The sequence below is a fragment of the Pedobacter sp. FW305-3-2-15-E-R2A2 genome, from assembly GCF_038446955.1.
Classification (GTDB): Bacteria; Bacteroidota; Bacteroidia; order Sphingobacteriales; family Sphingobacteriaceae; genus Pedobacter.
Genome location: NZ_CP151803.1, coordinates 5016646 through 5478018, shown reverse-complemented (window position 1 = coordinate 5478018; position 461373 = coordinate 5016646). Strand labels below are relative to the sequence as shown.

The 461373-nt window shown below is 41.5% G+C and carries 406 protein-coding genes, 1 tRNA gene, 1 other RNA gene and 1 pseudogene (2 of these 409 cut by a window edge); 247 read left to right on the top strand and 162 right to left on the bottom strand.

The annotated features are described in order from the left end of the window. The 4 genes from AAFF35_RS22225 to AAFF35_RS22210 all read right to left on the bottom strand — a co-directional run. Window positions 1–1913, bottom strand: partial view of a UvrD-helicase domain-containing protein gene (locus tag AAFF35_RS22225; protein WP_342328739.1) — the 5' portion only. The gene continues 397 nt to the left of window position 1, outside the view; 1913 of the gene's 2310 nt are visible here — the first part of the coding sequence; its start codon is at window positions 1911–1913; the stop codon falls past the left edge of the window. A gap of 120 nt (window positions 1914–2033) precedes the next feature. Further along, the gene (locus AAFF35_RS22220) at window positions 2034–3539 is read right to left on the bottom strand and encodes a PH domain-containing protein (protein ID WP_342328738.1); all 1506 of its coding nucleotides are present in this window, start codon (window positions 3537–3539) and stop codon (window positions 2034–2036) included. Window position 3540: 1 nt separating this feature from the next. After that, a complete protein-coding gene (locus AAFF35_RS22215) occupies window positions 3541–4056 on the bottom strand; it encodes a PH domain-containing protein (protein WP_342328737.1) in 516 nt (171 codons plus the stop codon). Between the two features lie 48 nt (window positions 4057–4104). Further along, window positions 4105–4869 (bottom strand): inositol monophosphatase family protein, encoded by a 765-nt coding sequence (locus tag AAFF35_RS22210; protein WP_342328735.1) that lies wholly within the window; start codon window positions 4867–4869, stop codon window positions 4105–4107. Window positions 4870–5031: 162 nt separating this feature from the next. On the opposite strand from AAFF35_RS22210, the gene AAFF35_RS22205 reads away from it, so the two are divergent. Together AAFF35_RS22205 and AAFF35_RS22200 are read left to right on the top strand one after the other, a co-directional pair. Further along, on the top strand, window positions 5032–6402 hold the full coding sequence (locus tag AAFF35_RS22205; RefSeq protein ID WP_342328734.1) for a dipeptidase: 1371 nt from the start codon (window positions 5032–5034) through the stop codon (window positions 6400–6402). Window positions 6403–6479: 77 nt separating this feature from the next. Next, window positions 6480–7403, top strand: coding sequence for a glycoside hydrolase family 25 protein (locus AAFF35_RS22200; protein WP_342328733.1), 924 nt, complete (start codon window positions 6480–6482; stop codon window positions 7401–7403). Here AAFF35_RS22200 and AAFF35_RS22195 read toward each other — a convergent pair. Next, window positions 7400–7873, bottom strand: coding sequence for a MarR family transcriptional regulator (locus AAFF35_RS22195; RefSeq protein WP_342328731.1), 474 nt, complete (start codon window positions 7871–7873; stop codon window positions 7400–7402). The genes AAFF35_RS22200 and AAFF35_RS22195 overlap by 4 nt on opposite strands. A 194-nt stretch (window positions 7874–8067) precedes the next feature. Here AAFF35_RS22195 and AAFF35_RS22190 point away from each other — a divergent pair, with 194 nt between their 5' ends. Then, window positions 8068–8304 (top strand): GNAT family N-acetyltransferase, encoded by a 237-nt coding sequence (locus tag AAFF35_RS22190; RefSeq protein ID WP_342333370.1) that lies wholly within the window; start codon window positions 8068–8070, stop codon window positions 8302–8304. Window positions 8305–8308: 4 nt separating this feature from the next. On the opposite strand, the gene AAFF35_RS22185 is transcribed toward AAFF35_RS22190, so the two are convergent. The 3 genes from AAFF35_RS22185 to AAFF35_RS22175 are packed head-to-tail and all read right to left on the bottom strand — an operon-like array spanning window position 8309 to window position 10099. Beyond that, on the bottom strand, window positions 8309–9406 hold the full coding sequence (locus tag AAFF35_RS22185) for a dipeptide epimerase (RefSeq protein ID WP_342328730.1): 1098 nt from the start codon (window positions 9404–9406) through the stop codon (window positions 8309–8311). Continuing rightward, the gene (locus AAFF35_RS22180) at window positions 9403–9912 is read right to left on the bottom strand and encodes a hypothetical protein (protein WP_342328729.1); all 510 of its coding nucleotides are present in this window, start codon (window positions 9910–9912) and stop codon (window positions 9403–9405) included. Before AAFF35_RS22180 ends, AAFF35_RS22185 begins: the two co-directional genes overlap by 4 nt. Window positions 9913–9916: 4 nt before the next feature. Beyond that, window positions 9917–10099, bottom strand: coding sequence for a hypothetical protein (locus tag AAFF35_RS22175; RefSeq protein ID WP_342328728.1), 183 nt, complete (start codon window positions 10097–10099; stop codon window positions 9917–9919). Window positions 10100–10203: 104 nt separating this feature from the next. On the opposite strand from AAFF35_RS22175, the gene AAFF35_RS22170 reads away from it, so the two are divergent. Together AAFF35_RS22170 and AAFF35_RS22165 are read left to right on the top strand one after the other, a co-directional pair. After that, window positions 10204–12219, top strand: a complete 2016-nt coding sequence (locus AAFF35_RS22170) for a thioredoxin domain-containing protein (protein ID WP_342328727.1) — start codon at window positions 10204–10206, stop codon at window positions 12217–12219. A 7-nt stretch (window positions 12220–12226) separates the two neighbouring features. Further along, window positions 12227–12727, top strand: coding sequence for a peptidylprolyl isomerase (locus tag AAFF35_RS22165; protein WP_069377787.1), 501 nt, complete (start codon window positions 12227–12229; stop codon window positions 12725–12727). A 118-nt stretch (window positions 12728–12845) separates the two neighbouring features. Here AAFF35_RS22165 and AAFF35_RS22160 read toward each other — a convergent pair whose 3' ends face one another. Continuing rightward, window positions 12846–13022 carry a hypothetical protein gene (locus AAFF35_RS22160; protein WP_342328726.1) on the bottom strand — a complete coding sequence of 59 codons (177 nt, stop codon included), beginning with the start codon at window positions 13020–13022 and terminating at the stop codon, window positions 12846–12848. A 128-nt stretch (window positions 13023–13150) separates the two neighbouring features. Between AAFF35_RS22160 and AAFF35_RS22155 the strand changes: the two genes are divergently transcribed. Genes AAFF35_RS22155 through AAFF35_RS22140 form a run of 4 tightly spaced genes read left to right on the top strand, consistent with a single transcriptional unit; the run spans window position 13151 to window position 19454 of the window. Further along, window positions 13151–16321 carry a SusC/RagA family TonB-linked outer membrane protein gene (locus AAFF35_RS22155; protein WP_342328725.1) on the top strand — a complete coding sequence of 1057 codons (3171 nt, stop codon included), beginning with the start codon at window positions 13151–13153 and terminating at the stop codon, window positions 16319–16321. 11 nt (window positions 16322–16332) lie between these two features. Further along, window positions 16333–17868 (top strand): SusD/RagB family nutrient-binding outer membrane lipoprotein, encoded by a 1536-nt coding sequence (locus AAFF35_RS22150; protein ID WP_342328724.1) that lies wholly within the window; start codon window positions 16333–16335, stop codon window positions 17866–17868. A gap of 33 nt (window positions 17869–17901) precedes the next feature. Then, entirely contained in the window at window positions 17902–18372 is a 471-nt protein-coding gene (locus AAFF35_RS22145; protein WP_342328723.1) for a RidA family protein, read from the top strand. A gap of 11 nt (window positions 18373–18383) precedes the next feature. Beyond that, window positions 18384–19454 (top strand): membrane dipeptidase, encoded by a 1071-nt coding sequence (locus AAFF35_RS22140; RefSeq protein ID WP_342328722.1) that lies wholly within the window; start codon window positions 18384–18386, stop codon window positions 19452–19454. Window positions 19455–19463: 9 nt separating this feature from the next. Here the strand turns inward: AAFF35_RS22140 and AAFF35_RS22135 are convergent, their stop codons facing one another. The 5 genes from AAFF35_RS22135 to AAFF35_RS22115 form a co-directional block, all read right to left on the bottom strand. Then, window positions 19464–19898, bottom strand: a complete 435-nt coding sequence (locus AAFF35_RS22135; RefSeq protein WP_342328721.1) for a transcriptional repressor — start codon at window positions 19896–19898, stop codon at window positions 19464–19466. 2 nt (window positions 19899–19900) lie between these two features. Continuing rightward, complete coding sequence (locus tag AAFF35_RS22130; RefSeq protein WP_342328720.1) at window positions 19901–20338, bottom strand: hypothetical protein; 438 nt, start codon at window positions 20336–20338, stop codon at window positions 19901–19903. Between the two features lie 57 nt (window positions 20339–20395). After that, window positions 20396–21622, bottom strand: a complete 1227-nt coding sequence (locus AAFF35_RS22125; RefSeq protein WP_342328719.1) for an FtsX-like permease family protein — start codon at window positions 21620–21622, stop codon at window positions 20396–20398. Next, window positions 21619–22248 (bottom strand): ABC transporter ATP-binding protein, encoded by a 630-nt coding sequence (locus AAFF35_RS22120; RefSeq protein WP_342328718.1) that lies wholly within the window; start codon window positions 22246–22248, stop codon window positions 21619–21621. Before AAFF35_RS22120 ends, AAFF35_RS22125 begins: the two co-directional genes overlap by 4 nt. A 176-nt stretch (window positions 22249–22424) precedes the next feature. Further along, window positions 22425–22805 (bottom strand): MerC domain-containing protein, encoded by a 381-nt coding sequence (locus tag AAFF35_RS22115; RefSeq protein WP_342328717.1) that lies wholly within the window; start codon window positions 22803–22805, stop codon window positions 22425–22427. A gap of 109 nt (window positions 22806–22914) precedes the next feature. On the opposite strand from AAFF35_RS22115, the gene AAFF35_RS22110 reads away from it, so the two are divergent. Beyond that, on the top strand, window positions 22915–24114 hold the full coding sequence (locus AAFF35_RS22110; RefSeq protein ID WP_342328716.1) for a GTP-binding protein: 1200 nt from the start codon (window positions 22915–22917) through the stop codon (window positions 24112–24114). Between the two features lie 50 nt (window positions 24115–24164). On the opposite strand, the gene AAFF35_RS22105 is transcribed toward AAFF35_RS22110, so the two are convergent. Both AAFF35_RS22105 and AAFF35_RS22100 read right to left on the bottom strand, forming a co-directional pair. Further along, a complete protein-coding gene (locus tag AAFF35_RS22105) occupies window positions 24165–24578 on the bottom strand; it encodes a MauE/DoxX family redox-associated membrane protein (RefSeq protein WP_342328715.1) in 414 nt (137 codons plus the stop codon). Window positions 24579–24670: 92 nt separating this feature from the next. Further along, window positions 24671–25162 carry a Crp/Fnr family transcriptional regulator gene (locus AAFF35_RS22100; protein WP_342333369.1) on the bottom strand — a complete coding sequence of 164 codons (492 nt, stop codon included), beginning with the start codon at window positions 25160–25162 and terminating at the stop codon, window positions 24671–24673. A gap of 343 nt (window positions 25163–25505) precedes the next feature. Between AAFF35_RS22100 and AAFF35_RS22095 the strand changes: the two genes are divergently transcribed. Continuing rightward, window positions 25506–25886 (top strand): hypothetical protein, encoded by a 381-nt coding sequence (locus AAFF35_RS22095; protein WP_342328714.1) that lies wholly within the window; start codon window positions 25506–25508, stop codon window positions 25884–25886. Here AAFF35_RS22095 and AAFF35_RS22090 read toward each other — a convergent pair. The 10 genes from AAFF35_RS22090 to AAFF35_RS22045 form a co-directional block, all read right to left on the bottom strand. Next, the gene (locus tag AAFF35_RS22090) at window positions 25875–27080 is read right to left on the bottom strand and encodes a glycosyltransferase (RefSeq protein WP_342328713.1); all 1206 of its coding nucleotides are present in this window, start codon (window positions 27078–27080) and stop codon (window positions 25875–25877) included. The genes AAFF35_RS22095 and AAFF35_RS22090 overlap by 12 nt on opposite strands. Next, the gene (locus tag AAFF35_RS22085) at window positions 27070–28359 is read right to left on the bottom strand and encodes an alpha-L-rhamnosidase C-terminal domain-containing protein (protein ID WP_342328712.1); all 1290 of its coding nucleotides are present in this window, start codon (window positions 28357–28359) and stop codon (window positions 27070–27072) included. Before AAFF35_RS22085 ends, AAFF35_RS22090 begins: the two co-directional genes overlap by 11 nt. A 421-nt stretch (window positions 28360–28780) precedes the next feature. After that, complete coding sequence (locus AAFF35_RS22080; protein ID WP_342328711.1) at window positions 28781–29323, bottom strand: hypothetical protein; 543 nt, start codon at window positions 29321–29323, stop codon at window positions 28781–28783. A 41-nt stretch (window positions 29324–29364) separates the two neighbouring features. Then, window positions 29365–30531, bottom strand: coding sequence for an NHL repeat-containing protein (locus AAFF35_RS22075; RefSeq protein WP_342328710.1), 1167 nt, complete (start codon window positions 30529–30531; stop codon window positions 29365–29367). 14 nt (window positions 30532–30545) lie between these two features. Then, window positions 30546–31973 carry a redoxin domain-containing protein gene (locus AAFF35_RS22070; RefSeq protein ID WP_342328709.1) on the bottom strand — a complete coding sequence of 476 codons (1428 nt, stop codon included), beginning with the start codon at window positions 31971–31973 and terminating at the stop codon, window positions 30546–30548. Then, window positions 31973–32797, bottom strand: a complete 825-nt coding sequence (locus AAFF35_RS22065) for a hypothetical protein (protein WP_342328708.1) — start codon at window positions 32795–32797, stop codon at window positions 31973–31975. The genes AAFF35_RS22070 and AAFF35_RS22065 overlap by 1 nt, the downstream gene beginning before the upstream one ends. 74 nt (window positions 32798–32871) lie before the next feature. Further along, window positions 32872–34299, bottom strand: coding sequence for a RagB/SusD family nutrient uptake outer membrane protein (locus tag AAFF35_RS22060; RefSeq protein ID WP_342328707.1), 1428 nt, complete (start codon window positions 34297–34299; stop codon window positions 32872–32874). Between the two features lie 10 nt (window positions 34300–34309). Beyond that, entirely contained in the window at window positions 34310–37945 is a 3636-nt protein-coding gene (locus AAFF35_RS22055; protein ID WP_342328706.1) for a SusC/RagA family TonB-linked outer membrane protein, read from the bottom strand. Between the two features lie 224 nt (window positions 37946–38169). Further along, window positions 38170–39315 carry a FecR family protein gene (locus AAFF35_RS22050; RefSeq protein ID WP_342328705.1) on the bottom strand — a complete coding sequence of 382 codons (1146 nt, stop codon included), beginning with the start codon at window positions 39313–39315 and terminating at the stop codon, window positions 38170–38172. A 75-nt stretch (window positions 39316–39390) separates the two neighbouring features. Then, window positions 39391–39981, bottom strand: coding sequence for an RNA polymerase sigma-70 factor (locus AAFF35_RS22045; RefSeq protein WP_342328704.1), 591 nt, complete (start codon window positions 39979–39981; stop codon window positions 39391–39393). A 417-nt stretch (window positions 39982–40398) separates the two neighbouring features. Here AAFF35_RS22045 and AAFF35_RS22040 point away from each other — a divergent pair. Next, a pseudogene (locus tag AAFF35_RS22040) lies at window positions 40399–41596 on the top strand (IS256 family transposase). A gap of 399 nt (window positions 41597–41995) precedes the next feature. Here the strand turns inward: AAFF35_RS22040 and AAFF35_RS22035 are convergent. From AAFF35_RS22035 to AAFF35_RS21990, 10 genes are all read right to left on the bottom strand, one after another. Then, window positions 41996–42250: a hypothetical protein gene (locus tag AAFF35_RS22035; RefSeq protein ID WP_342328703.1), complete on the bottom strand. Its 255-nt coding sequence runs from the start codon at window positions 42248–42250 to the stop codon at window positions 41996–41998. 171 nt (window positions 42251–42421) lie between these two features. Further along, window positions 42422–42673: a hypothetical protein gene (locus tag AAFF35_RS22030; protein ID WP_342328702.1), complete on the bottom strand. Its 252-nt coding sequence runs from the start codon at window positions 42671–42673 to the stop codon at window positions 42422–42424. A gap of 172 nt (window positions 42674–42845) precedes the next feature. Then, window positions 42846–43097 (bottom strand): hypothetical protein, encoded by a 252-nt coding sequence (locus tag AAFF35_RS22025; RefSeq protein WP_342328701.1) that lies wholly within the window; start codon window positions 43095–43097, stop codon window positions 42846–42848. A 161-nt stretch (window positions 43098–43258) separates the two neighbouring features. Next, on the bottom strand, window positions 43259–43510 hold the full coding sequence (locus AAFF35_RS22020) for a hypothetical protein (protein ID WP_342328700.1): 252 nt from the start codon (window positions 43508–43510) through the stop codon (window positions 43259–43261). 699 nt (window positions 43511–44209) lie between these two features. Continuing rightward, window positions 44210–44467 carry a hypothetical protein gene (locus tag AAFF35_RS22015; RefSeq protein ID WP_342328699.1) on the bottom strand — a complete coding sequence of 86 codons (258 nt, stop codon included), beginning with the start codon at window positions 44465–44467 and terminating at the stop codon, window positions 44210–44212. A gap of 206 nt (window positions 44468–44673) precedes the next feature. Then, window positions 44674–45372 (bottom strand): glycosyltransferase family 2 protein, encoded by a 699-nt coding sequence (locus tag AAFF35_RS22010; protein ID WP_342328697.1) that lies wholly within the window; start codon window positions 45370–45372, stop codon window positions 44674–44676. A 117-nt stretch (window positions 45373–45489) separates the two neighbouring features. After that, complete coding sequence (locus AAFF35_RS22005; protein ID WP_342328696.1) at window positions 45490–45744, bottom strand: hypothetical protein; 255 nt, start codon at window positions 45742–45744, stop codon at window positions 45490–45492. Between the two features lie 19 nt (window positions 45745–45763). After that, window positions 45764–46069 carry a hypothetical protein gene (locus AAFF35_RS22000; protein ID WP_342328695.1) on the bottom strand — a complete coding sequence of 102 codons (306 nt, stop codon included), beginning with the start codon at window positions 46067–46069 and terminating at the stop codon, window positions 45764–45766. 10 nt (window positions 46070–46079) lie between these two features. Further along, window positions 46080–46778, bottom strand: coding sequence for a glycosyltransferase family A protein (locus AAFF35_RS21995; protein WP_342328694.1), 699 nt, complete (start codon window positions 46776–46778; stop codon window positions 46080–46082). A gap of 105 nt (window positions 46779–46883) precedes the next feature. Continuing rightward, window positions 46884–47585 carry a glycosyltransferase family A protein gene (locus AAFF35_RS21990; protein ID WP_342328693.1) on the bottom strand — a complete coding sequence of 234 codons (702 nt, stop codon included), beginning with the start codon at window positions 47583–47585 and terminating at the stop codon, window positions 46884–46886. 186 nt (window positions 47586–47771) lie between these two features. Between AAFF35_RS21990 and AAFF35_RS21985 the strand changes: the two genes are divergently transcribed. Continuing rightward, on the top strand, window positions 47772–48353 hold the full coding sequence (locus AAFF35_RS21985; protein WP_342328692.1) for a hypothetical protein: 582 nt from the start codon (window positions 47772–47774) through the stop codon (window positions 48351–48353). Between the two features lie 16 nt (window positions 48354–48369). Here AAFF35_RS21985 and AAFF35_RS21980 read toward each other — a convergent pair whose 3' ends face one another. Beyond that, window positions 48370–49083: a glycosyltransferase gene (locus tag AAFF35_RS21980; protein ID WP_342328690.1), complete on the bottom strand. Its 714-nt coding sequence runs from the start codon at window positions 49081–49083 to the stop codon at window positions 48370–48372. Next, window positions 49073–49732 carry a glycosyltransferase family A protein gene (locus tag AAFF35_RS21975; protein ID WP_342328689.1) on the bottom strand — a complete coding sequence of 220 codons (660 nt, stop codon included), beginning with the start codon at window positions 49730–49732 and terminating at the stop codon, window positions 49073–49075. Before AAFF35_RS21975 ends, AAFF35_RS21980 begins: the two co-directional genes overlap by 11 nt. Before the next feature lie 140 nt (window positions 49733–49872). Between AAFF35_RS21975 and AAFF35_RS21970 the strand changes: the two genes are divergently transcribed. Together AAFF35_RS21970 and AAFF35_RS21965 are read left to right on the top strand one after the other, a co-directional pair. Further along, window positions 49873–50604, top strand: a complete 732-nt coding sequence (locus tag AAFF35_RS21970) for a hypothetical protein (protein ID WP_342328688.1) — start codon at window positions 49873–49875, stop codon at window positions 50602–50604. Between the two features lie 56 nt (window positions 50605–50660). Next, a complete protein-coding gene (locus AAFF35_RS21965; RefSeq protein ID WP_342328687.1) occupies window positions 50661–51269 on the top strand; it encodes a hypothetical protein in 609 nt (202 codons plus the stop codon). Window positions 51270–51303: 34 nt separating this feature from the next. Here AAFF35_RS21965 and AAFF35_RS21960 read toward each other — a convergent pair whose 3' ends face one another. Beyond that, on the bottom strand, window positions 51304–52023 hold the full coding sequence (locus AAFF35_RS21960; protein WP_342328686.1) for a glycosyltransferase family A protein: 720 nt from the start codon (window positions 52021–52023) through the stop codon (window positions 51304–51306). Between the two features lie 161 nt (window positions 52024–52184). Here AAFF35_RS21960 and AAFF35_RS21955 point away from each other — a divergent pair, with 161 nt between their 5' ends. Then, window positions 52185–53063 (top strand): glycosyltransferase family 10, encoded by an 879-nt coding sequence (locus AAFF35_RS21955; RefSeq protein WP_342328685.1) that lies wholly within the window; start codon window positions 52185–52187, stop codon window positions 53061–53063. Window positions 53064–53094: 31 nt separating this feature from the next. Here AAFF35_RS21955 and AAFF35_RS21950 read toward each other — a convergent pair whose 3' ends face one another. Next, complete coding sequence (locus AAFF35_RS21950; protein ID WP_342328684.1) at window positions 53095–54717, bottom strand: ATP-binding cassette domain-containing protein; 1623 nt, start codon at window positions 54715–54717, stop codon at window positions 53095–53097. A 91-nt stretch (window positions 54718–54808) separates the two neighbouring features. On the opposite strand from AAFF35_RS21950, the gene AAFF35_RS21945 reads away from it, so the two are divergent. The 3 genes from AAFF35_RS21945 to AAFF35_RS21935 all read left to right on the top strand — a co-directional run bounded on the left by AAFF35_RS21945 (window position 54809) and on the right by AAFF35_RS21935 (window position 56447). Next, window positions 54809–55342: a hypothetical protein gene (locus AAFF35_RS21945; protein ID WP_342328683.1), complete on the top strand. Its 534-nt coding sequence runs from the start codon at window positions 54809–54811 to the stop codon at window positions 55340–55342. A 70-nt stretch (window positions 55343–55412) separates the two neighbouring features. Continuing rightward, on the top strand, window positions 55413–55991 hold the full coding sequence (locus AAFF35_RS21940) for a nitroreductase (protein ID WP_342328681.1): 579 nt from the start codon (window positions 55413–55415) through the stop codon (window positions 55989–55991). A 3-nt stretch (window positions 55992–55994) separates the two neighbouring features. Then, window positions 55995–56447, top strand: coding sequence for a 3-oxoacyl-ACP synthase (locus AAFF35_RS21935; RefSeq protein ID WP_342328680.1), 453 nt, complete (start codon window positions 55995–55997; stop codon window positions 56445–56447). Here the strand turns inward: AAFF35_RS21935 and AAFF35_RS21930 are convergent, their stop codons facing one another. The 3 genes from AAFF35_RS21930 to AAFF35_RS21920 form a co-directional block, all read right to left on the bottom strand. Continuing rightward, on the bottom strand, window positions 56448–57236 hold the full coding sequence (locus AAFF35_RS21930) for a glycosyltransferase (protein ID WP_342328679.1): 789 nt from the start codon (window positions 57234–57236) through the stop codon (window positions 56448–56450). A 189-nt stretch (window positions 57237–57425) separates the two neighbouring features. After that, window positions 57426–58286: a polysaccharide deacetylase family protein gene (locus AAFF35_RS21925; RefSeq protein WP_342328678.1), complete on the bottom strand. Its 861-nt coding sequence runs from the start codon at window positions 58284–58286 to the stop codon at window positions 57426–57428. Window positions 58287–58313: 27 nt separating this feature from the next. Then, window positions 58314–59204, bottom strand: coding sequence for a polysaccharide deacetylase family protein (locus tag AAFF35_RS21920; protein ID WP_342328677.1), 891 nt, complete (start codon window positions 59202–59204; stop codon window positions 58314–58316). Window positions 59205–59403: 199 nt separating this feature from the next. Here AAFF35_RS21920 and AAFF35_RS21915 point away from each other — a divergent pair, with 199 nt between their 5' ends. Further along, window positions 59404–61908, top strand: coding sequence for a DPP IV N-terminal domain-containing protein (locus AAFF35_RS21915; RefSeq protein WP_342328676.1), 2505 nt, complete (start codon window positions 59404–59406; stop codon window positions 61906–61908). Window positions 61909–62072: 164 nt separating this feature from the next. Here AAFF35_RS21915 and AAFF35_RS21910 read toward each other — a convergent pair whose 3' ends face one another. Continuing rightward, the gene (locus tag AAFF35_RS21910) at window positions 62073–62786 is read right to left on the bottom strand and encodes a glycosyltransferase family 2 protein (protein WP_342328674.1); all 714 of its coding nucleotides are present in this window, start codon (window positions 62784–62786) and stop codon (window positions 62073–62075) included. A 155-nt stretch (window positions 62787–62941) separates the two neighbouring features. Between AAFF35_RS21910 and AAFF35_RS21905 the strand changes: the two genes are divergently transcribed. Further along, a complete protein-coding gene (locus tag AAFF35_RS21905) occupies window positions 62942–63721 on the top strand; it encodes a hypothetical protein (RefSeq protein WP_342328673.1) in 780 nt (259 codons plus the stop codon). A 109-nt stretch (window positions 63722–63830) separates the two neighbouring features. On the opposite strand, the gene AAFF35_RS21900 is transcribed toward AAFF35_RS21905, so the two are convergent. After that, window positions 63831–64934, bottom strand: coding sequence for a C1 family peptidase (locus AAFF35_RS21900; RefSeq protein ID WP_342328672.1), 1104 nt, complete (start codon window positions 64932–64934; stop codon window positions 63831–63833). Between the two features lie 131 nt (window positions 64935–65065). Then, a complete protein-coding gene (locus AAFF35_RS21895) occupies window positions 65066–65701 on the bottom strand; it encodes an outer membrane beta-barrel protein (RefSeq protein WP_342328670.1) in 636 nt (211 codons plus the stop codon). 401 nt (window positions 65702–66102) lie between these two features. On the opposite strand from AAFF35_RS21895, the gene AAFF35_RS21890 reads away from it, so the two are divergent. Beyond that, entirely contained in the window at window positions 66103–67620 is a 1518-nt protein-coding gene (locus tag AAFF35_RS21890) for a glycoside hydrolase family 130 protein (protein WP_342328669.1), read from the top strand. Here the strand turns inward: AAFF35_RS21890 and AAFF35_RS21885 are convergent. Both AAFF35_RS21885 and AAFF35_RS21880 read right to left on the bottom strand, forming a co-directional pair. Then, on the bottom strand, window positions 67610–68623 hold the full coding sequence (locus tag AAFF35_RS21885; protein WP_342328668.1) for a glycosyltransferase family 4 protein: 1014 nt from the start codon (window positions 68621–68623) through the stop codon (window positions 67610–67612). The two genes, AAFF35_RS21890 and AAFF35_RS21885, sit on opposite strands and share 11 nt — an antisense overlap. A gap of 2 nt (window positions 68624–68625) precedes the next feature. Next, on the bottom strand, window positions 68626–70920 hold the full coding sequence (locus AAFF35_RS21880) for a glycosyltransferase family 4 protein (protein ID WP_342328667.1): 2295 nt from the start codon (window positions 70918–70920) through the stop codon (window positions 68626–68628). A gap of 139 nt (window positions 70921–71059) precedes the next feature. On the opposite strand from AAFF35_RS21880, the gene AAFF35_RS21875 reads away from it, so the two are divergent. Further along, window positions 71060–72262: an MFS transporter gene (locus tag AAFF35_RS21875; RefSeq protein WP_342328666.1), complete on the top strand. Its 1203-nt coding sequence runs from the start codon at window positions 71060–71062 to the stop codon at window positions 72260–72262. A gap of 146 nt (window positions 72263–72408) precedes the next feature. Here AAFF35_RS21875 and clpB read toward each other — a convergent pair whose 3' ends face one another. Beyond that, the gene (gene clpB, locus AAFF35_RS21870) at window positions 72409–75003 is read right to left on the bottom strand and encodes an ATP-dependent chaperone ClpB (protein ID WP_342328665.1); all 2595 of its coding nucleotides are present in this window, start codon (window positions 75001–75003) and stop codon (window positions 72409–72411) included. A gap of 328 nt (window positions 75004–75331) precedes the next feature. Between clpB and AAFF35_RS21865 the strand changes: the two genes are divergently transcribed. The 11 genes from AAFF35_RS21865 to AAFF35_RS21815 all read left to right on the top strand — a co-directional run bounded on the left by AAFF35_RS21865 (window position 75332) and on the right by AAFF35_RS21815 (window position 86733). Continuing rightward, on the top strand, window positions 75332–75685 hold the full coding sequence (locus tag AAFF35_RS21865) for a DUF1801 domain-containing protein (RefSeq protein ID WP_342328664.1): 354 nt from the start codon (window positions 75332–75334) through the stop codon (window positions 75683–75685). Next, window positions 75686–76906: an MFS transporter gene (locus AAFF35_RS21860; RefSeq protein ID WP_342328663.1), complete on the top strand. Its 1221-nt coding sequence runs from the start codon at window positions 75686–75688 to the stop codon at window positions 76904–76906. It begins immediately after the preceding gene. A 21-nt stretch (window positions 76907–76927) separates the two neighbouring features. Beyond that, on the top strand, window positions 76928–77755 hold the full coding sequence (locus AAFF35_RS21855) for an endonuclease/exonuclease/phosphatase family protein (protein WP_342328662.1): 828 nt from the start codon (window positions 76928–76930) through the stop codon (window positions 77753–77755). A gap of 62 nt (window positions 77756–77817) precedes the next feature. Next, window positions 77818–78414, top strand: a complete 597-nt coding sequence (locus tag AAFF35_RS21850) for a hypothetical protein (protein ID WP_342328661.1) — start codon at window positions 77818–77820, stop codon at window positions 78412–78414. Window positions 78415–78705: 291 nt separating this feature from the next. After that, entirely contained in the window at window positions 78706–79566 is an 861-nt protein-coding gene (locus AAFF35_RS21845; protein WP_342328660.1) for a hypothetical protein, read from the top strand. Between the two features lie 4 nt (window positions 79567–79570). Beyond that, window positions 79571–80098 (top strand): hypothetical protein, encoded by a 528-nt coding sequence (locus tag AAFF35_RS21840; protein ID WP_342328659.1) that lies wholly within the window; start codon window positions 79571–79573, stop codon window positions 80096–80098. 10 nt (window positions 80099–80108) lie between these two features. Further along, a complete protein-coding gene (locus tag AAFF35_RS21835; RefSeq protein WP_342328658.1) occupies window positions 80109–81947 on the top strand; it encodes a phage baseplate assembly protein V in 1839 nt (612 codons plus the stop codon). Window positions 81948–81958: 11 nt separating this feature from the next. Further along, the gene (locus AAFF35_RS21830) at window positions 81959–83521 is read left to right on the top strand and encodes a polymorphic toxin-type HINT domain-containing protein (protein ID WP_342328657.1); all 1563 of its coding nucleotides are present in this window, start codon (window positions 81959–81961) and stop codon (window positions 83519–83521) included. 5 nt (window positions 83522–83526) lie between these two features. Beyond that, complete coding sequence (locus AAFF35_RS21825) at window positions 83527–84177, top strand: hypothetical protein (RefSeq protein ID WP_342328656.1); 651 nt, start codon at window positions 83527–83529, stop codon at window positions 84175–84177. A 93-nt stretch (window positions 84178–84270) separates the two neighbouring features. Then, window positions 84271–84912: a hypothetical protein gene (locus AAFF35_RS21820; RefSeq protein WP_342328655.1), complete on the top strand. Its 642-nt coding sequence runs from the start codon at window positions 84271–84273 to the stop codon at window positions 84910–84912. Window positions 84913–85530: 618 nt separating this feature from the next. Further along, on the top strand, window positions 85531–86733 hold the full coding sequence (locus AAFF35_RS21815; protein ID WP_342328654.1) for an IS256 family transposase: 1203 nt from the start codon (window positions 85531–85533) through the stop codon (window positions 86731–86733). 99 nt (window positions 86734–86832) lie between these two features. Here the strand turns inward: AAFF35_RS21815 and AAFF35_RS21810 are convergent, their stop codons facing one another. Next, window positions 86833–87231, bottom strand: a complete 399-nt coding sequence (locus AAFF35_RS21810) for an SRPBCC family protein (RefSeq protein ID WP_342328653.1) — start codon at window positions 87229–87231, stop codon at window positions 86833–86835. 9 nt (window positions 87232–87240) lie between these two features. Further along, complete coding sequence (gene pyrE, locus AAFF35_RS21805) at window positions 87241–87900, bottom strand: orotate phosphoribosyltransferase (RefSeq protein WP_073233125.1); 660 nt, start codon at window positions 87898–87900, stop codon at window positions 87241–87243. A gap of 382 nt (window positions 87901–88282) precedes the next feature. Between pyrE and AAFF35_RS21800 the strand changes: the two genes are divergently transcribed. Next, window positions 88283–88915, top strand: coding sequence for an NUDIX domain-containing protein (locus AAFF35_RS21800; protein WP_342328652.1), 633 nt, complete (start codon window positions 88283–88285; stop codon window positions 88913–88915). Here the strand turns inward: AAFF35_RS21800 and coaD are convergent. Genes coaD through AAFF35_RS21785 form a run of 3 tightly spaced genes read right to left on the bottom strand, consistent with a single transcriptional unit; the run spans window position 88886 to window position 90709 of the window. Further along, window positions 88886–89347, bottom strand: a complete 462-nt coding sequence (gene coaD, locus AAFF35_RS21795) for a pantetheine-phosphate adenylyltransferase (protein WP_342328651.1) — start codon at window positions 89345–89347, stop codon at window positions 88886–88888. The genes AAFF35_RS21800 and coaD overlap by 30 nt on opposite strands. Before the next feature lies 1 nt (window position 89348). Further along, the gene (locus tag AAFF35_RS21790; protein WP_124583999.1) at window positions 89349–89888 is read right to left on the bottom strand and encodes an RsmD family RNA methyltransferase; all 540 of its coding nucleotides are present in this window, start codon (window positions 89886–89888) and stop codon (window positions 89349–89351) included. After that, complete coding sequence (locus AAFF35_RS21785) at window positions 89879–90709, bottom strand: DUF3822 family protein (RefSeq protein WP_342328650.1); 831 nt, start codon at window positions 90707–90709, stop codon at window positions 89879–89881. Before AAFF35_RS21785 ends, AAFF35_RS21790 begins: the two co-directional genes overlap by 10 nt. Before the next feature lie 68 nt (window positions 90710–90777). Between AAFF35_RS21785 and AAFF35_RS21780 the strand changes: the two genes are divergently transcribed. Further along, on the top strand, window positions 90778–92211 hold the full coding sequence (locus AAFF35_RS21780) for an AAA family ATPase (RefSeq protein WP_342328649.1): 1434 nt from the start codon (window positions 90778–90780) through the stop codon (window positions 92209–92211). A 27-nt stretch (window positions 92212–92238) separates the two neighbouring features. Next, window positions 92239–92928, top strand: a complete 690-nt coding sequence (locus AAFF35_RS21775) for an MCP four helix bundle domain-containing protein (protein ID WP_342328648.1) — start codon at window positions 92239–92241, stop codon at window positions 92926–92928. A gap of 81 nt (window positions 92929–93009) precedes the next feature. Here AAFF35_RS21775 and AAFF35_RS21770 read toward each other — a convergent pair whose 3' ends face one another. Further along, window positions 93010–93888, bottom strand: a complete 879-nt coding sequence (locus AAFF35_RS21770; RefSeq protein WP_342328647.1) for an AraC family transcriptional regulator — start codon at window positions 93886–93888, stop codon at window positions 93010–93012. A gap of 163 nt (window positions 93889–94051) precedes the next feature. Between AAFF35_RS21770 and AAFF35_RS21765 the strand changes: the two genes are divergently transcribed. From AAFF35_RS21765 to AAFF35_RS21745, 5 genes are all read left to right on the top strand, one after another. Continuing rightward, on the top strand, window positions 94052–95881 hold the full coding sequence (locus tag AAFF35_RS21765) for a sodium:solute symporter family protein (RefSeq protein WP_342328646.1): 1830 nt from the start codon (window positions 94052–94054) through the stop codon (window positions 95879–95881). 24 nt (window positions 95882–95905) lie between these two features. Further along, on the top strand, window positions 95906–97090 hold the full coding sequence (locus tag AAFF35_RS21760; protein WP_342328645.1) for a glycosidase: 1185 nt from the start codon (window positions 95906–95908) through the stop codon (window positions 97088–97090). An 80-nt stretch (window positions 97091–97170) separates the two neighbouring features. Beyond that, window positions 97171–100320, top strand: a complete 3150-nt coding sequence (locus AAFF35_RS21755) for a SusC/RagA family TonB-linked outer membrane protein (RefSeq protein WP_342328644.1) — start codon at window positions 97171–97173, stop codon at window positions 100318–100320. A gap of 11 nt (window positions 100321–100331) precedes the next feature. Further along, window positions 100332–101840, top strand: coding sequence for a SusD/RagB family nutrient-binding outer membrane lipoprotein (locus AAFF35_RS21750; RefSeq protein WP_342328643.1), 1509 nt, complete (start codon window positions 100332–100334; stop codon window positions 101838–101840). 386 nt (window positions 101841–102226) lie between these two features. Next, window positions 102227–103048 carry a DUF6266 family protein gene (locus AAFF35_RS21745; protein ID WP_342328642.1) on the top strand — a complete coding sequence of 274 codons (822 nt, stop codon included), beginning with the start codon at window positions 102227–102229 and terminating at the stop codon, window positions 103046–103048. Window positions 103049–103112: 64 nt separating this feature from the next. On the opposite strand, the gene AAFF35_RS21740 is transcribed toward AAFF35_RS21745, so the two are convergent. Further along, window positions 103113–103508, bottom strand: coding sequence for a hypothetical protein (locus AAFF35_RS21740; RefSeq protein WP_342328641.1), 396 nt, complete (start codon window positions 103506–103508; stop codon window positions 103113–103115). Between the two features lie 413 nt (window positions 103509–103921). On the opposite strand from AAFF35_RS21740, the gene AAFF35_RS21735 reads away from it, so the two are divergent. Further along, on the top strand, window positions 103922–104332 hold the full coding sequence (locus tag AAFF35_RS21735; RefSeq protein WP_342328640.1) for a GtrA family protein: 411 nt from the start codon (window positions 103922–103924) through the stop codon (window positions 104330–104332). 13 nt (window positions 104333–104345) lie between these two features. Continuing rightward, on the top strand, window positions 104346–106052 hold the full coding sequence (locus tag AAFF35_RS21730; RefSeq protein ID WP_342328639.1) for a glycosyltransferase family 39 protein: 1707 nt from the start codon (window positions 104346–104348) through the stop codon (window positions 106050–106052). On the opposite strand, the gene trxA is transcribed toward AAFF35_RS21730, so the two are convergent. Beyond that, window positions 106045–106335 carry a thioredoxin gene (gene trxA / locus AAFF35_RS21725; protein ID WP_074605967.1) on the bottom strand — a complete coding sequence of 97 codons (291 nt, stop codon included), beginning with the start codon at window positions 106333–106335 and terminating at the stop codon, window positions 106045–106047. The two genes, AAFF35_RS21730 and trxA, sit on opposite strands and share 8 nt — an antisense overlap. A gap of 73 nt (window positions 106336–106408) precedes the next feature. Further along, window positions 106409–106705, bottom strand: coding sequence for a Dabb family protein (locus tag AAFF35_RS21720; protein WP_342328638.1), 297 nt, complete (start codon window positions 106703–106705; stop codon window positions 106409–106411). 297 nt (window positions 106706–107002) lie between these two features. Here AAFF35_RS21720 and AAFF35_RS21715 point away from each other — a divergent pair, with 297 nt between their 5' ends. The 10 genes from AAFF35_RS21715 (at window position 107003) to AAFF35_RS21670 (ending at window position 120321) form a co-directional block, all read left to right on the top strand. Beyond that, the gene (locus AAFF35_RS21715; protein ID WP_342328637.1) at window positions 107003–107596 is read left to right on the top strand and encodes an RNA polymerase sigma-70 factor; all 594 of its coding nucleotides are present in this window, start codon (window positions 107003–107005) and stop codon (window positions 107594–107596) included. 72 nt (window positions 107597–107668) lie between these two features. Further along, window positions 107669–108790, top strand: coding sequence for a FecR domain-containing protein (locus AAFF35_RS21710; protein WP_342328636.1), 1122 nt, complete (start codon window positions 107669–107671; stop codon window positions 108788–108790). A gap of 294 nt (window positions 108791–109084) precedes the next feature. Beyond that, window positions 109085–112405, top strand: coding sequence for a SusC/RagA family TonB-linked outer membrane protein (locus AAFF35_RS21705; protein ID WP_342328635.1), 3321 nt, complete (start codon window positions 109085–109087; stop codon window positions 112403–112405). A 28-nt stretch (window positions 112406–112433) separates the two neighbouring features. Next, window positions 112434–113996: a SusD/RagB family nutrient-binding outer membrane lipoprotein gene (locus tag AAFF35_RS21700; RefSeq protein ID WP_342328634.1), complete on the top strand. Its 1563-nt coding sequence runs from the start codon at window positions 112434–112436 to the stop codon at window positions 113994–113996. Window positions 113997–114038: 42 nt separating this feature from the next. Continuing rightward, on the top strand, window positions 114039–115355 hold the full coding sequence (eat, locus tag AAFF35_RS21695; RefSeq protein WP_342328633.1) for an ethanolamine permease: 1317 nt from the start codon (window positions 114039–114041) through the stop codon (window positions 115353–115355). Next, window positions 115352–116710: a glutamine synthetase family protein gene (locus AAFF35_RS21690; RefSeq protein WP_342328632.1), complete on the top strand. Its 1359-nt coding sequence runs from the start codon at window positions 115352–115354 to the stop codon at window positions 116708–116710. The genes eat and AAFF35_RS21690 overlap by 4 nt, the downstream gene beginning before the upstream one ends. Before the next feature lie 12 nt (window positions 116711–116722). Next, window positions 116723–117871, top strand: coding sequence for an iron-containing alcohol dehydrogenase (locus AAFF35_RS21685; RefSeq protein WP_342328631.1), 1149 nt, complete (start codon window positions 116723–116725; stop codon window positions 117869–117871). A gap of 24 nt (window positions 117872–117895) precedes the next feature. Next, window positions 117896–118612, top strand: a complete 717-nt coding sequence (locus AAFF35_RS21680) for a gamma-glutamyl-gamma-aminobutyrate hydrolase family protein (RefSeq protein ID WP_342328630.1) — start codon at window positions 117896–117898, stop codon at window positions 118610–118612. Then, on the top strand, window positions 118609–119973 hold the full coding sequence (locus AAFF35_RS21675) for an aldehyde dehydrogenase family protein (RefSeq protein ID WP_342328629.1): 1365 nt from the start codon (window positions 118609–118611) through the stop codon (window positions 119971–119973). Before AAFF35_RS21680 ends, AAFF35_RS21675 begins: the two co-directional genes overlap by 4 nt. Before the next feature lie 60 nt (window positions 119974–120033). After that, window positions 120034–120321 carry a SelT/SelW/SelH family protein gene (locus AAFF35_RS21670; protein WP_342328628.1) on the top strand — a complete coding sequence of 96 codons (288 nt, stop codon included), beginning with the start codon at window positions 120034–120036 and terminating at the stop codon, window positions 120319–120321. A gap of 61 nt (window positions 120322–120382) precedes the next feature. Here AAFF35_RS21670 and AAFF35_RS21665 read toward each other — a convergent pair whose 3' ends face one another. The 3 genes from AAFF35_RS21665 to AAFF35_RS21655 are packed head-to-tail and all read right to left on the bottom strand — an operon-like array spanning window position 120383 to window position 122522. Continuing rightward, entirely contained in the window at window positions 120383–121348 is a 966-nt protein-coding gene (locus AAFF35_RS21665; RefSeq protein WP_342328627.1) for a polysaccharide deacetylase, read from the bottom strand. Window positions 121349–121356: 8 nt separating this feature from the next. Next, entirely contained in the window at window positions 121357–121731 is a 375-nt protein-coding gene (locus AAFF35_RS21660; RefSeq protein WP_124583929.1) for a helix-turn-helix transcriptional regulator, read from the bottom strand. An 8-nt stretch (window positions 121732–121739) separates the two neighbouring features. Further along, window positions 121740–122522, bottom strand: a complete 783-nt coding sequence (locus AAFF35_RS21655) for a helix-turn-helix transcriptional regulator (RefSeq protein ID WP_342328626.1) — start codon at window positions 122520–122522, stop codon at window positions 121740–121742. A gap of 396 nt (window positions 122523–122918) precedes the next feature. Here AAFF35_RS21655 and AAFF35_RS21650 point away from each other — a divergent pair, with 396 nt between their 5' ends. The 28 genes from AAFF35_RS21650 (at window position 122919) to AAFF35_RS21515 (ending at window position 155671) form a co-directional block, all read left to right on the top strand. Then, entirely contained in the window at window positions 122919–123131 is a 213-nt protein-coding gene (locus AAFF35_RS21650; RefSeq protein WP_342328625.1) for a hypothetical protein, read from the top strand. Between the two features lie 36 nt (window positions 123132–123167). After that, window positions 123168–124022 carry a hypothetical protein gene (locus tag AAFF35_RS21645; RefSeq protein ID WP_342328624.1) on the top strand — a complete coding sequence of 285 codons (855 nt, stop codon included), beginning with the start codon at window positions 123168–123170 and terminating at the stop codon, window positions 124020–124022. Then, entirely contained in the window at window positions 124022–124822 is an 801-nt protein-coding gene (locus AAFF35_RS21640; protein ID WP_342328623.1) for a hypothetical protein, read from the top strand. The genes AAFF35_RS21645 and AAFF35_RS21640 overlap by 1 nt, the downstream gene beginning before the upstream one ends. Continuing rightward, window positions 124812–125054 (top strand): hypothetical protein, encoded by a 243-nt coding sequence (locus AAFF35_RS21635; protein ID WP_342328622.1) that lies wholly within the window; start codon window positions 124812–124814, stop codon window positions 125052–125054. The genes AAFF35_RS21640 and AAFF35_RS21635 overlap by 11 nt, the downstream gene beginning before the upstream one ends. 76 nt (window positions 125055–125130) lie before the next feature. Next, window positions 125131–125589: a hypothetical protein gene (locus AAFF35_RS21630; RefSeq protein ID WP_342328620.1), complete on the top strand. Its 459-nt coding sequence runs from the start codon at window positions 125131–125133 to the stop codon at window positions 125587–125589. Between the two features lie 48 nt (window positions 125590–125637). Continuing rightward, complete coding sequence (locus tag AAFF35_RS21625) at window positions 125638–125835, top strand: hypothetical protein (RefSeq protein WP_342328618.1); 198 nt, start codon at window positions 125638–125640, stop codon at window positions 125833–125835. Between the two features lie 34 nt (window positions 125836–125869). Continuing rightward, the gene (locus AAFF35_RS21620) at window positions 125870–126190 is read left to right on the top strand and encodes a hypothetical protein (RefSeq protein ID WP_342328617.1); all 321 of its coding nucleotides are present in this window, start codon (window positions 125870–125872) and stop codon (window positions 126188–126190) included. A gap of 213 nt (window positions 126191–126403) precedes the next feature. Further along, window positions 126404–126832 (top strand): hypothetical protein, encoded by a 429-nt coding sequence (locus AAFF35_RS21615; RefSeq protein ID WP_342328616.1) that lies wholly within the window; start codon window positions 126404–126406, stop codon window positions 126830–126832. Between the two features lie 23 nt (window positions 126833–126855). Beyond that, the gene (locus AAFF35_RS21610; protein ID WP_342328615.1) at window positions 126856–127374 is read left to right on the top strand and encodes a hypothetical protein; all 519 of its coding nucleotides are present in this window, start codon (window positions 126856–126858) and stop codon (window positions 127372–127374) included. 57 nt (window positions 127375–127431) lie between these two features. Then, the gene (locus tag AAFF35_RS21605; protein ID WP_342328614.1) at window positions 127432–127935 is read left to right on the top strand and encodes a hypothetical protein; all 504 of its coding nucleotides are present in this window, start codon (window positions 127432–127434) and stop codon (window positions 127933–127935) included. A gap of 231 nt (window positions 127936–128166) precedes the next feature. Beyond that, a complete protein-coding gene (locus AAFF35_RS21600) occupies window positions 128167–132513 on the top strand; it encodes a tape measure protein (protein ID WP_342328613.1) in 4347 nt (1448 codons plus the stop codon). 1 nt (window position 132514) lies between these two features. Continuing rightward, window positions 132515–133696, top strand: a complete 1182-nt coding sequence (locus AAFF35_RS21595; RefSeq protein WP_342328612.1) for a hypothetical protein — start codon at window positions 132515–132517, stop codon at window positions 133694–133696. Further along, on the top strand, window positions 133696–135357 hold the full coding sequence (locus tag AAFF35_RS21590) for a hypothetical protein (protein WP_342328611.1): 1662 nt from the start codon (window positions 133696–133698) through the stop codon (window positions 135355–135357). Before AAFF35_RS21595 ends, AAFF35_RS21590 begins: the two co-directional genes overlap by 1 nt. Window positions 135358–135359: 2 nt before the next feature. Then, the gene (locus AAFF35_RS21585; protein WP_342328610.1) at window positions 135360–136823 is read left to right on the top strand and encodes a hypothetical protein; all 1464 of its coding nucleotides are present in this window, start codon (window positions 135360–135362) and stop codon (window positions 136821–136823) included. 115 nt (window positions 136824–136938) lie between these two features. After that, window positions 136939–137844: a hypothetical protein gene (locus AAFF35_RS21580; protein WP_342328609.1), complete on the top strand. Its 906-nt coding sequence runs from the start codon at window positions 136939–136941 to the stop codon at window positions 137842–137844. After that, window positions 137841–138188: a hypothetical protein gene (locus AAFF35_RS21575; protein WP_342328608.1), complete on the top strand. Its 348-nt coding sequence runs from the start codon at window positions 137841–137843 to the stop codon at window positions 138186–138188. The genes AAFF35_RS21580 and AAFF35_RS21575 overlap by 4 nt, the downstream gene beginning before the upstream one ends. Before the next feature lie 7 nt (window positions 138189–138195). After that, a complete protein-coding gene (locus AAFF35_RS21570) occupies window positions 138196–143082 on the top strand; it encodes a fibronectin type III domain-containing protein (RefSeq protein WP_342328607.1) in 4887 nt (1628 codons plus the stop codon). Between the two features lie 113 nt (window positions 143083–143195). Further along, window positions 143196–144386, top strand: a complete 1191-nt coding sequence (locus tag AAFF35_RS21565; RefSeq protein ID WP_342328606.1) for a hypothetical protein — start codon at window positions 143196–143198, stop codon at window positions 144384–144386. 6 nt (window positions 144387–144392) lie between these two features. After that, window positions 144393–145805 (top strand): fibronectin type III domain-containing protein, encoded by a 1413-nt coding sequence (locus tag AAFF35_RS21560; protein ID WP_342328605.1) that lies wholly within the window; start codon window positions 144393–144395, stop codon window positions 145803–145805. A 37-nt stretch (window positions 145806–145842) separates the two neighbouring features. Beyond that, window positions 145843–147291 (top strand): hypothetical protein, encoded by a 1449-nt coding sequence (locus AAFF35_RS21555; RefSeq protein ID WP_342328603.1) that lies wholly within the window; start codon window positions 145843–145845, stop codon window positions 147289–147291. 28 nt (window positions 147292–147319) lie between these two features. Continuing rightward, a complete protein-coding gene (locus AAFF35_RS21550; protein WP_342328602.1) occupies window positions 147320–150379 on the top strand; it encodes a phage tail protein in 3060 nt (1019 codons plus the stop codon). Window positions 150380–150937: 558 nt separating this feature from the next. Further along, the gene (locus AAFF35_RS21545; protein ID WP_342328601.1) at window positions 150938–151408 is read left to right on the top strand and encodes a M15 family metallopeptidase; all 471 of its coding nucleotides are present in this window, start codon (window positions 150938–150940) and stop codon (window positions 151406–151408) included. Next, window positions 151408–151785: a hypothetical protein gene (locus AAFF35_RS21540; RefSeq protein WP_342328600.1), complete on the top strand. Its 378-nt coding sequence runs from the start codon at window positions 151408–151410 to the stop codon at window positions 151783–151785. Before AAFF35_RS21545 ends, AAFF35_RS21540 begins: the two co-directional genes overlap by 1 nt. Further along, the gene (locus AAFF35_RS21535) at window positions 151782–151955 is read left to right on the top strand and encodes a hypothetical protein (RefSeq protein WP_342328599.1); all 174 of its coding nucleotides are present in this window, start codon (window positions 151782–151784) and stop codon (window positions 151953–151955) included. Before AAFF35_RS21540 ends, AAFF35_RS21535 begins: the two co-directional genes overlap by 4 nt. 133 nt (window positions 151956–152088) lie before the next feature. Then, on the top strand, window positions 152089–153390 hold the full coding sequence (locus AAFF35_RS21530) for a hypothetical protein (protein ID WP_342328597.1): 1302 nt from the start codon (window positions 152089–152091) through the stop codon (window positions 153388–153390). A gap of 86 nt (window positions 153391–153476) precedes the next feature. After that, window positions 153477–154052, top strand: a complete 576-nt coding sequence (locus AAFF35_RS21525) for a hypothetical protein (protein WP_342328596.1) — start codon at window positions 153477–153479, stop codon at window positions 154050–154052. 73 nt (window positions 154053–154125) lie between these two features. Then, window positions 154126–154770: a DUF6624 domain-containing protein gene (locus AAFF35_RS21520; protein ID WP_342328595.1), complete on the top strand. Its 645-nt coding sequence runs from the start codon at window positions 154126–154128 to the stop codon at window positions 154768–154770. Between the two features lie 190 nt (window positions 154771–154960). Further along, window positions 154961–155671 (top strand): SPFH domain-containing protein, encoded by a 711-nt coding sequence (locus tag AAFF35_RS21515; protein WP_143010393.1) that lies wholly within the window; start codon window positions 154961–154963, stop codon window positions 155669–155671. Window positions 155672–155748: 77 nt separating this feature from the next. On the opposite strand, the gene AAFF35_RS21510 is transcribed toward AAFF35_RS21515, so the two are convergent. The 7 genes from AAFF35_RS21510 to AAFF35_RS21480 form a co-directional block, all read right to left on the bottom strand. Beyond that, on the bottom strand, window positions 155749–157674 hold the full coding sequence (locus AAFF35_RS21510) for a RagB/SusD family nutrient uptake outer membrane protein (RefSeq protein ID WP_342328594.1): 1926 nt from the start codon (window positions 157672–157674) through the stop codon (window positions 155749–155751). A gap of 153 nt (window positions 157675–157827) precedes the next feature. Continuing rightward, window positions 157828–161307: a TonB-dependent receptor gene (locus tag AAFF35_RS21505; protein ID WP_342328593.1), complete on the bottom strand. Its 3480-nt coding sequence runs from the start codon at window positions 161305–161307 to the stop codon at window positions 157828–157830. Window positions 161308–161466: 159 nt separating this feature from the next. Further along, a complete protein-coding gene (locus AAFF35_RS21500) occupies window positions 161467–162657 on the bottom strand; it encodes a FecR family protein (protein ID WP_342328592.1) in 1191 nt (396 codons plus the stop codon). Window positions 162658–162732: 75 nt separating this feature from the next. Further along, window positions 162733–163338 carry a sigma-70 family RNA polymerase sigma factor gene (locus AAFF35_RS21495; protein ID WP_342328591.1) on the bottom strand — a complete coding sequence of 202 codons (606 nt, stop codon included), beginning with the start codon at window positions 163336–163338 and terminating at the stop codon, window positions 162733–162735. Window positions 163339–163536: 198 nt separating this feature from the next. Next, window positions 163537–163903: a transfer-messenger RNA gene (ssrA, locus tag AAFF35_RS21490) on the bottom strand. 29 nt (window positions 163904–163932) lie between these two features. Then, window positions 163933–165135, bottom strand: coding sequence for a pyridoxal phosphate-dependent aminotransferase (locus AAFF35_RS21485; RefSeq protein ID WP_342328590.1), 1203 nt, complete (start codon window positions 165133–165135; stop codon window positions 163933–163935). A 62-nt stretch (window positions 165136–165197) separates the two neighbouring features. Then, a complete protein-coding gene (locus AAFF35_RS21480) occupies window positions 165198–165590 on the bottom strand; it encodes a DUF1573 domain-containing protein (RefSeq protein ID WP_074605936.1) in 393 nt (130 codons plus the stop codon). Window positions 165591–165722: 132 nt separating this feature from the next. Here AAFF35_RS21480 and AAFF35_RS21475 point away from each other — a divergent pair, with 132 nt between their 5' ends. After that, window positions 165723–168146, top strand: a complete 2424-nt coding sequence (locus AAFF35_RS21475) for a thiamine pyrophosphate-dependent enzyme (protein ID WP_342328589.1) — start codon at window positions 165723–165725, stop codon at window positions 168144–168146. A 69-nt stretch (window positions 168147–168215) separates the two neighbouring features. On the opposite strand, the gene aroC is transcribed toward AAFF35_RS21475, so the two are convergent. The 6 genes from aroC to AAFF35_RS21445 form a co-directional block, all read right to left on the bottom strand. Continuing rightward, window positions 168216–169310, bottom strand: coding sequence for a chorismate synthase (gene aroC / locus AAFF35_RS21470; RefSeq protein WP_342328588.1), 1095 nt, complete (start codon window positions 169308–169310; stop codon window positions 168216–168218). Between the two features lie 25 nt (window positions 169311–169335). Further along, on the bottom strand, window positions 169336–170589 hold the full coding sequence (locus AAFF35_RS21465) for a 3-phosphoshikimate 1-carboxyvinyltransferase (protein WP_342328587.1): 1254 nt from the start codon (window positions 170587–170589) through the stop codon (window positions 169336–169338). Between the two features lie 2 nt (window positions 170590–170591). Continuing rightward, the gene (locus AAFF35_RS21460; RefSeq protein ID WP_342328586.1) at window positions 170592–171731 is read right to left on the bottom strand and encodes a chorismate mutase; all 1140 of its coding nucleotides are present in this window, start codon (window positions 171729–171731) and stop codon (window positions 170592–170594) included. Between the two features lie 47 nt (window positions 171732–171778). Continuing rightward, complete coding sequence (locus AAFF35_RS21455) at window positions 171779–172615, bottom strand: prephenate dehydratase (protein ID WP_342328585.1); 837 nt, start codon at window positions 172613–172615, stop codon at window positions 171779–171781. A gap of 400 nt (window positions 172616–173015) precedes the next feature. Continuing rightward, window positions 173016–174080, bottom strand: coding sequence for a 3-dehydroquinate synthase (gene aroB, locus AAFF35_RS21450; protein WP_342328584.1), 1065 nt, complete (start codon window positions 174078–174080; stop codon window positions 173016–173018). Beyond that, window positions 174080–174286: an RNA-binding S4 domain-containing protein gene (locus AAFF35_RS21445; RefSeq protein ID WP_069382236.1), complete on the bottom strand. Its 207-nt coding sequence runs from the start codon at window positions 174284–174286 to the stop codon at window positions 174080–174082. Before AAFF35_RS21445 ends, aroB begins: the two co-directional genes overlap by 1 nt. Window positions 174287–174383: 97 nt before the next feature. Between AAFF35_RS21445 and AAFF35_RS21440 the strand changes: the two genes are divergently transcribed. Continuing rightward, a complete protein-coding gene (locus tag AAFF35_RS21440; protein ID WP_342328583.1) occupies window positions 174384–175568 on the top strand; it encodes a proline dehydrogenase family protein in 1185 nt (394 codons plus the stop codon). A gap of 52 nt (window positions 175569–175620) precedes the next feature. Here AAFF35_RS21440 and AAFF35_RS21435 read toward each other — a convergent pair whose 3' ends face one another. From AAFF35_RS21435 to AAFF35_RS21425, 3 genes are all read right to left on the bottom strand, one after another. Then, window positions 175621–177129: a catalase gene (locus AAFF35_RS21435; RefSeq protein WP_342328582.1), complete on the bottom strand. Its 1509-nt coding sequence runs from the start codon at window positions 177127–177129 to the stop codon at window positions 175621–175623. A gap of 100 nt (window positions 177130–177229) precedes the next feature. Then, window positions 177230–177547: a DUF962 domain-containing protein gene (locus tag AAFF35_RS21430; RefSeq protein ID WP_342328581.1), complete on the bottom strand. Its 318-nt coding sequence runs from the start codon at window positions 177545–177547 to the stop codon at window positions 177230–177232. Window positions 177548–177597: 50 nt separating this feature from the next. Beyond that, window positions 177598–178233 carry an HAD family phosphatase gene (locus AAFF35_RS21425; protein ID WP_342328580.1) on the bottom strand — a complete coding sequence of 212 codons (636 nt, stop codon included), beginning with the start codon at window positions 178231–178233 and terminating at the stop codon, window positions 177598–177600. Between the two features lie 67 nt (window positions 178234–178300). Between AAFF35_RS21425 and AAFF35_RS21420 the strand changes: the two genes are divergently transcribed. The 4 genes from AAFF35_RS21420 to AAFF35_RS21405 all read left to right on the top strand — a co-directional run bounded on the left by AAFF35_RS21420 (window position 178301) and on the right by AAFF35_RS21405 (window position 182398). Next, window positions 178301–178374 (top strand) — tRNA-Ile (locus AAFF35_RS21420). A 504-nt stretch (window positions 178375–178878) separates the two neighbouring features. Further along, window positions 178879–179793, top strand: a complete 915-nt coding sequence (locus tag AAFF35_RS21415) for an AraC family transcriptional regulator (protein WP_342328578.1) — start codon at window positions 178879–178881, stop codon at window positions 179791–179793. Window positions 179794–179995: 202 nt separating this feature from the next. Then, the gene (locus tag AAFF35_RS21410) at window positions 179996–181267 is read left to right on the top strand and encodes an MFS transporter (protein WP_342328577.1); all 1272 of its coding nucleotides are present in this window, start codon (window positions 179996–179998) and stop codon (window positions 181265–181267) included. Window positions 181268–181282: 15 nt separating this feature from the next. Next, window positions 181283–182398, top strand: coding sequence for an alpha/beta hydrolase-fold protein (locus tag AAFF35_RS21405; RefSeq protein WP_342328576.1), 1116 nt, complete (start codon window positions 181283–181285; stop codon window positions 182396–182398). Window positions 182399–182782: 384 nt separating this feature from the next. On the opposite strand, the gene AAFF35_RS21400 is transcribed toward AAFF35_RS21405, so the two are convergent. The 3 genes from AAFF35_RS21400 to AAFF35_RS21390 form a co-directional block, all read right to left on the bottom strand. Next, window positions 182783–183640, bottom strand: a complete 858-nt coding sequence (locus tag AAFF35_RS21400; RefSeq protein WP_342328575.1) for a HipA domain-containing protein — start codon at window positions 183638–183640, stop codon at window positions 182783–182785. Window positions 183641–183701: 61 nt separating this feature from the next. Then, a complete protein-coding gene (locus tag AAFF35_RS21395; RefSeq protein ID WP_342328574.1) occupies window positions 183702–184034 on the bottom strand; it encodes a HipA N-terminal domain-containing protein in 333 nt (110 codons plus the stop codon). Then, complete coding sequence (locus AAFF35_RS21390; protein WP_342328573.1) at window positions 184034–184252, bottom strand: helix-turn-helix transcriptional regulator; 219 nt, start codon at window positions 184250–184252, stop codon at window positions 184034–184036. Before AAFF35_RS21390 ends, AAFF35_RS21395 begins: the two co-directional genes overlap by 1 nt. Before the next feature lie 391 nt (window positions 184253–184643). Between AAFF35_RS21390 and AAFF35_RS21385 the strand changes: the two genes are divergently transcribed. From AAFF35_RS21385 to AAFF35_RS21370, 4 genes are all read left to right on the top strand, one after another. Further along, a complete protein-coding gene (locus tag AAFF35_RS21385; RefSeq protein WP_342328572.1) occupies window positions 184644–184814 on the top strand; it encodes a hypothetical protein in 171 nt (56 codons plus the stop codon). A 143-nt stretch (window positions 184815–184957) separates the two neighbouring features. After that, window positions 184958–185149, top strand: a complete 192-nt coding sequence (locus AAFF35_RS21380) for a hypothetical protein (RefSeq protein WP_342328571.1) — start codon at window positions 184958–184960, stop codon at window positions 185147–185149. 76 nt (window positions 185150–185225) lie between these two features. Further along, a complete protein-coding gene (locus tag AAFF35_RS21375) occupies window positions 185226–185465 on the top strand; it encodes a hypothetical protein (protein WP_342328570.1) in 240 nt (79 codons plus the stop codon). 81 nt (window positions 185466–185546) lie between these two features. Next, entirely contained in the window at window positions 185547–185879 is a 333-nt protein-coding gene (locus AAFF35_RS21370) for a hypothetical protein (RefSeq protein WP_342328569.1), read from the top strand. A 63-nt stretch (window positions 185880–185942) separates the two neighbouring features. Here the strand turns inward: AAFF35_RS21370 and AAFF35_RS21365 are convergent, their stop codons facing one another. Then, window positions 185943–187178, bottom strand: coding sequence for an IS256 family transposase (locus AAFF35_RS21365; RefSeq protein WP_342328568.1), 1236 nt, complete (start codon window positions 187176–187178; stop codon window positions 185943–185945). A gap of 76 nt (window positions 187179–187254) precedes the next feature. Beyond that, a complete protein-coding gene (locus AAFF35_RS21360) occupies window positions 187255–187611 on the bottom strand; it encodes a helix-turn-helix domain-containing protein (protein WP_342328567.1) in 357 nt (118 codons plus the stop codon). 103 nt (window positions 187612–187714) lie between these two features. Between AAFF35_RS21360 and AAFF35_RS21355 the strand changes: the two genes are divergently transcribed. From AAFF35_RS21355 to AAFF35_RS21345, 3 genes are read left to right on the top strand one after another with little or no spacing between them, the layout of a single operon-like run. Beyond that, a complete protein-coding gene (locus AAFF35_RS21355) occupies window positions 187715–188335 on the top strand; it encodes an SDR family NAD(P)-dependent oxidoreductase (RefSeq protein WP_342328566.1) in 621 nt (206 codons plus the stop codon). Between the two features lies 1 nt (window position 188336). Then, entirely contained in the window at window positions 188337–188468 is a 132-nt protein-coding gene (locus tag AAFF35_RS21350; RefSeq protein WP_342328565.1) for an SDR family oxidoreductase, read from the top strand. Window positions 188469–188497: 29 nt separating this feature from the next. After that, a complete protein-coding gene (locus AAFF35_RS21345) occupies window positions 188498–189256 on the top strand; it encodes a glucose 1-dehydrogenase (RefSeq protein WP_342328564.1) in 759 nt (252 codons plus the stop codon). A 209-nt stretch (window positions 189257–189465) separates the two neighbouring features. Here AAFF35_RS21345 and AAFF35_RS21340 read toward each other — a convergent pair whose 3' ends face one another. Further along, the gene (locus AAFF35_RS21340; RefSeq protein ID WP_342328563.1) at window positions 189466–190389 is read right to left on the bottom strand and encodes an AraC family transcriptional regulator; all 924 of its coding nucleotides are present in this window, start codon (window positions 190387–190389) and stop codon (window positions 189466–189468) included. A 465-nt stretch (window positions 190390–190854) separates the two neighbouring features. Between AAFF35_RS21340 and AAFF35_RS21335 the strand changes: the two genes are divergently transcribed. Continuing rightward, entirely contained in the window at window positions 190855–191328 is a 474-nt protein-coding gene (locus AAFF35_RS21335; protein WP_342328562.1) for a DinB family protein, read from the top strand. Between the two features lie 349 nt (window positions 191329–191677). On the opposite strand, the gene AAFF35_RS21330 is transcribed toward AAFF35_RS21335, so the two are convergent. Continuing rightward, window positions 191678–192568: a heparin lyase I family protein gene (locus tag AAFF35_RS21330; RefSeq protein WP_342328561.1), complete on the bottom strand. Its 891-nt coding sequence runs from the start codon at window positions 192566–192568 to the stop codon at window positions 191678–191680. 447 nt (window positions 192569–193015) lie between these two features. Between AAFF35_RS21330 and AAFF35_RS21325 the strand changes: the two genes are divergently transcribed. Both AAFF35_RS21325 and AAFF35_RS21320 read left to right on the top strand, forming a co-directional pair. Beyond that, window positions 193016–193732, top strand: coding sequence for a hypothetical protein (locus AAFF35_RS21325; RefSeq protein ID WP_342328560.1), 717 nt, complete (start codon window positions 193016–193018; stop codon window positions 193730–193732). After that, the gene (locus tag AAFF35_RS21320; protein ID WP_342328559.1) at window positions 193713–194417 is read left to right on the top strand and encodes a S41 family peptidase; all 705 of its coding nucleotides are present in this window, start codon (window positions 193713–193715) and stop codon (window positions 194415–194417) included. Before AAFF35_RS21325 ends, AAFF35_RS21320 begins: the two co-directional genes overlap by 20 nt. 66 nt (window positions 194418–194483) lie before the next feature. On the opposite strand, the gene AAFF35_RS21315 is transcribed toward AAFF35_RS21320, so the two are convergent. From AAFF35_RS21315 to AAFF35_RS21300, 4 genes are all read right to left on the bottom strand, one after another. After that, window positions 194484–194897, bottom strand: coding sequence for a hypothetical protein (locus tag AAFF35_RS21315; protein WP_342328558.1), 414 nt, complete (start codon window positions 194895–194897; stop codon window positions 194484–194486). A 52-nt stretch (window positions 194898–194949) separates the two neighbouring features. Then, the gene (gene bla / locus AAFF35_RS21310) at window positions 194950–195819 is read right to left on the bottom strand and encodes a subclass B3 metallo-beta-lactamase (RefSeq protein WP_342328557.1); all 870 of its coding nucleotides are present in this window, start codon (window positions 195817–195819) and stop codon (window positions 194950–194952) included. A gap of 107 nt (window positions 195820–195926) precedes the next feature. Then, the gene (locus AAFF35_RS21305; protein ID WP_342328556.1) at window positions 195927–197072 is read right to left on the bottom strand and encodes an NAD(P)/FAD-dependent oxidoreductase; all 1146 of its coding nucleotides are present in this window, start codon (window positions 197070–197072) and stop codon (window positions 195927–195929) included. Between the two features lie 28 nt (window positions 197073–197100). Next, window positions 197101–200349 carry a LodA/GoxA family CTQ-dependent oxidase gene (locus AAFF35_RS21300; RefSeq protein ID WP_342328555.1) on the bottom strand — a complete coding sequence of 1083 codons (3249 nt, stop codon included), beginning with the start codon at window positions 200347–200349 and terminating at the stop codon, window positions 197101–197103. 284 nt (window positions 200350–200633) lie between these two features. On the opposite strand from AAFF35_RS21300, the gene AAFF35_RS21295 reads away from it, so the two are divergent. Continuing rightward, a complete protein-coding gene (locus tag AAFF35_RS21295) occupies window positions 200634–201557 on the top strand; it encodes a Dyp-type peroxidase (RefSeq protein WP_342328554.1) in 924 nt (307 codons plus the stop codon). Between the two features lies 1 nt (window position 201558). Here AAFF35_RS21295 and AAFF35_RS21290 read toward each other — a convergent pair whose 3' ends face one another. From AAFF35_RS21290 to AAFF35_RS21240, 11 genes are all read right to left on the bottom strand, one after another. Continuing rightward, a complete protein-coding gene (locus tag AAFF35_RS21290; protein WP_342328553.1) occupies window positions 201559–202152 on the bottom strand; it encodes a Crp/Fnr family transcriptional regulator in 594 nt (197 codons plus the stop codon). A gap of 41 nt (window positions 202153–202193) precedes the next feature. Then, window positions 202194–202667 carry an isoprenylcysteine carboxylmethyltransferase family protein gene (locus tag AAFF35_RS21285; RefSeq protein ID WP_342328552.1) on the bottom strand — a complete coding sequence of 158 codons (474 nt, stop codon included), beginning with the start codon at window positions 202665–202667 and terminating at the stop codon, window positions 202194–202196. A 178-nt stretch (window positions 202668–202845) separates the two neighbouring features. After that, a complete protein-coding gene (locus AAFF35_RS21280) occupies window positions 202846–203037 on the bottom strand; it encodes a cold shock domain-containing protein (RefSeq protein WP_074605915.1) in 192 nt (63 codons plus the stop codon). Between the two features lie 298 nt (window positions 203038–203335). Then, window positions 203336–204682, bottom strand: coding sequence for a DUF4302 domain-containing protein (locus AAFF35_RS21275; protein ID WP_342328551.1), 1347 nt, complete (start codon window positions 204680–204682; stop codon window positions 203336–203338). 16 nt (window positions 204683–204698) lie between these two features. Continuing rightward, window positions 204699–206078 carry a substrate import-associated zinc metallohydrolase lipoprotein gene (locus AAFF35_RS21270; RefSeq protein ID WP_342328550.1) on the bottom strand — a complete coding sequence of 460 codons (1380 nt, stop codon included), beginning with the start codon at window positions 206076–206078 and terminating at the stop codon, window positions 204699–204701. Window positions 206079–206088: 10 nt separating this feature from the next. Continuing rightward, window positions 206089–207552 carry a RagB/SusD family nutrient uptake outer membrane protein gene (locus tag AAFF35_RS21265; protein WP_342328549.1) on the bottom strand — a complete coding sequence of 488 codons (1464 nt, stop codon included), beginning with the start codon at window positions 207550–207552 and terminating at the stop codon, window positions 206089–206091. A 12-nt stretch (window positions 207553–207564) separates the two neighbouring features. Beyond that, on the bottom strand, window positions 207565–211185 hold the full coding sequence (locus AAFF35_RS21260) for a SusC/RagA family TonB-linked outer membrane protein (RefSeq protein WP_342328548.1): 3621 nt from the start codon (window positions 211183–211185) through the stop codon (window positions 207565–207567). Between the two features lie 274 nt (window positions 211186–211459). Beyond that, window positions 211460–212635: a FecR domain-containing protein gene (locus AAFF35_RS21255; protein ID WP_342328547.1), complete on the bottom strand. Its 1176-nt coding sequence runs from the start codon at window positions 212633–212635 to the stop codon at window positions 211460–211462. Window positions 212636–212729: 94 nt separating this feature from the next. Further along, entirely contained in the window at window positions 212730–213299 is a 570-nt protein-coding gene (locus AAFF35_RS21250) for an RNA polymerase sigma-70 factor (RefSeq protein ID WP_342328545.1), read from the bottom strand. A gap of 183 nt (window positions 213300–213482) precedes the next feature. After that, window positions 213483–214241, bottom strand: coding sequence for a LytTR family DNA-binding domain-containing protein (locus AAFF35_RS21245; RefSeq protein ID WP_342328544.1), 759 nt, complete (start codon window positions 214239–214241; stop codon window positions 213483–213485). After that, window positions 214216–215325 carry a histidine kinase gene (locus AAFF35_RS21240; protein WP_342328543.1) on the bottom strand — a complete coding sequence of 370 codons (1110 nt, stop codon included), beginning with the start codon at window positions 215323–215325 and terminating at the stop codon, window positions 214216–214218. The genes AAFF35_RS21245 and AAFF35_RS21240 overlap by 26 nt, the downstream gene beginning before the upstream one ends. A 305-nt stretch (window positions 215326–215630) precedes the next feature. Between AAFF35_RS21240 and AAFF35_RS21235 the strand changes: the two genes are divergently transcribed. The 4 genes from AAFF35_RS21235 to AAFF35_RS21220 all read left to right on the top strand — a co-directional run bounded on the left by AAFF35_RS21235 (window position 215631) and on the right by AAFF35_RS21220 (window position 219734). Further along, window positions 215631–218066, top strand: a complete 2436-nt coding sequence (locus tag AAFF35_RS21235; protein WP_342328542.1) for an outer membrane beta-barrel family protein — start codon at window positions 215631–215633, stop codon at window positions 218064–218066. 40 nt (window positions 218067–218106) lie between these two features. Continuing rightward, on the top strand, window positions 218107–218745 hold the full coding sequence (locus AAFF35_RS21230; RefSeq protein ID WP_342328541.1) for a GNAT family N-acetyltransferase: 639 nt from the start codon (window positions 218107–218109) through the stop codon (window positions 218743–218745). Window positions 218746–218760: 15 nt separating this feature from the next. Further along, the gene (locus AAFF35_RS21225; RefSeq protein ID WP_342328540.1) at window positions 218761–219261 is read left to right on the top strand and encodes a DUF2938 domain-containing protein; all 501 of its coding nucleotides are present in this window, start codon (window positions 218761–218763) and stop codon (window positions 219259–219261) included. Window positions 219262–219410: 149 nt separating this feature from the next. Continuing rightward, window positions 219411–219734 carry a DUF4870 domain-containing protein gene (locus AAFF35_RS21220; RefSeq protein WP_342328539.1) on the top strand — a complete coding sequence of 108 codons (324 nt, stop codon included), beginning with the start codon at window positions 219411–219413 and terminating at the stop codon, window positions 219732–219734. 151 nt (window positions 219735–219885) lie between these two features. Here the strand turns inward: AAFF35_RS21220 and AAFF35_RS21215 are convergent, their stop codons facing one another. Genes AAFF35_RS21215 through AAFF35_RS21205 form a run of 3 tightly spaced genes read right to left on the bottom strand, consistent with a single transcriptional unit; the run spans window position 219886 to window position 223006 of the window. Next, window positions 219886–221415 carry an ATP-binding protein gene (locus tag AAFF35_RS21215; protein WP_342328538.1) on the bottom strand — a complete coding sequence of 510 codons (1530 nt, stop codon included), beginning with the start codon at window positions 221413–221415 and terminating at the stop codon, window positions 219886–219888. A 15-nt stretch (window positions 221416–221430) separates the two neighbouring features. Then, window positions 221431–221871: a response regulator gene (locus tag AAFF35_RS21210; protein ID WP_342328537.1), complete on the bottom strand. Its 441-nt coding sequence runs from the start codon at window positions 221869–221871 to the stop codon at window positions 221431–221433. Between the two features lie 10 nt (window positions 221872–221881). Then, on the bottom strand, window positions 221882–223006 hold the full coding sequence (locus AAFF35_RS21205; protein ID WP_342328536.1) for an ATP-binding protein: 1125 nt from the start codon (window positions 223004–223006) through the stop codon (window positions 221882–221884). A gap of 1059 nt (window positions 223007–224065) precedes the next feature. Between AAFF35_RS21205 and AAFF35_RS21200 the strand changes: the two genes are divergently transcribed. The 6 genes from AAFF35_RS21200 (at window position 224066) to AAFF35_RS21175 (ending at window position 235216) form a co-directional block, all read left to right on the top strand. Continuing rightward, window positions 224066–224641, top strand: a complete 576-nt coding sequence (locus AAFF35_RS21200) for an RNA polymerase sigma-70 factor (RefSeq protein ID WP_342328535.1) — start codon at window positions 224066–224068, stop codon at window positions 224639–224641. Window positions 224642–224736: 95 nt separating this feature from the next. Then, a complete protein-coding gene (locus AAFF35_RS21195; RefSeq protein WP_342328534.1) occupies window positions 224737–225861 on the top strand; it encodes a FecR family protein in 1125 nt (374 codons plus the stop codon). 272 nt (window positions 225862–226133) lie between these two features. Next, window positions 226134–229622 carry a SusC/RagA family TonB-linked outer membrane protein gene (locus tag AAFF35_RS21190; protein ID WP_342328533.1) on the top strand — a complete coding sequence of 1163 codons (3489 nt, stop codon included), beginning with the start codon at window positions 226134–226136 and terminating at the stop codon, window positions 229620–229622. 32 nt (window positions 229623–229654) lie between these two features. Further along, the gene (locus AAFF35_RS21185) at window positions 229655–230995 is read left to right on the top strand and encodes a RagB/SusD family nutrient uptake outer membrane protein (protein ID WP_342328532.1); all 1341 of its coding nucleotides are present in this window, start codon (window positions 229655–229657) and stop codon (window positions 230993–230995) included. A gap of 27 nt (window positions 230996–231022) precedes the next feature. After that, the gene (locus tag AAFF35_RS21180) at window positions 231023–232390 is read left to right on the top strand and encodes a hypothetical protein (protein WP_342328531.1); all 1368 of its coding nucleotides are present in this window, start codon (window positions 231023–231025) and stop codon (window positions 232388–232390) included. A gap of 30 nt (window positions 232391–232420) precedes the next feature. Continuing rightward, on the top strand, window positions 232421–235216 hold the full coding sequence (locus AAFF35_RS21175; RefSeq protein ID WP_342328530.1) for an insulinase family protein: 2796 nt from the start codon (window positions 232421–232423) through the stop codon (window positions 235214–235216). 1253 nt (window positions 235217–236469) lie between these two features. On the opposite strand, the gene AAFF35_RS21170 is transcribed toward AAFF35_RS21175, so the two are convergent. Next, window positions 236470–236877, bottom strand: a complete 408-nt coding sequence (locus AAFF35_RS21170) for a MauE/DoxX family redox-associated membrane protein (protein ID WP_342328529.1) — start codon at window positions 236875–236877, stop codon at window positions 236470–236472. Between the two features lie 329 nt (window positions 236878–237206). Between AAFF35_RS21170 and AAFF35_RS21165 the strand changes: the two genes are divergently transcribed. The 7 genes from AAFF35_RS21165 to AAFF35_RS21135 all read left to right on the top strand — a co-directional run bounded on the left by AAFF35_RS21165 (window position 237207) and on the right by AAFF35_RS21135 (window position 244250). Further along, the gene (locus tag AAFF35_RS21165; protein ID WP_342328528.1) at window positions 237207–237782 is read left to right on the top strand and encodes a TetR/AcrR family transcriptional regulator; all 576 of its coding nucleotides are present in this window, start codon (window positions 237207–237209) and stop codon (window positions 237780–237782) included. Between the two features lie 72 nt (window positions 237783–237854). Beyond that, window positions 237855–238157, top strand: coding sequence for a hypothetical protein (locus tag AAFF35_RS21160; RefSeq protein WP_342328527.1), 303 nt, complete (start codon window positions 237855–237857; stop codon window positions 238155–238157). A 53-nt stretch (window positions 238158–238210) separates the two neighbouring features. Continuing rightward, entirely contained in the window at window positions 238211–239251 is a 1041-nt protein-coding gene (locus tag AAFF35_RS21155) for an LLM class flavin-dependent oxidoreductase (protein ID WP_342328526.1), read from the top strand. A gap of 8 nt (window positions 239252–239259) precedes the next feature. Then, window positions 239260–240105: an alpha/beta hydrolase gene (locus AAFF35_RS21150; RefSeq protein WP_342328525.1), complete on the top strand. Its 846-nt coding sequence runs from the start codon at window positions 239260–239262 to the stop codon at window positions 240103–240105. Between the two features lie 153 nt (window positions 240106–240258). Continuing rightward, the gene (locus AAFF35_RS21145) at window positions 240259–240618 is read left to right on the top strand and encodes a BlaI/MecI/CopY family transcriptional regulator (protein WP_342328524.1); all 360 of its coding nucleotides are present in this window, start codon (window positions 240259–240261) and stop codon (window positions 240616–240618) included. Window positions 240619–240622: 4 nt separating this feature from the next. After that, window positions 240623–242053 carry an N-acetylmuramoyl-L-alanine amidase gene (locus tag AAFF35_RS21140; protein WP_342328523.1) on the top strand — a complete coding sequence of 477 codons (1431 nt, stop codon included), beginning with the start codon at window positions 240623–240625 and terminating at the stop codon, window positions 242051–242053. Next, window positions 242046–244250: an outer membrane beta-barrel protein gene (locus AAFF35_RS21135; protein ID WP_342328522.1), complete on the top strand. Its 2205-nt coding sequence runs from the start codon at window positions 242046–242048 to the stop codon at window positions 244248–244250. Before AAFF35_RS21140 ends, AAFF35_RS21135 begins: the two co-directional genes overlap by 8 nt. On the opposite strand, the gene AAFF35_RS21130 is transcribed toward AAFF35_RS21135, so the two are convergent. Continuing rightward, on the bottom strand, window positions 244247–244921 hold the full coding sequence (locus AAFF35_RS21130) for a hypothetical protein (protein ID WP_342328521.1): 675 nt from the start codon (window positions 244919–244921) through the stop codon (window positions 244247–244249). The genes AAFF35_RS21135 and AAFF35_RS21130 overlap by 4 nt on opposite strands. A gap of 231 nt (window positions 244922–245152) precedes the next feature. Here AAFF35_RS21130 and AAFF35_RS21125 point away from each other — a divergent pair, with 231 nt between their 5' ends. Both AAFF35_RS21125 and AAFF35_RS21120 read left to right on the top strand, forming a co-directional pair. Beyond that, window positions 245153–246604: an amino acid permease gene (locus tag AAFF35_RS21125; protein WP_342328520.1), complete on the top strand. Its 1452-nt coding sequence runs from the start codon at window positions 245153–245155 to the stop codon at window positions 246602–246604. A gap of 485 nt (window positions 246605–247089) precedes the next feature. Beyond that, on the top strand, window positions 247090–247917 hold the full coding sequence (locus AAFF35_RS21120; protein ID WP_342328519.1) for a DUF6266 family protein: 828 nt from the start codon (window positions 247090–247092) through the stop codon (window positions 247915–247917). Between the two features lie 85 nt (window positions 247918–248002). Here AAFF35_RS21120 and AAFF35_RS21115 read toward each other — a convergent pair whose 3' ends face one another. Beyond that, window positions 248003–248533 (bottom strand): hypothetical protein, encoded by a 531-nt coding sequence (locus tag AAFF35_RS21115; RefSeq protein WP_342328518.1) that lies wholly within the window; start codon window positions 248531–248533, stop codon window positions 248003–248005. A 314-nt stretch (window positions 248534–248847) separates the two neighbouring features. Here AAFF35_RS21115 and AAFF35_RS21110 point away from each other — a divergent pair, with 314 nt between their 5' ends. The 29 genes from AAFF35_RS21110 (at window position 248848) to AAFF35_RS20970 (ending at window position 282812) form a co-directional block, all read left to right on the top strand. Beyond that, complete coding sequence (locus AAFF35_RS21110; protein WP_342328517.1) at window positions 248848–249489, top strand: polysaccharide biosynthesis/export family protein; 642 nt, start codon at window positions 248848–248850, stop codon at window positions 249487–249489. A 29-nt stretch (window positions 249490–249518) separates the two neighbouring features. After that, complete coding sequence (locus AAFF35_RS21105) at window positions 249519–251813, top strand: polysaccharide biosynthesis tyrosine autokinase (protein ID WP_342328516.1); 2295 nt, start codon at window positions 249519–249521, stop codon at window positions 251811–251813. 177 nt (window positions 251814–251990) lie between these two features. After that, complete coding sequence (locus tag AAFF35_RS21100; RefSeq protein WP_342328515.1) at window positions 251991–252518, top strand: UpxY family transcription antiterminator; 528 nt, start codon at window positions 251991–251993, stop codon at window positions 252516–252518. A gap of 6 nt (window positions 252519–252524) precedes the next feature. Then, window positions 252525–253823 (top strand): nucleotide sugar dehydrogenase, encoded by a 1299-nt coding sequence (locus AAFF35_RS21095; RefSeq protein WP_342328514.1) that lies wholly within the window; start codon window positions 252525–252527, stop codon window positions 253821–253823. 15 nt (window positions 253824–253838) lie between these two features. Next, window positions 253839–254846, top strand: a complete 1008-nt coding sequence (locus AAFF35_RS21090) for an acyltransferase (protein ID WP_342328513.1) — start codon at window positions 253839–253841, stop codon at window positions 254844–254846. A gap of 35 nt (window positions 254847–254881) precedes the next feature. Beyond that, the gene (locus AAFF35_RS21085) at window positions 254882–256324 is read left to right on the top strand and encodes a lipopolysaccharide biosynthesis protein (RefSeq protein WP_342328512.1); all 1443 of its coding nucleotides are present in this window, start codon (window positions 254882–254884) and stop codon (window positions 256322–256324) included. Beyond that, window positions 256321–257487 (top strand): DegT/DnrJ/EryC1/StrS family aminotransferase, encoded by a 1167-nt coding sequence (locus AAFF35_RS21080; protein ID WP_342328511.1) that lies wholly within the window; start codon window positions 256321–256323, stop codon window positions 257485–257487. Before AAFF35_RS21085 ends, AAFF35_RS21080 begins: the two co-directional genes overlap by 4 nt. Before the next feature lie 25 nt (window positions 257488–257512). Next, complete coding sequence (locus tag AAFF35_RS21075; RefSeq protein ID WP_342328510.1) at window positions 257513–258376, top strand: glycosyltransferase; 864 nt, start codon at window positions 257513–257515, stop codon at window positions 258374–258376. 10 nt (window positions 258377–258386) lie between these two features. After that, window positions 258387–259490, top strand: a complete 1104-nt coding sequence (locus tag AAFF35_RS21070) for a glycosyltransferase (protein WP_342328509.1) — start codon at window positions 258387–258389, stop codon at window positions 259488–259490. A gap of 74 nt (window positions 259491–259564) precedes the next feature. Next, window positions 259565–260806, top strand: coding sequence for a DegT/DnrJ/EryC1/StrS family aminotransferase (locus tag AAFF35_RS21065; protein WP_342328508.1), 1242 nt, complete (start codon window positions 259565–259567; stop codon window positions 260804–260806). 12 nt (window positions 260807–260818) lie between these two features. Continuing rightward, on the top strand, window positions 260819–261415 hold the full coding sequence (locus tag AAFF35_RS21060) for a sugar transferase (protein ID WP_342328507.1): 597 nt from the start codon (window positions 260819–260821) through the stop codon (window positions 261413–261415). Next, entirely contained in the window at window positions 261412–262497 is a 1086-nt protein-coding gene (locus AAFF35_RS21055; protein WP_342328506.1) for a glycosyltransferase family 1 protein, read from the top strand. The genes AAFF35_RS21060 and AAFF35_RS21055 overlap by 4 nt, the downstream gene beginning before the upstream one ends. A 5-nt stretch (window positions 262498–262502) precedes the next feature. Beyond that, window positions 262503–263690, top strand: a complete 1188-nt coding sequence (locus AAFF35_RS21050; protein ID WP_342328505.1) for a hypothetical protein — start codon at window positions 262503–262505, stop codon at window positions 263688–263690. Next, entirely contained in the window at window positions 263683–264822 is a 1140-nt protein-coding gene (locus AAFF35_RS21045) for a glycosyltransferase (protein ID WP_342328504.1), read from the top strand. The genes AAFF35_RS21050 and AAFF35_RS21045 overlap by 8 nt, the downstream gene beginning before the upstream one ends. A gap of 21 nt (window positions 264823–264843) precedes the next feature. After that, a complete protein-coding gene (locus tag AAFF35_RS21040; protein ID WP_342328503.1) occupies window positions 264844–266049 on the top strand; it encodes a histidinol-phosphate transaminase in 1206 nt (401 codons plus the stop codon). After that, window positions 266033–266644, top strand: a complete 612-nt coding sequence (locus AAFF35_RS21035) for a hypothetical protein (protein WP_342328502.1) — start codon at window positions 266033–266035, stop codon at window positions 266642–266644. Before AAFF35_RS21040 ends, AAFF35_RS21035 begins: the two co-directional genes overlap by 17 nt. Further along, window positions 266580–267635 carry a hypothetical protein gene (locus AAFF35_RS21030; protein WP_342328501.1) on the top strand — a complete coding sequence of 352 codons (1056 nt, stop codon included), beginning with the start codon at window positions 266580–266582 and terminating at the stop codon, window positions 267633–267635. The genes AAFF35_RS21035 and AAFF35_RS21030 overlap by 65 nt, the downstream gene beginning before the upstream one ends. Then, window positions 267632–268726 carry a glycosyltransferase gene (locus tag AAFF35_RS21025; RefSeq protein WP_342328500.1) on the top strand — a complete coding sequence of 365 codons (1095 nt, stop codon included), beginning with the start codon at window positions 267632–267634 and terminating at the stop codon, window positions 268724–268726. The genes AAFF35_RS21030 and AAFF35_RS21025 overlap by 4 nt, the downstream gene beginning before the upstream one ends. Then, complete coding sequence (gene asnB, locus AAFF35_RS21020; protein WP_342328499.1) at window positions 268702–270543, top strand: asparagine synthase (glutamine-hydrolyzing); 1842 nt, start codon at window positions 268702–268704, stop codon at window positions 270541–270543. Before AAFF35_RS21025 ends, asnB begins: the two co-directional genes overlap by 25 nt. Window positions 270544–270574: 31 nt before the next feature. Then, window positions 270575–271669, top strand: a complete 1095-nt coding sequence (locus AAFF35_RS21015) for an NAD-dependent epimerase (protein WP_342328498.1) — start codon at window positions 270575–270577, stop codon at window positions 271667–271669. 479 nt (window positions 271670–272148) lie between these two features. After that, the gene (locus tag AAFF35_RS21010; protein WP_342328497.1) at window positions 272149–273504 is read left to right on the top strand and encodes a pectate lyase; all 1356 of its coding nucleotides are present in this window, start codon (window positions 272149–272151) and stop codon (window positions 273502–273504) included. Between the two features lie 154 nt (window positions 273505–273658). Further along, window positions 273659–274810, top strand: coding sequence for a glycosyltransferase family 4 protein (locus AAFF35_RS21005; RefSeq protein ID WP_342328496.1), 1152 nt, complete (start codon window positions 273659–273661; stop codon window positions 274808–274810). 12 nt (window positions 274811–274822) lie between these two features. After that, window positions 274823–275848, top strand: coding sequence for a GNAT family N-acetyltransferase (locus AAFF35_RS21000; protein WP_342328495.1), 1026 nt, complete (start codon window positions 274823–274825; stop codon window positions 275846–275848). 23 nt (window positions 275849–275871) lie between these two features. Next, complete coding sequence (locus tag AAFF35_RS20995; protein WP_342328494.1) at window positions 275872–276675, top strand: phytanoyl-CoA dioxygenase family protein; 804 nt, start codon at window positions 275872–275874, stop codon at window positions 276673–276675. A gap of 22 nt (window positions 276676–276697) precedes the next feature. Beyond that, a complete protein-coding gene (locus tag AAFF35_RS20990; RefSeq protein ID WP_342328493.1) occupies window positions 276698–277648 on the top strand; it encodes a hypothetical protein in 951 nt (316 codons plus the stop codon). After that, a complete protein-coding gene (locus AAFF35_RS20985; protein ID WP_342328492.1) occupies window positions 277645–279186 on the top strand; it encodes a GNAT family N-acetyltransferase in 1542 nt (513 codons plus the stop codon). The genes AAFF35_RS20990 and AAFF35_RS20985 overlap by 4 nt, the downstream gene beginning before the upstream one ends. A 26-nt stretch (window positions 279187–279212) precedes the next feature. After that, entirely contained in the window at window positions 279213–281162 is a 1950-nt protein-coding gene (locus AAFF35_RS20980) for a nucleoside-diphosphate sugar epimerase/dehydratase (protein WP_342328491.1), read from the top strand. A gap of 368 nt (window positions 281163–281530) precedes the next feature. Beyond that, window positions 281531–282202, top strand: coding sequence for a helix-turn-helix domain-containing protein (locus AAFF35_RS20975; RefSeq protein WP_342328489.1), 672 nt, complete (start codon window positions 281531–281533; stop codon window positions 282200–282202). 265 nt (window positions 282203–282467) lie between these two features. Further along, window positions 282468–282812 carry a hypothetical protein gene (locus tag AAFF35_RS20970; protein ID WP_342328488.1) on the top strand — a complete coding sequence of 115 codons (345 nt, stop codon included), beginning with the start codon at window positions 282468–282470 and terminating at the stop codon, window positions 282810–282812. Between the two features lie 4 nt (window positions 282813–282816). On the opposite strand, the gene AAFF35_RS20965 is transcribed toward AAFF35_RS20970, so the two are convergent. Beyond that, a complete protein-coding gene (locus tag AAFF35_RS20965; protein ID WP_342328487.1) occupies window positions 282817–284055 on the bottom strand; it encodes a glycosyltransferase in 1239 nt (412 codons plus the stop codon). Window positions 284056–284143: 88 nt separating this feature from the next. Between AAFF35_RS20965 and AAFF35_RS20960 the strand changes: the two genes are divergently transcribed. The 6 genes from AAFF35_RS20960 to AAFF35_RS20935 all read left to right on the top strand — a co-directional run bounded on the left by AAFF35_RS20960 (window position 284144) and on the right by AAFF35_RS20935 (window position 290894). Continuing rightward, window positions 284144–284725, top strand: a complete 582-nt coding sequence (locus AAFF35_RS20960; RefSeq protein WP_074605855.1) for a tRNA-(ms[2]io[6]A)-hydroxylase — start codon at window positions 284144–284146, stop codon at window positions 284723–284725. 81 nt (window positions 284726–284806) lie between these two features. After that, window positions 284807–285370: a sigma-70 family RNA polymerase sigma factor gene (locus AAFF35_RS20955; protein WP_342328486.1), complete on the top strand. Its 564-nt coding sequence runs from the start codon at window positions 284807–284809 to the stop codon at window positions 285368–285370. Next, window positions 285351–285620 (top strand): hypothetical protein, encoded by a 270-nt coding sequence (locus AAFF35_RS20950; RefSeq protein ID WP_342328485.1) that lies wholly within the window; start codon window positions 285351–285353, stop codon window positions 285618–285620. Before AAFF35_RS20955 ends, AAFF35_RS20950 begins: the two co-directional genes overlap by 20 nt. A gap of 80 nt (window positions 285621–285700) precedes the next feature. Then, window positions 285701–286381, top strand: coding sequence for an ATP-dependent Clp protease proteolytic subunit (locus tag AAFF35_RS20945; protein WP_342328484.1), 681 nt, complete (start codon window positions 285701–285703; stop codon window positions 286379–286381). A 496-nt stretch (window positions 286382–286877) separates the two neighbouring features. Beyond that, on the top strand, window positions 286878–288926 hold the full coding sequence (locus AAFF35_RS20940; RefSeq protein ID WP_342328483.1) for an ice-binding family protein: 2049 nt from the start codon (window positions 286878–286880) through the stop codon (window positions 288924–288926). A gap of 27 nt (window positions 288927–288953) precedes the next feature. Further along, window positions 288954–290894 (top strand): OmpA family protein, encoded by a 1941-nt coding sequence (locus tag AAFF35_RS20935; RefSeq protein WP_342328482.1) that lies wholly within the window; start codon window positions 288954–288956, stop codon window positions 290892–290894. Between the two features lie 117 nt (window positions 290895–291011). Here AAFF35_RS20935 and AAFF35_RS20930 read toward each other — a convergent pair whose 3' ends face one another. The 4 genes from AAFF35_RS20930 to AAFF35_RS20915 all read right to left on the bottom strand — a co-directional run bounded on the left by AAFF35_RS20930 (window position 291012) and on the right by AAFF35_RS20915 (window position 294852). Then, the gene (locus AAFF35_RS20930) at window positions 291012–292004 is read right to left on the bottom strand and encodes a hypothetical protein (protein ID WP_342328481.1); all 993 of its coding nucleotides are present in this window, start codon (window positions 292002–292004) and stop codon (window positions 291012–291014) included. Between the two features lie 28 nt (window positions 292005–292032). Then, window positions 292033–293142: a hypothetical protein gene (locus tag AAFF35_RS20925; protein WP_342328480.1), complete on the bottom strand. Its 1110-nt coding sequence runs from the start codon at window positions 293140–293142 to the stop codon at window positions 292033–292035. A 10-nt stretch (window positions 293143–293152) separates the two neighbouring features. Beyond that, window positions 293153–293863, bottom strand: a complete 711-nt coding sequence (locus tag AAFF35_RS20920; protein WP_342328479.1) for a hypothetical protein — start codon at window positions 293861–293863, stop codon at window positions 293153–293155. A gap of 122 nt (window positions 293864–293985) precedes the next feature. Then, the gene (locus AAFF35_RS20915; protein WP_342328478.1) at window positions 293986–294852 is read right to left on the bottom strand and encodes an AraC family transcriptional regulator; all 867 of its coding nucleotides are present in this window, start codon (window positions 294850–294852) and stop codon (window positions 293986–293988) included. Window positions 294853–294974: 122 nt separating this feature from the next. Between AAFF35_RS20915 and AAFF35_RS20910 the strand changes: the two genes are divergently transcribed. The 7 genes from AAFF35_RS20910 to AAFF35_RS20880 all read left to right on the top strand — a co-directional run bounded on the left by AAFF35_RS20910 (window position 294975) and on the right by AAFF35_RS20880 (window position 306706). Then, complete coding sequence (locus AAFF35_RS20910) at window positions 294975–295673, top strand: RraA family protein (protein WP_342328477.1); 699 nt, start codon at window positions 294975–294977, stop codon at window positions 295671–295673. A gap of 53 nt (window positions 295674–295726) precedes the next feature. Continuing rightward, window positions 295727–299113: a glycoside hydrolase family 2 TIM barrel-domain containing protein gene (locus AAFF35_RS20905; RefSeq protein WP_342328476.1), complete on the top strand. Its 3387-nt coding sequence runs from the start codon at window positions 295727–295729 to the stop codon at window positions 299111–299113. Between the two features lie 21 nt (window positions 299114–299134). Continuing rightward, window positions 299135–300301: a mandelate racemase/muconate lactonizing enzyme family protein gene (locus AAFF35_RS20900; RefSeq protein ID WP_342328475.1), complete on the top strand. Its 1167-nt coding sequence runs from the start codon at window positions 299135–299137 to the stop codon at window positions 300299–300301. Between the two features lie 34 nt (window positions 300302–300335). Beyond that, entirely contained in the window at window positions 300336–301121 is a 786-nt protein-coding gene (locus tag AAFF35_RS20895; protein ID WP_342328474.1) for an SDR family oxidoreductase, read from the top strand. A 128-nt stretch (window positions 301122–301249) separates the two neighbouring features. After that, window positions 301250–302821 (top strand): discoidin domain-containing protein, encoded by a 1572-nt coding sequence (locus tag AAFF35_RS20890; RefSeq protein WP_342328473.1) that lies wholly within the window; start codon window positions 301250–301252, stop codon window positions 302819–302821. 185 nt (window positions 302822–303006) lie between these two features. Beyond that, window positions 303007–304155 carry an AraC family transcriptional regulator gene (locus AAFF35_RS20885; protein ID WP_342328472.1) on the top strand — a complete coding sequence of 383 codons (1149 nt, stop codon included), beginning with the start codon at window positions 303007–303009 and terminating at the stop codon, window positions 304153–304155. Window positions 304156–304327: 172 nt separating this feature from the next. After that, complete coding sequence (locus AAFF35_RS20880; RefSeq protein WP_342328471.1) at window positions 304328–306706, top strand: TonB-dependent receptor; 2379 nt, start codon at window positions 304328–304330, stop codon at window positions 306704–306706. Window positions 306707–306708: 2 nt separating this feature from the next. Here AAFF35_RS20880 and AAFF35_RS20875 read toward each other — a convergent pair whose 3' ends face one another. Continuing rightward, entirely contained in the window at window positions 306709–308193 is a 1485-nt protein-coding gene (locus tag AAFF35_RS20875; RefSeq protein WP_342328470.1) for a hypothetical protein, read from the bottom strand. 170 nt (window positions 308194–308363) lie between these two features. Between AAFF35_RS20875 and AAFF35_RS20870 the strand changes: the two genes are divergently transcribed. After that, window positions 308364–309710, top strand: coding sequence for a hypothetical protein (locus tag AAFF35_RS20870; protein ID WP_342328469.1), 1347 nt, complete (start codon window positions 308364–308366; stop codon window positions 309708–309710). 30 nt (window positions 309711–309740) lie between these two features. On the opposite strand, the gene AAFF35_RS20865 is transcribed toward AAFF35_RS20870, so the two are convergent. Beyond that, window positions 309741–311639: a TonB-dependent receptor gene (locus tag AAFF35_RS20865; RefSeq protein WP_342328468.1), complete on the bottom strand. Its 1899-nt coding sequence runs from the start codon at window positions 311637–311639 to the stop codon at window positions 309741–309743. Window positions 311640–311760: 121 nt separating this feature from the next. Between AAFF35_RS20865 and AAFF35_RS20860 the strand changes: the two genes are divergently transcribed. The 12 genes from AAFF35_RS20860 (at window position 311761) to AAFF35_RS20805 (ending at window position 331271) form a co-directional block, all read left to right on the top strand. Next, complete coding sequence (locus tag AAFF35_RS20860) at window positions 311761–313866, top strand: carboxy terminal-processing peptidase (protein ID WP_342328467.1); 2106 nt, start codon at window positions 311761–311763, stop codon at window positions 313864–313866. Window positions 313867–313892: 26 nt separating this feature from the next. Further along, window positions 313893–314432, top strand: a complete 540-nt coding sequence (locus AAFF35_RS20855) for a sigma-70 family RNA polymerase sigma factor (protein ID WP_342328466.1) — start codon at window positions 313893–313895, stop codon at window positions 314430–314432. Between the two features lie 60 nt (window positions 314433–314492). Next, complete coding sequence (locus AAFF35_RS20850; protein WP_342328465.1) at window positions 314493–315620, top strand: FecR domain-containing protein; 1128 nt, start codon at window positions 314493–314495, stop codon at window positions 315618–315620. Between the two features lie 118 nt (window positions 315621–315738). Beyond that, window positions 315739–317154 carry a TlpA disulfide reductase family protein gene (locus AAFF35_RS20845; RefSeq protein WP_342328464.1) on the top strand — a complete coding sequence of 472 codons (1416 nt, stop codon included), beginning with the start codon at window positions 315739–315741 and terminating at the stop codon, window positions 317152–317154. Continuing rightward, window positions 317154–319733 (top strand): M1 family metallopeptidase, encoded by a 2580-nt coding sequence (locus tag AAFF35_RS20840; protein WP_342328463.1) that lies wholly within the window; start codon window positions 317154–317156, stop codon window positions 319731–319733. Before AAFF35_RS20845 ends, AAFF35_RS20840 begins: the two co-directional genes overlap by 1 nt. Window positions 319734–319771: 38 nt before the next feature. Beyond that, entirely contained in the window at window positions 319772–320890 is a 1119-nt protein-coding gene (locus tag AAFF35_RS20835) for a TlpA disulfide reductase family protein (RefSeq protein ID WP_342328462.1), read from the top strand. A 24-nt stretch (window positions 320891–320914) separates the two neighbouring features. Further along, on the top strand, window positions 320915–324466 hold the full coding sequence (locus AAFF35_RS20830) for a SusC/RagA family TonB-linked outer membrane protein (RefSeq protein ID WP_342328461.1): 3552 nt from the start codon (window positions 320915–320917) through the stop codon (window positions 324464–324466). A gap of 7 nt (window positions 324467–324473) precedes the next feature. Further along, complete coding sequence (locus AAFF35_RS20825) at window positions 324474–325901, top strand: RagB/SusD family nutrient uptake outer membrane protein (protein WP_342328460.1); 1428 nt, start codon at window positions 324474–324476, stop codon at window positions 325899–325901. A gap of 10 nt (window positions 325902–325911) precedes the next feature. Further along, a complete protein-coding gene (locus AAFF35_RS20820; protein ID WP_342328459.1) occupies window positions 325912–326763 on the top strand; it encodes a hypothetical protein in 852 nt (283 codons plus the stop codon). A 7-nt stretch (window positions 326764–326770) separates the two neighbouring features. Further along, window positions 326771–327979, top strand: a complete 1209-nt coding sequence (locus tag AAFF35_RS20815) for a TlpA disulfide reductase family protein (protein ID WP_342328458.1) — start codon at window positions 326771–326773, stop codon at window positions 327977–327979. A 113-nt stretch (window positions 327980–328092) separates the two neighbouring features. Further along, the gene (locus tag AAFF35_RS20810) at window positions 328093–330429 is read left to right on the top strand and encodes a TonB-dependent receptor (protein WP_342328457.1); all 2337 of its coding nucleotides are present in this window, start codon (window positions 328093–328095) and stop codon (window positions 330427–330429) included. Then, the gene (locus AAFF35_RS20805; RefSeq protein WP_342328456.1) at window positions 330426–331271 is read left to right on the top strand and encodes a DUF4249 family protein; all 846 of its coding nucleotides are present in this window, start codon (window positions 330426–330428) and stop codon (window positions 331269–331271) included. Before AAFF35_RS20810 ends, AAFF35_RS20805 begins: the two co-directional genes overlap by 4 nt. 53 nt (window positions 331272–331324) lie before the next feature. On the opposite strand, the gene AAFF35_RS20800 is transcribed toward AAFF35_RS20805, so the two are convergent. The 3 genes from AAFF35_RS20800 to AAFF35_RS20790 form a co-directional block, all read right to left on the bottom strand. Beyond that, window positions 331325–332563 carry a hypothetical protein gene (locus tag AAFF35_RS20800; RefSeq protein ID WP_342328454.1) on the bottom strand — a complete coding sequence of 413 codons (1239 nt, stop codon included), beginning with the start codon at window positions 332561–332563 and terminating at the stop codon, window positions 331325–331327. Between the two features lie 156 nt (window positions 332564–332719). Next, on the bottom strand, window positions 332720–333256 hold the full coding sequence (locus AAFF35_RS20795; protein ID WP_342328453.1) for a GNAT family N-acetyltransferase: 537 nt from the start codon (window positions 333254–333256) through the stop codon (window positions 332720–332722). A gap of 12 nt (window positions 333257–333268) precedes the next feature. Continuing rightward, window positions 333269–336073 (bottom strand): S8 family serine peptidase, encoded by a 2805-nt coding sequence (locus AAFF35_RS20790; protein WP_342328452.1) that lies wholly within the window; start codon window positions 336071–336073, stop codon window positions 333269–333271. 139 nt (window positions 336074–336212) lie between these two features. Between AAFF35_RS20790 and AAFF35_RS20785 the strand changes: the two genes are divergently transcribed. Together AAFF35_RS20785 and fabV are read left to right on the top strand one after the other, a co-directional pair. Beyond that, window positions 336213–337049: a M57 family metalloprotease gene (locus AAFF35_RS20785; RefSeq protein WP_342328451.1), complete on the top strand. Its 837-nt coding sequence runs from the start codon at window positions 336213–336215 to the stop codon at window positions 337047–337049. A 130-nt stretch (window positions 337050–337179) separates the two neighbouring features. Beyond that, a complete protein-coding gene (fabV, locus tag AAFF35_RS20780) occupies window positions 337180–338370 on the top strand; it encodes an enoyl-ACP reductase FabV (RefSeq protein WP_342328450.1) in 1191 nt (396 codons plus the stop codon). Window positions 338371–338429: 59 nt separating this feature from the next. Here the strand turns inward: fabV and AAFF35_RS20775 are convergent, their stop codons facing one another. Genes AAFF35_RS20775 through AAFF35_RS20755 form a run of 5 tightly spaced genes read right to left on the bottom strand, consistent with a single transcriptional unit; the run spans window position 338430 to window position 345056 of the window. Continuing rightward, window positions 338430–338834, bottom strand: a complete 405-nt coding sequence (locus AAFF35_RS20775; RefSeq protein WP_342328449.1) for a response regulator — start codon at window positions 338832–338834, stop codon at window positions 338430–338432. Beyond that, window positions 338824–339903 carry a hybrid sensor histidine kinase/response regulator gene (locus tag AAFF35_RS20770; protein WP_342328448.1) on the bottom strand — a complete coding sequence of 360 codons (1080 nt, stop codon included), beginning with the start codon at window positions 339901–339903 and terminating at the stop codon, window positions 338824–338826. Before AAFF35_RS20770 ends, AAFF35_RS20775 begins: the two co-directional genes overlap by 11 nt. An 11-nt stretch (window positions 339904–339914) precedes the next feature. Next, window positions 339915–342071 (bottom strand): 7TM diverse intracellular signaling domain-containing protein, encoded by a 2157-nt coding sequence (locus AAFF35_RS20765; protein WP_342328447.1) that lies wholly within the window; start codon window positions 342069–342071, stop codon window positions 339915–339917. Then, window positions 342064–342762, bottom strand: coding sequence for a hypothetical protein (locus AAFF35_RS20760; RefSeq protein ID WP_074605816.1), 699 nt, complete (start codon window positions 342760–342762; stop codon window positions 342064–342066). Before AAFF35_RS20760 ends, AAFF35_RS20765 begins: the two co-directional genes overlap by 8 nt. A 2-nt stretch (window positions 342763–342764) precedes the next feature. Then, window positions 342765–345056 (bottom strand): Rv1355c family protein, encoded by a 2292-nt coding sequence (locus AAFF35_RS20755; protein ID WP_342328446.1) that lies wholly within the window; start codon window positions 345054–345056, stop codon window positions 342765–342767. A 102-nt stretch (window positions 345057–345158) separates the two neighbouring features. Here AAFF35_RS20755 and AAFF35_RS20750 point away from each other — a divergent pair, with 102 nt between their 5' ends. The 4 genes from AAFF35_RS20750 (at window position 345159) to AAFF35_RS20735 (ending at window position 350916) form a co-directional block, all read left to right on the top strand. After that, entirely contained in the window at window positions 345159–345623 is a 465-nt protein-coding gene (locus tag AAFF35_RS20750; protein WP_074605814.1) for a response regulator, read from the top strand. A 166-nt stretch (window positions 345624–345789) separates the two neighbouring features. Next, window positions 345790–346257 (top strand): response regulator, encoded by a 468-nt coding sequence (locus tag AAFF35_RS20745; RefSeq protein WP_342328444.1) that lies wholly within the window; start codon window positions 345790–345792, stop codon window positions 346255–346257. 22 nt (window positions 346258–346279) lie between these two features. Then, on the top strand, window positions 346280–349891 hold the full coding sequence (locus AAFF35_RS20740) for a PKD domain-containing protein (protein ID WP_342328443.1): 3612 nt from the start codon (window positions 346280–346282) through the stop codon (window positions 349889–349891). A gap of 5 nt (window positions 349892–349896) precedes the next feature. Continuing rightward, on the top strand, window positions 349897–350916 hold the full coding sequence (locus AAFF35_RS20735) for a type IX secretion system membrane protein PorP/SprF (RefSeq protein ID WP_342328442.1): 1020 nt from the start codon (window positions 349897–349899) through the stop codon (window positions 350914–350916). Between the two features lie 5 nt (window positions 350917–350921). Here the strand turns inward: AAFF35_RS20735 and rpoN are convergent, their stop codons facing one another. Beyond that, window positions 350922–352391: an RNA polymerase factor sigma-54 gene (gene rpoN, locus AAFF35_RS20730; protein WP_342328440.1), complete on the bottom strand. Its 1470-nt coding sequence runs from the start codon at window positions 352389–352391 to the stop codon at window positions 350922–350924. Window positions 352392–352793: 402 nt separating this feature from the next. Here rpoN and mscL point away from each other — a divergent pair, with 402 nt between their 5' ends. After that, window positions 352794–353237 carry a large conductance mechanosensitive channel protein MscL gene (mscL, locus tag AAFF35_RS20725; protein ID WP_342328439.1) on the top strand — a complete coding sequence of 148 codons (444 nt, stop codon included), beginning with the start codon at window positions 352794–352796 and terminating at the stop codon, window positions 353235–353237. An 80-nt stretch (window positions 353238–353317) separates the two neighbouring features. Here mscL and AAFF35_RS20720 read toward each other — a convergent pair whose 3' ends face one another. Then, complete coding sequence (locus AAFF35_RS20720) at window positions 353318–354187, bottom strand: ChaN family lipoprotein (protein ID WP_342328438.1); 870 nt, start codon at window positions 354185–354187, stop codon at window positions 353318–353320. Between the two features lie 266 nt (window positions 354188–354453). Here AAFF35_RS20720 and AAFF35_RS20715 point away from each other — a divergent pair, with 266 nt between their 5' ends. The 13 genes from AAFF35_RS20715 (at window position 354454) to AAFF35_RS20655 (ending at window position 362875) form a co-directional block, all read left to right on the top strand. Next, window positions 354454–355266, top strand: a complete 813-nt coding sequence (locus tag AAFF35_RS20715) for a hypothetical protein (protein ID WP_342328437.1) — start codon at window positions 354454–354456, stop codon at window positions 355264–355266. An 11-nt stretch (window positions 355267–355277) separates the two neighbouring features. Beyond that, window positions 355278–355631 (top strand): DUF4288 domain-containing protein, encoded by a 354-nt coding sequence (locus AAFF35_RS20710; RefSeq protein WP_342328436.1) that lies wholly within the window; start codon window positions 355278–355280, stop codon window positions 355629–355631. Window positions 355632–355638: 7 nt separating this feature from the next. Then, window positions 355639–356682, top strand: coding sequence for a histidine kinase (locus AAFF35_RS20705; protein WP_342328435.1), 1044 nt, complete (start codon window positions 355639–355641; stop codon window positions 356680–356682). After that, window positions 356679–357416, top strand: coding sequence for a response regulator (locus AAFF35_RS20700; protein WP_342328434.1), 738 nt, complete (start codon window positions 356679–356681; stop codon window positions 357414–357416). The genes AAFF35_RS20705 and AAFF35_RS20700 overlap by 4 nt, the downstream gene beginning before the upstream one ends. A 108-nt stretch (window positions 357417–357524) precedes the next feature. Further along, entirely contained in the window at window positions 357525–357683 is a 159-nt protein-coding gene (rpmH, locus tag AAFF35_RS20695; RefSeq protein ID WP_073232865.1) for a 50S ribosomal protein L34, read from the top strand. Between the two features lie 63 nt (window positions 357684–357746). Continuing rightward, the gene (locus AAFF35_RS20690) at window positions 357747–358142 is read left to right on the top strand and encodes a ribonuclease P protein component (RefSeq protein WP_342328432.1); all 396 of its coding nucleotides are present in this window, start codon (window positions 357747–357749) and stop codon (window positions 358140–358142) included. Beyond that, the gene (gene yidD, locus AAFF35_RS20685) at window positions 358126–358359 is read left to right on the top strand and encodes a membrane protein insertion efficiency factor YidD (RefSeq protein ID WP_342328431.1); all 234 of its coding nucleotides are present in this window, start codon (window positions 358126–358128) and stop codon (window positions 358357–358359) included. The genes AAFF35_RS20690 and yidD overlap by 17 nt, the downstream gene beginning before the upstream one ends. Before the next feature lie 23 nt (window positions 358360–358382). Then, on the top strand, window positions 358383–359066 hold the full coding sequence (gene tsaB / locus AAFF35_RS20680; RefSeq protein WP_342328430.1) for a tRNA (adenosine(37)-N6)-threonylcarbamoyltransferase complex dimerization subunit type 1 TsaB: 684 nt from the start codon (window positions 358383–358385) through the stop codon (window positions 359064–359066). A gap of 414 nt (window positions 359067–359480) precedes the next feature. Further along, window positions 359481–360110, top strand: a complete 630-nt coding sequence (locus AAFF35_RS20675) for a DUF6266 family protein (RefSeq protein WP_342328429.1) — start codon at window positions 359481–359483, stop codon at window positions 360108–360110. Window positions 360111–360136: 26 nt separating this feature from the next. Next, window positions 360137–360790: a DUF6266 family protein gene (locus AAFF35_RS20670; protein ID WP_342328428.1), complete on the top strand. Its 654-nt coding sequence runs from the start codon at window positions 360137–360139 to the stop codon at window positions 360788–360790. 563 nt (window positions 360791–361353) lie between these two features. Next, window positions 361354–361653: a SpvB/TcaC N-terminal domain-containing protein gene (locus AAFF35_RS20665; RefSeq protein ID WP_342328427.1), complete on the top strand. Its 300-nt coding sequence runs from the start codon at window positions 361354–361356 to the stop codon at window positions 361651–361653. Window positions 361654–361677: 24 nt separating this feature from the next. Next, window positions 361678–362364: a hypothetical protein gene (locus tag AAFF35_RS20660; RefSeq protein ID WP_342328426.1), complete on the top strand. Its 687-nt coding sequence runs from the start codon at window positions 361678–361680 to the stop codon at window positions 362362–362364. 259 nt (window positions 362365–362623) lie between these two features. Next, window positions 362624–362875: a hypothetical protein gene (locus AAFF35_RS20655; RefSeq protein ID WP_342328425.1), complete on the top strand. Its 252-nt coding sequence runs from the start codon at window positions 362624–362626 to the stop codon at window positions 362873–362875. A 135-nt stretch (window positions 362876–363010) separates the two neighbouring features. Here the strand turns inward: AAFF35_RS20655 and AAFF35_RS20650 are convergent, their stop codons facing one another. Together AAFF35_RS20650 and AAFF35_RS20645 are read right to left on the bottom strand one after the other, a co-directional pair. After that, complete coding sequence (locus AAFF35_RS20650) at window positions 363011–364411, bottom strand: DUF5723 family protein (RefSeq protein ID WP_342328424.1); 1401 nt, start codon at window positions 364409–364411, stop codon at window positions 363011–363013. 56 nt (window positions 364412–364467) lie between these two features. Then, window positions 364468–366030 (bottom strand): hypothetical protein, encoded by a 1563-nt coding sequence (locus AAFF35_RS20645; RefSeq protein ID WP_342328423.1) that lies wholly within the window; start codon window positions 366028–366030, stop codon window positions 364468–364470. 171 nt (window positions 366031–366201) lie between these two features. Here AAFF35_RS20645 and AAFF35_RS20640 point away from each other — a divergent pair, with 171 nt between their 5' ends. The 3 genes from AAFF35_RS20640 to AAFF35_RS20630 all read left to right on the top strand — a co-directional run bounded on the left by AAFF35_RS20640 (window position 366202) and on the right by AAFF35_RS20630 (window position 369814). Beyond that, on the top strand, window positions 366202–366591 hold the full coding sequence (locus AAFF35_RS20640) for a DUF423 domain-containing protein (protein WP_342328422.1): 390 nt from the start codon (window positions 366202–366204) through the stop codon (window positions 366589–366591). A 2-nt stretch (window positions 366592–366593) separates the two neighbouring features. Next, on the top strand, window positions 366594–369071 hold the full coding sequence (gene priA / locus AAFF35_RS20635) for a primosomal protein N' (protein ID WP_342333368.1): 2478 nt from the start codon (window positions 366594–366596) through the stop codon (window positions 369069–369071). Window positions 369072–369157: 86 nt separating this feature from the next. Then, the gene (locus AAFF35_RS20630) at window positions 369158–369814 is read left to right on the top strand and encodes a protein-L-isoaspartate(D-aspartate) O-methyltransferase (RefSeq protein ID WP_342328421.1); all 657 of its coding nucleotides are present in this window, start codon (window positions 369158–369160) and stop codon (window positions 369812–369814) included. 1 nt (window position 369815) lies between these two features. Here the strand turns inward: AAFF35_RS20630 and smpB are convergent, their stop codons facing one another. From smpB to AAFF35_RS20615, 3 genes are all read right to left on the bottom strand, one after another. Next, the gene (gene smpB, locus AAFF35_RS20625; protein ID WP_073233891.1) at window positions 369816–370265 is read right to left on the bottom strand and encodes an SsrA-binding protein SmpB; all 450 of its coding nucleotides are present in this window, start codon (window positions 370263–370265) and stop codon (window positions 369816–369818) included. Between the two features lie 134 nt (window positions 370266–370399). Next, the gene (locus tag AAFF35_RS20620; protein ID WP_342328420.1) at window positions 370400–372259 is read right to left on the bottom strand and encodes an Nramp family divalent metal transporter; all 1860 of its coding nucleotides are present in this window, start codon (window positions 372257–372259) and stop codon (window positions 370400–370402) included. Between the two features lies 1 nt (window position 372260). Next, window positions 372261–372914: a metal-dependent transcriptional regulator gene (locus AAFF35_RS20615; protein ID WP_342328419.1), complete on the bottom strand. Its 654-nt coding sequence runs from the start codon at window positions 372912–372914 to the stop codon at window positions 372261–372263. A 140-nt stretch (window positions 372915–373054) separates the two neighbouring features. On the opposite strand from AAFF35_RS20615, the gene AAFF35_RS20610 reads away from it, so the two are divergent. Further along, window positions 373055–373525 carry an Lrp/AsnC family transcriptional regulator gene (locus tag AAFF35_RS20610; protein ID WP_048906633.1) on the top strand — a complete coding sequence of 157 codons (471 nt, stop codon included), beginning with the start codon at window positions 373055–373057 and terminating at the stop codon, window positions 373523–373525. A gap of 73 nt (window positions 373526–373598) precedes the next feature. Here AAFF35_RS20610 and ung read toward each other — a convergent pair whose 3' ends face one another. After that, window positions 373599–374276 carry a uracil-DNA glycosylase gene (gene ung / locus AAFF35_RS20605; RefSeq protein ID WP_342328417.1) on the bottom strand — a complete coding sequence of 226 codons (678 nt, stop codon included), beginning with the start codon at window positions 374274–374276 and terminating at the stop codon, window positions 373599–373601. Window positions 374277–374280: 4 nt separating this feature from the next. After that, window positions 374281–374793: a thioredoxin family protein gene (locus AAFF35_RS20600; RefSeq protein ID WP_342328416.1), complete on the bottom strand. Its 513-nt coding sequence runs from the start codon at window positions 374791–374793 to the stop codon at window positions 374281–374283. A gap of 143 nt (window positions 374794–374936) precedes the next feature. On the opposite strand from AAFF35_RS20600, the gene AAFF35_RS20595 reads away from it, so the two are divergent. Continuing rightward, window positions 374937–375473, top strand: coding sequence for a DUF2892 domain-containing protein (locus AAFF35_RS20595; protein ID WP_342328415.1), 537 nt, complete (start codon window positions 374937–374939; stop codon window positions 375471–375473). A 45-nt stretch (window positions 375474–375518) separates the two neighbouring features. On the opposite strand, the gene AAFF35_RS20590 is transcribed toward AAFF35_RS20595, so the two are convergent. The 6 genes from AAFF35_RS20590 to AAFF35_RS20565 all read right to left on the bottom strand — a co-directional run bounded on the left by AAFF35_RS20590 (window position 375519) and on the right by AAFF35_RS20565 (window position 381863). Continuing rightward, window positions 375519–375731 carry a hypothetical protein gene (locus AAFF35_RS20590; RefSeq protein WP_074606884.1) on the bottom strand — a complete coding sequence of 71 codons (213 nt, stop codon included), beginning with the start codon at window positions 375729–375731 and terminating at the stop codon, window positions 375519–375521. Window positions 375732–375817: 86 nt separating this feature from the next. Further along, entirely contained in the window at window positions 375818–377539 is a 1722-nt protein-coding gene (gene lysS / locus AAFF35_RS20585; protein WP_342328414.1) for a lysine--tRNA ligase, read from the bottom strand. Window positions 377540–377768: 229 nt separating this feature from the next. Continuing rightward, complete coding sequence (locus AAFF35_RS20580; RefSeq protein WP_342328413.1) at window positions 377769–379676, bottom strand: long-chain fatty acid--CoA ligase; 1908 nt, start codon at window positions 379674–379676, stop codon at window positions 377769–377771. A 102-nt stretch (window positions 379677–379778) separates the two neighbouring features. Then, complete coding sequence (locus tag AAFF35_RS20575) at window positions 379779–380105, bottom strand: iron-sulfur cluster assembly accessory protein (RefSeq protein WP_074605779.1); 327 nt, start codon at window positions 380103–380105, stop codon at window positions 379779–379781. A 69-nt stretch (window positions 380106–380174) separates the two neighbouring features. Beyond that, window positions 380175–380588 (bottom strand): Fe-S cluster assembly scaffold IscU, encoded by a 414-nt coding sequence (gene iscU / locus AAFF35_RS20570; protein WP_037445199.1) that lies wholly within the window; start codon window positions 380586–380588, stop codon window positions 380175–380177. Window positions 380589–380651: 63 nt separating this feature from the next. Further along, window positions 380652–381863, bottom strand: a complete 1212-nt coding sequence (locus tag AAFF35_RS20565) for an IscS subfamily cysteine desulfurase (protein WP_124583610.1) — start codon at window positions 381861–381863, stop codon at window positions 380652–380654. Window positions 381864–381988: 125 nt separating this feature from the next. On the opposite strand from AAFF35_RS20565, the gene mce reads away from it, so the two are divergent. From mce to AAFF35_RS20525, 8 genes are all read left to right on the top strand, one after another. Next, the gene (gene mce, locus AAFF35_RS20560) at window positions 381989–382396 is read left to right on the top strand and encodes a methylmalonyl-CoA epimerase (protein WP_342328412.1); all 408 of its coding nucleotides are present in this window, start codon (window positions 381989–381991) and stop codon (window positions 382394–382396) included. After that, window positions 382396–382683: a hypothetical protein gene (locus AAFF35_RS20555; protein ID WP_342328411.1), complete on the top strand. Its 288-nt coding sequence runs from the start codon at window positions 382396–382398 to the stop codon at window positions 382681–382683. Before mce ends, AAFF35_RS20555 begins: the two co-directional genes overlap by 1 nt. A 97-nt stretch (window positions 382684–382780) precedes the next feature. Further along, window positions 382781–383029 (top strand): type B 50S ribosomal protein L31, encoded by a 249-nt coding sequence (locus tag AAFF35_RS20550; protein WP_069377557.1) that lies wholly within the window; start codon window positions 382781–382783, stop codon window positions 383027–383029. 71 nt (window positions 383030–383100) lie between these two features. Beyond that, a complete protein-coding gene (locus AAFF35_RS20545) occupies window positions 383101–384279 on the top strand; it encodes a GlmU family protein (protein ID WP_342328410.1) in 1179 nt (392 codons plus the stop codon). 58 nt (window positions 384280–384337) lie between these two features. Beyond that, entirely contained in the window at window positions 384338–385102 is a 765-nt protein-coding gene (gene tpiA / locus AAFF35_RS20540) for a triose-phosphate isomerase (protein WP_342328409.1), read from the top strand. Continuing rightward, complete coding sequence (gene prmA, locus AAFF35_RS20535) at window positions 385102–385941, top strand: 50S ribosomal protein L11 methyltransferase (RefSeq protein WP_342328408.1); 840 nt, start codon at window positions 385102–385104, stop codon at window positions 385939–385941. Before tpiA ends, prmA begins: the two co-directional genes overlap by 1 nt. Window positions 385942–385984: 43 nt before the next feature. Next, on the top strand, window positions 385985–387346 hold the full coding sequence (locus AAFF35_RS20530; protein ID WP_342328407.1) for a Mur ligase family protein: 1362 nt from the start codon (window positions 385985–385987) through the stop codon (window positions 387344–387346). A gap of 35 nt (window positions 387347–387381) precedes the next feature. Continuing rightward, window positions 387382–387711: a helix-turn-helix transcriptional regulator gene (locus tag AAFF35_RS20525; protein ID WP_073232843.1), complete on the top strand. Its 330-nt coding sequence runs from the start codon at window positions 387382–387384 to the stop codon at window positions 387709–387711. Between the two features lie 6 nt (window positions 387712–387717). On the opposite strand, the gene AAFF35_RS20520 is transcribed toward AAFF35_RS20525, so the two are convergent. The 4 genes from AAFF35_RS20520 to AAFF35_RS20505 all read right to left on the bottom strand — a co-directional run bounded on the left by AAFF35_RS20520 (window position 387718) and on the right by AAFF35_RS20505 (window position 393235). Further along, window positions 387718–388836, bottom strand: a complete 1119-nt coding sequence (locus tag AAFF35_RS20520) for a GNAT family N-acetyltransferase (protein ID WP_342328406.1) — start codon at window positions 388834–388836, stop codon at window positions 387718–387720. Window positions 388837–388905: 69 nt separating this feature from the next. Continuing rightward, window positions 388906–389094 carry a hypothetical protein gene (locus tag AAFF35_RS20515; protein WP_124583594.1) on the bottom strand — a complete coding sequence of 63 codons (189 nt, stop codon included), beginning with the start codon at window positions 389092–389094 and terminating at the stop codon, window positions 388906–388908. A gap of 411 nt (window positions 389095–389505) precedes the next feature. Then, entirely contained in the window at window positions 389506–392448 is a 2943-nt protein-coding gene (locus tag AAFF35_RS20510; protein ID WP_342328405.1) for a two-component regulator propeller domain-containing protein, read from the bottom strand. A 7-nt stretch (window positions 392449–392455) separates the two neighbouring features. Continuing rightward, window positions 392456–393235, bottom strand: a complete 780-nt coding sequence (locus tag AAFF35_RS20505) for a LytTR family DNA-binding domain-containing protein (protein ID WP_342328404.1) — start codon at window positions 393233–393235, stop codon at window positions 392456–392458. Between the two features lie 234 nt (window positions 393236–393469). Between AAFF35_RS20505 and AAFF35_RS20500 the strand changes: the two genes are divergently transcribed. After that, a complete protein-coding gene (locus AAFF35_RS20500; RefSeq protein ID WP_342328403.1) occupies window positions 393470–394189 on the top strand; it encodes a ferritin-like domain-containing protein in 720 nt (239 codons plus the stop codon). An 11-nt stretch (window positions 394190–394200) separates the two neighbouring features. Further along, complete coding sequence (locus tag AAFF35_RS20495; protein WP_342328402.1) at window positions 394201–395046, top strand: ferritin-like domain-containing protein; 846 nt, start codon at window positions 394201–394203, stop codon at window positions 395044–395046. A 55-nt stretch (window positions 395047–395101) separates the two neighbouring features. On the opposite strand, the gene AAFF35_RS20490 is transcribed toward AAFF35_RS20495, so the two are convergent. Further along, complete coding sequence (locus AAFF35_RS20490) at window positions 395102–396226, bottom strand: CofH family radical SAM protein (RefSeq protein ID WP_342328401.1); 1125 nt, start codon at window positions 396224–396226, stop codon at window positions 395102–395104. Window positions 396227–396326: 100 nt separating this feature from the next. Between AAFF35_RS20490 and AAFF35_RS20485 the strand changes: the two genes are divergently transcribed. Both AAFF35_RS20485 and AAFF35_RS20480 read left to right on the top strand, forming a co-directional pair. Further along, on the top strand, window positions 396327–397571 hold the full coding sequence (locus tag AAFF35_RS20485) for a pitrilysin family protein (RefSeq protein WP_342328400.1): 1245 nt from the start codon (window positions 396327–396329) through the stop codon (window positions 397569–397571). After that, a complete protein-coding gene (locus AAFF35_RS20480; RefSeq protein ID WP_342328399.1) occupies window positions 397564–398838 on the top strand; it encodes a pitrilysin family protein in 1275 nt (424 codons plus the stop codon). The genes AAFF35_RS20485 and AAFF35_RS20480 overlap by 8 nt, the downstream gene beginning before the upstream one ends. Window positions 398839–398853: 15 nt before the next feature. Here the strand turns inward: AAFF35_RS20480 and AAFF35_RS20475 are convergent, their stop codons facing one another. Together AAFF35_RS20475 and AAFF35_RS20470 are read right to left on the bottom strand one after the other, a co-directional pair. Then, window positions 398854–400752, bottom strand: coding sequence for a DUF3857 domain-containing protein (locus AAFF35_RS20475; RefSeq protein ID WP_342328398.1), 1899 nt, complete (start codon window positions 400750–400752; stop codon window positions 398854–398856). After that, window positions 400752–402755, bottom strand: coding sequence for a DUF3857 domain-containing protein (locus tag AAFF35_RS20470; protein WP_342328397.1), 2004 nt, complete (start codon window positions 402753–402755; stop codon window positions 400752–400754). The genes AAFF35_RS20475 and AAFF35_RS20470 overlap by 1 nt, the downstream gene beginning before the upstream one ends. Before the next feature lie 213 nt (window positions 402756–402968). Between AAFF35_RS20470 and AAFF35_RS20465 the strand changes: the two genes are divergently transcribed. Further along, complete coding sequence (locus AAFF35_RS20465) at window positions 402969–403442, top strand: GNAT family N-acetyltransferase (RefSeq protein WP_342328396.1); 474 nt, start codon at window positions 402969–402971, stop codon at window positions 403440–403442. On the opposite strand, the gene AAFF35_RS20460 is transcribed toward AAFF35_RS20465, so the two are convergent. Next, window positions 403439–404254, bottom strand: coding sequence for an AraC family transcriptional regulator (locus tag AAFF35_RS20460; RefSeq protein WP_342328395.1), 816 nt, complete (start codon window positions 404252–404254; stop codon window positions 403439–403441). The genes AAFF35_RS20465 and AAFF35_RS20460 overlap by 4 nt on opposite strands. A gap of 85 nt (window positions 404255–404339) precedes the next feature. Here AAFF35_RS20460 and AAFF35_RS20455 point away from each other — a divergent pair, with 85 nt between their 5' ends. The 3 genes from AAFF35_RS20455 to AAFF35_RS20445 are packed head-to-tail and all read left to right on the top strand — an operon-like array spanning window position 404340 to window position 408332. Then, window positions 404340–405680: a TolC family protein gene (locus tag AAFF35_RS20455; RefSeq protein ID WP_342328394.1), complete on the top strand. Its 1341-nt coding sequence runs from the start codon at window positions 404340–404342 to the stop codon at window positions 405678–405680. 2 nt (window positions 405681–405682) lie between these two features. After that, window positions 405683–406744: an HlyD family secretion protein gene (locus AAFF35_RS20450; RefSeq protein WP_342328393.1), complete on the top strand. Its 1062-nt coding sequence runs from the start codon at window positions 405683–405685 to the stop codon at window positions 406742–406744. Next, window positions 406737–408332, top strand: coding sequence for an MFS transporter (locus AAFF35_RS20445; protein WP_342328392.1), 1596 nt, complete (start codon window positions 406737–406739; stop codon window positions 408330–408332). The genes AAFF35_RS20450 and AAFF35_RS20445 overlap by 8 nt, the downstream gene beginning before the upstream one ends. Before the next feature lie 321 nt (window positions 408333–408653). On the opposite strand, the gene AAFF35_RS20440 is transcribed toward AAFF35_RS20445, so the two are convergent. Continuing rightward, window positions 408654–409595: a 2-dehydropantoate 2-reductase gene (locus AAFF35_RS20440; RefSeq protein WP_342328391.1), complete on the bottom strand. Its 942-nt coding sequence runs from the start codon at window positions 409593–409595 to the stop codon at window positions 408654–408656. 216 nt (window positions 409596–409811) lie between these two features. On the opposite strand from AAFF35_RS20440, the gene AAFF35_RS20435 reads away from it, so the two are divergent. Beyond that, window positions 409812–410711 (top strand): GNAT family N-acetyltransferase, encoded by a 900-nt coding sequence (locus AAFF35_RS20435; protein WP_342328390.1) that lies wholly within the window; start codon window positions 409812–409814, stop codon window positions 410709–410711. A gap of 11 nt (window positions 410712–410722) precedes the next feature. On the opposite strand, the gene AAFF35_RS20430 is transcribed toward AAFF35_RS20435, so the two are convergent. After that, window positions 410723–411136, bottom strand: a complete 414-nt coding sequence (locus AAFF35_RS20430; RefSeq protein ID WP_342328389.1) for a GNAT family N-acetyltransferase — start codon at window positions 411134–411136, stop codon at window positions 410723–410725. A gap of 208 nt (window positions 411137–411344) precedes the next feature. Between AAFF35_RS20430 and AAFF35_RS20425 the strand changes: the two genes are divergently transcribed. From AAFF35_RS20425 to AAFF35_RS20380, 10 genes are all read left to right on the top strand, one after another. Further along, a complete protein-coding gene (locus AAFF35_RS20425) occupies window positions 411345–412751 on the top strand; it encodes a S41 family peptidase (RefSeq protein WP_342328388.1) in 1407 nt (468 codons plus the stop codon). Between the two features lie 113 nt (window positions 412752–412864). Continuing rightward, complete coding sequence (locus AAFF35_RS20420; RefSeq protein WP_342328387.1) at window positions 412865–413458, top strand: RNA polymerase sigma-70 factor; 594 nt, start codon at window positions 412865–412867, stop codon at window positions 413456–413458. Window positions 413459–413639: 181 nt separating this feature from the next. After that, window positions 413640–414674: a FecR domain-containing protein gene (locus AAFF35_RS20415; RefSeq protein WP_342328386.1), complete on the top strand. Its 1035-nt coding sequence runs from the start codon at window positions 413640–413642 to the stop codon at window positions 414672–414674. 199 nt (window positions 414675–414873) lie between these two features. Then, window positions 414874–418008 (top strand): TonB-dependent receptor, encoded by a 3135-nt coding sequence (locus tag AAFF35_RS20410; protein ID WP_342328385.1) that lies wholly within the window; start codon window positions 414874–414876, stop codon window positions 418006–418008. 343 nt (window positions 418009–418351) lie between these two features. Continuing rightward, complete coding sequence (locus tag AAFF35_RS20405) at window positions 418352–419671, top strand: hypothetical protein (protein ID WP_342328384.1); 1320 nt, start codon at window positions 418352–418354, stop codon at window positions 419669–419671. Window positions 419672–419736: 65 nt separating this feature from the next. Further along, window positions 419737–421095 carry a hypothetical protein gene (locus AAFF35_RS20400; protein ID WP_342328383.1) on the top strand — a complete coding sequence of 453 codons (1359 nt, stop codon included), beginning with the start codon at window positions 419737–419739 and terminating at the stop codon, window positions 421093–421095. 68 nt (window positions 421096–421163) lie between these two features. Beyond that, window positions 421164–422237 (top strand): hypothetical protein, encoded by a 1074-nt coding sequence (locus AAFF35_RS20395; RefSeq protein WP_342328382.1) that lies wholly within the window; start codon window positions 421164–421166, stop codon window positions 422235–422237. Window positions 422238–422325: 88 nt separating this feature from the next. Then, window positions 422326–422775, top strand: coding sequence for a DinB family protein (locus AAFF35_RS20390; RefSeq protein WP_342328381.1), 450 nt, complete (start codon window positions 422326–422328; stop codon window positions 422773–422775). A 161-nt stretch (window positions 422776–422936) separates the two neighbouring features. Then, the gene (gene guaB / locus AAFF35_RS20385) at window positions 422937–424412 is read left to right on the top strand and encodes an IMP dehydrogenase (RefSeq protein ID WP_074605749.1); all 1476 of its coding nucleotides are present in this window, start codon (window positions 422937–422939) and stop codon (window positions 424410–424412) included. Window positions 424413–424494: 82 nt separating this feature from the next. After that, window positions 424495–425079, top strand: a complete 585-nt coding sequence (locus tag AAFF35_RS20380) for a TIGR00730 family Rossman fold protein (RefSeq protein ID WP_342328380.1) — start codon at window positions 424495–424497, stop codon at window positions 425077–425079. A gap of 1 nt (window position 425080) precedes the next feature. On the opposite strand, the gene AAFF35_RS20375 is transcribed toward AAFF35_RS20380, so the two are convergent. Further along, window positions 425081–425794 (bottom strand): hypothetical protein, encoded by a 714-nt coding sequence (locus tag AAFF35_RS20375; protein ID WP_342328379.1) that lies wholly within the window; start codon window positions 425792–425794, stop codon window positions 425081–425083. 100 nt (window positions 425795–425894) lie between these two features. Between AAFF35_RS20375 and AAFF35_RS20370 the strand changes: the two genes are divergently transcribed. After that, entirely contained in the window at window positions 425895–426614 is a 720-nt protein-coding gene (locus tag AAFF35_RS20370) for a diphthine--ammonia ligase (RefSeq protein ID WP_342328378.1), read from the top strand. On the opposite strand, the gene AAFF35_RS20365 is transcribed toward AAFF35_RS20370, so the two are convergent. Next, window positions 426604–427941, bottom strand: a complete 1338-nt coding sequence (locus tag AAFF35_RS20365) for a TIGR00341 family protein (protein ID WP_342328377.1) — start codon at window positions 427939–427941, stop codon at window positions 426604–426606. The genes AAFF35_RS20370 and AAFF35_RS20365 overlap by 11 nt on opposite strands. A gap of 148 nt (window positions 427942–428089) precedes the next feature. Between AAFF35_RS20365 and AAFF35_RS20360 the strand changes: the two genes are divergently transcribed. The 6 genes from AAFF35_RS20360 (at window position 428090) to AAFF35_RS20335 (ending at window position 434275) form a co-directional block, all read left to right on the top strand. After that, a complete protein-coding gene (locus tag AAFF35_RS20360; protein ID WP_342328376.1) occupies window positions 428090–428308 on the top strand; it encodes a hypothetical protein in 219 nt (72 codons plus the stop codon). A gap of 8 nt (window positions 428309–428316) precedes the next feature. Further along, window positions 428317–428574, top strand: coding sequence for a hypothetical protein (locus AAFF35_RS20355; RefSeq protein ID WP_342328375.1), 258 nt, complete (start codon window positions 428317–428319; stop codon window positions 428572–428574). Window positions 428575–428722: 148 nt separating this feature from the next. Beyond that, window positions 428723–430351: an acyl-CoA carboxylase subunit beta gene (locus tag AAFF35_RS20350; protein ID WP_342328374.1), complete on the top strand. Its 1629-nt coding sequence runs from the start codon at window positions 428723–428725 to the stop codon at window positions 430349–430351. A 130-nt stretch (window positions 430352–430481) separates the two neighbouring features. After that, window positions 430482–431444, top strand: coding sequence for a thioredoxin-disulfide reductase (gene trxB, locus AAFF35_RS20345; RefSeq protein ID WP_342328373.1), 963 nt, complete (start codon window positions 430482–430484; stop codon window positions 431442–431444). 284 nt (window positions 431445–431728) lie between these two features. After that, window positions 431729–433630, top strand: a complete 1902-nt coding sequence (locus AAFF35_RS20340) for a family 20 glycosylhydrolase (RefSeq protein WP_342328372.1) — start codon at window positions 431729–431731, stop codon at window positions 433628–433630. Window positions 433631–433654: 24 nt separating this feature from the next. Continuing rightward, window positions 433655–434275 (top strand): hypothetical protein, encoded by a 621-nt coding sequence (locus AAFF35_RS20335; RefSeq protein ID WP_342328371.1) that lies wholly within the window; start codon window positions 433655–433657, stop codon window positions 434273–434275. Between the two features lie 38 nt (window positions 434276–434313). Here AAFF35_RS20335 and AAFF35_RS20330 read toward each other — a convergent pair whose 3' ends face one another. Both AAFF35_RS20330 and AAFF35_RS20325 read right to left on the bottom strand, forming a co-directional pair. Beyond that, on the bottom strand, window positions 434314–434946 hold the full coding sequence (locus tag AAFF35_RS20330) for a response regulator transcription factor (RefSeq protein WP_342328370.1): 633 nt from the start codon (window positions 434944–434946) through the stop codon (window positions 434314–434316). Then, window positions 434939–437863 (bottom strand): two-component regulator propeller domain-containing protein, encoded by a 2925-nt coding sequence (locus AAFF35_RS20325; protein ID WP_342328369.1) that lies wholly within the window; start codon window positions 437861–437863, stop codon window positions 434939–434941. Before AAFF35_RS20325 ends, AAFF35_RS20330 begins: the two co-directional genes overlap by 8 nt. A 190-nt stretch (window positions 437864–438053) precedes the next feature. Here AAFF35_RS20325 and AAFF35_RS20320 point away from each other — a divergent pair, with 190 nt between their 5' ends. The 3 genes from AAFF35_RS20320 to AAFF35_RS20310 all read left to right on the top strand — a co-directional run bounded on the left by AAFF35_RS20320 (window position 438054) and on the right by AAFF35_RS20310 (window position 439900). Then, on the top strand, window positions 438054–438416 hold the full coding sequence (locus tag AAFF35_RS20320; protein WP_342328368.1) for a hypothetical protein: 363 nt from the start codon (window positions 438054–438056) through the stop codon (window positions 438414–438416). An 11-nt stretch (window positions 438417–438427) separates the two neighbouring features. Then, the gene (locus tag AAFF35_RS20315) at window positions 438428–439285 is read left to right on the top strand and encodes an AraC family transcriptional regulator (protein WP_342328367.1); all 858 of its coding nucleotides are present in this window, start codon (window positions 438428–438430) and stop codon (window positions 439283–439285) included. Between the two features lie 165 nt (window positions 439286–439450). Beyond that, window positions 439451–439900 carry a nuclear transport factor 2 family protein gene (locus AAFF35_RS20310; protein ID WP_342328366.1) on the top strand — a complete coding sequence of 150 codons (450 nt, stop codon included), beginning with the start codon at window positions 439451–439453 and terminating at the stop codon, window positions 439898–439900. Window positions 439901–440058: 158 nt separating this feature from the next. Here AAFF35_RS20310 and AAFF35_RS20305 read toward each other — a convergent pair whose 3' ends face one another. Together AAFF35_RS20305 and AAFF35_RS20300 are read right to left on the bottom strand one after the other, a co-directional pair. Beyond that, window positions 440059–440658, bottom strand: a complete 600-nt coding sequence (locus AAFF35_RS20305; protein ID WP_342328364.1) for a hypothetical protein — start codon at window positions 440656–440658, stop codon at window positions 440059–440061. Continuing rightward, window positions 440645–441142 (bottom strand): RNA polymerase sigma factor, encoded by a 498-nt coding sequence (locus tag AAFF35_RS20300; RefSeq protein ID WP_074605733.1) that lies wholly within the window; start codon window positions 441140–441142, stop codon window positions 440645–440647. The genes AAFF35_RS20305 and AAFF35_RS20300 overlap by 14 nt, the downstream gene beginning before the upstream one ends. A gap of 150 nt (window positions 441143–441292) precedes the next feature. Between AAFF35_RS20300 and AAFF35_RS20295 the strand changes: the two genes are divergently transcribed. The 4 genes from AAFF35_RS20295 (at window position 441293) to rpmA (ending at window position 444110) form a co-directional block, all read left to right on the top strand. Then, window positions 441293–442678, top strand: a complete 1386-nt coding sequence (locus AAFF35_RS20295; RefSeq protein ID WP_342328363.1) for a dicarboxylate/amino acid:cation symporter — start codon at window positions 441293–441295, stop codon at window positions 442676–442678. Window positions 442679–442716: 38 nt separating this feature from the next. Beyond that, window positions 442717–443229 carry a hypothetical protein gene (locus tag AAFF35_RS20290; RefSeq protein ID WP_342328362.1) on the top strand — a complete coding sequence of 171 codons (513 nt, stop codon included), beginning with the start codon at window positions 442717–442719 and terminating at the stop codon, window positions 443227–443229. 84 nt (window positions 443230–443313) lie between these two features. Next, entirely contained in the window at window positions 443314–443625 is a 312-nt protein-coding gene (rplU, locus tag AAFF35_RS20285) for a 50S ribosomal protein L21 (RefSeq protein ID WP_069377509.1), read from the top strand. A gap of 59 nt (window positions 443626–443684) precedes the next feature. After that, window positions 443685–444110 carry a 50S ribosomal protein L27 gene (gene rpmA, locus AAFF35_RS20280; protein WP_342328361.1) on the top strand — a complete coding sequence of 142 codons (426 nt, stop codon included), beginning with the start codon at window positions 443685–443687 and terminating at the stop codon, window positions 444108–444110. 56 nt (window positions 444111–444166) lie between these two features. On the opposite strand, the gene AAFF35_RS20275 is transcribed toward rpmA, so the two are convergent. Continuing rightward, a complete protein-coding gene (locus tag AAFF35_RS20275; protein ID WP_342328360.1) occupies window positions 444167–444532 on the bottom strand; it encodes a helix-turn-helix transcriptional regulator in 366 nt (121 codons plus the stop codon). A gap of 207 nt (window positions 444533–444739) precedes the next feature. Between AAFF35_RS20275 and AAFF35_RS20270 the strand changes: the two genes are divergently transcribed. Beyond that, a complete protein-coding gene (locus AAFF35_RS20270; RefSeq protein ID WP_342328359.1) occupies window positions 444740–445702 on the top strand; it encodes a response regulator in 963 nt (320 codons plus the stop codon). A gap of 51 nt (window positions 445703–445753) precedes the next feature. Here AAFF35_RS20270 and AAFF35_RS20265 read toward each other — a convergent pair whose 3' ends face one another. The 3 genes from AAFF35_RS20265 to AAFF35_RS20255 all read right to left on the bottom strand — a co-directional run bounded on the left by AAFF35_RS20265 (window position 445754) and on the right by AAFF35_RS20255 (window position 449400). Then, on the bottom strand, window positions 445754–446722 hold the full coding sequence (locus AAFF35_RS20265; RefSeq protein WP_342328357.1) for a polyprenyl synthetase family protein: 969 nt from the start codon (window positions 446720–446722) through the stop codon (window positions 445754–445756). A gap of 37 nt (window positions 446723–446759) precedes the next feature. Beyond that, complete coding sequence (gene rnr, locus AAFF35_RS20260; RefSeq protein ID WP_342328356.1) at window positions 446760–448889, bottom strand: ribonuclease R; 2130 nt, start codon at window positions 448887–448889, stop codon at window positions 446760–446762. Window positions 448890–449019: 130 nt separating this feature from the next. Further along, window positions 449020–449400 (bottom strand): VOC family protein, encoded by a 381-nt coding sequence (locus AAFF35_RS20255; protein WP_342328355.1) that lies wholly within the window; start codon window positions 449398–449400, stop codon window positions 449020–449022. Between the two features lie 122 nt (window positions 449401–449522). Between AAFF35_RS20255 and AAFF35_RS20250 the strand changes: the two genes are divergently transcribed. Next, window positions 449523–450059 (top strand): GNAT family N-acetyltransferase, encoded by a 537-nt coding sequence (locus AAFF35_RS20250; protein ID WP_342328354.1) that lies wholly within the window; start codon window positions 449523–449525, stop codon window positions 450057–450059. 72 nt (window positions 450060–450131) lie between these two features. Here the strand turns inward: AAFF35_RS20250 and AAFF35_RS20245 are convergent, their stop codons facing one another. After that, window positions 450132–450512 carry a helix-turn-helix domain-containing protein gene (locus AAFF35_RS20245; protein WP_342328353.1) on the bottom strand — a complete coding sequence of 127 codons (381 nt, stop codon included), beginning with the start codon at window positions 450510–450512 and terminating at the stop codon, window positions 450132–450134. Between the two features lie 141 nt (window positions 450513–450653). Between AAFF35_RS20245 and AAFF35_RS20240 the strand changes: the two genes are divergently transcribed. Next, on the top strand, window positions 450654–451406 hold the full coding sequence (locus AAFF35_RS20240) for an SDR family oxidoreductase (RefSeq protein ID WP_342328352.1): 753 nt from the start codon (window positions 450654–450656) through the stop codon (window positions 451404–451406). Window positions 451407–451517: 111 nt separating this feature from the next. Continuing rightward, complete coding sequence (locus tag AAFF35_RS20235) at window positions 451518–452405, top strand: mechanosensitive ion channel domain-containing protein (protein ID WP_342328351.1); 888 nt, start codon at window positions 451518–451520, stop codon at window positions 452403–452405. Here the strand turns inward: AAFF35_RS20235 and AAFF35_RS20230 are convergent. Continuing rightward, the gene (locus tag AAFF35_RS20230; RefSeq protein ID WP_342328350.1) at window positions 452402–454114 is read right to left on the bottom strand and encodes an ABC transporter ATP-binding protein; all 1713 of its coding nucleotides are present in this window, start codon (window positions 454112–454114) and stop codon (window positions 452402–452404) included. The genes AAFF35_RS20235 and AAFF35_RS20230 overlap by 4 nt on opposite strands. 96 nt (window positions 454115–454210) lie before the next feature. Between AAFF35_RS20230 and AAFF35_RS20225 the strand changes: the two genes are divergently transcribed. Continuing rightward, entirely contained in the window at window positions 454211–455524 is a 1314-nt protein-coding gene (locus tag AAFF35_RS20225) for a nicotinamide mononucleotide adenylyltransferase (RefSeq protein ID WP_342328349.1), read from the top strand. On the opposite strand, the gene AAFF35_RS20220 is transcribed toward AAFF35_RS20225, so the two are convergent. Next, window positions 455521–455955: a GNAT family N-acetyltransferase gene (locus AAFF35_RS20220; RefSeq protein WP_342328348.1), complete on the bottom strand. Its 435-nt coding sequence runs from the start codon at window positions 455953–455955 to the stop codon at window positions 455521–455523. The genes AAFF35_RS20225 and AAFF35_RS20220 overlap by 4 nt on opposite strands. Before the next feature lie 76 nt (window positions 455956–456031). Beyond that, window positions 456032–456523 carry a YajQ family cyclic di-GMP-binding protein gene (locus AAFF35_RS20215; RefSeq protein ID WP_124583482.1) on the bottom strand — a complete coding sequence of 164 codons (492 nt, stop codon included), beginning with the start codon at window positions 456521–456523 and terminating at the stop codon, window positions 456032–456034. A gap of 128 nt (window positions 456524–456651) precedes the next feature. Here AAFF35_RS20215 and AAFF35_RS20210 point away from each other — a divergent pair, with 128 nt between their 5' ends. The 3 genes from AAFF35_RS20210 to AAFF35_RS20200 all read left to right on the top strand — a co-directional run bounded on the left by AAFF35_RS20210 (window position 456652) and on the right by AAFF35_RS20200 (window position 460511). Then, window positions 456652–457440, top strand: coding sequence for a hypothetical protein (locus AAFF35_RS20210; protein ID WP_342328347.1), 789 nt, complete (start codon window positions 456652–456654; stop codon window positions 457438–457440). Window positions 457441–457551: 111 nt separating this feature from the next. Next, entirely contained in the window at window positions 457552–459609 is a 2058-nt protein-coding gene (gene ppk1, locus AAFF35_RS20205) for a polyphosphate kinase 1 (RefSeq protein WP_342328346.1), read from the top strand. 5 nt (window positions 459610–459614) lie between these two features. After that, window positions 459615–460511, top strand: a complete 897-nt coding sequence (locus tag AAFF35_RS20200; RefSeq protein ID WP_074605714.1) for an exopolyphosphatase — start codon at window positions 459615–459617, stop codon at window positions 460509–460511. Here AAFF35_RS20200 and AAFF35_RS20195 read toward each other — a convergent pair. The 3 genes in view from AAFF35_RS20195 to AAFF35_RS20185 are tightly spaced (at most 30 nt apart) and all read right to left on the bottom strand, a layout consistent with a single transcriptional unit that may run on beyond the window. Next, window positions 460502–460969 (bottom strand): 4'-phosphopantetheinyl transferase superfamily protein, encoded by a 468-nt coding sequence (locus AAFF35_RS20195; RefSeq protein ID WP_342328345.1) that lies wholly within the window; start codon window positions 460967–460969, stop codon window positions 460502–460504. The two genes, AAFF35_RS20200 and AAFF35_RS20195, sit on opposite strands and share 10 nt — an antisense overlap. Beyond that, window positions 460966–461220 (bottom strand): acyl carrier protein, encoded by a 255-nt coding sequence (locus AAFF35_RS20190; protein ID WP_342328344.1) that lies wholly within the window; start codon window positions 461218–461220, stop codon window positions 460966–460968. The genes AAFF35_RS20195 and AAFF35_RS20190 overlap by 4 nt, the downstream gene beginning before the upstream one ends. Before the next feature lie 30 nt (window positions 461221–461250). Further along, window positions 461251–461373: the final stretch of a beta-ketoacyl-[acyl-carrier-protein] synthase family protein gene (locus AAFF35_RS20185; RefSeq protein WP_342328343.1), read on the bottom strand. It continues 1155 nt past the right edge of the window; 123 of the gene's 1278 nt are visible here — the last part of the coding sequence; the start codon falls outside the window, past its right edge — the gene reads right to left on this strand; its stop codon occupies window positions 461251–461253.

Here is a 461373-nt window from a genome sequence, read left to right as displayed (position 1 = left end):
ATTTCATCGATAAAACGACTCGGCTCACAGTTGGTTAGCGTTCCCCATCTGTATCTGGACGTTGCATAAGTCAGGGTCAGTTTCTTTTCTGCACGTGTTACCGCCACATAAAATAGCCTGCGTTCCTCTTCCAGGTCCGTTCTGGAGTTTAAAGACATTTGAGAAGGGAAGAGGTTTTCCTCTAAACCTACAACAAATACATTTTTAAATTCCAGACCTTTAGAAGAGTGAATTGTCATTAAAGAGACCGTATCTTTATTTTTATCATCTCCCTTGTCATCATTCGTCAATAAAGCAATATCCTGCATAAATACAGCCAGACTACGGTCTTCAATGTCTTCACGTTCACCGAATTCCTTGATACCGTTTAATAATTCCTGGATATTTTCATGTCTGCCACGACCTTCGTCCGTGGTATCAGAATGTAGCTCTTTCAATATTCCGGAATGCTGAGCAATATATAAAGCAGTCTCGTAGGCATCCAGTTTCTTTGCTTCGGCAGCAAAACTCTGAATCATTACTGCAAAGTCATTCAGCTGATTGGCAATCCTTCCGGCGATATATTGCTGAGGATCACAGATCACCTTCCACATCGTGATGTCGTGTTGATCTGCTGCTACCAGAATTTTTTCTACTGTGGTATCTCCAAGTCCTCTTTTAGGATAATTGATCACCCTTTTTATCGCTTCTTCATCCGCAGGATTGAAGGTTAAACGAAAATAGGCGATTAAATCCTTGATTTCCTTGCGTTGGTAGAAGGAGAGTCCGCCATAGATTTTATAAGGTACATTTAGCTTTCTTAAAGCCTCCTCCATTGCTCTTGATTGCGCATTGGTACGGTATAAGATCGCAAAATCATTGTAGTTATATCCTTTGGAACTGCGTTCCTGAACGATGGCTTCGGCTACAATTTTACCTTCTTCATTATCCGTAAAAGCACGTTGTACCTTAATGCGGTCGCCAGACTCATTGTCGGAAAAAACATTCTTTTCCAATTGATTCTTGTTGTTGGCAATAATGCTATTGGCAACTTCTACAATATTTTGGGTAGAGCGGTAATTCTGCTCTAATTTATAGACTTTTAAATCGGGGTAATCGCGTTCAAAATTTAGAATATTCTGAATGTTTGCTCCCCTGAAGGCATAGATACTTTGTGCGTCATCACCTACTACACAGATGTTTTGGTAGGCTGCTGCCAGTTTCTTTACAATCGTATACTGAGAAAAGTTCGTATCCTGATACTCATCTACCATCAGGTACTTGAATTTCTGCTGGTATTTGTTCAATACATCGGGATGGTTCTTTAACAAGACATTTGTTTTGAACAACAAATCGTCAAAATCCATCGCTCCGGCTTTAAAACAGCGTTTAGTATAGGTTTCATAAATCACACCGATTAATGGGCGCTTATTGCTGATGTCCTCCGCCTGAATTTCCGCATTTTCCATGTATTCTGTATGGGAAACCAGGTTGTTTTTTGCGGAAGAGATTCTGTTGTAGACAAAATTCGCATTGTACAACTTGTCGTCCAGCTGTAATTCCCTTAATATCGCTCTGATCAGACTTTTACTATCGTCCGTGTCATAAATGGTGAAGTTGGAAGGGTATCCGATTTTTTCTGCTTCCACTCTTAATATCTTGGAAAATACCGAGTGAAAGGTACCCATCCATATATTTTTGGCTTCCGCACCAATCACTTTCGAGATACGCTCGCGCATATCTTTTGAAGCTTTATTGGTAAAGGTAAGTACCAGGATGTTAAAGGCATCGACCCCTTTTTCAATCAGGTGAGCTACCCGGTAAGTAATTACACGTGTTTTTCCGGAGCCGGCACCTGCGACAATCATTACGGGTCCCTGGGTATTTTCTACTGCTGCGCGTTGTTGGGGGTTTAATCCTGCTAAATAATCCAAAATACTATCCTGTTCTGCTTTTTAAAGGTATTGTTTAAACCATGTAGCTGATATCAATGTACAAGGGGCACATGAAACTACATTCGCACAAAAATAAGAAAACTATGGCTTTTATTGGAGTTACATCCAATCTTTTTTCCCTGATTCTATATAATACAACCAATAGTTCGCCATACGGCGAATCTCGGCATAGTTCCCATATTTAAAATGAATCGTTCCCGCGGCGGTATGCAGAACCAAATGCCCAATGTTGGCCTTTTTATGCCAGAAGTATTGTTTGGTTGTGATCCCCTGGATTTTATGCGGCTCCATTAGTTGATGTTCTACATCCCATATTCCGCTTTTCTTAATGATAAAGTCTTTAGACAGGTATAGCCGATGATGTGCAAATTCAAAATACAACATGATGACCACCAGGATAGCGTAGGGGATGATCCACCAGAAATAGGAACGAAGCTGGGGTAGTACCCATCCGATAAGGAGAAAGAAAGCTATCGGAATGACGACCTTCAGCATTATTGTTAAAAAGAGGAAACGGTAGTTTGGAATAAAGGTGCTTTCTTTTTGGGGGATACCTTCAAAGATCATCTTTAAGAGTTCGTCTCTTTCGTTTTCATCACATCCTGGAATCTCAATGTCATGCTTTTTATTGTCTTTGTCGTCCTCATCAGCAGAATCAAAGGAAGCCTGTTTGAATTTCATGTTCAACAGGTCCAATTTTTTCTGAAAATAATTCTGACTATAGCTGCTGATCTGTACCCTTGCAGGTTTCAATAAGGTATGTTTTTTTTCAAAAAGTCCAGATGTAATGGCCAGTACCGCTTTCTTTTTGACTACTTCAAAGTCGAAATATTTAATGAAATTGCGTAGTATATTTGTCCCAAGAACAATGAGCAAGGCAAAGAAAAGGAGTGTACAAATGGAAATCAGGTTTAATCCTTCCGTAGAAAGTGCTTTTATTGGGTTTTCTTCCAGTTGAAAGGCTTCTGTATAGTTTTTTAGCGTCTCCATAATGGCGAAGATAAAACCCATGAGAAGGGCCACGCTTGCGCCGTAGTTGGAAGTTAAGCCTACTTTAAAGAGGGTAGAGGTACTTAACTTTAGAAGAGGTTCCGGGGGTGAGCTATGCTCATTTGTTGATTTTTCTGCTGTCGCATCGGGAATATCCCTGTTTAAAAGCCGCTCCCTTAATATCGTGGCGGTTTGGTGATCGATAGCCTTAATGCTTGCTTCTTTTTTATCACTGCCCGCAGTATCAATATCGAGACTATAAACCCCTATGATCCTTTGAATGAGCGACTGATTGATGTTTACCTGTTGGATCTTATCCAGCCTGATGCTGATGTGTTCCTTGCTTAATACGCCCTTTTGGATTACAAATTCCTGTTTTTCTTCATCGAGAAAAAAACTGAACCTGAGGTAGCTGAGGTAAGAATAGATGATCAGAATGCAAAGAAAGACGAGAAATCCGGCAATCAGATACCAATGATTCATGCCTTTGGCGCGAACAAGAAGCAGGATGATAGGAAATACCAGGACCCGAATGCTGCGCTGAAGGTGATCGGCAAATATCACGGCTACTCCGGCGGCCGATTGTCTTTTAGGTTCAGAAAAATCGGTGCCCATCTTAGTCGACTTTAGCCAGTTGTCTGTTCAGCTCCTCCTTGATATTTTTTGCCAGATGAATGTCCAATCCGGGAATAGTGATGCTTCCCGAAATACCTCCGGCAGTAAATACATGGAGGGAGCCCAACTGAAACATTCTAGAGAAAATCCCCTCATTTAAGGTGATGTGTTGTATCCTTGTAAAAGGAATAATAGCAGTCGATATCGAGATTATTCCGCTTTTATAAATCAGGTCCTTTTCTCTAATCGCATAGCCAATCCTTTTGATACTGGCCCGATAAAGCGTAATTAAAAGGATACTGAAAAGGAGAAAGATCCCAACGAGTACGTATAAATAAGCTCTGAATCCCTCTACAAAAAACAAAACAATGGCTATTCCTGCAGCAAGGATAAACAGGAAAATGGCTATATTTAATAAGACCACCTTCCAGTATTTCCTGCTTAACGCATTTAATGCTACTTCTTCGTATTTAGGAAGTACATCTATATTTATCGTTTCATTTGTAAAATCCTGCATTTCTTTATGGCTATCATTGCGTTCGAAACGAAGTTAGGGAATTATTTTTTAGAGTAGTTTACCTAATTCCATAGAGAGGGGCTTATTGGAAGCGATGATTCCGGAATCAATGATCGATGCATGTCCTCCTGCTTCTTCTACCAGTAAAGCTCCGGCAATCCAATCGTAAATGTCATTTCCATATTCCCAGAAAGCATCTATCCTCCCTGCTGCGACATAAGCCAGTTGCAGGGAGGCAGGACCCAACAGGCGCAGGGCAAAAACCTTTGGCATGAGATGACTTACACTCTGAAGGATTTTGTTAACAAGAGCTGTTTCTTCCGGAATGTTATTGGGGTGGACCGTAGATACAATGGCATCTGAAAGCGCTCTTTTGCTGTTTACGCGGATGGCCTTACCATTGAAATAAGCGCCCTTTCCCTTGATTGTGCTAAACAGTTCATCCCTTTCAGCATCATAAATTAAGGCCATTACAGGTTTTTGATCATCCATTAGCGTTAATGTAATACACCAGGGATAAAAATCCTGAAGGAAATGTATTGCACCGTCAATGGCATCGCAAACCCAGTACAGTCCTTTTATATCTCCTGATGTCTGTCTTTCCACCTCAAATTCGGCATAAGACCATTTGATTTCCGGAGCAATTTTCTGCAGTTCTGCTTTTATCTGATGACCTGAGAAATTGTTTGCGATATTAAACTGATTGAACAGACTTTCTTTATTTTCGGCCCGTGTGGAAGGGACTTGCGTTGCTTTTAATTCTTTTGCTACTTTAACGATGATCTCGCTGCTTTGTTTTAGTAGTTTTTTCATTTGATGTCTTTGTTTGTTGACCCTGCAAAGGAAAGGCTATTCCTCCATCGGGAATTGAACAGTCAGCGGGAAGAATTGGACGATTCGCGGTTTAGGGCTTATTCATGACATCGTTACCTCCATTTATCTTTTACCTTGTATATTTGTCCAAAATCATTTGTTATGCAAGAGATCAAAAAATATGTAGAAGAAAACAAACAACGTTTTTTAGACGAATTGTTTGAGTTATTACGCTTCCCATCGGTAAGTGCTGACCCTAAATATAAAGGTGATGTGCTTAAAACAGCCGATTTTGTTGCCCAGAAACTGAAGGACGCAGGTGCCGATAAAGTAGAGATTTGTGAAACTGCGGGATATCCGATAGTATATGGTGAAAAGATCATTGATGAAAAATTACCTACCGTTTTAATCTACGGACATTACGATGTACAACCTGCAGATCCTTTGGAGCTTTGGAAAACACCTCCATTTGAACCTACGGTACGTGATGGTAAGATATATGCACGTGGTGCCTGTGATGATAAAGGTCAGTTTTACATGCATGTAAAAGCTTTTGAACTGATGATGAAAACCAATACCCTGGCTTGTAACGTTAAGTTTATGATTGAGGGAGAGGAAGAGGTAGGTTCAGCAAACCTTGGCGTATTTGTGAAAGCAAATACCGGGCGTTTGAAAGCAGATGTAGTGCTGATCTCTGATACTTCAATGATCAGTATGGAAAATCCTTCTATTGAAACTGGTTTACGTGGCCTGGCTTATATGGAAGTGGAAGTTGTTGGTCCAAACCGCGATTTGCACTCCGGAGTTTACGGTGGTGCTGTAGCGAACCCTGCAACCATTTTATGTAAGATGATTGCTTCATTACATGATGAAAACAACCACATTACGATTCCTGCCTTTTACGATAAAGTGTTGGAATTGTCTGAGGAAGAAAGAGCGGCATTAAATTCAGCTCCTTTCGATCTGAATGAATATAAAGAAGACCTGGACATCAACTCAGAATGGGGAGAGAAAGGTTTCTCTACTTTAGAGCGTACCGGAACAAGACCTACCTTAGAAGTGAACGGAATCTGGAGTGGTTATATTGGCGAAGGTGCCAAGACCGTATTGCCTTCAAAAGCAAATGCAAAGATCTCTATGCGTTTGGTTCCTAACCAGACTTCTGAAGAAATCTCCGCCATTTTTGCAAAACATTTTGAAAGCATTGCTCCTGACTATGTGAAGGTGAAAGTTACCGCGCATCATGGTGGTGAACCGGTAGTTACGCCAACAGACAGCGTTGCTTATCGCGCTGCTGAGCAGGCAATCCTGGACTCATTTGGTAAGAAGCCAATTCCAACAAGAGGTGGTGGCAGTATTCCTATCGTTGCGTTATTTGAAAGTGCGTTGGGCATTAAATCTGTATTGTTCGGATTTGGCTTAGACAGCGATGCTTTACATTCGCCAAACGAGAAATACGATATCTTTAATTACTATAAAGGAATTGAGACTTTGCCATTATTCCACAAATATTTTGCGGAGTTGAGTAAATAAGTTCTTGATTTTAAAAGGAATATATAGTTATTCAAAAAAGGGCAGCCAAATCGGTTGCCCTTTTGTATTTTTACGCCATGCCACCATTAGTTCCACCGAAGCCTCCTGCACCCAGAAAAACAACCAGAACTGCAAAGTCCGCGATTCCGGGGAAAAGGCCTGTGGCAAAAAGAAAGGTGACAAAAAAGAAAAAGCCTTTGGCGATGGAATGGAAAATAGCTATTGCCGGACTTTTATTGGTTCTGCTTTCTCCATTTTATTATGGATATGTGATTAAAGGCTTTACCTCAACCTGGCGCTGGATCAAAGATTGGGGCCAGGATCCTAACTACAGGACTTATTCCAGCTTTGACATTCGCATTCCCAAGAAATACAGCATTCACGGCATTGACGTTTCTTATTATCAGGGAAAGATCGACTGGAAGAAGGTCAGGGCGATGAAAGAGGATGAGGTACAGGTGAAATTCGCTTTTATCAAAGCAACTGAGGGGATATTAAGTGTTGACCCCTATTTTCAGCGCAACTGGAGGGAAGCGGCAAAAGCAGGGATTATTTGTGGTGCTTATCATTTCTTCAGGCCTCAGAAGTCGGGCGAATGGCAGGCCAAATTCTTCCTTCAAACGGTGAAATTCGAAGAGGGGGATTTACCTCCGGTAGTAGATATAGAGCAGCTAAATGGGGTCGCGCCGGCCAATATGCGTAAGGAACTTCAGGAATTTATCAGCTATGTTGAAAAGAGAACAAAGGTGAAACCAATGATCTATTCCGGATTAACTTTTTACAAAGATTACCTGAAAGGTCATTTTGATGAGTATCCTTTGTGGATTGCACATTACCATCAGGCGAAACTAAAAGTCAGCAGTGATACCAATTGGTCTTTCTGGCAGCATTCTGATAAAGCCCGCATTACCGGAATCAATCATGTGGTTGATTTTAATGCTTTTAATGGAGATAGTACGGCGTTTGAACGCTTAAGGATTCCGAGAATCCTCAGCTATTAGCCATGGGTTCCTCCCATATTGTGGCAATGGTTTAATTTTTCATGGAAATGGATCATTTTCTCCATCGTCTCTGTCATCATTTCCAGTTGTTTCTTTCCAATTAGTTTTACATATTTTCTCGCCAGTAAGGCTGATTGTTCGGTCACCTGGAGATAAAATGCCCTTCCTGCTTCTGTAAGTTCTAATAGGTTTGCACGGGCATCTGTTGCACTTTTTTCCACCTTAATCAATCCGGTCTGTTCTAATTCCTTCATGATCTTTCCCGCTGCCTGTCTGCTGACCTTTAGGTTTGCAGCAATGGCACTGCTTGACTTCCCGTTCAGACCAACAGCCATGAAAAAAGGCATAAATGCCATGTTGAAGTGTGGCTGGTAAAGATTGCAGATATTTTTATCGCCCCAATCGTCTGTGAGCTTTTTGAGAACGTATAGCTGTTTGAAGATAACAGCGTGTTTTTGGTGATCTTCCATTGGGGTTTTCAGGGATAATTAGTTCAATATTGAGTCTATAGTAAACTTAGTTTACTAAATTAATCAGTTTGTTTTGGAATAGCAAGGGCTGTGGAAAATGTTTGGTTCGATTTTGTTAATATTGTAGAAAGGAGGTAGTATGACTGAGGAAATTATGATCCGAATCAATTGCTTGAAAAACTGACTATAGAAGAATATCATTCTTTAGAGGAGACAGGGGCTTTGGTGCGGCTCTAATCAGGAAGGCCGTTGAGCAGGCCAGAGAAGATAAGTTCAGACTCGTTATGCTCGAAACTCAAAATACCAATGTACCTGCAATCTTATTTTATTGGCGTCAGGGATTTGAAATTGATGGCTTGCAGTTTTCTCAGTATGATGGAGAACAACCAGGAGAACAGGCGGTTTTTATGACTGATCAGCTGGAGTCTTAATTGTCTACACAATCCATTGTTCGCAGGTTTTTAGGAAAGATGGATCTGCATCTGCACCGATCCCGGAATTTTCAGGTACATCGAGAAAGAAGCCGTCGTAGGTTAATCCGCCGATGACCGGGTCAACTAAATGCCCTAATAAACAGGTGTCCAGGTCAAAGAAAATGACGTTCGGACTGGACAACGCAAAATGAAGGTTTGCAGTAAGGGCAATCCTGCTTTCCAGCATGCTGCCAATCATACATTTTGTACCCGTTTGCAGGGCAACTTCATGTATTTTCTGTGCTTCCAGGATACCACCGGATTTTGAGAACTTAATGTTCAGGTATTCGGTGGATTGGCTATTGATTAATTTACGGGCATCATGGTGGTTGTAACAGCTCTCGTCGGCCATAAGTTTGATGGGAGAATTTGCTTTGAGCTCCGGTAACCTGTCGTCGAACCAGGTCCGCATCGGTTGCTCACAGAATTCAATATTAAAAGGAGCCAATGCGCCCAATGCATATAAGGCATCGTCAAAATTCCATCCCTGATTGGCATCAAGACGTATGGTCATCACGTCGCCTACGGCCTCCCGGATTTGCCGGACCCTTTCTATATCCTCATGAACCTTTTTTCCGAGTTTAATCTTCAGGATACGACAGCCTTGCTGTTGGAATTTCAAGGCCGACAGGGCCATGTTCTCAGGGCTGTCAATGCCAATGGTCATGTCTGTTTCTACGCTTCTTTTCTGACCTCCCAGAAAGCGATACAGAGGGAGGTCTGCGTGTTTGGCTGCAATGTCAAATAAGGCCATATCAAAAGCGCTCTTTATGGTGCCATTGTGTGCTGCATAACCGAGAAGGTCATTCATTCTTTCGGGAATGTCAAGCGGATCTTTACCAATCAGAATCTGTGCGAAATCTTTGGCCATGGCCAGGCAGGTTTCCTGTGTCTCTCCGACAATCATCGGGAAAGCCGAACACTCTCCAACGCCATGAATACCGGCGTCTGTATGAATACGGATGAGTACATTTTGTGCAAAATGCATCGTGCCTGTTGCAATGACAAAAGGCTCCATAGGGATGCTAAAGCGGTAGATTTCGGTATGAGTGATTTTCATGAGCTGATTGCTTTATGTTCCGGACACTGGTAGAACGTACTGATCTTGTGTAACAATTGATCAGGCGCTTTGTTCTGGTTGAATGTATTGAAAAGTTCATTGTTGACAGACTGATCCAGGACTTCTCCATTGACCACCTTCAGGAGATAAGGGAAGCCGGTTTGATCGTTAATGCCATAAAGCATGTGAGAAATAAATCTCCGGCTGAAATCGGCCTCCGGAGTCCTGCCATTTAGAAAAATAACGTTGACCTCCGGAATTAAAACCGGTAAAACAATGGCCTCAATAAAGAGCTGGCTTCTGGTGTTGTTGTTATAGCAAAAAAAGGATTTCCCTTCAACGGATTGCAGGAATTCCTGGTATTCTTTTTCGAAAAGACGGTTGTCCTGGTAGTCATGGAAGATTCGCCACAACATACCGACAAAAAGGATGATCATTCCTGGAATTACCACTGGTAAATACATCAGGAAGTAAATCACATACAGGATACCCCTTGCGTACCTCATTTTTCTATTTTTTAACCGTGATTGTTCTGCCGGTAACCAGGTGAAAGCTGTAAACCTTATATAGCCCATCGTCAGAAGTTTCGATCTCTTCCACAAGACCAGTCTTACTGAAGGTATCCGTCACTAAATCGCCTTTCTTTACTTCCTGTAATACCTCTGAAGGGGTGTCTTTGTTTAATCTGATCATGTGTTGGGAATAAATTATCTTTAAAGATATCACCCTCAATTGTGTTTTCTGTCATTTTGTAGAATAAAAAATAATGGCGATTCTTATCTTTTTACCTTTATAGCATGAATATGGAACCTAACAGTCTGATTAAAGCGTCTTCTCCTTATTTATTACAGCATGCCCATAACCCGGTGAACTGGTATGAATGGGGAAGGGAAGCTTTGGAGAAAGCAAAGCAGGAAAATAAACTAATTCTGGTGAGCATTGGTTATTCCGCTTGCCATTGGTGTCATGTAATGGAACGGGAGAGCTTTGAAAATCAGGAGGTCGCTAAAGTCATGAACCGTCATTTTATCTGTATTAAAGTGGATCGGGAAGAGCGTCCGGATATCGATCAGATTTATATGCTGGCGATTCAACTGATGACTGGTAGTGGAGGCTGGCCATTGAACTGTCTATGCTTGCCAGATCAAAGACCCATTTATGGAGGAACTTATTTCAAAAAGGACGATTGGATAAATATTCTGGAAAACGTAGCTGATCTCTGGCAGCATGAACCAGATAAAGCAATACAATATGCCGATCGCCTGACAGATGGGATCAGGAATGCGGAAAAAATCATCCCAAATATAAAAAGAGAAAGTTATACGCAGGAACACCTTACTGAGGTGGTAGCACCCTGGAAGCAATATTTTGACATGTCCGAAGGTGGCTATAACCGGGCGCCTAAATTCCCTATGCCCAATAACTGGCAATTTATGCTTCGTTACAGCTTCCTTGCCGGAGACCAGGATACACATGCGGCTACGCTTTTAACACTGGAAAAAATGGCCCTTGGGGGGATTTATGATCAGATCGCCGGAGGCTTTGCCCGTTATTCAGTAGACGGAAACTGGCATGTACCTCATTTTGAGAAAATGTTGTATGATAACGCTCAGCTCATTAGCCTGTATGCAGAAGCTTATCAATATACCCGTCTGCCTTTATTTAAAGAGGTAGCTGAAGAAACAATAGCCTGGCTGGCAAGAGAAATGACTTCGGCCGAAGGTTTATTCTATTCGGCACTGGATGCAGATAGTGAAGGTGTAGAAGGAAAGTTTTATGTCTGGGATCAGGCGGAACTCGAAACCATGAGTCCGGACGATCGTGCTTTGCTGATTGCTTATTATCACATTTCTGAAGAAGGAAACTGGGAAGAAGAACAAACCAATATCCTGCTGCGGAAACAGAAGGATGAAGAATTTGCCGCCGAAAATGGGATTGACCTGGAAGAACTGAAACAGAAGCTAAGCGATCTCAAACTGAAACTCCTGAAGCAAAGAAGTAAAAGGGCACGGCCAGGCTTGGATGATAAATGTCTGACCGCATGGAATGCGATGGCAATTAAAGCGCTGGCAGAAAGTTCAGAGATCTTTGATCAAAAGGGATACTATCAGATGGCAAAAAGCGCAGCTGATTTTATGCTCGATAAGTTAAAAACTACAGAAGGAACGCTGTTCCGGAATTTCAAAAGTGGAAAAGCAACGATTTCAGGTTTCCTTGATGACTATGCCTTTTTTATCGAAGCCCTGATCGCTTTATATCAGGCTGATTTTGATGAAAAATGGTTATATGAAGCAAAACAGCTAACTGATCAGGTCATTGCAAATTTTGCAGATACGGAAAGCCCGATGTTTTTTTATACACCATTGAGTGGAGAAGCACTAATTGCCAGGAAACATGAAATTATGGACAATGTAATCCCTGCATCGAATTCCGTTATGGCACAAAATTTACATGCTTTGGGTTTGCTTTTTGATGAGGAGCGCTATGTCGATCAGGCGGCTGCAATGCTGGCTTCAGTTCAGCCACAAATTAAAACCTATGGCTCTGCATACTCGAACTGGGCCATTCAGTTATTGAATGAAGTGTTCGGGGTAAACGAGATCGCGATTACAGGGAAAAGTGCAGGAATGCTGAAAAAAGAAATTAATAGTCGTTATATTCCCAATAAAATTATTCTGTCAGGAACAAATTCAACACTTCCTTTGTTAAAAGATAAGGGAAGCATTGAAACAAAAATCTATATTTGCCGAAATAAAGTATGCCAGTTGCCAGTAGCTACTGTTGATGAAGCATTAAAATTGATAACTAAATAACATCATAATGAGTATTAAACCCAATACAGTAGTATCATTAACGTACGAATTGCATACGACTAATGAAGAAGGACAACAAGTTTTTGTAGAGAAAGCAGATGAGCAAAATGCACTTGTATTTCTATATGGTACAGGAATGATGTTGCCAAAATTTGAAGAGCATTTGGCAGGATTGAATGTTGGTGATGAGTATGGCTTTGAGCTTACTGCAGCTGACGGTTACGGTGAATTAGATCCGGGAGCTTTTGCTGATTTGCCAATTGACATGTTTAAGGAAGCTGGATTACCTGCTGTAGGTGATGTTATTCCTTTGCAGGATAACCAAGGCAATCATTTCAGAGCAGGTGTTACTGCTATCCATGAAACTGCCGTTTCTGTAGATTTAAATCACCCTATGGCTGGAAAAAACCTGATTTTTGCAGGTAAAATCCTTACTGTACGTGAGGCGACTCAAGAAGAATTAAGTCATGGCCATGCACATGGTGCTGATGGTCACGAAGGTCACTAGTAGATCTGAATTTATATAAAAATAGCCTGTGTCGGTTACGACACAGGCTATTTTTTTGAGATTAATTACCATTTGATCAGTTTGTTGTCTTTCAGGTACTCGGATCCGGGATTAGATATCACCTCTTTTTTAAATAGATTGTTTTTTTTTGTTTTGCATATTTTTTGCAAATCTGATGCATTGCGCCGATAATTTTTCTTTTCCAGGGATTTACGGCTTTAAATTTAGCGATCACTTCTGAAGTTTTTTGTGAAATTTGAGCAATTGAATTCTGGTAATGTCTTATTTTTTGCATTCTAATATTGGTTTTGGGTGGTTTTTGTTTTGTTTGCAAAATTTTATTGCAAAAAATATGCAATATGAAATAAACAATTCTATATTTGAAGCAAATAAACCGAACCAACCACCTAACCAAAACCAAACATGATTCGAAAACTACATTTATGCTTAATGTTGCTGATACCGTTAATGGTATTCTCAGGACGGGTTTTTGCAGAAGAGGCCCTCTCAGCATCCTACAATAAAAACTTAAGGGAAATCAAAGGCAAGGTAACGGCTTCCGACGATCAGCTCTCCATTCCTGGTGTATCTGTAGTTTTAAAATCAGATCCGAAAACAGGAACTAAGACTGATGAAAACGGAAACTTTGTGCTGAGAATCCCTGATGGCCCTCAGGTTCTGATTTTTACCTATGTGGGGTACAAAAGGAAAGAAGTGCCTGTAAGCAATGAAACGATCATCGATGTGGTCCTGTCTGTTGCTGAGGAGAATACTTTAAACCAGGTGGTCGTGACTGCCATGGGAATCAAGAAAGACCGGAAGGCATTGGCTTACGCGTTAACTGAAGTGAAAGGGACTGAATTTACCCAGGCAAGGGAAACAAATCTTGCCAATGCGCTGGTGGGAAAGGTTGCTGGTGTAAATGCAACAAGTACAGCTACAGGACCAAGTGGCTCCAGCAGGGTTATTATCCGTGGTAACGGTTCCCTAAATGGGAATAACCAACCTTTATATGTAGTGAATGATATGCCTATAGACAATACTTTATTAGGTCTTCCACAAACTGAGGGTTATACTTCTGATGGAATTGCCAACGGGTTGAATATCGACAGAGGGGATGGGATCTCGGGAATCAATCCGGACGATATTCAAAGCATCACTGTGTTAAAAGGAGGAACGGCTGCGGCCCTGTATGGCTCATTGGCCTCCAACGGCGTAATCCTCATCAAAACGAAGAGAGGTGCTGCACAGAAAGGTGTGGGCATCGATTTTAACTCTGCATTTACAATGGAATCCCCCTTGGTGATCCCGGAATGGCAATATGAATATGGATCCGGTAAAAATGGGGTTAAACCCCTTACTCAGGCAGAAGCGATCGCTGCAGGACGATCTTCCTGGGGGGCTAAAATGGATGGTTCTGATGTGATCCAGTTTGATGGCGTAAAAAGACCTTATAGTCCACAAAAAAATAACATTCAGAATTTTTACCAGACTGGAACTACGACGACCAATACACTGGCACTTACCGGAGGAAACGAATCTGCAAATGGAAGGTTTTCTGCATCTGATATGAACAACAGAGGAATTGTTCCCAATACCAATTTCAATAGAAAGACTTTCAACTTTTCAGGTGAACTTGTGTTAAGCAAGTGGTTAAGAATTGATGCGGTAGCACAATATAACCTTGAAAATGCTAAAAACAGAACCGTGGTAAATGATGCTTATGGTAACCCTAACTGGGGGACTTATCTGATTGGAAATACGGTAGATATCCGTAACCTCTCCCCAGGATATGATGCCAACGGGGATGAAGTAGCCTGGAATCCTGTTCCTATCGCCAGTAATCCTTATTTTGTAGTCAACAAATTTCAAAAGAATGATACCCGGAATCGTTTCTTATCCATGGTAAATGTGAAATTGAATGTATTACCTGAGTTATTTTTCAATGCGAGAATAGGGCAGGATTATAACAACTTTAAATACTTTGGGGTGGTTCCCAGCAAGTCTTTGTATACCCCTTTAGGTGGTGCTAAAGAGGAACGCTCTAACCTTACGACCATCAACACAGAGGCGACGATCAACTACAATAAGCAAAATCTGTTTAAAGATTTCTCCTTAAATGCTTTGTTTGGCGTCAATAACCGTTCTTCTACCAGAGATGAAGTGATCATTCAGGGGAAAGATTTTATTACACCTGAGTTTTATTCGGTCTCCAATCTTGGAACGGTAAATCAAACCTATCCTTATGGGAAAACTAAGACTTCATCCTTATTCGGATCAGCGGATTTCGACTATAAAAACCTGGTATTTTTAACAGTAACTGGTCGCCAGGACTGGTTTTCGACACTTGCTCCGAAAAACAATACTATTTTTTATCCTTCTATTGGAACAAGTGTGATCCTTTCCCAGATCGTTAAAATGCCTTCCTGGATTCAATTTGCAAAATTAAGGTCTTCATGGGCACAGGTTGGAGGTGCTACACCAGAACCTTATGCGTTAAATCCTTCTTATACGATGATTCAGAATGGGCACCTTGGGCAGCAACTGCAGCAGGTAACGAGTACGAGAATTCCTAATCCAAACTTAAGCCCTTTAACTTCTACCACCTTTGAAGCGGGATTTGAGGCTTCTTTATTCGATAACAGATTGGGGATTGATTTTGCCTGGTACGATAGGAGTACAACCGAAGACATTGTAGAAACTACAGTTTCTACAAGTTCGGGTTACCGTACGGCCTTATTAAATGTGGGAGAAATCAGTAATAAAGGAGTCGAGCTCTTAATCACTGGAAAAATCTTAGACAAACCTGATTTCTCCTGGAGCACCAGCGTGAACACCGCTTATAATAAAAACAAGGTATTAAAGCTTGCTGAAAACCTGAATTCTATTGTCATGGCCAGCGCAGTAAATGGATATGCTTATATCTATAGCCAGGTGGGAAGTCCATATAGTATCATTATGGGAAGAAGGGAATTAAAGGATGCCAATGGAAAAACAGTATATAATGTTTCCGGAGGCGTGGCTACACCAGTTCCAGGGCCTCTTGAAGAACTCGGACAAGGTGTTCATCCATGGTCTGTTGGTTTTTCTAATGATTTTAAATACAAAAGATTTAGCCTGAATGTATTGATCGACGGCAAGTTTGGCGGAAGTCTTTATTCCGGAACAGATCTATATGGTACAAGAATGGGTTTGACGAAAATGACGCTTGCGGGTAGGGACACTGGAGTGCCGATTAGTGGAGTAGACGTATCCGGAAAACCGGTAAACATGGTGATCGACCCTTCTTTACTCGAAAAATACTATGGTGATGGTTTCAGAAATATCTCTTCTTTATTCGTGTATGATGCGAGTTTTATCAAGCTTCGTCAGGTTGTTCTGAGTTATCAGTTGCCGGTTAGTAAGGTGAAAATGCTATCCAAATTGAGTTCAGCAACTCTTTCCCTGGTAGGCCGTAATCTTTTTATTCTGTACAAGAAAACGCCAAATGTGGATCCTGAATCTGTATTTAGTGCAGGAAATGCCCAGGGGATTGAACAGTTTGGTGTACCTCGTACCAGAAGTTATGGATTAAACTTAAGTGTTAAATTTTAAAAATTATTCCGATGAAAAGATACATATACTATATAAGTGCGGTATTGATCCTGGCCATATCAGGATGTAAAAAAGATTTTGGTGACCTGAATAAAAACCCGAATTCCTTATCTACACCGACACCTGCGTTTCTGTTTTCCAAATCGCTCCTCAGCACGATGAGCAACAGTTATTACCTTACCGGAGTATTAAATCTGGGTGGTTTTATCCAGCATTATGCGACCTATAAAGAAGTTTCCGGGATAGGAGATAAATACTTTGCCAATGATTTCTATCAGGCACCATACTTCACAGATGGTTATCCTACTGCAGTAAATGAAATTGAGGAAGTGATCAGGGCGGTTAAAGCAACTCCTGCAGAGGTCAATAAATTAAATGTGGCACGCATCTGGCGGGTATACATTTACCACAGGATGACGGACCTTTATGGTGATGTGCCCTACAGTGAAGCTGGAAAAGGGCTCGCGAGTCTTAACTTTACCCCTAAATATGATGCCCAGGAGACCATATATAAAGACATGCTGAAAGAGTTGGATGAAGCTGCTGCCGGACTTGATGCCACAAAAGCCTCCTATGGAGGTAATGATTTTATTTACGGTGGAGATGCCGGGAAATGGAAGAAGTTTGCCTATTCACTGATGCTTCGTCTTGGCTTAAGGTTAACTAAAAAAGATGCGGCTCTTTCTGAAACCTGGGTAAAAAAGGCCATTGCAGGTGGCGTCATTCTAAATAAGGAGGATAATGCGGTCATGAAGTATAGTGATGGTCCACAAGACCTGAACCGTAATCCTACCGCAAGAGAGTCGAGGAGCAGGGATTTTTCTGCAAATTCTTTCGGTAAAAATAACATTGAAGGCGGCAAGCTAAGTGCAACCTTTATCAATTACCTGAAAAACAACAACGACCCGAGACTGAATGTTTATTCAGGAGTATGGGTTGGAACCACACAGGATCCTAATCCTGCCATTCAAAAAGGTTTTCCAAATGGAACCGGAACAGCACCTTCAGCCAATGACCTTGGTACCTATTCCGAGCCTAACCAGAATACGGTATTCAGACTTGATGCGCCATTGCTAGTTATTGGAAATGCAGAAACAAACCTTTATCTCGCAGAAGCCGCAGCCCGAGGATGGAATACGCTGGGAAGCGCAAGTCAGTTTTATATTAAAGGAGTGACCGGATCATTCGATAATGCTGCCATGTATGGCAGTGCTTATGCAATTTCTTCGGATAAAATCAATCAATACCTGACCGCCCATCCATTCGATGCTACCGGAACATTTGATCAACAAATGGAGCAGATCCATACCCAGATTTGGGCGGCCTTATACATCGATGAATATGAAGTGTTTTCCAATTGGAGAAGAACAGGGTATCCGGTGTTGATTCCAGTTAATTATCCTGGTAACGTAACGGGTGGGACGATTCCAAGAAGGTTAATTTACCCAAATGCCGAGGGTGCAAGCAATGCGAAAAATTTTCAGGATGCGATTTCGCGTCAGGGAGCAAATACCTTAACCACCCGTGTATGGTGGGATAAACAGTAAATAATTTAATACTCAATTTTTATAACAAATACCATGAATTTATCAGCCCAAGAAGCATTTTTAAAATTAGATCTAGTGTTGCCTCCAGCCCCGCAGCCATTAGGAATTTATAAGCCGTTTTTAGTAGACGGTAAATATTTATATTTATCAGGACATGGTCCCGTACAACCGGATAAGTCGCTGATTATTGGCCGGATTGGGGAAGATATGGACATGGAAGCAGGGAAGCTGGCTGCCCGTCAGGTTGGACTCACCATGTTGTCTACCATTGTGACTAATTTTGGTAGCCTTGATGTCGTAAAACGTGTTATCAAAGTATTAGGAATGGTAAATTGTTCTGCAGACTTTGAAAGACACCCTTATATTATCAACGGATGCAGCGAATTATTTGCTTCGGTTTGGGGACATGAGAATGGAATTGGCGTACGCAGTGCGGTAGGGATGGGCTCTTTGCCGGATAATATTCCGGTAGAAGTAGAAGCTGTTTTTGAATTACATCAATAATGTATTAGACTATGTTTATAATAGATGCTCACCTGGATCTCAGCATGAATGCCATGGAATGGAACAGAGATTTAAGGTTGCCTGTGCAAGCGATTCGTGCCCTGGAAAAGGGAATGACAGATAAGCCTGACCGGGAAAGGTCTACGGTTTCCTTTCCTGAACTCAGGAAGGGAAATATTGGCATTGTGGTCGCCACGCAGATTGCCCGTTATGTAAAACCCGGAAGTGTGATTCCGGGCTGGAACTCTCCGGAGCAGGCATGGTCCCAGACACAGGCACAACTTTCCTGGTACAGAACAATGGAAGAAGCCGGGGAAATGGTACAGATCAGTAATGCCGGGCAACTGAAAGCACATTATGAACTATGGAATGATGGAACCCCTAATGAAAATAAAGCGATTGGTTATATCCTGAGTCTTGAAGGGGCAGATTCTATTGTAGACCTGAGCTACCTGGAAAGAGCCCATCAATATGGGTTAAGGGCGATTGGTCCGGCACACTATGGTCCTGGAAGGTATGCCAATGGAACGGACGCAACAGGAGAAATGGGTGCACAAGGTTTAGCTTTACTTAAAGAGATGGAGCGTCTTAACATCATTCTGGATGCCACGCACCTTTGTGACGATGCATTTTGGCAGGCCTTAGCTCATTTCTCCGGACCTGTATGGGCAAGTCACAACAATTGCAGGGCTTTTGTAAATCATAACCGTCAATATAGCGATGAACAACTCCTTGCCCTGATTGAACGCGGTGCAGTGATCGGGGGTGCTTTAGATGCCTGGATGCTTGTACCCAACTGGGAGAGAGGGGTGTCTACACCACAAAGTATGAACTGTGATCTGGAGAAGGTGGTAGCCAATATGGACCATATTTGTCAGCTTGCAGGAAATGCGCGACATATAGGAATAGGTTCTGACCTGGATGGGGCTTTCGGAACGGAACAATCCCCATTGGATCTGGATACCATTTCAGACCTGCAAAAGATGGTTGAGATGCTTTCCGCAAAAGGTTATTCTGCGGAAGATCTGGACCATATCTTTCATCAAAACTGGCTTAATTTCCTTTACAAAGCTTGGGGTTAAACCTGCAAACTAGGCCGGATTTGCCAGCAGGGCATTGCATTTTTCACAAGTACCGTAAGCAGTAGTGTTTACGGTTTTTGCAGTAAAGCCCTTTGGCATTTTTAGCTTAGGTACGACCACTTCAAGGCAATAGATTTTTGAGCAGGTGGTACAGTTGAAGTGTACATGTTCATCATGGTGGTGATCTTCAGAGCAAGAAGAGGAGCAGATGGCGTAGTTTGCCGTTCCGTTCATGTCCATGATGCGGTGAAGAATCCCTTTATCTTCATAAGTATTCAGGATTCTGTATAAAGTTACCCTGTCGATCTCCTTACCCAGCTTTTTCTCCAGTTCAGGCTGAGAGATGGCCACAGTGTCCAAAGCAATTTCTTCCAGTACACGTACCCTTTGTCTGGTGTGTTTCAGGTCGTGCTCTTTTAAAATATTTACGGGATCTAGTCTCATGATTATATCGATTTTGCATTTACCAGGGAAATAGGAGGGTTGTCCATCGCATTGCCCGGGTTTAATTTTAGCGTACCTTTCACTACAATGGTCTTGTAGGTGAATTTGATCGGCTCCGCCATTTCTACCAATACCATAATGGGAACGCCATTCTTTCCGCAGTAAAAACATTGGTTAATAGGTAACGTCGAAAGCATGAATTTCGTCTGTTTCATGCCATCCTTAATGGGAACGATATATCCTTCCAGTTCAAATGTTTTATTTGCGTGTTTCTTGATCTCAGGAGTATAAACCGCATACATCTCTGAATCCTTTACGATCTTAAAATCAACACCGCCTACCACATCCCAGTTGTCAGATAAGATCTGATCATCAGGATTGTGTTGAGCTTTAACCGCAAATCCGGTAAACAATAGAACTACAAGAATTATTCGTTTCATCATCATCTGTTTATTTATGACCCCTAAGCCTGACTTATTGATCTTTCTATATTTCTTTTAATTTTTTGACAATATCCTGGAAATATTTGACCGGTAAGCCTGCACTGCAGGAATGATAGCTGCAAATATACCAATAGCTAAGCCAGCAACAAATAAATAAATTTCATCCTTCAGGAAAACCAGGCCGGTTAACCTCGCCTGACTGCTCTCCTGGTAGTTTCCTATAAATTGAAGGGCAAGATGGCCTAAAGCAATTCCGATTAGCGTACCGGCAAGGGTAAGAATAATACCCTCGGCAATAACGATCAGGAAGAGTTTCCCTCTGGAAGCACCGAGTGTACGCATGATCGCCAGATCGTATTTACGCTCCTTAAGCGAATTGTACAGGTTTACAAAAACACTGATCGCTGCAATCAGCATAATCAATACAGCAAACCATTGTAAGGTCTCGACACCAACACCAATTAAAGAAAATAACCGGGTGCTTTCCTGCGCTGGTGAGGCTGCCTGCATATTTGTCGTTTCATTTACCATTCTCGGAAAAATAGCTACTGACATTGGGGACCGGTATTGAATTAGCAATGAGGTCAGTTCTTTTCCTTCCTCAGCATGTTCTTCTTCATGGTGACTTTCGCCTTCTTTATGCTCATGAGCTTCTCCTTCTTCATGGTCGTCGTGCATTTTCCAGACACTGGCGATATTTGTTAGAATCAGGTTGTCCGTTACGTTTCCCTGAGGTGCTAAGATTCCCGATACCGTATATTGATGGCTTTTGTGGACATCGCTATTACTTGTCAGACCATGTGCTCCATAAAAGGTATCGCCTACTTTTAACTGCTGACTTTCTGCAACGCTTGCGCCAATGGTCGTTTCGAAATCCTTTGCCCATAATTTTCCACTCTGTACTTTCAATTTATAGATGGCTACAAAATTGCTGTCGGTTCCTACAATTCTGGTTCCGTTATAATTATCTCCTAAGGCGAGGGGAACAGCTCTTTTTACAAATGGGCTGCGCGACAGTTCCTTTGCTTCTTTTAGCGGGATATTCCCCGTCGGAAAATCGATGTAATAAATGCTGCTCAGGATTAACTGTAGTGGGCTGCCTTTTGCGCCAACCACGAGGTCAATGTCTTTTGAATTGTTGTCGAGCTTTTGGGCGATCTGATTGGAAGCTAACAGTAAAATGGTTAGAATTCCTGTGCCAAAAGCAATTAGCATCATATTTAGTGCGGAAGACAATGGCTTAGACCATAAGCTCTTCCAACTGATCTTTAATGGGCTCATGATAGTTCGTAAGTATTGGTAAATGCATCCTTCACTCTTTTGTCGTGCGTAGCGACTACCAGCGTCGCCTGGTTGGCGCCGGATTGCTGCATCAGCAGTTCCAGTACTATAGCCGCATTTTTATCGTCCAGACTGGACGTAGGCTCATCTGCAATCAATAAAGCCGGTTTGTTGATGACTGCCCTGGCAATAGAAACTCTTTGCAATTGCCCCTGACTTAATTCATCAGGATAAGCATTTTTTTTACCTTCAATTCCTAAAGACTCCAATACCTCATTTACGCGTTTTAAATCTGTAGGAAGTTTAGCAAAGCTTTGTGCTAAAACAAGATTTTCTGATATGCTAAGGCTTTTAATCAGGTGTGGCCGCTGAAAAATGATGCCAATGTTCCTTCCTCTGAACTGATCAAGATCTTTAGCAGATAGTCCGTAAATGGAGGTATTGTTAATCTGAACTTCTCCTTGTTGCGGTTTTAAGATACCAGTCAGGATATGAAGAAGCGTCGTTTTTCCACTTCCTGATTCACCAAGAAGCAGCCATTGTTCCCCATCATTGATTTGCCAGTCGCTAAAGCCGATGTCCTTCTGGCCGGCATAACTATGTGATACAGATTTTAAAGAGATCATAAATGTTTGCTATTTATCATGCGGCTTTTTACATATTTCAGGTATAGCTGTTTGCTATCCATTTGTGTATGATTACAACCAGGGTTGATCATGCTTACAAAAAGCAAAAATAAACCAAATATAAGTTTCTTGTTCATGTGATGTGTGTAAAGTCTTTGCTACTGCATTCATTTAAATTATTGATGTGTACAACTGCGGGTATAGCGCCAGTTGATCAGGTGTGCTGCGGCAATGGTGAATCCACCCAGAGGAATTAAAATGGCTTCCAGATCGGTGATGAGGTAATGGCCGCAGCCTATTAAGGCAAAGCCGAGGATGAGAACCAGGACAGGAAGCTCTTTTTTATGTTTGGGATAGGAGCGGGCCAATGACCAGGTACCAATGAGCAGGGAAATACAGATCATGCTCACTTCCACCCAGCTATGGGCAAGGAAGCTTAAACCCCATAAGGGTAAGGTGGTAATGAGAAATGGAAGGGCGGCACAGTGGATAGCACAAGCTATGGAGGCGGTCATACCTACCTGATCTAAACGGCTGGATCTTAATAAAGGTTTCATCTTGGAATTTTTAAACATAAAGCGTATGAACTATTGAGTTACAAATATAAAAGCAATATTGTTGCATTTGAAATATTGCGATGTATATTTGCAACTTAATTGCAATTATATGAGAAAACTATTACCTGTTACCGTGCTCAGTGGATTTCTGGGGAGCGGTAAAACCACCTTACTAAACCATATTCTTCACAATAAGGAGGATTTGAAGGTAGCATTGATTGTAAACGACATGAGTGAGCTTAATATTGATGCCCGCACTGTTGAGAACACGCATACCTTATCACGAACGGAGGAAAAGCTGGTAGAAATGAGTAATGGTTGTATCTGTTGTACCCTTCGGGAAGATCTGATTGCGGAAGTGGAAAAACTGGCAAAGGAAGATCGCTTTGACTATTTGATTATTGAAAGTACAGGTATTTCGGAACCCATTCCCGTAGCACAAACTTTCAGTTATGTAGATGAAGCAATGGGAATCGATTTGAGCAGGTTTAGCAGATTGGATACGATGGTTACGGTGGTCGACTGTTTTAACTTTAAGAAAGATTTTGGAACTAACGAATTGCTGCTCGACCGGGATTGGGTAGCTGACCGTGCAGACAGGCGTACGATTGTGAACCTGCTCACTGATCAGATCGAGTTTGCCAATGTCATCCTCCTAAATAAAACAGATTTGATTACGGAGGCTGATCTTAAGCTCATCAGGGCGGTGATCCACAAATTGAACCCCTCTGCAAAACAGGTAGAAACCTCCTTCAGCAAGGTGGCGCTTCCCGAAATATTGAATACCGGCCTGTTTAATTTTGAAGAATCGTCACAGGGAGCGGGATGGATCAGAGAGTTAAATAGCGAGCATGAATCCGAGACAGAAGAATATGGAATCAGTAGCACGGTCTTTCGCTCTCCCCGGCCTTTCCACCCGGAACGTCTCTGGGATTACCTGAATGTCAATTTCCCAAATAATGTGCTGCGGACCAAAGGTTTGTTCTGGCTGGCACCAATGCCCGATCATGCGCTGAATTTCTCTCAGGCAGGTGGTTCTTTAAAAGTGGAAAATGCAGGTACGTGGTGGGCAAGTATGCCTTTACAGGAAAGGCTTAACTATGTAGATTATGCAGATAACCGGAATGATATTGAAGGTAAATGGGACCGATATTTTGGAGACCGTCTGAATGAATTGGTATTTATAGGTCAGGACCTGGATAAAGTACAACTCAATGAGGAGTTAAATTCCTGCTTATTGAACGACGAGGAGTTGATCAGGTATACACAGCATGAAGAGTTTAGAAATCCCTTTGAACGCATGCTCTGATCGAATAATAAAGGGCCGCCTGGAAGACAAAGGTTTTCCCGGCGACCGCTTTATCTGCCTGACTCCAGAAGTATAATTCCAATGATGGAAATGAGTGTGAAGAAAATATTCACATAGAAATGCCTTGTCCATCCAAGTTTGCCGAACAATCCTCCGCATGCACAAGGGCGACGCTCGTAAAGGTTAACAACAGCTCCGCCAACATACAATGTAAATAATATCATCAATGTAAATGAAGCATACATTCCAATTAACTGGGTTTTTTGAAAAAGTAAAAGCCCAACAATGATTAACTCCGAGATTGGCAGTACCCAGACAAGGATCATGCCCATCCATATCGGAAAAACCTGGGTGGCGAGTGCTTCTTTAAATTCTGCCAAACTTAATAATTTTGAAATGGCAGCATATGCCCACATGATAACAAGAAGAATAGTAATGATGACGACAAATGGATAAATATTCATACGGTTGATTTGATTTTGTTAATAAATAATTATAAGCTAAAGTTAAGTGGATAGGTTGATTTCCTGTAGGGTCAAATGTCCCAAAATGAGGGCTATTTTTTTGCCCGGATGCGGTTTAGCGTTTTTCTGGAAACACCAAGATAAGCGGAAATAAGCTCTACAGGAGCTTTTCTGACGATGAAAGGAGACTCCTTTAGCAATAGTGCATAACGCTCTCCAGGATCAATTGAAGTGAGGTTGAAAACTCGCCTTTCAGCTGAATATTGGAGATTTAGTAATAGATTACACATGAAAATATTGAACTCAGGGAAGGCTTCTGTTAGTTTTTGGATGTTGCTAAAGGAGATGGCCAATAATGTGCTTTTCTCCAGGACTTGTATGCAGCCATCTGCCGGAAGTTGTTTGAAAAAACTGTTCACCGGAACCATAATTTCATTTTCATCCCAGAACTGATAAGGGATCTTCTTATCTTCCTTTTCAATATAAATCATGGCGAACCCTTGAATAATAAACCAAATGTGATTGCAAATTTCACCGGAATTTAAGATGATTGTGTGCCTTGGGTGGATTTCCTTTTCCACCATTTTATAGAATTGAGTTCTAAGTTCATTACTTGTTTTGTTTGTGCCAGCCAGAGAATTGAAAAAATGTTCATTTTCCATTTAAAAAGGTTATTCGGTTCATTAAAATACTTAGAAATGCCCTTGGATTTCTGTTATCTAAAATAACAAAACCATCTGTCTGAATTGATTCTTCCGGACAGATTGCACTCTGTTTACAGGCTGATTGTAAATTGGTTTACAATTAGTTGCACAATTTTGTACAGTGCAATTTTTTTTATAAAAAACTTAATCTAATTATATAGCTTAGCGCTCAAAATAGGGGAAGTTTTTTCTGTATAGGGACAGAGATTTTTAATTTTATTGTATGAGGGATCATAAGGTTTACATCGTCTTCTATGGAGATTATGAGCATGTTCATGACATAGAGGCTGTGTTTGACTCGAAGGAAAAAGTAGAAGCTTTTAGAAAGAGGTTTTCAAAAAATGAAAAGTTAAAGGTGATGGAAGTTGCGTTTAATCCGGACTTTATTTGTGATAAGGAAAGAATTCCTTATCTGGTGAACTTTGATGAGCAGAGTAGAAAGCCTTTAGAGGTGATCAGCTTATTCAGTATTGAGGATACAGAACTTGCCTTTGAAGAGGTGGTGAAAAGAGATGACGGGACTATTTCCGTGTATCTATTTGCCCGCAATAAAAAAGCTGCAATAAATGCAGCTTTAATAAAAAGGGATGCATTAATTCATTAATGGATCATCAGGTAACTGGCGGTCCTGGTTTTTTACATAGGTGTTCGTATTAAAACCTGCTATATAGTCATGGGCAATAATTTTGAGCCCCGGTTGTTGTTGGAAATCCTCACTTTCTCCCGTTTTAAGTGTATTAAACTTTTTATTTTCCCAAACGGATTTCCAATAGATCATCGTCCCCTCATATAGCCAAGAGCTTTTTTCTGTTGTCATAGATTTTTGATTGGGCATCGAGTAGGTTTGAACCAGATTCAGTCCTGACATATCCGCGCCAGAAGTTAATAATGCGGTTACCTGATATTTGATCCAATCGTGGGCATACCAGTCCTGGTCATCCCAATGAAGAATGATGCTTCCATTAGATTGACTACAGGCGATATTCTTTTTTGCTCCGTTCGTTTCCCTGCCCTCAAGAAAAAAATATCTCGTATTTGGACAATGCAAAATTAACTCAGGGGCAGCAATAATGCCGTCGTCTATAATAATGAGTTCTACATTTGGATAATCCTGGCAAAGGAAACAATGAAGCATAAACGGAACCAACATTGTCGAATTTCTGGTGGTCATAATACAGGATACTAAGGGTAATAAAGTGCATTTATTTGGGATTGGAATAAGATCTGCCTGACCCCTATACCCCTTTGAATAGTGATGAGCATAAACTTTTCCTCCTGAATTGAGAATGAAATCTGTGTTTACATCTGTTTGTGATGCTTTAAATGGATAAGCTGTCCATAGCTTTTTCCAGTAACATAAGGTTGAACCAGTTATCCAGCTGACCGTTTCATCCGGGTTTTCTATTTGCTTTTCCTGTAATTCGGACCAGGAATCCAGTTCCGTAGTTTTATTTAGACCACAGATATCCGCTCCGGAGGCCTTAAGCGCATTCACCTGGCGGCTGATCCAGTCTTCAGTATAATAGGTCGCTTCATTCCAATGAATAATAATATCTCCATTTGTTTGTGTGCAGGCCATATTTCGTGATTTGGCCGATGTTGCCGGATCCGATTGATAAATAAAATGGATTCTTGGGCAGTGTGGAATTAATGATTCTACTGAATCTCCACCGCACTGTATCATGACTAGTTCTAAATTTGAATAATCCTGATCCAGAAAATAACTAATTCCACTTACGAGTAATTCAAAATCGCCTGTAACAATCATGACGCAGGAAACGAGTGGCTTAGTATTCATGCATCAGTTCCCTCACTGCCGAACATTCTATGGTTTGCTTTCCACCACGCAATAAAAACATTTTACCATCCCATACAAAATCTCCCTGAAGACTTTCTGGAATGTCTATTTCAGCACGGATGCCGGTTTTTCCTATTCTTCTATATTTTACAATGATTGGTCCCTCAGGATGAGACATTGTGCCTTCTACTTCCATTAAGGAACCTATTGCAGGTTGGATCTGAACACGTTTAAAAGCAGGTGCAACAGAGGTAATGCCGCAAATGGTAGCCAAAAAATCATAACCTGGCTGCGCGCTCCATTCATTACGCTCAGGATATTCAGGTTCAATACGCTCAGTAACGGTTTTTAACTCAGGGTCTAATGTTCGCTCCCATGGTTTGAGCTGCGAATAATATTGATCCTGAAGTCCGGTTTTCTTTAAAGCCTGAGTTAAATACGATTTGTAGAAGAAGGTCGCTTGCGCGATTGATTTATCATATAAGGAATGAATCATCACTTTTTTTGCTTTTTTGTCTTCAACGGCACCGCTGAGAATTGCCCAGATGTTCGCAAGCTGACTATACGTTGTTTTTTCCGGTGTGTCAGCCATTAGTGCTTTTTCATCATTAAAACATAACTTCATGATGTCATCATTGATTTTCTCTGCCAGATTAACATATCTTTTTCCCCGATCCGGGTTCCCGAAGGCGGTAAAAAGTTTTGCAGCTTGTTTTAGCGTATAAGCATATTGAAGTGAAACAATAGCGGAGCTGGCACTTTCTGGATCGGGACTTTTTCCCCATCCGTTGAATCGGTTAAAGTCAATAATATTCCACCATTTCATAGCCCCGATCATTTCCTGATCACCCTTCAGCTGTCGATCATACCAATCCAGGATTCCCTGAATGGTTGGTAGGAACTGGATCATGAAATCATCGTCTTTTTTATGCATCCAATAATCATAGATCATGGAGATCCAGAAAAGAGAAAAAGTTGGAATGATCTTTACATAGTTGGCAGGAGGAGCACCGTTTGTCAGTTGTTTGGCCGAACGGGAATGATAGAAATCCAGAATTGCTTTTTTCATTAAACGATCTTCTCCGGAAAGATATAGGGCGGTCAGACCCTGAATACGGGTATCACCTGTATATTGTAACTGCTCGTGGTATGGTGTATTGTAGCAGATTTGGGCTGCTGCGTGCTGGATACGTCGGCATCCAAGGGTCCACATTCTTTTTAGTGTCTGGTCATTACACTTAAATGTGGCCGTTACTTTTAAGGGATAACCTATTGTCATTCCATGCATATGTTTCAGAATTAAAGTTTCATTTCGTTGCTATCTATATTAGGTCCATGCTGCGGTGAACCTCAATTGGATGACGAAATTGACTTCTAAACACTGGACTTGCAGACCCAAAAGGGCTTGCAGATGAATCTCGAGACTCATAGACAATAGGTTGATTCGTTACGTCCAGATTGGTTCTTCTTGTGGCGGGAAATGCCTGATTGTAGAACCAGATATAGGTAGAAGTAGGGAAAATTCCGACATACCAATTAAATAGTCCACCGCATGCTGGACCAATGACTTGTATACGCTCATGTTTATAGCTGTGTATGTTTTTAATAATGATATTTTTCATAACGAGAGCGTTAAAACCATGGGGGCAGTTGGCATCTGCAAACCCCATGGTTATTGAGAGCGTATTAAGTGTTATTTTCTATTTATAAAAATTATAAGCGACCCTGAGACCGGCAAAAGAGTAGGTCTTTGAAGGGCCAACATTGATTCCTTCATATTTCGCAAGAAGGCTAATGCGTTTTGAAGCCATAAAACCAATGCCTTGGGCATAGGTGAAGTAGGTGTCTTTTTCACTGTCACTGCTAATGTGCCATGCGGCTCCAAGTTGTCCGGAAAGGAAAACTCTGGGTGTAATGTAAAAGTTTGCCCCCCCCATAACAGGAAGCATGGATAAACCGGCCTCACCATCTTTTCCAAGATAATAGAGGTAATTGGCGCTTAATGTAATACCAAGTTCTTTTAATGGAAGGTATTCTCCCTGAACTGATCCGCCCATTACGAAAGAGGAGTATTTTGAAATCATCCCAACAGGAATTCCTTCATCCATTCCAATGGAAAGTCTGAATTTGCCTTTCATTTTATACAAAGTGCTATCGGAAAGAGGTTTGTTATTTATATTCTGTGCCATTACAGTCATGGAGGTGGCTGCAAACAAGGCGATTGCTAGTATTGTTTTTTTCATTTTTTGATTTGGTTTAGGATTTAAAGTCGGTTATTGTAATTTTATTTCCAGCCTTGTGGGTTGTTCCAGTTTTTGCGGGCTATTTCATCAGGTGACTCAGGGATTGGTACCTCGCTGATTTTTCTAAGTCGGTGGCCATCGTTGTCAGTAACAAAAATATTTCCTTCTTTGTCAACAGCAATACCCTGAGGTCTGGTAAAGTAGGCACTAGCTGCCGGTCCATCTTTGTATCGATTTGAGTTCGCATCTAAAATAAGATATTGGCTGCCTGCATGAGTGGATACAATGCCATCCGGAGTAATTTTTCGGACAACATTGTTATCACTGTCTGCTGCGTAAAGATTTCCTTTTTGATCAGTAGCAAGTCCATATACATAATAAAATTTTGATGCAATACCTGCACCGTCGACATAACCAAAACCTCTGTTGTCATCGGGATTACCTGCAAAAAGAGATACTTTTCCCTGAGGGGTAATTTTCCTTATAAACCAGGACTGTCCTACGTATAGGTTTCCTGATGGATCGAAAATTAATGAAACTGGGTTGTACATTGTTGCAGTTTCAAGTGTACCATCCTGAAAATACGAAGCCCCATTACCCACATAGGTGGTTACCACTCCGGCGGGTGTAACTTTTCTTATTCTGTTGTTGTTTAAGTCAGCAACAAATATGTTATTCGATTTGTCTAATGTAAGAGCATATGGATAGTTAAACCTTGCGTCAGTTCCAGTACCATCCATAAAACCATTGGATGTTCCTCCCATACCAGCCAGGGTGCTGACTACTCCTGAAGACGTAATTTTTCTAATACAATTATTACCACTATCTGCGATGTACAGATTTCCACTTCCATCTACAGCGATACCAGTTGGAGAGCTAAATTGGGCACTGATCCCATTGCCATCGGCATAACCTTGCTCGCCACTTCCTGCTACGGTAGTCACAACGCCTTGCTGGGTTATTTTCCGAATTCTGTGATTTCTCTGGTCTGCAAGGTAGATGTTACCTGCTTCATCGATAGCAATTTTTTGAGGGTTACTAAAACTCGCCTGCAACCCGGTTCCATCTCCAAATGTACTCGCCCCGGTACCAGCTAAAGTACTTACCATTCTGTCTGTTGGTCTTTCAATTTCAATCTTTTCAGCTTTTTTACAACTGACTAACGTTATTAGTAGCACCCCTAATAAAGTAATTTTGACTTTTTTCATAATTTTGGTTTGTTTTATAGTTTGTTTTTGTTAATTCCAATTTCTTTTAAGAAACTTCCTTCTGTTTCTGCGAATACAAATTTATCGACAAGGCGTTCTTCTTCTTTTAGGTCAAGGTCATAGGCCTGAAGCGCTTTTCTTATCGAAGCAATATCTGTCCAGGAATGAATATTCAGATCTAGGTCGACTTCATTCTTATAACCAGTTTCATCGAAAACATATGGATTTTGTTCCTGCTCGTTAAGTTTGTAAACTACACTTGTAAGATTTGTGGAACGGAACCGTTGGATGTTCCCTTCTACTTTAAATTGATCTTTATAGTCTGTCAATACAGTTTTGCTCTTCAATTTATCTTTGTCCGTTGTACGGATTAAAACAAGGATTTTCTCTTTCCTTTTTTCCCAGCGAACATCTAAGCCCAGTAAGTAGTTTAGGTTTTTTACAATAGATCTTGAAATTTCAGCTTGTGTTTGCCCGGTATCCGGATTTAATGATTCAAAACAAATTCCATTCTTACGGATCCAGTTGGCCTGGTAATCGGTTTTAAACTCATATTTATATCTTGACCTGTCTGTAACCTGCCACACAATCTGGTTTGGTGTTATGGCTGCACTAGGTCTTACAAGCGTGGTCGGATTTATAATGTTTCTCCAATTCAACTCATACGAAGTGAAAATTGCTTGATTTAAAAAGAAAACCCGGACTTTTTTTTCATTTGGATCTCTTACAACTCCCGAGCCTCCACTAAGTCCTTCAGAATTTACCTGTTCTTTATAACCACTAATTGCAGCATAATTTATAATTGAAGAGGGATTCACCTGAGTTGTGTTTACTTTGAAAAGAGGTTCTTTACTTCCGTCAAATACGTAGAAATCATTCTTTATAGGCCATTTGATCAATTCTCCATTGAGTACTTTCTGAATATTTGTCTTATCTACGTATTGTTCCGTTGTAATGGCAATTACTTTTCCTTGGTATATCCAGGCTTCATGAGGGATGGTCTGATGCCTGAAATAGGAGGAGAAAATTTTGTCTTCAACAACTGAGGATAATCCCAGATTTTTAGTGTTTCTGTTTTTTTTCCAGAAGTTAGTCACTAAAGTTTCTGCTTCGTATGTTACTGGTAAAATTTTAATCTTGTCACCAAAGTGCTTTTGCAAAGAGTCCATTTTTGGCATTGCGGCGATACAACCACTGCAGTAGATTGACCAAAAGTCAATAATCAATAGTTGATCTTTAAATGCAGAGCTTCTCATGCTTCGTTTTGTTCCATTGATAATTACTGGAATCTCAAAGTCAGGAAGTTGGTCTCCGATATTTAAATTTGGCAAACCAGCAATTAAGTCTACTTTACCTGATACATTTAAAGTTTTGTTTTGCTGTGCATACAAATCACCTGTTAAAAGCAATAGGATTACGGATATGATATAAGCTCTTTTCATTATTTTATTGCTTCAGTGATAACGAACATTAATTTTTCCCGGCTTTCTTCTTTCAGGTCCAGGTCATATTTTTGTAGTGCTTTTCTCAGCACAGTGAAATCATGTGTAGTATTAAGGTTAACTCCCAGATTGATATTGATCAGGTCTTTATAGCCAGTCTCATCTAAAAAAGGAGTGGGACCAAACTCATTTAAAGAAGCTCCTATCCAGGCGATATTTACATTTTGATAAATGCCATGAATAGGATCTTTTAATGGAACACCTCCGGAAGCTTTAAATTTTTCAGCGGATGAAGTTCTGACTAGAATCCATGTTTTCACATTTCGCTTTTCCCATCTGGCCCAAACATTGAAAGCTTTTTGAATTTCATTATCCAGAATATACATTCCTTTTAATGCTCCAATCGGCAACAACAGCTCATAGCAGTATCCATTTTTACGTAGCCACTCTATTTCTGATCCATACTTTGGATCATATCTGAATTTAGATGGATCTTTCACTTCAAGTAAGATCTGGCTAGGTTTGATTAACCCATGGGTAAGCATATCCTGAATAGATAGGTTATACATATAAATCCTGCGGGTTCCAGCCTTGTCATCATTGTAGCCTTCGAAATTCACATTAAACTGCCCCTGAACAGGTTTTACACCTTCGCGATATCCAGTTAACGCTGCATAACGCAACAACCCGCTTTCATTGGTCAGTTGTTCATTCTGAAATTTGAATAATGGTTTCTGCGGGTCAAAATTTATTTCGTTTTGCGCATAGATGCAATTGCTTATCGCAACGAACAGAATGGCAGTAATGAAGAATGGTTTTTTCATAGTTTTAGTAAATATTTTAATTAACCCTTCTGACCTGGAAAAGCCAGAAGGGAAAATTTGCTGACAACGGAAATCTATCTTGGATTTTGTGCAATACTGCTATTGTCAATTACATTTTGTGGAATGAGTAACACATACCTTGGATCATTAGCAGGTAAGGTAAAGGTTGTAGTTACGCCATTTTTTGTTATACTCCTGCTCAGGTCTTTCTTGCGTGCATTGTCTTTGTTGAGCCTCCTGAGGTCTGTCCAGCGCAGACCACGCATCAGTAATTCTTTTCTTCTTTCTTCCAGTACTTTTGTTAATGCCTCATCCGCGGTAGCTGCAGTTTGATCTGTATAAGTTCCGGTTACCCACCGATTTACTAAAAGCTTATTCAGGTCTGCCATGGCATTATCCTTATCGCCAGCTCTTGCATAACATTCTGCGCGGGTAATATATAATTCATCAACTGCGAGTCCATTGAATAAAACAGAAGTTCCAAATGTTGGTTCGTAATTTGCGCCAAAGCGAAACGATCCTGCATGAGCACCGGAATTTGGCTTTACAAAAATTATTTTCCTGATGTCGTTCGCATTATAGGAGGCCGCCAGCGCCAGATCTATTTTTGCGGTACTTGTAAATCCTATTCCGGGAGTTAGAATACCAGTCAGAGCGGAAATGGAATGAAATATAACTTCTTTATTGTACCGCTGGAACGGCGAGAAAAAAGCATAGATATTAACCGCGCCACTATTGTAGTTTAACAATTCTCCTTTGATTTGTATGGCCGCATTGGCATTAATTAAGGCCTTTGGATAATCTTCCATAGACAGGTAAGTTCTGGCCAACATAGCATAAGCCGCTGCTTTATTGGGTCTTGTAGCGATACTGGAAGTGGGAGGTAACAAATTAACTGCTTCTGATAAATCTGAGATGATTTGGTTATAGGTATCCTGTACAGTACCTCTGGAAGATTTCTCATTGATATCGGAGGTTAACCGGATAGGAACGCCAGGATCCTGAGCTGCAGTAGCGGCTGAATATGGCTTTGCATACATCTGTGCCACAAACCATAAGGTATAGGCACGATAAAATAAAGCAGAGCCTCTTAAGGTGTTTAATTTCACAGGATCTTCAGTTCCTTCTTTTATTTTTGCAAGCGCTTCTAATACAAGGTTTGCATTACTGGTAATCAGATAAGGCTTTAACCAATTGGCATTAGCCTTTGCGCGAATTGCTGAAGATTGCCAGGAATACAATGCCTGTTCTTCAGAAGTTATGACCGGTTGAGCCTCGGCTAAATAGCTTGCTGCAGAAGTGTAATAGTCATCTGCTGAAATCTCCAGATCCGTCGGGTAGTCGGAGTTCATAACGGTATAGTTGTCTAATAGCAACTGACAATCGTTTGCGGTATTAAGGAATGTCTGGTTGCTGCTTTTTTGAATATCTACATATTTCTGACAGGACAATAGCAATAGGCAAAGCAGAAATATTGGGCTTATTATTTTAAAGGTTCTCATATTCTTTAAATTAGAAATTAGCACTTAAACCAAAACCATACGTACGTGGTATTGGATAGTCATTTACATCCGGATCAATCCCTTCTTTATTAGCTCGCCAAACGATGCCCAGATTAGTAACATTTGCATATATTCTTGGATTTTTCAGGAACCAATTCGTTTTTCTGAAAGCATAGGAAAGATTGATTTCCTGAAAGCGGATATGGTCAGCTTTTAATACATTTATTTCTGAAAAGCGATAGAATAAATCTCTTTCTGTATTTCCTGCAACTGTCATTGAAGGTACGTTTGTGATCTTTTCATCACCAGGGTTTTGCCACCTCCTTGCAAATTCTGCAGCTCCAAGGCTATTGGCACTGAATAAGGGTTCATATTGAATAAGGTCGGATGGAGTTTTTCTAAAATAATACCCAAGCTTATACTGGAAAGCTGCGGTAAGAGAAAAACCAGCATAACTAAATGTATTACGAAGTGCGCCATAATATACAGGTACAGCCGAACCAAAATAATGAAGAGAACTGATTGGGACACCCTGGATTGATTTTACATTTTTCTCATAATCAGGAGCGTAGATGTCGGCAGGAATACTTACTACATTTCCATCTGCATCGTAACCTCTCGGATCTCCGGTCAGGGGATCTAATCCTGCCCAACGGTAAGCAGCGATTCGGGAGAGCTCATAACCCTCGACGTTATCAAAGCCTATAAATTGATTTGCAGTAGGTTTATTTTGAGTAAGGAGTTTCAAAATCTTCACGCGGTTGTAGGTGAAGGTCAGGTTACTGGTCCACCTGAACATTCCGGTTTGAAGGTTGATGGAGTTTAAGGTCACATCAGTTCCCCATGACCGCAGATTGGCAGAGTTATAAATACCTGTAGCATAACCTGTCGTAGGATCTAACGCCGCATCTGTAATCAGATCGGATGTATTTCTTCTGAAATATTCAACACTTCCGGATAACCTATTTCCTCTACTGCCAAAATTTAAACCTAAATTTAGCATTTTGGACCGTTCAGGACGTAATTTTTCGTTGCTAAGGTAATTCGTGTTTGCATAGGGTAACAGATTGCCACCAAATGTTGGTGCCGCAATGGAAGTAAGGATTGGTCTTGATGGAACACTAGCGTTGATGTTACCATTATAACCAAAAGTGGCCCGGAGTTGCAATAATGGTAACCATTCCAGGGTATAAAATTTCTCATGTGCTAAATTCCAAAGCCCACCTACTGAAATATAAGGGGCACCACCTCTGTTTGTTGATGGTCCGGAGATACTGCTGAGATCTTTTCTGATGCTGGCCGACAATGTATAGCGGCTATCATAAGTATATGCTGCATTTGAAGAGAAACTCAGGGTTCTGGTTTTATAATCCAACAGGTTACCTGGAATAAAAGGTATCGTTGAACTGCCAAGTCCGGATTCGGGATCATTAAATAACCTGACGAATTCCATTCCAAAAGGAACTGAGTTATTAGTTTTTAAGGTTTTCGGGTCATAACCGTAAAATTGCTGAACCCTATCCAAAGAATAATATTGTCCAATATCAAATGCCGCAAAAGCGTTCAGCTGATGCTTCTCATTCCATATTTTATCTGCAGTTAACTGTCCCCTCAAGGTTTGAGTATTTCGTTTTACAAGCTCAGGGCTATAGATTCCGCCGAGAGGAATTAGTTTTTTTAAGGGTGCCGGCAATCCGTATGGAGGATCTACATAGTCTTCTCTGGTGGTGAAGATGTTGGTTATTTCCCTGGTATACAGTGAATTTTGACCTCTTAATTCTGTGTTTTCGTCCTGACCATAGGTATATCCATAAGTAAGTGCGGCTGCGAAAACCGGACTGATCTGATAGCTTGCATTTAAGTTGAGGTTGAGATTTCTATTGGCCACTTTGTAATATCCTTGCTTCATGTCGTCTAAAGGCCTGAAGCTCATATCAAGAATTTTATCGCCATAGTGGTCGGCCAAAAGCTGAAGGTATTTTGGGCGATAAGTCCTCGGGATAACGAGGGGATTGCCTGCGTCATCTGCAAGCTGGGCATATGGATTAAATCCCGTGTTGAAGCTGCTGGTAACTAATTGGTTACCACCAGCCTGGTTGGTGCTTTGCGATTCGTTATAACTTAGAATTGCCTGAACAGATAAGTTCTTGATCGGTTTTACAGATGCAGAGTAACTAAAATTATAACGGTCTCCGCTAGCGGGAACGGTATTTTCTCTGGTTCGGCTATATCCTCCTGATAATCGGTAGGCATATTTTTCTGAGCCGCCATCTAATGAAAGCGTGTAATTCTGAACCAATGTTGGACGTAAAAAATATTTATTCAGATCATTACGAACGTCATTATCACGCAGGTCATCCAATTTTGCTTTAGCCTGAGCATCTGTGATGGTACCCAAACGCTGATCATTGATGATCTCTTCCACCGGCGAAAGGAAAGGTTGAGGTGTATAAAGATCGGTAGGATCTGCTACCGGAGTAGGATGGAAATAGTTATATTTTTGAATTTGTGCATCCACAAAATCTGAAGTGCTCATATATTTTTTATAAAACAGATCGATTTTATCGCTGACATTTACGTTGGTGTTAAAAGACACCGTAACAGGTCTATTATAACTTCCTTGTTTTGTTTTAATCACAATTACGCCATTTGCAGCTCTGGATCCCCAGATCGAAGCCGCCGCCGCGTCTTTCAGGATATTAATGCTTTCGACATCATCGGGGTTGATCTGATCAATGCTGTAGGGAGAGGGGATTCCATCAATTACGACCAGAACCTGTCCGCTATTCAAACTTAATTCTGCACCAAAGCCAGGTGCCATTAATGTATTTTTGCCCCTTATCGTTAAGGCAACCAGCGGAGACCTACGGAAACCGCTTGAAAGATTAGCGTTTCCATTGATGGGATTATTAAAATCTAAACTTGCAGTAATGCCTTCCAGCCTTTTAACTAAATTTGAATTGTTGCTATGCTGCAACTGTTCTTTGGTAACGATCTCAAAAGAGCCCGTTGCGCGTTCTTTAGGAATGTCCTGATAGCCAGTACTGACAATGCTTACTTCACCGAGTTCATTTTGTCCCGGATTAAGTACTACGGAAATGCTGTTATCTGAATTTAATCCACTGAGACTAATTTCTTTTTTTACGTACCCAATAAAGGAAATTTCAAGTGCCCCTTTTTTATGGGCAAGAATTGAAAAATTCCCATTCATATCGGTCTTGGTAATCCTTTTACCTCCTTTTACCTTTATGGTTGCCCCAGGCATAGGATGGCCCATTTCATCCGAAATTTTACCTTTAAAAATGACAGAGTCTTGTGGGAGAAAGTTGTTGCTTTTTTGGCTTAACGCACGCTTTTTTTCTTTAAATACGATGATTTTATCACTGATGGTATAGTCAAAACTCTGGTTAGCAAAACATATTTTTAATACGTCATCGATTGTCGCATTTTTAATATTTATAGTTACGGGTTTTGCTTTTTCCAGAAGATCAAGGTCTCCAAAGAAATCATAGCCGCTTTGGACTCTGATCTCTTTAAAAATTTTGACCAGAGAAGCATTTTTTTCTGAAAGGGTGATTCTTTGTGCTTCAGCTGCAGTACCAATTTGCAGGAATACTGTAGTCATTAAAACAATAATAAGTTTCATAACGCACAGAAATTTGATCATACAGGCAGTTGGCCTGTATGAAAATTTAGCGAAAAATTTCATACATTTGTTTAGTTTGGGTTTTTCGCAGGGACGTCTTTCTTGTCTATGAGCTTATCGTGCCCTGCGTCGGTTATTTGGTTCTTTTACTTAATAATAAAATCCATTTTCGGCCGGAAGTGTTTCAGCACTTTCGGCTTTTTGAATTTTTCATAAGGTATACGTTAGTTCATAGCAATAATCCTCCTTCCTTTGATTTCGAATTTAATTTTCCCAGTTGATTCTAACATTTTTAGAACTGCTGATATGTTCTTGGATCGGGAAACAGTACCCCAATACCTGGTATGATTCGAATAATTTTGATAACTAACTTCAACATCATACCATCTCGCGATTGATCTCATAATGCTTTGCAGGTCTTCCCCATTGAAAATAAACTCATCATTCTTCCAGGCGATGTTTTTTTCAATATCTGCCTTAGAAACCGCAATCTGATCTTCCCCCTTCTCCGTAAAAGCTTCCTGTCCGGGCCTCATAATTTTACTGGATTTTTGATTATGGATTCTAATCTTTCCTTCTAACAAAGTAGTTTGAGTTTTCTGTTCTTCAGGATATGCCAATATGTTGAAATGAGTTCCCAGCACTTCTACTACCTGATGTTCGGTATGAACACGGAATGGTTTAGAACGATCTTTGGCGACTTCAAAAAAGGCTTCTCCAATGAGTTTGACTTGCCTTTCTTTACCTGTGAATGCCGTAGGATAAGTCAATCTGCTCGATGAATTTAGCCATACTTTAGTTCCGTCAGGCAGTGTTAATTGATATTGGCCCCCCCGGGGTGTTTCCAGTATATTTAAGTCTTTATGTCCCCTGGCCCCCGGTATGTTTTCATAAATAAGTCTTCCCCCTGCCTTTGTCCTGATACTGGCATTGCTTTGGAGAATAACTGCCTGTTGACTTTTTTCATTTAGTCTGATCTTTTTTCCATCATTAAGCGTTAGTATAGCTTTATATCCACCTGGAAGAATGTCTTGAAAATCAGATTTTCTCGTAGACGCTTGCGGGATAGGATTGCTTCGTTCCAGATAAAAAAGGCTGATGACCGAAATTGCTAAAAGAATGGAGGCCGTAATGGCAATACGTTGCCATAACCTGATTGTTCGCTGTGTTTTATTTCTGGAATAAATATGGCCTTCGAGTTTATTTGCCATCCGGATGTTGACCAGCGATATGTTTTCTTTTGAAGGGACATAAGTGCTTTCTGACAGGTCCTTAATGTGCCAGCTTTCTACAATAGCCTTTTCCTCCTCAGAACAGGCTTTACGAGAGTATTTATAAACGAGGTCTTCAGGAAAATATTTCTTGATCATCTATTACTTTAAAACTTTTGGTATAAGTACATGTAAGTTATAAAGCGCCTTAGGCCCAGAAGAAAATGAAAAAAATTATTTATTGATAAGCAGTAGAAGAAAAGTGAAGAAGCCGAGTTTCCCCCGGAGGATTTTTAAGGCGTTGCTGATTTGATTTTTAACCGTTTTTTCAGAAATATTTAATTTTTCTGCGATCTCTTTACGGGATAGGTTTTGTTTCCTGCTAAGCTCAAATACCTCCCGCATTTTATCAGGCAATGCCAGAATCTCTTTTTCTATTAGCTGACTGAATTCTTTTTCCCGAATGTAATTGTCTGTAATGTATTCTCCTTCATCGAGGAAATTTTGAAAAGAACTGGTATAATCTTTTCTGACTTTTTTGTGATCCAGGAGATTAAAGAACTTATACCTTACTGCACTATATAAATAGGAAGATATACTTGATCTTAAAATAATTGTTGTTCTTTTATCCCATAGATAAATGAAGACTTCTTGGACAATGTCCTCGGCTTCCTCTTTATCTGTGGTTATTTTACAAGCATACACATACAATAATGCCTGAAAACGGTGATATATTTCAATGAATGCTTTATGATCTCCTGAAATGAGCAGTTTCGTCAATTCAAAATCAGTTAGTGAATGATAAGCATACTTTTCAGAGTACATGATCGAATTTATTATTATTGTTTGATGAAGTTACGTATTATCATTATAATAGTGGTTGTTTTTTCAAAAGATGAACTGTCAAATGCGTTTTTTTGACAAATTATCACTTAATCGTTTTTAGATGAACAGGAAATAATAAAATTTACTTAAAACAACTTATAGTGGAGAATCGTTTTAATTCTGTATGTCCAGGGTATGCTGTATAAGATGAAAGAAATTAGGGATTAGGATCCCTTAAATAAACAAAACGTTTTTTGCCGGTACCCCATCGGTTGTGGTACCTGATTGCCGAGTGCATACACAATATAATAAATCATTGTCCAATCAAATGCGGTAGGGATTGAGACTGTAAAGTGAACTGTGTCAACTCTAGCAAGATAGAGTTAAAATAAGTAATTTAGTATGACTTAGGACACAATGAAAAGTAAAGAACCATTTGATTTTGATCGCTTCAAAGCAGAAGCAATGGAAAGCCTTTATCAAGGCAAAAATATGGGTGGCACCGACGGTGTGTTTGCCCCAATGTTAAAGCACCTGTTGGAATCTATGCTCGAAGGAGAGCTGGATAACCACCTCCAGGAGAGCAAAGGCAGCGATGATCCCAACCGGCGTAATGGGAAGACCCGTAAGACCGTACGGAGCCTTCAGTCGGGTGAATTTGAGTTAGAGGGTACCCGTGATCGTAACGGGACTTTCGAGCCTAAGATCGTTCCCAAGCGCCAGTTGATTATTACAGCGGAATTGGAGGATAACGTGATCGCAATGTATGCTCGTGGGATGAGCACCCGTAATATTTCTGATTATGTAAAGGAAATGTACGCGATGGACATTTCTGCAGCCGAGATCTCCAGCATAACAGACAAGATTATCCCTGCGATGAACGAATGGCGAAACCGGCTACTGGAAGCAGTGTATCCCTTTGTATTTCTGGATTGTATGCATTATAAAGTTCGGGATAACGGTGGTGTTGAATCCCGTGCTGTTTACAATATGCTGGGTATAAACCACGATGGAAAGAAGGAATTGATCGGCGTCTATCTTTCAGAAAATTAAGGAACTAAGTTCTGGTTTTCTGTACTGATGGATTTGAAACAGCGTGACGTAGAGGATATCCTGGTTGCTTGTATTGACGGCTTAAAAGGCCTTCCGGAGGCTATAGAAGCCGTATTTCCTAAAACGCAGATTCAGTTATGCATTGTCCACCAGATCCGCACCAGCCTTCGCTATGTGCCTGAAAAAGACAAGAAAGCTGTTGTTGCTGACCTTAAACCTGTTTATAAAGCCAATAATCAAGAACAAGGCTACGAGAAACTACTGGAGTTTGATGATAAGTGGGGTAAAAAATATCCCCTGTCTGTAAAGGGCTGGATGGAGAACTGGACGAATTTATCTACGTATTTTGAATATTCTCCAGAAATCAGAAAAGTGATCTATACCACCAATGCCATTGAAGCAATGCATAGACAAATCCGTAAAATAACCAAGACCAAAGGGCGCATTTACATCGGACCAATCGCTGCTAAAACTGGTGTATCTGTCTTATAGGGACTTTTCTAAAAAATGGACGATGCCGATGCGGAACTGGGGCTTGGCAATGTCTCAACTCTATAATTAAATTTGGAGAGAGATTAAAAGCCTTCGGCGACTTCTTCCTTGGCGGAGGCTGAAGGGCCTCCACCAAGGAAGAAGTGATGTTGACACAGTTCAGTTTACACTCCCTAGGGAGCATCAGTTTGATTCAGATAAACAGCGCAGATTTGTGTACTTTGAGTAAAAGTCGGTTTAACGAAAGTAATTCTGTAGCTCATTGAGAGCGTTGGGGCTCCAATACCAACATATGTATACCAATTTCCCATAATATATGTTGCTTTTATGAATCAAAAAGTGCCAAAAACTTTAAATAATGTCTACTCTATTTAGAGTTTTTAGCTTCCTTTTATAATATTTTTCATTACGCTTTTTCAAAAAATCTTTGAGGTAGACAGATATATTAATTTTCTTCCAATGATTCAAGTTAAGACACAGGCCCTCTTAAATAAACGAAGCGCTTAACACCAACTCCGATAGGCTGTGCTGTTTGAGTTGCAAGTGCATTTGCGATATATAGCTCTACTAAAGTTATTGCAGATGGGAGATCTGCCGTATCATTAAGATAAATCGCACATACATTTATACCTAAATTACAAGAAGGTTTAACTGACGTTTTTCTATAATTATTACGATCATATACTCCATCACAACAACCACCGAAACTGTACCAATTTGCCATAATATAAGATGTTTTTATAGATCAAAAAACAACAAAAACTTTAATAATGCTTACTCTGTCCAGGGTTTTCAGCATCGCCCTTTCAAATACAATGAACTAATGATATGGTTCATTAATAAATTCCTGGGAATTGATAATTCCCAGGAATAGTTTTAGACGACTGGTTTCGACTTAAGAAATAGGACCTCTTAAGTAAACAAAACGTTTCACACCTGCTCCGGTTGGCTGAGAGGTCTGAGTTGCCAGCGCATTTGCAATGTAAGTAGTTACACCATCAAATGCACTTGGGATCGCATCAGTTTGATTCAAATAAATAGTACAGATTTGCACTCCTAAATTACAACTAGGTTTAACACTGCTTAACCTGTAACTTGTAGAGAGAGTAGGATCTCCAACGCCTGTATAGGCATACCAATTTGCCATAATATATGATGTTTTTATAAATCAAAAAGCATCAAAAACTTTGATTAATGCTTACTCTGTCCAGGGTTTTCAGCATCGCCCTTTCAAATACAATGAACTAATGATATGGTTCATTAATAAATTCCTGGGAATTGATAATTCCCAGGAATAGTTTTAGACGACTGGTTTCGACTTAAGAAATAGGACCTCTTAAGTAAACAAAACGTTTCACACCTGCTCCGGTTGGCTGAGAGGTCTGAGTTGCCAGCGCATTTGCAATGTAAGTACTTACACCATCAAATGCACTTGGGATCGCATCAGTTTGATTCAAATAAATAGTACAGATTTGCACTCCTAAATTACAACTAGGTTTAACACTGCTTAACCTGTAACTTGTAGAGAGAGTAGGATCTCCAACGCCTGTATAGGCATACCAATTTGCCATAATATATGATGTTTTTATAGATCAAAAAACAACAAAAACTTTGATTAACGCTTACTCTGTTTAGGGTTTTCGGCCTTCCCCTTTTTTACCCGTCAAGACAGGCATTTACCATAAGTCGACTTTTACAGTAAATATTTTTAATATCTTTTTGGAATTGTTAATTATCCACAACTGCATTTTAGATAAACAAAACGTTTGATTCCTCCTCCGGTTGGTTGAGAGGTTAGCGTTACCAGGGCGTTTGCAATATAGGTAGCTACACCATTAAAAGCGTTTGGAACAAGTTCGTTTTGATTCAGATAAATAGCACAGATTTGCACGCCTAAATTACAAACAGGTTTAACAGTGCTTAATCTGTAACTTGTCGCGAGTGTTGGATCTCCATTTCCTGTATAAGAATACCAATTAGCCATAATATAGAATGCTTTTATAAATCAAAAAGCAGTGAAAACTTTAATTATTGCCTACTCTATGGTTTTCGGCTTTTCCCACAACGATTGTTTTTTATAACAGTACTAAATTACAAATAAGTTCCTCTGCTTTTTAGGGCCATATGCCCCAATCTCAAAAAGTTTTAAGGATAAATAGCATACATTTATTATCTGTTTATTTTTTTAGTGATGAAAATAACTAGGTTCCAATCGTTAGCAACAGCCTTTTAAATATACTGTTTTCATCACTCCAATTCCGGTCGGCTGTGGTGTTTGAGTGAGTAAGGCATTTGCAATATTTGTAGCCTGTGCGTCCACGAGTGCTTGTGGAGGAGGATCTAACGTACTAGTTAAAAAAATCGCACAAATTTGTGGTCCAGTTAAACAGGAGGGGGGTGCTACCGCAAGAGTGTAGCTAGTTGCCAATCTGGGGTCCCCAAATACATAAGTATACCAAGCCATAATAATAGGATGCTTTTATAGATCAAAAAACAATAAAAACTTTAATTATTGCCTACTTTTTTTAGGGTTTTCGGCCTTTCCCTCAATAATTTTCTTTATTAATTTATAGCACTAAATTATGTATGAATTGTGTTTTAATGCCATATGTCTCAATTTTAAATGGTTTGTCGAATAAATGAGAGATGTAAATGACGAATCTTTTTGAGTCTGTTCTAATCATTAACAATTACATTTCAAATATACAAAGCGTTTAACGCCTACACCTAGTGGTTGAGAAACTAGTGATAAAAGTGCATTTGCAAGGTAAGTCTGCATCGGTGATCCCGCGTCAAATGAAGTTGGAATAGCAACGCTCTGATCAAGATAAATCGCACATATTTTTGTCCCGGTAACGCAGGATGGTTTGTTTGCAGATAACATGTAATTTAAGGGGGATCCCGGAGATCCACTGCCGTTAAACGCATACCAATTGGCCATAATATAAAATGTTTTTATAGATCAAAAAACAATAAAAACTTTAATTATTGCCTACTTTTTTTTAGGGTTTTCGGCCTTTCCCTCAATGATTTCTCTAATAACTTATAGTACTAAATTACACATAAGATGCGGCGTTTTCTAGGGCCAAATGTCTCATATTAAAAGAGTTTTTAGAATTAATTTGCAGCTCTGAAGAAGGATTAAAACTAATTTAAATACTCCAGTAAGCCTAGGATATGCTCACTGTCATCCCCTGTAATCAATTCGCTTTTAGAAAGAAAAACTTCAAAATGTTCGTAATTCCAGGTATTGTTTCCATGATATACGTAAACATATAGAAAGGGGACATTATCAATTTTAAACAATAGATTTTTGGTAGACAGAAAATGGACTACATGCGAATCTTCTGCGATATTGGCGTTTTTGTATTGATTTTGTAAAAGAATCACCTTCCTGCATAAAATTGTCCCTTCCCATGCATAGGGGAAGGAGAGGTAAACCTGTTTGGTAGTAGTATCGTATAATAAAATACGGGTTAATATGCTCGCCTGATAGCCCTGACCTCTTTCCTGTATGCTGTTAAATTGGAAGGATAGTCGACTGGAATGGTACCAGTCGTCGTCATCCCAGATGCATACATATTCTCCCCGGCACTTTATAACTGCCTGATTTCTCGCATTCCCCAATGACTCCGTATCCTCTCGCTCTATTGGTAAAATCTTAAGATCTGAATTTTGATATTCTTCGATGACTTTCGTTGTTGAATTGTCCATTTTCGGATAAGAAATGACCAGTTCTTTATTGGGGTAATTTTGAGATTCGAAGCAGTCGATAGCTTTTTGCAATAACTCAGGTCTGTTGTTCGTAACACAGATACAAGAGATAAGAGGATAATTTGAGGTCATAATTACGATTTTAAAGATGTCATATTGCTGCGATTGAGCAGCTCATTTAAAGTAAATTACTGAACAAACCACTTTCCTGTCGTTTTGCTCAGTATAATTGGTGATGCCAGAATCGAATCACCTGAGGTATACAAATTTCTTTGAACCAAAAGGCTTTTCCGGTTGAATTCTACCGGTGGCCAAAGCTTTCTTAATGTATTGCTGCATATTTGCTGAAAGTGGTTCGACAGGCCTGAAATCTTCACCAGTGGCATAGATGGCACATATATTCTCGCCACAGATGCAATTATGTTTAAGTGTTATTTTTACATAACTTGAGCATAAGGTTGGGTCTCCTCCCATCCCCATGTATGCATACCATGATCTATTCATAATAGTTTTGTATTTTAAGTTAGTGTTCTGAATTATTTTCTATACTTCCTGCTGCGGGGAACTCAGACATCCTGACTTCCAATGGCACGGGAGGGAAAATAGAAACCGGTTGTCCTTTGCCTTTTGCAAGTGCACGGATGATGTAAAAAAGTAACCCGGGAGTACCTTCAATATCTGGTTTTCGTTCAGGGTCATTTGGAATTTCGTCTGCAAAAATGGCACATAAATAAGGGCCGTTAGCGGAAGCAGGTGCCTGCTCTAGTAATTGATAACTGTTAGGATCACAGATGTCCAGTTCGTTGTTAATAAATTGATACCATGGCATAGGATAAGGGTTAATTTTCTGGCCTACTCTGTTCAGGGTTTTCGGCTTTCCCCTCATGACGTACATTCATCCATTGTACGGCATGTTTTTTATGTCTCGGATCTTCAAAAGGTTTCAATGTAGTATTACTCGCATGTAGCGTAGCTATAAAACCATCTGTATAATCATGTGCAAAAATGCTGGCTCCGGTATTCCAGATATAATCATAATCTTCTCCAATCTGAAGATCCTTAAATGGATGTTGCTGCCAGAAACTTTTTCGATAGACCATGGTTGCTCCCGATAACCAGGGGTGTTCCCCTTCTGTATCTGCGTATTTCCAGAATTTGCCTACGAGGGGAGAAAAAAAAGTAATGGTGTTTAACCCACAAATGTCTGCTTTTGATTCTTCTATAGCTTTCAGTTGGTGATCGATCCAGTCGGGTGCATACCAGTCATCATCGTCCCAGTGCATGATAATTTCACCTTTAGCAAGGTTGCAGGCATAGTTCCTTTTGATACCAATACTTCCTAAGGGCTCGGTATAGAAATACCTGATTCGGTGATGGTCTGGAACAAGTTGTTTCACAGATAGTTTTCCGTCATCAACAATAATCAGTTCGGCATTCCTGAAATCCTGGCTTAGAAAACATTCGATGGCTAAAGGAATGAATTTTTGTCTGTTGGCAGTAGGCATAATACAGGATACAAGCGGTTGTTCCATCATCATCTGGGTTTGTTTTTATTGAACCTGAGGTTCATAATCTGATCAGGTCTTAAGGATAAAATTATAGAAAATATCTCCTCTGAAATAGGGTCAAATGTCCCAAAATCATTAGTTTAAATAGTATTCCAGTTGGATGACATCTTGAACGGTTTCATTAATGTCTTCCATAATTTCTCCATCCTTACAATAGGAATTAAACAGTTTCTGATCCTTATCTTTCGTTCCATAGCCTATGTAGATGTAAAGATGTGAGGCTTCAGTAAAATGAAATAAAAAGTTCTTATAGGAGAGGAAATGAATGATGCCACTGTCATCTTCTCTTTCTATATCTATGTAAGCTGCTTCCAGTAAGGTTTTTCTTTCACAAAACAGCGTCTCCTGCCATTCCCAATAAGCAGAATGATAGGTTTTCTGTTGATGAAAATCATACAGTAAAATATGCATGAGGATACTTGCCTTAAAAGGACTGTCTTTAATGACGATGTACTGATCTGACAGTCTGTTCACATGGTGCCAGTGTTCGTCGTTCCAAAAGCAGACATAGTCGCCATTACAGATTTCTATAGCATTGTTTTTTGTCAGGCATGGCTTTTCATACTGAGGCCTGACGATCCTGATGATTTTGATAGCGGAAACGGAATTGATCTGGTCTATGATGGTTTTACTCAATAGATCTTCTTCGGGATAAGAAATAACCAACTCTGTATTGGGATAATCTTGTCTGGCGAAACAGATGATTGCACGTTGTAATACCAATGGCCGGTTGCCGGTAATGCAAATACAGGAGATCAATGGATGCTTATAGTTCATAGCAGATTTATTTTGTTGACAGGGAGATTTATTAACCTAATTTACTGTTAAACCCAGGACCCTTATAGGGTCAAATGACCCATAATTGCTATAGGATTCTTATTGCATCAGGGTTTTGTTAATTTGGCTTGACGAGCTTGGCAATAATAGATCGTATAGATGTAATCCCGATTAAAATTGTTTAGAATGAAAATAACAACGCTGATTGATAAACATGAAATGTTGCGTTTATGGGCTATAGGAGAGATTTATGTCGATCTTTTGAATCCAGAAAACAGGGAGACTGCTCTGAAGCATCTGAGCTTACTTAATGCGAAGGATCTCATTTCAGAAAGAAAAGGAATTGAGCAGATTTTAAAAAAACATCACTGGTCCTTAATCGACTTTATACCGGAAGATACCATATGGTATAAAGCGATTCTGGAGCTGAATAAACCTGAGTTTTATAAGCTGAATAACTTACCTGTGGATGACCTTGGAAAGATTACCAATAATACTTTTCGTGTGGCCTATGCGGCAAATATCATCAGGATTAAACCTGACTTGAACCGACGCATTTCAGGAATTATCGACGCAATGAAAAAAGGGGAAGTGCAGTTTTCAGGAATTACTTTGCTGGCCAGCGAAGTAAATGGGCCCTATACAATTTTAGAAGGAAACGGCCGGTTGATTAGCTTGTACAATTTGGAATTCATCGAAAAACTAAAAGTCTGTGCTGAAAGACAGATAGAAGTAGTCCTTGGATTATCTGATGCTGAAATCGCCTGAATAATGAGGCGGAGGATTAGAGAAGATAATTATCAAGACTGGTCAATTCAATGATATTCTGGTTGACAGATTCTTCCAGAGAGGCATTGTTTTTGAAATGAATATCCAATTGATGTGTTTCCAATATATTGAGTCCATGGAAGATGTAAACATATAAATAAGGATCATTTACAATTGGAAATAACTTGCCCGAGGCCGATAGTGCCTTAAGAATGGTCTCAGCTTCCCCATTTTCTTTTTCAAGATAAGGATGTTCGGGCAGTATTTCTTTTGCACAAAGCAATGTCCCTTCCCAAAGCCGGAAATCCGAAATACAAGACTTTTGATCTTTAAAATGATAAATGACAATATTCGTGTAAATACAGGCTTTGAATTCAGAATCTCTGATTGCTTCATATTGAGCACTGATCCTATGGTTGCTGTACCAGTCGTCATCATCCCAGATACAGATAAATTCTCCGCTGGCGGCCATTATCGCATGGTTTCTGGAGGCGCCCAAATTTTCATTTTTCGGTCGTTCTATAGCGAGAATTTTAATATCTGAAATGAAGATGACCTGGTCAATTACCCGCTTTGTTAACAGGTCACCTTCGGGATAAGAAATCACGAGTTCTTTCTTTGGGTAAACTTGTCTTTCAAAGCAAGTAATTGCTCTTTGCAGCAACAACGGCCTGTTCTTGGTGATGCAGAGGCAGGAAATCAGCGGCATTTCTTGCGCATCACTTGGCATCCTTAGCCGGCTCTTTCCAGGTTGTCCCTGTCTTCTTATGTTTGATGTCTTCCACAGGTTTAATACTGGTGTTGTGTGCATGAAGGATTGCGACAAAACCATTTGGGTAATCAAGCGCAAAAGTTTTAGCACCCGTATTCCATACAAAATCATAATCTTCACCCACCTGAATGTCTATAAAGGGATGTTCCTGCCAGAAGGATTTACGATAAGCCATGGTTGCTCCACATAACCACGGTTGTTCCATATCAGTATCCTCATACATCCAGCGTTTATTTACGGAGGGTGAATAGAAAATAACCTGATTTAATCCGGTAATGTCTGCTCCGGAGCTGGACAAAGCCTCCACCTGTTTACTGACCCAGTCTGCAGCATACCAGTCATCATCATCCCAATGCATGATGATTTCACCTTGTGCCTTCTCGCAGGCATGGTTTCGTTTCACGCCAATAGTTCCGAGAGGTTCCGAATAAAAGTAACGAATTTTCGGATTATCGGGAATCAGACGCGCAGCGGATTCAAGTCCGTCATCAATGATGACAAGTTCTGCGTTGGGATAATCCTGCTCTAAAAAGTAGTTAATAGCGAGGGGAATAAATTTTTGCCTGTTGGCAGTAGGCATAATACAGCTAACCAGAGGTAGATTCATAATTGTTAAGTTTTACCCTAAAATTAGATAAAACAGACATAAGCAAATAGGGCCAAATGTCCCAAAATCCAGGTGGCCTATAGATCATTTTTTTTTCTTTGTAAATTGTGAAAAACGAATGCTATATCCTTAAATGTAAAATGAACAGTATAAAAAAGCGCATAGAAATTGACGTTATTATTTTGAGTTATGCCCAGAATTCTGATCTAAAAGCAATTACAGAGAATTGCCTCAACTCATTAATGGATTCAGAAGATCCCGAAGTTATTCAGTTCAATATAATTGTGATTGAATCGGAAAAGAAAATGAAACCTACTCAATATTCATACGGTTTGACGGTGTATCCCGAACAGGAATTTGGTTATCATACTTATATGAATATAGGTTTAGGCCTCAGCTCAGCACCTTTTGTTTGTTTATGTAACAATGATCTGATCTTTCATTCAGGATGGGCTACAGCACTGCTAAAAGCATTTTTACAGGATCCTGATTTGAGTAGTGCCTCTCCGGTTTGCTCTTTCCATCATCCCACGATGGGATTTCAACTTAACAGTGGAATATATCCCGGCTATCGTGTCCGATATGAAATTTCGGGATGGTGCCTTTTTCTGAAAAGAGATGTATTCAGAATTACAGGGAAGCTGGATGAAAGTTTTAAGTTCTGGTGTGCAGATAATGATTATGCAAACACACTTTCTGTATTGAATTTAAAACATGCATTGGTGAGCTCTTCCATTGTGGATCACCTGGAAACACAAACTTTCAACGAACAAAGTGAGGATCGACAAAATGAACTGATGGCAAAAATGGATTTCTATTATGAGAAAAAATGGTATCACAGGTTTGGCGAAGGCTGGATGTTACTAGACTGATAATTCTCATCAGGACCTGATAAAAAATCTAAAAGTGCATCTCAAATTGACCGATTATGAAATTGATCAGAAAAATTAAAAAACATGAAGTGCTAAGGCGTTGGGCAATAGCTGAAGTGTACGCGGAGTATTTAAATTTAACTCATCTGGATTACCCACAGGAAACATTGAGATTGCTCCATTCAAATGATCGGGAACTGGAGCAGATAGGAATCAGCAGGTCCCTGAAAATACATCACCTATCCCTTCTCGATTGTATGCCATCTGATACATCCTGGTTTTTAGCAGGTCTTGAAATCAATAAGAGCGAATTTGATCAGCTGTACACTTTGCCGGTAATAGATCTGGCGAAGATTAGCCGGGATACGTATAAGGTATCTAATGCTGCCGCTGTTATTCAACAAAACCCACTTTTGGATCCCCGGATTACCGCAATCAGAAATGCACTCAAATCAAATCCGGAACAAGTCCAGATGTCTGGAATAATCCTGCTTGCCAAAGATTTTGATGGACCTTTTACGGTCATCGAAGGGAATGGCAGGCTGATCGGCTTATACAGTATTTTATTTCTGGAGGAAAATAGCTTTACACCGAATGATCAGATAGAAGTTGCGATTGGCCTTTCAGACTCAAAATTTGAAATATTATATGAGTACCTGGATTAGATCGTTTAATACAAGTACTCTATAATCTGTTTGTCTATTCAGTAAGATTTTTCAAATGATAATAGTCAAGATTAGTCATATTCAAAACTTGTTGATTAACTTCTTTTTGAAGTGGGGTGCTTTGCAATAGAAAGTAGTTGAAGTGCGTCTCTCCCAATGCATTATTACCATGATAAATATGAATATACAGCTCGGGCCGCTCTATAATATGAAATAGTGCATTTTTTGATAATAAAAAAGGAACAATAGGACTAAATTCTCTTCTATCCAGATCTAAACAGGCGGTTTGTAACAAGATTTCTTTTTCACACAGCAGTGTTCCTTCAAAATAATGATATAAGGAATAATAGCTCTCTTTAATTTCACTATCGTGCATCAGAACATGCATCAGAATGCTTGCTTTAAATGGACCGTCTTTAAGTACCATAAACTGTTGGGAAATTCTATCCTCGTTATACCAATCATCATCATCCCAAAAACAAACAAATTCTCCATTTGCAGCCAGAACGGCATTATTTCTGGATGTTCCCAGTTTCTCTGTATCATGTCGTTCCAACCGAACGATTCTTATTTCAGATAATCCTTCTATCTGATCAATAATGCTTTTAGTAACGAGGTCATTTACCGGATAAGATATCACCAGCTCTTTATTAGGGTAATCCTGCATATCGAAACAGGCAATTGCCCGCTGTAACAACAATGGCCTGTTTTTAGTGACACATATACAGGAAATTAAAGGATCTTGTGTTTTCATAGGATTGAGATTTAGGGTCTATAATGCCCTAAAATTACCTCGAAATCTATGCTTCTAATAGGGTCAAATGTCCCAAAATATCTCTGTATTTCTTAAAGCTACTGCTAGTTTATATCTTGGATAAGTTGAAATTCTTTTATTAATCTTAGCCTCTTATCAGTATGAAAATCAAATTTTTCTCAGATTATGATAAAACAGAAAACCTTTTAAAAAGGTTCATGATGAACTACAATGTATACGACCAGGCCCTGCAATTTACGACTGATGATGATTACGATTATGCCGTGGTTTTTAACCGGTCGTATCAGAAAATCAAGGACGCCGCGAAAGTGATCACGATTGTTCAGGAACCTTCCTGGAGTACGGTACATCCTAATAATCAATTTCTGACGAACAGTGATTATTTAATCATTCACGACCGGGAATTGTTTGAAAACCTATATCAGATTGAACTGGGAAAGAAGGTCTTCGAGGCGCCTTCCTATATGTTTTTTCATGATCATGTAGACAAGTCCTTTTTTCAGGCAGCGGAACAGGTTCCCAAAACGAAGAAGTTATCTATGATTGTCTCTTCTCTGGCGATGGATGTCGGTAATTATGGAAAACGCTTACGTTTAGTTCGTAAGATCTTGGCTTCTGATCTGGATATTGATATTTATGGCAAGGGGTATAACCTTACTGATGAACGTTATAAAGGAATGTTGGAATTTAAACATACCGGTTTGATGCCTTATGAATATTCTATTGCTGTAGAAAATTGTCAGGAGAAAAATTACATTACCGAAAAATTTGTTGACTGCGTATTGTGCAATACCATCCCGATTTACAGTGGGGCACCTAACGTCTCAGAAGTATACAATGAAAAATATTTCCGGACCATCAATCTCGATAGCCCCACAATTATTGACGACATCAGGGAAATTATTAAAACCCCTGCGCCAAAACAGATAGTAGACAGCAATAAAGACCGGTATTTTAAACAGCGCAATACCTATCAGCTGATCAAAGATATCGTGAAGCTGGATTCACAAATCAATTGAAACAAAAAAGGGGGCGAAGCCCCCTCTAAATCTATTTATACATTTCCGCTCTTAACTGAGCTACATCTTCACTCGTGATATACTCATCATAGCTCATCATCTTATCAATTACTCCTTTTGGAGTCAACTCAATTACTCTTGTCGCCACAGACTCCGTTAACGCATGATCTCGTGAAGTAAATAGTGCTGTCCCTTTGAAATCCTTCAACCCATTATTTAATGCCGTGATCGACTCTAAATCCAGGTGATTCGTTGGTTCATCAAATAACAATAAGTTCGCATGTCTCAACATCATCTGTGAGAACATACAACGCATTTTCTCACCACCTGATAACACTTTTACATTTTTCAATACTTCCTCACCCGAGAACAACATTCTGCCTAAGAAACTTCTTACAAACTGCTCATCCTGATCGGTACCTGAATACTCACGCAACCAGTCTACCAGGTTCTCATCTTTACCTTCAAAATAAGGAGTATTGTCATTCGGAATATCAGCCACATTAATGGTTACTCCAAATTTAAATTCACCTGTATAGTTCTTTTCACGACCGGTCAATACGTTATAGAAAGCAGTAGTGGCAAGACTATTCTGAGAAAGAACGGCAATCTTATCCCCTTTATTTACCATGAAGCTGACGTTTTTAAACATCACTTCTCCATTCGAAGTATTCGATAAGTTTTCGATTTGTAGAATCTGATCTCCCGCTTCTCTGCCCAGATTGTTGAACAAGATCGCAGGGTATTTTCTGCTGGAAGCTTTAATCTCAGAAATGTCGATTTTATCTAAGGCTTTCTTACGTGAAGTTGCCTGTTTAGATTTCGAAGCATTTGCACTAAAGCGCTGAATGAATTCCTGAAGTTCTTTAACTTTCTCTTCCAGTTTTTTATTCTGGTCACTGCGTTGTTTCAAAGCAAGCTGACTTGACTCATACCAGAAGGTATAGTTACCCGAGTAGGTGCTCATTTTGCTAAAGTCAATATCAACGATATGCGTACATACCGCATCTAAAAAGTGCCTGTCGTGAGATACCACCAATACGATACTCTGATAGTCTGCAAGGAAGTTTTCTAACCAGGCAATGGTATCAATGTCCAAATCGTTGGTAGGCTCATCCAGCAAAAGTATATCCGGGTTTCCAAATAATGCCTGTGCCAATAACACACGTACTTTCTGGTTACCATCTAACTCTTTCAGTTGTTTATAGTGGTGTTCTTCTTTGATACCTAAATTGCTCAACATGGTTGCCGCATTGCTTTCCATGTTCCAGCCGTCCATTTCTGCAAACCTGTTTTCCAGCTCACCTGCACGTTCACCATCTTTATCTGTGAAATCTTCCTTCAGATAGATGGCATCTTTCTCCTTCATGATGTCGTACAATTCCTTGTGACCCATCATTACGGTTTCAATCACCGTAAATTCATCAAACTCATAGTGGTTTTGTTTTAAAACCGCCATACGTTCGCCAGGAGTAAAAGCTACACTACCAGAAGTCTGGTTTACTTCACCTGAAAGAATTTTAAGGAAGGTCGATTTACCTGCGCCGTTAGCCCCAATTACACCATAGCAGTTGCCATGAGTAAATTTTAGGTTCACATCTTCAAATAAGGTACGCTTTCCGTAACGGAGGGATAAGTTAGAAACTGAAATCATATTGCTGATAAAATAAGCGGCAAAGGTAGTTATAATTTATAAAATGATTTGACTCGGGATTTATTAGTTTTGATCTTTAAATTTCAATGACTTGACACGCGACGAATTAACAGCAAGATTGAACGCTTCTATGGAAGCGGGAATGGTGGAAGACCTGATCGATCTTACCTTTCATCCAAAGAAAGAAGTGGGGTTCAGAGCCGCATGGACGCTCGAATATATCCTGATGAACCACCATTGTGCCGGAGATCACCTGGAAGACCTGCTCAACCGTTTTCCGGAACAAAAAAATCCAAGCTGTATGCGGCACTATGGAAAAATTCTCGCTTATTTGACCGGCAAAAAGTCAACTGGATTAAAAGAAGGACAGCTGGATAAAATTGATTTCGCTCCAATTATCGACATTCTTTTCGATTGGCTGATTGATGAAAAGGTTTTGGTGGCGACTAAAGTACATGCCATGCAGGCCTTAGCTAACCTCGCACCACGATATCCATGGATTAAAGACGAATTATTGGAAACCATTGCCCATCTGGAAGATTTGGAAAGCATAGCCTTTTTTGGAAGGGCAAAACAGGTCAAAAAACAGCTTAAAAAGATCAGGCTGGAAAACAATGACCTTTAGCAAACAAAAGAGCAGGTGATAATGCTATTTTTGCCAATGACAATAGTTACATCAAGCGTAAGAAAGATCCATGGAAAAAGAAATAGATATATTAAGTCGTATTATTCAACGTCGCCGCAGTATCTTCCCGGTTAGCTATACAGAACAGGAGATTCCGGTAGAATTAATCAGGCAGGTGTTGGAGAGTGCAAATTATGCGCCTACACATAAGCTGACAGAGCCATGGCGTTTCATTGTTTTCAGAAATGAAGGTAAAATGAAACTTGGTGCTGAGCTGGCCAGACTATATAAAGAAACAATACCAGAGCATCAGTTCCTGCAAAAGAAATACGATAGTATTCTGGAAAAAGCTGCACAAGCAAATTGTATCATTACCTTAAATGCAGCTTTACACTCAGACAAAGTCCCTGAATGGGAAGAACTTGCTGCCCTTGCGTGTGCCGTACAAAATATGGCATTGACGGCGGAAGCCTTAAATATTGGTGCTTACTGGAGTTCTCCGGGCCTGATTGAAGCGCTTGGTAGTTTTCTAAATCTTGAAAAGAATGAAAAATGCTTTGGCCTTTTCTATATGGGGTACCATAATGAAGTGCCGAGAGATGCAAAAAGAACTCCGATGGCAGATAAAGTAAAATGGGTAGAATCATAAGTTATGCAAGACATTAAAGAAAAATTATATCTGCTTTGTTTGAACTTCATAGAACAGAGAATCCAAACCGCAGAAACGGCATTGGAACAGTCGCGTGAAGCGAGTAATGACGATACTAAAAGTAGTGCAGGGGATAAGTTTGAGACTACGCGGGAAATGATGCAACAAGACATCAGCAGGAACAAAAGGCTGCTGATGGATGCGCAACAAAACCTGCAGTTGCTAAATTCTATCAAAGATACCCCCTCAAATGACAAGGTAAGAAACGGAAATCTGGTCTATACCTCCGAAGGTGTTTTTTACATCAGCATCAGTGCCGGACAATTAACACTGGATGGCGAAAGTGTTTTTGCGATTTCTGCCGCTTCTCCAATCGGCAATCTGCTGATTGGTAAAGAAAAAGAAGCATCTTTTGATTTTAATGGCAAACATTACCTGATTAAAGAAATTATTTAATCAATCAATGAGCTTTAGGTAATCATATCGGATTTCCTCAAAATCTCTCCCCCAGTTTGGGTTAATAAAGTCCTGTTCGTCGGGTGCAAATGCTTTATTGAGCAGTTCTGGGGGAAGCGCTAAGGTTTTACCTGCTCTGGAAACAGCCCCATCAGTTTCATCTTCGCGGTGGAGGATTAATGCCGTTGCTACTTCGGCTTTCAGAACACCAATATGCGTTAATTTTGCGCGTAAGTTATCATCCTCTCCACCCCAAATATTGAAAGCTTCGGTATAGCCAGATACTTTTTCTATGTGTTCTTTTTTAGTTAAGAAGCTTCCATAATTGGAGAATTTCTGTGTTTTCTCCGTGTGAGGGCCGGCTTTATAGGCATAATCTACGAAAGCAACTCTGCCAGTATAGAAGTAATTTCCGTACAATTCAGCGGCGTACTTTAGGTGGTAAACTACGTCTGTAAGAAATTCACATTCCGGATCAACTACCAGGATGTATTTTTTTGTGGCATGTCTAATCCCTACATTCCAGGCTTTGCATGGATTGCGCCATTCATGTTCTTTGCTGTTTACAATGATTCGCCAGTTGATATCCGGGTATTCCTTGATAAATTCAATTAATTCCTCGCATTCAGTTGGTTCATCTAATGCAATGATGACCTCTAGGCCATTTCTCTGGAAATAAGGGGCATTGACTGGTAAAACTCTTCTAAAGTCTTTCATTTTTTTATAGAATGACATCACAACGGAGATGTCATAATCTTCAAAATCTTTGTTATTGAGAACATGATCCATAATTCATGGTTTAAATGAATACGAATTTAATGCATTTGCAATGCGCAAAACAGGGTCATATGACCCAAACTACCAAGGTTTAGCTTGAAGGCTGAAACCATATAAATCAGACCCGGAGGGAAAAAAATGAGCGCATAAAAAAAGGTCTACGCTACTATATTTAGTAGCGTAGACCTTAAAATAAAGCTGTTATTTAAAACTTTTATTGATGCTGTTGTATAGGTTCCTGGCAGTATAAGTCCCGGGATCTATAATCCTGCGGATCGTAAACAAAGGATAGTTCGGATCCCGTTTCGTAGACAAGATAAAAGCAGCTTTAAAGCCATGTTCTTTCAGTTTGTGCAGGTTTTCTGCCTTGGAAACCCCATACGGATAAGCAAAATACTCCACCTTTTTTCCGGTAATGGTCTCCAGAGTTTTCGTCGGCTTATCAATCTGAACTTCCCAGTCTTCATCTGTAAACTGTGCAAAATTCTTATGATTCCAGGTATGACTGGCGATCACATGTCCTTCATCAGAAAGCTCTTTAATCTGAGCCTTGCTCATGTAACGTGGCCGGCCGATGGAAACGGTCATGATAAAAAATACCCCTTTAAAACCATATTTTTTTAACTCTTTGGCACCTACGGTATACTGATCCAGATCCGTGTCGTCAAAAGTGATCATAATTGGTTTTTCAGGAAGTTTCTTTCCATAATTCAGGTAATCATATAATTCATCCGGCAAAATGGTATGGTAGCCACTATCTGCCAACATTTTTATATGCTGACTGAAGTTCGCAGGTGGAATGATATCATCATGTGCACGCTTCGAGTCGCTGGCTTTCCAATCCCTGATTTGATGATAACACAGCACAGGAACTTCCTTTTTAGCGATTACTTCCGCTGCGGTAGCGGCCTTACTGCTTAAACTATCTTTAACAGCATTTGTAGTGGCTGATGCAGAAACATCGACGGCGACAGAATTTTCTTTACCTGCCTGGCTACTGCCAATACAAGCGGAAAGGCTCAATGCCGAGAAAGCGGCCAATTTTAATAAGGTACTTTTCATCTTTTTCTCAGTAGGTAGATTCTTGGCTTAGAAGCTATTTTTAATGCTGTTACTTAGTGTTTTTGAACTCCAGTAGCCGCTGGCGATGATTCTTCTGATGGTAAATAAAGGGTCATTTTCATCACGCTTGGTCGCCAGGATAAAGGCCGACTTCATCCCTCTTTTTTTAAGCTCAGGAATAGCCTCCGGATTCCACAATCCAAAAGGGTAGGCGAAATGATGGATATTCTTTCCGGTGATCTCTTCTAAAGTCTTTGTTGGTTTTTCAATTTGTGTTACCCAATCCTGTCCTTGGTATTTTTTAACATTATGGTGATCCCAGGTATGAGAACCGATCACATGGCCCATATCAGAAAGCGCTTTTACCTGATCTCTGCTCATGTAGTTTGGCCTTCCCAGGGAAACGGTCATCACAAAGAATACTCCTTTGAATCCGTATTTTTTCATTTCCGGAGCTGCAATGGTAAACTGATCAAGATCGGTATCGTCAAAAGTCAGCATGATAGGCTTGCTCGGTAATTTCGTGCCATTGTTTAAATAATCATATAGCTGATCAGGAAGAATCGTATGGTAACCACTATCAGCCAGCATTTTCATATGGTCTTTGAAGGTCGCAATTGGAATGATATAATCTTTAGCCGCTTTGGAGTCTTTCGCTCTCCAGTCGCGTACTTGATGATAACATAATATAGGAACCTGTTTGCGTGCAAGGATGGTTTTCGCATCGGCAACCTTCATTTTGGAGATGTCGCCGGTAGTAGCCTGACCTTCTTCAGCGGTAGCCGTATTTGTGCCGTCTGTCGTTGCCGTCAGCGTATCTTTCGTATTTTTGTCGGTGCCGTTGCTTTGTGATTTTGACTGGCATCCTGCAGTAAAAATTACCGCCGCAGCGAAAAGGGGTAAGAAGGTGTATTTCATAAATAAGTATTTGATACAAAACTAAAAAATCAATCCTGATTTACTCATAAAATTTGCAAAGCATGATCTGCTAATGCTTTTTCGATGAATCTTTGGCGTTTGCGCATGCTAACGAAGAAAACTATCGCATTTATTACAAAGAAGGAAGCTGCTATTCCGTCGGTAATCAATAATTTAGACGGTTTATTAAAAAGCACAAATGAAGAAACTTTACACTCCACTTTTATTGTCGCTTTGTATGGGGTATGGTGCGATGGCACAAACAAAAACCTTCACGATTACAGAGTCAACAGTAGCTGCACCGAAAGCCAATTATCAGCTGGCATCGAGATTTTCACCTGCAAAGCTTAAGAAAATGGTCTATTCCACCGCGGTAGATCCACATTGGCTGAAACTGAGCAATCGTTTTTGGTATGAATATGAAACTCCATCGGGAAAAGAATGGTACTTGGTAGACCCATCGGCGAAAACCAAGAAGAAAATTTTTGACAATGCAAAACTGGCGGCAGAGATCACCACGATCATTCGCGATCCTTTTGATGCACAACACCTGCCTTTGGAAAACCTGAAGTTTTCCAGTGATGAAAAAGCGGTAACCTTCGAAGTCAAAAGTTCTATCGATGAGCTTAAGAAGGATAGAAAAGACAAAAAGGCAGCGGATTCCATGCAAAAGAAGATCTATTTCTTCAATTATGTGCTGGCCAGTGCCAAGCTGACTGAAGTGTCGAATTATGCCAAACCTAAAGCAAAACCCACCTGGGGTTCTGTAGCTCCGGATTCTTCAGCCATCATCTTTACCAGAAATTATAACCTGTACTGGATGGATAAAGAAAACTATAAAAAAGCAGTTAAGAACGAAGAAGACAGTACCATCGTAGAAAACCAACTGACTAAAGACGGTCTGAAATTCTATGCTTATGGAAGTAATGGTGATGGTGAGAATAATGAAGAGAACGAAAAGAACAACAAAAAGAGAAGGAGAGCCTATGTATTATGGTCGCCAAATTCTAAGTATTTTGTATTAAACAGGACGGATAGTCGTAAGGTAAAAGACCTTTGGGTGATCAATAACATCAGCGCCGGAAGACCAACACTGGAAACCTATAAGTACCAGATGCCTGGCGAGCCGGAAGCACCGATCGATGAAATGTTGTTGTTCGACTTCAGCGCCAAAACCTATAAAAAACTGAATACTGCTGCCTTCAAAGACCAGAGCGTTTCTGCCTGGGGCGCTCCTTCATTAAATAAAGACAGAGATAACGAATTCAGACCTTCCATCTGGTTGGGTAATAATAGTAAAATCTATTTTTCAAGAACCAGCAGAGATTTGAAGCGGGTAGATGTTTGTACCGTAGATATCCATACCGGAACCGTGGCTCCCCTGATTGATGAACGCTTCAATACTTATGTGGAGGTGAACCGTCCTGGATTGGTAAACGATGGAAAAGAAATCATCCACTGGTCGGAACGCGACGGATGGGGGCACTTTTACTTGTTCGATGCTACCGGGAAATTGAAAAATCAAATCACTAAAGGTGCTTTCCATTGCGAAGATATCGTAAATATAGATGAGAAAAACAGGGTGCTTTATTTTACTGCCAATGGTAGAGAAAGTAAAGAAGATCCTTATTATGTGCATTTATACCGTATTAATTTTGATGGTTCCGGAATCAAATTGTTAAACGCCGGCGACTATGATCACGCAATCAGCATGAATGACGAAGCGAAGTTCTTTGTAGATAACTTCTCCAGAGTCAATACCGCACCTAAAGCAGTGGTGATGGACAACAATGGAAGAGTGGTAATGAATCTGGAAACCACAGATCTTTCTCTGTTAATGGCGACAGGTTATAAATTCCCTGAACCCTTCAAAGTGAAAGCTGATGATGGCATCACTGATATTTATGGCGTAATGTACAAGCCATTTGATTTCGATCCTAACAAGAAATACCCGATCATCGAATACGTTTATCCTGGCCCTCAAACGGAAGCGGTAAATAAAACCTTTAGTAAGAGCATGGACAGAACAGAACGCCTGGCACAGTTCGGTTACATCGTAATCACTGTAGGGAACCGTGGAGGTAACCCTGCCAGGTCCAAATGGTATCATACTTTTGGTTATGGAAACCTGCGTGATTATGGATTGGCAGATAAAAAAGCGGCGGTCGAACAATTGGCAGATAGAAATCCATTTATCGATGCAAGCAGGGTAGGAATTACGGGGCATTCAGGTGGTGGCTTCATGTCTACGGCTGCAATGTTGGTTTATCCTGACTTCTTTAAAGCTGCAGTATCCAATGCAGGAAACCATGACAATAGTATCTATAACCGTTGGTGGAGTGAGAAACACCATGGGGTGAAAGAAATCATTTCTGCAAAAGGTGATACGACCTTTAAATACAGCATCGACAAGAATCCAGACCTGGCTAAAAACCTGAAAGGACATTTGATGCTGATGACAGGTGATATCGACAATAACGTACATCCTGCAAATACCATCAGAGTGGCTAATGCCTTAATGAAAGCAGGGAAAAGGTTTGAGTTTGTGATCGTTCCCGGTCAACGCCATGGTTTCGGCGACTTAACCGAATATACCTTCTGGAAATTAGCGGACCATTTTAACAAATACCTGATTGGAGATTTTTCTCAAACAGATCGGGTAGATGTAGTGGAAATGGAAAGAGAGATAGAACAGAAAAAATAATTCTGGTATTAAAATAGCCTGTGTGCTTTGCGCCCTCAAATCTTTTGAAAGAAAGATTTGCATGTCCTTAAAGCACACAGGCTATTTTATTTCAAATGATACACCTTAAATAACTCCCGGATCCTGACTTTAATGAATCTGGGGCTTTGTCCTGATCGTTTTTATTAATCATTTAAGGTTTGCTGGACCGTTTTGTTGTATTTATCGGTGAATTTAAAACTGTTTCTCATAAAATAGCTGAAATGATGGTAATCCAAAGCATTGCGTCCATGATAAACATAGATGTAAAGCATGAACGCATATTCGATATGGAACAATAAATTTTCAGATTCCAGAAATCTGATCAAGTTAATGTCTTCCAGGAAATTAGTATTTTCGAATGGATGTTGCAACAGGAAGGATCTGCGACATAAAAGTGTCCCGCTCCAATGGTATGGAAGTGACAAATTGGCCCTTTGAGTCAAATGATCATACAAGGTGATCCTTAAGAGGATGGAGGCCTGATAGCTCGTTCCCGTTGTTTGCAATACATGCATCTGATGATGTAATCTATTAGGGGCATGGTAATCATCGTCATCCCAAATGCAAATGTATTCGCCTTTTGCCATACTGATGGCCATATTTTTAGCCGTTCCCACAGAAACCTCTTTGTCTCGTTCAACCGTTATAATTTTTAAGAAGTATAGCGCTGAAGCTTTTCTAATGAGATCTTTAGTTGGTTTATCCTCCTTAGGGTACGAAATGATCAATTCTTTATGGAGATAGCTCTGATCTTTAAAATTAAGAATTGCTTTCAGTAATTGCTCAGGCCTGTTATAGGTGATACATATGCAGGAAACAAGCGCTTGTTGATGATCATGATGAGTTTCATTTTCCATGCTAGTCTTTCTTTACCGGTGAATCTGTCGACGCCTCCGTATGAAATGCCAATTTAATCAGGATTATTACATCGAAATAGGGTCAAATGTCCCATAGTTGTCTTTTTCTGTCCCATTGGGAAACTTGTTCCTATTTTCATTAAAAATATAGCTTTATGAAAATACATCTGATTAGTTATGGGGATGCCAAATATGAAATACAGCGGGAGTTTTTCCGGAAAACAGCAGTCTCATCAGCCTTCTTCAATGAAATATCCATTTTTTCTAAAGAAGATATGAGGCCTGAATTTATTGCGGAATTCAAAGCTATCCTTGATCATTCCAGAGGAGGAGGATTTATCTGGAAACCTTATTTCATAAAACATACACTTGACAAACTCGATGATAACGATATTCTGGTTTATTGTGATGCAGGCTGTATGATTAACAGTTGGGGAGCTGAACGTTTTAATCAATATGTTAAGCTGCTAATGGACTCGGAAACTGGAGTAATTGCTTTCGAACTGAATAACAAAGAGTACGAATATACCAAGAAAGAGGTTTTTGAATACCTTAAGCCCAGCAAAGCAGTGGTCAATTCAAAACAATTGTTAGCTACCATTATTCTAATAAAAAAATGCTCCCATTCTGTCATGCTAGTAGATAAATGGTACGATGTCTTAAATCACCACGCTGAGTTATTCTCTGACGAGTTAGATCCCGCAATCCAGGAGCCTGGGTTTATAACCCATAGACACGACCAGAGCATATGGAGTGTTATTCTGAAAACTTATGGAGCTGATATTCTTCCCGATGAAACGTATTTCGATGATTTTATGAGAGATGGACAACTTTTTCCCTTCTGGGCTGCCCGATTAGGACGTTTTGATCCTTTTTACATCGCTGTGTCAGGAGAGGAGCCCCTCTATGAGATTAAGGTAGTCACAAGTCCTTAAATCTGTACTTGATTATAAAAAAAAACAAGGTGCTTTAAGGACATGCAAATCTTTCCTTCAAAAGATTTGAGAACGCAAAGCACCTTGTTTTTTTAAAGTAAGCGCAAACTTACAAACCTAATTTCTTCTTCAATTCCTTAGATAATGCTGCCTTAGGCACTACTAAGCTAACAGTATTAATTGCAAAGTAAGGTTCTGAAACTTCGATATATCCTTTAAACGGACCTACATCACCCCATGAATTCTTCACTTTAAAGAAGTACTTGCCATCACTGCTTTGATCCAGACCGGTAAGGTGCATTAAGTGATCATCCTGAGTGGTTAAATCTTCATATAACTGCTGACGTAATTCCGGAGAATAAGCCGTCTCTTTTGCATTCGGATTTAAAGTGGCTGCTTTTACGTCTGCATCATCCGCAAACATCATCGCATATCCCTTCTTTTGCTGGAAGTTTTTGCTGCTCACATCGGCATCCCACATAATGGTATAACCGTCTTTAAGCGCTGTTTTTGTCAAATTCACCATTTCGTTCAATGGAAGGTTGTAAAATGAACCGTTGGCAAAGTTGTCTGGTGCCTCCAGGATGAACGAAGAATAATAAGGATGGTGTGTAAAAGAAGAGATGTTTACATAATCGTTTGCATCAAACTTTAATACCTCTTTGGCAAAAGTTTTTGCTGTATAATTTTTCCCTTTATAATCGAATGTTGCCGGAGGGGTGCCGATTTTCTGATCCAGGATTTCCTCATAACCTTTTAACCAGTTGGCATCAAGCGGACGTTTTTTCAGCACCTGATCAAGGTAAGTTTTTAAGGCTTCTTCTAGTCCGCTATGGTTAGGGATTTCTCCGCTCGCGCCTTGAAAAGCTTCCTGAGGCATAGCACCATATAAAGAAACCGCACGGATGAGGTCATGTCCCAGTCCACCTTCACCAAATTGAGCTTTCCCCTGACGAAGGATGTAATTTTTAGCTTTTTCAAGATAAATGTTACGTGCGGTATACATCTCAGAAAGGTTAAATTCTCCCAATCCTTTACGCAGCTCTTCCGACTCTATTAACGAGGTCGTGGAATAGTTCCAACAAGTTCCTGACTGTCCCTGGTTCTTCACTGCAGTTGCAGCGTTGTCCTTAATGGTTTTTAAAGGGTTTTCCTGAGCATTTACCGCAAGGGTAAATCCAATGCCACAGGCAATTAAAAGTATTTTTTTCATGGAAATAATAAGTTAGCCACAGCTGTAAACTGCTTTCATTGCTAAAATTAGAAAAAAATCCCTAAAAATAACAAGCCCGGACAAATTGCCCGGGCCTGCTGATCTAACCAAATCTATTTAAGTAGAAATGCTTAAAAATGTAACTGTATACCAATTTTTGGAGAGAAGAAGTTAGCACCAAAGCTGAACTCATCATAACCAGCACCTTTTAATTTGTTGCCATTTCCATCTTCTTTACGAAGGTTGTTATAGTTCAATCCGTTTAAAGCAAACTCGATACCGATTTTCTTAGTAGGGTAGAATGCGAAACCTGGAGATAATGCAACACCTATTTCTGTAGTAGAAGCAGTTTTAGCACCAACTTTACCGTCTGCATTTACTTCTTTGTCTTTACCAAATGCCATTGGAACTGATAATTGTCCGAAGAATTTGAAAGATTCAGAAAGATTTGCGTAATAACGACCAAAAGGACTTACTACGAATGCCGTGTTTTGGTTTCCCATCTTAGTTACAGCTCCCGAAACAGTACCACTGGTTTTGCTGTAACCATAACCTATCCCGGTACCTACTGCGAAATTATCAGCAACAAAATAACCAACACTCGGAACGATCTGGAAATTTGTATTTGATTTAGCGCCTGAAGCATCGCTTTTTTGAGTATCGAATGCAACATTACCACCAACCATAATCTTTCCTTTTTCAGTTTGTGCCTGAGTACTAAATGCGAATGCAGAAACTGCAACTAATGATAATAATAATTTTTTCATCTTCTTATTTTTTAATTGATTAATCAGGTCATTTATTGTTTTATATATTCTGACCATTGATGTCATATAGTCAACAGCTGTGCCAAAGGAAATATCTGCTCATGAGTTATAAATGAACGTTTTGTATAACTTGTTAATTGATAAGTGAATAAGAATACTCATGAAATATCTTTATTATTTTGCCATGACAATCGCTTGAGGTTTGTCATTTTACCGTCTTTAAATGGTGTAGTCAGTCTGACTTATTTTGTAATATTGTCAGCTTGTTTTGTACGCTTTTTGACACAAATCCTGACAAAATGGATGCGCTAAAAAGCAAACATTAGAATTCAAGATTGTTTTATTTGAAAATAATTCTAAATTCATAAAACCTTTTTACCCTTCTGAAACGTTAATAACACATGAGATTATTAGTAGAACGAAAACCGGTTAAAGTATATCCTGATCCAAAACGAGTGATCGCGCGTTTCTTTTTTAATGGAGACGAAAGAGCAGTAGAAGTTGTGAAACATGTCATGGCGCTTTCCGACCAGGAGGTCTTTGGAATCATTTCCCCTTTATTGCAGGAATATTCCAAACGACATAGAAACATTACCAAAATCTTAACAAGACATTGTAAGAAGGTCATCAATGCCATTAATAATGCTGGTTTTGATCCCGAATCTCTGGACAAATATCAGCGCTTGCTCATTGGTTCATATTTTACACATGAATATTCCATAGAATCGGCGGCGTTTTTTAACCCGTCTATTGTAGAAGATCCTGACCAGTCTGAACTGGTAGAAGGAGAAAAAAGAGTCATCATCAGCTTTAGAGCAGTAGGTGAGGGGCATATTTCTTCTGTAGTCTTCCGCAGAGCCCTCATAGACAGAGATAATAACATCACGGTAATTCCTGCCGGAAACTATATTGACGAAGCGGAGGTGATTAAAAATGCAGTCTACAACAAGAAACTGTTTCTGAAAAAGGCTGCAGATTCTAAGATTGATATTGAGATCCTCGATGAGCTCGGCAAAAAACTGGAAGAAAAGTTTGATTATGCGACTTTAAGAAGGATCATTCTGGACACTAAAAGCCTTCAGGAAGATGATCTTAGGAAGTTGGAATATGATAAGATTCTATGGCTTTCTGATACCTATCATGAGATTAGTTTCTCCAGAGATACAGATATTTCCGACCGCGTCATCTTTCCCATCTCAGAATTTGAACGTAAGGGAATTGAAGACGCACGCTTTGTACGTTTTGTGAAAAGTGATGGTTCTGTGATTTATTACGCCACCTATACTGCTTTTGACGGGGCGATGATCATGCCGAAGCTCCTTCAAACCACAGATTTCTATGACTTTAAAATCAGCCCTTTACACGGGGTTGGTGCACAAAATAAAAACCTTGCCCTTTTCCCGCGCAAAATAAACGGGAAGTACGCCATGATGTCCAGAATTGACGGCTGGAACAATTACCTCATGTATTCAGATAAGTTAACCGTATGGGATAATCCTGTAAAGCTGCAATCGCCAATGTTCCCCTGGGAATTTATCCAGATTGGAAATTGTGGTTCTCCGATCGAAACAAAAGATGGCTGGCTGGTGATTACTCATGGAGTAGGGCCGATGCGCCGCTACTGTTTAGGTGCCAGCTTGTTTAACCTGGATGATCCCTCCATTGAGATTGGCAGATTAGATGAGCCATTGGTGGTTCCAAATACGGATGAACGGGAAGGTTATGTGCCTAATGTATTGTATTCCTGTGGTTCTATTATTCATAACGATGAGCTGATCATTCCCTACGGATTGTCGGATTATTGCTCTTCGTTTGCCTCTGTAAAGATTGAACTGGTGCTCGACAAATTGAAAAGCTCTGCCTGTGCCATTGCAGCCAGGGAAAAAGCAGAAGCAATGAAAGAAGAAACTAAGAAGTAACCGCTAAAATTTGATGGTAGAGGCTGATGTAGTCCTTTACCATCCTTTCCTGAGAAAAGCGACTCATTGCCCATTCCCGGCATTCAGCCCTGTCAATGGTACCCAGTTGTGCAACCGAAGCTACCGCCCCTTCCACCTCTTTTACCAGAAATCCTGTTTTTCCGTGTTTGATCAACTCTGGCATGGAGCCTCTGTGATACGCGATCACCGGAGTTCCGCAAAGCATGGCCTCAGCAACACTCAATCCGAAAGGCTCTTCAAAGCTGATGGGGTGTAATAAAGCGCTGGCGCCTCTTAAAAGATCATTCCGTTGTTCCGGGCCCGCTGAGCCTAAAAATTCAATGTCGGCGTTTAAAAACGGTGCTATGCGTGTATTGAAATAGTCCTGATCCTGGATAATCCCTGCGATGAGGAGTTTGCGTCCACTTTGAATGGCAATTTGAATCGCTTCAGCGGTCCCTTTATCGGGGTGAATCCGCCCAAAGAACAAAAGATAGTCTTCAGGATGGTCATTAAAGATAAAGGCAGAAGTGTCAATTCCATTATAGACCGTTTTTAAGTAGTTAAGGGAAGGGTGCCGGTCGGAATCACTGATCGAAACATAATATCCACGGTCATTGTATTTTTGATAAACAGGAATGATCTTTTCTGAAGAAAATCCATGAATAGTAGTGATCATCGGTGTTTTGATTAAACCGGAATAACTCAGGGGAAGAAAATCATAGTGGTTGTGGATCAGGTCGAAATCGCCGGCTTTCTCCATGAGGTTGCTGATGTGCAAACATTCTACCACTTTCGCATCCTGATCCCTGTTTTCTTCGTAACCTTTCCCGATTACTGCATCCAGCTTTCCCGACGTAATGGAATCGCCTGTGGCAAAAAGTGTGACTTCAATTCCTGCTTTTGATAGTCCCTCCGTTAAGTTGGAAGCCATTTGTTCCCATGGCCCGTAATGCCTGGGAGGAGTTCTCCAGGCTACAGGCGCCAATACCGCGATCTTCATACTTATATCGATGGATTATTGACTTCTTTTTGAAGAGAAAACAAATCTCCGCTTGGAATATATTCATACTCTGATTCTAAAGCCTGCAGCACCATCAGGTGTGAAATCCAATAAGCAAGGGTACTTTCTGCACCTTGATTGCGATTCACCCCATGTGGTTGCAAGCCATCGCCACAACCTTTGGTTTCATGATCATATAATGGCAGGTGCAAACTGTTTTCTCCCAGAAACCACTGATAGCACAAATACATTTCTTTGATGTAAAGCAGGTTCTGCGTAATCTCATAGGCTTTGAAATACATCAATACCATAGCCATAGTTTCTATAGCCTGCTGGTCATACAAGGCCATTTCCGGATTTTCCTTAAAGAGCCAGCCGTCATTGCCTACCGGATTTAAATAGCCATCGGCGAGTGTTTTTTTGGATAGAAACTCCATACTTTCCAAACCGATGTCCAGAGATTCCTGATCCTTACTGACCTCATAATAGGAGAATAATGCAAGTGGAAGAATACCATTGTCATAGGTCATTTTTTCTTCAAACCAATGCCATTCACTGGTCTTATGTACTTTATAGGAAGCCTTCAGGGGAGCCACCAATAAGTCCATTTGTTCCCGGATATGCTCGTCATAAGGATGTGCTTCCATGTATTTGGCCAACCCGATAATGGTGTTGGCGATCCCCCTCAGGTGGGTTAAGTTTTTAAAATGACTGGCAGATTTCAAGAAAAGATCTTTAGCAAATTCCCGGTAAGAATTGTTTGGTGCATTGCTGATGAGGTAGCCTAACGCCCAGATGGTTCGCCCAAAGGAATCTTCAGAGCCGACCTCATCCAGGTATTCTCTTTTGAAGCTCAGGAAATTTCTGAAATTTCCGTCCTCAGACTGCATGTATTGAATAAAACTTAAGTAAATTGGAAGAAGGTCCAGCGCAACTTTACTTTTGTTTTGCTGATAGGCGAGGATGGCCAGGATCAATGCCCGGGAATTGTCATCTACACAATAGCCCTCTTTCAGATTTGGAATGCCATATTTAGCATGTTGAACGATTCCTGTATCATCTGTCAAACGGCGCACATGGGCGAGACTAAATGCAGGCATCATGTCCGGTTCGATGATTTGCTTTCCGGCTTTTTCCATTTCCGACAGGTATTTGGAAACGGCTTCTTCCAGTACATCGATAAAGACCTGCCCTGTACTTGGCCAGCGTAAATGTAAACCGTATTCGTAAGCATTGGATTTTAGCAACTGTAGTTTTTCTTTATCCGCAAACAATTCATTTACGATGAGGGCAAGGCCTTCCGAGTCTCTGAAATCAAACAATCTCCCCCTGTCCTCGGCCAGTAATTCCTGTGCGTGCCAGTAAGGGGTAGAAATCACTGCTGCACCTGAACCTACCGCATAGGACAACGTTCCGCTTGTGATCTGCGCCTCATTGAGGTAAGGCGTGATGTACATATCTGCTGCGGTAAGGTAGTCGAACAGTTCTTCTTCAGAAACAAATTTATTGATAAAAGTAAGATTGGCTTCTACGTTGAGCTTTTTTGCAAGCCGTTTTAAATTGTCGCGGTATTCTTCACCGGAGTTTTTAACCACTCCTGGATGGGTCGTTCCAAGAATCACGTACATGACATCCGGATGTTGGGCAACAATGGCAGGTAAAGCTTCTATCACTGTTTCCAGGCCTTTATTTCTGCTGATCAGGCCGAAGGTGAACAACACTTTTCTATTCTTGAAGGCCAGGGATTGTTTCACCGGATTTTCCGTTTTCGCTTCCAAATCCGGAACGCCATGCTCTATCAGCTGTATTTTTGAAAAAGGAATTCCGTAAATGCTGGTTAAAAATCCTACGGCCCTATGGCTCATCACCACAATTCTGGAGGAGTGTTTTGCAATTTCCCTGATGATGGTCAGTTGCATGTAGTTGGGATCTTTTAAGATCGTATGGAAAATGGTGATCAGCGGTTTTTTCAACCGGGCAATCAGCGGAAGGATGTAAACACCACTTTCACCTCCGTAAATTCCGAATTCATGTTCCAGAATACAGGCATCGGCCAGACTGGTATTGATATAGTCAGCTGCACGGGCATAATCTTTCTGGTTTTCCTGACGGATGATGTATTTTACTTCTTTAGGGTATTCATATTCATCCAGACCCTCCGCATCATTCATCGCCACGACAAAGCTATCGTCGGATACGGCGACTTTATCATGGCCTATTGCCCGAAGGAGGTTATGATTAAACGTAGCAATCCCACATTCACGCGGTGGATAAGAAGAAATATAAGCGATTTTCATGTATTTATTGATTTGATGACTTGATCTTAATAACAATTCCAAATAGAAAAGGTTTGTTATTCCTGCTATTTTATCTAATAAAATTAGCAAAACCTTAAACAAAACATTTTATATCTTTGTGGTTAACATTAATTTTGACATGAATACTGCTCCTTCCACGGGGAAAATGGTTGAAAATACTGTCTTCCCGATCCTCTTTGCCATTAGTTTTTCGCACTTATTAAACGATACCATTCAATCTTTGATCCCCGCCATTTATCCGGTGATCAAAGAAAGTTATCACCTTAGTTTTTCTCAAATTGGACTGATTACGCTGACCTTCCAGATGGCAGCTTCTCTGTTTCAGCCATTTGTCGGGATGTATACCGATAAAAAACCACAACCTTATTCGCTGGCAATAGGTATGGGCTTTACCTTGCTTGGCCTGGTAATTCTCTCTGTTTCCAGTGGGTTTTATATGATGCTTGCTTCTGTTGCCTTAATCGGAACAGGCTCCTCAATTTTTCATCCTGAGGCCTCCAGAATGGCACATGCTGCTTCAGGTGGACGAAGAGGCTTGGCGCAATCGATCTTCCAGTTGGGAGGAAATGCCGGTAGTTCTCTGGGGCCATTGCTGGCCGCCTGGATCATTGTTCCTTATGGACAATTTAGCGTAATCTGGTTCTCATTGATTGCCTTACTGGCGATTCTGATTTTAAGCAGAGTAGGAAACTGGTATAAAGGTTACATGCTGAAAAAAGCAAAACAAGGTGCCAAAGTAGAAACAGTGGTCAATACGTTCTCCAGAAAGAAAGTGATTTTTGCAGTAGCGATCTTATTGGTGCTGATCTTCTCCAAGTATTTTTATATGGCCAGTCTGACGAGTTATTTTACCTTTTACGTGATAGATAAGTTTCAGGTATCGGTTCAGAGTTCACAGATTTACCTGTTTGTGTTCCTCTTCTCTGTGGCTGCAGGAACCTTGGTTGGCGGCCCGGTTGGAGATCGCTTTGGCCGTAAATATGTCATCTGGTTTTCCATCCTGGGGACAGCTCCTTTTGCCCTGATGCTGCCTTATGCGAATTTATTCTGGACAGGGGTGCTGATTGTTCCGATAGGGATGATCTTAGCCTCAGCCTTCTCTGCGATCCTGGTATATGCTCAGGAGCTGATACCGGGAAAAGTCGGATTGGTAGCCGGTCTGTTCTTTGGTTTTGCCTTTGGAATGGGAGGAATAGGTTCTGCATTGCTTGGGAAACTGGCCGATAGTACAAGTATTGAATACGTATTCCATGTTTGTTCTTTTCTTCCGTTGATCGGATTGCTGACAGGTTTCCTTCCTAATATTGAAGCAAAAAAATAAATCAGGAAACAATTTTCGAGAATTTCAATGCGATATCAACTATAATATATAGGCGTTTGCCGGCAAAAGAAAGGCCGGTCAGGAAACCAAATTCCCGACCGGCCTTTTTTTTAAATGGATAGGACTAAAAATGATGTTTTTTAACCTTATTCGTTGTTTAGAAAAACAAATTTGTGATCAAATGTATCAAGTTTGATTTTACTGTCTTTATCAATCTTTCCGGATAATATTTCCTTAGATAATTCATTCAAAATCCTTTTCTGAATGACACGTTTTAATGGCCTTGCACCAAACTGAGGATCATAACCCAACTCTGCCAGCCAATCCAGTGCTTCTACAGAGGCTTCAATCTCGACACCCATCTCCGCTAATGTTTCCTGTACATGTTTAAACTGTAGGTCAACAATGTTCCTGATTTCGCTGCGGTTCAATGGCGTGAACATGATCAGCTCGTCAATCCGGTTTAAAAACTCCGGTCTGATGGTTTGTTTTAACAATTCAAACAGCTCGTTTTTGGTCTTTGCAATCACTTCATCGCGGTTTTCATCATCCAGACTCTTGAAGTTATCCTGAATCAAATGAGAACCAATATTGGAAGTCATGATGATGATCGTATTTTTAAAGTTAACCACACGTCCTTTGTTGTCCGTTAAACGTCCATCATCCAATACTTGTAAGAGGATATTGAACACATCAGGATGGGCTTTTTCAATCTCATCCAATAAGACTACCGAATATGGTTTTCTACGTACTGCTTCCGTTAATTGTCCACCTTCATCATAACCTACATATCCCGGAGGCGCTCCGATTAACCTGGATACTGCATGACGTTCCTGATATTCACTCATATCTATCCGCGTCATCGCATTCTCGTCGTTAAATAAGAATTCTGCCAATGCTTTAGCCAACTCCGTTTTACCAACCCCGGTTGTTCCAAGGAATATGAACGAGCCAATAGGCTTGCGCTTATCCTGTAATCCGGCCCTTGACCTGCGGATCGCATCCGAAATTGCTTCGATGGCTTCATCCTGACCCGCCACACGTTTGTGTAGCTCATCCTCCAGATGAAGTAGTTTTTCCCTTTCACTGGAAACCAGTTTCGTTACCGGAATACCGGTCCATCGTGCTACCACACCAGCGATATCATCTGCAGTCACTTCTTCTTTCAGCATTCTGCTTTCCGTCTGATGACCTTCCAGCTCTGCTTTCAGCTTTTCTACTTTGTCTTGCGATTCTTTTACTTTCCCGTACCGAAGCTCAGCCACCTTTCCGTAATCACCTGCACGTTCCGCCTGTTCTGCTTCCAGTTTATAGTTTTCTATCTGCTCAATTTCCGTATTTATCCCATCTACCAGGTCTTTTTCACTTTGCCATTTGGCCTTTAGCTCATCACGTTCGGCAGACAGGTTCGCGATTTCCTCTCCAAGGGATTTTACTTTTTTATCGTCATTTTCTCTTTTGATCGCTTCGCGCTCAATTTCCAGCTGCATAATCTTGCGGTCCAGTTCATCCACATTTTCAGGAACACTGTCCATTTCCAGTCTCAATTTAGAAGCCGCCTCATCCATCAAATCGATGGCTTTATCCGGTAAAAAACGGTCTGCAATATAACGTTGCGACAATTCTACGGCAGCAATGATCGCTTCATCTTTAATCCGTACCTTATGGTGAGTCTCATAGCGCTCCTTTAATCCGCGGAGAATGGAAATCGCATCCTGAGTATCCGGCTCATCTACCATTACTTTCTGGAAACGACGCTCCAATGCTTTATCCTTTTCTAAATATTTTTGATACTCATCTAAGGTTGTTGCACCAATCGCACGCAATTCTCCACGTGCCAATGCCGGTTTTAAGATGTTTGCCGCATCCATGGCACCTTCGCCACCACCTGCACCTACCAGGGTATGTATTTCATCGATGAAAAGGATGATATCTCCATCACTTTGTGTCACCTCTTTTACCACCGCTTTTAAACGTTCTTCAAATTCCCCTTTATATTTAGCTCCTGCAATTAAGGCACCCATATCTAAAGAGAAAACGGTTTTTGTTTTCAGGTTCGAGGGAACATCTCCTTTAATGATCCGGAAAGCAATTCCCTCAGCAATGGCAGTTTTACCTACCCCCGGCTCGCCAATCAGAATCGGGTTGTTCTTGGTCCGTCTCGAAAGAATCTGGATCACCCTGCGGATCTCCTCATCACGGCCGATTACCGGATCCAGCTTTCCTGATTCTGCATATTCATTCAGGTTTCTGGCGTATTTGTTTAGCGCGTTGTAAGTCGCTTCTGCATTCTGATCGGTTACATGACTCGAGCCTCTCAAGGCAACAATCGCCTTTTTCAGGTCTTTCTCGGTCACGCCCTGATCTTTTAATAATTTTGAAGTCTGGTCATTTACCGAGAGTAAACCCAATAATAAGTGCTCTACGGAAACAAATTCATCCTTAAATTCCTTCAGGTAGGACTGTGCTTTTTGTAAAGCAGAATTGCTCCCCGAAGTTAAATACGGACTGCTGCCACTCACTTTTGGAAATTTGGCAATCTGACTGTCTAAATGCTGACTTAACACATTTAGGTTTACATTTAATTTCTTTAAAACATAAGAAACTACATTTTCATCAACAGTAAGCAGCCCCTTTAGGATGTGTGCTGTTTCAATAGCTTGTTGCTGGTTGCCCTGAGCTATTTCAGAAGCCTGTTGAATCGCCTCCTGTGCTTTTATAGTAAAGTTGTTGAAGTTCATACCAGCAGATTAACAAAGTAAATGCCATATTGTTCTTTCAGGAAATATCGGAAATTATGTCGGTTGATTTTGAAATCAGATGACTAATTGACTGATAAATAGTGACTTATACTGAATATTTGTCATGTAAGTGCTTTGTGTTCAGTTGTTTGTCCGTTTTTTTAATAACAGTTCGTTTTAAAACAATACAGCGCAGCAGGGCGGAACTTTTTCCCGATCATTCTTAGAACTTTATCCGTTTTTCTAATAATGATTACTTTTTCAGGCCCGAAAGGCAATTATTTCTTCTTAAATTCGCGTCTTCAGAAAGATATTTCAATCGATCGGCATGCTTACTCCCCTGGACAACTTTTATTTCAATAAAGAAGAACCCATAAGAGGATGTTTACTGACGCTGAGAGACCTGATCTTAAAGCAGGATCCCCGGATCACTACCGAATGGAAATATGGGATGCCTTTTTTCTATTTCAAAGGTAAAATGTACTGTTACCTCTGGATTCATAAGAAATACGGGCAACCTTATATTGGAATGGCCAATGGAAATAAACTGGATCATCCCGAATTGCTCACAGAAAAACGGGCAAGAATGAAAATACTTTTGACAGACCCAAATAAAGACCTGGACGTAGCAATGATCGAAAGCATTTTACAACAGGCATTAAAATTAGATAGCCGAGATTAGATGAAGGAGTTTTTACGTTTATATTTAGATGCTTACCGCGGGTTGTCAGCACCTGCATGGATGCTGGCATTGGTAATGCTGATCAACAGGAGTGGGGCAATGGTGATTCCCTTCCTTGGGGTCTATATGATCAATCATTTGAGTTTTTCATTAGAGGATACGGGAACTGTCCTGAGCTGTTTTGGAATTGGCGCCGTGGCTGGTTCTTTTGCCGGAGGATGGCTGACAGACAAAGTGGGACATTTTAAAGTGCAGCTTTTTAGCCTGATCCTTACCGTTCCCATGTTTTTCCTGCTTCCGGAGCTCAATACAGTGGTGAAACTGGCCGTTGGTGTATTTGTGTTAAGTCTGATCTCTGAAACATTCAGACCGGCAAACTCTGTATCTATTGCCTATTATTCCAAACCTGATAACATCATCCGTTCGTTCTCACTGAACCGGATGGCGATGAACCTTGGTTTTTCCATTGGTCCCGCATTGGGAGGGTTCCTGGCCGCGATTTCTTATACCTTTTTGTTTTATGGAAATGCTGTTGCTGCATTTTTCTCTGCCATTTTGTTCTTCATTTATTTTAGAAATAGAAAAGGAAATGAGAAGAAGGCATCCGAAGTGGCTATGGAGAAAACGGAGGTAAAAGAACGCTCGCCTTATAAGGATGTTCTTTTTATGTTGTTCAGCATCCTCTGTTCCATCTTTACCATTTGCTTTTTCCAGCTTTTAAGTACGCTTCCACTATATTACAGGGAAGTATATCAGATGACTGAAGCGAACATTGGTGTGATCCTGGCCTTTAGTGGAGTGGTCGTTTTTCTGTTGGAAATGCTGCTGGTTCACCTGGCAGAGAAACGGTTGTCGCCAAGAGACATCATCGTGCTGGGAACTTTACTCTGCGGCTTTTCTTTTTTGATCCTTAACCTGGCGCATGGAATGTGGGTCCTATATACGGCGATGTTTGTACTTTGTCTGGCGGAAATTCTGGCGATGCCTTTTATGGCTACGATTACGCTGCAACGCTCTACGATAAAAACCAGAGGCGCCTATATGGGCATCAATGCACTTTCTGTTTCCGCAGCCCATGTCTTTTCTCCATTCATCGGAACACGTGTGGCAGCAGTATATGGTTTTCCTATACTGTGGTGGGGAACGGCAATTGTACTCTTGTTAACCTCCGTCGGATTCTTCTTTGTCATGAAGAGCATGAAACTAAATACCATTAAATAACCTTTAATCTTAATCTCCTTGATGCCGTCTTTTTCGCGCATGCGCAGGCATGCCTTGCTTTTCCTGTTCGTTTTATGTTTTTTTCAAGCCTCTGCACAGAAAATCCGGGTCTGCTCCTGGAATTTAAAAGATTTTGGTCAGTCCAAAAGTGATGAGGAGATCAGTTTTATTGCCAATTTGGTCAAAAGCTTTGATGTGCTGGCGATTCAGGAGGTAGTGGCTGGTTATGGTGGTCCAAAAGCAGTCATCAGGCTGGCAGAAGCGTTAAACCGAAGCGGAACACCATGGGAGTATACGTTTAGTCACGGAACTTCCAGTGATCGGTATAGCAAGGAAAGGTATGCCTTTATATGGAAAAGCCGCAAAGTTCAAAAGGTAGGAGAGGCCTGGCTGGAGAAGGATTATAATTTGCTGATCGAAAGAGAGCCTTATTTTGCAAGGTTCAGGGCAGGAAAGAAAACCTTTACGCTGAGCTCTTTTCATGCACGTCCAAAATCCAAACAACCGGAAATGGAAATCAAATATTTTAAATTCCTTCCCGATCTGTACCCAAATGATGTCCTGATCTTTTGTGGTGATTTTAACCTGCCTCAATCACACACAGTATTTAACCCCTTGAGAAAAATGGGCTATACCTCAGCGCTGGTCAAACAGAAAACTTCTCTGAAACAACGCTGTATCAATGATAACTGTCTGGCTTCGGAATTCGATAACTTCTATTATCCCGAAGATAAACTAAAGGTCAGTGATACGGGGATTATTCATTTTTATACGGATTTTACAGAGCTGAAAGAAGCAAGAAAGATCTCTGATCATGTACCGGTTTATCTGGAGTTCTCTCTGAATTAACAGATAGGGGTAACAATTTCTGTTCCTGGTTGATATGAAAGTATAAACCAAGAACCAACACCATGAAGAAGTTGATCTCCTCCCTCGCCGGCATTCCTTTTTCTGTCCTGGCCCAGCAGTTTCCTGAAGCACCAATGTGCTTTTATGCGCTAAAAACACTGATTTCTGTCTTCCTGTCGGATAAAGGATATCGGAGCATTATAGCCATGGATCTCAAGACCCATGCTTGTCAGTTTAATGCAGCGCAACCGATCTTAATTACCAAAGTGGGGTATCAGGCCTGGAAGCCGGGAATTACCTACCGCATCTCTTTATGGCAGGTAGGCAGGGAAACGGCATTAGGTACTTGCCTGGTAAAGCCGGAACATACTTCTTCCATTCAATTCTTTACCCTCAAAAATCCTGTAGAGATTTTTCCGGGGCAGAGCTATTACATTAGTCGCACTTATGTAGCTGGCGGGCCATACCACAGCATGAGCGACTATGTCGGCTGGCTAAGCAATAAAGAAGGTGCGCCGGTATATCCTTTAAAGCAGGACGTGGTTACTTTGTCGAACGGTTTTTTTAGTAATGAGCATAATCCAGTGCTGAGTGATGGAATATCTGATATCAGTACCCGGAGCTTATTGCCTTTAATTGACTTTGAATATCATTATTGAAAAAAAATAATATTTTCTTAATATGCTTTTTGTCAGTGCATTAAGAATTTTTGTATCTTAGGGTAATTATCCATTTACCTTGAAATTTTAAACCTATGGCTTTCAAAGCGAGATTAAATTTTACGGGAAAGGAGCACGAGGTGCTCTATCATTCCTATTCGCCCTTTTCGGGCCCTCATCACCCTAATATTGACATTCCTCTCCGGTTTTATTTCCGAAAGCTGGTGTCACCTAACGCTGGAAATTTTAAAGATTGGCCTAAAGCTTAGTTTTTTCTAAAATTAAAATCTTATGGCAAACATCGATTACGCAAAATTATTGCGGGACCGGCGGTTGGATATTGCTATTGGCATTGGTTATGAATTTGCAGGCGAGAAACCCGGTTTTTCCAATGAATTGAATGTGATTGTGGCGATCCTGAAAGCCAATCGTTTTATCAAAAAGACGATTGCCGCTGCTGATCCATACTATGACACTTATTTTCTACGGAAAAAATTTACTGCTGCAAACCTCCAGCCCATAGATATTGACCTCTATGTGTACCTGACCAGTTCCCATAAAAAAGCCCCTGCACAGGTCTTTGCTTCTTTCCTTGCGACCTCAGAAATTGTGATCTATAGCGGTCATGCCCGCGTTGGAATTGGCCCTGATTTCGATGATGAAGAAAGCAGTGCGCAGAATTTCATCATCGGACTCAATAGTGCGGCACACCTGAAAGGTCAAATCAATACCCAGCAATCACCCCACGACCTTTCCTCCCTCACGAAATACCGGAAGGCAGCATCCTCCAGAAAAGACAATGACCTGGAAAACATTTCTAAAAAGAATCTTTTTAGAGAAGATCTCTATCAGGTATGGTTTTTTAATGCCTGTACTTCGATTGATTATGTGGAAGAGATCAGAGGGAAATGGTCTGTGAAAGACAAAGCAAGGAAACATGGTCTCGTGCGGACTGCAGATGGCAGCATGAAGAGCAAGGAAAACCTCGTGCTTTTTGGAACCAATTATTCAGTCGTCGCAGATGCTTCCAGAATTTTAACGAAGCTTCTGGAAGGCAAGACTATGGACGACATTATCAAGGCGATGACCGAATATGAAAAGATCCTTTCTCCTGAACACAAAAAAAGAAAAAACATTTACTTCTCAGATTAAAACCATGAAAATATATAGCTCATTTTGGCTCTGCCTGTTGTGTGTATTGATCGCATGCCAGTCTAAAAGCCCAGCTTCCAGCGAAAGCCTCGCTGTGGACAAAACAATGCCTGCAGGTGACGGCGATACCGTGCCGGCAATCACATCAATAAAAGATACTTTAAACCCTACTCAAACTCAAAAAAGCGCAACGATGGAGGCAAACGAAGGAACACGAACATTAGACTGGACAGAAATCAATATCGACTTTATGGCCAATTGCCTTAACCCTTTTCTGGCTGCTAAACGGATCAAGTCCGACTGTACTGGCTGTGATAAAATCATGTTCAGTTTTTCTCTTGTCGTAGATGGGCAAGGTAAAATCCAGACGGTGCAGAAAGAAGCTGAAAACATCAGCTGTTCCGCAATGAACGAGGCAGATAAAAAGAAGCTGGAAGAGGAAATCGTGTTGTATCTAAAAAAGCAGACTTTACCTGCTTCATTTTACAACATGACCTATAAAGGTAACCTGGGTTTTATACTTAAATGTTAATTGAATCGTCATGTCTACAGTAAATAAAGTAAAAGCAGAAGTTTTTATAGAGGGCGAAGCAATTTCGCATTTCACTTACCTCAAATTGGTGCAATCTTTTAACAACCACCATGAATTTGAACTCCACCTGAGCCTGTTCGATCTGGGCCAGGCGGGAAACTTTGATGTCTACCAGTCCCGCTCCTGGGTGGGAAAAGACATCACCATAGAGCTATTTTCTGTGTTGGGAGAATCGGCCAATAAGTTTAAAGGGCTGGTTACTAAAATGAGTATGATTAAAGTTCATGGCCAAAGCGGTGGTTTTGTGCTGAGTGGATATAGTCCTACAATAAAGCTGGATGGCGGAGCAATCATGCGCTCTTTCAACCAGAAAGGGATCAAAGAGATCATTAATGATGTGGCTGGTCCGGCAGGAATTCCAATGGAAATCAATGTCAGCAGAGAGGTACAATTGGGTTATTTTACCCAGTATAAGGAAAGCAGCTTCGATTTTATAAATCGCATCTCTGCCCTTTATGGAGAATGGTTTTATTATAACGGACAGTCTTTATGTTTTGGAATGCCGGATAAACAGACCGAAACACAGCTGATCTATGGCAGGGATCTCGACCAGATGGATTTCTCTATCCGTGTTGCCCACTTGAATTTCTCTAATTTTTCCTATAATTCTGAGGATGATCAGGTATATAATGGAACGCCTAAATCGGATGCCGCAGGCCTCTCCGAGCATAGCCGGTTTGCGATAGAACAATCCGACGAAATCTTTAACATCAGTAACGATACCCCACTCCGCAACCGCATCACTTCGCAAAAGGAATTGGATGAGATTCTGAAAGTTAAAAAATCGGCAGTATCTAATGACCTGATCGGACTTAACGGAGTTGGGGATAACCCGATGGTTAACCTTGGAGGAATCGTGAAAATCATCAATTCACAGCGTGATGGACTGGAGTTTAAAGAACATGACGAAGGAAGTTACCTGGTGCTGTCGGTAACCCATGAGATTAAAAACAACCATGAATATCAGAACCATTTTTATGGGATAGATGCCGGAGCAGAAGTGATTCCGGTTTACAATATCAAAAGCCCTATTGCAGAAACGCAGGTGGCCAAAGTGGTGGAGAACAATGATCCTAAAGGGATTGGAAGAGTTAAGGTCCAGATGCTCTGGCAAAAAGGCGCGCAAAAGACGGAATGGATCCGGGTGTTGACGCCAGATGCCGGGAGTAGCGACAAAGTGAATAAAAACCGTGGTTTTGCCTTTGTTCCCGAAGTAGGAGATCAGATCCTGGTGGGCTTTAGGTATAACGACCCGAACCGCCCTTTTGTAATGGGAAGCATGTATCATGGAAAGATTGGCGCAGGTGGCGGACAGACGAATAAAACCAAAGCTTTAAGTACACGGAGCGGAAATACGATCATTCTGGACGATAGTAATGGCAGTATCAACGTGAAAGATCCGAGTGGAAACGTAATTACGATGCACGGAAACGGACAGGTTACACTGACTGCACCCAATTCATTTACGATCAATACGAAGGATTTTGTGGTCAATGCCAGCAATAGCATCGCAATCAATGCACAGCCTGGTGAACAGGGGGGCGGAGAAGGTACAATCGCGATCAGTGCAAAGAAAACGATTGCTGCTACCGCAGATACGGAAGGGATTACTTTGGACGCCACGACTTTGGGCGTAGCAATAACCGGTAAGACCGATGTGAGTATCGAGAGTACGGATGCTGCAGCAAAAGTGACGGGTAAGACAGAAGCTAATATTGATGGAACCGATGTGAAAATGAGTGGTGGAGCAACCATCCGGATCAGTTCCGACGATACTGATATCACCTAATCCGGATTGCTATGCCAGAAGAATTAGAATATATTGTCGATAAAGCGGTGTGCCATTGCGATAAAGGTGCCGCCCCGAATTATTTCCTGGGGCTGGCCAATCAGAATGTAAAAATAAACGGATGTAAGGCTTGTATTAAGTCGGATAAGATTCCCATTGCTAATATTCCATCCTTCGGGGTGTGTAGCGTGACGGGATCTGCTTGTATGCCTGCACCAATAGATTGGACGGACACGTATAAAGTGAAGATCAAGGGGCAGGAAACCCTGCTTTTTAAATCTAAACTACCTTGCAGTGTAGGTGGAAAGATTGAGTTCATGACCAGCGGCCAGATTCCGGTAAGTCCGGAAGATCTTGAAAAGATGGTGGATGAAAACAGTGAAGAACCGGAAGATGAAGGATGGGGATGGTGGGATACTGCGGAACTGATCCCTGTCGTAGGAAGTATCATTGGTATCGTTCGGGAAACGGCGAAAGGAAATGGGTGGATGGCATTGGCTAATGTCGGTTTCCTGGCGATGGATGTGGCTGGTCTGGTCAGTTTTGGAGCGACTACAGCTGCTTCTACGGCATTAAAGAGCGGAGCGAAGGTCGGAATCAAGGCCGCAGCAAAAGCATCCTTAAAAGCTGCCGGAAAAGTGCTGACGAAAGCCGGAGCCAAAGCATTGGCAAAAGGCGTTGCAAAACATGTGGATGACATCGCGAAGGCGACGATGAAAGTTTGTGTCTTTGCCTGTTTTCCAGCGGGCACAATTGTCCATACGGCAGGAGGGAGCAAGAATATTGAAGATATTGAGGTCGGAGATGAAGTCTGGGCTTTTGAAGAAGAAACCGGAGCAGTGGCCCTGAAAACCGTTACTTCAACAATGGAGCGTGAAGTAGATGCAACAGTAGAAGTGATCCTGGAAGGAGAAACGATTGAAACCACTGCGGAGCATCCCTTCTTTACGAAAGAGGGCTGGAAAGTTGCGGCTGATTTAACGGAGGCTGATGAGTTGAGGAATAAGGAGGGGGATTGGCAAGGGGTAAAAGCGCAGAATTTCCTATACGAAAAGCGGAAAGTTTTTAACTTTGAAGTAGAGGGCTGGCATACTTACTTTGTTGGGATCCTGGCCTGGCTGGTGCATAATGCCAGACCTTGTTTAAGTCAGATTAAGCATTTACCAGATTGGCTTGCGAGAATGGCTAAGGGTAATTACTTTAATTTTATACGTGAGCAGTTTTATAAACGTATGGGCGGTTTTAATGAAGTAGTACTCGAATCAGGGAAAAGGTTAGACAGTTACATCCCGGGTAAAGAGATCGTTTCAAGGAAATTCACTCAGTTGACAAAAGTTAGCGAAGACACGGCAAAAAAATATATAGATGAAATGGTTTCAAAATATTCTCCGGGTACGGCTATAAGGGAAACTGCCAGAAATGGTGATGCAATCGCTAAAGGAGGAAAGGAACTTGCTGGGGAAATGATACTCGAAGTTCCACAACAAGCAGGACAGATTTCTAAGGAAGTATTGCAGCATGCTAAGGAAGCAGGTGTTAAAATTCGGGATGTGTTTGGAAATATATACAAATAAGGAATATGACTATTAAATATCAAAACTGGTTAGAAAGCTATAAGGAACTGAATACGGAAGCTGGGACTCAAACCAAATTAGATGCTTCAAACGGCACTAAGAATAAAGCAAAAGTTCAAAAAGGACAACTGTCGGCTTTAGATGTAGCAAAACAGAATCATCTTGATCTGTTACATTACGAGTTTTGTGTCTTTGGAGATAATGAAGCTATTCCGGATAGCTATGTGACCATCGTACCCAGAAATAAACATGTTGGAGTGAACTTTTTAGACCAGGTTGGACGTCGCTATTTAACCTATTTATTTCATGAGGTGAAAGAAGATAGAACACTTTTTCTTCGGGAGATCTGGTATTATAATTTTAGTTCTGATAGTAATGAAAATGAAGATTACCGTTTACATTTTGTTTTTGATGAAACAGGGCAGGTCAGTTATCGGAAATATGATGAACAGAATGAGAAGATTCAGGACTATGAGAGCAATAAACTGTTTGTTATAGACGGTTTATATGAAAAATACCCGGAATTTGACCAATATGAGGGCATCACCAAACTTGATAGAGATTTTCCCGTAGATATTATACCGCCCAATACAAATCCTGACAATACGACCGATCTTCCTAACCGTTGGTTACCACCTGATTGGGACAAAAAATAAGGTAATGCTTCAATCTTAAATTATTAACAACGACAGGTTTTTTAACCGGATTGCAAAATGGCAGTTGGAGGAGGATTTAATAATTAATCTCTCATGGAATTAAAATATCAAAACTATTGGGCCTCAGTAAAAAAACTTCAGTCTGAAATTCAGTTAATTGGAAGATTGGATATATCAAATAAGACAAAGTATAAGAAAAAGTATGAATCCGGAGCGATGACCGCAAAGGATATTGCAAGAATAAATCATAAACAGGGGTTACATTATGAACTAACCATGTTTAATGAGGAAGCGCTTTTCTGTTATTTAGTTTTAAAAGGAGGGCATGTAAAAGCTGATTTTTTAGATGATGCAAATAGAATCTATCTGACTTATTTTTTTTCTCCCTCGAAAATTCACACGGATAAGATTTTTTTAGATGAGATTTGGTATTATAGTTTCAGTTCTGAAAGTAGTGACAATGAAGATTACCGTTTACATTTCGTTTTTGATGAAACAGGACAGGTTAGCTATCGTAAATATGATGAGAAGAATGAGAAAATTCAGGACTATGAGCGCAATAAACTTTTTGTTATAGACGGTTTATATGAAAAATATCCTGAATTTGACCAATATGAGGGCATCACAAAACTCGATAGAGATTTCCCCGTAGATATTATACCGCCCAATACAAATCCTGATAATACGACCGATCTTCCTAACCGTTGGTTGCCACATGACTGGGACAAAAAATAAGACATCTAGAACTATAGGATCTCTGAGATCGATAAGCGTACATTCTTGCCAATAGTAGACTTTACAATGTCATTCATTGACCTCATGACGATGAATTGCTAAACCTTGTTTTTGAGACATATGCCCCTATTAAATTACAGATATAGCATGTAAATTGGTAGTACAATAAAGGAGATGCTGAAAACCTTGAAAAGAGTAAGTGATATTAAAGTTTTTGTTGCTTTTTGATTTATAAAAGTAATATTTCTCATGGCTAATTGGTATGCATTTACAGGCTGGAACGTGGGGGGAAATCCCTTTGATCCAACTAAGTATAGATTGGTTTCAGTAAAACCTCTTTGTATATTTGGTGAACATATATGTGCGGTTTATCTTAATGAGGAAAGTACAACCCCTTCGACTCTTGGTAGTAATATCGAGACTTACATTTCAAATGCGCTTGCAACGCAGATACCTCAACCAATGGGTTCCGGTGTAAAGAGGTTCGTTTATCTAAGAGGTCCTATTTCTTAAATAAACCCAATAAAAAAAGGCAGTATCCAAAAAACTGTGTAAATGGGATTTGAGGTAAAAACTTAGATCCCATTTTTATGTAAATTAGAGAAAGGAATTTAAAAGATGCAAGCAGAAGATTTTTTAAATGACGATTTCCTTAAACAGTTTAAGGACGGCAAAGATTTCATGAGCTTCATGGATCAGATGTATAAACGAGGCGTTGAAAAGATGCTTGAAGGGGAGCTTGATTCTCATCTGGGCTATGTTAAGCACGATAAACAACGCAAACAAACCGATAATTCCCGTAATGGTTATGGCGAAAAGAAGGTAAAAACAGAACATGGAGAACTGGATGTCAAAGTCCCCAGAGACCGGGATTCCAGTTTTGATCCACAGATCCTTCCCAAACGGAGTAAACTCTCAGAAGGCATAGAAAAGTTGGTAGTTTCTTTATATGCCAAGGGGATGTCCAATGCTGACATTGAAGAAGAACTTCGTGAGTTATATGACTTTCGTTTACCACCCTCTACCATTTCGACCATAACAGCAAGAGTAACTGATGATATTTTAGCCTGGCAGAATCGCCCACTTGATCCGGTATATATGATTGTGTGGATGGATGGCATTGTTTTCAAAGTAAGAGAAAGTAATAAGGTCATCAATAAAACGATCTATCTGGCTGTTGGACTTAATATGGAAGGCCGTAAGGAAGTATTGGGGCTATGGCTGGGAAAGAATGAAAGTAGTGCTTTTTGGATGAGTGTGCTCACTGATTTGCAGACCAGAGGTGTTCAGGATATTCTGATCACATGCACCGATAACCTGGGTGGCTTTACTCAGACCATCCGTTCTGTATTTCCGCAATCTACCACTCAGATTTGTGTGGTTCATCAGATTCGTAATGCCTGCAAGTATGTGGTATGGAAGGATAAAAAGCCATTTACGGAAGATATGAAGCCCATTTATTCAGCTCCCAATAAGCAGGCAGCAGAAGCTGAACTCACAACATTTGAGTTAAAATGGGGAATAAAATATCCTTATGCGATTCGAAGCTGGCGGATAAACTGGGATGACCTGACGGCATTTTTTGAGTTCCCCCTGGAAATCAGGAAAATCATTTATACAACTAATTTAATTGAAAATTTGAATGGAAAGATCAGAAAATACACCAAAAATAAAATGTCTTTTCCAACCGATGAGGCTGTGAAAAAATCTGTTTACCTGGCCTTAATGGAAGCCACTAAAAAGTGGACGATGCCCATTCATAACTGGCCGTTGATTATAAATCAGTTTATTGCTATTTTTGAACAAAGGGTTAAGGTCTGATACCCTAACCCCAAATTTCATTTACACAGATTTCTGTACACTGCCTAAAAAAAGGAGGCTTCCAAACCATGAACACCTCCTTTTTTTTATTTAAAAAAATTACTTCAATACTTCTGCAAGTCTTTCCGTCTGATGATTTGCTAATTTCTGCAGTGGACCTGCCGCCAGCATTTTCATCATCATATTCAGATCTGCAGTAATAATATGTTTAGCGGTAGTACCACCATTGCCATTGTCTGCAACCGTCCATTTCAATTCCAGATCAAAAGGAGCTTTCTCCGTAGGGATAGCCGTTAATTCCTCATTCTCTACGCGGTTAGAAATTTTAATCGCCAATTTGGCCATATTCTGAATGGTAAAGCTTGCTTCATCATTGGTGGATGACCAGTTGTAGATATTTTCAGGCATCAATTGCTGATGGTTATTTAAATCAGCTAAAAATGCATAAACTGTGGCTACAGGCTGGTTGATATCAGTAGTACTCTCGATAACTGTCATTATATGGTCTTAGGTTAGTTGTTCTAATTCTTTTCCCCAATCTGCAGGGTTTCTACGCCATTTGGCCAATAGATCTACATCGTTTTGAGCAATGAAGCTATGTTCAGCAGCATATTCAATCAATGTATTGTAATTAGATAAGGTAGCGAAGCGACATTTGGCAGCTTTAAAGTTTTCTTCTGCCTGGTCAAGACCATAGGTGAAGATAGATACCAAACCCGCTACAGAAAGACCTGCATTTCTCAATGCTTCTACAGCTTGTAAGCTGCTTTTTCCTGTAGAGATCAGATCTTCTACCACTACTACGCGCTGTCCTTCCACAATTTCTCCTTCAATCAGACTTCCGGTGCCGTGTTCTTTTGCTTTAGCTCTTACATAAGCAAAAGGCAATCCCAGCTCCTGAGCAACAAGAACCCCCTGAGGGATACCTGCAGTAGCTACACCGGCAATCAGATCTACGGAACCAAATTCTTCCTGGATCAACTGCGTCAGCTTCTGTCTGATGTATGTTCTTACTGAGGGATGGGAAAGTGTAACTCTATTATCGCAATAAATAGGAGATTTCCAACCCGAAGCCCATGTAAATGGATTGTTAGGCTGTAACTTTATTGCTTTTATTTGTAATAAAAATTCAGCTACCTTTAATTCAATATCACTTTTATTATACATGCTCCAAAATTACAGAATTTCATACGTTTGTCCTAACACTACTTTCAGTAATGTGAGAAATCACGCTTAAAAATCCTCGTTTAAATATTTCTTATTTAGCGTCAAATGTCGGCATTTATTGTTGGGAACAAAAGCTGTTTTTTGCCATCCTTTGAGAATCAGCACCATAAGAACTAAAATAGCAGTTTATGGGGATGTAGAGAGAATAGTAATTGCCTGTAATGGAAAATTGAATAAATATTTATAGTTTTAAAAACTCAAATATCCAGGTGATTTTGTAGAATTTTCCATTGAAAACCCCTTTAGAATGCTATTTAAAGGGGTCTGTTGTTTCTATGGGAATTTTAAAGGCCTGTTATTAAAACCATTTTGAGCGTTTATCATGAAGAATTATAGAATTTATATCAACGACAACACCCTGTTTATTGCAGATCAAAGGCCTAAACAGGAGAAAGAAATTCAGCAAATTGACGTTCAGAATTTTGATTTCAAACAGCTTTATAAAAGCATTCCTTCCGATAGTAAGAAAGATTATTTGTTATTAGATGCAGATCCGCAGGCGGTCTTCAAAAAGATTAAAAATAGCCTTACGCTTATCAAAGCCGCAGGTGGCCTGGTAAAAAGTGCCAAAGGAAATTACCTGTTTATCTTCAGGAACAAGAAATGGGATCTGCCTAAGGGGAAGGTCGAGAAAGGCGAAAAGATGAAAGAAGCCGCAAGGAGGGAAGTAGAAGAGGAATGTGGCGTGAAAATTTATACCAATGACGAAAAGCTGTGTAAAACCTATCATGTATATACGATAGGCAGCAAAGTGGTCTTAAAGAAAACCAACTGGTACAGCATGACTGTCAAAGGAGAACCCAAATTGATTCCCCAAAAGGAAGAAGGCATCACCAAAGCCAGCTGGTTGAACAAATCTGAGCTTGCACCGGTGCTGAGTAATACCTATCCCTCTATCGTCCAGGTTCTGGAGGCAGGCGCTTTATTAAAGGAAAGCGATAGCGTCCTGGGGTAAAAAAGGACTTACATCTCCATTGTTTCGCAGGATATCTCTGACAATTGTAGAACTGATTGCAGAGTATTCCGGCTTACTCAGAATAAAAATGGTTTCCATTTCAGGCATCATGGTCTGGTTGATTTGTGCGATGGCACGTTCATACTCGAAATCACCTACAGACCGGATGCCACGAACCATATACTGCGCATTGATCTTTCTGCAGAAATCAACTGTTAATCCCTCATAAAGCTGAACCTCAACTTTAGGCTCATGAACAAAGACTTTTTTCACAATCTCCTCGCGTTTTTCTGCGGAGAGAAAGCTCTGTTTGGAGCTGTTTAATCCAATACCAACCACGACCTTATCGAAAAGAGGTAGGGAGCGCTTCAGAATGTCAACATGGGCAATGGTAATGGGATCAAATGATCCCGGAAACAAGGCAATCTTCATATTATGTTGTTTTTTCAAAGAAACTGAATGAGGAGTTACCATACCTTCTGGTTTCCTTAAAACCCGGCTGGTCCTTTAGCTTTAATAAAGAGGGATGTTCTACGATGAGTAATCCATTATCCGATAACAGGTTGTTTTTCATCACCAGCTGTGGGATCAATGGGATCGTAGGTAAATCATATGGAGGATCAGCAAAAATGATCTGATAAGATTTGGTATGTGATTCCAGAAACTTGAATACATCAGCCTTCTGTACATCAATCGTGTCAAGCCCGTGTTTGGCAATGACAGACTTTACCCAGTAAATACAACCCGAATGTTTGTCCACTGCGGTCACCTTTCTGATTCCACGCGAAGCGAATTCAAAACTGATATTCCCTGTGCCGCAAAAAAGATCGAGCACGTCGCAACTGTCGAAATCGTAGGTATTGTATAAGATATTAAAAAGAGCTTCTTTGGCCATATCTGTGGTAGGCCTTACCGGTAAGCTTTCCGGGGCATTGAAACGGATGCCTTTCAATGTACCGCCAATTATTCGCATAGGTCAAGGGCTAGCAGGCTGCTGTAATAATGAGCAGGCATGTCGTCTAAAATTTTGTGATCTACCTGATCACTTAAGGGAGTAATGAAACTGATGTTTTTGAAATATTTCTCAATACATTGATAATAATGATCGTTTTCATGGATGATACCACTCAGCTGAACATTGTTCTCTTTGGTGTTGAGTTGAAGCTGGTTAATGATCAACAACAGGTAATAGTTAAATTCTTCCGTGTTGGCCACTTCATAATAATTACGGAAGATCAGCTTTTCGTCCTCCGTTACTACGGCATTAAAGGAAGAGGCGGTAAAATCAAGGATCAGTGATTTATGCTGCTGGTCTTTGGACATTGCCAGTACCGGAGCGAGCTGATCATATAGCTTACAGCTGAGCAGTGAATCTGCCAGCGTCTCATCTATAAAGCGGTGTAAAGTAAAGATCGAGGTAAAGCCATAACTGCTGAATGGCCTGATATATAAGTTGTCTGACTGCTCCTCTGTGAAAAATTTAGCGTATTGATCCAGGTTATGGGTGTCAAACAGGTCATTCGGAATAGAAATGGAATTCTCTGTAGATACCGCCACCTTAATCTCCTTGAATGGAAGGTTTAAATAGCTGTCGTTTTTTAATTTTGAAGAAAGGGCCTGAGGAATATTGTGGCATTCCTGTTGGTCATATACTGCTTTTAACTGATTGCTGGTTTTATCGATAATTGCATAGGAAAAGCTATCTGCTGTAATCTTTAACAATAAATTGCAGTCCGGCGCAGTACTAGGATCAAATTCCGGATCAACTAATAATATGCTGTTTTTATGGCTCATCTAGATCAAATTATTTAAGATCAAAATTAATCCTTTTTTCTATAACATCACCATTGCATCTTTGTTAAATGGATAAAGCATCAATTATTGCGCAATCTTATGCATTCACGCCGACTACCGAACAGCTTGTTTTTTGCAGAGAGATGGCTTCCTTTCTGACCCAAAGACTAGATGATCAATGTTTTATATTGAGGGGTTATGCGGGAACAGGAAAAACAACTTCCGTAGCTGCTTTGGTAAAGGCTCTGCCTAAATTCGGACTGAAAGCAGTTTTGCTGGCGCCAACAGGTCGCGCGGCAAAGGTGATGAGCAACTATACCGGTCGAAAAGCACTCACGATCCATAAGAAAATCTATAGAAAACGCTCGGCAGTATCCACAGATATGTCTTTTCAGATTGCGCCGAATATTGCTGAACATACCTTGTTTATCATCGATGAGGCCTCCATGATCGCGGACGAATGGAATACTCAAACAGGCTCTTCTTTTCTGAAGGACCTGATGGAATATGTATACAATGCCAAAAACTGTGCAGCGGTATTTGTCGGGGATACGGCACAGCTGCCCCCGGTAGGGAGCATCGACAGTCCGGCGTTAAATAAAGAATATGTGGCTTCCAACTTCGGAATGGAAGTAAAGGCTGTAGAACTGAGAGAGGTAGTCCGCCAGGAAAAAGAATCAGGAATTCTGGCCAACGCCACCATGCTGCGGAAGTTAATTAACGAAGAACAAGAGGAGGACAGTAGTGTGGAGCTGCCTCAGTTTATCACTAAAGATTATAAAGACATTTTCAGGATGACGGGGCTAAAACTAGTCGAAGGATTGGAATATGCGTATCATAAATTCGGAATTGAAAACTCCCTGGTGGTTTGCAGGTCCAATAAATCGGCAAATGTTTACAATCAGCAAATCCGCGCCCGCTTACTGTACCGGGAGGAAGAGTTAACAGGAGGGGATCAGATCATGGTGGTGAGGAATAACTATTTCTGGCTCCCGGACAATGAATCCGCAGCTTTCATCGCCAATGGTGATATGGCAAAAGTAGTGCGGGTAAGGGGGGAAGAGGAACGATATGGCTTCCGCTTTTCAGAGGTTCAGCTGGAGTTTATGGATTTCCCTGATGCAGGACAAATTACCTGTAAAGTGATGCTGGATACTCTGACTGCCGAAACACCCAACCTCTCTTATGAACAAAGCAATAAGCTTTTTGAAGGGCTTAACCTGGATTATGAGCACATCACAAATAAAAGGGAACGGTTTAAAGCCATCAAGGAAGATCCCTATTATAATGCACTTCAAATTAAGTTCGCCTATGCGGTAACCTGTCATAAGGCACAGGGTGGTCAATGGGATGCGGTCTTTGTAGATCAAGGGTATTTAACAGAGGATATGATTGACCTTGATTTTCTCCGTTGGTTATATACTGGGGTAACAAGAGCGAAAAGAGAATTATTTTTAGTAAATTTTGCCCCTAACCTTTTTTCTTCCCCTTTAGAAGAATAATTGTTAACTAACCTAGTATTAAATGATATGAAATTTGCTTATTCTATAAAACAGAAAATGAAAATCGCCACGCTCCTGTTTGCAATTATGGCGTGTATGATCTTGATCAGAATTTTAGAGGATAAGAGTGTGAAAAGCATGAACGAATCGTTCGTGTCCATGTATAACGATCGCCTGGTCCCGGCAACAGACCTGTTTTATATTGCTGAAAATATTTTTGCTAAAAAATATGCGCTGGATAGCTTCCTTTATTCCGGTAAGCTTTCTCAATCCGATGCCGCAGGGTTAAAAGAACAGTTTACCGCTTTCAACGCTACAATAGACTCCCTGCTCAAAAAATATGAAAAGACCTTTCTGGTGAAAAAGGAAAAACAGCAGCTCACGGAATTAAAGAGCCGTTTAGTAGGGTTAATTGCTGCGGAACAACATGTAATGGCGCTCAGCCTTAGCCATACCCTGGAAGACGGAAGGAAATTGTACGAAACCATAGGAAGGGAAAATGGCTTGAAAACAATGGAAAAGCTCACCGATCTGATGAACATTCAGACACAGGTGGGGCAGGAGCTGATCCAGAATTCTGCATCAATGGTTTCCAGAAGTAAATTGTATTCTACCTTACAGATTGCCCTGGCGGTCCTGATTGGTGTGCTGATCGTAGGGATTATCTCTGCTTCGAACGTGGTGCAGGTGAGAAATGACAAGTTCAATCTGAATTAAATAAGTAACATTTATTTTACATCTTTTATAATCTATCAAAAAGACAGTTTTTTAATTAAAATTCAAATAGCGCTGTATTAGCTATATGAACGACCTTGTCCCGGAAAAGCTATCCCGGAATTCCTTAGGTGTACAATTCTTTTTCTTCTTAAAAATCCTGTTAAAGTTCGATATGTTGTTGAATCCACATTTATACGCAATCTCGGCAATCGTCTGCGTGCTGGAGATGAGTAGTTTCGTTGCATGTCCCAACCGGATCTCATTCAGGCTGTCAATAAATGTGCTGCCTGTCCGTTTCTTGATAAACCTGCTGAAAGATACTTCCGGCATACTGGCTACTTTTGCCACTTCCTCCAGCGAAATGCCGCGGTTATAATTCGCATTCATATAATCAAATGCCTTCTCGATCCTCCTGCTGTTATAATTGAACTGCTCGTTGTTAAAACTGGAATTGGAGAGCGTCCTCATATTCCTGGAAATAGAAAGGTCATGGAGAATAGAAAAAAGCTCCAAAACAGAATCAAAACCTTTCTTCTGGTTTAAAGAAAGTAATCTCGGACTGAGCCTTTCAATCGTTTCCGCAGAAAAGAGAATCCCTTTTTGAGAACGTTCAAACATATTGGAGATAAAACTCAGCTGGTTTCTTTTGAGCAGACGTTCGTCAAACAAATCCTTGTGAAACTGAATGGTGATCTCCAGAATCTCTTCGCTTTTGCACTGGTGGGTAAACCAGGCATGGTAAAGGTTTGGGCCGATAAAAACAAGCTCTGCATCTTCAATGGTGTCGATGTGATCCCCGACAATCCGTTTCGCCCCTTTCGCATGAAGAATCAGGTTCAACTCATATTCTTCATGGTAATGAAGCGGGAAGTCAAAATCCTTTTTCGTTCTCGAGAAAATGGTAAAGCAATCGCTTTGCGTTAAAGGGGTAATCTCTCTGACTATGTTATTGCCCATCATATAAATATAATAATTTTGATATGAATTGATTATGTTTCTGTTAAAATAGTACTATGGTAAATTAGGATTAATAATATGATAGTGGGTGTTTTTGATTTGTGAATACAATTAATTGTTAAAATAGTATTGAAGCTGCGTACGAAAATAGTATAGTTTTGAGTCTATGAAGTTCCAAGCCGTCGACATCATTATTATTGTAACGTATCTCATCAGCACCATCATTATTGGCTTTTGGTATCGTAAGAAAGCAAAGGAAAATAAAGAGAGCTATATCATGGGAGGGAAATCTCTTCCATGGTATAAGCTGGGCCTGAGCGATGCTTCTGATATGTTCGATATCAGTGGGACAATGTGGATGGTGAGCCTGTGCTTTGTTTACGGAATGAAAAGTATCTGGATCCCCTGGTTATGGCCAGTCTTCAATCAGGTCTTCCTGATGATGTACCTTTCCAAATGGCTGAGAAGATCAAATGCCACAACCGGAGCGGAATGGTTGTCTACCAGGTTTGGGACGACGGGGAGAGGGGTTGGTGCTTCCCATAAAGTGGTGGTTACTTTTGCCTTGCTGAGTTGCCTGGGCTTCCTGGCCTACGGCTTTATTGGCCTTGGTAAATTTGTAGAGATTTTCATTCCATGGGATTTGGTGAAGGATTATGTTCCTTTTACCGTAGCCCCGCATTATGTTCCGCACTTTTATGGGATCATTTTTACCCTCTTTGCCATGTTCTATTCGATTCTGGGAGGGATGCATGGGATCGTATTCGGAGATATGATCAAATATGCGATCATGACGGTAGTTTGTATCTCCATAGCGGTCATTGCAGTGGTTAACCTGAATGGGCAGAAACTGCATGTGCCGGAAGGATGGGACAGCCCTTTCTTTGGAACCCACCTGAACCTGGACTGGACCGGTATCATTACCGATGTCAATAAAAAAATAGAAAGTGACGGCTATTCTTTGTTTAGCATTTTCTTTATGATGATGCTGTTCAAAGGAGCTTTTGCTTCCCTTGCCGGACCACCACCAAACTACGACATGCAGAAGATTCTTTCTACAAAATCCCCAAAGGAAGCCAGTAAAATGAGCGGATTTGTGTCAATCGTATTGTTGCCGATCCGTTATTCCCTCATCGTAGGACTCACTGTTCTGGGCATACTTTATTACGATCAGATGAACCTCCGCGGACTGGATGGTGCAATCGATTATGAGCGCATCCTGCCGGCAAGCATCAACAGTTTTGTCCCTGCCGGATTGTTTGGTCTGGTCCTCACCGGATTACTTGGTGCATTCATGGGGACCTTCAGCGGAACCTTAAATGCAGCCCAGGCTTATATTGTAAATGATGTATACCTGAAATACATCAATCCCGATGCTTCCAATAAAAAGATCATCTCCATGAACTACTGTTCCGGTATCCTGGTTGTAGCTTTAGGCATCACGCTGGGCTTTTTTGCCAAAGATGTGAACAGCGTATTGCAGTGGATCGTCTCTGCATTATATGGGGGATACATCGCCGCCAACGTGCTGAAATGGCATTGGTGGAGGTTCAATTCCAATGGTTTTTTCTGGGGCATGTTCACCGGAATTGTCTCTGCATTGGTCTTTACCCGGTTCTTTGCAGGTGTAGAATTTTTATATTATTTCCCTTTGTTGTTTATCCTTTCTCTTGCGGGTTCCGTTATTGGTACCTACCTCGCAGCGCCAACAGATCAGGAAACACTCAAAAGCTTTTATAAAACAGTCCGTCCATGGGGATTCTGGGGGCCGGTTCATCAGCTGGTCATTGCGGATGATCCTTCCTTTGTGGCGAACAAAAACTTTGGGAGGGACATGTTCAATGTGGTCCTCGGGATCATCGCCCAGCTCTGCCTCACCTTATTGCCAATGTACCTGATCTTAATGATGAAACTGCCATTGCTGATTACCATTGCCATCCTGGGTGTCATCATTTTCATCCTCAAAAAAACCTGGTGGAATAAACTCGAAGACTAAACACACAAACAGAACGAAAGATATATGATGGATTACGACAAGAGGTTGGCGCAGCTTATGGCTGCCCATCAGTCTCTGATTATGCGCGAAAATGAAGCAGAAAGCTTAGGAAATGGCATTTTTAGCCGATACAAATATCCGGTGTTAACCGCTGCACATACCCCTTTATACTGGCGTTATCACCTGAACAGGGACAGTAATCCCTTCCTGATGGAGCGCATTGGAATCAATGCCGTATTTAACCCTGGGGCAATCAAGTGGAACAACAAATACCTGCTCATTGCCAGGGTGGAAGGGAACGATAGAAAGTCTTTTTTCGCCATTGCGGAAAGCGCGAACGGAATCGATCAGTTTAGGTTCCGCGAATGCCCGGTGATCATTCCTGAAACAGAGATTCCGGATACCAATATCTACGATATGCGGATCACCACACATGAGGATGGATGGATCTATGGGCTGTTTTGCACAGAAAGAAGAGATCCTGATGCTCCGGAAGGAGACCAGACGGCAGCATTGGCGCAATGCGGGATTGTCCGCAGCAAAGACCTGGTTACCTGGGAAAGGCTGGCCGACCTGAAAACGACTTCTTTACAGCAACGAAATGTAGTCCTTCATCCGGAATTCGTAGATGGCAAATATGCGTTTTATACCCGCCCACAGGATTCTTTTATCGAAGCCGGGAAAGGGGGAGGTATCGCCTTTGGCCTTTCCGAGTCTATGGAAAACGCCTTTGTTCCGGAAGAGGTGATCGTTGATAAAAAGCAATACCATACGGTTTATGAAGCTAAAAATGGACAGGGACCTGCGCCGATAAAAACGAAATATGGTTGGTTGCACCTGGCTCATGGGGTAAGGAATACTGCAGCAGGTCTGCGCTATGTCCTCTATGTATTTATGACCGATTTAACGGAACTCAGCAAGGTGATCCATAAGCCTGCAGGATACTTTCTTGCTCCGGAGGGCGCAGAAAGAGTAGGCGATGTCTCTAATGTGGTGTTCAGTAATGGCTGGATCAACGATGAGGATGGAAAGGTCTTTATCTATTATGCCTCTTCAGATTCCCGCATTCACGTGGCCACGAGTACAATAGATCAGTTGCTGGATTATGTGCTCCATACTCCCGAGGATGAATGGAGATCCGCAGCAACGGTACAAAGGATATATCAATTGATTGATCAGAATAAAAAAGACAAACTGCCTATGGGATAAAATTAGAACCAGACCAACGAAACATCCCGCAAATGGCCGATGGCCATTGAAAAAATTGAACCACCAAAATATAACCAAATATGAAAACTTTATTTACGATGTTGAGGATCAGCGCTATTCAGCTGTTCCTCCTCTTATTGCTGTTTGCCCCTGCCTTTGCAGGGCGCAAAAGCAATCCGGAAACGCGCTTGTTCATCCAGGACACCCGCATAACCGGAACTGTAACCGATTCCAAAGGGAATAAATTGCCAGGCGTATCCATCCTGGTTAAAAATCAGCAGGGAAAGGGTACCACCACCAATCAGGATGGAAAATATAACCTGGAAGCTGCTGCTGATGCGATTCTGATTTTCCGTTTTATAGGCTTTAAAGAAATGCAGATCGCGGTAAATGGCAGAAAAGAAATCAATGTCTCTTTAGCTGAGGATGATGTAGCACTGAATGAAGTCGTGGTCACCTCTCTCGGGATCAAAAGAGAGAAAAAGGCGCTTGGCTATGCCGTAACGGAAGTGAAAGGCGAGGAGTTTACCAAGGCCAGGGAAACGAATGTTGCCAATTCCCTTGTTGGAAGGGTCGCAGGGGTCAACGTAACCAAACCTGCTTCAGGATCTATGGGCTCCAGTAGGGTAGTGATTCGTGGAAATGGTTCCATCTCTGGAAATAACCAGCCTTTATACGTGATTGATGGAATCCCATTGGTCAATACCAATTTCGGTCAGAGCTCTGTATTTTATGGCGGCGGCGATGGCGGTGATGGTATTTCCAGCATCAATCCTGATGATATCGAAACGATGAGTGTCCTGAAAGGCGGGCCGGCCGCGGCACTTTACGGGGCAAGGGCTTCTAATGGTGCCATCCTCATTACCACCAAATCCGGAAAGGCCCAAAAAGGAATAGGTGTAGAGTATAACGGTTCCTACACACTGGATCAGCCCATTTTTAACAATGAAAAGGATTTTCAATATGTCTACGGACAGGGAACAAACGGGGTCGCTCCAAAAGATAAGGCGACTGCCCTTCAGGCCGGAACCTCAAACTGGGGTGCAAAGCTGGATGGCTCACCGGTGATGCAGTTTGACGGTGTTCTTCGCCCTTACAGCGCGATAAAAAACAATAGCCGCAACTTTTACAATGACGGGAATACCTTTGCCAATACGATTTCCCTATATGGAGGATCTGAAAAAGCAACGCTTCGTTTTTCTGTTTCAGACTTAAACAACCACGACCTCATGCCCAATTCCAGCTTGAAAAGAAACAACTTTTCTTTGAATGGAAACTTAAAAGCAACAGATAAACTGACGGCACAGATGAGTGTTCAATACATCAGGGAGCGCGTAGAAAACAGACCGAGTTCAGGCGATTTCTCCTGGAATCCCAATGTAGGGGTTCAATTGCTACCCACCAATTATGATGTCAGAAACCTGAGCCAAAGAGTAGATGAAAATGGGAATGAATACCTGGTGTCCTCAAATATCTATCTGGCGAATCCTTATTTTATTGCCTACGACATGCAAAACAGGGATAGAAAAGACCGCCTCATTGCTTCTGCAGATTTAAAATATGATTTTACTTCTTATCTATATGCACGTTTACTGGCTGGAACCGATTTCGCTTACCGCCTTTCGGAAAATGTAACCCCGGAAGGGAGTGCAATTGCCAGTGGAGGAATGAGTGAAAATCAACGCTATGTGGGAGAGTTCAATTCGCAGTTGATGTTGGGCTTCAAGAAAAATGTAGCCAATGATTTTTCTGTGGATGCCTTTGTGGGTGGAAACATCATGAAAAGTAAGGAGTCCAATTTAAATGCTTCGGGAAGTCAGTTTATCGTTCCTTTCTTTTATTCCGTAAATAATACCGTGACACAGGGAAGAAGCTATAACCTGTACAAAAAACAATTCAACTCCCTTTTTGCTTCTGCAGAATTGGGCTATAAAGGATATTTGTATGCCACCTTTACCGGACGTAACGATTGGTTCTCTACCTTAAGCAGAGCCTCAAACAGCATATTTTATCCCTCAGCAAGTTTGAGTTTCGTGGCGTCACAAGCGATGACTATGCCTTCCTGGGTGAGTTTTGCCAAATTGCGTACTGCCTGGTCGAAAACCGGAAGTGATTCGGATATTTCTGCTTATGCACAATCTCTGACTTATTACTTCGGTCAGCAGCACCTGGGACAGTCTTTAGCTTATGTGAATGAAGGAACTATTCCCAATACCCGTTTGAAGCCGGCAACTTCCAAGTCGTATGAGTTGGGCCTGGATACCAGGTTGTTCGACGACCGCATCGGACTGGAATTGACCTGGTATAACCGGAAAACGGTAAATGATATCCTGAGCAGCCAGATTTCCGTTGGTTCAGGGTTCAGTAATGTACGTTTGAACAGTGGCGAAATGGTCAATAAAGGATTGGAAATGATGATTTCCGGTACGGTCTTCAAGCAAAAATCTATGAGCTGGGACATGTCGTTCAATATGGGCTATAACAAAAACAACATCATTTCTCTGGCCGACGGACAGCAGTCGATGACGATACAACAGAGCCGTCCCGGATTATATGGCGATGGAGGTACTCCGGTATTCATCAGAGCAGAAGTAGGGAAGCCTTTTGGCATTATTCAGGGCTCCGGCTATAAACGCGATGGCAGTGGAAAGATTGTCTTCAATGCTAAAGGTCTGCCTGTGGAAAGTGAGTTGAGAAATATTGGAAATAGTGTTTCTCCATATACCCTGGGATACAATAACAATTTCAGGTATAAGAACTTTAATCTTGGCATTTTGCTGGATGCGAAGTTCGGCGGAAAGATTTCTTCAGGAACAAATAACCTCGCTTATCTGGCTGGTTTGAGTAAGGAAACCTTGCCTGGTCGTGAGGGAGGTGTTGTTGGTGCCGGGGTAAATGAACAGGGGCAACCCAATACGGTCAATGTTCCTGCTCAGGAATATTACAGCTGGGTAGCCAATCACATCGCTGAAGAGTTTGTATACGATGCCAGCTTTGTCAAATTACGACAAGTCGTGCTGGGGGTAAATCTACCTAAAACCTGGGTGAACAAAATAAAAATGAGCGATGTCAGCCTTTCGTTTGTCGCAAGAAACCTGTTTACCCTTTATAAAAAAGTGCCGTTGGTGGATCCGGAATCGACCTTCCTTACCGGAAATGTACAAGGTATAGAAATGCTTTCTGTACCGGCAACACGTTCATTTGGCTTAAACCTGAATTGTAAGTTTTAAAAATTGAAACCATGAAGCAGAAAACCTTATATATAGCAGCATTATGGATATTGCTGGGTACCTCCTGTACCAAAGATCTGGAAGAGATGAACATCAATCCAAATCAACCCACAAAAGTAGAACCGGGACCTTTATTTACAGCCTTGGAGTTGCGCCAGGCCGGGACCTCTGTTGCCAGAAGAAGCAATGTTGGTTTCGGAATGATGATGGTTCAGCAGACGGCGACCACAAAGATTGATGATCTCGAAGGCGATAAATACCTGCCATCGGAAAGTGCCGCCCTTTTGTTCAATGAAGAGTATGCCGTTCCGGTCCTGAACATGGCGATGCTGATCGATATGCTAAAGCAAGCCCCTGAAAAAGTAAACCTCTATGCTGCGGCAAGAATCTGGAAAGTAATGCAGATGCACCGGTTGACAGATGCCTATGGTGATGTTCCTTATTCGCAGGCCGGACAAGGATTTTTACAACAGATTTATAAGCCGGTATACGATAAGCAGTCGGCCATCTATGCGGATATGCTAAACGAACTGGAGCAGGCCACAAAAGCGTTTGACCCTGCGAAAACTACCTTTGGTGCAGCGGATATCATCTATCAGGGAAAAACAGAACAATGGAAACGTTTGGGGAATTCCTTAATGCTGCGCCTGGCATTGCGTCTGATCAAAGTTGATCCGGCAATGGCTAAACAATGGGCATTAAAAGCAATTCAGGGTGGTGTGATGCAAAACAATGCCGATATCTGTTACATGAGACATACCGGCCCTCAGCAGGAACTGTCTAACCCGATCGCTTTCGATTTTCAAAAATTCGACCTGATCAGGGCAGGAGACATTAAGATCGGTAAAACATTTATGGATTACCTGAAAGCAACAAATGATCCCAGACTGGAGGTCTATAGCTCGCTTCCTGATGGAAACAGCGATCCTTCCCTACAAAAAGGACTGCCAAATGGTTACAACGCGAGTACCATTTCTGCAACTCCGGGCGGAGGAGACCTGACTACTTATTCTACCTTCAATGTGAAGACCATTTTGCCCCTAACCGCACCCACCTTTTTTATCACTTATGCGGAAACCGAACTGATGTTGGCTGAAGCTGCGGCAAGAGGATGGACGGCGGACCAGGCAGCGACACATTATCGCGCTGCAGTTGAAGCGTCCATGGATCAGCAAAAGCTGTATGGTAAAACCATTTCAACTACGGCAACCAGTGACTATCTGACAACCGGCAATCCTTTTCCAACGGGAGGAAGCCTGGAGTTGCAATTGAAATCCATCAATGAGCAATATTGGGTGGTGACCTTTTTAAACGGATGGGAAAGTTACGCCAACTGGAGAAGGACAGGCATCCCTCAGCTAACTCCGCTGAACTATCCTGGAAATGCAACTGGTGGAACAATCCCAAGAAGGTTTACTTTTCCCAGAAACGAATACAGCACAAACGGAGAACATGTGAAACAGGCCATTGCACAACAAGGGCCGGATGCTTATACCACCAGAGTATGGTGGGATAAATAAGAAAAATGGTAAAAATGCTGCATACCTGGTTTTTGGAGTAAATCAGGTATGCAGCATTTTTTTTTATCCGTACCAGCGTTACTTCTGGGTGCTCCTTTGTTTGTAGTTCCTTTGGTTTCACAAGTATCTTCACTTAGGACAAGGCTGGGCCAAGCTTCCAATTGCTGCTATTTTGCTTCTTTTTTGAAGGTAGGTTGCTAGGGCCCTGTAGGGTCTGTAGCCCCGTCAACCCCGATTATTGCTCGCTGAAATTTAATAGTAACCTAAAAGTAATTGGCAGCATGATATACGTTTGATGTTGGCTTTAATAAAACTTATTACTTATATTAGTATTGTTGATATTTAAAATATTAACTTTTATTATTTATCAAATTAATCTATTGAATATGGCAAAAGCACCAAATGGGCCTTTGGGGGCCTTAAATGGAAAATTACACAACCTGGTTTTCTATGTCTTAAACGGACAGCCGGTTGTTCGTACGATTGGAGATCCGGGTAAACCGAGCAGAAATCAGCTGGCCAACCGTCAGGCGATGTCAGTAACTATGGAAATGGTGAGCAGGATCTCTGAGTTTACCAATGTCAGCTTTGAGCTGGAAGCAAGAGGAACGGTTCGAAATGCCCATAACCTCGCCACTTCATATATTAAAAAACACGCTTTAAAAGGAGAATATCCAAATATTTCTGTGGATTATAGCAAGGTTATACTCAGCAATGGAAATTTACCGGGTGCAAATGACCTGAAAATCGAAAAGAAGAAAAAAGGAGTATTGGTGAGCTGGGATCCTAGTGGTCAGTACAACGACACGGTGATGATTCTTCTTTATCACCCTCTGGAAAAAACGGCAACGTCTGTGATTAACGCCTGCAGGAGAGATGCCGGGAGTTACTTTATCGATTTGTACGAGCAGCGGGTTGAGGAACCTATTGAGGCCTATATCTGCTTCAAATCTGCTAATGGGAAGGCCATTTCGGACAGTACCTACATCGGAAATTTGAACGGAGCAGTGGAAAGCCCGGAAGAGATCAGGCAAAAGCAAAATTATGTGTTGGTAAAACAACGTTTTGATGTTCTGGAGACCGATTATTTGCAGCAAATGAAAGATAACCGGGGGAATCCCGTCAATAGCAAAGCATTCCGAAGTCTGGAAAGGGAGTATGAGGTGTTGAAGAATAAACTGGAGCATCTTCCAGGAAAGCCTGGTTGAGCTTGATCTGCTCTGTTTTCTTAAAGAAAGGGCACCCTTTCTTATGGATGCCCTACGTTAAAAATTATTTTAAAGCAATCGTAGCGCTTGGGCTAAGGATAGTTCCGGTAGACTTTCCATCGGCTGCTTTGACGCCATCTATCCAGATTTCAACTACAAGTGTAGAGTTTGCATTAACACCGGTTCCAGATACACCAAAACTTACCGCATGCGCTGAGGAAGAAATGGTATATTCATTACTTGTCCAGTTTTGCGTATTCAGGCTTGTAAAGGTTTCAGCTTTACCGGAACCGTCTGTGTAAACAGCAGTGCTGATTTTTGTACCTGTAGAACCGATGGCTTTGAATACAACTTTATGCGTGTTGTTTGAAGGACCATCATTCTTGTCTTTTTTACACGCAAATAAAAGGGTTAAGCTTAAAATTAATGATAGTGATAGGATTTTTGTAATTCTGTTCATCGATTTTTTAAATAGTTATAGGTTATAAAATTTAAAATTTCGAAAAACAAATGTCATGCCAATAGCAGCCTGTTTTTGATTTAAAATTTTTGTTTTTTCGATCCGGAGCAGCGAAAGGGCTTTGATTTTGTTTTTTAAAATGTTGATTTATATAGGGTTAATCTGTGTTTTTTAGTGCTGATTCCAGAATGGTTAAAAAAATGTTACATATGTCTCCATTAAGGGACTTCTTTATTTTTATCGCTTATTCTATACAGTTTACTTAATTTGTACTATCGTTATTAAATAATTAGGACTGAGGCTTAATCGGGGAAAGTAAATCTCCGCCAGGGGGATTTCAGGAGCTTCGGCGGATGGTTTTGGGGAAGGGAATTGAAATTTATATGTACTTTTGCAGGAAAGTACCTTTTTCTATGATGACCCTTGCTACGATTGAATTAAATAACACTTTTCTTTTTAAGTTTTTGAAATTCGGTGTGGTAGGCTTTTCGGGGCTTATCGTAGATTTCGGAGTTACTTATCTCTGTAAAGAGAAACTGAAAATTCATAAATACGTTTCCAGCTCATTGGGCTTTATTGTCGCCACCACGACAAATTATACCTTAAACCGTTACTGGACCTTTAACAACCATGATGCGGCGAGTATTACTCAGTTTGGAAAATTCTTTGTCATTTCTCTGGTGGGATTATTTTTAAGCAATAGTCTGATTTATCTGCTCAATGACAAGTTGAAATGGAATTTCTATGTGGCGAAGGCCTGTGCCATTGTCATCATTTCTTTATGGAACTTCTTTGCCAATTACCTGTATACCTTCTCCAGTTAAAACCTGATCTTTAATGCTACAAACGAAAAAAAGTGCTGAACAAATATTGCTCATTTTTTTAGGGTTATGGACCCTTTTGAATATTATTCAGGCAATCTTTGTAGAAGTACATGCTGATGAGGCTTATTATTGGGTGTATTCCCGCTTTTTAGATTGGGGTTACTTTGATCATCCGCCAATGGTGGCGCTGTTTATCAAAATCGGAGATGCTTTATTGCCGGGGACACTGGGATTGAGGCTGTTTTCGGTCATTACGAGTACACTTTCTATTTTCCTGCTTTGGAAGATCGTAAAGCCCTATGCGGAAAATATAAAGCTCTTTATACTCTTATTTGCTTCGGTAGTTCTTTTTCATGTATATGGCTTTATTACCACACCAGACTCGCCATTGTTCTTTTTTACAGTGTTGTTTTTTTATGTATATCAGAAATATGTGGCTTCTGATCAGCTTAAATGGGCTTTTCTACTGGCATTGGTGATTGCTTGTTTATTGTATAGCAAATACCATGGAATCCTGGTTTTATTCTTCACGATCCTTTCAAACCTAAAGTTGTTAAAACGGCCTTCTTTCTGGCTCATCGTTGGTGTTGCTGTCCTTGCTTTTCTTCCACATATCTGGTGGCAGGTACAAAACAATTATCCTTCATTTTATTACCATGTAATTGACCGTTCCGCAGCTTTCTATAAAACGAAATTTACGACCGAATACCTGCTGGCGCAACTGGCACTTGCCGGACCGTTGGTGGGTTGGTTCCTATATCAGGCGGCGGTAAGGTCAAAAACGGAAGATGCATTCATCAGGGCCATTAAAGTTAACTTTTATGGAATTTTTATTTTCTTTCTTTTTAGTACGCTTAAAGGAAGGGTAGAAGCACATTGGACTTTGCCTGGAATGCTTTGTTTGTTTATCCTTGCCTATCTTTTTATGGCAAAGAAGGAAACTCCGAAATGGTTTGAAAAGCTGGCCATCGTCAATATAGTTCTGATCATTTTGATCAGACTAATCCTCATCATCCCAATTGATTCTTTAATGAAAATTAAAGCGGTTGCGTATTATTTTGGCAATCAGGTGTGGGCAAAGCAGATTCATGAAAAGGCAGGAGATGCTCCTGTAATCTTTACAGATTCTTTCCAGGTCCCTTCACGCTATAATTATTATACCCGATCCACCAAAGGTTTTGGTTACGATTCCAGGTATTACCGGAAGAATCAATACGACATCTGGTCGCTGGAAGATAGCCTTAGAAACAAAAAAGTGTATTATGTTTTACAAGCCAGTCATGGGGAAGGAATAGCGCAAGATACCATCTCCACTTCAAAAGGGTTGTATTATGGCCGTTGGATAGAAGCGCTGAGGATGTACCAAAAAGTAGCTGTTAATCCGGTAGAAAAGCTTAACGTGTTAAAAAAAGGAACGGAGATTTCCTTGAAACTGAAAATTACAAACCCATATGATCAGGAAATCTCCCTGGGCAACAGTGGCGAAAAATGGAAATGTTTTCTCGAATACAGTTTCAGGAATGGAGAAACCCTGGCTGAATTTAAGCCGGTAACTGCTGATCTTGAAAATGTCAGGATTCCTGCGAAGCAATCTATAGAGCTGCCAGTCAGGTTTATTGCCCCGGAGGCTGCCGGAAAATATAAACTGATCTTTTCCTTAAGAACGGAACCTTTCAGTGGCGCAAGAAATAGCAATATGATTGCTGTTGAGGTTAAATAGACAGTTGTTTTAGCAGGCTCATCTGGTCAATCATTCCTGAGTGGCGCCAGATAATTTCTCCTTTTTTAAAAAGAAGGAAAGTTGGAACGGCTTTGACATTGTATTTGGCTGCGGCAGCCTGATTTTTGTCGATATTGATTTTGATCACCCTTGCCCTTCCTTCGGTAATCCTGGCAACCTCCTGAATCACTGGATTCATTGATTTACAGGGCCCACACCAGTCGGCATAGAAATCTACGAGTACCGGGGTTTCTGATTGAATAAGTTCCTGAAATGCGCTCATATTTGTTTTTTTTTAGAAAATCCGGAGAAAATTTACGCGCTGAGGCAATTGTTTTCTCCGGTTTATGGGTTAATTATAATGCGTCATAAATGGTGACCTTTTCAAAAAGACCACGGAATTCATCTAAGAAAGCAAGGTGTAAAGGGTGCGTTTGATAAACGTCATGTCCGGCAAGATCTTCAAAAATAATGAGCAAAGAAAAAGTATAGGAAGTATCCACTACGGCACGCTCAATGGGAGCAGGGATTCCTACATAAAAACTCTTTACAGATTCAATTTTTTCCAATGATTCAAGACCTTTTCTGAAAGCAGCTTTCTGATCTTCGGTGGTATCGGCTTTTAGCCAGAATAAAACGTGGTGAGCTAACATATTCTAATTGTTTTTTTTGTAAATATAACGAATTGGAAGATGTCTGGTGATAAAGACTCGGAGACAGGGCCTGAAACCTGCCCCCGGAATCTTAATCTAGCGTGCTGAAACTAAAACGGGCCATGGTGATAAAACGCTACAGCAGATTGTAAATAAATTTTTCTAAATTCAAATAAGAAGATCCGCACTGTTTGTATTGCCTGTGGTTGAAAAAAAGACTCCCTTGAGAATTATTAATTCGGAAACATATATGTTACATTAATTTAATTTTGATAAATTAGTTTCGGGGATTCAAACATGTCATTACAGCAAACACTTTCAGATCATGATCTCAAGGCCAGGTTAATCGCCGGGGAAGAGACTGCTTTTGCAGAACTTTATGATCGTTATAGTGCCCCGATTTATCAGTATATTAAGAAGTTCGTACATTCTACAGATTTATCTGAGGACCTTACTCAGGAGATTTTCATCAAGATCTGGCAATGTAAATCTAAATTATGTGAAGTCAGGTCGATCAAGGCTTATCTGTTTATTATGGCCAGAAATCATACACTAAACAGTCTGAAAAAAGCATTGCGTTCTAATGTGGCCATGTCTGAGGTCCTGAATTCTTTTGTAGAAGAAAGAAATGATACAGAGGAAAGCCTTTTAAGTAAGGAGTATCATGAATATCTGGAAAAAGCATTGGATGCTTTACCCTCCAGAACCAGAGAGATTTTTAAACTGTGCAGACAACAGGGGAAAAGTTATGATGAGGTGGCTACTGAATTAGGAATATCCAGAAATGCAGTAAAAAATCACATGGTGGGCTCTATGAAAATTCTGAGTGCTTCAGCCAAAAGAGACCTTGGAATCTCATTGAGTGTTCTGCTGACCGTCTTTCTTAAATAATTTTAAAAAAAATCTATTTCCAGCTACCCTTGCCTACCTCAAATATTGTCTTCTATTTGAATGGTCAGCCGTATGGAAGAAAACGAATTTTATAAGATCCTTGTTCAGCGTTACCTGGACAAACAACTCAGCGATGAGGAACTGGAGCTTTTTGTGCAGTTAACGAAAGAAGGAAAACTGGATGATCAGCTGTTAGAAGCCTGGAATGAAGAGGCGGAGATTTCTGAAGCCGATGAAATGGACTATCAGCGCGCCAACCGTCCAAAACCTTTATGGCCAAAGCTAGCGGCAGCTGCCAGCATCCTGATTGCAATTTTTGCAGGACTTTATTTTTACTCCGGTACCGGCAATACTCTAAATCCTTTAACTGCGGTAAGTACGAAGCACGATGCTGCACCTGGAGGGAATAAGGCAACACTTACTTTATCTGACGGTTCACAAATTTCATTGACCGATGCCGGAAATGGACAGCTGGCGGAACAGGCAGGGGTGAGAATCACTAAGAATGCAGACGGACAACTGGTTTATTCCGTTGTTCCATCTGATGCAAAGGAGTTGGCTTACAATACCATCAGTACTCCAAGAGGGGGTGTTTACCAGGTCAATTTACCCGATGGGACCAGCGTTTGGCTGAATGCCGCTTCTTCGATTAAATTTCCTACCACATTTGCACACCTGAGCCAACGTAAAGTTGAGCTGCGTGGAGAGGCCTATTTTGAAGTGGCAAAAGATAAAAAACTACCGTTTATTGTCAGCACCAGCCAGCAACAGGTAGAAGTCTTAGGTACACATTTTAACATCAATTCTTATGAAGATGAAGAGGAGGTGAAAACCACACTTCTGGAAGGAAGTGTAAAGGTTTCTGCCGGAAATGTAATGTTTCTTAAGCCCGGTCAGCAGGCTAGCTCACCGGTACGTTCCGCAGGGAAGGTTAAAGTTAGCCCGGCGAATATAGAACAGGCGATGGCCTGGAAAAATGGTTTCTTCCATTTTGAAAAAGAAAGTCTTCACTCTGTATTGCGACAACTGGCACGCTGGTACGATGTTGAAGTTGTTTACCAGGTAGACCGTCCTGATGATGAATTTGTTGGAGATATCCCTCGTGGGGTGAAATTATCTGAAGTGTTGAAGATCCTGGAATTTGAAGGAACACATTTTAGAATTGAAGGCAGGAAACTGTTTGTGATTAAATAAATACTAACCCAAATATATAACTCATGTATTGTTAACTCAAAAACGGTCAGATATGAAAAAATAGATACTCAAAAACAACGATCTCATATGTAAGGAATAAACCGGACCCTGCTCGCAACAGGATCCGGATTGCCCATCCGATCATATCAGAATGGAACATTGTTCCGGTTGACCTCAAAAAATACTTATTGGATAATTAATGAATAAACCAAAACATTCAAAAATATGAATTTAAACTCATGTAGTAAAGCCTCTTTTGTCGGGAGGCTCCGCTCAATTAAGATTTTATTGGCCATGAAACTAACAGTAATTTTACTCTTTCTCGGCTGCCTCCAGGTATCCGCAGATGGTTTCTCGCAAAGGATTACGCTTTCAGAAAAGAACAGCTCTTTTAACAGCCTGTTTGAAAGCATCAAAAAACAAAGTGGTTATACTTTCTTTTACAACAATAAACTGATCAAAGAGGAAGGAAAAATCAGTGTGAACCTGAGGAATGTAACGCTTGATGAAGCACTCAGTCAGATTTTAAAAGACCGTCCTTTCTCTTATATGATCATGAATAAAACAGTGGTGATCAAGAAGGTAGCAGTCGAAAATAGAAACAGACTGGAAAACCCGGAAGTCTGGGTTAATATTCGGGGAAAAGTGGTAGATACAGAAGGGAACCCATTACCTGGTGCATCTATACAGGTTAAAGGAACCAAAGAGGGCGCTTCTGCCGGTACTTCCGGAGAGTTTGTCGTTAATGCAAAGGCTGGAGATGTACTCGTGGTGAAATTTCTCGGTTATGTGACTAAAGAGGTGACGGTTACCGCAGTGAATACTGTCTTAAATATTGTCATGGAAGCTCAGAAGCAAGAGCTTTCAGAGATCATTGTGACTGCTTTGGGGATCAAACGTTCCGAGAAATCATTGGGTTATGCCGTTCAGAAGATCGGTGGAGATAAAATCCAGACCGTAAAAGGGGTAGACCTTGGAACTTCCTTAACAGGACAGGTAGCAGGTTTGGTAGTGAAAAACTCCACAGAATTTAATGGAAAGCCGAAGCTCGAACTTCGTGGCGAGGATGCACTGTTGGTGATTGACGGGGTGCCTTATGGCAATATGACCCTTCGTGATATTCCTGCAGATGATATAGAAAGCATGGACTTATTGAAAGGATCAACCGCATCAGCACTTTATGGTTCCAGGGCTATTGGTGGTGTGCTTTTGGTAACGACCAAGAAAGGTGCATCCGGAAAAGGTTTTGCAGTAGATTTTAATAGCAATACCATGCTTCAGTTGGGCTATCTTGCTGTCCCGGAAGTACAAAGTTCTTATGGACGCGGTCAGAATGGCAAGATCGATAACGATTATGTTTGGGGCCCAAAGCTTGATGTTGGCAATACGGCGAGAGACTGGAATCCGGCAACGAAACAATTTGAAGATAACCGTCCCCTGGTTTCTGTCGGAAAAGACAACCTCAAAAATTTTATGAGTACGGGAGTCATCACTAATAACAACATTTCCATTGCTCAGACCGGCGAAAATGGGAGTTTCAGAATCGGCTTAAACCATATTTATAATAAAGGTCAGTTTCCGAATCAGAAATTGAACATGATGAACCTGACTTCCGGTGGTGAGATTAAAATCAACGATCAGTTTAAGATTGAAAGTCACCTGGGTATTAGTCGTCGCTCTGCTCCGCAGGTTTGGGGAGGCGGTTATGATAACCAGGGATACCTGTATCAATTGGTGATGTGGACAGGGACGGAATATGATATTCGCGATTATAAAGATTATTGGGTGGTGCCGAATAAAACGCAGAACTGGATGTATACCAATTGGTATGACAACCCTTATTTGATTGCAAATGAAAAATTAAGCGGTATCGCTGAAAATACGGTGAACGCAAATGTAACGGCCAACTATAAGTTCAATGAAGATTTTAATCTGATGTTGCGCCTGGGTTATGACAATTACAATAACTCCGAAACGATGAGAAATCCAACTGCAAACATCTTCTCCACCCGTGGAGGCTGGAATGCAAGAGGGATGTATAGCATTCTGAATAAAACAGGATTCAGTACCAATGACGACCTCATCTTGACTTTTAAAAAGAAAGTCGGCAAATGGGCTTTTGAAGCACTTGGAGGGGGTACCTTGTATTATTATTCAGATGAATCGTTAAGGGCAACGACAAAGAACGGATTGATTTCTCCGACTTTCTTCTCTCTGGCAGGGTCTGTAGAAGCACCTACGGTTACTCCCGGACATGGAGCAAGGCAGATCAACAGTCTTTATGGCAGGGCATCCATTGGATGGAATGATGCCGTATTTCTTGATTTTACCGGTAGAAACGATTGGAATTCGGCGCAACCGAAGTCCTCAAGAGATTACTTCTACCCTTCCATAGGTTCCAGTGTGGTAATTTCGGAATTGGTTAAAATGCCTGAAGTAATTGATATGTTTAAGCTTCGCGGGTCATGGTCTGTTTTTAAAACCGCATTTGATCCATATGCGATTAACAATGTATACAGTACCACCACTGCTGCCTGGAATACCCTTAATTCAGGGAGTTACCGGAATTATTTACTGGGTGAAGGTTTACTTCCAAGTTCACAACGGACCTGGGAAATTGGTACTGCCGGATACCTCTTTAAAAAACGCCTGCACTTCGATGTGGCTTATTTTAACAAGTATTACTACAACAGGCAGACGGATACCAAAGAAAGAGGAAATACCGCTTATTTACCTGGTTCCAGTGGATTCAGTATGGCAATTGTGAATAGTAAGGAGACTTATGAACGCAGAGGTATAGAAATTACAGTAGACGGCTCGGTGCTTAAAAGCAGGGATTTCGAATGGTATGCAACTATGAACTGGGCACAGCAGCACCGTTATTACGTAGATATAGATCCTCAGTATTCTCCCGACGATCTATGGACGAAGAAAGGGCAACGCCTGGATACTTACAAAGCCAACTATTGGCTTAGAGATCCGCAGGGAAATGTAATCTTCAATAATGGTTCTCCTGTAAACAGTGATTATCAGCAAAAATATGGTTATGGAGAGCCTGATTTCAGCTTTGGATTCATCAACAGTTTCCGTTATAAAAACTGGAATATGAGTTTAAATATTGATGGCCGTATTGGCGGACTGATGTATAATTATATGTATGATAAGATGTGGGATACGGGAACAAATCCTGATTCGGATAACCAGTACCGCTATGATCAGGTGGTGAATGGCCTGAACAATTATGTAGGAAAAGGGGTGAAGGTGATTTCGGGAAGCGTAGTCTTTGATAAATACGGGCAGATCACGAGTGATACCAGACAATATGCACCAAATGATGTGCAGGTTGGTTACCAGGATTTTGCGCAGAAATTTAGAGGAGGAGATAAAGGGATTCAGAATGAATCTTTTGTGAAGCTTCGTGAGTTGTCACTGGGATATACCTTCTCGCCAAAGATCATTGGTAAACTCGGACTGAAGCGAGCTTCATTCTCTGTAACAGGACAGAATTTATTCATGTGGACGAATTTCAAATATTCAGATCCGGATGTGGATACTGAAAATCTGAACTCGCCATCGCAGCGCATGCTGGGTTTCAATATTAAACTAGGCTTGTAATCTTATTGTAGATCGTAAAAATATAAAGATGAAAAATACTCTTTTAAAATATATGTTAATCTTGCCAGCGCTGGCATTGTTAACCCCCGGATGTAAGAAGTTTGATGAGATCAATTCAAATCCGGATAAAACAGGGGAGGTCAGCTCTTCTATCCTGGCAACGGGCATGATTCTGAACATCACCCGTGCTGACATCAGTACTCAAAAAGGATTTATCCAGCCTTTTCTCTTAGGAAAGTACATCACCTGGGGCGAGGGGCAGGAAGACCTTCAGTACAACAAAATTAACAGGGCAGATTTTGGCCGTTTAACGCTGCTTCGCAACATTGCTCCGATGGAGAAATATGCGACAAGTGAGGCCTTAAAGAAATCTTATCAGGCATTGGGACATTTTATCCGTGCCTGGCAGTTTTTTCAGGTAACTATGCAGGTTGGAGATGTGCCATTTAGTGACGCCATCAAAGCGGAAACAGAAAATATCTTACGTCCCAAATATGATACCCAGAAAGCTGTTTTTCAGGGAATCCTGGCGGAACTGGATTTGGCAAATCAGCTTTTTGCGGAAGGCGCAAACTTCGATGGTGATCCGATATATGCCGGAAAAGCGGACAACTGGAGAAGGTTAACCAATAGCTTTGAGCTACATGTGCTGATCAATCTGTATAAAAAAACGGCTGATGCAGATTTAAAAGTAATAGAGAAATTTAAAGACATCGTGGCCAATCGCCCTTTGATGCGCGATTTTAAGGATAACTTTGCATTGGCTTATAACAATATCGCCGGACAAAATTATCCATGGTCTGATGTTCCTGCCGGATCTGGGAATTCCTTTGTAAAATCAAATTATACCATGCTTTCCAATACCTTATTGGACCCGATGAGAGCATTGAAAGATAAACGTCTGTTCTATTACGCAAAACCATCTCCGGTTAAGATCGCAGGAGGCTCGTCCGAATCGGATTATAATGCTTATCCGGGAGTAGCACCTTCTGATGCTTTTTCCAGTCTTCAAACCCGTAGGGTAGGAAAAGATTATGCAGATCTGAACAATCGTTATGTACAGCTGGTTAATGCAGAGGCTGTGAGTGTTTTCAGTTATTGGGACCTGCAGTTTATTCTTGCAGAGGCGAGTTTAAGGGGATGGATCACGGGAACTCCTGCGCAGACGTATTACGCCTCAGGGATCAGTAGTTCTATGAATTTTATCGCAGGGAATACACCTGACCTGATGGATTATCACCACAATATGAAAATGGACGCGGCATATATTGCTGCTTTTCCAGGCTCCCCGGGTGTAGCCCTTGCAGGTTCAGAGGAGGAGCAGATTGCACAAATCATTACGCAGAAGTATGTGGCTAACTTTTTACAGGGCAGCAAGTACAGCGCCTGGTATGAAAACAGAAGAACGGGTTATCCGATATTCACTTTAAACAGTACCACAAACCTGAATATGCCGACCACTAAATTTCCTGTTCGCTGGCTTTATCCTTCAAATGAACTGGATTTCAATGGCGCGAATGTCTCTGCAGCCATTCAAAGTCAATTTGGTGGCAATGATGATGTTAACCAAATCATGTGGTTGTTGAAGTAGTATTTTATGTTATATTTATAATCATGTAAAACAGATCATCGAATGACACAAAACAAGGGTTTAAAGAAAACACTGACTCCCTTTATGTTGTGGGGGCTTGGAGTAGGGTACGTTATTTCAGGCATGTATTTCGGTTGGAATCTTGGCCTTGAAAAAGGAGGGACAGGGGGCATGGCAATTGCCACCCTGGCCATCATGGTGATGTATGTCACCTTTACCTTTAGTTACGCAGAACTGGCTTGCGCGATCCCTAAAGCAGGGGGAGTGTTCGACTATGCAAATAGAGCAATGGGGAAAAATATCGGCTTTATAGCCGGTATTGCCCAAATTGTTGAATTTATACTGGCACCTCCGGCAATCGCTTTTGCCATAGGTGCCTATTTTAATGCGTTCTATCCACAGGTGCCGGTACTGACCAGTGCCATTGCCATTTACTTTATCTTTACGGCTTTAAATGTCTACGGTGTGAAAGCCGCAGCTTCGTTTGAAGTGATCGTGACCATCTTTGCCGTTGGAGAACTCTTGCTGTTCTCAGGAATTGCCATCCCAAAATTTGAGATGGCTAACTTAACGCATAATGCTTTACCTAATGGATGGACCGGCATCTTTGCAGCCATCCCTTTTGCCATCTGGTTCTTTCTGGGTATTGAAGGTATTGCCAATGTTGCTGAAGAAACGAAGAATCCACAACGAGACATCAGTAAGGGATTTGGATGGGCAATATTTACACTCGCCATTCTTTGTATCCTGATCTTTATCTCTGCAACAGGCATCGCCGGATGGGAGGCTATCGTCTATAAAAACGGACTAAACGGAGAGACTTCCGACTCGCCACTTCCGCTGGCGCTGGCAAAAATCACAGGCGATAACCACCTGATGTATCATTTATTGATCACGGTTGGTTTATTTGGCTTGGTGGCTTCCTTTCATGGATTGATACTCGCGGCAGGAAGGTCTACTTATGAAATGGGACGGGTGCATAACATTCCTTCCTTTCTCGGTAAAATATCTCCGCGTTTTCATACGCCTGCCAATGCATTGATCGGCAATATGGTGATCGGAATCCTGGCACTGCTTTCGGGTAAAACATCGGAAATCATTATCGTTTCTGTTTTTGGTGCGTTAACGTTGTACATCATTTCCATGATCTCCATCGTGATCTTAAGAAAAAAAGAACCAGAGTTGCATCGTCCTTTCCGGATTCGTTTCTACCCCTTATTTCCTGTGGTGGCGCTGATCATCGCCTCAGCATCTATTGTAGCCATGTTTATTTTTAACCCTAAACTTGGCCTGATCTATTTCTCTATTTTGTTAATTACATTTTTGCTCTACAGGACCTTTAAAACAGCTGATAAATGACAACAGAAGAAATTTTAGCATACGTAAAACAACACCCTTCGGGAAAGGTAAAAGTGGCTGTGGCAGATATCGATGGGGTGTTAAGAGGTAAATACATTGCGGCAGATAAGTTTGCATCGATGGTGGAAGGCCGGTTGGGCTTTTGTGATGTGACTTTCGGCTGGGATATGGGAGATGTGGCCTATGACAATGTGAAATTTACCGGATGGCATACGGGGTATCCGGATGCCCAGGTGAAACTGGACCTGAGTACCTTTCGCAAGATCCCATGGGAGAATGATGTTCCTTTCTTTCTTGGTGATTTTGTCAATGACAAAAATGAGCCTGCGTATACTTGTCCGCGGCAACTGCTTCGCAAAGTGCTGGCCGAAGCGGAAGGATTAGGCTTCCGGCCTTATTTTTCCCAGGAATTTGAATGGTTCAACTTTGCAGAGACGCCGGAAACGGTGCACCAGAAGAATTTTCATGACCTCAATCCCTTAACGCCAGGAATGTTCGGTTATTCCATTTTACGGAGCAGCCTGAAAAATTCTTATATGACCGATCTGTTTGACCTGTTGTGTAAGTTTGATATCCCTGTGGAAGGTTTACATACAGAAACAGGGCCGGGAGTATATGAAGCGGCCATTAAATATGCGGAGGTTCTGCAGGCGGCAGATCAGGCGATCTTGTTTAAAACCGCAGTAAAAGAAATTGCTTACCAACATGGGATTATGGCCACCTTTATGGCGAAAATCTCTGAAAATCTGCCAGGTTGCAGTGGTCATGTGCACCAGAGTTTATGGGATAAGGAAGGAAAGCATAATCTGTTTTATGATTCAGATGCTAAAGATAAAATGAGTAGCCTGATGAAAAGCTATATTGCCGGTCAACTGCATTGCCTTCCTTATATATTGCCCATGATCGCTCCAACCATTAACAGCTATAAAAGACTGGTGGAGGGGGCCTGGGCACCGACAACACTAACCTGGGGGATAGACAATAGGACGGTTGCTTTAAGGGCTTTACCTGGCCATGTAAAGGCCAGTCGTTTAGAAACCAGGGTGGTCGGTTCAGATACGAATCCTTACCTGGCTTTGTCGGCCTGTTTGGCGGCAGGACTGTATGGGATAAAAAACAAACTCAGCCTCGATAAAGAAGCGACCACAGGCAATGGATATAAGGACCTTTCTAACGGAATTCTTCCGGGAAATCTGCATGAGGCGACCCTTAAAATGAAGGGATCTCCGATTGCAGCAGAATTGTTCGGAGCCTCCTTCGTGGAGCATTTTACCTTAACAAGGGAATGGGAATGGAGGCAATATGCCAAAGTAGTGACAGACTGGGAGATGAAAAGATATTTTGAAATTATTTAAGCCATAAAAGCAATGACATTTGATAAAGTATATCAATATAATTTTCCTACCACCATCCGTTTTGGTGCGGGAGCGATAAAAGAACTGCCTGCTTACCTTCAGGCAAACGGATTAAAACGTCCACTGCTAGTGACCGATCCCACAGTAGCCGCTTTGCCTTTTTTTAAAGCCATTGTTGCGGATCTGGAAGCACATTATCTTTCGGTAGAAGTTTTCAGCGACATTCATAAAAATCCGGTAAAGAGTGATGTTTATAAAGGAACGGAGGTCTGGGACCAAACCTCCAGAGACAGTGTGATCGGTATCGGTGGCGGTGCGGGTTTAGATGTAGCCAGGGCCATCGTATTGCGGGTAAACCACCGGGAAGATTTGTTTAAATATGATGATCTGATTGGAGGTGATGTATATGTGACGAATGAGGTGCCTCATTTTATCACCGTACCGACTACTTCCGGAACAGGAAGTGAAGTAGGGCGAAGTGCTATTATCTCTGACGATGAAACGCATCAGAAAAAGATCTTGTTCTCTCCCAAATTAATGGCGAAAATAGTATTTGCCGATCCGGTACTCACGATGGATTTACCTCCGCACATTACTGCGGCAACAGGGATGGATGCGCTGACGCATAATATGGAAGCATTTCTGGCAAAAAATACCCATCCACTATGTGATGGAATTGCTTTGGAAGGTATTTATCTGATCAAAGATGCCCTGGAAAAGGCCACACATCAGTCGGACCTCGAGAGCCGGAGTAAAATGCTGATGGCCTCGATGATGGGCGCAATCGCTTTTCAGAAGGGATTGGGCGTCGTGCATTCTTTGGCACATCCGCTTTCGTCCTTGCTGGATACCCACCACGGACTGGCCAACGCGGTAAATATCCCCTATGGAATGGAGTTTAATATTGCCGGTTTTGAAGAGAAGTTTCGTCGGATCGCCAGAACATTGGAGTTGAAAGATGAAAGCGGGGAAGCAGTGGTGAAGTATCTTTTTGAACTCAATACCAAGCTGCACATTCCTCATCGCCTGAGTGAAATTGGAGTGAATTCATCACATATAGAAACGCTGGCTGATCTTGCCTTCGCAGATTTTGCCCATCCAAATAACCCAAAGCCGGTGAGTAGGGAGGATTTTAAACAGTTATATTTAAAGGCCCTTTAACAGGGAGTAAAGTATGGATTGTTTATGAAGAAGAAGATAGGAATTAGCTATACAGAAGTGAATTCTCCAAATTACTGGAACTGGTTTACTTCGGATGATCTTGGGTCAGACCTGGAGCTGCTGGAGCTCTCTTTTCAAAAGAATAATGTGGAAGACATTGCCATTTGTGATGGTTTTGTGCTAACAGGAGGGATTGATGTCGAGCCCTCCATCTTCGGCGGCGCTCAGGACTATCCTCACCGTCCGGAGTCTTTTCTGCCGGAAAGAGATGCTTTTGAGAAATTGATTTATGCGCAGGCAAAAAAGGAGAAAATCCCGGTATTGGGAATTTGCAGGGGAATGCAGTACATCAATATTCTGGAAGGCGGAAAAGTTTATGACGACATTGGAGAAGATGCGAACGCAGTTCATAAGAAAGCCGGGGAAGATAAAATTCATTTGGTAAACCTAAACAAAGACAGTTTGCTTTATGAGATTACGGCTCAGGAACAGGGTTTGGTGAATAGTGCCCATCATCAGGCCGTTGATCCGGAACATCTTGGAGAAAACTTGATGATTAGTGCTTACTCAGAAGCTGGCGATAGAATTATTGAAGCCCTGGAATATAAAGACAAAAGCAATTCCGGGTTTATGATCGGTGTGCAGTGGCATCCCGAAAGAATGAAAGAAAAAGAGCGTAATCCCTTTTCACAAAAGATCAAAGAACAATTTATCATTGAAGTAAGAAAACATAAAAGATGAACATCATTAATCCTGCTACAGCAGAAATAATCACGACCCTTCAGGAAGATTCCAGGTCCAGTCTGGAGGAGAAATATTCGGTGCTTAAAGCCGAACAATTAAATTGGGCAAAGAAAAGTTTACCGGAAAGACTGGCGGTGGTTCATCGGTTTTATGACTTGTTGGAAACAGCGCAGGAGCAATTGGCTGCGGTCTTGACTTCGGAGGTAGGGAAGCCCCTACAGCAGTCGCGCAATGAGATTAATGGAGCCAGAACAAGGATTCAATGGATGATGAACAATGCGGAGAAGTACCTTTCTGAGGAATGGGTAACGGATACCGAGGAGTTGAAAGAAAAGATTTCTTATGATCCTCTTGGCGTAGTTTGTAACATCTCTGCCTGGAATTATCCCTATCTGGTTGGGGTGAATGTTTTCGTTCCGGCATTGATTGCAGGCAATACCGTGATGTATAAACCTTCTGAATATGCAACCCTTACGGGATTGGAAATAGAAAAGTTATGGAAAAAAGCAGGATTGCCTGATGGTGCTTTTCAAATCGCGGTTGGCGGAAAGTCTGTTGGCGAAGAATTGTTGGCTATGGATTTTGATGGATACTTTTTTACAGGATCCTATAAAACCGGAAAATATATTTACGAACGGGTTGCCTTGAAAATGGTGCCTTGTCAGCTGGAACTGGGTGGCAAAGATCCTTTGTATGTGGCGGACGATGTGACTGACGTGGTTGCGGTGGCTGCCGGGACCGCAGATGGTGCCTTTTATAACAATGGACAGAGCTGCTGTTCGGTAGAGCGGATCTATGTGCATGAGGAGGTTTATGAAGGTTATCTCGATGCCTTTTTGAAGGAAGTGCAATCCTGGAAAAAAGGGGCGCCGACAGAAGAAGGGGTTTATATTGCGGCCTTGACAAGAAAAGAACAACTGGAAGTCCTGGAAGCTCAGGTGGCGGATGCTTTGGCAAAAGGTGCGTTGTTATTGACCGGAGGAAAAAGGGGAGTTGGCCCGGGTTATTACTTTGAACCTACCGTGCTGAGCAATGTGACGAATGACATGAAAGTAATGCAGGAAGAAAGCTTTGGGCCGATCATTGGTATTATGAAGGTTCAGGACGATAGCGAAGCGATTGCTATGATGCAGGATACTACCTACGGTTTAACCGCAGCAGTGTATTCGAAAAATGGCGACCGTGCGCAAAGAATTTTATCGCAGATCGATTCTGGCTCGGGCTACTGGAATTGCTGTGACCGGGTGAGTGCCGGACTTCCCTGGACTGGAAGAAAACATTCTGGAATCGGGTCTACATTGTCGCATCAGGGATTACGTGCTTTTACCAAGACTAAAGCCTGGCATATGAGGGCGTAACTTTAAGATTGCTGTAATTGAGTGTTAAATATTGTTATCTTTAGGGTAAATATTTTCATCATGAATGTGAAACCTATTGTTGCTATTGAATATTGCCCTAAATGTGGCTGGATGCTTAGAGCAGCTTATATGGCTCAGGAGTTGTTGAGCACCTTTACCGATGAGGTTCATGGTGTGCTGTTGAAACCTAGTGAAACAGGGGGCGCTTACATCATCACAATAAATGAGGTGGTGGTTTTTGATAGAAAGGAAGAAGGTCGTTTTCCCGAGATTAAGGAATTGAAACAGATCGTTCGCGATGTGGTGAGTCCGGATAAAAGTCTGGGGCATTCTGATAAGACCAGTTAGAAAGAATAACGACAATGAGCATTTAGAAACTACCAATTTGGGGTTCGGGGTATATCAATAGTTATTTAAACTCTTCTTTAATGCTTTCTCTAAGGTCATAGAGTGACCATTGTTTATTAAGCACAGATTGTTTTTCTGTTTTTAAGAGCTGGATGAAATCCTGAACACCCATTGGTTCATTGCCATTTCCATGGATGAGGACAATGCTCCCAGCATGTGTCTGTTGTCCTTTAGCCAGCCATGCATCACTTCCTACCGGGATAAGACCAAATGCCAAGATTTCATCCACCAGTTTCTGATCTGACACTAAGCCTGGGAAACGGAAGAAAATGGAAGGTAACAATCCTTTTTGGATCATCAGTGTTTCTGTTGCCAGGACCTCGTACATCACACTTGTGCCTGGTTCCAGCAGAAAGTTAAGGGCTAAAGGAGCTTTGGGATCATACCGATGGTTGAAGGTATGGTTGGTCCAGGTGATGGCTAGATCTCCTGATTTTTCCAATGCTTTAAGCCAGTCGATATCCGCAGCATGATTGATCATGAACTTACCGGTAATGGACAGCGCGACGGGTACTGGTTTTTCAATTTTTTGAAATTCAGCGATTAAAGAAGTGAATATCACGCGGTCTAAGGCTTTATGAGAAGGGCAGAGGTCAATCGTCAGTGTAATCCCTTTTTCTTTTGGAAAGCCATGAATGATTCCTGCATCCTGAAGCGCAATGGATTGCTGTTTTGCTGCCTGAATGGCTTTTAAGTAAGGGCTATCTTTGAGATCAGGTGATTCCTGCCAGTTTGAAATAGGTTTTGTGCTAAGTTCTGCCGCCTTGATGATTTGTGTTTCCAGGTTTTGAGGATCAACCGTCAGGTAATACTTCTGGCCTGATTTTTCAAATTCCCGCAAGATCATTAGGTTTTTACCCTGATGATCTGCGACAGCAAAATATTGCTTGTAATTTTTGATTTCCTCCTGGGCGTATAAAGTCATCACCCAGGAAGAAATAAGGAGGATCAGGACGAATTTCTTCATCCCCTAATTTACTTCATTTCTGCTTTAAAAGCATGGAATTCTCTATGAAGTTTTAGCAATTCTGATTTTAAAGAAGAGACCTGCTCTGTTAGTATTTTGTGGTTTGTTTCCAGTGTTTTGATGTCTTTGATCAGTGTTCCTTTTTCCGGGGTAAACTTTCTGTTGCCTTTGCCGGTGTAAAACCATTCAAAAGACATGTTAAATACTTCATGAAGTTTCTTTACAAAATCGATTGGGATATTCAGGCGGTTGTTTTCATACCTGCTGATTACAGAGTGATCCAGACCAAGTTGCTTTCCGAACTCTTCCTGACCCATTTTTTCTGCTTTCCTAAATACTTTTAATCTTTCCGCTTCTTCCGTGGTTTCTTTTAGTTCTGCCATCTGTTCCTTTACCTCTTTTGTAATACGTTCACAATATTGAACATTTGTCTGACATCATCCAGGTGAATGTCGAAATCCGGATACCTGTCTTTATCGGGATTCAGGGAGTGGCAGGTAATCACACCAGTGTCTGTATCGTGATGGGTGATTCTCTTTGCGATGATGCCGTGTTTTTTATGGACGATGATGTAATCTTTGAACCTATGGGTGTGAAACTTACTGGTCCATAGGTGCTGTTGGATTTCTCTTCCGGTGGCAATACTTCCGTCGCTGATGCTTTCCTTGGTATTGTCGTCCATACTGTCTCCTACAATTTCAAAAGCCCTGTACTGGCCTTTATGATGTTTATCCACGATAATCGTATGCTTTGGTAATTCTTCTAAATATTCCGGATCTCTGTAGCCTGGTAAATACCCGGCATATGCATATTCATTAACTAATGGTACAACCATTATGTATTTTCCTTCTCCCAGGTCTATAAAAGGAGAATCTCCGACTTCCAGTGGATAGTGGATTTCACCTATTGAGGTGCTGTTTGCTTTTTGGGTTGGCGCTGATTCAAGCAGCATTTCTCCTTCGCCTTCTTCATACCACTTCCTGGAAACACCAAGGTGATCTTCTAATTTCTGACCCATTGTTTTGGGTGTCTTTTCACTTTTCAAAATTTCCGAGACGTAAGACTTGGACATATTAATTGCTTTTCCAAACTCTGTGTCGTTCTTGAAATTAAAGAAACTGTATACTTCTTTAAGTCTCTGGAATTTTTGTGAATTTTTTTCTTCCTGATTCACAATACGTTATAATTTTAATGTCCCTTTTTACGAATTATCAGTTGTAATAGTTCGTAAATACGAACTATATTTGTTCTGTATAGTTCAGCAAATATATATTTTATGAATCACATTCCAAATTAATACTAAATATTTAATAATTGGAATACACCGGATTAAATAAGCTGAGCTGAATTGTATAAGAGTTGATTGGCTCTTTTTATATTGATTATTAGTTGATTATAATTTTATAGCTATGGAAGAAAGGAAAACAGTAAAGGCATTGCGTCAAAGAATTAAGGTTCTGGAAAAGTTGCTTCTGGAGGAAGTTCTTAAAAACGACCTTATGAATGAAAAGTTAGGTTTAACGAATATTAAAGTTAAGTCCTGTCCGGTCAACTAAGCAGAAAGAATCAAATGAAAGAGAAAATCAATCATATTGACATTCCAATCGTACAGTTGCTGGAATGTACTGATGCAGCTTTGACTTCCATATTTGGAGGAATGGTTACTGAAGTACGTGGTCAGCTCCGGATCAGGAAGGAAAAAGGAGAATTGTGGTTAGGTTCATTGGGCTGTCAGGGTTTTTGCCCCTTCAAAGGTTGTCCTGGCCATGAGCTTCCAGATTAATATATTTTAAAAATTTTACGCTTTAAATAAATCACCTTGGCAAGAATAAGAACTGTTAAACCCGCTTTTTTAAGACATGAAAAATTACAGGATCTGGAGCATGAAAACCCCGGACAGTACATTATGATTGTGTTTATGGGCTTGTGGATGCTGTCAGACAGCAAGGGCCGGTTTGAATATAAGCCCCGGTCTATGAAACTGGATATCTTACCCTTTCTGGATTATGACATGCAGAAAAGTCTGGAAGTCCTGGAAAAGAATGGCTTCATCAGGTCTTACGAGGTGAACGGATGCCGGTATGGAATTGTTCCTACTTTCAGAGATCATCAGCGGATTACGGGGAAGGAGCTGACCGAAGGGGAGAAGTTTCCCGCGGAGCCGGATTTGAATGTGCAGGAAGCGGAGGGGGAAACGTTGGTGAAACATCCGGTTGTACAGGAGAGGAAAGGAAGGGAACAGGAAGAGGAACAGGATGAGGAAGGGAGCGTAGGCGAAAAAGCTCCTCTTTCTGAAATGAATTTTGATTTACGGGATAAGGTGATGAAATATTTTGGCTTTAATGAAATGGCAAATTTTGATAAACTGAGAGCAGTCTCTGCTTTTGTGAGATGTCTTCAGCATTCAGACCGGCTGGTATATTTTGAAGAGCAGTTTGACGCTTATGTAGCATTTAAGACCATCAACGATAGCTTCCCCCATTCTTTTAAAAAGTTTTTGGGTACTGACGAACAGCTTTTTCAGGATGGTGCCTGGAATGGAGAGAACTGGATCAGGAAGCTGGAAGCTGAAAAAGAAAAGAAGGCTGTCAGAAAAACAAAGGTACTTCATTCTTCTTCCAGAGGAGTGGAAGCTGCGATGGAATGGGGCAATATAGAAAGGAGGGGATCCTGATGATAAAGCAGATTGGACCTATTGCTGCAAATCCTCTTGCATTGCCTTCCATCAGGAATCATCAGGATCAGGACATCTTTCAGGTCATTCTGATGTCTTTGGCTAAATCTTATACAGATCTGGGCAGGGAACAACCTCCTCAGAAGGACAAAGATTACCTGGCAAATGAGCTTGCAGACAGTCTCCCAAGAAAGTTCCCCTCTATCAGGTTACATGAGATTCCTTTGGCTTTTTCCAATGGGATCCGGGAAAAATACGGGACATTTTATGGGCTCAGTGTGGTCACCTTTGAAAAATTCATTGAGGCACACCTGAATAGTGAAGCCCGGGAGCAGCAGGCTAAAGAAGCGCTGATTCCAAAGCAAAATAAGGTTCCTGATCTGGCGACTCAATTTGAGGTGGCGAAAGGAAATGCGCTCAATGCATTTCAGGACCTGAGGTCGGGAAAAGAGATCATCTCCGGATCAGTGGTGTATGGCTTTTTAGATCAGCTCGGCCTTTTGCAGTTTAGTGTTTCCCAGAAATGGGAGTTGGTAGAGGAAGCCTGTTTGTCTCTGACGGGGACATTCCAACAGCAACTGATTAATACTGCCCCTATGATCAAAAGAGAAGAGATCCAGCGAAAAATAAATGCATTGAAGGATCGCTCTGCGGTAGACATGATACGAAACATGTCCAAACGGCTCGGCACTTCCGCTTTCTTTAAATCCTGCATGTTAGAGGAGCTGGATCTGGAAGCGCTAATCGAAGAACGGAGAGAACGGTTTTTTACTTTAAACAAAACGACACATGAAAATTGAACCAACCATACCTAATATAAAAAGAGATGACCTGGAAAGGTTTATTCAGCTTTTCGAGCCCAGTAAATACAAAAGACTAAGAAACGGAATTGAAGTCCGCGGACAACCGGAACTGGAGTTGAATGTAGCTATGGCAAAAGCATTGGTCTTGAACCAGGGGCTCCGGCTTACCATTATCTCGGACGCAAATATGGCGACATACCGGGCCTTTGAAGTAAGAGAAATACATTAAAATAAACATTTTTATTCATTTGGTTTGTGCTAAATTAAACTATGAAGCACAAATAACATTAGCCTGATAGATTGCTATGGAATACAGCTCAAATTTAATGATCTCCGTTTTACGAAAAGAGTATCCGGAAATCGCACAAAGAATCACAAGAAAAATAAAAGAAACATTGCCAGGGGAGCAATTAACCGACCTTTCGAATATCGGGAAGATCATCGCTACTTTCAAAAGAGAAAAGCAGGTGAAGACCGACAACTGGACCAATGGGAAGGGAAAGGCCAATATCACTTATAAAAGAGATTTGCTCGTTGCTGTCTTACTGTTGTTTTATGATCCTGAAAAAATCATGCAGCTGGTCCGCAGAAATACCATCCCAGGTATTCTGAAGCAGGCCTCTGTTTTAATTGGGACTTCGCAGGAAGTGCTCAGTATGTCGACTCCGGGAGTAATCGTTGCCTTTAAAGCCTACGAAGATTTCAGGGAAGAAGTTTATCGTCTTTACGATCTGATCCGCATTGAACATCGCTTTTTTGAGTAATAAGGCTCAAAAATTACACAGGAGTTAGTCTCCGTTATATCCAATATTATGAAAAAAGAACTCAACACCAGGTATCCTCTGAAGAGGGAAAAACAAAGCATCGCATTTGCGGAAGGATTGGTCAGTCTTGAACAGTATACCACAAATCCGGAACTGACGATCAGGATTAAAGGACATTATACTGCAGACCAGCTTTCTGACTTGCAAAATGCAGTTGACGAGGTTTTAAAACACCATAACAGGTAACCAACAGAATTATAAATTAATAAGAACAAGGAAGATGATAGGATTTAGCAACACGCCGAAACTGACAACAATTGATTTGTCTACGCTTAAACCGGAGCAGATCGTGTATTTCTGCAGTACGAAAAACATTGATCAGCAAAGAGCGGAACTGGCTAATTTGGTTTGGGATGAGCAGCTGGCAAATGCCCTGGAAGAAAAAACGAAATACTATTTTATTGTGACTACTGATTTGGAATATGATGTGGTTTCTGGAGTTTTACTGGAGCCCTTATTGAAAAAGTGGAATAAGATTCAGGCACCGGTAAATGCCAAAGGAAGAAAAAGTATAAAACATTTCATCCATAGCCTGAATTAAGGGTTTTTTAGGGGAAAACTTTATGATCCGGCGACCATAAAGTCTAAAAAAATAAAGTTAGAATCATTAGCCGTACCTTTATATCACTGCTCACAACGACTGAAAAACACGATCAGGATGATGAAATTCAGGGCTTATTCAGGTGTAGATTAATGACCTGTAATGGGTGAGGTCTTGGTGGTCAGAAGCAATTAAATATCTAAAAACAGAACAATGAGTTATTCATCAATTGAGATTGTAAATGTGCTAAATCAAACTATTGCGAACAGCATATTGATGAGCGATGCACAGAAACCAAATGGAAGTATTTATAAGGACGAGCGGCCTACCGGTTCAGTCCTTGAAGACCTGGTTGTCCTGGCACTTAGCTTTGACAGGGAGGATGTGCAGCAAGGGGTATTAAAATTAAATATCTATGTGCCTAACCTGGTTTTTCCGGAACGTCCTGAAGACAAATATCTTCCTGATACGGTACGCATGCTTTACTTATCCAGGCTGGCCAATACGGCACTCGGGGAAGGGGAGGAAATCTGGGACCCATCCGGGAAGTTCTGTTTCGAGATCCTGATGGATAAGATTGAGCACAACGAAGCAAGGGAACACTATGTCAGTTTCGACATACAATTTTACGCAATTAATTAAATCACAAATAAAAACAACAAATCATGGGCAAAATTTACGGCTTAAAAGCCATTACAATGGGAGATCCAGCTGCAGACGGTGGCATGGGAACAGCACTTACAGAAGTATTCGGAGCAACAGTAAAAGGTACGGCTACCTTAACCTCTACTGAACCTACCAGTGAAGAAGTAGAAATCGAAGAAACAGATGAGCTGTATGATGAGATCCAGACTAAAGCAGGATCATGGTCATTAAAAGCAAGTACTTACAATATTTCTGCAGAAACGATGAAGAAATTATTTGGTGGTACGGTAGCAGGAACTGCTCCAAACCAAACCTGGAGTGCACCGGTAGGTGGTGTTAGTGTGGCTGTTCATCAGTCGGTGAGCGCAGAAACCAGAGGTGGTGCCAAGTTCAATTTCGTGAAAATGAAATTAACTGCAACGGCTAACATCTCTTTCGATAAAGCAAAGTTAGGACAGATTGACTGGACAGGTAAAGTACTTACCCCGGACAAAGCTGGAACTCCTGCGATGTCGATCGTATTCGGTCCTACAGTTTAAGGTAGAGTTTAGTTTAACAATGAGGGTGCCACAAGGCGCCCTCTTTACTCATTAAAGATGCAAGAACAAGAGATATTGAGGAAAGTCGGTGAGGCTTTAACCCAGAAGAATAAAACTATTGAGATCGAGATCAAACCTGCTGGCAAACTGCAGAAACTCCTTATGAAAAAGGGCTTTTTGAAGTCGAAGAAAGTGTTTAAGATCAGTCCGATTTTAGTAGGAAACCGGTATCGGGTTTCTGCGGTGGCAGTAAACCTGCCCAAGGATATTTTTCAGAATGGAAAGGTTAACCTGACTAAAGCCTGGGAGGCCATACAGAAGCATACAGACGATTTCATCTATGTGGTTGGGGTTTGTATTCAGAATACAGAAAAGGAGCCTTCCAGGAAGCTGCTGCGCAGTCTTCGCTGGATGGATGATCAGCAGTTTCTTAAAATTCTGGATGCTTCTCTGAGCCAGGCAGGTGTGGCCAGTTTTATGAATTCTATCGTCTTGATCAGCGGCGCAAGTGTGCTGAATGTGGAGGAGCCGGCTGCGAATCCTGCTCCGGAACAGGAATAGTTCAAGATGAGCCTAAAGATGCCGGGGGAGTTGATAGCCCCTGGAGTTTACTCGGGAGTTACCGAAAATATTTTAAATGCAGCAGAACAGAGGTTTTGTGGGGCATGAGCTGGGTGAATTTTACAATGGACCTGGCCACCATACCTGGGATAGATACCGATAAAAAAGAGGAGGATGAGTTCATTTCTCCTGAAGAAGAAGAATTAGAATTAAGAAAACAAGGATATTAACATGAGCACAGCAGAAGGAAATTTAAATTTTAGAAGTACACTGGACGATTCACAGTTTCAGGCGGCTATAGGACGTATGGAAGTGAATGTAGGATCGATGACTGATCAGATCACCAATCAGAATGGGGAATTGGAAACCTTTGCGAAAAAAATGACTGAATTCGCGAATAGCATCTTTTCCTTTGAGAGTATAGGTGAATTCGTGAAATCTGTAGCTAAGGTTAGAGGGGAGTATCAACAATTGGAAATCACTTTCTCAACATTACTTAAAAGTAAGTCGTCTGCTGATGTCTTGATGGCAAATCTTTCTTCTTTTGCTGGAAGAACACCTTTTGGACTTAAAGAAACGGCTGATGCTGCCAGACAAATGCTCGTTTATGGTTCCTCGACGAAAACGGTAATGACCGAATTAAAGATGTTGGGTGAAGTCGCTATTGCCACGTCATCCCCAATCGGGAATTTAGCAAATGTATATAGTGCACTGAAAAGCAAAGAAAATATATCTCTAACAGACGTAGATGACTTGGCGAAAACTGGCATTCCGATTTATGAGGAACTGGCCGAGATACTTAGTAAAAGCAAAGAAAAGGTTTCTGAATTGGTATCAACCGGACAGGTTGGCTTTCCACTTATCGAGGAGGCATTTCAAAGGATGACTAATGTTGGAGGAAGTTTCTATGGAGTAATGAGTACTCAGTCGCAAACGCTTAATGGCCAACTTGAACATCTGAACAGTTCCTGGGAAACTATGTTGAATACATTAGGACAAAATCAGGAAGGACTATTAGGGAATGGAATAGAAGCTGCTATTGCCTTAGTAGATAATTATGAGAGAGTTATCGAAGCGATACAGGGATTGGTTATAATTTATGGAGCGTATAAAACAGCTTTAGCTGTAACGAATATTGCAATCATATTTTCGGCTACCGCAACCAATTCTCTGGGTGCTGCTACAAGAGTATGGTCGGCTATAGAGGTATTGCAATATGGTATACTTGTGGCTAAAGAGAAAATTATTACAGTTTTAACAAGTAAACAGACTGCATTAATGCTTAGTACGGCTGCATACACTGCAGTAATAGGTGCCTTAGTTGCAATTGGTTATTCTTATCTCCAGTATCAAGATGCTGCTGAAATTGCCGAAGAGTCGCTTGAGAAGGCTAGACGAAAAGGGGCTGTGGCTTTCGAAGATGAGGAAGAAAGAATAAAAGGGCTGATCAATATTATTAGTGATTATACGAGAACGAAAGTCGAACAAAAAGCAGCTTATGACGAATTGAATGCAACTACCAATGGAGTTTTGGAGAAGTATTCATTGGAGGCGGTTGCAGCAGGTGGAGCAGATGGGGCTATTCGTAGCTATCTTAATTCAGTTAAGTCTGCTGCTTCAGTAGAAAGTGAGTATAGCTCTTATAAAGAGCTTGAAAAAAAACTCAAAGCGCTGAATACCGATGGTATTGAGGCCGTGGGAACATTGGATAAACTTTGGATATCCTTAAAGAGGACATTTGCACCAACTTCACAAGGTTTAAGCTGGAGTTCCTGGTTGAATGAGCTGACTAGTGGAAGCGCCGCGGAAGCGGGGATTATTAATGATAGGAAAAATACATTTTTAAATGCCCAGAAGGATATTTTGAAAGGTAAAAATGGCAAAGGAGTTCAAGGGAAGATAGCTGAAGAGAAAGATGCCAGAAATGAAACCCTCACAGGGTTAAAAGGTGGGGAGTACCAGAAATTTAATAATGTTTTTGCGCAGGGGAATATCATGTCTAATTTTGATAAGCTGCTGAAACTTGCTCCAAATAAGGCGGCTCTGACTAAGTTAAAGGGAACTACTGAAGGTATTATTGATGCATTAGCTCCTGGTGATGAGAGTATTCTGAATTATCGTAAAAAAGTTGATAAGTTAGATAAGGTCTTAAAACAATATAGTAGCCAAAATAAACCTGTAAATCCGAAAAACGATGAGAGGAAAAAATTTCTGGAAGAGCTTAAAAGAGAAGCTGGTTCAGGAAGTAAAACTGAAGAAGAGGGATTACAGGGTATTATTAATAAATATGCAGGAAAGCTTTCTAAAGCAAAAGAGATAAAAGCTGGTAGTGAAGCTATATCTATCATTAAACAGCTTCAGGTACGTGACACGGATAAATTCCTGGCTGAAAAGGATATCATGAATTTAAAGGGTGAAATTTCTTCAAAGAAAACATTATTTGCAGAATACGAGGAGTTTAAAACAAAGGTCGGCAAGGAGGAGGCGGATAAAAGATTCAAGTTAAGCTTAAATAATTTTGAAGATTATGGTGCATACCTGAGATCAAAGGAAGCGGAGTTAAATTCAAAAAAAGATCCGACCGTTGCGGATAAAAAGAAATTGGCCATTTTATCAGATGAAAGCACAGAATTTGCAAAGCAGAAACAAGATCAGGAAACAGAACGTTTCGTCAAAGCTTACAAGGAGGCGGAGACTTTTGCTCAAAAGAAATTGGCGCTGGAGAAAGATTTCGATGAGAAAGTCAGGGCACTGAAGAAAGGTCAGGGGGGAAAGATTGATGATGAGCAACTTAAAAATTTAAAAGCGGGTCATGACGCTGGAATTAATGCAGCAAAAGAAGAGGCTTTTCAGAAAAGTGTGATCTATAAAAAACTCAGTAAGGATACGTTGATCTTAACCAGAGAGCAGATAGAAAAACAAATCGCGACCATGCGCTCCTTACTCGATGATCCCAGTATTACTGGAGATGTTAAATCTGGAATTGCCGGCAATTTGAAAGACCTGGAAGTTCGTTTACATTCAGGCGTTGGTAAATCCAATTTTCAGGCACTTGAAAGACGGAAAAATGCCATCGTTAGCAATCTGGGGGAACGTAGTTCCAGGACAGGTGAAAAGGATCCTGTTAATGAGAAGGCAATTAAGGACCTTAACGCAGAGCTTGTTGAAGTCAAATCTAAGATGGATGACATCAATGCCAGGGGATTAAAAGGTTTCATGAACAGCCTGAAAGATAATAAAGCTTTACAGGGTTTGTCCACTGGTTTAGGTCTGGCATCTGATGCAGCCTCAATGATGTCTCAGGCATTGGGAGGAGTAGATACAGAAGCTGGTTATACCATGGATACGATCGGACAGCTTGCAGGGGCTGCAGGAGATCTTGCTGGATCCATCGTGTCGGGAGATCCTGCAAAAATTGTAGGTTCTGCAATAAAAGCAGTTGGAACATTATTCTCGATTGGTAAACGCGTTCGGGAAATGAACGAAAAAGCTAAAAAGGAGGTGGCTGACTTTTACTCAAATGCAATTAAAGGAGAAAGGGAGTATCAGGATTCTTTGAAGGAACGGGCTTTACAACGTGTTCGCGATAATAAAACAGCGCTGAATGGGATAAAGGATGAGCTTAAAATCCGTCAGGATCAGATGGCTGGCTGGAAACAGGAGTCTGAGGAGATCATGGGCAAGCTGAGTGGAATGAGCAGTATTGCCAGTGAAACCTATAAGCACGGGACCTGGTTCAGAAAAGCCAAAGTCATCAAGACTTATGAAAGCCTCGAGGGGAAAGACTACGGTCAGTTAAGTCAATTGCTCTCCCAGGGGAAACTGGAAGGAGATGCCAAAGCGTTAGTAGAAAGGTTAAAGGAACTGGAACAGAAAGGTTTTGATGCGGAAAAGGCAATTGCTGATTTGGCTAAACAGACCAACGAGATATTCACCGGAACGAATTCTGATAACCTTACAAACAGCCTTTTAGGAATGTTTAAAGAAGGGAAGACAGGTGCTCAGGATCTTGCTGATTTCTTTAAGCAAACAATGGACGATGCTGCCCTCAGCATTTTTAAGAACAAGATCCTTGCGGGAGCTATGGAGAATTTCTATAAGGAGTTTGCAAAAAGAGGAGTAAGCGGGGAAGAGTTAACCGATACCGAGATTTCAGAGCTGGAAGGCATCTTTAACAATTCCATGGCAAATGCGGCAAAAGAATATGAGGCGCTTAAAAAAATCACTGGCAGGGACCCTTCAAGTGGTGGTGCAGGTCCATCTGGATTAACCGGAGCAAGCAGTATAAAAAGAGAAATAACAGAAGAGACCGCGGGCGTGCTTACCGGATTATGGAGGGGACAATTTGACCTAACAAAGCAGCTTGTTACTTTATCTATGGAGAGAAATGCGGTGGTAAATACTGTTGGAGTAAATGCCATGGAGCTATTGAATGTAGCCAGGTCAAACTTTGATGTCGCTTTAAAGATCGAGTCAAATACCTACAGAACAGCGAACAATACAGATGGGATTTCTGGTAAACTGGATCAGATCATTGTGAATACTCAGCCATCAATGGGAACCAGGTCATTAGGATAATATGAATACGTACAGATTGAATAATATAGATCTTGGGAGTTTCGGATTCATTGCCGGAAAGCAAAACGAAAGTAATATTGCCTTAACAGGATGCTTTGATATGCCTGCCCGAATTGGAAAGACATTCCATAGCTGGGGAGATGAACACAGTATCGAGCCTTATGTTTCTGCATCGGAAATTCAATTTGGAGGAAGGAGCATTTCACTAACTGGTTATATCTATGGCTCGAATAGAGCAGATTGCCAGAGTAAAGCTACCTCTGTATTTAAACAGATTGATGGTTTTACAGATCTCGTTCCTCTGACATGCAAATGGGGAACCTATCAGGTTTATGTAAATGAACCGGTATTGGGTAATTTTTTAGGAGACCATGCGCTGAAAATTTCTTTTAGCTTTCGCGAACCGGTAGTTGAAATGAATGGTGTACTTCCTGTCGCCACTGGGGCATCTTATGGTATAGACGGAATTAGCTTTAAGGAATTGGGTGGTGTATTGGTTTCCTCCAATGGAGGACAATTCAATAGGCCTGCCCCTAGATCCCAAACGGTGAATGTTTGGGGGAAAGAGGGCTACGCTGTTACAAAAACGGAAACAAACGAACTGAACCTTAAAATATTTATTGACCAGTCAGGTTTGGTAGATTTCAAAAATAAAATAAGTTCGTTGTCTGCTTTGTTAGCTGCACCTGGAATGAGGGTTTTTGTGCCTGAAAGAGGAACTCCTTTTAGTTTTTTTGTCAAGGATGGCTTTAAGGTAACGAATGTGTTTAGTCATGTCAACCGGATGACCGGAATGCTGGAATGTAAAATCACTGGCGGCAATGTAGGGGTATTGGCCCTTTTGCCGCCAGTGGTAAACGCAGGCAATGATTATACTTTAGACCCCTCAATAAATCAGATATTGATTACATCTGCTTCCGTAACTCCAAGAAGTGGAGCTTTAATTGTTTCTGTTTTGTGGGAATTGGCCTATACTGAGCCATTCGGATTGTCGCTCAATATCCTTAATGAGGATACGTTGTTTCCCCTGGTAAAGGGCATTGACAACCGAGGTGTTTACCACTTGAAATTAACGGCCAGAGATAGCAATGGGAACAGCTCTGAGGCGTTTACGAAAATCATTTCCAGAGACCAACCCATAACTAATGTATTTCCATTTACCTTTTCTTACAACTTATTATAATGGCAAAAATAACAACGCCCGACAAGCAGTCGGGGCATACACATAGCGCGCAGGAATACAATGCTTTTAAAGCCGCGATAAATGATATATATGACGGGTTTGATCCAGATGGTAAAGTCTTGCTTGCAAAATTACCTGACCTCTTTTTTACAGGGCTTAAAGGTTCTGGTACAGAAGCTGATCCATTTGCTTTGAATGGTTCGGGAGGGCAGGCAAGTGCTGAAGAATATCTTAAGGCCTTACCTGGATTTCAAGCCGGTATAGAAAAAATCCTTTATGGGGGTGGACTCGCTGGATTTTCCTGGGGACCAATACCATCGGGTTCATTGGAGAAGTTGGGAAATACATTGTTAACGCTGGGGACAGCTTCAGTAAACTCCATACCGTTAAGTTGGACCGGAATTACCGATGCTCAGTTTTATTCTGTACAGCGGTCTGAAAATGAGTTTTTTAATAATGCTGTTGTTGTTTATAACGGATCGTTATTGAGTTTTTCTGAATCTGATTTAATTGCGAATACAACTTATTATTATCGGGTGAGAGCAATGGCATCAGGATTTGCGCCAGGAAATTGGTCTTCAGGATCAAAAACAACCTTATTAACAGGAGATATTACACCTCCTGCACCAACTTCTGGTGTGGTAAATGACAATACGAACACCTTTGATTGGACCAATTCAGCCGGGTACCAGAGCATTAGTAATTATGAATATACAATTGACGGAGGGAATACTTATTCGCCGGCAACAGTGAAACCGGTTCTGATTGGTAATCTGAACAAGGCCATTGGCCAGGTAGGAGTCAGGATAAAAGCTGAAGCTGGCAGAACGGTGTCGGCAACCTTGTTTAACAATACCGCTTTTAGTAAAACTCTGGATACGCCATCAGCTCCTGTTAACCCGGTGACTGATAATACGGCAGATTTGTTTAACTGGACCTATAGTCCTGGATTTTCAATTCCTTCGAACTACGAAATCACCTTAGATGCGGGGACTTCATGGAGCACGGTAGCTGAGAAGCCATATTATGTGGGAAATGTTGCCAAAGCCATTGGCGAAATCGGAGTTAGAGTGAAAGCTGTTCCGGGCATTAATAATAACTCGGCTACACTATTTAATAGTGCTCCGTTTACCGTTGCTTTAGCTGCAACAATTCCGGTAACCACCTGGAGAGAAGCTGCTGCGCTTACGATCAATGGTAACAGTCTGATCTCCATAGCTGGCGACAATGATAACTATGCCTGGGCTTCCTCTTCAGTAAGATTGCCGGCTGGCGGATCTGGCTTTGTGATGTTTGATTTGGCTGCACCAAATGCTCAGACTTCAAATGGTATCTTTTTAGGTTTATCAGTGGGGGCTTCAAGGGAATCTAATGCTTCGATGTCCTTTAGGATTCAGGGGATTGACAATAATAGAATAATTGGTGGAAAAAACGGACAATATCCGATCAGCCCATCATTGCCGATCTCTACGCAGTCAAAAGCCAGGATGAGAGCTGATGGAATCAATATCTATTCGGAATATAGTACGGATGCCGGAACGTCATGGACAATCTTGAATACGGGGGTACAACCCGCATCGGATTTATATGTGAAAGTGTATACAGATACGCCTGGTCAGCATTTGGTTAATGTTGTTCAGTCAGGCTTAACGGTAGGATAATTATGGTAAGAATTAAAGGCCGGAATTTAAGGAAATCGGGAGGAATAACACCTCCTGATCCTTCAAAAAAAGTGGAAATTAGAATTACGCTTAATGAGGGGTTTAGTAATCCTTCAGTTGATTTTTCAGTATTAAAGTACAATAAGAAGTCAGGATTTATCATGGCAAAGGACGATGGTTTTGTAGAGGATTACACCATCGGTTATGCCTATCTTAAAGGGGGTATTGTTGCTGCAGATGGCGTAATTTATCCTGGTGTCAGGTATACTGATGGCGCGGGTAAAGCAGTAACCTACAAAATGACTTTTGCTTTCAATACGGCAACGCCCAAAACGGGAGCTGCGGGAAATGACTACCTCACGAGCTGGGCGCAGTATAAGGAAATTGTCGCCGGTGGATTTGACTTGTCTAATCATAGTCATGCGCACTCCGGCTACGATAAACTCTTCCAGGTAAAAGAGAATGAACGCATCACTTTTAATGAAACAGGATGGAGACATAGAACATTTGTTATCCCGACGGTTGATGAAGGTTATGCCAATACTGCACCGAATCTTGGTTATCTCATGGTGGGCAGCTCATTTGGTGATCCTGCGAGAGATGATTTTGAAGGAGCTACTGCAGATACTTACGGAGTGTACTGGGGAGGAAAGCTCAATGCGGGTAATTTCAGACGTGATAAGTTGCTTTTTAACAGACTCTATACCGGAGAGGGGAATCCCGGGGACCTTGACGCGATAAAAGATCTGGTAAATACAGTGATTACCGGAAATCAGGATGGGTCCGCGAATTATGTTGGACATTGGTTTTCTCATGGTTTAAAGGATGCCAACAGTGATACATTTGATCAATGGAAAAATCTAATCCAATATATTAGAAACCATCCCGGAAATAACGATACGGTCTGGATGGCTGGTATGCAGGAATTTTCCGAATACTTTGAGGTGAAAGACCTGGCGTTAACGAGTCAGATCCTGAATGGTCGGGAATTGATGGTAACACTGGATCTCTCTAATGTTTCTGCACGAAATAAGTGGAGGGATATGTCTCTGGTTTTAAAAGGAGGGACAATAAATACAGTTACAGTAAGTGGTGCCGATGATTTTAGTTTTAACCCGGGCAGTGGCCTGATTAATATTTATAAAATGAATCAGGCCATTTCTAATCCTGCTAGTGATCTGCTGCCTGCTCAAATTACAAAGGCCGTCAGATCAGGGAATTCAGTGTTGATCAGCTACGATAAAGCCGTTACGCAATCCGTTTATAGCAATTCAAGAGGAAATGCTTACAAAATATCAGGCAATAGTGTATTGAACATCACCGGATCTGGTAAGAACTGGGTAATAAATTGCCAGGATCCGGTCGGTGCTTCTGCCACGATGGATTACAGGATGCAACGGGGAAACGCAGCGGATGGCGACGGACTTAAGGTCTGCTCTTACATCGGATATCCTATAACCTTGTAAGGCTTAATAAAGGAAGCCTGCCTCGAAAAAAAATACAAATAACCTATTGAAGATTGAATATAGAGGGCAATCGTCCATATGTAATCAGCAGGAAACTCAGATCATTAGAAATAATATGAATGCATATAGATTAAACAACATAGACCTGAGGCACTTAGGCTTTATCCCCGGAAAGCAAAATGCGAGTAATATCGCATTGGCAGGGTGCTTTGATATGCCGGCAAGAACCGGGAAAACTTTTCATAGCTGGGGAGGTGAACATGGCATCGAGCCTTATGTTTCTGCCGCTGAAATTAGCTTTGGCGGAAGGGAAATTTCGTTGGTCGGTTATGTATATGGGAATGGTAAGCTGGATTGCACAAATAAGGCGAACAGGATCTTTGAACTGGTAGATAGTTTCTCAGATCTTGTTCCGCTAAGTTGTAAGTGGGGTACCTATCAGGTGTATGTAAATCAATCGGTGACCGGAGCTTTTATCGGAGACAAAGCCTTGAGAATGATCTTCAATTTCTTTGAGCCTGTCGTCGTTATGGGGGGCAGTAAAACACCAGGCACCAATGCGGAATATGGAATAGATGGGATTAGTTTTAAAGACCTTGGGGCGACATTATTGCGGTTTGCAGGAGACAGGGCCAGTCGGCCGGCGCCAAAAGCGCTAGGTTTTACTTCGGAAGCAGATGGCTTAGGTTTAAAAAAAACAGAGGCGAGGGAAATTACCTTAAAAATGTTTATAGATCAACCCGATCAGGCATCATTCATGGCAACATTGGATAGATTTTATGCGCTTTTTTCTGCTCCGGGACTACGAAAGCTGAGTCTTCCGAATGACCTTAGCCGGCAATTTTTTGTAAAGGACGGTTTTAAGGTCAGCAATATAAATAGTTGGCCAAACCGTATGACAGGTATCATAGAATGCAAAACCACCGAGTCTGGTGTGTTGGAAACATATGCTGACCTGATCGACAACTCGAGCCGAAAAATAACGAGCAGTTTTAACAATTTAATTAAGGTAAAAATATGAGCGAATTGATATTCCCGGATGGTGCTAATGGGGTTTCGAATCCCATTGGCAGCGAAAAAATAATGGCCGCCAAGGCTGGTGATGGAAAGATTATTTACATCCTGGTTTCGGATGTGATTAAAGGATTGGCTCCCTTGAATGCGCTGACCGCTTACCAGTCAAAGTTAGCCAGTGGTGTCAATATAAAGATGGTTAATGGAAATAGCATTCTTGGTCCTGGAGAAATCACCTTTAAAACGATAAACGGCCAGGGGATCGGTGGTTCCGGAGATATTAAAATATCCGGAATAGAAGAACCAAAGCTGGAATATGTAATAGATAATAACGGAAGCATAACGGTATAGAAGCAGTATGAAAAAACTAATATTAAGAAAAGACCTTATCCTGGATTCAGCAGATAAGAGGCCAGGATTAAAAGGTCAGGAACTACTGGTTCAGCAAGATGCAACAGGTGGGCACTCTATCACTCTTAAAGAAGGTAATGATGGAGTGGTCACTGTGGGTAGAAAACCAGGAGCGGTTACGTTGCTCAGCTACAGAAATGACGACGTAAAGTCCTACTGGACCAGCGAAATTTTGACTCCAGAAGTGGTTCTTATGCCTCCCTCGACAATCACCGATCTTAGGGTTGATCTGACAGATACTTTTGCGACCAGGATTAGCTGGACAAGCCCAAGAGGGTATGATAATGTAGCCGATAAACCGACTGATTCTTTTCATTTGATCATCAACGAGGGAGATATTGATCCAACCTATACGTATAATACGGTTAAGCTTACACTTACTCCGGACTTGCCTGGAATTAGAGCCTCACATATTATTGCAGATCTTGAGCCAGGCAGAACATTTCACATCGCTGTTCTTTCTGAAAAAATATCATTCGGAAAATCCTCGGTATCGAAAATGTCTAATATAGTCCGCTTTACAACCTTGTCGTTGAATGGTGGTGAGAAAGATCCTCCTAAAAGAATTGCACTTTACAAGAACAAGATTTATGATCCATTTATCATGACAGAATTTAAGCATGGTGAGCGGTTAACCAATAATCCTACATTCAGCAGGCTGGCAGATCAGGACTATATTATTGACAACAATGGGGTTCCGGAAGGTGTACCTCCGATATCTCCTGTAACCAGTTTGTTTATGTATGGACTTCAAAGTCCGGAATGGTACAACGTAGGAATGTATGAGATTACTTTTGAGCTGGATGGATTATATGACTTGGATTACTGTTATATCTTAATGGGAAATCCTTCAAAAGGATATTTTAAATTATATGGATCAGCAGATGGACTGAATAAATTTGAAATGTTTGACCGGATACAGACCCCTTTGAATGGAAACGACTGGCAAAAAATCCCGCTAAATAAGGAGAAGAGTAAAGATGTTCGATACCTGATATTTGCCACTCCCGAAAGACAAATTATCATCGATGGCTTTGTTCCATACGGAAAGAAAAAAGGAACGCATTCTTATACAGGCGTAAAACATAAAAGACAAAGCCCTGTAAGAACCCTTGATAAAAGAATGGGAACCAATGCCTTTTTTGGGGAAGAGAATATGGATATGATGGGCAAAATAAGTTCCATGACCAGGTATTATAATAACCCGGACTGGATTTTGTCTGACCCTTTTAAAGTAAAAGGAAGCAACCAGAATGCCACTCCAGGTGATATTGTTCTTTTGATGCGCTTGTCTCATATGTGGGATTTTGAAGCAAAAATGAGAGACGCCATTGCAAACGGACAAGAGATCCTCTTTAATCTGCAGTACTCACCATCTTATCTGAGAACCGTAGATGTCCCTTCTGAAGACAAGGTAAAGCCGGTAGATCCGGGATTAGACTTTAAGAATTTGGCGGTAACCACCAATCCAAACAGTTATACACACATCTCGAGGATCATGTTTATGCTGGTTGGGAGGCTTGGGTTTAATACCCAAATAGATAAGAACCTGATTCGTTTTGCAGAGAATGATGGAGCAGTGGGGCTTGGTCTGGCTAGATATTTTGAATTTGGTAATGAAAATGAAGCACATTGGAAAGGGGAGGATGGTTATTGGAATGCGCATGAAATTGCAGCCATTTTATCTGCCATTTATGATGGGCATATGGGGACAATGGGCGTCGGTTTTGGAATTAAAAATGCAGATCCAAATGCGAAGTTGCTGATCCCCGGCATGGTGAATGCAGATCATGATTTCATTCGTGATATGATGTTGTGGTGGGACCATAAAAGAGGGCAAGGGAATTATCCTTTGGATGCTTTGAACTTTCACCATTATAACAATTATGAAGCAGAGCCTTATACGGCCGTATATAGTGATATACCAGCCTGGGGATTACCCCCTGAGCATGGGTCACTGATTATGGAATTGACTGCAATTAATGAATTCAGACAGGTTTTTATGCCTAATAAAGAGCTCTGGTGCACAGAAATGGGCTATGATGAAACTTTAGGTGGAATGATTGCACCCAGAGACCGAACACAAAACCTTCGTTCAAAACATAAAGCTGCATGGCTGATGAGAATGCATATGGTGAGTGATTACTGTGGGATTGACATTACAAATCAGTATTGGTATGGAATGGACAATATCAAACTTTCAGACCTTGCAGAAGATGCTTTCCACAGAGAGAAATTTCTGACCTCCGGAGTAGTCGATGGAATACTGGCATTTAACGATTGGAACAGGACTCCCAGGATTGGTTGGTGGTACCTTTCTGCCTTTAAAAAAGCAATGACGGGCTGGAGTTTATCGCATGTTGTAGTTAAGGCCGGAGAAAACCAAATCTTACAGAATGATGTTGTTAAAACTTATCATCCTGACCTATGGGTTTTTGCGTATAAGAAAGGAGAAGAGACTTGCCTGGTAGCCTGGTTAGGTACTGATGAATGGAAAACATTTGAATTGCTCATCAACGTGGCCGCTCCGGAGAGCGGGATAGCGGTATTGAGATTTGATGATCAGGAAATCAGAAAAACAGAAGATCCTATGATGATCAATACCGTTCCTGAAAGTGACTCATCGGGGAAATACATTAGAACGACGGTTAACGAATTCCCTATTATCATAAAAACAGGAAACATAGGGATTAAAAAACTGATTGATCCCATTGATTTTCGTGCTGCGCCGATCAGTGCTGCTGCAGTAAAGTTATCCTGGGAAGATAAGAATATCGGTCTGAATAAAACAAAGATATTTAGCAGTACCTCACCTGAAAGCGGATTTACGCTCATTAAAACTGAATATTTTGACCGTGCCGAAGCTGTCGTCGATGGTCTGGAGGAGAACACTTTCTATTACTTCAAAATACAGTTTGAAAATGGTGCGGAGCTGTCTGATTTGTCTGTTGACAAGGCTGCAAAGACTTTTGCAGTCCTGGAAGCACCTACCGATCTAAGTACGGTCAGCGCGACCTCAAGTACGATTACGCTTTCCTGGTATTTCCCGGTTGTTAATGAACGGAAGGTAGAAAAATTTGTCCTCTATAGAAGCACGGAGTTGAATGGTGATTATCTTGGAGTAACCAGATTAGGTAAATCTGAAAGGACTTACAGAGATATTGGGCTGGTGGCCAACACCGCATATTTTTACAAAATAAGAACGGTTAACGGACCGTCAATCAGTAATTTTAGCTTTGTCCATTCTAGCACTACGGGAGCACCAAATTTGTTGCCACCTAAAGTGGTGTCTGCGAATACCGATTCTTCCGGCTCTTATGTCGACTTGACATTTGATGAAGAATTAAAGGATCAGTCTACTGCAATCAACGCCTTTACGGTAGTCGAAATGTTATCAGCTGGCGGCTATATTGTTCATACCGTTTATAAGGTGGAAGCAGGCATTGATAAAACAAAGGTGAAGGTGTTTGTGCAGTTGACCTTGTTTAAGTCTTCGACGGTTACTGTTGCCTATGATGCCGGATTGGGTGCATTAAAGTCTGTTTATAATATTGCAGTAAGCACATTTAGCAATCAGTCGGTTGCCAATATAATCTCACTTGATCTTTCACCTGTTCTGGAATGGAGGGAGTCCTCAGGGATTACATCCACTAGAAATACCTATTCCGGAACAGCAGATCAGTCGCAGGGAGTGTTCGCGTTGATTCTTGAAGCAGGTGGAGTAGGTTTGATTCGAATGAGTTTATTGCCGGGTGTTTCGTCCCTGTTCCTGGGGATGGATCCGGAGAGTATTCCTGAAGCATTTAATTCTCTTGATTATTATATTTTCAGAACAGATGGCGTTGTGGACATCAAGAGACTGGACGTCTATATGAGGGAAACCCAACAAATTGAATTGGGGATCGTTCAGATCAGAACAGATGGAACAACGATTTATTTTGAGGTCAGTTATGACAATGGGCTCAGCTTTGTCACCGCTAAAACAAGTCCTCAGCCAAACCTGAAGATGTATTTCAAACTATATGGGGGGAATGGATCAAAAGCGGTGAACCTGGTGCATTCAGGATTGATATTGGAATACTTGTCGACCATTCCTGATGCTCCGGTAGTTTCCGGAAACAATTATTCCCGTATGCTGACTGCTTATTCTCCTCTTGGAGATAGCGAAATCATCATGAATGTAGACAATGCCCCGGTTAATTCACCTTTTCTCGCTTATCCCGGAAGCATCAATGTGGGAAATGCAGCTGTGCCAGCAGGAAGGTGGATGTTTAAAATAAAAGCTGACGGCGCAAGAAGAGAAAGTGAGTTGTCGTTCAGTCCGGCATTTAGTGAAAGTTTAATCGGCGGTACGCCTGTAATTCCTTCCGATTGGCTGGAGAAAGAGCTTTACCTGAATATAGAGGGGAACAACCTCTGGGGGAATGGAAATGCGCGCTCTAAGCTTTACCTGCCTGCGGGATCGAATGGACTTATTCAGGGGTCCGGAGATTTAGCCATTCTTTTGGATACCGATGTTGCTGAATTAAAGACTTTTACCGATACCCCATATGGAATTAAGCGAAATCATGCGGGCGACAGTGTCCAGATTGAAGCTTGTGCTAACGGGGAGAAAACTCCGCTTGGTAATACACCAAGGTTTGTGGTGGAAAGGCTTCGTGTTGATGATACGAAGGTCTATTTTGAATATTCATTAGACAATGAAATCAGTTGGATCTCCGCGCATCAGCTTCCAAGGATTGCTGGAAATTTATACTTCAAAATCGGCTTTGGCGATGGAACTGATCTGGTCATGAATGGCCTGTATTATTCCGGTTTTCTCAAGGTTGAATAATACCTTGTTAAAGGGCTCAATGCTTTATGATTCTGGCCTTATAAAGCCTTGTAATGTAGGTTTAAAGCTGTTTTGGGTACCTTTATGTTAATTAATCAGATCATTAAGATAAGATGAATACATATAGATTAAACAACATAGACCTGGGGAGTTTAGGCTTTATCGCAGGGAAACAGAATGGAAGTAATATCGCATTGACAGGGTGTTTTGATATGCCCGCAAGAACAGGTAAAACTTTCCATAGCTGGGGAGCGGAACATGGGATTGAACCCTACGTATCTGCTGCTGAAATTAGCTTTGGTGGAAGGGTCATTTCATTGGTAGGCTATATATATGGAGCGGGTAAGCTGGATTGTACAAATAAGGCGAACAGGATTTTTGAACTGATAGATAGTTTCTCAGATCTTGTTCCGCTAAGTTGTAAGTGGGGGACTTATCAGGTTTATATCAATCAGCCCATAGCCGGAGAATTTATAGGAGATAAGGCCCTGAAGATGACCTTCAGTTTTTTTGAACCTATAGCGGTAATGAATGGTATAATGCCCAGCTGGACAAATGCGGAACATGGAATAGATGGAATTAGTTTTAAAGATCTGGGTGGAGTATTATTATCATCCGTAGGGGATCGGGCCAACCGGCCATCACCTAAAGGATTAAATTTTACTTCGAAGACAGACGGATTAGCTGGGATTAAAACAGAGGTCAGGGAGATCACCTTGAAGATATTTATAGATCAACCAGACCCGGTTGCGTTTCAAGCTAAAATTAATGGGCTTTATGCCTTGTTTTCAGCTCCAGGTTTAAGGAAGTTAAATATGCCTACCGACCTTAACCGGCAGTTTTTCGTGAAAGATGGTTTTAAGGTCAGCAATATAAATAGCCGGCCGAACAGGATGACCGGCATTGTAGAATGTAAAATCACGGAAGGGGCGCTGAACGTTTCGACTCCATTGCCTCCAATTGTAGATGCAGGATTAGATAAGACCATCTCCATTCCCAACGAAGAAATTGTCGTTACGGACGCATCAGCCCTGGCAAGAAGTGGAGCGGTCATCAGGACTGTTTTGTGGGAGTTTATATCAAGCTCAAGCGCGGTCGTGCCGCTTCTATCGGGAGAAAATACACTTACACCGAGGTTATACGGAATGTCTGAAGCTGGTACTTATTTCTTTAGACTAACGGTAACAGACAGCAATGGATTGAAAGCTGGCAGTGTCAAGACGATAACAGTCCGGGCGGCATACACTACGTTTTGGGAGGATACGGAGAACTGGAACGATTTATCAATATGGAACGAAATATAAAAAACAATGGCAGCAGAAAAATTTAATAACGGAGATAGTAATTCCAGCATTAGAGCGAAGCTCAATAACAATGCGGATCAAATCAATGCAAATACACTCGGACTGGGGAATAAGGCAAATAAAGTAAGTGGAGTGGTTCCGCTCAGCGAATTGCCGCCCGTTTATTTTGATGGAGTGTCGGGATCAGGAACAGCCGCTGATCCATATAAGGTATCCGGAAGCGGCGGTTTGTCGCCTGCCGAATTAAATGCCTATTTAAAATCTTTGCCAAATTGGGCAGCAGATAGAATTTTACAGGGAGATTTGTCCTGGATTGATCCGCCAGAAGGCGAGCAGTTGGAAAAATTGGCTACACCAACGCTAACTTTTGCTGCTGCAGCCAGTGATGCCATTCCTGTAAACTGGAATTACGTTACCAATGGGACGGTTTATACCTTGCAAAGAGATACTGCTGTTACCTTTTCCAATCCGGTGAATGTTTACAGTGGAAGTGCAAATACTTTTCTGGATACGGGCTTGACGGCAAGTACAGTATATTACTACCGGATCAGAGTCACAGCAACCGGGTTCTCGGGATCAAATTATGGGGTAGGTAATGCCACAACCGATGTTCCTGGAAATATTACACCTGCTGCACCTGGTTCCGGAGTGGTAGATGATGTGAACAACACCTTTAATTACACCCCAAATCCGGCGTACCCTGCAAATAGCAATTATGAGTTTACGTTAAATGGAGGAGTGACAGTTTCAGACGTCAGTGCAAAACCTATCATAGTTGGTGATGTAGACAAAGCCATTGGGCAGGTTGGTGTCCGCCTCAAAGCGGTAACAGGCAGGAATGCATCTGCCTGGTTGTTTAATGCGACTGCCTTTAGTAAAGTATTGGACAATACCGTCCCGATAACGGTGTGGAGATTGGATCGTGACATTGAGATTGATCCTCAAATGAACAATACGTTACTCTATAAATTGCCCAATACCGTTAATTTTGGCGCCGCTTATCCGAACCTTAAAGTTCTGGCCGGAGGGACTGCGATTTTGGTTTCTGAGGGTAAAGTAGGGACTGCCGGGATAGGTAGGATTGCCTTTGACAATAACAATGATACGGTGATGAATAGTGGCTCTGCTACCTACTTTTTAGGTTTTTCAGACAACGAATACGGAAGACAGGTCAGCACTCAGGATTACGTGAGTTTTCAGGTGCCGGTGTCTGTAGCTTCTAATTTGGTTAAGATCAGGTTACGTACAGATGCCACCAAAGTATATTATGAATATAGCATCAATGGGGGAGCAAGCTGGGGAACATTGGATTCCAAGGTACGGGCAAATGAAACCTTATATGCAAAGGTATTCGTAGAGGATGCTTATGGCATCAGAAATAACAATAATGTTAGACAATCAGGACTAAGTGCAGTTTAAAATTCCAAATATGATTATCAAAGGCAGACGATTTATAATGTCAGGGACGAACCCTCCTGACCCGGGTAAAAATATTAAGATAGAGGTCACCTTCTCAGGCAATCCTGTAAATCCTGTGGTCAGCTTTGCTGCCGCAAAGTATAACAAGGAAGTGGTGTTTAACTATGAACAGGACGATTCACAGGAAGGAATTTATGAAGTGGTTTTTAAGCATTTTAATGGTGGGACGGCATTTGATGGTGTAACTTCTCCTGGGTTAAAACATACGGATGGTTGTGGAAATCAATTGAGCTGGAAAGCAGCGGCTGCATGTTTTGCTGTGAATATGTACGGAGTAGATTTAATGGACGGCGTGAATAGTTACGTTAACTACGATCAGATTTATGAAATGTTACAGGCAGATTGGGATGTATTGAATCACCAGTTTGGAGCTCCTTCTTCCGACATTGCCGGAGATTCAGATCGTTATCAGCAGATCCGCGACCTGAGTCAGCGGGTATGGGAAAGAATGTTGTCCAGGGGAATGGAATATCGCATTCGAGGGATGGTTAACCCGGCAGCAGATCCAGGTTATACCTTTAGTGGTTTTAATACTAAGATTCGGGTGTTCAGCAGTCAAGGGGGCACAGAGGATATGAAAGATGGATATCCTTTTCATAATGATAAGAAACTGAACACGCTTCAGCTCCCGGATGTGGCCATGACCAGAGAATACCTTGGAGAAAATTTTAAAGCAGACCTGATATCCGAATGGTCCGGACTGATTAACCAGGTGAAAACTGCAGGAACCAAAGCCGCTCCTTCCTTACTCAGACTATTTAGTCATGGTCCTTATAAGGACTCAGATTCGGCGACAGGATTCAGAACTTTTATGAATTATGTGGCTACACAGCTGGGAGATCGGGTATGGGCGGGTACAACAACGGAGCTGTTTGAATACCTGGAAACAAAAAGCCTGGCCGATAAGAAAGAGACGCTGGAAGGAAATAGGCTAACTGTAGACATTGATCTGTCTGCTATCCCGGATGAAAATAGAAGAAGGGATATGAGTCTGCTGATCAGCGGGGGACAAATCACAGATATTGCTGTTACCGGAGCAGATCATTATAGCTACAATCCGGCAACAGGACTGGTGAATGTGTTCAAGAAGAAAACAACTAAATTTTTGGCACCAATTACGGATCAGGAGCCGCCAAGATTTATCGCTGCTACCTATAATTCGGCTAACCCAAACCGGATCATGCTTAAATTCAATATGGCTGTTAGTCAAAGTTTAAAAGGAGGTTACAGCATTACAGGCGGATCAGGATATACCGTAAATGCGCTGACTGGTAGCGGAAATACCTGGTATTTGAATTTAAACAAAGCAGTTGCCGGTAGTTTGAGTATCGAATATAGGGGGCAGGATGGAGATGTCAAAGCGGTTGATTCTTCGAATCAGCTGAGGGGAACTTCCATCATGGGATACCCCGTTCAAATGGGATAATAGGATTTTAAAATAAAAAATAAAGAAGATGAAACTACAGATATACAGAGGAAATGACACGCAATTGATTTCATTTGATATTGATGAAAATACGACTTTCAGCGAAACACAGATGGCTGAAAAACAAATCACATGTAGTGTGATATTGCCTTTCGTGCTCCCGGTTCAGTTGGGCGATTATATCGTTCACAAAGGGGAAAGATATAAGATCAATACTGTTCCAGAATATGGAAAGTCTGAGAGTGACCATAGCCATAAATACAATATTGTATTTGAAAGTCCGGTTTATAGTTTGCACGATAAGTTCCTGATGCATGAAGGAACGGATGACTTCTCTTACCATGGAACTGCGGCTGATCACCTTCGCCTGATAGTTGATAACATTAACCAGATTGAACCAGGCTGGACATTGGGTACGATTGAAGTGACTGATCCAATGAACCTCGATTATAACAACCATTCCTGTCGCACTGCCTTGACTGCAATAGCCGAGAAGTTTAAACTGGAATTCTTTCTGGTTGGACAGCAGGTCAACATGGTGAAAACATTGGGGGCCGATACGGGACTTGTTTTTGAATTTGGAAGAGGAAAAGGTTTGTATGAGTTGAACCGGAAAATTGCAGATGATAAAAATGTAGTGACCAGGGTATATGCTTTCGGTGGATCAAAGAACATAGATTATACATATAGAGATAAGGCGAAAAAACTATTGTTTCAGGAGAAATATCTGGAAGCCAATGTTGATTTATATGGGATAAAAGAGGGGAAGTATGAAAATGCAGAGATTTTCCCCAGTCGTACCGGGATGATTACTGCAGTGATTGATAAAACAACGGTTGTTGATACGTCTATTGACTTTGACATCAATGCACATTTGCAGGAAGGCGAAAAGGCTAAAATAGTTTTCAAATCGGGGGCACTGGCCAACTATGAGTTTGAAATATGGAAATATGACCATTCAAAGAAGGCGATTTATTTCAATGTTTTTAAGGATACCAATGATTACACACTTCCCAATGAGCTCAACTTTCCGGAAGTCAATGCAAAATATACACTGGTGAATTTAAAAATGCCGGAAAGCTATATTACTGCGGCAGAAAGTAGGCTTAAAGCAGATGCGCTTGCCTATCTGCAGGAAAATAGTGTGCCCAGGGTTGCCTATGGACTAAAACCAGATGAGAAATACATCCGAGATAATGGAATTCAACTTAGGGTGGGAGATCGGATTACCCTTGTCGACCTTAAGCTGCCCATCAATGCAACTTTAAGGATCGCTACCCTGACTTACCCATTGGTGAACGAAGCGAATATTGATGTTTCTATCAGTAATTTTATCCCTTATACGATGCAGGATAGATTGGTTGCCAGCGCCATCGATACAAAAAAGGAGGTGAAACAGGTTTCACGCATTCAAGCGGAGCAGGCAAGAAGAAATTCGATCAACCTTTACGACCTGAAAGATTCGGTAATAGATCCAACAACAGACAAGTATTACGCTGGGAAGATTGCGACCGGAAGTATCGAATCTCTTTACCTCGCAATTGGCGCAAAAGCAACAAACTTTAATTTAAGTGGTGTTTCTTTTAAGCCTAATTATCTGGGTAATCCGAATACGTTTACGGCGACTGCAGGAGAGCTGATTCATTATGACCTTAATGTTCCAGGAGTAGGATTTACCTGGGAAATGGATACTTTCACTGCCTCAAATTTAGTCGCCGCTAATAAATATTATCTGTATGCTAAAATTTCTAAATCGGTCCTTGTAGGTTCCTGGGAATTGTCAACGGAAGTGAAATCTGCTGAAAGCGTGCCAGGGTATTATATTTTGCAGGCAGGGGTACTGTTTCCAGTAAAAGATGGACGGAGAGATAACGCGCTTACTAATGGAATGGTGTTCATTGTTGGCGACCAGATTACAGCGGGCAGAATTAAATCGATTGACGAGAAAATGTTCATGGATCTGACAACGGGGCAGCTAAAACTTGGAGATGAGTTGAGCGGGATAGACTGGAATGTAAGTAGTCCTAATAAGTTGACCATTCGCGGTGGAGTAGTTCAGAATGCTGGTGGAATTCAAGCGCCAATTCCCGTATTTAGAGGAGTGTATAATTCGCTTAGTACTTATTATCGCGGGGATCAGGTTACCCATAATGGATCTTCGTGGAATGTGATTAGTGGGTTGCCAATATCAAATGTGTCGCCTGAGGAGGGAAGTTCCTGGACGGTTGCTGCGGTAGGACAAAACGGTCCACTTCCTACTGGCGGTGATGAATATAAGTCGGATAAGCAATATACTGGAAATGCTAGTAAAGTTGATATCGTCCGTTATGATGATGGTTCAGGAGAAAAAGCTTATGTAGCGAGGGTTGATGCAGGAACATTTTCCGGAATTTTGCCAACAAATGCAAGTAAATGGAATGCTTTCGGCGGACAATACGAAAGCCTTGCAACAAATCTTTTCTTTGCTAAAATGGCATTCATAACTAACTTGGGAGTTGAAAATTTAAAAACTGCGGAGAGTGGAAAAAGAGTGGAAATCACTAAACAAGGCAATGGTATAAAATTTTTCAATGAAGGAGATTTACTTTATGCTCCTTCTGTTTCTGTATCTGCACAGATAGCCTTAAATGGATCGGCAGTGTCTTCTGGATTAGATATTAAAACCAATGAAGGAATATCTGGCCTTACTGGTGCAGGTCTATTTGCTAACGGGGGCAAGGTTCCATTTTTATCTAGTGCAACGGGCTTGATTACTAATGCCTCAGTTGTAGGATTCTTATTCAACAGAAACTTGCAGGATGGTGGGTATTCAGCTGCCGGAGCCTTTTTAGACGGAACTAAGTCAGATACTAACGGTGCTTCTAAAACACTTGCTATATATGCTTCAGGAGATATGTTAGTCACGAAGTCTGATAAAACAGGAACTGGAAATCTTACTGTTAGAGATGGGACTTTAAACGCAGATGGAGATTTAAAAGTGAAGGGTAATATATTTATTGACGGAGTTGCAGGAGTTAGCGGTACTTTTATTGATGACTCAAGGAGACGGTGGACCTTTCACAAAGGTCTTTTAATAAATATTCTTTAACTGATATAAATCATCTTCAAATACTAGTTTAACAGGTCTTTGAAGATGGTAGCTCTAAAGTGCTACTCCCAGAATAGATCTCATTAATACCTAACCTTTAACGGGAACTACATCATTAAAATGAATATTTATACATATAAACAATATAGCCGTCAAGAGCAGAGGCTTTATCCCCGGAAAGCAAAGTGGAAGTAACATCGCATTGGCGGACTGTTTTGATATGCTGGAAAGAGCCGGAAAACTTTTCATAGCTGGATGGATGATTATGGGATTGAATCCTATGTCTCCGCACCTATGATTAGTTTTGAAAGAAGATCGATTTCATTAGTTGGTTATGTGTATGGAGCTGGTAAATTGGATCAGTCTGGCAAATAGGATATTTAAACCAATAAATGAATCTTATGAGAATATAGGTGTCATTTTTTGTGCTAAATACAATTATTGAGCAAATGATACAAATCCATGTTTCTCTTTATAAACTATAGGTTCTAAAGTCTTATAGTTTAGCTTGTTAGCTGTATTTTGTAAATTTGTATAACACAATTAAAGGACACAGATATGATAACTATTGATCAGTTAAATAAGAAATATGGCATTCCAAATGCAACAGGCAAAGGTTATCTGACTACTATCAAACTTCCTTATAAAATGCGTGTTGCCTGGGAAAAGAAAAGTGTAGTAGGGCAAATACAATGTCACGAATTGATTGCTGATCAATTGTTAGCTGTGTTCGAAGATGTTCTTCTGTATTACGGTTATGAAAGGATCGTGGAACTGGGCATAGATTTATATGGAGGCTGCTTTAACTACCGGTTGATGAGAGGAAGTACAAAAACACTTTCCCGTCATTCCTGGGGAATCGCAATAGACCTTGACCCAGGCAGGAATTTACTAAAAGAAACGGCCAGGACCGCACGCTTTGCGAGGCCGGAATATAAACCAATGATTGATATCTTCTATAAACATGGATTTATATCATTGGGCAGAGAGAAAAATTACGATTGGATGCATTTTGAAATTGGAAGATAATGGAAGAGGAGATAACAACAAAACAAGATATGATCGACCGTAAGGCCGCCTGGTTAGAAAGGATGTTTGACCGACTGTTTATCGCAGTCCAGCAAAACCCTTTTGCGACGATGCTTTTACTTTCTGTCGGGCTTAACTTCTGGCAATATAACGTCATTAATGAAATGAACAGGTTAAGGATCCAGGACATCACGATGTTGAATGAAAAGATCAACATTGCGGTAGCTAAAGGAGTGGAGAGAGAGCTTCCGAAGCAACTGGCTCCATATAAGGAGCAGCAGGATAGCAATAGTAAGAGATTGGATACCTCTCTAATCAATTTAAATGGAACAGTGGAATCAGTCAAACAATATTTTAATAAAAATAAAAGGAGATGAGAATATTATTTATAGTGACCTTATTTATGTTGATGGTATCTGGAGCTTCCTCGAACAGACAGGCTGCACAAAATATTTTTAAAGTATCTTATCGACATCCGATTCATAGTAAACTGGACAGCATTAACAAGAAAGCGCTGGAATTGGAAATCCTGGTAAAGACGCTATAGACTAAGTTAAAAAATCACAGCAGCTCTATAAAACCACAGAATAGACCCCAGAATGGCACAGTCCCATTCCAGGTCTAAGGGGATAGTTATGTATTAAATTTTTCAAAATCAATTCATATATAAAAATTAGAAAATGAACAATCAATTAACAGCAGTAGAACCGACAGGTAGTATTATTGTCGATGGACAAGTCATCACCTATGTCGTAGAAATCACTAAAATCACCTATTCAGATGGTAAAATTGCTTATCCATCTATAGCAAGTACCGATTTCTTGAAAGCTTATGCAACCGCAGTAGCGCCGCCTGTAGATCCTGTCTTCGTCAATGTTGGAACGGGTTCCGGACAACTGTTCCTGGATCCTTTGGCAAACGTGAATATTAAAATTGTTCCTGGAAATTACGAGTACATCTCAATTCCGAAAGCCACAAATGTGAAAATCGATGGAACCGGGGTAAAGCTGCCAGGTGGTTCAATTTCCATTGGACAGGCAGATCATTTGGAATTTTGGGGAGTGTCTGTGACTGATCAGCCTTACCGTGCCATCTCTATTGAACAGCACAGTAATCATGTATACTTCCATGACATGAGTTTTAAGAATGTAGGCGACTATACAATTTCCTACCACAATAGATTGATCTATGACGGAACAGACAATACTGCTTCGATGGATTGGAAAATGGAGCGACTTACTTTTGAAAATACGAGTACAGGTTTCAGCTGTAATGGTGGTTTTACGGAAGATGGCATCATGAACTTAATGAAAAACTTTAAGTTTCTTAATTGTGTCGTTAAAAATTGTCCTGAAATTGGAAATGTGGTTTGGATGGGACAGGTTGAAAATTATGAAGTTGCCTATAATGTTATAGATAATATTAACAGGACCTTCAGCGATCCTAATGCACCAAATGGATACCATAACGGTATATTTCAGATGATCGGAAACGGATCTTTCCATGACAACAAAATCACAAATCATCAGGGAAATGCAATTCGGGCATGGGGAGTATCTTACGGTACTGAGGTTAAAGATGTCCTGATCTATAACAATGTGGTTTGGAACAGTTGGAAATATTCTGCTTTTGAGCTGCAGGTAAGCCCGGATATGCAGGATTATATGGCGCTATATCCATCACGGATTAAGCCTACAAACGCAAAGGTTTACAATAATACCGCAGGACTGATGAATACGTCCCACGACTGGGAAGGAGTAATGATTGATCTTTATGAAACCGGAGGTACATTGGAATATTACAATAACCTCGGTTTCGAAATGTATAGAGAGGGAACCTATTTCCCAGTTGGCAATATGACAAATATGGGTGGGCCAACGATTATCCGGGAAGAAGGAAATCATTATTTCCTTACACAGCAACAAGCGGTGTTGGATACTGTTAATTTCCAGTCTCTTGTACCTGGAGTAGGGGCGCAATAATTAAAGATTAAGCATCCGGTTATAGCAATTGGAGCCGCAACCGGATGCTCTTAAATATTAAATGGGACCGAAATAAAAAAACAGTTATGAATAATTGGTGCTTAAAATATATTCCGCTACTCATCATGTTGGTCTTTCTTTCCGGATGTGGTATGTTTCGTAAAGTGTTTAAATCTAATGATTACGCTAAACAGGAAATCAGCTCATCAGAAAAAAAGAAAATGAAGGAATGGACTACCGACAGGTCTATCCTGACGATTCGGGAGCAATCGGATACGATAGTGGTCATCCCGGAAAAAATAATTAAACAGGAAACTTCTTTTAATGTCGATAGCCTGGTAAATGGCTTGACGGTAATTCAGGATGATCTTCTTGATGTGAACCTGATCTTCCAGCCCGAAACAGGTATGCTTTCTGCCTCAGCCACTTTGAAACCCCGGCTTATTCCTGTTAAATTCAACAAGGAAACAATCCTGCAAAATGATGTCAGCAGAAAAATCACGCAATCCGGATCTGCAAAAAAAAGCTCAAAATCAGCGCAGTCGAATACTATTGTCGAAAAAAGCCCTGTCAGCACCTGGTTATATATATCTGGATCAGGAATACTTATTCTGATTAGCTTTTCTCTGTTTTATTGGCTGAAGAAACGTTATCTGCAATAGCGTTATGTTTTTGAAATGAATTCCGGAACTTGTCTCCGTAATAAATTATCTTAGGCTGATAAACAGATCTGTTATGAAAAGAATTGTCCTGACCCTGGTTTTCTTAAATAGTGCCATCGCATTTGCTCAAACTGACATCGCACTCAAAGATTCTTTAGCCAAAATGGTAATCTGGGATCAGAAAGTGGCAGGATTTCAACCTGAACATAAAAGCGATGATCCTAAAAGGAAGGAATTCCAGGATAGCGTATTTACCTCGCATCATCGCCGGCTTCAAAAGATCTTGTCAGATCACGGATATCCTGGATTTGATCTGGTTGGAAAACAAGGTTCCAGGGATTTCTGGTTATTGGTTCAGCATTTGGATCAATGGCCGGATTTTCAGCAAAAGGTGTTGGACGCGATGAAAAAGCAGGTGTTAAAGAAGAATGCCTCCAGTGGGGACTATGCTTATCTTACGGATCGGGTAAGGCTCAATACCAATCGCGATCAATTGTATGGAACGCAGGTTATGTATAGCAGCGATAGTTGTCAGGCGATTCCACGTCCCACAGAAAATCCGGATTCCTTAAATAGGCGTAGAAAGGAAGTTGGATTGGATAGCATCGAAGAATATTTAAACAAAATGAGCCAGCTTCATTTTAAAATGAATAAAGATAATTATGAAAAGAGAGGGATTAAAGGGCCTACTTTGTATCCTGTAAAAGAGGAGAAATAGTATTTTGATAAATTCCCTAAGCTTTCCTGGTTTTACCTGTTAATTTGTATAAGAAAAATTCTACTACCAATACGATCACCATTTCCACATGTAAATATTTAGAGCGTAATGTATAGATATTTGTTAAGTTATGAAGTCTGCTGATGATATTCTCACATAAATTAATAAATTACGTCAAAAAACCAAACGAATGAAAAATCTATTTACCTCACTCTCTATCTGTTCGATGGCATTATTCCTTTCTTCCTGTGATCGTGCCCAGTCTAATGTACAAACTTTATACACCAGCAATTGTGGCGTGAGCTGGGAACTGATTAAAGCAGGAGAAACCGTACCCAAAGGCGTGGGAATGTGCTCTTATAAAATTACAGTCCCTGATTATCCAATGCAGGGCGAAAGTGTTTTTAAAAGTGCATTTAAAAATCGTGTGATGGCAAAAATTGAGGTTACCTACGATTATTCCATAACGGATGCAAGGCTATATATAGGAGAGGCTAAGTACCTTGGAAAAATGAATAGTGACAGCGATAGTGAGGTAAACAGTTCGAAAGCCTATGAAACTGCTGAAAACTCAGTAATTGATAAAAGGATAAAAGAAATTGCGAGAGACCTGTTATTGAACGAGGATATCGTTGATTTTAACCAGAATGAGTTTGAGGCGGAGTTGCTTAAAAATGTAAACAATCTGCTGAAAACAAAAGGAGTGACTTTAAACTTCCTTTCATTCGTCCCTATTCCTGAAGAGCAAACCAGGCAGGCGATAGATGTGGTGACCGCAATGAAGATCTACGAGTCTAAAGGATTAACTGAAATTGGTAAGGCCGTTTCATCTGCGAGAGCAGGGGCAACGAAAGTTGAGGTTAAGGTCGTAAAAGATGAACAGGTGGTAAAAGAAGATTAGTAAAGCAGGAAAATAATTTAAAACAGAAACGGCTAAGATTAAGATCTTAGCCGTTTCTGTTTGATCTGTGGAACCGATTACCATCCCGGATTTTGGACAAGACCTGGAGCTCTTTGTAATTCGCCCTGCATGATTGGGAACAAATAATGCTTAGGGGTTTGAAATACCCGGTCTTCCACGAAGAAGCGTTCCATGCTATATTTAATACCATCGATTACAATTTTCCCATTTGGGTTTACTACTGGTCTCATGCCATTGATCATATGCTGAGTTTTAGGATATGGCCTTGGATTTTGTAGCCAATATTTTTGTGAACGCTCTGTACCGGTTGAACCGCTGCTGTTCCATGCCTGTTCTCTTGCCAGTTCTGTGGAATTATTGGGTTCCAGGTACAGACGGGAATCAAATGCCCTTTTGTTCTCATAGAAAAACTCAACACGCCGTTCCCTTTTAATATAGTCGCGCATAACAGATGGGTTGGAGGCCGCTTCAGGAGGCATAGGTGCCATAAAAGATCTGGCCCTTACGGTATTAATGAGGTCATAAATTTCCTGGGTGGGCCCTGATGTTTCATTGACCGCTTCCGCATAGATGTAAATGAATTCTGGCAACCTCCAAACTGGAGGGGCAGTAATACTCACACTTCCGTCTCTGTTCCATGCTTCCTGTAGAAATTTACGAAGATAGTATCCTGTTCTGGTGGCGTTGGAAGCATTGATCTTGTCACTTCCGCTGGCAGTAGTTAATGTGGAAGGTTGGTTATTGCCATTTCTAAAAGGGGCACCATGATAAATAATATCGCGATAAAAACGAGGGTCTCTTTTTACCGATTGATAAGGATTAGCATCATCATAGCCATCAATGATGGCGCGGCTGGAGTAAACAGGGTAACCAAATCCATTAGGGGAAATGTACTCGTATTCATCTACCTGTTCCTGTACCGGCTGTTGACGGGCACCACCACCACGACTAGGTGGGTATACATCTCCAAACCATCCTTCTCCTTTTGATCTTGTTACAAACCAAACGGCTTCATTCTGAAAAGCATCCATATCATAAAACATCTGCCACAACCTGGTGTAAACCGTAGCGCCATTGTAATCTTTATTGCCGCTATCGTTAAAATCTTTATTAGAATATCTATCATATAACTTGTAGCGCAGTCCCCCGGCTTCATTCTTGAAGTCCAGTACCGCTTTAGCTGCATCCCTGGCAGCCTCCCAACGGGTAGCTTTGTACGTATAGTCTCCTTCAAATTTCCGGTTGCCGGTATATCCGTTAGCTTTTGCTCCATTCCAAAGCGGAGTGGCTGCGGTCCACCTTGTCACTGCAATTAAGCCCAGGCAGGCGCCTTTGTCTACACGGGCAAAATTCTGACCGTCCTGAGATGCCGGCAAGCGGTTGTAGGCTTCTGTGGCATCCTTGACTATTTTTTCTGTCATGGCATGAACAGACTCTGGTTTAAAATCCAGCTCATTACTGGTTTGAACGGCGCGTTCTACGTAAGGAGCTTCCCCATAAATCCGAAGTACTAAATAGTGCAGGTAAGCGCGCAAGAAATAAGTCTCCCCAATCCGCTTCTCTAAATCACCTGGTTGTATTGGATTATCGGGTGTTTTATTGGCTGCAATGCCTGCAAGAATCACATTGGCTTTCCGGATGCCGCTGTATAAGTCATCCCAAAACTGACCATTATCCCCAGGGAGCCCATTTGGGGTCCAATCCCCTGTGTTATAGCTATTGGTAATTCCACCTTCAACAGTTGTCCCTTCGGCTTCATCTGTGATGGCTGCGGAAGAAAAGTGGTAAAACCAGGCTAAGGGTACATTAGCGCCCTTAGATTTAGAATAGAGATCAGTAACCAGTTGGTTCACCCTTTCATAACGTGCAAAGGTTTCTTTTTCTGTAGTTAAATCATCAGGGAGCTTGTCCAGATATTTTTTACAGGAAAGCAGCACCATGATTAAAACCAGAAAACTTAAGGTGATTTTTATATTTTTCATCAGTATATAATTTTTTTTAGCGATCGTAAGCATATTATTCATTGATATTTATTGTTTTCAATGGTATTCATGAGCTCGCAAACCAGGTTCATTGCTGTTTGTAAGCGGTATGCTGATGATGGTCTCATGTGATTAATTCTTTGTATAATAGCGTTAAAGGGTAATATCTATACCAAAATTATAAACCTTCAATACCGGGTACCAATAGCCACCGGCATCTCCGATTTCCGGATCTACATCAGCCCTGTCCAATCCATCCCAGGTAAAGAGGTTTTGACCTTGCGCATAAATGCGGACGTTGGCAAGGCCGACTTTACGCATCAGACTTTTTGGTAAAGTATAGCCAACTTCCATATTCTTCATCCTTAAGTATTTGGCATCATAAAGAAATAAGCTATTGTTCGGATTTTTATTGTTGCTGTTCTGTCCGATATGCAATGCTGGATAGGTGGCTGTAGCTGCTGTTTCTGGTGTCCATCTATTGAGGTGCATAGGCTTTACAGATCCGGTTTTATCCTGATCAAATTGTGGGAAATCCCAGGTCGCCGCATCTCTTAGCATAACGGAAGTATTGAGTGCACCTTGAAGCAATACGCTGAAGTCGAATCCTTTATATTGTAAAGAGATGGGTAATCCGAACTGAATTTCCGGACTTCTGGGGTTGCCAACAATCATCCGGTCTCCTAAATCATCTATTTTTCCGTCGCCATTTAGGTCCTTATAGACTACATCACCAGGGCCGACTTTGCCCCAGGGTTGGAACTGGCTTTTGTTTAGCCGGTCTGCCTCCGCCTGATCTGCTACAAAATGATCGAAAACATAGACGAAGTTCTCGTATAAGCGATGGCCAGTGCCCTGACGCCAGGGATTCTCTCTCGGTACTTCATTCTGGAATACAATTTTGTTTCTCGCAAAGGTGAAGTTAGGTTTCAGGGTATACCTGAAATCTTTTCCGATCTGGTCAGACCAGGAGACTTCAAATTCGAGACCACGATTGGTCACGATTCCTGAGTTGATGAATGGGGTAGAAGTTCCGGTTACAGCAGGGAAACCTAATCTGTCGTTCCCACTTAACGAGGTTAGGATATCATAACGGTATTCGTGAAAATAATCAACGGTAACATTTAAGCGTTGTTTTAGAAAGGTAGCGTCTAACCCAATATTTGTTTTTCGGGCCTTTTCCCAGGTCAGGTTCACGTTGGCTAAAGTTCCTTCACTGATTCCACCTGGGTTGACGTTGAAATTCTGGATCCCAAAATCGTAACCGCTGCCTCCGCCATAGGTTTGAAGATAAGCAAAACGTTTATTGTCCGTAAGTCTGTCGCTGCCTACCAGACCATAGGACCCTCTAATCTTTAGCTGATCCAGCCAGGAGGCTGTTCCTTTCATAAAATCTTCTTTTGAAATTACCCAGCCAACAGAACCTGCCGGGAAGAAACCATAACGTTTGTCTTTGGCGAAATTTTCCGAACCATTATAGCCGAAATTAAATGAAGCTAAATATTTTCGGTTGAGATTATAATTAAACTGACCTGTCATTCCCTGATATCGGTAATCGACCCCGGCCTTATCCCCATTATAGGCACCCTGACCGGAACGATTGAATAAAAGCATTCCTGCAACTTCATGCACCTTATTAAAAGTGCGTTCGTAGTTTAGTTTTAACTGATAATAGGTTCGGTTGGAAGGGTCATGCTTTTCGAACTTGTTACCCAGAGTTTGATCAATACTGTATTTGTTGCCGGTTTTATAGGCGCCATCATAAAAACCAGGCGACATATACACATCAGATCCTCCGGTAGGAACGAAGGTCGCGTAACCAGGATATTCGCGATAACCTTCCGTATAGTGGTCTACCCTGCGGTTTATCCATTGATCTGATGTTGCATCATAAGAGAGGGAACCGTCTATGGATAATCCGCTGGTAATCAGATCGAGGTTATAACGAAGGGAAAAAGTGCCATTTAAATTGGTTATTTTCTGACTAAGATATCCGGAACGGGTTAGTTCTCCCAAAACATTGTACCGGTAGATCTGATCTCCAAATAACATCCCGCCCGGATTATCCAGAAGATAAGCGGAGTTGGCTTTATTTGCATTAGGTGCAACTGTAATTGGTAAATAAGGTGGTTGGGTGGTAGCAAGGGTTGCTAACCGGCTTGCAGTAGTTGCAGGTGCTGTCCGGTCTGTAATACGGGCACCCAGGTCTAACCTTGCCGATAATTTGTCAGTGATGTCTACATCAATATTTGAGCGGAAATTGTATCGCTTAAATTTCGAGCTCACGCCATAATTAGAAAGATCTACATGTTTATAATTTGGTCCCTGGCCAAAATAACCACCCAAAATATAGTACCTGGCTTTATCATTTCCGCCCCTGATCGATAAGTTATATTCCTGCTGTAATCCTCTGCCGAAAATATATTTAAAATAGTCATGATTATAGCCAAGGCCATCTGAGTTATCGCCCTTGGCCCTTCTAAACTTATCTATGGCCTCGGGAGTAAACAAATTCAACTTAGCAATATCTGCAGGGCTTAACCCATCACGAACAGCGTCATTAATTTTTGCTTCGTTGTTCAACATGGCATAATCTGCTGATCCGAGCATTTTTGGTAATTTGGTTGGGGTATTAATTCCTTGCGACATTCTGAAATTAAGCGTAGCTCTTTCAGAGGCCTGTCCTCTTTTTGTTTTAATAACGATTACGCCATTGGCACCACGAATCCCGTAAGGAGCAGTAGCTGCCGCATCTTTCAGAATAGTAAAAGTTTCTATTTCTTCTGCAGATAGATAAGACATATCACGCTCTACTCCGTCGACAATAATGATGGGCGATTGGTCTCCATAAGTAGATTTTCCCCTGATGAAGATCTCAGATTTATCCACTCCGGGCTCACCACCGCTATATTGGTTTGCGATTAACCCTGGTAAACGTCCTGCAAGTACATTGTTGATATTTGCAGAAGGGCTCTGTAGCAGGTCTTTGGTCGTTATCGTAGAAACAGCCCCGGTAACGGATTCTTTTCTTTGAGTAGTATACCCAACTACAGTCACTTCTTCTAAAGCTTTAGCATCTTCCACTAAAAAAACTTCAATTGTGGATTTGCCATTCAGTTCTATTTGTTGCGGCTGATAACCAAGGTAGGTCACAATGATCACGGCGTCCGCATAAGGAACCTGGATGGTAAAGTACCCGTTTACATCTGTCCTGGCAGTTATTTTAGTTCCTTTAACCACCACATTTGCGCCGGGAATAGGTTGCTTGGTACTGCCATCTGTCACTTTGCCTGTTACCTGGGCGCGCTTCTCTTTCCCGGTCTCGGGGTGAAAAGTGTTTGTTTTTTTCTTGATCAGAACCGTTTTCTCCTGAATCTCAAAATCTAAAGACAGAGGCCTTAAAAAAGAACGGAGCGCTTCGTTCAGCGGAATGCGATCCGCCTCAACAGAAACAAATGCGGAAGCATCGGATGCCATGTATATAAAGTCATAACCTGTCTGCTTTTTTAATGATTTGAATGCCGCTTTGAGTGACATTTTTTTATTAAGAGAGACGGTTTGGGCCTTTACACCCGCATTGACCTGAAACAACGACACTAACATGATGACGATGATGATTTTTAAGGTCATCATAATTTTTAACAGCTTATTCAAGCTTTTATTTTTTTTAAACCTGTGGAAGTGCATATTTGGTTAGAATAGGTTTTTGGTTAAAATTGGTTGCTTTGTTTAATCATTCTTCATAGTTTATAGCATGGCACGCTCCGGCCAGTGCGCTTATTTTTTAATCGCTTATATCAATACTTTTATCCTCCTTCCTTCCACAATGAAATGGATGCCGCTTAAACTCTCCAGGTGCTTAAGCAAGGCTGATAATCCTTTTGTACGGGTGTAAGTACCTCCAAATTTTCGGTTATCGTACCGGTTTCCCTGATAGGAAACATCCACGTCATACCACCTGGAGATGGTTTTCATAATTGCTTCGATATTTTTATTCTCAAAAGAAAATTCGTTATTGAGCCAGGCTGTATATTCATCGGTATCAACCGCATTTACGGCTATCTTTTTTTCGGCAATAGCTGCCTGCTGACCTGGCCTTAACAGCACTTCATTGCCATATCCGGATACGCGTAGTCCACCAGTTACCAGGGTGGTTTTTATCCCTTGCTCATCAGGGTAAGCCGAGACGTTAAAGCTGGTTCCTGTAACGGTATTTTTGATAGTTCCAACGTGGACGATAAAAGGCTTTTCTTTGTTCCTGGCGACCTGAAAAAATACTTCCCCGGTAACGGATACTTCCCTGGTATTTCCCTGAAAAATTCGGGGATAAGTGAGGGAAGAGGCTGCATTTAGCCAAACTTCCGTGCCATCTGACAGCAAGATCTTGTATTGTCCAGCCCTGGGTGTTTCAATGGTATAAGCCGTGTTGTTGGATTGCTGAAGCTCTTTGTTCGTTAGGATGGGGTCAGTTAGCCTGGTATTGTCCTTATAGAATATTTCCCCATTTTTAATTTGAACGCCTTCTTTATTCGGACTGAGCGGAATGATTTCATGACTGCCTGCAATTTTTAATACAGCCTGGTTAATGCCTGGTGCAATATCTTTGAAGGCAAGAGTAGAAAGAGAAGGTTGATTCTTTCCGTAAAACTGAGGTCTGAATACATATCCTATAGCCAATGTAGCCAGTAAAATTGCTGCTATTGAAATCCAGCGAAATTCTCCGGACCGGCGCTTTTCTTCTTCTTTTCTTCCAAACAATTCCAGCAATGCTTTGTCCGTTTGAGCAAAAGCGCGTAGGGCGTGTGCGGAAATTTCATCTGTTGATGGAGGGGGTGTCTTTTCAAGTTCTTCAAGGATCAATTGCTTAAGCTGTTCCTGGTATTCATGAAGATCAAAATGATGCAATATGGCGATGATCTCCTCTGGAGCGCATTTTCCCTGAGCATATTTATTAAATAGAATAGTTAATTCCTTTTTTTCCAAAATTGATATTTACACTAATACGCTTTGGAAAAAAAATCAAACTATTGCAGTCGTATTTTTTCTAATAGTTGGAGATCAACTTCGGCTCCAAACAGCTATAGCCAGAACCATTAAACGAAGATAATTGGATTGTTCTAAGAAAATTTTAAGCAGCTTATTGGCCTTAGTAATATGGTTGTTTACAGTGGCTTTAGAAATTCCCATCAAAATGGCCGTTTCTTCATAACCCCTGCCTTCTATTTTACAATAGATATATGCCTGGCGACATTGTTTAGGCAATTGAGAAAGTAACAACTCTATTAACGCCTTGGAATCCTGATCCGCTATTGCGTCATCTATTGGCGTGTAATCCGGTTCGACTGCGGCAGCTACGATAAGTTTAGCTTCCAGTTTCCGGTCGCGGGCAACAGTGCGAAAAAAATCATAGACCATGTTTTGGGCAATGCGATATACGTATGCCTTAAAGGGCAGCTGGGGGTCTATATCTGCCCGTTTTTGCCAAATTTTTATGAACAGGTCCTGAAGAAGATCAGCAGATTGTTCTTCCATTTTGACCATTTTATAAATGCTGTTGTATAAACTGCTTCTGTATAGATGGTACAGTATATCAAATGATTCTTCATCTCCTTGTTTTAAAGAGATCAGTAGATCTTTTTCACTTTTTTTATTTAGGATAATCATATATGAAGCCTGTTTTGAATTCCTGACGTTTCGATTGCAATTTAATTTAAAATTGGTTAAACGTTTTAATTAATTGGAATCGATGTTGTGTCCTTAACACAGGCTTTCGGACAAAGAGGTTATCGTAGGTAAAAAGAGTGCGCCGGATCTGCCTTAAAACAACAACAGGCCGGCAAGTTTATGTCTTGCCGACCTGTTTTGTGGAGCCGAAGGGGTTCGAACCCTTGTCCAGTTGTGTGATAAGTTATGCCTTCTACATGCTTGTTTTCCATTCAATTGTCGGGAGCAGACGGGCCGGAAACCTACCTTGTCTTTTTCCTTAGGTACTTTATCTCGCTACTGTATCATACCCTACAGCGGCCAGCTTTGTTATTTCGATGCCCCGGATTCTAACCTAACAATGCAGCAGTCAGAGGGACAAAAGCTAAGCTAATTCTAAATTAGGCAGCTAAGGCGTAGTTATTTTCGCCAATTATAGTGTGAACGTTCTCTTTAAAGTGCTCTCCGTACAACGCACTGCATGCTAACATACGTAGCGCCACCCTGTCAAATCCAAAACGGCCCCATTTGTTAGGACTACAAACTTACAAAAAATTATGCGATTGTTCTACCTGGATATTGATTTAATGCGATTTCCAGACAATCCATCGACTTATTCAGGTCTTCAGTATTCAATACATAAGCCATTCTTACTTCATTTTTTCCTGAACCGGCGGTAGAATAGAAGCCTGTAGCAGGAGCCATCATTACCGTTTGTCCCTCATGCTCAAAGCTTTCCAGCATCCACTGACAAAATACATCAGCATCATCAATCGGAAGTTTAGCCACTACATAAAATGCACCACCCGGATTCGGACAGAAAACACCTTCAATTGCATTTAATCTTTTAACGATCGTATCTCTGCGAAGGGTATATTCCTTGTTTACCGCTTCAAAGTAACTATCGGGAGTATCTACAGCTGCGGTACCTGCAATTTGTTCTACCATACCAGGGCTTAGTCTTGCCTGAGCAAACTTTAATCCTGATTTGATGACTTCCTTGTTTTTCGTGATCAGGCAACCCAATCTTGCACCACATGCACTGTATCTTTTAGAAACCGTATCCATGATGACTACATTTTCATCAATTCCGTTCAGGTGCATTGGCGAGATGAATTCTTTTCCATCATAGCAGAATTCACGGTAAGCCTCATCAGAGAACAGGAACAAGTCATATTTAAGACACAATTCTTTCAATGCTTCCAGTTCTTCTTTAGAATATAGATAACCGGTAGGGTTATTTGGGTTACAAATAATGATTGCTTTGGTACGCGCTGTGATCAGTTTTTCAAACTCCGCAATAGCAGGAAGTGCAAAACCATTCTCAATAAAAGATAAGATCGGTTTAACCACTACATTACTCATACAGGCAAAACCATTGTAATTTGCATAGAACGGCTCAGGAATGATGATTTCATCACCTTCATTTACGCAGGTTTGCATGGCGATGGTGATCGCTTCAGACCCACCAACAGTCACTAAAATATCTTCAGGGGTAATGTTATAACCCAGTTTATTGTAATATTCGGCTAATTTGGTTCTATAAGATAAAGTACCTTCAGACGGGGTATATGCCCAAACATTAAAATCGATGTTTTTGATGGCATTCAACATGCCTTCTGGTGTAGCAATATCGGGCTGACCAATATTCAAATGATAAACCTTTTTACCATCCTTTTTCGCCTGATCGGCGTAAGGAGTAAGTTTTCTAATCGGCGAGGCGGGCATTTGTAACCCTTTTTCTGAAATGTTAGGCATGGCACAAAAATAAAAAACCTCGTTGATTAACGAGGTTTTAATAAGAAATATCTTTAAAAATTTTACTTGGTACTGGCAGCTACAGTTTCTCCTTTAATGTACAACACTTTAGTGGTTGTTTTTGCATTAGAAGTGATGGTAATGCTTTTGCTGAATGGCATTGCAGCACCAGTTGGGTTATAAGTAACTTTGATCACGCCTGATTCTCCTTTTTTAACCGGAGTTTGTGTATATTCAGGTACAGTACATCCACAAGTCGTTTCTACTTTAGTAAGAATTAATGGTTGATCTCCAACATTGGTGAACTTAAATTCAACCGTTGCAGCCTTATTCAATGGGATTTTACCAAAATCGTGAAGCTCTTTATCAAATTTGAACTCTGCAGGTTTTGTTTGAGCGTTAGTTGCAACACTTACTCCTAAAATTAATGTAAATAATAGTAATAACTTTTTCATGATTATGGTGTTTTAAAACAAATTTAATCTTTTGATTCATAAATCAAAAAGTATTCCAATATATAAATTACAGGACAGCCATAAGTCATACTTTAGATTTTATGTATCTTTGTCACCTAACTAATATTGCTTATGATGCCGGATATAAAACCTACTACCAATCCCATTGATGCTTCAGAGTTAAGTTTTGAGGATTTCAAAACCATTGTGGTAAACGATTATAAAATAGCTTTTGAGAGTAGACAAGCCAGTTTATTAGGTCGTAAGGAGGTTTTAACAGGTAAGGCTAAATTTGGTATTTTTGGTGATGGTAAGGAAGTTCCTCAGATCGCCATGGCCAAAGCCTTTAAGAATGGAGATTGGCGCTCGGGATATTACAGAGATCAGACATTTGCATTTGCTACAGGCATTTGCACCATCAAAGAATTTTTTGCCCAACTATATGCCAACCCTAGTGTTGAAGCTGAACCTGCATCTGCAGGCAGGCAGATGAATTGCCACTTTGCCACCCGTTCCATTAACGAAGATGGCAGCTGGAAGGACCTTACCGCGATGAAAAACTGTTCATCCGATATTGCACCTACAGGTGGACAAATGGCCAGATTAGTCGGATTGGCGTATGCTTCGAAATTATTCAGACAAAATCCAGAACTGGAATACTTAAAAAACTTCTCCGTAAATGGAAATGAAGTGGCTTTCGGGACAATTGGAAACGCTTCTACTTCGGAAGGCGTATTTTTTGAAGCCATCAATGCTGCTGGTGTGTTACAGATCCCTATGGCCATTTCCATTTGGGATGATGCTTATGGAATTTCTGTTCCTGCAAAATACCAGACTACAAAGGAAGACATTTCGGAAATCCTGAAGGGTTTCCAGAGAGATGAAAATGCTGCCGGATATGAAATATATAAAGTAAGAGGCTGGGATTACCCGGCTTTATGCGAAACGTATCAGAAAGCCATCGATGTCTGCAGAACAGAACATGTTCCGGTAATGATTCACGTTACTGAAGTGACGCAGCCACAAGGCCACTCTACTTCAGGTTCACATGAACGTTACAAAGATAAAGACCGCTTAGACTGGGAGAAAGAGTACGATTGTATCGTTCAGATGCGTAAATGGATGATCGAATCTGCCATTATTCCTGAAGAAGAATTAGCAGCCCTGGAAGATGAGGCAAAGAAATTTGTTCGTGAAACGCAAAAAGAAGCATGGAATGAATTCCTTGCGGATATAAAAATAGAAAAAGATCAGGCAATTGAACTGATCAATACCCTTGCGAAAGGAAATCCTGCACTGACGAAAATTACCACTCAGCTGGCCAATACGCCAGATGCGCAACGTAAAGAAGTAATCTCCTCGGCAAGAAAAGCATTGCGTTTAAGCCTGCAACATCCATCCGGCGAAAGAAATGAGCTGTTGGAATGGTATAAGGAACAAAGTGGAATGAATACCGAACGTTATTCTTCGAAGTTGTTCACCGATGGTAAAGAAAGCCCTTTTCTGGTTGAAGTGCTTCAGCCGGAGTACAATGAGTTGAGTAAAATGGTGGATGGCCGCGAATTATTGAATGCCTGTTTTGATGCCAACTTCGGCCGTGATCCACGTCTGGTAGCTTTTGGTGAAGATTTAGGTGCCATTGGCGATGTAAATCAGGGTTTTGCCGGATTGCAGGCCAAATATGGCGACCTGCGAATTACAGATACAGGAATCAGAGAAATGACCATCGTTGGTCAGGGAATCGGACTGGCCATGCGCGGTTTAAAGCCAATTGCCGAAATTCAATACCTGGATTATCTCCTGTTCGCTTTAAATGTATTGAGCGATGATCTGGCAAGTTTATCGTACCGTACCAAAGCCGGACAAAAAGCACCGGTAATTATCAGGACCCGCGGACATAGATTGGAAGGGGTATGGCATTCAGGATCACCAATAGGCATGATTCTTGGCTCCTTGCGTGGATTACATATCTGTGTGCCGCGTAACATGACTCAGGCTGCCGGAATGTACAATACTTTGTTCAGATCTGATGAACCTGCTCTGGTGATCGAATGTCTGAACGGATATCGATTAAAAGAAAAACTTCCTGAAAATGTAGGAGCGTATACCGTTCCTTTAGGTAAGGCAGAAGTGATTAAGGAAGGATCAGACCTGACCATCGTTTCTTACGGATCTACGCTCAGAATAGTGGAAGAAGCGGCAGAAGAGCTGGCTCAGTTTGGCATCTCTGTGGAGATCATTGATCCGCAAACCCTGCTTCCTTTTGATACGGATCAGCTTTGTGCTAAATCTTTAAGTAAAACCAATAAGTTATTGGTAGTGGATGAAGATGTACCTGGAGGCGGAACCGCATTTATTCTGCAACAGATTTTAGAAGAACAAAAAGGTTATTATAACCTGGATGGACAGCCTCAAACGCTAAGTGCCAAAGCACACCGTCCTCCTTATGGTTCTGATGGCGATTATTTCAGTAAACCATCGCTAGACGACGTGGTAGAAGCGGTTTATCAAATGATGCACGACCATAATTCAGTTAAATATCCTGCGATTTTTTAATAAATATCAAGTCATAAAAAAAGGTGTTCTGTACAACGGAACACCTTTTTTTATGACTTTGATTTGCTGCTAATCCAGCTGACTGCTTTTATTTCTAAGCAGCTGATCGGCCAATACCAATGCGGCCATTGCTTCTACAATGACTACGGCACGTGGTACTACACATGGATCATGACGGCCTTTACCTTTAATCTCCGCTGCATCTCCGGCTGCATTAATCGTTTGCTGATTGTGCATGATGGTGGCTACAGGTTTAAAGGCTACTGTAAAGTTGATTTCCATCCCATTAGAGATTCCTCCCTGGATTCCTCCGGAGAAGTTTGTTAATGTTTTAGGGGCATCATTTCCAGGAATAAAGATGTCATTGTGTTCTGATCCCTTCATTTCACTGCCACTAAATCCTGATCCGTATTCAAAACCATGAACGGCATTGATACTGAGCATGGCCTTACCGAGGTCGGCATGTAGCTTGTCAAATACGGGTTCACCGAGCCCGACAGGGCAGTTTCTGATGATACAGCTCACCTTTCCACCGATAGTATCTCCATCTTTTCTAATGGCATCAATGCATTCGATCATCTCCCTTGCGGTTGCAGGATCTGCACAACGCACAATATTCTCTTCCCGGATCTCCAAAAGCTGATCCACAGTTAAAGAAGATTCCAGGTTAGGTGCATTGATCTTTCCTACTGCGGAAACATGTGCGAAAATTTCTATGCCATGGTGCCTTAAAAGCAGTTTGGCAATGGCACCTGCAGCAACACGGGCAGCTGTTTCTCTGGCAGAGGAACGGCCACCACCGCGATGGTCGCGGATACCATACTTTGCATCATAGGTATAATCAGCATGAGAAGGACGGTAAACATCTGTATTGTGACTGTAATCTTTACTTCGTTGATCTTCGTTCGGGATCAGCATCGCAATAGGCGTACCTGTACTTTTACCTTCAAAAGTTCCGGAAAGGATCTGAACAGTATCACTTTCTTTCCTTTGCGTGGTGATCTTCGATTGCCCTGGTCTGCGCTTATCCAATTCCGACTGGATAAAATCCAGGTCAATTGGCAATTGTGCCGGACAACCGTCTAAAATAACACCAATAGCTGCACCATGAGATTCGCCAAAGGTGCTGATGCGAAATAGTTGTCCGAATGTATTACCTGCCATTTTTTGTTAATTTTTATAGATTAATTTAAATCACTTCAACTGTAAATCCTGCTTTTCTCAGGTCTTTCCAGAAGTCAGGGTAAGATTTCTCCACTACATCCATTTCTTCCAGTACGACTTCCTTGATCAGCAGACTAAGTGGTGCAAAGGCCATCGCCATGCGGTGATCTTCATAAGTACCGAAAGTTACCCTGTCCGGAAAATGAAGTCCTTCACAGTTCAGGGTATATACCAGGTTATCTTCGCTTAAAGTTACACCAATTTTGGCGAGTTCATTTTGCAAAGCCTTAATCCGGTCCGTCTCTTTAATCTTCAAAGTCTCCAGTCCGGTGAAGGATAGGTTTTTCTTTAAAGCAGCTGCACATACAATAATGGTTTGTGCTAAATCCGGACAATCCTTCAGGTCTAAAATTTCATCACCGAAATCAGTTTCTGAAGAGCTTAAGGTAATCCCTGTAGCTGTGGTTGCAGTTTGTACTCCAAATGCCCTCATAATTGATCGGATCCGGCTATCACCCTGCAGACTTTTTTCTTTTAAATAAGGTAAGGAGATGCTGGCTTTCTCTGCTAAACAGGCAATGCTGTACCAGTATGAAGCAGCACTCCAGTCGGGCTCTACCATCAACGTGGCAGCTTTAAAAGGCTGCGGTTTGATGCTGATGTTGTTCCCATCCCAGGTATGGCTGATTCCTGCTTCCTCCAACATATTCAGGGTCATATTTACATAAGGGAGGGAGGTTAATTCCCCTTCAATTTGTAAGGTTAAACCCTGCTCCAGAGTAGGAGCAATCATCAATAGTGCAGATATATACTGACTGCTGATGTCTCCTTTAATCTTAACAGCACCTTCGCTTTGCGCTAGTGGGCCAGTAATATTCAATGGAGGGAAACCGTCTTTTTCTGCATAGCTGATGTTTGCACCAATTGCTTTTAAAGCTTCGGCAAGGATCCCAATCGGACGTTGTTTCATCCTTTCTGTTCCGGTCAGTAAAAACTGTCCGGGAAGGGTAGGAAGGTAAGCTGTTAAGAAGCGCATGGCAGTCCCTGCAGGGCCCACATCAACAGTTTGCTGATGTGGATCTGTGCTGGAAATCTGGTTTAAAATGCGGTCAAGCGTTACAGAGTCGGCAGCAATAGACATATTTTCTACTTTTACCGCGCCCTTGCTTGCAGCACTAATGATTAATGCCCTGTTGCACTCGCTTTTAGAGCCCGTAAGCGCGATCTCTGTATGGATTTCTGTGTTTCCCGTAAAAGAAACAAGTGCATGCTTACTCATTATTAAGACTTAACTTCTGTATGTGTTTCTGCCGCAATGCCTTTTTCTGCTTTGCCGGCATTCATAATTTCTGTTTGTTTGCGGATAGATTCTCCGTGAACCAATTCTAAGAATTTCTCTGTAAAATTTAAGTCTAATTTTAAGGCTTTTGCAAATGAGATTCCTTTGTTCATGATCGCATCCCAACGGTTTACCTGTAAGATCGTTACCTGGTTGTCGCGTTTGAACTCACCGATTTTACCTACGATGGCCATACGTTCTCCTAGTTTTTGTAACAACTGATCGTCAATTTTATCAATCTGCTTACGTAAATCAGCCAATTGATCTGCAAAAGCTTCGTTTTGAGATTCCGGTTCACGTACGGTTAAACGATCTACCAATTCGCTTAATGCAGCAGGCGTTACCTGTTGTTTAGCATCTGTCCAGGCTACTGAAGGGTCAACATGCGACTCGATCATCAGACCTTGCATGTCTAAATCCAGTGCTTTTTGAGAGATGTAAGGAATCAGTTCGCGGTTACCGCAGATATGACTTGGATCGTTGATGATCGGAAGGTCAGGACATAACGTTTTCAATTGGATGGCCAGTTCCCACATTGGCTCATTACGGAAAGAACTTTTCTCGAATGAAGAGAAACCACGGTGAATGGCACCTAGTTTAGTGATTCCTGCGCCATTGATACGCTCTAATGCACCAATCCATAACTGAAGGTCAGGATTTACAGGATTTTTAACTAATACAGGGATGTCAACACCTTTTAAGGCATCAGCAATCTCCTGAACAGTGAATGGGTTTACAGTTGAACGTGCACCAATCCATAAAATATCTACACCGGCAGCCAAAGCTTCCTCTACGTGTTTCGCATTTGCAACCTCAACAGCAGTAGGCAATCCTGTTTCCGCTTTTGCTCTTTTCAACCACTCTAATCCGATGCTACCAATACCTTCAAACTCTCCCGGACGGGTACGTGGCTTCCAGATACCAGCTCTCAATACCGATACTTTTCCGGTTGCAGCCAATAAATGTGCTGTAGTTAACAGTTGCTCCTCAGTTTCTGCACTGCATGGTCCTGAGATAATTAATGGCTCGTTGTTGATGTTAAGCCAGGTATTTAGTGGCTGGATGTTCAATTGTAATTTCATTTTTTTGGGGTTTAATTTTTGTATGTTTTATGAAGGTGTTTTATTTTTTATACTTTATCATTTTTCAGGTACTCACCCATAATGTTAAAGTTTACCGTGTATTTTAAGGTTTGGCGGATGGCTTTGTCGTATTGTTCCATATTGCTCCATTCCATATCTACATAGAAATAGTATTCGTTTCTTTTTCCCAGGACAGGCATACTTTGAATCTTTGTTAAATTCACATCCTGATCGGCGAAGATGTTGAGCACTTTTGACAGCGCACCTACATGATTGCCTACCTGAAAACAGATAGAGGCTTTGTTGATTTCTTTAAGATCTTCTGTTTTGTCTTGTTTTAGCACCAGGAAACGGGTGTAATTCTTTTTGTTGGACTCAATTCTTCTTTCAATGATATTCAGTCCGTATAATTCTGCAGCCAATGTGTTTGCAATGGCCACTGTATCTGTTAATTGTTCTTCTTTAATGCGTTTGGCACAAGCTGCGGTATCGTTACTTTCAATTACCTGAATGTGTGGGAAATCATCGAAAAAGTCTACGCATTGGCGAATGGCGATAGGGTGAGAGGTGGCATATTTGATGTCTTCAAACTTGACACCCGGTAAAGCCATCAGGTGCAGCTGAATCGGCAGGTAAACTTCTCCTACGACTGCAAAATTGTATTCCCGGATTAAAGTGTAGTTGGGCAAAAGACTGCCTGCAATAGAATTCTCAATAGCCATGATCACAAAGTCACATTCCTTTTTCTCCAGACTGTCGCAAGTCTGTTTAAAAGAATTACATTCTATGGTTTCGATGTCTTTTCCGAAGAACTTGAAAGCGGCCTCTTCATGAAATGACGCTTTAATACCTTGAATCGCTACTCTTGTTTTTTTCTGTTTCATTTTAGCTGCTGAGTTTTCTGTGGTCTTGAGTTTTGCAGAAGGCTTTTTTGTACTTCTGCGGGTTTCGGTTTTTGCATTAAACAAAAAAAAGTCCCGGCTTTAGGCCGGGACTTTTTATATACATTTTTATCTTATGATTTTTGTTGCATATCAGTCCCGGCTCTTACTAAAGTAGTAAAAGTAGCCAAACCAATATGTAGTAACGTTTTTCATTCGATTGTTTTTTCTTTTTCGTTTTTCCAAATGTACTAACAAAATTTAATTTGTCAATACTTTAATAAAAAAAATTATTTATTGTCCGGTAGCTGTGATTCCCTGTACAACAAAACATTAGCTACTTGTGCAGATTTCAGGAGCTCAATCTCATTGCTAAAATTAGCTGCTAAATCTATTGTATGTACTATTTAACCTGATTATTGTAATAGCTCAGACTTTCCAGAATGTCCTTCTCCGTTACGATACAATTGTAATCACAAGCACCGATTTTGTTCAGTAAAGAGAACATAATTTGTCCATGTTCATTCTTTTTATCGCTTTGCATGAAGCCTAGAAGGTCCTTAAAGCTCTTGGTTTTGATCTGATAAGCAGGGTAAAGACTCAATATATACTTCGTAATGTCTTCCAGTTCCTCCTTTGTCAGGGTGTTGTTCGTGCTCGACAAATAAGCTTCACAGATCATTCCTATCGCGATCGCTTCCCCATGTGTTAAAGGAGCTTTATCGTTAATCAAAGCATAACTTTCTACCGCATGACCGATCGTATGGCCAAAATTCAGGATCTTCCGACGCCCTTTTTCCTGAGGATCTTCAGTCACGACCTCATTCTTGATTTCTACAGAACGATGCACAGCGATGGGTTCAATTTGTTTATAGTCAGCTGCCTTTAATACATTGTAATAAGCACCATCTACAATCAGACCATGTTTGATCATTTCGGCAAAGCCGGAAAGCAGTTCTCTTTCAGGTAAGGTCTTCAGGAAAGAAGTTTCGATAAATACCGCCTGAGGAAGCGCAAAGGTACCCACCATATTCTTTACATTATCTATGTCAATTCCAGTTTTGCCCCCTACGGAAGCATCAACCTGAGAAAGAAGCGTGGTTGGAATGTTAATGAAGTCAATACCACGTTTATAAGTCGAAGCAATAAAGCCCCCCATGTCTGTAATGACCCCTCCACCCAAATTAATCATCAGACATTTACGGTCTGCTTCAAAATCGAGTAAGGTTTTCCATATCCCAATACAAAAGTCAATGTTTTTGTTCTCTTCACCCGGATCTGTTTCAATCAGGTCAAAACCAGTAAAGTCATCCAGCATTTCCTGAAAAAAAGGAAGGCAAAATTCCGAGGTATTCCGGTCTACAAAAACAAATACTTTGCTGTATTTACCATTTTCTATAAGCGCTGCTAATGGCGCAAGTGCTGATTCAAAATGAATGCTATGGCCTGAACTTTCTATTATGTTCATTAAATTACTGTTATTTTCTGTCCCATAAAATCAATTACATCGCCCACCCGCACTTTCAATCTCTTGCGATAGTCTACTTTGCCATTGTATTTTACCAGGCCGTCTTCAACAACTGTTTGTGCTTCGCCGCCACTTTGTACCAATGAGGTTGCCTTTAGCAACTGAATAAGGGGAATAAATTCACCTTCTAATTTGAATTCTATCATTATACCAGCAAATTTACAATTATTTATAAAGTGTTTTACCATGGATAGCCTTGGAATTTATACTTTTGCATGCAATTTGACTAACCATAAGAATTAAATGGAAACTTTCCCCAAAAAAACCTTGAACTTTGACAACACGGAAATCGCTTTTCGCAACCAATCAAATTCGGAACTAAACGCAGGATACTGGCTTTTTAAAGTAATCAGCAGCAATTTTCTAACAAAAGTTGGCCCACCAATCACTAATTTTTTTCTGAATATAGGCATGCCTATAAAATCAATCATCAAGGCAACGATTTTTAAACATTTTTGTGGGGGAGAGACGATTGCCGAATGCGAGCATACCATTCAGCAATTGGCAAAAGGTAACGTGGGAACTATTTTAGATTATTCAGTAGAGGGAGAAGAAGAGGAGTCTGTATTCGACTTCACCTGTGAAGAGATCATCAGAACGATAGAAAGAGCTGCAGGAGACCAGCGTATTCCGATCACCGTATTTAAAGTGACGGGAATTGGGCGCTTTGGGCTATTGGAGAAATTGGATGCAAAACAGGAGCTAACAGCAGCAGAACAAGCAGAATTTGCGAAAGTAAAAGCCAGATGCGAAAAGATCTGCAGAAGGGCATTTGATAAAAATGTACCGATCATGGTTGATGCAGAGGAAACCTGGATTCAGGATACGATTGATGAGCTGGCGGTAGATATGATGCGTCTGTTTAATAAAGAAAGAATCATCGTTTACAACACTTACCAGATGTACCGTCATGATAAACTGGCTGATTTAAAAGCAGATCACCTGATCGCTAAAGCCTCTGGTTACATTCTTGGCGTTAAAATGGTAAGGGGAGCTTATATGGAGAAAGAGAGAAAAAGAGCTGAAGAAATGGGCTACTTATCACCGATTCAACCAACCAAAGAAGCTTCAGATATAGATTATAACGAATCTTTAAACTACTGTATGGCCCATATCAATGAAATTGCGATTGTATGCGGTACACACAATGAAGAGAGCTGTCGTGTATTGGCTGAACTGTTAGATAAGCACAATATTGACCATAACCATCCTCATGTTTATTTTGCCCAATTGCTGGGAATGAGTGATAACCTTAGCTTTAACTTGTCTGATGCAGGTTATAACGTGGCTAAATACGTTCCTTATGGACCGATTAAGGCGGTAATGCCATACCTTTTCAGAAGAGCACAGGAAAACACTTCTATTGCAGGAGCAACCAGCAGAGAGCTTGGCCTGATCATGAAAGAGAAGCAACGCAGAAGATTATAAATACAAAAAAGACCGGCCAACTGGCCGGTCTTTTTTGTAGGTGGTAAATTGCTTAGCTGTGCTTGCTAACCATGGCCTGGTCTATGTCAACGCCCAGTCCTTTGGCAATGGCCATTCCCAATTGAATGTCTGCTCTGAAGAAATGACACAGTTGTAAATTGATAATTTGTGCTCTTCTGGGGCCGCTGATGCCACTCATTGCGCCGACAATGTTATTTACCAGATTGACCTTATCTTCAGGACTCAAAACCTTGCGGTAAAGATCACCTGGTTGGGTATAATGATCATTGTCGCCAGGACCTGCATTCCTATCGTACCAATCGGCAACATTTGAATCCAGTTCCCAGGCCGGTTCTTTGTAGCTTTCGTCAGGAATGACATCCCCGAAACTGTTAGGGTAGTAGTTTGGATCGTCGTTGCCATTGTCATCTATACGCATCTGTCCGTCGCGATGGTAATTGTTCACCAGGAAAGGGCAGCTGTTTACCGGGATCTGCTCGTAGTTTACTCCCAGGCGGTAGCGATGTGCATCAGCATAGGATAATATACGTCCCTGAAGCATCTTATCGGGCGAATAGCCAATTCCGTCTATGGTATTGGAAGGTGCAAATGCAGCTTGTTCCACATGGGCGAAATAATTCTTAGGGATCTGGTTTAATTCCAGCACCCCTACATCGATCAAAGGAAACTCTCCATGTGGCCATACTTTGGTCAGGTCAAAAGGATTCCATCTGAAGGTTTTAGACTCCGCTTCTGTCATTACCTGGATCTTTACCTTCCATTTAGGGAATTCTCCACGGTCAATGGCCTCTACAAGGTCACGCTGTGAATGGTCCATATCCTGAGTACGCATGGCATCTGCTTCCGGACCGGTAAAGTTTTTAATTCCCTGTTGAGTCTTGAAATGGAATTTCACCCATACCCGTTCATTCCCGCTATTGATGAAGGAATAAGTATGGCTTCCAAAACCATCCATATGACGGTAAGAAAAAGGAGTACCACGATCTGACATCAGAATCACCACCTGGTGTAAGCTTTCCGGATTTAAGGACCAGAAATCCCACATCATCGTTGGGCTTTTCAGATTTGTTCTTGGATCTCTTTTTTGCGTATGAATAAAATCACTGAATTTTTTAGGGTCTTTTATAAAGAAAACAGGGGTATTGTTTCCTACAAGATCCCAGTTGCCATCTTCTGTATAAAATTTAAGGGCAAAGCCACGTGGATCTCTTTCAGAATCGGCACTTCCTTTCTCTCCACCTACCGTAGAAAACCGTAGAAATGTTTTACAGGTATTGCCAATCTTACCGAAGATCTTTGCTTTTGTATATTTAGTGATGTCATGGGTAACAGTGAATGTACCGTAGGCTCCGGTACCTTTCGCATGGACGACACGCTCAGGGATTCGTTCCCGGTTAAAGTGGGCCATTTTCTCATGAAGAATAAAGTCCTGAAGTAATAATGGACCTCTGTTTCCTACGGATTGTGAGTTTTCGTGTTCTGCATAAGGTCTGCCGGAAGCAGTCGTAAGTTTGCGCTTGTTTATATTGTTGTTTTCCATAACGAAACGATTTAAGTGTTGATGTAAAACTAGGAGTAATAGTCTTTGAGATCAAACACCAAATATCTATATCGATATAGAGTCTTTCTATGTTGGAAAATTACTTCGCCTTAAAGCTTTGATTTCCTGTGAGTAAGTCCCAGAACAAAAGGAAGTCGCTGGCCAGGCTGAAGAGGGGATACTGGAAAGTAGCGGGTTTGTTCTTCTCAAAAAAGAAATGCCCTACCCAGGCAAAACCATATCCCAGGAATGGCGTCGCTAAAATGAAACGCCATTCATGAAACAGGATTCCTGTAAATACAGAAAGGACAACCAGGCCTGTTCCTATAAAATGTAACACACGACTGGTTAAATTTCTATGCTCTGTTAAATAGAATGGATAGAATTCTTTCAGAGTTTTGAACTTTTTTTCCGTCATCGTATTTGAGTTTTATTGAGGCCTGCAATTTACGATATTTTAACGAAGCCTTATAATATATGGTGCTCGGTTAATACTTCTTCCAGATCTTTAGGATGTTTAGTCATTAATAAGGTCTGCATACCGGCTTGTTTTGCACCAACCAGGTGCTGCGGACTATCGTCTATAAATAAGGTTTCTTCAGGGTCGAGGTTGTTTTCAGCAAGTACCTGCTCAAAGATCTCTACATGAGGTTTTCTCAGAAACATCTGTTGGGAATAATAAGCCCTTTCAAACAGACTGCTGTTATCAGGCATGTCGAATTCCCTTTTCAGGTAATCTACGATCCAGTTGTAATGGATTTCATTGTTATTGCTCAGCAAAAAGGTACGGTACTTTTCTTTTACTTTTAACAATACTTCATGCACATTTGGCGGAACTCCGATCAATAAACTGTTCCATGCAGCATCAATTTGTTCGTCTGTGATCTCTTTATTTGAGGATGCTTCCCGGATTCCGGCCCTAAATTCCGCAGGACTAATGGCTGCGGTCTCAAAATTATTGAAAATATCATGATGACTTTTATGCGCAAAAAAATCTTCTATATTCGTGATACCAAGTTGTATTAGAGCTGTTTGAGCCCTTTTAAAGTCTATTTCGAAGATGACGTTACCATAATCGAAAATGATATTTTTTATTTTTTTCATAAAAACTGTTTCCAAAATTCGTTTCAAATATGTAACATTGCACTCGCAAAATCAATAAGATTTTTCAGGGCCATTAGCTCAGCTGGTTAGAGTAGAAGACTCATAATCTTTTGGTCGATGGTTCGAGCCCATCATGGCCCACTGCTTAAAAAGCCGTTTTTCTGTAAAGAAAAACGGCTTTTTCCGTGTTTGTAAGCAAATGCTGAGTACATAACAACGGTACTGAAAGTTAAGTTCAGCAGGAATTATTGTTGAACTACGCGTAAGCTGTTACGGAAAAGTAAGTGTAAAACAACTCTTTTTTTTATAAAATAGCTCATATGAACGAATCTCTTATAAACCTATAAAAATTGGTAAAATCGAAAAAGAGATTACCGACCCTTATAAAAGGGGTGCTGATGAATCTAAAAAGGAAAATGAAAAGATTAGGCAAATTTACTCAATCAATAGGTCAGTAAGTCTATTATAATGAATACGCACAACTTCTCTATAAATTTCCGGAATGATTACGCTGATATTCCTGCTGCAAAAGTGAAAAAACTGTTCTTTCTTCATTTTTACAATTATAAATCTTAGAGTGACCATTATCCTGTAATCTCAAATAAACAAAAACTTCTGGATGTTTTTATTTCATAATTTTGTGAAATGAAAAGAAAAGAGAATATAAGCGATTTTCATAGCCGACATGGATGGGAATACCCTAAAAATAGACAATTCAACGTGTATAACAGAGAAGAATTTTCTTGTGATAGTACATCCCTGCCACCCAACCGTAGGGATTTTTATAAAATATCTATGATCACAAGAGGTACTGGAATATTAAGCTATGCTGATAAAGTCATCAGGATTAATAAACCATCCATTACCTTCTTTAACCCTTTAATTCCCTACTCGTGGGAGCCTACTTCGAACGATAAGGCCGGCTATTTCTGTCTGTTTACTGAGGATTTCATAAACCAAAGCCTTAAAAGTGAGAGTCTTTCACATTCACCTTTATTTAAGATAGGAGGCAATCATTTGTTTTTTCCTAAAATAGAAAGTATTGAGTTATTAAAAGGTATTTTTGAAAACATGTTCCTTGAGATCCGTTCCGGATACGCTCATAAATATGAATTATTAAGAAGCTACGTGCAGATCATTATGCATGAAGCAATGAAAATACAACCTGCAGATACATTTTATCAGCCAGTCAATTCAGCAGAGCGTATCACTACTATGTTCCTGGAACTGTTAGAACTGCAGTTTCCTGTTGACTCCCCTACACAAACTTTGAAACTCAAAACAGCTAAAGAATTTGCTTTGCAGCTCAATATACATACCAATACGCTGAACAGAGTTTTGAAAGAAAGCACAGGTAAAACTACCACGGAATGGATTGCCAATAGAATTGCTAACGAGGCAAAAGCGTTATTACAGTTCAGTAATTGGGATATAACAGAAATTGCCTATAGCCTGGGTTTTGAATATTCGGCCAATTTTATCATTTTTTTTAGGAAGCAAACAAATACAACCCCTTTAAAGTACAGGAAAACTCTCTGTACACCTATTTCCAAACTATAAAGGAAAACATCAAATCATCTTACTACATTCCTTATTGCTTCCGGTTATAATATCCCATACCATATAATTAGAAAGACGGCTGTCTAACCGTAGATTTCCTATAAATGTCCGATCTTACACCAATTTAATAATCATATGTTTGATTAGCATAATTTTAAACTAACCATAAAATGGAGCTTTGCTTCATAAAAATAATGTATTTATGGAAAGTGAAAATCTATGTAAAAAAAATAGTACTGGTGCTAAGGTATCAGATGTCAGCCTTTTTAATAAGGATAATACTCAACCGATCTCTCCGGCATGGACAGCGGTTTTCTCGCTAACAATGGGCGTCTTTGGATTATTAACAGCGGAGTACCTGCCTGCCAGTCTGCTAACACCGATGGCTTCAGAACTAGGGCTTTCAGAAGCGGTAGCAGGTCAGACGGTAACTGTGACCGCGATAGCTGCATTATTTTCCGGACTGTTGCTACCCGGACTTACACGATCTTTAGACAAAAGGATCGTATTGCTCAGCTTTTCTGCTTTGATGATCGTCTCTAATCTTTTTGTTGCTTTCTCATCAAGCATAATCGTGCTTTTATTGATGCGTACTTTGCTCGGAATTGCTCTTGGAGGCTTTTGGGCAATGGCAGCAGCAGTAGCAATGCGTCTTGTACCTTTGAAATTGGTGCCACGTGCCTTATCGATAATCTTCAGTGGCATAGCTGTCGGAACTGTGGTCTCTGTGCCTCTGGGTAGCTATTTGGGAGGCTTGTTCGGCTGGCGCAGTGCCTTTTATGCAGCGGCGGCAGTTGGTATAGTGACGTTAGTTTTTCAATGGTTTACTTTGCCAAACCTGCCTTCACAGCAGGCAGCCAAATCTACAACAGTGCTTAAAGTACTGCTGCGTCCGGGCATAATAGTAGGAATGCTGGGCTGCGTGCTGGCACATATGGGCCACTATTCCCTTTTTACTTACGTCCGTCCCTTTTTAGAGGATACAATAAGAATTGGCGCTGATGGAATAGCCATGATGTTGCTGGGCTTTGGAGCAGCGAACTTTGCCGGTACGCTTCTGGCAGGATGGCTCATGGAATACAGTCTGCGCTGGACATTAATAATTATGCCAATTTTGGTTGGAGTTGTAGCATTGTTCTTGGTATTGTTACCACCCTCTTTTACTGGACATGCATTGCTAATTGCCGTCTGGGGAATGGCTTTCGGCGGTGTGCCAGTTGCATGGTCAACGTGGGTGTCCACTGCAGTTCCGGATGAGGCAGAAAGTGCTGGAGGAATGGTTGTAGCAGCAGTACAAGGCGCCATTGCAGCGGGAGCAGCTATGGGCGGATTGCTATTTAATTATGCCGGTATCTCTGGTGTATTCGTCACAGCAGGCATCTCAATGATTTTAGCCGGGGTTTTTATCGCATTGTTAGTTAAGGTCAAAGCTATCCGTAAGGATACTAGAAGAGCGGTTGTATCTCATCATTAAAACGTGGAGTAAACTATGATGGATTTCTATATTTGGTGCTTAGGCCTTTTAAATCAAAGGATTAACATAAAAACGATAGAACTGACGGTAACTGAAACGCGTTTCTCAGAAATCTCGAGCAAAAGCAGTTTTTTTATATTGCACGCACATAAATTTTATGCCATGGAAAACAATAAAACAATTTTTAAAGAAGAAGCGGCAACGCAAAAAAATGTACCATCCCTAGGGGTAAATCTAGAAGAAATTATACCTTCATTCCAAACGGTTTTTCCACAGACCCGTTACTTCGAGATAGATTCCAGAATTGCTGGAAACCGTTTCTCTGCGTGGGTCACTGTACCAGCTGGATACGACCAACAAAAGAGTGAATCATTTCCGATCGTCTATCAAATAGACGCAAACCTATATTTTCCCTCGACTGCACCGTTCCATCTCGCCACCCATGGAGATGTTATGTCAACCTTACGGCCATTCATTTTGGTTTCCATAGGTTATTCCCAGGAAGAAAGTCACAGATGGGATTGGCTCCGTGTTAGGGATTTGGTACCTTCTGGAGACGTCGTCCCAGAAATCTTTTATCAAACTTTGGATGGTACCGTTCAGACAGGCATTATGTCGCAGGAAGAGAGTGAAGTATATCGGGCAATGTTTGCTAAGCCTGCTGGTGATAAGTATCTAAGTTTTTTGGAAAACGAACTTCATCCCCTTTTAACACAAATCTTTCAAATCGATCAAAATGACGTAGGCCTTTGGGGGTTCTCTTATGGAGGGCTTTTTACGTCTTACGTGGCCCTTAAGCGTTCCAATCTCTTCAAAAATATTGGAGCGGGAAGCCCAGGTATTGTTGGCAAGGATAGCTATATCTTCAAACTCTATGACGAGGCTATAGCTTCCAAAATGGATTTTTCCGGCAGACGTCTGCATGTGACATTGGGCGCTCGTGAATTATCCTCCCCAGGTCCTTACCAATGGCTTACAGCGCGGGGGACGAGTGAGCTGCTTGCCCAAACCTCATTACAACCGTTGCCAGGTATGCAAGTTTCTAGTGAAATCATTCCATTGGAAACTCACCTAACTGGCGGTGTTCTTGCGTGGTTTAGCTTTCTGCGGGCATTTTACAGCAAGTCCTAGTCAGGATTTAGCTACGTAAACGATTTTAAACTTATGCTTATATCACTTCATGAAAGAAGAAGAATTTTATAGCAATAAGACTTAATTTAAACCCGTTGGCGTAAAGCCAGTTCGACAAATGGGAGGGTTACAATTTCACTAATCAAATTCATTTTTTTGTTTTTGATGATGAGTACTTGATAATTTAATTTTTTTAAATTATACACTTTTAAGTTCCCTTTATATAACTATATGCAAGATTACTCGTCGGAAGGTCTATACAATTATTTTTGATAAATCGGCGATTAAACCTAAATCAGATAGGAAATGGTTCGAGAAACGCCCAGTTGGGTCCACAAAATTAAAAGCCGTTTTTCGATAAGAAGAACGGCTTTTTTTGCATCATTACTTTAACCGATTGAGTTTTTCAGTCCAAATGTTTTTATAATCGGTTTTATATTCATTACTAAGAAATGACTGATCTATTAATTTGAATACCTTATCTGTATTTTTGCAATACTTATCCAATATCCTTTTAAGCATTTTATCCGAAATCTTTAAGACACTAGCTAACATTTCAAAATCCTTCCTACTGAGCTTCTTCTTTTTACCATTCAAGCTAAGCGCAACATCTTCCTTATCTTTTGGATTAATCAAGTTGCTGTTGATTAGATCATAAGCTGGAGAAAGAAGGATCTGATCTTGTCGATGGAGTACAGAAAAATTCTTCATATGCATATCATTATTCCCAGATAGGAAAGAAAATACCAACAGCTCGAAATAGTTAACCAAATCCAATCCAGAGTTTGTACAATATTTAGTTATCAGTTTTCCGCAACGTTCGTATGAACTATTATATTTCTGTTCTGTCTGGAATTCTCCAATCTGACAGAAATCCTCCATATGTATTTTTTGTCCTTTTTCTCTATCAAATCTTTTAGCAATATATACCATCTGGCCATCAGAAGCTTTAAGCAAACAGTGCTGACAGGTATTCAGTTTAAATATTTCTGCCAGGTGCATAGTCAGATCTTCTACTTCTGGCATTTGTTCATAGTGAATATTCTGTGGCTTTAAGATATAATTCCCCCATAGTCCAACAATAGTAAGCCGTTTTTCAGCTCCTTTTACATCTTCAAGTTCAACCGAAAGCTTAGGCTGTACGCCAGTTACTGAAATTCTATTGTTAACCGTTGTTTTTGCAAGGTCATTAAGCAGGTCCTTATCTAAAGTCAACACAGGTAGTTCAGTTATTCCAAACATTTTTTTACAACATTTGGTATGGAATGTTCCTTTATCAAGTGATTGATAACAAAATGGACATTTATTCATTTCCCTCCTCCTCTCCGATAACCGTTACAGCACCAATAGTGTCCCTGCATAGCGTAGCCAATAGTTCAAAACGATCATTGCTTTTAAAATTCCAATATTCCTTTGCAATATTTAAAAGCCACCCTTCTGGGATCAGTCCATCAAAAAAGGGGAATAGAATATTACTGTTATAAGGATCATTAGAAATTGGTAAGGTAAGACTTACCGGCTTAGCTTCCGGTTGTTTAAGGTAGGTGCTGTCATATGAAAAGCGATAACCAAAATCGGTTTTTTCAAGATAACCTGCCAGAGTTTTATCATAATATACCTTTGCTCTGTTCATCATTAGTTTTCCTCCTCTTCAACGTGATCAAGGTCAGTAATCCCTACTTGTTTACCAAAAAGAGCTAGTACCTGATTAACTTTATCTAAGCGAAGCGTAGTTTTTCCTTGTTCCAATTCACGAACAAAGCGAAGACCCACACCAGATTTAAATGCAAGATCGGTTTGGGAAAGCTTTAAAGCTTTTCTTCTTTCTTTGATAAATGTTATAATTGGTGTCATTTTATACCCTTTAGGGTACTAATTTAATGAAAATAATTTAAATAGTACCCGATAGGGTATATTTTATGTGTAAATTGAGCTTTTATACCTTGTCGGGTATAACTTTATGTGTTATTAAGTAGATGTGTTGTTAAAGAGAGTAGGATATGATACTATCATATCCCATTTCCTTTGTTTAAAAGATATTGGCAGCTAAATCAGCGATTAAACCTAAATCAGATAGGAAATGGTTCGAGAAACGTCCAGTTGGGGCCACTAATTAAAAAAGCCGTTTTTCGATAAGAAGAACGGCTTTTTTGCGTCTAATATTGGTTTCGATTATAGAGCAATCTCCTATGTGGGTTTATTAAAGTCATTCTCTGTAATTTTGACTACGTGAAAATACTTTAAGATGGGAGAACTAGAAAAACCGAGTATTCTTTTTAAGCAGATTACTGAAATTGTAACTCATGCCAGGCAAAAAGCATATCAGAATAGCAATGCCATTTTATTACAAATGTATTGGCAAATTGGATATCTTATTGATGAGGATGAACAGCAGGGGAATGCTAAGGCTACGTAGGGGAAAGCTGTGTTAAAAAATAAAATAGAAACAACACAATCTGCGATTAAACATAAATATCTATCCAATTGTAACAAGTTGTATCTTGACAACGGAAATTTATTATTGAGTGTTTATTTTTTTGAAACGGAATTCGGACAACCGTGGATTATAATGAAAACGCAAATTCTGATACAGAATTTTTGACTGAACTAGACGATGACGAAGATTTATTGGGACTTAAATCTATCGGACAGCTAAAGCAAATTAAAGCAATGTTTATAACTGAAAATGATTTTTATCTTTCAAAAATTGAAAATTCTAGAGCAAAATTGCTGAGAGGTAATATCGGGTAAGGCTGATGGTCTTCAAATACCCTACCATCGCCAGATCCTACTCGTTGGTGACAATTATATAACAACATAGCAAAAGATGAACACAAAAGATTTTGACCAATTATCAGAAAATATTAAGAAAAAAAATATTGAAGTACAAAATAATTATCGATACGTGACAGAAATTAGTGGATTGATTACTAAGAATTTTGCTGTTTGTGACTTAACTGTAGTCTCCACATCCGATAAAGCAATCTCTATAAGTGGTATTGTGGATGATGAGAATGAAAAGCAAAATGTTGAAACGTTTTTAATTAATTTGGGTAAAGTCAAATAATTAATAAATGAACTAACTATTTTTGAAAATAAGGTTGAAATATTTGTCACTATAAACAGACAAGAATACAGTGTTTTTACATTGAAAGATTTAGAAAATGTATTTGACAAATACAGGCACGAGGAATTTTCTGAATATTTTATCAATGGACACGGTGAAACAGGAATAATTTTATTGATGAACAAAATAAGTTCATTAGCAATATATATTAGATTTGATGGTGATAGTGGGTTTACAACATCGAATCCCAATGGACAAAATGAAAACACTCAGGAATTTATTCTTTCTAATGGGCAACAAGATGTTTACACTGAAGATATGCTTGTAAATAATCGAAATGGATTTGAAATATTAAGGTACTATTTATTAACAGGAGAAATGTACCCGGCAATTGAATGGAAAGAAGAAAACTAACTGTCACAAAACTCACCTAGGGAGTGTAACATGAACTGTGTCAGTTTCAAAAATTAACGCCTCTCAGAATCCTTTATTCTCTTGAAGAATTCTGTCACCAAATTTAATATAAAGTTGTGAAAATGCCGGTCCCCAATTATGGATTGGCATCGTCCATTTCTTACTGATGTTTTTGATGACCAGGTACATGAGTTTCATCAGTGCCTGCTCAGAAGAAAAAGCCCCCTTGGTCTTGGTGATTTTGCGGATTTGGCGGTGTACGCCCTCAATCGGATTGGTGGTGTAAATAATCTTACGGATCCCTTGATCGTATTCAAAGAATGCAGAAAGGTTTACCCAGTTGTCCAGCCAGGACTTACAACTCAGGGGATATTTCGTCCCCCATTTCTCTTCGAACTCCAGCAATTTTTCATATCCCAGCTGTTCATTATTCGCCTGATAGATTGGCTTCATATCGGCCATTACTGCCTTTTTATCTTTCTCAGGAACATAGCGCATAGAACAGCGGATCTGGTGAACAATGCAAAGCTGTACCCTGGTCTTTGGAAAGACAGCCTCTACAGCTTCAGGGAAGCCCTTTAGTCCATCAATGCAGGCGATCAGGATATCTTCAACACCACGCGTTTTTAGATCAGTGAGTACCGAAAGCCAGAATTTGGCGCCTTCGTTTTCAGCCGTATAAAGCCCCAAAACATCTTTTTTGCCTTCAATATCCACACCCAGGATATTGTAGATCGCACGGGTTTCCACTACACCATTTACCCTGACCTTAAAGAACATGCAATCCAGGAAGACAAAGGGGTAAACTGCCTCTAAGGGTCTGTTGCGCCATTCCTGCACGGCTGGTAGTACGCTGTCAGTAATGCGTGAGATCTCAGCTGCAGAAATATCCATGGCGTACATTTCCTGGATATAATCACGCATAGCACGCGTACTCATCCCCATTGCATACATCGAGAGGATGTTGCCTTCCAGTTCTTCTGTAATGATCAGTTGGCGTTTGGGGACAACCTTAGGGTCAAAAGTGCCCAGGCGGTCCCGACCGGTTTCCAATTCAAACTCTCCCGAGCTCAAGCTGCGAACCGTCTTCTTACTTTTCCCGTTCTTACGGTTGGACTGACCGGCTAGCTTACTTTCTGAAATGTGGTGCTCCAGCTCTCCGGTCATCATAGATTCCAGAAAGTGTTTCATCATCGGGGCTAGTACCCCATCCGTGCCAGTCATTTTCTTGCCGGCATATAAGCCAGCTATAGCTTCCTTTTTGAAGCTTTCGAAATCAAAGTCTTCTTGTGTTGCCATAATTATGTCGATAGTTTAAAGTTACACTATTGACACAGTTTGTGAAACACCCTCCTCACCTACAAAAGAACGAACATTATTTCCCGACTATCTTTTTTCGGTGTACAATTCCCCAATCCGTAAGATTGCTGATGATGGTTTGCAGCGTATCGCCGTGTTCCGTAAGTTCATACTGAACCGTTATAGGTTGTGTATCTAAAACGGTTCGTTTTACCAACTGGTTTATTTCCAACTCCTTTAATTCTTTGCTCAACATCCTGTTGGAAATCCCTTCTATATCATTCAAAATATCGGAAAATCGCCTTTTACCGTAACAGCAAATAGATGAGATAATAGAAATCTTCCATTTCCCATTTAGCACGTCCATTGAATCTTGAACGGCTCTCATTCTTTTCTTTTGTTCCTGCTGAAACTCTTCTATTTTACACCCCATAATGTTACTTAGTTATCTCTGTGTTACTGTTATTATTCAGTACAAAGTTACTAAAGATAACTTGTGTAATCTACCTTTGTCGCTCAATCTTAAAAAGAAAATAATGAGTAGATTAAAAAACAAAGTAGCAGTCATTACAGGTGGTAATAGTGGCATTGGGTTTGGCATTGCCCAAGAATTTAAAAATGAAGGTGCTGTGGGAGCTATTGTCGGCAGAAACCAAGAAACTTTAGATCGTTCGGTGGCTCAGCTTGGCGATAATTTTATAGCCATAAATGCCGATGTAACCAACCTTGCCGATCTGGAAAGAGTGTTTAAGGAAACAGCTGAAAAATTTGGTAAAATAGACGTGATTGCAGCCAATGCAGGTGGTGGAGCTGTAGGAACCGTGGCTGATATTGGCGAAGCCGACTACGACAAGACAATGGATTTGAACCTGAAAAGTGTTTACTTTACTGTTCATAAAGCACTGCCTTATATGAATGATGGTGGTTCTATTATTCTTATCGGGTCAAATGCAGCACATCGGGCATATCCAAATTTTACGCTTTATGGTGCTGCAAAAGCGGCTGTAATCTTTTTTGCTAAAGCATTTTCAAGCGACCTTTTAGGCAGAAAAATCAGGGCAAACGTAATCACACCAGGTACAACAGATACACCAGCATTTGAAAAGTTTGTTCCCTTAGAACAAATTGAAGCTATAAAAAAAACACTTTGCAGGTGAAATGCCGATAGGCAGGATTGGGCAGCCATCTGACATTGGTAAAGCAGCAGTATTTTTAGCTTCTGATGATTCTTCGTTTATTCTTGGTGCCGAAATCTTGGTTGATGGTGGTATGACCTATTTGTCTAAGTAAAAAATAATCCTTAAATCAATTTTAATAGAATGAGTAAATTAAAAAACAAAGTAGCGGTAGTTACCGGTGCTTCAAAAGGAATAGGTGCTTCTATCGCCAAACACTTTGCGGCAGAAGGCGCAAAGGTAGTTGTGAATTATGCTTCAAGCAAAGAAGGAGCAGATAAAGTGGTGAAAGCCATAACCGACAATGGAGGTATAGCCATTGCAGTGCAGGCCGATGTATCGAAAGAAGCCGATGTAAACAGGCTGTTTGAAGAAACAAATAAGGCTTTCGGTACGTTGGATATCTTGGTAAACAACGCGGTCTTTCAGCAATTTTTGCCTATTGAACAGGCATCCGCAGAAGCTTTTCATCAGCATTTCAACGTCAATGTTTTGGGGCCTGTACTTACTATTCAGGCATCTTTGAAACTGTTTGACGATAAGGGTGGCAATATCATCAATATTAGTTCGGGTGCAAGCAAATCCCCTATGGCGGGAGTCTCGTTATATTCTGCAACTAAAGCAGCATTAGATGCGCTAACGATTTCTTTGTCTAAAGAACTGGGTGCAAAAAACATCCGTATCAATTCTATTTTGCCCGGTGCTACGGAAACAGAAGGCGCAGCTAGTGCGGGCGTTACTTCTGGCAGTGAGTATGAAAAAATGTTTATTGCCAATACACCGCTTGGCCGCAGAGGTCAACCCAAAGATATTGCGAAAGCTGCGGTATTTCTTGCTTCAGATGATGCAGCCTGGATTACGGGAGAGCAAATTTCCGTTTCGGGTGGTATGTATGGTTTTTAAATTAAACATAAATCAGGTAGGAAATGGTTCGAGAAATGCCATCTGGCCCCCACAAACCCTCTTTACAGACCGTAAAGAGGGTTTTGCTTTTGTAGATGAATATTTATTGGCCTTAATAGTGGTTTAAACGCTATTTTATGATTTGAAACCCTTTGGATCTTGTCCACTGTTGCAGAACACTGAATAAGCGGGTTGTTAATTGAGCTATATTACAAAATCGGTATAAAATAATCTACAATACATTTTTTCTCAGGATGTACTCTGTAATCATTATGATATATCTCAAAAGGATCTCTATCAGCCTTTTTATATCCATTTTCGGCCATCCATACAAAAAGGCTATTCCAGGATTTTTCAAACTCATTTAAGCCGATTACAAAACTTCCAACAATAAATTTTCCTTTTTCAATGGAGGTTCTTCCAATATTTCCTGATACCTTCAGGGGGGCAGTTAGCGTAATGCAAGCACTTAGTCTAACTTTTTCGGGATTTGTGGTTTTAAAACTATCGTGATAAATAGTGACCATTTTTGTGTCGGGATTCTTTAACAATTCCAATGGGGTTGCCCATTTGACTAACGTGTCATAAGCTGTAGTAATTCCCTGTTCTCCAATGCTTGTCACATAAGCCAATTCTAAATTAGCTATTTCCCTGATTTCAATTTTTGCATTCATTTCGATCCAATTTTTAAGATTATTAATGCTGCAAATGTATTCCTCAAAGACTACCCGCTCTTGTCCATTCTTGCTTTCAATTTGACTGATCTTGCTAAACCTGCTGCTTTTTTGTTTACGGAATTCAGATGGGCTTATACTGTAATATTTTTTAAAAGCTCTTGTAAGAGAAGAATTACTATTAAAACCGAATAGAAGTGAAAGCTCGGTAATACTTACTTCTGGTTTGTGTATTAAAACAGAGGCTACCTTTTCGATTCTCTTTCTATTGATGTAAGAATTTAACGTCTCATTTGTAATGGCTTTGAATATCCTGTGAAAATGAAACGGGGAAAAACAGGCAACTTTTGAAACCGTTTCCAGAGACAAATTTGTGTCAAGATTTTCATCCATAAATTGCAACGCCTTATTAACGCTGCTGATATAGGTTATCTGCACCTCTTTATCAAAACCTGCCATTCTAATGGAATATGTAATATTCAAATATACATGACTTCTTACTTCAAAAGCAATCGTTTGGTGTTATGTTTTATCAAACAAATTTGCGATTAAACGCAAATCAGACAGGAAATGGTTCGAGAAGCGCCCAGTTAGATCAACAGCCCCCCTTTACAGCCTGTAAAGAGGAGTTTGTTTTTTAGTTGAAAAATTTATCAGTCTTAATAGTGGTATAAAGGTTATTTTATGATTCGAGGCCACTTAGGTATTTTCTTCTAAACGCCTAGGTCTTCATTGGTAGTACTATAGAACGGTATGCCTTTAAAACAGCCTTGCTCGGGTTTGTGAAGCGTATCATAAACAATCAGTCCATATAATTTTTGCACGTAGATTCCTAAAAGGAGTACAGTTTGAACTTTAATGTGAAAAGCTTACTTTAGAGAATATTACGGCTTCTTTTGTTATCAAGAACTTAGACCAACTTCAATGATTAATGAACGTTTCGAATGTGAAATTTTAAGAGCTAGCAGAACTAGGCTATTGCAATTAATGGAGACGAGTAATTACGAAATATTATTTAAAATTCCAGAGGGTTTCAACAATAATATAATTTGGCAAATTGGTCATTGTATTACTTCTCAACAGAGGCATATGTATATGCGTAGCGGATTACCAATGTATATATCTAAAGAATTCATGGAATCCTTCAAAATTGGGTCGTCTCCAGGTTCCTGGAAAATTACTCCAGATGTTAATGAGGTGAAATATTTATTGATTGATACAGTTAACCACCTTGAATCAGATCTGGAATCCAGATTATTTGTCAACTATGCCCCCTTTGAGTTACCGATAGGATTTCAAGTTAAAAATCATATTCAGGCACTACAAGCCGCTAACTATCACGAAGCGGAGCACAGTGGGAAGATTTTTACGTATTTGAAGCTGCTACTCAAAGAATGAAATACATCCGTAAAGATTCACATCCTAAAATCAGGCAAACCACTGCCATGCTTACAAAGGACACAGCTTATCAAACTGAAATGGGTAATATCATATATACAAGATTACTCGTAGCAAGGTCTATACATTTTTTTAGCCAAATCGGCGATAAAACGTAAATCAGATAGAAAATGGTTCGAGAAATGCCCAGTTGGGGGACAAGCTTAAAAAACCGCTTTTCTTTACAGAAAAGCGGTTTTTTTGTTTCGAATTTTAATAAGCAATTGTTTACTGAAAATTTTATCTGATTAAAGATGATCTTTAGTATTGAGGCAATAAGACAGGTGCTTTGGTATTCCTATAGGCAAAACTATGGGCAAGTAGCGCTTCCTTCTGCAATGCAAAAATTAGCAAAACGAACGTCTTCATCCCTCAATTGGGAAGGATTATTCAGACTGCGGTAAATTCCCCATTTTGGCCGGCAAAAAGTTGTACCTGATCTCCACAAATCTATATTAGAACTGCTATAGGATAACAAACTTGTCCCATCACTTACTTTATTGATCGCGATGTTATAAGTTCCGGAAGAACCAAACTTAATGGTTTCTACAACTTCTACCCAATTGCCTTTGAAAGGTGCCAGGTTAACAATCTTAACTTTAGTGCTTGTACCTGAAGAGTTGACGTGAATAAGCTCCATTTTGTCCGTATTATTAGCCCCATAGCGCGGTGTAATGGTAATTAGAGGAGCGCCAGCATCATCACCATCACCAGCCTTGATCTGGTGAAGATGGGTAAAGCTGGAAGAAGCCTTAAAACCGGCATCTATCTTAAATTTCCAGCGATACGTAACGGTTTCGCCATTAGAAGCTTTAAGGTTCGCCGGAGAGGGGCCATAAGTTTTAATTTCCGTACGCTGACGATCGGTGGCTTGACATCTGTCATCATCTAATGCAACATGTGCGGAAAATACAAATACATTGGTGTTGAGGACAGCATCAAAAACCTCACTAATGTGGTTCTGGGCATGCCCGCAATCAGGTACTTCATAGGCGGTTCCGCCCAATACACTATTGATTAAACTATAGGTATTTCCCGGGCCATCGGCATTTAAAGTCACACCAACTGCTGCGATGGAAATATCAGATTTGGTTTTAGTGGTTAACTGCTGAAATGCCCGGTTTTCGGAATTTTGAATGCCTTTTTCACAAGAACTAAAAATAAGTCCTGTCAGCAATAGGCTTAAATATTTAACTTTCATTAGGAATGAATTTAAAATTATGGTTTACAAATGGTTAATTTGTGAATCGGCCAATCACACAATATAAATTTTATGATTTAATTTTAAATTATCAATAATTAGTTAAAATTTATTTAATCAATTATATAAGTATTTTATTAAACGTAAATGGCATTTGTTCCTATTTAAGTGCATCGACAAGATCGCCTTTGCCATTTTAAAGCTTTGTAAACTTGCTTGAGTATTGTAATAATTAATGAAAGGAAAGCAGCAGGGCTTTAGCTAAATCCAGGATTAAACGCATATCATATAATCGATTCTATTTAACTTAATAATAATGGGAAGAAATACAAAAGTGTATCTCAGAAAACAACCCTTTTTGATAAAAAGTCTTTTCTAAAATGGCTGCAACCCGGTGTTTCTGGTAACTAGAAATTAATTATATATATTTACCTACACGCTTAGATTATGAGAAAATTACTCCTGCTATTTATATTATTGATTTTTAATAGCTATGCTTTCGCTCAAAATTTAAATCAGATTTCCAAAATAGATAAGCTTTACGGTTTAACAAATTACTGGCAGGAGGTGAATTATAATTTTGTCTATTTTAATAAAGTCGATAGGGCGAAATGGAATGAGAATTATAAAAGGTTATTGGCCAATGTTGATAGCCTCAATGATTTCGAATATTATCTGGAGTTGCAGAAACTTTCAGCTTTATTAAACGATGGACATACACAGGTTTATTTACCTGAATATTTGCAAAGCCAGCTTACACAAAGCGAGTTTGGCGACTTTAAGTTTTATACGGATTTAATTGAGGGAAAAGTCGTTGTTGTAAGAGTTTCTACAACGAGTAAAGATATGCTACCCATTGGAACTGAAATACTGAAAGTCAATGGTCAAGAGGTGCAACAATATATGAACGAAAAGGTAAAACCATACTTATCCGTGTCATCTCTACATGTGAAAGACAAAAGGGCTGCACAACTCCTGTTTAGAAATACCAAAGGAAGTGCTTACCATATTGAGTTCAAAACTCCGAAGGGCAAAACTGAAACTTTAGATTTGGTATTAGCACCCACTGAAAACAAAGACCTGTACCCTCAGTTTCCTGCCGTGGATACATTCTCTTCCAAATGGCTTAAAAATGGTCTACTATGTGAAAATTCTTTCTTTTGAGAAATCAAGTATATACGACGATTTTTCAAAAGTTCTGCCTGACTTGAAAAAAGCCACAGGTCTAATTATAGATATTAGGTATAACGGAGGAGGGAGTTCTGCTGTGGCCCGTAAGGTTGCTCAGCATTTTATAAAAGACAGCTTAATTTATGGGGCAAAAAACCTAAGTCGCCTGATTATTCCCACCGATAGAGCATTGGGTAGTTTCTTAACTGCCCAGGATACACTTGAGGGAAAAAAGGATTGGGGCTTAAACAAGGAAGAAACGCTGATGTATTATAGATCAGCTCAAGGTTACTTATATCATACATATCCATCTTTGCCTGTCAAGATCGCTAAAAATGTAGAAAAGATTATTATTCCAACAGTAATTCTGACCGGATCAAATACAGCATCTGCAGCTGAAGACTTTTTGATATATACCAATGATCAATCGCATATAAAACGAATCGGAGAGTTTACCAATGGAAGTACAGGTCAACCTTTAACGGTAAACCTGCCAAATGGTGGTGAAGCATGGATCTGTACGAAAAAAGTAACTTTTCCTGACGGTACTGAATTTGTTGGAAAGGGTATTAAGCCTGATGTAAAAGCGGAATACACTCTTAGGGATCTACTGAAGAATGAAGATTCTGTTTATATTAAGGCCATTGAAGAACTTAAATCAAGATTACAGCCAATGTAAATTTGCGATAAAGTCTGAGCATAATGAAGTCCATTGCTATTAAATTTGGAATAAAAGGCGATGGCTTTATTCTTCTTTCTTATTTAAAAGCATGAAATAGAACAAAGCGGCTCCTAAAAATATTCCTGCTATCGTAGCGTAAATGTCACCTACGTCAAATGTAAGCCCTGTTCCTTTTTGGGACATTTCGTGTAAAAGAAAACCTGTTAAACCGATAGCGCTAGATGCAAATAAGAATAGTATTTTATGTTTCCTTGAAATAGGTTTGTCAGATGAGCCTTGCATGATAATAATTGTCACTATTGCAATTGACATAAAACTTAAAGATGCAAGGAAATTTGGAAGCCATCCTAATACCTCACTAAGAAACCCATATTTTTTTTGTCCGTAAATTGGTCTTAAAAAAGTCCTGATCAATTCATTTAATGTTAAAATTAAAACCGGGAGAAGAAAGATTAGTTTACTTTTTTGTGGTGTCATATTATACTCATTAAAGTTATGAGTTTGCCATGTAGAGATACCAGGCCGAACATCAGTCTTTTTTGAAAAATTGAATTTCCAAATCACGAATGGCTTCGTCATATCCTATTCTGTCCATAAAAGCAGTTGGATTATAAACACTACCAGGTTTATTCTTGCTATGAAGTCCAAACTGACTGGAATGAGAAGAAAGCCAGATATCGAAGGTCAGTTTTTTCATAGCAGCTATTGTATACGCATAGTCTTTGGCAATATCAGGGTAGGTCAGCACTTCAGAGAACTTCTTCTCCGTAACGATTGTAGGCATGTTGGCAATTAAGACCTTATACTTCCGATCTCCGTCTTTGACATCAAACAGGAAACTAGAGGAGCCTTTCGTATGGCCTGGGTGATGGAGCATCACGAGTTGCATGTCGCCTAATTTTATGACATCACCATTGTGCAATAAACGATCAGTTTTAATGGGCTCAAAGGTCGCCCCATGACCACCTAATGCGTAATCTGAACTACCCCCGTCTGCTGCAACAGCTGCATCCTTTTTATTGACCATAAGCTTCGCTCCGGTTGCTTTTTTTATCGCAGACATAGCGCCCATATGGTCATAATGAGCTTGTGTAGTGAGTAATATCTTGATGTCATTAAACTTAAAACCCAATGTTTCCACATTTGCTTTAATCAATGGCAGAGAAGAAGCCAGCCCGGTATTGATGAGAATATTACCCTTTGGAGTGACAATGAGATAGCAGGCCAAGTCATCTGTACCCACATAATACAAGTTGCCGGCAATGCGAAAAGGGGGATAAGGTTTAGACCATTCTGCCGGTGTGTCTTTTGGTTCTTCTACCAGTTGGGCTGTGGCCAGAAAAGAGCTGAAAAGCAAAAACAAGATAGCGGTAATGATATTAAAGTGATGTCTAAGCATAGGAAATAATTACAGTTGATATGGCGTAATTACAGCTAATATATAGGAAATACTTCTAAAATTTACCATGCATTTTACCATATGTATGGATCTGGAATGTTGTTTTTTTAATGTCGCCTTTTCCAAAAGGCAGCATCTTTCCAACGCATTTCTTCGCGGTAATACATTCTTTTATGTTGAGCGTAATGTTCCCAGATCCGATTGAGCTGATGCGTATAGCTCATTTGGATTTCTTTTAAGCTTTCAGGTTTCAAGAGCGCCATTGGATCAGATTTGATCATCAATGCTGTTAACTGGACTGCACTAGCCATCGCATTAAACATACCTTGTGAGGACAGGGGATCAAAACTCATTGCAGCATCGCCGAGTGCTACCCATTGTTGGCCGGCAACCTGGTTAAGGCGGGTAGAATTGGCAGCTACGGTTTGATGAAAGCCAATTTCGCTATAATCTCCGGGAATGAGATTCGCCATTTCCCGATTGCTTTGTGCTAACCGGAGAAACTGATCCACGTCTTTCAGGACATTTCGATCTATCAGGTCAGGGTCAGTTTGTAAGGCCAGAATTCTTTGGTTTCGGGGCAAAGGCGAGCTGTACCACCACCCGATTTCGCTTGCCGAAATGGTACTCATTTTATTGCTTTCCTGATTGGGAAGTGTAAGCCAACAGCTAATTAATTTATCGTATTGCTGGCGCCCAATTCCAATTTTTCTTGCAAAGTGCGACTGTCTGCCACTTGCATCGATTACAAATTTCGCCTTGAAGTGGTAAGGCGTATCATTTGACGCCTCATTTTTTGCCAGAGCTGTGATAGACCAGCGATCATTTTCAAAATGAGTACTTTGTAATTTGGCGGGCCAAAAGCAATTCACGCCTCGTTTCAAAGCCGTTTCCCGTAAATACATTTCAAATGCCTGGCGATCCAAATGCCATCCAAATCCATCGGGATTACGCAAAAGATCTACGATATGGGCCCGTTCGTTACCCCAATAGGATTGCGTACCGATATGTTTGAGGTGCTGACTTTCGTTGCTGGATAGAAGGGGGCTGTCTAGCCCCTCCAACAAATCAAGTTGCTTTAGAATACGCCGTGTTGCCGGAGGCAGACATTCACCAATCCGTTTGGGAGGGCTGTCTGTCTGATCGATCAAGACCACGTTATACGATCCGGCGAGAGCGATGGCGGCGGTACAACCCGCCACGCCACCGCCGATAATCGCGATATCAACTTCTTTATTTATTGTTGCTTTCATCAGGGAAATACGACCTGTTAATCCAATTTTATTTAGGGATAAATCTGGAGAAGCGACTGCTTTTCTCGGTTATTCCAGTACTTCCTCCGGTACCTGTCTGAGATTTCACCATCAGTGGTCTAACTGATTTAGGCGCTTTAGATGATAATAAAGTCAGTAGTTTTTGAACAACTGGACTTGATTTGAAATCTTCATCCAGTTCCTGTTTGACGAGTTCGACCAGGTTGGCTTTTACACTTTCTATCAGACTTTGCTCCGTTAGTAACTGTTTGTGTGATAAGTCGGTAATAGCGGTAGTCAAAAGATGCTGCGTATTTCCTTTCAAGATTTTCTGACCGTTTAAAATACCTTGCAATTCTTTTATCGCTTCGGTTAATAAGGCGGCTTCCTGTGCTGCATTTGGCGTGATTCCGACCTGCATTTTTGGTGGAAAGTTTGGGTCATCCGGTATGCCGGGACGTGCTTGAACCACCGCAAGTTTATCAAAATATTTTACCATACTGTTAATCTGGTTGGTGTAATTTGGATCCTCGCCATCCAGTGGCAGATCGTCCAGCCAGTCTTTACGGTAGGCAAAGGCTTGTTTACGTGTTTCTTCCGACAGAAGTGGATCTATAGATGCTTTGTACTGCTCTTCAGATAAGATGTTATTGGGAACCCTGGCCGGCCAAAAGGTTGGCAGGTACGGATCGTACATCGACGTATAACCATCACGACAACTTGCAGTATCGGTTTGCCATGGGATAGCCATCCATCTGGTAATGCCACCGGCTACCTGCCCACCAAGTAAAGGGCCTTTTGCTAAAGTGAATACATCGCTGTTCATCACCGGTCCATAGTAAGAGGAGTTTACCGGCGGCGTTTTTGGCGCATGTTTAAGTCTGAAGGCAGACATATACATACCGGCAGTTCGCATTGGCCAGGTCATTTCACAACCCGGATGGAAGGCATCTGCAAGACAAAACTCCATCGCTGCTTTGGTCAGCATATCTGGTTGGTCTTCAATGGCTAATTTATCTATGGTAATCGGTTCTGGGATATGCGGGCAACCGGTCATATCCACATAATCTGCGTCAAAATCACCTTTTACCCACTGGTCAATAAAAGACAATTGTAATTGGGATAAGGTGGAATGCTGGCGCACAGAACCTAAAGTAGGGATACTGATGGCATCACCATACATCCATGGCCATAATTGCGGGGCTTCCGCACCTGATACCTCATAGCGACGGAAATTATTAGAAATTGTACGTCGCATTTCCATATTTGCAGAAGAAGGATCATTCAGTCTTACCATCCATTTAGCAGTGGTATAATCAAACTGACCACCCCAGCCAAAGGCGGCTCCAAAGCCTGCATTAACCCATTGCAGGTTCGTCATGCGCTGAAAAATAGGTAGAATATCCTGAGTAAAAGAAGGTCTTTTTGGTCGGACCAGCATCCCTGCATCAATGGCCACGTCTCTCATTAAATCCCACATGGTACGAACCGATTTCTGTAGGGGAGCGTAATCAGGTGGACCACAAATTACCCATGCCGGTGCCACTTTAAGTTTAACTCCAAGGTATTCCACATCTGCAGTAACGGGGCCGTCAGAAATATCATCATACCAGCCTTCGTTGTTCGCAAATGTAATGGCAATATCTCCGTCTATATTTCTGGATACCCCATGTCCTCCGAGCATGATTAGCCTTCCTTTCTCATCCGTCCGCATTTCACCAAGATAAACGGTCTCTGTTTGGAATTTTCCGATAAAAGGATGGCCTTCTTCCACGTTGGCTGCGCTTACCGATTGATGTCCGCCATCGATGATCAGCGAATTCCGGTCGGCCACATTAATATTACGCAACATTGAAGCCGGTGCATCAACAGCATCCGGAATATCCAGGGCCATTTGAAATTGATACCAGGATGATTTTTGGTTGGCTAAATGTGCATGCCAGACAATACTCGAATTTTCGGCAGTCAGTTCTTTAATTGCTTTCCCCGCGGCATTAAATCCGTAAATCCTGAACTGGGCAGCTTGTCGTTTTAGTGCGCCGGTTTTATCCCGATAGGCATAGTCGTCGGTTAAGGCTACGGGTTCGGAAACCAGGGGCCCAATAAAATATTCGTCCTCACTATTTCCCACACGCATTACTCCGATTGGGGGATAGATGCCGGCCGTAACAATACATTCACTGTCTTCATCTGTATCTCCTTCAAAGGGAGGATTAATCTGATCCGGCTCGTCTAATTGCTGGCCGTTTGCCTGATGGCGGGCTTCAGCACTTGCTGCGTAAACTACTTTTCTGGCTTCAGCAATAGATCCAAGTGGCTCATGTTGTGCTAAGGTTCTCCAGATATTAAAAGCAAGAATACTTCCAAATTCAGACTGGCCAATTGCGTGAATATCCTGTTGAGGGAATTCTAATTCAGCAATACAAATATAAGGACTCTCTTCAGTGCTCCAGACCACTTGGGCATCATTAAGGGGCATGGTCGCATCATTAGTGCGGAGTTGTATCTCAAAGCGGAATTTTGCAGGCTTATTGCGCAGGCGTTGTTGTAAATCAAGTGCGAGGTAATTTTTATCATTAAAAACGGCACCATGATCGGTTTCATCTGGGACTAAACGATATTTGACAATGTTTTTGTCACCCAACTTAAAAGGGAGGATTGCCCAATAACCGGCACTCAGACAACTTGCTTCTACTTTTGTCATCGCGGCGAGAATCTCGGCCAGCTCCGGGTGTTTATTGATATAAGAATCGTAGTCACGATCTACCACACCGGCGGTAGTGAAACTGCACATCTGTTGTGCATCACGCGCAAAAAAGCGGTCTATGTTTTGAAAGATGAAATCTGCATTGTTGCTGTCGCCCAGTAATTTAGGGCCTTCAACTCCAAATAGTTTCAGTCCCAGTCCCAGGGTGGTGTGCAGGTCTGGCGAATTGGGGTCGGTGTCGCTCGAGAAACGTACCGCACATTCGTAAGTATCGCCGGCGAAAATCCCTACTTTAAACTCGGGATTGATGTCTTGTTTTACGCGGAAGGTACCATAAGCTATGCCATGTTGTTTCCTGAAAACAGCACGTTCAGCAGGCATTTGCCCTTTTTCGATCCTTGTCTTTTGTCCCATTTCGACAAACATCTCTTTGAGACGCTCTGTTACAATTTTTGTGGTTCCTTCGCTGTCCCAGCATGCTACATTGTTTGCTGTAGCTTCGCCTTTATTTATAGCAGAAGATTCAGTGTGCGGTGTTGCACCCGATTTTTTTTTCGATTTTTCAGTCATGGTGTTATTTTCGTTTTAGATGATTAAAATGAGGAAGAGGCTATTACAAGTTTTGAATATTGCATTAACTCTGCTTACGAAAAAAATGACTGATTAATTGGAATTGAACTAAAGGAAGTACATCATTTAAAGGATTCATAATGGAGAGGTTAATTTAAAGCAATAGGGTTTGATAGACTAAAGCTATAAAAAAAATAGCTTAATAATTAATGTCTTTATGAAAATTCCTTAATTCCTTTTTTTATATATTTATCGGGTATACCAATCTACGAATAAACGATTTTATGAATCCGGAATCACAGCATACATTAGCCGATACGAATAGCAATACCATTTTCATGGTGTGGAATTTTAAAGAGAACTTAGAGGTTAAAACCATTTTTAGCAGGCTTTGTAAACTGGTGATCAATCTTAACAATTCTGCTGCGATTCGCTTTCCGGTTTCCAGAGCCAGTTGTGTAATGGGGATCGGCTATGATGCCTGGCAACGGCTTGGACTCCCTGCCCCACTCCCTAAAGAGTTGGTGGATTTTGTTCCGGTTACCGGCGAAAAACATACTGCAGTTTCTTCCAAAGGAGACCTGCATTTTCACATCAGAGCGGATAACCAGAGCATATGTTATGACATGGCAGCTGAAATATCGGATCTCCTGAATAAGGTAGCGGTCAGCGTAGAAGAAATCCAGGGTTTCAGATATTGGGACGGCCGTTCCATTTTAGGTTTCGTTGATGGTACCGAAAATCCACAGGGACAGGAGCGGGAATTCTTTGGTGTTGTTGGAGATGATGATCCTGATTATAAAGGGGGGAGTTATCTTTTTGTTCAAAAATATATTCATGACCTAACCGCCTGGAAAGGATTGTCTGTTCAGGATCAGGAAAAAGTAATTGGCAGATCCAAATCGAATGATATCGAAATGGCAGATGAGGTAAAGCCTGCCAATTCCCATATCGCCTTAGCTAATGTGGGCGACGACCTTAAAATTGTCCGCGATAATATGCCTTTTGGAAGTATGTCTAAGAATGAAATGGGGACTTACTTCATTGCTTATGCAAGCAAATTCAGTACTGTACAAAAAATGCTGAATAATATGTTTATCGGTTCTCCTATTGGAAATTACGACAGGATACTCGATTTCAGTACGCCAAAAACAGGGAGCTTGTTTTTCGTTCCAACGGTTGACATGATGGATGAGTTCTCTTCATAGATCACCTGCTGTTTCTCGGGTTTCGGATCCGACTTAAGGTTTCAAATGTAATTCCCAGAAAGGAGGCGATATGGCCTAAAGAGACCCTTTGAGTAATATCCGGATAAGCCACTAGCAGGTTGTTGTATTTTTGCAATGCAGTTTCGAATTGTAAGGAAACTAATCTTCGTTGAAGTCCGATCATCGTCCTGGTCGTTGCCTGTCTGGCGAGGCTTTCTATGTCATGGTATTGCTCACAGAGTTTTAATATTGATTCCTTGGGAAGGATCATTATGGTAGATTTTTCCAATGTTTCAAAATAGTGTTCGCTGGGTTTGCCGAGATAAAAGCTATTGATCTCACAGATAAAATCATGCTCAAAAGCAAACCAGTCACTGATGTCTTTTCCGTCTTTCAAATAGTAAGCCCTCAAAGCCCCGGTCACCATAAACATCAGCGTTTTTGAATACTGATTTGCGCTAACGAGTGTGGTATTTCTCTCCAATACCTCAATCTTTGCACATTCCTTTAATGCCGCTCTGCTCTCTGGCTTAAGTTTTACGTATTTTTCGCTGATCAAGTCTAAAGCTTCATCAAGACTAACTGCTTTCTCCATATTGTTGTTTTAGCCTATTGACCAATACGCAAAGCTATATTTTAAATCCATCTTCTAACCTGATGCTTATAGTTATTGTATTGCTCGCCAAAATCTCTTTTTAACCGTGGTTCTTCCTTAAATACCACGAAAAGGTGGAAGGCGATAAAAACCAGGATGGCATAAATCAATAGATTGACCGTAGTGCAGAAAAGAACTTCGCCGGTCAGTAGGAGCATGACGCCGATATACATTGGATTTCTGGAGTATTGGTAGAGGCCACCGATCACCAGTTGTTTGGTGGGGATAACGGGAGAAAGCGTCCCCAGTCCGTCTTTAAAAAAACGAAATACGCAATGAAATACAATGGCCATCCCGGCTAAAAATAAAAGAAGAGCCAGGTACTGATGCTCTTGAAAAGGTAGGTTGAGAAGTCTTGACAGCTTGTTCCTTACCAGTAAATAGGGAACCGCTCCGGCTACAATACCTGGTTGCAGGATCACAAACAGTATGTTTTTTAAGGCAAGCGACTTCATCTCACCTAATTTCGTGTTTTGTCAGATTAAATCAAACGTGTTATAGCAAGACTTTATCAAGCTTTAACATGGAACGTTTAAAAGCGCCCGGCAGCAGAAAAATCCCGTGTATATTACGGCAGGACTGAAATAAAAAAAGCACCTCTTTTGGAGATGCTTTAGGAAAATCATCAGTAAATTAGATGACTTTAACATTCGTTGCGTTCAGGCCTTTTTTGCCATTTTCAACATCATAAGTAACGGTGTCGTTCTCTCTGATTGGACCTGTTAGTCCAGTCACATGAACAAAGATTTCTGCATCTCCGTTGGCAGGTACGATAAAGCCAAATCCTTTTGACTCATTAAAAAATTTTACTGTTCCTTCTTGCATTGTATTTAAGCTATTAAAGATAAATTGTACTGACTTCCGAAATTGGTTGCCCAACGAAAAACAATAGCACTGTAAAATAAGGATTGTTTAAAAGAATTCTAAGTTTTTTTTATAAAATATTTGAAAACAGGCTTTTATTGTATAAAAAGATAGCTGTTTTCTTTTCAGGTGTTTTGAATTGATGGAGTTTTTTGTTTGGGCAGTTTTGTTTTCCATACCAGGTGTTTCTTGTTTGAATTAAATGCCTAAATAACAAATTAAGTTATTTAGGCATTTAAGGTCATCTTATTTATGAGTTCTATTGCAACATAAACGTCATTACGGTAGAAGGGTCTTCTACGCTGGTCATTTTTCCATAAACAACACCATTATCAATATGATAATCAAAAGTGATATGATTGGCCAGTATAAAGTCATGTAACTTCAGAATAATTTTGCCTGCATATCCTTCTGAAGGGGGAGATAGCAGCGTAAATTTATACACACCCTTATCATCTGTTGTATAGCTATAGACTGATGCAGTAACCCAGGTGTTTGCTCCATTGCTCTGACTGGTATGGGCGTTAATCGTTAATCTTTTGTTCACCACACTCCACACAAAGTTGATGCGGCCATAATTGAAACTATAAGGATTAAGCGGATTAGGTTGTAAGTTATTATGGAAATAGTTCAATATTACGGCCCCGCTGGCAGAAGTACCCGGATATATCGTTTTAAATTCCGACAACATGCCACTATACTTGGTCCCCCAAAGTTGACTTAGCGGGATTAATGGTACTATTGAATTTTTAACAATATATTCCTTTCCCGCTGCGTCGTACATTGCTAAAGTTGTGGCATCTTTCCAGTCCAGCTTTACAAATGTGATCCCTTGAAAAACAAGTCCGTTATTCAAAATGGACAGGCCATCAAGTGTAAAATTAAACTTCTCTGAGGCAGAGCTGATTTTTCCGTCTGCCGCAGGACCGGTAAAGTCGATTCTTTTCCCGATTTCAAGGTTATTGGTCGTATTAGGCGTAATGCCGATCTTTCTGGCCTCAGCACCAGCACCCAATTCTATATAGGGATTTTGATTGTCGATGAAGAAGTTTTTAAATTTATCAATGGCCGTTTTATAACCACCTGCTTCATAAATCGCTCTTTGTGCAGCGGTAGCTTTCACAAGTTTAAAGGGTTGACGAAACTTCTTCCCTATAAAGATGATGCTATCGGCAGTAGAACGGTCATAAATAAATTCTATGTCGCTGCTGAACCCTATTTTACTTTCCCCTCCAAGTACGCCATCATCGGGGTCGTTTAACATAGAGATGTAGTTATAGGTGTCAAAAATTAAATCTGTTCCCATGTCCTGTTTCACCCTAAAGTAGGATTTTCCAGCCTCTGCAGCACTTTTGTCGGTCATATCCCCGTACATAATTACATTCTGCTCTTTATCGAAACTGACGTAAAAGCCATAACCTCCGCCTTCAGCTGTTGGCAAAGAGGCGATCCATCCATCCTTTGCGGATGTTAAGGAATTTAAAACCAGCGCAATTTGTTCGCCTGCTCTTTCCTGGGGTAACTTATCAAATTTTGCAACGTATGATGTTTTTTTGCAACTGATCAATACAGACAAGAGTGCAATAAAAAATAGTAATCTTTTCATTTTGTCTTAAGTTAATTTAATAAGTCAGCGGTGCATAAAAATAGTTTGATGGACTACCCTTAACGTAAAAACCACCGTATTTCATGTAATTGTCGGCATCAACGGTTACCGGAAGCCAGTCGGCAATGAACACCTGGTTCCCAAGGTAATCCAACAACGGCTGTAAAGAGGGACGCAACAAATCTGCATTACCTACCCAGGGATGATCTGTTCCTCCAGGCGTACCTGTAGTAAATTTGACTTCTCCTGTATTCTGATCAATTGCCATGTTAAAAGCATAATTTGCAAGAAAGGTGTTTTCTCCCTGGCTAAAATTCACTTCCACATTCATGGTGGTTGCCGAAGTAAAATTGAATTTTAAAAATTTGAAACTGAACCCATATCCGGCCATGCCATTGATGCTTGTTTTTACACCTTTATAAACCTGACCAAAAGCATCTGAACTGCCATATTTGGTATAGGCCGCAGATTCGAGGTTGACTGTCATTGATTTATATATTTTTCTATTGAGCCAATAAGAAAACTTTGACTCATTTAAATTCAGCGTATTCCGCATATAATTCTGTACTTCTCTCTGCAATTCCTTAAAGCTGATTCCCAGAGTGTTGTAGTAATTGATTACATTCTGCTCTTTTTGAATCAACCTGTTTTTTCCTGCCGGTGATGAAGTATTGGCCCAGTTGTCATACCATGCCTGCCCGTTAATCAATGCCCAGCTGATGGTTTCCGCATAATCTTCGGTATACACGCCACTGGCATAACTGGTTACAAATCCATTTTGATGGGCGGTTTCTTCTGGCATATCTTTATAGGGCTGCTTATAAAAACCTTTGGAGATACTTTCGAAATCTGTAGGGATAGGGATGATCTGATTCAGGATATGACCAAATTCATGGTGCATGATTCTTTGTCTGTCCCAGAAATAAAAGGCACCGCCAGGGAGTGGGGCATAGTCATTTAAGCCGTACAGTGTGATCCTCCTGCCGGCGGCGGCGGTTCCTGCCACACCCGGATCGTTGCCATCAGCATAGGAGTAAGAACCAAATAAAACAAACTCTTTGGGAATGTACTTTTTAGAGAATGTTTCACCAGCTACTTTTCTGTATGGCGCAATGAAACCATTCAGCACTTCCTGCATGGTAGGTTGGATATCTCCCAGTTTGTTGGGGGTAACATTTGCTGTATTTCCATGGTAATACCTGTTGTAACGATAGACCACATCTATATTGTAAGCATCCAGAAAATTTGTTTTCAACCATTGGTCTAATGCAGTATTGGTTTCCGGATGATCAGCGTTAAAAGTACTGTAATCTACATTCAGGTTTTCAGCTTTGCGACAGGCTGTTATTGAGGTAACTAAAGCCGCAAATATTAAAAATTTATATATATGTCTCATAATATTAATTTTATCTCGGGTTTAATTCTATACCAGACAATTTAACCTCTTTAGGCAGTTGAAAAAGTCTGCGTTTATCTCCTGGTTTAAGTTCTGTGAAGGTCTCCAGTCCAGTGGCATCGAAGTTGTTATGAACAACTGTAAGCCTCCTGCGGATGATGTCAAACCACCTCATGCCTTCTTGTAAAAACTCCGCTTTTTTGGCGTCCAGTATGGTTTTGATCAAGCCTTCTTTAGGATCTGAAAGCTTATAGAAATTGTCGATCTTGGCCAGGGTTACCGCATCATTCGTCGGATTGTAGGCGTCTGTACGGACGCTGTAAAAATCATTGATGTCTTTCAGCGCCAGGTCATTTTCTCCAAGTTCCGCATAAGCTTCAGCCCTGTTCATTAAAGCTTCATCAACCGTTAACGAAGCACTCGTCAGGTAAGGGAAACCGATGCCGGGACCGGTGTTAAAGAAATAGCCTTTATACTTATAAGTGGTATACTGAGGCACACCATAAGATACGACCCGGTTGCCTAAAATCTTACCTGTGACATTGGGCGTGGTAAACATTTTTACGAGCTTGGCGCCGTAGCCATGTCTGGGTCCATATTGGTAATGATAAGTCGAATAATTATTAGACAACAGCAGGTTGTACTTTTGTGCGCTGGAGAAAAATGCGGCATTAAATTCCTCACCTGTCATGTCTTTCAAAGTCGTCGTAATCGGACGGAGGTTGCTGACAAAATCATTCCCCGGAACGGTTAAAGTCGCGTGATCAACCACCTTTTTCCATTCTCCTTTGAATAAGTAAAAACGGGAGGCAAAGGCATGTGCTGCTGCCGGGGTAAAGTGATATTTCGGGGTTTTGTAGGCTGAAGCAGAAAGGAGCTTTATACCGTCTTCTAAATCTTTCTCGATTTGCTCATAAGTAGATTGAACGGTACCTCTGCTGTATTGTACAATCACCTTGGTTTCCGGTGCGGTAATGTAGGGGATTCCGGGAGCAGTATTACTTCCACCAATTTCATATGGCGTTGCATAGAGTATCGCCAACATAAAATGCGCATAAGCACGAGCCACCAGGGCTTCACCTTTGTATGGCAATGCAGCTGCACCCAGATTTTCTTTTTCTATGGCTTCCAGTGCCTGATTTGCGGCGGCAATCGCTTCATAACATCCATTCCAGTAGGCGGAGGTAGAATTGGTTCCTGTACCAATCACATCTACCCAGTTGTAAGGCAGATCAAACATTTCGTCCGTACTTCCAATGCCTACTCCTTTATCTTCTGTGTTGTCTGAAGCAGCTTCCGTAAATGTGAGGTAATCGTAGGTAGGGTAGGCCGTAGAAACCAGCTGAGCTACCTTTTCAACGGAATTAATTTCCGTTCTGTTGTCGGGAGCTTCGTCTAAATATTTTTTACATGATAGTAAAGAAAGGATTGGGACGGCCCCTAACAGGACAAATGATATTTTATTTAATTTCATAATCGATGCTGATTAAAATCCAAATTTTAACGATAGGGTATACTGTTTTGCAACGGGCATGGCCACACCACCGGAGGCATAGAATTCCGGATCCTGTCCGTTTAAGCGTTTATCCGCATAAATCAACCAAATGTTATTGCCTACCAGCGACAATTGTGCATTGGACATATTTAGCTTGGAATAAATGCTTTTAGGAAGGGCGTAGGTCAATGACAGTTGCCTTAATTTGATATAATCTCCTTTGACCACTCTTTCGGTAGAATAATTGTAAACATTATATGGGTACCTGATGTCTACGGTAGAACCATCCGAACCAATTATTTTAGCTGCGGAAAGCGGATCTAAGATGGCCGGAACACTCGTGAATTTCTCATCTCCCGGCAATACCCATCTGTTCATCACATCCCTGCTTAATGCCGTTAAATCATCATATGCGCTTTGAACACTTGGTTTTAGACGAATAAAGTTTCCTGCAGAAAATCCGAATAAGGCCGATAAGCTGAACCCTTTATAGGAAAACTGATTGTAAAAACCACCGGCAAAAGTAGGGTCAACAGGTCCTTCATATTTTAGGAAGGATAAATTGTCATCCTGCAAACCGATGTAAGTAGTTGCTTTGCCATCCGGACCAATAAAAGTAGGATATCCGTAATCATGATTTAGCCCTGCAAATTGTACGGAAAATAAGCTTCTTTGAGAATAGCCTTCCACAGGAGCACCATTGGCAGATATGGATCTCCAGACATTGGGAGCAACCTCCAGCTTAGTTACCTTATTGGTATTGTATCCAAAATTAAAATTGGTTCTCCACTTAAAATCCTGGTGGTCTATGACTTTACCGGTAATCGCCAACTCAAATCCATTTCCTTTCATCTCTCCATAATTCGCGGTTTTTTCAAACTGACCGCCAATACCTGAGGTTTTGATCCCACCAATTAAGTCGAAGATATTCCGCTTATAAATGTCTACCGTTAAATTTAAGCGGTCGCCAAGCATGGCTACATCCAAACCAATGTTCAGATCTTTGGTTTTCTCCCAGGTGAGCTGAGAATTCTCTAAACTGGAGATGTAAGTCTGTACTTCCTGATCCACAATATTCGGCCTTCTTGCGATTTGATTGTAAAAGACTGCGGTTGAGTTTCTCGCATTTCCGATATTGGCAACCAAACCGTAAGAAACTCTCAGTTTTGCAGCATTGACGATCTTGTTTTTAGGCCAGAAAGACTCTTCATCTATATTCCAGCTACTGGAAAGATTCCAGGTTGGCAACCAGCGGGCTACCGTGCTTTTTCCCATTAGATTTGAACCATCAAGACGAGTGGAGAATTTTAAGGTGTATTTTTCCTTGTAGGTATAAGAGGCATTTGAAAAATAGGCAATGTAGCGGTCAAGTCCATAACCCATCCCAAAATAAGGTTTACCTGTTTCAGCAGCTTGTTTGAAATATTTGTAATTGGAGCTCACCAATCCTCCATTTTCAAATTGATAACCTGCACCGTCAAAATATTCATTTTGTCTGTCTGCATAGCGCAGCTCCATTGCGCCAAAAACATTTAGGTTATGGTCCTTATTAAATGTTTTGTTGTATTGTAAATTTTGTCTGAAATAATAACTTTTTAAGTTGTCTCCGGTAATCTTGTAAAAACCACCATCCGGTAATACACTCACACGTAATCCGTTTGGAAAATCCGGATCGAGGTATAAATTGGGGTTATCTACAGAAGAAGTGGCATCATCTATGGTTCTAAATGAAGTTGCCATATTGGAGTTCTTTAGAATGTAAATCTGACTCTCCGTTTTGGTAAAGCGATAAGAGCCGTTCACTGAATAAGTCAGGCTGGGGATGATTTTGTAATTCACACCTCCCTGAACCTTAAAGTCAATCATCCCTAATTTCAGATAATTCGTGTTTAACTCATTTAAAATGTTAAACGGAGCACTATTCTGACGGAAATACTCCAGATTGCCATTTTCGTCATAAGGGGTAATCAACCGGCTGGTAGATAGTGCGTAGTTATAAGGATTGATGTCAAACCCTCTATAATAGGTGCCATAAACAGGATCCGACTGCAATGCCGTTGTTCCCGGTGTCTGCTGGTTACGTACGGAACCGTTTGCCAGTAATTCGCCGCTAAGTTTGTCATTTAACTTGAAATTGGCGCGATAGTTACCTGTGAAACGATCGACACTATTGCCTCTGGTTTGGCCATTGTCGCGAAGAAATGAAGTGGAAGCATAGGTTTGAAACTTTTCTGTACCTGAGTTGATACTGACAGAATGATCTTGTTGCAGGGAATTTTTAAAAAGCACATCAAACCAATCGGTATTTGCATTTGCATACCTTGACAAAAAAGCAATTTTACTGGCATTGTCATTTCTCAATGCCCAGGTTTTGGTGCTTTCATTATAATCATAAAGCATGTTGTACATCTTGTAAAAGATACCTCCCGAATTGCCTCTGGAAGCGCCAGGGATTTGATAATATCCTTTATTCTGCATCTCAATCATAATGGCCATCTGATCTGCCGAATTCAACACATCAAAATCTGCATAGCTGGGCTTGGCATAGGTGGTATAGTTTCCGCTGTAACTAATTTTTGCGGCACCCTCAGTTTGCCTTCCCTTCTTTGTCGTTACGACAATTACACCATTCATCGCCCTTGCGCCATACATACCTGTTGCTGCGGCATCTTTTAGAATATTGAAACTCTCAATGTCATCGGGGTTCAAACCGGCCACAGAAGAGCCGATCAGGGTATTGGCATCACCCGTGGTGAGGGCCTCATTCGAAATGTTCACTACATCTTCCAGGATAATACCATCTACTACCCAGAGTGGCTTATTGTCGCCGGAAAAGGAGGTGGCACCACGCACGCGGATTTTCGGTGCAGCACCAAAGGTTCCTGAAACGTTCTGTACCGTTACCCCGGCAACCTGTCCTTCCAGCATACGGCTGATGTCAGGAACACCGCTACGTTCTGCATCAGCTGCTTTGATTAAAGCAGAAGAGCCGGTAAATGTTTTCTTCTCCAGGGTTTGGTAACCTGTAGAAATGGTTACTTCCTTCAATTGAGATACGTCTTCTTTCATCCGTACGTTCAGGGTAGTTCTCCCGGCAAGGGTAATTTCTTCGTTCTTATAACCTACATAAGAAAAAACCAGGGAGGAAGACTCATCAACTTTCAATTGATAATCTCCTTTTTCATTCGTGGTAGTAGAGTTCTTTTTGCCTTTTTCCCTGATAATTACTCCTGGAATGGGGCGTCCACTGTCGTCTGTTACACGTCCTTTTACCTCAACTATAGCAAAATAGTCTGCAATCGCTTCCAGGATAGATTTCTCCCTGGCCTTTACGACGACCGTTTTATCCATAATCTCATAAGAGAAGGGTTGGTTTTCGAAACATAGGTTGAGCGCTTCGATTAATGTACCGTTTGCGATCTCCACACTTACTTTACTGGCTTTTTCCAGCAAGCGTTCGTTGTAAAAGAATTGATATCCGCTTTGTTGACCCAGATCAGCGAAGATTTGGGTAAGGGGAGTATTTCTTTTCTTTAAATTAATGGTTTGGGCTGTTCCCGACGCACTTACCTGCATAAATACGGAGAATAATAGAGCGAAGGTTAACTTCATAATTCGCCAAATGAGATTGCGTCCCTGCGGTTTTTTGGACAGCAGGGTGCAATGAATAATATTATTCATATGTTTGTTTTGGTTGGGTTAAAACTAAAATGGTTTACACGAATTGTTTAAAGGGTCTACCCAATCATTTCAGAGCTCCGATCGCCATCGGGGCTTCTGTTTTTATATGGATAGCCCTTTTCGGTTAGGGGCCGGTGTCTTTGTAGATTTTTTCCATGTGGTTGGTTTGGTTAAGGTTAATAGTTGGGGTTAATTATCGTTTTGTTTAATCAATGATCATGTTACGTCCTTCCAGTTTGAATTTTACATCACTCAATTGCAGTACTTTAATAAACATGCCTAAACTGGCAGTTCTGGGTACTTTACCGGTAAAACGATCCGCTGGTACATCGCTCTTATAGGTGATTTTTAAGTCGTACCACTTTGCCGCTTCATTCAACACTTCGGATAAACTGGCACTCTTAAAATAGAACCAGCCATCTTTCCAGGAAACGGCCTGTTCGGTATCTACCGAAATCACCTCGATCTTACCGGATTTTTGTACGGCCTGTTCGCCGGGTTTTAACAGAACGGCGGCTGAAGAAAGGGCTAAACCTTCCTGATCGTTTACATAGCCTAGCGGAGACACTGCAATTGAACCTTCCAGCAGGGTGGTTCTTACCGTACTGTGGTTACTGTTGATGTTGAAATGTGTGCCCAGTACTTTGACCTCCTGGGTATTGGTCTTCACGATAAATGGTCTGGATTTATCTTTGGCGACTTCAAAGTAGGCTTCGCCAATCAAGGTGATCATTCGATTGCCTTTAGCGGAGAAAATGGTAGGGAAAGTAAGAGCGGAGGAGGCATTGAGCCATACCTTACTGCCATCTGGTAAGATCAGTTGGTACTGCCGGCCTGTTGGTGTGCTCACGGTTAGATTGCCTGCTTTTTCATCGGCTTCAGACTGAAGCTGTTTTTCAGCGGCAGAATTCAGGACAACCGCTGTACCATCATCATAGGTTAGCGCAGCGATGTCTATGACGATGCCTGTTTTGGATTCATTTAAACTGATCACTTTTCCATCTGCCAGTTTTAAGGTGGCCGCATTCTTTGCGGGATGGATGGTGTTGGCATAAGAGATCACCCGGCCCTGCTCTGATTCATGACTGACCACATAAAGACCGATACCAATTCCTATTAATACCGCTGCTGCGGCCGCAATTCTTGGCCAAAGTCTTTTTTTCAAGACCTTAGGTGTTGGTGTTTTCAGCGCATTAGCTGCAGTGATGTCGGTAAATAAAGCATTTACCCATACCTGCTGTGCTTCAGCATCCATTTGCTCAAAACTTGTTGTGGCAGAACCATGCTCAGCAAACCATTCATTTACCCTTGCTTCCTCTTCAGGAGTACATTCATTGTTATAATATCGGGTTAAAAGTTCTGATATGCTTTTTGTTGTCATGCGCTACCGTAGATAGTTAATTCTCTATCTTCATAACGGTAGTAGTTTCAGCGAATAAAAAGTACCGAAGAAAAGTTGAAATATTCTGAATTATTTAAAACAGGCAGAAAAAGAACGCAGAAAGCGACTTTCTGAGGTGATTCAGGGCAATGCTGATCTGATTTTTTACCGTTTGATCGGAAAGATTCAGTTCTTCGGCAATTTCCTTAATACTTTTGTGCTCATCTCTGCTCCGCTGGTAAATGTATTTGGTCTTTTGCGGCAACTGATCCAGTTTCGAGCGAACATTGGTGCTCAGTTCCCTGGCATTGAGTTCTTCTTCCAGCGAATGATAAGCAGGAGATAAAGCCCTTAATTTTCCGGCATAACTTTCTCTGACTACATTTTTTCTGATTTTGTTGATGATCTGGTATTTGGCAATACCAAAAAGATAAGACTTTAGGTTGTCCTGAATGTGAAGATCCAATCTTTCACTCCAGAAGTTGGTGAACAAATCCTGAACAATATCTCTTGCGTCTTCCAGACTGTATAACTTAGATTCGGCAAAACGAACCAACAATCTGACATAGCGCCTGTAAATTTCCGCATAAGCTTTCTGATCGTTGTCACTGTCTTTCAACAACGATATCAGTTCGAAATCAGAATAGGTACTGTAATCAGCCATCACGATTCTACTTTGCTTTAATTATCAATCTTTTCTCAATGATATAAAAATATTTTTAATTCAAGCAGATTAACTTATGTTTTGACGTTAATCGAAATAACCTTTTTTCAAAGCGCGTTGTAGAATCGTTTAAGGTTCCGTTTTTTCGTTTTAGCAGGGTATTCCCAAGGGTATCTGAAGTTGCTACCGATCCAGCCATTGTTTAAATGTTCTGGACCTGTCCCGGCTCATGATGATCTTTTCAGCGGGCTCCGGACTCAACAGAATATGCAGCTTTCCATTAAAATAATTATTGATGCGTGTAATGCTTTTATTGTTGATCAGATATTGACGACTGACCCTGAAAAATACCTCCGGATCTAATTGCTCTTCGAGTTCCTCCATCGTAAAAGGAAGGATATGGTGCTGATTGTCGGGCATAACAGCTCTGGTGGTCCTGTATTCGGTGTAGAAATAGGCAATGTCTTTAATCATTACGGTATAAAAAGAATCCCTGACTGGAATAAGGAACCTGGTCCGGTAGTTTTTTTGCTGCTGTTTTAAAATGGCGGCCACATCGTCCAGCATCTGACCGAGGTAAGAGGGATGGACATTGGTTTTAAATTTATGAAGGCTCTTGATGAGTTCTTCTTTCTTAACGGGTTTGAGGAGGTAATCCACACTGTTTACCTTAAATGCCCGCAAGGCATACTCATCGAATGCCGAGGTGAAAATGATAGGACATTTAAGCTTTACCTGGGAAAAAATATCAAAACAAAGCCCATCTGTTAAACGGACATCGGTGAAAATCAAGTCTGGATGCTGCTGATCTTTCAACCAGTTGATGCTTTCTGTTACGCCCTCCAGTATCGCAAGGACCTCAATTTCCGGATCAATATCTTCCAATATGGCCTTTAGCCTCTTGGCATTGTGTAGTTCATCTTCTATAATTAATACTTTCATCTTGCGAAACGTTTAAAGGGAGTAAGGGAACCTTAACCACAAAGTCAAATTCTGTCTCAATGATTTCAGGAAGCCTGGTGGACAATAGTTTATAACGGTTAATGATGTTTTTTAAACCAATTTTTGAAGAGCCTATGGTCGATTGTATTTTTTGTATGTTGTTGACCACCACTAAAGAATCGCCTTCTGCGAAAATTCGAATGTCTAGGGGATGGCTGCGGGAAGCAATATTGTGTTTCACCGCATTTTCGATCAGCAGCTGTAAGGTGGTCGGAGGAATCCCCTTGTTCAGTAGGTCTTCTACATCGGTCACCTCAATCCTCAGGTTTTCAGAAAACCTGATTTTGATCAGGTAAATATAAGAGCTTATAAAGTCCAGCTCTTCTTTTAGGGTAATGATGTTCCTGTCCAGGTTATAAAGCATATATCGGTGTACTTCCGAAAGACAATCTAGAAACTGCTGCGCCCCGGCCTGATTTTCAGAAATGAGACTGGACAGTGTACTGAAATTGTTAAACATGAAATGCGGGTCCAGTTGTAATTTCAGCGAGTGCAATTGTGATTGTAAGGTGGTTTGCTTGAGCTCTGAAGCCTCTATAATTGAATTTTTCCAGTTGAGTAGTAAAGAACTGCCGGTATGAACAGCGGTGATGATGAGGGATAGCAGTGTACTGATAAAGAGTAGTTGCCGGTAACCTACCAAATCGCTTTCGATCCCATCTTCTTCCCCTTCTAACAAGAAATCCATCAGGAAAAGGAGCAAGGTCATCACTGCTATGACGATGAAACACTGAACAAAAAGCTGCAGACAAAGGCGTTTAACGGAAAATTGTTCCCATGGGAGCCGTTTGTCGAGATAATAGGAAACAAACCTACCGGTCTCGGTAATCGCCCAGCCGAGAATCATAAACCAGATGAGGTCAAAAAAAGAAGCCCAGCTCAGTTCCATTATCGCAGCGTAATCTTCCTCATCGATGGGATTGATGATCATGATGGAGAATATCAGAACTATGGTAACGGCAAATACCAGGATAATCCTGGACAGTGCGGAACTGAATAGGGAAGTGACAGGTTTTGAAGTCATTTACAGTAATTTTAATATTGGAGAAAACCTTTTTAACAGGATTCAGTCCAAATTTAAAAGCATCCCGTAGCCGCTGGAAAGAGAATTGACTGAACTGACCTAAATGATACTTGAATCTGCAATTTCCCGGTCTAAAAAGAGGGTGCTTTAAACACATCACGAAGGCTTCTATTAAAAAATCAATTGAGTGAAGCGAAATTACAATTGGCGTATCATTTTTGCAGGTTGGCGTAGTTTACCAGCCATGGCCATGGCCTTCCAATTTACTTTTGTCGCATTAGTTATGGATTAAAAGTACATTACACATGCGTTATTTTTGTTTTATCTTCTTCCTGTTCGGAGCATTAAATGTCTCTGCCCAGCAGGAAATTACCGGTAAAGTTACCGATGAACGGAACATGCCTTTACCCGGTGCAACCATTACCCTTAAACTGGCCTCGGAGGCTAAAATCAGTGCTTATGCCATTGCCGATGCGTCGGGGGATTTTAGTTTGAAGCAGATCAAAGCTGGTAACTACCAAATCGAAGCCGCCTTTGTGACCTATAAAAATGAAGCAAGAGCCATCACGGTAGGGAAGGGGGCGGTAGAAGTCCAGCTTTTTAAACTATTGGCGGAAAGCCGGCAATTGCAGGAGGTGACGATCAACGGGAAAAAACAGGCCGTTGCTGTGTCGGCAGGTAAAACGACGATGAATGTGGAACAAAGCAATCTCGCGCAAAGCCAGTCTGCTTTCGAACTGCTCAAAAGCCTTCCTGGGGTAAATATCAATAAAGATGGAGAGATCCGCATTAAAGGGAAATCGGGCGTAACTGTGATGATCGACGGAGCGCCTGCAGAAATGGGCAGTTCACAACTCAAAGCATTGCTCAAAGGTACGCCTGGAACCACACTCCAGTCTATAGAAGTCATGAACAACCCGCCATCAAGTATGGATGCGGCAGGAACAGCGGGTGTGATTAATATTGTGTTCAAAAAGAAGGTTAAAAAAGGCTTTAACGGAACGATCAGCTCCAATGTGAGCAAAGGCAGGTATTATAGGAACAACCAAAGCCTAAACATGACCTACGGTACCGAAAAATGGAATTTGAACCTGCTTTATGCCTATGATTTCGACCACAGCAGGAACCGCGACAGCATGTTCCGGAGCCAACACACGGATCAGCCCTTCTACATGAGTCAACTGCAGCTCAACCCTCAGAAATCAAAGGGACACTTGCTCAAACTGGGTTTAGACCATCACTTTGATGAGAAAAATACACTGCGGTTTAACCTGTCTTTTAATGACATCAGGAACCCTACCAATGGCCGTACCATTTCCCGTTTTGGTACAGGTATGATGCAGGATTCCCTGCTCGACCAACGCAACGAGCTGCGCAATACCATGCGCAACTGGGATTACGGATTAAAATTTAAACATACATTCACAGAACTGAAAAGTTTGAATGCTTCCCTGCAGTTCAATCAATTAAGCTCCCGGGGAACTGAAGATTATCACATTTTTAAAACCTTTGCACCGGGGCGTGATTTGTCTGAGCTGCGTTACCGGAATATTTATCCTTCTAAAATAAACAGACGAATGATCAAAGTCGATTATTTGCAGGAACTTAAGAAAGGGGATCAACAGATCGGAAAGTTTGAAGCCGGAGTCAAGAGCGCGCAAACGAATATCAATAATAGTCAGTTTAGTGAAAACAGGAAAGAAGGAATGTGGCAAAATGATGTGTTACGCAACAATAATTTCCGGTATCGGGAAGCCATCCAGGCTGCTTATGCGGCCATGGAACTGAAACTGGAACCCTGGACTTTTAATGCAGGTTTGCGCGGAGAATATACGCATGTCAACGGAGAGGCCGGAACAGATCCTAATCCGGTTCGTCAAAATTATTTTTCCTTGTTTCCCAATGCGCTGATCGGGTATAAGGTGAACGATAAATACAACCTATCTGTCAGTTATAACCGCAGAATTGAACGACCGGACTATGATCAGCTAAATCCTTCTGTTCGTTACCTGGACTTGTACACTACCCAGCAGGGAAATCCAACACTGAAAGCTCAATTCTCCAACAACATTGAACTGAATCAGCAATTTTTCAACTTTATGGACCTTACCCTGGGCTATAGCAGTATTAAAAACCCTATTTTCTCCACTTTTCTGAGTAGCCCGGGTGCGAAATCTGCTTATACAACCATCAATACCGGACATCAGCAGCAGTGGCAAGCCTCCTTGTCTTTCCCGATACCAGGGGTAGACTGGTGGGAGAATTACCAGAGTGTTTATTTTTATACTTCCCAGTTTAACGCAAATCTGGAAACAAAGGCATTTAAAGAAAGCGCCAATACCTATGGTTTCTATTCCTACAATTCCTTTAAACTTCCAGCTGGTTTTAACCTGGAGCTTAGCGGATGGTACGAAAGCGGCGGACTGTATGCCAATTTCAGGTATAAACCCCTTTCTGAAATCAGTGCAGGTCTTAATAAAAAAATGTTAAATGATAAGTTAACGCTGGGCGTGGCAGTGGCTGATGTCTTTTATACCGGGATCTTTAAAGCTGCTGTATTATCGGATCGTACGCAGACTTTTAACCTTGATTCCAGAACAGACTCCCGGCAGGTCAAATTCAGTCTCAGCTGGAACTTTGGTAAAAAGCCGAAAGCCGAAAGGTCGGCTGAGCAGCCATCAGAGGAGGAACACCTGCCCGCAGGTAAAAGTAAACGGCCCATGAAACCGGGGAAACAATAAAGGTCAGGAAAGGACTGCAACGCGATCATCCACATGCTGTATGAAGATTTATAGAAAACTGAGACCCGAATTTATGAAGGCCGCCGGCGAGTTGTTTGCCGAAGCCTTTGAAGATAAGTTGCGGTTTTTTTTAGGACCAAAAGAGGTGATGAAAAAAGTCATACCCTATTTAATCGACAAAGAGCAGGTCCTTTCCATCGTCTCGGACACGAATGAATTAATTGGGATCGCAGGTTTCAGTTATGAGCAAAAAAATATGTTTTCTATAAATATAAAAGCGATGGTTAGACAGTACGGCCTGATCCAGGGGCTGTATAAAATGTTTCAACTGGGAATCTATTTTCCAAATTCATTTCCGGTTACTCACTTATACATTGATGCCATCACCATTAAGGCGGATTACAGGGGGAAAGGGTATATCCGCCTGTTATTTCAGGAATTGGAGAAGGTGGCATTTGAAAAGGGAACGACTAATTTACAGCTGGATGTTTCCTGCGACAATGCTCCTGCGATCAGGGCCTATCGGAAGATGGGCTTTTATGAGCTGAAATCGGAAACCCTGGACAGCAGCACGGCCAGTCGGATTGGAATTTCCCGGGTCAATAGAATGATCAAAATCCTGGATCTTCGTAATCCTACATTCTGCCATCAATATGGCATTATCAACAGAAATTTTTAATTTAAAGTAATACAGATGAATACCTATTTAGAACTCATCGCCTTTTCATTGATCATCGGTATAGGGGCAACCCTGATTATGGATATCTATGCCATCCTCATCAAGCGCTTGTTTAAAATCCCTTCTCTGGACTTTGGCATCGTCGGCCGCTGGATCGGACACTTTAAAAACGGGGTGTTTTCCCATAAAAACATCCTGCAAACAGAAAGCATCAAGTACGAACGGGCCATCGGATGGCTTGCACATTACCTGATCGGTATCTCCTTCGCTTTTCTACTTTTACTGATTTGGGGTACGGAATGGGCATACCGGCCAACTTTCTGGCCAGCCATTACCATAGGTTTGCTCACCACAGTTGCCCCATTTTTCCTGATGCAGCCGGCATTTGGCTTTGGAATTGCCGCTTCTAAAACACCGAATCCAAACCTGGCGAGGTTTAGAAGCCTGAAAGCACATGCGATCTATGGAATAGGTTTATATGTGGCTGCATTCTTGCTGAGCATGGTTGTTTCCTAATCCTATGGAGCAGTGTTACGAACTTGCTTTGATGTAGACGTATTGTATACACCTGTCCGGAAAGGTGTAGCTGTTTTGTAGCAGGGCGAGGCTTGGAAAAGGATGGCTAAGGTTACACCTTTGCTGTTGAACAATTTTTCAATAGCAACATGAACAACAAAACCTTATCCATCGTATCCTACATTACCCTTATTGGCTGGCTAATCGCCTATTTTAATGGAAAAGAAAAGGCAGATTCCCTGCTTAAATATCACCTCCGACAAGCATTGGGCCTGGCCATCGTCAGCATTATTTTTAATGTCGTCCTGACTATTGTAGCCACGATTATTCCTGCCCTTTCTTTTTTAGGGATCGTAGGTTTGGTCATTGTCGTACTTTGGATTATGGGCATCATCAACGCGGCAAATGGAGCAGAAAAGCCAACCCCTCTTGTTGGGAAAATGTTTGAGAACAAATTTGCCTTTATAGGATAAAGGCTGATTAGGAAATCCATAGATGAAAGATCATCTCTTTAAAATCACTTTGTTACTGCTGTTGTGTATCAACAGCAGTTGCAACCTCCTGCATAGTCCGGAAGAATATTTTGACAAAACAGCCCTGAAGTAAAAGAGATGCCTTTTTAATTTAAAAGGGCAGAACAGGTAAGGTAAACCAAAAACTGCTGCCCTTTCCTAATTCGCTTTCCACACCGATCTGTCCATTGTGTTTTTTAATGATTTCTGCACAAATGTAGAGTCCAAGGCCTAAACCTTTATAGCTGCCGTCATTGCTTTCTGCGCGGTAATAACGGTCAAAAATATAACGCAATTTTTCGGATGGTATGCCGGGCCCCTTGTCCATAACAGAAACTTTGACCATGTCATTTTCTTTTTCAATACAGATCCTTATTTCTTTTGATTCCGGAGCGTACTTTATGGCATTGTTAATAAAGTTAATGAGGATCTGTTCGACGCGGATGATGTCTGCATATACTTCCATTTGCAGGTCTCCTTCTGTTACGATGGCATATACACCTTCTGCATTTAGATCATTAGAACGGTCTGTAACGACCTCAGATAAAGCAAAATGTTGGGGGTTGATATGAAGCTGTCCCTGATTTGCCTTACCTGCATTTAGCAGGTCTTCAATCAGCGCGTTCACCTTACCCAGGCTCTTATTAGCCTGTACAATGAGTTTGGGCAGCATAGTTGGGGATGGTTGATCCTTTATTCTGTCCAGAAGCTGTAACGATGCTTTTAAACTGGTTATCGGCGTCTTGAGCTCGTGACTGGCAATGATGATGAAATCGTCTTTATACTGTTGCAGCAAACGGAGTTCCTGTATATCTGTAGCGGTACCCGCCCAAAGCTGAACCTGATCCTGCAGATCCATGATCGGCATTAACCGGATCAGGTGCCACCTGTAAAGTTCATCCGCACGTTTTACACGGATTTGAAATTCACCGCCCTCATTGTTACTCAGGATCGAACTGAACTGATCAATCCCCAGCTGAAGGTCGTCCTGGTGAACCACAGTTTTAAATCCAAGTAATTTAGTTTGTTCCTTGTCCAATCCAGTATAGTCATACCAGCGCTGGTTGTAAAAAACAACTTCGGCTTTTGTCGTATTTGTCCAGGCAATCTGGGGAATGGTCTCCATCATGCTGCGGAACCTGGCTTCACTCTCTGCCAATGCTTTTGTGCGGTTAATCACGCGTACTTCCAACTCCTGGTTCAGTTCTAAAAGCTCCTGGTTAATGACCTTTAACTTTTCATCCGTTATTATTTTTTCTTTCCTCGCCCGGGTGTCATTTAATGCCCTGTTGATTTTTGTAGAGAGTGTAACCAGTTTATTCTTAGATACATAATCGGTTACGCCCGCCTTGATCAGCTCCACCACATTTTCTTCCCCAATAAATCCCGAAACAATAATAAATGGGGTATGGGCATGTTTATCCTGCTTGATTTGGAAAGCAGTGACCGCATCAAAAGAGGGAAGGGAATAGTCTGATAAGATGAGATCCGGATCAAAATTTTCCAATGCGTTCTCGAACGCAGTACGAGTCTGTACAATTTCAGCTGTAAAGCTCAATTCTGATTTTTTTAATTCACGGATCAGCAGATCAGCATCGCTTTCGTTGTCTTCTAGAATAAGTATTTTAAGACCTGGTGTCATTATTTATTCTTTATGTTAGTGTGGCTGCTGACTTAATATTATCCAATACAATCCGATCTCTTTTACTGCATTGAAAAAGTTATCGCTGTCAACCGGTTTCACGATATAACTGTTTGCCCCAAGTTCAAAGCATTTTTCGATGTCGGGACCTTCATTAGAGGAGGTAAGCATGACCACTGGGATTGATTTAAAAATCGGATCTGATTTTATCTTTTCCAATACTTGCAGACCGGATACCTTTGGCATCTTTAAATCGAGTAGGATCAATTTTGGAAATTCTGTACTGCTCCGATCTGCATATGCTCCTTTGCAATAAATAAAGTCCAATGCTTCCGCGCCATCAATCACATGATGGAGTTTGTTGCTGAAGCCATTTTTTTTAAGTGCGCGAATGGTGAGTGCAGCATCGTCCTGGCTGTCTTCAACAAATAAAATTTCAACGTTATGGTAACTCATTTTTTTTGATTTAATCGTTTATAGCTGGCAGGGTAAAATAAAAGCAGGATCCTTCGCTGATTACGGATTCTGCCCAAACGGTTCCATGGTGTCGTTGCACTATTTTTTGCACGATGGCTAACCCAATTCCCGTACCCTCAAATTCTTCCTGGGAATGTAACCTTTGAAAAACTCCGAAAAGTTTATCATAGTATTGCATATCAAATCCGGCTCCTGCATCCTTTACATAATATACAATGAGCTGGTCTTTTTTGTAGGCACCGATTTCGATTTTCGTTTTTACTTTATATTTTGAATATTTAATGGCATTGGAAATCAGATTGATCCATACCTGTTTAATCAATGATTTGTCTCCTTTAGCATTTTGAAGTTCAGTAATTTCAAATTCAGGGATGTTTTCCTGGTCTTCGAATAACAATTCTTCCCGAACCATATTTACAAGGTGGGGCATGTCTATTTCGGAAAAGCCGACTTGTTTTCTGCCCAGTTTGGAAAAAGCCAGTAAATCATCAATGAGTTCCCCCATCTTTTTCGAATTTCTAATGATGGACTGAAGGATTTTTAGCCCATCAGCATCAAAGTTTTCCGCATAATCCTCTGTCAGAATTTTTGTGTATCCATTAATTGCCCTGATTGGGGCACGTAAGTCATGGGATACGGAGTAGGAAAATGATTCCAGTTCTTTATTTACGGATTCAAGCTGCGCTGTACGTTGAATGACCTTCTGTTCTAACTCGTCGTTTAGTTTGCGAATGTCATCTTCCGCATTTTTTAGTTCTTTGTTTGCAATGATTAACTCTTCGGCTCTTTTTTCCTTTTCTTCATTTTGAAAAGCAAGTTCTTTATTGGCTATGACAAGCTCTGCAGCACGGTTTTCTTTTTCTTCGTTCTGAAAAATCAGCTCTTTATTGGCAATGACAAGTTCTGCGGCCAGCTTTTCTTTTTCTTCATTTTGAAAAGCAAGCTCTTTATTGGCTATGGCAAGCTCTGCAGCGCGGTTTTCTTTTTCTGCGTTCTGAAAAATCAGCTCTTTATTGGCAATTGCCAACTCCGCAGCCCAGTCTTCTTTCTCTTTATTTTGAAAGGCGATCTCCCTGTTAGCAATGATTAATTCATCAGAATCGTTTTTTTTCATATTCTTAGCTAAAAGGCCGTATTTAAAAATGTGTAGGAAGTGAACGTAATGGGATATTTTCTAAAGCTAACACATTAATAAGCGAAAACACTGTAATATGAATTTAAATTGAGGATAAGCGATTTTCAGTATCTACAGGGGCTGAAGGATTTTATATAATATCTTGATTCTGCAGATCCCGATCCGGGTTTTCGAAGATTCCGTTCCTAAGCTTTTAAACTTTTTTAAGGATTGAATCCTAATGATAGGGTCTGTGGCTGAGTTAATTGGATTAAAAATCGCCTGTTTAATGCCCTGGGTTTAAAATGACAGAACTGAGATATAAAAAAATATTTTTTTTGTAATTACTTCCTGGCTAATTGCTTAACTTGTGGTCATGTCTTTATAGAAATTTGAAGTTTCTGTCTTCTATAAAGACATTAAGCTTTTAAGTTTCGGACGACAGTAAAATAATTTTTTTATAAAATAAACGCTCAATCAATGATTACTTCCAATATTCCTATAAGAATTAAGTTCTTAATTGTGCTGAATTACAGTGTGATATGCTTGTCTTTGATTGGCTATTTTAAATGCTAGAGTTGTATTGAAGGAATGTGAAAACTGTTTTTTTTACTAATTCATTATTTAGTATAATTGTCATAAAAAAATACATTTTTACATTAAATTTTACTTTTCTGTAACTATTTGTGTTTGATTTCGTTATATTCTCTGTTAATTATAGATAAAATGCCATGCCAATTGCCGCCAAAATAAGAGTTCAGAGAATGATTAAGGGTTATAGCCAGGAATATATGGCTTTCCGACTCAATATTTCCCAAAACGCCTATTCAAAATTGGAACGTGGGGAGACTGAACTTACTGTGAGAAGATTTTATGAAATCATAGAAATTCTGGAAGTACCAATGGATAGTTTACTCACCGAGCATAGGAGCTTCGATCTTTAATTCTGCCCGCTAAAGTTCTCATTGTGTTAACAATTTGAAAATATTTTTTTAACATTGCCTGAATTTATTAGTAAATTTATATCAGCATCCCGCAACTCATAAAATCAAAATGTTGATGATGAGACTGTATAGTGAACTTTCGGATGTAGAACTGGTCGCCTTATTAAAGGCTGGCAACCAGCTTGCGTATACTGAAATCTTTGAACGGTACACAAGGATTCTCCTGCGCCATGCCTTCCGTCTGCTGTCCGACCATGACGAAGCCCATGATGTCGTACAGGATGTCTTTCTCCAGCTTTGGCAAAAGCGGGAAGACCTGGAATTTAAAACCTCCATCTCTTCTTATCTGTATGCTTCCGTCAGAAACAAGATCTTTAACCTGCTTTCTCATCAAAAAGTGGTTTTGAGATATGCCGAATCCATCAGCAGTTTTATGGTAGAGGGTTATAACATCGTTGACGATGAACTCCGGGAAAAGGAACTTGCAGCGGTTATCGAGAAAGAAATAAACGCATTGCCCGCAAAGATGCGTGAAGTCTTTCTTCTAAATAAAAAGGAAGAGCTGAGCTACCAGGAAATATCCGAACGCCTTAACATTACCAGCGAAACCGCAAAGCAGCAGGTGTATAAGGCAATGAAAATCTTAAAGCTTAAAATGGATTCCTTCCTCAGTATTTACCCCTTTTTATAAAAATTTTATCTTTTTTTCCTATCGACGTATGACGCTAGCCCTACTTAGCTGTCTTAGGGGTATAACAGGCGTTAAGAGCCTCTTATCAATAAGTCATGAACGAAGAAAATGTTTTCAAGTCATTAATAAAGGGATACAACGAAGGTACATTAAGTCCGGAGCAAAAGACAATGATGGAATCCTGGTACATCAACCACGCTGCAAACAGCAAAGCTGAGCTTGATGAAGAGAAAGAAAATGAAATCATCGAACTGCTAAGGGCTACTTTGCCGCTAAAGTACCCTAAACCTTCCAGGATGTGGTGGCCCCGTATTGCTGCGGCCGCTTCCATTATCCTATGTCTTGGAACAGCGTATTACTTTTATCAAAAAACTGATGTTACTCCCTCAGTATCTTACGCAAAAAACAATATCCTTCCTGGTGGCAATAAAGCCTATCTGACTTTGGCAGATGGTAAGAGGATTACCCTGACCAATGCTAAAAATGGAACGCTTGCACAACAGCCAGGAGTTAACATTACAAAAACTTCGGATGGAGAACTGATATACAGCATTAACGACCTCAAACCAGAGATCGAAGCAGCAAAGAATTACAATACGATCGAAACGCCCGTTGGTGGACAGTATCAGGTCGTATTACCGGATGGTACCAAAGTATGGCTAAACGCCGCATCTTCACTAAAATTCCCCTCAACTTTTGCCAGGTTAGTTAATAGAAAAGTTGACTTACGCGGCGAAGCCTACTTTGAAGTAGCAAAAAATAAACAACAGCCATTTATCGTGAAAACGGCAGAACAGGAAGTAGAAGTTTTAGGAACACATTTCAACATCAATACCTATAAAGATGAGCAGGGTGTAAAAACGACTTTATTGGAAGGATCAGTCAAAATCCACAATGGTGTGGAATCTAAAATCCTGAAGCTAGGGGAGCAGTCGACTTTAACAAACCAGAGATTTATGGTTAAAACTATTGATGTTGAAGAGGCCATAGCCTGGAAGAAAGGGTATTTCTACTTTAATAATGAGAACATTGAAAGCATTATGCGGAAACTCTCCCGCTGGTACAATGTAGAGGTTCAATACGAGGGCAAGATCCCTAATGAAGGATTTTATGGCACCGTATCGCAGACTAAGAATATCAGTCAGGTGCTCAGCATATTGGAAAAAACAAAAGGCGTTCACTTTAGGATTGAAGGAAGGAGGATCACCGTTATGAAATAATGCTACCTAAACTGACATCCAATAAAAAAGCCATCCCAACGCGAATCAGGATGACCAAGTCTGGATAGACAACATACGAAAATATGGTATCAACCGCGAAGAGCCGAACCACCTCGAAAATGAAAAGGCGCAACGCATAAACCCAAACTAAACAAATGTACAGTTTTTATAGGAAATGTCTATGGGAGCCATCGCGCTACATAGCTAAGCTACTGCTGTTTATGATCCCGGCATTTGGCCGGATCAGCGATTCAGATAAAAGAAAATGGATCATGAGAGCTAACCTAACCACGGTTCTTTTAATTTCAGCAATCATACAGGTAAGCGCAAGCTCATTTGCTCAGAAAATTACCTTGTCGGAGAGAAATGCACCCTTGCTGAAAGTGTTCAGGGAGATTCGTGTGCAGACAGGCTACGATTTTATGGTTACTGCGACAACGCTTAAGGGGACGAAAGATATTACAATAGAGGTGAAAAATGCAGAATTGAATGATGTGTTGAAGAATATCTTTGAGGGGCAGCCATTGAAATATTTTGTAAATGACCAGACTATAATTGTGTCGGAGAAAGATGGGACTGTTCAAGGTGGTTCAGTGAGGCTTCCTGATATTACGATAAGCGGAAAAGTTGTAGACGAAAAAGGCATCGGACTACCCGGTGCAACCATCAGGCTGAAAGGGAGGGAATCTAAGGTATCTGTTGTGACCAGTACAGATGGACAGTTTTCTATTGTAATCCCCGGAGAGCGTGCGGTATTGATTATTTCATATGTGGGATTTAAAACCAAAGAAGTCAAGGTTTCAGGGGCCGATGTTGACCTCATTGTCCGGATGGAACGGGTTACCGGAGTACTGGAAGAAGTTACGGTAGTAAGTACCGGTTATCAGAGTGTTCCGAAAGAACGAGCCACGGGATCATTTGAAAAAATCAATAATGCTTTGTTGAACCGAAATACAGGTTCAAACCTATTGAGTCGTTTGGAGAATGTTACCCCGGGAATGCTGATAGACCGGAGATTAAATCCCAGCCGTGCTCCCGGAATTGGCAATGTTACCATCCGTGGTCAAAGTACCTTAACCGGATCCATCGCAAAACCCCTGATTATTCTGGATAATTTTCCCTACGAAGGAGAACTTGATAACATTAATCCAAATGACATCGAAAATGTAACAATACTTAAAGATGCAGCTGCAGCCTCTATATGGGGAGCACGTGCTGCTAACGGAGTGATTGTAATCAATACTAAAAAAGGAAACTATAATTCTTCGCCTGACATTTCTTTTAATACCAACTTTACTATACAAAATAAGCCCGACCTGTTTGCACTTAAGCCAATGAGCACCTCAGATTATATTGATCTGGAAAAAAGGCTTTTTAATGAGGGCTTTTACGATAATAAAATTTTGGATGTGTATTCCTGGCCCTATTTATCGCCGGTAGTGGAATTGATGTTAAAAGCAAGAGCACCGGGAGCAACCTTATCTCAGGCCGAAGCAGATGCGCAGATTGATGCCCTGCGTAAGTATGATGCCAGAAACGACTACCTCAAATACGTTTACCGCGCCGACATCGCCCAACAATACGCAATTAATATTAAAGGCGGAGGGGACCAGTTTAATTACCTGCTTTCGGGAGGATACGATAATAACCGCTTTAATGTGGTGAAAAATAATGCGGATAGAATTACACTCCGCACGAATATCGGATACAAACCTATTAAAAATCTGGAATTTGAAACGAGTATTCTTTACACTCAGAAGAACGCTGAATCACCTGGTTTACCAAGTGTTCTCAACTATGATCCTGGATCAACGCTTCCTTATACGCGTCTTGCCGACGACAACGGAAACCCTTTGGTTGTCGGCAGAGATTATGGGGTGAGGTTTTTAGATTCCGCTGATCCCAGATATTTGGATTGGAGATATCGTCCATTAGCTGAGCTCAATACAACCTCAAATATCATAAATACTTATGATTGGTTAATGAATATAGCCGCAACTTACAAATTCCCCAAAATTTTTAGTACTTCGATTAAATATCAATATGGGAAAACCTTAACCGAAGGGAAAAACCTGAACGGAAAAGATTCTTATTACACACGTAATCAAATTAATCTGCTTACGGAACTTGATAGCGCACAAGTCAAATATAATTTGCCAATAGGGGGGATTCTTAACCAGACTTCCGGAAATACGAATTTTTACAACATTAGGGGCCAGGTCAACGCAAATAAAAACTGGAACGACAAACATGAACTGGACGCCTTGGCAGGTGTAGAGAAAAGTGAAAGGCATATTAAATCAAATACTTTTAATACTTATGGCTATAATGATGAATTATTGACTTATGCCGATGTAGATCATCTCACTCAGTTTCTTTCCCCGGTATTTACTTATGTAAATATGCCAAGTGGCATTGATTTTACGGATCAACGAATCCGTTTCACCTCTATATTTGCCAATGCTGCATATACCTATAATAAACGCTATACCGTGTCTGCAAGCGGGCGTAAAGATGCAGCCAACCTTTTTGGGGTGAAAGCCAATTTAAGAGGAGCGCCATTTTGGTCTGCCGGCTTGAGTTGGAATGTCTCCGATGAACCTTTTTACCATTTTGCCCTTTTACCTTATCTGAAATTTAGAGCAACTTACGGATATCAGGGAAATACAGATAATAATTTGTCTGCCTATAGCTCCATTAGATACAGTGGAGTAGTGAACGAATTTAATTTGCCATATGCTATACTAGTCAATCCAGCAAATGATAATCTGAGATGGGAAAGGGTAGGGACGTTTAATTTTGGTCTTGACTTTCGTTCAAAGAACAACGTAATTTTCGGAAGTATTGAATATTATTCCAAACGCTCGAAGGATATGCTGTATGTAACCCCCTTGGATTTTACAACGGGGTTTAATTCGGCAACATATAACAGCTCGGACATGAAAGGGCGGGGTGTTGATATTTCTCTCCATTTAAATAATCTTCAGGGCAATATAAAATGGAATACAGATCTGTTTTTTAATTACAATACCAATCGGATTACCAGATTTCAACCCTCTGATAGTGGAATTGATGGTTATATTGGAGATGGGCTAACCATTAATAGTAGTCTGGTAGTAGGAAAACCTTCTAATGCTGTTTTTTCCTATCAATGGGCGGGACTTGATCCGGAAACCGGGGATCCGTTGGGCTATTTGAATGGAGAGAAAAGTAAAGACTATGCCTTACTTACCAATGTCTCACCAGATCAATTACAGTACCATGGTTCAGCTGTGCCGGTTTATTCGGGAGGGCTGAGAAATACGCTGAGCTATAAAAATATTAGTCTTTCTGTAAACGTAATCGCCAAATTAGGATATGTATTCAGACGGCCCGGCTTAGACTACAGTTCTATACTGGATGCAACCTCAAGTGGGGTAACAGTTGGCCATGCTGATTATAGTAAACGATGGCAAAAGCCTGGGGACGAGATTTTCACAGATGTTCCTTCTTTAGCTTATCCGAATGATCCTTTACGTAACACATTTTATCAAAGATCAGCGGCCTTGGTAGAGAAGGCAGATCACATTCGTTTACAGGATATTACCTTAAGCTATCTACTGGATAATGTGCGATGGCCTGTTAGAAACATTAAAATATTTACTAATCTAAGTAATCTTGGAGTCATTTGGAAAGCGAACAAACTGGGCCTTGATCCAGAATATTATAAGGGATATCCGGCCCCATTGACTACTGCATTTGGTTTAAGTGCTAATTTTTAACATCATTTATCATGAATTGTATCAATAAAATAATGTTGTTTCTAGCTGTAATGATCTGCCTGAATTCCTGTAAAAAATTTCTGGATGTGAAGCCCGATAAAAAGCAGGTAATCCCGGGTACGTTAGAGGATTGCCGTTCTTTGCTGAATAGTCAGTTTTTAGGAGGAGGCTATCCTGTTGCGGCCGAAATATCATCAGATGATTACTACCTTACATTTAACAATTGGAATGCATTGCTTCCATCAAACAGAGAACCATATTTATGGCAATCAGATGCCAATATCTCTTTTGGTGAATGGTCAGCCCCATATGAAAGGATATTGGTCGCTAACCAGGTATTGGAAACGCTGTCAGATATAAAGCCATTGGCCCAGGAACAGGTGGAGTGGAATAAACTAAAAGGAACGGCTTTATTATTGAGGGCAATGTGTTATTATAGTCTTGCCCAGATATTTACCAAACCTTATGATCCTGGAACTGCAGCGCAGGATCTGGGTATTCCCTTACGCTTAGGGACAAGTATTGACGAAAAAATAGAAAGAGGGAATTTACAACAAACATATCAGCGGATTGTACAGGACCTCACCGAAAGTGCGGGTCTGTTACCAGCCGAACAGCCTGATACAAGAGTGAAAAAGTCGGTAATTATGCCAGTAAAAGCAGCAGCTTTTGCTGCATTGGCCAGAGTATATTTGGTTATGGGTGACTATCCAAATGCGTTTAACAATGCAGATGCCAGCTTAAAACAATATGGCATATTGATGAATTACAATACCCTTGATACTTCACAGTATTATCCAATTCCAAGATTTAACCAGGAAGTTGTACTGGAACTGGAAGGCAGTGGTTTAGTTCCAGTCCTTTTTGGATTGGCGAGTGATGATCTTCGAAATTTGTACCCTGAGGATGATCTTAGAAAGACGCTCTATTTTAGGGATAACAAAGATGGTACTTATTCTTTTAAAGGGACTTATATTCCTGGCAGTATATTCAGCGGGCTGGCTACAGATGAAATCTATCTGATCAGAGCCGAGTGTTCTGCCAGAGCGGGGAATATTGCCGCTGCACTTGCAGATCTGAATACATTAAGAAAAAATCGTTGGAATGCTACTGCTGTTTTTATCCCTCTGACTGCCAGTAATGTCGAGGACGCATTAAAGCTGGTTATTCTGGAACGCAGAAAGGAATTGCCTTTTCGAACGCTAAGATGGACTGATCTGAGAAGATTGAACAAAGACAATAGGTCTGCGGTTACTTTGAAACGTATGCTAAACGGACAGCAGTACACTTTGCCCCCAAATGATCTTCGGTATACCTTACTCATCCCGAGAGAAGTTTTACAAAGAGTGAATTTACCACAGAACCCGAGGTAGACCAAGGGTATTAGCCAAATATATGTTATGATGAAGAAGAATAAAGTGAACATCCTGTTGTTGTTTATATGGTTTGGTTTGACAGCTCAGGCTGTAGGGCAAGTCAAAGGTTTAAAAATTGGTGATCAGGTCCCTGATGTTCCACTGACGAAAATTGTAGAGGTCGATGGGACAGTTAAATCAGCTAAATTATCGGATTATTTTGACCGCCTCCTCATTCTGGATTTTATGTATACGTCGTGTGGAGCCTGTATTAATGCATTACCTAAAAAGGACTACTTACAACGTAAGTTTGGAGAGAAGGTTAAAATTATGGTGGTTGTAGGAGGAGAGATGTATTCCCCGGGGATGCTTAAAAGAGAAAATGAAAGTTACATCAGGAAATTTCTGACTAATAAAAAAAGTTTCTTATCCAAGCATAATGTACAACTTCCCTGGATAGTTGAAAATAAACAGCTCAACCAATATTTTCCGCATCAATTGGTTTCGCACCTGGTTTGGATCTATAAGGGAAAACTGGTAGCGGTTACTGAACAGGATTATGTGACAGAAGCTAATATTCAGACAATACTCGATGGTAAAAAAAATGACTGGCCGGTTAAAAATGATTTTATGCCGGAAGTTAGCCTGGATACCCCTTTAGTTTGCCAGAACCCACAAAGATTTACAGGAAATAAAACTGTCCATAGATATGCTGCTGTTTTGGGTTGTTATCAGGATGGTGTTGTCACTAAAGCGGGAACCATACGTGATTCAGTTCAGCATACACGCAGGGATTATATCATCAACCTGCCTGTATTGAATATATATGCCAGCAGATGGGGAATCATAAGAGATAGTTTAAAAATGCTGGAACCAAGTTTCGTGATATTGGAAGTGAAAAATCCATTAAAATATATCAGGCAGGAAGATTCACCGGAACCTAATTTGATGGTGCGCCGGAGAACGAGTATTTGTTATGAGGCTTTAGGACCGGATACCAACCAAACCAATCAGGAGGTTGCATCTGCTGTAATTAAGGATCTTGATAATTTATTAGGACTTCATGGGCGTTATGAAAAGCGTCGGATGAAATGCCTGGCCCTGGTGAAAACAAAGAGCCTGAATCAAATCAGAACAACAGCCAAAGAAGGAGAGGGCTTTGAAATATTAGCTGCACCTCATATCAAACTTGTCAATAAAAGTCTGGATAACATTGTATGGAAGTTAAACCAATTTTATGGTAATCCACCCGTTTTCGATGAAACGGGATATAAAGATCTTGTAGATATGGATTTTAAGCTGGATTCATGGCAAGATATTTTTGAGGTCAGAAAAGCATTGCAAAATTATGGATTGGACCTGAAAGAAGAAGAAAGAGAGTTAGAAGTATTTGTATTAACGGAAATAAGATAGTGTATTATCCCAACCCAAAATAAGTTTTAAATGAATATAAAAAAAAGCGTGTTTAATTTTATCCTGTTAAGTGGCTTAACTTTTTCAAGCTCCTTTGCTCAAAATATTCCCGCGGATACTGCATTAAGAAAAGGGAAGCTGGCCAATGGTTTGAGCTATTATATCCGGCATAACCATATTCCCAAGGGGCGTGCGGATTTTTATATCGTTCAAAAAGTCGGATCTGTGCTGGAAGAGGAAAATCAGAGAGGACTGGCTCATTTTTTAGAGCATATGGCTTTTAATGGAACGAGACATTTTCCTGGAAATACTTTAATCACCGAACTTGGAAAAAAGGGAATTAAGTTTGGAAGTAACATCAATGCCTATACTTCATACGATGAAACAGTATACAATTTAACTAATATCCCGGTAACCAGAGCGGGTGTTTTGGATACTGCCTTATTGATACTTAAAGACTGGTCGGGCTTTATACTAAATAAGGATGAGGATATTGAAGAAGAACGTGGTGTAGTGAGAGAAGAATGGCGAACCAGATCTTCTGGTTATTTGCGTGTACAGGAAAACAAGATTATGCCGTTACTTTTTGCAGGTACCCCTTATGCGGACAGGCTTCCTATTGGTACTTTAAATGTAATTAACAATTTCAACCCAAAGGAGCTCCGGGATTATTATAAGCAATGGTATCGTCCTGATTTGCAGGGAATCATTATCGTAGGAGATGTCAATGTCGATAAAGTTGAGGCAACGTTGAAAAAACTTTTTGCTGATATTCCGAAACCCGTAAGTCCGGTTCCCCGGAAATATTTTAAAATCACTGATAATAAGGATCCTATAATAGCAATAGCTTCCGATCCGGAAATCAGAAATACTTCAGCCAAGGCTTACTGGAAGCAGGACATGGTGACTGCAGATCAAAAAGAAACGGTGCAATTTTTTAAAGTAAACCTGATTAATAATATCATCAGTAATATGCTGAATGAACGGTTTGCAGAAATTGCCAAGAAAGGAAATGCCAGCTATTCTCTTAATGCAATTATGGACAAGTATTCCATTTCTAAAAGACCTGCATGGGTCTTGAATGTAAATGCACCCGATAACGATTTGAAAACTGCTTTAAGGATAGGTTTGTCCGAATGCGAACGAATGCGTCGCTTTGGATTCAATAAAAATGAATTCGAACCCACCATTAAAAATTTTAATTTGGTAAATAATGAATCCGAATATTACGACAGGAACAACAGAGAGAATTTTCTTTATACCAGGGAATATGTTGAACATTTTCTAAATGGAGGTATTTCTTCGGATCCTGAATGGAAGTATCGGACAACAAGAGATATTTTGAATAACCTGAGCATAGATACTTTGAATTTTTATGCAAAAAAGTATGTTCGGGATTATAATATGGCCTTTGAAATCCTTTCTCCTCAAAAAAGCGGACTTAATGTCTTATCCAAAATTGAAGTTTCAAAATTATGGGAGGAAGTGAAAATGCTGGATTTGAAACCCTGGATCAAAGAAGAAAAAAAGAGTGACCTTTTAGGCCTAAGCATTCCTAAGGGAGGGAAAATTATTAAAACAGAAAAAAATACCGGACCTTATGGATTTACAAAGTGGGAACTTTCCAACGGTGTAAAGGTATGGTATAAAAAAACCGGGTACAATGAGTCAGATCTGATCCTGTACGGATTTAAACCAGGAGGATACGCGCTGGTTAGCAGGGCAGATCTTCCATCAGCAATAGCTTACAATAGCATAACTGCAGCAAGCAGCGGTTTTGAAGGAATAGACGGACGTTCATCAGCGATGAGTATGGTAGACAAAAATTTTGAATCATTGAGTGCAACAGGTTCTATCATGCATATGAAAGTGCTTTTTCAGCATATATACCTCAGGATGACAAAATTTAAAAAAGAAGAGGAAACATTTTATAATTGGAAAAGAGGACAGAAGGAAATGATTAAGTCACGTTCTCTTGATCCAAAAACTGTTTATTCAGATACACTGGTTTCAATCATGAGTAACCGCCACCCGCGTGCATTGTCGCTTAATAATATGATGGTGCTAAATGAGGTATCTTATGATAAGATTATCAGACTACATCGGGAATATTTTGGCAATGCGAACGGGTTCAATTTTATTCTGACTGGCAATGCAGATGAAGACAATGTGAAAGTACTTGTTGAAACCTGGCTTGGAGGTTTACCTTCTCTTAAGAAAAGAAAAAAAATTGTTGATCATGGTATGTATCCGCCTAAAGGAGTGCTCAAAAAACATTTCACAAAAAAAATGGAAACGCCGCAGGCAACTGTGACCATTGGTTATACCGGAGAGATGCCATATACCGTTAAAAACAATATACTAATGATGTTTGTGAGCGAGATTTTGAAAACTGTTTATCTGGAAACTATAAGAGAAAAAGAAGGTGGAAGTTATGGCGTAGCAGTAAGTGGCGAATTGATAAAATATCCGAAAGAGCGATTTATTTTTCAGGTAAACTTTGACACAAATCCGGAACCCATGAAAAAAGAGCGGCTCATTAATCTTGTGTATCAGGAAATAAAAAAACTAATGACAGAAGGAATCGAACAAGATAAAGTCGATCGGGTAAAACAGAATCTGATAAAAAAATATTTGGAGAATATATCTAAACCAAACGCCAGATATTGGAACGGAATGCAGGGCGCATTTTTGCTTTATGGAATAGATTGGCGCACTGGATATGACAAGGTGGTATTGTCAATTACTCCGCAAATGATAAAAGAATTTGCGGAGAATATTTTTAAGCAAGGGAACATCATTGAGGTGGTGATGAGTCCGGAATAAGAAAAGGGCTGATGGTGAAAATTTTCACACCATCAGCCCTTTGTTTTAAAATTTACTGTTGTTTACGGCTCCAAAAGAACATTTGCAGACTCAATTTTTGTTGAGAATGCATTATTAATCTCGGTCTGCAAAGATGGTGTAATGATCGGTCTTGCTACGCCATTAATAAACTGAGTGTTTGCAAAGATTGCACAAATGTCTACATTCGGTGATGGACATTGTGGTTGCATTAGAACCTGATTGTAGTTTAGAGGATCAGTAATTGATCCGGTACCATCATATTTAAACCATGAATTAGCCATAGTTTTAGTGCTTTTGTAATTTAAAAAGCTTAAACTTTAATTTAACTTACTCTCTCTAAGGTTTTCAGTTTCCCCTTTTGCCTACTTTGTTTAGGATTTTCGGCTTCTTCCTTTTTTTCTATTTGTCTTGCAAAGCGCATAGCGATTGTTTAAACAATATTTTATTCATGTAATTTCGATCAAACCCTCGAATGTTTATTGGTTAAGGGCAAAGCCTTACATTTGCAGACTCAACCTTGGTTGTAAATGCACTATTGATTTCGGCCTGCAAAGCGGATGTAATAATTGGCCTTGGTACTCCTCCAATAAATTGAACTTGTGAGAATATTACACAAATATTGACATCAGGGGTTGGGCAGTTTACTGAAAATACTTCATTGTAATTCGTAGGATCAGTTATTGATCCAGAACCATCATATTTAAACCATGAAGTCGCCATAATTTTACTACTTTTATAGATCAAAAAGCTTAAACTTTATTTCTTGCCTACTTTTTTCAAGATTTTCAGCATTTCCTTTATCTATCAATTATTTCCAATGACTTTTTTTGTTCATCGCATCATACTAATTCAAAAATATATTTGTAATGGAAAAGGATGGTTTGTTAGAATTAGGGTTTTAATCTCACGTTTGCCGATTCCGTGAGTGTCCAAATAGCCCAATGAATCTCATTACAAAGCGCTGGAGTAATAATTGGTCTTTGAACTCCACCAATTATTTGTACCTGTGCGAAAATTGCACAGAGGCGTCGTTTTGGTGGTGGACAATTTGGGATTGGACAAACTGTATAGTTTAACGGATCGCAAACATCTCCTGTACCATCATAACAGAACCATGAATTTGCCATAATCATATTGCTTTTATAATCTTAAAAAGCTTAAACTCTATCTTTTTCCTACTCTTTTCAAGGTTTTCGGCATCCCTTTTCTCAAGCTACTACTCAAATAAATACTCAATATTTCATCTCCAGCAACACTACCCCAACCACTGCAATCAACGTCAGCAACAAATTCACCTTAAAATGTTTTTTCCATCCTATTCTGCTAAACACCCCTCCACATGGACACGGATATATATCATAAACCTGATAAATAATACCGCTCACATACACCGTAAAAACACTCATCATGAACAAGGAAACATACATCCCTATCAACCTCGTTTCCGGAAAAATCAATAAAACTACCGTTCCTAACTCTCCAATCGGCAGCAACCAGCTTAACCAGGGTACACTCCATTTAGGAATAGCCTGACTTTTCAAAACCTCTTTGAAATACTTTATGTTGCGTAATTTTGGTACTGCTGCATAGATCCACAACGCAATAAATAATGCAATAATCGTATATATTAAAACAGACATCACCATTTGTCAAAGGCTTTAAAAATTCATCTTTTACCATTTCAAAACTGAGTTACACCCGGATAAACAAAACGGCCAAATAATAGCACAAAATCCAGCGTATGTCATGTCTAAGAAGTTGTTCGTCCGGGGCTCCCTCAGTTAAAGAATATCATCCGATATCTTAGTACCAAGGTCGGGAGGTTTTCATTCATATTCTAGGGTCATATGTCCCAAAAACCTATTCCTCCGCGATTTCTGTAAACAAAATGTAAAATCAAACCCAAATCCCTGCAAACAAAAAATCTTAATTGGAACACTCGTTCTAAATACATACATTTGTTCCCACTATGGCACGCAATAAAGAATTTGATCCTACCGAAAAGCTGGAAAAGGCCCGCGACTTATTTTGGGAAAAGGGGTATCACGCTACTTCCATGCAGGACCTCGTGAGCCAGATGAAAGTGAACAGGGGGAGCATGTACGATACTTATGGAGACAAACATCAGCTCTTCATAGAAAGCCTGCAAAATTATGCGAAGGAAACTTACTCCGAATATAAGCAGGCTGCAACAGGAGAAAAATCACCATTTAAAGCGATTGAACTGATCGTCAAAAAGGCGATCCAACGATCTTTTGAAGAAGAAAAAGTCTGTATGATTGTCAAATCTTCTTTTGAAATGGCTCCGCTCGACAATGATGTCAAGGAAATCCTAAAACAGCTCAGCAATGCCCTGATCTCCATTTTCGAAGAACTGATCGAAAAAGCACAGCAATCCGGGGAAATCTCAACAGACAAAAACGCCAGGCAATCGGCCCAGTTTATCGTAGGGAGTTTTGCCGGCTTATGGCAAATGCAAGCCCTATACAACGACCGAATAATGGTAGAACAAATGGCAAAAAATACCCTGGATAGCTTAAAGTAGCATCCAGGAAATGATAGTAACAAAATTTTTTAATCAATAATGGAACGATTGTTCTATTAATAATAAAGAGATATGGAAACAGATAAAATGACCCTTACTTACCTTTTAAAACACCAACAGCATCGGAATCTGGATTCGATAACTGAAATCATGAACAGCAATAATTTCTGGGAGATCTTTCCACCAGAAAATGTAGAAGTGCTCAGTTGGAAGGTCCTGATTGGTTTAGGACACCTGGTTACCTTGAAGTTCCCGCCTTCTCAACTTAGAGAAGTGAACCTTTCTATAGAAAAAGGGGCTTGGGGAGCCTTTGATACAGAAGCTTACAGCACTTACGATTACCTCGACATCTGGAAAGAAAAGGTAAAAAGATAATTTTTTTGATCAATAACAGAACGATTGTTCTAGAATAATAACACTACACATATATGGAATTAGGAATCAGTATGTTCGGCGATTTACACGTCGATCCGGCAACCGGAAAAATACAATCAGCACAACAGCGCCTGAAAGAACTCATGGAAGAGATTAAGCTTGCAGACGAAATAGGCATCGACCTTTTTGGAATAGGGGAGCACCATCGGCCGGAATATGCAGTGCCAAGCCCGGAAATTATCCTGGCTGCAGCGGCAGTCATTACCAAAAGAATCAAACTAAGCAGTTCTGTAACGGTATTAAGCTCCTCAGATCCTGTTAAGCTTTACCAGAACTTTGCTATGGTAGATTTACTTTCCGGCGGCAGGGCCGAATTGATGGCGGGTAGGGGAAGCTTCACCGAATCCTTCCCGTTGTTTGGTTATAATTTGCAGGATTACAGTGCACTGTTTGAAGAAAAACTGAATTTATTATTAGAAATCAATAAGGAAGAAACCATCAATTGGCAAGGTCGTTTTCGTGCGTCTTTAAAAGACCAGCAGGTGCTGCCCCGGGCAGTAAACAATAAACTTACGGTATGGATTGCAGCCGGGGGAACACCGGAATCTGTGGTACGTGCCGGAAGTTTGGGACTCCCACTGGTCTTTGCCATCGTCGCAGGAACACCTTTGCAACGCTTTAAGCCTCTTTACGATTTGTATAAAGAAACTTACCAGGAGTTTGGACATGACATGTCAAAGTTCCAGGTGGGGATGTTCTCGCACGCTTTATTTGGCCAGGATGCGAAAGCAACTGCTGACTACTACTACCCATTATATGCCGGACAAATGGACCGGATTGGCAGAACCAGAGGCTGGTTTCCTTTTCAAAGAGAGCAGTACGACTTTGGCAGGTCTGAAGCAGGTGCCTTATTTGTTGGCGACGCAGAAGCGGCCATCGACAAAATCCTGTACGCACAGGAACTATATGGAATTACCCGCTTCTCAGCGCATCTGGACGTAGGTGCGCCTGACCATCATCATTTGATGAAATCAATTGAAATATATGGGACTAAAATAGCACCAAAGGTGCGGGAAGCTTTAAAAAATAATTAGATACAAAAATGAAAAACATAAAAAGACTAAACCTGTGGAATGGAAATCCACCTGCCAAAAGCGGATTATCCGGCAATGAAGTTCTGGATCCCGAAGCGATCCTGGAGCTGACCAATGTGACAGAAACAGAACTGATCATCTATAGCCCGGAGGATAGGATTAATACTGGTGCTGCGGTAATTATATGCCCCGGAGGGGCTTATGCCGGATTGGCCATCACTACACAGGGCTATGATTTTGCCGAATGGCTCAACACGACCGGCATCACAGGAATCGTGTTGAAATACAGAATGCCAAATGGAAATAAAGAGATTCCGTTAGATGATGTTCAGGAAGCCATCCGGTATATCCGTAAGAACGCCAAAGAACTGAAACTAAATGAAAACAAGATTGGCGTAGCTGGTTTCTCTGCAGGAGGTCACCTGGCTGCATTGTCGGCTACGCTGTTCTCACAAGAATCAGAAGAAGAAATCAGTACACGCCCTGACTTCTCCATTTTATTTTACCCGGTGATTTCAATGGGATTGCATACCCAAAAGGATACCCACCATAATTTATTAGGTGCAGATCCTTCCCCCTCCTCCATAGAAAAATATTCTTGCGAAAAACAGGTCCGTTCCAATACTCCGCCCACTTTAATTTTAGCAAGCGATGATGATACCATTGTCTCTCCAATTAACAGTACGCATTATTATGAAGCGCTGAAAAAACAACATATCCCTGCAACATTATACCTGTTTCCGCAGGGTGACCATGCCTGGGGGATAAAAGGACTCAACATGTTTGGAAAGAAATTTGAATATATTGAACAAGCAAAAGAGCTCATCTTAAATTGGATCAGGAACCATTGCTAAGCTCTTGATCCACTTAAAAAAGCTGTTTCCAACGCAAAAGGAAATGGCTTTTTTAATCTTTATCCAGCCCCAATCTCAGTTCAATCACCTAAATTTTAGTTATATAACTTAATTTTAGTTGTGAAACTTATTATTTAGTTATACCTTGCCCACATGGAAGATCTAACAAAAAACGAAGAGCGCATCATGCGCATTATCTGGGACTTAAAGTCTGGCTTTGTGAAAGACATCATCAGCAAGATGCCCGAAAATCCAAAACCACCTTACAACACCATTTCCTCGATTGTGAGGTTATTGGTAAAGAAAGGGTACCTCAGTTTTAAAGCTTATGGAAAAACCTATGAGTATTTTCCTTTGATCACAAAGGCAGCTTATAGAAAACAAAGTTTTAAAAACCTCTTCAGCAATTACTTCGACGATTCTGCGGAATCGATCTTGTCCTATATCGTTAAAGAAGAGCAGCTTTCTGCCGAGGACATCAAAAAATTAATGGACAGCATCGATAAAAAATAACGACATGGAGCTCTTTAGTTATCTGCTGAAAGCCGCGCTCTGTATGGCTTTCTTTTACCTGCCCAACCGCTTGCTCTTTAAAAAACTCAGTTTTTATAATTTGTACCGGTCTTATATACTGATCGCCATCGGTTGCAGCCTGGTCATTCCGCTTTTGCAGCTGCCATCAGGTGCTATCGTTTCCAGTCCGGTTGCTCAGCTTTCTGCTGTCATCGGGAACCAGAAGGAGACATTAGACAGCTTTCTGATTAAGCCCATCGCTTCCCCTGCATTTAACCTTGGAAACTATATCCTGATGATGTATTGCTCGGTTGCTTTATTAATGCTGATAAAGTTAGGCCTTAACCTCTTCAAAATTATACAAAGCGCTTGGCGCTATGGCGAAAAAGTGAATGGAAACAGGTTGGTCTACAACCGTTATCCTAAAAGTGCTTCTTTTTTCAATGTTATTTTTCTAAACAATACCGGATTATCTGAGGAGGATGAGCAAAAGATCATTGCCCATGAGCGCTTGCATATTGCGTTTAAACATAGCGCTGATATCTTATTCCTGGAGCTGCTGAAATGCATCTTTTGGTTTAATCCTTTTATATACCTGTTCAAAAAAGACTTGCAGGAAGTACACGAATATCAGGTAGACCAGGTGTTGGTGACCAGGTTTAATCCTAAGGATTATGCGAAGTTACTGGTCCGTTTGTCTGCTCAGGGCAATACAAAACTCTTGCATCAGTTCAGTTCAAATGAACTGGAGGAGCGGATCTCAAGAATGTTTAACCGGGAAACTGTCCGGTTGAAGAAATTAAGCTACCTTTTAGCCATTCCTGTCATCTTTATTCCGGGGTACTTTCTATCCGCGCAGCACAGCTACGCTTTTCCTAAAAACAATAATAAACTTCCATTTACGCTGGTCATCGATGCAGGGCATGGCGGCACAGAGCCGGGCGCACTGTATCAGGGCCGGACAGAAAAATATTATACCCTGCTGATGGCTAAAAAGATTGCCGCAATAGCTACCCAAAGGGGGATAAGGGTACTGCTCACGAGGACGGACGACGGGAATTTGAAACTGGCATCGAGAATAAAAAGAAAAGGTGACCTCTTCATTTCTCTCCATGTAAAAGGAGCTGATGAAACGCTGGAAAGAACCCGTTCAGGTCTGGACATCATCATCAGCGAAGAGAATAAAGAATATAAAAAGTCCGAAAACTTTGCCCGCATTCTTCAGCACAACTTTAAACAGCTGGACGAAATTAAAACAACAGAGGTCGCAGGGAGTACCCGCAATTATATCCTTAGGAATTGCCCTTCTGCAGCAGTACTGATTGAGTTGGGCTGTATCTCAAATGAAAATGACATCAAGTATATATCCAGTCCACAGGGACAGGAAGAAATTGCCGGAAAAATTATAGATGCCATCAGGTCTTACCATGATTAGGACTCTTGGCTGCGGCTTGCTCTTTGTGGTTTTAGTAAAAATAAGCCATGCCCAGGTATCGCCGGGTAAAACAGATACCGCAAAGACCGCTAAGCCAAAGGAGTTGAAAGAAGTAACCATCACGACCAAAAGGCCTTTACTGAAACAAATGATAGACCGGACGGTGGTCAATATCTCCGATTTGCTTTCCAATGAGGGAGCCAATGCGGTTGATGCTTTAAATAGTGCCCCAGGGGTGATGATCGAAGACAATGGCAGCATCAGCATTAAAGGGAAAACCGGAGCAACGATCCTCATCAACGACAAGCCAACCCATCTCTCTGCAGCAGACCTGATGAATTATTTAAAGAGCCTTCCCGCCGGAACGCTGGACCGGATAGAGATCATGTCTAATCCTCCCGCCCGCTACAGTGCTTCAGGTACCTCAGGACTGATCAACATCATTACCAAAAAGAACCGTCAGGAAGGTTTCAATGGGAGTGTGACCCTGGGATATGGCCGTGGTAGAGAACTGAAAACGAACAATAGCCTCCTGCTGAACTACAAACTAAAAGAACTGAACTTTTTTGCAATGGCCGGATATTCCAGGCTCAATAATTATTTTGAGGTAGTGCGACAAAGGAATTATTCAAATCCCAACCCGGAGCTTCAATATGGTCTTCGTCAGGGAAATTATGAAAGGAACAGCAAAACAAGTTATCATTACCGCTTAGGTCTGGATTATGACCTGAGTAAAAATACCACCCTCGGACTGGTTTTCAATGGTTTTGTGAGCCCTTATCAGGAACGCGGTGATTACACGAGTCAGTTTAAAACCTTCCATCCAGATCAGGATTCCTTGCTGGTCTCACAAAGTGATTTAACCATCCGGTCTTTGAACAAAACCTTTGGCCTGAGCTTCCTTCGGAAATTACCGGGAAAAGGGAATGAGCTGAGTGCAAACCTGGATTACCTGAATTATCAGATCTCTTCCGATCAGTTGTCTCAGACAGAGACCTACCTTCCGGATCATTCCCTCAAAGAAAAATACATCTTACGATCTCAAAACCCTTTTGAAACCAGTATTTACAGCGCAAAAGTAGACTATAGCACTAAAGATTTTCCTCTGGACCTGGATGCCGGCCTGCAATCCACCTTATCAAACAGATACAATCAGGGACGCTATTTTAACCTGTCGGATGGTAAGTCAACAAGTGTAGAGGCGCTGAATAACCAGTTCAAATACCGGGAAAATATCAATGCAGCTTACCTGTCTGTCCATAAGAAATGGACCTTATGGACTTTGAAAGCCGGAATAAGGGCCGAACAAACCATCGCGGCTGTGCAATCGCCCTTAGCGGAAGCTTTGTCACCTCGGGATCTCCATTATTTAAGCATTTTCCCGACCTTTTACGCTGCTTATAAACTGGACAGTACGACTTTAAATTCTTTAAATTTTTCTATTGGCAGGAGAATCAGCCGTCCGGACTATCAAAGTTTAAATCCTTCCATATTCTTTTTCGACAGAAATACTTCCAACAGAGGAAATCCATTGTTAAAACCAGATTATGCGACCAATATAGACGTAAATTATACGCATTTGGGAAAACATGTATTCGGACTGAGCTTTAGCAGTGTCCGTGACCAGCTCACCCAGGTTTACCAGCAAATCGGAGGTTCTTTTGCATTGATACCGGTTAATATTAACAGGCTGAGGAGTTACGGATTGAATCTCACGAGTGCGCTGCAAATTGCCGATTGGTGTACTTCCAACCTCTATGGAGAACTGGTGCATACCAAATATACCGGACAGATATTCCAGGAGGAATTTCTGGACAATAGCGGCACGGCGCTCCGGCTGTCTGGAAATGTCCGGTTTAAGCTGAACAGTTCCCTGGATGCTGAACTGAGCGGGATGTACCGCGGAGAAAGAATATTAGGGCAGGGGATTTATAAACCCGGCGGACTGATCAATCTGGCGATACAGAAAAAGATCTTTGGTAAAAACGGAACCCTATCCTTTACCGCGAGGGATGTCTTTCATACCTGGTCGTTAAGAAGGGAACTTTCCATCCCTTCTGTTGAGGTAAAATTCAAAAATATAAATGATACCAGACAATTCATTTGCTCTTTCAGCTATCGTTTTGGAAAATCATCCGGCAATCGGGATAGAAAAAACGGAATACAAACTGAAGCGGAAAGGGCAGGAGCAAATTAAGCTTTACTGCGGTAAGGTATGATCTTTCCGTTTTTGAAGGTAAGCTGTAAGGTCTGAGTGGAACCACGACTTTGTTTTTGCCATTTAGGCGATGCTTTAATCGCCCTCAATACTTCATTTCTAACAGGTTTGGGCAGTTGCTCGGTAAGTCCGATATGGCTAAAGCTACCATCCTTGTTTACCCTAAATGATGCAATTAATCTGCCATTGATGGATTTAGGCACTTTACAATTCAGAACGAGGTATTCATGCAGGGAAATTAATTCAGCATCTTCTACCACCCTGGGCGCTACGAATCCCAAAACAGGCATTCTGTCCTGGTCGGGCTCGGTGACTTTCTTTACCACCTTACCCATCAGTGCCTCTTGTGCATTTGCTTTTTGTCCGGCAGCTCCGAAACCAATAAAGACCATGGCGGCAATTGCCCATCTTTTCCAAACCGATTTTTGGGATGGTGCTGCAGGGACAAGTTGATCGTTGGTAAACCTGCCGCAAACATTGTTGTTGTTTTCCTGCATGATCTGAATAAAGTAAGCTGCTTTTTTATCGGTTAAATCGTAAACCTTCTTTTGGCAAACCCCGCAAAACCGGCCATCACCTTCGGCTTTCATTTCTTCCCATTTCTCTTCACATTTGAAACTCAGACTGGCACCATTGATCCGCTCTTCCATAATTTTATGATTTAGAATGTAGATGCATAAAATTTAGAATTTCCATATCAGGACATTTTTTTATTTAAATACATCTATATATCTAGGTATATTGATACATAGAATATGCTTATCCTGCTGGCATTTGGGGACGCAACTTAAATTAATTGAGCTTTTAATCGCTGAAATGAATATAAGTTTACATTTTTGCTGAAATACTCAATTGCCATTATTAAATCAATACCACATACATTGAAACAAGTAGACGAAAAATCTGAACTGCAAAAACCTGAGGAGCAAAAACTGGTAAGAGGTTTGCAAAACAGACATATTCAGTTAATTGCCCTTGGCGGTGCCATAGGAACGGGCTTATTTTTAGGCATCGGGCCGGCAGCAGTGCTTGCCGGGCCTTCTGTTATTTTAGGATATACTTTAGCAGGGATCATCGCCTTCTTTATCATGCGCCAGCTGGGCGAGATGGTAGTGGAAGAACCGGTATCAGGAAGTTTTAGTCATTTTGCTTATAAATATTGGGGCTCATTCGCCGGCTTTGCCTCTGGCTGGAATTACTGGGTGCTGTATATCCTCGTGAGCATGTCGGAATTAACCGCCATTGGAATTTATGTGCATTTCTGGTGGCCTGAAATTCCTTTATGGTCTTCAAGTCTTTTCTTCTTTCTGACCATTAATGCCTTAAACCTGACTTCAGTCAAGGTCTATGGGGAAGTGGAATTCTGGTTCTCCATTGTTAAAGTCGTGGCGATTATTGCCATGATCCTTTTTGGTATTTACCTGCTGCTGAGTGGAACCGGTGGAGAGAAAGCAAGCATCCAAAATCTTTGGAATGATGGCGGTTTCTTTGCAAAAGGATGGTTTAGTGCTGATGGAAAAGGTGGATTTGAAGGCTTATTCGCCGCCATTACGCTGATCATGTTCTCTTTCGGCGGATTGGAATTAATCGGAATCACCGCTGCGGAAGCAGAAAATCCGGAGAAAACAATCCCAAAAGCAACCAATCAGGTGATCTATCGCATCCTGATTTTTTATGTAGGTGCATTGGTGATCTTGTTCTCCTTATCGCCATGGAAAAGCATCACCACAGACAGCAGTCCCTTTGTCATGGTTTTTGAAAGCTTAAAAGGTTTTCAGTTTGACCTTTTCGGGAAGACGATTTATTTTACAAGTATCATTGCCAATGTGTTGAATCTGATCGTTTTAACGGCAGCATTGTCGGTGTATAACAGCTGTGTATACAGTAACAGCCGGATGCTTTTTGGCTTGGCAGAACAGGGGAATGCACCGGCTTTTCTAAAGAAACTGAATAAGAACCATGTACCTATAAAAGCCATCCTGGTCTCCAGTATTTTTGCCGCCATTTGTATCGTCGTGAATAAACTGATCCCGGAAAAAGCATTGGGAATCCTGATGTCATTGGTGGTTTCTTCTTTGATGATCAATTGGTTAATGATCAGTATCACCCATTTGAAATTTAGAAAAAGTAAAAGAGAAGAACAGATTAAAACCAAATTCCCTTCTTTTATCTATCCATTGTCGAACTACATCTGTCTGATTTTCCTGATTGGAATTTTAGTGATCATGTGGCTCACCGGGATGAAGGTTTCTGTTGAGCTGATCCCGGGATGGATCCTGCTTTTATACGTTTGTTACCTGCTGGTGAAAAGAAATAAAAAACAACAAGCATAAAACATTTCCTTGAGGAAGATACTCAGCCTGCACTTTACAAGTTAAAGTGCAGGCTTTTTTTATGGGCGTTTGGAAGCGTGCTGGGATGCGGGTGGTATCAAGTTGTACTTCGGTTGTATGGCCTTAGTAAGCCGGTTGTGTTGTGTTAACCCTGTGGTCGTACCGTGGTTTGTATCAGGTAAGTATTGTCTCCGTATTTAAGAAGTGTTGATAGGGCCTTGACTGGTCTATAGCCCTCTCAAAGGCGCTTATTCGCATGTTGCTCTCCTTATTAAATCCTACCTGATACAAACCACGGTACGACCACAGTATCTCCGCAGCGATACCACGGTACAACCATCGCACAACCACAGTGCTGCCACTATACAACCGAAGTACAAAGCAATACAACCGCTTTATAAATTCAGGTTAAATAATTAAATTATTGATGTTGTTGTTTGATGGAATTTGCTGTATATTAGATTAAAACAATTAATTTATTAAATATGGCATTATCTCCTTACGGCCCTCATGGCCCAGTCATAGGTAAAATAGGAAACCTGGTTTCTTATATCTTAAACGGACAAGTGGTAACGCGGACCATCGGTCACAAAAGCAACAAACACAGTAAAAACCAGTTGGCCAATTATCAGTCAATGGCGGTGACAATGGAACTGTTAAGTCCTATGCTCCCTTTCATCAATTCCAGTTTTGAAATTGAAGCAAGGGGCACCGTTAAAAATCAACACAACCTGGCCACTTCTTACAATAAAAAACAGGCTTTAACGGGCGAATACCCCAACATCAGGGTAGATTATAGTAAGGTGGTACTCAGTTATGGTGATTTAGCGATTGCAGAAAATCTTAAAATGGTTAAAACGGATACCGGCTTGCAGATCAGTTGGGATACCGAAGGCGGACTGGCACATGATATGGTGATGATCCTGGTTTGTCATCCGCAAAGAGCGCAGGTGAGCAGCAGCATCAATGCCTGTCGCAGGGATGCAGGGACTTATTTTGTAAAACTTAATGAGGAAGACCTGGAGCAGCAATTGGAAACCTATATCTGCTTTAAATCGGCCAATGGAAAGCAGATTTCCAACAGCGTGTACCTGGGAAACCTCAACGGAGCGGTAGAAAATGAGCAGGAAAAAGAAGAAAGGGAAAAATATACGCTTGTAAAAGCCAGGTTTGACCAGGTTGCTACAGATTATCTATGGATGCTGGAGCTGGACCATGGAAGGCTGACCAGCACCAAAGCCTTCAGGGTTCTTGAAAAAGAATACAACGTACTCAAACAGAAACTGGAACACATGCCGGGAAAGCCCGGTTAACCTAAAATGTATTAACCGGTACTCAATTCCCATCAATAAGTATCACAATTCTATCGTTAAGTACTGCAATTCTCATCAGTAAGTACTAACCCGCTGCGTCAAGATTAACCGTAGAAATGGTGATCTGTTCCAGTTTTAACTTTGCATCAAAGGCAAGGTGGACATAATATTTCCCTTTTTTTACCTTTAAGATGAAACTGCTTGTTTCCCCGGGATTGTCCTCAGGATTGATCTTTTGTTTTTCCAGAATACTGGATTTGAATTTCGTTTCACAGTCTTTTAAGCTGCTGCCATTCAGGATCAGGTCATAAGGTAAACCGCTTAAAACCCTTCCTTTAGTTGTTTTTAGAAAAACAGTGGAACAGCTTTTATCTGCTCCCACAAAACCGGAAAAATGAATTCCGCTGAGGGGCTTCCAGGTATAATCATCACCAAACATTTCATCATTGGTAACCACAGGTTTTACCTTAAGGGCCTCATTAATTTTCTGAATCTGGATAGGAAGGGGCATTGCACCGTCTTTAGACAGGAGGTTTTTTATCCCTGCGTCTTTTTGGGCAATACAGTTAAACGTGAGCAATAGGAGAAAGGCAGATAGGAAGATTTTATTCATCATCGTTTCTATTTCTGACATCAAAATTGATACCATGTTGTATAAAAAAATTCTCACATCTGTGAAACGGAATGAGAAAATTCCACAAGCGACTTCACAATTGGTTTTAAGGCCATTTATACCCTGCAATTAGTTAGTAAATTCATCTTGTAATATTTAATCAAACATTTACATGTGTTTAATTTAAATTGTATTTTATGAATCTAAAACTTGTAGTGTGTTACTTAATGGTAATAACATTAAGTAGCTGTTCGAGACAAAGAAATTTAGTCTATTTCAGTGATCTGGATTCTAAAACCGGACCCTATTCAAAGATCTTGAATAACGGAGAACCAACTATTCTTCAGAACGATATCCTGTCTGTTACCGTAAATAGCACGAGTCCGGAATCCAATGTTTTGTTCGCTTCACAACCGGTCAATCAAACCGTAAATGGAGTGTATGAACGGGAAGGTTATCGGGTAAACGAAGTCGGAACGATTAAATTTCCGGTACTGGGACAAGTTCCGGTGCAGGGGCTGACGATCAGCCAGGCACAGAACCTGATTGAATCCCAACTCAACAAGTACGTCAAGAATGCAATTGTCAATATCAAATTCCTCAATTTCAGGGTAACGGTTATCGGAGAGGTCAACCATCCTTCCACCTTTACCGTAAGCAATGAAAAGATCAATCTGCTGGAGGCTTTGGGGCTGGCCGGTGACATGACGGCTTACGGCAAAAGAGAAAATGTCCTCCTGATCAGGGAAGTAGAAGGGAAGCGCATTATGGAACGCATCAACCTGAACCGTCAGGACGTCCTGAGTTCTCCTTATTTCTACCTCAAGCAAAACGATGTGATTTATGTAGAGCCCGATAAGGCCAAATCAGTGGAGGTGAGTAACAACAACAGGTTAATGCCTTTAGTAGTAGCAACGATCTCTGCAGTGGCGGTATTAGTGGCCACGGTTTTAAAATAGCATTAAGTTCATTTCTTAAATCTATTGCCATGCCTTACAATAAACAAATTCCGATCAATAATCCCGGCATCATCGCAGAGGGAATGAAATATGTAAAATATTGGTATTTCTTTGCCCTCGCGCTGATCTTAAGCCTGGGAGCCGCCTGGTTATACCTGCAAACTACAGTGTCAAAATACAAAGTAAGCAGCACCTTACTTGTTCAGGACGATGCAAAAGGAGATGGATTGTTAAAAGGAACGGCATTTAGCGACCTGAATATGTTCAGAAGTTCTAAAACGGTGATTGATGAAATGGAAGTGATGCGCTCCCGGGATTTAATCCATGGCGTATTGAAAGACCTGAAAATGGACGTCAGCTATTTTTATGAATTGCCGCTAAAAAAACGGGAATTATATGGGAATACCTTGCCGGTAAATGTACTCCTGAACAGAAACAATAACCAGGCCTACCTTCAAAAACTAAGCCTGACCATCATCAACGACCGTCAGTTTATTTTAAATGAGAATGGGAAAAGGACGATTTACAATTTTGGTTATCCCGTTTCCCGTCCGCAATTTAACATGACCGTTGTTAAAGGTCCTGCATTTAGCATCTCCGATAAGGTCATTCATTTCCGGTTTGTCGACCTGGAACAACTCGCGCAGGCCTATAGTACAGCAGGCCTAACGGTTCTTCCGGTGATCAAAGATGCAAATACCGTAGTCTTGAGTCTGTTGGATGCCATCCCTCAACGCGGGATTGACATCTTGAATGCACTGATCTCCAGATACAATATGGAAAACGTCAACAACAAAAACATCATGGCTTTAAATACCATTAAGTTCATCGATGGCAAATTGAAATTTCTAACCAAAAACTTATCGGGGGTAGAGCAGGATGTAGAGAATTATAAAAGAGACAACAGAATCACAGAACTGAGTGCTGATGCGCAGATGAACCTGCAATCTTCCGGGAGTTACAACGAGCAGCTGGCTTCGAGTGAGGTGCAGCTGAGCCTGGTACAGTCGCTCATTAGTTACCTGAAAGGGGGAGATGGTGCTTTTGAACTGGTGCCAACTACATTGGGACTGAAAGACCCTACTTTACAAAACCTAACAGATAAATACAATAACCTGCAGATTGAAAGAGAACGGCTGCTGCGGAACAACAGCGTCAGCAACCCATTGGTGGTTAGCCTCACCGAGCAGCTGACCGGGCTTAAAAGAAGCCTGCTGGAAAACCTCACGATGATCAGAAGAGGACTGACGCTGGAAAGAAACAAGCTGAGCAGCAAAACTTCTCAATTTGAAAACAGGTTAAGTCATGTTCCGGTGATGGAACGCGGGCTTCTGGAAAGAAGCCGGGAGCAAAGTGTGAAAACAACGCTTTACCAGTATCTGCTGCAAAAAAGAGAAGAAACAGAACTTTCTTTATCGGCTACGATTCCCACTTCCAAGCTCATCGACAGACCAGCTTATAATCCGATTCCTGCTAAACCTAAAGTACAGTTGATTTATATGCTGAGCATGATGGCAGGCCTGACGATTCCGTTTTCTGTCATCTATCTGAAAGATAAACTCAACAGAAAAGTGAAAGATATTTATGATGTGGAATACATCGCCATGAACGGGAAAATTTTGGGCGAACTGAGTCATAAAGCCATTGGAGAATCGATTGTGGTGCATAAGAACCAAAGCAATACCATTTCTGAACTCTTCAGGTACATCCGCTCCAACCTGCATTTTATGGACATGAATCTGCACAATAAGGTGTTGCTGGTAACCTCTACTTCAAAAGGAGAGGGGAAAACCTTTTTCAGCATTAACCTGGGCATTACGCTGTCCTTAATTGATAAAAAGGTGGTCATCCTGGAGTTCGACCTGCGTAAACCAGACCTGCTCAATAATATGAACCTGCAGGGTAAAACGGGTTTATCAGATTACCTGAAATCCGATCAGCTCCGGGTAGATGACCTGCTGATCAAAGCACCTCAGTCTGACCACCTCTTTGTGATTGGATGTGGTGAAATTTCAGACAGCCCTTCAGAGATTCTCATGAGCCCTAAACTTGAAATTCTGTTTAGGGAACTTCGGGAGCGGTTCGACTATGTAATTGTCGATACTTCGCCTGTTGGGCATGTCGCAGATGCTTTTACCATTGCAACATTTGCCGATTCCAGTATTTACCTGGTGAGGTACAATTATACCCATAAAGAAGACCTGGCCATATTCGAAGAGATCTGTGAAAATGGCCGGCTTAAAAATCCAATGATCGTATTTAATGATGCAGGTAAGGGAAATAAAAATACCTATAGATATGGCAGATATGCTTATTCTGCCTAGATAGAAAATAAGGTTAAAACAGCGGTTGATATAGTGAAAGACCGGGAATCAAGCCCGGTAGATTAAAAAAATAAAGGGGGGACGCAGAGATTTTCTTAAAGACAGGAAACATCATGTAAGTGAGGAGGCGAAGCCGTATAAAACCCTCAATCTATTAACATTTCTCAAAATAAAACTATGGAAAGTCTATCCGCACTCAGGGTCAATGTACCCAAAAAATGGTTTGTCATCTATACCCGTCCAAGATGGGAAAAGAAAGTTGATGAACTGCTTAAGCTCCAGGGGATCATCAGTTACTGCCCCCTGAAAAGAGTGAAGCACAAATGGGCGGATAGAATGAAAGAAGTGGAATTGCCGCTATTCAACTCTTATGTATTTGTCTACATCGATCCAAGGGAAGAACTCAAAGTAAGGAGCACTTTAGGGGTGATGAATTTTGTGTATTACATGGGTAAACCTGCACAGGTAAGAGAGGTGGTGATGGAGGAGCTAAAGAGGTGTATGGAGACCTTTTCCGATGTAGAAGTGATGGACCTTCAGCATATGGAGGTTGGCGACCGGGTGATGATTAAAGAAGGATTGATGAACCATAAAGAAGGGCAGATCATTAAACTCAGACAAAAAAGCGTGGTTGTGGTCATTGATAGCCTGAACTGTGCGCTGTTAACGAATGTAAACATCGAAGATCTTGAACTCATTAACTGAAATAAGATGGTAACTCAAGTGCTTAAAGGACTTAAAATTGGAATCGTCGGTCTCGGATATGTAGGTTTACCATTGGCGGTGGCCTTCGCCGGAAAATATAAGGTATTTGGCTTTGATTCCAATGCAGAGCGAATCGCCGAGCTGAAAATGTGGTACGATCATACGCTGGAGATCGAAGCGGAAGAACTGATGAAGACCATCACGAACGATTGCAGCACTTTAACAGGCTTGTTTTGTACCAATGAATTGGAAATGCTTAGGAAATGTAATGTCTATATCGTTACCGTTCCCACACCGGTGGATAAGAACAACCGCCCGGATATGACGCCGCTCCTGAAGGCGAGCAAAACAATAGGCCGCGTTTTGAAGAAAAATGATACGGTGATTTATGAATCTACGGTATATCCGGGGGCTACAGAAGAAGAATGTGTTCCGGTGCTGGAAAAAGTATCGGGATTGAAGTTCAATACTGATTTTTTTGTCGGCTATTCGCCGGAAAGGATCAATCCCGGAGATAAAGAGCATACGGTCACTCATATTTTAAAGATCACCTCCGGTTCTACACCTGAGGCGGCCGAGATGATCAATAACTTGTATGGTTCGGTGATTTTGGCGGGAACCTATAAAGCATCCTCTATAAAGGTCGCCGAAGCGGCCAAAGTAATTGAGAATGCACAGCGCGACATCAACATTGCTTTCGTCAATGAACTGGCCATGATTTTCAATAGACTGGGAATCGATACCAGCGAAGTACTGAAGGCTGCGGGAACGAAATGGAATTTCATGAAATTTCAACCGGGCCTGGTAGGCGGACATTGCATCGGAGTAGATCCTTATTATCTCGCACAAAAAGCACAGGAACAGGGCTATTATCCGGAAATCATCCTGGCGGGAAGACGGATCAACGACCGCATGGGGATTTACATTGCCGATGAGCTGGTGAAACGCATCGTCGCCTCCAGAAAAATGGTCGATTGCAAAGTGCTGATCCTTGGCTTCACCTTTAAAGAGAACTGTCCTGATGTGAGAAATACCAAAGTCATAGACATCGTCAGAAGGCTCAGGGAATACAACATACAGGTGGTGATCCATGATCCCTGGGCAGATCCGGCACAGGTGGAACGTGAATATGGCGTGATTTGTCAGAATGGAGAATCGAAAACGAGAAAATATGATGCCATCATCCTCGCCGTAGCACACCGTAAATTCAGGGATATCGACATTTCGGCTATGTGTAACGCGCAAACCATCGTCTATGATTTAAAGTCTTTATTGCCGGATAAACTGGTCAATATGCGCTTGTAACCTGCCAAATATATTATGGTACGCTTAAAAGAACTGGATGTTTTAAGGGGAATTGCAGCGATTAATGTCGTCCTGTTCCATTATACCGCTAAATTCAGGTTGAATTTCGGTCATGATTACCCCCAGAAATACGATTGGAATATCGGCCAGTACGGTGTAGAACTGTTCTTTATCATTAGCGGCTTTGTGATTTTTATGTCCCTTCAGGGGAAAACAACAATCGGGGATTTTGCTTATAAACGCTTTTCAAGATTGTATCCGACCTATTGGATTTGTATGACCCTTACTTTCCTGATCGTCGGTCTGGCTCAGGACCCTAAAATTGAAAGTCAGTCGCCGGCAGGATTCCTGATGAACCTGACGATGTTTCAGGGGGTGTTCAATGTTAAAAATATAGATGGCGTATACTGGTCGCTGATTCCTGAATTGTTTTTTTACATCAGCATGGGGCTGTTGTTCCAGCTGGGATGGTTAACGAAAGTCCGGACCATCGCCATCGTCTGGTTGAGCTTAATGATCGGCAACAGCTTGTTTAAATTACCTTTTGGGGCCTATTTTCTGAACCTTCAATATGGCATGTTCTTCCTGGCGGGGATTCTTTTTTACCAGATCAAATTTGCGAAAGGAGATTGGCATGAGCATCTTTTAATCGGCTTCTGCTTTCTTGCAGCAGTATTGGAACACCCGGGAATGACCCTCTTTTATGTGTTTGTCTTCATCTTTCTGCTGTTCTATTTATTTGTATACAACCAACTTCAAATCCTAACCTGGAAACCGTTTATATTTCTCGGTTATATCTCTTATCCCTTGTACCTCCTTCATCAGCATATCGGGTTTGTCTGGATGAGGATCATGGGACGATACATTCCTGATGAATACCTCCTCATCGCCATCACCATTGTGCTGATCGTTATTATAGCATGGCTGGTCACGAGGTTTTTAGAAAAGCCAATCCTTCATTTTTTAAGAAATCTAAGGGTTCAGGGACAGGGATACGCCAATGCCTTGCAAAAACAAAAATAACTTAACGGCCATTCGGAGCGGTACAGATCATCATCATGAGCTTAAAAAAAGAGACCTTATCAGGATTGATCTGGACGTTTACACAGCAATTCAGTGTACAGCTGATCAGTTTCTGCATGACCATTGTTCTGGCAAGGATTTTAATGCCTGCGGAATTCGGGCTGATCGCGATGCTGACGATATTCATTGCCATAGGGAATTCCCTTTTGGACGGCGGACTGGCATCCTCCCTGATCCGGTCGGCAGACCTTACACAGGATGATTATTCTACGGTGTTTTATTTTAACCTGACCGGAAGTATCCTGATTTACGGTTTGGTCTATCTGATTGCACCCCTGGTTGCTGCTTTTTATCAGCAGGATGTGCTGACCTTAATTTTAAGGATCTACGCGCTTGATTTTATCCTGAATGCCTTTTTCAGCGTACAGAATGCAAGGTTAATCAAGGAGATGAAGTTCAAGGTTCAGATGCTGATTCAAATTCCTTCCGTATTGGCAGGCGGATTATTGGGCGTGTTTCTCGCTTTAAAAGGATATGGGGTCTGGAGCCTGGTGTGGATGGGACTGTTTCAGTCTTTTTTATCGACGATCATGCATTGGCTCTATTCCGGATGGGTGCCGGACCTAACCTTTAGCATGGCTTGTTTTAAAAAGCATTTTCATTTTGGATATAAAATGACCCTCACGGGGCTCCTCGATATTCTGTACAAAAACATATATGTGTTGATTATTGGTAAATACTATTCTGCGGTGCAACTTGGCTTTTACTCGAGGGCAGAATCGGTCAGCCAACTACCGGTCACCAATATTTCGGCAGTGATCAATAAGGTGACCTATCCCATGTTTTCTAAAATTGTAGACGACGATGAAAAATTGAAATGGGTGTACAAAAAGCTGATGCAGCAGCTGCTTTTCTGGAACACTCCGGTGTTGATCCTACTCGCTGTCATCGCTGAACCCTTTTTTAACTTCCTGCTCAGCAGCAAATGGCTGCCGGCAGTACCTTACTTTCAAATCCTTTGTTTCGCAGGCATCATGTATCCATTACATGCTTATAATTTGAATATCCTGAAAGTAAAAGGGCGCAGCGACCTGATCCTGAAGCTGGAATCCTTTAAGAAGGGAATTTGTGTGGTCGGGATTTTATGTGCGATCCCCTTCGGGATCTATGGGCTGCTTTATTTTCAATTGCTTTTCAATTTCATCGGATATTATATCAACTCTTTTTACAGTGGCAAAATGATCAACTATTCTATCCCGGAGCAAATGGCGGATGCCGCTCCGATTATCGGAAATTCCTTTCTTGCGGGGATACTTTGCTATCTAGGCGATCTATACTTCCTGAAACCACTTTTCTTATTTGACCTCAGCAGAATCCTGATCGACGGTTCCTTCTTTTTGATCATTTATCTCGCTGGAAGCAGCCTCTTCAGGCTTGCCGCAATTCATGATTTTAAACAATTAATCCTAAAAAGATGATACCTGTAACCAAACCCTTTCTCCCTGGAATTCAAGAATTTGAATCGTACATGAGCAGTATTTGGGAGCGACAATGGCTCACCAACAATGGACCATTGGTGAATGAATTGGAACTGAAACTGAAGAATTACCTGAACATCAAACATTTGCTCTATGTTTCGAACGGCACCATGGCCTTGCAGATCGCGATCAAAGCACTGGATTTAAAAGGGGAAATTATTACCACGCCCTTTTCCTTTGTGGCGACCACAAACAGCATTGTATGGGAAGGTTGTACACCTGTATTTGTAGACATTGACGGAGAAACGTTTAACATTGATCCCGCTAAGATTGAAGCCGCCATCACCCCGAAAACTTCTGCGATTCTGGCCACGCATGTCTACGGCAATCCCTGCGATATCGATGCGATTCAGAAAATTGCAGACCAGTATTCCCTGAAAGTAATTTTTGATGCGGCACATTGCTTTGGAACGAAATACAAAAACAAATCGGTCTTCGAGTATGGGGACATCAGCACCACGAGCTTTCATGCCACCAAGCTTTTTCATACAATTGAAGGAGGGGCAGTATTTACCAAATGTCCGGATCTACTGAAAAAGATGGCATTGATGAGGAATTTTGGCCATAATGGTCCGGACGAATTTGCGGAACTCGGCATCAACGGGAAGAACTGTGAATTCCATGCCGCAATGGGCTTGTGTAACCTTAAACAGGTAGATGATATTCTGGATAAAAGAAGACTGCTTTCCTTTTATTACTGGAAAGCGCTGAGCCCGCTGAAAGCAAAATACCCTAAACTCAATGAAGACCTGGACTATAACTATGCTTATTTTCCGGTACTGTTTGAAAGCGCTGAACTGATGTTGAGCTGCCTGAAAGCTTTGGAGAATGAAAAGATTTATTGCAGAAGGTATTTCTATCCGCCACTTTCCAGTCTGCCTTTTCTTGCCCCGGCTTATATGCCTGTCTGTGAATCTGTGGCTTCCAGAATTATGTGCCTGCCACTTTACCATACCTTAACTTCCAGCGATCTGGACCTGATTACCCGGGTCATTCTCCGGGTTCAGAATTATGGTCAGCCGGAACCTTCAGAGAAAATTAACGCGCCGATTGAAGCATTACACCCTGCATTAACCATCGCCCAGAATGGGGCAGCTCATTAGTTTTCGCGCTAAACATAACCTTCTTATGATGAATACTAAACCTGAGATCATGGTGAGCGTATGCTGCATCACCTATAATCATGAACAATATATTGCCGGGGCGCTGGACAGTTTTCTGATGCAGCAAACCAGTTTTGAATTTGAAATTCTCGTTGGAGAAGATTGCTCTAAAGATGGTACAAGAGCGGTGATTCAGGAATATGTAGACCGGTATCCCGGCCGCATCAGACTTGTATCCCATGAAAGCAATATTGGAGCGATCAGAAATCAGGTGGACGTGATTACCAAAGCCAAAGGGAAATACATCGCCCTTTGCGATGGAGACGACTTTTGGACGGACCAAAGGAAACTGCAAAAACAGGTGGATTTTTTAGAGGCCAATCCGGACTACGTGATCTGTTGCCACCATACCAAAGTCATCAATGAGCATGACGAAATCGTTTACCTCAAGGAAAACCGGGTTAATATGGAGTTCGGCTATCAGGATGTCCTGCTGGGAAAAAGAGAAGAAACGAGAATTTGCTCGCTCATGATCCGGAACATCGATGCGGTAAGGTCAGTAGGGCAACAAGCCTGGTATTTCGATACCTACGGAACGGATACACTTTTCAAGCTTTATGCAGTTGCCAATACGGGCAAGAAAATATTTGTATTGCCGGATGTTATGGCTTGTTACCGCTTGCATACGGGAGGAATTTGGAGCATGATCGACTCCCGGATCAGGAAGAGAAGAATGGTCAGTGATTTCAACCTGACCATCAGGAATTTTAAGTATTCCGGATTGATGAAAAAGGAATTGCTCAAAATTTATATCCGCCAGTATTTTCTGTTTGACCTGAGAAACCGGGAGATCAATAATGCAATGAACACGATTATGAACTTATTATAATACCTACACCATGTCTGGATTAAAATTAGTTTTTGTGATTTATACCCTGCAAAAAGGAGGGGCCGAACGCGTGCTGTCTACCTTAGGGAACAGTTTTAGTGAAAGGGCCTATGAGGTGGTGATTGTTTGCATGAACGATGCAGAACAGGGCTATCCGCTGGCAGAAGGAATCAGGGTCATCCCACTCCTTAAAAGAAAATATAAAGAGAATGTTTTTAGAAGACTGATCTATGGGATGCTCACCTATTTTCGGTTACTCGGCGTGTTGCTGAGAGAGAAACCTTATTGCGTCATTTCCTTTATGACGAGCGCTAATCTCTGGACCGGCCTGAGTTGCGGTTTGCTGAAAATACCTTATATCGTGTCTGAAAGAACGACGCCTGACCATACGATTAACCGCTTCAATTTCTTCTTCAAATGGATGTCTTACTTTGTTTACAGTGGATCTAAGGCCGTTGTTGTGCCAGCCAAAGGCATTGAAACCTGTCTGAAAAATAACGGGATCTTTAACCGGCTAACGAATTACAGCATCATCAGAAACCCGGTATATGTGTTCAAATCGAACGAACACCTGATTGTTCACCATCGGAAATTTATCCTCGGCGTTGGGCGCCTTTCTTATGAAAAAGGTTTTGACCAGCTGATTGATGCCTTCAGTAAACTGAGAATCAAAAACATCGACCTGATCATTGTCGGCCAGGGATTGGAAAAACAGAATTTAACGGCGCAGATCAACAGGTTGAATTTGCAGGACAGGGTGATCCTGGCCGGAGCCAAAGATGACCTTCAGGATTATTACAACCAGGCAGAACTGTTTGTCCTGCCTTCCAGAAATGAAGGATATCCCAATGCCCTGATTGAAGCGATGAGTAGCGGATGTCCTTGTATTGCGGTGGACTGTGAGTTCGGGCCTTCGGAGATCATCGAAGACGGGCAGAATGGGATCCTTGTTCCTAAGGGCAATATTCCCGCCATCACAAAAGCAATGTTCAATGTTCTTTTTGATTTAAGCCTTAAAAAGAAACTGGGAAATGAGGCCAGAATGATCGGTCAGACCAATTCCCTGGAAGTCATCTCCGACAAATGGGAAGCGCTTATTCTCAGCCCTGCTTAAGGCAAATCAGCCCTGCTTAGCCCCCCTTCATCTCTAACATACCAATCCTTAGAACCAACAAAAAATTAAAGATTATGAATATTCCATTTTCTCCGCCATTCATCGATCAGGCAGTGATTGATGAAGTATTGGATACCCTCCAGGCCAACTGGATTACATCGGGGCCAAAAGTTAAAGCGCTGGAATCCGAGTTGTTAACGCTGACGGGCACACAGGCTGCAGTTTGCGTCAATTCCTGGACTTCGGGAGCCATTATGATGCTCAAATGGTTTGGTGTTGGGGCGGGAGATGAGGTGATTGTACCTGCCTATACCTATTGTGCTACCGCCTTATCGGTCTTGCATTGTGGCGCAACACCGGTTATGGTAGACATTCTGGACGATTTTACCATAGATCCTGAAATGGTTAGAAAGAAAATCAACATCAGAACCAAAGCCATCATTGCCGTAGATATTGCTGGTTTGCCATGCCATTATGAAGAGTTGAAAGCCCTGGTCAGGGAGCCGGAAGTGAAAGTACAGTTTATGTCCAAAACTGCCAGACAGGCGGGTTTGGGAAGGATCCTGCTGATCGCCGATGCGGCACATTCTATCGGGGCCCTGTACAACGACAAACCTGCGGCACAGCAATGTGATGTGACGATCTTCTCCTTCCATGCAGTGAAAAATATTACGACTGCTGAGGGAGGATGTATTTGTCTCAACCTGCCTGAGCCATTCGATAACCAGGAAGAGTATACCTTCCTGAAATTGTTTTCGATGAATGGCCAGAACAGAGATGCTTTTGCAAAATCGAAGGGTGCAAACTGGCGCTATGACATTCTTTTTAAGGGCTTTAAAATGAATATGCCCGATATCTGTGCGGCAATTGGCCTTGCGCAGATCAGGCAATATGTGAAGACCCTGATGCCACTCCGGAAAATTATCTCCTTAAAATATGGAGATGCTTTTAGGGCCTACGACTGGTTTATTGAACCGGTGATGAAAGCCGAGAACAGGGAAGCTTCTTACCATCTTTTTCCATTGCGCATCAAGGGAATCACTGAGGCCCAGCGGGATCGGGTGATTGATGAGCTCGTGATCCGGGGGATTAATGTGAACGTGCATTTTATTCCCATGCCGATGTTAACGTATTTTAAAAGTCTGGGCTATGCCATCTCAGACTTTCCGAACAGCTATAAGCAGTATGCCGCTGAGATCTCATTGCCGATTTACCCTCAGCTTTCCGATGAGGAGATCAGCTACATCACCAATGCGGTGATTGAATCTGTTCATCTGGTAAAAGGAGTAGAGAAATTGGTAAAGGTTTTATCTTAATGATTTGGGGTCATGGATGCGAAAAGGCTATTCGATATATTTTTTTCCCTGATCGGGATATTTTTCCTCCTGCCGGTATTCTTGCTGGTCGCTGTCTTATTGAAAAGAGAGCATAAAGGGCCTGTTTTTTACAGACAGACCAGAGTCGGACTGAACCAGAAATGTTTTCAACTGATCAAGTTCAGGACGATGTGCCCGGATGCAGATAAGATGGGTTTACTGACGATCGGGGATCATGACGCCAGGATTACCAAGGTAGGTTGCTGGTTAAGAAAACATAAAGTGGATGAACTTCCGCAGTTGCTGAATATTCTGAAAGGGGAGATGAGCTTTGTAGGCCCAAGACCGGAAGTGCTTAAATACGTAGAAATGTACGACAGCAGTCAGCAGCGGGTGCTCAGCGTAAAACCCGGAATCACCGACTGGGCCTCCATTAAGTTCATCAACGAAAGCAGTTTATTGGCTACAGCAGAAGATCCGGAAAGCTTTTATATCCACAATGTGATCCCTTCTAAAATCAGTCAGAATCTGGAATATATCGATCATCATAACCTTTGGATCGATTTTAAGATCATTTCCTATACGCTTAGGAGCATCCTTCTGAAATGAAAATTTTAAAGATTCTGGATTGGCCTTCAAAACAATATTATGGGGAGACCCATCATTTTCACCGATGGAAAAAGCAACTGCTAGGCCATGGGCTGAAGGTAGAATTCCACGTAGATCATCGTGATAAAGGCTTATCTGATGCCGATTATGTACTGATCCATTCCCGGTATTTTGGGGAGGGGTGGCAGAACATCAATAACCGAAATGCCAGGAATGAGGATTTTCTCTTTCGCTTTCTCCTGGCCTTAAGGGGATCTGTAGATCGGCTCATCTGGTTTGATGCTGCAGACTCGACCGGATCATACGATTTTCCTGTGCTTCCTTATGTGGATGTTTTTCTTAAAAAACAGCTGCTGCTGAATCGGGATTATTATGTGAATCCGGAGGGAACGAAAGACATCCGGGTATGGCTAAACTGTTTATCTCCGGAGGCAAGAAAAAGGTTTGAACCTTGTCCGCCGAAGGAACTTCATAAAGTAAGGCTGGGATGGAATATCGGCTTTAATGATTACCGGTATTTCGGCTACAAGATGAGTCGGCTGAGCAATTACCTGAGCTATGATTTATACCCTGTTCGCTTTGCAGATGTCTACCGGCAAAGGCCGTATGACCTGGCTTACCGGGGAACCATTCATGCTGATCATGAAGGTCAGAAGGGCGTTTTTTACCAGAGAAACCATTTGCTTTCTCTTTTCAAAGAGATGAACCTGCAGATGGCAACGGGCGCCAATGTCAGTAAAACAAGGTACTGGAAAGAGCTGAAGGCTTCCAAGCTGAGTGTCAGCCCCTTTGGATGGGGAGAGATCTGTTACCGTGATTTTGAAACTTTTATTTCCGGCGCAGTACTGGTAAAACCGGTCATGAGTCATATAGAAACCTTTCCGGATCTTTTTATTGCGGACGAAACTTATGTTCCGGTGCATTGGAACTTATCCGGATTGGAAGGCCAGTTAACGGAGATCATCAACAACTATAAGTATTACAGAGCGATCGCGAGAAATGGTCAGGAAAGGTATAATGAGGCGATCAATGACGCGGATAAATTCATCAGTTTTTTTAAAGAAAGCATCAATAACACCTGATTGCTATGAAATTAATTGTCACACTGCTCATGATGTTTTACCTGGGAACATTGGCGTTCGGGATTTTCCTGACGGATGTATTCCGGATCCCGGCACCCTTTCTGTTCTGCTTTCCACTGGTATTTTTATTCCGGGAAAAAGGAGCGGCTAAGTTCCAATATGGAAGGGAGCTCATCCTGCTTTGCATCGCCTTATTTTTCTATTATGTGATCGGCCTTTCGGAAGTCAACAGTTTTGCGGCCAACATCCTCTGCATCATGATCTGTGCTTTCTATTTCAATTATTTTGTGGGCAATAGTGAGCGAAGGTTCCAGGTTTCCGTTTGGTTGTTTTATGGTTTATTGCTCCTTTCTTCTATCGTAATGGTCCTCAATCATTATTATGGAGAGATGGATACCTTGAGGGAGCTGATTCTGGGCGATAAGATTTTACAGAGCCCGGCGGGAATTGCGCTTAGTCAGTTTTCTTATGGTTATCAGCTGGCGGCATTGATCCCTTTTGCTTTCATTTGTACCTGTGCTTTCAAAACACCTTTGATCGTCAAAGGAATTGCTTTAGGGGGCTGTCTGCTTTTTGTTTTTCTGGGGATGCAGCGTTCTGTATTTGTCGGATTTGTGGGGGCAACCTTCTTGTTTCTGACGTTGTATTACCGGTTCAGAGCGGTTCTGGTCATTGCGTTGATGATAGTGGTTTGCGGACTGTTGTACAATTATGTACTCAAAGACAACCTGGATTCCTACAATAATATATTAACGAAGAACAACCATAACGATGCGGCATACAACCGTTCCAACCTTGCCGAAGAAAACCTGCGCATCTATACGGATTATCCTTATGGGCTGATTTTTTACGGCAAAAACTGGAGTGATGTGATTTACCGGGATTACGTATTTTCTTCGGGAATTACTTCTCATAATGCTTACCTGATATTTTTCACTTACCTCGGCCCTTTTCTGGGATTGGGTTTGCTGGTGGCGATTTATTATCGGGTGGGAAAGGCTTGTATATATGTCTTTCATCACCTTAGGGAACCGGAAAATGCCATGCTGGCCTGCCTTTGTTTCTCTTTTTTAGGGGTTTCGGTGAATGCGCTCTCGCACAACCCATGGCTCATTAGTGCAGACGGGCCAACAGTTTTTCTCTATTTCAGTATCCTTCATCTGTACCAACGACAAAAAGAAGCTCATGTCTAAGATCATACACATCATCGGTAACCTCGCGAGGGGAGGTGCGGAGCGCTTCGTGATCGACCTTTGTAATGAAATGTCCCGTAAACCGGAACAGGAGATTATCCTCGTTTCGCTCTGCGGAAACGCTAAAGAAGACAGCTTTCTTGGGGAGATAGACGACCGCGTAACTTATGTTTCTTTTGAAAAGAAAAGCGGATTCAGCTGGTCAGTACTGATGAAACTCACGGCCTGGCTAAAGGCTCAGGCACCAGATATTGTACACAGTCATCAAAATAGCAGCGAGTACCTGCTGTTGTATCGCCTGGATAGAAATGATACTATTTTTTTTCATACGATCCATAACCTGGCGGAAGCGGAATGTCCCGGACGAATGTTGAAGCTGTTCCGCAAGCTGTTTTATAAAAGGAATAAGGTGATCCCTGTAACCATCTCCGGCAATTGCAGCAAGTCTTACCGGGAGTATTACGGGTTGAGGAATGATGTGGTGATTGAAAATGCAAGGCCTCCAATGCGGATTACAGAAGAGCGGGAAGAGCTGCTCAGGAAATATAAGGGCCCCGGGGCTGGTTTTCTACTGGTTCATATTGGCCGGATCTCTCCGGAGAAGAACCAGAAGCTCCTGATCGAGGTGGTTCAGAAAATCAATGAAAAGGAGGACAGGCCTTGCCGCTTACTGATCATCGGGGAAGTAAAGGAGGAGAAGTTGTACCAGCGTTTGAAAAAACAGGTGGGAGCTGATGATCATATTGAGTTCCTGGGTGGAAAGAAAAATGTGGGGGATTACCTGAGTATCGCAGATGCCTTCTGCTTGTCGAGCACCTGGGAAGGAATGCCGATCTCCCTGATCGAGGCGATGTCTGTAGGTTGTATTCCTGTATGTACGCCCATCGGGGGGATGAAAGAAATGATCAGTACCGGGGTTACTGGTTTTTTAAGTGAAGATGTCAGTACAGCGGCTTATTATGACGCTTTAAAACAGGCCTTATACAGTTCTGATAAGGCCCTTATAAAGGAGAATTTAAAGAAAGATTATGAAGAGAAATATACCATTGGTATTTCTGCCTGTAAGCATTTAAAAGTGTATGCGATTGCCATGAACTTAATGGAGCATAAAGTTCGGGAACTCTATTGTTGAACCATTCAATACCGAAACAAGATGATGAAATTTACTGATGAAGAATTGATAGTTGTCAAAAAACTGGAAATCTTAAAAAATGAAGCGGGATCACATTCACCTGGCATTTTTACCTTCAGGCAAAAGCTTCCCGAGGTGGAGATTAAAATCGACGCCTGCTTTCTGTCCAACCCTTATGCAACGGATCTGTTTATTGAATATTTCAATAAAGAAATCCTGGAAACCGGAAAGATCAGAGACCTGCTCGAGTGTTATCCCTCTCAGAATAGCGTGATCGCTGAAATTCTGGCGGAGTTCCTCGCGATAAATCCCAAGCAGATTTTTATTGGTAATGGGGCTATTGAGATCATACAGGCCGTGATCCACAACTTTACAGAGAAAAAGATCATGATCAATATCCCTACTTTTTCTTCTTATTACGAGTACGTGAAAGAAGGGGTAGAAGTGATTTACAATGAGCTTTCCAAAGCAGAAGATTACAGCCTGGATGTGGAGCATTACATTGCCAAAGTCAAGTTTCACCGGCCGGATACGATTGTACTCATTAATCCAAATAACCCCAATGGTGCTTACATCAGGGTGGTCGATGTACAGCGCATTCTGGATGAATTGTGGTTTGTAAAGAACATCATCGTAGATGAAAGTTTTATCCATTTTGCTTATGAGAGCAAAAGCTATCAGCTGGTTTCTCTGGCCAGTCTGGTGGAGGAAAACCCAAACCTGATTGTCATTAAGAGCATGTCTAAGGATTTTGGCGTGGCTGGAATCCGGGCAGGTTATGGCATTATGAGGCAGGAATATGTTCAGCAGCTGCTGAACAATGGGTATCTCTGGAATTCCAACGGATTGGCGGAATACTTTTTCAGGTTGTATGCCAGGAGCGACTTTGCGATGAGGTATGATATCCTTCGTGTTAAATACATTGTAGAAACGCTGGAATTTATCAAAGAACTCCGGCAGCTCCCTTACATTAAGGTTTACCCAAGCATGGCGAATTTTGTGCTCATTGAATTGACGAATGGCATTATGGCTTCAGAATTTGTCGCCAAATTATTGATTACCTATGGCATCTATATCCGGACCTGTGATGATAAAATCGGATTGGAAGGGCAGTTCATCAGGCTGGCTTCGCGCTCAAGAGCAGAAAACAACTACATTATCGAAAGCCTGAAATCCTGTCTGGAAATGAACTTTGTTTTAGACCTGATCGATGAAAGGGCTGTTTAAACGGATCTATTACGGCTTTTTTAGCCGTTTATTTAAATGGAAATTCCACAGGATCAAGGCGAGCCTGAAACCCTTGGTTCCTGTTTATCTCGTAGACATAGACAATACGCTTGCGGATACCTGGCCATCACTCCAAGAGCTGGTGTACGATAAAGAGCAAGACAGGTACCGCTCTTTATCGGTATTTCTGGGGATGCGTAAGCTCATTGTCTGCAAGCGAAAAGTGGCAAAAGTGATCTTTATCTCCGCAAGAGGCTTTCTGAGCTACCGGACTACACGGCAATGGCTGCGGTCCTGCGGGTTGGAGGGTTGCGACCTGATCCTGGTCGCCCATGCTGCGGATAAAATGTATTATATCAAAACGTTGATTTCAATGGAACTCCCTGTCGTTTATATTGATGACCTGAGTTATAACCATGAGCATGGCGATATGAAATTGTACGATGAGCTGATTCAGGAAGTAAATGGCCTTCCGCTTACCTATCTGGGCATTAAAGAAATAGAAATAATCAATTCAAACAAAAAAACAGATGAAATCGATCACCAGGATACTCAAAAGACTTGCGAGAATTTTTCAGATTATTGTCAGCATTAAATGGATCCGGTTCTGGAAACTTTACCATTCCAAAAGCGAGATCCTCATCTGGATTCCTAACCTCTCGCTCCTCTATTTCGGATCAGATGCTTTTATCTGGGACATGGCCACAATTGCCGGTCTGGTGGCAGAAAATAAAGAATTCAGAATGGTGACCGGAAAAAGAATCGGCAAGTACCACGATAAGAAGATTTTCTTTTCCATCAATAACAGGTACAATATTTATGGTTTCGACGATTATACCAATATTTTATTACACATTACCCGGCAGCTGGAAATTCAGGGAAATGAGGTTTTTCCAAAACAGTGTGAGACGATTTTCTGGGAAAATAAGACCTATATGCACCAGCGGTTTTATATGGCGAAGGTTCATGAACCGAGGACCAGGATTTTTGATTCCATGAAACACCTGCTGAATGCAAAAATAAAATTCCCCTACCTGATTAAGGCAGAACATTCCTGCTCTGCAGAAGGGGTATTCAAGATTGCCAGCTATGCTGACCTTGCGAGATTGGTCGCCGATCCTGATTTTATCAGAAAGAACAGGCACATCATCGCCCAGGAGCTCATCAATATGAGGAAAGACCTGCGGGTTATTCTGGTGGATGGAGAAATTGTGCTTCATTACTGGCGGATCAATAAAGACAAAGAATGGAAGCCAACCTCGACAAGTTATGGCAGTGAGGTTGATTTTGATTCTTTTCCGGAGCACTGGAGGCAGCACATTATCGATACTTTCCGCTCACTGGAACTGACTACCGGAGCTTTCGACATTACCTGGCAGGACGATGACCTGAGCACAGAGCCTATTTATCTGGAGGTGAGCCCATTTTATCAGCCGAATCCGAAAATGGAAGTCAGGGAAAAGGCCTATGCTTTTTATAAACAACATTTTAGTCTTTTCAATTCCTGGGATGCGAAGTATGTAGACGTTGTTTTCAGGATTAAACAGAAGCAGGTGAAAGCTTACCTATCGGCATCAGCGCTATGAAAGCTCCCAAACGCGTGATTTTACTGACCCCTTCCATGAGTAAAGGGGGCGCAGAAACACAATTGTTAAAGCTGGCTCTTTTTCTGAAATCGGAAGGGGAGCAGGTGCTGATCATTTCGCTGAAACCTATAGATGAATTTAAGGAGGCACTCGAAAAATCAGGACTGGAAGTGGTCTTTTTGAATAGCTGGTCCGGACATTTCATGTCCAATCTCCGGCTGCTCTACGCAAGGGTAAAAGGATTTAAACCGGATGTGCTGATTGCCTTTATGTTTATCGCCATCATTTTTGCCCGTTTGTTGAAAATGAGGCTGAAGTTTAAGCTCATCTCGAGCATCAGAATTTCTGTCCTCCCGGCAAAATGGTTTGTGCCATTTAAAATGACGACGGGATTGGATGATGCGGTGGTCTATAATTCAGCGGCTTCTAAAAGTAATTTTGAAAGCAGGAATCCCCGGTTAAAGCAGGGAATGGTGATTCATAACGGCATTTTTATTCCTGAAGAAGTTTCCCCGGCAGTAGAAAAAGGGGAGGTTTTTAAATGGATTTGTGTGGGGCATTTCAGGTGGAATAAAGATTATCCAACCTTGTTTAAAGCGATCGCACTGATCAAAGACCGGAACTTTAGTGTGGACATTATCGGAGAACTGGGTGGCGTAACCTGGCCCTATCAGATGATTGAAGAGCTGAATATCCAGGAGCGGGTAAACCTGATTGGTTTTAAGCCGGAAGCCTCCGTTTTTCTGAAACAGTCTGATGCTTTTGTACTCTCTTCCTTCTCGGAGGGGATGCCCAATGCCGTGCTGGAGGCGATGGCGCATGCTTTACCGGTGCTGGTCAGTGATATTGACGGGAATAAGGAACTGCTGACTGCTGTGAACTGTGGTTTTTTATTTGAAAAACAAGACGAATACGATTTGGCAGGTAAGCTGCTAAAGGTCATGAATATGACGGAGGCAGAGCGGACAGCACTTGGCGAAAGGGGAAGGCAATACATTGAAGCCCAGTTTTCTGAAGCCGTAGTGATGAAGCAATGGAAAACACTGATTGAAAAAACTGAATCGCGATGTGTGGAATCTTTGGAACATTAAATTATGAACATGCGATCGCGAAGGAACAGATCTTTGAAGGGCTGTTTCACCGCGGACCCGATGAGCAGGGCTGTTTTAACCAGCATCCGGTGAACCTTTACCATACGAGGTTGGCAATTCAGGATTTAACGGCATCGGGGCAGCAACCGATGAAGCATAACGGATTGGTTCTGGTGTTTAACGGAGAGATCTACAACCACATGGAGCTGAGGCAGAAATATAAGCTCAGCGCTGCTTCAAATTCCGATACGCTGACCATCCTGATGTTATTTGAACAGCTGGGAATGAAGATGCTGGAAGAATTTGATGGCATGTTTGCCTTCGCTTTGTACGATACAATAAACCTTAAATTGTACCTGGCCAGGGACAGGGCAGGGAAAAAACCTTTATATATTTATAATAAGGGCAGGAGTTATGTTTTTTCCTCAGAACTCAATGTGCTCTATCGGGTTTGTCGGCCGGAAGTGAATTATGCGGCAATGGCCGATTACCTCTACCTGGGGCATTATTATCGGACAGCAACGCCTTATCACCTCGTAAATGAGTTGGAAAACGGGCAATACATGGTGATCGACGCCTTATCCGGAGCGGCAGAACAGCATTCCTGGTTTAAGATAGAAGATGCCTACCTGAATGACCAGCATTTTAATTATGAAGATTCATTAAGCCAGCTGGACCAGCATTTAAAAACGGCAGTGAAACGCAGAATAGAAAGTGCGGATCTGGATGTAGGTTCCTTTTTAAGCGGGGGGATTGACAGTGGACTGGTCACCGCGATGGCTGCGCAGCAGCAATCCAAGCTAAAGACCTTTACCGTAAAAGTAGCGGGTTCATTTGATGAATCGCAACTTGCAGAAAAGGTGGCCAGAAAGTACGATACGGAGCATACTGTGGTGGAGATTGATTTTGCCGATCTGGCAAATGATATCGAAAAGATCATTTCAAATCACGGGGAACCAAATTCCGACAATTCGGCAATTCCCAGCTACTATGTGGCCAAAGAGGCTAAGAAATACATCACGGTAGTCCTGAATGGAGATGGGGCGGATGAGTTATTTGGAGGGTATAGAAGGTATGTTCCTTTTAAACACCTGGATTTTTTTAACCCCAGTCAGTTTACAAAAATCAGTTCCGGAATTTTGACTAAAATCCTGCCGATAGCCAATCAGAAACAGAGCCTTTATACCTATGGTTACCGGCTGTTGAAATTTGCAAGCTACGCGGATCTGGTCAAGATTTATTGTTCGGCTTCTTCAGATTTATTTGTTGGTTTTGAAGATGTCTTTATTGAAAAACCTCAGATGCTGGCGATTTCTGCAGATTTGGAGCGGTATAACAGTTATTCGATATCACCCTTAAAGAAGATTTTGCTGATGGATTTTGAGTCCATGTTGTTTAGCCGCTTATTGCCAAAAATGGACATTGCGACGATGGCACATTCCATTGAAGGGAGAAGTCCCTTTCTGGCAAAGGAAATCCTTGACTTTGCGCCCGGCTTGCCGGATCATTATAAGATCAGAAACATTCAAACCAAATCTATCCTGAGAGACCTGGGCCGGAAATACCTTCCGGCAGAATTGATCGACCAGCCGAAAAGAGGTTTTGAAATACCCTTGCAAAAATGGGTAGACCATGAGCTCCGGGAAGTGATGGAGCAGTACCTGCTGGCAGCAGATGCTCTATATCCTAAAATTATCAGGAAAGCTTTCATTGAACAGCTGATGGCCAGACAGGTTAGCATTTCCGATGAAAGAAGGGCTAAAATTCTCTTTTGTGTGTTCAGTCTGGAAGTATGGCATAAAAGCCTGTCGTCCTGAATTACTTAATCTATAATTTAAAGCGATCGTTATGAAAGTATTGGTTACCGGTACAGCCGGTTTTATTGGATTCCACCTCGCGAAATTCCTGTTGGAACGAGGTGATGAGGTGGTCGGAATAGACAGTATTAATGATTACTATGATGTCAACCTCAAGTACAGGCGGCTGGAGGAAACAGGTATCATGAAGGCCGATCTGGTATACGGTAAGGAGCTGAGGAGTACTAAGTATCCCAATTATCAGTTTGTGAAGCTGGACATTACAGACCATGGTAAGTTAAAGAAAGTATTTAAAAACTGCCATTTTGATGTCGTATGTAACCTGGCTGCACAGGCAGGGGTGCGGTATAGTTTGAGCAATCCAAGGGCTTATCTGGAATCCAACATCACCGGCTTCCTGAACATTTTGGAATGTTGCAGAACGCACCATACCAAACACCTCGTGTACGCCAGCTCCTCCAGTGTTTACGGGCTGAATAAGGAAATGCCTTTTTCCCCGACTCAACATGCCGATCATCCGGTATCTCTATACGCTGCGTCCAAAAAAAGCAATGAGCTGATGGCCCATGCCTACAGTCATTTGTTTGGGATTCCAACAACCGGACTGAGGTTCTTTACCGTCTACGGGCCATGGGGAAGACCAGATATGGCGCTGTTCCTGTTCACGAAAGCCATTCTTGAGAATAAAAATATTGAAGTGTTTAACAATGGAATGATGAAACGTGATTTTACCTATATTGACGACATTGTAGATGGGATTGTCCGGGTGATTGACCATCCCGCAGAAAGCAATCCGGAATGGAATGAATTCAAACCAAACCCTGCCAGTTCAAAAGTACCTTACCGCGTGTTTAATATCGGTAGGGGGCAATCGGTAGACCTGATGGAATTTATTGCAGAGATTGAAAAAAATCTGGGAAAGGTGGCACATAAACACTACCTGCCGATGCAAAACGGAGATGTCGTAAAAACCTGGGCAGACATCTCAGCGATGAAAAAAATGATGGGTTATCATCCCCGGGTTTCTGTGGCAGAGGGGGTGCGGAATTTTGTGAATTGGTATAAAGATTTTTACCTGGTAACAGAAAATATACAATTGCAGTTGGAACCTGCCGGATATCATTGATAAATCTTAGTAAAAGTATACAAATAAATGTTTGTATTTTCAAATTTTTGATAGGATAAATTGGAGTTTAGGAATTTTGCGTTTCATTTATGACATAAAAATTACAATAAATTGCTGATTTGTCTTATTGATTCCACCTGATTTATCAGGTAAAATAAATTAATCTGACTTTTTTACAATAAATATTAAATCTTTAGGCAGAAAGTATATTAATCATTTTTTACTTCTGCTAACCCTGATTTTCATTTGATTAACTTGTGGAATATTCCACTTTTTAATTGAATAATAAACTGGTTTTAGGAATTAAATCCGTCAGAACCACTTTTTTTATAAGGTGGTGGTTTTGGGCTTTTCTTACTGAAAATCAGTGCTTTTCCATAATTGTTTTGGTGTATAAGGTGATGTATTTTCGCGTTACCATTGTGTACTTTTAACAACAAGAAATGGAAAGAAAAAACAATGCAACAAATCGACTGCCCATGAGCCTTCTGCTACTGCTGGTTTTATTAACTTTTAGTAAATGTAAAAAAGGTTCGGATGTGGCAAACCCTGAAAACCCAGCTGATCTTACTGAAGCCGCCCTGTTTAGCGGAAGCAGCATTACCGGAATTAAAACAATCGACGCTACAAAAGCGAGCAGTGACGGCGGGTTTTCCTACAAAGTGATTAATATTGCCGGAACAAGTGACTCGGGGAATAGCCCTTCGGTCTCTACGCTTAAGCTATTTGAAAATGGAAAAGAGCTTGGTCCCGGGCATGCAATGCACGCGGACATCAGAAGCAAAGGAAAAGGTCTTTTTAGCCATTGGGTAGGCGGCTTGTATTTCTCCGCCTCTGACAACACCGATCCAAGGACCAATGGAAGAACCTATACGTATAGTCTGGATGGCAGTACTGCCGGGTCAATTCTTCCTCCGGTAACGCCACCGGCAACAGTACAACCGGTTCCGACCTCATCTGCTATTGGCTTTGCCTCAGTGGACGGTAAAACTACCGGTGGTATCGGTGGACAAACAGTGACCGTGACGAGCCTGTCTGCCTTGAAGACTGCAGTAGAATCAAGCGCTGCCATGATCATCATGGTGTCCGGAAAAATTACGGGAACCGGATACCTGAATGTAAAATCCAATAAGAGCATTATCGGATTGACCGGATCGAGTCTGGAAGGCGTTGGTTTGATGATGTACGGTAGCAGCAACGTCATTGTTCAGAACATGACCATCAGAAATGTGGTGACTTATTCTAACATCATCATTAAAGAAGGTGCACACCACATCTGGATTGACCACTGTGACTTGTCGTCCGACAGGAACCACGGCTGGGAGTATTACGATGGATTACTGGACGTAGGGAAAAGAGCAGACTATGTGACCCTTTCCTGGAACAGGTTGCACGACAGTCACATTCCAATGCTGATTGGCTTTGGTGATGAGAATACGGACGATATCGGCCACCTTCGTGTAACGGTAAACAACAACTATTTTTACAACGTTTCTGAACGTCAGCCAAGTACAAGATTTGGTTACATACACGTTTTTAACAACTACCTGCAAAATGGCAGCGGTTATGGAATCGGGGTAACTATGGGCGCTACCGTAAGAACTGATAACAACTATTTTGAGAACCAGGCGATTCCAATTTTCACGGAATACAATGCCAAGCCGGGTTATGTGAGTGGCGCAGCGACCAATATTTACGCCAACAGTAAGGCAAACAGGATCTCTACAGCGGCATCAACATGGGTGCCAGCCTATGAGTACAAATCTGTATTGATTGCTGCGGCAAATGTTCCTGCAGTCGTATCTGCCGGAGCAGGTGCCACATTAAAACGCTAAAACTTCTTTGATCACAAGCCGTAGGGGCATCCCGGGCTTTGGTTTTAAAATATTGAGGGGGCAGGTCTGACAGGTTATTTGTCGGGCTGCCCCTTAAATATACCCCTTATTTCCCGCTGATTCGGCAAAAGATTTTATCCCATAAAATTAAATAATGATGGTAACGGAAAGGAAGAAAATATTGATCTCCTGCGATTCCCCGCGCTCGCTGCTGGATTTCAGGGGAAAGTTGATGGAAGCATTGGTAGAAAAGCATGAGGTGATGGTGTTCAGTCCGCAGATAGAACAACAAAGCATCAGTCATCGGCTGATGGAAATGGGGGTAACCGTCTATGAGAATGAACTCAATCCGAGTAATGTCTCCATAGGCTCAGACCTGAAATATCTTCTTGCCTTGCGCAAAGTAATCCGGATGGTTAAACCGGATGTCTTCTTTCCTTATACCTTTAAACCGGTGATCTATGGTTGTTTTGTGGCCAGGTATTGCCGTGTGAAGCTCATCACACCGATGCTGACTGGCCTGGGGTATAATTTCCTGAACATAGGCCCCAGAACATGGGTGCAAAAAGTAACAAGAATACTCCTTAAATTAAGTTTAAGGGCGACTAAAAGGTTGCACATTATCTTCCAGAATCAGGACGATTATGAGCTCCTGATCCGCGAGCATATCCTCAGCAAAAAGAACAAGGTTACTGTGGTCAATGGTTCAGGGGTGGATTTGTCCAGTTATGAATATTCGCAGCCAAATGTACAGCACATTAATTTTTTAATGATTTCCCGCCTCATCAATGCAAAGGGAATTAAGGAATATTATGAGGCTGCAAAAATAATCAAGGGTAAGTTTCCGGAGGTTGATTTTACGCTGATCGGGGCTTACGATGATAATATCGATGCCATAAGCGATGATTTATATGCAAAAATAAGATCCGATGGGACGATTCAGTATTTAGGATTACGGGAAGATGTACGTCCTTATATCAGGGAATCTTCCGTTGTTGTGCTGCCTTCCTATTATGGAGAAGGGGTTCCAAGATGCCTTTTGGAGGGGATGGCAATGGGCCGGGCCCTGATTACCTGCAACTCTGTGGGCTGTCGGGAAACGATTAACCCCTTGCTGAGGAAAGCAAACGGATTTCTGGTTCCGGTGAAGGATGCGCCGCAACTGGCCTCGAAAATGGAGTACTATATCAGACATACCGATGATGTTACCCGCTTTGGGAACAATGGAAGGAAATATGCCGTCGAAAAATTTGATGTCAATAAGGTAAATGAAATGATGATTCGTGTACTTGAAGGTCAAGACTAACCCAAAAAATCCATGCAATATCAAAGTTTTGTGATCCGGGAAAAGCCGGAATGGGATGCCTATGTAAAACGTTCCTGTAATTATGAAGTGTACCATACCTGGTATTATCATTCACTGAACAGGGAAGGAGAACCCCTTCTTTTTGTTTATAAAGAAGCAGGTTTTTTTATCGCTTTCCCAATGATCAAAAGAAGGATCGCCAATTCCTCTTTTTATGACCTGACCTCGGTTTATGGTTACGCTGGTCCGGTGTCGGACACTGATTTCAGCGCGATTACGGAGCGTTCTTTACAGTCTTTTAAAGAAGAATTCTGCCGCTTTCTGACTGCCGAACGTTGCGTTACTGTCTTTACCCGCTTGTATCCTTTTTTAGCGCAGCAATATCTGCTCGAAAGCCTTGGCGGAGTTTCCTCAAACGGAAGTACCATTTATATGGATTTATCCATCACTGAAGAAGAACAACGCGCCAGATATGAGAAGCGTTTAAAGCGGCAGGTCAAGAAACTCAGAGCATCCAATTACCTCATCAAAGATGCGCGAAGCGCAGAGGAGATCCGTTCATTCACCGAGATATACCATAAAAATATGGACCGGTTAAACGCCGGTAAGAGTTATTATTTTGATGAGGCCTATTTTACCGGCCTGCTGAATCCCGGGGAATTCAGCAACCGGCTGATCCTCATCTATGATGGACCGGAGCTGATTTGCGGCGCATTGCTGCTGATCTCTGAGCATGTGGTCCGAAATCACTTATCTGCGACTTCAGAAAAATACCTTAATGTATCCCCAAGCAAATTACTCACAGATGAAATCAGTATGATTGGCCGGAGATTAGGAAAAAAAATATTTCACCTTGGTGGGGGCGTAGGGGGCAAAGAAGATTCTTTATTTCAGTTCAAACGCCATTTTTCCGATTTACAGATTGCAGACCGGATCTGGTGTTATATCAATGACCAGGAGGTCTATCAGGAACTCGTACTTCAACGCGGAGCAGAGATCAGTCCTGAATCTACTTTCTTCCCTGCCTACAGACAGTAGCCTGCCTTTAAAACAAATTAATCATGCAAAATATATTGGACTATTCCATTACTGATCTCGCCTTGTTTGATGAGGTCATCGAAAAATATGGCTGGATTATTTATGAAAATGCTTTAGATCCGCAGTTTGTGGAGGACATTAAGCAATCCCTTCAACCGGCCTACGAATTCAGGAGAAAAATACAAGTGAATAACGGGATTGGGGAAAGCACCGACGGAACGCTCCATCATCTGGTAGAAAAAGACCTGTTTTCTCTGAAATTTCTCGAACAGAAGTTTGGGGACGAACAAATCCGGCATTTCCTTGGCGGGCAGTACATTCTCAATTCTTTAGGAGCGGTTATCAATTTGAAAAACAGTCAGACTTATGTTCAGAACATCCATCGGGACATCAGGACCTTTACCGGTTCTTACCGGCTGATGGTTCAAATGATGGTACTGCTTGACGATTTTACCCTGGAAAACGGAGCGACTTATTTCCTTTCAGGGTCGCATAAATCTGATGAAAAACCTGAGGCTTCCCGTTTTTACGAACAGGCAGACCGGGCCCTTGCAAAAAAAGGCAGCATCGTTTTATTCGATGCGAACCTATGGCATGCTGCGGGTAAAAACAATACCGATGCACCAAGAAGGGCGCTGACCATGGCTTTTACGAAACCTTTTATGAAGCAGCAAATGGATTACCCAAGATTTCTGGGCTATGATTTCGGAGCGGGTTTAAGCGAGAACCTGCGGCAGGTGATTGGTTATAATTCAAGGGTTCCTGCTGATTTCGAGGAGTATTATCAGCCCGTTGAGAAAAGAATGTATCAAAGAGGACAGGAGTAATTCACAAATCAAACTGCATAAAATGAGATCACTTGGCGGATATTTGGAGCTGCAACTGTCCAGAGGAGAAGAATTTTATCCTTCCCTGTTAAAATTAAATACGGGCAGAAATGCCTTTGAATATATCTTAAAGGTAAAGCGGTACCGATTGGTTCATGTCCCTTATTATACCTGTGAGGTCATGCTGGAACCACTTAAAAGGCTGGGCATTCCATTTCAGTATTATACCATTGATGAGCATATGGATCCGGTACTGGATTTTGAGGTTGGTCCTGAGGAATGTCTGTTGTATACGAATTACTTTGGCCTGAAACAGGAAACGGTGGGTCGGTTGAGCGCTGTGTTTCAAAACCTGATCATCGACAATTCTCAGGCCTTTTTCGCAGCACCACTGGAGGGCCCGGATACTTTTTATTCCTGCAGAAAGTTTTTCGGTGTTCCGGATGGTGCCTATCTCCAAACGAATAGCCCGCTGCGCCTGAAGATGGAGAAAGATGTTTCTTTTGAAAGGTTTTCTCATCTGATCAAGAGCATTGATCTCGGAATCGAAATGGGATATGAAGATTTTGTCAATAATAATGTGCTGCTGTCAAACAATCCGATGAGAAGGATGTCTTCCTTATCGCAGAAAATCTTGTCTGGCATAGATTATAAAGTTTGCAGATACCGGCGGAATTCCAATTTTATGTACCTCCATGATTTTCTGGAGGCGCACAATGATTATGCTTTTGATGCCTCGCTGATTAATGGACCAATGGTATACCCACTGCTGACTTCCTCCCTGAGCCTCAAAAAAAAATTACTGGATAAACACATCTATGTCGCTACTTATTGGCCAAACGTCCTGGAATGGACCACAAAAATGATGTATGAGCATTACCTGACCAGCCATCTGATTGCATTGCCCATAGACCATCGTTATACCCACGCAGATATGAAGCGAATCCTAAACGTATTAAAAACTGTATTATGAAAGCACCCGTCTTTTTAAGACCTCTGGTCATAGCCGACGCGATGACCTCGTTCCAATGGCGGAACAATCCGGAGGTATGGAAATTTACTCCTTTCAGGCCCAGCGCTCCAATTACTGCGGAGATGGAGACCAAATGGTTAAGTGAGATCCTGCTGCGGGAGGATCAGAAAAGATTTGCGATTTGCCTGACTGACACAGAAAGGTATATTGGCAATGTTCAGCTGATCAATATCGCAGATGGAGTGGCCGAATTTCACCTTTTTATTGCGGAAATGGACTGCTGGGGAAAGGGAATTGGCAGTCAGGCGACGTCATTGATCCTTGACTATGGCTTTAATACCCTTCATCTGGATAAGATCCTGCTGGATGTAAACCCGGAAAACTCCGGCGCAGTTGCCATTTACAAGAAACTGGGTTTTAAAGAGACTGGGCATGAAGAGGGGTTTATCCGGATGGAATTGCACAGAAATGAGGATAAGCCGGCAGCGGAGGGGAGCTCTTATACCATTACTCTGGCGGAGGAAGCGAAATGGAAAAGTTTGGTTAAGCAGGCTTTAAAATATGATTTCTACCATTCCTGGACGTATCATTCATTGGACAACAGTGCCGGAAAGGCAGTCCTGTTCGTCTATGAAGAGGGGGCTGATTTTATAGGCATTCCGTTGATAAAAAGAAATATACCGGATGCTGCATACCATGATATGAGTTCTGTTTATGGGTATTGCGGTCCGATTTCGAACCGGGATTTTAAGAATTTAACTGCTGAATTTATCGCAGGTTTTAAGCGTTCTTTTTTGGATTTTCTAAAGGAGGAACAGGTCGTAACCGTCTTTTCAAGGTTAAATCCTTTTCTTGACCAGTCGGCATTGGTGGAATGTTTTGGAGGCCTGGCCGACAATGGAAAGGTGGTGGTGTTTGACCTCAGTCTTTCTTTGGAAGTACAGCAGCAGAACTATCATGGAGGAGTAATGAGGAAGATCAGGAAACTAAGGGAAAAGGGATATTATGTAAAGGAGGCCAATACCGACGAAGACATCCGAAATTTCGTCTCGATATACACCTTAAATATGCTTCGGGTAGATGCTTCAGAAACGTATTATTTTGATGAAGCCTATTTCAAACTCTTGCTTCATACAGATGAATTTGATGCCCGGCTGATCTTTGTGTATGATAAGGATGATTATCCGGTCTGCGGTGCCGTTATAGTCTTGACAAACGGAATCATGCAGGCACATTTATTAGGCACAAGAGCTGCTTATCTCGCCGATTCTCCGGCAAAACTGTTAACAGAAGAGATCACCATTCTCGGCCGGAAGCTGGGGGCAAGATATTATAATTTAGGCGGCGGACTCGGGTTTAAAGAAGATTCTTTATTTCTGTGGAAGACCAATTTTTCCAGCCTGACATTTGACTACCAAACCTGGCGTTTTGTGGCCGACCAGGAGGCTTACACCGCATTGATACTTCAGCAGGAGATTGAGCCTCAAACCGAAGTTGATTTTTTTCCGCTATACCGCTTGCAGGCGCATAAGGTATAGGGCTGTTTAACACTAAATATGTACCGATGAAAAAGATTCTATTTTGCGAAAAAGTATACTCCAGGTGGATTATTTTATTAATTGATCAGGTCATCGTAAGTGTTTCCTTTGTGCTGTCTCTGGTCATTCTGGAAAAGGGAAATTATAGGGATGTATTTGACCACCATGAATTGCGCTACCTGTGCTTATATCACCTCATTTCTGTGCTGGCATTTGTCATGATGAGAATTCATACCGGGATCATCAGGTATTCCAGTGTAGAAGATATTTTCCGTGTATTTAAGGCCGTACTGTTAACCAGTATTTTTTTTATACTGGTCAGTTATCTAGTTTTAAAGCCGTATTTTGATTTTGACAGTCAGCGGTTTCTTTCCACGCTGGTCATTAACTTTTTCATTTCTGCCTCGGTTCTGATTGCGCTTAGGATCAGCGTAAAACAACTTTTTCATTACCTCAAAGACCTGCGGATTGTGGCTAAAGAAGTCTTGTTGATATATGGGGTAGACCGTTCTTCTCTGCTCATTAAACAGGGGCTTGATGCGGCTTCAGAAAAGAATTTTGAAGTGCTGGGCTTTGTGGCTGACCATGCGGACCTGATCCACAAACATCTGGAGCAAAAAAAGGTCTATGGTTCCTGGAGGATTCCTGAACTGAAGAAAAAGTACGGGGTAGAGAAAATGATTGTGATGGAGGATTGTAAAGACATAGAAGGGCGGAAACTGGCGATAGAAAAATGTATGGAATGTGGGATAAGGGTGATTTCTGTTCCCGCCTCTAACCACTGGTTAAAAGGGAAATTAAAGCTCAGTCAGCTTCCGGATTTGAAGATCGAGGATTTGCTGCAGCGTGAACCCATTCATATGGATGGTGCAAATGTAATTGCCGGGCTTTGTGGTAAAAGAGTGCTCGTGACCGGGGCCGCCGGTTCCATTGGATCTGAAATTATACGGCAGATCCTGAAATGTCATCCCGAACAGCTGATTTTATGTGACCAGGCAGAGAGCCCGCTTCATGAAATGCAGCTGGAAATTGAGGATCGTTTTCCCGGTAGTTCCTGTAAATTTATGATCATCAACATTCAGAATTACGGCCGGCTGAAACATATGTTTGAGACCTGCAGGCCGGAGGTTATCTTTCATGCTGCTGCACTAAAACACGTCCCAATGATGGAACATAACCCTTCAGAGGCGATTTTGACCAATGTTTTGGGGACAAAAAACCTGGCAGATCTGGCTGTTGAGTATCAGGTTGAAAAGTTCATTATGATTTCTACGGATAAAGCCGTGAAGCCAACGAATGTCATGGGTGCATCCAAAAGAATTGCAGAAATGTACATTCAGTCGCTCCAGAATTACCAGGAAGAACGTTTGCATCAAACGCGGTTTATTACGACCCGGTTTGGGAATGTACTGGGGTCAAATGGGTCAGTTGTTCCACGATTTAGGGCTCAAATTGAAATGGGGGGGCCGGTGACGGTTACTGATCCTGAGGTGACCAGGTATTTTATGACCATTCCCGAAGCAGTACAATTGGTTTTAGAAGCTTCTGTTATGGGGAATGGTGGGGAGATCTATATTTTCGATATGGGTGAACCGGTTAAAATTCTGAATCTGGCAATAAATATGATAAAGTTAGCTGGGTTTTTGCCGTATACCGATATAAAAATTTGTTTTGTGGGACTGAGGGCGGGGGAAAAATTGTATGAGGAACTGTTGAATAAAACAGAGAAAGTGATCCCCACTTACCATGAAAAAATAAAGATATCAACGGTGATTGATTATCCTTATGAATATATAGAGAGAAAAATCAACGAGCTGCTGGCGCTGAGCCAATTGAATGATAACCAGCAGACGGTTTGGAAAATGCAGGAAATTATCCCTGAGTATGTGAGTAGTAATGCAGATTATCAGGGTATGGAAGTGTTGAAAGAGGTGGAAAGTACTTTGATGAATGTGCGTGTGGAACCAGATATTTGATCGTTTTGTAATTTTTTTGTTATCTTAAGATTTGATTATTCCTGGATGTTGTCAAAAAACATAGCTGGATTTGAAATAGTGTATGAAAAATATATAAATATAAAATAAAAAATGGGGGCGTTTTTTAAGGAGTATTCTGGAGGTCTGGGGGCTTTTGGAATCAGGCTGCGGCTATCGTTGGGGGAATTCTCAGGTCGCAGCCTTAACGGTAAGCATACTTATATCAGGGAGGAATACCTTCGCCCTGCGATTGTAGCTCATGATTTTGATGTTGGAGTCTAAGCGCTACGTTTTTTATTCATGAGCAGCGTCTGAATAAGTTTTGTTCATGTCAAATCGTGTGCTGAAAAAAATAACATCTGAACATCATGGGGAGTAATAATCAAAGTAATCAAATCGCCGAGTATCTTGGTACGGTGATCCTTTCCGGATTCCCTGCTGTAGAAAATCTGGCGGCACTGTATCATATTTCTATTTCTAAATTGATGCGTGATTTTAAAAGTACGTTCCAGACGAGCCCATACCTCTATTTCAGAAGATTACAGATGGAATTTGCAGAAGAATATATTCGCAGCACAGGTTGCAGTAAGAAACAAATGGCATTTATGCTGGGCTTCTCCAACCCCGCCAATTATACTTTGTGTTACAACCGGTATTTGCGCAATAAGGAGGAGAAAAACAATCATGAAAAAGCGAATGATGACCTGACCGAAAGAAACCATATCCTGATCTCTCAATTTCCTTTACCGGTGGCGATGTTAGATAAAAACATGAATTATTTATTGGTTTCGAAACAATTACTCAGTGTCTGTAGTTTACCTGATGTTGATTTGATTGGTAAAAACTTCTTTGACCTTTTTCCAGGAAAGGGTACAGATCTGGACCTTTTAAAACGAAGGGTTTTAAAAGGAGAAATAGATACGCTGGCAGGAGATTATGATTTTTATATTGATGGAACTTTATTGAAAAGCACGGTGAATCCCTGGTATGATGATGTGGGGGAAGTGGGAGGGATGATCCTTTTTGTAACCACTTATTGAGGATTTGAACATGAATAATAGATTTTTGACCATCAGTAGGTTCTTACAATACTTTTTTTTAAGATATATTTGATTGTAAGATTCTGCAAATTTATACTGAAATATGTATTATTTTGTTGAAACTGATATTGAACTATTACAGCCGCTCCAACTAGATTTATCTCTGCGCTCAAACCCTCCAGAATTGCTTCTTCCTTTTTTTGTTTAAACGCATCCCAATTGTTTAACCTAAAAATTGTTTTATGATGTAATAATTACAAAGACTATGGAACTTAATGCTGGTGAAATCGTTGAACTTGCCGTTCGGCGCAAGAATGTGAACATTAGTGAATTATCGAGGCGCTTACATGTAAACAGGAGGACCTTGTACAATTGGTTCAGGCAAAAAAAATTACATGCTGACGTAATTTGTGAGATAGGGAAAGTGATAGATTACGATTTTTCGAATGATTTTGAGGATGAATTCAGACAGTTTATGCCTAAAGATGATTTGATGGTTTTAGGTGCTGAACATCGCTTCAGTCCACCGGATTCCGTTTACTATTGGATGGAAAAATATATTGCCCTACTCGAGGATTATAAAAAATTAGTACGTAAAGGCCCTTTGTGAATCACTAGGGCCTTTTTTTTTCTGTAATCCACAATGACATATATTTGGTGCTGTTTGCGGTATGGTACTGCAGGATCTGCCCAAAGAAATTTCGGCGGCGGTGCGCGGCTAAATCCGCGGATAACGCCTGTATAGCCGTCATAAATGAATCCATGAACCTTGATTTTCCATAACGCTCATTAATGATCAGGACCCCATTTTGTTGTGCTTGCTGCCATCGGTTTTTATCTTGATATAAAGCAGCAGCCTGATTGCTAAACTGATCCAGATCATCTGCGATCTCCCCATTCCAATCCATGCCTCCGCTCATGGCTTCGGCTCCGACAGTCGTAGTTACCGCAGGTGTCCCTACCTGCATGGCATCTATGAACTTCCCTTTGACACCTGCTCCAAACTGGATGGGTGCCAGTAATATCCTATGATTTGAAATACTTTTTCTCGCATCTTCTGCACGTCCATGAATGAGGAACCGCTCTTTCTCATTGTGCAATTGCATCACCTTCTGTGTGGCATAAGCGCCATAAATATGAAGGCTCGCAGCAGGTATTTTCTGTCGGAGTACCGGCCAAACTTTTGTCTTTAAGACCTGTAGGGTATGCCAGTTGGGCTCGTGTAAGAAATTTCCGATAAAGACAAACCCTTCGCGTTCCTCAAAGCGCTTCCAGTTCCGGAGGTCTGTTTCTGCGAGTTCTTCTTCTAAAAAGGGTAAATAGTAAATCAATGCAGTATCAAGATGAAATTGTTCCTGTAGAATTTTCATTTCTACTTCAGAGATGATCAAGGATAAATCACACCTCAGGATGGCCGCAATTTCCCGCTTTGCCATATCACTAAACAAGTCTGCCTCATTAAAAGCCTGGTATTTTTTTAAGGCTTGCTGCCGCGCATGCCGTAAGCAGTGAAGGTCTTCCGTGTCCAGTATACGCATCGCGTCCGGACACTCTTCCTGCACTCTCCATCCATATTGCTCTTCCATAATGAAACGATCGAAGAGCACCATTCCAGGATTGATTTCCCTCATAAACAGGTTGAAACCGGGATCATTCAGGGTAATCCCACGTTCCGATACCCCAATCTCCTGTAAATTAAAGCTGAATTCAGATTTGGAAGCCGCAGAAGCAAAAACAACCTCATATCCCTTAGAAAGGAACAAATGAACCAGTTGAATCATTCTTGTGCCTGCTGCCGATGAGCCTGGCTCCGGCCAGACCAGCCCAATGATCAATATGCGATTTTCATTCATTTCTCTAAAATTGATGCAAAATAGATGTTTTTAATGCAAAGACTATGATTATTCCTAATTTTGGAAAGAAGAATTTATTTATACCAGGATGTTAGGACTAAAATTATTGACAGACCCCCGTTGGGCGAATATTGCGGAATCGAATTTGGAAGAAATCTTAACCGACCATGCCTGGTGCGAGCAGAAGGCGGCGACCAATGCCATTACGTTGATTACCAATAATTCCGAGCACATGGATCTGGTAGAGGAACTGACCGCCATTGCCATTGAAGAGATGCAGCATTTCCAAATGGTGATCGAGATCATCAATAAAAGAGGTTATACCCTGGGCCGGGAACGAAAAGACGATTACGTTGGCCGCCTGGTGAAGTTTAGCCGTAAGGATGGAAGCCGGAACAATTCTTTTATCGACCGTCTTTTGTTTGCTGCGATGATTGAAGCGAGGAGCTGTGAACGTTTCCGGGTATTGTCGCAAAACATCAAAGATCCGGAACTGGCTAAATTCTATCATGACCTGATGGTTTCAGAAGCAGGACATTATACTACTTTCTTAAATTTTGCACGTAAATACACGATTGATGTTGATGTAGATAAAAGATGGAAAGAGTGGCTGGAATTTGAAGGAGAGCTGATTCAGAGCTTCGGAAACAAGGAAGCCATTCATGGTTAAACTCAGGTCCTGAAAAATAATCTTCGGATTCGGGTGATATTTGGTTAAAAAGGGGCACATACTATAAAAAGCTTCATGGCTATGACGACAACACCTATGATAAAAAAACAAGCGGAAGTTCGGGAGCAGCGGTTAATCGCGCTGTATCAGAATGCTTTTCCTTTGGTGGCCAGGTACATCAGCAGGATGGGTGGTTCCTTTGAGGAAGCCAAAGACCTGTTTCAGGATGCACTGGTGATCTACTATGAAAAAATACAGTCTGGGGATGTCGCCCTTCAGTATACTGAAAAATCATATCTTTTTGGGATCGCGAGATTTCTTTGGAATAAGCGCTATCAGGAAAATAACAATCAGGTTCCCCTGGACCAGTTTGGGGCCGGCTTTGATGAAAGCCTGAACCTGAGCGACCCTGGCTACGAAGAAGTCTCTGCCCCCAGGTTGTTGAGGTTGCTGCAAACCGCCGGACAAAAATGTATGGAGCTGCTTAGCGCATTTTATTATGAGCGAATGGACATGAAAGAAATGGCAGAACGCTTTGGCTTTTCCAGTCCACGCTCGGCCACGGTCCAGAAGTTTAAATGCCTGGAAAAAGTTAAAGAAACGGTAAAAGAAAAATCCCTCAGGTATGAAGACATCCTGGAATGAGCTCCGTTTAATCGAGGATTATCTGAAGGCGAATGTGGAGCCGGCAGATCAGGTCCTGTTCGAAGCCAGGCTGATTTTACAACCTGAACTGAAGGATAGTGTCTACTGGCAGGAAAGAACCTATGGCATGATTCAGCAATATGGGCGACAGCAGCTGAGGTCGGAAATTGCCAAGGTCCATGAAAAGTTGTTCAGTGCTCCTGAACATCAGTCTTTCCGGCAGAAGATCAGGAAACTCTTCCGTAAATAATCCAAATTTTCAAAACCATTGATCATTTCCCCGAATAGGGGATGGGCATCGCCATGTCTAAAATTTAATCCTTTAAAACCATGAATATGAACAAGAATGAATTCTTTCAGTATGCGGTGAAACACCACCGGATCAATAGCAACTATATGGAAAATTATATTTCCGGAGCGTCCACTGCGATGCGCCCAATGGCGATGACGCCTTATATCACCGAAGAACGACAATTAAATGTGGCCCAGATGGATGTGTTTTCCAGACTGATGATGGACCGGATTATTTTTATGGGAGAACCGGTTGACGACAGGAACGCGAACGTGGTACAGGCACAATTGCTTTTCCTGCAATCTGTGGATGCGGAGAAAGACATTCAGTTGTATGTCAATTGTCCGGGAGGAGCAGTGTATGCCGGACTGGGGATTTATGACACCATGCAGCTGATTTCGCCCGATGTAGCCACGATCTGTACCGGGATAGCTCTTTCCTTTGGTTCGGTCTTGTTATGCGCTGGTACGCCGGGAAAACGCTCTGCTTTAAAACATTCCAGGGTAATGATCCATCAGGCTTCCGGTGGAACGCAGGGAACGGCCACCGACATGGACATCAGCGTGAGGGAGATCCTTAAAATTCAAAAAGAATTGTATCAGATCATCGCCAGTCATAGCGGACAGGAATACGAGCGCATCAATGAAGCGGCCAGCCGGGATTATTGGATGACCGCTCCAGAGGCTAAAGCATTTGGAATGATTGACGAGGTGTTATAACGAAACAGGAAAAACACCACGTTTCGAAAACAGTGGGTGTCCTTACTTTTGGGACGCCCTTCTGACGCTGTACGAAGATATTCTTTCCCCTGGATTTGTGGATTGTCTTTTACTAACCACTTAGTACATAGCGAGGTATTGATCATTTTGTCAGAATGGAATTGAAAGTTTAGTTGTATTCTTACATATATAGTCCTATAAACAGATCATTAAATTATTTGTTTCTAATTTACTGTTATTATTATTAATTGATAAAATGTTTCATTGGCTAATTTAATCTCTCTGCGAGACCGTTAATTGGATTAGTGCAGTAGCTGCGTAACGTTATTTCTTATTGTTAGCGGGTTTATTGAAAGTAGACGAAATTAGTTATTTCAGAAAAATTACAGGCATTTCCTTTGCAGGTGTGGTTGTACTTGGAGACTAATCATTTCCTCCTGTTGTTTAAATTACCCAGCCCGGTTGGAAGGCTCTTATCCAAGTTTATCAGATAATTATGAAAAATAACTTTACTCAAATCCAGGGGGGCAATTCCGTGCGCAAACTCCCGCGCTACCCAAAAATGTATCAAATGCTTTTTTTTGGTGCTTTAATGCTGCTCACCTTTATTGGTGCGTGTAAAAAGGATGATTTCAAAGATGAAGTTATTGGGGTATGTCCGGTTGTTGTGGCAACTGACCCTATGGACAAGGCTGTTGATGTCCCTTTGAACAAAGTGATTTCCATCACCTTTAATACGGATATGGATTCTACTACTATAAACAGTCAGACATTTGCGATAAAGCAGGGCGCAACAGCTATTACCGGTAAGATTTCGCCAACAGCGGATTTCAAAGTATTCACTTTTACACCTGATGTACCGCTTAGCCCATTTGTATTATACTCAGGTACCGTCACTACAGGTGCCAGGGATGTATTTCATACTGCTATGGTGGCCGACTATCTGTGGAGCTTTACAACGATTCCTGCAGTGAACCTAACGGCCAGCCCGGCTATTGGCGGTGTGGTTTCCGGAGCAGGTACATTTGCACTGAACTCTTCTGTCGCGGTTACTGCGGTACCTAATACAGGTTATACCTTTACCAGCTGGACAGATAATGGCAAAGTAGTTTCCACCAGTTCGAGTTACCAGTTTACCATTGCAGGCAACAGGAATTTAATTGCAAACTTTACAGTGATCCCTCCGGGTAACTTTGCGGTCAACCTATCATCCAACCCTGCTGCTGGTGGTACAACTACCGGCTCCGGTGCCTATGTGATCGGTACCTCTGTAACCGTTGTTGCAGCTGCCAATGCAGGATATACTTTTGTAAACTGGACAGAAAATGGCAACGCCGTATCTGCAAGCCCAAGTTATCAGTTCACGATCATTGGAAACAGGACGCTGATTGCCAATTACCGTGCCATCCCGGCTACTCAGTTTGCAGTAACTTTAACCTCCAACCCTGTTGCAGGCGGTAGCACCAACGGCGAAGGATCTTATTCTTCAGGAACTTCGGTTACCATTACCTCTGCTGTAAATCCAGGTTATACCTTTACCAACTGGACGGATAAAGCCACCGGGTTGCCGGTGTCGACGAGTTCAAGTTATACTTTTGCTTTAACAGGTAACAGGGCGTTTGTGGCAAACTTTACCTTAAGTACCTATACTTTAACTGTTACGGCGGTTAATGGCATAGTTACAAAAACGCCTGATCTGGCCGGCTATAACTACGGCGCAGTGGTTAAGCTTACGGCTGTTCCCAATGCAGGTTATTTGTTTACAGGCTGGAGTGGAGATGCTGCAGGTCTTACGAATCCATTGAACATCAGCATGACTTCAAATAAAAAAATCACCGCTACTTTTGTCGCAATTCCGATAGTGGGCATAGGGCCAGGCGTGATCAACCTGGGTGGTGCAGGCGATTTTGGAATATTGACAAAATCAGGGATATCTACCACTGGTATTACTTCAGTTACCGGTAATATAGGGGTAAGCCCGGCAGCTGCAACGGCCATTACAGGTTTTGGGTTAATCATGGATACCAATGGTCAATCCGCTCATACGCCAATTGTAACCGGAAAAGTATATGCATCCGATTATGCTGCTCCAACTCCTGCCAATATGACCACAGCGGTGAGCGATATGGAAACCGCATTTACAACGGCTAATGGTTTAGTTACCCCGGCACCTATTGTAGACTTATATGCCGGAAATATCAGCGGCAGGATACTCACTGCAGGGCTTTATAAATGGTCTACCGGTGTCTTGATCTCAAATGCAGGTGTCACGCTAACAGGTGGGCCTAATGATACCTGGGTATTCCAGATCGCGCAGGGCCTTACCGTTAACAACGGAGCAAATATCACTTTGTTAGGCGGTGCACAGGCCAAGAATATATTCTGGGTGGTTACCGGCCAGGCTACGCTTGGGTCCAATACTGATTTTAGCGGGATCATTCTGAGCAAAACACTGATCTCTTTAAACACAGGAGCAAAAGTTACGGGCAGGTTACTGGCACAAACTGCTGTTACCTTAAACGCCAGTACTGTTATTCAACCCTAGTCATACAAACAAATTAAAAAATCAGTTATGTTATCCATATATAAAAACTTAAATAAAGTCCTCATTTGTTCATTGGCAATATTTTTCGTCGCCACAACAAATGCAGGCGCGCAAACTGAAAAACCGCTATGGTCATTCGGCGTGTCGGGAGCAGCAAATGGTAATTTCTTTGGTGGAACCACCCAAAGGCTGAGCAACTCGCTCATTGTTCCTGCAGCGTTTCATAAAGGAAAGGGAATCCGGCCCTTCGGGTCTGTACTGGCCGAATACCAGCCCAGCAGCGTATGGGGGATTGCCCTTAATGTAGGGTATGATGGTCGTGGAGGAAAGTTTGATGAGGTAATTGCCCCATGTAATTGTCCGGCGGACCTCAAAACCAATGTCAGTTACCTGACGGTAGAGCCCTCGCTTAAATTTAGTCCGGGCGGTGGTAATTTCTACCTCTTCGCCGGTCCGCGTTTGGCCATGAACCTGCAGAAGGATTTTAACTACACCCAGCTTAAACAACCCAATACCGATGCCGAGTTCTCGGAGATGCGTAAAACCTTAATTTCCGGTCAGGTAGGAATGGGCTACGATATCCCGGTTTCTGCTCCGGAAAGCAATACCAGGTTTGTCATTTCGCCTTTTGTATCGTATCATCCTTACTTCGGACAAGATGTAAGAAAGATCGAAAGCTGGTCGGTCAGCACTGTACGTGCCGGTGTGGCCTTAAAATTCGGGAAAGCGAGAAAGGCGGCGCGCGTAACTGAACCTGTTCCGGTGGTTCCTGTGCAGGAGGTGAGTTTCTCTGTACGTGCACCAAAGGAAATCCTGGTCAGACATGCCGTTAGTGAAACTTTGCCATTGTTAAACTATGTGTTCTTTGATGAAGGAAGTGCGGCTTTACCTGAGCGCTACACGCGGCTTTCTAAAAGCCAGGCGGTTGATTTTAAAGAAGTCCAGCTTCAAAACGAGGTCGCAACAGATAAGGCGGGACGTTCGGCAAGACAGTTGTCGGTTTATTATCATATCCTGAATATTGTGGGCGCCCGTATGAAAGCCAATCCTGAGATCAGCATTACTTTAAGCGGAGCTTCAAAAAATGGTCCTGAGGAAGGACAGGAATTTGCGGCAGCTATAAAAGACTACCTGACTACGGTATTCGAAATTCCAGCATCAAAAATCGCCATAAATGGTCGTACCAAGCCGGTTGATCCGTCTGAACAACCTGGTGGCACTAAGGAACTGGAATTGTTAAGAGCAGGAGATCGCAGGGTAGATATTCAGAGTACGTCTGATAAATTGATGATGGAAGTAGGGGGTGGCATGATGCGGCCCGTGCAGATCAATACAACGCAGACAGATCCTATGGACAGTCATGTGGTATTTAATGTAGACCGGGCAACTGAACTGCTCAAATCTTATACTATAGATTTAACGGATCAGCAGGGACAGGTTCAGCATTTCGGACCCTTTACTAAAAACCAGGAAAGTATAGCTGCAAAAAGCATACTTGGTACTAACGGGAAGGGTGTTTACAAAGTAGTGATGCTCGGTGAAACAAAAGAAGGCATTGCGATACAAAAGGAAAGTTCAGTTAACTTACAAAGTCAGCAGGAAGTACTTCAAACCGGACTCAGGTATAGTATTTTGTTTAACTTCAACAAAGCAAATACTGCAGCGGCTTATGAGCAGTTTTTAACCGAAGTGGTTGCACCTTTGGTCAGTAACGGTTCCACGGTTACTATTCGTGGCTATACTGACATCATCGGTACGGAAGATTATAACAATAAACTTTCTCAAAAGCGTGCCCAGAAAGCACAGGACATATTGGAGCGTGCATCTGCTAACGCAGGGAAAAGCGATGTGAGGTTTGAAACCCTGGGTTCAGGGGAGGATAGCGCAAGTGCACCGTTTAATAACAACCTGCCTGAAGAACGCTTTTACAACAGAACGGTGATCATTGATATCATTTCAAAAAACTAAGTTTTAAAACATGTTTAAAGCAAGTCGCTATTCATTTAGCTGGCTTGCTTTTTTATTTTTCATAAAAAAATGCAGTAGCTATGATCGGCTACTGCATTTTTTAAACTTCAGATCGTTTTATTTAACAGTCAATAAGAATCCAATGGTAAAGTTCGCATCCCAGTCGAATACGAAAGTATCACATTTGGTAGCGTCTTTGATCGCTTTATAAATGTTTACACCACTTTTGATCTTGATCTTATCAACGGCATATTTTTCAGGATTGTTCAATACTGTAAATCTTTCTTCTCCATTGCGGCTTTGTTTCGCCAGTTCGTAAGGAACGCCACCAATGATAAAGCAAACCTCACGTTTTTTCGCAGGAATCTTTTCCGACAGGCTTTTTACCTGTGCATAGACAGCATCATCCTTTAAATCTTTTTCGTAATACTTTGCTCCCGGTGCTTCCGCCGATTTAACATCTCCGTCCATCCAGGAGATTTTTGTATTCCCGGAACCGATATCCACCACAAAAGAGTTGTCATAATAAGAAGCCGGCAATACGCATTTCAAGGCTAATTTACCTTCCTGCTCTGCAGTAACCAGGTTCACAACATAACCCATTTTCTTTAATTCCGTAGAGATCGCCGCAGTTTTAGGCTCTTTCTGTGCACCTGAGCTGATCACAAAGTGGATGTTCTTTGATTTCACCCCTTTATCAAACATGGCACCGATATAGTTTTTTAATCCGGTACGGATATCCGCTGTAGTCGCCATTCCTTCATAGACGAAAGACTTGCCGAAATCTTTGGACACAATCTCCCAGCGTTTCTCTTTGTCGATGTTGACCACAAAAGAGTTAAAGCCTGAAGCACCTACTTCAACCACCCCTTTGTATTCACCGTTAACGGGTTTTTCCGGGCTGTAATTGAAGGTTCTTTTTTCGTCAGCGGCCGTTGTTCCAGCCATTGTCGGGGCTACACTAGTGGTATCTGCAGTGGCTGATTTAGCGCTTGTTCCATCAAATTTACCAGTTTCAAATGCCCAGTAACCGATTCCGACGATTGGAATGGCCAGAATGATTGCTTTTATCGGCCAACGTAATCTGGCCCAGGTTGATTTTTCTTCCATGTTCTTGTTTGTATTTTGGTTTTATTGATTAATCTAATAAGGAGAAACCTTTGTCTACTTTCTCTTCCGGTTTCAGGTCATAATATGAATCGGCCATTTTGCTTACGTTCAGCATTTTCAGGTTGCGTTCGTCTACCTTTTTGATGAACTCTTCCAACTCACCTTGTGAAGGGGCACCGCCAACGGTGATGTTGTTGTTCTGGTCAAGGAAGTCCAGGTTGGAACGGATCGATGCAATGTTCTGGCTGATTGCGCCTGTTGCCGCATCCATGGCTTCCTGGAATACCCATCCATCTTTAATGTTAAAGACTTCGGCAAGGCCTTCCGTTGCGTTCTTCATTTTCTGAGTCGCTTCCAGTTTTTTGGAGATGATGGAAATGCTGCTGTCCAATGTGCTTACATAAATTCTGGCCGCACTTTCATTGTCTTTCAGGACTTCTAAAACTTTCGCAAACTGGTTGGCATACTGCACATAACTTCTGGCATTTTGCTCTTCAGCTTCGCCCTCTTTACCTAATAAAAATGCTTTGGTACGGGTTTCTTTCGCATCCCTGGCATATTCATTTGCTTTCTCTGTATTGCTGTTGCTGCTTTCCTGTTTTCCTTTTTCGTCCAGATTGGCGGCTTCTACGGTAAAGCGTTTGGCATAGGTATATTTTTCTTCCGCTGTTTTTTGTGCGGTTTCCCCACTTTGGATCATGTCAATACGAACACCGTCTACATTGGCTATTTTATCTTTTACGCGCTTCAGGGTATCCTTCGCATCTTTAGACAACAATTGTAAAGTTTCGATCGGGTTGTTGCGAATGATGGCTTTCTCTCCTTTAAAAATGAGGATTGTTCCAAGGCGATGTAATAGTGCAATGATTTTTGGTGCCAGTAACAACAGTACAATTAAAACGATACTGAAGATGACCAGGAGAATGCTTTTTGCCGCATATTCCAGCATGATGGGCAGGAATTTAAAGAAAGCAAAAGCACCACCTAAAATAAGGGCCCAGAAGAAGATACTGGAAATGGTTTTCTTGGCTTCCGGTGTTTGAAGCTGGGAGGGTAAATGGTCCCCGAGCACCTGAAATATAGGGAGCTGACTCTTCAGTTCTGCCGGTATATTTACGAATTGACTTTTGTTTTCCATAGGAGAGTTTTTAGTTTATATTGGTTTCTATTATGTTAAGGGCGTTTTGAATATCGGCTACGACTTCGGTAACGGCAGTATTGCCAATCGCAATTTTTTTATCGATATCCAGGAGTTGGGGTTCATATTTGCTGTTGATTTCATTCAGGTCTTTTTGTTTCGCACTGAGCTTTTCACGAAGTTCCAGGATGCTTTGCTCGATCTGCTGCACCTCCGCCGTAAGGCTTGCTTTCTCTTTTACCTGACTTTGCTCAATGCTTTGTTTTTCGGCCTGTTTCGCGGCGGTCTCTTTGTCAATTACTTTCTTTAGTTCAGTGGCATAGTTTTGTCCGGTTCTGCTCAGCTTTTCTTTGTCCAGGGTTTTGTCCACATACTTCAAAGAGGTAAATGCGGCCTTTAAGGTTCCTGCATTGACACTGCCCATTTCTGCTGCTGCGTTCCATACTTCAAAAAAATCAATTCCCGGCTGGTTAATCTTTTCCAAAATCTCCAATACTTTTAGCTTCATCTGTTTTACATCCGTTGCCGGTAAATCAGAGGTGTTCTGTGTTAGATTTGTTTGGGGGTTCTTCGTTACAGTTTCAGCTGGTTTATTTGGGGCAACCGGAGGTGTCGGAGCCTCAGTTGAGCCAGAATCCTGTGGTTCAGGACTGTCTTCAAAGATTAATTTCTTTAAACTTCTTAAAATTCCAAAAGAATTGTTTTCCGGTTCTTCACTCATAGCTGATGGTTATCTGTCGTTAAAAATAACAAAAAACGAATATAATGTACCGATTTATTTAAGCAGCGCTATTTTGGGAAAATTAATTGAAACATAACTATATGGAATTATAGTTCGTTCAGTTAGGGTTTTAAATTCCTTTTGAAATCTGAAGGGCTGATCTTGACGAAACGTTTGAAGTTCCGGTTGAAATTGGTCAGGTTATTGAAACCACTTTGAAAGCAGATTTGTGAAATCGTCAGGTGATCATTGTACAACAGCTTACAGGCATACCCAATCCTGACTTCATTCACGAAATGGGTAAAGGTCTTTTGTGTTCTTCCTTTAAAGTATTTACAAAATGAGGCCGTGGTCATATTGGCCATTGCAGCCGTTTGCTCCAGACTGATATTCTGCGTGAAATTGTTCATCACATAGTTGTAAATCTTATCAATGCGCTGAACGTCTTTCTGGTTATGAGGGTTGGTATAACCGGTGCTCGACAAACATTTGTATTCTTTTGTACCTGATAGCAGGTCCAGAATGCTCAGCAAATGAATGATTCTTTTCAATCCTGTGCTGAGGAGCAATTCATTCAAAATTGCAACGACCTGGTTTTTTGATTTCCCATAGATATGGATTCCCCTTTGGATATCTTTTAAAAGATCATTGAATTTGCCCACCTCATTGGCAGCCAGAAAATTATCATTCAGCCAGTCCAGGCGGAAGTAAGTGACGATCGCTTTAACCTCCCGCTCACTATCCGGTTCATAATACTCTTTGTCGTTGTACATGACATGAGGCAGGTTTGGCCCCATAATGATCAGGTCCCCCTCAGAAAAGTTCGCGATACTGTCGCCAACAATTCTCCGTCCATTGCTTTTGGTCATCCATACCATTTCATATTCATTATGAAAATGTAAGGGATTGGTCAGACATTTTGCATTCACCTCCTTTACAAAGATGCTTTCCTGTAAGACGGTTTTGGTTTCGAATAAAAGTGGTTGCATAAGGTTAATTTGCTTTTTTATTCTGATAAATCAAAATAATTGACAATATAGTGTCAGCCTTGGGCAATTGATGGTGAGTTACAGGAGGAAAGAGCAGGTAACTTGCTTAAAAAATATAGCCGATGATCTCATTACACAACCCTGGAAGCGAAGAGGAACTGATTGCCTCTATAAAAGCAGAACTTTTTACTGCGGTGATCGGTGATATTATGGACAAATTAGGCTTCCTGAATCAGTTTTTACCGCCTCAGGTGCAACCATTGCGAAACGATATGGTTATTGTAGGCAAAGCGATGCCGGTATTGGAAGCCGATGTCATTGAGTCTACGGAGCAGGGGAACAATCCCATTTTACAAAAGCCATTTGGATTGATGCTGGAGGCTTTGGATGATTTGAAAACCAATGAAGTATACATCTGTACCGGATCGGCTCCTTCTTATGCCTTATGGGGAGAACTCATGAGCATGAGGGCGATTAAACTGGGGGCTGCAGGAGCGGTGGTTAATGGTTATTCCCGCGATACGAATGGGATTCTGGAACTGAATTTTCCTGTTTTTTCTTATGGCAGTTATGCGAAAGATCAGGCACCAAGAGGGAAAGTGATCGACTTCAGAACGTCTATAGAAATGAATGGAGTGCTGATCCGGAATGGCGATTATGTGATTGGCGACCGGGATGGGGTCTGTATTGTTCCGAAAGAAGCCTCCACGGAAATTTTCAGACTGGCTTTTGAAAAGGCCAGGGGGGAGAAAGTGGTCTTTCAAAAAATCAAAGAGGGAATGTCGGCCAAAGCGGCATTTGAAACTTATGGGATTATGTAATTCGTCTATACGAATACCGGAAAAAGATGAAAAAAATCTAACTTTAAAATACAATGTTAAAACAATTACGCTGTCTTCCATTTGTGTTGCTGTTCACGATGGGAGTGGCCTACGGTCAGGAATATAAAACAGTACAAAATTATAGTGCCGCAGATTGCGGGGATTGCCTGTTAAGCAAAATAGGTCAGGCTTATACCTATACCCAACAGGAAATTCCTGCTGATGTCTTCCCCATCAGGGGAAAAGAAAGAACAATATTTTTTGCTGGCAGGATCTCGATTCCGTTTACCGTTGCTGACCTCAAAAGCAAGTATCAGCTGAGGGTCACTTATCTCTCCGATTCCAAAGACCGGAAGGTCAAAGTTTTGGCAGACAATGAGGTCTTGAGCGGTTCAGTGGCATTGCCTTATCAGAAAGCATTGACCGTAACCTATACGATTCCTGCTGCTGCTTATCAGGATGGTGCCTTTATATTTGATTTGATTGCCCTTTCCGGCGCAAATGTTCCGGTTAGCCGCCTGGAGATCTTGTCTACCGGATCAAAGGCATTGGTGTATAAAGATGTACTGGCAGAAAAGATCAAGAGCATCTCTTTTAAGCCAGAACGGTTATCGCCGGTTCCGGCACGCGTAGAAAATATTGGTTCTCCGGTTTTGTCTTTGAACGGAACCTGGAACTTTAAATATAAAACACAACAAGGGAAAATTCAGGTTCCCGGAGAGTGGGAGATGCAGGGGTATCAGGTAGATTCTGCAGCGCAGGCATCTTATACCACTTCTTTTGAGCTTCCGGCCGACTGGAAAGGTAAAAAGGTCAGGTTGCGTTTTGATGGGGTAAGTTCACATTGTGAAGTCCTGTTAAATGGAAAATACCTGGGCGCGCATGAAGGTGGTTTTGTGATTTTTGAAATGGATGCCAGTGCTGCGGTAAAGGCGGGGACGAATCAAATAGAAGTAAAGGTGGCGAGCTTAACAGTTTCCGATAAGTTGGGTTGTGTCTCTCAATATGCCTCACATACGGTTGGTGGCATTCTGAGAAAGGTGACTTTAACGGCATTGCCGGAACTGAACATCGGTGAAATCTATCCTCAGGTGACCTTTGATAAAAATTATCAGGATGCCAATCTTCATATCGACTATCAGGTTTTTAATGAATCGAAACTGGCGGGGGATGTTGCGCTGAAATTTATATTGCTGGATAGGGAAGGAAAGGAGCTGAACATCAATGGTAATTTGGTGGAAAAGAAAGGGCTCCGTCCAAAGACAGACCTGAAAGGAATCCTCAGCATCCCAGTTAACCGTCCTGAAAAATGGGATACAGAACATCCTTACCTCTATACTTTAGTCACCCGCTTGCTGAGTAAAGGAAAAATCTTGCAGGAGAACAGACAGAAACTGGGTTTCAGGCAGATTGACATCCGGGGAAATCAGTTCTTCGTCAACAACAAAGCTATAAAGCTTCATGGGGCGAACAGGCATGATGTAAGTGCGCTTGGGGGCAGAAGTCTGAGCGCAGCACTGAACCGGAAAGATGCCGAATTGTTCAGAAATGCCAATTGTAATTATATCCGTACTTCTCATTATCCGCCTTCAGAAGAATTCCTGGCAGCCTGCGATTCTTTAGGAATGTTTGTCGAGGCCGAAGCAGCGATTACCTGGATAGAACATCATGCCAGTCCGATCTGGAAAGAGTGGAATTACCTGAACCCGGAATTCCTGCCTCATTTTCTAAGGGCCAATTTTGAGAATATTCGTGGAAACCGGAACCATCCTTCGATCATCATCTGGTCTATTGCCAATGAATCGAGATGGAGCCCATTATGGGATAAAGTAAATGCAGAGGTTAAAAAATACGATCCGTTGCGTCCTACCGCTTTCCATGACCAGACTTATGGAGGATTTAACAATGCAGGCAGTAAAGCCGATATCAGGAACATTCATTATCCCGGTTTGGGTGGACCCGGGCAAACGGATAAATTTACAGACCGGCCGGTGTTGTTTGGGGAATACTGCCATGTGCAGACCTATAACAGATTGGAAGAGGTGACCGATCCTTATGTCCGTGCGGATTGGGGAAGGATGCTGCACCAGATGTATGATAAAATGTATACGCATCAGGCTTGCCTGGGTGGTGCCATCTGGGCCGGGATTGACGATATCTTTCATAAACCAGACAGTACGATTGTAGGTTATGGGCCCTGGGGTGCTGTTCTTGATGCCTGGAGAAGGGAGAAACCGGAGTTCATTTCTGTAAGGAAATCCTATGCACCTTTTGTGATCCGTAATTTAAAGGAAGCGAAACCAAAGAATGGGATCTTGTTGCTGAAAGTAGAGAACAGGTACAACTTTGCCAATTTGAAGGAAGGGCAGTTGAAATATACGGTTGATGGGGTGTCTAAGACGGCAACTTTGGATGTTCCGGCAAGGTCGTCTGGAGATTTGGAATTGCAGGTACCTGATGATGCAAAGGTCGTTGGCATTACTTTTACCGACCCAAGGGGATTCATCACACAGGAAGAGCAAATGATTTTTTCGACTGCAGGAAGGGTTGTCCCGGTAGCATCAAATATTGCCGTTAAATTTAAGAAATCCGGCGATCAGATCGTGTTGAGCCGTGGTACACAAAAATATACTTTCGATAAAAATACAGGTCTTGTGATGGACCATAAGATTCTTGGAGGAATTGCCATGATGGTGGTTCCGATGAACGGTGATGATGGTGGCGCACCTCATATTGCAGGAAACAACTATCAGCGAAACATCAAGCCGATTTTATATCAGCCGGAAGGCAATTGGAAAACGAGTTTGCTGACTGCCTCAAAAGATCAGGAGTCGGTTAATGTTAAAGTAGAAGGCAGTTACAAATATCTGAAAGGCGCTTTTAACTATAAATTTCTGGCAGATGGAACGATTGAAATTGAATACGATTTTAAGGTGACTGATACCCTGAATATCAATCCCAGACAATGGGGACTGGCTTTCGAGCTGCCATCAGATTTCCAGCACCTGAATTATTCGAGTAAAGGCTACTGGAGCGTTTACCCTGAACATGATATTGCCAGAACTGCCGGAGATATTCAGGCTTTGCCGCTGCATCAGAAATATGTAGAGGCGCCATTACAAGTACCTGCCGGGCCCTGGTCTGCCGATGCAAATGACCTGGGAAGCCGGGATTTCAGAAGTACCAAAGCGAATATTTATCATGCCGGATTGAGCAATGATAAAGGGGATCAGCTGACCGTTTATTCTGATGGAACGCAAAGTGCGAGAAGCTGGATTGATGGAAATAAAACAAGGTTCCTCCTGGCAGAATTAAATGGAGGTGGTTCTGATGGCTTCTTCGCCGGTTATTATAGCAAGGAACGCAGGCCTTTAAAATTGGGTGCTGAATTAAAAGGAAAAATTAAGCTTAAATTAGAGGGATCTAAAATACATCAATGATAAAAAAACAAATATATACTGATGAAAATCACTGAGGTAAAAGTCTGGCTGGTAGAGGGGGTTAAATACAACTGGACCTTATTAAAGATTTATACAGATACCGGACATACCGGAGTTGGAGAGGCGACGAACTGGCCGGGTAGTCCGATTGTTTACCATGCCGCCAAACATGTTGGAGAAAGGATTATAGGTCTGGATCCCATGAGAACAGATTTCATCTGGACCAAGCTTTATCGTGATTTAAACTGGATGGGCCCTTATGGTGCAAGTTTGTGTGCGATTAGTGGCATAGACATGGCCTTGCTGGACCTTAAAGGGAAAGTATTGGGGACGCCATGTTATGAACTGCTGGGGGGTGCTTTTCGGAAAGATATTTTACTCTATGCCAATTACTGGTTTACCGGTGGCGGGCACAATGAAGCAGATTATGCAGCACAGGCTTTAAAGGTTAAAGAAGCAGGATTTACGGGTTTGAAGTTTGATCCTTTTGCCCATACGAACTATTTATATGGGGAAGACCTGTCATCGAACCTGACCCTGACGGCAGAACAGCAGGATTTGGCTTTCAATGTGAGCAAGGCGGTGCGTGATGCAGTGGGGCCGGAGTTTGATATTATGATTGAAACCCATGCGATGTTAAACTATCGGGTTGCGGTAAAAATGGCGCAACGCTTATCGGCACTGGACATCACCTGGTATGAAGAACCCGCCGGACCTGAAAGTGCCGATAACCTGCGGGCGATGAGGGAAAGAATTCCATCGAATGTTTCGATCTGTGTAGGAGAAAGACACTACACCAGGCATGGCATCAGACCTGTTTTAGAAAAGAATATTTGTGACATCATGATGCCGGATATCACCCGTTGTGGTGGTCCTTCAGAAATGAAACGTATGGCGACCATGATGGAGGCTTATAACGTTTTGCTGGCGCCACACAATCCAAACGGACCTTTATCTACCCTGGCAAGCGCACATGTTTGTGCTTCTGTTCCGAACTTTTTCAGACAGGAGTTTATGTTCAATGATGTGCCCTGGAGGGATGAGGTGATCACACATCCGATTGGAGATATGGTTCATAATGGCCATTTGCAATTGTCAGACAGGCCGGGGCTCGGAGTAGACCTTGTAGAAGAAGAAATGGAAAAACATCCTGGAATTTTGGTTCCAAGGCCAGGTTTTTACGTTTAAAATAACATTATCATTATGGCTTTATAACATCATCATGGCTTTGCAAATTGATTTAAAAGGAAAGGTTGCCCTCGTTACCGGAGTGAGTTCGGGAATAGGTCTTGGCGTGGCAAAAATGCTGGCCAGGGCTGGTTGTACGGTGACCGGATGTGCATTAGATGCGGCCGATAGTGCAGGGGCGAATTTGTTCCTCGATGCCATAAAAGCGGAGGGCGCTTCCGGTCAGTATCTACAGACAGACGTTACGAAAGTGGAAGCGCTGGAAGCACTTGTTGCAGCTGCGGCAAAAAATGGAGGAATAGACATCCTGGTTTCCAATGCCGGGCGGAACTTTTTTCAGGGCGCAGCTGAATGTGAGGAACAGGAATGGCAGGAGAATATGAACCTGAACCTGAGTTCGCACTGGCGACTGGCGAAATTGTGTCGTCCTTACCTCGAACAGCGTCGGGGAGTGATCCTGATCATGACCTCTAATCATGCGGAAAATACCATCCCGGGATGTTTTCCTTATAACCTTGCCAAAACTGCATTAACCGGATTGGTAAGAAGTCTGGCCATTGAATGGGGACCAGCAATTCGTTGTGTGGGGATTGCGCCCGGATTTATAGATACAGCTGGCAATCAGAACTGGTTCAATTCTTTTGCAGAACCTGAACAGGAGCGACAAAGAACGATTGACCTTCATCCGGTAAAAAAACTGGGAACAGCAGAAGAAATAGGTGGCTGGTGTGCTTTTTTAGCCAGCGATTACGCGGCATTTGCTTCCGGAACAACCTACCTCATTGATGGGGGGAGAAGCGCGTTGATGCAGGACAATTAGTCCTGAGGGCAATATGGTGTCAGCATTGGACACTCCGTGTAAAGTGATCATTATCAGGGAGGTTTATATTCGTTTGTTCTTATTAACCAGAAGAACATCACGTAATCATTAACCTAAACAAACCTTACATGAAAAAAAATGCCTGCCTCCTGCTGTTCGCAGTAGCCTTTCTCTTCGCCTGTAAAAAAAGCGATGTTCCCGGAGTACCTGTTGAAGAAGTTCCCATAGATACGGGATACCATTACAAATCTGATTATGCTTACAACCTGAATGTGGTTTATTTCATTGCTTCCGGTAAAACGGCCAATGATGATTACCACCGCAGGATTAGTGAAATGATGCTTCAAGGCCAGGAATTCTATGGGAAATGGATGAAACACTGGGGATTTGGAGATAAAAGCTTTGGATTGCTGAAAGATGTGGCAAAAAAGAGAATCAAGATCGTAGAGATCAAAGGAAAACTAGATCAGTCTAATTACTCCTATAGTGGCGGAGCAGGAAATGTACTCAAAGAAATAGACGAGTATTTTCTGGCACATCCGACGGAAAAAACGAGTGATCATACCCTCATCATCATGTGCGTTCAAGATATTCAGGCAGATAATGCCCCTTTTTACGGGTTGGGCCGTAACTGTTTTGCTTTGGATTATCCAGGGATGGACATTAAAGATCTGGGGACCGGTACAGCAGCTGGGGATAAAGCAACAGGCTGGATCGGCGGACTAATGCATGAGCTTGGTCATGGCATCAATTTACCTCACAATGGAGGGCAGAAATCAGAGAATGCACAATTTGGAACTTCATTGATGGGAGCAGGGAATTCGAGTTATGGGAGAACACCAACTTATCTGACCAAAGCGGATTGTGCGATTTTAAACAACAATCAAGTGTTTAGTAAAGTCACGAAAACGGATTGGTACAGCCCGTTCAATGCGACCATCAGCCATTTGAATGCCAAATATGAAGCTGGAAATATAGTGGTCTCCGGGCGGTTATCAGGTGCGGGAGCTGTTAATTATATCAACTTTTATAACGATGGAAATAAAAACGGAATCGGCGGAAATAAAGATTATGATGCCGTTCCCTGGTCTACGCAGAAGATTGGGCTCGACAGCTTTTATGTGAGTATGCCTTTGAGCGAGTTTAGCAATACTGAAGATTATGCTTATGAGTTAAGGATCATGCTCTGCAATGAAAATGGGAGCCTGCTAAATGTTCCTTATCCTTATGAAATCAAAAACGGAAGCCCGGTTATTGATTTCGGAGATAAAAAGGAATATAGCAAAACAAACTGGCAGGTGATTGATTTCAGTTCAGAGGAGACGGTGGAGGAAGATGGAAAGGTGACCAACCTCCTGGATAAGAACAATACCACTGCCTGGGTGACGCGATGGAATAGCAATGCGCCGACCTTCCCGCATCACTTTGTGGTCAATATGGGCCAGGCATTGGCAGCAGATGGATTTGCATTTACCCAGCGCGGAGGAAGCAGCAAAATAAAAGACATGCAGATTTTGACGAGTAATGATAATATCGCCTGGACTGCACTGGGGAATTATGTGTTAAAAGACGTTGGAGGACCGCAGTTCATTTATTTGCCTTCCACAAAGACATTCAAATATTTTAAAGTAATCGTTACTTCCGCTACTGATGGTCGTCAGTATGCTTCGCTCGCGGAAGTTGGCGTGTTTAAAAATTAATCCCGGTTGGATTAATGCTCTGGTTGGGAGCTGGCAGGTACGTTTGGTCGCGTACCTGCTTTTGTATGAATTGGTTTTTAGGCATTCTGTTGTACTGATGCAGAAATAGCGGCGGCGTTTTTTGGAGAAGCACCTGTAGAATTGAAACAATGTATTACATTAGCATATAAATCAACAATCGCTAAATGGTGGAACAAAATCTAATCAGCATTATTTCAATAGTTGCCGTTTTTGTGTCCCTGCTTTTATCCTTTTTCCTGCTAACGGTCTCCACGAATAATAAATTGGGGAATGTTCTCCTTGCTGGTTTCATCATTCTGAATGCGGTTGACCTGAGCGGATGGTTTATCTATCCGGTTACCCGGCATTATCCTGATCTGGAAATGTTCCGGAGGACGACCTCGGCTTTAATCAATCCATTGTTTTTTCTGTATGCTTTAGCGGTTTGTTATTCTGATTTCAGGCTGAAACCTAAGCATCTGTTACATGCGATCCCTTTTGTGTTGGAAAACCTGTACCTGATGGGTGTTTTCTACCTGGCGGCACCGGGGGATAAAACGAGTTTTTTTAATGACAAAGGTGGTTTAGCCGCCAGTCTTATACACCTGGCGTATGGCCACCTGCAATTTGCATTTTACATTATCGCGATCTTTCTTGTGCTGAGGAAGTATAAAAAGGTCTATCTGGAGAATTATACCAATAGCGCTACGATTACCTATAAATGGTTGTTTCAGCTGACTGTTGTGATCACCGTTGTTCATACCATTGTGATGTGTAAAGACCTGCTGTTGTTTACCGGCTCTTCTGATGTTTTCAATGGCGCGCAAATTCTTGTGGGCATCAATGCGGTATTTATTCTATGCTGGTTTGTGATGAAGGCGCTATATTATCCGAACCTCTTCAGAGGAGTAGATTCCAGGCTTGAGCCCATTGAACACATGATCGTGCTGCCACAGGAAGAAGAGCGTTCGCAAAAGCAGGAATTGAATGTAGAAAATCAGGAAAAGACCGGACGCCTGAAAGCCTATATGAATGATATGGAGCCTTATCTTGAGCCCTCCTTAACTGTTCAGGACCTGGCTGTTCAAATGGAAATGCCGGTTCGTGATTTATCGATCCTCATCAACCACCACCTTGATCAGCACTTTTTTGATTTTGTGAACGAATACCGCATTCAAAAAGCAATGGCGATCTTAAAAGATCCGGCAAAAAATGAGTTAAATATCCAGGAGATTTTATACCAGGTTGGTTTCAATTCAAAATCTTCTTTTAATACAGCCTTTAAAAAATACACCAATCAAACGCCTACGCAGTTTCGAAACGCTTTTATGTAATGTTGCTTATTGTCAGGTGATTGTAGTTGTTTTCTGCCTGAATTTGTAAAAAGTCGTACACCTTCGTATAAAGTCGAACCGATTTCTTCAGGGAAAAAGAGTTCGACTTTTTTTGTCGGACGTTTCTCTTGCTGCGCCTCAGCACCTTTGTTTCGAACAAAAAAACAAGAACATGAAACGCATTATATTCTTCCTCCTCCTTACATTGCCGCTATGGGCAAACGCACAAATAAAAATTAAAGGACAGGTGAAAAACAGCATAGCCCCTCTGGCCTGGGCAAACGTCATCTTAACCAATGCTGAGGGGAAGCTGGTCAAAGGAACATTGACGAAAGATGATGGTACTTTTGAGCTGGATGCTAAAAACGGAGCTTACAACATCAAGGTCAGTTATTTGGGGCTGGGCGATTGGTCGGTAAATCTGATCCTGGAAAAGGAATTGGACCTGGGGACAATTTTGCTGAAAGAAAATACAGGAAATCTGGAAGGAGTGGTGGTGGTTGCAAGAAAGAAACTCATCAGCTATAAAGCGGACCGTTTAATCTTTGATGTCGAAAGCAGTATCGCTGCGGAGGGCGGAGATGGCATTTCCGCGATTAGTGCTGCTCCAGGTGTATTGGTGCAAAACAACGCCATCAGTATGCTTGGGAAAGGGTCTTCGCGTGTGATGCTGGATGGGAGAATGGTGGAGCTCTCTGGCGATGACCTGATCAGCTTTCTGAAATCAATATCCGCGAAAGACATTAAGCAGGTGGAAGTGATTGGCAACCCTCCGGCAAAATATGAGGCAGGAGGAGAAGGGGGGTTGATCAATATCATTTTAAAGAAAGGAGCAAGGGATTCCTGGAAAAATTCGACCAGCTTGTCTTACGATCAAAATAGTTATGGGCTGGCCACATTGAGGAACAACTATGTATACCATAAAGACAAAGTCAGGTTTTCCCTTAGCGGAGGCGGAACATTTGGGAATAGTAAGGTGCTGCAGGAATTGAATACCGGTTATCCTTCCGGTCTCTGGGAATTGAAGTATAATGGAAAGCAAAAGGAAAATAAGGTTTCCGGCCGGCTGGCATTTGACTATGACCTTTCAGCGCGGACAAGTATCGGGGTTCAATACCTGGGCAATTATCAGACACCAGATTCGAAAGATTTTGTGGGCATAAAAATTCACAACAGGAATGGTCAGGTCGATTCCCTGCTGATCAACCAGGGGGATAGAAAGCTCAGTTCCGGGAACCATACTTATAATGTCCATCTGGTGTCCAGGTTGGATACATCGGACCGGAAAATTTCAGCTGATCTGGATTACTTTACTTATAATTCTAAGATAGACAACCGTTTTATGGCCAATGTTTTTTCTCCAGACATGACTTTTCTGAATACCAATCAGGCAGCCAGGAATGTTTCGGGCAGGACGATAGATAACCTGAGCGCAAAGGTAGATATGGAGCATCCGCTAAAATTTATGAATTTGTCGTACGGCGCTAAAATCAGCTTTATCAAAAGCAAAGGTGACATCCGGTACTTCAATACCATTTCCGGAACGCCGGTTTTGGATGGAGGCCGTTCCAATGAATTTCTTTACGAGGAAAACAACCAGGCCGTCTATGTGAACGGAACTAAAGATTTTGGTCCTAAGCTGAGCATTCAGTTCGGCTTAAGGCTTGAAAATACAGCAACCGAAGGAGAATCGGAAACGTTAAACCAGACGAATAAAAACAGTTACCTGGAGTTATTTCCTACTTTTTACGGTGCTTATAAACCGAATGACAGTCATCGTTTCCTCTTCAATTATGGAAGGAGGATCAACCGGCCTGATTTCGGTGTATTAAATCCTTTCCGCTCCTACATCAACAGCAATAGCTATTCTGAAGGAAACCCTTTCCTGAAACCTTCATTCGGTGATAACTTTGACTTTAGCCATGTCTATAAAGGCGTATGGAGAACAAATGTCTTCCTTAACATGACCACCGATGGATATGGGCCTGTATTCAGCTCTAATCCGGAGACCAATACCCTTGTGCTGACGAGGGAAAACTATTATAAAGAGCAATATTTTGGGCTAGGGGAGAACTATAGTCTTCAGCTGACTTCCTGGTGGCAAAGCGAGAATTCTGTCTACCTTTTAGGTTCAAAAAGTAAGTTTACCAGTCAGATCAAAGCCAGCCCTAAAAATACAGTGCAGTTGTATTTATCGACCAACCATACTTTTTCTCTGAGAGAATCGACAAAACTGCAGGTAGATTATAGTTACAGTTCTTCTTTTAAAAGGGGGTTGTATGAATTTGGTGCAATGTCTGGCTTAAATATTGGCCTGCGACAAACGTTTGTAAAAAACAACCTGCAGGTATCCATGCTGGTTAACGACGTTTTTAACCGCAACTATTTAAAAAATTATACTTCGATCGTGAATGGAATCAGGCAGGTCTATAGTGAAAACAACAGCAGCAGATTTTTCCGGATTTCCCTGGCTTACAATTTTGGAAACGATAAGGTAACTATAAAGGAACGCAGTTTTGGAAATGATGAAGAACGAAAAAGAACAAATTAGCATTATCCGGTATGCTGATACGTACTTTCTGTATGGTCATGGAGTTTATTGACGATGTTTTTGATGGAGTTGTCCAGGTTTTCAGCAGAATCAAAAAGCGCGTCTTCCAATTCAGTATAGGTTGTCTTTTTATCTTCACTCATTTGAATCACCATGATGATGCCCTGGATGTTACTCAGATACCTTCTCACTTCATGAGAATTCATGAACGAAATTTCTTTATTTAATTTATTGTACATGAGCTCATTGTATTTTCTCTTCATCCTCGCTGAGCGGTAGAGCAGAAAGAGGGCAATGATGATCATCGCTGCAACGACGGACAATAAAATGAAATAGTTTTTTCTGGCTTTCAGGTTCTCCTTGGCCAGCACATATTTGTTTTTAATTTCATCATATTTTAGAAAGGTGAGGATACTGCCTGTTTTCATCATGTTTTCAGCATTCAGCAGGGACTGATCCATTCCTTTCTCGTAATAGCGGGAAGAAAGCTTAAAGTTCCTTTCTTTCTGATAGGCATCGCCGAGTAAGTTGTAGAGTAGGCTTCTGGTATATCCGGGGTCTTTCAGGTTTGGGGAAGAAAGGAGTTTGAGGATTAATTCTTTAGCCTGCGTAGTTTTATGGAATAAAAGGTACGCACGCGCAAGGTGAATGGTTGTAAAGATGTAATCCTGATCTCTGAGATTATTCAACACCAGTTTAATGGCATCAATTACTGCCGGATCTTTCTTTAGGAAGAGTTCCATATACTTTAACCGATGTTCGGCGATGATGTTATAGGAGGATCTTTTTTCTGCGCTGAGGACTTTCTTTGCGTAATGCTGCAGGGAATCTAAATTCTGAAGATAGAAATAAGTGGTGGCCTTATTTTGATAGATGAAATATGGGACCAGCCCGTTTTTTTGTTTGACTGCCAGTGCTGTTGCCTGGTTTAAGGCATTGATTGCTTCCTCGTACAGGTTGTTTTTGATGTAAAGGTCTGCGATATTGTTATAATTGATGATCAGGCGACTGGTGTCGCGGTTTTTCTGATATATTTTACCTGCCATAAGGTAGCTTTCCATGGCTCCCATATAATTTTCAAAATCGGTCTCAATAAAAGCGAGAATATTCAGTAACCTGGGCAATTGTGGTTTGCCTTCGCCGGTTTCCTTAAGGGCGAGCAAAATATAGTGTTTTGCAAGGTCAAGCTTTCTGAGTTTTTTAGCAGCCAAGGCCTCTATTTCATACGCAAATGCTTTTTTGTGGGAGATGTTGCTGTCTTCAAGTGCGGTTAAAAGTATGTTTTTATTTATGGAAATGCGATCGGTATCGGTCGCAGTAACGATATAGGATAGGGTGAGCTGATACAGCAGCTCCTGTGCGGTTTGGGCCGGAAGGTCAGCTAGTTTTTCTACTTTCTCCGATAAGCTTTCCTGAGCAAATAAGTTTAAGGAAAAGAACAAGGAAACTAATAATGAAATGAGTGTTTTTTGTGCCCGTGTTTTCATTTCGATTTATTTAAGGAGTAATGCCATTCAAAACCGTATTCAAAATATCAAATAAAATTCGCAATTAGGCGTAATTGATTATCACTTATAAATAATAGATACAAAATGTCTTGTCTGGAAAACTGTTCCAATGTTTTGATTATCTTAAGCAGGTTTTGACGAAGGGAATTATGAATTTTAATATGGATGGCCAGTCCTACAGGGACTTGAATATATTTACCGGTTCTTCGGGGGCAGATCCCATATTCCATACGTTCCGGGAGAGCAGGACTTTAGGAGGAAGAGAGGCCGTCCGGACGATGATGGGGAACCCTTCAGCAGATCTGGACTTTCTCAACCGACGGAAGGAGGCGATACAATATTTTTGTGAACAGCGGATTGCCCTGGACATCAGACCGGAGCAGCTCGACCTGATTGAACACTATTTAAAATTTAATAAAGCTTATTCCAGAAATAACCTGCTGGATTCATTGGTGGATTTTCTCCGTAGCAGATCAGGCAATGATTATTATACCATCAGTACCGGGCTTCGTCATTTGATCTGCCTGTTAAAGTATCTTGCTGATTTTGTCAAAACATTACAATCGGAGGGGGTACCGGAGTATCTGCAGATGCTTGGCCAAAGGATCAGCGGGATCATCAATTCGGAGGCTTTAAAAGAGGCAGGAACATGGAATGAAAAGAAGCTGCGCTTCTATCAGATTAGCCGGCTCGATCATGTTTGCCGGAAAAAGGAGAAAGCTGAGCTGGCAGAATTGATACCGCTGGTTTATGAATTGGATGCGTTTGAGACGATCTCCAATGTTGCCCGTAAAAAGGGCTGGTGTTTTCCGGTTTACTCCGCTGCTGCGGAGGTTAGGGTTAGCTTAACCGGTATGTTTCATCCAGAGCTGGCGCAACCGGTTAGTAATGATATCCTATTGAAAAAAGAAGAAAACATTGTTTTCCTGAGTGGATCAAATATGGCTGGAAAATCTTCCTTATTGAAATCTTTGGGGTTGGTGATTTACCTGTCGCACCTGGGTTTCCCGGTACCTGCAGAGAAGATGGAAACCACGATTTTTAATGGACTGCTGACCACGATTAATTTGCCGGATAACATTAGTCAGGGGCTCAGTCATTACTACAGCGAAGTGAAAAGGGTGAAAGCCGCCGTCAGCAGTTTACTGGAACAGGAGCGGATGTTTATCATCTTTGATGAGCTGTTCAGGGGAACAAATGTAAAAGATGCTTTTGATGCTTCCCTTTTAATTATTTCTGAACTTTCCCATGTCCATAATTCTATATTTTTTATTTCCACGCATATCGTTGAACTGGCAGCGGAACTCCGGCATTTTGAAAACATCTCCTTTAAATACATGGATACTTTTTTTAAAGATGAGCGGCCCGTATTTACCTATAAACTAAAAGAAGGGGTTTCAAAAGAACGTTTGGGCATGTATATCATTCAACAGGAGGGGATTATCGACATCATCCGCCAGGCGTCTAAAAAGAAAAAAAACAGCCATATTTGGTAGATTTGTAACCAAATATGGCTGTTTTTAAGGCTAGATTCCGGCTTTTAGTCCGAGGGTAAACCAGGAGCCGGGCATAGGTACCGCTCCGGCCTCGATATATTGTACATTAAACAGATTGGCTCCATCTGCATAAATGCTGTAATGCGCTTGTTTAAAGGCTATCCTTGCATCCATTACGGTATAATTTTTATAGCTGATGCGTTCGTTATAACGGGCAGTCAGGGTAAGATCGATGACTTTATAAAACGTTGCATTCATCGTTCCACTCAGCTGATTTCTCAAACTTTCCAATGCATATCTGGAAAAGTTTGCGGTGCTTAGTGTGGTTTTAAAGCTAGGATCGAGGTTGGTATAAGAAGCACCTAGTCTGAGTCCGTTTAAACACCCGTTTTGAGAAAGGTTGGCCAGCTTATAATCGGCGCTTAAGGTAAAACCTTTTGTATTGACCTGACTGAAATTTTTCGGCTGCCATGGATCGCTCTGCAGTGCTTTTACCCAATCAATGAAATTATCGATTCTGCGGACAAAATAACTCGCATTCATGGAGAGCTGGTCATTGTTGAACTTGATTCCTCCTTCTGCATATTTCGATTTTTCAGGACGAAGCTGGTCGTTCCCGATATTGGTGGGCCCTTTATAATAAAGGTCTGTATAGGTCGGTAAACGTTGTCCCGTTCCCAGGTTCGCAAATAAGCGCCAGTTGCCGTAGAAATTATAACCTGCATCCAGACCGGGAAAGGCCTGCCATCCATAGTCGGAATTGTAATTGGTATACATTCCCACATTAATGAGCAAACGCGCGATGGGTTCAAATTTATACTCTCCAAAGAGGCCGGTATTGGTACGGTCCCTTTTGCCCAGGTTGGTGCTTTTGATGCGTTCTGTTCTTGCTTCCAATCCGAAGCCAAAAGTACCGATCGCCGTTTGAACCGTATTGTTCAGTTCTGCATCGAATACATTGCTGATGTGGTGGTTGTGGAACTTGTCTGGTGTTTGCTTGATGTAAAGGTAATCGTCTACATTATTGCGGTAGCTGATCCGGGGCACCAGTGTCCAGTTATCGGTGATTTTAGTCGTATAGGAAACCGAGGCCAGAGCGGTCTTTACGGTTTCTTCCGCTTCTTTATCTCCGGGAGCGGCATAGAATGCGTTGGCTCCGAAATTATTATGGACATAACCGCCCATGACATCCAGGTAGTCCGAAGCGCCTACATTTATTTTTCCCTGGTAATATAGTTTCTGATTGTTAAAGGCCGTATTGTAGCGGTAACCATTTCCTGCTTCCTGAGCCACAGAAAATAAATGGGAAGAACCGTTTAAGGCAAGGGATCCGCTGGCCTGAATTCCGTAATTGGCATAGGTGCTGCCATTTCCTTCTTTCTTTTTAAAACTGCTTCCGGAGAATAGGTTTGCAGAAAGCCCGGTTGTTTTTACCGTCCGGGTGACGATATTGATGGCGCCGGTGAGGGCATTGATGCCATAGATTCTGGAGGCCGATCCCCGCAGGACTTCAATGTGGTCTATGTCGTCCATAGTGATGGGCAGGTTCATCATATTGTGTCCCGTCTGCGGATCTGAAACTTTAATGCCATTGATCAACACCAGACTTTGATCAAATGTACCTCCATCCATGCTGATGTCTGCCTGTGATCCACCGGGGCCGCGTTGACGAACATCTACACCAGAGACATAACTCAGCAATTCGCTGACCGACCTGACTGGCAGGCTTTGGATTTTCTCCCGGTCGATGATGGAGATGTTCCGGTTTTGTTTGGAAAATGGCAATTGAAGTCTGTTTTCTTTGACCATGACTTCATTCAGTTTCCTGGTGGTATCATTTAAAGGTTTAGAGGTATTTTCTGTTTGCGCATTCACACTGAGGGTACAACCCAATAAAGCGAAGAGGTATGCGGAATTTTTAAAAAGCATGCTTGTTTATATTTGGGGGCCAAATATAGGGTCTTGAAAATATAATTTCTCATTCCTTCACCCTTTTTGAATTTCTGATCGCCTGCTGTTTATAGTATTCAATTTTTAAATAGATTATAGAATGATAACCAGTTTAAAGACTTCGCTCTGCATGGCCATAATTGCGGGGATCAGTCAGCATGCCCTTGCACAATCCGAACAGGACCAAAGCCTTGCCTATCAGAAGATTACGATTGCTGCGGTGGTCAGAAATATAGAGAAAGGTCATTTCAGGCCGAAGCCGATCAACGATGATTTTTCCCAGGCGATCTGGAAGAAATACCTGCTGGCATTGGACCCAAACAAAAATGTATTTCTGCAGTCGGATCTTGAACAACTGAAAAGATATGAGTTTAGCATTGATGAGGAACTGAAAGAAGGTTCTGCGGAATTTTTTAATGTGGCCTATCAGCTTTACCAACAACGGCTTCAGGAAGTAAGTGTTCTTTACAAGGATATCCTTGCAAAACCTTTCGATCTGCACAAAAAGGAAAGTGTTCAGTTGAACGGCACATTGCTTTCCTTCGCTAAGGATAAAAAAGAATTGGATCAGGTTTGGCGCAAGCGGTTAAAATATTACCTGCTTAAAAAAATGATTGATCTGGAAGAGGAAAGAAAGGCCGCAGGAACGCCGGCTTTGGCTCAGGCGAAAGGCGCGAAGCCTGATCTTTTAGAAAAAGAGGCAAGGATGAGGATTAGGAAATGGCTGGACAATAGTTTTAAAACCCTGATGAGTCCGGCCTATTCAGAGGAGAAGTTTAGTCAGTACCTGAACACCATCACGTTTGAGATGGATCCTCATACGACCTATTTCGCAGCTGTGAAGGCCAGAAGCGTAAACGAGCAGATGGCGAAAAAGTATTATGGCCTGGGGCTGGAGCTGACAGATAAAGAAGGGGAAGTCTGGGTGAAATCTCTTCGGCCCGGAGGCGTTGCGATAAAAAGTGGATTGGTAGACGTGAATGACCGTTTGCTTCGGATCACGGACCGTAAAGGAACTATGATTGATTTGGACGGCGTTCCCATTACAGAAGTTGCAGAGCTGATCCGCGGCGACAAAGACACCGAAATTTCCCTGGGGCTGCGGAAAGTAAATGGCATTGAAAAAACCATTTCTTTAAAACGGGGCGAGATCAAAGAAGAAGAAGGAAGGGCCAGAAGTGCGGTGATTCATAAAGGCAATCAAAAGATCGGCTATATTTATCTGCCGGAGTTTTATGCAGATTTTAATAACCCGGCGGGTGCACATGCGGCAACGGATGTGGCAGCGGAGTTGCTGCAGCTAAAAACAGCCGGAGTAACTGGAATTGTAATTGATTTAAGAAATAATGGTGGCGGTTCTCTCGATGAAGTAGTGAAAATGAGCGGTTATTTTCTTGGATCAGGGCCCAAAGTTCAGGTGAAAGGTAAAGAAGGGGTAAAAGCTTATGCGACTTATGATGCTCCGGTCTATGATGGTCCACTGGCGGTCATGATCAATGAAAACAGCGCTTCTGCATCGGAGATTTTTGCTGCGGTGATTCAGGATTACCGAAGGGGAATCATTATCGGGAGCCGGTCCAGTTATGGAAAAGGGACGGCACAAAGTACCCTTCCGATGGGAAAGATGGGAGATAAAGCCAAAGGGACGCCTCCATTGAACTTCGGTTCTTTAAGGTTGAGTTTAAATCAGTTTTATCGCGTCAATGGAGGTTCTACACAGCTTAAAGGGGTAAAGTCTGACCTGATTCTTCCTGGAAAATTACAATATCAGAAGATCCGGGAACAGGACAACGAAACTGCTTTGGCCTGGGACAGCATTGCTCCCGCAAATTATAGGATTTTTAACCGGATGTTGATTCCAAATAATATTCTAGCTTTAGAAAACGAAGAGATTGGTAAAAATGAAGCCTTTAAAGTCATCGCTGAAAACAGCAAATTGCTGGCTGAACATGCAGATGACCCGCTTTCGCTGGACCTCCCTAAATTTAAGGAGCAGCAGGCGAAAATGCTGTCCTGGTCTAAGAAAATAGACGAGGCGGCGCAATTACCGGAATTGAAGCAATTGACCATTACCGGCACCCGTTTAACCAGCGAGGGGCCGGGGTTGGAATGGTATGGCAAATGGATGGAGGGGGTGACAAGGGATATATACGTAGATCAGACTGTAAAGGTGATGGTACGTATGGTATCCAATTCAGACAAATAAATTTTATTTCAAAATGTATAAGGCCAATGGCTGAATTTTTAATAGAAAAACAATTTCGGGATCACTATTCATTTCTATGTACTGCTGCATTTAATGTAGTGGAAGATGAAGATGTTGCCAAAGATATCGTTCAGAATTTTTTTCTCTATTGCCTCGATAAGCAATCCGAACTGCAGATTGCAGTAAGCTTTCGGAATTATGCGTTCCGGGCGGTAAGGAATGCGGCTTTGAGTTATAAGAAAAAGGCAGAAAGGGTAGATTATGACGATGAGATCCTTCATCGTGCAGCGGAAGCAATGCAGTATAAATCGGAACTGGAAAACGAAGAAAGGGAAGAGGAGCGGAATGTCGTTTTATGGGAAATCATCGGGCAGATGCCGGAGAAACGTCGCCGTATTTTTCTGTTGAGTAATAAAGAGGGTTTGAAATATACAGAGATTGCCACGCAGCTGGACATCTCTGTAAACACCGTAAAAACACACATCAGGTTGTCTTATGAATTTCTGAGAAGGGAATGTAAGTTCCTGATCCGGATGTTGGTATTGATTTATATATGGATAGGTTAATGAACAGGTTTTATAACACATAGGGGTATGGATAAGGACAATAAATTTAATTGGGATAAGATGTTAAAGCACCTAGATGGGGTAAATGAGGATGGGGAAGCGCCCGGGACACTAAATGAGGAAGAGCTGGAAATGCTGCTTCTGGCCGAAGAAATGCGCATTAAGCTCAAAGGAATGGACCCTGAAGCGCAATTTCCGGTAGAAGAAGGATGGAAAGAATTACAATATGCCCATGAGCAAAGCAAGCGCAAAGAGCCTTTGCTGATCAGTTGGTACAAGCGTCATCAATGGCTGAGCATTGCGGCAACAATGGCTTTATTACTGGCTCCTGTATTCTGGTGGTACGCAACAGATAAAACGGAGAAAGGGATTTCAAATCCGGTGGCAAAACAGGTGCCGTCAAACCAGATCAGGCTCACCCTTGGTAATGGAAAAAGCATCAACATCGAGGAGCAATCCGGAGCATTGAAGGGCGCGGAAGAACACCTGGCGCTGACCGGTTCGGCCATTGTTTATGAGAAAGAAGGAGCCGCAAAAGAAAACCTGGCCGGAAACAATACCCTGGAAGTCCCTTTTGGAAAACAGACCAAAGTGGTGCTCTCTGACGGGACACAGATCTGGATCAATGCAGGCTCAAAATTAACCTATCCCAGTCAGTTCGGAGCCGCCAAAAGGGAGGTTAGCCTGGAAGGAGAAGCTTTTTTTGATGTGGTTCATCAGGCCCAAAGACCTTTTGTTGTACATACTGGTCGGCTGAGCATCAATGTGTTGGGGACGGAGTTTAATGTCAATACTTTTGGTGCTTCCTTTCAAACGGCATTGGTTCGCGGGAAAGTCAGGCTGGAGGCAGGTACAAAAAGCATGGTGTTGTTGCCGGGAGAACTTGGAACCTATCATGACCAGTCTGCAGGGCTTTCCAAAAAAGAAAGCAACCTCCGGGAATATACCGCATGGAAAGACAAGGAACTCTATTTCGACAATGGCCGTCTGGGAGATATTGCCTCCAGACTGGAAAGGGAGTACGACCTGAGCTTTAGTTTTGAAAGCCCTGAGCTGAAAAATCTGCATTTTACGATAGATATGCCCAGACCGGATGAGGTGCAGGGGGTGCTGAATAATATTCGGTTGAGTACCAATCAAATTAATTTTGTGTTTAAGGGAAAGCAGATTGAAGTGAAGAAACGATGAGTTAAAAATGCTGAGAATCAGTTGGGTACCGGTATGAACAATAAAGGGTGAAAATAATTGAAATTGTTTTCACCCTTTTTACTGCTCCGGTTGCCTATATCTTAAACCACCTAAACTTATGACCATTTCCCGTTTATTCTTGCTATCGCTATTGGCGTTGGGCTTAACCGTAAAAGGCAGTGACAAGAACGCTAAAGTGCAGTTCCAGGTTACTGTACGTTCTCCTGTTTTAAAATACATTCATTTCCACCATTCGCCTGAAACTGCTTATGGTATGGTACAGAGCGACATTATTCAGCTCAATGAGAATGGAACTACCCAGATCAAAAGAGTACTGCCTGCTTCCTCATCCATCATTTTCTTTGGAGGTATTCCGATATTGATCAGCGGAGCTGAACAGGTGAACATGAGCATGTATCCTTTAAAAGATAAGGGCACTGTTCCTTCGCATCTGGGGCATGCTGCGGCTTTCAAAGGAACGGCCTCGCTGAAGCAAAGCCTGCCTTACCGGATGGATAGTTTATATATGATTTCTCCTGAACGTCTTTCTACCATGACACAAACGGAGCTAGATGGTCATTTTAAAGCCATGGATCAACAGATCGGGATGCTGATGTCTAAAGCGAAAGTTGCAAAAGCAGCCGACAGGGAACTATTGCAAGGTTATTCCCGTTTGTTGCAGGCCCAGCTTAAATGGAATTTTCTGAACGCACAAAAAGCAAAAAACAATTTGTCTCCTGCCTTTGGGGATTGGTACCGTAAAGGACTGGACCTGTCTGACGTTGCACTGAAAAAGATTTTCAATACCAACATGATGAATATTTATCTGATGACCTGGGAAGAGGGGCAGAAGCTTCAGGATCCGCAATGGTCTGACCTGAAAAAGATGAACCTGATATTGGTTGCAAAAAATAATTTGCTGAACAAAATGGTGGTTTATCCATGGTTTAAAATTCAGCTCCGCTTTAAAGGAATGAACCGGGAATTACAGGATTTTTATCCGGCAATGCAGGCTTCGTTTATGGATCCCGAAGATGTTAAATTCTGGGCCGCTCATTACCAGACCCATGAAAGCATCATGGAGGGAAATCCTGCACCGGATTTCGCTTTAACGGACGATAAAGGTAAGATCGTGAAGTTGTCAGATTTCAAAGGAAAAATGGTGATCATAGACGTATGGGGAACCTGGTGCGGTCCATGCAAACAGGAAATGCCTTACTTCCATCAGCTGGTAGAAGATCTTACCGACAGCACAGACATTGTATTTATGACCATTGCGATGGAAGGCGAAGGTGACCTGGCCTGGGATCAATACCTGATCGATCACAAGATGAATAAGACGGTAAACCTGAAGTACCTCAGTAAACAAGGAGGCGAAGATTTTTTGTTCTTTAGAGAGAAATACGGACTGGATAGCTTTCCGAGATATATGGCAATAGACCGCAAAGGGAATTTTATTTCCCCATTGATGGGCTTTCCAAGTAACCCTGATTTTAAGGCGAAAGTTGTTAAATGGCATCAGGAAAAAAGATAATGAGGACCAGAAAATATGTAATGTTGCTGATGGGATTCTTTCTGTCCTACATTCCTTTTGCGGAGCCGCTTATGGCACAGCAGAATGGCTACGACTGGCGGGAAACCTTCAATCCTGTGGTTTATCCCCAGGGAAATGTATACCGGACTGCAAGGGGGAAACCTGGAGCACAATACTGGCAGAACCAGTGTGATTATGTGATCAAAGCCGGATTTGATAGCTTATCGAGAATACTTACCGGGAAAATGACCGTTACCTATACGAATAACAGTCCGGATACGCTGGATGAAGTATGGTTTGTTCTTGGGCAAAACCGTTTCCGGAAGGATTCAAAAACAAGGATGCTGACCCCTGTTGAGGGCAGCAGATTTGGGATTCAGGAGGTGACGGAAGGTTTTGTCCTGAATGCCGTGCAGGAAAGAGCAGGTAAGACTTTTCAAAATGCCAGTTACCAGATCTCCAATGATCAGCTGAAGCTGAAATTGAAACAACCTTTGAAACCGAAAGGAAAGGTAGAGTTGTATATTGATTATCATTTTACCCTTCCTTTTAACGGTTCGGATTTTATGGGAATTTTACCCAGCCCGCATGGAAGCATTTATCAGCTGTCTTCCTGGTTTCCAAGGATGTTAGTTTACGACAATGTGAACGGCTGGAACCCCGGAAATCCGGGTTATTATATCGAGCCAGGGAAAATGGATTACGAGATCAGTGTGCCCTCAGAAATGATCGTACAAGGGACCGGAACGCTGATCAACCCTGCAGAAGTGCTGACTAAAACTCAGCTGGCTCGCTTGCAGCAGGCGAAAGCATCTGACCTTACCGTTCAGATCAGAGGCCCTAAAGAAATTGCTGCTTCGGGTAGCTCTGGAAAAAAGAGCCGCTGGCATTTTACTGAAGAGCATACCGGGGATGCCGCTTTTGCCATCTCCAGGGCTTTTATCTGGGATGCGGTACGGGTAAACCTGCCCGATCAACGGAAGGCGCTGGCGATGTCTTTGTATCCTCCGGAGAGCAATATTCCAAGCTGGCAGCAGTCTGCACAAACGATGAAGCAAGTACTGGAAACGTATTCCCGCTTATGGGCTCCTTATCCTTATTCCAGCGCAGTGAATATTGCCGGTTCTATTACCGGGATCGGTGCACCGGGGTTGAGCATCATTCATTATAAGTCGGACGGCATGGCCAATGGGGTCTGGTCTAAAGTGAACCATGAAATGGGACATACCTGGTTTAACATGATGGTGGCCGGAAACGGAAAACAGGGTTGGATGGTAGAAGGCTTAAACTCTTTCATCAACCATGTTAACGGCGATACCCTGGGCGGACAAACGGCTTTTGCAATGCAGGATGCCGTGGATTGGCTGGGGAAGGTGAAAGCAACGGAGCCGATAATCACACCTTTGGACCTGATGCAGGCAGAAAATTTTGCCTTACTGGCCTACATGAAACCTGCGGCGGCTTTACATTTATTGAGGACACAGGTTTTGGGGCCGGAGCGTTTTGACCCTGCTTTCCGGACTTTTATCAAAGACTGGACTTTCAAACACCCGACACCAGAAGATTTTTTCAGAAGTATGGAACATGGCGGTGGGGAAGAGTTGTCCTGGTTTTGGCGCAGTTGGTTTCTGAACGACTGGAAGCTGGATCAAGGCATTTCCGGTGTCCGCTATGTAGATGGATCGGTGGAAAAGGGGATCCTCATCAAATTGCTCAATAAAGGAAAAATGGTGATGCCTGCAGTAATAGAAGTGATTGAGTTTAACGGAAAGACGAGCAGGGTTACTTTACCGGCACAAATCTGGCAACGGAACAAGGAATGGAGCTTTCATTATCCTTCTACTTCTACGGTGATGTCGGTAAAACTGGACCCTGATCAGGTTTTACCTGATGCAGACCGGGCCGATAATTTCTGGCAGGCAAGCGGAAAATCTAAACCTGTTCCGGCAGGATTAAATGCGGCAATGGTGATCGAAAATTACCTGAAGGCCATCGGTGGCCGCGAGCGCATCGGGAAGCTGAAAAGTGTAGCACTGAGTTATCATCAGAAAATTGGAAAAACGGAATATGTGTTCGACCGTACGGCGGCCTTTCCGGGAAAATATAGCATGGGAATGGGCTTCAGTGATTTAGCGGCAAAATTGCAACAATATGACCTGAATGCTTCCAGTATTTCCTATCGGTCTTTTGGCTCCCCGGTGCCCTTAGATGCAAGGCAGGATGAGCAACTCAGGCAGGTTTGTACCTTTTTTCCTGAATTGCTTCTTTCTGCCGCATCAGGGACACTTAGCCTGAGTGACTCCACGGCTTTTGTGAATGGGATGGATGCTTATGTATTGAAGCTGAGCAAGCCGACAGGAGAAAGCCTGGCTTATTATTATGAGGTGAAAACCGGACTGAAAATCAGAGAAAGTTATACAGGCGGCAGTCCGGAAAACCTGCCCTATGAGCGCCTGGAATTAGGGGGGTATCAAAACAGGGACGGACTGTTGTTGCCTGATCTGCTCATTATGAAAAAACCAAATGAAGGGGACCTGTTGCTTAAAGAAAAGAAGTTCAGCATTTCCTCCGACAAATAAACGATCAATTAAATAAACCTGAATTATAAAACCAATACATGATGAAATCAATATTTACCCTGAGCAGTTTAATGCTAATGACCCTGGCGGTGTCGGCACAGCAAAAGCTGGAACTTACTGCTGCTATTCCTTCACTTCCTAATGATACTGTTGTACGTTTATGGAATGCAATTGACAAAACAACGGATTCTACCTATGTAAAGAACCATAGTTTTAGTTTTTCAAAATCCATGAGTGAAGGAGGAAGCATTTTTGTTCTGCAGGTGGGAAACAGAGCCCCTGAAATAACGGGACTTGGTGCGCTTGTTTATCTGGATGGCGGGAAGATGGACATTTCCGGAGGGACAAATTTAAATGATGCCAGTTATTCCGGAAGTCCTTTTGTGAAAGAATGGGTAGAGATGAATAAGGTGATGGATGCTGCGGTTGCAGATATTAAAGATGGTGCAGACCTGAGTGTAAAGCTGAGCGAAGCAAAAGCCGTAGGTGATGCCGATGCGATTTCAGCACTGGAAGCAGAACGTAATAAATACCATTCGAAATTGTTGAGCAGCGGAAAAAAATGGATTGCTGAACATCCTAATTCGGGGGTATCTGCCTATGTGCTGAATGCCTTACTGGCTGAAGCCATTAATTCAAGAGAAGAGCGATTAGCAATCATTGACAAGTTTGGTCCAAGGGCAAAACATAACCAGATCACAAGAATGATGCTTGCCGGGATGACAGGGGTTGCTGAATCTTTCTCTGGAAAGCCGGCTCCGGCCTTTACCCAACCGGATGTAAATGGGAAAAAGGTCTCTCTGGCCGATTTCAAAGGTAAATATGTATTGGTTGATTTTTGGGCAAGCTGGTGTACCCCATGCAGGGCGGAATCACCTTATCTGAAAGCGGCTTATCAGAAATTTAAAGATAAAGGCTTTACGATCATCAGTCTTTCTTTGGATGATGACCGGGGAAAATGGCTGAAAGCCATTGCCGAAGACCAGTTGCCATGGGTCCATGTATCGGACCTTAAAGCCGCTAAGAACCAGGTAGCCATAGATTATAAAGTGCTTGGAATCCCGGCAAATTTCCTGATCGATCCTACCGGGAAGATTATTGGCAGCGGATACCGTGAGGGGATGCTTGATGCCAGGCTGACCGAATTGTTGAAATAATCTAACCTGCACAAACTAAACCAAATGAACCATTTTTATAAAATAACAGGTGCTGCCATTGGCAGCATCCTGTTCCTCCTTGTGTTTTTTCTGCCGGCATCAGCCCAGCAGAAAAGCAGCAGGAAAGTAACCTTAAATGTTCGTAACGGGACGCTGGAAGGGATCTTACAGTCCATTATGAAGCAAACCTCGGTGCGGATTGTATACAATCAGGAATTGGTGCAAAAGGCACCGAAGATGAATTTTACAGCCAGCAATGAAGAGCTGAAACCCCTCATGAGGAGGTTGCTGAAAGGCTCGGAGCTCACCTATGTGTTGCAGGATGATGTGATGGTGGTTGGCCCAAAAGAAGAGGGGGATGAGGATAAGAAAAATACCAATATCATCACCGGAGAAGTGGTGGATGAGAAGGGGCTGCCCATCCCTCAGGTAAACGTCCGGACGCTGGGAACAGAAAATACTTTTTTCAGTGGCCCGGAGGGACGGTTTGTGGTGGTGCTGGAGGAAGGTGCATCACTTGTCTTTTCGTACGTGGGTTTGAAAAGGAAAGTGGTCAAACCAGCAGGGGCAGGAGACATCCGGATTGAGATGGAGCCGGATGTTAACAAAATGGATGAGGTGGTCATTACCGGTTATCAGGAGGTCAGCAAGCGGATGCTGGCTGGCTCTACTTATACCTTAAAAGCAGCCGATGTAAAGCAACCTGGAGTACCGAATATTACCGCCATGTTACAGGGAAAGGTTCCCGGTCTTTCTGTAATCACCAATTCGGGGAGTCCCAATGCGGTACCTCGTTTAAGAATCCGGGGTACTTCTACGCTGATGGGAAATGCAAATCCAATCTGGGTAGTAGATGGAGTGATCCGTGAAAACCCGGACAGTGCAAATCCTGATAATGTGATGGGTATATCACCAGCCATCAAGGACCTTTTGGTAAATACAGAAAGTTCGTTCTCTAAAGCCAGTCTGGCGGGGAATTCGGTAAGTGGGATCAATGTGAACGATATTGAAAGCATTACTTTTTTGAAGGATGCCTCTGCCACGGCCATTTATGGAACAAGCGCAGCGAATGGAGTGATTGTGGTCACCACCAAAAAAGGACTCAGCGGGAAACCGGTGATTGGCTATAATGCAGATATTGGTTTTATACAAAAACCTTCTTATACAGGGATGCAGCTCATGAATGCAAAGGAAAGGATTCGCTTTTCGAGGGAAGTTTATGAAGACGGTCTTTTTTATTTGGGTACACCCTTCCCTATCTCCTACGAAGGGGCTTTTCAGGACCTGATGAACCGGAAGATTTCAGAACCGGAGTTTCAGGAAAAAGTAGCTGGATTTGAACGTATGAATACAAACTGGTTTGATGTGTTTTTTCAAAATTCCATCAATATGGCACAAAATGTAAGCCTGTCTGGCGGAAATGAGAAGTTAAGGTATTTTTCTTCTGTCTTTTACGACCGTAGTGCCGGATCTGCAAAAGAAGACTGGCAGCAAAGGATAGGTGGCAGACTAAAATTAAATGCAGACCTAAGCACCCGTTTAAAGGTTGAATTCAGCCTGAGTTCCAGTTTCAGGACCTCGAATGGATACTTTAGCAGTAATCCATTGGATTATGCTTTGAAAACGAGCAGAACAATTCCTGCAGATAGTTTTTATCCTACCAAAATGACCACTAATAATGTTACCGGAAATGGAACTCTTTTAAATTATAACTTACAAAACGAGATTGCAGAAAGCGGAAGCCTCGTGAAGAATACAGAGGTGAATGGGTTATTATCACTGAATTACCTGATTCTTCCTGGTTTGAGAGCTAATTCCATGATCAGTGCAGGGACCAATCATTTGCAATCGGAATCTTTTGCTACCGAGCATACCAATTATATAGCCAATTACAGGGGCTATGATTATGGAAGTATGATGCCCGGAGGACCAGAAGAACTGGCCTCTGTATTGCCTTTTGGAGGAATTCTGCAAACGGATAACAGTACAAATTATACCTATAACTTACGGAATTCATTGGATTATAACAAGCGGATCTTCTCTGAACGTGATCAGATCACTCTGATGGTGGGGCAGGAAATCAGGTCTGTACGCGATCAGGGCTTTGCCAATCTGAACCCGGGATACCTGAGAGACAGGGGCGAAAGTTTTGCCACATTACCTGGCAGTTACTTATTCACGAATCCAAAAAAGAAGAATATGATACAAAATGCGGTATCCGCATTTGCGATTGCTTCCTACAGTTTTGCAGATAAATATGTGCTGAACTCCAGCATCAGAACAGATGCTTCTAACCGTTTCGGACAATATTCAAACCGACGTTTTCTGCCGGTATGGAGCGTAAGCGGGCTTTGGAATGCCGTTGAAGAACCCTGGTTAAAGAACAATAAAGTGATCACTGCACTCGACCTTAAAATGTCTTATGGATTTCAGGGAAATGTGGTTAAGGATGTAGGGCCGGAGATGATTGCCGAGATTCTTGAAGCGGGTTCCGCTATTGATCCCAATTCCATGCAATATGTCCTGGCACTTAAGTCTTTGCCTTATCCTGACTTGCGCTGGGAAAAAACCAAGTCTTATGGCCTGGAATTGCATACTGCTTTGTTCAATTCCCTGGCAGATTTTACTTTCTCTTATTATGACAAAAGGGGAACCGATATCATCACTGCAAGAAGGATCCCTCTTGAATATGGAATTGCCAGTATGTACATGAACAGCGGGAGTATGAGAAATTACGGATATGAAGCAGAGTTGAAGCTGAATCCTATTCGTAACAAAGATTTAGCCTGGAACATTTCCGTTAACATCGGAAAGAATAACAATCAGATCAGGGAAGGCTCCAATGCGAGTCCATATACCGTGGAGGATTACCTTAACGGAACTGCACAAGTAAACGGTCAGCCTCAGGGAACTTTTTATGTATTCGCTTATAAAGGGCTTAACCCCAAAAACGGAGAGCCACTCTTCAACGGGATAGATGAACCCAATGTGGATAGAGGACAGCCTTTTATCAATTATTTAAAAATTGGGGGTAAACGTGATCCTGACCTGATGGGTGGAGGCTTTACTTCTGTCAGGTATAAGGCTTTTACAGTTGGTCTTGCTTTTAGTTTTAGCCTCGGCAGCCAAAGATTGTTGAATCCGGTATATGGCAGTCAGGAACAGCTGGTCCCGATGCCTGAACAAAACATGCCTGCAGTGCTTTCCGGACGCTGGCGTAAACCAGGAGATGAAGCCTTTACCAATATTCCCGGATTTCTGATGGATCCGAATCAGGGAAAGGCTTTTGTTGGCACGATACCTTTCAGCAGGTATTATATGTATGACCATTCCGATCTGAACCTGGTTTCAGGTAATTTCTTAAGGTGTCGTTCCATGAACCTCTCTTATCAGCTGCCTGATGCCTGGTTGAAAAAAGCAAAAATCAAAACCGCTTCGATCTCAGGAACAGCAAGCAATCTTTTTGTCATTGCTGATAAAAGGCTGAGAGGTCAGGATCCGGAAATTGAGGGGGTGGGAAGAACCGCTTTACCAATTGTCCCTTCCTATAACCTTAGTGTTAACCTATCCTTTTAATCTGATTATGAAAAAATATATACTTCTTCTTTCTGTACTGATCCCATGCATGGGATTGGTTTCCTGTAAAAAATTCCTGGAAGAAAGAGCCCGGACGGAGGTCATTCCCAAAACAGCGGAATCGCTCAATGAATTGTTGCTGGGTGAAGGTTATCCAAGAATCTCCATTAGCATACAACCTTTCTTTCTGGACGATGATAAAGAGCAAAAAGCGCTTATACCAGGGATCAAAGCTAGTTTTTATACCTTTACCTGGCAACCAGACCAGGAGTTTAACCTGGTTGGAAGTAATCTGAGGCTGGGGCCCTGGCAGCTGTATTATAAATGCATACAAATTTGTAATGTGGCACTGGATTACTCGGAAAAGGTAAGCGGAACTCCTGAAGAAAAAGACAATGTAAGGGGACAGGCACACCTGTTGAGGGCTTTGTATTATTTTAAGCTCGTTAACTTTTACGCTAAACCCTTTACCGACTCGCGTTCCAATCCGGATCAGGACCCTGGTGTACCCTTGATGCTTAGCTCAGGAGTATCTACCGAAGGTAAAACCCGCAATACCGTAAAAGAGGTGTATGCGCAGATTACAAAAGATCTGGTGGATGGAATTGATGAACTGGAACGCAGCAAAAAAAACGGAGGACCTTACAGGATCAGTAGTCTGGCTGGTCATTTACTGGCTTCGCGTGTGTACCTGCATATGGGAGCATGGGAAAAAGCAATTGCCTCTGCTACTGTAGCCCTGCAAAATAAATACAATATAGCCGACCTGAACAGTTGGGGGCCCCCGGGACAGGAGCTTAAAAGTGTGGTTTCTGCTAATAATCCTGAAACGTTATGGGCTTTTGGAAACCAGAGTGATGTGACTTTTAATGATCTGGATTTCAGTAATTATCAGCTTTCTCCTGAACTTCTTGGCCTGTTTGAAAAGGGAGACCTGAGGACAACGATTTACTTCAATGGAAAGAACCTCCTTAAACGGGCCCGCAAAGGAAGTCAGGAACTAAAGGTAGCTCATGCTTTGCGTATTTCAGAAGCGCTATTGAACAGGGCAGAAGCTTATGCGAGGTTAAATAAAGCTGGTGATGCCGGAGCAGGAAATCTGGCCATTGCTGATCTGAACAGTTTACGTAAAAAGCGTTTCTCTACGGAGTATTATGCGGATTGGGTCTACAGCAATGCAGCTGATTTATTACAGAAATGTTTTGCAGAAAAGCGCAGGGAGTTTGCCTGGGAGGAAGAGCACCGTTGGTTTGACCTCCGCCGGCAAGAAATGCCTAAGATCAGCCATTATTTTTATGAAAATGCGAACCTGCGTTTAAGGTATGACCTGTTGGACCATGATCCGGCTTATCTGCTGCAGATTCCTCAGGAAGCATTGAAGCTGAACACCAAATTAACTGATAATCCAAAGCCTGCCCTTCGTGTAGGGAAATAAGCATAAGACTATGAAATCAAACACTTTATTTACGGTATTTTTCCTTGCATTACTGGTCATGACCGCCTGTAAAAAGGAAGCGCCTGTTCAGACGGATAAATTTGAGCCCGAATATAAACTTCCGCAAGGCGACCATCCCTATGACCGTAGTATTCTTGATTTTTATCAAAAATACGGAACCTATATCCTTTACAAATTCAACAGCAAAGATTTTCGCTGGAACGTTACCGGAAATATCCCTTATGTAGCTGAGCCCGGTGATGAAGCCTATATTGCTCCTGCCCTTGAAGCGCTGAATAAGCATCTTTTTAGCCATTATCCGGAAGTGTTCCTGAAAAAGGCGCTTCCTTATAAAATTATCCTGTCTGATAAGATCCGGAAGGTGATTTCAGATCCACAGACCGGTCGTGTAGATACCCTTGATCATCCTGAAAATACTGCGGGTTCTATCAGTCATCTTGCGTTTGGTCATGCCTCTTCCCGTCTTGGGCAGCTAAGTCCGGAAGAATTGCTGTTGATGAAAGGTGATTTACACCGGGAGTTCTGGTTGCAGGCAATTCAGACCGGGAAACTGGACCTTGCCCCCTTATTTCTTACTGCAACAGACTATGCAATGGTCAATGATTTTAATAAGAAAGATTATGGTGTATTTAACATCAGCTATACGATGGCAATGATGGAGGATTTTGGTGATTACATCAGGTACATTGCCTCCCATTCCTATAAAGAGATGGAAGCAACGCTTTTCAATCCGGTTAATGACCCTAAAGGGCGGTTTTTCTATAAATATAAGCTTATTGTAGATTATTATAAAACACGTTACCAGATTGATCTTCAGGCGATAGGTAATGCGGTTAACTAAGAAAGAAATGAAGAAAATAATGCTGTCGTTCCTGATGCTGCTCTCACTGAGCAGCATCGCCCAGGAACAAAGGTTTCGGATTCAGGGAAGGGACTCCATTACTTTATGCAAAGTGAGGGCCAGCCGCATTGGCAGGATGGCACCTGATTTTAGCCTGACGATTTCCGGCCGGTTAAAAGGATTGGGGAACCAAACTGGCCGACTGATCCCATGGGATACCCGGCAATCGCAGGTAACTGTCCAGGTCGCAGATGATCAGTTTAGCTTTAAAATAAAAAAGCAAAAACAGCCTGTTGGATTCAACCTGCAGTTTTATCCTCCGGAAGGAGAACCGAATGAAGGCATCAGGTTCTTTGTACATCAGTCGGACTTAATGATCACAGGAGCTTTTGAAAAGCTGGCAGAGGCCAAAGTTTCAGGCGACATGACCAATGAGGATTATGGGCTTTTAAAGACCATGCTGAACAAAGATATTGGAGAAGAGGCCCTCTCTGCCGAATTGGGCAAGCTGGATTATCAGAAAGACAGCGCTGCTTTTTATGATTTGATCCGGACAAAAGGGGTGGCTATGGCGAGGGAAAAACTGCTGATGAGAAGGAAATTCATTGCAGATCATCCGGGTTCTTTTATCAGTATGTTTGAGCTCAGTGAGATCCCGGAAATGTATACGGCCGACAGCTATGCGAAGGCTTATGCTGCATTGTCGCCGGTTTTTAAATCGACGATGGAAGCGGCGGAGATTAGCCGGAGAATTGAGCAGCTGAAGATTACTGCTTCCGGAAAACAAGCAGTTGATTTTAGCAGGAAAGATCAATTTGGAAAATCTATTAAACTCAGCGATTTTAAAGGGAAACTGGTGTTACTGGATTTCTGGGGCAGCTGGTGCAAACCCTGCAGGGAAACCCATCCTCATCTGAAAGAACTTTATCAGCGCTATAAAGATAAAGGGCTGGAGATCGTTGCGGTTGCACAAGAAAAGGGCGGAAGTTTAGCAGAAAATGAAAAATCATGGAAGGCGGCGATCAAAAAAGACGGGATCAATTGGGTTCATGTCATGAATGCAGGAGGGACGGACCTGGATATTGTTAAGGTTTATGGGATCACTGCTTTTCCGACAAAAATCCTGCTGGATAAAGAAGGTAAAATTTTGATGCGGGCAACTTCCGGATTTAATGAGGAAATAGAGGAGATGATCATCCGGTTACTGGGCAAATAATTGTATGTAAAATTTATATCTTATTTATTGATTTATTTACGCTTTATGGGTACCCTTGACTAAAAAATGACGTTCTTTACGAACATAACGCGCTATCCCGTTTTTTGTAAGATATGTCTAAACCGTTTCTCGTTTTGTTGCTCCTGTTGCTGGGTTTTAATGGGTTGGCCCAGAAAGTATTGTTAAAGGGTATTGTGCTGGCTGATTCCGGCAGGAAGGCAATTTCGGGAGCGCGGGTTTATTCAGAATCAGGCCTGCAGCAGACGGTGACCGATCAAAACGGTTATTTTAAAATGCAGCTGGATAAAGGAAAGACCGGGCTGCGGATCAGCCATATGTCTTATGTGGAGCTGCGCTCGGAATTGCTGCTCAGGAAAGACCATCACCAGACTTTTTATCTAAAAACAAATACCCAATTCTTAAACGAAGTTCAGATCAGTTCTGAGCAGGGCGTCTTGCAAAGTAACCTCAACAATTACCATCTGCTAAAGGCGGCCGATTTGAAGAAAGCGCCTGCTTTTTTAGGGGTGCATGACCTGATCAAGACGATCCAGACCCTGCCGGGAATCGGGAATGGGGGAGAAGGAAATGCAGGGCTCTTTGTTCGGGGCAGCAGCTCCGGTCAGAACCTGGTACTTTTTAACCATTCTGTCGTTTATAACCCTTCGCATCTTCTTGGATTTTTCTCTGTATTTAACAGCAATGCCGTAGCGCAGGTGAAATTTTATAAGTCAGGTATTCCATCGGAATATGGCGGAAGGTTATCTGCCGTGATTGACATTAAGAGCAATCCCGAGGTCGCAGATTCTTTAAGGCTGGAAGCAGAGCTGAGCATGCTGGCTGCGAGTTTGAGCCTGAAGGTTCCAATCACAAAGAACTGGTCCTTTTCAACCGCTATGCGGAAAACATTTATGAACCATTCCGTATGGCCAATTGTAAACCGGCTGGAAAACAGAGATGAATTCAGCAACCGGTTGAAGTATGACTTTTATGACCTGAACTTTTCGTCTGCTTTGTCTTTAACAAAAAAGGACCGTTTGTTTGCCACTTTTTATATGGGGGGTGATGATTTTGGTTTTGACATCCGGAGGTTCGGGATTAACAATGGAATGGACTGGCAGAATCGTGCCGCATCTATCAATTGGAACCGCCTGGTTTCGGATAAGGTAGTGCTGGACAATACCTTAAGTTATAGCGGATACCATTTTAATTTCGGGATGCAGCAGGAAGGATTTAAAGCAGGAGTTCAATCTGCAATCAGAGATTTTACTTACCATTCGGCTTTACAGGTTTATCTGGCCCAGCATCAGCTGAAAGCAGGTATAGACCTTAGTCAGCATAAATTTAAACCCAATACGCCCTTTGCACAAAATGGGATCACTGATTTTGACTATGGAATAGCGAATACCTACTTTGCCGATGAAGCGGCTTTGTTCCTTAGTGACGACTATCGGCTTTCAGAGCGGCTGAGTATTTATGGCGGATTGCGGTTAACCTATTACCGTCATACCGGACCTTATCGCATCACCGATAAAACTGGCGGAGTCAGCTATTTTCCAAGGAGTAAGACCTTGAATGATGCGCTTTTTCTGGAGCCTTCATTTACAGCCAGGTATCATCTGAATAAGCAGACTGCGTTAAAGTTTGCCTATTCCAGAAATGTGCAGACCATCCACCTGATTCCGGTTACGGCCTCCAATTTTCCAAGTGATTTCTGGATGCCCAGTATCAGCGGAGTTCCTCCTGAAAAAGGGAACCAATATAGCCTCGGTATTTTTAAGGAATGGTCGGATGCCGGTTATGAGGGCTATATTGATTTTTATGCCAGGGATACGAAAAATGCAATTGAATTCTCCGGGGGCATCATGAACCTATTCGATAACCTTAGAATTGAAGATCATATTTACCTGGGGAAGGGTAAAAGTTATGGTGCTGAGTTTTTCTTAAAAAAGAAAAAAGGGAAGTTTACCGGATACCTGAGCTATACCCTTTCCAGGTCTGAACGGACATTTGCTGAAATTAACGGGGGTCAGACTTTTCCTTTTAAATACGATAGAACGCATGACCTTTCCCTGGTGTCTGCCTACCAATTGTCCCCGCGCTGGAATTTATCGGCACTTTTTACCTTAGCAACAGGTAATGCTTATACCAAACCGGTGAGCAGGTACCTGATTGCGGGAAATGTAGTGAATGAGTACGGCGCTTATAACAGTTCGAGGATGCCCCTTTATCACAGGCTTGATCTTTCTGCCGGGTATCAGTTTAATACCGGAAAGTATAAGAGCTCGCTGTCTTTATCGGTCTATAATGTGTACAACAAAAAGAATCCCATGTTTAATTATTATATGGCCCGGGGAAGCCTGAATACGGGCAGGGTATCTGTTCAGGAAAAGTCTATCGCCTTGCTTCCCATCCTTCCCGCAATTAATTATAAAGTAGTTTTCAGATGATGAGTTTTTGTAGAAATGTGTTTATTATACTGCTGGTGATCATGGTTTACTCCTGTAAAAAACAGGATAAACCTGCTCCTTATCAACCCCGGTTTGTGGTGGAGGGCTGGATTGAGAAGGATGATTATCCTTATGTGATTGTAACCCATAACCTCCCTTTTTTTACGTCCATAGATTCTGCGCAGCTGGCGGAAGTGGTGATTCGATACGCAAAAGTAACCGTCTCTGACGGAACCGAGACGGAGGTATTGACCGGGATGACCGACAAGCGTTACTTTCCGTACTTTTTATATCGAGGGACCTCCCTGAAAGGGGCTACGGGAGGTAATTATAAGTTAACCGTAGCCTATGCGGGCAATACACTTGAAGCCGAGACTTCCATTCCTAAGGTTACACCTTTAGACAGCATCTGGTTTGTCTCCAAGCCTAAGAATAATCTCCAGTTAAACATTCGTTTTAAGGATGAGGCGGCCGATAAGAATTACTACAGGCTGTATACGAAGTTAGAAAAGGCAAAAAATTTCACACCCACATTGCTCTCCAATCAGAATGATCAGTATTTTAATGGAAAGGAATTGCAGCTGCAGGTAAACAGAGGGCCGGAAAATAACCTGACGAATAAACATGATCCCTATTTTGTGAAGGGGGATACGGTAATGGTTAAATTTTCGGGGATACCGCAAAGTGGGTTTGAATTCTGGAACAGCCTGCAGGATGAAGTTCTGAATGGATCGAATCCTTTGGTTGGAAGTACGAAAGCACTGAAAACAAATATTAAAGGGCCTGGAGTAGGAATATGGTGTGGCTATGCTTCTACGGTTTACCGGGTGATTGCCCAATAAAAAAGGCGAAAGAGTGATCATCTTTCGCCTTTTTTTATCTGCTGTGCTTTGTTTTAGAAACGTTTGGCATAGTCTTCAAACTCTTTAGCCAGTTTGCTGAAACCAGAGGACTTGAATGCTTCCATGCTTAACTTAGAACCATCTTTAAATACCAGGCGAGGCTCCATATTGTAATAGTATTGCGTTATCGTAACGTTTTCTTTCTTTTCGTAATCATAATAGGTATAGGAATAAGAATTTTCGACAGATACAAACTCCGATTTAGCAATGATTGCATTTTCTGCTTTATAGAAAGCAAGGATATTAGAGTTGGCAGTATAGGCCTCAGCATCCTTTTTGTACCTTTCTTTTTCCGGAAGGTTTTCATTTGCTTTAGTGGCATCATCTATTGCTTTAATATCGATCTGACCGGCAACCTGAATGTTCATGATCTGCATAGATGTATTTGCATCTTTTAACAGGTCTCCAAACCTTTCGGCATCTTTAATCAGGTTAAAGTTTGTATTGCCATTTCCTGTAGTGTTGAGGCTAAACAAAGTTTCAGTTCCTTTGGAAATGGAAACGCTTGATTTTAATACTTTTAAATCATTACCTACATCAATTTTTAGGGTAAATGAACCTAAAGCCAGGTTTACGTTTGTTTTTAAAGGCGTACCATCTGCATTAAACTCGTAAGCTGAGGTTAATTTTAATTCCTCTTTACCGTCCACTTTTAATGTTGCATTTACAGCGGCAGGTAGCTCATAGGTTGTTCCATCAACGGAAGCGGTTACTTTAGAAGCGGTATAGGTGGCTGTGATTACCGCATTGTTTTCGGTAGCAGATGCAGTTGCAGGGTAGCTGATTTCAAATTTATCGCTGGATGCTGTTTTTGTCCATTTGTTAAGTTTGCTATCGAAAGTGTAAATTCCGTAGAATTCATTTAATGCACCTGATTTAACGCCTGTATTTGCTGAGGTAAGTGCGGAAAATATGCCGTTTACATTTTTACTTTTAGCAGCGAATCCGGTAGAGATGATTTGTCTTCCCACTACAGTGTTGGACATTATTTCCAGGTCAAGCTCTGCCAGTCTGGTTAATGCGCCAATAAACTTTTCGTTAGGTAAGGTGTTTATTTTTGCCAGAAAATTAATCCCATTATCTTCCAGGGTTTTTTTATGCTCTTCAACGCTGAGTTTAGAATATTCCAGTTTAACAGGTGGAAGTACCGGTGGTTCTGGATTCAGATCCTTCTTTTTACATGATACGAGAGCCCCTAAAAGAAGCGCAGAGAATAAAATGTTTTTCTTCATTATTTCTGTGTTAGTTTAAATTTAAACGAAGATAATATAATTTTCTCTGTTGGTTTATTTTTGTGAGAATTATGAGTCTTTTCTCAGTCTGATTTGCGTTATGGGTAATGTGTTTTTAGAATACAGATATGTTTCTCTGTTTGGCTTGCGCATGGATCATTGGATTTTTAGTTCCAGATGGATGTCAAGTGGTTGGTAATCAAATAGCTCCTGGTCGAGTTCTGTGGTGAGTGTTGCTCCGGATTTGAGGTAAAAGTCTACCGTGGCTTTTGTTGGGGTAGCGGAAATGTATAGTTTTGCTGCGCCAAAAGCCTTTCCTTCTCTTTTTGCTTCTCCGATTAAATGCTGTCCGATTTGCCGGCCTCTATAGGTTGAGCTTACATATAACATGTCCATTTTGCAGTATTCAGCAGCTGAACCTCTTTTTTTCTTTTCTATGGAGACCGCTCCGGCAAGCACCTCTCCGTCGAAAGCACCAATTATCGTCCCACCTGCATCTATGATCTTATATTGTGCGGTTATGAGTTCGTCGAGATCTTCTTCCTTCCATTCGCTGATCTCATAATGATCGGGAACCAGGGTCAGTATCCCTTCCTTGTATTCGTAAGATTCGTAAATACTTTCTGCCCGGTCAATTGTTCTGATCTGTTCAATTTCTTTTCTCTTGAACGGTCTGTACATGATCTCTTTCATAAATAGGAGGAGTTATTTCTTAATGATTTTAATCCTTTTCAGGGATTTACCATCTCTGGAGATCACTCCGATATACAGTCCGGTGTTTAGTCTGGAGATGTCAAATTGTGTATTCCCGTTTGCTTTTTCTTCAAACACCCGCTGCCCCAGAATGTTGTACAGTTCTAAGGTATAAGCTTCATATCCTCCATTCAGAATATTGATGCTGGTTTCGACAGGGTTGGGGTAAAAGCTGAAATCGGCATCTTTCAGGAAATCCACCAGGATAACTTCAGTCTGGATTTTTCGGCCATCGAGTGTTTCCATCGTTACCCGGTACCATTGCGGACCTATTTTGGGGTTGATATCGGTATAGCTATAGGTCAGTTGTCCGGGGCTGATGTTACTTTCCGATAGGGGGCGGAAAACATCTTTTGAAATCTGTTTTTCCCAGATGAGCTTTTTCAGGTTACTGGTAGTACCAATGAGTAGGTTTAATACAATCTGGTCTCCGGTAACTGTTCCCGTAAATGCACGGGTATAACAGGAGATGCCCTGTAAGGTATAATCAATGGCGCGGCTTCTTAGTCCGGTAAAATCAGTGCCCTTAGCGGCGATGGCAAAGACCGTACTGTTTGTGCTTGTTTTTTGTACAATCGTCAGGGTATCGCTGACATCCACCAGAGGCACCATTTTTTGATCTTTAAGGTGATAGATCGTATAACCGGTAGCCTTGGCGACAGGGCTCCAATGGAAGAACAATGCGTCGTTACAATTATAACCGATTTCCAGCTGTGGCGATTTCGAAATCAGGAAGGGCTTGCTTTGAAAGGTATTTGCATCAATTTCCATTTTAAGGATGGTTTTGGTCAGCAGGTCTGGCGTTGACCATTTATAGAAATTTTTGCTCAGATCGGTATTGTTCTGGAGAACGGTCCAGTTCGTTCCGTTGTCGTAGCTAATTGATAATTTTCCTGTTTTTCCGGGAGCGAAGCTGTTTTGCCAGCGGAAGTAGTTCTCTTCCCTTGCCGGGACATGGTCTGCATTTTCCGGATAAGCCCAACGGAAATGAGCTGCGGCAGTCAGGCTGTAGGCAATTGAAAAATCCTGCAGGGGTTGTTGTACATTACGGCCTTTAACATGGACGGTATAGGTTCCAGGCGAAAGGTTTTCCATCGTCACCTGCTGAACCGTATTCAGCTGATCGATCTTGCGTTTTGCCGGAGCAGCAAGAGAATCGAGGTGAGGATAACTGCTCAGTACCCAGGGCAAAGTCACTTCCCCGGAAGGGCTTACCAAAGATAAGTCGAGGTGATTAACGATGCTTTGTGCAGCACTGACCAATGCGGGAGGGTCATTCCAGACCAGGGTCACTTTAATTGATTTCTGATTTACAGGAACCTGTATAGGGAAGCTAAAATCCTGGTCCTGGCTCAGCACTGCAGTTTTGTATCTGTTTTCGATCAGGGTATTTAAGGATTGAAAGGCATTTAATTTACCATATCCATATACATAGTCCACCTGTGGATTTCCCAGGTCGTCAGCAGAATTGATGAATATGCTCTTTAACAGGGCAGAAGAAGGGGATTTGCCAAATAGACTCTTGTACTTTTGTTCAAGCAGAATGGCAAGGCCGGTGCTGAGTGCTGTTGCACCGGAAGTCCCATCTTCTCCAAAAGAAACCACATCAGGCTTTACTCTTCCGTCATATGCGGGGCCTTTACTGCTGCCGGATTCGGTCATATTCTCCCGGTTTATTCCGCCAATGACCAGAATATTTTTTGCCTGTTTAAAATTTCCGGTGAGGTTTGCGGTATTTGCCAGGCCGGTATAGGTTCCGGCTTTTGGGGTTTCTGTACCACTGTTTCCGGCAGAAAAAATATGGATTAACTCATTGGATTCAAACACCTGTTTGTCGTAGGCGGCGGCTTCGATGCCATACATGTTTTCAATCCCCGTTCCATAAGAGTGGTTTTGAATGTTGATATTTAGATCTTTAAAACTTTTCAATTCATCGGGAAGGGTACTGCGGTCGACATCCGAAGCACTTAATTTAGCGGCTGGTGCTACGCCCTGGCCTTTGTAATAGGAATTGCCAGTGCCAAGCGCTGTGGTTGCCATTTCCGTTGCATGCTGTGCCACCTGACTGCTGGCGCTGATGGCGCCCGGTATATATTTACCTAATAAGTCGAGGTCTTTAACATCAAACATTCTCTCTTTTAAGGAGATGGTGATTCCGGTGCCATCAATATCGGGAAACAGGGCGTGTACGGTAGAGACTTCATTCAGGGTATGGTCAAACTTTGCGATGACTGATTCTTCTTTAACGGTTTGGATGATGTCTGCAAAAAGAACAACTTCCTGTTGCAAAATTGCGGGAACTGCGGAAAGAGGAATCACTGCTGTGACGAGGTTATAATTGAAATCCGTTTCCGGTTGATGTCCGGATAAAAAGGAAGGGACTCCATTTTTGAGGTCTTTAAGGACGAACCTTATTTTTATCGGTTTATTTTGTGAATTGCTTTGCGCGAGGAGTTCGTTGAGCTTATCGCTGGCTTTCCATAAAGCATTTGCCGGAGCCTGATAAAGGATTGTTGCAGACAAGTTTTTCAGGGATTTACGGTTCAGCACAAAATGTGTCGAAGAGAACTGTCTGCTGGGATTTAGTTTTGCTAATTCGTTGGCACTAAGAACTCTGTTGATTTTTACGAGGACCATGCTATCTACAGGAAGTGCTAATTTTTTATCGGAAACAGAAACATACTTCTCATATGCCCGTTCAATTTTCGTTGAGGGAATCTGGGCCTGGGCATATGCGCTAATTAGCCAGAATAGCAATAAAAGAGATCTAGTTAGAAAATCCAATAATTTTATGTTGTAAAATTTTGATTACGTAAATAATTCTTACTAAATTACAATTAATCACCTATTTCACAAATTAACTAACCAATTATTAATCATCCTAATTAACTAATTTATGAAAACCAATCGAATCTTAACCCTAGCCGTGCTGTGCTTATTAACCGGGGGACTTTACTCATGTACAAAAGATAAAAACGTAGCGGAAGAAGCGCCAAAACAGGAAGAACTTTCAGCTGCTACTTTAGCTCAGATTAAAGCCCAGGGATTTAGCACCGAAGGCGCCCGAAAAATTGAAGGCGGGTACCTTGTAGAAGGAGATATCCTTTTAACAGATGAGAATCTTAGTCAAAAAGTCGAAAGCCCTAATTTGGTGATCGCAAAAGAAGAGCAATATAGAACCACCAATTTAGTAACCAATCTTCCACAGGTCATTACGGTATCCGTATCGAACCTCCCACAAGTGTATAAAGATGCGACCAATATTATGATCGCCAGATACAATGCATTGGGTTTATCACTTACTTTCCAACTGGCTAGCACCGGAACGATTGGAAAAATTGATATTGTAGGTTTTAACGAAGGCCCAAGTGGAGGCTTTATTACCTTAGGTTCTGCAGGTTTTCCTACTTCAACCGGTAAAGTTTTCAATAAAATCCGTATGAATACCAATCCGGCAGCTTATGGTACGAATCCAAATCTGAATTACCTGGCTTCTGTGATCCAGCATGAGGTTGGACATTGTATCGGTATGCGTCATACCGATTACATGAACCGTGCCTATAGCTGCGGTTCAGCAGGTGCTGGTAATGAAGGCTCAGCGGGTGTTGGTGCCATCCATATCCCAGGAACGCCAACAGGTCCTGATGCAAACTCGTGGATGCTTGCCTGTTCAAACGGTGGAAACCGTACTTTTAACGCCAATGACATTATTGCGCTTAACTACCTGTATTAATTCCTGAAAATTAATATGGCGTCACGTGAATAGGTGATCTGACAGAACCCGGTCTAAAGTACCGGGTTTTGTTTTTTGTTTTATTATGTTTGCTGAATAATTGAGTAAAACCGCTATAAAAAAAATATTTATGATTATTGCGCCTAGAATACGTGGGTTTATATGCCTGACCGCTCATCCTGAAGGTTGTGCCCAAAATGTGTTGAATCAGATCAACTATGTAAAATCGAAAGGACCGATCGATGGTCCGAAAAAAGTGCTTGTAATTGGTGCTTCTACCGGTTTTGGTCTGGCTTCCAGGATTACCAGTGCTTTTGGATCTGATGCTTCCACCATTGGTGTTTATTTTGAAAAACCACCTGCAGAAGGAAAAACAGCTTCACCGGGCTGGTACAATACTGCTGCATTTGAAACACAGGCGCATGATGCCGGTTTATATGCTAAAAGTATAAACGGAGATGCCTTCTCGAAAGAGATCAAAGAAAAAACGCTGGCACTGATTAAAGCAGACCTGGGACAGATCGACCTGGTTATTTACAGTCTGGCTTCTCCAAAAAGAGTTCATCCGGTAACGGGAGTGACGCACAATTCAGTTTTAAGGCCAATAGGTGAGGTGTTCAGCAACAATACGGTAGATTTTCATACCGGAGTTGTTTCCGAAATCTCTATTCAGCCAGCGAGTGAAGAAGATATTGAAAATACAGTTGCCGTAATGGGTGGCGAAGACTGGGCGATGTGGATCGACGAATTAAAAGCTGCAGGTTTACTTGCTGATGGGGCAACTACAGTGGCTTATTCTTATATCGGCCCTGCTTTAACTGAAGCGGTATACCGTAAGGGAACTATTGGTCGCGCTAAAGACCATTTAGAGGCTACAGCCTTCACGATTACTGATAAGTTAAAGGACATTCAAGGAAAAGCTTATGTATCGGTAAACAAAGCCTTAGTGACTCAGGCTAGCTCTGCAATTCCGGTGATTCCATTGTACATCTCTTTATTATACAAAGTGATGAAAGCAGAAGGAATTCATGAAGGATGTATCGAGCAGATCCAACGTTTGTTTAAAGAACGTTTATATACCGGTGCGGAAGTATTGACAGATGCACAGGGAAGAATCCGTGTAGACGATTGGGAGATGCGTGAAGACGTTCAGGCGAAGGTTGCGGCTTTATGGTTGGAATCAACTACAGAAACGCTTCCTTCAACAGGAGACCTTGCAGGTTATAAAAAAGATTTCCTTAACCTTTTCGGTTTTGACGTAGCAGGAATTGACTACGAAGCAGACGTGAATGAAATGGTAGAGATTTCAGGATTGGTATAAATCCGGTCATTTTTAAAGAAGGGCAATTTTCAGTTTTTGAAAATTGCCCTTCTTTATTTTTATAGATATTTGGCCAGCACTTCCTCCAGTTCTTTGGGGAAGAGGGGCTTTTTGAACAACCTGATGACATGAGGGTTTGCCTCTGCTTTTTTGATGTCTCCGAAATCTAGTGTAGAAGAAAGAATGGCTACGATACATTTCTCTGTAATCGGGTTTGGCAATCTTTTAAAGATTTCCAGAAATTCAAAGCCATCCATTTCCGGCATTTGAATGTCCAGCAAAATGAAATCAGGGAGTTTGTCTTCTTCCCGCAGGTTTCGGTTGAGGTAGTTGAGCGCTTCTTCTCCAGATTGGCAAAGAATGATTTCATCAAATAACTTAGATATGGTAATGATTTTTGAATTGATCTTCAGATCCACTTCATTGTCATCTATCAACATTACTCTTTTGTACTTACTTAACATTTGGAATCGTTATTTTAAAGGTGGTGCCTTCTACTGAGTTCGAACTTACTGCTATTTTTCCGTTAATTTTATTCAATGCTTCTTTCACGATGAAAAGGCCGAGACCGCTTCCGTGGTTGATCTTGCTCTTAAAGAACTGAAGGAATATTTTTTCTAAATGTTCATTCAGGATGCCCATTCCATTGTCGTTGATGGCAATGTTTACCTGGGTTGGCTGAACTTCTATCGTGATATTTACATTTTTATTGAGCTCTGTTTCCTTCTGATATTTTATGGCATTGGAAATCAGGTTGCCCAAAATTACTTCAATTCTGAAGGCATCTCCAAAGAAAGGTTCATTCTGGATGATGTTCACATTGAAATGCATGTCTTTATCCGTATACGAATACAGTTCAATCAGGTCTGAGACCAGTTTTTTAAAGTCGACCGCCGTATTTTCTGAAATGGTCTTATTATTTTTATAGTATTGAAGGGTTTTCTGAATATAATAATCCAGTCTGTTAGAGCAGGTTTCTATCAATCCCCAATATTCTCCACTGGAATGAAAGAGGCCTTCCATTTTAACGAGGTTGACGATCCCCATGGCCGAAACCAGTGGTGCCCTGAGCTCATGAGAAATGCTGTAAATAAACCGGTTCAGTTCATCATTGGTTTTCTCCAGTTCTGCGACTTTATTTCTGAGGTCTATTTTAGATTTATAGGCATCATAAGCGTTTTTGATGGAGTTGTGCAATTCCAGGTCATTCCATGGTTTGGTGATATACCTGTAGATGTCACCATGATTGATCGCATCTGCAAGTGCCTCAATGTCGGTATAACCGGTCAGCAAGATTCTGGTTGGATCAGGATAAGTGTGTTTAATGTTCTTGAAAAATTCCACTCCTGTCGTATTGGGCATTTTCTGATCCGCAATGATCACCTGCACGGAAACGTTTTCAAGAATTTTTAATCCTTCGTCAGCGGATATGGCTGTGTAAATTTCATACTGGCGTCTAAAACTTGCTTTGAAAGCGTGCAAGTTATTTTCTTCATCATCAATATACAGAACACGTATAGTTGTTGCATTCATAATAAAGTGTATTATCGTGAGGTTACGGGTAAGGTAATAATAAATTCTGTACCGTGATTTACTTTTGTGAGAACATCGATCTGACCGTGATGGTTTTCAATGATCCTGAACACGATGGATAATCCCAAGCCAGTTCCTTCTCCCACGTCTTTAGTGGTGAAAAAGGGTTCAAAAATCTTCTGTTTAACTTCTTCTGACATTCCTGGTCCTGTATCTTTAATACTGATTTTTACCTGATCATTTTCATGCCAGGTGGTAATGGTTAACTTTTCTTCCTCCTCACTTTGTGCTTTTCCTTTAATGGCTTGAATGGCATTGCTAATCAGGTTCATGAATACCTGATTGATTTTCCCCGGCATACATTCAACTTTAGGTAAGTTACCATAAATTTTCTCAATATTAAAGTTGGAAGGAAAGGTATTTCTTACCAACACCAATGTAGAGTCTAATCCTTCGTTCAGGTCTACGAATTTACAATCGTTTTCATCTAATCTGCTAAAGTTTTTCAAGCTTCTGATAATTTCTGCGGTTCGTTTTGCGCCTTCGCCAATTCCGGAGAGGAGTGACTTGATTTCATCACGAACAAAGTCGAGGTCTATTCTCTTCTTAAAGCTCTCAATGGCATTGATCTGGGGATTTAAATCTTCATCAAGTTTGAGGTTCTCGTACATGCTAATGACTTCGTTCAGCTCTTCGATATCGAGTTCTAAAGGTTTGATGTTGGAAGTAACAAAGTTAATCGGATTATTGATTTCATGGGCGATACCGGCAGTAAGTTGTCCGAGGCCGGCCATTTTTTCTGAATCCACCAGCTGACTTTGTGCTTCTTTAAGGTCTTTCAGCGTCAGCTCCAGTGTACTGTTGGATTCCTGTAACTCGAGTGTTCTTTCATTTACCTTTTGCTCCAATTCAATATTTTGTTGCTTGATCAATTGCTCATTTTCAAGGGACACCCGAAGGGCCTGAGCCTGAGATTCTTCTTTTTCCTTTTTAAAAGTATTGATTTTATCAGCCAGTGCAAAAGAAAGCAAAACGACTTCCAATGCCGAACCAAATGGCATCATGTTATAGGTAAGGGTATTGTATTCTAATATATTATAATCTTTCAATACAAAGCTGCATACGCCCAGGAGAAAGACACTCCAGGCCAGGAGGAAAAACTTGGCTGGTCTGAATCCTTTTAAATAGACCATGAAAGCGATGATCAGCATATACATTGCTGCTGCAACAGCGGTGATCTGAATGATCTGATAACCTATGTTGAAACCTCCAAAAAAGGTAGAAAGCAAGGCAATCAGATAAGGCAGATAGAAAAAGTTCAGGGTCTTATGCAAGGTTGGAAGGAAATCCCGGGTATGCAAAAACTGCTTCATAAATTCTATTGCCGACAGCGCGGCCAGGGAACTCAGTATGTAGACCGCATGGGTAGACAGCCAGGTGTTTTCAGGCCATAGGTATTTAAAGGCATAACCTTGAAAATTGGCCTGTGTGAGGCCTATAATCAGAATATAGACAATATAATATAAATAGCTTTTGTCTTTTGTGGAGATGAACAAAAACAGGTTATAGATAAACATCACGGAAATGATCCCGATATATAATCCGAAGATGATCGAGGCATTTTGAATTTCATCGATCAGGGAGCTGCTGTTTCCAACGGTCAGGGGAACTTGTAATTGTTCTCCGCCATGAATTTTCAGTAGAATGGTATAGGTTTTATGCTTTTCCAGGTTAAACCTCAGGGTAGGGATGGGGTTGTCGAATTTCCTGCTCGCATAGACGAGCCTGTCGCCGGTTGCTTCATGACGAATCACTTTCTGTGTGGAATCGACAATAAAAAAATCTAAATAATCAATGGTTGGAAGGGCAAGCCTCAACATGAGGTCAGACCTGTTGCTTTCATTTTTGATCAGAAATTTTAACCAATAGGTGGCATTGGTAACGCCTAAATTAGGTACAGGGGTATTTAAGCGGGTATACTCCTGATTTGTCAGGGCGGCTTTTACGTCGATGCGGTGTTCCTGATCTTTTAAGAGCATAATTTTCTTGCCAAAATTACGCTCGATTTTCCCGGTTTTAACAATTACGGTGTCTTGTCCTGATGATTGCAGAGGCGCAAAAAAAGCCGCCCAGATTAACAACAGAAAACAACTCCAGAATTTATTCATATTTAGGTATTAATAACTGATAATCAATTTCTACGTCCCCTTTGGGGCCGGTTTCCAGGGTAAGCTGGATTGGGTTGTCTCTTAAATCAAAGATACGTTCCCTGTCGAATTCTTCTGCTGTTTCCAGTGTTTTTGCATTCATTTTTCGGAGGACCCTGGCAATATAATTGTCGTTAGGATATACAAATTCGCCTCCTTTGCCCAGGGAATCCTCGACCACAAAGCCTACTTTTCTAACCATTGGCAGGGTATAATCTGCACAGATGGTAAAAAGTGAGGCCAGTCTGATTTGGTTGACAATGGCAATTCCTGCCCTTACGAGCAGGATGCTAATGCCTACACCAGCCACACTTTTTGCATTCCAAAGTCCACAAAGCTCACCAGTTCCGCTATCAAAATATTGATTAATGATCGTCGCCACATTAGGGTCCATTGATCCGACCGCCTTTTCTACGGGAAGCGGATGAATGCCATCTGCGATATGAACACGTACCCCACCTACCACTTCTCCACTTTCCGTTTCAGCAACGATTCCATGCACATTGGGCAATTCCATCCATTGTCTGTTATTGGTCGTGATATTGGTAATTCCATAGTCTTTTAACACCTGTACATGCCCCTCAAGATACCTTTCACAGGTTTCGGGTTCTTTAACCGCAGTAAATGACCGGAAGGTTAGCTTCATTTCCATTTTTATATAAATTGTAATATATCTTTCAAAGGTTTTCGTAAAGCCCGTACCGTTGGAGCCGAAGCATGGGACAACCGGAACATAAAGACTCCTTGTTGGTCCCCTAAAGTAGGGAATATTTGTAATAGATCCTTTTGATATTTTGACAGTTCTTCTGTCATTTTTTGATTCAGGCCTGCTCCATTTCCATGATTTAGCCTTGCGAAAAGAAATAAGGGAGCAGAGATCGGATGAAAAGAGAGCCCGTTGAGGTTTGCATTGATCCAAACCCTTTGAACCGCTTCTCCTCCCTTCAGGAAGTTTTCTGCTTCATAAGATGGCATCGTAACCAAGCCAATTCCGGAAGAAGTACGGATTGCTTTTCTCGACAGGTTTTCAAATGCTGCCCCGCCACCCCATCTGTTCAGCAGTTTAATGACTTCCGGACTTTCGGCTACTTTTAAACCTGTTTTATCGGATTCCGACAATTCAAGCGATAAGATATCCAATCCGTCTTTGGTTTCATTGACCGCTTCCGGGGTCCATCTGATTTCTTTGGTATAAAAATCATGGTGTCCCTGAGGGTAGAGGAAACGAACCCTTTCCACTCCCGCAACGATATCGGCAATCAGGTCGATTTGTTGTTCATCCTGAATCACCTGTAAGGTAGCAGGGGAGTTGAGGCTTGCAGCCGATTTTAGTGAAGTGATTACAGCAGCTTCAATAGGCGCTTTGTTTCCCTGCTTCCTGTTGGTTAACCTGATGCCCATCCCTGCGGCCAGATCTGTTGCATAGGCGACATCGGTTTTTTGGAAAGAGAAAGCCGCAACCAATCGTTTATTTTCCGGATTCGGAAAAGGCAGATAGCTGGTTGTCAGTCCTGCTTTTCCTGCTTCGAGTTTAATGTTTTCAATGGCAGTTCCGAAGGCGATGTTGGAGGTGATGTTGTCAAAATCTCCCCAGGATACCGAATGCTGCTCATCATGGAAGAGGTATAGTTTTCCGGAGCGGGCTACCCATTTCCATGGCTGGTTGTTACCTGCGGAAGGAGCAATGGCTGCGGCAGAGACCAGTTGTTCCACCTGTTCGGTGCTCAATGGGAACGATTCGATTTCTTTGCTGCTGATTGCTGCAATCGCCTGGTTCATTTCATTTTCTGTCAGTACTTCTGCCGTGTAATCCACTACATTGTAATCGTTGTCTTTTGCTTTGTTTTTATCGCCGATCAGGTCTTCCAAATCTACAAAGTATCTGCCGGATTCTGTATATTGTTTCAGGCTGATGCGTCTGCAGACATCCGCACCCAGTGCGCCACCAAGGGCGACGGCCGAGGCCAGTTGCGGCCAGGTGGTGATCGATTGTCCGACTTCTACCATGGAAGCCTTCAGGCGGTTAGAGAGGGTATCTACCCCAATCATCGCCAGCAGGAAAGGAACTTTCTCTTCGTTGGTTTTCAGGTATTTCACCTGGGTATGGTCCAGGTGGTCTATCCAGCCATGGAGGATCGGACGCTCAGGTTCGAGGTCAAAACGTTCTACATCCAGGGTTCCGCGATCGCTCATGTCCTGTACTACAGGAATGCCCAGTGATTTGGCTTTGTGTCTGAGTAAAATTTTAATGTCAAGACCATCGCATTCATCGACAACGATGTCCAGATTTCCGCCTTCGGTAAAAAAGCGGTCCATATTTTCCTCTGTCATCCCATCATCGAAACAAGTTACCTTTAGAAAAGGGTCAATTTCTTTGATCTCTCTGGCTACGAGTACTACTTTTTTTATGCCCAGGTTTTGTACACCTGTTCTGATGCGGTTGAGGTTGGTGAGTTCAAGAAGGTCGAAATCTGCTAGTCTGATTTCTCCGAACCCTCTTTCCATGGCCATGGTAATGGAAATGGATTGTCCTACCGAAAGACCTACGACACCTATTTTCTGTTTACCCAGGATATCGCGTTCTTCCGGTGTTATTTTGTATATATTTCTGTTTGTTCTTACGGCAATAAATTCTTCTTCATCCAGCAGGTGGACCAGGCGTTCAGACCATGGGTAATATACCCATACGCCATATTCCAGTTTTGACAGGTTTCCGATGTGTTTGATCTTCAGCGCCTCCATTTCTGCAGGCTCAGGTTTCTTTTTCGGATGTTGTGATTTGATCAGATCATCCAGCTGAGTCTCTATTTCGTCGTGTATTTTGGTGTGTGGTTTGTCTTTTAATAAAGCCTCAAGTGCGTCTTTATCTTGTTGTTGATAGATTCTAAAGAATTTAGGTTCACAGGTGGTGAAATCTTCTTTTATCAGGTTCTCAAGTACTAACATCTTTAAACGGGTTTATTTTATGATTTGCAAAAATAGTATATGTTAAGACATTACTTCTTTTTTTAACGATGTATTTAGCACTTTTGATTAATTTTGTTTTATATGGAGGACCAGTTAGTAAATATTTTGTATGTTGATGACGAGGTACATAACCTCAATGCGTTTAAAGCGTCATTCAGGCGATCGTTTAACGTCTTTACCGCAGAATCAGCGAAGGAAGCAATGCCGATACTGGCGGAGCATTCCATTCAGATTATTATTACCGATCAGCGGATGCCACAGATGTCGGGGGTAGAATTTCTGGAATCTATTCTGGAAGCTTATCCGGACCCCATCCGTATTTTGCTGACCGGTTATGCAGATATCGCTGCAGTTATCGATGCCATTAACAAGGGGCAGGTGTATTTATACATCACAAAACCCTGGCAGGAAACGGAATTAAAGCTGTATATTGAAAAGGCTTTTGAAGTTTTTCAATTGAGAAAGGAAAACAAAGAGCTGACTAAAAAGCTACTGATCGTCAATGAGCAGTTGGAGTTCATGTTGCGTCAGAAACTTATTTCTTAACTCAGATAGTCTTTTGATGATTTCTTTATTTTAAGGTGTTTTGGTAACATTTTAGTACCTTTTTGTGTAATTATTTAAGAATAAAATCTGATGTAATTTTTATCAATAAATAGTTTTTTTGTTCATAATAATTAAAATATATTTAACAAAAAAAAGGCTAAATTCTATGAATTCTGACACTTCCGCAAACGTTCTCTATGTTGATGATGAAGTCCATAATCTAAATGCTTTCAAGGCTAGCTTCAGGCGTAAATTTAATATTTTTACCGCGAATTCGGCAGTAGAGGGCAGGCAGGTTTTAGAGTCGGAAGATATTCATGTGATCGTTACCGATCAAAGAATGCCAGTTACTACGGGGATCGAATTTCTGGAATCTATCATTCCTGATTTTCCGGAACCCATCAGAATTTTGCTTACTGGTTATGCGGATATCAATGCCGTTATTGATGCCATTAATAAAGGACAAGTTTATCGTTACATCCAAAAGCCATGGATGGAGGACGACCTCAGGATTAATATTGAGAAAGCATTTGAACTTTACATGCTGAGAAAGGAAAACAGAGACCTGACCGCCAGTCTTATCATAGCCAATGAAAAACTGGAGAACCTGCTCAGGGGAGACCTGGGCTCCTGATCAATCTTTAACCTAAAAGTACATGAGAAAACGGAGATTAGTTTTATGGTTACTACTCTCTGTCTTTTTTATCAGCTGTGCTTATGGCCAGAACACTTCCAATAAAGGAACCGAGTTTTGGGTAGCCTATACTGGTCATGTTGATGGCGTAAACTCCAGATTATATTTATATGTGACTTCTGATGTGAGTACCAGGGTCTCCGTCAGTATCGGAGGAGTAACCATTCCAGGATCTCCGTTTTCTGTCAATGCAAATGCGATCAGGCCCATTCTGATCAATCCACAATTACTGAATGTTTATATCGGGAGTTCGGATGTAATAGAACAGAACAAGGCGATCCAGATCACAGCCGAAAAACCAGTAGTGGTTTATTCCCATATTTTCAGAGCAGCACGATCTGCTGCCACATTGGTGCTTCCTACAAAGGTTCTGGGGAGGGAATACTATGTTTCCGCTTATGTACAGAACGGCTATTTTGAGAGTCCCAATCAGAATCCAAGACTTGTTCAGGGGTATTCCGAGTTTACCATTATCGGTGTAGCCAACCATACTCAGGTCGAAATCACCCCCAAGGCAGCGGAGAGGAACGGGCAACATCAGGCGGGGGCAACTTTTACGAAAGAGCTGATGAAAGGAGAGGTTTATCAGTACCAGTCTACGGAGGATCTGTCCGGAACTCATATTGTCTCTGTTGCCGGTGCAGGCAGCGGTTGCCAGCCGATAGCCGTCTTTTCCGGAAGTTCCTGGGTTGGTTTTTGTAGTGTTTCGCAGGGCTCAACTCAGGGAGGAGATAACCTTTATCAGCAGTTGTATCCAACTTCTTCCTGGGGCAAGGAGTTTATTACGGCACCCATGATCAATAAGCCTTACGATATTTTCAGACTTTATTTCAGTAAAGACAATACCAGACTGACCATCAACGGGGCAGCAATCAATGCAGGGAGTACCAATTTTTTTCCCGGACCATTGAAGACTACTTATAACAAAGGAGAGTTTTTTGAATTTAGTTCGAATCAGGCAAACCATATCGTTGCATCAGAACCTGTTAGTCTGGTTCAATATCAGATCAGTCAGGGTTGTGATCCCCGGAATACCGATTCAAATAATCCATTATATCCCGGAGATCCGGAAATGACGATCCTGAATCCTGTGGAACAAACTTTGTCCAGAATTACGGTTTATTCTGCAATGAGGAACCAGACGAGTCCTCAAACCCAGATCACCCGGCATTTTATCAATGTCATCATCAAAAATGATTTTATTCCCTCTTTCCGGATTAATGGTGTGGTTCCGGTTGCGCCATTTGTGCCCATTTCCGGAAGTCCTTATTCTTATCTTCAGGAAGAGGTAACGGAAGCCTCCGCTATCAATCCTACACATACTTTGTCGGCCGATGGTGGATTTTCTGCGATCGCTTATGGATACGGAAGGGTGGAATCCTACGGTTATCTGGCCGGTGCGGATGTCCGGAACCTTTTTCAGAATATTGAGATCATCAATACGGCTACGCATTTGAAAACGCCGGATATTTGTATGGGCGCTTCTTCAGAATTCGTGTTGACTTTGCCCTACGAGACCAGTAGTCTGACCTGGATCATTGATGGTATGCGCCAACCCCCTTTAGCTAATCCCGTTGGAACACCTGTCCTTATTGATGGCGTTAGGGTTTATACCTATCGCTATCATCAACCTATGGTTTTTAATGCACCAGGGAAACATTCGCTGAAGGTAGAGGTTTTAAATCCCAGTCCGTCGGGTTGCGATCCTGTAGAGAAGATTGACCTGGAATTTGAGGTTTTTGCGCCCGCGGTGGCGGATTTCTCTATCGGTATACCAGGTCGTTGCGCCGGTACTGCGGTTGTATTTACCGATAAGAGTGATCCGAAAGGAAAGAACATCTTAAAATGGACCTGGAATTTTGGCGATGGAAGTCCGGAACTGGTCAGGGATAATGGAGGCCCATTTGAGCATATTTATGCCACAGGAGGAGATTACAAGGTGAGTTTGAAGGTAGACAATGGAAATGGCTGCGGACCATCTCAGAGCGGCCTTAAAAATCTTCATATCAACAAAATTCCTGAAGCAAAATTCAGTTATTCGGGAGCATGTGCCACGAAGGCAACGGTGTTTACAGATCTTTCTGTTGCCAATGAAGGAAGGCTAAGCAAATGGCATTGGGATTTTGGAGATCCCGGTAGTACGGACAATACTTCTGAACTTTCAGCTCCTGTGCATACCTATGCAGCAGCAGGAACCTATACCGTGGTACTGAAGGTCGAAACGAGTACCGGATGTGCTCATAGTTATACGGCCCAGGTTAAGGTGGTTCCGCTTCCTGTAGTAGATTTCGAATTGCCGGGAGCTTGCGTGAGTAATGTGGCTGTTTTTAAAAATCTAACTGAGGATGTCGCCGGGCTGCAGTACCTGTGGGATTTCGGGGAGCCAGGTTCGGGTGCTTTGAATACGAGTACAGATCGGGAGGGAAGACATCTGTATAGTGCGGCTGGAACCTATACCATTACGTTAACTGTTACGAATGCCAATGGCTGTAGCGTGGTGAAAGTAAAGAATTCTTTTGAGTTGAGTAGTTCTGATCCCGTTGCATCCTTTGAGTTGGTAGATCCTGGTTCGTTGTGCAGCAACCGTTCTTTTCAGGTAAGAAATACATCGACGGTAAGGATAGGCAAAATCAGAATTCTCAAATGGTATCTCGACGGGGTGTTAAAGGAGGTCGACAGAGACCCGGTTCTTAATAAGGTGTATACTTTTAATTATGAGCCATTTGTAAGTCCGGAAAGTAAGCGGGGGATTTTGACATTGGTTGCCTATTCCGGATTAGATGAAGGAAGTGCTTGTCAGCACGCTAAAGACCTGGAGCTGATCTTCCATGCGGTTCCGGTCGCTCATTTCAATATTTTACCGGAAGTATGTTTGAATGAGGACGGATTCCAGGTCAATGCCGCTATTTTGAAAACCGGAGAATCGGGCGTGTTTTCCGGGCCGGGAATTAGTGCCGCTGGTTTTTTCGATCCCTTGTTGGCTGGTCTGGGAATACATACGATAAAATACAAACTGGTTTCGGGAAGTGGATGCGTTGAGGAATATTCACAGCAGATCAGGGTCTTGCCGATACCGGAAATTAATGCCGGTCCGGATTTGGTGGTATTGGTTGCAGGAAAGGAAAAACAGCTGGATGCAAGGGCATCCGGATTTGATCTGGAATATAAATGGACACCGGCAGCAGGACTGAGCAGGGATGATATTTTAAACCCTATGGCTAAGCCAGATCAGGATACAGAGTATACTTTGAGCGTAAAATCCGGGAATGGCTGCGTGGTTACAGACCGGGTAATGGTGAAAGTTCTGGATGACATTACCGTACCTAATGCCTTTTCGCCCAATGGAGATGGCATAAATGACCTATGGAATCTGGAGAATATAGACAGTTATCCTGGCGCAACGATAGAAATATTTAACCGATATGGAGAAAGGGTTTTCAGTAGTCAGGGTTATGCCAGGTCTTTTGATGGTACTTTTTCCGGAAAAGTGTTGCCAGTAGGGACGTATTATTACCTCATCCGGCCAAATAACGGAAGAAAAGAGAAATCAGGAGCTTTAACTTTAATCAGGTAATTTAATTGAGGAAACTAGATCATATCATCACCGCAATATTGCTGGCCGGCCTTGGTGCCCATGCTCAGCAAAGGCCTCAGTATACACAGTATATTTTTAACAATTACCTGTTAAATCCCGCTTTAAGCGGGATCGAAAATTATACCGATATCAAGATGGGATACCGGCGACAATGGACTGGAATAGAAAATGCACCTCAAACCTCATTTGTTGCAGCACACTGGAAGCTTGGAGACGACTATTTATGGGGCAATCCATTGTCACTCCCGGATAAAGGAGATGACCCCATGAGCAGGAATTATATGCAAAATTACACAGCTTCTCCCGCCCATCACGGAATAGGGGTAGTTGCCGTTTACGATAAAGCTGCGGCCATATCCCGATTGGACTTTAACCTGACCTATGCTTATCATTTGCAGTTACAAAATGCCTTAAATCTATCTGTAGGGGTATCTGCAGGATTTTCGAGGATAGGCTTTGATGCGAATTCCTTGCAGTTTGAGGATCAGACAAGGGAAGATCCTGCGATACGAAATACCACGATCAGTCAGTTCAAACCTGATCTGGGAATGGGGCTGTGGTTGTATGGAGCACGTTTCTTTGCTGGTGTTTCTTTGCAGTCTGCATTGCCTCAGAAACTGTCATTTACAAAGAATACCGATTATAATTCCGGTAAGGAGGTTCCACATTTATTTGTGACGTCCGGGTATCGGTTTTTTCTGGATGAAGAGATTTCTTTGACACCCTCGGTGATGTTTAAGCAGGTTACAGCAACGCTTTCAGCAGATCTGAATATGAAAGCATCCTACAAGGATAAGTTCTGGATCGGTGGAAGCTATCGGAAGGGGGATTCTTTTTCGGCAATGATGGGCGGTAATTTTGGCAAGATGCTAAACCTGACCTATGCTTATGATTTCACGACTTCCGGTTTAAATAAGGTGAGTAACGGAAGTCATGAAATCGTGCTGGGCATTCAGCTGAATAATGTATACCAGGTTTGGAGCGGGCAGCGAAGAATGTGGTAACTATTTTATAGTTCTTTTCTTAAACGTGCCACAGGAATGTTCATTTGTTCCCTGTATTTTGCAACTGTTCTTCTGGCGATATTGTAACCTTGTTCTTTAAGGATTTCTGTCAGTTTTTCATCTGCAAGCGGCTTACGTTTGTCTTCGTTTCCGATACAGTCTTCCAGAATTTTCTTTACCTCTTTGTTGGATACTTCTTCACCACTTTCTGTTTGTATGGCTTCAGAGAAGAAAGATTTCAAGAGAAAAGTTCCAAATTCTGTTTGCACATATTTAGAATTTGCCACCCTGGAAACGGTAGAAATGTCCATGTCAATTTTGTCTGCAATATCTTTCAAGATCATGGGACGCATTTTGCGCTCATCGCCAGTCAGCAGGTATTCATACTGGTATTGCATGATGGCATTCATGGTCTTTAACAAGGTTTGCTGTCTTTGTTTAATGGCATCAATAAACCATTTTGCAGAATCCAGTTTTTGTTTTACAAACTGTACTGCTTCCTTGAGTTTTTTATCCTTTTGTGCCGCTTTATCATAATGATCAAACATGTCAATATACGAACGGCTCACTCTGAGTTCCGGTGCGTTTTTTGAATTGAGTGTCAGGATTAAAGTACCGTCATTATTGGAAACATGGAAATCAGGGATGACCTGCAGTTGCTTGGTCGTTACCTGGTTCGAGTCTCCTGGTTTTGGATTTAAGCGTAGTATTTCCGCAATAATTTCTTTGAGGTCATCGCTGTTCAGGCCGAGGGATTTTTCCAGTTTATCGTAATGTTTTCTGGTAAATTCATCCAGGTGATTTTCAACGATAATGATGGCTTTCTGAATGATCGGGTTTGCCGGGTCTTTACGTTTTAACTGAAGTGTGAGACACTCCTGAAGGTCTCTTGCAGCTATTCCCGGAGGGTCGAAGCTTTGGATTACTTTAAGCATTTCCAGCACATCCTCTTCTTCTACCATGGCATTTTGTGAAAATGCAAGGTCGTCGATCATGGAGGTGATAGGTCTGCGCAGGTAACCATCGTCATCTAAGCTTCCAATAATTTGCTTGCCAATGATGAAATCCTGATCAGATAAAGGAACTAAATCGAGTTGTTCCTGTAAGCTTTCAAAAAAGGTGCTCTCAATCGCGATTGGAGTTTCTTTTTTTTCTTCGTCATCATCATTGTTGTAGGAGGTACTATAGTCGTTTACGTTGTCATCCTGTAAATAATCATCTACATTAAACTCATCCGTATTCTCTTCTTTGGCACTGGAATCAAAATCATCCGGAGTATCATTCAGATCATCATATTCTCCTTTCGGCTCCTCAGCGATCATTAAGCTGGGATCTTCAAGTGCAGGGTTTTCTTCTAATTCTTCTTTTATACGGGTATCTAATGCAACTGTAGGTACTTGCAGCAATTTTATAAATTGAATTTGCTGTGGAGATAGCTTCTGAAGTAATTTTTGTTGTAGATGTTGTTTAAGCATGTTTTGTAAAATAGGTATTTATGTACCCGCTTCAAAAATACGAATTTGGTTTACATATAAACTATCCCGACAAAGTATTATTGTGTTTTCGGCTAAGCCGATAAACTCAGGAAATCGGTTTATCTAATTTATATCTGATTGGTAGGTATGGTTTTAAGCGTTAGGGACATTCTTCCAATATACTTGTTTTTTTTATCAGTATATAATTGTTTTTAAATTCCTGATGTGATCTGCAAGGCCATAATGGTTTCTATGGCATAATGGGTTTTTATAGGGAAATGTATTGTTCTACTTGTTTAGCCGTACTAAAAAAAAAGTGGTAATGGCTGGATGAATGGCGTTTTTTAGAAATAAAGTTTATACTTTTATTACGATGTTTAAAAACTAAAACTAATACTACTTATGAGTTTTGTAAAAGAATTTAAAGAATTTGCAGTCAAGGGCAACGTGATTGACCTGGCTGTCGGTGTGATTATTGGAGGGGCATTCGGCAAGATTGTGACCTCTTTAGTGAATGATTTGATCATGCCTCCGATTAGCTTATTGATTGGTGATAAAGGTTTCATTAACTTCTATCTGCCACTAAGCGAAAAAGTAAGACAATTCGTGGAATCGAATCCTACGGCTTCATTGGAAGACGCGAGGAAAGTAGGTCCTGTATTTGCCTGGGGTAACTTCGTAACAGAGGTGATCAATTTCTTCATTTTAGCCTTTATCATCTTCCTGATGGTGAAAGCAATCAACAAAATGAAAAGAAAACAAGAAGAAGCAGCTCCTGCAGTGGTACCGCCAACACAGGATCAGGTATTGCTTACCGAAATACGCGATTTGCTGAAAAATAAGTAAGCAGCAACGTTTAAAAAATAGAAAGGGTTTTAAGAAAATGATGATTTTCCTAAAGCCCTTTTTTATTGCTGTTTTTACGCTTAAAAAGTTCTTTTTATTTTCGGGTCAGTAAGGATAATGTAATCTCCAAGGTGCTGGTGTTTAGTCCAGTCGGGGCTTGCAAAATCATCTCCCGGGAAACAGGAAATATTTGCTATCCGAAGTTTTGGCAGGTATTGCTTTAATTTAGCCAGTGTTCCCAGTTTTTCATCACTGTGAAAACGCCCGTTAACCTGAAAAATCTTTACTCCTTTATTGGCTTTATAGTACTTGGCTATTGACCAGGACATGCTGGCATCCCAAAGATTTTGCGTTTGGTAGATCTTCATTGGACCCATGTCGTGACCTCCAAGGGTTTCTATAAATTTGTCATAATATCTTCCTGTGGCAGTATCTATAGGGATCGGCGGAAGGAAGGCAAGAGAGGCGGAGGGGAATTGCTTTAAGACTTCCAGTCCCGATTTGGTTACCGCATTGCTATATCTTGCCGCGGCATTTCCGGCAATTACCGGAAGCTGGCTGGCTTTGGCAAACTCAATCATGGGGCGATAATCTTTATAGTTGTTCCAGGTTCTTGCTTCTTTGCTGAAATTCTTTTCCGAAATCAGACCCGCCAGGTATTCGTTCATCACGGGTTGTGTGTCGGTATGAAACATCTCCAAAGCCAGGGCTGTTTTTGGGTAAGCACTGCTCAGTTTTTTCAGCAACTCAAACTCTAAAATATGACCGATGGAATCATTGTGTTCTTCTCCAAAAAAGAGGACATCGATGTTGTTGGTATTGGCGATTAATTCATCAATGTTGATGATCTTCTGGTTTTTTACATCATATATTTTGTAAGGCTGTTCGGAGGATTGTCCAAATGTGATCATGGGGATCCAGAGCAGCACAGCGACTAGTAGTTTCTTCATTATTGGGTATCGGTTTTGCGGGTAAATAGTTACGAATTCAAATTAACGGATATTTTAACCGATAAAAAATAGGAGTTTACCGACTATTCGCAGCTTCCGGAATGATTTGCCTTTTAAAATGCCCATAACCTATATACATTTGATTATAGAAAGCGCATAGATTAGCTTTTAAGAAGAGTGAACAGATAGGTATATTGAAACCATCATGATTATGATCGCTTCATAGCCCGAAAATGAATTGTAATTACTGATGAAAATAAGGAATAATGGAAAAGTGGAAAGATTGTAACAAGAACAACAGGGTATGGAGTGGTTTAGTGCTCCTTCTGATCGGTTTGGTCTTCTTTTTAAGAAATGTAGGGATTGATATCCCTCACTGGATACTTAGTTGGCATACTTTGATGTTGGTGATCGGATTGTTGATTGGCTACAAACGAAATTTTGATGCAGGAGGCTGGTGTATTCTGGTTATTATTGGAGGGTATGCTACGGTAAGGGATATTGTTGATGTTGATCTGTCCAAGTATTTCTTTGCTTGTGCTTTCATCATCGTCGGTCTGTTTTTGATTTTAAAACCTAAAGGGAAAGGCTTGAACAGAGAAAAATGGAGGAAAAAACACGCTGACTTTAATTTTAGAGATATGGGTGAGGGCCCGGCAGATATGGGGGATGGCTCAGGAGCTGAAGATTCCGGAGCTGCTGAACCTTCAACGCAAAAAAAGGGGGATTGGGTAGATGAAAATGATGTCATTGAGTCGGTTACTGTTTTTGGCGGGACAGATCAGATGGTTTATTCCAAGAATTTTAAAGGTGGAGAGGTCGTGGCGGTTTTTGGTGGCTGTAACCTGAACCTTACCCAGGCTGATTTTGAGGGCGCCATTGTGCTGGAGATCATCGCTGTTTTTGGTGGGGTTAAAATTATTCTCCCTCCAAGCTGGATCGTTAAGTCGGAGGTAACCGCCATTTTTGGAGGCTGCGATGATAAGAGGGGGCCGGTTATTGTGACGAGCAACGAAGGTAAAATTGTGAAGATCACAGGAGTGGCTTTATTCGGAGGGATAGAGATCAGAAACTTTTAAAATGGATACCGATGAAATGGTTTGCGTTAAGATATATTTTTCAAATCATCAGTGGAGATGGTAATTATGCCTCTCAGTTTGATGAACAATTACGGCTAATCCAGGCCAAAGATGCTCAGGAAGCCTTAAATAAAGGAGAAGGGCAGTCGGAAAATTTTCACCGCCCTTTCCGTAACTGTAAGGGGGAATTGGTGAAGTGGGAGTTTATCTGTATTGCGGATTTGTACGAGATCGAAGCGCCTGGAGATGGGTCTGAAATCGCGTCCGTATTACATGAGCCAGAAGACATGGCAATTTTTTTAGATGAGCTGAAACGTCGGGAGGCGTTTCTGCATCAAAGTATATCCATAAAGAATCCTAATTAAAACTATTTTGACCAGCAGACCTCTAGCCAATAAGAATATTCAACGATTTGCCTCAGCCATATTTATGGCCTGGGTTACTGTATTTATACTGCTTTTTTATTATACCCTGAATTTTAACTGGTTCATTTCTGTGGCCGATAGCGTGATTACAAACGGGCTGCTGGCATTGGCTTGTATGATTCTGAGCAATATGCTGGGCTACTATCAGCCGAAGAATGAAACCATTCTTTTTTTACTCGTCCTGACCCTGATGCTTGCCGGTCTGATTACTTTTATCAGCAATGTTTCTCTAAGTTATCTTTTTGTCGACGAAGCTACTTATAAAAGTTTTCTGCAGTTGTCGCTGATCATTCGGTTTATCATTGTATTTGTCTTTTTAGCCTGGTGCGCCCTTGCCAATATATTATGGTACCGTTTGGAAGAGCAATCGGCCACCCAGGAACGTTTACTCACCGCGCAAAACTTATCTAAAGAAGCAGAATTGAATAAATTAAGACACCAGCTGCAGCCTCATTTTCTTTTCAATAGTCTGAATTCTGTGTATGCACTCACGATTATGAACCCTAAAGAAGCAGGGACGATGATCATGAAGCTGGCTTCTTTCCTGCGGGGGACTTTAAAAAGAGACGATGAGGTTTGGGTAAATGTAGGGGAGGAGATGGAGTACATTCAGCTGTACCTGGATATAGAAAAAGTACGCTTTAGTCATCGTTTAAATATTGATGTGAAAGTTGAGGAAGAAACCATAGATTTATGCCTGCCAGGGACTTTGTTGCAACCGATTGTAGAGAACGCCATTAAATTCGGTTTGTACAATACTGCTGCCGCAATTACGATTTCCATACTGGTAACCGTAGAAAATAACATGCTTGAAGTGACGGTTCAAAACCCTTTTGATCCCGAAATGAAAGCTGCGGGAGGGACGGGATTTGGATTAACGGCCATTAAAAGGAGACTGTATTTGTTATTTGGAGATGAAAAATTGCTGCAAACCAGGGCCACAGAAGAAAATATGTATATAACCACGCTTAAAATACCTCAGAAACAATGATGAGAACGATACTAATAGATGATGAATCCCTTGCCAGAGATATAGTAAAACATTACTTAAGCAGTTTTCCGGATATTGAGATCGTTGCAGAATGTAGCGATGGGTTTGAAGGGATTAAGGCCATTACGCAGCATCAGCCTGATTTTATCTTCCTGGACATCCAGATGCCTAAGATCAACGGCTTTGAGATGCTGGAGCTGGTGGAAAAGCATCCTGCAGTAATCTTTACTACGGCTTTCGACGAATACGCCATCAAAGCTTTTGAAGTCAATGCTGTAGATTATCTGTTGAAACCGATAGAGCAAAGCCGGTTTGAGCAGGCGATTCAGAAATTGCCGGCAAGGTTAAATAATGGAGATGGCAATACAAAAGAACTGTTAGATTCGGCGGCACTGAACCCTGCACAGAACAACAGGGTGGTGGTGAAAAAGAATGGCGTGATTAAGATCATTGCGGTGACCGACATTCATTACCTGGAAGCAGATGATGATTATGTGAAGCTGAGTACTACTGAAGGGATATTTCACAAGAATAAAACGATGAGTTTCTTTGAGCAGACTTTAGAATCTTCTCAATTTATTCGTATTCATCGTTCATATATCATAAATTTGGCGCAGGTGACAAAAATAGAACTGAAAGAAAAGGACAGTTATATTGTATTATTGAAATCTGACATATGGCTTCCGGTAAGTAAAACGGGCTATATCAAGCTTAAAGCTGCGCTTGGCTTGTAAGAAATCAAGAAAAAAGAAAACTACCTTGAATTCTATTTGCAATTAAATAAAAATCAAGCTATATTTGCACCTCTTATTTAAAAAAATAGTCTAAGATATAATACAGTTATGAAAAGAACATTCCAACCTTCGCAAAGAAAGAGAAGAAACAAACACGGCTTCCGCGAAAGAATGGCTACAGCAAACGGTAGAAGAGTATTAGCTTCTCGTCGTGCAAAAGGAAGAAGCAAACTATCAGTTTCTGACGAACGTCGTCACAAAGCATAATTTTTGATTGCAGCACATTAAGTGTTAGCAGATCACAATATCTGCAAATTTGCGATCAAAAACATGAACACATTTAATAAAGAAGAACGGTTATGTAGTAGAAAATTATTAGATCTGCTATTTAAAGACGGTTCTTCTTTTTTATTATACCCATTTCGCGTTTCCTATCTTTTTGTTGATGTCCCACACAGCTTCCCCGCTCAGGTAGTGATCAATGTTTCCAAAAAGCGCTTCAAAAAGGCGGTAGACAGAAACCTGATCAAGAGAAGAAGCCGTGAGGCATACCGTTTGCAAAAACAAGCCGAACTCTATTCCGCAATTGCGGAGCAGGAACAACTGCTTATTTTTTCTTTGCAGTTTGTCGGAAAGAAGATCTATGAATTCTCTTTTATGGAGAAGAAGATGGATGGCGCTTTAAAAAGGCTGGTTAACAACATCAAAAATGATCAGGGTAGTTAAACAGGTCATCGGCTGGTTCTTCCTGCTGCTGATTCGGGCCTATCAGTTGCTTTTGTCGCCATTATTAGGAGCACAATGTCGTTTTACACCTACCTGTTCCCAGTATGGAATAGAAGCGATAAAAAAGCATGGACCTTTTAAAGGAGGATGGTTAACTTTGAAACGGATTGGACGCTGTCACCCCTGGGGTAAACATGGACACGATCCTGTTCCTTAAGCCTGAGTATTTAATTTTATCTGATGACCACTATACTTCAAATCGAAACTGCTACACAAGTTTGTTCTGCCGCCATCTCTCAGAATGGGAAAACCATTGCACTGAAAGAAGAAATGGCGAGCAATATTCACGCAGGTAGCCTGACTTTATTCATCAAATCTGTAATGGATACTGCGGGATTAAAATATGAGGAACTGGATGCGATTGCAGTGAGTAAAGGTCCTGGTTCTTATACTGGTTTGAGAATTGGTGTTTCTACGGCTAAAGGACTTTGTTTTGCTTTAGACAAGCCTTTGATTGCCATAGATACGCTTCAGATGATGGCGGAAGGTTTTATTACACAGCTACCGGAAAATAAAGGATTGATCTGTTCTATGATCGATGCGAGAAGAATGGAAGTCTTTACGGCGGTATTTGATCAGCAATTACAGCATATCTCTCCTGTAGAGGCAAAAATTATAGATGAGCAAAGCTTTGAAGATTTGTTGAATGACCAGGTCATCACTTTTATTGGTGACGGCGCTGCAAAGTGTGCCGAAGCATTGCGTCATGAACATGCCCGCTTTTCTGAAATAAATTTCAATTCAGCTTCCAATATGAGCCGCCTGGCGATGGAAGCTTTTGAAGCTGCAAAATTTGAAGATGTAGCTTATTTTGAACCCTTTTATCTAAAGGATTTCGTTTTAACAACCCCTAAGAAGAAGTAATATTTTCCCGGTTAGAGGCAGCTCTTCTGAGTATGCTATTGTATTTCTCTTAGTATTATAATTGTGCTGCTGTATATTCCTGAGGATGCGGGGTGGATTTGTATAGGCATTGGTGTTGCTGAGGGGCTGAAGACGGGTTGCCGAAGGGTTGGTAACGGTTGATGAGGCCTTTGACGCCGCCAACCCTACGGCAACCCCTAATACAGCCCTAATCAGGACATAACACTATACAAGCCTATAAAGAATTTAACGGGTGCTGATTTACCAGAGATTTTCCGGTTAATTTGGTGGCAATCTCCGGTAAATTCCGGTAATCTTCGGCAAAATCCGGCAATTATACCTTGTGAATTAGTAAATTAAGGTTGTTATTATTATATTAGTTTATAAAATTTTAATTATATAAACTATAAAGATATGGCAACATCAAGAAACAGGCTTCCGAGTGGTAAGCTGGGAAATACCGTCTCCTATGAGCTGAACGGTAAAATGGTCACACGTGGCATTGGGGTAAACAATAAGAAGCGGAGTAAATCGCAATTGGCGGTGATGCAGAAGACAAAGGTGACGTCTAAATTTCTAAATCCGGTGATGCCTTTCATCATGATTGGATTTGAAATTGAGGCCAGACTGACTAAAGTACATCCACAAAACCCTGCGTTCGAGTACAATTGGAAGAATGCAACAAAGGGAAATTATCCGAAGATCAAAATTGATTTCGAAAAGGCTTTATTAACTAAGGGGGATCTGCCGATGTCCTTGGGAGCTAAGATAAAGCTGGTTGATAAAGGGGTGGAATTTAGCTGGGATGGGGAGACTGATCCGGAAGGAAGTCATTGGTCGGATCAGGTGATGATGCTGGCTTACTTTCCGGAGTTAAATATGGCTAAATTCGTTACAGCTGGTGCGGCAAGGTCTATTGGCAAAGATCTGCTCCCTTTATTCATCGAAAACAAAAAATCATTAATGGAACTCTATATCTCATTTATCTCAAGTGATAGAAAGCGTATTTCAAATAGTGTATACGTCGGAAAGCTATTTTGGTAATTGAGTTCAATTTAAAAAATTAAAATATGGGCACTTATAAACCAGGGATATTTGGTCCCTTCAACGGCACTGTCGGACATGTCGTTGCTACGAAATGGAAGGGAAAAGACGTTGTTAAAAACTCCCCTCAAAAAACGAATAAACAAGCGAGCCTGAGTCAGGTGGATCAACGAGGCCGTTTTAAGCTGGTGAATGATTTTCTGGGCCGTTGTTCCAGTTTGGTCGCTATAGGCTATCAGAGTGCAGGAAAGAAGCGAATTCCAATAAATGTAGCAGTAACTTATCATTTAGAAAACGCGGTAACAGGAGTTTATCCTGAATATGAGCTGGATTACGCTAAAGTGAAGCTAAGCTTGCATAAAGCAATAGACCCGGTTATAAGACCAGAGTTGTTAATGGAAAGCAAAGACGTACTAAAAGTGATTTGGGAGATGCCCCGGATGAGGAGTATTACGACAAAATCAGATGATCTGGCTTACATCATGTGCTACAACTCAATAAAAAGAAAATGTCTGGAATTCCAGGTCGCAAGGAGAAGCGACCTGTCTGCAACGTTAACTATACCCGGACCTTACAAAGGGGATGAGTTGCATTGCTGGATCTTCTTTGTTTCGGCAGATGGAAAGTGTACTTCTGATACGCAATATTTAGGAGCTGTGATTTGGAACCTGGCTTCTTGAGCGTCTTACTTTTTCCTGCTTGCTTTTGCCAGATGTTTCAATAACGTTAGTTTAGCTTAACCCAACTCACGTTAAATAACTAGACTTACACGGAATAATAAAAGAGAAAGTAAAGAATATTTTTTCTAGATTTATTTCGTCAAACTAAAAGCCGTCAGTAAGTTAGATTTTGGTTATAGGATGCATAGCTTAAGTAAATGAAGCTTAGTTTTTGACTATATAGAACTGTGAAATTCGATATAGTCAAGTAATAGAGAGAAATACCAGATTGATGGAATTCTTGTTTTAAAGAAGTACTTCTATTTAAGAAATAAAAACTATCGATAGTGATCATCAAATTTGGATGAGTTAGTCCATTAAATAGAAGTTACTTCATTAAAATATATTAGTCTGAAATTTTATAATCTCAATATGCGTTCAACCTCTTTTACCTTCCAAAGATCTAAGGAAAGTAATCTTCCTTGATGAAATTAGCGATATGTTTTTTACTAAATATAATAGTTCAGGTTGGTTATTGTCAATATGATAAATCTGCATCTGTTATTTCTCCCGCTCCAAACTCAATGTCAATCTTAAGACAAGCAAGTACTCCGGTAAATTTATATTCAGGTGTACCAAGTATTTCTGTTCCGATTCACAACTTACAGGGTAGGGGAGCATCTGGCGTCCCTATAAGCCTATTGTATAACGCATCCGGAAATAAAGTTCAGGATGTATCGAGTAATGTTGGTTTGGGTTGGTCTATTAGTTCAAATTCTCTGGTAACGAGGGTTGTTCGAGGTTTGCCAGATGAAGCACTGAATGGGTATTTTGGAAGTGATATGGGGAATAAAATTGCCGGAACCTTAGATTTTTACGTATAGGTATCAAATCAGATGTTGGTTGGTTTGGGAAATATAATTGGTTTACAAAATTTTAGAATAAATAAGATGTTTAGCTTTTTTAAAAGAACAAAAATTGAGCCTTGGGAGATAGAATTTTTGAAGGCAGTGTTTTTAAAATTATCAAGTGAGCTTGGCAATAAATTATATCGCCAGGTTGAGTCAGGCTTGTTAAAAGGTGTAATGGTAGGAATGGGAGATATTCCTAATTATGTTGGATTTACGTATAATTCCTTTTTTTATAACAAGTTTTATGAACCTATTGCTGAAAATTATAAACTTTCGAATATTTCCGTTAAAAACGGTTATTCAGGGAAATTATTGTCGGCATCGGTGTATGTTGCTTTTGGAATGATAAATGGTTATTCTGTTGACAGTGAGGTTTCAAAGTATAAATTTGAAAATTTGGAGATTGATACTAGTTCTATTAAAAAGATTTTTATTGGGGCGGGTAGTAATTCGAAAATTACTTCATTCTTAACCGAGAAAGAGCGAAAATTTATAAATGACGATGATATTTATGCCACTACTATAGAAAATAAAGATTATTACCATTTGAAAGAGTTGGAAGATGGAGATTTTATAGGTATTGACGAAAACAATATTGTATATAGAATAACACACGATCCATTGGAAATCTTGCCAATCGATCGAAACAGGTTAGTCGAAATAATAGCTAACGAAAGCCGTTAAGAAATGTAGCATTTCGAACAGTACTAACAAAAAAATGGTGAATCAATACGCCCAAACAAAGTCATATCGAGGGCAACTGGAATGAACTGTTTAAAAATCAGCTCTGAAAGGTGGATTTCAATTTCTAGACGCGGGGAGATATAGGGCTATTTCTTTCGATAATCAGGCCGTCTTAGATGTTTTTAACAAGAGTATGAAAATAGAATGGATATATTATAAATAAGAAAAAATGTCAGTATTGTGTTTTACGTTTTTCAAAATGCTCGAAGGAATTAGGATCAATAATACCCTTAGAGTGTCGATTTGGCTGGAGGCCAATGAAAGCTACCTAATGCCCTCCCGATTTATAGAGGTAAGAGAAAATAATAATTTTTTTATTGTAAAAATTGAAACACTAGATCCAGATAAATTTATTGGAGCTAGGCATCTTGAGGAAAAATTCTTTTTCGGTCATCCAGGAAAAATTATTGGATACGGATTTTTAAATGAGATAGTGGAAAATGATAGCTGAAAAATAATTTAAATTCTGTAAAGTCAAACCACTAGAATATTTTGACTTTATAAGTTTATTCAACAAAGCTGTTGTATACTACTGTAAGTTTATATATTGTTTGATCAAGAAAATACTATGAGATTAATAACATCGCTACCTCTTTTTAGAGAAAATACTAAAAAACCTTTTGAACAGGCTGGTTGGTTCATCTCCCAGACCTGGCATAGTACTACTGTTTAATGGATGTTCGACGAAGTTTCCAACCTTTATGGCCAGGCCGAAGTAAACAGCCGCACCATTATATCCTTTTCCTGTCGTCGCATCTTTGTTGAAGTACCCTTTGGCCTGACTTACGGTTTTGAACAAGTCATCGGAGCCAAGGAATACTTCAAAGTTAGGCGTTTGGTACATTCCCTGCAGTCCCATGAAGAATAGATTATTAAAATTATAAGTAGGAACAGCTGTTACAGAAAAGTTCTCATATTTGAATTTGTTGACAAATGCCGCATCTCCACCTTTGTAAAAAAGGTTCTTGGATACAATTAGTCCGGGGGTATAGAAACCAAAGCTTTTGGAAATCATGAAGTCAGCTTTTGCATTGGTTAAAGAATAGAAGCTGTTGGTGTCTGGTTTGCTCGTAATGGCATCAGTAATGCGATTTTTCATCTCCTTATTGGTCTCTGAGCCTGTAAGTGGGATTAATGCATCGATGTCCTTTGAATAAGATTTGCTATTCCAGCGAATGAAACCCAGATCTTTTACATTGGCCATCATAAAAACGCCACTTTTAGCATTGTAGGAAGTCCCAAGGCTGATTGAGGCACCTGGATTTCTGAAGCTGGGCATGAAAGTATTGTAGGAGATTTCCTTTCCTTTCAGAAAAGTTCCCTGATAACTTCCCTTGAATGCAATGTGCGTTACACCGGCTATATCCTTGAGTTCGGAATCTGTGATGTCCAGTTTGTTGTATGTCGTTCCGCTTAAAATGCTGAATTTGAAACCAAAAGCTAATTTTTTAGTATAATTCTCCCGATAACTGACGCTGAATTGATGATAGGATTGAACATAACCATCATTATCGAAAGCACTTGCCTGTGGTGGCTGCGCAATCAGGTTTCTATAATTATTGAGAAGATCCAGGGTCTCATTCGTGTAATTCACATGAGCATCTGTCCGGAGTTGCCAGGAAAAGCCCAGTTCTTTCTGGTATTTATAAGAATTGAAAATCTTTAGATTGAATAAATAGACGTTTGTATTTTGAGCAACAGTATTGTTTCCTTTTTTGCCCATAGGTAAAAGGCTGTTGTCGGTTTTGTTCTCATTTATTGCTTTTCTGATGAAATCAGAATTGCCCTTACTTGCTGCGTTTACCCCAAAGTAAGGGAGGAGGAAGTTTGAAGCGAATTTTCTGGAAGAATCCAGTGTAAAGGTCTTTTGTGCAGGGTTTTCAAACCCGTCAAAGAGCGTTTTTGTATTAAATAACCCATACTGCTGCGCTTTTAAGCAATTAGCGGATAGGAGTGAGATGCAGATAATTATTCCCCTTTTTAACATGTTTTAAAAGTTTGCTTAACAAACTTGATGATTATTAATGATTTATGGTGAAAATTCTAAAATTCTTTTTCAATAACCAATGGCTTGCTTAACAGAATATTGCTTTGGAAGGTTCCCTTATCTCCGCTTAACTGATAAACAAAAGCTTCATATTCTTTCAATCCTTTTTCCGATTGAAGGTGTTTCAGGTAAGGGAGATAAATATTTTTATTCAGCAGATCGCGGGAATTCTGGTGATCTACATAGAAATTGAGATTTGAATTATTGGGCAGTTGATTGTTTACATTGGTATAAGTGTGGGTATTGACCAATAATTTGTTGCTTCTGTAATCATCCAGGAAGGTCTGTATCGGAGCGGCGTAGTTAGAAAAAACCAGATAATTATCTATAATGACATAATATGGTTTCTTATAAGATTTAAAAGGCATCCCAAAATAAGTATATAACAGATCAGCTTCTTTAAATTGCTTGATTTCATCCGAATAGTTGTCGCTTAGATCAAGAAGCAACTGATTGAGCTTGTCGCCATTGGTCAGATTTATTGCAGCCAATTTTTCACCACTGCCCAGTTGGAAATTTAAGAACTGGTTTTTGAAATACTTAGGAAAAAGTGCTTCCAGGTTTAAATGGTATTTCAGATTGATGTCTTCAATGAGTTTTGCCCTTTTTTTGTCTTCCTTACGGTAGGCAAACCAGGGTTCCAGTTTTTTTCTCCAATTGGCATAACTGTCTACCGCATAGATGCTGTAATTGGCTGTTTGTTCCGGAAGGATGGTGTTGATCGTAATCTTTTGCGGAGGCGTTTCGGAGAACAGCTGGTAATAGCTGTGCGGGTCATTTAAATGCGTAGTACCGGTAAACAAAACCCTTTCCTTACTGAAATTATAGCTGAACAATGCAAATGCATCCTGATGGTCAAGCACAGCCGCTTCTCCGGTTAATTTTCCGGGTACAACCGCTTTCAGTATTGCCGGAATGCGGTTAAAGTTAATGTAAAGCTGAGCAAGGCTATTTTTGGAGAACCTGCTGCCCGACTTGATATAAGCCACAAAATTGTCGTCTTTTTTATCAAATGTTTTCGAGAGTATTTCTTTGACTGGTTGCGGGGTATTGGAAAGCAGGATTAAATGGTCTTTAATTCCCAGATAAAATACGCTGCTGTCGGGTAAGGTGATTTTTGTCGTATTGCCGGTACTGTCGAGCAGGATGTTTCCGGTTTTTAAGGACTGGAACAGTTGTCTTTTACTAACTTCCGTTCCGCTTTGAGTACTCAGGAGGTAATTGATCTCCTTGCCTGTTCCGGCCAGGAAGCTCAGGTATACCGTTTGCTTATGGATGAGCTTGTTGATGTTCGGGGAAGAAAGTAAAAAGGTTTTCAGGGACTGCATCTGTTTCGCTTTTTCTTCTCCAATGATCTCCTCAAAGTTGTCTTGTCCTTTGAAAATATCAAGGATACTTTTATCATTCTCAAAAGAGAACACAAAGCCCGACTGATTTACTGCTGCATACAGACTGAGGTCAGACTGCGCATGCTGAGTATTCAGTTTGGAAAAATATAAATAAGCCATGGTAACAATGGCCGTCAGAAGTACAATGATACTAACAAGAATCTTTTTCAAATCAGATATTTTTTGCCGTTGTGAAACCTACCTAAGCTCCATCCGAACTTTAGTAAGCAATATTCCGTACAGGTTTTATTGTTGTTCCTACAAATTTAATTTAATAAGTTGGGATTACTAAGAAAATGCAGCCAAGTTTCTTAATTTTGGAGGATTAAAAAAGCCGATTTTATGATGAACAGACGTATTATTTTGACCGCATCTCTATTTGGATTGACCGCTGTTGTACTTGGTGCCTTTGGTGCCCATGGTTTAAAGAGTCAGGTAAGCCCGGAAGCTCTGCTCATTTGGAGCAAAGGAGTGGAATACCAGTTTTATCATACTTTCGCTTTATTGTTCCTTTCTCAGCTCAGTCTGAATCAACCAAAACTGATAAAGCTGGCTTACGGATTTTTTACTTTTGGAATTGTCCTGTTTTCAGGTTCCCTTTATCTGCTGGCGACAAGAGAGATTACCCACATCGGTTTTGCGCGCTTTATTGGCCCGGTAACCCCGATAGGTGGATTGTTGTTTATTCTTGGTTGGCTGAGTTTATTTCTTGCCGCTTCAAAAAATAAGTAATGATGGCTGCTGATCAATTGGAATTTGAAGAAAGGGAAACCCTCTTCATAGAAGTCATCCTGCCCTTATCCCTGGCTAAAAATTACACCTACAGGGTTCCCTTCGACCTTAACGGACAGGTTGCTGTTGGAAAACGTGTGGTCGTTCAATTCGGAAAAAATAAAATTTATACTGCCTTAATCAAGAGCATTGGTAAAACCGCCCCTGAGGTTTATCAGGCAAAATATATCATCGATGTCGTTGACGATCATCCGGTCATTACCAAGACCCAACTGGAGTTCTGGGACTGGATGTCGGACTATTACCTTTGTAATGAAGGTGAAGTGATGTCTGCAGCATTGCCTGCTGGCTTAAAACTGGCGAGTGAGACAATCATCGTGCTCAAGGAAGAATTTCCTCAGGATGGAGAAGTCTTAACGGCAAAGCAGGAAATCCTGATCAATGCCTTAAAGATCCATAACCGTCTGACCATAGATCAGGTATCTGCGCTTTTAGGCCAGAAAACCGTCTATCCAATCATCAATACCTTACTGGATAAGGAAATGGTTTATATCGCTGAAGAAGTGGTAGAAAAATATAAACCAATGTTGAAGTCATTTGTCAGCCTTCATTCTTTTTATCACGAAGAAGAAAATCTGAAACAATTGTTTTCTGTACTGGAACGGGCACCAAAACAACTGAATGCATTGCTCACGTTTTTAAAGCTTTCTAAGCAACAAAGTCTGATTCCTAAGCAACAACTTCTGGAAGAAAGTGATTGTGGTCAGGCTGCGCTTAAAACGCTTCTGGATAAAGAAATCTTTGTGGTAGAGAAAAGACCGGTGAGCAGATTGAAAGAACAGGACGATGATTTCGTAATGAACTTTGAACTGAGTGAGACACAGGTGCAGGCACTGACACAAATTGAAAACGAATTTGATCAAAAAGATGTGGTTTTACTGCATGGGGTAACGGCCTCGGGTAAAACGCAGGTCTATATTAAACTCATTGAAAAGGCCATTGAAAAAGGAGGACAAGTTCTTTTCTTACTGCCGGAGATTGCCTTAACCACGCAGATTGTAGAGCGTATTCAACGTTACTTCGGCGATGCGATTGGAGTATATCACTCCAAATTCAATAACAATGAAAGGGTAGAGATCTGGAATAAGGTCCTGAATGGGAAATACAGAGTTGTGCTGGGGGCTCGTTCTGCGGTGTTTTTACCTTTTCAGGATTTGAAACTGATCGTGGTGGATGAAGAACATGAATCCTCTTATAAACAGCAGGAGCCTGCGCCACGTTATCAGGCAAGAGATGCTGCGGTATACCTGGCCTGGCTGCATAAGGCAAAAGTTGTTTTGGGCTCTGCAACGCCTTCGATTGAAAGTTACTTCAATGCTTTGCATCAGAAATACGGATTGGTGACGATGAGCGAAAGGTTTGGGGGAGTGGAACTGCCTGTTCAGGAAGTCATCAGCATTGCGGAAGAAACAAAAAAGAAAAAAATGGTTTCCTATTTCTCCAATATCCTGGTTGATGAGATTGAGGCTACGTTAAAACTCAAGGAACAGGTGATCCTGTTTCAAAACAGAAGGGGCTATGCCACGATTCTCATCTGCGCAACCTGCGGTTATGCGCCCAAATGTGTGAATTGTGATGTGAGTCTTACCTATCATAAAACGAGCGGAAAGCTGCATTGTCATTATTGTGGTTACCATCAGAGCAGCATCAATGTTTGCCCTGCCTGCGGATCGGTACACATCGAACAGAAAGGCTTTGGAACGGAAAGGGTAGAAGAAGAGCTGAGCCTGATCTTTCCCGAAGCTAAAATATCCCGTTTGGATGTAGACAGCACCCGGACCAGGAATGGCTTGCAACAAATCATTTCCGACTTTCAGGAGAAGAAAACAGACATTCTGATTGGTACTCAAATGGTGGCGAAAGGATTGGATTTCGACAATGTGACGCTGATCGGAGTGATCAATGCGGATACACTGTTGAATTATCCGGACTTCAGGGCATTCGAAAGAAGCTACCAGTTACTGGCACAAGTGGCGGGTAGGGCTGGGAGAAGAGATAAGCAGGGAAAAGTGGTCATTCAGGCTTATGACGACAAGCACCGGATCATTGCACAGGTGATTGAGAATAAATACCAGGAGATGTATACGGACGAAATCAGGGAGAGAAGAGAGTTTCATTATCCACCCTTTACCCGTATGATTTTTGTCAACATTAAACATAAAGACATGAACCTGCTGAATGTTGCCGCCCAGCAATTTGCCACTGCTTTGAGGGTACAACTGGGGAACCGGGTCCTTGGACCGGAACAACCTATGGTAGGCAGGATCAGAAATTATTACATCAAACAGATCATCATCAAAAGCGATAAAAATACGGCGATTACGAAAGTGAAATCGGTATTAAAGGAGGTTATTTTACAATTCCAGTCGCAAAAGGACTATAGAAGTGCTATTGTTCAGGTAGATGTCGATCCATACTAGTTTTATAGCGATTGATACTGTGATGATTAGAATTTTGCCATCAATTATAGTTCAGGATTAGATTTCAAAAGCCTATTTTTGACGTAATGGCGTATAAGTTTGTAGATAATTACAGAGAGCGGGGAGCGAGAAAGAAATTGGTTGCTCATCTCGAAGGCAGAGGGATCACAGATAAAAATGTGTTGAATGCAATCGGGAAGGTGCCTCGTCATTTTTTCTTTGATGAAACTTTCTGGAATCAGGCTTATAAGGACATTGCTTTCCCGATCGGGGATGGCCAAACCATTTCTCAGCCTTATACTGTGGCTTACCAAAGCGAACTGCTCCACATTAAAAAGGGAGATAAAGTATTGGAAATCGGTACAGGGTCGGGATACCAAACCTGCATTTTAATGGAATTGGGCGCCAATGTATATACCATAGAACGCCAGGAAAGTATTTACAGACATACCATCCGCGTTTTACCGGGGATGGGTTACAATGCTAATTTTTTCTTTGGAGATGGTTCTAAAGGCATCGCAGCGCATGCCCCTTACCATAAGATCATCGTGACTGCCGGTGCACCTTTTGTTCCCGAGATCCTGCTCAAACAATTGAAAATAGGAGGTATTCTGGTGATCCCTGTCGGAGATGAGCATAGCCAGAAGATGGTAACAGTCATCAGGGTCAGCGAAACGGATTATGAGCGCATAGAGCTCGATACCTTCCGCTTCGTTCCTTTAGTAGGGGACCAGGCCTGGTAAGTTAAAACTTCATCGCCCGATCCATTTCTCTCTTGGATTCTCTGTCTTTTATGCTGTCTCTTTTGTCGAATTCCTTTTTACCCTGTGCCAAAGCAATCTGGATTTTTGCAAAACCTCTTTCATTGGTATAGATTCTTAAAGGAACAATGGTATACCCCTTTTCTTCACTTTTCGCTTTCAGTTTCTTCAGCTCTTTTTTATGGAGCAGCAAAATACGGTCGCGCTTAATGTCGTGATGGTGAAAAGAGCTGTGGCTATATTCGGAAATGTGTAAGTTTCTAACGTAAAGAACCTCTCCTATGAACATGCAAAAGGCATCGGACATATTTGCTTTACCTTGTCTGATGGCTTTAATCTCCGTACCCAACAGGGCTAGGCCGGCATTAAACTCCTCCACAATATGGTAATCAAAGTAGGCTCTTTTATTTTTAATCTGGATATCGTTCTTCATCTGTAATGTTATGGTTTGGGCCTCGGGGTCATTCATCTGTTGATGATGGGGTCAAAGCAAATATCAAACCTAAACTTAGTTTAGGTTTGATAAGAATAGCGCTAATATCCGAAAGAAATAGGGATTTCTGAATTTTATCGGACAATTAATACCGGAATAGTTACTTTATGTCTTACAGAATTGACCGTTGTTCCTAAAATCAAGTCTTTTAAGCCCTGATGTCCATGGGCTCCCATCACGAGTAATTCCAGGTTATTCTGTTTGCTGATCTCTACAATTGCCGTTACTGTACCGCCATAACCGATATGTGCGGTAGCATTATAGCCTAATTCTTTCAGGTTTGCACGGTATTTCTCCAGATTTTCAGCATCACTTTGTGTTTCGTAATCCAGGACTGATTTCCCATGATACCTGGCTGCGGCAGTTTCGACGACGTGTATCAGGTAGTAATTGGCATGTTTACCTCCCTGAAGGAGGGCATGACGAATGGTATTTCTGTCGTTTTTCGAGAAGTCAACTGTGATTCCGATTCTGGTATAGCTGATTTTTTCTACACTTTCAATATCCAGGGCATTTCCGTGAGGTACGTTGTTGTGTTCTTCTTTTCCAGTGCTCAGCATCGGATAGACAAATATATAAAGCAACAATAAGCCGATAAGAATGGCGGCTGGAAGTACAATTACGTATAAATACCAACCTCCTGAACTGGACCAGGTGGCAATTTCTTCTATCACAAGTTTTACGTTTAAGGCCACAATTACCAGAGAGCTGATCCAGGCGAGGACTTTTACCCATGGTTTTATGGCAAAGCCTTTCATGGTTTTCTTATCCGAAGTAAAGTGAATCAATGGGATTACGGCAAAACCCAACTGTAAACTTAACACCACCTGACTTAGGATTAATAAGCCTCCCAGGGCATCATCACCAAAATAAAGGATGGTAAAGAAAGCAGGAATGATGGCCAGCAAACGGGTAATTAAACGGCGTAACCAGGGTTGAATTCTCAATTTCAAATGGCCTTCCATCACGATCTGTCCTGCCAGTGTTCCGGTTACTGTAGAACTTTGGCCGGCTGCAATCAAGGCGATGGCAAAGAGGGCAGGGGCTACATTCCCAAAGATATTCTGGAGTAGCTTATGGGCATCCTGAATTTCCGCAACTTCATGTAATCCATTTTTGTAAAATGCTGCTGCGGCAAGAATCAGGATCGCTGCATTGACAAAAAATGCGAGGTTCAAGGCTACGGCAGTGTCAATAAAGTTAAATTTAATGGCCTCTTTAATGCCTTTCTCGTCCCGTTCAAACTTTCTGGTTTGTACGAGCGAGGAATGAAGGTATAGGTTATGTGGCATCACTGTGGCACCGATAATCCCGATGGCAATGTATAAAGCATCTCCTGATAACATAGAAGGCTCAAAACCTTTTACGATTTCTTTTAAAGAAGGTTCTACGATGAACATCTCCACCAAAAAGGAGAGGCCCACAATAAAGACCATGGAAACAATGAATGCTTCCATTTTGCGCATTCCTTTATTGAGTAGAAAGAGTAATAAGACGGTATCAAAAATGGTGACACTAATCCCCCAGATCAGTGGAAGGTCGAATAAGAGCTGTAAACCAATGGCCATCCCGATGATTTCTGCAAGGTCGCAGGCAATGATGGCCGTTTGAGCCAGTCCAAACAGAGGGATATTGATCCATTTGGGATAAGCATTTCTGGAAGCCTGTGCAAGATCCAGTCCGCGGACAATACCGAGCCTCGCACTCAGCGACTGCAATAACAACGCAATAAGGTTTGACATGAGCAAGATCCAGATCAGCTGATAGCCAAATTTACTTCCCCCTGCAATGTCAGTTGCCCAGTTTCCAGGATCCATGTAACCCACGCTAACCAGGTATGCCGGTCCGATAAAAGATAAGATACGGCGCCATCCGGTCCGCTTGCTGGTGTCTACACTTTGATTTACTTCGCTTAGTGATTCGGAATGCTTCATATTAAATCCTGATGAGTATGTGTTTGGCTACTTCTCTGGTAACGCTGATCTTTTTGTCTTCGACGATGATTTCTACAGAACCGTCAAAATCTGTGATGGTGGTTAATGTTAATGATTTCCCAAGGGTGAGTCCCAGTTTTTCAAGGTGCTTTAAAAATGCGGAAGAGTGTTCACTGACTCCCATAATCAGGCCCTTTTCTCCAGCTTTAAGCTTGCTCAGTCTGGTAAATGGAACGGCATCAAATTTTCCGTGTTTATCGGGAATCGGATCTCCATGAGGATCGTTTTTTGGAAAGGAGAGGAACTCATCTAAACGTTCCACCAGCTCTGCTGAGTTGATGTGTTCGAGTTCTTCTGCAATGTCATGGACCTCATCCCATTTAAAATTTAGTTTTTCTACGAGAAAGACTTCCCAAAGCCGGTGTTTCCGGACAATATTAATGGCCGTTTGTTTTCCTGTATCTGTTAAATGCACGCCCTGATACTTTTTATAAAGTACCAGCTTTTTATCAGCGAGTTTTTTAATCATGTCTGTCACTGAAGCAGCTTTGGTCTGCATTTTTTCGGCGATGGCATTGGTTTGTACAGCCTGGTCGTTGTTTACCGATAAATGGTAAATGATTTTCAGGTAGTTCTCTTCAGTGAATGATTGCATTTTTGTGTATCTAACTATATATTTAGACAAATCTAAAAAAAATAAAGAGAAATAAACTATAAATTTTTATACGATTAATAGAATAAAATTTGGTGAATTACGCATTGATAGCCTACCTTTGACCATATTTTAAAATACAGATGGCAGCAGAATTAGATAAAACAGACTTTAAAATACTTAAATTACTACAGGAGAACGGTCGGATTACCAACTTACTATTGTCTCAGGAGATTGGACTCTCTCCGGCACCAACTTTAGAGCGGGTACGTAAGCTGGAGATGTCTGGTTTTATAAAGAGTTACCATGCTTTGGTTGATGAAGAGAAACTGGGCTTAGGAATCAAAACTTTCATCCAGGTTCAACTGGACTTTCATAAGAACAATACCATTCAGATTTTTTTGGATGAGGTAAATCAGATTAAAGAGATTACAGAATGCCACCATGTAACCGGACAGGCAGATTTTCTGTTAAAGGTATATGTAAATGACATCAAAGCTTATGAGCGTTTGATTATGGATAAAATCAGTAAGATTTCTGTAGTGAAGACTTTTCAAACGATGATGATCATGTCTACAACCAAAAAAGAACCGATCGTTCCTTTGGAATATTAAGCTTATTTTCGGATCACAGGGTTTCCTTGTTGGAATGTAAACGGGGGTTGTTAAAAACAACCCCCGTTTTTATTTAGCTGATTTGCCAGTCGATCGGGGTTTTACCTTCCTCAATTAGCTTCGCATTTGTTTTTGAAAAGTGTTTGCTTCCAAAGAAGCCATTGTAAGCAGAGAAAGGAGAGGGGTGAGCGGCAGTAAGAATGGTATGCTTGCTGGTATCAATAAGTGCAGCTTTATTTTGTGCGTACCTTCCCCAAAGGATGAAGATCAATCCTTCTCTTTGCGCAGATAATTCAGTGATGATTTTATCTGTGAAGAGTTCCCAGCCTTTTCCCTGATGAGAGCCTGCGGTTTGGGCCCTTACGGTTAAGGTTGCATTGAGCAACAATACCCCCTGGTCTGCCCATTGGGTAAGATTTCCATGTGAAGGGATTTGAAAACCCGGAATATCTTCCTGTAATTCCTTATAAATGTTCTTTAAAGAAGGAGGAATGGTCATTCCTTTTTGTACCGAGAAAGATAAACCATGTGCCTGTCCGACACCATGGTAAGGATCTTGTCCTAAGATCACGACTTTTACTTTGTCAAATGGTGTATGGTTAAGTGCATTGAAAATATCTGCACCTTTAGGATAGATGGTATATCCATTTTCTTTTTCTTCCAGCAAGAATGCTTTTAAAGCTTTCATATATGCTTTATCAAACTCACCGTCCAGGGCTTTTACCCAGCTTTTATCTAAATCAACAGGCATAACGTTATTTTTTTGCTAAGATACTCAACATATCTTTTTCCAGGGTCTCTCTTGGTGATTCTATGATGCGGCCTATTTCTTTCCCATTTTCTGTGAAGATGAAAGTGGGCACATGTAATATGTTTAATTGGTCTATCAATCCGTTTTCAGCTTTTTTACTACGATCTACACAAATGAGTTCCGTTTCTTTTTCAGAGATTTCCAGTGCATCCAGAATTTTGTAAAAATGAGGAACCTGCAAATGACTGTCTCCGCACCAGGTACCCATCACAATGGTGATTTTCTTCCCTTTTAATAGTGGTTTTAACGCGGTAAGCGTCGCATTGTCGGGTTGGTAGTTGGGATATTCTACCTCATACCTGTTCTTCATTTCCGGGATGGTATTTAAGCCTTCCCTCGTACAGGTATTGATCAATCCAAGTACATTTCCTGCATCATCCTGGATTTTCTTATTGATTTCTTGTGAGCTGGCATTCATGGCGAATAGTATTAGCACGGCGCTGATCAATTTTTTCATAGTATAACGGCTTATAATGATCTATAATCGCTTTCCTTATTTAAAGAGGTCAGCGCTCCTTCCTTTTTTTGTTGAAATTATAACTTTAAATCTACTTTTTGTTATATAAACACGATATTTGCAAAAAATAATTTAAAAGGAATATGCCAAATATAGTTCGCCTTATTTTAGGTTTTGCAGTGTTAGGAGGGGCGATTGCCCTGATGGTCTTCGGTTTATGGGGATGGGGAATTTTAGCATTTTTCATAAGTATTTTAATCCTGGTGACTTATTTCTTCAACGAGAATATGTTGCTTGCGCAATGGTATCTCAGAAAAGATAACATGCCTAAATCAGAAGTTTTTCTGAACAGAATTACCAATTATGAAAAACAACTGATCAGAAACCAACATGGTTATTATAACCTGTTGATTGGTTTGATTGAGTCTAGAAAAGCACCTATGGCTTCTGAAAAATACTTTAAGAAAGCACTTTCTTTAGGGATGACAATGGACCATAACATTGCATTGGCTAAACTAAGCCTTGCAGGAATTGCGATGGGAAAGAGAAACAAAAGAGAAGCGCAGATGTATCTGACAGAAGCGAAGAAAGCCGATAAGAATAAATTACTTGCTGATCAGATCAAACAAATGAAAGATCAAATGGGATTGATGGACAGACAACAAATAAGATACAGATAACATCAAAAATAAATCAGATAAAAAGCCACATGCAAATGTGGCTTTTTATTTTTCACTCAATCTGTCGAAATTCTCAATGCTGTCACGCGTCGTTCTGCTGATGATATCATCTTCCATATAGTCTTTCTTTTTGCTGAAGAACAATTGTTCTGACTGGATCCTGGTGATCAGCTGACGGATTAAAGTTAAATCAAAGGCTTCTTTGCTCAATTTGATGCAGTATTCTTTTTCGGTTATTTCTAAACTTGAACTGTTCATATTTTCTATCATTTAAATATGTCTAAAAATAAAAAAGGCTTGCTACATTATTTGTAGCAAGCCTTTAAGTTTTTGTTATCAGTTTGTTAAGAAAACCAGGCAGTTACGTCTTCTTTTGAAGGCATGGTTAATTCTAACTTCATTTTCTTGCGCATTCCTCCTAAATCATTGAAAACCTTATTCGGACTGGCAGCTTTCAGCTCTTCAATCGTATTGATATTCATCTTTCTAATCACCTGAACCCATTCTGCAGGAATTCCGGCATTGACGAAATCTTCATCAGTCGTAACTTTTGCTTTTTTCTCCGGTCTCATCTGAGGGAAGAACAATACTTCCTGAATGGTAGACTGATTTGTCATCAGCATCACCAGTCTGTCGATTCCGATTCCTAAACCTGAGGTTGGAGGCATTCCGTATTCCAGGGCACGGATAAAGTCATCATCCATGGCCATCGCTTCGTCGTCACCTCTTGCAGCCAGTTTTAACTGATCTTCCAGACGTTCTTTCTGATCAATCGGATCGTTCAGCTCAGAGTAAGCATTAGCGATTTCTTTTCCATTTACAAACAACTCAAATCTTTCTACCAGACCTTCTTTGCTTCTGTGTTTTTTCGCAAGAGGGGTCATTTCCAAAGGATAATCCGTAATATAAGTAGGCTGGATCAGGTTGGCTTCCACTTTCTCACTAAACAACTCATCAATCAGCTTACCTCTGCCCATAGAAGCATCAACTTCAATGTTCAGGCTTTTGCAAACGTCTTTGATTTCGTCTTCTGTCATGGCAGAAACGTCAATACCAGTGTATTTCTGGATTGACTCATACATGGTCAGTTTTTCATAAGGACCTTCAAAGTTGATGGTATGTTTACCAACTTCGATGGCTGCCTTTCCATGAATGGCCAGTGTAATTTTCTCCAGACATTCTTCTACCATAGCCATCATCCAGATATAATCTTTATAAGCTACGTAGATCTCCATCGAAGTAAATTCCGGATTATGCGTACGGTCCATACCTTCATTTCTGAACATTTTACCGAATTCATATACCCCGTCGAAACCAGCAACAATTAACCTTTTAAGGTATAATTCGTTGGCGATACGAAGGTATAATGGCATGTCCAGTGTATTGTGATGGGTTGCGAAAGGACGCGCTGCAGCACCACCATGGATTGGCTGAAGGATTGGTGTTTCCACTTCCATCCATCCCTGCTCATCAAAATAGTTCCTCATGGTATTGATCACTTTGGAACGGTTGATGAAAATCTGTTTGAATCCAGGGTTTACGGTCAGATCGACATAACGCTGTCTGTAGCGCATTTCGGGATCCGTAAATCCATCGTAAATATTTCCTTCCTCATCACGTTTTACCACTGGTAAAGGTTTTAAGGATTTAGATAGTAATTTGAATTCAGTAACGTGAAGGGAAATTTCTCCCGTCTGAGTCGTAAAGACATAACCTTTAACGCCGATAAAATCGCCAAGATCTAATAACTTCTTGAATACAGTATTGTACAAGGTCTTATCCTCATCAGGGCACAGATCGTCTCTTTTCAGATAAACCTGGATTCTGCCTGTGGAGTCTTGTAATTCTACGAAGGAAGCACTTCCCATAATTCTACGGGTCATGATACGACCTGCAATGCTGATATTCTTATAAGCTGTTTTATCTCTTTCGTAGTTAGCTAAAATATCTGCGGCATTAGCATTGATTTCAAATGCTTCGGCAGGGTAGGGATCGATCCCTAATTCACGGAGTTGATTTAGCGAATTTCTGCGCAATAACTCTTGTTCTGATAGTCCTGTACTCATATATGTGATCTGTCCGGCCTGATGCCGGAAAATGTTTGTTGTGTGATATTCAACACAAAATTCTGTGTTTACGCAAAAATAGCGATTTGAAGTGTTTTATTCATATTTGTATAATAATTATTATACATACGTTGTCCCCGATAATTCAAATTCAAATTTGAATTGAAAAAGCACCATACCCAATTTAATGGTGATGGTGCTTTTTCATTTATTTAGCGATAAGGATCAATTAATCCGCCTCAACAGACTCCGTATACATTTCATCAATACTCGCTGCATACTTTTTCTCAACGACCTTTCTTTTGACCTTCATCGTTGGTGTCATTTCTCCATCTTCAATGCTAAAAGGATTTCTTTTGATCTTGAAATTCTTGATGCGCTCAAATTTCGCCAGATCATTAGATAGCTTTTTGATGTCTTTTCCGATCCATTCCACAATCTCTTTATCTTCTATAAACAAATCAGGTTGTTGGAAAAACGATTCCGGAAGCTTAAATTCCTCTTGTAAGTTTTCCTTATTTGGAATGATGAAAGCCGTCAGGTATTCTCTTTTGTCACCAATTAAAAACAACTGGTCAATCTTAAGACTTTTCAGGTAAATGTTTTCTACCGGGGTAGGGTATACATTTTTACCATAAGCATTGACGATCATGTTTTTCAGGCGGTCTGTGATTTGTAAGTTTCCCTTAAAGAAGCGGCCAATATCTCCGGTATGGAACCAGTCGTGTTTATCTATTGCTTCCGCAGTTTCGGCAGGTTTATTAAAATACCCCTGCATGACGCAATGCCCACGAACAATGATTTCTCCTTCTTCACATTCAAAGTCTTCCTTAAAAGTCTCATGCGTCTGGATGCTCAGTATTTCTTTCGTTTCTATATTTTGAATACCGATCTCTATTCCCGGAATTACACGGCCAACAGTCCCATATACCTGTCTGTCGTATTCAGTCACTGCCATTACGGGAGAAGTTTCCGTTAATCCGAATCCTTCCAGTACTTTAATTCCCAGGTTACCAAAAAACTCGCCTACATTCTTTGGAAGTGCTGCTCCGCCGGAAAGCATGAACTTTAACCTTCCACCGGTTTTTTCTTTGATCTTACTGAAGACCAGTTTCTCAGCGATTGCTTTTTTACCGGATAAGATGATCCCTGGATTCTTACCCGCTTCTTTCTGTCTGCGGTATTCCTGTCCGGTTTCCAGTGCCCAAAGGAAAATTTTCGCTTTTAGGCCACCTTCAGCAGTTCCACTTTTGATGGCTTTATCGTGAATCCTTTCCAATAAACGGGGAACACAACTCATTACTGTTGGTTTGATCTCTCCCATGTTTTTTGCCAGCAATTCCAGGCTTTGGGCATAGGCAATTTTACAGCCCTGAGCACAACATACATGATAGGTTGCGGTACGCTCAAATACATGTGACAGCGGAAGGAAGGATAAAAAGGTATCTGTTTCGTTGATCACCGTGATCTGTTCCAGGCAGGCCCTTACGTTTTCAACAAAATTATAATGCGATAACATCACTCCCTTGGGTGTTCCTGTGGTGCCTGAAGTATAGATCAGGGAGGAGATGTCTGAAGGGCTTAAAGTCATGCGCAAACGCGTGATTTCTGTTCGCTGTTCATCGCTCACAGGAGTCTCCAGTACTTCAGAAAAAGGGATGATCTCCGTTCTCAGGTCTTCTGGTAAAACAATCTTTTGATACTCCGGGAAAACCGGGATGATGTATTGCAATTGCCTGCAGTTTGCGGCTATTTTAACTATTTTTTTATAGAGGAAAGGATTACCTACCAATATAGCCCTGATTCCTGAATCGTTGATGATGTACTCTACTTCGTGTTCAGATAGCGTAGGGTAGATGGAGACGTTGATGGCACCAATCTGTTGAATGCCCTGATCGTAGTAGACATATTCAGGTGAGTTTTCGATCATCAAACCCATTCTGTCGCCTTTTACAATTCCTTTGTCCAGGAAAAAGGTAGCTACTGCATCTGCGTGTTCAAGTGTTTTCCCAAAGGAGATTTCTTCCCATTCTGTATTCTTCTTATGAATCAGAAAGGTTTCCTCTGGTTTATGGATGTTTTCTACCACATTTCTCAAGAGGCTTGGGATAGTAGAAAACTCATTGAATAATACCATATTGATTTATTTTGTTTGATTGGAGGGACAATGATAAACTTTTTTCTTTGGAAATGAAAAAAGGGCACGATTGTGCCCTTTAAAATAAATAAGGTTTATCTTTTAAACAGAGAAGCTTTCGCCACAACCGCAAGAGCGGCTTGCATTGGGATTATTGAAGTTAAATCCCTTTCCGTTTAAACCATCTGTAAAGTCTAGTTCAGTACCTGCAAGATATAGGAAGGATTTCATGTCTAATGCGATCCTGATTCCTCTATCTTCAAAAAACTGGTCTCCGGCTTTCTCTTCGTTATCAAAATCTAAATTGTATGATAAACCTGAGCAGCCTCCACCTTTAACAGAGACACGCAAAAAATATTTTTCATCCAGATGCGAATCCTGCATCAGGTGATCAATTTTGCTTTTCGCTTTATCGGTTATCGTAATCATCTTTTTATAATATTTAATTTCAGGAATGATCGTTCAAATGGTATACCAAAACTAAAATCAGAATAGAAATTAGTGATGAGATTTAGGCATTGCAATCGGCTCCATACCATTTTTAACACGGTAATCGTTGATTGCTGACTTGATCGCATCTTCTGCCAATACAGAACAGTGGATTTTTACCGGAGGTAATGCCAGTTCTTCCACGATGTCCATGTTGTCAATAGTTAATGCTTCATCAACAGTTTTTCCTTTTAACCATTCTGTAGCTAAAGAAGAAGAAGCAATGGCAGATCCGCAACCAAAGGTTTTGAATTTTGCATCTGTAATTACATTATTTTCATCTACTTCAATCTGCAGGCGCATCACGTCACCGCACTCAGGTGCGCCAACTAATCCTGTTCCAACAGATTTGCTATCTTTATTTAAAGTACCAACGTTTCTTGGGTTGGTATAGTGTTCCATTACTTTCTCTGAGTATGCCATTTTGTTTTCCTCCAAATCCCCGGTTAGGGATTGATTTTAATGTTGTTTATTTAAGGGAGAAGCTTAGTGCTCCGCCCATTCAATTTTGCTTAAGTCAATTCCATCTTTAAACATTTCCCACAGTGGAGAAAGATCTCTCAGGTGGTTTACTGCTTTTTTAGTGTTTTCAATAGCATAATCAATCTCTTCTTCAGTCGTAAAACGACCCAATCCGAAACGGATAGAAGAGTGTGCTAAATCATCCGAAAGACCTAAGCTTTTTAACACATATGAAGGCTCAAGTGAAGCAGAAGTACAAGCTGAACCCGAAGATACCGCTAAGTCTTTCATTGCCATCATCAGGCCTTCACCTTCTACATATTTAAAGGAGATATTTGCTACATGAGGTAAACGGTGTTCTACATTACCATTTACATAACTTTCTTCCATCTGGCTTAAAGATGCTTCCAGTTTATCTCTTAATTTAGACAAACGTTTGGCTTCTTCATCCATTTCAAGACGACAAAGCTCACATGCTTTACCCAAACCAACGATTCCAGGTACATTTAATGTTCCTGAACGCATGCCACGCTCATGACCACCACCATCAATCTGTGCAGTAACTTTAACCCTTGGGTTTTTACGACGTACATATAATACACCAACACCTTTAGGACCGTACATTTTGTGTGCAGAGAAAGCCATTAAGTCAATTCCGTCTGCATTTACATCTACAGGAATTTTTCCTACAGCCTGCGTGGCATCAGTCATGAATAAGGCACCGAATTTATGTGCAATTGCAGAGATTTCTTTAACCGGCTGAACCACACCGATCTCATTGTTACCATACATAATGGTTACCAGGATCGTTTGTTCTGTCATTGCTGCTTCCAGTTCCTGAAGATCGATTAATCCGTCTTCTTTCACTTTCAGGTAAGTTACTTTAGCACCTAATTTCTCCAGGTGTTTACAAGTATCCAAAACAGCTTTGTGTTCCGTAGTCGCGGTAATGATGTGATTACCTTTATCCGAGTACATTTCAAAAACTCCTTTGATACCTAAATTGTCTGCTTCTGTTGCACCCGAAGTAAAGATGATTTCTTTTTCAGTACAGCCAATTAGTTTTGCCGCTTGTTCACGTGCGTAATCAACACCTTCTTCAGCAACCCATCCAAAAGCATGGTTACGGCTGGCAGCATTACCAAATTTGCTGGTGAAATATGGTAGCATCGCTTCTAAAACCCTTGGATCAAGAGGAGTAGTCGCATTGTTATCTAAGTAAATAGGAAGTTCCATCGTATATATTTATTCTTATTAATACACAAAGGTACAAAAAAAGAATGCCAACAATTATAAATAATAGCTATGACCGTATAGTTAAAACACGCATTTTTACATTTTTCTAACCGTTTAATCAGAATATGAGGAAAATTGAGCATATAGGTATTGCTGTTAAGGACCTGGATTTATCCTGCGATCTTTACGAAAAGCTATTAAATACCGCTTGCTATAAAAAAGAAGAGGTGGCTTCGGAAGGTGTGAATACTGCTTTTTTTAAAACCGGGGAAAACAAGATTGAATTGTTGTCGGCCACAAATCCTGACAGTCCGATTGCAAAATTCCTGGAAAAAAGAGGAGAGGGGATTCACCATATTGCTTTCGATGTGGAAGATATCCTGGCGGAAATGGAACGCCTGAGGGGAGAAGGTTTTGTCTTATTGAATGAGCAGCCTAAAAAAGGGGCAGACCATAAACTGGTTTGTTTTCTTCATCCAAAAGGAACAAACGGAGTGCTGGTAGAGTTGTGTCAGGAGATCAAAGCAGAATAATGGAAGACCTGAAGTCATTAACCACCATCATCAGCAGGGATTTTGAAATTGAAGATTTAGTCTCAGAAGCTTTGTTACGGGAAAGACTGGTGGAGGCATTTGCTTATTTGCTGGACAACGACATTTCCAAAATGATGAATATCTTGTATCGTACAGACGTAAATGAGGACAAATTGAAAGCGCTTCTGATCAGCAATTCAGAGCTGCCTTCGGCTGAAGTCATCGCTGATGCCTATTTAACAAGGCAAAAAGAGAAAATTGAGACCCGGAAAAAGTATAGTAGATAATTTTTCCACACTTACTTGCTATTGAAAAATAATTTTAGGATATTTGCAACCTTAAAAATAAGCGAGAAATAAGGAAATATAATAATATATAAACATTATGAAAAAAGATCTGCATCCATCAAACTATAGATTTGTAGTATTTAAAGATATGTCAAACGAATATTCTTTTTTAACTAAATCTTGTGTAGATACTAAAGAATCAATTCAGTGGGAAGATGGTAACGAATATCCTCTTTACAAATTAGAGATTTCACACACTTCACACCCTTTCTATACTGGTAAAATGAAGTTGGTAGATACTGCTGGTCGTATCGATAAATTTAAAACTCGTTACGCTAAGAAGTAATTCCACCAAAAAAGGTAATTATTTTAAGTCCCGATGCTGTTGCTTCGGGACTTTTTTTATTTTTGTAGCTTATGACAATCAATTTATTTGATGATAATGCCTGGCTATCTCTTCGCCCGTTATCTTTCACAAGACCAGTGGCCGACCTTCGTGTCGGAATTTTAACCATCGCTCAAAAATGGGAAAAACACCTGGGGGCCACTGCCGGCTTTTTTACCCTTCCTTATCTTGCCCTTAAATATCCTGCTCAAACCGGGGCTGATTTGGCCATTAATGGTTCTGTATGTCCTGATATCGGTTTACTGGAAGCAATTGACAAGCTCCGTGTGGGAGAGGTTTTGAAAAAACAAGACCTGGTGATCGCTTATCGTGGAGCAACAGGGATGCAATTGGATCAGACCCGGGATTTAACACCTGTGCTTTATGAAGAGGAACTGACCAGAATATACTATCCTGAAGATATTTTTAAAAATAATGACGGGGAACTTAAGAAAGACTTTACCTTGCTGACCAAAGGCCGAACTTCGCAGGCGTTAAGCCAGACCAATACCTTATTAGGAGAAGATATTTTTGTTGAAGAAGGTGGAGGTGCAGAATGTTCTACATTTAACAGCCTGAATGGACCTATATATATTGGTGAAAACAGTCAGGTTTGGGAAGGTACACACATTAGGGGATCTTTCGCACTTTGTCATGATTCACAGGTAAAGATGGGGGCTAAAATCTACGGACAAACCACCATCGGACCTTTCAGCAGGGTCGGTGGAGAGATCAATAATGCGGTGATCTGGGGTTACTCCGGGAAGGGCCACGAAGGCTATCTGGGGAACTCGGTATTGGGACAATGGTGTAACATTGGTGCCGATACGAATAACTCTAACCTGAAGAACAATTATGCCGAAGTCAAACTTTGGGATTATACCGAAGAAAGCTTTCGTAAAACAGGGTTACAGTTTTGCGGGCTGATCATGGCTGATCATGTTAAATGTGGGATCAACACCATGTTTAATACCGGAACCGTGGTAGGGGTAAGTGCCAATGTATTTGGTTCAGGCTTTCCGAGAAATTTCATTCCGGACTTTGCCTGGGGTGGAGCACATGGCTTTGAGACCTATCAGCTGGATAAAATGTTCGAGACCACAGAAAAGGTCTTTGAACGTAGAAAAACAGCATTTAACGAAGTAGAGAAAAATATTTTAAAAGAAGTCTTTGAGCGGACTCAAGCTTATAGAACTTCTGATAATAACTAGAAAAACCAGCAGGGCCGGGGATATTCGATCCCATAAGGTCTGCTAAAACAATAAACATATGACCAGAAAAAAAATTGTTGCCGGAAATTGGAAAATGAACCTGGATTATGCCGAAGGCGTATCCTTGTTTTCAGAGATTGTAAATATGGTAAGAGATGAGAAAAAAGGGGATCAAATCGCCATCATCTGCTCACCTTACCTACATTTAAACAGTTTGGCAAAACTAGGTGGCGAAACGGTTAAGATTGGTGCTCAGAACTGCCATCAGAATGAAAGCGGTGCTTTTACAGGAGAGATCTCTGCAAAGATGATCAAATCTGTAGGCGCTGAATATGTGATCATTGGTCACTCTGAAAGACGTCAGTATTTTGCAGAAAGCGATGAGTTGCTGGCACAAAAAACGGTGATCGCTTTGAAAAATGGCCTGACGCCGATTTTCTGTATCGGAGAGACTTTAGACGAAAGAAATAACGGAAGCTATTTTGAGGTCCTTAAATCTCAGCTAGACCATGGTATTTTTGGATTGGATGCTGCAGATTTCTCTAAATTGGTGATCGCTTATGAACCAGTATGGGCGATTGGAACAGGCTTAACTGCAACTTCAGATCAGGCTCAGGAAGTTCATGCTTATATCCGTAAGGAGATCGCTGCTAAATATGGTGAAGAGATTGCAGCAGCAACTTCTATCCTGTATGGCGGAAGTGCTAATCCTAAAAATGCAGCGGAATTGTTCGCTCAACCGGATATCGATGGTGGCCTGATTGGTGGTGCCTCATTGAAATCCAGAGATTTTGTAGATATCGTTAAAACTTTCAATTCTTAATGCAGTACATACAGGTAACATTCAGCTTTACAGCGATAGAAGAATATCAGCAGGATTTGCTGATCAGTGATTTGGCGGAGATTGGCTACAATACATTTGAAGATACTGAAAATGGATTTGCCGCCTTTATTGATTTCGATAGTTATAAAAAAGAGAACCTTGCTGATGTTTTAGCCAGGTATGAGGGAGAATTTGAATCCAATTACACCATCACAGAAATTGCTGCGGAGAACTGGAATGAAGAATGGGAAAAGAATTTTGAACCCCTGATCATCGACGATCAATGTTATGTCAGGGCCACTTTTCACCAGCCACAGCCTCAATATCAATATGAGATCGTGATCGATCCTAAAATGGCTTTCGGAACAGGGCACCATCAGACCACTACGATGATGATGCAGTATATCCTGTCGACTGACGTTGCGGGTAAGACCGTTCTTGATATGGGTTGCGGAACGGGGATTCTAGCCATTCTTGCTTCAAAAAAAGGCGCATCATCATTGGTTGCAATAGACAATGATGAGGTTTGTTACCAGAGTACTTTAGAAAACTCCGCTTTAAATCAGATCAGCAATATTACTGCTGCATGTGGTGGCAAGGAAATGATTCCTGCACAGCCTTTTGAGGTGATTCTTGCCAATATCAACCGGAATATCCTGCTTGATCAGATGGAGGTATATGCTTCAGTGCTGACTGCCGGTGGAAGTATCTTCTTCAGTGGATTCTACGAATCTCCGGACCTGGATATGATCAAAGCAGAATGTGAGAAATTCCAGATCAGGTATATCGATCATAAAAAGATCGGGGAATGGGTTGCTGCCCGCTTTAAAAAAGATTAATACCGCTCCGGCGGTATAATTTATTCATCATTATCATAGACATATGCGCGTACATTTTATAGCTATCGGTGGTAGTGCCATGCACAATCTTGCCATTGCATTACATAAAAAAGGATATCAGGTAACGGGATCTGATGACGTTATTTTTGAACCTTCTGTAAGCAGGCTTGCCCGACATGGCATCTTGCCCGAAAAAATGGGATGGGATGCCGGTAGAATTACTACTGATTTAGATGTGGTGATTTTAGGGATGCATGCTTTGCTGGATAACCTGGAGCTATTGAAAGCCCAGGAACTGGGATTGAAAATATACTCTTATCCGGAATATATTTATGAACAGACGAAAGATAAGCTTAGAGTGGTTATCGGAGGAAGTCATGGAAAGACCACGATCACTTCCATGATCCTGCATGTATTGAACTATTATAACAGAGATTTTGATTACCTGGTAGGCGCACAGCTGGCTGGTTTTGATACCATGGTGAAGGTTACGGATTCAGCCCCGTTGATCATTATTGAGGGGGATGAATACCTGGCTTCTCCAATAGACCGCAGGCCGAAATTTCATTTGTACAAAGCAAATATCGGGGTGATCAGCGGAATCGCATGGGACCACATCAATGTGTTCCCAACCTTTGAAGATTACACCCATCAGTTTGACTTGTTTATTGATACCATTCAGCCGGGTGGAAAATTAATTTACTGCGCTGCTGACGAAGATTTGAATAAAATGGTCTTGAAATCAAAGGCCAATGTAGAAAAAATAGGTTATGAAATTCCTCAGCATGAGGTGAAAGACGGTATAACTTCCCTGTTGCCTGACCACACCGTTTTAAATGTCTTTGGAAATCATAACTTGATGAACCTCAATGCCGCGAGGTTGGTTTGTAATGCTTTATCGGTGACTGATGAGCAGTTCAATCAGGCGATTTCTTCTTTTACAGGAGCGGCGAAAAGGCTGGAGCTGCTTAGTAAAACAGAACAGACAAATGTATATAAAGATTTTGCACACTCGCCTTCAAAGTTGAAAGCGACTATCCAGGCGGTGAAAACTCAATTTACTGAAAGGAAATTGGTGGCGTGTATAGAGTTACATACATTTAGCAGTTTGAATAAAGATTTTTTAACACAGTATGCAGACACGATGATCGAAGCAGATCAGGCAATTGTATATATTGATGAAAAAACTTTTGAGCATAAAAAGATTAAACCTTTTAGCAAATCTGAGGTTCAAATGGCGTTTCAGAGCAAGGAATTGCAGTTTTTTAATAATTCTGATGCGCTTAAAGATTACTTATTAGGGTTGAATTTTGTTGGTACTAACTTATTGTTAATGAGCTCCGGGAATTTTGGTGGCCTGGATTTAGTGAAATTGGCACGCGAGTTGAACACAAAAATAAAATAAAGTACTAACTATAATAATACACCTAAATTAATCACATGAATATCATTGGAAAAAACATTAGACAATTACGCCAGAAAAATGGCTGGAGCCAAGGGGAAGTGGCTAAACGTCTAAATATTTCTATTCCTGCCTTTTCTAAAATTGAAACGGGTATCACAGATATTAACATCTCAAGATTAGAGCAGATTGCGAACCTGTTTGCTGTTTCTACTATGGACATTATCTCTAAAGAAGGAGAAAATCCTCAATCGCTTAATTTTGAAGAAATCAATAGCCTGAAAGATAAACTTTCTTTGAGAGAAGAAGAGATCATCAAACTTCAAAAGAAGGTGATTGACCTCTATGAAGAAATCAGAGAAAAATAAATCTTTTTAGAAGATCTTACGGAGTGTCAGGTGTCGCTTACCAAAAGTGGCACCTGTGGCTTCATGAATGGAGAGCATTTTATCGTTAAAATCTCCTACCCAGGAAAGTTCCAGTTCATCGTACTGATTCAAAGGCAATACATATTCCTTTAGCTTAATGAACAGCGCAGATTCAAGCCCGTGTTTCTGATACGCTTTTTTAGTCCCCATCACAATTGCACGCATCCTGCTCACCCCAACCCAACGCTTGTAAAGAAAGGTCAGCTTTTCGATCAGGCCCAATTTTCCGTTAAAGCCTTTGATCATTTGATTGGCATCAGGAATGATCACCACAAACGAAGCAGGTTCTCCGTTGACATAAGCAAACCAGATCAGCTTTTCATCCATGATGTCTTCCATTTTCTTAAAACTCTCTTCCAGCGTTTCTCTTTTGATGGGTACAAAGTTTTCAAAATCCTGCCATCCATCATTGTAAATGTCCATCAGGTCCTGTACGTACTTTGCCGAATTTTTCTTGGAAAAATATTCAAAGGTATAACCCGGTTTATTGGCTACCCAGTTGGCGATTTTGGTAAAGCGCTCCGGGAAAGGTTTTCTGACCGCGAGGTGATTGGTAATTTGCTCATAGGCTGTCTTAAATCCATAATCTTCAAAAAAGCGATGATAGTATGCGTGATTGTAATTCATGCCGTAAGAAGGGGGTGTAAAGCCTTCTACGAGCAATCCCCAGAAGGAATCATTCTCTCCAAAATTGATGGGGCCATCCATGGCTTTCATTCCTTGTTTCTGCAACCAGGCTTCGGCCGTATCAAACAGCAGGAAAGCCGCTTTTTGATTGTCAGTACATTCAAAGAAACCCATGCCGCCGGTAGGTTGTTCATACTGATGGGCTTTCTTCTCATTGATAAAGGCAGCCACCCGGCCGATGGTATTTCCGGCCTCGTCTTTTAAAATCCAGCGGTTACAGGTACCGTGTTTAAAAAAAGGATTTTTTGCCGCATCGAATATCTGTTCGATTTCCGCATCCAGCGGACAGATCCAGTTGGGATCATCTTTATATAGAAAACGGGCAACGTTTAAAAAATCTTTTTTTGTCTTTGAATCGGATACTGCTATAATCTGCATGTGCTGAGCTGGAATTAAAATAAAAAGCATCCCGGAGAGGATGCTTAAAAAATCATTATGTTCTACCTGTTAATAGTCGTCGTCGTCATCATCACTGAAATTATCGAAGGTATCCAGGTCATCTAAAGGCATGTCAAAATCGTCATCTTCATCATCCTGATATGACTTCTTTTTACTGGTTTCTTCACTTGAATCATCCATCTCAGTTTCAGGGTCAACTAAAGGGCTTTTGTTAATCGGTGTTTTTGGAGTTTTCATTACAAAAAAAATAAATTCAGTAAGGTTTTTATTGGTACGTTAAAAATACAAAAAATCTTTTTAAATATAAACAAAGCTGTTTTATTTGATTTTTTGGTGCATCAAAATTAGTATAAAAAACTTTTATGAGAAGAGTTATTTAAAAATAAATAACAGATTTATTTTGAGCAGCAGAAAGGAGAGAAGAGGGCAAAAAAAATGGTAAAGTTTGAGGCTTTACCATTTTTTAACACACAAATGAAACCTGAATTGAGATATAGTTTTAGGTTAGGTAAAATATCTTTGATCAATTCTATAAGAACGCTTTTTACAAACTATGTTTGTTTTAATATCTATAACAAGTTTAATGCAAATTTCAGCAGGATTTATATAGAGTTAGTAAGTGGTATGTATAATTGAGTAAACGGTAATTTAGGGCATTAAAGGGATAGAAATGGATACAAAAGTGCCTGAAATACCGGTCTGTTGAACCATTACCTGTATAGGATTAGCTTCAACCTGGTTTAATAAATTGATGCGTTCTTTGGTCAGGTCCATTCCTTTACTCTGGTGATCGCCTTTTCTGTTCCTGAGGGAATTGTCTATCCCAACACCATCATCAATGATTTTTATGATCAGGTGATCTGGCCCCTGCAGGTCAATCAGCAAATCGATTTTACCCCCTTCTTCCTTAGGCATAATGCCGTGCCAGATGGCATTTTCAATATAAGGCTGTAAAATCATCGAAGGAACCATCGTTTCTTCTTTATCGATGGCCGGGCTCACCTTGATCTGGTACATCAGTTTATCTCCAAATCTTTTTTTCTCCAGGCTCAGGTAGAGTTCCAGGTAATCCAGTTCTTCCTCCAGCGTAATGAAACTCCGGGTACAGATTTCCAGGTTCTTTCTGATCAGCTTTGCAAATCCCGTCAGGATTTTATTGGCAGAATTGGTATCCTTTGTATTGATGTAATGCTGAATGGAATTCATCACATTGAAGACGAAATGGGGATTCATCATCGCCTGTAAGGCCCGTTGTTCCAGCATGAGGATTTTGTTCTTCAGCAGCAACTGCTCCTGTTCTTTGTTCTTTTGTCGCCGGGTAACCACAACTGCCAGCTTGTAAAAGGCAAAACCTGCCAGCAGAAAAACCAGGATCAGGAACCAGGTCGTTTGCCAGAAATGTGCTTTGAGTACAAAATTAACCTTAGCAGGGCTACCCCAGTTGCTGTTATTTGATTTGGCACTCAGTTCAAAGCTATATTCTCCGGGTTCCAGGGAAGAGAATTCAATCCTCCTGCTTTTTGTTTCCGTCCATGGCGCATCTGCTTTTAAGCGGTACCGGTAAAGGATGTTTTTATTCTGGAAATCTATGGCGCTATAATAAAAGGTAATGCTGTTGTCGGAAGGATCCAATACGTGATCCGGATGGTTCATGCCCAGCTTATTCTTGTTATTTACTACCGAGGTAATGTAAACCTTTGGCGCTTCCTTATTGTGTTCTGATTGATTGTATGCAAAATAAACCAGGCCATTATTGGTGGCAAAATAAGCGTTCTTATCGTCAATATACAGACAATTCACATCATCGGTCAGCAGTGCATTTGTGTATTCAAAGGATTCGACCGTTGCATTTTCCCCATCGAAATAAATCCTGTTGATCCCATTATTGGTGACTACCCAGGTCTGGTTGTTTTTTACAAACAGGCGCTTGCAGATGTTGTCCGCTAAGCCATCCTCCTGTGTGATGACTTTGACGATTCTTCCTTCTTTCATAAAGAGTAAGCCATTTCCATCGGTAGCCAATACAATCGTACGGTCGGGAAGCTCCTGGATGTCGTTAATCCGTTTGGTTAACAGGGGTTGTTTTTCGAAGAAATTAGTTAAGCTTCCCTTATTGAACTCGGATAAGCCGTTGATGTTTGAAAACCATAAGCCTTGCTGCCTATCGTAGAATACGCGGTAAGACCTGTTGTTAAAGAAATCTTCTCCTTGTTTGAACGAAAGTGAGGTGAATTCAAATTTCTTTAGCCTGTCCGGGATAATGACCACCCCTGAAGAAAGTGCCAATGCCAGGTTTTTAAGCCCTCCTGAGGAGATGCTGAAACTCTTAATGACAAACATAGAACTGCTCGTTTCCCGGAGGTAATCGATGTTCCTATTGTTGTTATAAATGTCATTTATCCTGCCCAAACCATAATCAGAAGCAAAATAAATGGAATGGTCAGTGCTGTCGAAAGCAAGTTGTTTAACCGTGTTGTATTTCTTTTTGTCCCCCAATGCAATTTGGCTGATCTGATTGTTCTGCTGATCAACGACATTGATTTTTGCTTCATCCATCCCAAGCCATAACCTGTTCTTATCGTCCTTTATAATGCTTTTTACCAGATCGCTGCTCAGTCCGTTTGCTTTATTGACGACGTAAAGCCGCTCATTTTTCTGAGGAAGCATGTAAATTCCATTGGTCGTTGTAAACCACATATTGCCTTTCGCATCCCTGATCGCCTGACTGGAAGAAATATTGTCCAGGTAACGCCTGGTTTTTCCGTCAGATTCAATATGGTAAATTCCCGAGGCATTACTTAGCCATAGGTCCTTGTTTTGATCCAGGTGAAAATAACCGGGGTCATTACTCAACAATGCAGTATTGACTTTGGTCAGTAATTTTTCTTCCTGACCTGTTCTGATCTTCAGACCGGAGGCATCGAGGTAGGCCAGGGTCTTATCGGGAAGGTTGAGCGCTGTTTTATAGGAAATAGGTAAACTGCTATGTGGGGCAACTTTGAATTTACTCCCTTGCAGCATCCGCACAGAGGTATTGCTGATTGCCCAGATTTTTCCGGCTGCATCCTCATGGACAAAAGTATTGATAAACTGCCGGTCATGGTCGGCAGATATGTATTTTGTAATGTGTTTACCGTTATACATCACGAGCACATTCTTGTTTGTTCCCAACCAGATCCTGCCTTTACTGTCCTGGAAAAAAGAGACAATCACGGCATTGAACTTGAGTAATTTTAATAAATTGTTATTGGTCTCATTGTAGATCTTTCCATTGAAAAAATAGCTGAGCTGCCCATTCAGGGCGAGAAACCAGATTTTTCCGCTTTTATCTTCTTTTAACTGGAGAATCTGGTTGTCGGGAAGACCGTCATTGATGGAAAATGTTTCGAATATTTTACCGTCAAAACGGCTCACCCCTGCATCAGTAGCGATCCAGAGGTATCCTTTACTATCTTGTAAGGTATAAAAACAATTGTTGCTTGGAAGTCCGTTCTTGGTACTGAAATGTTGCAGGTAAGTGCTTTGTGAAAAACCAGTTGTGCTGAACAAAAAGCTTAAAATGCTGATCGTAAAAAGCTTAATGGCCGACATTTTTTTCCTATTTATCACTTTCAAAACGGGTATATGATTTAATCTTCTCTGCAAAATCACTGGCCCGACGTCGGGAAACTGCAATTTTCTCTCCATTCTTCAGGATCACTTCCATGCCATTCTTAGAATTATATTCCTTTAAGTAATTCAGGTTGACAATGCTTGATTTATGGATTCTGACAAACTGTTGTTCGGGAAGGATTTCCTCATATTCTTTTAAAACCTTGGAAACGGTAATGGTTTCTTTATTGGCGAGGTGAAATATAGAGTAATTGCTGTCTGCTTCAATATGAATAATGTCATCAATATTGATCAATGAATAGCCCTGTCCATTAGGTAAACTGATCTTTCTGATCTCATTTCTTTCGGATAAATGAACGGCCAGATTTTGAAGACTTTCATTCCTGTTGTGTTCTTTTTTATCCAGCGCAATATATTTACCGGCTTTTTCTACGGCGAGTTTCAGTTCATCAATATCGATTGGTTTCAACAGATAATCCAGTGCATTGGCCTTGATTGCCCGGAGTGCATACTGATCATAAGCAGTGGTAAAGATGACATGTGATTTACTGAGTTGCGCCTGAGGAATCAGGTCAAATCCATTCTCTCCGGGCATGGCAATGTCCAGGAAAATGAGGTCTATCTTGTTGTTGCTCAGTAAGTGCCTTGCTTCAGCTACAGACTTGGCAATCCCTGAAATATGGATGTTCTCGCAGTTTTCCTGTAATAAGAAATAAAGAGAGGAACGGGCAAATTCTTCATCATCAACAATAATTGTATTCAGCACAGTTTATCAGTTTTATAGGGTGAATTTATTAAAAAATTGAGGGAACTAAGAATATTTCTTCTCCTGCTGAAAACCGTCCTCCTTTTTCTCTCGTAAATGCCTTTATAAAACCCAATAAATTTTATGAACCTGAAACCTGCGCAGGTAAGCTTCATAAGCTTTAAACCCAAAACCAAAAACTATGAAACCATCATGTTTATGATCGCTTCATGGCCATAAAAAAAATATAGCCTTATGAAAAACTTACAAGACGAAAAAGAAATGCTGCAGGAGGAAAGCAGTATTTTTAATTCCACATTGCAGCGTCGTTCTTTCCTGCAATATGCAGGTGCAGGAGCAGCAGGTATCGCATTAATTGCTGCCGGTTGTAAAAAAGACCGCAATCATCCAATGGAGCCGGGAGCCACAGGTGTAACCTTAGATTTTAAAGATGATTTTGGTGTATTAAATTATGCCTATGCATTGGAACAACTGGAAGCCGCCTTTTATATTCAGGTAGCAGCCACTCCCTATGCCAATATCAGCGCAGCAGAGCTTGCCTATTTTAAAGACATTCAGTTTCATGAAATTGCCCATCGCGAATTCTTTAAAAACGCATTGGGAGCAGCAGCGATCGGTAGTCTGGAGGTTGATTTTTCAAAAATCAATTTTGCCGACCGGACCAGTGTGCTGGGGACTGCAAAAGCTTTTGAAGATTTAGGCGTTTCCGCTTATAATGGCGCAGGAAGTTTATTGAAAAGCACCGTTTATTTAACCCTTGCGGGTAAAATTGTTTCTGTGGAGGCCCGTCATGCGGCTTATATCAGAGAGCTGATTTCTCCAAATTCCTTCTCTAATGTGGAAGTCGTGGATATGGTCAATGGCCTGGATAAATCCCGGAACCCGATGGAAGTATTGGCCATAGCAGGTGGATTTGTAAAAACAAAAATCAACGTAACCAATTTAAACGCCTAAACCTGGAAAACATGAATATCGTAGATATATTAGAAGAAATTGAAAAAGTAGACGGGGAAGTGTATGAACGCTTTAGTCCACGAAGAACCGCTATGAAAGAATTTTTCAATATCGGTAAAAAAGTAAGCCTTGCTGCCGTTCCTGTGGCCTTGGGTTCTATGTTTACCAAAGCTTACGGACAAAGTACTTTACCTTCAGGGGTAAAAGCGGTGCTCCAGTTTGCGTTAACATTGGAACATTTTGAAGCCGCATTTTATACCCAGGCTTTAAAAGCAACAGGTGGTGCAGATTTCCCTGGATCAGCGCAGGGTACTTTGGATAAAACTGCCATTGGCATCATCAGCGGACATGAAACTTCACATGTGAACTTCCTGAAAGGGGTGATTGGTTCAGATGCTGTTGCCGCAAAAGCGAGTTACGACTGGACCGCAAGCGGGGCCTTTCCAAATCCTTTTGCTGTTGGTAATTATGGGGTGTTCCTGGCCGTAGCACAGGCACTGGAAGATACTGGCGTGCGCGCTTATAAAGGACAGGCTCCTGCTTTAGTTGGACAGGGAGGCGTGCTGACGGCTGCACTAAACATTCATTCTGTAGAAGCCCGTCATGCTGCGAAAATCCGTTACATGCGTGCCCAAAATGGCTTTGCCATCAAACCATGGATTACCGGAGGAAATGATAGTGGGGTGCCAAATGCGGCTGCAGTATATGCCGGAGAAGAATTGACTACTCAGGCTACCATTTCAATTGTTGGAATTAATGGAACTGCGGTGAACGCTGCGGCGGCCTCAGAATCATTTGATGAGCCATTAACTACCCAACAAGTATTGGATATTGTGAAATTATTTGGAATTTCTTAAGAAGGATGATTGTTTAAGTTTGAGGTGGGAGGGGAACGTGAGTTCCCCTCTTTTTTTAATAATTGATCACCTGCTCTTCCAGGTGTTCCGGAAGATCGCGGTAGTTGTACTGCTGACCACGAAGCTGAGGTTCAAAACCTGCTTCTCTGATCGCATCCTGAATTCCCCTGGCCGTAAAACGGTGTGGAGCTCCAGCCGCAGAAACGACATTCTCTTCAATCATGATGGATCCGAAATCATTTGCTCCGGCATGTAAACACAATTCGGCTACATTTTTTCCCACCGTAAGCCAGGAGGCCTGAATATTTTTAACATTAGGCAGCATAATTCTGCTCAGCGCCAGCATTCTGATGTACTCATCGCCGGAAACATTATTGCTGATGCCCCTTAATCTTTTTAACAAGGTACCGTCATCCTGGAAAGGCCATGGAATAAAAGCAAGGAAACCTTTGGCATCTGCCGGTTTCTCACTTTGAACCTCTCTGATCCATACCAGGTGTTCAAAACGTTCTTCAATGGTTTCTACATGTCCGAACATCATGGTCGCAGAAGTGGTAATGTCCAGCTGATGTGCAGCACGCATCACGTCCAGCCACTCTTTTCCGCCACATTTTCCTTTGGAAATCAATCTTCTGACACGGTCGTTCAGGATTTCAGCACCGGCACCAGGAAGGGAATCCATTCCCGCGGCTTTCAATGCACTCAGCACTTCCGTATGAGAAATGCCTTCCAGCTTCGCTACGTGGGCAATTTCCGGTGGACCTAATGCATGCAGCTTCAGATCAGGATATAATTCTTTGAGTTGTTTAAACAGATCGGCATAAAATTTTAAGCCAAGATCAGGATGATGCCCGCCCTGAAGCAGTAACTGATCGCCACCTAACCTGAAAGTCTCTTCAATTTTAACTTTATAAGTCTCGATATCCGTAATGTAACTCTCGTCGTGGCCAGGTCTTCTGAAGAAATTACAGAATTTACAATTGGCAATACATACGTTAGTGGTGTTTACGTTACGGTCTATCTGCCAGGTCACTTTCCCGCTGGGTACTTGTTTTTTCCTCAGTTCATTGGCTACATAGGCCAGTTCGGCAGTTGATGCATGGTGATACAAAAAAACGCCTTCTTCTTGTGTAAGAAAGTCGAAATGTAAGGCCCTATGCAATAATTCGGCAGTATTCATACTGCAAATATACCATAAGTTCCTTTCTTTTTATTTCACATTATTATCACATTTCCCTTTTGCTTTATTCCTATATTTGACACAATTATTTTTAATAGATATGGTAGATTTTAACCGTTTTACATTGGCCAATGGATTGCGTGTCCTGGTACACGAGGATGATACAACGCCTATGGCGGTGTTAAACATTCTATACGACGTTGGTGCAAGAGACGAAGAACAAGATAAAACCGGCTTTGCCCATTTATTTGAACACCTCATGTTTGGGGGTTCTGTAAATATTCCAAGTTATGATGAACCCCTGCAAAGAGTAGGAGGAGAGAACAATGCTTTTACGAGCAATGACATCACCAATTATTATATCACACTTCCTGCCACCAATCTGGAAACTGCTTTTTGGCTGGAGAGCGATCGCATGCTGAGCCTTGCCTTTTCTGAGAAAAGCCTGGAAACACAACGTAATGTGGTATGTGAAGAGTTTAAACAGCGTTACCTGAATCAGCCTTATGGCGATGTATGGTTGAAACTGAGACCGCTTGCTTATAAGGAACACCCTTACCGCTGGGCCACCATCGGGCAGGACCTGAAGCAGATTGAAGATGCTAAGATGGAAGATGTAAAGGCATTTTTTCAAAAGCATTACAATCCTCAAAATGCCATTATGGTAGTTGGTGGTCATGTAAAGACTGCTGATGTAAAGGCACTTGCTGAGAAATGGTTTGCGCCAATCCCTGCAGGAGAACGGTACCTTAGAAACCTGCCAACAGAACCTCAGCAAAAAGAAGCACGTCAGGAAACGGTAATCGCAGAGGTTCCGCTGAATGCCATCTATATGGCGTTTCAGATGCCGGACAGGGCGGATAAAGATTACCAGGTTTATGACCTGCTGTCGGATATCCTTTCTCAGGGACAATCGTCGAGGTTGTACAATAGCCTGCTAAAAGAACAACAATTGTTCAGCGAAATCAATGCTTACCTGACGGGAAGTATTGACAAAGGATTGTTCATCGTAGAAGGGAAACTGGTAGAAGGGGTAACGATGGAAGCTGCTGAAGCAGCCATCTGGAAAGAACTGAATGCCATCGCGGCAGAAGAAGTAACGGTAGATGAGCTGACCAAAGTGAAAAACAAGTCTGAATCCATCATTGTGTTTGCCGAAATGAGCCTTTTAGATAAGGCGATGAACCTGGCTTATTATGAATTATTAGGGGATGCAAACCTGCTGAACACGGAGATTCATAAATACCATGACGTCACTTCATCACGCATTTTAGAAGTTGCACAACGCACCTTCGTAAAAGAACAATCTTCAATCTTATACTATTTAACTGCTCAAGATGCTTAATCGTACGTTAGCGCCTGAATCGAAACAGGTAGATGAAATAAATTTTATTGAACCATTAAAGCAACAATTGGATAATGGGATTCCTGTATTTACCATCAATGCCGGTAAACAGGAACTGGTACGTATTGAGTTTATCTTTGAAAATGTAAACTGGGACCAGTCAAAACCCCTTCAGGCAGTATCGGTTAGCCACCTGATCAATAATGGAACGGCGAAGCTAACGGCCAAAGATATTGCAGAAAAAGTAGATTATTACGGTGCTTTCCTGCAAACGGAATATGGCGCAGATCAATCGAGTGTAAAGGTTTATACGCTAAATAAACACCTGGCGGCAGTATTGCCGATCCTCAGGTCGATCCTTAATGAGAGTATTTTTCCTCAACAGGAACTGGATATTTTCATTCAAAATCAAAAACAATCGCTCCAGGTGAGCCTGCAGAAAAATGATTTCCTGGCGAGGAAACATTTTGCACATGCCATTTTCGGAGATTCTACCTACGGTTCCAATATAGAAGCATCGGATTACGATGCCATACAGCAGGCAGACTTACTGCGCTATTTTAAAGCAGCATACAAGCCTGAAAACTGTACGATAATTGTTGCAGGGAAGTTCGAACAAAAAGAATTCGATTTGCTGAATAATTTCCTTGGAAAAGAATGGGACAATCATGAAGAATCGGTTGCCAATAAGTTTGAGTTTAGCGAAGGAACAAAAGGAGAAGTGCTGATTGAGCGTCCCGACGCGATTCAGTCGGCCATACGGATGGGAGCACTTGCCATTACCAGAAAACATAAAGATTTTCCGGGATTCCAGGTGATGAATTGTTTGCTTGGCGGTTATTTCGGATCCAGACTGATGGCAAATATCCGTGAGGATAAAGGTTATACGTATGGCATTGGCTCTGCTGTGGTCTCCTTAAAAGACGCTGGTTATTTCTTTATTGCTACAGAAGTAGGAGCAGATGTTTGCAGCAGTGCATTGACGGAGATTGAAAAAGAGATTGAACTCCTGAGAACAGAAACCGTGACTGAAGAAGAATTGAACCTAGTTCGCAATTACATGCTGGGCTCCATGCTGGGCAGTCTGGAGAATGCTTTCTCTCATGCTGACAAGTTTAAAAATGCTTATTTCTCCGGTTTGGACTATACTTATTACGATAACTATATCGAAACCGTAAAAACGATTACCGCTGAAGAACTGAAACAGCTGGCCAATCAATATTTAAACCCGGCCGACTTCACAAAGGTTGTGGTTGGAAAGAAATAAAAGGAAATATCCTGGCTATTCTATTTTAGCCAGGATACCTTTTTGTTTATCCGCCTGATACAGCTTTTTATGAAAAGCTACATAATCATTGTATTTCTCAGCAGGATATTGTTTGTTAATGATAGACTTTGTCCGCGTATAAATGAGGGTGTTGTCTTTGGCAACCACTTTAGCCGTATACTTTCCAAATTCAGATTCAATGAGGATATCTTTAGGGATAAATTCTACTTTAAATCCTTTAGGGATGGTGTATATGACCTCATCTTCATCCAGGTAACCATAATTGAGAGAGAAAGGAGTCTTGCGCTTCTCCATTGGGGTAAGTGAATTTTCCTGTCTGTTCAACAAGTTCATCGTGAGGAATAGTTTTCCCCCGCCTCCGCTGAGCAGCTGACTGCTTTTCAGGCTGATACTTTCATTTAGTAAAGGCTGATCTTTATCCGGCTGGGTATACTTTAGCGAGGTGATCTCCATATTCGGGATACCTAAGGAATTCATGATGTTTTTACGCTGTGTGACAGGTTCTATCAGCATTAATCCAATGTTGTCCTCATATTGGGCATTCGCGTATTTCGTGTCAATCAGGATGTCGGCACTGCCTTCTTCATTGAGATTAACTTTTGTACTCCGTTTCAAATAGTTGGCCGAGGCATTCATAAGCGGTGTTTCCACGAGTTTACCGCCATCTTCGGTCACCAATAAAACCGTTCTGCCCGAATTGTTATTGCCTATAAAGCCTGTCGGGTCATAAGCACTCGTACACTCCAGCCAGGTGGTATCTTTTTCCAAAGGCACACAAAGAATCATGTGATTGGCCTGGTTCATACTGGCATATTTGCGGTTAAGAGAAGGCATGCCATTCCCGATCACAACCAGATTTGATTTAATCCCTGCTTCCTGAAGCATTGCTTTCATATAATTGGAAAGCCCTTTACAATCGCCATAGTTTACGGTAGATACTTTTTCTGCGACGATGGGAGTGAATCCACCTATGCCAAGCTGAACACCTACATACCTTGTGTTTTCCTGTAAATACCGGTAAAGTACTTTAATTTTTTCTTTTGGTGATTTCGCATCTTTGATGAGTGCCTGTACTTTTGCTTTTGCGGGTTCCGGTAAGACCTGGGAGCCACTGCTCAATTGGTACAACCAGCCACCCAGTTTCTGCCAGTTTTCGATATTTGCTTTGGAGCTGTCATATTCAAACTGATTGGGAGCTAAGGTAACCCAGGGAGTGACCGTCTTTAATCCTGTACTCATCGGCTCATGGACCAATGCAGGAACAGCCGTGCAGGACCATTGGTACTGCATCAGGTCTTTTACAGTCGTAGAATCCGTTTTCAATCCAACGCTGTTCATTCGCTTAAAGCTAAATGATTTCGGGATCTTAAAAGTATAGGAAGATTTCTCTACCGCCATTGCCCATGAGGATACCGGATTCCAGGAAGGGTAGCTTAAAATACCACTGTAATCAACACTATAGCTATACTCAATCGTATAAGGAAAAGAAGCATATAGAAATTCCATGAACTTTATCCTGCTGTCTGAATAAAGTGTACCTCCGGATACCGCGCTCCTGTCTTTGAAGTCCGAAGAGCGATACTCCTTTATTTTTGTTCCTTTTGCATCGTAAAGTGTTGCTTTTAAATTGTAGACATTCGAGAACTTGTCATAATGCTCGTACATGTTGGACGCGCCTTCTCCCTTTTTATTTAAAATGGTTACGGCTGTTTTATAGTCTTGTCTGGCTGTTCCCAGTCCCTTGACCTCATACACCATTTCTTCGTTTCTGACTACTAAGGCTGCATTTTCCGTTAGCACAGCAGGAATTTTGCTTACATCATATTCTCCCTGAGCATAGCTACAGATCCCGGCAAAGCTCAGCATGGCCGTTAACATCAATTTCTGTTTCATTAAATCTTTTTAAATACGATTTGTTCCGCCTGCTTTCTCACAATGTTTTTAAACAGTTCTTTTAAGTCCTGATATTCCTCCGGTGTATAAAAAGCTTTTTTAAAGGTGATTTTGCTGGATAGTAATAGTTTGTTTGCTTCTGTTGCGGTCATAAAAGTAAAAGAGGCACTTTCATCAGGTAACACAATTTTTTCATTTTTCGGCATCTTGTCCAGTTGATATGCCGTAGGAAAATCAATGGTAATGCGGTAATTCTCTTCCGTCGGATAACCAAAATCTACCGGGAATTTCCGTTCTTCGAGCTTGAATGGATTTTCTTTAGTCCGGTCAAATAACAAAGGGCTGAGGTATACTAAATTGCCCGCTTCCTCCACGTTCTCTTCGATCAGGACGTCCATCACTTCTGCTAAGGGCTCTTCCGCAAGGTTTAAATTCGTAACCTGGTAATTCTTAACACTTAGGCCGGGTTTGTCTTCTTTGTATTTCTTCAGGTATTCTTCTTCATTTGCTGCAGCCTGATAACTATCGCGGCGCCCCAGTCCTTCATAATTCGTGAAGGAAAGAAATAGCTTGCCTGAAAGTTTATTTTCAGCATCGAGCACCAGGCTATAGGTGATGTTTTTCCGGCTGATTTTGTTCTCTTCCAGAGACATCCATTCTCCGTTTTCTGATGCCAGATCTACCCTGAATCCCTCATGATTGAGGTTGTCGTAAGAAATTAAGCCTGGGGTATGGTTCTTGTCTGTCGCATCCAGAAGGAGGTACTTTTCTCCGGCTTGAACCGCTACAATCACATTGTCAAACTGCGTTAACATTGGAAATCCGGGATGCATCCCATTGGATCTGGTACTGAGCAATACCGGGAATGCTTTAACATCTGTTTCATTCAATAAGCTATATAAACTCAGGTTGATATCTGCAGAATTCCCTGATTTCTTCTCAAAAACAGCTTTTGGATTGGAAACCGTCGCATATTTGCCGTTATCATCGTCCCATTTTACATTGTTTTTAACGTGGTTGAAGAGTATTTTGACGATGCTGTCGGGATTCTTTTCCCCTTTGATCAGCTGTTGCACGAGATTCTTATTGTAGCTTCTTTTATCTGTAAATGAGCCAAACTTTTCGTTCTCTTTTAACATCTTCACGATCTTTGGCCAGCTGGAGGTATGCTCCTGATACATCGCACCCGGAAAACGAGTGGCACTCAGTTCAAATTCAATCTTACTTACGTAATCGTTCAGTGTAGTAATGAAACGTTCTGTTTTTAGCGCAGGAACATTTTCGGCAATATAAGTGCTCTGGTTAACCGCTGCACTGAGTTGATCTCCTCTCAGGATATAGGTTTGATTTTGAACCTCATGACTTGGATTTAAATGAATAAAGCCACCAGCTGTTGTCTTATAAGTGTAATATTCTGGAATGCTGATCTGAAGGCTGGAGTATAAAACCGGAATTTCTTTTTGGAAATACCATGGCCTGAGTGTGAAGACAAAGTCAGATTTAGTTCTGTATTTATATTCAATAATGGCCCCTTCTTTTACATTGGGAAGGGTGAATTTCTTCATCGTAAAGTTCTTGTCCTGTTTTTCGGAAAACTTAGCCTCTTTATTGATTTTGCTCACCACCATTTTCCCGTTTTCCATATTGTAGGTCGCCGCATCCATATAGTCGAGTGAGGTTTCATAACCATTATCGCGGTACAACTGAATCTCTAAATTCGCCAGATCATACCCGCTTTTATTGATGATCTTATAACGGGTATGTCGTTCAAATACATATACAAAGCCGTTGGTCTTCGGACTTAATTCAAACCAGCCTTTACCTACGTCGAACAAGGCTACGGCGGAGGCGGCAGAATCTATACCTACGACTTTCGTGTCGAATTCTTTAGGATCGATTTTTCCATATTTGAATGTTTTTGGGATAACAGGTTTGTTCTGAGCGTAAGAGCAGAGCGAAGCCAGGAAGAAAATGCCGGATAACAGCAGCTTTATCTTGTTCATGAGTAGTTAATTATTTTGCACAATTATAGCTATTTTTCTTCAGGAGAAAAATTATATTTTTTTGTTTTTCCGCTGCTTAATAATTTTATATATTGTGGCAACCGGAATGTCAGTTTTAATTAATACCTGCATTTTTCCACAATCATCCAAAGGGTTAAATAGAAAAGAATTATTTACTGATATTTGTGCCCAATTAAAATCTTTAAGATAAATATGTCTCCGAACAAAGTACATGCGAATGACCTTACTTATAAAATCAACCCTGATTTATCCACTGTGGACTGGACTTACGTATGTGAGCTGTTTTCCAAGGTAGACTGGAGAAAAAGGGAAGAAGTAGAAATAGAAGCTGCATTCAGGAGAAGCAGCTGGACACTATTTATTTATAAAGAGGATCAGCTGATTGCTTTTGGAAGGACCGTAGATGACGGAAGGTATTATGCCATACTGGCGGATATTATTGTTGACCCTGATTTCCAGGGAAACGGATTGGGTAAATACCTGGTCAAAACCCTGAATGAAAAGCTGGGCGATAATTATCATTTCGTAAACTTAACTGCCGCTCCGGGAAAGGGAGATTTCTATAAAAGTCTGGGATGGAAAAAACAGTCTACCTGTTATATCTGGCCTCAGGGACCAAAACAACTCAGACAACATACCGAACCTGAAGAGGAAGCCGGTATTTAATCTGTACTTAAGCTCGCTATTTTTAATTCTTTGAAGGTGGAGGGCCTGCGTCCGGTCATCTTAAAAAAAGTATTGCTAAAGGACGAGATGCTGTCGTAACCGACTTCGTAAGCAATTTCGCTAATGGTCAGGTCGCTTTCCAGGAGTTTTTCCATGGCTTTGGTGATCCTGACCAGTTTCAAATATTGAAAAAATGAAATGTCCAGGGAGGCCTGGAATACCCTCGATAAGGTACGTTCACTAAAACCTGTTGCAGCAGCGATGACCTCCAGCGTCAGCTCATCTGCAAGGTGTTGATGGATATACCAGAGCACCGGCCTCAACCTTTCATTGTCTGTTGTCGGTACAACGATGGGTAGGGGATGCTTGCTGATGGTTGGGAGTATGTTCTGTATCGTGTTTAAAAATCCATATTCATGCGTTCCCGGAAAAATATCTCCATTCCAATGCTCAGAAAATTTAAGCATTTCCAATAAAAGACTATTTACCGGATAAATGCCGATATGGTCAAAAAAAGGATTATTCTCTTCAGAAGCCGTATCAAAATAAATATTGCGGACGATGGCTGCGCGGTAACGGTGCTGCAAATGGTGCGCTACACCGGCAGGAATCCAAAGGTAATGACGTGCCGGAATAAAATATGATTTGTCGTTCGCATAAAGAAAGATCACTCCCCCTTCCACATAGGTCAACTGCCCCTTGATGTGTTTATGATGCTGGAAACGGTCTTCAAATTTACTATGCCATACATAAGTGCTTTCCTGATGTGCATCAATTGCAGATAATAAGGCTTCGTTGCTTAAGGTATTCATGTGGCTGGTTTGAACAAATATATGTCAGTTTAGATAAAATAAAGAAACAATTCTTAGCCGAAATTTGTACCATTAATTAATCTATATGAATTTTAATCCGTATAAAAGGAAGTTTGGGATGTGCATGTCCGTTCTTTTATCCTCTCTTTTCGTCCATGCACAAACCCCGTCTACTCCCGAAATACCGCTGACCATCAAAGAGGTCTGGCAATTAACCGACAGCAATAGCAGGAAGCTTCAGATGAAGCAGCTGGAAGTATTGGCTGCGGAAGCGGGTATTCAGGTAGCCCGATCAGAAAGACTGCCGGAAATTGCTGCCAACGGCGTATTGGCGCATATTTTTCAAATGCCGATTTACGAAAAAGGTTTGTTTCACACCCCCTCCCAATATCCGGTAGAACCCAAATATTACAAGGTTTCCGCAGATGCTTATCTGAACATTTATAACGGAGGGAAAACCAACAGGGAAATTGCTGCGTCCAGGAAAGAGAATGAGCTGGCGATCGTCAAAAAGAACCTGACCAAACAGGAGATCCATTACATCGCCGCAGTTTATTTTTACGATGTCTATCGCAATAAATCTTATCAGCTGTTGCTGCAACAAGACATTAAGGACCGGGAAAAGCAGCTTCATGAGATCAATGAACTGTATAAAAACGGAACGGTGCTTAAAAGTGATGTCCTGCGTGCGGAACTTCGCTTGTCAAAACAAAGGATGCTGCTGACCGAGATTGAAAACAGCATTGTGATTGCCTCGCAAAAGCTCAATCTTTTAACCGGCAGTGCAGATGATGTGCGGTGTAACCCTATCGTTTCTGATGCGGAAGCCGATCCGGTAATGTTAAAAGGATTGTCGGATTACCTGTCTGAAGCACAGTCGGGTTCTTTTAAAGTTCAGATCTCGGAAAAAGAACAGGAGCTGAGCGAACTAAAGCTGAAGCAAACGAAATCCAATGTGCTTCCCTCGATTGGCTTGTTCGGAGAGTATATGTATGCATACCCGCAAATCCAGTTTTATCCGTATGCCCTTTCACTGTATAGCAATGGAATGGCAGGGATTAAGTTAAAAGTGCCTATTTCTTCTTTCTATACCAATAAACATAAGGTTAAAGTGGCAGCGATTCAGTTACACAGACAGGAAGTTGAGGACGAAGAGGTCAGGGAAAACCTGCGTCAGGAAGTTCAGGAATATTATATCCGGTATACAGAATCGCTGAAAAGAATAGAAGTGGCCTCAGAAAACATTACACAGGCTTCGGAAAGTTATCGCATTGTACAAAATACTTATTTCAACCAACTGGCTTTATTGACCGACCTGCTGGATGCAGAAACCCAGTTGTTACAATCCCGGTTTGAATTGACGACCGCAAAAGTAAACGCCAGAATTCAATATTATCAATTACAAAAAGCAGTAGGCACCCTATAAAAATGAGTACTAAACAACAAAATAAAACAGATAGAATAATTTCAGGTGTCACGACCGTGATTGCGGCCATCGTATTGGTCGTATTGCTAATATGGGGAACCAAAACAGTATTTACTTATTTAAGGTATGAAGATACCAACGATGCCCAGGTGGAAGAATACATCAATCCGGTCACCTCAAGGGTGAATGGATACATTAAATCGGTCCGATATGTAGAGAATCAGGAAGTAAAAAAGGGGGATACCCTGCTGGTGATCGACGACAGCGACTATACGGTTCAGCAGGATGAGGCGCTGGCCTCCCTGTCCAATGCCAAAGCCCAGGTTTCTGTATTGCAGAGTAACATTCAGACGGCCGGGACAACCGCAGGGGCGAGCAAAGCTAAAATTGCCGCGGCGAAAGCAAAACTATGGAAACAGCAGGCAGAGTACGACCGCTATAAAAAATTATTTGATGCCGAATCTGCTACCCGCCAGCAATTGGAAAGTATGCAAAGCATGCTGGAAGTTGCACAGGCAGAATACAATGCTGCTCAGGAAGATTATGCGGCTGCCCTTTCTAAAACAAACGACATCAGGGCGCAGTCTGAAGTGTTGCTTTCCGAAATTCAGCGGAGGGCGGCAGTGGTAAAAAGAAATGACCTCAATACTTCTTATACGGTAATTGTAGCGCCTTATAATGGAAAGATGGGTAGAAGAACCATTCAGCCGGGGCAATTGGTACAAAGTGGACAAACCATTGCCTATATCGTAGATCGTGATGCAGGGAAATGGGTGATCGCCAATTTTAAAGAAACACAGATTGGCAAAATGTATGTTGGAGAACCTGTGGACATCGAAGTAGATGCTTTTCCCGGGAAAGAATTTTCAGGAAAAATAGAGTCCTTATCAGCGGCTACAGGTTCCAGGTTTTCCCTTTTACCTCCGGATAATGCGACCGGGAATTTCGTGAAAATTGCGCAAAGAATCCCGGTAAGAATTCGCCTCGAAGGAGCTCTGGCTTCCTTGTCAAACCTGAATGCAGGAATGAGCGTTACGGTACATATCAAAAAGAACAATGATTAAGGCGATACCCATCTTTAAATCCTGGGTGCCGGAATGGCTGATCCGGTTGAGCATTATGTTGCTGCTGTTGTCTTCTGTCCTGCTCTTTGCCTTGTCTACGGCTGATGGAAGTGCTGCTGCGGGATATTACGGAATGGAACCGGCAGATGTGCAGTTTTCTTTGCTCTTGTTTTATGCGGCAGTCGCCAGTTTTGCCGGGGTAGAGCGTCGTTTTTTTGAACGGATAGTCACTAAAGAGTATTTGCTGATCTGTATCGTACTGGAGATTTTAATTGCCTATTGCTGTTACCATACCCGGGAAATCTGGCTGGTCTTTACTTTCCGTTTCTTGCAGGGACTGGTGAACTGCGGAATTACGAGTATTTGTTTGAACCTCTTGTTCGGCCGCTTAAAATCTGAACATGCCAGAGAAGTGGGGTATACGATATTTTATGCGATGATCCTGTGTGTATCGCCTGTAACGGCGTTATTCGCGGCACCTTTGGTAGAAAACTTTGAATATAATGTTTTGTATAAGGCGATCATTTTTTGCTTTCTGCCCAGTGCAGCTTTGCTGTTTGTGATCTTAAACCGGGTTCACATTTTCCGGAAAAAACCTTTATATCAATTAGACTGGGCCAGTTTTTTATTGTTTGTCGTGATGCTCATTCTGATCGCCTATGTATTGATCTATGGCCAGCAAAAAGACTGGCTGGAAGATTCCGGGATTGTTTATAGCATTGTCGCCATTTTGCTGTTGTTTCTGTGCTCTGTACTGAGACAGCGCTCCTTAAAGCGTCCTACGGTAGATCTTGGGGTATTTAAGTACCGTAATTTTAGCATTGGGATCGTTTTTCTGGTGATCCTTTACCTGATCCGGGGTGCGTTCGGATTAACCACGACGTATTTTATCACGGTGTTGGGGATGGATTCCCTCCATGCCAATGAATTGATGATTTATAACATCCTTGGAATCATCACCGGATCTTTTATTGCCATCCGGTTTTTGATCCTGCAAAAGATGCTGCGGGTTTTGTGGATTGCAGGCTTCGCTTTATTGATGGTGTTTTTTGGAATGATGTGTTTTCTTTTTGCCACAGAGGCTGATGCAGAAACATTTATCATCCCTTTATTTCTTCAAGGCCTGGGAGCGGGAATGGTGATGTCGCCGATTGTGATGTTTATTGTTTCTGCTGTTCCGGTACAAATGGGGCAATCTGCGGCTTCAATCGGGGTTTTTGTTCGCTTCTCTACTTTTAGTCTGAGTTTATCACTGATCAATTATTGTCAGCTGTATTTCAAAGGAGGGCATAGTAATGATATGGGGAAGGGGTTGTCTTTACTTGATTTAGGATTGGCAGAACGGTTACATATTTACCAGTCTACCTTGTCAGGACATGGCATGTTGAAAGATCAGGCGGCTAAGGTGGCGACAGGCTTGCTCAACAAAGCGGTTCAGAAACAAGCCTTCCTTCAGTTTTGTATTGATTATTATGAAATGATTGCCATCCTTTGTCTGATTACGATCGTATTGATTGCCTTGCAACCCGTGATCAGCAGGACGATGATTAATGTCAAAGGAAAACACCCTGCACCTGCAGGATTTTAAGGGTATCTCTGCGGCTATTTTAGCCTTAATGAATGGGTTTTATGAGTGGCATGAAGAAGGTTTTTTTAAGCGTTAAGAGCGGGCGAAATATTTCCTCAACGGCAGCTTCTATACAAGGGCAGATGAGCCTGGAATCAAGGAGGGATAGAACAGGGATCAAACACGGAATTTGTCCCTGTTCTATCCGTGTTCTATCCCTGTTTGATCCCTGTTCTATCCGGGTTTTATCCGAAGAAGTTTCGACCTTGTTTCCTCTTTAAAGTAATCCAAAATCCGCTATTTAAAAATACGTTTTTTTTCTGGATTTAGCCGCAGGATTTACTAAAGTAACCCTGCTTTTATTTCATTGTAAATCTGCTGGGTTTCCGTAACCGGAATTCCTAAGATTTTTCCATAATCAATAATGGCTCCGGCAAACAATTCAAGTTCTGTATTTGCTTTTCCGGACTGTACATCTAATTGCAAAGAAGTTGGCGTTTGATAAGGAAAGGATGCGGCTTTTTGAAAGGTCTTCTCAATGATGTCTTCAGAGATGGCCACTTCCTTCTTTTTCGCGATTGCTTCAATTTCTTTCATAATCAAAGCCGCTCTGTTATGGAGTGCCGGTTCTTCGACTACCTGTCCGATTGACTTATTGTACCTTGCGGTCACTAAGCCAAAACTGGCAATGAAGAAATATTTTGTCCAGATATCAGGGAAAGAATCTTCCTTATAGTCCAGGTCAATACCGGCCTCTTTCAGCAATGCTGCGATTTCTAAAGCATCATACTGCGGATTTTCAGGGTCTTTACCCATCACGATTTTTCCTGGATTCCCCTTATGTTCCACGATACCCTTTTCTTTAATATGGGAAGCTACATATACGCAGGAGGGAAGTACGATGCCATTGGAAATAATCTTACGAATCCTTTCATAGATATCTACCCCGTTCATTAAGGGTAAAATCACCGTATCTTCCTTAATTCTGGATTTTAATTGCTGACAAATGTTTTCCAGGTCGTATTCCTTTACGCAAATGACGAATACATCCGTTTCAGGCAATTGCGCTAAATTGCTGTAGATCTGATGGGGAAAGGCAACCGGGTTTTCATGTTCTGCAGAAAGTAAGGTCAATCCTTTTTCTTTGACGATCTCATAGGTCTGTGCCCTGGCAACAAATGAGATATTCAGCGCATCAGATGAAGCATATTTCTGTGCGAGTTTAAACCCGAAATAACCTCCAACACCACCAAGTCCTATTATAGTCAATTCTTTTGTTTTCATTTTCTCTTTGGGAAATTTGTTTTAATATTTATTTCAACTATCGGAGCAAAGTACATACAATATTGCATTTTCATAGAGGATTCTACAATTGATGTCAATTTTCTGATTTGTTTTAAACAATTTACAGATTGGGAACTGTTTGTTTAAAATGATTTATAATTTTGAAATGGACACTCCGTCAAGCCATTAAAAGGAATAAATAGATAGGACATCTATATGAAAGAACAAATTCACTCGACCGACCGCCTCTTTATCTCTGAAATGAATTTAGATGATGCTGAGTTTATTCTGGAGCTGCTGCAAACGGAAGGCTGGAAAAAGTTTATTGGAGACAGAAATGTAAACAATAAACAGGAAGCGGAAGTTTACATCCGGAAAATTATAGACAATCCTAATTTCAGCTACCTGGCAGTACGGCTTAAAGATGGTAATGTTCCCATTGGGATGGTCAGCATGATCAAACGTGATTACCTTGACCATCATGATATTGGTTTCGCCTTTCTTCCAGACTATAACGGAAAAGGATATGCTTTTGAAGCCGCATCTGCAGTCTTGAATCATCCTTCCACACTTGCTGTACATCGGAGAATTCTGGCAACAACCCTAAAGCACAACAGCAGTTCTATTCAACTTTTAGAACGCTTGGGTTTGTCCCTCGATAAAGAAATAAAAGTAGAGGGAAAGGAGCTGTTTTTGTATAGTATTGAGGTGGACCAGCTCTTGTTAAATCAACTTACACATCGTTTCTTTAGTATTTTTAACAATGTAAACGGTCATCAGCCGGATTGGGAAAAGATGAGAGAAACTTGTCTTCCGGAAGCTATCTTTATTAAGAAAACCGGACTGGAAGAGGAGATCTATGATTTGCAGTCTTTCCTGACACCCAGAGTGAAAATCCTTGCTGATGGAACGTTAAAAGAATTCAAAGAGTGGGAGCTCAGTGCAGAGACAAAAATCTCCGGAAACATCGCGCAGAGGTTTTCAATATATGAGAAAAGCGGCGCTTTAAATGGAACACCATTTAAAGCATCCGGAAATAAGATCTTTCAGTTTATTAAAACCTTGGAAGGCTGGAAAATAAGTGCCCTGGTCTGGGAAGATTTTGCTTCTGCCTAAGCTAAGCAGGTTTATCTCTTATAGTACATGCCTTTCGATTCAGGCATGGTATCCTTGAAGCCGAATTTTTCGTATAAGAAGGAAGCGTCTCCATCTGCAATTAAACTGATGTAACAGGAAGGTGGGAGTTCATTTGTGATGAATTCCATCAGCTTTTCCATAATTGCCTTTCCGAGTCCTTTGCCCTGATGTTCAGGTAATACACAAATGTCCGTCACCTGGCAATGGCAGCCCCCATCACCAATGATTCTTCCCATCCCTATATGGGCATGTCCGGATTCCGGATCAGAGACCAACACCGAGCATACGGAGTTTTTTAATCCGATTCTTCCGGCCTCTTCCGTCTTGGCACCTAGGCCGGATTCTTTTCTTAATCTTAAATAGCTTTCTAATGGAATGTCTTGGAATTCTGTAATATAACTCATGTTTTCGTGTTAAAATCTGGCCTTTTTTCTGTAAAAGCCTATGGTAATTCTGATTGGTAAAGATAAAGAAATGGCCTAAAAAAGCCTTAGCCTGGAATCGTGTTCTTTTAACTCCTTATAAATGAGTTGAAATTGAAGAGGGCTTAACAATTTGTTTATAGTACCACATTACATTTGTCCTCAGCTAATTAATGCTAACGCTATTAAAATGGAAATTCAAAACAAAAGCGCTGGTCGGTTGATCAAACTTATTATTTCAGGATTTTGTATAGGATTAATAGCGACGATTGGCGCATGTAAGAAAGACAATATAAAAAAGGAATATCCCCAGGGAAGTAACGAACAAATCAATACCTGGATTCTGGATAGCCTCAGCAGATATTATTATTGGGCGGCTGAATTGCCTAAAAAACCTGGTTTAGGTCAGTCGCCGGTAGCATTCTTTAGTTCGGTAAAAAATGCTTCGGACCGTTTTTCTCAGCTCTATCTGCCCAATCAGGCCGGTGTTTCCAGTTCCCGCTCCTTATATGGATTTGATTATGCAGTTATTCAGGAGCCGCTCAGTCTGGAGGTTTTGGGACTGGTGAAATGTGTGTTGAAAGGATCACCGGCCGAAAGATATGGTCTTAAAAGAGGGAGTTATATTCGTAAGATAAACGGAAAAATCTTTAGCAGCAGCAATGTGGTGGCACTTGATCAGGAATTACTGACAGGCAGGACGATTAAGCTGACGCTGACGGAACTAAAAGACGGGGGATACATCGATCAACCTGAATTGAACATGATCGCCGGGCTGACCTTTGAACAGCCGGTGCTTCATCAGGTCATAGAACGAGGGGGACTGAAAATCGGGTATGTTTATATAGATGGCTTTTCTGCGGGGATGGCCAGTACCTTGGTTTCCGTTTTTTCAGGGTTTAAAAGCGCTGGTGTTTCAGAGCTGGTGATCGACCTTCGGTATAATTCTGGTGGAGAGGTCTCCGAAGCTGCGGGATTGTGCGCCATGGTGGCTCCCGGATTAACTTATAACACTGATTTTATCATCTATAAAGGAAATAAGAATGGCGGACAAAGAAAGGAATCTATAGGGGAAGCTGCAACATTCGATAAAAGGCTTGATTTTAATGCCCTTCTTCAAAATAACCTGAGCCTGAGCAGGGTATTTATTCTGGCAACAGGAGCTACGGCATCCGCCGCAGAGGTGGTGATTAACAACCTTAAACCCTTCATGAAGGTAACGGTGATCGGAGAAAAAACGGTTGGTAAAGATGAGGCCAGTTTTTTAATCTCTGATCAGAGGATCCCAAAACAGGTAGACTGGGAGATGTATCCCATTATCTATAAGCTGTTCAATGCGCAGGGACAGGGAGGGTATGCCGGAGGGATCAGCCCGGACCTGGAACTCAGTGAATTTACCCTACTTCCGCTGGTGCCGTTTGGAAATGCAAATGATGCCTTGTTAAGTAAGGCTTTGGATCAGATCTCTGCACAGAAAGTAAATGCTGGCTTGCGTTCTTCCATAAATGAAGCCCGTTCTGTTTCTCAAATTGGTAGGATTCTTTCAGACAGTCATCTTGCCAAAGCTACCCAAAGTATAGTGCTTACGCATCGTTAACAGATAAAGAAGAAAAAGAATGTTAACACATTTGATTTAGGCTTAATACTAAGTTAAAATAGGGAAGGTAATTTCGGGAGTATAAAAACTGAAGAATCTTATCCCTATTTATCTTGAAACAGTTAGACAAATCCTTGCTTGAGAAATTAGTTGTTTTGCTTCGTGAAGGTGATACCGCAGCCTTTAATGAGTTGTATTATCGTTATAAGGGAAAGGTACACCAGTTTGCTTATCGCTTTGTGAGGTGTTCTGAATCTGCGACAGAACTGACGCAACTGGTCTTCGTACGCCTTTGGAAATATAAACATACCATAGATACTTCTAAAGATTTTGACGCGTTTCTATTGACCATCACCAGAAATCTGGTATTCAAAGAATTTCAGCGAAAAGCGAAAGTGAATGCTTATCAGAATGAACAATTGAAAATAGAACAGGTTTATGATCCTGTGGCCAGTTTCATGGATTTAAAGGACTACCGGAATTTAGCAGAAAGGGCCATCAATAGTTTGCCGCCACAAAGTAAAAAGGTGTTTAAGCTGAGCCGTGAAGAAGGGGCTACGTACGAACATATCTCCAATCAGTTGAACATTTCCAAAAATACAGTCCATAGCCACATGGCCAAATCTTTAAGCCATATCAGGCAATATTTCAGAATCCATACGCCGGAAACGGTATTGTTGTGGTGTATGATACTCTCGGTCTTTTAATTCATCTACTCTCTTTAAGAGCAGCCTCAGTGAAATTCGCTGGGGCTGTTTTTTTTTATGTTGATTATCAGTGTGTTGTGATTTATTTAAAATTTATTTCATTTCCGACTAGACATCTGATCCTTTAGCGGGATATATACTTATAGACAGGCAGAAGTTTGGCCGTCTTAAAGTAATGAAAGTGAATACTAACGAAGAAACAAAGAAATTATTTAGACTTTATCTTGAAGGGAATACGACTCCCGAGCAGGAAGAAGAATTGTTTTCCCATATCGGAGGGCAGGAAGAAATGAATGAATCTTTTGAGGAGACAACTGCAGCACTATGGAATGAGGACAACAGTTGGAGAGATGATTCTTTAGCCGCACAGGTGGAACTGCAATCGGTCTGGACAAAAATAGGGGAAGAAGAAGACCTCCGTAAAAAAGCAAACTCTTCCTGGTTAAAATATGCCGCTTCCTTCATTCTGGTTTGTGCTGCTGCACTAGGCTGGTATTCGGTGAAGACCGAAACAAAAGAAGGAAATCAGCAGATTGCTTTGATGACTAAAATCACGAAGCGGGGAGAAAGGGTTAAACTCTTGCTTCCGGATAGCTCAGTAGTCTATTTGAATGCAGTAAGTAAGCTGAGTTTTCCTCAACACTTTGAGAAAGGTAAAAACAGAGAAATCCACCTGGAAGGTGAGGCTTTCTTTGAAGTGAAATCAGATGCGAGCCGCCCGTTTATTGTGCATAGTGGAAATTTACAAACCAGGGTATTAGGAACGTCGTTCAATATTGATGCTTATCCTGGAAGTCAGCATTTCAGCGTCTCGGTACGTACGGGTAAGGTTGGAGTCTCCTCTTCGAATGAAGGTAAATTGAAACACCTTTCTTTTCTTACTCCGGGCAAAAATCTGGTCTACAAATTTAGAGATTCCAGCTATGCGGTTAATGACGCAAAAGCGGAGGACTTTAACAGCTGGACAGAAAACAGGTTCGTCTTTAAGAATGAATTGTTAAGCCTGATGCTGATTCGTCTGGAGAGAAGCTACAATGTAAGTTTTAAAGTGAAAAATGAAAAGATGTTGAAGTACCGCTTCAATGCAACTTTCCATAACAAGAATATTAAACAGATTCTGGAACAGCTACATACGATGAGTAGTGGCAACATCCATTTTGAATTTAATGCACCTAAAACAATAATTACTTTATGGGGGGAGGAAGTCAATGATTAGCTAAGTTTTTATAAAAACCGCCACATCCCTATTGGCTACGCTATGAAAAATATAATTACAAAAACAAACCGCCCTGCTGTAACAGGACGGTCCTTAAAATGTTTCGTAACTCTCGATAATTAAAAAACTTTCAATGAATATAACGCTATACTTTTTAATAATAAAATACTTTAATAAAATAAAATTCCAATCCCTTCTGATGACTGCCTTGCTATCTGCATGCGGCGTATGCAGTGTTTCTGGAAATACCAAAGCACAGAACAGCGCCGAAAACAGAATTAGCTTAAAGTTGTCAAATGTGAACCTGGTTAAAGGGCTTAGTGCGGTGGAAGATAAAGCGGGCTGTGTCATTAATTATAACCCGGCTATTTTTAAAACAGAACGCCACATCAGTATCGATGTAAAAGATATGCCTGTTGTACAGGTGCTCAAAAAAATGCTGGAAGGAACCGGTGTTGCTTATAAGGTTAATGATGCTAAAACCATCCTTTTATATAAGCTTCCGGATCCGGTAAAAGCGGGTAGGATCAGTGGGAAGATTCTGGACGAAAAAGGAGAACCATTACCCGGTGCAGGAATTAAGATTGTGGAACTGAACCGTACGGCGAGCACCTCAGTAGATGGATCATTTAACATTAATGCGGATCCGGGAACTTATACGGTGGAAATACGTTACGTGAGCTATCAGACAAGAAGAGTCACGGATGTGATCGTTAAATCAGGAGAAAATACGCCTTTAAATGTGAGTATGAAACCTGCTTCGGAAACCTTAGCCGGGGTAGTGATCACCGGTGGTTACAAGAAGACCTCTGCGGAAGGATTGCTGGCACGCCAGAAGAATGCTGCGGAGATGAGCAATGGGATCAGCGCGGAACAAATCGGCCGTACGCCAGACCGGAATATTGGCGAGAGTTTAAAACGGATCAGTGGGGTGAGTACTGCCGATAACAAATTTGTTATTGTTCGTGGTATCGGAGAACGTTACAATGCAGCCTTGCTGGATGGAACGCCTTTGCCAAGCACAGAAGCACAAAGCCGCAACTTCTCTTTTGATTTAATTCCTTCCGGATTGGTGGACAATGTGGTGGTTAGTAAAACGGTTACTCCGGACATGAATACCAGCTTTGGTGGAGGATTGATTCAGGTCAATACAAAGGACATGCCTGAGGAAAATTTTATGACTTTCGCGATGGGGAGTTCGTTTAATGATCGAACAACGGGTAAAACTTTTTATAGCCATAAACGAGGTAAATATGATTATTTAGGTTTCGACGACGGCAGGCGAAGTGCTCCTGATAACTTACGTCCTACAGATGCCAACGTAAACCAATCGTTAACGCCGGCTGAGCTTCAGAAAATGGGAGATGACCAGAGTAAACGATTTACAAACGATAATTTCACACTTTATAAGAATAGGGCACCTGTAAATCAAAATTACCAGTTTACGATAGGACAACGGTTTAATCTAGATACCGCTAAAGGTGCTAAACTGGGTTTTACAGGAGCTTTAACTTATAGAAATGGTCAAAGCATAGAGAACTATGATAATTTCCGACGTGGAAGTTGGAACCTGGGGACCAATAATTATGGTGACAGGTACAGTTACAATACGACATGGGGCGCACTGTTAAATGTCGGTTTACAGTTAGGTGTTCATCGTTTTAGTTTAAGAAATACCTATACCAGAATGTTCAGTAATAAATTAACCAGAACTTATGGATATGATGCTGACCTTCCTGCAGAAGACGTGGGTAAAATACCAGCTTATATCAAGGAAAATGACGATCCGACATTTACAGGTTTACTTCAGAATAAAGTAACAGGACTGCATCAGCTTGGTAAAATAAAACTGGAATGGGATGCCGCCAGAACGGCCGTGATCAGAGAGGAAAAAGACCTGATCACTGCAGAACAACGACCTCAGTTGATTGAAGGACAGTATCTTTATTTCTATACTCCAGGTAGCTTTTCTGAGCCAAAAACGTCACCGATGTCCCGTCAGTATTATAAAAATGACGAAAAACATTATACCTGGAATATAGCTGGAACGATGCCTTTTAACATAGGGCCTTTACGTAACACCGTCAAAATAGGATACTATGGAAACCGTAAGAATGGTGGTTTTGATTGGGTCATCGTACCGCTGACCGTTAATCCGGGTAAACTGGATCCTGCTTTAAAATACATTCCCGTTTCGGAAATGCAGAAACCTGAAAATGTAGGCTCTACGGGCTATATGTACAAAATAAACTTTATGGACAGGTTTTCAGGCAAAAGTAATATTGACGCGGGTTATTTAATGTTTGACAACCGGTTGGCAGAACAATGGAGGTTCATTTGGGGAGTTCGTGGCGAGTATTATAAATATACTTCTATTAAAAACCCTTCTAATGGTGGTTCCCGGGTATCTTATACACAACAACATGATCCTGCATGGAGGTGGTTGCCTTCTGCAAACCTTACGTATAGCCTGAATCCTGAAATTAACATAAGAGGAGCCTGGTCTGTTACTGCAGTACGTCCGGAATTACTGGATAACAGTCAGTTTTTCAGATATGTCCCGGAATTGGACGGAGATTTAACCAACGGTGGTATCACAAGCACAAAGATTAGCAGCTATGACCTTCGTGGCGAGTGGTTTCCTGGATTGGGTGAAGTGTTTTCTATAGGTGGATTTTATAAGTACTTTGATAAACCTGTGGAATTGAGCCAGACAGAAGGCGCAAATACCTATTACCTGTTGTCAAATTCCGATTATGCAAAAGTATATGGGCTTGAATTGGAATTCCGTAAGAAGCTTGACTTCTTTAATAAAGGGGAGTGGCTTCAGAATTTCACACTATATGGTAACCTGACTTTACAAAAATCAAGAGTTCAGGGGAGAAGTGGATTTCTTGATCCTGTTACCAATGAAGTGACTTATACGCTGGAAAAATTAAATCGGCCAATGTATGGTCAGAGTCCGTATTTAATCAATCTCGGCCTTCAGTATCAGGGAAATCGTTTCGGTGTCAATCTGATGTATAACAAAAGCGGAAGAAAAACGAATATCGTCAGTAAAGGTGCCGCATCGATTGATTACGAAATGCCAAGAAGTATGGTCGATGTCCAGTTAAGTTATAAACTGCTTAAGAATAAAATGCAGCTGAAATTTAATGCTGCCAATTTATTTGATAAAGCTTCTACATTTTATAAGAATGCAGCCGATCCAAATGCAGCAAAAACGCCGGGTTATACGCCAGGAAAATCCGATAACTATGAGTCGGGAGAATTAATTACACAACGAACTTATTTCGGACGGTCATTTGGTTTGCAACTAAATTATAGTTTTTAATTAACAGAAGTTTCATCCCCTAAACGAAGAAAGGAGAAAAATAATGGTCTTTTCAGCTGAAAATAAAGGTTAAAAAAAAAAGCAGGGTTGTTGAGAACCCTGCCAGATAAAAAGCCTGTGCAACCCCTAATGGCGCATCAGTATGAAACAGTACAAGACTGCAAATAATTTAAATATGTCAATTTGGTAAGCTTATCAGCCAAGGGCCATAAGCTTAAAGCTTTAGTCAGCTTCAATACGACTGCAATTTAATAAAAAAAACATACAATGGTAACATTCGTGTTTAAAAAACAATATAAAAATTAAAAATCATCCAAGAACCAATAACGACAATTGTAATATTATGAAAAATGTATTATTAACTGGCTTAGCTTTAGCTGCCCTAACATTCGCTTCTTCTTGCAAAAAAGATTCAAACACTAGTGATAACGGATTTGAGAAACGTGGTACTGTAGCGAGCTATGCTTCAGCAGCTGCTTTGCCTGTTCAAACTGTAAGCGGTGTAATTTCTACAAACACTACCTGGGATAATTCTAAAGTTTGGGAGCTTAGTGGCGTAGTTACAGTTGCAAATGGTGTTACTTTGACCATTCAGGCTGGAACTTATATTAAATCAACTGCAAACACTGTTGGTGTTCCTAACGGAGTATTAGTTGCTGTTCGTGGTGCTAAAATCAATGCAATTGGTACTGCACAAAGCCCAATTATCTTCACTAGCCGTGCCTTGTTAGATAATAACGCTGCTACTGCACCTGCTCCTGGTGATTTTGGTGGTGTGATCCTTTTAGGTAAAGCACACGTAAATACAACTACCGGAACTAAAGAAATCGAAGGTTTACCTGCAAATGGTACTTATACTTTCGGTTCATTAAGAGGAACTGAAGTTGAAAATGACAACTCAGGAACTTTAAGCTATGTACGTATTGAGTATGCTGGTTTTAACTTAAGCACTGATAATGAAGTAAACGGATTAACACTTGGTGGTGTTGGTAACCTTACTACTTTAGACCATATCGAAGTGAATTATGGAAAAGATGATTCATTCGAGTTCTTCGGTGGAACTGTAAACGCAACTTACCTGGTTTCAAAAGCAGCTGATGATGATAACTTTGACTTCGATAACGGATACAATGGATCTATCAGATATGCAGTAGCTATTGCAGATAAAAATTCTACACATAGCCAAAGCGGTGGTGCATCAGATTCAAATGGTATCGAGTCAGATAACAACGCTCCTGCAGAAGATGCTACTTTCAGCTTATTGCCTAAAACTCACCCTAAATTAAGAAACTTCAGCATTATCGGTACTTCAGCTGTTAACACTGGATATAAATTTGGTGTACGTAACCGTCGTGGTGCTGAGATCGAATTGTCTAACTCAATCGTTGCTGGTTACCCTTCAGGTTTTGTTTTCAATGATGGTACTGAATCTTTCTACGCTTCTGCTGTTTCTAAATTAACAAGCAATGATTTCCACGGATTTACTGCTGCAATCACTCCTGCAGGAACTTATACTGGAAATACTATTTCGACTGCTGCAACTGCCCCTTCATACGGTATGACACAGCCGTTCTTTAACAATGGAGCTTTAAGCTTTGTTGGTGCATCTAACGGTGCGTTTGCCGTTAGCACTACATGGGCTCAAGGTTGGTCAACTTTGTAAGCGAATAAAATTAGTTAAAATGAATTGCAGCATATTGCTGCAATTCATTTTTAAATAAAATATAGATGAAGAAACTTACAAGCTCCAATAAGAATAATCACATTATGATAAAAAATGTATGGTTCGCAGGTATGGCTTTGACTGTTCTGATATTTGCTTCTTCCTGCAAAAAAGACTTAAATACCAGCAATAAAAAATTTGAAAAACGGAGTGTAAGAGCAGATTATGCTACGGCTGCAGCTTTGCCCGTGCAAACGGTTAGCGGTGTGATCACGACAAATACAACCTGGGATAATTCTAAAGTTTGGGAACTTAGCGGTGTAGTTATAGTTGCAAATGGAGTTACTTTAACCATTCAACCAGGGACTTATATCAAATCAGTTGCAAATACTCCCGGTGTTTCTAATGGGGTATTGGTGGTTATTCGTGGTGCTAAAATTAACGCAGTTGGTACTCCTGAAAGTCCAATTGTTTTCACAAGTCGTAATCTGTTAGATAATAACGTTGCTACTGGACCCAATCCTGGTGATTTTGGCGGTGTTATGCTTTTAGGTAAAGCACATGTAAACACAGTTAGTGGAACTAAACAAATCGAGGGGCTTCCTGTATATAGTTATTTTGAATTTGGCGCTCCAAGAGGAACTGAGGTAGAAAATGATAACTCAGGAATTTTGAGCTATGTGCGAATTGAGTATCCTGGATATTATACAACCCCAAATGGTGAAATAAGTGGATTAACTCTTGGTGGTGTCGGCAGTGGAACGACATTAGATCATATTGAAATTGCTTACGGACAAGATGACTCTTTTGAATTCTTCGGCGGAACTGTAAATGCAAACTACTTGATTTCGAAAGGAGCTGAAGATGATAATTTCGACTTTGATAACGGATACAATGGATCAATCAGATTTGCAGTAGCTGTTGCAGACCGAAATTCTACACATAGCGGAAGTGGCGGGTCAGATTCGAATGGCATTGAATTAGATAACAATGCTCCGGGAGAAGATGCTACTTTCAGTTTAGTCCCTAAAACGCATCCAAAGCTGAGGAACTTCAGCCTTATCGGTACTTCGGTAACCAATGCAGGATATAAATTTGGAGTACGTAACCGTCGTGGTGCAGAAATTGAATTGGCTAACTCATTGATCACTGGTTACCCTTCAGGCTTTGTATTTAATGATGGAACCCAATCTTTCTATGCTTCTGGTGTTTCTAAATTGACAAATAATGATTTTCATGGATTTGTTGCTGCAATCACGCCCACAGGAACTTACACAGGAAATACAGAATCTACTACTCCGACAGCTCCTTCATTTGGTATGTCGCAGCCATTCTTTAACGATGGAGCTTTAGGCTTCGTTGGTGCGGTCAAAGGTGCTTTTGCAATTAGTGCGACATGGCATCTTGGTTGGTCAACTTTATAGTTAGTCAAAAAACTAGTTAACATGAATTGAAGCCTGGAGCTCTAATTCATTTTTTAAATAAAATATACATGAAAAAAAATATACAAATTATCTTCTGTTCTTGTCTTGGAGTTATTTTACTCTTAATGTTTAGTTGTAAAAAGCAAGAATTGGCAGTAGAGAACCCGCCTAATGTAATTGACTTGGCTATTAATGGAACGACTTTAACTGATACACTGGAATTCCTAAAAGATGGAAAAGTAATCGGACAAACAGATTCACAACATGGAAGTCTTAATGTCAAAGTGCTGGTTCAAGGTCCTGAGGCAGAGCTAAAAATACGTCGTAAAGGACAACAGGATATTTTGAGTACAAGAACAATTTCAGCTGAACAAAAGCTACAAAATATTGAATACTATTTTGATGGAGATAAAATCTTTAGTAAAGAAGCGACTTTAAATATTAAGGGATATTCAAGTGGAGGAGAATTAGAATTTGTCATTGGAGATAAAGTACTCGGCTCTGGGACTGAAGTTATCAACTCTGTATTGACTGTCGGAATTGAGGCTGGTCAGAAACGGGAGTTGCAAATACGTAAAAAAGGAACAACAGAATCCTTGATGAGCAAAGAAATTTCAAGTGAAAAACCCATTGTTGCTCTGACTTTTTATTACGATGGAACAAAAATGTATGATAAGATAGATTTAGCTGTTCCGGTAAATCCTGCAAATATGATAGTAAATGTTTCGTTTACAAGCAAATTAGATATCCTTAGAGGGCCGGTAGACCTGGTCTTTTATACAGGGAAAACTTCTGGGATGGAACCTTATCAGTTTAGTCCGACTACGTTGAGAATTGAACTACCTGCAGACGGGACTTTTAGTAAGAACATAGAACTTCCGGCTTTGCCTGAGTCCGGGACTTTCGATAAAAATGTATACACTTTTAGAGTGGTCAAAAGAGGCACATTAACCGAACTTCCTTATGATATGACAAATGAATATCCGCCTTCCAGGCCCGAAAGTGGCTTCTATTCGGGTAATATCACATTTACTGCCGGAGGAACAGCCATTTTTATTGTGAGTGATATGAAATTACCTGATGATTGGGATGGAACGATTGTCCGCCCAACTATGACCGACATCGCCCCCTACTTTAAATAAAACATAACAACCCCCAAATATGTTCTCGTTCGTCATGCCGGTCCCCAATCATCCTGGACCGCATGACGTTTTTTTTTATCTTTGCTACATGTCAATCCAACCAAGTTTAACCCGTCTTCAGTATCTATGTGATACCATTCCCGATTTATTAACTCATATCCCTGAAACAGATTTCGCGCATAAACCCGCCCCTGGAAAATGGAGTAAGAAGGAAATGTTGGGGCACTTGATTGACAGTGCAACGAACAACCACCAGCGATTTGTAAGGGCGCAGTTTGAAGAAAGCCCAACGATCGTTTACGATCAGAACAATTGGAATACCTATAGCCATTATAATGTACTAGACAGCAAGCAACTGATCTTATTCTGGGAAACTTACAACCGTCATCTCCTTGCATTGATTCCTAATATCGCTCCGGAAAACCTGGATAAAACATGTTCCAATGGGGGAGAAGCCCCTCAAATCATCGCATGGTTGTTCATCGACTATGTTGCTCATATGGAACATCACCTGAAACAAATGCTAACTTACTCCTGAACAAACGTTAACTGATCAGGAGCGTCCTTTTCCAGGATTAAGGAATCTTAATCTTAGTGTAATCTTTTAACTCAAACCAGCTATATTCAGAGAACTGTTGCATAAAAGCCAAAATAATCGTAAGTTTGCCCGGCAAATAGTAACTCCTTAAATTATTTGCTATGCAACTCGATCCTAATAAATTTATCTCTGAAGGCTTAACATACGACGACGTATTATTAGTCCCTGCTTATTCTGAAGTTCTGCCACGTGACGTGGATACCGGAAGTTTTCTTACCAAAAAAATACGCTTAAATGTCCCTGTAGTTTCTGCAGCCATGGATACCGTAACTGAAGCTGGTCTGGCAATTGCCATCGCCCAGGCAGGTGGTATCGGAATGCTTCATAAGAACATGAGCATCGAGCGTCAGGCGGAAGAAGTCAGAAAAGTAAAACGTTCAGAAAGTGGAATGATCCAGGATCCGGTTACTTTAAATGCTGATGCTAAAGTGGCAGACGCATTCCAGATCATGAAGGACTTTAAAATAGGTGGAATTCCTGTAATTGATGCCGACAATAAACTGGTAGGTATCATCACCAACAGAGATCTTCGTTTCCAAAAAGACATGCAACGTAAAGTTTCAGAAGTGATGACCAGAGAAAATCTGATCACTGCTCCTGAAGGTACCACCCTTTTACAGGCAGAAGAGATCTTACAAGATTATAAAATTGAAAAACTTCCTGTAATTAATGCAGAAGGACACCTTGCCGGTTTAATCACTTTCAAGGACATCCAGAAATATAAAAACTACCCTAAAGCCTGTAAAGATGAGCGTGGAAGATTACGCGTAGGTGCTGCGGTAGGTGTAGCAGCAGACAACATTGACCGTGTCGCAGCATTAGTTGCAGCAGGAGTAGATGTGGTTACTGTAGATACTGCACATGGTCATTCCAAAGGAGTGATTGATATGGTGAAAGCCATCAAAGCAAGATTCCCGGACTTACAGGTGATTGCCGGAAATATCGCTACTGCAGACGCAGCAAGAGCATTGGCTGAAGCTGGTGCTGATGCGGTTAAAGTAGGGATCGGACCAGGTTCCATCTGTACCACAAGGATCATCGCAGGGGTAGGTGTACCTCAGTTATATGCGGTTTTCGAATGTGCTCAGGCATTGATCGGTACAGGCATTCCTGTGATCGCCGATGGCGGAATCAAACAAACAGGTGATATCGTTAAAGCGATCGCTGCAGGAGCAAGCTGTATTATGGCAGGTTCATTGTTCGCAGGAGTAGAAGAATCACCAGGTGAAACCATCATCTATGAAGGACGTAAATTTAAATCTTACCGTGGTATGGGTTCTGTAGAAGCCATGCAACAGGGATCTAAAGACCGTTATTTCCAGGATGAAGAAGATGTCGTAACGAAATTGGTTCCGGAAGGAATTGTAGGCCGTGTTCCTTACAAAGGAACTTTAGCAGAAGTGATCTACCAGTATGTAGGTGGATTAAGAGCAGGAATGCACTATTGCGGAGCAGCAACGATCGAAGATTTACAAAAAGCAAAGTTTGTGCGCATCACTGCTGCGGGTATGAGAGAAAGTCATCCACATGATATCTCTATTACCAAAGAAGCACCAAACTATTCGAGTACGAGATAATTCAATTGTCAGATAATTTATTGCCGGAGAGGCTGTATCAGTTTTGAAAAGATGATGCAGCCTCTTCTTATTTTGAGTATTTATGAAATCTATAGGTGTTTATTGCGGTGCCAATTTTAATGGCGATCCGGTTTTATTGGCAGCGATTGAAAATCTTGCCCAGACTTTTACAGATCATCAGATCCGACTGGTTTATGGTGGTGGAAGTGTGGGGGTAATGGGCATCATTGCCGATGAAATGTTAAAACGTAAGGGACTGGTAACGGGCGTGATTCCTCAGTTCCTGATGGACAAAGAAGTAGGCCATACCGGACTTACAGAAATGATCATCACGGAAAATATGCACCAGCGCAAGCAAAAGATGGCAGACCTGTCTGATGGTTTTATCATCCTGCCCGGAGGTTTTGGAACATTGGAAGAGTTCTTTGAAGTGCTGACCTGGTTACAGCTAGGCCTCCATACCAAACCAATCGGTGTCTTGAATGTAAGCGGTTTCTATGACCATCTTTTTGCTCAGATGGACGTAATGGTACAACATCAGTTTCTAAAACAAAGCAACAGAGATCTGGTATTCAACGAAGCTGATTCAAAGACCCTGGTAAGTAAAATGATGACATTTGATGTCCTTCCGGACGATAAATGGTTCAAAGACCGAAACCTAAGTTAGTTTATAAGAATTCGTCCGGACCTATTTCCCAGGTCCAGGGCTTCTTAAAGCTTTGAAAAGTGCGTAAGGTTTTAAAGGGAAAATCTTCTGAAATGGTTTCATTCGCTGCATCTCTGTTGTGGGTCTTTCCTGTTGTCACGAGACGCTTTCTAAGAATGAAATCATATTTTTTATGGGTCATCTCTCCGGAGCTTTCATTGTAATACTCGTTGCCTGCTTTTTCCAGAAACCAGTTTTTATCCTGGTATCGGAAGGTATAGTTGAGCTTCCAACGCCAGTCGCCACCTCCCTCAAAGGACAAAACAAGTTTGTTGGAATCAATTTTTAAGGGACGCAAGGGATCACCCATGGTGCCGCCCTCAGCGGAACGGAGAATAAAGTTGTTGTTTTGAACGCCAATCTGGTACCCTTCTCCGTTTGCACGTTTAAAATAAACAGCCAGAATTCTTGGCTTCTGAATTTCTGTAATGATTTCTGTAGTATTGTCTCCATAAGCACGGCTTTCCCGGACTTCTTTATGGTATTCCATAATAAAAGCCAGGTCATTCAGTTGGTCCTTGTTCAGGTCGCCGGAGATAGAATCCAGGATTTTCCAGTTTGCAGGAACCAATGCCGACAACGATTTCCCCTGACTCGGAAGGCTAGGGTATTTAAAGTTTTGCGCGTAAACAGCCGTCTGACAAGCTAAAAAAAATAAGACCAGTTTAATCCTCATACATATAAAAGAACGATAATCATGCCGAAATAGTGTTTCCTCTTGTTCGGAACGCTGAAGATCTTGCAATAACTCAGAAAAGATCTTGTAATATTGTATCATGATGAGTAAAAAGATCAGCCTTTTCAACTGGAGTGGAGGTAAAGACAGTTGCCTCGCCCTGCACCATACTTTAGCAGATGATGGCTTTGAAGTGAGGTATTTGCTAACCACCGTCAATGAGGCCTTCAATAGGGTCAGCATGCATGGTGTCAGGGAAGAACTGCTCCAGACACAGGCAGCAAATATTGGAATCCCATTGTACCAGATCCGCCTACCGGAATCTCCAAAAATGGAAGATTATGAGGAAAGTATGCAGCGCCATTTAACAGGTTTACAGGGGGAAGGAATCACGCATTCTATTTTCGGGGATATCTTTCTGGAAGACTTAAAGAAATACCGGGAAACCAAATTGGAAGAAGTCGGACTAAAAGCAGTATTCCCTTTATGGAAACAGGATACCAGGGCCATCATCCGGGAGTTTTTAGCCCTGGGTTATAAAACGGTGATCGTCTGTGCAAAAGATGGACTGGAAGCGTTTTGCGGAAGGGTGATCGATGAACAATTTATGGACGACCTTCCGCCTGGAATTGATCCCTGTGGAGAGAATGGCGAGTTTCATACTTTCGTGTTTGACGGACCGATATTTAAATCACCGGTTCATTTTACCCTGGGCGAAAAGGTGTACAAGACTTTCCCTTCTCCGGTAGATAGGGAAGAAAAACCTGCGGGTTACTGGTATATCGATTTGTTGCCTTCAGGACAAAAGCCTACTGAATAATTAATTTTAATGAATCTGCTTTTACCCGGTTTTTTAACCATAACCTGAGTTTGTTTTGATCGGCAGCGGGTACTGGTTTTATAAACGAAGCAACAACCATGGTCATGGTGTCTGCGCGGTTGGAATCGGTTCTGTTAAATATGGTATTGGAGATGCTGTACGCTTTCAGATCGGGATAGAGTATTTTCAATTCTGACCTGAGGTCGGGCAAGGGCAAATCCAATGCGGCAGAACCGGTATTAGGCTTAACCTGCGCTGAATTGCTTTTGAAAACATCTTCCAGAATGCTGGCTTTAATCTGAGAAAGATCGATCTCATTTTTGGCATTCAGCCCTTGTCTGATGATGAGCCTGGTTCCTTTCAGCTGATAACCTTTTAGCTTATTGCTTAAAGAATCCAGTTGTCCTGCAGACAGCTCGTTTCCGAGCAGCAGTAAATCAATTTCGCTTCCTTTTCTATTGTATTTAAAACTTTTAGAAATGACCTGTGTGTCTTTGTAATTGAGTTCCTGGTGCACGAACTTGGCGGCATTGTTCTCAAAAATACTTTTGTCTACAATCCGGTAAGCCAGGTATACGCTTGGTGCTGCGGTGAGGAGTACGATCATCAGGATGTAACGGCTCACTTTCTTTTCATAGGCTTTATCTCCAAAATCTTTCTTATGAAATTTCAGGTAACGAACGATGAGAAAGGTGGCTACACAAATGAAAACACTATTGATAAAATAAAGGTAAATGGCACCGAGGAAAAAGTAAAGGTTGCCGGTAGCAATACCAAAGCCGGCAGTACATAATGGGGGCATCAGTGCCGTTGCAATCGCTACCCCGGGGATCACATTGCTTTTTTCTTTTCTTGTGGCAGCCACGATTCCGGCAAGGCCCCCTAAAGCGGCAATAAAAACATCCCATAAAGAAGGTGATGTTCTGGCCAGTAACTCGGATTGTGCTTCATGCAATGGGGTTAACGTAAAATATAAGGAAGAAGCGATGATGCTGATGATGGTGGCGATGGTTAAATTTCTCAGGCCTTTCTTAACCAGCTCAAAATCATTGGTGCCGATGCCCAGGCCGATCCCCATAATCGGTCCCATGAGCGGAGAAATTAGCATCGCCCCTATGATTACGGCAGTAGAATTTACATTCAATCCTATACAGGCTACAAAAATGGCAAAGATCAAAGTCCATAAATTTGCACCTTTGAATTCCACGTTCTTCTTGATGGATTCTACCGTCTCCGCCTGGTCCTCACTGTCTTCCTGCAGGTTGAAGCGGTAGGATATAAATTTTTTTATGGAAGTATAAATATCGTTCATTTGGGGCTTTTCCATCAGACGACAATTATCGGTCCTAAAATAATCGACTAAATCCTACCACTCAATGTCTTAAAATATATAGATTCGATAGTATAGGGGGTTATCGGGGGATACATCTCATATACTAAAATTTTAGCTTACCAGAACTTAAATAAATTTCAATATGAAAAAATTGTTGTTGTTGAGTACGGCTTTATTATGCCTTAACATTTCCGCGAAGCCGATGTATATCACTTCCATTTGGAACAGGCCGGTACAGGTACCGCATTTCATCAGGACGAACAAAAGTATGTCATGGATACGCGGAAACGGAAAGTGCTTCTTCCTGAGATTGAATATAGAAGAATGTCGTTTTGAGCGCTTAAAAAGAAAGGAGAAATAAAAATGTATATGGAAAATCATAAACAGGAAAGACTCCGGCTGCTGATCAATTCGTTTTTCAAAGAGCATTCATTTGATGAGCTCATGGAAGTGTTGTATGTGCTTTACAGGGGCTGGGCATTGCAGGTCTCCATTAAAGTGGACCGGGATGAAAGGTTAAGGATGCTCATGGGCTATAATGATTTGAAAGCGTTTCTGGAAGAATTCAAGGAGCTGTATGAATCTGAAATTCCGATTGAAAAAGACGCTTCACAATCCGGGTTTTAACTATTTTTATTTGCGCATGGGGCTGGAATAAGACAAAAAAAGAAATATTTACAACAAATTTATAACGGAATGCAAAACAAATGAAAGCTTTGTACCAAAGCCCGAAACGGACTTTTGTTTCGATGGAAAATAGATTTAACTTGCCCCAATGAATATAGAGTTCAACAAAAACGAAGACTTGAACAAACAATCCGTTTACGAATTAAAGACAAGACTTAAAAAGATATATCAGGGTGGGGGAGAGAAGAGTGCTGCAAAGCAAAAGGAAAAAGGAAAGTTATTGGCGCGGGAGCGTATCGCCTATTTAATTGACAAGGAAAGTGAATTTCTGGAAGTCGGTGCATTGGCCGCTGAAGGAATGTATGCCGAACAGGGAGGATGCCCTTCTGCAGGCGTTGTCTGTGGAATTGGTTACGTTTCCGGCCGGCAGTGCATGATCGTTGCCAACGATGCCACGGTGAAAGCCGGAGCATGGTTTCCTATGACGGCAAAAAAGAACCTTAGGGCGCAGGAAATCGCAATGGAAAACCGCTTGCCGGTGATCTATCTGGTGGATAGTGCAGGGGTTTACCTGCCGATGCAGGATGAGATCTTTCCGGACAAAGAACACTTTGGACGAATGTTCCGCAACAATGCACTCATGTCTGCAGATGGAATCGTACAGATTTCTGCGATTATGGGCTCTTGCGTTGCTGGTGGTGCTTATCTTCCGATCATGAGCGATGAAGCCATGATCGTAGATGGTACAGGCTCTGTATTTCTTGCGGGTTCTTACCTGGTGAAATCGGCCATCGGCGAAGACATCGACAATGAATCCCTTGGCGGAGCAACCACTCATTGTGAAATATCGGGCGTAACGGATTATAAACATCCCAATGACCAGGCTTGTCTGGACAGCATCCGCAACATTATGAGCATGTTAGGCGCTCCGGAGTCTGCAGGCTTTGACAGGATTAAACCGGCAATGCCTAAGCTAGATCCGGAAGAGATTTATGGCATCCTACCCGAAAACAGAGAGAAACCTTATGATATGCTGGACATTATCCACCGCCTGGTAGACAATTCCGAATTTGAACAGTATAAGGAATTATATGGCCAAAGCATTATCTGTGGATTGGGCAGAGTAGATGGCTGGGCAGTGGGCATCGTTGCCAATCAACGCAAAGTCGTGAAATCCAAAAAAGGAGAAATGCAATTTGGTGGGGTCATCTATTCCGATAGTGCTGATAAAGCCGCCCGTTTCATTATGAACTGTAACCAAAAGAAAATTCCTTTGGTATTCTTACAGGATGTGACAGGGTTTATGGTGGGCAGCAGATCTGAGCAGGGCGGAATCATTAAAGATGGGGCGAAAATGGTGAACGCAGTGGCCAATTCTGTGGTGCCTAAATTTACCATCGTTCTGGGGAATTCTTATGGTGCAGGGAACTATGCCATGTGCGGTAAAGCATATGACCCAAGATTGATCTACGCATGGCCAAGTGCCAAAATTGCGGTAATGGGTGGATCTCAGGCCGCAAAAGTCCTGTTGCAAATTCAGGAAGCTTCGCTAAAATCCAAAGGAGAAACGATTACCCCGGAAAAAGAGGCCGAACTGCTAAAGGAAATTACAGACCGTTATAACAGTCAGACCACTCCTTATTATGCCGCATCAAGGCTATGGGTGGATGGCATTATTGATCCTAAAGAAACGCGGAAAGTGATTTCTATGGGCATAGAAGCTGCCAATCAATCGCCGATAAAAAAGGCCTTCAATGTAGGGATTATCCAAACCTGATCTGCTGAGGAAGAGAATAAAAGCACTGATTTATAATCCCTTAATCATAATGCGGCTTAGTTGCATTTTGTCTCTTGCTCAAAGCAGGATAAAAGTGTAATTTTGTATAATAATAGAAAGAATAAATAATATGTCAGAAGAAATAGAACACGTTCAATGTTTAATTATAGGTTCAGGACCGGCAGGATATACTGCAGCAATTTATGCGGCCCGCGCAGACCTGAAACCAGTAATGTACACCGGTATGGAGCCGGGTGGACAATTGACACAAACCACCGATGTTGATAATTTTCCGGGATATCCGGGTGGAGTTATGGGACCGGAAATGATGGAAGACTTCCGTAAGCAGGCAGAACGCTTTGGAACGGATATCCGCTTTGGTTATGTGAGTGCTGTAGACTTCTCTTCTATGCCGCATAAAGTGGTGGTAGACGACATTAAAACGATTACTGCAGATACGGTGATCATTTCTACCGGTGCAACCGCAAAATGGCTGGGTTTACCTTCAGAACAAAAATACAATGGTTTTGGTGTTTCTGCATGTGCAGTATGTGATGGCTTCTTCTTTAAAGGACAGGATGTCGCAATTGTTGGTGCTGGTGATACCGCTGCTGAAGAAGCAACTTACCTGGCCAAACTTTGTAAAAAAGTATACATGCTGGTAAGAAGAGATGAATTCAGAGCTTCAAAAGCAATGGTTCACCGTGTGTTGAATACCCCTAACATTGAGGTGGTATACCATACGGAAACTCAGGAGATCATTGGTAATGGTAAAAATGTAACTGCAGTGAAAGTATTGAACAACCAGACTGGTGTGGAATCAGAAATTCCTGTAGAAGGTTTCTTCGTTGCCATTGGTCATAAGCCAAATACAGACATCTTTAAAGGATGGTTGGATATGGATGAAACAGGTTACCTGCAAACCATTCCGGGTTCTACAAAAACAAATGTAGAGGGCGTTTTTGCTGCTGGTGATGTTCAGGATCATTATTACCGTCAGGCAGTAACCGCTGCAGGATCAGGATGTATGGCTGCATTGGATGCAGAACGTTACCTGGCTGCTAAAGAACACGAAGTGAAAGCTTTATCTTAAGAGATATCAAGATACCATGACATCATGATGTCAGGAGACGGGTTCCATAAGGAGCCCGTTTTTTTATGCCCTGAAATTTCAATTTCAGCCTGTTAAGCCATTCATCGGGTGGTATCGCAATTTGTGATACCACCAAAACAAGCCCTTATTTTGAAGGATTTTTTTTATCTTGTGCATTAATTCAAACCAGTTTATTTAACCAAACCTCTGCGGAATGACCAGCTATTCACCAGGCTGATGAAATTCTGGGGAGCCTAAAAAAGAATTAAACACAAAACACACAAATGAAAAAATTATTTACAATTGTTCTGCTGGCATTTCTTGCAGTAGAAGCATCAGCACAGCAAGACCCGAACATGGGCATCATTCCTGCGCCAGTGTCCGTTAAGAAGAATAGCGGAACCTTTAAACTGGATAAAACAGTCGTTTTAATATCCAATGAGCCTAAAAATTCAAGGATGGCAGATTTGCTAAATGCTTTTGTCACTACAAAAGGTGGTTTTGCCCTGAGAGAAGTGAAATCTGAAAGTGCAAACGAAAAGGCCATCATCCTAACCTCAGAAGGTGCCGGTCAGTTGCCTGCTGAAGGTTACAAAATCAACATCACAGATAAAAAGATTACAATTATTGGTCAGGAAGCAGGATTGTTCTATGCGGTACAATCCATGATGCAGCTGATGCCGGAAAAACAAAATAACGAGATTTTGATCCAGGCAGCTGAGATCAACGACTATCCCCGTTTTAAATACAGAGGAATGCACCTGGATGTATCCCGTCATTTCTTCCCGGTTTCTTTGGTTAAAAAATACATCGATGTGATGTCTCAGTATAAACTGAATAACTTTCACTGGCACTTAACAGACGATCAGGGATGGAGAATAGAAATTAAGAAATATCCAAAGCTGACTTCAGTAGGGGGCAGCAGAAACGGAACGATTATCGGACATCACCCAGGCGTAGGAACGGATAATAAAGAATATAAAGGTTTTTATACCCAGAATGAAGTAAAAGAGGTGCTGGCTTATGCCGCTGCAAGATTTATCAATGTGGTGCCTGAAATTGAACTTCCGGGACATGCTTCAGCTGCAATTGCTGCTTATCCTGAATTGAGCTGCTTTCCGGAAAGAGATACTTTCGTAGATGCAAAAACACCTTGGTCAGGAAGCAGAAAAGGCAAACAGGTACAACAGCAATTTGGCGTATTTGATGATGTGTTCGTACCTAGCGACAATACCTTTAAATTCCTTGAAAATGTATTGGATGAAGTGATCGCATTGTTCCCTTCCAAATACATCCACATTGGTGGTGATGAGTGCCCTAAAGAATATTGGAAACAAAGTGAATTCTGTCAGAAGCTGATTAAAAAGTTAAATCTGAAAGATGAGCACGGACTACAGAGCTATTTCATCCAGAGAATTGAAAAACACGTCAATAAAAGAGGTCGTTCTGTAATCGGATGGGATGAAATTCTGGAGGGTGGATTGGCACCTAATGCTACGGTGATGTCATGGAGAGGTACTGAAGGTGGTATCGCTGCGGCAAAACAAAGCCATGATGTGATCATGACACCGAATGCAGGTGGTTTGTATTTTGACCATAAACAAAGTAATTCTCCGGATGAGCCGACCAATATTGGTGGTTTTGCACCGTATACGAGTGCTTATGCGTATGATCCAATGCCTAAAGAACTAAATGCCGATCAGCAGAAATATGTGATCGGTGTTCAGGCAAACCTTTGGACAGAATACATCCAGACGCCGGTAAAAGTAGAATATATGATCATTCCAAGGGTGTTCTCTTTGGCGGAAATTGCCTGGAGCCAGCCTGAGCGTAAAGACCTGAAAAACTTCTCTGAAGAACGTCTTCCTTTGCATCTGGCAAGATTAGATCAGACAGAAACCAATTATTGGGTACCTACACCACTGGGCTTAAATGAGAAGGTGATGAACGGCGAAAACTTCAATATTGAACTTAAAGCTCCGGTACAAGGATCGAAAATCTATTATACGTTAGACCTTACCCGCCCTTCGGTTAATGGTAACTTGTATACTAATGGTGTGAAAGTGATCGTTCCTAAAGGAGAAAAACGCGTTTTGAAAACCCTGGTGATCACACCTGCAGGTAAACAAAGCGTGGTAACAGAGACCATTTTAAACAATGGTGCTGCGGATGTAAAATCTAAATAATTGTTCGTTAAAAAAAGATAAAAGATGAACCTAGGTAAATATTTCATGAAGCTGCCCTTGCTATTTGCAGGGCTGCTTTTATTGGCTTCCTGTGGAGACAGCGCTTCTGAAAAGATGGCAGCTAACAAATCCACTCAACCTGATGTTAAAAAGCCTGCGGGCCAGTTTCCTTTCTATAAGGACATTGCCATCCGTCCGGGGATTAACTTTGAGGTAGTCAGTTGGGGTAAGGGAGTGGATAGTGTAGGTGGATACCTGATTTTGTTATCAGATACCCTTAGAAACAATTACAAATCCTTTTCGAATGAACGTAAAGGCATCATTACGGATGCCTGGAATATGGATCTTGACAATGATGGCAATCCGGAACTTTATATTGAATTGCTCAGCAAGAAAAATGTACTGGACCTCAATGTTTATGAATATGCCGGTGGTGAATTCAGAAAGATCAGTTTCCCTCCTTTGAGCAGTTCCATGAAAAAGGCGTATCAGGGCGGAGATAAATTCATCATTAAAAATGGCGATTTGTTCCGTTCTTTTCCGATGGTGAATCCTAAAGATACAACCATTAAGGCCGGAGCAATTAAAATGCTGCAATACCGCCTGAACGGGAATAGCTTCTCTACGAATGAAATAAAAGAATAAGCTGGTTTTCCGGCAACATTACAAACAAAAGGCTGGTTTTAAACCAGCCTTTTGTCTTTTGCAACCTGTATGGCTTCCGCCTTTGAATTCACATTGAGCTTGCTGTAAATATTTTTGGTATGCGTTCTTACGGTTTCTACTTCGATAAACAGCTCTTTCGCAATTTGTCCGCGGTCTTTACCCGTGGTCATCAGTTCCAGGATCTGGGTCTCTCTTCTGGTAAGCGGAGAATCCGGATTTCTTTGTAAAGAAAGAATCACGGTCTTGGCCACATCAGGACTCATCGGGCCACCACCCTGAACCACATCTCTGATGGCTTCAATCAATTTTGCTGTAGGGGTGTTCTTTGTAAAATAACCGGAAGCACCATTGGCCAGGGCATCAAGAATGGTCTTTTCTGTTTCATAAACGGTCAGCATGATGACGTAAACATCCGGCAGTAGTTTTTTGAGAATGGGTAAGGCATCAATGCCATTCGTTCCGGGAAGCTGAATATCCAGGATAATGACATCAGGATTGTCCCTGACAATTTTATTTCTTGCCGAATCAAAAGATGGATAGGTCGCCACCACCGTATAAGGGGAGGTATGGTTAATTAAATAAGCATAACCCTCCCGGATGGTCTGGTCGTCCTCAATGATCACGATTCTTGGTTCCGGCTGATTATACATTTGTAGCGCGCATTAGCGTGGAAAGATTAACCCTTAGCATGATCTCTGTACCGGACTGATCCGAATTGATATTTAGTTTTGCGTTGATTCTTTGTGCTCTCACGTTCATATTGTTTATTCCATGCCCATCCATGGAGGCGGCAGCATCAAGTCCCTGCCCATCGTCTTTAACCCCGATTTCGAGTACCCCATCCTGCACTGTTGCTGAAAAAATGACCATTCCTGCTTTGGAATGTTTCAGCGCGTTGTGTATCGCTTCCTTAAAGATCATCAGCAGGTTCCTGCTCATGTCTAACGATAGTTTTCCGTCATGATGATTCAAATGAATGCGATCTTCAAACCGGATCGGAGTGCTGTTAAACATCTCCTTCCCGAATTCCCGGATGTGCTCCAGCAATTCGCTCAACTTATCGTTTTTAGGATTTAGCGACCATAAAATATCCTTAGTACCCCTATATAATTCATTCACATTGTCGTTGATCTTTAAGATGATATTTCTCTTTTCAGTATCTTTCTCATCAATCATACTGCTCAATACTTCTGATAAGACGGAGATACGGGTCAGTTTGTTACCAAGATCGTCATGAAAATCTTCAGCAGTCTGTTTTCTCACCTTAAACTGCTCTTCCAGCTTGATCTTTAACCTCAGTTTCCGCTTACGTTCTTTCAGGTTGATGATGATATAAACGGCTAAAAGAATGAGCAGGACAATGAGCACAAAGATAAACAATCTGAATATACCAGTCTGATAATAAGGAGGCGTAATTTCAAAAGTAAAAGAAGCCGCATTGACGGAAGAAGTCCCGCTTTTTGTAATGGCCTTTACCTGAAAGGTATATCTGCCCGGAGGAACAGAACTGAAATTCATGGAGGTATTGCTGATCGTCTCGCTGAACTTGGTATCCAGCCCGATTAAGCGGTATTGATAGAGTAACCCCTCTGGATTGGTCAGGAAAATACCTGTAAAATTGACGATAATATTGTTTTGCTGGTAGGGGAGTGTGATGATCCCGCCCAGGTCCTCTGCCTTAAAAGTGGTTTGTTGTTTTTGCTGGTATCCCTTGTTTCCCTTATTTTGTGCAAAGGCGGTCACCGAATTAATGTAGATATAGGGTTTGCCGGATTTTGGAATATAGGAAGTACTGTTGTAAACAATGGCCCCCTTGGTGGTTCCTATCCAAACCTTGTTTTGATCCTGAAGAATGGCATTTTGATTGCATTCTACCAGGAGTGCCTGTTCATTGTTGTTTTTGATGACACTGAAATTGCTCGTGTTGATCTTATTGATGCCTTTCCCTGTTCCCACCCAAATGATGCCCTGGTCGTCAGCAAGCATGCTGTAAATGTGATCTGAGGCCAATCCGTCACGGGTACTGATGGTCCTGGTCTTTCCTGTTTTGAGGTGCCAGACCAGCACGCCATTGTCTGAAGTGCCGAAAAGAACGAAGCCTGCCGCTTTAGACATGCAAAGGATACTGGAGCCGGCCAGCTGAGGAAGTTTAAGCTGGGAGATTTCATGTTTGGAATTGATCAGGTAAGCGCCGTCCTGTGTGCCGACCAGAATCTCCCCGAGGTACGTTTCCAGCAACGTACTGCCAAATTGCTTGCCAATCCATTGCAATTGCCTGCGCTTTTGGTCCAATAGAAAACAGCCCGCGTTGGTCGATAACCAGATCTGGCCACGACTGTCCTCCAGAATGGTGTTATAAGCGATGGCGTGCTGATCTTTGACCATTTGTTCCATGCGCTTGCCATTGTACCGCCAGAGGCCACCATATACGGTTCCTATCCAGATGTTTTGCGCCCGGTCATTGTACAGAAAGTTGATGTTCCTGCTGCTCTCCATATCGGAAGGAATGCTGATCTCCTTGATCTTCCCATCTTTATATTGGAACAGACCACCATAAGTGCCCATCCATATTTCCTCTGCTGAGGGACCTTTGGCCAGACTCATGACGATCTTACTCCTCAGCCCCTGAGACTCGTCGAAAATCACATAGCTGCGGTCAACAAACTTAAATAATCCGGTGCCATCTGTGGCCAGCCAGATGTTGTTCTCCGCATCCTTAAAAATGGCATTCACCATATTGTTGCTAAACCCATTTTTCCCGTCGAAATGAATCAGCGTGGTATCAGTCAGGTAATATGCCCCGTTTGCAGCACCTATCCAGATATTGCTTTTCGAATCCTGCTCTATGACTTTGAATTTTCCCGAAACGTATTGAGATATTTTGCTGTTTTCTGCCGCAAAGAGCCCTTCGTTGGTCAGAAACCATAATTTGTTTCGATGAAACCTGTCGCTGAGAAAATCAGTAATGTATAGGTTTTTTAACTGATCATTGAGCGGATGCGGCCTCCATTTTTCGTTTTCCAGGTAGAAGATCCCCTTTCTGAGTACGGCGACGGCTACTTTTCCATTGTCATCTGCCTTAAGTGCGGTTACATGATCATCGCCTTCGCGGCTGATGTTCAGGAATTCAGTTCCGGTTTCGCTGGTCTTGAAGAGTTTTGTCGAGCTCAGCCCATAGATGACTCCTTCGTGACTGGTCACGAGTTTCCCTACCCATTCTTTGGTCTGTTTGTAGTTGTTGAATTTCTGTCCGTTAAACTTCGATATCCCCCAGGCAGTTCCAACCCATATCTCGTCATTTTTATTGAGGCTAAGCGCGAGGGTGAAATTGTTGTTTAGACCATTCGTCTTGGTATAGCTACAAAATTGCTTTCCATTAAAGCAGCTCACCCCACCAAGGGTAGTTACCCATAACCTGCGTTTGCTGTCCTGAGTGATGGCCGTAACCTGTGATTGCGTTAAGCCGTCTTCGATGTCGTACTGACGGAAGTTATAGCGCTGAGCAAAACTGTATAAACTGTTAAGCAGCAGGCCTAATCCAATGAGAATAATCTTTTTGTAATGCAAGTCGGTGGGAATTCAGGGTTTAAACCAGTGTAAATATATTTATCCCTTCACAATTAAAAAATACCCCTTAAAGGGTGATCTTTTGTGAAAAATGAAATATACCCCCTGAGGGGGGAACAGACAGTGATTAAGCAATGTTAATTTTGTTAAATAATTTACAAAAGAACTCATCTTCGCCGGTTTTTATACTATGGATCTTGAACAAAAATATAAAGTGGTCTATGTGACGGACATCAGAAGTTCGCTGGATTTCTTTATGAACAAGGTCGGTTTGAAAAAACAGGAAGAATTGAACATTCCCGGGAGAGACTGTGCGGTATTGAAAATGTTCAATGGTGATTTTCTAATGTTGCTGCAAAACGAGGAGTTGGAACCTGCACCGGTTGTATTGCATACGGACGATTGTCTGAGGGACCATTACCGGCTTAAAGAAGGAGCGGTAGAGGGTTTAACGGAGCCTGTTTACAGGGCGGATGGGGTAGCCATCGAATTTCCGGATCCCTGCGGCAACAGGTTTGTATTATTGGAAGAACGAGATTATACCGATGCCTAATTAACGAAGACATGAAGTATCAGAGAACACTGGTCAACAAAAACGAAGTCATAATTGAGTCTGCCTATGATTCTTTTCATCCGGAAATTTCCGGCAGGTACGCTATTGACATGATCTTTAGCGGATCTGCCGATTATACCGCTTCTAACCGGGACCTGACGCTTTTCTCTGAAAATTTCATCTTTTTTAACCAGCAAACAACTTATACTAAAAGAATCAACTCCCCATCGAAAGTTTGTTCTATGTCGGTGTTATTCGACCCTGATTTTGTAAGTGATTTCGAATATTCAAGAAGGGCGAAAGACAGCATGCTTCTGGATGATCCGGAAAATAACAGGAAAGAAGCACCGGTTTTTGTAGAGGCCATTTATCCTTTACAGGGCAATATGAAGTTTAACATGCTGCATCTGAAAAAACACATCGATGAGGGAAGTACCGATGCTTTGATGCTGAGCAGTTATCTGGAACATTGCCTGATCAACTACTATGAAATCTACCATTCAGAAGTGATCAACAGGGAAGCTTCCCTGAAATTTCTCAGTCATACCACCAAGTCTGAAATCTTAAGAAGACTCTCCATTGCCAGGGATTACATCATCAGCAATTACAATAAAAATATCTGTCTGGAAGATATTGCGAGAATTGCCTGCCTGTCTGTAAATCATTTCCTGCGTACTTTTAAACAAGCTTACCAGCAATCACCGCATCAGTTTTTAACGAGCATCAGGTTGCAGCAGGCGAAATACTTTCTGCGAAATACGGACTATCCGATCAATGAAATTGTAGACATTGTTGGTTTTGAATGCCCAAGCTCTTTTATCCGCTTGTTCAGGAACTCTTTTCAGGTAACCCCGGGGCAGTACAGGTAACCTTTTTATTACTGTTTTTACTTTGGAAAAGTGTTTTTAGCATATTGATATTCAGTTATTTAACTGAATTTTAATAAAAAAAACACCTCATGAAACCATCATCAGCAAACCACTTACAAACCGCAATTGCTTGTGATCGCTTCTTCACCTTAAAAAAAACATCTCATGGAAAAAAAACTAACAATGTGTATGGCAATACTGTGTATTGGCTGCACTGTCGCCTTCGGTAAGTCTTTTGAAGAAAACCCCCCAAAGAAGAATATAAACAGTAAACCGGTTGATGTAGTCGGAGCTTACATTGATGCAAATCTGCATACGGATGTGAAGCTGTTTAACCAGGTGATGAGTGACGATGCCTTCGTCAGCTTTTGCAATGGAAGAACAGCAAAAAAACAACGCAAATCTGAATTATTGGCTTTCTATAAAAAAATGGGACCAACAGACCTTAACTGCGATTCGGATTATGAAGTTTTATCGAGCAGTGGCAATGTGGTGATGGTACGTGTGGATTTTAAATTCCCTACATTTTTACAACGTAATTTCCTGACGATCGAAAAGAATGAGCAAGGACTTTGGCAAGTTACACAAGTAAATAAATTCAACGAAAACCGCTAGATTGGTGATTTTCGCCTATCGCAGGGGGATGATTGAGGGTATATTTGTAGCAGGATGATCCACTTGTAAGTTCGGATGAATTAGATTTGGGTTAGTTAATAGTAAAAAGTCATCTCCGATTAGGAAGATGACTTTTTTTATGACTTGTTTTTTCTGATTTAAGATTGTGTTTTGAATTGACTTCCAAGTCTTTCGAACTTTTCGATCAGCAGGGCGATTCTTTCCCTGTCTTTTTTGATTACCGCCTTGCGCACTAAAGTGGAGCAGAAGATCATCCATAAAAACGAGAAGAGGACGATGAGGATCTGTGCCCATAGCTCCATATAAGTCACCACTTCGATGAGGTATAAGCCAACGCCCAGTGTCAGGGCAACAGCATAGATCCAGTACATTTTATTGTAAAGGCTAAATCTGCTCAGCTGGTATTGTTTCAGGCTCACGAGAAATTCGTTGGGATGTGTCGTGAAATCATTCCTGGAGATCAGGCGGTGTCCCTGAGCTAAAATGACGGTAAGCGCGGCAATGGCCAGCAGTACAATCAGGATTCCGGCGTAAGTGGTCCAGGACTGAAAGTCGATGAAAAGACACAGACTGCCAACGGCTATAAAGGAGGTGACCATTCCTGCGATGTTGAGTATCGATCTGTTGCTGATGGACTTTACTTCCTTTTTTGCCTGTGCCAACATTTCATCTGAAGAGATCTTCACCTCTACAGAATGCGATTGCCAAAGCGATTGTATATGATCAAATTCTTGCATGCTGATTGTATAATTCTGTAAGTTTTAATTTAATGCGGTGGATTTTTACCCTTAGGTTTCCTTCGCTAATCCCTGATATCTCCGCGATCTCATGGTAGGGGAGCTCATCCAGTACCATGGTAATGATCAAACGGTCATTTTCTTCCAATTGAGAAATCGACTTATAAAGTAAGGCCACCTGTTCATTCTTTTCAGAAAACTCCTCAGGTCTGGTTTCTATAATGTTGTCGGTTAATTCATCTTTCGCCTGTCGCTTTTCTGATCTTAAATAGGTAAGGCAGGTATTTACAGCAATCCGGTAAATCCAGGTAGAAATCAGCGACTTATTCCTGAACTTGTCCAGGTTTTGCCAAACCTTTAAAAAGGTTTCCTGGAGCAAGTCATTGGCCGAATCCTCATCCCCGGTGTAGCCGTAGCATAGGTGGAATATTTTCTTGGAGTTAGTGTCAAAGATTTGTTTAAATAACAGGTCTTTCTCTTTCAATATGCGTCTTTTTATTATTGGTTTAGATATAGGCAGGGGCCATTTGTTACAAAATGCAAGGTATAAAGTTAGTTCCTTTATCAATAATATTTAGAGAATAATTTAATTGTTGTAGTTTTACAGGCTGTACAATTACTTTAAAAGCTTAAGATGTCAAAGAACAACAGGTTAACATTTTTTATTTTTCTTGCCTTAATATTAGGGGTCGCTCTAGGGTATTATTTAAATGTAAATTCATTTAAAGACTACAATGGAGACATTACGAAAGCAGAGGCCAGAATTAAAGGGATAGAGGTAAAATTAAACAACCTGAAAGACACCACTGTTGTTCAGTATGCAGAATTAAACGTTCAGAAAGTCGCTGCCCAGAAGGCCCGTGTAGAAGCGGAAAAGGTCAGAGAGAAAAAATTAGAACCCCTTACCTTATTAAGTGACATCTTCCTTCGGTTGATTAAAATGATCGTTGCACCTCTGGTTTTCTCTACGCTTGTAGTCGGAGTAGCCAAAGTAGGGGACATCAAAGCCGTTGGAAGGATTGGCGGAAAAACGATGTTATGGTTCATGAGTGCTTCGCTTTTATCATTGGTACTGGGAATGATCATGGTGAATATCTTTAAACCTGGTGAAGCGATGCAGCTGCCTTTGCCTCCGAGCAATGCCGATACCGGGATTCATAAAGTAGCAGTATCACTTAAAGACTTCATTTCTCATATCGTTCCTAAGAGTATGACGGAGGCAATGGCCACCAATGAGATCCTGCAAATCGTAGTTTTCTCTTTATTCTTTGGGGTAGCCACCGCTGCGATAGGAGAAAAAGGACAAGTGATCATTAAATTCTTTGATGCCGTAGCGCATGTGATCTTAAAAGTAACGGGATATGTGATGAATTTTGCCCCTTTTGCGGTGTTTGGGGCGATGGCCGCTATTGTGGCCAAACAGGGGCTCAGTGTCCTGTCTACCTATGCGCTGTTTATCGGGGAGTTCTATTCGAGTATGTTATTGCTCTGGATCCTGTTGATTTTTATCGGTTTTACCATCCTCAAAAGCAGGGTATTTAACCTGATGAACAGAATGAAAGAACCGGTATTGGTGGCTTTCAGTACGGCGAGCAGTGAAGCTGCTTATCCAAAAACGATGCTTCAGCTGGAACGTTTCGGCTGTAAAGAGAAAATTGTGAGTTTTGTATTGCCACTGGGTTATTCTTTTAACCTGGATGGCTCTATGTTATATATGACATTTGCTTCCTTATTTATAGCACAGTCTTATGGCATTCATTTGTCTTTTGAGCAACAGGTATCTATGTTGCTGATCCTGATGTTAACGAGTAAAGGAATTGCGGGTGTGCCAAGAGCATCCCTTGTGGTAATTGCAGGAACCATCGCTTCTTTCAATATTCCGGAAGCAGGTCTGGCCTTATTGATCGGGATCGATCCTTTATTGGATATGGGAAGATCAGCAACTAACGTGATCGGAAACAGCATCGCTACTGCGGTAGTGAGCAAGTGGGAGGGAGAGCTCTCCGAACCGCTGGATTAGCCTTAACAACAATAATATACTAACAACAATAAAATAACATGAGTAGCAAAGCGAAGAAAATCTTCCTATTATTAACCATTGTCGTCCCATTCCTGGCCTATTGTGTCATTTATTACACGCCAATGTTTCGTAATGCACCGTTTAAGTCGACAGAATTCGAATCTATTGATTTCAAATGGGGCTTAGGGAATAATCTGGAGAACACTTATAATTCTAAAACAGGGGATTATCAGTATGTGGACGGGAAAGACTCGGTGATCAAAACAAATGTAAAACTGCGGTCGAATGACATGCTGTACTTACACAGCAAAGCGGCGGAAATTGGTTTCTGGAATTTTCCGGAGGTCATTGCGAATCAGGGAACGAACCTGGATTCTTCCAAAGTATTGCGTTATGTAATCCAGTTCAATTATAAGCGGAAATCTAAAAAGGTGGTCTATCTCACCGATTATGTAGAAATCCCGAAATTAAAAGGGCTGGCAGAGCAAATGAAAACCCTTGTGTCACAGAGCATCAATGACGCAGAAGAAAGGTATGGAAAGAAAAAATAAATCTGTTATGGATTTAGAATAATTAATTCTATATTTGCACCTCGATAAAAAAAATAAACAGTTTAAAATAATAATTATTTAACAATGTACGCAATAGTAAATATAGCAGGACAGCAATTCAAAGTTGCAAAAGACCAGCACCTTTTTGTACACCGTTTGCAAGGAGATGAAGGCGCTAGTATTGAATTTGACAATGTATTGTTGGTTGAAGATGGTGGTAAAATCACAGTAGGAGCTCCTACTTTGAAAGGTGCTTCTGTTTCAGCTAAGATCGTGTCTCATTTAAAAGGTGATAAAGTAATCGTTTTCAAAAAGAAACGTAGAAAAGGTTACAAAAAGAAAAATGGTCACCGCCAGTACTTCACTAAAATCCAGATCTCTGGTATCAGTTTATAATTAGTTGTTAAACAAAAAAATTGCCGGAATATCAGGTGATTTGTAAAATATAAAACAAGATGGCACACAAAAAAGGAGCCGGTAGTTCGAGAAACGGACGTGAATCGCATAGTAAACGCTTAGGTATTAAAATTTTTGGTGGTCAGGTAGCTATCGCTGGAAACATTCTGGTACGTCAGCGTGGTACTAAACATCATCCTGATAAAGGAGTAGGTATTGGTAAAGACCATACTTTATTCGCTTTGGTTGATGGTACCGTAATCTTCAAAAAGAAACAAGATAACAAATCATACGTTTCTATCTTGCCTTTACCGGTAGTTACTGAAGAAGTAGCAGAGAAAAAAGCACCTGTAGCGAAAGCTGCAAAAGCTGCTGCTCCAGCTACAGAAGAAGCTGCACCGGCTAAAAAAGCACCTGCAAAGAAAGCAGTTAAAGCTGAAGAAACTAAATCTGAAGCAACTGAAGAAGCAGCTCCGGCAGAATAGTAAAATATTAAAATATAGAAAAGGCCACGACTTGATGTTGTGGCCTTTTTTTGTGGTTATGAGGTAGCTTCTGTTCGTTTGTTCTTAATTTGTACCAATTCCTGCTCCAGTTTTGCCAATGAGCTGGTGAAGCTTTTTAACGTGCTTTCCAGGTCTTTAATCAGCAGGTCGACCCTCACGGTCGGTTCTTCATTTTGCACTCTGCTAATGCCATGTAAAAGCCATTCATAACTCTTGCTATAATATCTGGCAATGCTATGTAAAGTATGGAAGGAGGGGTATTGATTTCCAAGTTCTATTTGGGAGTAATTGCTTCGGGATAAATTTAGTATTTCTGCTATAAATGACTGAGAAAGGCCATTTTCTAATCGTAAATCCTTTATCCTGTCACCAATATCCTTCTTTGATAGAATTTCTTGCATAAGTAATATATATTTCGTTGATTTGTGATGAGTACGAGCGTTAATTCTTTTGAATGTAAGGCAATTATAGCTCCATAAAGTTCGTCAAAGTATCAGTTTAAAATAAATAAGGTTTAATTATGTTAATGCTAAAGCTAGGAAATGAATATCAGGTAAATTGTATTTATGCCGATTTATGTTCATTTAATGGCATAAAAGACGTCAAACATGCCAATTAGAAGGATGTGCGAAAGCGCAAACAGTTCGTTTTTCCTGATTGATAGAAATTACAAGCTCGCATTTTTTAAGATAGAGTCCCAGCATGATCTTGATGGCTTTCTTACTAAAAGTCCCGCAATTGGGGATTCTGCTGTGGAAATGATTGCTCAGAAATACAGGAAGAATTTTCAAAGCCTGTTGGCCAGATGCTTCCTGGGACACAGTTTCAGCATAGAGCAACGCTTCGCAATAGAGAAATCAACGGATCTTTTTCTGCAGATTATTTTCACCCCTTTAACAAAAGAAGGGGAGGAAGATCAGGTCATTTGTACCCTGATCAACAATACAGATACCCTGGGTCCAATGCAAATGCTGAGCGAGTATTCACACCTCACCTCACATGAGTTAAGGGCTCCCATCACCAATATTTTAAGCCTCTCTACCATCACCAATTATCATCCGCTGGAATCTTACGATATCCTGAAGATCAATCAGCTGCTGAGCGACATCAACCTGCAGGCATTGAAACTGGATGAAATCATTAAAATGCTCAACTCTATGCTGCATCAGCAGGAAAACACGGATTTGTTTGATGCGTTAAATGACAGAGGGGAAAATAAACATATTGTGCTGGTGGATGATGATGTCATCACGAACAGGCTCCATCAGATGTTGATCAAAAAGCACCATAGCGATAAGAAAATTGCACTTTTTGATGATCCGGAAATCGCATTGGGCTACATTAAAGAACACAACCCTGATCTGATCCTTCTGGACCTTCATATGCCGGAGATTGATGGCTGGAAGTTTCTGCACATGATGGAAGAACACAATATCTTTATCGATGTGGTCATTGTTTCCTCTTCGATTGACCCAAGGGAACGGTTGAGGGCAAAGTCTTTCCTGTGTGTAAAAGACTTTTATGTGAAACCACTCACCTCTGAAAAAGTAAAGCAGCTATTAGAAGATTAATGGGTTCTCCTTATAGCTGCTTAATGTTGTTTCAAACTGATTTTAAGGCGACTAGTGCTCTCTATTCATCAATTGATTAGATAGCAGTATCAATTCCTTTTTGCGTTCTTCAGGGACCGCTAAAGCGCTCAGTGCATTAAAGGCTTTTTCAGAATAATTTTTCATTTCCGTGGTTGCCAGTTCCCTGATGTTATATTTGTTATACAATAGGGTCGTATTGCTGATTTTATCCTCAAAATCCTGACTCACACTTTGTCTTTCCAGTTCCAGTAAGTCTGAATCCCCGGCAAGTTCTTTTAGTTTCAGCAGGAGTAAAGTCTTTTTATTGGCAATGATGTCTCCGCCAACCTGTTTTCCGAATTTTTCCGGATCACCGTAAACATCCAGAATATCGTCCTGAAGCTGGAAGGCAATTCCGATATTTTCTCCAAACTGATACAACTGCTCTGCTTCTTCTGCCGTTGCACCTGCCACCTGGGCACCTAATTTCATGGCACCACCTAACAATACCGCCGTTTTCAGACGGATCATATTGATGTATTCCTCAATGCTCACGAAATCGCGTTCTTCAAACTCCATATCGAGCTGCTGACCTTCACATACGCCTTGTGCGGTTGCATTAAAGGTATTGAGCGCGTCTTTCAGGACAGCCGTATCCAGCATCGAAAGGTGTTTGTTGGACTCTACCATCATCACATCACCGCTCAGAATGGCATTGTTTACTCCCCACTTTTCATGTACGCTTGGTTTTCCCCTGCGCAAAGGGGCATTGTCCATAATGTCATCATGGATCAACGTGAAATTGTGAAAGGTTTCTATGGCCAAAGCTGCAGGGATGGCCTTGTTAAGGTCAGCCCCAAATAAATCAGCAGCCATCAGCACCAATGCTGGTCTTATTCTTTTGCCCCCCAGGCTCATGATATAACTGATGGGCTGATAAAGCCGCTCAGGATGTGAAGGATATGGAACGTTCTGAATCGCGTTTTCTATGATTTCTTGTAATTGGGCAGGAGTATACATTTTTTGCAAAGGAATTTACCGAAGTATCTGTTTTATATTATTGTATTAAAGAAAAATCTATCTGTCTTTTTGAAAGGTCTACTTTTTTGACCTTTACCTGTACTTCATCACCCAGCTGATAAGTTTTCTTTTTACGCTGTCCGATGATACAGTAGTTCTTTTCGTCAAGGACATAGAAGTCATCTGATAAGTCTCTCAGGCGAATCATGCCTTCACACTTGTTTTCCACCAGTTCCACATACATTCCCCATTCCGTAACTCCGGAGATGATTCCCAGGAAGGTATTGCCAATGTTCTCTTCCAGGTATTCTGCCTGTTTGTATTTGATGGAAGCGCGTTCTGCATCTGCAGCACGTTTTTCCATAGAAGAGGAATGAGATGCAGCTACTTCATATTCTTCGGCATTTGCCGATTTTTCATTGTTCAGGTAAGCCGCAAGCAAGCGGTGCACCATCACATCGGGGTAACGTCTGATTGGAGAGGTAAAGTGGGTATAATGGTCAAATGCCAATCCGTAATGGCTTGTTTTTTTAGTGGTATACACCGCTTTGGCCATAGAGCGGATGGCAAGCTGGGTCAATACATTTTGTTCCTTTTTACCTTCCACATCTTCCATCAGGTAGTTCAGTGATTTCGCGATGTCCTTATCGGATTTCATATTGATCTTATAACCGAAGCGTGCGGCAAAGAGTGCGAAATTGCCCAGGTTTTCCAGGTTCGGCGAATCGTGGGAACGGTAGATAAAGGTGTATTTCTGCTTTCCTTTTCCTTTCTTGGCGATGAACTCTGCCACCTTTTTATTGGCCAGCAACATGTAATCTTCAATGAGTTTATGGGCGTCTTTACGCTCTTTAACGAAGACACCAATCGGCTTTCCGGTTTCGTCCAGTTTGAACTTCACTTCCGTACTCTCAAAGCTAATCGCTCCGTTTTTAAACTTCTTGTCTCTTAAAATATAAGCCAGTTCATTTAATTTAAGGATTTCTTCTGCATGGTCGCCGGTCTTAGTTTCAATCACTTCCTGAGCTTCTTCATAGCTGAAGCGCCTGTTGGAATGGATCACCGTTCTTCCGAACCATTCGGTAATGATGTTTGCTTTATCATCCAGTTCAAACACTGCGGCGAAACACAATTTATCCTCATGAGGACGCAGTGAGCATACTCCATTACTTAAGCGCTCCGGAAGCATAGGAATCACGCGGTCTACCAGGTATACGGAGGTCGCCCTTCCATAAGCTTCTTTGTCCAGCGGAGAGTTAGGGATCACATAGTGAGAAACATCGGCAATGTGTACGCCGATTTCATAATTTCCGTTTTCCAGTTTTTTGAAGGAAATCGCATCATCGAAATCTTTGGCATCGGCAGGGTCAATGGTAAATGTTACGGTATCCCTGAAGTCCTTACGGCCTTTGATTTCTGCTTCAGTAACCTGTTCAGGAATCGCATTGGCCTCTTTCTCCACTTCCGGAGGGAAGCTTAGCGGGAAGCCATATTGTGCGAGAATGGCGTTCATTTCTGTATTGTTCTCGCCTTGCTCACCAAGGATCGCAATGATTTTACCAATTGGATTTTTAGCCCCATCCGGCCAGTCCGTAATGCTGACCTGTACTTTTTGTCCGTTTTTAGCACCGTTAAGGTCGCTCAAAGGAACAAAAATGTCCTGCATCATTTTGCGGTCGTCAATGTTGACAAAAGCGAAACGGTCGGAAATCTTGATGACCCCGATGAAGTCGGTCTTCGCGCGTTCGATGATCTCCACGACCTCACCTTCATTTTTACGTCCGCTTTTCTTAGCGTAGATGTAAACTTTTACCTTATCACCATGTAGGGCATTGTGCAGCTTTCTGGAAGAGACAAAAACGTCTTTCTCGAACTCATCGTCGGGAACGATGAACGCTGAACCATCAGCAGTCATGTCTACTTTACCTGTAAGGTAAACCTTCAGGTCTTTTAAGCGGAACTTTCCTCTTTCAGGTTCTGCAAATACCCCTTTGCGGGTTTGTTGTTTTAGTATGTCTAAGATGGTTTCTTTCGAAGCGGTATCTGTAATGTTTAATTTTGCGGAGACTTGTTTGTAATTTAAAGCCTCTTTATTGCTTTTCTCCAGAACATCGCTGATTAATTGTATTAAAACGAGTTCTAAGTGAGATGATTTATTTTTTGCCATAGTATAGATATGAATCTTTCGAAGGTAACAATTTGAACTGAAAAACTGACTGAAACCCTAGTTAAATGTGTTTAAGAGGGATTTGAAATGACAGTTGGTGTGTGGAATTGGGGAAATAAGAGGGGACTCGCTATTTCTTTCTTTGTTTGATTTGGAAGACATTCCCTTCCGGATCTGCTCCATCACAAAGTAAATAGTCATAATTGTCAAAGGTAGTGATCTCTTTCATGGCTACCTGCTCACTAAGCAAGTCTGCTCTGAGTTGATGGATATCTTCCTCAACTTCAAAAATAACCTTGGTGTTGTTGTCAAATTTAAACGGTGTGGCTCCGTCCCCGAGGTATTGATCACCAATTTTGTGCAATCCGATCTTGCAGTTACCCGATGCTAAAAGCAGCCATTCCGATTGATACTCCTCCAGAACCTCAAGTTTTAAAATGTCAACATAAAAGGACTTAAGTTTGTCGATATCCTGAACAAAGATAATCAAGGTGTCAAAATTTAGTTTCATTGCAAAAAAGTTTAATTAAACACCATCTCAACCAGGGAATGGGATTTTGATTCTTGTTTAATATTAGCATATTTATGGCATATCTCTAAAATCTTTTTAATAAAACCCGGAACTAATATAAAATGGATACGACTCAATTCATGATTAGAAAAGCAAGCCCTGAAGACACAGATCAGATTTTTGAACTCTATAAAACGGTAAGTAAGGAGGTTGGTGGCCTTGCCCGGATAGAGAAAGAAATCACCAAAACATACATCGAAAACTTTAGCTATAAATCATTTGAAAACGGATTGCAGTTTGTGGTTACCGACGCATTCAATGAACAGGCAATTATAGCTGAAATTCATTGCTATCAATTGGAACCCGGGGTCTTTAAACATATCTTATCTGAGTTGACGGTTGCTGTACATCCTGCCTGCCAGGGGAAGGGCTTAGGAAGGTTGCTTTTTCAAACTTTGCTGGATGACATTCAATTAAACAGACCAGATATTTTAAGGGTAGAACTGATTGCAAGAGAATCAAATTCAAAAGCGATTCAGTTATATGAAAGACTTGGCTTTAAAATAGAAGGAAGGTTTGAAAACAGGATCAGCAATGGTAATAATTCGTTTGAAGCGGATATTCCAATGGCTTGGTTTCCAGCGGCGAGGGTCCATTGACGATACGCTTTTAATTCTTAGAAATGCAGTCTATGGTGTCATATTTTGAGCTGGATACCATTGCTGTACAGCTTATTTCATTTTCTCTTCTACCGCTGCCTTAACCGGAAGCCGGTACTTCCCTCCCCATTCACTCAATTGCTTAAAAATAGGTCCGAATGCCAATGCCATCTCCGTAAGTTCATATTCTACTCTTGGGGGAACTTCAGCATAGATTGTGCGTTTAACAAGTCCGTCCTGTTCCATTGCCCGGAGTTGTAAGGTGAGCATACGCTCAGTCATATAGGGGAACTCTTTCTTTAGCTCCCCGAATCTCATTTTTCCGGATTCCAGTTTGCTGATGATCAATATTTTCCATCTGCCGTTGATTTTGTTGACAGCATAGGTAAGATCACATTCAATGATGTGTTCTTCATTGCGGGTATAGGTTGAGTTTTTCTTTCGGGCTGCCATTACTTACAAGTTTGTTCGTACCGCACAATTGGCTGTAACACAGGTAAAATTAGATGCTTCGGACTACTTTTACAAAGGAATTTCTGAAAAACATTTTTTTAACCGGATCGTCCGGGAGACGGTCATCTTAATTATAAAACTATGGATCTCTATTTAAATGGTAAAACAGCAGTAGTGACTGGCGCAAGTCAGGGATTTGGACGGGCAATCACGAAAGAATTGGCTACGGAGGGGGTAAAAGTTTTTGCCACTGCCAGAAACGAAGATTTACTGGATAGTCTGAAAGCCGAAATCAGGAAAGCTGGCGGCATTGAACCAGTTACTTTCGTTCAGGATTTTGTTGCTGCTGATGCCCCTGAAAAAATTGCCGCTGCTGCATTGTCCAGCCTCGGACAAGTTGATATTCTGATAAACAATGCAGGTCGCAGTCGTCCGTTGGATGTGATCGGGGCGGAAGAAGAATGGGCCGCCTCGATGACACTGGATTTTGATCGCCACCGGCAACTCAGTCAACAACTTTTGCCCCAGTTTATGGAACGCAGGCAGGGGGCGATTCTGAACATTACCAGTACCTATGAACTAAGGACGATCAATGCTTCCGCTGTTGCCAAGGCTGCGATCGCCGTATGGTCCAAGCAGTTATCCGGAGAATTGGGAAAGTATGGCATCCGGGTCAATTGCTTACAACCAGGTCTGATCGATACCGAAAATATCCGTCGTTTCTTTAACCATGAGCAACGTAAAGCCTATGCGGAACAGGAAATCCCTCTTGGGGACTTTGGCGAAGCTCAGGATATTGCGAATATCGCCACTTTTCTAGTGTCCCCAAGGGCAAAATACATCACTGGTACGGTGACTGTTGTGGACGGTGGAGGACGTCATTACGCTTTTTGATCATGTATATCCCGGAACGTTTTTCTACGGGAATAAAATCACACCATGAATTTTGTACCTTTGCTTTTACCGGAGGAAATGAGGCTTTTTTATTAAAAACTCCAGTTTAAAATGATAGAAGATAAAGAAAGACAAACAGGGAAGGAGCTGCTAATGATCCTGGTTAAAGCATTAGTTTGCTTGGTATTGATTTATTTTTACATCAGCAATCCGGAGATTTATACAGAATTTCCTACGCTGGATAAAATTGCAGATACTTCCATTCTCTTTTTAGGACCAAGTCTGATCATCTCTATTCTCCGGCTGATTGTTATTTATTGGTACGTTAAAAAACACAAGCTAAAAAAGAACATCAAGGATAACTTTATTCTTGGGATCAACAGGGTGGTTTCTATCCTGAATACTGTCTTTTTTGCGATTGCATTTACTTCTCTTTTCGATGTCAATCCAAAAGACCTGATCTTTAGCGTTTCCATTGTTGCTGCTGCACTGGCTGTAACGTTTAAAGATTACATTGCCAATATGATCAATGGTCTGATCATCATGTTTTCCGACCGCCTTTCCCTTGGCGACCATATTCGTTTAGGCGAGCATGAAGGAAAGATCCTGGACATTACCCTGATCAATATGATCCTTCAAAATGAAGATAGTGATATGGTGATCATTCCGAATTCGGTAGCTTTTAGCTCTGTCATCATTAACCAGTCTAAACAAAACACAAAGAAGCTCAGCATTGAATTTGATATGCCTTTGAAAAATGGATATACGCCTGCCTTCCTCGAAGAATACTTGAACAATGCGATTGCCAATAATACAGAAAACGTGATGGAAGGTGGCTTGTCGGTAAAGACCATTGCCATCAATAAGGATGCAGCCATATTTAAGGTAATGGTGCTATTGAAACATTACGATAAAGTTAAAGAAAGAGTGGTAAGGCGTTTGCTCAATACCGCTTTATTGCGTCTTGCTGCAGGGCAGGATGAACTGGAAATCCATTAGCTATTTGATCTGCCGGGAATCGCCGCAATCAATCTTTTAGTATATTCTGCCTGCGGATGATTGTAGATGTCTTCCGGAAAACCCGCTTCTTCTACTTTTCCTTTATTCATGACAATCATCCGGTCTGAAATATGTTTCACCACCGACAAGTCATGTGAAATAAAAATATAAGTCAATCCGAAATCCTGCTGCAGCTGACGCAATAGGTTCAATACCTGTGCCTGTACCGATACATCCAGCGCAGACACCGATTCATCGCAGATGATGAATTTCGGCTGGAGTGCCAATGCCCTTGCAATCACAATCCGTTGCCGTTGCCCGCCTGAAAACTCATGAGGATACCGGTTAAAATATTCCGCTTTCAGGTCCACCCGTTCCAGCAATTCCAGGACATGTGTTTTTCGCTGTTTGTCATTGTCAAATACCCCATGAACCTGTAAGGGTTCCATCAGCGCGTTGCCAACCGTTAGCCGGGGATTTAAAGAAGAATAAGGGTCCTGAAATATGATCTGTACTTCTCTTCTCATTTTTCTTAATGCAGGCTTATTCAGCGAAAGGATGTCGGTACCTTCGAACAACAAGGCTCCTGAAGTTGGTTCCACCAATCTCAGAATACTTCTGCCCAAAGTGGTTTTGCCGCAACCGGATTCACCCACCAACCCTAGTGTCTCCCCTGGGAAAATATCAAAGGAAATGTCATCTACTGCTTTTACAAAATCAGTCGTTTTTCCAAATAATCCCTTTCTTATCGGATACCAGGTGCATAGATTTTTTACCTGAAGAATAGGAGCCTGTGCATATAAGGTTTTTCTTCTTTCTGCAATTTCCTGGGAGGTATAAGCATTGCTTTTTAATAAATGGGCAACCGCCATTTCCTTGTTTTCGTTCAGAAAATCTGCCACAACAGGCAGTTTCTTTAACAAGTGTTTCGGATCAGGTCGGCAAGCCAGCAGGCCTTTGGTATAGGGATGTTCCGGCGATTCAAATAAATATTTAGCCGGCCCCTGTTCTACAATATTTCCCTTATACATCACGGCTACCTCGTCTGCAATTTCGCGGATGACGGCCAGGTCATGGGAGATAAAGATCATGGCCATCTGACGTTCTTCTTTTATCCTCAGCAACAACTCAAGAATTGTTTTTTGAACGGTTACATCCAATGCCGTGGTCGGTTCATCAGCGATTAACAATTCCGGATTACAGCTCAGCGCCATCGCAATCATTACCCTTTGTTTTTGTCCGCCGGAAAGCTGATGCGGGTAGCTTTCAAAGATCTGCTCAGGGCGGGGGAGCTGTACTTCTTTAAACAATTCAATGGTCTTCTCCCGGGCTTCGCTTTTGCTGGTATGCTGATGCAGGATGATCGCTTCCTGAACCTGATAGCCGCAGGTAAATACAGGATTCAGGGAGGTCATGGGTTCCTGAAAAATCATCGCAATCTTATTGCCTCTGTATTTTCTGATCTCTGCCGGAGATAAAGCAAGCAGGTCAATTTTATCGAACTCAATGTCGCCGGTAATTTTTGTGCTTTCCGGATCATGAAGCCTCATGATGGAAAATGAAGTCACCGATTTGCCTGATCCCGATTCCCCGACAATGCCGAGTACTTTTCCTTTCTCCAGCCTGAAACTGATGTCATTCACAGCTTTTAGCCAGGATTTGTCTTCTTTATTCAGGAATTGTATGTCGAGGTTTCTAACGTTTAGCATCTGACAACCAAGGTAGTGTTTTGATCTTGAAAAAATTGAAATCAAGATAGGCAATTTTATGGCCTGAATTCCGCGTTATTGTGTTATTTTTGCAAAATGGAAAGAGAAATTCTGGATACCAAGCGTAAAGCTTTGAAGATTAACTTAAACCCTAAGATCTACGGAACCTTTGCAGAGATTGGTGCAGGACAGGAAGTGGCCCGTAACTTTTTTACCGCAGGGGCTGCTTCAGGAACGGTTGCTAAGACCATGTCTGCTTACGACATGACCTTTAGTGATGCGATCTATGGTGTCGAAGAATCAGGAAGATATGTGAGTCAATCCAGGTTATTGAAAATGCTGGGCCATGAGTTTGCCTTGTTGAACGAAAGGTTAAACGGAGAGAAATACGACGACCGTACTTTCTTTGCCTTTGCAGATACGGTAACAACTTTAAATTATAACAAATCAAATGATCCGCATGGCTGGATCGGAATCCGTTTTCAGGCAGAGCCGGGAGGGGAACCCAACGAGATCTTTTTCCATGTAAGGCTACTTGATACTGATGCTGCCTTGCAGCAGAATGTATTGGGAATTATTGGCGTAAACCTTGTTTATGCTGCTTTCTACTATAACCAGGATCCGAAAACAATGATCGAATCTCTGGCAGATAACCTGACTGTAGGTTCTGTGGAGATCGATTTAATCTCTGTAAACGGACCTGCATTTAAAAACATCAATAACATCCTTTTAAACCTTTATCTGATCGTAAAGGACTTCTCGGATGCCGCTATATTTGATTCCCTGGGTAAGCCTTGTTTACCTAAAGACCTTTTGTATAAAAAGGACATCATGATCTTGCGGACCAAATATGCGCAGAAATCCAATCCTAATTTTAGCATGTTAAATAAGGCGGTGGATCAGTTTGTGCACTCAGAAAGCGTCAGCAAAGAGAACTTAAGTGTTTTGATTGAAGTACTGATGTCGAATGTGTTGAGCTCAGGAGAGGAAGAACCGGAAAGCTTTGACCTGGAGGCCGTGGCCAAAAGAGCAGAAGATATGTGTAAAACGGGCAACCTGGTGATGGTTTCTAACTTTACAAGACACAACAAACTGGCTAAATATTTAGACCGTTGCAAGCCGAAAAGTGTGGGGATTTCTACGAACATCAACAACCTTAAATTTGTGTTCAACTCCAGTAATTTCGGAGATAATTATTCCAGTCAGCTTTTGAGTTATGTGAGCGACATGTTCAGCAAGAATGTGCGCTTATTCGCTTACCCGTTTTTAGATAAAAAGACCAATACGGTCATCACCAGTGCCAATATGCCCGTAACACCGGATGCAAAACCGTTGTTCGACTTCCTGATCCTGAACGGATACATTGCCGATATCAGGGACTACAGCGAAGGAGATGTGAAAACGGTTTAAAGGTAAGCGTCTTTGATGACTACCGCCATCAGCCTTTCCGGATGTTCTATGTGCTTAAAGCCAAATTGTTCATATAATCCATGCGCATCCATGGTGGCGAGCATGTACCTTCTCAGCCCTTGCAGGTCAGGGTGGAAAAGCATGAGGGACATCAGTTTTTTGGAAAGACCCTGGCCGCGGTAGATCTCGGAAACATAGACATCAGCAAGGTAGGCAAAGGTCGCCTTATCCGTAATCCATCTGGCAAATCCAACCTGTGCTGAATCTTTATAGATGCCAAAACAAAGAGAATTGTCTATGGATTTCTGAACTGTTTGTAAAGGGATGTTCTGCGCCCAGTAGGATTGGGTGCTCAGGTAATGGTGGACCGCAACAGCATCTATTTTCTGTGGGTCGTCTGAATAAATAAAACCACTATCAATAATTTCCATGAGTATCGGTTTATACTTATAAAATTACCTCATCTTATTTAAGGGAAATCCTGAGGATAAGATGAGGTAACAAAAGTTAGTTACGCATATTGATGAACTGTAATGGCTGTCCGAAGTCTTCGCCTCTGCAAAGAGAAATGACTGCCTGAAGGTCATCAATGCTCTTGCTCTGTACACGAACCTGGTCATCCATCATCGAAGCCTGAACTTTTAGTCCGCTTGCTTTTATTTTTGCAACAATTTTTTTAGCGGTTTCTTTGTCAATACCTTCTTTTACAGAGATCTCTTTTCTGATCATATTTCCTGAAGCATATTGCTCTTTACCAAAATCCAAACTGCTGGAATCCAGTCCTTGTTTAACCATTCTGGAAATAATAGCGTCCTGAATTGCTTTTAAACGCATATCATCCTCTGTTACAATAGTGATCTGATTGGTCTTCTTATCATGGTCTATCGTACTTTTAGAAGTGTTGAAATCATAACGGTTCAGGATTTCTTTTTTTGCATTGTTCATCGCGTTATCAAAAGTTTGCGCGTCAACTTTACTTACAATATCAAAAGTGGGCATGATTATAGCTTTAGAATAAAAAATATATTAGATTTAACGTAAAAATTAACCCGTTGAGGGTTGTTCTCACAAATATAAAACATTAAACAAAGAATACGATCAACAATAAAACTTATAAATAAAAGAATATGAAAGGCAATAAATCAAGAGTACAAAAGAAAGCTGATAAAAAGGCAGCCAAAAAACAATTGGAAAAGAGTCTTAGTGATAAGTTCTTTGAAGTAGTAAAACATTTAGGCCATGATGCCGAGAAAATAGGGGATGATATTGCCAAAGCAAGTAAAGTTGTAGCTGGTAAATTGTCTAAGAAATTCCTGGAAGTAAGGAAAGCGGTAAACGAGAAACTGGAAGAAGCAGCTGCTGCAAGTGATAACGTTAAAAAGAAAGCAGAGAAAGCTGGAAAGAAAGCGGAGAAAAAAGCTAAATCTGTAAAGAAAGAGGTAAAGAAAGAAGTTTCCAAAGACGTTAAAAATGCAAAGAAAGTCGTTAAGAAAGCCGTTGCAAAAGCAAAACCGGTAGTTCAAAGCGTGAAAGTTGAAGCGATCGCTACGGAAGAAAAAGCGGCTGATGCTATTGCTAAAACCGCTAAAAACGTGGTTGCTAAAGCAAAACCTGCTGCTAAAGCAGTAGCTGAGAGCACTGCCGATGCGAAAAAAGAAGTGGTGGCCGCAGTAAAAGCACCTGCTAAAGCAGCGGCTAAGCCTGCAGCAAAACCTGCTGTTGCGAAGAAACCTGTTGCCACTAAGGCTCCGGCCACGAAACCTGTTGCTGCTGCTAAACCTGCGACAGCTAAACCTGCAGCGACAAAAGCGGCAGCACCGAAAGCCGCTCCGGCAAAAACAGAAACTCCTGAAGCAAAACCTGAAGCAGCTGCTGAACCTGCAACACCTGTCAAGGATGCGGTAGAGAGCAAATAGCGGGAGGTTAAGTTTTAGTTCTATGGTTAGGTAATAATTAACAATTACTTAACAATAGAATTTGCAGTTTTGAGCATCCCTGTTTCTTACAGGGATTTTTTTATTTTATACATGACGAGAAAAAAGGCACCATTTCTAAATAGAGAGATCAGTTGGTTATATTTTAACGAACGGGTCTTGCAGGAAGCTGCAGATGAAACGGTTCCCCTGATTGAGCGGATCAAGTTCCTGTCTATATTCTCTTCCAATCTGGAAGAGTTTTATAGGGTTAGGGTAGCCACAATGAGTCGTTTAGCAAACCTAAACGAAAAAGCAAAGGCCTTACTGGGCTTCAATCCCAAAAAGATCTTAAATGAAATAAAGAATATTGTAGTCAAACAGGAACGGAAGTTCGAACAGTTGTTCCAGGCCACCCTGATCAATGAACTGGCACAAAACAGGATCTTTATCCTGAATGAAACCCAGCTCAACGTAGCCAGGGGAGAGTTCGTCAGAAACCATTTCCGCGATAAGATCCTTTCTAACCTTGTTCCCATCATGGTAGACCTGGATAAACCTTTTCCGGAACTCAAGGATCGCTACCTGTACTTTTTCGTAAGATTGTCTAAAAAGTCATCCAAAACAAGTGCAAGGTATTCCCTGATTGAACTGCCTCCCGACCTTCCAAGGTTTTTGGTCTTACCGGAAACCAATGGCCTTAAGTTCATTATCCTTGCAGAAGACATCATCAAATACTGCCTGGACGATATATTTTATGTTTTTAACTACGATGAGCTTGATGCTTATTCCATTCAGCTGACCAGAGATGCCGAGCTGGACATCGATAAAAATGTAAGCGATAAGTTTATTGAAGAACTGAGAACCAGCCTTGATAAACGCAAAAAAGGAAAGCCAATGCGCTTGCTGTACGATACGGAAATGCCTTTCGAGATGCTGACCGTACTCGTGAATAAAATGAAAATTGAGGCGGAAAGCCTGATCCCCGGAAACCGTTACCATAGGTTCGGCGATTTTATCTCCTTCCCGAATGTAGGGGGGAAAGAACTGGAATATGCCCCAAACCCAGCGATCAAAGTGGCAGGATTACACCGCACGGAAAGTATTTTCAATAAACTGGCCACACGGGATTACCTGATCAACCTGCCTTATCAGTCGTACGATTACATCATCCTGTTCCTCAGAGAAGCTGCAATTGATCCGAAAGTAACAGAAATCAATATTACATTATACCGCCTTGCGGAAAATTCCAGAGTGGTCAATGCCCTGATCAATGCCGCTAAAAATGGCAAGAAAGTAAACTGTCTGGTAGAACTCAAAGCCAGGTTTGATGAACAGGCAAATATCTTCTGGAGCACCAGGCTCAAGGAAGAAGGAGTCAATGTAAATTATGGCCTTACCGATTATAAGGTGCATTCCAAGATCTGCCTGGTGAAAAGAATGGAAAAAGGAAGGGCAGTTTATTATGCCAACCTTGCTACCGGAAATTTCAATGAGAAAACCGCCAGAATCTATTGCGACCATAGCATCTTTACGTCCAAAAAAGAAATCACGCATGACCTGCTGAAACTTTTTACGGCTTTAAATAAAAAGACGGTAGCAACGGGCTTCAAGCATTTGATTGTCTCTCCTTTAGAGTCAAGAACGAAGTTTTATGGCCTGATCGACCGGGAAATAAGGATCGCCAAACAAGGCAAACCAGCCTATATGATCCTGAAAGTAAACAGCCTCGCGGATGAAGGTGTGGTAGAGAAATTATATGAAGCAAGCAATGCAGGGGTAAAGATCAAGATGATCGTGAGGGGTATCTGTACCCTGGTACCGGGAATTGTAGGTTTCAGCGAAAACATTACCGTCATCAGCATCATCGATAAATTCCTGGAACATGCCCGGGTCTTCATCTTTGGAAATAATGGAAAAGAAGAAATGTTCCTTTCTTCGGCGGATTTAATGAGCCGGAATTTTGAACACCGGGTAGAAGTAGGCTTCCCCGTATTGGATAAGGAAGTGAGACAGGAAATCAGAGACATCATCGAATTCCAGTTACAGGACAATGTGAAAGCCCGCGACATCACGAAGCTGAACAACAACAAATACCATAAAAACAGAATCAATACAAAAGTTAGGGCGCAGGTGCAGACCTACAATTACTTAAAAAATAAACATCAATAAAGCCAATGCTTAGATATGCTGCTATAGATATAGGGTCAAATGCCGTTAGGTTATTAATTGCTGACATCACAAAAACGGACGAAGGGTTCGGCTTTAAAAAGAATACTTTAATCAGGGTTCCCTTGCGACTGGGGGATGATGCCTTTTTAGACCATCGGATCTCTGAGCGTAAAATGGAAGACCTGCTGAAAACAATGGCTGCTTTCAAAAACCTGATGGACGTATATCAGGTCTCTAAATACCTGGCTTGTGCCACTTCAGCGATGCGTGAAGCAGATAATGGAGCCGAGATCATCAAAAAAGTAAAGAAGCTGACAGACCTTGACCTGGAAATTATCGAGGGGCAAAGAGAAGCGAATATCATCTATTCCAATCATATTGAAGAGAACCTGGACAACAAGAAAAGTTACCTTTATATTGATGTAGGCGGAGGTAGTACAGAGCTTTCTGTCTTTGTAAACCGCATTCCGATTGCCTCTAAATCTTTTGACATTGGAACGATCAGAATCCTTGACAATCAGGATCGGGAAGAGACCTGGGAAGAGATGAAACTCTGGGTAAAAGAGAATACCAAAACTTTGAAAAATATGGCGGCTATCGGGACAGGTGGAAACATCAATAAGCTGTACCGCATGTCTGATGAGAAAGAAGGAATGCCAATGTCTTTCCTAAAGTTAAAAGGCCTTTATAATAACCTGAACGCCCATTCTTTAAAAGAAAGAATCCAGGTTTTCGGACTAAACCCGGATCGTGCAGACGTAATCATTCCTGCCTGTGAAATCTACATTACGTTGCTAAAATGGACAGGCATCAAACAAATCTATGTGCCTAAAGTAGGAATGGCCGATGGGATCATCAATCTGCTGATTGAAGAAAACCTGGTACAACCGGCCTATAAATAAGCTAAAGCAAGGTATCGGCCATGGTGACTCACTGTGGCCGGAGCCGTGTTTCTATAACTCAGGTCTAAAGGATCATAACTGCTGATTTTGATGCTGGCCGCTTCAATGGGGAATCTTTCTCCAGCTATGGTATGAATAAAGTCAGGGCATAGGGAGCTTTGGGTAAAATATCGTAGCCGCTGACAAGTAACCACGCCGCTTGCGCATTGTCCACTGATCTTTACTTCCGTGCAGCAAAGTTTCCCAGGAGCAAAAGCATGCCAGTTCTTCTTTCGCGAATGAATTTTATAAACGGCTTCTTTCATGCTCCATAACAACCATACCATCTGACAGGGATTAGAAGCACTGTGAATGAGCTGCTGCTCTTCCAAAGAAAATACTTTTTGAAGGTATCCTTTTCTGCGCCAGTTGCTCTCGGCATCTGCCTGATGCAAATCGACAATATCGTTTCCGATCACTTCTCTTTCAATTTAGTTTCAATGATTTCTATAGCTGCACTGACATTGAGCATGCGCTCCATAGACAGGTTGTCTATTTCAATGTCGAACTCTTCTTCGACGTCCAGCACGACGTCTACCAGATTGGCAGAGTTAATCTTCAGGTCTTTTGTGAAATCAGTGGTTTCACTGAGGTATTCTAATGCATCCTTGTCATGACTGTAGCTGGCAACAATGGTTTTTAATTTTGAGAGTAATAATTGTCTGTCCATGTTTAATCCTTAATACCTCTATCAAACAGATCAGGAGGCAATATGTTTTTTTAAAATAATGCAGGCATTTACATCTCCAAATCCGAAGCTTGCCTTCGCAATGATATCGATATTTTTAATCCGCATCTTTTGAGGGATTTTAGTGGAATCGAT

Bases quoted from the DNA above. Each gene is read 5' to 3' on its own strand.
- AAFF35_RS22220 (WP_342328738.1), bottom strand. From the start codon at position 3,539: ATGGGCACCGATTTTTCTGAACCTAAAAGACAATCGGCCGCCGGAGTA.
- AAFF35_RS22215 (WP_342328737.1), bottom strand. From the start codon at position 4,056: ATGCAGGATTTTACAAATGAAACGATAAATATAGATGTACTTCCTAAA.
- AAFF35_RS22210 (WP_342328735.1), bottom strand. From the start codon at position 4,869: ATGAAAAAACTACTAAAACAAAGCAGCGAGATCATCGTTAAAGTAGCA.
- AAFF35_RS22205 (WP_342328734.1), top strand. From the start codon at position 5,032: ATGCAAGAGATCAAAAAATATGTAGAAGAAAACAAACAACGTTTTTTA.
- AAFF35_RS22200 (WP_342328733.1), top strand. From the start codon at position 6,480: ATGCCACCATTAGTTCCACCGAAGCCTCCTGCACCCAGAAAAACAACC.
- AAFF35_RS22195 (WP_342328731.1), bottom strand. From the start codon at position 7,873: ATGGAAGATCACCAAAAACACGCTGTTATCTTCAAACAGCTATACGTT.
- AAFF35_RS22185 (WP_342328730.1), bottom strand. From the start codon at position 9,406: ATGAAAATCACTCATACCGAAATCTACCGCTTTAGCATCCCTATGGAG.
- AAFF35_RS22180 (WP_342328729.1), bottom strand. From the start codon at position 9,912: ATGAGGTACGCAAGGGGTATCCTGTATGTGATTTACTTCCTGATGTAT.
- AAFF35_RS22175 (WP_342328728.1), bottom strand. From the start codon at position 10,099: ATGATCAGATTAAACAAAGACACCCCTTCAGAGGTATTACAGGAAGTA.
- AAFF35_RS22170 (WP_342328727.1), top strand. From the start codon at position 10,204: ATGAATATGGAACCTAACAGTCTGATTAAAGCGTCTTCTCCTTATTTA.
- AAFF35_RS22165 (WP_069377787.1), top strand. From the start codon at position 12,227: ATGAGTATTAAACCCAATACAGTAGTATCATTAACGTACGAATTGCAT.
- AAFF35_RS22160 (WP_342328726.1), bottom strand. From the start codon at position 13,022: ATGCAAAAAATAAGACATTACCAGAATTCAATTGCTCAAATTTCACAA.
- AAFF35_RS22155 (WP_342328725.1), top strand. From the start codon at position 13,151: ATGATTCGAAAACTACATTTATGCTTAATGTTGCTGATACCGTTAATG.
- AAFF35_RS22150 (WP_342328724.1), top strand. From the start codon at position 16,333: ATGAAAAGATACATATACTATATAAGTGCGGTATTGATCCTGGCCATA.
- AAFF35_RS22145 (WP_342328723.1), top strand. From the start codon at position 17,902: ATGAATTTATCAGCCCAAGAAGCATTTTTAAAATTAGATCTAGTGTTG.
- AAFF35_RS22140 (WP_342328722.1), top strand. From the start codon at position 18,384: ATGTTTATAATAGATGCTCACCTGGATCTCAGCATGAATGCCATGGAA.
- AAFF35_RS22135 (WP_342328721.1), bottom strand. From the start codon at position 19,898: ATGAGACTAGATCCCGTAAATATTTTAAAAGAGCACGACCTGAAACAC.
- AAFF35_RS22130 (WP_342328720.1), bottom strand. From the start codon at position 20,338: ATGAAACGAATAATTCTTGTAGTTCTATTGTTTACCGGATTTGCGGTT.
- AAFF35_RS22125 (WP_342328719.1), bottom strand. From the start codon at position 21,622: ATGAGCCCATTAAAGATCAGTTGGAAGAGCTTATGGTCTAAGCCATTG.
- AAFF35_RS22120 (WP_342328718.1), bottom strand. From the start codon at position 22,248: ATGATCTCTTTAAAATCTGTATCACATAGTTATGCCGGCCAGAAGGAC.
- AAFF35_RS22115 (WP_342328717.1), bottom strand. From the start codon at position 22,805: ATGAAACCTTTATTAAGATCCAGCCGTTTAGATCAGGTAGGTATGACC.
- AAFF35_RS22110 (WP_342328716.1), top strand. From the start codon at position 22,915: ATGAGAAAACTATTACCTGTTACCGTGCTCAGTGGATTTCTGGGGAGC.
- AAFF35_RS22105 (WP_342328715.1), bottom strand. From the start codon at position 24,578: ATGAATATTTATCCATTTGTCGTCATCATTACTATTCTTCTTGTTATC.
- AAFF35_RS22100 (WP_342333369.1), bottom strand. From the start codon at position 25,162: ATGGTGGAAAAGGAAATCCACCCAAGGCACACAATCATCTTAAATTCC.
- AAFF35_RS22095 (WP_342328714.1), top strand. From the start codon at position 25,506: ATGAGGGATCATAAGGTTTACATCGTCTTCTATGGAGATTATGAGCAT.
- AAFF35_RS22090 (WP_342328713.1), bottom strand. From the start codon at position 27,080: ATGAATACTAAGCCACTCGTTTCCTGCGTCATGATTGTTACAGGCGAT.
- AAFF35_RS22085 (WP_342328712.1), bottom strand. From the start codon at position 28,359: ATGACAATAGGTTATCCCTTAAAAGTAACGGCCACATTTAAGTGTAAT.
- AAFF35_RS22080 (WP_342328711.1), bottom strand. From the start codon at position 29,323: ATGAAAAAAACAATACTAGCAATCGCCTTGTTTGCAGCCACCTCCATG.
- AAFF35_RS22075 (WP_342328710.1), bottom strand. From the start codon at position 30,531: ATGAAAAAAGTCAAAATTACTTTATTAGGGGTGCTACTAATAACGTTA.
- AAFF35_RS22070 (WP_342328709.1), bottom strand. From the start codon at position 31,973: ATGAAAAGAGCTTATATCATATCCGTAATCCTATTGCTTTTAACAGGT.
- AAFF35_RS22065 (WP_342328708.1), bottom strand. From the start codon at position 32,797: ATGAAAAAACCATTCTTCATTACTGCCATTCTGTTCGTTGCGATAAGC.
- AAFF35_RS22060 (WP_342328707.1), bottom strand. From the start codon at position 34,299: ATGAGAACCTTTAAAATAATAAGCCCAATATTTCTGCTTTGCCTATTG.
- AAFF35_RS22055 (WP_342328706.1), bottom strand. From the start codon at position 37,945: ATGAAACTTATTATTGTTTTAATGACTACAGTATTCCTGCAAATTGGT.
- AAFF35_RS22050 (WP_342328705.1), bottom strand. From the start codon at position 39,315: ATGATCAAGAAATATTTTCCTGAAGACCTCGTTTATAAATACTCTCGT.
- AAFF35_RS22045 (WP_342328704.1), bottom strand. From the start codon at position 39,981: ATGTACTCTGAAAAGTATGCTTATCATTCACTAACTGATTTTGAATTG.
- AAFF35_RS22035 (WP_342328703.1), bottom strand. From the start codon at position 42,250: ATGGCAAATTGGTACAGTTTCGGTGGTTGTTGTGATGGAGTATATGAT.
- AAFF35_RS22030 (WP_342328702.1), bottom strand. From the start codon at position 42,673: ATGGCAAATTGGTATGCCTATACAGGCGTTGGAGATCCTACTCTCTCT.
- AAFF35_RS22025 (WP_342328701.1), bottom strand. From the start codon at position 43,097: ATGGCAAATTGGTATGCCTATACAGGCGTTGGAGATCCTACTCTCTCT.
- AAFF35_RS22020 (WP_342328700.1), bottom strand. From the start codon at position 43,510: ATGGCTAATTGGTATTCTTATACAGGAAATGGAGATCCAACACTCGCG.
- AAFF35_RS22015 (WP_342328699.1), bottom strand. From the start codon at position 44,467: ATGGCCAATTGGTATGCGTTTAACGGCAGTGGATCTCCGGGATCCCCC.
- AAFF35_RS22010 (WP_342328697.1), bottom strand. From the start codon at position 45,372: ATGACCTCAAATTATCCTCTTATCTCTTGTATCTGTGTTACGAACAAC.
- AAFF35_RS22005 (WP_342328696.1), bottom strand. From the start codon at position 45,744: ATGAATAGATCATGGTATGCATACATGGGGATGGGAGGAGACCCAACC.
- AAFF35_RS22000 (WP_342328695.1), bottom strand. From the start codon at position 46,069: ATGCCATGGTATCAATTTATTAACAACGAACTGGACATCTGTGATCCT.
- AAFF35_RS21995 (WP_342328694.1), bottom strand. From the start codon at position 46,778: ATGATGATGGAACAACCGCTTGTATCCTGTATTATGCCTACTGCCAAC.
- AAFF35_RS21990 (WP_342328693.1), bottom strand. From the start codon at position 47,585: ATGAACTATAAGCATCCATTGATCTCCTGTATTTGCATTACCGGCAAC.
- AAFF35_RS21985 (WP_342328692.1), top strand. From the start codon at position 47,772: ATGAAAATAACAACGCTGATTGATAAACATGAAATGTTGCGTTTATGG.
- AAFF35_RS21980 (WP_342328690.1), bottom strand. From the start codon at position 49,083: ATGCCAAGTGATGCGCAAGAAATGCCGCTGATTTCCTGCCTCTGCATC.
- AAFF35_RS21975 (WP_342328689.1), bottom strand. From the start codon at position 49,732: ATGAATCTACCTCTGGTTAGCTGTATTATGCCTACTGCCAACAGGCAA.
- AAFF35_RS21970 (WP_342328688.1), top strand. From the start codon at position 49,873: ATGAACAGTATAAAAAAGCGCATAGAAATTGACGTTATTATTTTGAGT.
- AAFF35_RS21965 (WP_342328687.1), top strand. From the start codon at position 50,661: ATGAAATTGATCAGAAAAATTAAAAAACATGAAGTGCTAAGGCGTTGG.
- AAFF35_RS21960 (WP_342328686.1), bottom strand. From the start codon at position 52,023: ATGAAAACACAAGATCCTTTAATTTCCTGTATATGTGTCACTAAAAAC.
- AAFF35_RS21955 (WP_342328685.1), top strand. From the start codon at position 52,185: ATGAAAATCAAATTTTTCTCAGATTATGATAAAACAGAAAACCTTTTA.
- AAFF35_RS21950 (WP_342328684.1), bottom strand. From the start codon at position 54,717: ATGATTTCAGTTTCTAACTTATCCCTCCGTTACGGAAAGCGTACCTTA.
- AAFF35_RS21940 (WP_342328681.1), top strand. From the start codon at position 55,413: ATGGAAAAAGAAATAGATATATTAAGTCGTATTATTCAACGTCGCCGC.
- AAFF35_RS21935 (WP_342328680.1), top strand. From the start codon at position 55,995: ATGCAAGACATTAAAGAAAAATTATATCTGCTTTGTTTGAACTTCATA.
- AAFF35_RS21930 (WP_342328679.1), bottom strand. From the start codon at position 57,236: ATGGATCATGTTCTCAATAACAAAGATTTTGAAGATTATGACATCTCC.
- AAFF35_RS21925 (WP_342328678.1), bottom strand. From the start codon at position 58,286: ATGAAAAGTACCTTATTAAAATTGGCCGCTTTCTCGGCATTGAGCCTT.
- AAFF35_RS21920 (WP_342328677.1), bottom strand. From the start codon at position 59,204: ATGAAATACACCTTCTTACCCCTTTTCGCTGCGGCGGTAATTTTTACT.
- AAFF35_RS21915 (WP_342328676.1), top strand. From the start codon at position 59,404: ATGAAGAAACTTTACACTCCACTTTTATTGTCGCTTTGTATGGGGTAT.
- AAFF35_RS21910 (WP_342328674.1), bottom strand. From the start codon at position 62,786: ATGGAAAATGAAACTCATCATGATCATCAACAAGCGCTTGTTTCCTGC.
- AAFF35_RS21905 (WP_342328673.1), top strand. From the start codon at position 62,942: ATGAAAATACATCTGATTAGTTATGGGGATGCCAAATATGAAATACAG.
- AAFF35_RS21900 (WP_342328672.1), bottom strand. From the start codon at position 64,934: ATGAAAAAAATACTTTTAATTGCCTGTGGCATTGGATTTACCCTTGCG.
- AAFF35_RS21895 (WP_342328670.1), bottom strand. From the start codon at position 65,701: ATGAAAAAATTATTATTATCATTAGTTGCAGTTTCTGCATTCGCATTT.
- AAFF35_RS21890 (WP_342328669.1), top strand. From the start codon at position 66,103: ATGAGATTATTAGTAGAACGAAAACCGGTTAAAGTATATCCTGATCCA.
- AAFF35_RS21885 (WP_342328668.1), bottom strand. From the start codon at position 68,623: ATGAAGATCGCGGTATTGGCGCCTGTAGCCTGGAGAACTCCTCCCAGG.
- AAFF35_RS21880 (WP_342328667.1), bottom strand. From the start codon at position 70,920: ATGAAAATCGCTTATATTTCTTCTTATCCACCGCGTGAATGTGGGATT.
- AAFF35_RS21875 (WP_342328666.1), top strand. From the start codon at position 71,060: ATGAATACTGCTCCTTCCACGGGGAAAATGGTTGAAAATACTGTCTTC.
- clpB (WP_342328665.1), bottom strand. From the start codon at position 75,003: ATGAACTTCAACAACTTTACTATAAAAGCACAGGAGGCGATTCAACAG.
- AAFF35_RS21865 (WP_342328664.1), top strand. From the start codon at position 75,332: ATGCTTACTCCCCTGGACAACTTTTATTTCAATAAAGAAGAACCCATA.
- AAFF35_RS21860 (WP_342328663.1), top strand. From the start codon at position 75,686: ATGAAGGAGTTTTTACGTTTATATTTAGATGCTTACCGCGGGTTGTCA.
- AAFF35_RS21855 (WP_342328662.1), top strand. From the start codon at position 76,928: ATGCCGTCTTTTTCGCGCATGCGCAGGCATGCCTTGCTTTTCCTGTTC.
- AAFF35_RS21850 (WP_342328661.1), top strand. From the start codon at position 77,818: ATGAAGAAGTTGATCTCCTCCCTCGCCGGCATTCCTTTTTCTGTCCTG.
- AAFF35_RS21845 (WP_342328660.1), top strand. From the start codon at position 78,706: ATGGCAAACATCGATTACGCAAAATTATTGCGGGACCGGCGGTTGGAT.
- AAFF35_RS21840 (WP_342328659.1), top strand. From the start codon at position 79,571: ATGAAAATATATAGCTCATTTTGGCTCTGCCTGTTGTGTGTATTGATC.
- AAFF35_RS21835 (WP_342328658.1), top strand. From the start codon at position 80,109: ATGTCTACAGTAAATAAAGTAAAAGCAGAAGTTTTTATAGAGGGCGAA.
- AAFF35_RS21830 (WP_342328657.1), top strand. From the start codon at position 81,959: ATGCCAGAAGAATTAGAATATATTGTCGATAAAGCGGTGTGCCATTGC.
- AAFF35_RS21825 (WP_342328656.1), top strand. From the start codon at position 83,527: ATGACTATTAAATATCAAAACTGGTTAGAAAGCTATAAGGAACTGAAT.
- AAFF35_RS21820 (WP_342328655.1), top strand. From the start codon at position 84,271: ATGGAATTAAAATATCAAAACTATTGGGCCTCAGTAAAAAAACTTCAG.
- AAFF35_RS21815 (WP_342328654.1), top strand. From the start codon at position 85,531: ATGCAAGCAGAAGATTTTTTAAATGACGATTTCCTTAAACAGTTTAAG.
- AAFF35_RS21810 (WP_342328653.1), bottom strand. From the start codon at position 87,231: ATGACAGTTATCGAGAGTACTACTGATATCAACCAGCCTGTAGCCACA.
- pyrE (WP_073233125.1), bottom strand. From the start codon at position 87,900: ATGTATAATAAAAGTGATATTGAATTAAAGGTAGCTGAATTTTTATTA.
- AAFF35_RS21800 (WP_342328652.1), top strand. From the start codon at position 88,283: ATGAAGAATTATAGAATTTATATCAACGACAACACCCTGTTTATTGCA.
- coaD (WP_342328651.1), bottom strand. From the start codon at position 89,347: ATGAAGATTGCCTTGTTTCCGGGATCATTTGATCCCATTACCATTGCC.
- AAFF35_RS21790 (WP_124583999.1), bottom strand. From the start codon at position 89,888: ATGCGAATAATTGGCGGTACATTGAAAGGCATCCGTTTCAATGCCCCG.
- AAFF35_RS21785 (WP_342328650.1), bottom strand. From the start codon at position 90,709: ATGAGCCATAAAAACAGCATATTATTAGTTGATCCGGAATTTGATCCT.
- AAFF35_RS21780 (WP_342328649.1), top strand. From the start codon at position 90,778: ATGGATAAAGCATCAATTATTGCGCAATCTTATGCATTCACGCCGACT.
- AAFF35_RS21775 (WP_342328648.1), top strand. From the start codon at position 92,239: ATGAAATTTGCTTATTCTATAAAACAGAAAATGAAAATCGCCACGCTC.
- AAFF35_RS21770 (WP_342328647.1), bottom strand. From the start codon at position 93,888: ATGATGGGCAATAACATAGTCAGAGAGATTACCCCTTTAACGCAAAGC.
- AAFF35_RS21765 (WP_342328646.1), top strand. From the start codon at position 94,052: ATGAAGTTCCAAGCCGTCGACATCATTATTATTGTAACGTATCTCATC.
- AAFF35_RS21760 (WP_342328645.1), top strand. From the start codon at position 95,906: ATGATGGATTACGACAAGAGGTTGGCGCAGCTTATGGCTGCCCATCAG.
- AAFF35_RS21755 (WP_342328644.1), top strand. From the start codon at position 97,171: ATGAAAACTTTATTTACGATGTTGAGGATCAGCGCTATTCAGCTGTTC.
- AAFF35_RS21750 (WP_342328643.1), top strand. From the start codon at position 100,332: ATGAAGCAGAAAACCTTATATATAGCAGCATTATGGATATTGCTGGGT.
- AAFF35_RS21745 (WP_342328642.1), top strand. From the start codon at position 102,227: ATGGCAAAAGCACCAAATGGGCCTTTGGGGGCCTTAAATGGAAAATTA.
- AAFF35_RS21740 (WP_342328641.1), bottom strand. From the start codon at position 103,508: ATGAACAGAATTACAAAAATCCTATCACTATCATTAATTTTAAGCTTA.
- AAFF35_RS21735 (WP_342328640.1), top strand. From the start codon at position 103,922: ATGATGACCCTTGCTACGATTGAATTAAATAACACTTTTCTTTTTAAG.
- AAFF35_RS21730 (WP_342328639.1), top strand. From the start codon at position 104,346: ATGCTACAAACGAAAAAAAGTGCTGAACAAATATTGCTCATTTTTTTA.
- trxA (WP_074605967.1), bottom strand. From the start codon at position 106,335: ATGAGCGCATTTCAGGAACTTATTCAATCAGAAACCCCGGTACTCGTA.
- AAFF35_RS21720 (WP_342328638.1), bottom strand. From the start codon at position 106,705: ATGTTAGCTCACCACGTTTTATTCTGGCTAAAAGCCGATACCACCGAA.
- AAFF35_RS21715 (WP_342328637.1), top strand. From the start codon at position 107,003: ATGTCATTACAGCAAACACTTTCAGATCATGATCTCAAGGCCAGGTTA.
- AAFF35_RS21710 (WP_342328636.1), top strand. From the start codon at position 107,669: ATGGAAGAAAACGAATTTTATAAGATCCTTGTTCAGCGTTACCTGGAC.
- AAFF35_RS21705 (WP_342328635.1), top strand. From the start codon at position 109,085: ATGAAACTAACAGTAATTTTACTCTTTCTCGGCTGCCTCCAGGTATCC.
- AAFF35_RS21700 (WP_342328634.1), top strand. From the start codon at position 112,434: ATGAAAAATACTCTTTTAAAATATATGTTAATCTTGCCAGCGCTGGCA.
- eat (WP_342328633.1), top strand. From the start codon at position 114,039: ATGACACAAAACAAGGGTTTAAAGAAAACACTGACTCCCTTTATGTTG.
- AAFF35_RS21690 (WP_342328632.1), top strand. From the start codon at position 115,352: ATGACAACAGAAGAAATTTTAGCATACGTAAAACAACACCCTTCGGGA.
- AAFF35_RS21685 (WP_342328631.1), top strand. From the start codon at position 116,723: ATGACATTTGATAAAGTATATCAATATAATTTTCCTACCACCATCCGT.
- AAFF35_RS21680 (WP_342328630.1), top strand. From the start codon at position 117,896: ATGAAGAAGAAGATAGGAATTAGCTATACAGAAGTGAATTCTCCAAAT.
- AAFF35_RS21675 (WP_342328629.1), top strand. From the start codon at position 118,609: ATGAACATCATTAATCCTGCTACAGCAGAAATAATCACGACCCTTCAG.
- AAFF35_RS21670 (WP_342328628.1), top strand. From the start codon at position 120,034: ATGAATGTGAAACCTATTGTTGCTATTGAATATTGCCCTAAATGTGGC.
- AAFF35_RS21665 (WP_342328627.1), bottom strand. From the start codon at position 121,348: ATGAAGAAATTCGTCCTGATCCTCCTTATTTCTTCCTGGGTGATGACT.
- AAFF35_RS21660 (WP_124583929.1), bottom strand. From the start codon at position 121,731: ATGGCAGAACTAAAAGAAACCACGGAAGAAGCGGAAAGATTAAAAGTA.
- AAFF35_RS21650 (WP_342328625.1), top strand. From the start codon at position 122,919: ATGAAAGAGAAAATCAATCATATTGACATTCCAATCGTACAGTTGCTG.
- AAFF35_RS21640 (WP_342328623.1), top strand. From the start codon at position 124,022: ATGATAAAGCAGATTGGACCTATTGCTGCAAATCCTCTTGCATTGCCT.
- AAFF35_RS21635 (WP_342328622.1), top strand. From the start codon at position 124,812: ATGAAAATTGAACCAACCATACCTAATATAAAAAGAGATGACCTGGAA.
- AAFF35_RS21630 (WP_342328620.1), top strand. From the start codon at position 125,131: ATGGAATACAGCTCAAATTTAATGATCTCCGTTTTACGAAAAGAGTAT.
- AAFF35_RS21625 (WP_342328618.1), top strand. From the start codon at position 125,638: ATGAAAAAAGAACTCAACACCAGGTATCCTCTGAAGAGGGAAAAACAA.
- AAFF35_RS21620 (WP_342328617.1), top strand. From the start codon at position 125,870: ATGATAGGATTTAGCAACACGCCGAAACTGACAACAATTGATTTGTCT.
- AAFF35_RS21615 (WP_342328616.1), top strand. From the start codon at position 126,404: ATGAGTTATTCATCAATTGAGATTGTAAATGTGCTAAATCAAACTATT.
- AAFF35_RS21610 (WP_342328615.1), top strand. From the start codon at position 126,856: ATGGGCAAAATTTACGGCTTAAAAGCCATTACAATGGGAGATCCAGCT.
- AAFF35_RS21605 (WP_342328614.1), top strand. From the start codon at position 127,432: ATGCAAGAACAAGAGATATTGAGGAAAGTCGGTGAGGCTTTAACCCAG.
- AAFF35_RS21600 (WP_342328613.1), top strand. From the start codon at position 128,167: ATGAGCACAGCAGAAGGAAATTTAAATTTTAGAAGTACACTGGACGAT.
- AAFF35_RS21595 (WP_342328612.1), top strand. From the start codon at position 132,515: ATGAATACGTACAGATTGAATAATATAGATCTTGGGAGTTTCGGATTC.
- AAFF35_RS21590 (WP_342328611.1), top strand. From the start codon at position 133,696: ATGGCAAAAATAACAACGCCCGACAAGCAGTCGGGGCATACACATAGC.
- AAFF35_RS21585 (WP_342328610.1), top strand. From the start codon at position 135,360: ATGGTAAGAATTAAAGGCCGGAATTTAAGGAAATCGGGAGGAATAACA.
- AAFF35_RS21580 (WP_342328609.1), top strand. From the start codon at position 136,939: ATGAATGCATATAGATTAAACAACATAGACCTGAGGCACTTAGGCTTT.
- AAFF35_RS21575 (WP_342328608.1), top strand. From the start codon at position 137,841: ATGAGCGAATTGATATTCCCGGATGGTGCTAATGGGGTTTCGAATCCC.
- AAFF35_RS21570 (WP_342328607.1), top strand. From the start codon at position 138,196: ATGAAAAAACTAATATTAAGAAAAGACCTTATCCTGGATTCAGCAGAT.
- AAFF35_RS21565 (WP_342328606.1), top strand. From the start codon at position 143,196: ATGAATACATATAGATTAAACAACATAGACCTGGGGAGTTTAGGCTTT.
- AAFF35_RS21560 (WP_342328605.1), top strand. From the start codon at position 144,393: ATGGCAGCAGAAAAATTTAATAACGGAGATAGTAATTCCAGCATTAGA.
- AAFF35_RS21555 (WP_342328603.1), top strand. From the start codon at position 145,843: ATGTCAGGGACGAACCCTCCTGACCCGGGTAAAAATATTAAGATAGAG.
- AAFF35_RS21550 (WP_342328602.1), top strand. From the start codon at position 147,320: ATGAAACTACAGATATACAGAGGAAATGACACGCAATTGATTTCATTT.
- AAFF35_RS21545 (WP_342328601.1), top strand. From the start codon at position 150,938: ATGATAACTATTGATCAGTTAAATAAGAAATATGGCATTCCAAATGCA.
- AAFF35_RS21540 (WP_342328600.1), top strand. From the start codon at position 151,408: ATGGAAGAGGAGATAACAACAAAACAAGATATGATCGACCGTAAGGCC.
- AAFF35_RS21535 (WP_342328599.1), top strand. From the start codon at position 151,782: ATGAGAATATTATTTATAGTGACCTTATTTATGTTGATGGTATCTGGA.
- AAFF35_RS21530 (WP_342328597.1), top strand. From the start codon at position 152,089: ATGAACAATCAATTAACAGCAGTAGAACCGACAGGTAGTATTATTGTC.
- AAFF35_RS21525 (WP_342328596.1), top strand. From the start codon at position 153,477: ATGAATAATTGGTGCTTAAAATATATTCCGCTACTCATCATGTTGGTC.
- AAFF35_RS21520 (WP_342328595.1), top strand. From the start codon at position 154,126: ATGAAAAGAATTGTCCTGACCCTGGTTTTCTTAAATAGTGCCATCGCA.
- AAFF35_RS21515 (WP_143010393.1), top strand. From the start codon at position 154,961: ATGAAAAATCTATTTACCTCACTCTCTATCTGTTCGATGGCATTATTC.
- AAFF35_RS21510 (WP_342328594.1), bottom strand. From the start codon at position 157,674: ATGAAAAATATAAAAATCACCTTAAGTTTTCTGGTTTTAATCATGGTG.
- AAFF35_RS21505 (WP_342328593.1), bottom strand. From the start codon at position 161,307: ATGATGACCTTAAAAATCATCATCGTCATCATGTTAGTGTCGTTGTTT.
- AAFF35_RS21495 (WP_342328591.1), bottom strand. From the start codon at position 163,338: ATGATTATCCTAAATAAAAAAAGTGAAAAAGATCTACTGATCTCTTTA.
- AAFF35_RS21485 (WP_342328590.1), bottom strand. From the start codon at position 165,135: ATGCCTAACATTTCAGAAAAAGGGTTACAAATGCCCGCCTCGCCGATT.
- AAFF35_RS21480 (WP_074605936.1), bottom strand. From the start codon at position 165,590: ATGAAAAAGTTATTACTATTATTTACATTAATTTTAGGAGTAAGTGTT.
- AAFF35_RS21475 (WP_342328589.1), top strand. From the start codon at position 165,723: ATGATGCCGGATATAAAACCTACTACCAATCCCATTGATGCTTCAGAG.
- aroC (WP_342328588.1), bottom strand. From the start codon at position 169,310: ATGGCAGGTAATACATTCGGACAACTATTTCGCATCAGCACCTTTGGC.
- AAFF35_RS21465 (WP_342328587.1), bottom strand. From the start codon at position 170,589: ATGAGTAAGCATGCACTTGTTTCTTTTACGGGAAACACAGAAATCCAT.
- AAFF35_RS21460 (WP_342328586.1), bottom strand. From the start codon at position 171,731: ATGAAATTACAATTGAACATCCAGCCACTAAATACCTGGCTTAACATC.
- AAFF35_RS21455 (WP_342328585.1), bottom strand. From the start codon at position 172,615: ATGAAACAGAAAAAAACAAGAGTAGCGATTCAAGGTATTAAAGCGTCA.
- aroB (WP_342328584.1), bottom strand. From the start codon at position 174,080: ATGAACATAATAGAAAGTTCAGGCCATAGCATTCATTTTGAATCAGCA.
- AAFF35_RS21445 (WP_069382236.1), bottom strand. From the start codon at position 174,286: ATGATAGAATTCAAATTAGAAGGTGAATTTATTCCCCTTATTCAGTTG.
- AAFF35_RS21440 (WP_342328583.1), top strand. From the start codon at position 174,384: ATGGAAACTTTCCCCAAAAAAACCTTGAACTTTGACAACACGGAAATC.
- AAFF35_RS21435 (WP_342328582.1), bottom strand. From the start codon at position 177,129: ATGGAAAACAACAATATAAACAAGCGCAAACTTACGACTGCTTCCGGC.
- AAFF35_RS21430 (WP_342328581.1), bottom strand. From the start codon at position 177,547: ATGACGGAAAAAAAGTTCAAAACTCTGAAAGAATTCTATCCATTCTAT.
- AAFF35_RS21425 (WP_342328580.1), bottom strand. From the start codon at position 178,233: ATGAAAAAAATAAAAAATATCATTTTCGATTATGGTAACGTCATCTTC.
- AAFF35_RS21415 (WP_342328578.1), top strand. From the start codon at position 178,879: ATGAAAAGAAAAGAGAATATAAGCGATTTTCATAGCCGACATGGATGG.
- AAFF35_RS21410 (WP_342328577.1), top strand. From the start codon at position 179,996: ATGGAAAGTGAAAATCTATGTAAAAAAAATAGTACTGGTGCTAAGGTA.
- AAFF35_RS21405 (WP_342328576.1), top strand. From the start codon at position 181,283: ATGATGGATTTCTATATTTGGTGCTTAGGCCTTTTAAATCAAAGGATT.
- AAFF35_RS21400 (WP_342328575.1), bottom strand. From the start codon at position 183,640: ATGTTTGGAATAACTGAACTACCTGTGTTGACTTTAGATAAGGACCTG.
- AAFF35_RS21395 (WP_342328574.1), bottom strand. From the start codon at position 184,034: ATGATGAACAGAGCAAAGGTATATTATGATAAAACTCTGGCAGGTTAT.
- AAFF35_RS21390 (WP_342328573.1), bottom strand. From the start codon at position 184,252: ATGACACCAATTATAACATTTATCAAAGAAAGAAGAAAAGCTTTAAAG.
- AAFF35_RS21385 (WP_342328572.1), top strand. From the start codon at position 184,644: ATGGGAGAACTAGAAAAACCGAGTATTCTTTTTAAGCAGATTACTGAA.
- AAFF35_RS21375 (WP_342328570.1), top strand. From the start codon at position 185,226: ATGAACACAAAAGATTTTGACCAATTATCAGAAAATATTAAGAAAAAA.
- AAFF35_RS21365 (WP_342328568.1), bottom strand. From the start codon at position 187,178: ATGGCAACACAAGAAGACTTTGATTTCGAAAGCTTCAAAAAGGAAGCT.
- AAFF35_RS21360 (WP_342328567.1), bottom strand. From the start codon at position 187,611: ATGGGGTGTAAAATAGAAGAGTTTCAGCAGGAACAAAAGAAAAGAATG.
- AAFF35_RS21355 (WP_342328566.1), top strand. From the start codon at position 187,715: ATGAGTAGATTAAAAAACAAAGTAGCAGTCATTACAGGTGGTAATAGT.
- AAFF35_RS21350 (WP_342328565.1), top strand. From the start codon at position 188,337: ATGCCGATAGGCAGGATTGGGCAGCCATCTGACATTGGTAAAGCAGCA.
- AAFF35_RS21345 (WP_342328564.1), top strand. From the start codon at position 188,498: ATGAGTAAATTAAAAAACAAAGTAGCGGTAGTTACCGGTGCTTCAAAA.
- AAFF35_RS21340 (WP_342328563.1), bottom strand. From the start codon at position 190,389: ATGGCAGGTTTTGATAAAGAGGTGCAGATAACCTATATCAGCAGCGTT.
- AAFF35_RS21335 (WP_342328562.1), top strand. From the start codon at position 190,855: ATGATTAATGAACGTTTCGAATGTGAAATTTTAAGAGCTAGCAGAACT.
- AAFF35_RS21330 (WP_342328561.1), bottom strand. From the start codon at position 192,568: ATGAAAGTTAAATATTTAAGCCTATTGCTGACAGGACTTATTTTTAGT.
- AAFF35_RS21325 (WP_342328560.1), top strand. From the start codon at position 193,016: ATGAGAAAATTACTCCTGCTATTTATATTATTGATTTTTAATAGCTAT.
- AAFF35_RS21315 (WP_342328558.1), bottom strand. From the start codon at position 194,897: ATGACACCACAAAAAAGTAAACTAATCTTTCTTCTCCCGGTTTTAATT.
- bla (WP_342328557.1), bottom strand. From the start codon at position 195,819: ATGCTTAGACATCACTTTAATATCATTACCGCTATCTTGTTTTTGCTT.
- AAFF35_RS21305 (WP_342328556.1), bottom strand. From the start codon at position 197,072: ATGAAAGCAACAATAAATAAAGAAGTTGATATCGCGATTATCGGCGGT.
- AAFF35_RS21300 (WP_342328555.1), bottom strand. From the start codon at position 200,349: ATGACTGAAAAATCGAAAAAAAAATCGGGTGCAACACCGCACACTGAA.
- AAFF35_RS21295 (WP_342328554.1), top strand. From the start codon at position 200,634: ATGAATCCGGAATCACAGCATACATTAGCCGATACGAATAGCAATACC.
- AAFF35_RS21290 (WP_342328553.1), bottom strand. From the start codon at position 202,152: ATGGAGAAAGCAGTTAGTCTTGATGAAGCTTTAGACTTGATCAGCGAA.
- AAFF35_RS21285 (WP_342328552.1), bottom strand. From the start codon at position 202,667: ATGAAGTCGCTTGCCTTAAAAAACATACTGTTTGTGATCCTGCAACCA.
- AAFF35_RS21280 (WP_074605915.1), bottom strand. From the start codon at position 203,037: ATGCAAGAAGGAACAGTAAAATTTTTTAATGAGTCAAAAGGATTTGGC.
- AAFF35_RS21275 (WP_342328551.1), bottom strand. From the start codon at position 204,682: ATGAAAAGATTACTATTTTTTATTGCACTCTTGTCTGTATTGATCAGT.
- AAFF35_RS21270 (WP_342328550.1), bottom strand. From the start codon at position 206,078: ATGAGACATATATATAAATTTTTAATATTTGCGGCTTTAGTTACCTCA.
- AAFF35_RS21265 (WP_342328549.1), bottom strand. From the start codon at position 207,552: ATGAAATTAAATAAAATATCATTTGTCCTGTTAGGGGCCGTCCCAATC.
- AAFF35_RS21260 (WP_342328548.1), bottom strand. From the start codon at position 211,185: ATGAAGTTAACCTTCGCTCTATTATTCTCCGTATTTATGCAGGTAAGT.
- AAFF35_RS21255 (WP_342328547.1), bottom strand. From the start codon at position 212,635: ATGACAACAAAAAGCATATCAGAACTTTTAACCCGATATTATAACAAT.
- AAFF35_RS21250 (WP_342328545.1), bottom strand. From the start codon at position 213,299: ATGGCTGATTACAGTACCTATTCTGATTTCGAACTGATATCGTTGTTG.
- AAFF35_RS21245 (WP_342328544.1), bottom strand. From the start codon at position 214,241: ATGAAAGTATTAATTATAGAAGATGAACTACACAATGCCAAGAGGCTA.
- AAFF35_RS21240 (WP_342328543.1), bottom strand. From the start codon at position 215,325: ATGACTTCAAAACCTGTCACTTCCCTATTCAGTTCCGCACTGTCCAGG.
- AAFF35_RS21235 (WP_342328542.1), top strand. From the start codon at position 215,631: ATGCGTTATTTTTGTTTTATCTTCTTCCTGTTCGGAGCATTAAATGTC.
- AAFF35_RS21230 (WP_342328541.1), top strand. From the start codon at position 218,107: ATGAAGATTTATAGAAAACTGAGACCCGAATTTATGAAGGCCGCCGGC.
- AAFF35_RS21225 (WP_342328540.1), top strand. From the start codon at position 218,761: ATGAATACCTATTTAGAACTCATCGCCTTTTCATTGATCATCGGTATA.
- AAFF35_RS21220 (WP_342328539.1), top strand. From the start codon at position 219,411: ATGAACAACAAAACCTTATCCATCGTATCCTACATTACCCTTATTGGC.
- AAFF35_RS21215 (WP_342328538.1), bottom strand. From the start codon at position 221,415: ATGACACCAGGTCTTAAAATACTTATTCTAGAAGACAACGAAAGCGAT.
- AAFF35_RS21210 (WP_342328537.1), bottom strand. From the start codon at position 221,871: ATGAGTTACCATAACGTTGAAATTTTATTTGTTGAAGACAGCCAGGAC.
- AAFF35_RS21205 (WP_342328536.1), bottom strand. From the start codon at position 223,006: ATGAAAAAAAACGATTCTGATGAATTAATCATTGCTAACAGGGAGATC.
- AAFF35_RS21200 (WP_342328535.1), top strand. From the start codon at position 224,066: ATGATGAGACTGTATAGTGAACTTTCGGATGTAGAACTGGTCGCCTTA.
- AAFF35_RS21195 (WP_342328534.1), top strand. From the start codon at position 224,737: ATGAACGAAGAAAATGTTTTCAAGTCATTAATAAAGGGATACAACGAA.
- AAFF35_RS21190 (WP_342328533.1), top strand. From the start codon at position 226,134: ATGAGAGCTAACCTAACCACGGTTCTTTTAATTTCAGCAATCATACAG.
- AAFF35_RS21185 (WP_342328532.1), top strand. From the start codon at position 229,655: ATGTTGTTTCTAGCTGTAATGATCTGCCTGAATTCCTGTAAAAAATTT.
- AAFF35_RS21180 (WP_342328531.1), top strand. From the start codon at position 231,023: ATGATGAAGAAGAATAAAGTGAACATCCTGTTGTTGTTTATATGGTTT.
- AAFF35_RS21175 (WP_342328530.1), top strand. From the start codon at position 232,421: ATGAATATAAAAAAAAGCGTGTTTAATTTTATCCTGTTAAGTGGCTTA.
- AAFF35_RS21170 (WP_342328529.1), bottom strand. From the start codon at position 236,877: ATGTCTGTTTTAATATATACGATTATTGCATTATTTATTGCGTTGTGG.
- AAFF35_RS21165 (WP_342328528.1), top strand. From the start codon at position 237,207: ATGGCACGCAATAAAGAATTTGATCCTACCGAAAAGCTGGAAAAGGCC.
- AAFF35_RS21160 (WP_342328527.1), top strand. From the start codon at position 237,855: ATGGAAACAGATAAAATGACCCTTACTTACCTTTTAAAACACCAACAG.
- AAFF35_RS21155 (WP_342328526.1), top strand. From the start codon at position 238,211: ATGGAATTAGGAATCAGTATGTTCGGCGATTTACACGTCGATCCGGCA.
- AAFF35_RS21150 (WP_342328525.1), top strand. From the start codon at position 239,260: ATGAAAAACATAAAAAGACTAAACCTGTGGAATGGAAATCCACCTGCC.
- AAFF35_RS21145 (WP_342328524.1), top strand. From the start codon at position 240,259: ATGGAAGATCTAACAAAAAACGAAGAGCGCATCATGCGCATTATCTGG.
- AAFF35_RS21140 (WP_342328523.1), top strand. From the start codon at position 240,623: ATGGAGCTCTTTAGTTATCTGCTGAAAGCCGCGCTCTGTATGGCTTTC.
- AAFF35_RS21135 (WP_342328522.1), top strand. From the start codon at position 242,046: ATGATTAGGACTCTTGGCTGCGGCTTGCTCTTTGTGGTTTTAGTAAAA.
- AAFF35_RS21130 (WP_342328521.1), bottom strand. From the start codon at position 244,921: ATGGAAGAGCGGATCAATGGTGCCAGTCTGAGTTTCAAATGTGAAGAG.
- AAFF35_RS21120 (WP_342328519.1), top strand. From the start codon at position 247,090: ATGGCATTATCTCCTTACGGCCCTCATGGCCCAGTCATAGGTAAAATA.
- AAFF35_RS21115 (WP_342328518.1), bottom strand. From the start codon at position 248,533: ATGATGAATAAAATCTTCCTATCTGCCTTTCTCCTATTGCTCACGTTT.
- AAFF35_RS21105 (WP_342328516.1), top strand. From the start codon at position 249,519: ATGCCTTACAATAAACAAATTCCGATCAATAATCCCGGCATCATCGCA.
- AAFF35_RS21100 (WP_342328515.1), top strand. From the start codon at position 251,991: ATGGAAAGTCTATCCGCACTCAGGGTCAATGTACCCAAAAAATGGTTT.
- AAFF35_RS21095 (WP_342328514.1), top strand. From the start codon at position 252,525: ATGGTAACTCAAGTGCTTAAAGGACTTAAAATTGGAATCGTCGGTCTC.
- AAFF35_RS21090 (WP_342328513.1), top strand. From the start codon at position 253,839: ATGGTACGCTTAAAAGAACTGGATGTTTTAAGGGGAATTGCAGCGATT.
- AAFF35_RS21085 (WP_342328512.1), top strand. From the start codon at position 254,882: ATGAGCTTAAAAAAAGAGACCTTATCAGGATTGATCTGGACGTTTACA.
- AAFF35_RS21080 (WP_342328511.1), top strand. From the start codon at position 256,321: ATGATACCTGTAACCAAACCCTTTCTCCCTGGAATTCAAGAATTTGAA.
- AAFF35_RS21075 (WP_342328510.1), top strand. From the start codon at position 257,513: ATGATGAATACTAAACCTGAGATCATGGTGAGCGTATGCTGCATCACC.
- AAFF35_RS21070 (WP_342328509.1), top strand. From the start codon at position 258,387: ATGTCTGGATTAAAATTAGTTTTTGTGATTTATACCCTGCAAAAAGGA.
- AAFF35_RS21065 (WP_342328508.1), top strand. From the start codon at position 259,565: ATGAATATTCCATTTTCTCCGCCATTCATCGATCAGGCAGTGATTGAT.
- AAFF35_RS21060 (WP_342328507.1), top strand. From the start codon at position 260,819: ATGGATGCGAAAAGGCTATTCGATATATTTTTTTCCCTGATCGGGATA.
- AAFF35_RS21055 (WP_342328506.1), top strand. From the start codon at position 261,412: ATGAAAATTTTAAAGATTCTGGATTGGCCTTCAAAACAATATTATGGG.
- AAFF35_RS21050 (WP_342328505.1), top strand. From the start codon at position 262,503: ATGAAATTAATTGTCACACTGCTCATGATGTTTTACCTGGGAACATTG.
- AAFF35_RS21045 (WP_342328504.1), top strand. From the start codon at position 263,683: ATGTCTAAGATCATACACATCATCGGTAACCTCGCGAGGGGAGGTGCG.
- AAFF35_RS21040 (WP_342328503.1), top strand. From the start codon at position 264,844: ATGATGAAATTTACTGATGAAGAATTGATAGTTGTCAAAAAACTGGAA.
- AAFF35_RS21035 (WP_342328502.1), top strand. From the start codon at position 266,033: ATGAAAGGGCTGTTTAAACGGATCTATTACGGCTTTTTTAGCCGTTTA.
- AAFF35_RS21030 (WP_342328501.1), top strand. From the start codon at position 266,580: ATGAAATCGATCACCAGGATACTCAAAAGACTTGCGAGAATTTTTCAG.
- AAFF35_RS21025 (WP_342328500.1), top strand. From the start codon at position 267,632: ATGAAAGCTCCCAAACGCGTGATTTTACTGACCCCTTCCATGAGTAAA.
- asnB (WP_342328499.1), top strand. From the start codon at position 268,702: ATGTGTGGAATCTTTGGAACATTAAATTATGAACATGCGATCGCGAAG.
- AAFF35_RS21015 (WP_342328498.1), top strand. From the start codon at position 270,575: ATGAAAGTATTGGTTACCGGTACAGCCGGTTTTATTGGATTCCACCTC.
- AAFF35_RS21010 (WP_342328497.1), top strand. From the start codon at position 272,149: ATGAGCCTTCTGCTACTGCTGGTTTTATTAACTTTTAGTAAATGTAAA.
- AAFF35_RS21005 (WP_342328496.1), top strand. From the start codon at position 273,659: ATGATGGTAACGGAAAGGAAGAAAATATTGATCTCCTGCGATTCCCCG.
- AAFF35_RS21000 (WP_342328495.1), top strand. From the start codon at position 274,823: ATGCAATATCAAAGTTTTGTGATCCGGGAAAAGCCGGAATGGGATGCC.
- AAFF35_RS20995 (WP_342328494.1), top strand. From the start codon at position 275,872: ATGCAAAATATATTGGACTATTCCATTACTGATCTCGCCTTGTTTGAT.
- AAFF35_RS20990 (WP_342328493.1), top strand. From the start codon at position 276,698: ATGAGATCACTTGGCGGATATTTGGAGCTGCAACTGTCCAGAGGAGAA.
- AAFF35_RS20985 (WP_342328492.1), top strand. From the start codon at position 277,645: ATGAAAGCACCCGTCTTTTTAAGACCTCTGGTCATAGCCGACGCGATG.
- AAFF35_RS20980 (WP_342328491.1), top strand. From the start codon at position 279,213: ATGAAAAAGATTCTATTTTGCGAAAAAGTATACTCCAGGTGGATTATT.
- AAFF35_RS20975 (WP_342328489.1), top strand. From the start codon at position 281,531: ATGGGGAGTAATAATCAAAGTAATCAAATCGCCGAGTATCTTGGTACG.
- AAFF35_RS20970 (WP_342328488.1), top strand. From the start codon at position 282,468: ATGGAACTTAATGCTGGTGAAATCGTTGAACTTGCCGTTCGGCGCAAG.
- AAFF35_RS20965 (WP_342328487.1), bottom strand. From the start codon at position 284,055: ATGAATGAAAATCGCATATTGATCATTGGGCTGGTCTGGCCGGAGCCA.
- AAFF35_RS20960 (WP_074605855.1), top strand. From the start codon at position 284,144: ATGTTAGGACTAAAATTATTGACAGACCCCCGTTGGGCGAATATTGCG.
- AAFF35_RS20955 (WP_342328486.1), top strand. From the start codon at position 284,807: ATGACGACAACACCTATGATAAAAAAACAAGCGGAAGTTCGGGAGCAG.
- AAFF35_RS20950 (WP_342328485.1), top strand. From the start codon at position 285,351: ATGAAGACATCCTGGAATGAGCTCCGTTTAATCGAGGATTATCTGAAG.
- AAFF35_RS20945 (WP_342328484.1), top strand. From the start codon at position 285,701: ATGAATATGAACAAGAATGAATTCTTTCAGTATGCGGTGAAACACCAC.
- AAFF35_RS20940 (WP_342328483.1), top strand. From the start codon at position 286,878: ATGAAAAATAACTTTACTCAAATCCAGGGGGGCAATTCCGTGCGCAAA.
- AAFF35_RS20935 (WP_342328482.1), top strand. From the start codon at position 288,954: ATGTTATCCATATATAAAAACTTAAATAAAGTCCTCATTTGTTCATTG.
- AAFF35_RS20930 (WP_342328481.1), bottom strand. From the start codon at position 292,004: ATGGAAGAAAAATCAACCTGGGCCAGATTACGTTGGCCGATAAAAGCA.
- AAFF35_RS20925 (WP_342328480.1), bottom strand. From the start codon at position 293,142: ATGGAAAACAAAAGTCAATTCGTAAATATACCGGCAGAACTGAAGAGT.
- AAFF35_RS20920 (WP_342328479.1), bottom strand. From the start codon at position 293,863: ATGAGTGAAGAACCGGAAAACAATTCTTTTGGAATTTTAAGAAGTTTA.
- AAFF35_RS20915 (WP_342328478.1), bottom strand. From the start codon at position 294,852: ATGCAACCACTTTTATTCGAAACCAAAACCGTCTTACAGGAAAGCATC.
- AAFF35_RS20910 (WP_342328477.1), top strand. From the start codon at position 294,975: ATGATCTCATTACACAACCCTGGAAGCGAAGAGGAACTGATTGCCTCT.
- AAFF35_RS20905 (WP_342328476.1), top strand. From the start codon at position 295,727: ATGTTAAAACAATTACGCTGTCTTCCATTTGTGTTGCTGTTCACGATG.
- AAFF35_RS20900 (WP_342328475.1), top strand. From the start codon at position 299,135: ATGAAAATCACTGAGGTAAAAGTCTGGCTGGTAGAGGGGGTTAAATAC.
- AAFF35_RS20895 (WP_342328474.1), top strand. From the start codon at position 300,336: ATGGCTTTGCAAATTGATTTAAAAGGAAAGGTTGCCCTCGTTACCGGA.
- AAFF35_RS20890 (WP_342328473.1), top strand. From the start codon at position 301,250: ATGAAAAAAAATGCCTGCCTCCTGCTGTTCGCAGTAGCCTTTCTCTTC.
- AAFF35_RS20885 (WP_342328472.1), top strand. From the start codon at position 303,007: ATGGTGGAACAAAATCTAATCAGCATTATTTCAATAGTTGCCGTTTTT.
- AAFF35_RS20880 (WP_342328471.1), top strand. From the start codon at position 304,328: ATGAAACGCATTATATTCTTCCTCCTCCTTACATTGCCGCTATGGGCA.
- AAFF35_RS20875 (WP_342328470.1), bottom strand. From the start codon at position 308,193: ATGAAAACACGGGCACAAAAAACACTCATTTCATTATTAGTTTCCTTG.
- AAFF35_RS20870 (WP_342328469.1), top strand. From the start codon at position 308,364: ATGAATTTTAATATGGATGGCCAGTCCTACAGGGACTTGAATATATTT.
- AAFF35_RS20865 (WP_342328468.1), bottom strand. From the start codon at position 311,639: ATGCTTTTTAAAAATTCCGCATACCTCTTCGCTTTATTGGGTTGTACC.
- AAFF35_RS20860 (WP_342328467.1), top strand. From the start codon at position 311,761: ATGATAACCAGTTTAAAGACTTCGCTCTGCATGGCCATAATTGCGGGG.
- AAFF35_RS20855 (WP_342328466.1), top strand. From the start codon at position 313,893: ATGGCTGAATTTTTAATAGAAAAACAATTTCGGGATCACTATTCATTT.
- AAFF35_RS20850 (WP_342328465.1), top strand. From the start codon at position 314,493: ATGTTAAAGCACCTAGATGGGGTAAATGAGGATGGGGAAGCGCCCGGG.
- AAFF35_RS20845 (WP_342328464.1), top strand. From the start codon at position 315,739: ATGACCATTTCCCGTTTATTCTTGCTATCGCTATTGGCGTTGGGCTTA.
- AAFF35_RS20840 (WP_342328463.1), top strand. From the start codon at position 317,154: ATGAGGACCAGAAAATATGTAATGTTGCTGATGGGATTCTTTCTGTCC.
- AAFF35_RS20835 (WP_342328462.1), top strand. From the start codon at position 319,772: ATGATGAAATCAATATTTACCCTGAGCAGTTTAATGCTAATGACCCTG.
- AAFF35_RS20830 (WP_342328461.1), top strand. From the start codon at position 320,915: ATGAACCATTTTTATAAAATAACAGGTGCTGCCATTGGCAGCATCCTG.
- AAFF35_RS20825 (WP_342328460.1), top strand. From the start codon at position 324,474: ATGAAAAAATATATACTTCTTCTTTCTGTACTGATCCCATGCATGGGA.
- AAFF35_RS20820 (WP_342328459.1), top strand. From the start codon at position 325,912: ATGAAATCAAACACTTTATTTACGGTATTTTTCCTTGCATTACTGGTC.
- AAFF35_RS20815 (WP_342328458.1), top strand. From the start codon at position 326,771: ATGAAGAAAATAATGCTGTCGTTCCTGATGCTGCTCTCACTGAGCAGC.
- AAFF35_RS20810 (WP_342328457.1), top strand. From the start codon at position 328,093: ATGTCTAAACCGTTTCTCGTTTTGTTGCTCCTGTTGCTGGGTTTTAAT.
- AAFF35_RS20805 (WP_342328456.1), top strand. From the start codon at position 330,426: ATGATGAGTTTTTGTAGAAATGTGTTTATTATACTGCTGGTGATCATG.
- AAFF35_RS20800 (WP_342328454.1), bottom strand. From the start codon at position 332,563: ATGAAGAAAAACATTTTATTCTCTGCGCTTCTTTTAGGGGCTCTCGTA.
- AAFF35_RS20795 (WP_342328453.1), bottom strand. From the start codon at position 333,256: ATGAAAGAGATCATGTACAGACCGTTCAAGAGAAAAGAAATTGAACAG.
- AAFF35_RS20785 (WP_342328451.1), top strand. From the start codon at position 336,213: ATGAAAACCAATCGAATCTTAACCCTAGCCGTGCTGTGCTTATTAACC.
- fabV (WP_342328450.1), top strand. From the start codon at position 337,180: ATGATTATTGCGCCTAGAATACGTGGGTTTATATGCCTGACCGCTCAT.
- AAFF35_RS20775 (WP_342328449.1), bottom strand. From the start codon at position 338,834: ATGTTAAGTAAGTACAAAAGAGTAATGTTGATAGATGACAATGAAGTG.
- AAFF35_RS20770 (WP_342328448.1), bottom strand. From the start codon at position 339,903: ATGAATGCAACAACTATACGTGTTCTGTATATTGATGATGAAGAAAAT.
- AAFF35_RS20765 (WP_342328447.1), bottom strand. From the start codon at position 342,071: ATGAATAAATTCTGGAGTTGTTTTCTGTTGTTAATCTGGGCGGCTTTT.
- AAFF35_RS20760 (WP_074605816.1), bottom strand. From the start codon at position 342,762: ATGGAAATGAAGCTAACCTTCCGGTCATTTACTGCGGTTAAAGAACCC.
- AAFF35_RS20755 (WP_342328446.1), bottom strand. From the start codon at position 345,056: ATGTTAGTACTTGAGAACCTGATAAAAGAAGATTTCACCACCTGTGAA.
- AAFF35_RS20750 (WP_074605814.1), top strand. From the start codon at position 345,159: ATGGAGGACCAGTTAGTAAATATTTTGTATGTTGATGACGAGGTACAT.
- AAFF35_RS20745 (WP_342328444.1), top strand. From the start codon at position 345,790: ATGAATTCTGACACTTCCGCAAACGTTCTCTATGTTGATGATGAAGTC.
- AAFF35_RS20740 (WP_342328443.1), top strand. From the start codon at position 346,280: ATGAGAAAACGGAGATTAGTTTTATGGTTACTACTCTCTGTCTTTTTT.
- rpoN (WP_342328440.1), bottom strand. From the start codon at position 352,391: ATGCTTAAACAACATCTACAACAAAAATTACTTCAGAAGCTATCTCCA.
- mscL (WP_342328439.1), top strand. From the start codon at position 352,794: ATGAGTTTTGTAAAAGAATTTAAAGAATTTGCAGTCAAGGGCAACGTG.
- AAFF35_RS20720 (WP_342328438.1), bottom strand. From the start codon at position 354,187: ATGAAGAAACTACTAGTCGCTGTGCTGCTCTGGATCCCCATGATCACA.
- AAFF35_RS20715 (WP_342328437.1), top strand. From the start codon at position 354,454: ATGGAAAAGTGGAAAGATTGTAACAAGAACAACAGGGTATGGAGTGGT.
- AAFF35_RS20710 (WP_342328436.1), top strand. From the start codon at position 355,278: ATGAAATGGTTTGCGTTAAGATATATTTTTCAAATCATCAGTGGAGAT.
- AAFF35_RS20700 (WP_342328434.1), top strand. From the start codon at position 356,679: ATGATGAGAACGATACTAATAGATGATGAATCCCTTGCCAGAGATATA.
- rpmH (WP_073232865.1), top strand. From the start codon at position 357,525: ATGAAAAGAACATTCCAACCTTCGCAAAGAAAGAGAAGAAACAAACAC.
- AAFF35_RS20690 (WP_342328432.1), top strand. From the start codon at position 357,747: ATGAACACATTTAATAAAGAAGAACGGTTATGTAGTAGAAAATTATTA.
- yidD (WP_342328431.1), top strand. From the start codon at position 358,126: ATGATCAGGGTAGTTAAACAGGTCATCGGCTGGTTCTTCCTGCTGCTG.
- tsaB (WP_342328430.1), top strand. From the start codon at position 358,383: ATGACCACTATACTTCAAATCGAAACTGCTACACAAGTTTGTTCTGCC.
- AAFF35_RS20675 (WP_342328429.1), top strand. From the start codon at position 359,481: ATGGCAACATCAAGAAACAGGCTTCCGAGTGGTAAGCTGGGAAATACC.
- AAFF35_RS20670 (WP_342328428.1), top strand. From the start codon at position 360,137: ATGGGCACTTATAAACCAGGGATATTTGGTCCCTTCAACGGCACTGTC.
- AAFF35_RS20665 (WP_342328427.1), top strand. From the start codon at position 361,354: ATGTCAATCTTAAGACAAGCAAGTACTCCGGTAAATTTATATTCAGGT.
- AAFF35_RS20655 (WP_342328425.1), top strand. From the start codon at position 362,624: ATGCTCGAAGGAATTAGGATCAATAATACCCTTAGAGTGTCGATTTGG.
- AAFF35_RS20650 (WP_342328424.1), bottom strand. From the start codon at position 364,411: ATGTTAAAAAGGGGAATAATTATCTGCATCTCACTCCTATCCGCTAAT.
- AAFF35_RS20640 (WP_342328422.1), top strand. From the start codon at position 366,202: ATGATGAACAGACGTATTATTTTGACCGCATCTCTATTTGGATTGACC.
- priA (WP_342333368.1), top strand. From the start codon at position 366,594: ATGGCTGCTGATCAATTGGAATTTGAAGAAAGGGAAACCCTCTTCATA.
- AAFF35_RS20630 (WP_342328421.1), top strand. From the start codon at position 369,158: ATGGCGTATAAGTTTGTAGATAATTACAGAGAGCGGGGAGCGAGAAAG.
- smpB (WP_073233891.1), bottom strand. From the start codon at position 370,265: ATGAAGAACGATATCCAGATTAAAAATAAAAGAGCCTACTTTGATTAC.
- AAFF35_RS20620 (WP_342328420.1), bottom strand. From the start codon at position 372,259: ATGAAGCATTCCGAATCACTAAGCGAAGTAAATCAAAGTGTAGACACC.
- AAFF35_RS20615 (WP_342328419.1), bottom strand. From the start codon at position 372,914: ATGCAATCATTCACTGAAGAGAACTACCTGAAAATCATTTACCATTTA.
- AAFF35_RS20610 (WP_048906633.1), top strand. From the start codon at position 373,055: ATGGCAGCAGAATTAGATAAAACAGACTTTAAAATACTTAAATTACTA.
- ung (WP_342328417.1), bottom strand. From the start codon at position 374,276: ATGCCTGTTGATTTAGATAAAAGCTGGGTAAAAGCCCTGGACGGTGAG.
- AAFF35_RS20600 (WP_342328416.1), bottom strand. From the start codon at position 374,793: ATGAAAAAATTGATCAGCGCCGTGCTAATACTATTCGCCATGAATGCC.
- AAFF35_RS20595 (WP_342328415.1), top strand. From the start codon at position 374,937: ATGCCAAATATAGTTCGCCTTATTTTAGGTTTTGCAGTGTTAGGAGGG.
- AAFF35_RS20590 (WP_074606884.1), bottom strand. From the start codon at position 375,731: ATGAACAGTTCAAGTTTAGAAATAACCGAAAAAGAATACTGCATCAAA.
- lysS (WP_342328414.1), bottom strand. From the start codon at position 377,539: ATGAGTACAGGACTATCAGAACAAGAGTTATTGCGCAGAAATTCGCTA.
- AAFF35_RS20580 (WP_342328413.1), bottom strand. From the start codon at position 379,676: ATGGTATTATTCAATGAGTTTTCTACTATCCCAAGCCTCTTGAGAAAT.
- AAFF35_RS20575 (WP_074605779.1), bottom strand. From the start codon at position 380,105: ATGATTACGATAACCGATAAAGCGAAAAGCAAAATTGATCACCTGATG.
- iscU (WP_037445199.1), bottom strand. From the start codon at position 380,588: ATGGCATACTCAGAGAAAGTAATGGAACACTATACCAACCCAAGAAAC.
- AAFF35_RS20565 (WP_124583610.1), bottom strand. From the start codon at position 381,863: ATGGAACTTCCTATTTACTTAGATAACAATGCGACTACTCCTCTTGAT.
- mce (WP_342328412.1), top strand. From the start codon at position 381,989: ATGAGGAAAATTGAGCATATAGGTATTGCTGTTAAGGACCTGGATTTA.
- AAFF35_RS20555 (WP_342328411.1), top strand. From the start codon at position 382,396: ATGGAAGACCTGAAGTCATTAACCACCATCATCAGCAGGGATTTTGAA.
- AAFF35_RS20550 (WP_069377557.1), top strand. From the start codon at position 382,781: ATGAAAAAAGATCTGCATCCATCAAACTATAGATTTGTAGTATTTAAA.
- AAFF35_RS20545 (WP_342328410.1), top strand. From the start codon at position 383,101: ATGACAATCAATTTATTTGATGATAATGCCTGGCTATCTCTTCGCCCG.
- tpiA (WP_342328409.1), top strand. From the start codon at position 384,338: ATGACCAGAAAAAAAATTGTTGCCGGAAATTGGAAAATGAACCTGGAT.
- prmA (WP_342328408.1), top strand. From the start codon at position 385,102: ATGCAGTACATACAGGTAACATTCAGCTTTACAGCGATAGAAGAATAT.
- AAFF35_RS20530 (WP_342328407.1), top strand. From the start codon at position 385,985: ATGCGCGTACATTTTATAGCTATCGGTGGTAGTGCCATGCACAATCTT.
- AAFF35_RS20525 (WP_073232843.1), top strand. From the start codon at position 387,382: ATGAATATCATTGGAAAAAACATTAGACAATTACGCCAGAAAAATGGC.
- AAFF35_RS20520 (WP_342328406.1), bottom strand. From the start codon at position 388,836: ATGCAGATTATAGCAGTATCCGATTCAAAGACAAAAAAAGATTTTTTA.
- AAFF35_RS20515 (WP_124583594.1), bottom strand. From the start codon at position 389,094: ATGAAAACTCCAAAAACACCGATTAACAAAAGCCCTTTAGTTGACCCT.
- AAFF35_RS20510 (WP_342328405.1), bottom strand. From the start codon at position 392,448: ATGTCGGCCATTAAGCTTTTTACGATCAGCATTTTAAGCTTTTTGTTC.
- AAFF35_RS20500 (WP_342328403.1), top strand. From the start codon at position 393,470: ATGAAAAACTTACAAGACGAAAAAGAAATGCTGCAGGAGGAAAGCAGT.
- AAFF35_RS20495 (WP_342328402.1), top strand. From the start codon at position 394,201: ATGAATATCGTAGATATATTAGAAGAAATTGAAAAAGTAGACGGGGAA.
- AAFF35_RS20490 (WP_342328401.1), bottom strand. From the start codon at position 396,226: ATGAATACTGCCGAATTATTGCATAGGGCCTTACATTTCGACTTTCTT.
- AAFF35_RS20485 (WP_342328400.1), top strand. From the start codon at position 396,327: ATGGTAGATTTTAACCGTTTTACATTGGCCAATGGATTGCGTGTCCTG.
- AAFF35_RS20480 (WP_342328399.1), top strand. From the start codon at position 397,564: ATGCTTAATCGTACGTTAGCGCCTGAATCGAAACAGGTAGATGAAATA.
- AAFF35_RS20475 (WP_342328398.1), bottom strand. From the start codon at position 400,752: ATGAAACAGAAATTGATGTTAACGGCCATGCTGAGCTTTGCCGGGATC.
- AAFF35_RS20470 (WP_342328397.1), bottom strand. From the start codon at position 402,755: ATGAACAAGATAAAGCTGCTGTTATCCGGCATTTTCTTCCTGGCTTCG.
- AAFF35_RS20465 (WP_342328396.1), top strand. From the start codon at position 402,969: ATGTCTCCGAACAAAGTACATGCGAATGACCTTACTTATAAAATCAAC.
- AAFF35_RS20460 (WP_342328395.1), bottom strand. From the start codon at position 404,254: ATGAATACCTTAAGCAACGAAGCCTTATTATCTGCAATTGATGCACAT.
- AAFF35_RS20455 (WP_342328394.1), top strand. From the start codon at position 404,340: ATGAATTTTAATCCGTATAAAAGGAAGTTTGGGATGTGCATGTCCGTT.
- AAFF35_RS20450 (WP_342328393.1), top strand. From the start codon at position 405,683: ATGAGTACTAAACAACAAAATAAAACAGATAGAATAATTTCAGGTGTC.
- AAFF35_RS20445 (WP_342328392.1), top strand. From the start codon at position 406,737: ATGATTAAGGCGATACCCATCTTTAAATCCTGGGTGCCGGAATGGCTG.
- AAFF35_RS20440 (WP_342328391.1), bottom strand. From the start codon at position 409,595: ATGAAAACAAAAGAATTGACTATAATAGGACTTGGTGGTGTTGGAGGT.
- AAFF35_RS20435 (WP_342328390.1), top strand. From the start codon at position 409,812: ATGAAAGAACAAATTCACTCGACCGACCGCCTCTTTATCTCTGAAATG.
- AAFF35_RS20430 (WP_342328389.1), bottom strand. From the start codon at position 411,136: ATGAGTTATATTACAGAATTCCAAGACATTCCATTAGAAAGCTATTTA.
- AAFF35_RS20425 (WP_342328388.1), top strand. From the start codon at position 411,345: ATGGAAATTCAAAACAAAAGCGCTGGTCGGTTGATCAAACTTATTATT.
- AAFF35_RS20410 (WP_342328385.1), top strand. From the start codon at position 414,874: ATGACTGCCTTGCTATCTGCATGCGGCGTATGCAGTGTTTCTGGAAAT.
- AAFF35_RS20405 (WP_342328384.1), top strand. From the start codon at position 418,352: ATGAAAAATGTATTATTAACTGGCTTAGCTTTAGCTGCCCTAACATTC.
- AAFF35_RS20400 (WP_342328383.1), top strand. From the start codon at position 419,737: ATGAAGAAACTTACAAGCTCCAATAAGAATAATCACATTATGATAAAA.
- AAFF35_RS20395 (WP_342328382.1), top strand. From the start codon at position 421,164: ATGAAAAAAAATATACAAATTATCTTCTGTTCTTGTCTTGGAGTTATT.
- AAFF35_RS20390 (WP_342328381.1), top strand. From the start codon at position 422,326: ATGTCAATCCAACCAAGTTTAACCCGTCTTCAGTATCTATGTGATACC.
- guaB (WP_074605749.1), top strand. From the start codon at position 422,937: ATGCAACTCGATCCTAATAAATTTATCTCTGAAGGCTTAACATACGAC.
- AAFF35_RS20380 (WP_342328380.1), top strand. From the start codon at position 424,495: ATGAAATCTATAGGTGTTTATTGCGGTGCCAATTTTAATGGCGATCCG.
- AAFF35_RS20375 (WP_342328379.1), bottom strand. From the start codon at position 425,794: ATGAGGATTAAACTGGTCTTATTTTTTTTAGCTTGTCAGACGGCTGTT.
- AAFF35_RS20370 (WP_342328378.1), top strand. From the start codon at position 425,895: ATGATGAGTAAAAAGATCAGCCTTTTCAACTGGAGTGGAGGTAAAGAC.
- AAFF35_RS20365 (WP_342328377.1), bottom strand. From the start codon at position 427,941: ATGGAAAAGCCCCAAATGAACGATATTTATACTTCCATAAAAAAATTT.
- AAFF35_RS20360 (WP_342328376.1), top strand. From the start codon at position 428,090: ATGAAAAAATTGTTGTTGTTGAGTACGGCTTTATTATGCCTTAACATT.
- AAFF35_RS20355 (WP_342328375.1), top strand. From the start codon at position 428,317: ATGGAAAATCATAAACAGGAAAGACTCCGGCTGCTGATCAATTCGTTT.
- AAFF35_RS20350 (WP_342328374.1), top strand. From the start codon at position 428,723: ATGAATATAGAGTTCAACAAAAACGAAGACTTGAACAAACAATCCGTT.
- trxB (WP_342328373.1), top strand. From the start codon at position 430,482: ATGTCAGAAGAAATAGAACACGTTCAATGTTTAATTATAGGTTCAGGA.
- AAFF35_RS20340 (WP_342328372.1), top strand. From the start codon at position 431,729: ATGAAAAAATTATTTACAATTGTTCTGCTGGCATTTCTTGCAGTAGAA.
- AAFF35_RS20335 (WP_342328371.1), top strand. From the start codon at position 433,655: ATGAACCTAGGTAAATATTTCATGAAGCTGCCCTTGCTATTTGCAGGG.
- AAFF35_RS20330 (WP_342328370.1), bottom strand. From the start codon at position 434,946: ATGTATAATCAGCCGGAACCAAGAATCGTGATCATTGAGGACGACCAG.
- AAFF35_RS20320 (WP_342328368.1), top strand. From the start codon at position 438,054: ATGGATCTTGAACAAAAATATAAAGTGGTCTATGTGACGGACATCAGA.
- AAFF35_RS20315 (WP_342328367.1), top strand. From the start codon at position 438,428: ATGAAGTATCAGAGAACACTGGTCAACAAAAACGAAGTCATAATTGAG.
- AAFF35_RS20310 (WP_342328366.1), top strand. From the start codon at position 439,451: ATGGAAAAAAAACTAACAATGTGTATGGCAATACTGTGTATTGGCTGC.
- AAFF35_RS20305 (WP_342328364.1), bottom strand. From the start codon at position 440,658: ATGCAAGAATTTGATCATATACAATCGCTTTGGCAATCGCATTCTGTA.
- AAFF35_RS20295 (WP_342328363.1), top strand. From the start codon at position 441,293: ATGTCAAAGAACAACAGGTTAACATTTTTTATTTTTCTTGCCTTAATA.
- AAFF35_RS20290 (WP_342328362.1), top strand. From the start codon at position 442,717: ATGAGTAGCAAAGCGAAGAAAATCTTCCTATTATTAACCATTGTCGTC.
- rplU (WP_069377509.1), top strand. From the start codon at position 443,314: ATGTACGCAATAGTAAATATAGCAGGACAGCAATTCAAAGTTGCAAAA.
- rpmA (WP_342328361.1), top strand. From the start codon at position 443,685: ATGGCACACAAAAAAGGAGCCGGTAGTTCGAGAAACGGACGTGAATCG.
- AAFF35_RS20275 (WP_342328360.1), bottom strand. From the start codon at position 444,532: ATGCAAGAAATTCTATCAAAGAAGGATATTGGTGACAGGATAAAGGAT.
- AAFF35_RS20270 (WP_342328359.1), top strand. From the start codon at position 444,740: ATGCCAATTAGAAGGATGTGCGAAAGCGCAAACAGTTCGTTTTTCCTG.
- AAFF35_RS20265 (WP_342328357.1), bottom strand. From the start codon at position 446,722: ATGTATACTCCTGCCCAATTACAAGAAATCATAGAAAACGCGATTCAG.
- rnr (WP_342328356.1), bottom strand. From the start codon at position 448,889: ATGGCAAAAAATAAATCATCTCACTTAGAACTCGTTTTAATACAATTA.
- AAFF35_RS20255 (WP_342328355.1), bottom strand. From the start codon at position 449,400: ATGAAACTAAATTTTGACACCTTGATTATCTTTGTTCAGGATATCGAC.
- AAFF35_RS20250 (WP_342328354.1), top strand. From the start codon at position 449,523: ATGGATACGACTCAATTCATGATTAGAAAAGCAAGCCCTGAAGACACA.
- AAFF35_RS20245 (WP_342328353.1), bottom strand. From the start codon at position 450,512: ATGGCAGCCCGAAAGAAAAACTCAACCTATACCCGCAATGAAGAACAC.
- AAFF35_RS20240 (WP_342328352.1), top strand. From the start codon at position 450,654: ATGGATCTCTATTTAAATGGTAAAACAGCAGTAGTGACTGGCGCAAGT.
- AAFF35_RS20235 (WP_342328351.1), top strand. From the start codon at position 451,518: ATGATAGAAGATAAAGAAAGACAAACAGGGAAGGAGCTGCTAATGATC.
- AAFF35_RS20230 (WP_342328350.1), bottom strand. From the start codon at position 454,114: ATGCTAAACGTTAGAAACCTCGACATACAATTCCTGAATAAAGAAGAC.
- AAFF35_RS20225 (WP_342328349.1), top strand. From the start codon at position 454,211: ATGGAAAGAGAAATTCTGGATACCAAGCGTAAAGCTTTGAAGATTAAC.
- AAFF35_RS20220 (WP_342328348.1), bottom strand. From the start codon at position 455,955: ATGGAAATTATTGATAGTGGTTTTATTTATTCAGACGACCCACAGAAA.
- AAFF35_RS20215 (WP_124583482.1), bottom strand. From the start codon at position 456,523: ATGCCCACTTTTGATATTGTAAGTAAAGTTGACGCGCAAACTTTTGAT.
- AAFF35_RS20210 (WP_342328347.1), top strand. From the start codon at position 456,652: ATGAAAGGCAATAAATCAAGAGTACAAAAGAAAGCTGATAAAAAGGCA.
- ppk1 (WP_342328346.1), top strand. From the start codon at position 457,552: ATGACGAGAAAAAAGGCACCATTTCTAAATAGAGAGATCAGTTGGTTA.
- AAFF35_RS20200 (WP_074605714.1), top strand. From the start codon at position 459,615: ATGCTTAGATATGCTGCTATAGATATAGGGTCAAATGCCGTTAGGTTA.
- AAFF35_RS20190 (WP_342328344.1), bottom strand. From the start codon at position 461,220: ATGGACAGACAATTATTACTCTCAAAATTAAAAACCATTGTTGCCAGC.